Consider the following 461,373-nt stretch of genomic DNA (forward strand, 5'->3'; position numbering starts at 1 on the left):
TTGTACCTCATCAAAAATCAGCAGCGCCCGATGGCGATCGCACAGCGTTCGCAGCCCCTGCAGAAACGCGGCGCTGGCCGGCAATACCCCGCCCTCGCCCTGAACGGGCTCGACGATCACCGCACAGGTCTGTTCACCGATAATCGCCTCCACCGCCGCCAGATCGTTGAACGGCAAGTGTACAATATCCGCCAGCTTCGGTCCGAAGCCATCCGAGTACTTGGGCTGGCCTCCCACCGACACGGTAAACAGGGTACGGCCGTGAAACCCCTGCTTGAAGGCGATAATCTGGCTTTTATGAGGACTGATACGCGTCGCGGCGTGGTAGCGGGCCAGCTTTAACGCCGCCTCATTGGCCTCTGCGCCGGAGTTGGCAAAAAATACCCGCTCGGCAAAGGTGGCATCGATCAGCTTCTGCGCCAGGCGCAGCGCGGGCTCATTAGTAAAGACATTGCTGGTATGCCACAGGCGGCTCCCCTGCTCCTGTAACGCGGCCACCAGTGCCGGGTGGCAATGCCCCAGCGCCGTCACCGCAATACCGCCGGCAAAGTCGATATAGTCGCGCCCCTGCTGATCCCACACCCGGCTGCCTTGGCCACGCACTGGCACAAACTCTGCGGGTGCATAAACCGGCAACATCACCTTTTCAAAGTTGCCCCTTTCCACTGTATTTTTCTGCGTCATCCCGCGTCATCTCCGTTTGCATCGGCCAAGTTAAAGTGATTTTATAATCATAAAATATGAATAATAAATCAATTGGCGGCAACCCTATTTTTAGCGTCAACGCCGTGCAAGCCCCTTCGCGTCCGGCCCGGCGGGGCTGAATTTGTCCGGCGTATGCTTTATCATCACCGCTTTCCCGTAACGCCAGTGCCATGCCATGCTGCTGCTTATCGATAACTACGACTCCTTTACCTACAATCTGTACCAGTACTTTTGCCAGCTCGACGCCGAGGTCATGGTCAAACGCAACGATGCGCTGACGCTGGCGCAGATCGATGCCCTGCGTCCATCGCACGTGGTGATCTCTCCCGGACCGGGTACGCCCGATCAGGCCGGTATTTCCCTTGCGGCCATCCGTCATCTGGCGGGGCGCGTTCCGCTATTGGGGGTCTGCCTGGGGCACCAGGCGCTGGGACAGGTTTTCGGCGCGCGGGTGATCCGGGCGCGACAGGTGATGCACGGCAAGACCAGCGCTATCCGCCACCGCAATCGCGGCGTATTCCAGGGGCTGAATAACCCGCTAACGGTCACCCGCTACCACTCGCTGATTCTGGATAAGGAGAGCCTGCCCGACTGCCTGGAGGTGACCGCCTGGAGCGAGCGCGATGGCGCGGTCGATGAGATTATGGGGATCCGTCATACCGGCATGGCCCTGGAGGGGGTTCAGTTCCATCCGGAAAGCATTCTTAGCGAGCAGGGACACGCCCTGCTGCGCAACTTTCTGCGTCAGTAACACAGCGGGCGCCATCCGGCGCCCGCTGTGTGAAACCGTGCAGAGACGCGCGGCCTTACTTCATAACGCTGGCCGAGGTGATCACAATCGGCTTGGCCGGCACATTCTGATAAGGGCCGACGTTTTCGGTACGCGCCTGGGAGATCTTGTCGACGACATCCATCCCCTTAATCACTTTGCCGAAGACAGCATAGCCAAAGTCACGCTGCCCATGGTCGAGAAAGGCGTTGTCCGCCACGTTGATAAAAAACTGGCTGGTCGCGCTATCTTTCTCCGCGGTGCGCGCCATCGCGATAGTACCGCGCAGGTTGCGCAGCCCGTTGTCCGCCTCGTTCTTGATCGGCGGCTGTGTCGCTTTCTGCTGCATATCACCTGTAAAACCGCCGCCCTGGATCATAAAGCCCGGGATCACACGGTGAAAAATAGTGTCGTTGTAATAACCGCTGTTAACGTAGCCAAGAAAGTTATCAACGGTTACCGGCGCCTTCTGGTTATACAGCTCCAGCTCAATATTGCCTACGCTGGTCGTCAGCATGACCCGCGTGTTGGCCGCCAGCGCGGCGGGGGCCATGACGGCCAGCGAGAAGAGGGTGACCAGGGTAATGACGATTCTTTTGAACATGAAAACTTCCTTTCTCTGACGGGCTTTGTCAAAAGCGTAAAAACAACAAAATGGCGTAACGATTCTAAATAGCCCTTAGCATAATCGCCACCCATTTACTCAGATTTACCGAGCCGCCACGCCACGTTTTGCGCCCGGCCTATCCCTACATTAGCGGAATTGACGCACAGGACAAGCGCTCCCAATCCGAATCACCGAGCGCCACCCGCAACAAACGGGCGCGTTGAGGAGACGACGCCCCCCATACGCTGCCGAAGCGGCGACCATCCGGAGACAAATTCGCAAAAGATCTCATTTTTTAAGCAAAAAATTATTGCATTGCAATAAAAAGAAGATTCATATCACAAAACGTCGGCGTGGCTATGTTAGGATGCGCACGCTTGGTGAAATCGACCCTTCTTGTCGGATCTTCCCACAAACACGCTTCTTTTTACCTTATATACTGATACAGGCCTTGCTATGACCGACAGCAATCGCATCCGCCTAACATGGATCAGTTTCTTCTCCTATGCGCTTACCGGCGCATTGGTGATTGTCACCGGGATGGTGATGGGAAATATCGCAGAGTACTTTAATCTGCCGATCTCCAGCATGAGTAATACCTTTACGTTCCTCAACACCGGGATTTTGGTTTCCATTTTCCTTAACGCCTGGCTGATGGAGATCATTCCGCTCAAACGTCAGCTCATTTTTGGCTTTATCCTGATGATCCTTGCCATCGCCGGTCTGATGGTCGGGCACAATCTGGCCATCTTCTCCGCCTGCATGTTCGTGCTGGGCGTGGTCAGCGGGATCACCATGTCGATCGGAACCTTCCTGATCACCCATATCTATACCGGGCGTCAGCGCGGCTCTCGCCTGCTGTTTACCGACTCCTTCTTCAGCATGGCCGGGATGGTGTTCCCCATCATCGCCGCCACCCTGCTGGCACAGCACGTGGCATGGTATTGGGTCTACGCCTGCATCGGCGTTCTGTATCTGGCCATCTTTATCCTGACGCTGTGCTCTGACTTCCCGCAGCTGGGTAAGCAGGCCGTCGGCGACAGCCAGCCGGTCAGCAAGGAAAAGTGGGGGATCGGCGTTCTGTTCCTGTCGATCGCGGCGCTCTGCTACATCCTCGGTCAGCTGGGCTTTATTCAGTGGGTACCGGAGTATGCCGCCAAGCGCTTCGGCATGAGCATTGAAGAGAGCGGCGGGCTGGTCAGTAACTTCTGGACCGCCTATATGGTCGGCATGTGGTTCTTCAGCGTCGCGCTGCGCTTCTTCGATCTGCAGCGCATCGTCACGGTATTGGCCGCCCTTTCCACCTTTATGATGTACATGTTCGTCAGCAGCCAGCAGGGCGCCATGCTGAGCATGTATATTCTGGGCCTGGGCTTTGTCAGCAGCGCTATCTATACCACGCTGATTACGCTGGGATCGCAGCAGACCAAGGTCTCCTCGCCGAAGCTGGTGAACTTTATCCTGACCTGCGGCACCATCGGCACCATGCTGACCTTCGTCGTCACCGGCCCCATCGTCGCTCACAGCGGAGCCCATGCCGCGCTGGCGACGGCCAACGGTCTCTATCTGGTCGTTTTTGTCATGTGCGTCCTGCTGGGGTTTGTCACCAAGCACCGCCTGCATGGTCACGCGGCCAAGTAGACTGCGCCATACCCATAACAACGGGGCCTGCATGCAGGCCCCGTTTTTTTGCGCGCGCCGAACTCAGCGGCGGAAGTCGACGCGCTCCGCCTGCCGCAGATAAATCTGGCTCTGCGCCGGACGGGTCTCCGCGATCAGGCAGCCATCACGCAGGGAGTAACGCACCGGCACCTGTCGGCGCACCGCGTCAAACCCGCTCTCCGCCGGCAGCACCAGCAGACTGGCGCGGCAGCCCGGCGCCACCCCATATCCCTGCAGACCGAGCGTTTTGGCGCTGTGCGAACCGATCAGTGCCAGCCCCTCGTCAATCTGGGCGTAGCCCATCAGTTGGCAGACATGCAGCCCCATGTGCAGCACCTGCAGCATATTGGCGGTGCCCAGCGGGTACCAGGGGTCAAACACATCATCATGGCCGAAGCAGACGTTGATCCCGGCCTGCAGCATCTCCTTCACCCGGGTGATGCCGCGCCGCTTGGGATAGTCGTCGAAACGCCCCTGCAGATGGATGTTGACCAACGGATTGGCGACAAAGTTAATCTGCGACATCTTCAGCAGCCGGAATAGCCGCGAGGTATAGGCGCCGTTGTAAGAGTGCATCGCCGTGGTATGGCTGGCGGTCACCCGTGCCCCCATGCCTTCGCGGTGCGCCAGCGCCGCCACGGTTTCCACGAAGCGCGACTGCTCATCGTCTATTTCATCACAGTGAACATCGATCAGGCGGTCATAGCGCGCGGCCAGCGCGAAGGCCTTATGCAGCGACTCCACGCCATATTCGCGGGTAAACTCAAAATGCGGAATAGCCCCCACCACATCGGCGCCCAGTCGCAGCGCCTCCTCCAGCAGGGCTTCGCCGTTTGGATAGGAGAGGATCCCCTCTTGTGGAAAAGCGACCAGCTGCAGATCGACCCAGGGCGCCGCCTCCTGGCGTACCTCCAGCATCGCCTTTAGCGCCGTCAGCGACGGATCGGAGACGTCCACGTGGCTGCGCACGTGCTGGATACCGTTCGCTATCTGCCACTTTAGGGTCTGCCAGGCACGCTGTTTCACGTCATCGTGGGTCAGCTGCGCCTTGCGCTCGGCCCAGCGCTCGATCCCTTCAAACAGAGTTCCCGACTGGTTCCACGCTGGCTGCCCCGCCGTCTGCGTCGTATCCAGATGAATATGCGGTTCGACAAAGGGCGGCACCACCAGCCCCTGCTGTGCATCCAGCTCATCCGGCTGCGCAGCCCGTAGCGCGGGCTGCGGCGTAATGGCCGCGATCAGGCCATGCTCCAAGGTAATTTGCCACCACCCGTCGCGCGCGGGCAGGCGGGCATTGATCACGGCGCGCAGTACGTTATTCTGCATGGCTGATCTCCAGTCTATTTTCTCTCTGACGACTCGCCCTGCGGCTGAGAACCACGTAGCTCAGGGCGCCGCCCAATACGGCGTTCAGCGGAACGATCCCCGGCAACCCGTGACCCGCGGCGACGCCCAGGGCGACGGCGGCAATGGCGTTCCAGTTTACCGCGACCCTATCCGCCTCCGCAAAGTTGCTGTAACGGCGCCGGTTCATCAGGTAATCCGCAATGATCACCCCGCCGACCGGCGGAATGGCGGCGGAGAGGAAGGTCAGCCAGCCGACAAAGTTGTTATACAGCCACAGCGCGCACAGGGTCCCGATGATCCCGTTGGCAACCGACAGCGTCTTGCTCGACAACCCGGTGATATTGGCGAATCCCAGACCGGAGGCATACAGTGCATTATCATTGGTGGTCCAGATATTTAGCCCCAGCACCGCAATCGCGGGCAGCAACAGCCCTTGAGCTATCATGACGTCGGAGATGTCAGACATCCCCAGCGCCGCGGCTCCGGTCGCGCCAAAGATAAACATCAGCGAGTTACCGAGAAAGAACGCCACCATCGTCACCAGCACCGCCACCTTGGCGCTGCGGCCAAAGCGGACAAAGTCCGCCGTCAGCGTGCCTGCGCTGATAAAGGAGCCGACCACCAGTGCCAGCGCCAAATTGAAATCCAGCGGCTGCGCGGGAACCACCTCACGCAGGGCATCCATCCCGCCCATACCATCGATCGCCAACCACACCGAGTAGCCGCCGAGCAGCGCGATTGCCGGTACCGCGATCGCCGACAGCAGCGTCAACGCCGAGATGCCAAAGAACACCGTCACGGTCATCAGCAGTCCGGAAAGCGCGATCAGCAGATCGGTATTCAGACCGGTCGCCTTACTGACCGGAATCGCGAACATGGCGACCCCGACGCCAAACCATCCCACCTGCGTGCCGCCCAGCAGCAGCGAAGGCAGCCAAGAGCCTTTAACACCAAAGGAGAAGCGCGCTAGCAGGTGCGTCGTCAGACCGGTTTTTGCACCGATATAGCCAAGCGTGGAGGTATAGATACCGAGGAGGAGATTACCGACGAATACGGCCAGAAGAAAATCGTGATAGCCAAGGCCGGTGCCGAGCGTGCCGCCGGTCCACATACTGGCGGAAAAGAAGGTTAGCCCCAGCATGACACAGCTTAATGCCAGTACCCCCTTGCGCGCCGATGGCGGGACGGGCCCCTGACTGAAATTGTTATCCTGCGACACGCAATCCTCCTTAATCTCTGTGCAGTAGACAAAAAAATCTGGCGCATTCTAAAGAGTTCGCGCCAAAAAGCAAACGTTTTCTTTGCTGATTATTTATTCTGTCGGACGGATTCCCTGCGATCCCGCCCCGGCGCTGACGCCAACCCGCAGTGGCCGTTTCTTTAAACAAGTCCGCTGCAGGCTGGCAACGAGTCTGGCAAGCTGGAGAGTCTCTGCCCCTTGGCGTACTATCCCCGCTCGCGGTATATGACCGCCCCACAACAGGAACCCCCTTGAGGATCTCTGATGGATTACTTTCCGATATTTTGTCAGCTGCGTACTAAGCCCTGCCTGCTGGTCGGCGGCGGCGAGGTAGCCGAGCGTAAGGCCCGTCTGTTGATGGAGGCGGGCGCGATTTTGACGGTGAACGCCGGGCGCTTCACGCCCCAGTTTGAACAGTGGCAGCGGGATGGTCAGCTGACGCTGATCGCCGGCGACTTCGACCCCGCGCTGCTCACGGGCAAGTGGCTGGCTATCGCCGCCACCGACGACAGCCGGGTAAATCAGCAGGTGCTGGCCCAGTCCGAGGCGCGCTGTATCTTTTGTAACGTGGTCGATGCCGCGCAACAGACGGGCTTCATCATGCCGTCGATCGTCGATCGCTCGCCGTTGATGGTCGCCGTCTCCTCCGGCGGCAGCGCACCGGTGCTGGCCAGGATTCTGCGTGAAAAGCTGGAGGCGCAGCTACCGCAGCATCTCGGCCAGCTGGCACACCTGGCTGGCCACCTGCGCCAGCGCGTCAAGGCGCACTTTCCCACCCTGTCGCTGCGCCGCCGCTTTTGGGAGCGACTGTTCGCCCAAGATCGTCTGGCACAGTCGCTGGCCAACGGCGACACCGCACAGACACAGCAACAGGTGGATGCGCTGTTCAGCGCGGCGCCGGCGGATCGCGGCGAGGTGACGCTAGTCGGCGCCGGGCCGGGGGATGCAGGGCTGTTGACCCTCAAAGGGCTACAGCAGATCCAGCGGGCGGACGTGATCATCTATGATCGCCTGGTATCCGATGAGGTCATGTCGCTGGTGCGACGCGACGCAACGCGTATCTTCGTCGGCAAACGCGCCGGTCATCACTGCGTTCCCCAGGAGGAGATCAATCAGACCCTGCTGGATCACGCGCGTGATGGAAAACGGGTGGTGCGCCTCAAGGGCGGCGATCCCTTCATCTTTGGCCGGGGAGGCGAAGAGCTTGAGGCGCTGGCCGCCGCGGGGATCGCCTTCTCGGTGGTGCCCGGTATTACCGCCGCCTCCGGCTGCTCCGCCTATAGCGGTATTCCGCTGACTCACCGCGACCATGCCCAAAGCGTCCGCCTGGTCACCGGCCATACCCGCCAGGATGGCCAACTGGATTGGTCCTGCCTGGCGGCCGCAGGACAAACGCTCGTGTTTTATATGGGACTGAGCCAGGCTGCGACCATTCAGCATCGCCTCCTACAGCACGGCATGCTGCCAGATACCCCCGTCGCCCTGGTTGAAAACGGCACCACGGTTCGCCAGCGGGTCGTCAGCGGAACGCTGACTCAGTTGGAGACGCTGGCAACGCGCGTTGCCAGCCCCAGCCTGATCATCGTCGGCGACGTCGTCACCCTGCGGCCACACCTCAACTGGTTCCGCAGCGAAGCGGCGAGCGCATAACACGGCGCAAAAAAAAGGAGGGCCATCGCCCTCCTCTTCACGTTCAGATCGCCGCGCCGCTTACGGCCGCGCGACAAACCCGATCGCATCGTAGACCTTGTCCAGGGTCTGCGCGGCGCGCGCGCGCGCTTTGGCGGCGCCATCGCGCATCACTTCCTGCAGGTAGGCCTCATCATTGCGGAAACGGTGATACCGCTCCTGCAGCTCAGACAGCATCCCGGAGACCGCATCGGCAACGGCACCCTTCAGGTGGCCGTACATCTTGCCCGCAAACTCGGCCTCCAGATCCTCGATACGCTTACCGGTCACTCCGGAAAGAATATCCAGCAGATTGGAGACGCCGGCCTTATTGACCACGTCGTAACGCACGACCGGCGGCTCATCGGAGTCGGTCACCGCGCGCTTGATCTTCTTGGTCACCGCCTTGGGATCTTCCAGCAGGCCGATCACGTTGTTGCGGTTCTCATCCGACTTAGACATCTTTTTGGTCGGCTCCAGCAGCGACATGACGCGCGCGCCCGACTTGGGAATAAACGGCTCCGGCACCTTAAAGATGTCACCATACAGCGCGTTGAAGCGCGCCGCGACATCACGGCTCAGCTCCAGGTGCTGTTTCTGATCTTCCCCTACCGGGACCTGATGAGTCTGGTACAACAGGATGTCCGCCGCCATCAGCACCGGGTAATCAAACAGGCCGGCGTTAATGTTCTCTGCGTAGCGCGCCGATTTATCCTTGAACTGAGTCATGCGGCTCAGTTCGCCGAAATAGGTGTAACAGTTCAGAACCCAGCCCAGCTGGGCATGCTCTGGAACATGAGACTGCACAAAAATCGTGCTCTTCTGCGGATCGATACCGCAGGCCAGGTACAGGGCCAGCGTATCCAGCGTCGCGCTGCGCAGTTTCTCTGCGTCTTGACGCACGGTGATGGCGTGCTGATCGACGATACAGTAAATGCAGTCATACTCATCCTGCATCTGTACCCATTGGCGCAGCGCGCCCATATAGTTACCGATGGTGAGTTCACCAGACGGCTGCGCGCCGCTGAAAACAATGGGCTTACTCATGGTCACATTCCTGTCCTTATCAATTCAGTTCAGCGGCGCCAGCCCTACCAAGGGCAGCAGTCCGGCAAAATCATCCAGCACGCGGCAGGGCTCGCTGGCAGCGATAGGTTCGCCATAGTTATAACCGTAGGTCAAGCCGACGGTAGGACAGCCGGCCGACTGGCCAGCTTGGATATCATTGCGCGAGTCACCGACAAACAGCATCTCATCGGCCCGCAGCCCCAGACGGGACAGCACCAGATAGAGCGGGGCCGGATGGGGCTTACGCTTAGCGACATCGTCGCCGCCGATCACCTGACCGAAGAGCGTATCGATCCCCAGGCTCTCCAGCATCGGGCGGACAAAGGGCGAGGGCTTATTGGTGATAACCGCCAGCGGAAATCCCTGGGCCGCCAGTACCCCCAGCGTCTCCCGGACGCCGGGAAACAGCTGACATCCCTGATTGGCGCTCTCGGCGTAGTGCGCGTCAAATGCACGCCGCGCACGCTGACACAGCGCGGCATCCTGTGAGGCTCCGGCCCAGCTCAAGGCGCGCTGCATCAGAACATCTGCGCCATTTCCCAGCCACAGCTTCACCCGTTCCACGCCCGGCGCCGGGTAGCCCAGCGCCAGCAGCGCCGCGTCCGTAGCCGCCGCCAGACCCGGCGCGCTATCCACCAGCGTGCCGTCCAAATCAAAGGCCAGTGCCTGTACCGGAATACCTTTATTCATGGCAGGCCTGCGCAATTTCACGACGCATATCCGTGATCACCGCCGCATAGTCGGCGTGGCCGAAAATAGCCGAGCCTGCGACAAACATATCGGCGCCGGCCGCGGCGATAGCGCCGATGTTGTCCACCTTCACGCCACCGTCAACCTCCAGGCGAATATCCAGACCGCTGGCATCAATGCGCTGACGCACCTGACGCAGCTTATCGAGGGTCGACGGAATAAAGGACTGGCCACCAAAGCCCGGGTTTACGGACATCAGCAGGATGGTATCGAGGCGATCCATCACGTAATCCAGACAGCTCAGCGGCGTTGCCGGGTTCAGAACCAGCCCCGCCTTACAGCCACAGGCGCGGATCAGCTGCAGAGTGCGATCGACGTGCTCCGATGCCTCCGGATGGAAGGTAATAATGCTGGCACCGGCATCGGCGAAATCCGGGATGATCCGATCGACCGGCTTCACCATCAGGTGAACATCGATCGGGGCGGTGATGCCATAGTCCCGCAGCGCTTTACAGACCATCGGGCCAATAGTCAAATTCGGCACATAGTGGTTATCCATGACATCAAAGTGCACCACATCGGCACCGGCGGCCAATACCTTGGCAGTATCTTCGCCCAGCCGGGCAAAGTCTGCGGACAAAATCGACGGGGCAATTAAATACGGGTTCATCCGTTTCTCCTGAGCTCGGGGGGCCGACGGCCGCGCTTAGCGCTTGCCGTACAGCGCCAATAATTCGTTCACTTTGCTGCGCCCGTCAGTTTTTCTGCTGATGGTGCGCCGAACTTTCACGACGTGCAGCGCATCGGCCTGCGCGTACCACTCCCGCGTCAGCGGGGTTTCATGGTTAGAGATCAGCACCGGCACCTGACGCTGGGCCAGTTCACCGGCCAGCTCCGCCAGGCGCTCCTGCTCGGCAAAGCCAAAGCCGTTGACGTGGTAGGCGGTAAAATTGGCGGTAGCGGACAGCGGGGCGTAGGGTGGATCGCAATACACCACGGCACCCGGCTGCGCGCGCAGCATCGTCTGCTGATAATGTTCGCAGACAAACACCGCACGCTCGGCCTTGCGGGCAAAAAACTCCAGCTCCTCCTGAGGGAAGTAGGGCTTTTTATAGCGCCCGAAGGGGACGTTGAACTCCCCCTTGGCATTATAGCGGCACAGACCGTTATAGCAGTGCCGGTTCAGATAGAGGAAGTACAGCGCCCGCTGGTAACGATCGTCGCACAGGTTAAAGGCCTCACGGATGCGGTAATACTCCTCCGAGACGTTCAGTTCAGGGCAAAACATCTGACGGGCATCGCCGATAAAGCGATCCGTCTCATCTTTCACAATATTGTACAACCCGACCAGATCGGCGTTAATGTCCGCCAACAGGTACTCATCGTAATCCGTGTTTAAAAACACAGAGCCAGCGCCGACGAAAGGCTCTACCAGTCTTTCGCCCGCCGGCAGGTGCCGACGGATCTCTTCAATCAAAGGATATTTCCCGCCGGCCCATTTCAAAAATGCGCGCTTCTTCTTCATGCCGTCGCCAGTCAGTTATTTCTACTCTTTCAATTCGCCAGGGCGTACCTTTTCAGACAGCACATCGCGCGCGTTTTATGGGTGACCGCTTACTTTGCATCCTTTTGCACCTGGCTCAGCGGGCGAGCCCAGGGCTTCATCGCCTGCACCTCTGCCGGCAGCGTCGCAATCGCCCGCCGGGCATCCGCCGGCGTCGCATAGCTGCCGCTTACCAGCACATACCAAGGCTTACCGTTGCGGGACGTTTCATATACCCAATAGTGGCTCAGGCTCTGGCGACGGGCAAACGCGTTCAGCGTAGTGGGCTGCGAGGCGCCGCTCAGCTGTAGGGTATAGTGGCTGCCCGGGGCGCTCTTCAGCGCACCAGCGCTGCTGCCGGCACTTTGCGGCAGATGCGCCGCCGGTTTACCATTGCTGCCCACCACCGGCAGGTGCGCCGTTTGCTTCGGCGCGCTGGGTGTCTGCGCTACGCTCTTCTCGCTGTGGCGGACCGGCGCCCGCTCCTCCCGACGCGTCGGCGTCTTAGGCCGCGGCGTCGATTCGACCGCCGCTTTCGGCGCGATACGCGCTGCGCCGCCGGCCAGCGTTGCCGGGGCCGTCGGTAGCGTGCCAGCCTGCGACATCGCATCTAGCGCGCCTTGCTGCTGGGTCAGCGCATCGGAAACAGAGTTCCCCGCCAGATCGATCCGCTGCTGCCCGCTCTCCTGAAGCGCCGGAGCAGACTGCGTTGGCGTAGGCGATACGGAGGGCATCGTGATCGGCTGCGGCTGACCTGGCTGCGCGGAGTTATTGACCCCACTACCGTCCTGAACGTCGGTCACGTTGCTTCCGGCGCTGCCGTTAGTCATGGAAGATGCACCGGACAGATTGATCTCTCTGGCACTGCCCGCCGTAGCCGTAGACTGGGCAGAGCTCCCCTTGGAGGGCGATTTCAGCGCCGATCCGATCGCCACGATCACCACCAGCAATACCAGGACGCCGGCGCCGATCATCAGATGCTGACGCGATACCGTCAGACGCGGCGTCGCGGGACGTCGGCCGCGCGCACGCGGCGGACGACGATCGCTGGCGTCCGGTTTTAACTCATCGTCTGCTTTAAACTCTTCTTGATCCATCTCACCCTCCACTTAGAGGCAAAGCCGGCCGTACCGCGCCGGAGACTCGCAAATTAACCGCTCAGGCCAGGCAGTCCGCAATCGCATCCCGCACGACATCATGGCTTACCCCGGCGAACACCTCCGCGCTGCCGATAGCGGTCGGCAACACCAGCCGCAGGGTTCCGCCCAGCACCTTCTTATCACGCAGCATATGCGGTAGATAGGCGTCAGGGGCCATACCGGCCGGCCCTAGCACCGGCAGCCCGGCGCGCGTCAGCAGCGCCGACATACGCTCGGCCTGCGGCGGCTGCAGATAGCCCAGACGGCAGGCTACGCGGGCCGCCATCATCGTCCCCACGGCCACAGCCTCGCCGTGCAGCCAGTTGCCATAGCCCATCTCAGCCTCGATGGCATGACCAAACGTATGGCCGAGATTCAACAGCGCCCGGCGGCCCTGTTCACGCTCATCCTCCGCCACCACCTGCGCCTTCAGCTCGCAGCAGCGGCGGATACAGTAGGCCAGCGCGGACGGCTCCAGACGCAGCAGCGCATCCATCTGCGTCTCAAGCCAACGGAAAAAATCGGCATCCATGATGATGCCGTATTTAATGACCTCCGCCAGCCCGGAGGCGAGCTCGCGCGGCGGTAGGGTCTGCAGACAGTCGATGTCGATCGTCACGCTGGCCGGCTGATAAAATGCGCCGATCATATTCTTACCCAGCGGATGATTGACCGCGGTCTTTCCGCCCACCGAGGAGTCCACCTGCGCCAACAGCGTTGTCGGCACCTGAATGAAGCGGACGCCGCGCTGATAGCACGCGGCGGCAAAACCGGTCAGATCGCCGATCACGCCGCCCCCCAGCGCCACTAACGTGGTATCCCGCCCGTGGTTGTTCTCCAGCAGCGCGCTGAATACCCGATCCAGTACGCTCAGTGACTTAAACTGCTCACCGTCGGGCAGGATCACCAGCCCGACGCGTACGCCTGCCCGCTCCAGCGTACGCTGCACCGGCGCCAGGTACAGTTTAGCCAGGGTTTCGTTGGTGACCAGCATGGCCTGCTCGCCGGAGTGCAGCGGCCAGAAAGCCGCCTCCTGTGAAAAAAGCCCACTGGCGATGCTGATCGGGTAGCTACGCTCCCCGAGCGTTACGGTGATCCTTTCCACGGCCTGCCTGCCCCCTGTTACAACGCTAGTTCCTCAGCCAACCGTTCAGTTGTTTTCCAGCAAATGGATAATCTGGTTGGCCACCACTTTGGCGCTCTGCTCATCCGTGCGGATAGTCACGTCGGCAATCTCTTCATACAGCGGATTGCGTTCCTGCGCCAGCTGCTCCAGCACCTCGCGCGGCGTATCTACCTGTAGCAACGGGCGTTTTTTGTCACGCTGCGTACGCGCCAGCTGTTTTTCAATGGTAGTTTCCAGATAGACGACCACGCCCCTCGCGGACAGGCGATTACGGGTCTCGCGAGATTTGACGGAGCCGCCCCCGGTCGCCAGCACGATGCCTTGCTTCTCCGTCAGTTCATTGATGACTTTCTCTTCGCGATCGCGAAAGCCCTCTTCGCCCTCAACGTCAAAGACCCAGCTCACATCGGCGCCGGTACGACGTTCGATCTCCTGGTCGGAGTCGAAGAATTCCATGTTCAGCTGCTGCGCTAACTGACGGCCAATAGTACTTTTGCCGGCACCCATAGGCCCAACCAGAAAGATATTGCGTTTCTCTGCCATGTTTTCGGTACTACTAAGACAATACGTTAATGATAACCCGCCCCGCCAATCAAATTAGCGACGGGACCGAAACTGAAACCTCATGAAGATAGTGCGAGATCAGACGAAAAATTATCTCAACACTCAAGGCTGTTTGGCAACCGAATAAATTTCCGCGCGGCACGATACACAAAGAAGACCCGGTGTACGGCGGGAAATACGGGACGGAACAAGGCGCAAACCGCTAACCTTGTATGCCAAATCCATCCCAGCGTCAAACGCGGAAACCATTCATGTGATAAAAATTTTTAGCCGCGCGCCGACTGGCGCAGCGATTGGGAGGTGGGAGAGGCGGGAGAAAGCAGGGTCGGCGTAATAAAAATCACCAGCTCGCGCCGCCCGCTGCGCTGGCTGTCGCTGCGCAGCAGATGGCCCAGCAGCGGCACCTCGGCAAGCCAGGGAAAGCCGATGCTATCCACTTGACGCTGATACTGAAAGATACCGCCCAGCATCGCCGTGTCGCCGTCGCTCAACGTGACCTGGGTCGTAATCTCCTGTTTATCGATCGCCAGCGCTTCGCTGTCACCCTGGCGCACTACTCGCCCGGGCATGTTCTGACTTATCTGCAGCGCCAGCTCAATATGCGCATCGGCCAATACCCGCGGCGTGACCGACATACCCAGCACCGCCTCCTTAAACTCCATGGTGCTCACGCCGCGCTCGCCGCCGGAGACGGCATAGGGGAGCTCACTGCCCTGTTTTATGCTGGCCGTCTGCCCATGGGCTGCCATCAGATGCGGACTGGCGATGATCGTCACCTTATCCTGTCGCTCCAGCGCCGCAAGCGCCACCGCCAGCGCCTGCCCCCCGATGCGGGCCACCTGAAACCCCGCGCTGAAATAGGCATCCGCCGCGCCGCGTAGCGTATCCTGTCCGCGTGAGCGCTCGTCTCCGCTGTACCAGCGGATCCCCAACTCACGCAGCCCCTCTTGGCTGATAGAGACGATATGGGCTGCCAGCTGTACCTGCGACAGCGGCACATCCAGCTGCGCAATCCAGTCGCGCAGCGCCGCCAGACGGGCTGCCTCCGCCCGCAGCAGCAGGGCATTGGTGCGGCTGTCCGCCACCGCGCTGCCCGTCTCGCCCAGCAAATCGCGGCGCTGACGCAGACTTTTCTCTACCGTCGCCGCGTCGGCATGGCGCAGCACCACACGCTGACTCCGCATCTGCGGCGGTTTGAGCGGCGCAGGCGCCGCGGCGGACCCCGCCTGCCGCGCCGCGCGCGCGCGGCTTTGGATCAGCAGGATCCCATCGCGCCGTATCACGCTGAGATCGTGGATCTCCGCCAGGGCGTCGAGCACCCGTGGCCACGGAGTATGGGCAATATGCACCGTCGCCTCGCCGCGCACCTCCTCACTGAGGATCAGGTTTAGCCCAGCGAACTCCGCCACCGCCTGCAGCACGCTGGGCAGGGGCGCGCGATCGAACCAGAGCGTCAGAGGCATCGCCAGTCCTGCCGGGCTCATGGCCAGCAGCGCCGCGATAGCCGCGGCATACGCGGAGTGGCATCTCATCTCTCCGTCCCCTCCCGACGCGCCGCCAAAGGGATAAGGCGCGGACAGCGAAAGGGATACAGCGCCAGCGGCGTAAAGCGCAGCGCCGGTGGGCCCAACGCGGCGGGGCGCGGAGAGGCGGGCAGGGCCGCAGGACGCCAGCGGCCCTGTTCATCGCGCCGCCACAGCGAAAAGCAAGGCGCCCGACCGACGATCCCGACGGCGCTGGCCGCCGCCGGGGCCAGTTCGGGAGGCTGAAATGGATCCCGTGCGGCATCGCCGCCACACGCCAGCAGCAGCGTTCCCCATCCGACGCCTTTCGCCCTCATTCGTCCTCCTGCTCCACCCAGGTTATATGCACCCCCTGCGCGCGCGGCGTGATCGTCAGCGAACTCACGCGCTGACCGCAGTCGGACAGGGTATCCAGCGTCTGCAGCAGGGCGCTGAACGTCATGTCGGCAGAGACATGACGCTGCCCATCACGCTGGATCTGCCAAGAAAACGCGGCGTTATGCTCTGGGGCACAGCGCGCCTGGCGCACGGCCTGTGCTGTCGCGTCGATATCCGCCTGCCAGAGGCGCAGTTCGGTCGCCCAGCGCTGAACTCGCAGCATCGCCATCTGCGCGGCGCCCTCCGTCAATCGAACGCGCAGCCTCTGCCGCTCCAGCGTATGCCATAGCCACAGCCCGGCCAGCAGCGAGGTCAGAAGCAACAACGTGCTCCCCCACAGCCATTGACGCAGCGCCCGGGGCGAGAGGGTATACAGCCTACCCTGCAGCGACAGCAGCAGCTCAGCCACGGCACGCCTCCGTCGCACAGAGGCGCAGCGTAAACTGCCAGCGACCGTCGGCGGCGCGATGCAGCCCCTGCCAGCGCCACGCCGCCATACGTAGGGCAAAATCAGCCACCACCTGCCGGGAGACGCCCTGCCCCTCCAAGAGCCAGTACGGCGGTAGATGGCTCAGGCGCGTCAGCCATACCGCATCAGGGATCGTGGCCTGCATCAGACGCAGCTGCTGTGCCAACCGCGTTACCGGCGCGTCCGACGACGGCGCCCCCGAGGCCCCGGGCCCCGACTCATGCCGCAGCGGCGCGGGCAGCGCGGCCATTCTCTGCTGAAGCTGGCGATACGCGGCCTCCCGCAGACGGGCCTGCTCAGCAATCTGCCCGATCAACGGCGCCCTACGCTGGTACAGCAGGCGCCCGGCGCTCATCCCCAACGCAGCAAACGCAGGGATTCCCAGCGCCAACGTCAGCCACAGCATACGAAGACGCGCCCGACGCCGGGCCTCGCGCCAGGGCAGCAGATCTATATCATCCACGGCGGTGACTCCGGCATCACGGCCAGCCCCAGCGCGAGGCTAAACGCCGCGGGATCGGTGGGCAGCGGAGAGACGAGATGACGTACAGCGCGTAGGCCAGACCACCCCCGGCGGCCGCTATCGCTACCGCAGCGCAGCGGTGCAACGCCGTCGGACACACCGGGCGGCAGCGCGGCCACGGCCTGGGCACAGGCCGCCTCCGGGCCGTCGGCTAAGGAAACAAACCCATACTGCAGCGGCGATCCCCAGGGCGCTATCCAGCAGAAACGGCGCCCATCGCCGTAGATCAGCGGCGCCGCGGGGCTCTCTCCCGCCAGACGCGCCAAGCGGCGCAGCGCGCAAGGCGCCAGCGTTAAGCGCTGCAGCGGTAAACCCGCGCTGTCGAACAGCGCGCACCACCGATCGCGCTGCGCGCGGTGCACGGCACACACCTGCCAGCGCCCGCCCCCCTCAGGCGCGGGGGCGAAGTCACAGACCATCTGGTGCGCGGGAAGCATCAGCTGGCGCTCTCCCTGCGCCAGCAGCAGGCGATGCCGCTGCCAAGGTGTCAGGGGAAGCGCGCTACCCGCTAGCGTATCGCGGATCGCCCGCTCAGCGGGAAAGGCCGCCCGCACCGACAGCCGACGCGGCAAACGGGCGCGCAGCGCAGCCAGCGCCGCGGGCAGCGAGGGGGAAAGCCCGTCCCGATCCGGGTCAGCCGTCAGCGGCAATCGCCACCAACCGCGCAGCTGGATGCCGTCGCGGCGCGCCGAGAGCGCCACGGCGATCAGCTGAGCGGGCTGAATATCGATCCCCAAGCGCCAATGACCGCTCCCCATGCCGCGTCTCCTTATCATCAACTTACTAAAAGAACGTATCCTCTGTGTCTGCTAGCCTTTATACTACTGCCCGTTTGTTTATAAACTGCCCAACTGACATGTAATGGGAAATTCCAGGTGAAGTTCGTAAAGTATTTAATCATCCTCGCGGTCTGTTGCATTCTGCTGGGAGTCGCTGCGGTATTTGGACTGTACAAATACGTTGAGCCGCAGCTCCCGGACGTTGCAACGCTGAAAGACGTGCGGCTACAGACACCGATGCAGGTGTACAGCGCCGACGGCTATCTCATCGCCCAATATGGTGAAAAGCGCCGTATTCCGCTGCCGCTCACGCAGATCCCCCCGCTGATGGTCAAGGCGTTTATCGCCACCGAAGACAGCCGTTTCTTCGAACACCACGGCGTTGATCCTATCGGCATCTTCCGTGCGGCCTCCGTCGCCCTGTTTACCGGACATGCCTCGCAGGGCGCCAGCACCATCACCCAGCAGCTGGCCAGGAACTTCTTCCTCAGCCCAGAGCGAACGCTGATGCGTAAAGTAAAGGAGGCCTTTCTCGCCATTCGCATCGAGCAGCTGTTGAATAAAGACGAAATTCTCGATCTCTATCTCAATAAAATTTATCTGGGCTACCGCGCCTACGGCGTCGGCGCAGCCGCGCAGGTCTACTTCGGCAAATCCGTCGATCAGCTCACGCTGAGTGAAATGGCCATGATCGCGGGCCTGCCCAAAGCGCCATCCACCTTTAATCCGCTCTACTCCCACGATCGCGCCGTCGCCCGCCGCAACGTCGTGCTTAGCCGGATGCTGGATGAACACTACATCACCCAGGCACAGTACGATCAGGCGCGCAGCGAACCGCTGGTCTCCCGCTATCATGGGCCGGAGATCGACTTCTCCGCCCCCTATCTGGCCGAAATGGTGCGCCAGCAGATGGTGGATAAATATGGTGAAAACGCCTATACCGACGGCTTTAAGGTCTACACCACCATCACCAAACACCTGCAGGTTGCCGCCCAAACGGCCCTGCGCGATAACGTGATCAACTACGATATGCGCCACGGCTACCGCGGCCCCGCCAACGTACTGTGGAAGGTCGGGCAGCCGGCCTGGAGCCAGCAGCGGATCGCCGATACGCTCAACGCCCTGCCCTCCTATGGCCCGCTGCTGCCGGCCGTCGTGATGTCGGCCAATGCCGACGGCGCCACGGCTATGCTGGCCAACGGCAACGGCGTCTCGCTGCCGCTGGCCACCGTGCGCTGGGCCCGCCCTTACCGCAGCGATCGCGTCCAGGGTGCCACGCCGCGGAAAGTCAGCGACGTCCTGCAGCCGGGACAGCAAATTTGGGTGCGTCAGGACAGCGATAAGCGTTGGTGGCTGGCGCAGGTGCCGGACGTCAACTCCGCCCTGGTCTCCATCAGCCCGCAGGATGGCGCCATCAAGGCGCTGGTCGGCGGTTTTGACTTTAATCAGAGCAAATTCAACCGCGTCACCCAGTCGGTACGCCAGGTCGGCTCCAATATCAAGCCGTTCCTGTACACCGCCGCCATGGATAAGGGGTTGACGTTGGCGACCATCCTCAACGATCTACCCATCTCCCGTTGGGATGCCGGCGCCGGTACCGATTGGCGACCGAAAAACTCACCGCCGACCTATGCCGGTCCCATCCGCCTGCGTCAGGGGCTCGGTGAGTCGAAAAACGTGGTGATAGTGCGTGCCATGCGTGCCATGGGCGTCGATTACGCCGCAGACTATCTGCTGCGCTTCGGCTTCCCGGCGCAGAACATTGTGAAGACCGAATCCCTGGCGCTGGGCTCAGCCAACTTTACCCCGCTGCAGCTGGTGCGCGGCTACGCCGTCTTTGCCAACGGCGGCTATCTGGTCGACCCCTACTTCATCACCAAGGTCGTCGACGGCAGCGATCAGACGATCTATGAAGCTCATCCGAAGGTCGTATGCGACAGCTGTAACCTGCCGGTTATCTATGGCCCGACGCCGAAGTCGGCGGTATTAAGCGACGACAGCGTAGAAAACGTCGCCGTCTCGACAACCCCGAGCGTGAACGGCAGCGTACCGATGCCGGAGCTGGAGCAGGTCACGCCGGGTCAGGTCAGCCAAGATAGCGATCAGCGCTATGCGCCGCACGTTATCAGCACGCCGCTGGCCTTCCTGATGCACGATGCGCTGAGCAGCAACATCTGGGGCGAGCCGGGCTGGATGGGAACCGGGTGGCGCGCGATGCGCGATCTGAAGCGCCATGATATCGGCGGGAAAACCGGTACCACCAACAGCTCCAAAGACGCCTGGTTCTCCGGCTACGGTCCGGGCATTGTCACCAGCGTCTGGATAGGCTTTGACGATCATCGGCGCGATCTGGGACGCACCACCGTGTCTGGTGCTCTGAAGGATCAGATCTCCGGCGGCGAGGGCGGGGCCAAAAGTGCCCAGCCGGCGTGGGACGACTTCATGAAGTCGGCGCTGACCGGAATCCCCGAGCAGCCGCTGCCGCCGCCGCCGGGCATTGTCAGCGTCGTTATCGACAGGGTGACCGGCAAGCTGGCCACCGGCAGCGGTAACAGCCGCAGCGAGTACTTCATTGAGGGAACCCAGCCGACGGACTACGCCACGCCGGATGCCGGCACCGTGATCATCAACAATGAGGGACAGAGTCAGGAGCTATTCTGATACCCGCCTTCCCCCTCGTCTTCATCAAATAAAAAGGAGCCATCAGGCTCCTTTTTTACTTTACCAACGCTGACCCGCATCGTCCTAGGCGCACTGGCGCTGTAGATACTCCCGCAGCAGAAACAACGCGCTCACGTTGCGCGCCTCGTGAAAATCGGGCTCCTGCAGCAGTGCCATCATCTGGGTCAGCGGCCAGCGGATCACCGGCATCACCTCAGGTTCATCGCCCTGCAGGCGCTGAGCGAAAAGATCTTCCGCTACCACCACGTTCATCTGACTGGAAAAATAGGAGGGGGCCATCGTGAGCTTATGCAGCAGGGTAAAACGCTGCGCCCCAAAACCGGCCTCTTCCATCAGCTCACGGTTGGCCGCCTGGAACACCCGCTCGCCGGGATCGATCAGTCCCTTGGGGAAACCCAGCTCATACTCCTCAATACCGACGGCATATTCACGGATCAGCAGCAGATCGTCCCCTAGAATAGGCACGATCATCACCGCCTCGCGGCCCGACGGGCGCATACGCTCATACACCCGACGCACCCCGTTGCTAAACTCCAGATCGACGGACTCGACGTTAAATAAGCGTGAGTGCGCCACGGTTTCAACGCCCAAGATCCTGGGCTTCTTAGTGGAACTATCCATACTCAACCCGACATCCTAAAGATATGCGTTCGCCCCGGCCGACGGCGGGCCCGGCATGATAAACCGTTTGGGATCGCAAAGGCACCTTGCGGCATTGTGCGCAGATGCTCATATTTTCGCAACATATGTTGCCATTATTTTACCTCACCGGCGATGTCGGGCCATAACGCCGCCAGACAGGAGATTTGTTGCGATAATCCCTTCCCGGCGGTAGGAAAAATCGGACAATACCGATATGATCGCCAGGCGGGTATGTTAGGCTGAGTCATGGGAAAGCGAGCGACCCAGAAAAAGTAAACTCATTCCATAACATATAGTTATATTCGCAATAATCACTGCCGTTACACTTTCTCTATCGTCTTCCGATGGTACGCGGCGTTCTTCGCGGCCATATCCGCGTTGCCGGGCAGAGAAAGGGCAAGACAGCAGCGCGATGATCACCGTGGGAGAGTCGGCGTGAATGTATCCATCGCAGCACTCCTGTATCTTATCCCCACAGCGGTTATTATCGGGTATATCTATTGGTACACAACGAAGAGAGCGTCGCGGTTGTCTGCATCCTTTCCCTTTGTCAAAACCAAACAGCGTAAACTGAATCCGGAAGAGCGCCAGGCGATTGCGGCCTACCTGCGTGGACTGGATACCGCGACAGAGAGCGCCGACCCGGCGCTGACGCTGCTGCACCAACGTCTGATGCCGCAAGGGGATCGGGTGTACTCCGTGACCCACGCGATCACCCGCTATGCCCTGGCTGGCGATACGCCCAGCCAGCACCGCTACTTCTTGGATAACCAAGAAATCCACCTGCCCGCGTTCTGGGAAAAGTACATCGCCGATGAAAACAGCCTGGAGCTGATCAAAACCGCAACGCTGCCGCTGGTCATAGCCATTAATGGCCATACGCTAGCCGAGAGCCTGCACAGCCAGCAGCTCCCGACGCCGACGCAGAGCGGCACCGCCTCGATCCGCCGCAGCGAAGGCGATCAGGTCGATCTGTGCGGCGTACGCAGAGAAACCCTGGCCGAATATCAGCTGCACCAGCGCAGCGGTGCCCGCCGCGCCATCCCGACGGCGCTGGCCCTGATTCTGCTCAGCGTGGCCCTGATCGTTCCCCCGACCCTGATGCCATGGCTGCTGGCGTTGGCCGTGCCGCTTCTGGGCTGGGGGCTCTGGTGCCTATACCGCAAACCCGGCGCCGAGCAGCGTAAAGAGATCCACCTGCTGCGCGGGACCCCCAAGCGCTGGGGGCTGTTTGGCGAATCCTGCGGCGAACAGCTGAGCAACGTCTCCGTCGGCACCCTGGATCTCCTGTATCCGCCCCACTGGCAGCCCTATATCCACCCGGATATCGGTCATCCGACCGATATCGAGATTTACCAAAACCGTCAGGTGGTACGCCAGGGGCGCTTCCTCTCCCTCAGCGATGAGGCCACCCAGTTTCCGCTACAGCCGTGGGGGCGCAGTGCGCTGCTGGGGGCCGCTGCGCTGATCGCGCTGCTGCTCCTGCTGACCACGCAGTCGCTGAGTATCCCCCTGAAGATCAGCTCCGCCTGGCTACACGGCGCCCAAACCCTCTCCGCCACCAGCGTGAAGCAGCTGACGGAGATGCCGCTGCAGGTCGGGGATATCCTGGATCTGCGCGGCAACGGAATGTGCCACGTACCCGCCTTCTATCAAGAGGGCGAACGCTACCCCTTCATGCCCTTCGACTGCAGCACCATTTATTGGGGCACCGCCTCGCCGATGGCGGATCCGAGCTCCGATACCATCAATAATGCCGCCGCGCTGCAGTCTACCGTCACCCGCCAGCTAACCGCCAGCGACAGCGATAGCAAGGTGAGTCCGGCCCTGGCCAGCGCCATTCAGAAATCGGGGATGATCCTGCTGGATGACTTTGCCGGGATCGTCCTCAAGACCGAGGCCCTGTGCGCGCAGAAAAATGAATGTACCCGGCTCAAGAACTCACTGGTGAACCTGGGCAACAGCAAATCATGGCCCGCGCTGCTGAAAAAAGCGCACGGCGGAGGACTGGAGGGGGTCAATGTTCTCATGCGACCGGCCAGCGCCCGCCAGCTGACCAATATCGTCAACAGCGCGGTATCTTCATTTTATTATCGTGAAACCCATAAGGCGGCGCAGCTGCTAGCCGTTACGCCGCCGGGGGGATTTTTAATCAGCAGCGATGAGGGCCATCAGTGGGTATCTCACCCACAGCCCAGCGTTTCACTGTATGACTACAGTCCGGTCGATCAGTGGCGCGAGCTGGAAAATCTGTCGCGCCTGCTGCTGAATACCCCTTTCCGGGCCCACGGCGTGATCACGGAGATCAGCACGGATGCCAACGGCACGCGTCGTATCATGCTGCACAGCCAGCCGGACGGATTAACCCTGTGGCGCTATCTGTTAATGACGCCGCTACTGCTGGCGCTCTGCGTGACCCTGGCGGTCAACGCCACGCTGTTCGTGCGACGCCTACGCGGCGCGCTGGCGCGTATTCCGGCGATCCAACGTTACTACGAGCAGTGCATCAATCATAAGATCATGCCGTTCGATCTGCCGCCGCGCCCTTAACGTGCGGCATGACAAGGTGGCGCCAGGAAAATATACTGGGCGACGCGATCCCGCCCTACATGCGTTTTCCGGAGTACGCCCATGGTTCCCACCCTCGACTGGAATGACATCGACACCGTCCTGCTGGATATGGACGGCACGCTGATCGATCTGGCCTTTGACAACTACTTTTGGCTAACGCTGGTACCGCAGACCTTAAGCGAGACGCGCGGCATTTCCCGCGCCGATGCTCAGGCGCTGATCCTGCGGGAGTACCAGGCGGTACTAAACTGGTACTGTTTCGACTACTGGCGTGAGCGCCTGGGGCTGGATATTCACCGCATGACCCTTGAGCAGGGCGCGCGGGTACGGGTGCGTCAGGATACGCTGCCGTTCCTGGATGCCCTGCGCGCCAGCGGGCGCCGTACCATTCTGCTGACCAACGCCCACCCGCACGGGTTGGCGATGAAGATGGCGCAGACCGGGCTGGATAGCCACCTTGATATACTCTATTCCACCCACCGCTTTGGCTATCCCAAAGAGGATCAGCGCCTGTGGCGAGCGGTACAGCATCAGTGCGGGCTGGATCCAGCCAGAACGCTGTTTATTGACGATGCCGAACCGATCCTCGACGCCGCGCACCAGTTCGGTATCCGCTACTGCCTGGGCGTCAGTAATCCCGACTCCGGTAGGCCGGAAAAACGCTTTGCCCGCCATCCGGCGATGAGCGACTACCGCGCCCTACTGCCGGCCATCACCGCCGGTGGGCCCGAGAACGACAGGAGGGCACAATGAAAGCCAGCGCCCAACAGGAGCAGGAGGGCGTCCGCCTGGATAAATGGCTGTGGGCGGCCCGCTTTTATAAAACCCGCGCCGTTGCCCGCGACATGATCGATGGCGGCAAGGTGCACTACAACGGGGTGCGCGGCAAGCCGAGCCGCAGCGTAGAGATCGGCGCCGAGATCCGCCTGCGTCAGGGCAATGACGATCGTACGATCATCGTGACCGCCCTCAGCGCCCAGCGCGGCGGCGCGGAGCAGGCTCGTCTGCTGTATCAAGAGACCGCGCAGAGCATTGCCAAGCGCGAGGCGATTGCCCAGGCCCGCAAGATGAACGCGCTGAGCATGCCGCACCCGGATCGGCGTCCCGATAAAAAAGAGCGTCGCAATCTGCTTAAATTTAAACACGGCCAGTCGGAATGACCGGCGCCTGAAGAGAGATAACTATGTCCCATCACGACCAATTACATCGCTACCTGTTTGACCATCTGGCCGTACGCGGCGAGCTGGTCAACGCCAGCGCCACCTATACTCGCATACTGGAAAATCACGACTACCCGGCCGCGGTACGCGTGCTGCTGGGCGAACTGTTGGTCGCCACCAGTCTGCTGACCGCCACCCTGAAGTTCGACGGCGATATCACGGTACAGCTGCAGGGTGACGGCCCGCTGAAGCTGGCGGTGATCAATGGCAACCATCGTCAGGAGATGCGCGGCGTCGCCCGTCTGCAGGGCGATATCGCCGACGGCAGCAGCCTGAAGCACATGCTGGGCAATGGCGTAATGGTGATCACCATTACGCCGAAAGAGGGGGAGCGCTATCAGGGCGTCGTGGCGCTGGAGGGCGAGACGCTGGCCAGCTGCCTGGAGGCCTACTTCATGCAGTCCGAGCAGCTGCCGACCCGCCTGTTTATGTTCACCGGGGAGCAGGACGGTCAACCGGCGGCGGCCGGTATGCTGCTGCAGATCCTGCCGACGCAGCCCAATAACCTCGACGACCTGACTCACCTGTCGCACCTGACCGCGACCGTAACCCCGCAGGAGCTGTTTACGCTGCCCGCCGACGAGGTGCTGTACCGCCTGTACAATCAGGAGCAGGTAACCCTGTTTGAACCACAGCCGATCACCTTCCGCTGCGGCTGCTCCCGCGAGCGCAGCGCCAGCGCGCTGATGAGCCTGCCGCCCCAGCAGCTGGAAGAGCTGTTGGCGGAGCGCGGCAGCATCGATATCCACTGCGACTACTGCGGTAGCCACTACCTGTTCGATCGGGTCGATATCGACGCGTTACGCGCCGGTGCACAGCCGGGCGAAGCGGGCCCGCTGCACTAATCATCTCATCACCTTTCCACGGGGGAATTATCCCCCGTTTTTATTCATTATTTTATTTTGATTAAGCCAAATAATATTAAACGCAGATTATCCCCTACCTCTTTTTAATGATCCGCCATTTTTTGATCCCTCTCTCTGTTCTCTACGCCCACGCCACCTAGAATTTAATCCGCCTGCCAGAAAATAAAAATAAAAACAGAATATATTTATATTTAATGGGATAATCTATGAAATATTATTCACGCCGCAGCATTATTGCTGGCGCCGGATTTATTTTGCTAGCGCCTGGCATACTGCTATCCAGCCCCACGCGCAAACGGCAGCAGTTTGCCCTGATCCACGATCAGTCAAAGTGCGTCGGCTGCAATGAGTGTATCCACGCTTGCAACCGCCTCAACCGGGTCGCCCCCGGCTATGCCCGGCTGGCCATCATCCCGCTGCCCGCCGATGATCCGTATGCGACCACGCCGCCCCACTTTCGCCACGGCTGCCAGCACTGCGATCCGGCACCCTGCCAGGAGGTCTGCCCCAGTCAGGCGACCTACCGCGATGCGCATGGTCTGATACAAATCGATGCCCGACGCTGCTCAGGCTGCGGCTACTGTATCCGCGCCTGCCCCTACCAGGCGCGCTATCTGCACCCGCAGCGCCGCGTCGCCGATAAGTGCGACTTCTGCAGCGCGACGCGCCTGCGCCATGGCTATATCCCCATCTGCGTACGCATCTGCCCCTATCATGCGCTCAGCTTCGGTGAGATGGGCTCCGCGGCATTCGATCTGAAGCTGGCGTTGGCGCCCCACTATCAGCACCACCTGGCTGGCACGCGTCACAGCCGCGTCTACCGCCTCACCGCCGATGACTAGGAGCCGCCGATGACCGCCGAACAACTGCAATCCTACCTCATGCAACGCACCGTCGCCGATTCGCCCGATGCGTGGCCCGGATGGCTGATAGCGCTGACTCTGGCCTGGCTTGGGCTGTGCGCGCTGCTGACGCTGCACGCCCTGCTACACCGCCGTCTTTGCCCCCCGCCAGCGCAGCGGCGCGACGCTGAGCGCCTCTATCTTTACCCGCGTGTCCTGCGGCTGTGGCACCTACTCAATGCGCTGCTGTTCCTGTTTTTGCTGTTCAGCGGGCTGTTGCTCCACGCGGCCCCGCTCCCCCTGGCAGCCACCCGCTGGCTGGTGCGCTGGCATCCCTACGCGGGCTATCTACTGCTGGGGCTATGGTGCGGCTTTATCCTGCTCAACGCGCTGGGAGCCAACGGCGTTCACTACCGCATCCGCTGGCGGGGGATCGCGGCGCGCTGCCGGTGCCAGGCCTACTTTTACCTGTTCGGTATTTTTCGCGCCGCACCGCACCCCTTCCACGCCAGCCCAACGCAAAAGTTTAACCCGCTACAGCAGCTAGGCTACTGCGCGGTGATGTATCTCATGGTGCCTGCGCTATTGCTCAGCGGTCTCGGTCTCGCCCATCCCCTATTCCTGCCCGAAGGAACCGCCTACTGGGTATTACAGGGACACCTTTTACTCTCATTCTTTATTTTAATGTTTATTAGCGTACATATTTATCTCTGCACGCTGGGTGACACGCCCGGAGAAATTTTTATGGCCATGGTGGATGGCTATCACCGCCACCATGCAACAGAAAATGAATAAATGGCGGAAAATAAAAAACACCACACCGCTGAATATAACTCTCCATCGCACCGCGCTTTATTAAGTCAAGGAGCTGACGATGAAAATACCCACCCGCTTAATCTGTCTCATTATAGGAATGTGCTGTACGTCATTAATGGCGGCGTCAGAGCTGGTCGCCCAACCGTCACCGCAGACCGAGACGGCATCGACGGCGCGTATCGACCTCAACCGCAACGACGGTATTCCAGAAAAGCCTCGTACTCTGCTGGAGTACGTAGGACAAGAAAAGGATTTTTTCGCCTATCTGCGTGAACATCACCCGATGTTCAAGTACGAGTCCGCCGGGCGCCTGGTTGGACAATACAGCATCAGCGATCGCCAGGAGGAGTTTGTCGACTTCGGCGGCGGCGATAAATATGCCGCCAAGCAGGGTCGCCCAACCGCGATCACCTACCGGCTCGGCTTTGAGTCTATCCTCGACTTCCCCAATAAATATGTCGGCCCGGAGAAGTGTGGCGAGTGCCACCCAGCCCAGTACCAAGCCTGGGAACGTTCACGCCACGCCAAAACCGTCCGATTCCCCAGCGAAATGGTTGAAATTCCCGACGGCGATCTGAACCGTGGACTGTACGGTAGCAAGGCTTCCGTCTTACCCCAGGGCATTACGGCAGACGCCATTTACGCAGTGATCGGAACGCCACGGACCAAATATGGGTTTATCGACGGCTGGATGGTCCGCGGAACCTACCATATCGAGGACGGACTGCTCAGGGACGGCACCGGCACCATGGTTGCCGGCGGTAATCAGTTCTCCCGCGGGTGGGCCCAGTTCATCACGCCGGACATGGCGAAAAAGATCGCCAGCTTCGTCCCGGGATTCCCCACCAAGCTGGAGGACTTCGGCTCCCAGGGGTCCAGCGTCTGGGGGATGACCTCTTACGGAGCATCCAACCGCACCCGAATGCTGTTTCAGCCTGCCAGCGCCTACTGTGAGGTGTGCCACTCCATGAAGTTTGACTTCAACAGCAGCGAGGAGTTTATCGCCGCGCTGGGCAAACCGGAGGAGCTGCGCAAGCATACCATCGCCAAGGGGATTAGCTGCGAAGAGTGCCATGGCGCGGGCGCCCATCTGTACGGCGCCCGCGGGGCCGGTATCCCCTCGAACTGCGAGCGCTGCCATCAGCGCTTCGCATACAATGAGGCCGATGCCGAGGCCAACCCGCTAAAACCATTTAACAGCTATTTCAAATCATCCTGCCCCTCCTGCGGCACCGAGGGTTCGCAGATGTACAGCACCGTCCACTATGAGAAAGGCATGCGCTGCAGTACCTGCCACGATCCCCATGCCGTCACAGCCAATGACTGGAAGGAGGGGTTTACCAAGACCACGCTGAAAAAGCAGTGCCAGGATTGCCACACCGAGCAGGCCGAATTCTTCGCTCAGGGCGATACCCACGGGCAAAGCAGCTGTACCGCCTGTCATATGCCCAACATGGGAAGCTGTGAAAACTTTGCCACGATCCAGTTCCCCGATATGGCCGGATTCGACAACGTACGGCGCGCCCATATCTGGAAAATCCGGGTAGACGAGACGGCAAAGACCCTCAATCCCCCGGAGGGAAAACCCCGTACCGCCGATATCAAAGGCTGGAGCATCGCCAAACAGGATGGCAAACCTTACCTGGATCTGATGTGGTCCTGCGGACGGACAGCGTTCAGCGATAGCGACGTGGTCGAAGGCGGCGGATGCCACAGCCCGGTGCAGACGGTACTTTCTGAGCGGCTGCAGTTTAAGGATCAGGAGAGCATCTATGCCAAGGTGGTGGAGTGGCAAACGCCGGTCAGGGACGGCTACGTGCGTATTCGCAGCGGGCTGGCACGCATCGAAAAACGTCTGGCGAAGGCACCCACGCTGGCTCTGAGCGATAGGGTACAAATCCGGCTGCTCAGCGGTCAGGCGCGTTCGCAGGCAGATCTGATCGAAAAAGACGGCTCCTGGGGACTGCACGCGCCCAACTACGCCAAGACCCGTATGGAAGAGGCCCTGCTGTATATCGAACAGGCTGAAACGATCCTCAATGAAGGCAAGGCGCCCAAATAAGGTCGGTCGCCGGAGGCCCCGCGCCGCCCGGCGACACCCATCACCAAGGAGATCATCATGATACGTTCCCCGTCACCGACCGCGATGCTGCTGGTGCTGACCATCGTCTCCGGCACGGTCTGCGCCACCGATGCGCCAACGCCGGAGGCCCATGAGCCATCCGTTATCAGTATGCGGGCAGCCGAGGCACTGCTGGGCAAACCCAACGTCTATTTCCTTGACGCCAACACGCCGGAGATCTGGCAACAGGGGCATATTCCCGGTGCGATCTACATCAACCAGGCCAACTGGCCGGTGCTGCTGCCGGCCGATCGCCGGGCCACGCTGATCTTTTACTGTGCCAACCGGCTGTGTATGGCCAGCTACGATGCCGCCGGCACGGCGATGAGCCTCGGCTATCGGCAGGTCTTTCATATGGCGGACGGTATCTTCGGCTGGATCACCTCCGGCCGCGCCATCGAAAAGGCGGATACCGCATAGCGTCAGGGTCGCCAGCGGGGCATCTCCGCCCCCGGACGCTGGGCCGCGGAGGCTCTCCAGAGCGGGGCCGATGATCTGCGGCCGATGCCGCGTCAGGGCGGCGTGTCACCACGGGAGATCAACTAATAATTGATCCCGGCAGGGATTATCAAAATGGAAGGATCTACCACAAAATGGATTCCGCTGAATTTTTGTTTTTTTGATGACTATCTCGGTTAACAAAAAAGCGACCACATACAGTAAACGCAGATAAAAATAACCTACAAGGAGTAGTTCAATGCATGCCAAAGGCTTAACCGCAGCTGATCTCGCCTCCTACGGCATTTCTGACGTTACTGAAATCGTCCATAATCCCGATTACGACCTCTTATTCAAGGAAGAAACCGCCCCTGGCCTACAGGGCTATGAACGCGGTACCGTTACCTCTCTGGGCGCCGTTGCCGTGGATACCGGTATTTTTACCGGCCGTTCCCCCAAGGATAAGTACCTGGTGCGCGACGACACCACCCGCGATACCGTCTGGTGGTCCGATCAGGGCAAAGGCAAGAATGACAACCGCCCGCTGTCGCCGGAAGTCTGGCAGCATCTGAAGGGGCTGGTGACCCGCCAGCTCTCCAACAAGCGCCTGTTCGTCGTCGATGCCTACTGCGGCGCCAACCCGGACAGCCGCCTGAAGGTCCGCTTTATTACCGAGGTGGCCTGGCAGGCCCACTTCGTCAAAAATATGTTCATCCGTCCAGAGGCGGATGAACTGGCCGGTTTTGAACCCGATTTCATCGTGATGAACGGTGCCAAATGCACCAATCCGCAGTGGCAGGCGCAGGGGCTGAACTCCGAAAACTTTGTCGCCTTTAACCTGACCGAACGCATTCAGCTGATCGGGGGAACCTGGTACGGCGGCGAGATGAAGAAGGGGATGTTCTCCATCATGAACTACCTGCTGCCGTTAAAGGGCATCGCCTCCATGCACTGCTCCGCCAACGTGGGCGAACAGGGCGACGTGGCGATCTTCTTTGGCCTCTCCGGCACCGGGAAAACCACGCTCTCAACCGATCCCAAGCGCCGCCTGATCGGCGATGATGAGCACGGCTGGGACGATGACGGCGTGTTTAACTTTGAGGGCGGCTGCTACGCGAAGACCATTAAACTCTCCGCCGACGCCGAACCCGACATCTACGGCGCCATCACCCGCGATGCGCTGTTGGAAAACGTCACGGTGCGGGCGGATGGCAGCGTCGACTTTGACGACGGCAGCAAGACCGAAAACACCCGCGTCTCCTACCCCATCTACCACATCAAAAACATCGTGAAGCCGGTATCCAAAGCCGGGGCGGCCAAGAAGGTCATTTTCCTTACCGCCGACGCCTTCGGCGTCCTGCCGCCGGTCTCCCGCCTGACCGCGGATCAGACGCAGTATCACTTCCTGTCCGGCTTCACGGCCAAGCTGGCCGGTACCGAACGCGGCGTAACCGAACCGACGCAGACCTTCTCCGCCTGCTTCGGCGCCGCATTCCTGACGCTGCACCCCACCCAGTACGCCGAGGTGCTGGTCAAACGGATGCAGGCGGCCGGGGCTCAGGCCTACCTGGTCAACACCGGCTGGAACGGCAGCGGCAAACGGATCTCCATCCAGGATACCCGCGCCATTATCGATGCCATCCTCAACGGCGATATCGATCGGGTGGAAACCTTTACTCTGCCGATCTTTAACCTGGCGGTGCCGACCGAGCTGCCCGGCGTCAATCCGGCGATCCTCGATCCGCGCGATACCTACGCCAATCGCGAGCAATGGCAAGAGAAGGCTCAGGATCTGGCGCAGCGTTTCATCGCCAACTTTGACAAGTACACCGATACGCCGGCGGGCGCCGCGCTGGTTCACGCTGGCCCCCAGCGCTAGCTCACGCCCACGCGGAGATACGCCGCCGACGTAAAAAAGGATGCCCCAGGGCATCCTTTTTACTGTCCAGAGGCTCTCTGGCGGTGCATCAGACGCGCTCTTTACGCCGCCCGCCGCTGCGCGGCGCGGTCTCGGGCGCCGCGGTCGCGATCATATTGACCCGTCGTAAATAGGCACGGATCTTCAGTCCACCGCGCTCGCTGCGACCAATATCCAGCGAACCGTGATGGGCATCGATAATACGCTGAATGATCGCCAGCCCCAGGCCGGTTCCGCTGGTGGTTCTCGCGCTTTCACCGCGGACAAAGGGCTGGAACAGATGGGCCAGGTGCGCATCGTCGATCCCTGGGCCGTCATCCTCCACCTGGAACCAGGCACGCACCCCCTCCATGCCGCTGCTGACCTTGATCCAACCATTACCGTAGCGGGTTGCGTTCACCACCATATTGACGACGGCCCGCTTAATCGACAGCGGATGCGCATCGATCAACAGCTCACCGTCGGCCAGATCGGTATCGATCTCGCGCTCATAGCCGCTCTCCGCCGCCACGACCTCGGTCAGGATACCGTTCAGATCGCACGCCTCGGTCTGCATCTCCTGACCAGTGCGCAGATAGTCGATAAACTGCTCAATAATGGCGTTACACTCTTCCGTATCCTTGTTGATCGACTCCGCCAGATAGGCATCCTGCGGACTCATCATCTCTGTCGCCAGACGAATACGCGTCAGCGGGGTACGCAGATCGTGGCTGACCCCGGCCATCAGCAGGGTCCTATCGTCGGCCAGCTGCTTAACCCCCGCCGCCATCTGATTAAACGCCCGGGTCACCGAGCGCACCTCCGAGGCGCCATACTCACGCAGCGGCGGCGGGATCTGCCCCTTGCCAACCTGCAGGGCGGCATGCTCCAGCTCGACCAACGGCCGATTTTGTATCCGAATAAACAGCCAGGCTCCGCCGATCGCCAGCAGCATAATCGCCAGCGTGTAGCGGAACAGCGGTGAAAAATCACCCTGATGGATCTCCGTCAGCGGCACCCGCACCCAGATATCAGGCGATAGCCAGGTCTTGAGCCAGACCACCGGCGTATTCTTGCTGATTTCAACCCGCACGTCCGTCGGACCGCCCAGCTGCTGAGCCATCTGCTGGCTAAGGAACTGGTAATGTTGCGCCCAGCGCAGCCCGTTCTCCTCCGCCGCTGAATTGGTGTACAGCGAAATACCAAGCTCGCGGTAAATCTCGCGGCGAAACGCCGGCGGAACCTCCAGCTGGGTACCATCCTCCAGCTGCAGCTTATCCGTCATCAGCATCCGCACCTCATAGGCCAGCACCTTATTGAACTGTTGCAAACTGGGCAGAATGGCAAAGTTCAACACGACCAGGTAGGTCGTCACCAGGCTGACGAACAGCAGGGTAACGATCAGCAACAGGGTGCGGGCAAAAGAGCTGCGCGGCGAGAAACGCAGTCGTCTCATGCTTTACTGCCGTCCGGGACAAAGACATACCCCAGACCCCATACGGTCTGAATGTAGCGCGGATGCGCCGGGTCCTCTTCGACCATCCGACGCAGGCGGGAAATCTGCACGTCGATGGAGCGCTCCATAGCGCTGTACTCGCGCCCGCGCGCCAGATTCATCAGCTTATCGCGCGACAGCGGCTCACGCGGATGGCTCACCAGCGCCTTGAGCACAGCGAACTCGCCGCTGGTCAATGGCATCGGCTCATCGTCACGGAACATTTCACGCGTACCCAGGTTGAGCTTGAACTTGCCAAAGTTAATCACGGCGTCCTCTTGGGAGGGCGCGCCGGGCAGTTCGTTGGCCTGACGGCGCAGCACCGCGCGGATGCGGGCCAGCAGCTCACGCGGGTTAAACGGCTTGGGAATATAGTCATCTGCGCCAATTTCCAGGCCCACGATGCGATCCACCTCCTCTCCTTTGGCGGTCACCATAATGATCGGCATCGGGTTGCTCTGGCTGCGCAGGCGGCGGCAGATAGACAGACCATCTTCGCCCGGCAGCATCAGGTCCAGCACCATCAGGTGGAAAGATTCACGCGTCAGCAGACGATCCATCTGCTCCGCGTTAGCGACGCTGCGCACCTGGAATCCCTGTTCAGTCAGATAGCGCTCCAGCAGAGCCCGCAGGCGCATATCATCATCAACAACGAGAATTTTGTAATTTTCTTGCATGGTTTACTCCCAAAGGCAGAAAGCCCGGTGCTTATCTGTATAGCGGTATATGGCAATCAGGTTATGGGCCGCCGATATCGCGCGCACCCCAAGCGATCTATTGTCAGAAAAGTCTCTTTATTCAGACAGCAGATAATGGTTTATATTCTAGCCTAAATTGTTACAAAGGTTATTTATCTTATGCTTACGCGAGCTTGAATGCACCATCACGCCATTTATTCGCCCACGCGGGCAAAATGGGATAGGCTGTGCTGCGCCGCCGCGCGCGCAGCGCCTGCGTAATGACAGGGCCGCACGGCGCGGCACTGGACGATGTGGCATCCACTTCAGGTTATAACAGATGAAAACCCCGCTGATTACCCGAGAAGGTTACGAAAAACTCAAACAGGAGCTGGATTACCTGTGGCGCGAAGAACGCCCGGAGGTCACCAAAAAGGTGACCTGGGCAGCGAGCCTGGGCGATCGCAGCGAAAACGCAGATTATCAGTACAACAAGAAGCGCCTGCGCGAAATTGACAGACGCGTACGTTATCTGAGTAAGTGCATGAGTATACTTAAAATTGTCGATTACTCCCCACAGCAAGACGGTAAGGTCTTCTTCGGCGCCTGGGTCGAGGTGGAAAACGAACGGGGCGATATCAAGCGCTTTCGCATCGTCGGCTATGATGAAATCTTTGGCCGTAACGACTATATCTCCATTGACTCGCCGATGGCCCGCGCGCTGCTGAAAAAAGAGGTGGGCGATGCCGCGACCGTGGCAACGCCGCAGGGTGACGCAGAGTGGTATGTCAATGCCATCGACTACGTCACGCCATAGTCCGCCCGCGCGGGCTGGTATTTTCTTGGCTGACTCCGTATAACGGGGACTTGGCTTTTATCCATCAAGACTATCTAACGCTATGAATGACGCATTAAGCCGTATTATCGCAACAGAACTGCAGGCGCGTACTGAGCAGGTTGACGCCGCCATCCGCCTGCTGGACGAAGGCAATACCGTGCCGTTTATCGCACGCTACCGCAAAGAAGTTACCGGCGGGCTGGACGATACACAGCTGCGTCAGCTGGAGAGCCGCCTGATTTACCTGCGGGAGCTGGAGGAGCGCCGCGCCACCATCCTTAAGTCGATCGCAGAACAGGGTAAGCTGGATGCGCCGCTGGAAAGCGCCATCCGCACCACCCAAAGTAAAACCGAACTGGAAGATCTCTATCTCCCCTATAAGCCGAAGCGGCGTACCCGGGGACAAATCGCCATCGAGGCCGGGCTGGCGCCGCTGGCCGATACGCTGTGGCAGCAGCCGCAGCACGATCCGCAGACCCTAGCGCTACGGTATGTCGATGCCGAAAAAGGGGTGGCCGACGCCAAGGCGGCGCTGGACGGCGCCCGCTATATCCTGATGGAGCGCTTTGCCGAAGACGCCGCGCTGCTGGGCAAAGTGCGCGACTACCTGTGGAAAAATGCCCATCTGGTCTCACGGGTCAATGAAGACAAAGAGGACGAAGGCGCCAAGTTTCGCGACTACTTCGACCACCATGAGCCTCTCGCCGCCGTGCCCTCCCACCGGGCGCTGGCGATGTTCCGCGGACGTAACGAGGGCATTTTACAGCTCTCCCTCAACCCCGACCCGCAGTGCGACGAGCCGCCGAAAGAGAGCTATGGCGAACAGATTGTCTGCGATCATCTCGGGCTACGATTGACGCAGGCGCCGGCGGATGCCTGGCGCAAGGCCGTGGTCAGCTGGACCTGGCGCATCAAGGTGCTGCTGCACCTGGAAACCGAGCTGATGGGCACCCTGCGCGAGCGGGCAGAAGATGAGGCCATCAACGTGTTCGCCCGTAACCTGCACGATCTGCTGATGGCGGCGCCGGCCGGGCTGCGCGCGACCATGGGCCTGGATCCTGGCCTGCGTACCGGGGTCAAGGTGGCCGTCGTCGACGCCACCGGTAAGCTGGTTGCCACCGACACAATTTATCCGCATACCGGTCAGGCGGCCAAGGCAGCCGTCAGCGTGGCTAACCTGTGCCAAAAGCACGGCGTCGAACTGGTGGCCATCGGTAACGGCACGGCGTCGCGCGAGACGGATCGCTTCTATGCCGACGTACAGCGTCAGTTCCCGCAGGTGACGGCCCAGAAGGTGATCGTCAGCGAAGCGGGCGCCTCGGTCTACTCCGCCTCCGAACTGGCGGCGCAGGAGTTTCCCGAGCTGGATGTTTCCCTGCGCGGCGCCGTCTCTATCGCCCGTCGCCTGCAGGATCCGCTGGCGGAGCTGGTGAAGATCGATCCCAAATCCATCGGCGTGGGTCAGTACCAGCACGACGTCAGCCAAAGCCTGCTTGCTCGCAAGCTGGATGCCGTAGTAGAGGACTGCGTCAATGCCGTGGGCGTCGACCTGAATACCGCCTCGGTCGCGCTGCTGACCCGGGTGGCGGGCTTGAGCCGCCTGATGGCCCAGAACATCGTCAGCTGGCGCGACGCCAACGGCCGCTTTTCCAATCGCGAACAGCTGCTTAAGGTCAGCCGGCTTGGGCCCAAAGCCTTCGAACAGTGCGCGGGCTTCCTGCGGATCACCCACGGAGATAACCCGCTGGATGCCTCTACGGTGCACCCAGAGGCCTACCCGGTGGTTGAGCGGATCCTGGCGAAAACCGAGCAGAGCCTGGCGATGCTGATGGGGAACCCCGATGCGCTGCGCGGCCTGAGCCCGAAAGCCTTCACCGATGAGCGTTTCGGGGTACCGACCGTCAGCGATATTCTGCGTGAGCTGGAAAAGCCGGGGCGCGACCCGCGTCCGGAATTTAAAACCGCCACGTTTGCCGAAGGGGTAGAGACCCTGGCCGATCTCAGCATCGGCATGATCCTAGAGGGAACGGTCACCAACGTCACCAACTTTGGCGCCTTTGTCGATATCGGCGTACATCAGGACGGCCTGGTGCATATCTCCTCTCTCGCCCATAAGTTTGTTGACGATCCGCACAAGGTGGTTAAAGCCGGCGACATCGTTAAGGTGAAAGTCCTCGAGGTCGATCAGGCCCGCCGACGCATCGCCCTGACGATGCGTCTGGATGAGCAGCCCGGCGAAGGCGGCGGCCGTCGCTCATCGGCCGATCGCAGCGGTGAACGCGCCCGGCCGGGGCAGCGTCCGGTGCGCACGGGCCACGGCCGCGCCGAGCGCCCGGGAAGCAGCGGCAACAGCGCCATGGGGGATGCCCTGGCGGCAGCGCTGGGCAAAAACAAGCGCTGACAGCGACGTCACGCCCCCGCCGTGGGGCGTGACGCTCATCACATAATGCAAATCTAAATGAGACTTCATCGCAATTTCATAATCTTGCCCTCCGCTCGCCGCGCGGAAATGTAATGAAAGTGTTACGTAAAGTTACCCCGCGCCGCGCGCCCCCCGCCTCGGCGCTGACCGTCATCCCGCGCAGCGCGCCTTTTCATCCACTGGATGAATATCCTATATCAACATAATATTATTGAATAAATTGTCGAAATGACGCTCTTTCTCCGCCGCTCACGACGACGGGTAGCATACGATGGCACTGGCGCCCCCCAATCCCACACAAAAAATAGGCACATTCCATTAACCATTTTAACGAATGATTCTCATTTGCGGACTGTTTAAAATAGTGCTAAAACACAGCCATAGTAAGGACGGTAGCCGCCTTAGCGTACGGCGCCGTTGACGTAAGCCGTGTGACGCTCGGCTTGAAACACAGATGAAAACAATTATCAGTTTTATTATACTGCGTGTTCACCCAGGCGCCCTCTCCAGCCAACACTATGCCGCCGGCGTCCCCGAGTGAAGGCTCAGCGCAATGACTGTCGTAATCAGTAAGAAGGTTTATATGCATCGGCTTCTTCCGGGTCATCAATACAAAATATTGGGCTTTTCACCGAATATCAGTCCGGCCTACCGTCAAAAGCTGCTCTCGCTGGGATTCCTGCCCGGCTCGCCGTTTACGGTGGTGCGTATCGCGCCGCTGGGCGACCCCATTGAGGTCAAGGCGCGCCGGGTCAGCCTGGTGCTGCGTAAGAAAGATCTCGCACTGCTGAATATTGAACCGATGGGTGAACCGCAGCCTGCGCCGCAGAGCGCGGCCGTCGCCACCATCGGCGCGCAGCAGCGCGCCTGAACGCACCGCATAGCCACCTTCATCGGCATATGCTCAAGGGATAGCGCGGGCGAGCCACGCCCGTGCCAGTGTCTGTCTTCGCCAAAAAAACAGTAAATTATGAAACAATTGACCATCGGGTTAATCGGTAACCCCAACTCAGGGAAAACCACGCTGTTCAACCAGCTGACCGGCGCGCGCCAGCGCGTAGGCAACTGGGCCGGCGTCACCGTCGAACGTAAAGAGGGGCAGTTCGCGACGCCCCAGCATCAGGTCAAGCTGGTCGATCTGCCCGGTACCTATTCGCTGACCACCATCTCCGAACAGACCTCGCTGGATGAGCAGATCGCCTGTCATTACATCCTCAGCGGCGACGCAGACCTGATCGTCAACGTGGTGGATGCAGCAAACCTGGAACGTAACCTTTACCTGACGCTCCAGCTGCTGGAGCTGGGTATCCCCTGCATCGTCGCGCTCAACATGCTGGACATCGCCCGCAGCCAGCAGATTGAGATCGACATCGACGCCCTATCCAAGCGCCTGGGCTGCCCGGTGATCCCGATGGTCTCTACCCGCAGCGAGGGGATCTGCGCCCTGAAGCGAGCCATCGACATGCCGCCGGTCTGTGCGGTGGAGGCGCTGGTTGACTATCCCCCGCTACTGCTGAGCCAGGTCGATCGCCTGTCGCAGGTGATGCCCGACTCCCTGACCATGCAGCAGCGCCGCTGGATTTCCCTGCAGCTGCTGGAGGGCGATATCTACAGCTCCTCGCGGGCCAGCAACGCGCTGGCGCTGCTGCCGGAGGTGCGCGACACCCTGCAGCGTACCCTGAACGAAGATCCGGCGCTGATCATCGCCAACGCCCGCTACCAAAGCATCACCGATATCTGCGATGCCGTCAGTAACAGCCAGCAGGCGCAGCCCAACCACCTGACGGAAAAGCTCGACCGGGTGATCCTAAACCGCTGGCTGGGGATCCCCATCTTCTTGCTGGTGATGTACCTGATGTTCCTGCTGGCCATCAACATCGGCGGGGCACTGCAGCCCCTGTTTGACATTGGCTCCGCCACCCTGTTTATTCAGGGGATCCAGTGGCTGGGGGCAACCCTGAACTTCCCCGACTGGCTGACCATTTTCCTAGCCCAAGGGGTCGGCGGCGGGATCAATACCGTACTACCGCTGGTGCCGCAGATCGGCATGATGTACCTGTTCCTCTCCTTTCTGGAGGACTCCGGCTACATGGCCCGCGCGGCGTTTGTCGTCGACAAGATGATGCAGGCGCTGGGGCTGCCCGGGAAATCCTTTGTCCCGCTGATCGTCGGATTCGGCTGTAACGTTCCCTCCGTGATGGGGGCGCGAACCCTGGATGCACCGCGTGAACGGCTGATCACCGTACTGATGGCACCCTTTATGTCCTGCGGCGCACGGCTGGCCATCTTTGCCGTCTTCTCCGCCGCCTTCTTTGGCCAGAACGGCGCATTCGTCGTGTTCTCGCTGTACCTGCTGGGTATCGTGATGGCCATCCTGACCGGGCTGATGCTGAAGCATACCCTGATGCGCGGGGAGTCCTCGCCGTTCGTCATGGAGATGCCGGTCTACCACGTACCCCATCTCAAAAGTCTGCTGCTGCAGACCTGGCAGCGCCTGAAGGGCTTTGTGATCCGCGCCGGCCGCGTGATCATCATCGTCAGTATCTTTATCGGCGCGCTGAACAGCTTCTCCTTCAGCGGTAAGCCGGTCAGCGACCTCAACGATTCCGCGCTGGCCACGACCAGTAAAGTGTTGACGCCGCTGCTGCAGCCGATTGGCGTCAAAGAGGACAACTGGCAGGCCACCGTCGGTCTGGTGACCGGCGCCATGGCCAAAGAGGTAGTCGTCGGCACCCTGAACACCCTGTATACCGCCGAACATATCAATGAAGAAACGTTCGATCCGCAGAGCTATAGCCTGGCCGGCGGCCTGAAAGAGGCGCTGGATGAGACGTGGCAGGGGCTGAAGGATACCTTCAGTATCAGCGTCCTCTCCAACCCCATCGAAGCCAGCAAGGGCGACGGTGAAATGGGCAGCGGTTCCATGGGGGTAATGAGCAGCAAATTTGGCAGCGCCAGCGCCGCCTATGCCTACCTGATCTTCGTGCTGCTGTACGTCCCCTGCGTATCGGTCATGGGCGCCATCGCCCGTGAAAGCAGCCGCGGCTGGATGCTGTTCTCCATCGGCTGGGGGCTGAACGTAGCCTATTCACTGGCGACCCTGTACTACCAGGTGGTCAACTTCAGCGCCCATCCGGACTACAGCCTGATCGCCATCAGCATCGTCATACTATTTAACCTGGCGCTGCTGATCGTACTGCGCCGCTCTCGCGAACGGGTTACCGTGCGCCTGAGCAACGCCGCCAGCGCCAGCTGCTGCTGCAATAATAGCGGCAGCTGCCACTGATCCCCCTAACGGAGCGCCATGATGACTACCTTACTGCAAGTCCGGGATACCGTCGCACTGCATGGGCGCATTGAGCTACAGCGCCTGTGCCGTGAGGTCGGCGGTACGCCGGCCCTGGTACGCGCCATGCTGGAGCGCCTGGAGCACATGGGATGTGTGGAAAAGGTCGATGATATGGATAGCGGATGCCTGAGCGGCAGCTGTAAAGGCTGCCCCGAAGCGCAGAAAAAATGTGAAACCGTCGTCTATCGGATACGCACGCTGCACTAAACGCGCGCCGTAGCCATTGACGCCCCTCGACAGGCAGCCGCAGATGCGGCTGCTTTTTTTGTCTCATCCCATCATGCCGACGCCCCGCCGGCAAAATCACACAGCGCGGCGCAAAACGGCGCGGGATGAGAGATAAAGGGGGCATGGGCGGCACCGGGAATAATCAGCGAGCGACCGCGCGGGCTGAGCGCATCCACCAGCGGCACCACCCGGCGCGGAACCAGGCCGTCCAGCGCGCCATAGAGGCGCAGCCACGGCGGCGCCAGCGTCGCCAGCTGTGGGCGCAGATCGGTTTCGCGCAGCAGGGACAGCCCCCCGTTCAAGACTGCCGCCGACGGCATCGGCTGCGCCAGCACCACCGACTTCAGCGCGCGGGCATCCTGCCGGGCGCTGTCTGTCCCCAGCGTCTGCAGCGCCAGAAAACGCTCCACCGTACGCTGAAAATCATCACGCAGCTGTGATTGAAAATGATGCAGCACATCGCCACGGATCCCCGGCCACGCCGTCTGCGCCGTAAAACAGGGCGAAGAGGCGACGGTGATTAAACCGCTGACCCGCTGCGGGTGATGCAGGGCCGCCTGAGTCGCGACGAGCCCCCCCAGCGACCAGCCCAGCCATAGCGCCCGCTCCGGCGCCTGCGCCAGCACCCGCTGCGTCATCTCCGCCAGCGAATACGGCGTATCGCCGCCGCTGCGCCCATAGCCGGGCAGATCGACCAGGTGCAGGCGAAACTGCGCAGAGAGCTGGGGGACAATGCAACGCCACACTTCGGCATTCAGTCCCCAGCCGTGCAGCAGCACAAGATCGCGCTTACCCGCGCCGCAGGTATGCCAAAACAGCGCACTCATCGGTTATGGTCTCCTTTCACCTTGGACCTTTCAGGACGGTGCCTATGGTATCACTTCACGGACGCTGCGCGATCTGCCGCCTTCCCCTACGGGCGCCGGTCGGTATCTGTAGCGCCTGCCGTCGGGCGCTGCCCGCGCCGCCGCCCTGCTGTCCCCGCTGTGGGCTGCCCAGTGCAGATATCCATCACCCCTGGCGCCGTTGGTACAGCGCTTGAAATACCGCGCGGAATGGCCGCTGGCCGTGCCGTTGGCCCGGCTGATGCTGCTGCGCTACCTGCAGGATCGCCGCAGCGCGCCGCGGGCGCGCCCCGAGATCATCCTGCCGGTGCCGCTGCACCGCCTACGCCACTGGCAGCGCGGCTACAACCAGGCCGCCGAACTGGCCCGCTGGCTAGCGCGCTGGCTGCAGGCCGAGTTCCGCCCGCAGTGGCTCTGGCGCATTCGGCGAACCCCGCCCCAGCAGGGGCTCAGCGCGGCGCAGCGGCGGCGCAACCTGCGCGGTGCCTTCGCCGCGCACCGGGCGCTGGCCGGGCGGCGGGTGCTGCTGGTCGACGATGTGATCACCACCGGCAGTACCCTGAGCGAAATCTCCCGCCTGCTGATAGCACAGGGTGTGATGTCGGTAGAGACGATCTGCCTATGCCGCACCTTGTGAGCATTTTACGATCGGCGTATTATAACCGACCGGAGAAGTCAACTATTGAGCAGATGCCATGATCCGTATTACCGAAGCAGCGCAAGAGCACTTTGCCAAATTGCTGGCAAACCAGGAGCCGGGTACCCAGATCCGCGTTTTTGTCATTAACCCCGGTACGCCCAATGCGGAGTGCGGCGTATCCTACTGCCCGCCGGACGCCGTAGAAGCCAATGACCGTAAGCTGGACTTTGAGCAGCTGAGCGCCTATGTCGACGAAATCAGCGCCCCGTTCCTTGAAGATGCCGAGATCGACTTTGTTACCGATCAGCTCGGCTCGCAGCTGACCCTAAAAGCCCCCAACGCCAAGATGCGTAAAGTCGCCGACGATGCGCCGCTGATCGAGCGCGTGGAGTATATTCTGCAATCGCAGATTAACCCCCAGCTGGCGGGCCACGGCGGTCGCGTCTCGCTGATGGAGATCACCGATGAAGGCTACGCCATTCTGCAGTTCGGCGGCGGCTGCAACGGTTGCTCCATGGTGGACTACACTCTGAAAGAGGGGATCGAGAAAGAGCTGCTGCAGCGCTTCCCAGAGCTGAAGGGCGTACGCGATCTGACCGAGCATCAGCGCGGCGACCACTCTTACTACTGATACCGTCAGGCGGGCCGGCACGACGGCCCCCATCGCGTGATCTGCCGCGCGGCGCGCGGCTTTCTGGCCTTTCCCGTTTACACTAACTCAACCCGCACGCCGCACTCGCGCAGGCGCGCGACCACCTCCGCCGGGGCATCATGACCGGTGATCAGGATGTCGATCTGCCCGGCGCGCGCAAACAGCATGCCGGCCCGCTGTCCCACCTTGCTGCTGTCCACCAGCGCCACTAGCTTACCGGCGTACCTCAGCATCTTCTGCTCTGCCATCGCCGTCAGCATATCGGTCTTGTACAGCCCCTCCGGGGTCAACCCCTTACCGCTGGTAAACATCCAGTGTCCAGCATACAGCGAGGCATCGCCGTCCGCCGGTGCCAGCGTGATCGCCTGGGTGCGATTATACTGTCCCCCCATGATCACCACGCTATCATGCTCTTGATCTATCAAGTAGTTAGCCAACGGCAAATAGTTGGTAATCACCTGCACATCGCGTCCGCAAAGCTCCCGCCCCAGCAAAAACGCCGTCGAGCCGCAGTTGATCACCACGCTTTCACCCGGCTGTACCAGCCGCGAGGCCGCGCGGGCAATGCGCACCTTTTCATCGTGATTCTGCGCCCGGTGGATATTCATCGGCGTCCAGGCCATACGATTGGGGCTCACGGCCTCCGCGCCGTTGCGCACCTTTTTCAGCTTACCGGCGTCATTCAGCTTATTGATATCGCGCCGCGCCGTCGCCGGCGATATCTGCAGGCTCGCGATCAGCTGCTCAACGCTGACAAAGCCATCCTGCTGCAGCATCTCCAGCAGGGTCTGATGTCGTTGTGATTCCGTCATGAAAATCCAGGCTCAGTTATGATTACAACATGAGTATATTTGAAAGCCGCGGGGAAACAAATCGGGCGGTATCCCTGCCGCAGATACCGCCGCCGCCCGGCTACAAAAAGGCCTTAAAGGGCAGGTCTGGCTCCTGGGTGAAGCAGTCGTCAAAGCCGCGCGGGTAGTGATACTCCAGCCGCCCCTGATCCTGTGGCCAGGTAAACTTACCACCCACCTGCCAGATAAAGGGGGTGAAGCCGTAGCCCAAACGATCTTTCTTCATCTGCCACAGCACCCGGATCTCCTGCGGATCGGCCTGGAAGTTAGACCAGATATCGTGATGAAACGGGATCACCACTTTGGCCTTCAGCGCCTCGGCCATCCGCAGGACATCGGCGCTGGTCATCTTATCGGTGATCCCGCGCGGGTTCTCGCCATAGGAGCCGAGCGCCACGTCGATGCGATGATCGTTGCCGTGCTTGGCATAATAGTTAGAGTAGTGGGAGTCGCCGCTGTGATACAGCGAACCGGCAGGCGTCTTAAACAGGTAGTTAACCGCTCGCAGATCCATACCGTCGGGCAGCGTACCCTGCGCCCGCTCCGACGGCGGCAGCGTGATCAGAGCGGTGCGGTCGAAGGCGTCCAGCGCCACGATCTCTGTATCTTTGATTCGCACCGTATCGCCGGGGACCACCACCCGGCAGCGCTCGCGCGGCACCCCCCAAGAGACCCACAGATCGACGCAGCGCTGCGGACCGATGAAGGGGACGTCCGGCGCCGCATTGCGCAGCACAGCGGCCGCCACATTGATATCGATATGATCATTATGGTCGTGGGTCGCCAGCAGCGCATCGATCTCGCGGATGGCAAAGGGATCGAGCACAAAGGGCGAGGTGCGCAGATTGGGCTGCAGCTTCTGCACCCCAGCCATCCGCTGCATCTGGTGCCCCGCCGCCATCCACGGATTGGCGTGGCTGCGCTTACCGGTTCCACACCAAAAATCGACGCACAGATTCGCCCCCCCCTCCGACTTCAGCCAGATCCCGGTACAGCCCAGCCACCACATCGCAAAGCTGCCGGGATCCACCGTCGTCTGCTCTATCTCCTCGTTCAGCCAAGTTCCCCACTCCGGAAACGTATTCAGGATCCAGGACTCGCGGGTAATGCCATCAAGTTTACTCATCGTCGGCCTCCTATCGGCTCACCAGTGCAGCACATAAAATCAATATTAATCATATTTAGATCAATTTTGATTGCAATAGCATAGTGACGTGAGATCAAGGGATACCCGATACAAGAGGCTATCCCTCCGCACTACGGCGCAACGGCCACTAAAAAATAAATTATTATTTATAATCATGCAGATAAAAATACAGCGACGTGCGATGAAGCCCAAGGAACGCCCACCCGCGAGGCGATCGACAAGTTGAGATCACAATCACAAATGATCATATTTAATCTTTAAGTGATTTTTAACGATTGCTAGAGTGGTCGAATTATACACAGCCCTGAGCGCGATCCCCCGGATCCGCGCTCAGGATCCACGCCGAACGGAGAACGCTATGGATATTCTGTACCGTGCCTTTCTGATTTTTTTCAATCAGGTGATGACCAATGCCCCCCTGCTGCTGGGGATTGTCACCTGCCTCGGCTACCTGCTGCTGCGTAAACCGGCGACGGTGATCATCAAAGGCACGATCAAAACCATCATCGGCTTTATGCTGCTGCAGGCGGGCTCCGGCATCCTGACGTCAACCTTCAAACCGGTGGTGGCCAAGATGTCCGAGGTCTATCACATCAACGGAGCCATTTCAGACACCTACGCCTCGATGATGGCCACCATCGAGCGCATGGGCGACGCCTACAGCTGGGTAGGCTATACCGTGCTGCTGGCGCTGGCGCTGAACATTCTCTACGTCCTGCTGCGCCGCCTCACCGGCATCCGCACCATCATGCTGACCGGCCACATCATGTTTCAGCAGGCCGGGCTTATCGCCGTGGTGTTCTATATCTTCGGCTATCCCATGTGGACCACGATCCTGTGCAGCGCGCTGCTGGTCTCGCTCTACTGGGGCATCACCGCCAACATGATGTATCGCCCCACTCAGGAGGTCACCGACGGCTGCGGCTTCTCCATTGGCCATCAGCAGCAGTTTGCCTCCTGGCTGGCCTATCGGTTGGCCCCCTATCTGGGGCGCAGGGAGGAGAGCGTGGAAGATCTCAGGCTGCCCGGCTGGCTGAATATCTTCCACGACAATATCGTCTCGACCGCGATCGTGATGACCCTGTTCTTCGGGCTGATCCTCGGCTCTTTCGGGCTGGACACCGTCCAGCTGATGGCGGGGAAAATCCACTGGAGTATCTACATCCTGCAGACCGGTTTCCAGTTCGCCGTCGCGATCTTCATCATCGTTCAGGGCGTGCGCATGTTTGTCGCGGAGCTGTCCGAGGCCTTCACCGGCATCTCCCAGCGCCTGATCCCCGGCGCCGTGCTGGCCATCGACTGCGCGGCCATCTACAGCTTTGCCCCCAACGCCGTCGTTTGGGGATTTATCTGGGGTACCATCGGGCAGCTAATCGCCATCGGCATCCTGATCCTGCTGGGGTCGCCTATCCTGATCATCCCCGGCTTTATCCCCATGTTCTTCTCCAACGCGACGATCGGCGTCTTTGCCAACCACTTCGGCGGCTGGCGGGCAGCCATCAAGATTTGTCTGGTCATGGGCATGATTGAAATCTTCGGCTGCGTCTGGGCCGTCAAACTTACCGGGCTCAGCGCCTGGATGGGGATGGCCGACTGGTCCATCCTGGCTCCGCCGATGATCCAGGGGCTGACGCTGGGGCTGTGGTTTATGGGCGTTCTGCTGCTGATCGCCCTGGCTTACATGCTGGTTGCCGGGCGCAGCCTGCGGGCAGAAGAGGCGGCGCAGACCGATCCGGCGCGCGGCACAACACACTAACTCCATGGAGAAACATCATGACAGTACGCATTCTCGCCGTCTGCGGTAACGGCCAAGGCAGCTCAATGATCATGAAGATGAAGGTGGATCAGTTTCTAACCCAGCAGGGCGTTGACCACAGCGTCAACAGCTGCGCGGTCGGCGAGTATAAATCGGAGCTGAGCGGCGCAGATATCATCATTGCCTCCACCCACGTCGCCGGCGAGATCAGCGTCAGCGGCAATAAATACGTGGTCGGGGTGCGCAATATGCTGTCGGCAGAAGAGTTCGGCCCCAGGCTGCTGGAGGTCATCCGCGCCCATTTCCCCCAGGACCTCAGCTAAGGAGCCATGATGAAACTGCGAGACTCTCTGGAGGAAAACCACAGCATCCGCCTACAGGCCGAGGCGGCGGACTGGCCTGCGGCCGTCAGGATCGGCGTGGATCTCCTGGTCAGCGCCGGTGTCGTAGAGCCACGCTACTACCGGGCCATCCTGGATAGCGTCGCGCGCTTTGGCCCCTACTTTGTGCTGGCTCCGGGGCTGGCCATGCCGCACGGGCGCCCGGAAGAGGGTGTGATCAAGACCGGCTTTGCACTGGTCACCCTGCGTACGCCGATCGCGTTCGGCCATGAGGATAACGACCCGGTGGACATTCTGATCACCCTGGCCGCCGTCGACGCCCACACCCATCAGGAGGTCGGTATCCGTCAGATCGTCGACCTGTTCGAGGATGAGGCCAACTTTACGCGCCTGCGCGCCTGCCGCACGCCAGCGCAGGTGCTGGCGCTCATCGATTCGGCAACCACCCCATCGCATCCCCAAGGAGTCGCCTCATGATACCGTCCCTGCCTATGCTGCAAATCGCGCTGGATAACCCGACGCTGGAGGCGGCCTACCTCACTACCCGGCAGATCGCCGAAGCCGTCGATATCATCGAGGTCGGCACGATACTGTGCGTCGGCGAGGGCGTGCGCGCCATACGCGATCTCAAGGCGCTCTATCCCCACAAGATCATCCTGGCCGACGCCAAAATTGCCGATGCCGGCGCCATCCTGGCGCGCATGTGTTTTGAGGCCAACGCCGACTGGATCACCGTGATCTGCTGCGCCGATATCGCTACGACCAAGAACGCGCTGGCGGTCGCGCAGGCGTTCGGCGGCGATCTGCAGATAGAGCTGACCGGCTACTGGACCTGGGAGCAGGCACAGGCCTGGCGCCAGGCGGGTATCGGTCAGGTGGTCTACCACCGCAGCCGCGACGCACAGGCGACGGGGGTGGCCTGGGGGCAGGCGGATATCGACGCCATACGCCGCCTGAGCGACATGGGCTTTCGCGTCACGGTGACCGGTGGCCTCACCCTGGACGATCTGCCGCTGTTTCAGGGGATCCCGGTGCATGTTTTCATCGCTGGGCGCAGCATCCGCGAGGCCGACGATCCGCTGGCCGCCGCCCACCATTTCCAACAGCGTATCGCCCAGCTGTGGGGCTAAGGAGCGCGACATGCTGCATTCCACGGTGCCGCTGGGCATCTATGAAAAGGCGCTGCCCGCCGGCGAAGACTGGCCACGACGCCTGGCGCAGGCCGCGCAGCTCGGGTTCGACTTCGTCGAAATGTCTATCGATGAAAGCGATCGCCGCCTGGCCCGACTGACCTGGTCACGCCAGCAGCGTCTGGAGCTGCTGGCGGCGATGGCGCACAGCGGCGTGCGTATTCCCTCCCTGTGCCTCAGCGCCCACCGCCGGTTTCCGCTGGGCAGCGAGGATCAGGAGGTCAGACGCCAGGCGCTGCGGCTGCTGGCCCACGCGATTACCCTCGCACAGGATCTGGGGATCCGGGTGATTCAGCTGGCGGGATACGACGTCTACTATCAGCAGGGCAATTCCCTGACGCGCCAGCTGCTCCGCGAGGGGCTGAGCCAGGCCGTCATCCTGGCCAGCCGGGCGCAGGTCACGCTGGCCATGGAAACCATGGACACGCCGCTGCTCAACTCCGTCAGCAAAGCGCTCGGCTACTGCCGCTATCTGCGCAGCCCCTGGTTCCAGATCTACCCGGATATCGGCAACCTTTCGGCCTGGGATAATGACGTCGAACTGGAGCTGGCGGCGGGCATCGACCGCATCGTCGCCGTACATGTCAAAGACACCCGGCCGGGCCAGTTTCGGGATGTCCCCTTCGGCAGCGGCGTGGTCGACTTTGAGGCCTGTTTCCGCACGCTGGATCGCCATGGCTACCGCGGCCCCTACCTGATCGAGATATGGAGCGAAAGCGCCCAAGACCCGCTGCAGGCGGTGCGCGAGGCGCGCGACTGGGTTCTGGAACGGATGCGACGTGCCGGACTGGCGGTGACGCGGGAGGCCTCATGGAACGGCTGAAACAGCAGGTCTACCAGGCCAACATGGCCCTGCCGCGCCACGGGCTGGTCACCTTTACCTGGGGCAACGTCAGCGCCATCGATCGCCAACGCGGCTACGTCGTCATCAAACCCAGCGGCGTCGCCTATGAGGCGCTGACCCCCGATGAGATGGTCGTCGTCGATCTTGACGGGCAGATCGTCGCTGGCGCGCTGCGCCCCTCATCCGACACCCCGACCCACCTGGCGCTGTACCGCCGCTACCCGCAGCTGGGCGGTATCGTGCATACCCACTCGACCCATGCGACCTCCTGGGCACAGGCGGGGCGGGCAATCCCAGCGCTCGGCACCACCCACGCCGACTACTTCGATGGCGATATTCCCTGCACCCGCGCGCTGAGCGCCGCCGAGATCGACCACGACTATGAGCATCACACCGGGCTGGTCATCATCGAAACGCTGGCGCAGCGCGATCCGGGCCACATGCCGGGGATCGTCGTTCACCAGCACGGCCCCTTCGCGTGGGGAGAGAGCGCGGCGCAGGCGGTGCATAACGCGGTGGTGCTGGAGGAAGTGGCCAAAATGGCCTGGATTACCCATAGTCTGAACCCACGGCTCGCCCCGCTGGATCGGGCGCTGCGCGATAAGCATTTCCGGCGCAAGCACGGGCCGGAGGCCTACTACGGCCAGCGCGGCTAAATCGCCGGCGCTCCCGGATCAGTCACGCAGTCGACGGCTGAGCCACAGCCCATGATGCGGGCGCTGGCGCCAGGCGATAGATGAAATGGTATGCATGGTGCGCAGGTGCGACAGAATGCGGCGCAGATGCACCTCCATCGGCGTCATCGGCATCCCCTGCGACGGCTCCGGTATCGGCACTGCCTGGCTGTCGTTGCTGCTCGGGCCATCGTGCTCCAGACGCTGCTGACACAGCTGCAGCGCGATCTCGCCGCACTGCAGATAGTCCTGCGCCAGGCGCGACGTCAGCATATAGTGCTCGCGCGCCAGAATGGTCATGGCATTCAAATGCTCGACAATAAACTGGCTGTGGCTGATCCACAGCCGCATGTCCGCCAGGTAGCGCGAATCAAAGCCCGGCTCCTGCATCGCCTGGCTCAGCGAGGAGTAGAGCGTGTTCTGTGCCTGATTGCTGCGCATCCGGGCATAGGCTAGCTCACTGACACCCGGCTCGGCGGAGAGCAACAGGCGCAGCTCATCCTGATAGGCCTCCAGCGCCTGATGGGCATTTTTACGCAGCAGCCCGCTCTGCCACTGCGGCCACAGCCAGATAGTGCTGGCGAAGGCCAGAATACAGCCCAGCAGCGTGTCCACCAGGCGCGGCACCAGAAAGTGCGAGCCGTTCAGCGCCAGCAGCTGCAGGGTGAATACGGCGCTGACCGTAAAGCCAATCACCGCCAGACCGTAATTCTTACGCAGCACCAGGTAGGCGCCCAGCGTCACCAGCAGCATCACCAGCAGCATCACATATTCGCTCAGCGTCAGCTGCAGCAGGCCGGCGGCGATGATCAGACCGGCAAAGGTGCCCATCGCCCGGTGCTGAATACGCACCCGCGTCGCGTTATAGCCATTCTGGATCACCAGCATGGTGGTCAGCATGATCCAATAGGGCTTAGGCAGCGCCAGCAGGATCCCCAGCCCGCTGCCGGCCGCCAACGTCAGCCCCAGACGCAGCGCGTTGCGTAGCGCGCCCGACCTCAGGGAGCAGTAGGCGCGCAGCGCCGGCCAGAACGGCAGCCGCTGCTGGGTCGCCATCAGCTGACGCTGATAGAGCGGACGCTGTCGCTCCAGCAAACGCGCCATCCGGCTAAAGTGGTGCAGACAGAACTGCCCAACTGGATTCTCCGGGTAGCGGCTGGCCAGCTTTTCCAGCGCCGACACCTCGCTGCGCATAGAGAAATGCTGCGGGTAGCGGTGGTACAGAATGTCATCCGCCAGCACCCGCAGACGCCCGGCCACCACCTGCGCATTGCGGCGGATGATCGCCTCCGCCTGGCTCCGCGCCACCAGCGTTTGTACCTCCTCCGGCTGGGAGAGGCTGACGGTAATATGCTCCTGTAAATCCAGCGCCACCTGAAAGTAGCGCACCAACCGCTTATACTCCGGGTTATGGACCAGGGACAGCATGTGCATCTGCTGGTAGATAACGCTGATAAGGTCCATCACCTTTTGCTGGCGGTTCAGCAGCGGCGGCAGCGCCGTCTGCGGGTCACTGTGCTGCGTGAGCAGGCTATACTTGGCCTCGATGTAGTCCGCCAGCTCCAGGTACAGCTGATTCAGAGTTTCGCGGATCGGCTGCCCTTTCCACAGGACAAACCAAAACCAGGTGAAGGCGCCATACCAAATCGTGCCGACCAAATACAGCAGCGGCCCCTGCCAGACGGGCACCATCCCCACCATGCTGAGGGTGAAGATGGCCGCAACCAGCGTTGCCGGCAGTAAACGGGCGTGCAGCGGACTGATCTCGCCGTTGACGCCAAACAGCAGCGCCAAAAGCAGCATGGCTAGCGGCAGCGGCACCGACCACAGCAGGGCCATCTGCAGTAACAGGCTGCCGAGCGCAAACAGGGTGCCGCCCACCGCGAGGCGTTTAAAGAAGCGTTTATGGGGGGTGTCAAGACCGGCGATATTGCAGCAGACTGGGACTAGAGAAAACAGCAGCCCCTGCTGCAGCTGGCCTACCATCAGCCCGAACAGCACCGGCAGACACAAAACCAGCGTCTGGCGCAGTGCATAGTTCACTTCAGGGTGGTAGATAAACCGCCGCCACATGAGCACCATCCTGGGGATGGGTTGAAGATTCCGCGCCGCCCATGCGGCGCGGGCGCAAAATCAACGCGTCCCGTAGACGACGATGGTTTTACCGTGTGCCGAGATCAGGTTCTGATCCTCCAGCATCTTCAGAATACGTCCTACCGTTTCACGGGAGCAGCCCACAATCTGGCCGATCTCCTGACGGGTGATCTTAATCTGCATGCCGTCCGGGTGCGTCATCGCATCCGGCTGCTTGGCCAGATTCAGCAACGTCTGGGCAATACGGCCGGTCACATCCAGGAAGGCCAGGTTACCGACTTTCTCTGACGTGACCTGCAGACGACGCGCCATCTGGGCAGACAGACGCATCAGAATATCCGGGTTAACCTGGATCAGCTGACGGAATTTCTTGTAGGAAATTTCAGCCACCTCACAGGCGGTCTTCGCCCGCACCCAGGCACTGCGCTCCTGCCCTTCCTCAAACAGCCCCAGCTCGCCAATGAAGTCGCCCTGGTTCAGGTAGGAGAGGATCATCTCCTTACCCTCTTCATCCTTAATCAGTACCGCTACAGATCCCTTTACGATGTAATAAAGCGTCTCCGCTTTTTCACCCTGGTGAATCAAGGTACTTTTGGACGGATATTTATGAATATGGCAATGGGACAGGAACCATTCGAGAGTTGGATCTGTTTGCGGTTTGCCGAGAACCATTCGCTATTATCCTCTGTTGTTATCGCATCCCCGGTGCGCCAAACGCACCCCCGCCGGACGGGGCCGGGAAACTGCCTAGTAACCTGCTATAGCACTGCACTTGTCGAATATAGTTTCCATAGCCTAAGGGAGATGATCCCCGGCGATCTTGATCTATACCCGCTTCATTCCATTAAAGGTGCATGTCGGCTTAGTTTGTAACATAGCTTGGCCTTACTGTCTCGCACTGTCTCGCTTCAGCATGGAATAGCTCACTGTTCGCCGCCGTTTTTTCTCCGTTCGCGGCGCTTTTGCCTTTTATTTGCACAGCGCGGCGCCGGGCGCAGCGGGGAAAATACGCCAACGTGCGCTAATCCGCGCCCTTAAACTGGCTGCGCGGCATAATATTGACGCTTTCATGCAGCTCGGACCATACCACGACCGCCTCACCGCACTTCAGCTGGCGCCGCACATCTTCCACCTTCTGCGCCAGGCTCCTCTCCTGTTCGCCATAGTCGGTCCCCTCACGCAGGACGAAAGCCTCGATCAGGCTATCCAGCGTCTCTGGGGCTATCTGTTGCCAGGGAATGATCACGCGTTTTACTCCAAATAGGGGGCTAACCAGGCGGGAATGCGCTGCTCCAGCCACGGAAGAGGATGTCGCAGCGTACCGCCGATAAAGCCGACGTGGCCGCCAAACGCCGTCAGCTGGTATTCGATATTGGACGGCAGCGATCCCGGCGGCGGGATCACCGCCGACGTCATAAAGGGATCGTCGCGCGCCTGAATGATCAACAGCGGCTGACGGATCGTCGGCAGCCGCGGCAGGGCACTGCAGCGCCGATAGTAGTCATCCGCATCGCGAAACCCGTGCAGGCGTGCGGTGATCTGATCGTCAAATTCGCGCAGCCTGCGCATACGCCGCAGCTGTAGCGGATCGAGATCCAGCATCTCCGGATAGCGGCGCAGCTTACGCCGGGCGCTCTGCTTGAGCTCATGTAACAGGTAACGCTGGTAAATCCGCGCCACGCCGTGCTCCAGATGCGTCGCGCAGGCCGACAGCACCAGCGGCGCCGAGACCATGACCGCGGCCTCCAGCGGGGCCTGCGCCTGCTCTTCGGCCAGATAACAACCTAGCATATTACCCCCCAGGGAAAACCCGACCGCCGCGGTGGGCACCTGACCGAAGGTGCGGCGCAGCCACGCCAGAAAAAAGCGCGCGTCCCCGGTTTCCCCGGAGTGGTAAAAACGCGGCGTCAGGTTGGGCTCACCGCTGCAGCCACGAAAGTGCATCACAACCGCCAGCCAGCCGGCCTCCCGACAGGCGTGCAGCAGGCCGTGGGCATAAGGGCTATGCACGCTGCCTTCCAGACCATGGAACAGAACCACCCGCGGTTTATAACGGGCGGGCTGCGGAGCTTCGCTCCAGGCCAGATCGATAAAATCGCCGTCCGGTAGGGTTAAACGCTGCCACACCGGCGTCAATAGGGCGCGCCGGCGCAGCAGCCGCGGCAAGATCGTCTGCAGGTGCGGATTGCGTAGGGCGCGGGGCGGTGAAAAGGTGGAAACACTCATGCTGCGTGAAGAAAATTCATCCGGGGAATACTTGTACCATCAATAACACACTGTTAGGGTCAAAACACCCCCTAGGCACAAAATTGGAGCCGGTTTAGCATGGACAGCCCTCTGTTTCTCTCCCTGCTGGGTTTCCTGTGGGTTGCAGCCGTGACCCCAGGCCCCAACAATATGCTGTTGACCAGCTCCAGCGCCAATCTGGGGTTTTACCGCTCGCTGCCGCTCATGCTCGGCATCATGCTAGGCATGCAAACGCTGCTGCTGCTGATCGCCTTTGGCGTTGGCAGCCTACTGCTGCTCTACCCGACGCTGCACACCCTGCTCAAAGGCGCGGGCAGCCTCTACCTGCTGTATATCGCCTGGAAGGTGGCGACGTCGCGCTATACCCGCCTGAGCGACGGTAGCGTCGCCTTAGACGACGCCGTCAGCTGGCGACAGGGCTGGCTGCTGCAGTTTCTGAACCCTAAGGCCTGGCTGATGGCCCTGGGCGCGGTAACCAGCTTTAGCCTGCCCGGCGAGCGCTATCTGATGACCATCGCCGCCATCAGCCTGGGAATGCTCTTGGTCAATCTGCTGGCCGGCGCGCTGTGGTTAGGCTTCGGCACCCTGATCGGGCGCCTGCTGCAAAGCCGACGCGCCTGGTTCACCTTTAACCTGGCCATGGGGACGCTGACCGCCGCCTGCGTACTGCTGATCTGGCGCTGATCAGACCCCATAGCCCATCAGACGCATGATATCCTGCGCCTGACGCACGGCCTCCTGACGGTGTGCCACCCCCAGTTTCTGATACAGATTGCGGATATGGGTTTTAATGGTGGTCGCCGCCACCGCCAGCTCATCGGCGATTTGCTCGTTGCTGTAGCCCGAATAGATGAGCCCCAGCACCTGCCATTCGCGCTGGGTCAGCGGACTGGTACGGATCAGCTCCGGCACCTGGGGATGGTTCAGCAAACGCTCGACGAACTGTTCGTCAAAATGGGCAAACTTATGCCGGTGATGCTGGTTAATATCACGCAGAATCCGCTGAGCACGATGCACCTCCATCTCCGGCAGGGTATTGAGCTGCAGCAGCTGACGCAGCTGCTGGGCCATCACCTCACCCTCAATGACAAAGTGGCTGACAAAGCCGGTGCGATTGGCCAGGCTCAGCGCCTCCATCAGCACGCGCAGGGCTTCGCTTTTGCGATCCGTGTGCCAATACAGCAGGTTGCTCAGCAGCAGGTTACGGTTCAGATCGCTGACCAGGCGCAGCCGACGCGCCGCCGCATTCAGCTGCTCTAGCACCGCCTGAGCCTCATCATACTGTCCCAGCATAATCTGAACCCGCGCGATATTACGCCACTGCCCTTGTAAAAAGTGGTTATCCGACGCCGCCGGGCGCACCGCCTGCAGCAGCCAGCGACTGGCCGCCTGACGATCGCCGGTAATCTGCCAGTAGATCACCCGTGCCTTATCCGCATTCACCAGCCAGTCGCTGTGATAGTTTCCGGCCTGCAGCAGGGTTTCGCAGCGGCGCAGATGCTGTCCGGCGTTATCCAGATCGCCGCGCGCCAGCGAGCACTTGGCCAATAGCGCCAGACACTGCAGCTGCTGCTGCGGTTCAAAGTTGGCCAGCACCGCCAGCCCATCGCGCGCCGCGCGCTCCGCCTCGTCTAGCCGCATCCACGACCACAGCACCTGGGCGCGGATGCGCAGTAAAAACTCATGCATCGGCAGCTGCTGCAGATGCTGCTCGTCGACCAGTTCAAAGGCCTTATCCTGGGTCTCGTAGGCGGCCTGCAAGAACCCCTGGGCTATCAGGATCTCACTCTGCTGTAGCAGCGCCCACAGAGCATAGTGGTAGGTCTGGTGGCGACGAGCCACCTGCTCGGTCTGCTGCATCATCGGCAGCGCCCGCGCCAGAACCCCTTTACAGTGCAGCACCTCGCCTAACACGGAGCTGCTCACGATCCGGCTGTAATAGCTGCCGATCGGCAGATGGCGCAGCGCCTCAGTCGCTAAGCGCTCGGCATCGTGCGGTCGCCCGCCATTGATCGCGACCTGGGCTCGCAGCGCGTCGAACTCGGCCTGCAGCGCCGCCTCTAGCGAGATCTGACGCAGCCCCATCTCCTGCTCGGCGCGCGCCAGCAGCGTGTTGACCTCACCGTAGCGGTGCTGACTCTGCGCCAGCCAGGCCTGCAGCAGCGCCAGGCTGGGATTCTGGATCAACACGTCGTACGGCAGGGTATTCAGGCAGGACTCCAGCAGCGCCAGCTCACTCTGGTGGAAGAGCGCCCAGGCGTGCTGCAGCAGAATATCGCGCAGCAACGCCGTGTCTCCGGCCGCCTGCGCGTGGTGGATCGCCTCCGCCGGAAACCCCTGATCCAGCCAACCCTGCGCCGCGCGGCGGTGCAGCTGCGGCAGTATGCTCGCCATCTCCCGCTGGCAACGGCTGCGCAGGAAGTGAGCGAACAGCGGGTGAAAACAGAACCACTCCCCGTCGCCGTCCATACGGTGGATAAATAGCCCCTGCCGCTCCAGCTCCTCCAGACGCAGCTGGCCCTCCTCCTCGCCGGTCAGAGCGCAGATCAGCGCGTCGTTCATCGAACGCAGCGCCGAACACTGCAGCAGAAAGCCGCGCGTATCGTCATCCACCCGATCCAGCACCTCATCCGCCAGGTAGTCCGCCAGATGCGTAGCATTGATGCGTGCCAGGCGGCGAGCCGATGCCTGAGCCTGGGCCGATGACTGACGCGCCGACAGCGCGATCAGCTGCAGCGCCGTCGGCCAGCCTTCGACCTCATCGCACAGCGCATGCATTTCGTCATCGGCCAGCGGCGCACTCAGACGCTGATGAAAAAACTGGCTGGCTTCGCGGTGGTTAAAGGCCAACTGACGGGTATTGATCTCCAGCAGCTGCTCACGCACCCGCAAATTGGCAATCCCCAGCGGGGGCAGCGTGCGTGACATCAGACACAGGGTCAGATTATCGGGCTGATGACGCAGGAAGAAGCGCATCGCCTCATGCAGCGGAGGATGGGTGAGCAAATGATAATCGTCGATCACCAGATACAGCGGCGTCTGCCAATCGGCCAGTTCAATGAACAGCTGGGAGAACAGCGCAGACAGCGTGGCATACTGGTGCTTCTGGCTCATCGCCTCGCTTTTAGCGCAGTGGCCGCCGGTGGCCTGCTGCAGGGCGGCAATCAGGTAGCTGGCAAAGCGCTCCGGCTGGTTGTCGCTTTCATCCAGCGAATACCAGCCCAGGTGTGCCTTCTCCTGCGCCCACTGCGCCATCAGGGTCGTCTTACCGTACCCTGCGGGGCCATTGACCAACACCAGACGGTAATTGCGCGCCGCATCCAGTCTGGTCAGTAAATGTTCCCGCACCACCGTAGTCTGCAGCCGCGCCGGACGGCTTAATTTCGACGGAATCAGCATAGTTACCCGTACCCCTTCCGGTGTCCCTCCTCGGCGCTCGGCCCGTGCCGGTTCGCGCGCAGGAGCGACACCCTGCCCCAGAAATCGCCGCTACGGGCGCCTATTTATTTTGCGCCTCGTAATTAATAGCTGTCCTTTAAGGTCTGACAATGCGCGCGCTATTGCAACCGGGGTTCAGCCCCCAATAACAGGAAATTGCGGCTGATCACATTTTTTACCGAGTTAATCTCATTTGCCGCTCAATCGCCGCTAATAGTCCATATTTTGCTGTTATAACCCGACGATCAGTACAGCGCGAAACGGTAACGTAACGTGATTATAGCCCTGCTATAGCGCGGCACCGATCACACTTCTGACTACGCCCTGTGGCTCCTCCCCAGCTCAGCCGACGACGGGAGGATGTTTTCACTCGGCGAGATCGTCAGGATGGCCATCATACTTAATACTTTCATTTTGACGCTTTGAGAGAGATGCCTATGTCGTATACCCCGTTCGATCAGCAGGCTTTCCACGCGGCGCTGACCCGCCACTGGCAAGGATTGGGAATGGAGAGCGCAGCGCAAATGACGCCGCATCAGTGGTGGCAGGCGGTCAGCCTGGCCTGCTCGGCGCAGCTGGCGGCCGCAACCCGCCCGGCCAGCGCGTCCGACGATGGCCAACGCCGCGTAAACTATCTGTCGATGGAGTTTCTCATCGGCCGCCTGACCGGCAATAATCTGCTCAATCTAGACTGGTATCCCGCCGTCGCCCAGGCCCTTGAACGCTATGACATCGCGTTAAGCGATCTGCTGGAGCAAGAGGTCGATCCGGCGCTGGGCAACGGCGGCCTCGGCCGCCTGGCGGCCTGCTTCCTCGACGCCATGGCCTGCGTTAAACAGCCGGCCATCGGCTATGGCCTGTGCTACCAGTATGGACTGTTCCGCCAGTCCTTTCAGGCATGCCAGCAGCAGGAGGCCCCGGATGCCTGGGAGCGGGACGACTACCCGTGGATGCGTCACAATCGGGCGCGGGATGTCCACGTCAGCCTGGGCGGCAAACTGCTGCGTGAAAACGGCGCGCTGCGCTGGCAGCCGGCGCTAACCCTGCGCGGCGTCGCGCGCGATCTGCCGGTAGTCGGCTACCGCAACGGCATCAGCCAGCCGCTGCGTCTGTGGGTCGCCTGTCACGATCATCCCTTCGATCTCGACAGCTTTGATCGCGGGCAGTTTTTGCGCGCCGAGCGCCAGGGAATAGAGGCCGCCAAGCTGACCAAGATACTCTATCCCAACGATAACCACCCGGCCGGCAAACGGCTGCGCCTGATGCAGCAATACTTCCACTGCGCCTGCTCGCTGGCCGATATCCTGCGCCGACACCATCTGGCCGGGCGCCGTATCGACGATCTGGCGCAGTATGAGGTCATCCAGCTCAACGATACGCACCCGACCATCGCCATCCCCGAGCTGATGCGCATTCTGCTCGATGAGCACGGCATGGACTGGGATCAGGCCTGGGCCATCACCGGCCAGACCTTTGCCTACACCAACCATACGCTGATGCCAGAGGCGCTGGAGTGCTGGAGCGAAAGCCTGATCCGCAGCCTGCTCCCGCGCCACCATGACATCATCCGCCAGATCAACGCCCGCTTCCGCGAGCTGGTCGAGCAGCGCTGGCCGGGCGATAAGGCGCTGTGGCAACGCGTCGCTATCGTACACGATCGACGGGTGCGCATGGCCAACCTGTGCGTCGTCGCCGGCTTTGCCGTCAACGGCGTCGCGCAGCTGCACTCGGCGCTGGTCAAAAGCGATCTGTTCCCCGAGTACCACCAGCTGTGGCCGCAAAAATTCCATAACGTGACCAACGGGATCACCCCGCGCCGCTGGCTCAAGCAGTGTAACCCGGCCCTGTCTACGCTGATCGACAATACACTACGGCGCGAATGGGCCAACGATCTGGATGCCCTCCGCGCGCTGGAGCCCTATGCCGGCCAGACCGGGTTCCGCGCGGCGTACCGTCAGATCAAGCAGCAGAATAAAGCGGCGCTGGCCCACTACGTTCGGCAGACCCAGGGGCTGACGCTGAATACCGACGCCATCTTCGACGTACAGATCAAGCGGCTGCATGAGTACAAGCGTCAGCACCTCAACCTGCTGCATATCCTCTCCCTGTACCATGAGCTGCGCGCCAATCCCAACGCCGATCGAGCTCCGCGCGTCTTCCTGTTCGGGGCCAAGGCAGCGCCGGGCTACTACCTGGCCAAAAACATCATCTATGCCATCAACCGGGTGGCAGAGGTCATCAACAGCGACCCGCGGGTCAAGGATCGCCTGCAGGTCGCCTTTCTACCCGACTACCGCGTCTCCCTGGCCGAGCTGATGATCCCGGCGGCCGACGTATCAGAGCAGATCTCCACCGCGGGGAAAGAGGCCTCCGGCACTGGTAACATGAAGCTGGCCCTGAACGGCGCGCTGACCGTGGGTACGTTGGACGGCGCCAACGTCGAGATCGCCGAGCAGGTGGGAGAAGAGAATATCTTCATCTTCGGCCTGACCGTCGAAGAGGTGAAGGCGACCCTGGCCGCCGGCTACGACCCGCTCCGCCTCTATCGGCAGGACAAACGTCTGAAGGCCATCATCGATGAGCTGGGCTCCGGCCACTACAGCCAGGGCGACCGCCACGCCTTTGACATGATGCTGCACAGCCTGCTGCAGGGCGGCGACCCCTATCTGGTGCTGGCTGACTTCGCCGATTACTGCCAGACACAGGCCCGGGTGGACACCCTCTACCGCGATAGCGAAGCGTGGACCGAGAAGACCATCCTCAACACGGCACGGGTGGGCATGTTCAGCGCCGATCGGGCCATCCGCGACTATCAACAGCGCATCTGGCAGCGCCAGCGTTAAGGAGTCGCCATGCAACGCACTACGCCGCACACCCTCCTGGAGCAGCAGGCGGCCCAGGCGGGGATCGCCGACAGCTATATCAACGCGCACGGCCGCGTTCAGGCCATCAGCGCGCAGACCAAACGGCGCCTGCTCGACGCCATGCCGCCGCGTACGCCCGCCGATGCGCCGCTACCGGCCGTCCTGGTGGCCGGACAGCGGAGTACGCCGGTCATCGCCCTGCGTCAGGGGGGCCACTACCACTGGTCCCTCACGCTGGAAAACGACGCCCAGCCGGCCTATCAGGGTCGACTGAGCCGGCGTAAGCATCTGGCGCTGCCGCACGACCTGCCGCTGGGCTACCACCGCCTGCTGCTCAGCGACGGGCAGCAGCAGTGGCCGTGCCGGATCATTATTGCACCGGCGCGCTGCCATGAGCCGGACGCCCTGCTGACCGGCCGAAAGCTCTGGGGCGCCTGCGTACAGCTGTATACCTTGCGCTCCGCGCAGAACTGGGGGATCGGTGACTTCGGCGATCTGGCCCAGCTGATCGGACAGCTCGCCCAGCGCGGCGGCGCCTTTGTCGGCCTGAATCCCATCCATGCCCTGTATCCCGCCAACCCGCACAGCATAAGCCCCTACAGCCCGTCATCACGTCGCTGGCTGAACATCATCTATATTGATGTCAACCGGGTCGACGAGTTCCAGCGCAGCGACGCCGCCCAGCGATGGTGGCAGGATCCCGCGACCCGTCAGCGTCTGGACGCCGCCCGCGCCAGCGACTGGGTCGATTATCCCGCCGTATACGCCCTGAAGCTGGAGGGGCTGCGCCTGGCCTTTCACGCGTTCGACGCACAGGGCGCCGATGCCCGGGCCAGCGCTTTCCGCCACTTTGTCCGCCAGGGGGGAGATAGCCTGCGCCACCAGGCCGCGTTTGACGCCCTGCACCGCCACCTGCACAGTGAGGATGAGCAGATGTGGGGGTGGCCTGTCTGGCCGCCGTCCCTGCGCCGCGCCGATAGCCCGGAGGTTGCCCGCTTCTGTCAGCGCTATCCGCAGGAGGTGACGTTTTTTCTGTGGCTACAGTGGCTGGCAGACAGCCAGCTGGCCGACTGCTATCAGCAGGCCTGCCGCCAATCGATGCCGATCGGACTGTACCGCGATCTGGCGGTGGGCGTCGCCGAGGGCGGTGCGGAGACCTGGAGTGAACCAGAGCTTTACTGCCTGCGCGCCTCGGTCGGCGCCCCACCCGACATCCTCGGCCCGCTGGGGCAAAACTGGGGACTGCCGCCGATGGATCCCCATACGCTGCGCGACCTCGCCTATCAACCGTTCATCGACATGCTGCGCGCCAACATGCGCCACTGCGGCGCGCTGCGCATCGATCATGTGATGTCGCTGCTGCGGCTATGGTGGATACCGCAGGGTGAGGCGGCATCAGAGGGCGCCTATGTCGGCTATCCCCTCGACGATCTGCTGGCCATTCTGGCGCTGGAAAGCCAGCGTAGCCGCTGCATGGTCATCGGCGAAGATCTCGGCACCGTACCGGTCGAAATCATCGCCAAGCTGCGCGAATACGGCGTGTACTCCTACAAGGTGCTCTACTTTGAGCACGATAGCGAAAACGTCTTTCGAGCGCCGCAGACCTATAACGTACAGGCCATGGCGACGGTGACCACCCACGACCTGCCGACGCTGAACGGCTATTGGCAGGCCGACGATCTGCGGCTCGGTGAGCGGCTGGGGCTCTACCCCGACGCCGAGGTTCTGGCCGGGCTGTACCGCGGCCGCGCCGCCGCCAAGCAGGGGCTGCTTGACGGACTGCACCACTACGGCTGCCTGCCGCAGCGCAGCGGACGGCACGCGGACCGTATGGCGATGACGCCCGTCCTGAGCCGCGGGATCCAACGCTACGTGGCCGACAGCGCCAGCGCCCTGCTCGGACTGCAGCCGGAGGATTGGCTGAACATGGCGGCGCCGGTCAACGTTCCCGGCACCTGTGATGAATACCCGAACTGGCGCCGCAAGCTGAGCGTGACGCTGGAGGATATGTTTAATAATATGCAAATTAATCGATTGATAAAAGATTTGGATCAGCGCCGTAAAAAAGTTTCCGCGGGCTAGAGGCTAAAACAATAAATCATGGCTGCTAAAAAACAGCCGTGATTTATTTGCAACTTCCGTTTTTTATGCTAAGAAAAAATATTCCTCCTTATAAATCAACCCATCCCAACTTAATACCAATATATATCCACCTTCAAATTTAACGCTAATTTAGCAGATGTTATCCATATAAGTAATATCTCTCGCTATCCATTTATTCCGGCATCCTGCGCAATAGCACAATCTCTCATTGAATTTAAAAAAGAGTGAGTTTACATTATCGATCACAGTGTGATTGTCATGAGCAGTTAACGTATTATTTTGGTATTAAATAAGCATTCAGTTTATTTCATTTATATCAATGATGTCCGTTATTATTACACCGCAGTACGCTAATACTGGATCGCCAAACTGTTGTTGCGGATGACAGGCGCCATCCGCGCTTTCCCTTGCCTGGCGGCGGGCGGGGCGGCATATGGAATTGTCAAAAAGGAAGTGACCATGACTCATAGCGTTACAGATATTGCTCTGATCGGCCAATTAACCCAACGGACGGTGGCGCTGGTATTAGCCGGCGGACGGGGAACCCGTCTTAATGGCCTGACCGACGGCCGGGCCAAACCCGCAGTCTATTTTGGCAGCCGTTTTCGCATCATCGACTTCACCCTTTCAAACTGTATTAACTCCGGCCTGCGCCGCGTAGGGGTGATCACCCAGTACAAGGCACACTCGCTGCTGCGTCATATTCAGCACGGCTGGTCATTTCTGCACGCCGAGCGCAACGAGTTTATCGATCTGCTGCCGGCCCGCCAGCAGCTGGAAGAGGGATGCTGGTATCGCGGCACCGCCGATGCGGTATACCAGAATAAAGAGATCATGCAGCGTCATTACCGGCCAGAATATGTGGTGATCCTGGCTGGCGACCATATTTATAAAATGAACTATGCCCAAATGCTGCTGGATCACGTGAAGTCCGGCGCACGCTGCACCGTCGGCTGCATCGAGGTTCCCCGCGAACAGGCCCACGCCTTTGGCGTGATGGCGGTCGATGAGCAGTTCCGCATCACCCGTTTTGAAGAAAAACCGTCGCACCCTCCGGCCATGCCGGGCAACCCGCAGCGCTCGCTGGCATCGATGGGGATCTATATCTTCAACGCCGACTATCTCTATCAGGCGCTGGAAGAGGCGCAGACCGATCCGGAAACCAGCTTCGACTTTGGCCAGGATATTATTCCGGCCGCAGTACGCGAAAGCGTCGCCTATGCACATCCCTTTGGCCGCTCCTGCATGGGGTTTACCGCCGACGGCGAAGCCTATTGGCGCGATGTCGGCACTCTGGACGCCTACTGGGAAGCCAACATCGATCTGATCAGCGCCCCGCCGCGCCTGGATCCGTTCGATCCGAACTGGCCCATCATCAGCAAACATGCCCAGCTGGCGCCGGCCCGCTTCAAGCAGTCGGCCCGCCACGCCGGTAACGTCATTGAAAACGCCCTGATCGGCGGCGGCTGCGTCATCGACAGCGCCCAGATCCATAACGCGATCCTCTCCGCGCGTGTCGAGGTCGCCCCAGAGGCGCGAATTGAGGCCAGCGTTCTGATGCCGGAGGTCTATGTCGGGCGCGGCTGCCGCCTGCAGCGCTGCGTCATCGATCGCGGCTGCCGCCTGCCGGATGGCCTGACCATCGGCGAAGACCCCCAGCAGGACGCGCGTTATTTTCACCGCAGCCCTAATGGGATCGTCTTAGTGACGCAAGAGGCGTTGGCCAACCTGCCGGCGGTGCGCCAGGCGGCGCCCATCATGGCCGTACCGGCCTGACGGCAAAAAGTGCGCCGGGCCTTATCCGCCGCCCAAAGCTGACTATGCTTAATCAGGGTCGCGGCGGCCAAAGCCCGCCATCGCGCATTAAGGAAACATTTTTGCGCTGCGGGGTGCCGATGTCCCCTGTCAGCGCCCAGACTGAATGGCCGGCATGAGGATGCACCCCGTTCCCCTGCTCCGTCGCTTTTAGGGTAGAACGCACCCCCTGCCGTCAATTAAAGGAAGAATGCCATGTCCGAACTTCCCAGCACTCACAAGATCCAACAACTGCTCGCCGGCCAGTGCGCCGATCCCTTCGCTCTGCTGGGGATGCACACGACGGCCAAAGGGCTGGCCGTGCGGGCGCTGATGCCCGAGGCAGAATCGGTTCAGGTGGTCGACCGTAAAAACGGGCGCACGCTGGCTACGCTGGAGCGGCTCCATGAGGGCGGTTTCTTCTGCGGCCTAGTGCCGCGGCGTAAGAATCCCTTCCCTTATCTACTGCGCGTCACCTGGGCCAATCATCAGCAGCTACTGGAAGATCCCTACCGTTTCGGGCCATTGTTAGGCGAGATCGATAACTGGCTGCTTAAAGAGGGCACCCATCTGCGTCCCTATGAGCGGCTGGGCGCCCACCTGACCCAACTGGCCGATATCCGCGGCGTCAGCTTCGCCGTCTGGGCACCCAACGCCCAGCGCGTCTCGGTGGTCGGCAACTTTAACGTCTGGGACGGGCGCCGCCATCCGATGCGCCTGCGCCGGGAAAGCGGCATCTGGGAGCTGTTCATCCCCGGCGTAGAAGCGGGTGAGCTGTATAAGTTTGAGCTGATCGACGCCCGCGGCGAGCGGGTGCTGAAAGCCGATCCCTACGCCTTTGAAGCCCAGATGCGGCCGGATACCGCCTCGCTGGTCGCCCCGCTGCCGGAAAGAAGCGCCATCAGCGCCCAACGAAGCGCCGCCAATGGCTTCAGCGCCCCGATCTCCATCTATGAGGTGCACCTCGGCTCCTGGCGACGCCACAGCGACAACGGCTACTGGCTGAGCTACCGGGAGATGGCCGAGCAGCTCATCCCCTATGTCAAAGAGATGGGCTTTACCCATATCGAGCTGCTGCCGATCAATGAACACCCCTTCGACGGCTCCTGGGGCTATCAGCCGCTGGGGCTATACGCACCGACCCGGCGCTATGGCACGCCGCAGGAGTTCCGCGAATTTATCGATGCCGCCCACGCCGCCGGGATCAACGTCCTGCTCGACTGGGTTCCCGGCCACTTTCCCAGCGACGAGTGGGGGCTGGCCAACTTCGACGGCACCGCGCTGTATGAATATGCCGATCCGCGCGAAGGCTTCCACCAAGACTGGAATACCCTGATCTACAACTATGGTCGCTATGAGGTGCGTAACTTCCTGGCGGGCAACGCCCTGTTCTGGCAGGAGCGCTATGGCATCGACGGCCTGCGCGTCGACGCCGTGGCCTCGATGGTCTACCGCGACTACAGCCGCGCCGCGGGCGAATGGGTTCCCAACTGCCACGGCGGAAACCAGAATCTGGAGGCCATCGAGTTCCTGCGCTATACCAACCGGACCCTGGGAGAACAGCAGCCCGGCAGCGTCTGCATGGCCGAAGAGTCCACCGACTTTTCCGGCGTCACCCTGCCGCCGGACACCGGCGGCCTGGGCTTCCACTTCAAGTGGAACATGGGCTGGATGCACGATACCCTCAACTACATGAAGCACGATCCGGTCTATCGCAAATACCATCACAATCTGATGACCTTCGGCCTGCTGTACGCCTGGAGCGAAAACTTTGTGCTGGCCCTCTCCCACGACGAGGTCGTGCACGGCAAGGGCTCGCTGCTGGATAAAATGCCCGGTGACGCCTGGCAGAAATTCGCCAACCTGCGCGCCTACTACGGCTTTATGTGGGCGCATCCCGGCAAAAAGCTGCTGTTTATGGGCGGGGAATTTGCCCAGGGGCGCGAATGGAACCACGAGTCCAGCCTGGACTGGCACCTGCTGGAGGGCGAAGATAACGAGCACCACGGCGTCCAGCGACTGGTGCGGGATCTGAACCTCTGCTATCGCAACTGCGGCGCCCTACACCGCTGGGACTGCGACGCGCGCGGCTTCCGCTGGCGAGTGGTCGATGACGATCAGAACTCGGTCTTCGCCTTTGTCCGCCGCGACGATATGGGCAATGAGGTGCTGGTGGTCAGTAACTTTACGCCGGTTCCGCGTCATCACTACCGTATCGGCGTCGATCTGCCGGGGCGCTATCGCGAAATTCTCAATACCGACTCCAGCCACTACCACGGCAGCAACAGTGGCAATCAGGGCGGCGTACTCAGCGAGGCGGTGGGCAGCCACGGCTGTGAGTACTCCATCCAGCTAACCCTGCCGCCGCTGTCGACGCTCTATCTGTGTCTGGATAATGGGGACGGAGACGATGCTCAGGCCGGGTAAACCCTACCCACTGGGCGCGCATCTGACGCCGCAGGGGGTCAACTTCGCCATCTACTCGGCGCACGCGCAGCGCATAGAGCTGTGCCTGTTCGATAGGGACGGCCATCAACAGTCCTATGAACTGCCGGCGCGCAGCGGCGATATTTGGCACGGCCTACTGCCCGGCGGATACGCCGGGCTGGAGTACACCTACCGCGTATACGGCCCCTGGCAGCCGGAGAAAGGGCTGCGTTTTAACCCGGCCAAGATGGTGCTGGATCCCTATGCGCGGGCGCTGAGCCACACGCTGCCGGCGGACGACCGCCTGTGCGGTGGCCTGAGCGATCCGGACTGGCGTGACAACCGTGACCTGCTACCGCGCTGCATCGTCAGCGACGAGCAGTATGCCTGGCGGGAGGATGCGCCGCCCAATACGCCCTGGGGCAGCACGGTTATCTACGAGGCCCACGTCCGCGGCCTGACCCGGCTGCATCCCGGCATCCCGCCGGATCTGCGCGGCAGCTACGCGGCGCTGGCCCACCCCATCATGCTGGAGCATTACGCCCGTCTGGGGATCACCGCCCTGGAACTGCTCCCCATCCAGCTGCATGCGGATGAGCCCCGCCTGCAGCGGCTGGGGCTAAGCAACTACTGGGGGTACAACGTGCTGGCCCCCTTCGCCATTGAACCGCGCTACCACTCCGGGCGTCCCGGCACCACGCCGCTGAGCGAATTCTGCGCCGCCGTCAACGCCCTGCACCGTGCGGGGATCGAGGTGATACTCGACGTGGTGTTTAACCATACCGCAGAGTTGGACGAGCGCGGACCGATGGTCTCGCTGCGCGGCATCGATAACCGCAGCTACTACTGGCGCAACGGGCAGGGTGCCTTGGAAAACTGGAGCGGCTGCGGCAATACCCTGCGGCTGACCAAGACCCACAGCGTGCAGTGGGTCATGGATTGCCTACGCTACTGGGTAGAAACCTGTCACGTTGATGGATTCCGCTTCGATCTGGGAACAGTACTGGGGCGGACGCCGGACTTTGTCCGCCACTCCCCCCTGTTTGTCGCCATCGCCCAGGATCCGCTGCTGGCGCGGGTTAAATTTATTGCTGAGCCCTGGGATATCGGTCCAAACGGCTACCAACTGGGCCATTTTCCCCAATACTTCGCCGAGTGGAACGATCGCTTCCGCGATGATATGCGCCGTTTCTGGCTGCATAGCGATCTGCCCAACGGCCTCTTCGCTACCCGTTTCGCCGCCTCCAGCGATCTGTTTCGTCACCACGGGCGCACGCCCTCGTCCAGCATCAACCACATCACCTGCCATGATGGATTCACCCTGCGCGACCTGCTCAGCTACAGCCAGCGCCATAACCAGGCTAACGGGGAGAACAACCGCGACGGTAATACCCACAATTACAGCCACAACCATGGCGTAGAGGGCATTGATGCCGAGGATGAGATCCAGGCGCGGCGCCAAGCCAGCGCCCGAGCGCTGCTCACCGCGCTGCTGCTGGCGCAGGGGACGCCAATGCTGCTGGCCGGAGATGAGATTGGCCATAGCCAGCAGGGCAACAATAACGCCTACTGTCAGGATAACCCCATCACCTGGCTCGACTGGCGCCAGGCCGACGAGGGACTGCTGCAGTTTACCGCCCAGCTGATCCACCTGCGCCGCCGTATCGCGACGCTGACCGACAATCGCTGGTGGAACGAGAATGACGGCAGCGTACGCTGGCTGAATGCCGATGCCCAGCCCATGACGGAGGCGCAGTGGCAGGCGGTGCCCCCCGTGGCGCTGCAGATCCTGCTGGCGGAGCAGTGGTTATTAGTGATCAACGGCGGGCCACAGGCGCAGGCGATCGTCCTGCCGCCGGGCGACTGGCATATTCCGCCGCCGTTTGCCGTATTACGGGAAGACATGCAGGGCGGATGCCAGCATCTTGCGGCGCGCAGCTGCTGTCTTTTTATGCGCATTTAGCGCGCTGGCGCTGCGTCCTTGACGGCGCGAGCGGCCTTTTATAAGGAGTCGGAAATGGTGAAATCGGACAATCAAAATAAACTGATGTTGGCCCGCCAACTGCCGCAGCAGTCCGTTGCGCTGATCCTGGCCGGCGGCCGCGGCTCGCGCCTGAAAGATCTCACCAAGACCCGCGCCAAGCCGGCGGTCCACTTTGGCGGGAAGTTCCGCATTATCGACTTTGCGCTCTCCAACTGTATCAACTCCGGCATTCGGCGCATCGGGGTGATCACCCAGTACCACTCCCATACGCTGGTGCAGCACATCCAGCGCGGCTGGTCGATCCTCAACGAATCCATGAACGAGTTTGTCGATCTGCTGCCAGCCCAGCAGCGCGATGCCTCGGAAACCTGGTATCGCGGCACCGCCGACGCCGTTTACCAAAACCTGGACATCATCCGCCGCTATCAGGCGGACTACGTGGTGATCCTGGCCGGCGACCATATTTACAAGATGGACTACTCGCGCATGCTGCTCGACCACGTGGAAAACGGCGCCGGCTGCACCGTCGCCTGTATCCCGGTGCCGCGCGCCGAAGCCAACGCCTTTGGGGTGATGGAAGTCAGCGACGACCACCGTATCCTCAAGTTTTTAGAAAAACCGGCCCAGCCGCCGGGCATGCCGGGCGATCCCGAAATGTCCCTGGCCAGCATGGGGATCTATGTATTCAACGCCGATTACCTGTTTCAACTGCTGGAGGAGGATATTCATACCCCCGGCTCCTGCCACGACTTCGGCCAAGATTTGATCCCTAAGGCCACCGCGCAGGGCCGTGCCTGGGCGCACCCGTTCACGCTCTCCTGCGTCACCAGCGGGAACGCCGATACCCCGCCCTACTGGCGCGATGTCGGCACCTTGGACGCCTACTGGCGGGCCAACCTCGATCTGGCATCGGTCACCCCGGAGCTGGATATGTACGATAACCACTGGCCGATCCGCACCTACATGGAGTCGCTGCCGCCGGCCAAGTTTGTGCAGGACCGCTCGGGGAGCCACGGTATGACCATGAACTCGCTGGTCTCCGGCGGCTGCATCATCTCCGGCTCGGTCGTCGTGCACTCCGTGCTGTTCCCGCGCGTTCGCATTAACTCCTTCTGCACCATCGACTCCTCCGTGCTGCTGCCGGATGTCTACATCGGACGCTCCTGTCGGCTGCGCCGCTGCATCGTCGATCGCGCCTGCCATCTGCCGGAGGGCATGGTCATCGGTGAAAACGCCGAAGAGGACAGCCGCCGTTTTTACCGTTCGGAAAGCGGCATCGTATTGGTCACGCGTGAAATGCTCGCGCGTCTGTCATCATCCCCTGCGGCCTGATCGGCCGCAGGCACAGGAGCAATAATGTACGTCTTACACGTGTGTTCTGAACTTTTTCCGCTGCTGAAAACCGGCGGCCTGGCCGATGTGGTCGGCGCTATGCCCGCCGCCCAGATAGCCCAGGGCGCCAACGTGCGCGTACTGGTGCCGGGGTTCCCGGCCATCTGCGCCGGGATCCCGGACAGCGATGAAGTGGCTACCCTGGACACCTTTGCTGGGCGAGTAACCCTGCGCTATGGGGTCTACCGCGGCGTCGGGGTCTATCTGATCGACGCGCCCCATCTGTATCAGCGCCCCGGCAGCCCCTACCACGATCAGTGGCAGAACGCCTATGGCGACAACCACCTGCGCTTTGCGCTGCTCGGCTGGATCGCCGCCGAACTGGCCTGTAACTGCGATCCCTTCTGGCGCCCACAGGTAGTTCACGCCCACGACTGGCACGCCGGTCTAGCCTGTGCCTACCTGGCGGCGCGCGGCAACCCTGCCCGCTCGGTCTTTACCGTACACAACCTGGCCTACCAGGGGCTGTTCAACGCCCGCCATCTGGACGAGCTAGCCCTGCCCCATCACTTCTTCCAAATTTACGGGCTGGAGTTTCACGGCCAAATCTCCTTCATGAAGGCCGGTCTGTACTATGCCGACCACGTGACCACCGTCAGTCCGACCTATGCGCAGGAGATAACGCATCCCGAGTTTGCCTATGGCATGGAGGGGCTGCTGCAGTGGCGCGCCCGGGAGGGCACCCTGAGCGGGATCCTCAACGGCGTAGACGATACCATTTGGAACCCGGCCAGTGACGCGCTGATCGCCCGCACCTACCGGCGGGAGACGCTGCGCGATAAGGCGGATAACAAGCTGCATCTGCAGACGGCCATGGGGCTGGAGGTTGACGCCGACAAACCGCTGTTCGCTGTGGTCAGCCGCCTCACCGGTCAGAAAGGGCTTGATCTGCTGCTGGCGGCGCTGCCTACGCTGCTGGAGGGCGGTGCTCAGCTGGCGCTGCTCGGCGCCGGCGACGCCCAGCTGCAGGAGGCGTTTCTCGCCGTCGCCGCAGAATACCCCGGACAGGTCGGCGTCCAGATCGGCTACCACGAAGCCTTCTCGCACCGCATCATGGCCGGCGCCGACGTGATCGTGGTACCCAGTCGATTTGAGCCCTGTGGGCTGACCCAGCTGTACGGCCTTAAATACGGCTCGCTGCCGCTGGTGCGTCACACCGGCGGCCTGGCCGACACGGTCAGCGACTGTGCGCTGGAAAACCTGGCCGACGGCAGCGCCACCGGCTTCGTCTTCCATGACGCCAACGCCGCCGACCTCGCCAGCGCCATCCGTCGGGCGCTGGTATTGTGGAACCGTCCGACCCTGTGGCGCTACGTGCAGCGCCAGGCCATGGCGCAGTCATTCGGCTGGGATTTGGCCGCCGAACGCTATCTGGCGCTGTACCGCCAACTGCTGTAGGCGACGCCTACGCGGCCATACGATGCAGGCCGGCGCAGGCCGGCCCTCTGGCGGAGCGCCCCCTGGCGGCAAACGGATATGCGCGGGGGCCAACGCCGTACTACTATAACCGGGCATGGCCCGGCACCGAGGATCGGGAGCTGTCATGATTAACTCACCCTTTAACTATACGTCCCCCGTGGTCAGCGTTGAGGCGCTCAAACACTCTATTGCCTATAAGCTGATGTTTACCGTCGGCAAGGATCCCTCCGTCGCCAACCAGCACGACTGGCTGAATGCGACCCTGTTCGCCGTTCGCGACCGTATCGTTGAGTGCTGGCTGCGCTCGGTTCGCGCCCAGTACTCGCAGGATCTACGCCAGGTCTACTACCTTTCGATGGAGTTCCTGCTGGGACGTACCCTCTCCAACGCCCTGATGGCGATCGGCGTGTACGACGAGACCAAGAAAGCGCTCGATGAAATGGGCATCGATCTGGATGAGCTGCTGAACGAGGAGCTGGACCCGGGGCTTGGCAACGGCGGTCTGGGGCGGCTGGCGGCCTGTTTCCTGGACTCGATGGCGACCCAGGGTCTACCGGCCAACGGCTATGGCATCCGCTATGAATATGGCATGTTCAAACAGAATATCGTCAACGGGCAGCAGGCCGAATCACCGGACAACTGGCTGGAGTATGGCAACGCCTGGGAGTTCGTCCGCCACAATACCCGCTACCGGGTTCGCTTTGGCGGCCGTATCCAGCAGGAGGGCAACCGCAGCCGCTGGCTGGAGACCGAAGAGGTCCTGGCGCTGGCCTACGATCAGATAATCCCCGGCTTTGATATCTGCGCGACCAATACCCTGCGCCTGTGGTCGGCGCGCGCCAGCAGCGAGATTAACCTGGGTAAATTCAACCAGGGAGACTACTTTGCCGCCGTTGAGGATAAAAATCACTCGGAAAACGTATCGCGCGTACTCTACCCGGACGACTCGACCTACTGCGGGCGCGAACTGCGTCTGCGCCAGGAGTACTTTCTGGTCTCGGCGACGGTACAGGACATCATCAGCCGTCATCTGCTCACCCACCATCGGCTGGACAACCTGGCAGACAAGGTGGCCATCCACCTGAATGACACCCATCCGGTGCTCTCCATTCCGGAGCTGATGCGCCTGCTGATCGACGAGCATCACTACGACTGGGAGCAGGCCTGGCAGGCCGTCATGCAGATATTCTCCTATACCAACCACACCCTGATGAGCGAGGCGCTGGAAACCTGGCCGGTGGATATGCTGGGGCGTATTCTGCCACGCCATCTACAGATCATCTTTGAGATCAACGACCACTTTCTCAAGGAGGTGCAGAACGCCTACCCCGACGACGATGCCCTGCTGCGCCGGGTGTCGATCATCGATGAGAGCAACGGCCGTCAGGTGCGCATGGCCTGGCTGGCGGTGGTTGCCAGCCACAAGGTCAACGGCGTCTCCAAGCTGCACTCAGAGCTGATGGTCACCTCGCTGTTCGCCGACTTCGCCCGCCTGTTCCCTGGGCGCTTCTGTAATAAAACCAACGGAATCACTCCCCGCCGCTGGCTGGCGCAGGCCAATCAGTCCCTGTCAAAGGTGCTGGACGGCGCTATCGGTCAGCGCTGGCGCACCGACCTGAGCATGCTCAGCGAGCTGCTGCCGCACGCCGACTATCCCACCTTTATCCGCGAAATTCAGCTGGCCAAGCAGCACAATAAGCGCCAGCTGGCGATGTACGTCGCGCTACACCTGAATACGGTGATTAATCCCAAGGCGCTGTTTGACGTCCAGGTCAAACGCATTCACGAATATAAGCGCCAGCTGCTCAACGTGCTGCACATCATTACGCTGTATAACCGTATCCTGCAGGAGCCGGACGCGGAGCGGGTACCGCGGGTGAAAATCTTCGCCGGCAAGGCGGCCTCCGCCTACTACAATGCCAAGCTGATCATCCGCCTGATCAACGACGTCGCCAGGGTGATCAACGCCGACGAGCGGCTGGGCGGTCAGCTGAAGGTCGTATTCATCCCCAACTACAGCGTCAGCCTGGCGCAGCTGATCATTCCGGCGGCCGATCTGTCGGAGCAGATCTCAACCGCCGGCACCGAGGCCTCCGGCACCAGCAACATGAAGTTCGCCCTCAACGGCGCGCTGACTATCGGCACCCTGGACGGCGCCAACGTCGAGATCCGCGAGCGAGTCGGCGCCGAAAACATGTTTATCTTCGGCAATACCACCGAGGAGGTGGAGGCGCTGCGGCGTAACGGCTATAACCCACGCGACTACTACGAACGCGATCCGGAGCTGAACCAGGCGCTGAACCAGATAGCCTCCGGGCTGTTCTGCCCAGAGGAGCCGCGGCGCTACGCCAGTCTGTTTGATTCGCTGATTAACTTCGGCGATCACTATCAGCTGCTGGCGGACTACCGCAGCTATGTCGATATGCAGGATCAGGTGGATGAGGTGTATGCGCACCCCGACGAGTGGGCGCGTAAGGCGCTGCTGAATATCGCCAACATGGGGTATTTCTCGTCTGACCGCACCATTCGTGAGTATGCCGACGAGATCTGGCAGATCAAACCGGTCAAGCTCTGAGTAGCCCAGCGTGCCAAGGCCTCCCGCAGGAGGCCTTGGCTATTTTCAGGAGGACGACGGTGTCTCCGCCGCCGGACGCCGGGCCGCCAGCCACTCAACCACCCGCTGACGCTGCGCGTCATCGAGCCACATCCCCAGCTTGGTGCGGCGCCACAGAGCATCCTCCGCCGTCGCGACCCACTCGTGCGCCGCCAGATAGTCGAGCTCCGCCGCATACAGCCCATGACCGAAGTGTTCGCCTAAGTCGGCCAGCGACGCCGCGGCGCCGATTAACGCCTCACTGCGCGCGCCGTAGGTATGAGCGTAGCGGCGCGCCAGCGCCTGCGGCAGCCAGTCGTGGCGCTGACGCAGCGCGACGGCATAGCTGTCCCGATCGCAGCCCATCTCCCCGCCGGGCAGCACAGCCCCCCTGGTCCAGGCATCGCCGCAGTGCGGATAGTAGGGACGCAGCTTTTCCAGCGCATGCTCCGCCAGCTTACGGTAGGTGGTCAGCTTACCGCCGAAGACCGACAGCAGCGGCGCCACGCCGTCCCGATCGTGAATATCCAGCGTATAGTCACGGGTGATCGCCTGCGGCGAATCCGACTCATCGTCGCACAGCGGGCGCACCCCGGAGTAGGTCCAGACGATATCTTGCCGGTTCAGCTGGCGCACAAAGTGGCTATTGTAGACCTGAAGCAGATAGTCTATTTCGCCCTCGTCAATCTGCACCGCGCGCGGATCGCCGTGATACTCCACGTCGGTGGTGCCGATGATGGAGAACGCATCCAGCCACGGGATCACGAAGACAATGCGCTGATCCTCATTTTGCAAAATATACGCCTGCGGTTGGTCATGCACCCGCGGAACCACGATATGGCTCCCCTTGATCAACCGAATGCCGTAGGGGGACTTGAGCTGCAGTCCGTCATCAAACAACTGCTTGACCCACGGGCCGGTGGCATTGACCAGACCACGGGCGCGCCAGGTCAGCGTCTCCCCGCTGTCGATGTCGCGCGCCTCTACCACCCATATGCCCGCCTCCCGCCAGGCGCGGGTCACCTCGGTGCGCGTGCGTACCTCGCCGCCGCGCTCCACCACCGCCATGGCGTTCAGCACCACCAGGCGGGCATCGTCCACCCAGCAGTCGGAGTACTCAAAGCCGCGCGTCAGGCTAGGCTTCAGCACGGAGCCAACGCCAAAGCGCAGAGCGCAGCTGCCCGGCAGACTGGTGCGTTTACCGAGATGATCATACAGAAACAGGCCGGCGCGGATCATCCAGGCCGGGCGTAAATGCGGCTGATGCGGCAGGCGAAAGCGCAGCGGAAAGGCGATGTGCGGCGCCATCTTCAGCAGCACCTCACGCTCCGCCAAGGCCTCGCTCACCAATCGAAACTCATAGTGCTCAAGATAGCGCAGGCCGCCATGGATCAGCTTCGAGCTGGCCGACGAGGTGGCGCAGGCCAGGTCGCGCGCCTCCAGCATCAGGACCGATAGCCCACGACCGGCGGCGTCGGCCGCAATCCCCGCACCGTTAATACCACCACCGATGACGATTACGTCTTTGATGTCCACGACTCCTCCCGCTCTCTGCCATACGCCATAATGTTCGTTTTCGAGCACTATAATATGCGATAAGCAACAAACACACCATCCGTTAACCAAATAAAAACACAGCTACGCGATACAGATAACACAAAGTTGATATTATCATTACACTGGGTAGGGGTAATGGCATGTCGGCGGAGGAGACAAGAGGGGGCGGTGCGGTGGCCGGCCAATGGGGACGCTATCGGCGTCCCCATTGCGGACGGAGGTGTGATGGGATCGACCTCGAGGCCATGCGGCGTGACGGGATATCTCCTAGCAGATCTCCAGCTGAACGCTGTGCTGTTCGATCACTTTTTGCAGTCCCTGCGGCGGCTGCTGATCGGTAAACAGATAGTCCACCAGCTCCATGGTCCCCAGATTCACCATCGCGTTGCGGCCAAATTTTGAGTGATCCGTTACCAGCATCACGCAGCGGGAGTTCTCAATGATCGCCCGCTTGGTACGCACCTCGTGATAATCAAACTCCAGCAGAGAGCCATCCATGTCGATGCCGCTGATGCCCAGGATCCCGTAGTCCAGGCGAAACTGGGAGATAAAGTCGAGCGTCGCCTCACCGACGATGCCGCCGTCGCGGGTGCGAACTTCACCGCCGGCCAAGATCAGGCGAAAATCCTCTTTCACCATCAGCAGGCTGGCCACGTTGAGATTGTTGGTCACCACCCGCAGGTTATGATGGTTAAGCAGGGCATAAGCAACGGCCTCCGGCGTAGTGCCGATGTCGATGAACAGGGTGGCGCCGTCGGGGATCATGCTGGCGACCCGCCGGGCAATACGCGCCTTCTCTTCCGACCACATTCCCTTGCGATCGTGATAAGCCGCATTGACCGAGCTCGACGGCATCGCGGCGCCGCCGTGATGGCGGTGGATCTTACTCTGTTCAGCCAGGTCATTCAGATCGCGGCGGATGGTCTGCGGACTCACGTCGAAGTGTTCGACCAGCTCCTCGGTGCTGACATAGCCCCGCTGACGGACCAGATCGATAATCGCTTCATGGCGCTGTGTTTGTTTCACGAAAATTCCCCTGCGTTTACCGGCTCCCCCGGCAGCATTAAAACGGAACAGCGGGCAATAGCCTCACTGTCGGCGGAAATGGCGCATATCCCAAAACGCCATCAGCAGACCGATCACCAGGCCACCGGCGTGAGCGGCATTGGCGATCGCCAGGCCAAACCAGTTGAAATAGCCGGCCACCAGCCACAGCAGCGAAAACAGCATCAGGCCGCGCGGCATGGCGACGCCAAACTGCGGCGCTCGTTCGCCGCACCACCAGACATAGCCCATCAGGGCATACACGACGCCGGACAGGCCGCCGAAGAAAATCCCACTGAACAGCGACTGTGCCCAGGCGCTCATCAGCGCGGAAACCAGCGCTATCTGCGCCAGCTTGGCGGCACCCAGACGCTTCTCAACCTGGCCGCCCAGATACCACCACCACATCAGATTGAAGATGATGTGCAGCGGTGAAAAGTGCAGCAGCGCCGGCGTGAAGTAGCGCCACAGCTGATAGCGCTGCGCCGCATCCGCGGGCCAAGCCAGATAGGCCATCACCGCACCGTCGCCCAGCGCCAGCTGCAGCAGATACACCAAGATGCACAGCAGCGTCACCCCGATCGTCAGCGGGCCGCTCTGGCGGGCAAAGCTGCGCAGGTAGCCAAAACGGGCATAGCGCAGCCCGCTGTGAGTCGAGCCACTTTGCCAGCTGGCGGCCTGATAGCGCGGGTGCTGCGGCGCCTGCAAAAAACGCTGCAGTTCCTGCTCGACCTGCGCCAAACGGCTATCATCGGCCAGCCACAGTGCCACGCCCTGCTGCCCGCTCTCCGCCTCCAGACGCACGCCCTGTGTCGCCATATAGTCAATAAACGCCTGCGCCAAACGCGGGTTAGCCAATGTGATCACACGAACCATGAATACCTGCTTATATCGATAACCACTGACGGTACGCGCCTCAGTCGCCGCCGCGAGCCACCTCGTCAGGGTAAGCCCGCTGCCAGGCGTCAAAGCCGCCGTCAATACTGTAAACCTCATCAAATCCCTGGTGCAGCAGATACTGCGCCGCGCCGCGGCTGCTATTGCCGTGGTAGCACATCACCATCACCGGCTGACCGCCGTCATACTGCCGCATCAGCGCGGGCAGCGTCGCATCCGTCAGATGAAACGCCCCGGGCACGTGTCCGGCGGCATAGCTCTGCGCATCCCGGATATCCAGCAACAGCGCCTGCCTCTGCGCCAGCATGTGCTGCGCCTGCGCGACGGCGATCGTCTCAAACTGCTCCATACTCTACCTCTGCCTCTCCCCAAAAAGAGACGCATTGTAACTGTTTTGTTAAATGCAGAATACGACAACGGTGCACGAACGCCCGCTACAGAGGTGTCTGGGCAGGCTCGCTGAAGCCTCCCAGAGATTGCGGCTTTTACATTAAAAAGCAAGCACAAAAAGCGCGATCGGCCGGACGACGGGCAAAATCCCCCACCGCCATCCCACTTTGCGCCACGCGCCCCGCCGCGCCGTTGATTATACTGACGCAGAGGCGCGGCCATACCGGCGGTGCCGCCGTGACGGAGACGTTTCCATGAGATACATCGTCCTCACCCTGAGCCTGCTGGGCGGGCCTCTCTTGTCCGCCCATGCCGATAGCGCCCTGATGCAGCAGCAGCAGCAGATGATCCAGCAACAGCAGCAGCAGTTTCAGCAGCAGCGCAACGACGCCGCTCAGCAGAGCCTGCGCAACACCCAAACGCAGATCCAGCGCGACGCGCAGGCACAGCAGATTCAGCAGCTGAATCAGCGTATGCAGCGCAACGATCCGCTGTGGCAAAGCTCGCAGGGCGTAACGCCGGCGCCGACCCCACCGCGCGCGCCGTAGCCGGCGCGTGGCGCCGTCCGCCTCAGCGTTTGACGAAGTCAGGACCGATAAGATCGATGCGATCGGTACAGATGCTATCGACGCCCCAGTCGAGTAGTTCGCGGGCCCGCTGCGGCTGATTCACCGTGTATACCAGGATATGCAGCCCGGCGCGGCGGATCGCCGCTACGCGTTCGGCGTTCAGGGCATGGTGATCGATATGTAGCGCGACGCAGCCCAGCGCCCGTGTCAGCGCCCGCCACTCATCGTCCCACGCCTCCAGTAGCAGCCCGCGCGGCAGCTGCGGCGCGACGCGCTGAGCCTCGGCCAGCGCCGATTGCGAGAAGGAAGACAGCAGCGGCGGCACCGCGGCGTCCTGCCACAGGGCAGCGGCGGCCAGCGCCACCGCCCGCCCGGTGTCGACATCGCAGCCGTGGGTAGGCTTGATCTCGATATTGGCCATCATGCCATGCTGCCGGCAGCGCGCGGCGACCTGGCTCAACAGCGGCAGAGGCTCGCCGGCAAAGCGACGGCTGAATCCCCCCCCGGCATCCAGGCCCACCAGCCGCTCCCAGGGCTGCTCCCCCGCCACGCCCCAGCCGTTGGTGGTTCGCTCCAGCGTATCGTCATGCAGTAAAAAGATCTGCCCGTCAGCGCTCAGCTTCGCGTCGAACTCAATCATGGTATGGCCATGGCTGGCCCCCACATCGATTGCCGCCAGGGTATTCTCCGGCGCCAGTTTGCCGCCGCCGCGGTGGGCGACGATGGCCGGATAAGGCCAGTGACTCATGATGATGGTTCCTCTGCGGACAGCGCGATACGCCGCCCATCGCTAGGTTCAAAGAAATGCAGGTTATCCTGCGGTAGCACCAGCTGCAATACGCTGCCGATAGCCGGCACCGCCTGATAGGGTAAACGCACGGTGACGCCCTGGTCGCCCCAGCGCCCGTGCGCCAGGTTGTCCGCACCCAGCAGCTCCAGCGTGTCGATGGTCAGCGTATTCCCCGTCTCGCCCTCCGTCGCGTCGGCGCGCCGCAGGTGTTCAGGCCGGATCCCGAGCGTCAGCGATCGGCCGGCCAGTCCCGGCAGCGGCCGCTGCAGCCGGATGCGCTGATCCTGCGCCAGGCAAAAGGTCTGTCCGTCGTCCGCCAGCGCGCCGTCAAACAGGTTCATCGCCGGCGCCCCCATGAATCCGGCGACAAAGCGGCTGGCCGGGCGGTGATAGATCTCGGTCGGGGTACCAATCTGCTCGGCAACCCCTTTATTGAGCACGATAACCCGCTGGGCCAGCGTCATCGCCTCCACCTGATCGTGGGTGACATAAAGACTGGTGGTCTTCAACCGCCGGTGCAGCTGCTGCAGCTCCAATCGCATCTGCACCCGCAGCTTGGCGTCCAGGTTGGAGAGCGGCTCATCAAACAGGAAAACCGCCGGCTCACGGACGATCGCCCGCCCCATCGCGACGCGCTGGCGCTGACCACCGGAGAGCTCGCCGGGGCGCCGATCCAGCAGCGTGCCCAGCTCAAGGATCTGTGCGACCTCCTCGACCCGCCGCCGGATCTGCTGCTTACCCAACCCGCGGATCTTCAGACCGTAGCCCATGTTGTCCGCCACCGTCATATGGGGATACAGCGCGTAGTTCTGGAACACCATCGCCACGCCGCGATCTTTGGGCTCCCGCTGGGTCACCCGCTCATCGCCGATATAGATATCGCCGCCGCTGACCTGCTCCAGACCGGCCACCATGCGCAGCAGGGTGGACTTACCGCAGCCGGAGGGGCCGACCATCACGATAAACTCACCGTCCTCTACCTCCAGATCGATCCCTTTGATGATCGCCTGCCGTCCATCATAGCTTTTACTGACATTCTGTAATGTTAAACGCGCCATTGAGTCATCCGTTCTCTCATCCAATCATTTATCGCTATCGACCAGGCCGCGCACAAACCAGCGCTGCATGGTAAACACCACCAGCAGCGGAGGGAGCAGCGTCAGCAGCAGCGCCGCCATTACGCGCTGCCACTCGGTCGCCCCCTCACCGCTGGCGATGGCGCTTTTAATGCCCACCATCGCCGTCCCCATGCCCGAATCGCTGGCGATCAGCAGCGGCCATAAGTATTGATTCCATCCATAGATAAAGGTGATCACAAACAGCGCCGCCAGGTTGGTCCGCGACAGGGGGAACAGCACATCGCGGAAAAAACGCATTGGCCCAGCACCGTCGATGCGCGCCGCCTCAACCAGCTGCGGCGGCAGCGTCATAAAAAACTGACGGAACAAAAACGTGGCGGTCGCCGACGCCATCAGAGGCAGCGTCAGTCCGGTATAGCTGTCCATCAGCTGCAGCCCGGCCATCACCTCCACCGTCGGGAAAATACGCACCTCAACCGGCAGCATCAAGGTAATAAATATCAGCCAAAAAAACAGGTTACGCAGCGGAAAACGAAAATAAACGATGGCGAAAGCCGAGAGCATCGATACGCTGATCTTACCCACGGTGATCACCAGCGCCATTACTAGGCTATTCAGCAGCTGGCGGCCAAAGGGGGCGCCGTTGCCGATCCCCTGCTGCCAGACGTGACGAATGTTATTCCACAGCTCGCCGCCGGGCAGCAGCGGCATCGGCGACTGAAAGACCTGGGCCCGATCCAGGGTCGCCGTCACCAGCGCCACATACAGCGGAAACAGGATCGTCAGCGCCCCGGCGATGAGCATCAGGTGGCTGAACCACGTCAGCCCTCTACGGTTTTCTATCATCAGTAGCGTACCTTACGCTCAACATAGCGAAACTGGATCAGGGTCAGCGCGATCACCATCGTCATCAGCACCACCGACTGCGCCGCGGAGCTGGACAAATCCAGCCCGGCGAACCCTTCACGGTAGATCTTATAAATCAGGGTGGTGGTGGATTGCCCCGGCCCACCGCCGGTGGCGGCATCAATAACGGGAAAGGTATCGAAAAAGGCGTAGACCAGATTGACGACCAGCAGGAAAAAGCTCACCGGGGCGATCAGCGGCAGGACGATATGCCAGAAGCGCCGCAGTGGACCGGCGCCGTCGATGGCCGCCGCCTCGATCAGCGAGCGCGGAACCGACTGTAACGCAGCCAGAAAAAACAGGAAGTTATAACTCACCTGCTTCCATACTGAGGCCAACACCACCAGAAACATCGCCTGCCCGCTGTGGCGCGCATGGTTCCAGTCATAGCCGACGCTGGCCAACGCATGGCTGATCAGCCCCATGCCGGGGCTGAACAAAAACATCCACAGCACTGCCGCAATGGTCGGGGCGACGGCGTAGGGCAGGATAAACAGGGTCTGGTAAATGCGACGTCCGCGCAGCACCTGGTTCACCAGCGCGGCAAAAAACAGCGAAATAGCCAGGCCGCTGACAGTCACCAGCGCACTGAACCACAGGGTGGTACGCAGCGATGCCAGGTAGTAGGGGTCATCCAGCAGCTGTACAAAGTTCGCCAGCCCGACAAAGCGGCTGGACAGACCAAAGGGATCCACCTGCTGCAGGGAGTACCACAGCGCCTCGCCGGCGGGCCACAGAAAAAAGATCGCGGTGATCGCCAGCTGGGGCGCCATTAACGCATAGGGCAGCCAGCTACGGCCATAAACGGGGATCGGGGAGTTCATCTTACCTCAGCCTATCTCATGCCATGACGCCGCGCCCGGCGCCGTCATGGCCAACGCACCATGAAACTAACGGGTACTCTGCTCAAAGCGCGCCAGCAGCCGATCGCCGCGCATCACGGCGTTATCCAGCGCCTGCTGGGCGCTCTGTCTACCGGTCCAGACCCCCTCTAGCTCTTCGTCTACCACGGTGCGGATCTGCGGCATGTTGCCCAGGCGTACGCCTTTGGTAAACGGCAGCGGCGCTTTGTTCAGCATCTGGCGCGTCGCCGTATCGGCGCCGGGATTACGGTCGTAGAATCCCTGCTGCCGCGTCAGCGCATAGGCGGCGGTCGTCACCGGCAGATAGCCGGTCTTTTGATGCCACTCCGCCGCGTTTTCCGGGCGGGTGAGAAAGTGAAGAAACTCGGCGACGCCGCGGTAAATCTGCGGGCTCTTACCGTTCATGACCCACAGGCTGGCGCCACCGATAATGGCATTCTGCGGCGCGCTGCCGATGCGTTCGTCGTAGGGCATAAAGGCGACGCCATAGTCAAACTTGGCGTACTCGCGAATATTGGCCAACGAACCGGAGGAGGCGGTGACCATCGCGCAGTCACCGTTATAGAATTTGGCAGTCGGCTCATCCTTGCGCCCGAAGTAGCTAAAATCGCCCTGCTTCAGCATGTCTGCTAGGCGCTGAATATGGGCCACCTGCTGCGGCTGGTTAAAGGTCAGGCGCGCGGACGGACCGCCGAAGCCGTTATTCTCCGAGGCAAAGGGCAGGCCGTTCCAGGCGCTGAAGTTTTCCAACTGTACCCAGCCCTGCCAACCGGTGGCATAGCCGCAGCGCATCCCGCTCTGGCGCAGCATGGCGGCGTACTGCGCCAGCTGTTGCCAGGTCTGCGGCGGCTTCTGCGGATCCAGTCCCGCCTTTCTGAAGGCATCTTTATTATAGTAGAGCACCGGCGTCGAGCTGTTGAACGGCTGGGACAGCAGATGCCCATTGCCGCCATCGGCGTAGTACCCGGCGACCGTCGGCACGAACTGCTCCTCATCAAAGGCGATCCCGGCCTCCTGAAAGACCTGGTAAACCGGCTTCACCGCCTGGCGCGCCTGCATCATCGTCGCCGTTCCGACCTCATACACCTGCAGGATCGCCGGCGCCTTACCGCTGCGAAAGGCCGCGATGCCAGCCGCCATGCTCTGCTCGTAGTCGCCCTTGTAGAGCGGTACCACCCTGTAGTCGCTCTGTGACTGGTTAAAGCGCGCCGCCAGGCTATCCACCTCTTTGCCCAGCTCGGCATCCATTGAGTGCCAGAACGGGATCTCGGTGACCGCCCATCCCGGACCGCTCAGCGTCAGGGTCATCGCCAGCGATGCCAGCGTCAGTGTTACCTTGTTAACCATTCCATCTCTCCGTGGTGAAACGCTCATCGGCGCGCAACTAATTGAGTGAAAAACAACATATTGCTTGCGCTGCGTACCATGCCACGTGCGTATGACAGAAAAATAACCGCAGGATGAAATAAAAATGACGTGACCGTGACACCCGGCGCAGCGCCGAGAGGCGCTATCAGGGCGAGAGACCGCGCACAGGGGGATAGGGAACCGGCGGCATCACGCGCGCCCTCCTGCGCCCGCGTCGGGAATGCCGTACAATGAACGGCACGCCGCCTGCGTACCCCCATCACCTAATGGAAGGCCCATGAAACTCACCATTGAACGTCTGCATACCCTCAACGCCGCCGATCTGGGCGATCTGCAAAAAATCTGGCCGCAGCAAACGCCGCAGGCGTGGCAGCGCGGGCTGGACAACGGCGGCGCGCTGTTTGTCGCCCGCTTTAACGATCGTCTGCTGGCGGCCGTGAAGGTGACGCAGGATAACGGCATCGCGACCCTGCGCGACCTGATGGTTCGCGAGGTCACCCGGCGGCGCGGCGTCGGCCTGTACCTGGTGGAGGATACGCTGCGCCAGCTGCCAGACATTCACGCCTGGCAACTGCCGCTTGGCGATATTCCGCCAGCACAGCTCGCCATCATGGACGGCTTTATGCGCGCCTGCGGCTTCAGCCGCCGGCCGGAGGGCTGGCGCCGTTAACCGCGTGCGGCACGCCAGACCGCCGCAACGTTGCGCGCCGTAACGCGCAGATTATCGTGCGCCTGTGCCAGCGCCTCCTCCAGGGGGGAAACGCGGCACAGTACCGAAAATACCGCATCCAACCCATGGGCATGCACCACGCCATAGTCGGGCGTCATCCCTCCGGCTAATGCGATGACCGGTACGCCGGCGGCCTTCGCTACCCGCGCCACACCGATCGGCGTCTTGCCGTGTACGGTCTGGCTGTCGATACGTCCCTCGCCGGTGATCACCAGGCTGGCCCCCTGTACCGCCTGCGCCAGATCCAGCGCATCGGTGACGATCTCAATACCGGGACGCAGACGGGCATTCAGCAGGCCACACAGCGCCGCGCCCATACCACCGGCCGCGCCGCTTCCCGCCACCGTCAGCACCGATCGGCCGTTGACCTGCTCCAGCAGCGTGCCATAGCGATGTAAAGCCGTATCCAGACGGCGCACCTGCTCCGGCGTAGCCCCTTTCTGCGGGCCGAATACCGCCGATGCCCCCTGCGGGCCGCACAGTGGATTATCGACATCGCAGGCCACCAGGATATCGGTTTGCGCCAGCCGGACATCGAGCCCCGTCAGATCGATGTGCGCCAGCTCACCCAGGGCGCCGCCGCCATAGGTCAGCGCCTGTCCCTGCGCATCGCTGAGTCTGGCGCCCAGCGCCTGCATCATTCCGGCACCGCCGTCGTTGGTCGCACTACCGCCGATCCCCAGGATCAATCGGCGTGCGCCGTGATCGAGCGCCGCCAGGATCAGCTCGCCGGTGCCGTAGGAGGTGGTGATGCTCGGGTCGCGCTGACCGTGCGGCACCAGATGCAAACCGGAAGCGGCCGCCATCTCGATCACCGCGGTTTCGCCGTCGCCCAGCCAGCCAAAAAAGGCCGCCACAGGCTGCCCAAGCGGGCCGGTTACCGTCTGCGCGATGCGCCGTCCAGCGGTCGCCGCCACCATGGCATCGACGGTGCCCTCGCCACCATCCGCCATCGGCAACAGCAGGTAATCGGCATCGGGATAGATCTCACGAAACCCCTGCTCAATCGCCTGTGCCACCTGCATAGCGCTCAGGCTCTCTTTAAACGAATCGGGGGCGATCACAACTTTCATACTCTCTCTTCTCCGTTAACCCGCCAGGTGGAATACGCCGAACATCAGCGTGGAAATCAGCGCGATCATCAGGCCGATCGCGGTTTCATAAGGGATCAGCTTCAGGCGCTCATGCACCTGCATGTTGACGCTGCCGCCGGTGGCATGAAAGAAGCTGCCGTGCGGCATGTGATCAAATACGGTCGCACCGGCATGGATCATCGCCGCCCCGGCCAGCGCCGTGATCCCCATCTCCAGCAGGGTAGCGCTAAAGACGGCGGAGGCCACGGCGGTGCCCGCCGTCGTAGACGCGGTGGCCATCGACATCAGCGCGCCGGAGACCGGCGCCAGCAGATAAGAGGGCAAACCGGATGCGCCCAGGCCGTCGATCAGCACCGTTTTCAATCCGGAGTTGGCGATGATGCCGGCCAGCGTACCGGTCCCCAGCAGCATAATCGCGACCGGCGCCATGCGCGACAGCCCGGAGACCATGTAGCGGTTGGCGTGACGCCACTGCCCCATGGCCAGCAGTCCGATCAGCCCTCCCAGCGGCAGGGCCAGCAGAGGATCGATGGCGATGCCTGCGACGGGGCGCAGGGCCAGCAGCACAATGGCCACCAGCGGCGCGGTCAGCGCGGCCATGAAGCCCGGCTGACTGACGTGATCGGCGGCCACCAGCTCATGGGCCTGAACCTTACTCCCGTACCCGCGCAGGCGCCGCGCCAGCAGGTAAGCCAGAGCCAGGCCGAACAGCCCGGGCACGACACCGGCCATCATCAGAGAGGTCAGCGGCACGTTGAAGGCCTCCGCCGCGGCGATGGTGTTGGGATTGGGCGACATGACGTTTCCCGCCTTGCCGCCGCCGACCATCGCCAGCAAAATGGCCATTTTAGAGATGTCGGCCCGGTGAGCGATAGCCAGGGCAATCGGCGACACGGTGATCACCGCCACATCGACAAAGACGCCGACGGCGGTCAGCAGCAGCGTAGCCACCGCCAGCGCCAGCAGCGCCCGCCCCTCGCCGACGCGGCGTACGATCGTCTCGGCGATGGCGCTGGCGGCGCCGGACTCAATCAGCACCCCGGCCAGGATCCCCGCGCCGAGAATACGCAGCACTGCACTGGTGATCCCCTGCGCCCCGCCTATCATCAGGGCGATGGTCTGCACCAGATCGGCACCGCCGACCAATCCCCCGACCAACGCGCCGGCAATCATACCGTAGGCTGGCGGAACCTTGCGTAAAATCAAAACGATGGCAACGATCAGCGCCACCAGCGCCCCCGTTGCGGATACGGTCACCATAGAATGACTCCTCTTGTTATTTTTATCGGTATGGCCGCCGAGGGCGGCAAAGGGTACTCAGTGCTCTCCCGCCAGGCGGGAGAGCCTCGATACCGAGCCATTATGAAAAATAGGCGGGGAAAAGCTTGGGGGAAACGGACAGAAAACGCGCCGTGGATCGGCGCCGTTTTTGTAGGAAAGGCCAAATTATCCGTGCAGCTGCATACCGAGATAAAGCTGAATGACGCTCTGTAACTGGTTGATATTTAAATTAGTAATATCAGAGATCCGCTGCAGACGATAGCGCAGGGTATTGACGTGAATGTGCAGCAGTTTTGAGGTTTGAGACAGCTCACAGTTCTGAGCAAAAAATGTCCGTAGGGTACGGCACAGCACCCCGCGGCTATCCTGACGCTGTAGCCGCCGCCACGCCTGCCCCAGCTCATCCGCCTGCCAGCTGCCGGCCAGATGCTCCAGCAGCGTCGGCAGCACATGATCCTGGTAATAAATCACCGTCCCGGACAGGGCATGGCGACGCGCCAGCGCCCGCAGCGCCTGCGCGCTGCGGTAGGAGCGGCAGACGGCGCCGGCGCCGGAGAACGCCCCCCCGACATAGATATGCAGCGCGAAACGCGCCGCGATACCGCGGGTCAGCTGACGCACCGTCCGGCGCAGCGCCGGGCTCTCCGTCGCGCCGTCGCCGCAGGGCAGCAGCATCACCAGCTGGCCAAAGCCCTGCACCCCGATCAGCGCCTCGCGGTGCAGCGTCGTCAGGGCCTCCAGCAGAGCGCGCAGCGTCTCATGATGGGCATCCTGCAGCGTAAACAGCAGCGCAATGCGCGGCTGCGCGACGTCAACGCCCAGATAGGCCGCCGTCGCCGCCAGCTGGGCCTCATCGCGCTCGTCGGCGATCAGCTGCTGTACCAGGGTCTCGCGATAGCGTTTCTCCCACTGGCTCTGCTCCAGCAGCGCCGCCTGCTCCAGAATCAGCTCCGCCGCCATACGCACCAGCTCGCCATAGGCACGCACCTCGCCCGGAGCACCGGAGATCCCCACCACGCCGACCAGACGGCGGTGGAACGTGATCGGTAGATTGATCCCGGGGCGCACGCCGCGCAGCTGACGGGCCGCCGCCTCATCGATTTCGATGAGGCGATTTTCTGCCAGCGCCAGCACCGCCCCCTCATGACGCTGATGTAGGCGGGCCGTATCGCCAGAGGCGATGATCACGCCGCGGGCATCCATCACGTTGACCGAGTGGCCGATAATATCCATCGCCCGGTGAACTATCTGTCGGGCCACGGCTTCGCTGAGATCGCTGCCGTCCATACATCCTCCATCGTACGCCCGGCGCGGCGACGCCGACGTACGGACACAAAAAAGGCGATGCCGTCGCATCGCCCTTTATCCTGCCGTTACCGCGCTCAGGCTTCTATCGCCGCACGCAGCTTCTTCATAGCATTTTTTTCCAGCTGACGCACGCGCTCTGCGGAAACGCCATAGCGATCGGCCAACTCTTGCAGAGTGGCCTTATTGTCGCTGTCCAGCCAACGGGCGCGAATGATGTGCTGACTACGTTCGTCCAGCCCCTCCAGGGCGACGCTCAGCTTATCCGCTGCGTGGCTTTCCCAGTTGTCATCCTCGATCTCATTGGCAAAGTCAGAGGACTTATCCTGCAGGAACAGCACCGGCGCCGCCGGTGCGCCCTCCTGCTCGTCGTCACCGGGCAGGTCGAACGCCATGTCCTGAGCGGCCATGCGCGACTCCATCTCCAGCACGTCCTTCTCGCTCACGCCCAGCTCTCGGGCCACCAGCTCGACCTCGTCCTGGTTAAACCAGCCCAGGCGCTGCTTAGTTTTACGCAGGTTAAAGAACAGCTTACGCTGAGCCTTCGTGGTCGCGACCTTAACGATACGCCAGTTGCGCAGCACATATTCATGGATCTCGGCCTTGATCCAGTGTACGGCGAACGATACCAGGCGCACCCCCATCTCGGGGTTAAAACGGCGCACGGCCTTCATCAGGCCGATATTGCCCTCCTGGATCAGGTCTGCCTGCGGCAGTCCGTAGCCGGCGTAGTTGCGGGCGACATGAACCACAAAGCGCAGGTGCGACAGGATCAGCTGTTTGGCGGCATCCAGGTCTCCCTTGTAATGCAGCCGTTCCCCCAGCGCCCGCTCTTCCTCTGCCGTCAGCATCGGATAGGCGTTGGCAGCCCGCACGTAGGCCTCCAGACTGCCCTGGGGAACCAAGGTTAAAGTTTGCATTTCTTTGGTCATCAAACCCTCTCAATACGATAACAGTCCGTGCGTTACAGCTTTCGGCCGGGCAAAAGGGCCAAACAACGAAAACTAGCACGATTCTGCATAATTTGACCGTGAGTTATCCCACAAGTTCACTATTATAGCGGATATTATTACACAAATCTGCAACAGTGGCTTCACAGAAGCATACGCCGCTTCGGCGCACCGGGGGAGGAATAAAACCATATCAGGCGGGAAACCAAGTTTGGGTCAGGCCGCTGGCTCTCCCCCCGTCTCGGACTCAACGGGGGGAGAGTATAGCATAAGGCGATATGACGTCGTGTTACTGCGGTGTAAAACGGCGTAAATGCTGGACAGTCGCCAGCCAGGCAGCGATCCAGCCGATCATGGTCGCGACCAGCAGCAGCAGCAGACACTCATCCCAGCTGAGGCCGTGCAGGGTAAAGGTGGTACCAAATACCGAGGCCACCCGCGCGACCGCGCTGCCCAGCTGCCAGACCATGGTCTGGGACAAGATCAGCGACAGCAGCGCGCCGCTGAACCCCAGCAGCGCCCCGCCGTTGAGAAACGGCCGCAGAATAAAGCCATCGGTCGCGCCGATAAGCTTCATCACATTGATGGTATCGCGGCGGCTAAAAATATTCAGACGGACGCTGTTGCCGATCACCAGGAATACGGCGACCACCATCAGCACCCCGATCATTCCGGCCACCTGGCCGACCAGTCCGGTCAGCGCCGCCAGGCGGGCAAACCAGCTGTCATCCATGCGCACCTCATCCACCCCCTTCACCGCCGCCACGCGATCGCGCAGGGTGTTCAGGGTGGCGCTGCTCTCAAAGTTCAGCTTCGGCGTAATGATCGCCACCGCCGGCAAAGGGTTCTCCTCCAGCATATCCAACGCGCCGCCGAAGCCAGACCAGTTGCGGAACTCGCCCAGCGCCTCTTCACGCGATAGGTAATTGACCTTGGCCACGCCGTCCTGCTGCTTGAGGGTCGCGATCACCTGGCTGGCGGCGTCGTCATCCAGCGCCTTGTCCAGATACACCGTCAGCTGCGGCGTGGGATACCACTGGGTCGCAGCCTCACTGACGTTCTTATAGACCAGGTAGCACACGCTCGGCAGGGTCAGCGAGATCGCAATAACCATCACCGTCAGCAGCGTCGCCAGCGGCTGACGCAGCATATCGGCCAGAGTGTTGACCCAGGCATAGCGCCACTGTTCACGCCAGCCGCCGCGCAGGGCCTTGCTCTTGTCCGGGCGTCGAGTCCGGGCATTGGGTTTATTGCTCATGCTGCACCCCTCCAGCCATGCGCCCCTGACTGAGCGTCAGAATACGGTAGCGACGCCGGGCGATCAGCGTCATATCATGGGTCGCCATCAGCACCGTGACCCCTACGCGGTTAAACTCTTCAAACAGGCGCAGAATGCCTTCGGACAGCGCCTCATCCAGATTACCGGTCGGCTCGTCAGCCAGCAGCACCGCCGGCTTATTCACCACCGCGCGGGCAATCCCGACGCGCTGCTGCTCACCGCCGGACAGCTGGATGGGGAAGTTCTTCGCTTTATCCAGCAGGCCGACCTTATCCAGCGCCGCCGACACCCGGCGGCGAATGTCTTCGCTGCTGGCGCCGGCGATGATCAGCGGCATCGCCACGTTGTCATATACGGTGCGATCGAGCAGCAGGTGATGATCCTGAAAGATCATCCCGATCTGGCGGCGTAAAAACGGCACCTCACGGTTCTTCAACCGACTGATATCGTGACCGCCAAACCAGATATGCCCGGCGCTCGGGCGCTCAATACCACAAATCAGCTTTAGCAGGGTACTCTTCCCCGCCCCGGAGTGGCCGGTCAAAAACGCCATTTCGCCCTGCCGCAGGTGAAAATCCACCCCCTGCAGGGCCTGACGCCCGCCCAGATACGCTTTACTGACCTGTTCGAAGCGAATCATCCGTTTTAATCCTCTCGGGCAAAAAGTGCCTCAATAAAATCATCAGCCTTAAAGGGACGCAAATCCTCAATGCCTTCTCCGACGCCGATATAGCGAATCGGGATGCCAAACTGATCGGCGACGGAGAAGATCACCCCACCCTTGGCGGTACCGTCCAGCTTGGTCAGGGTAATACCGGTCAATCCAACGGCCTCGTTGAACAGGCGCGCTTGACTGACGGCGTTCTGCCCGGTGCTGGCGTCGATGGTCAGCATCACCTCGTGGGGTGCCTGCTCATCCAGCTTCTTCATCACCCGCACGATTTTCTTCAGCTCTTCCATCAGGTGCGATTTATTCTGCAGACGCCCCGCCGTATCGGCGATCAGAACGTCCACTTTACGCGCCTTCGCCGCCTGGATCGCGTCGAAAATCACCGAGGCCGAATCGGCGCCAGTATGCTGGGCAATCACCGGAATATGGTTACGCTCGCCCCAGACCTGCAGCTGCTCCACCGCCGCCGCGCGGAAGGTGTCACCCGCCGCCAACATCACCGATTTTCCCTGCGCCTGGAACTGACGGGCCAGCTTGCCGATGGTGGTGGTTTTACCCACGCCATTAACGCCAACCATTAAAATAACGAACGGCTGATGCCCGCTGATATCCAGCGGCACATCCACCTTCTGCAGGATCTCGCCCATCTCCTCCTTCAGCTTACCGTATAGCGCCTCGGCATCTTTCAGCTCTTTGCGACTGGCGTGAGCGGTCAGCGAGTCGATGATCTTGCGCGTAGTCTCCACGCCGACGTCGGCCACGATGAGCTGCTCCTCCAGCTCATCGAACAGATCGTCATCGATTTTTTTGCCGCGGAACAGGCCAAAGAAGCCGGATCCCAGATTTTGACGCGTCTTGACCAGGCTACGCTTCAGGCGGGCAAAGAAGCCCTCCTTCATCGGCTTCTCCTGTTCACGCACGCTGATCGGCGCGGGCGACGCCTTCTCTTCCGCGTCGATATCCTGCAGATCGGCGGTCTCCTGCGAGCGCGCGACCTCGGCCAGATCCACGATAGGCGCCACCGCCGGCGTCTCTACTGCCGCATCCACGGGTACCGGGGAGGCATCTAGCGCTGCGGTCGCCATGGCGGCCGCGCGGGCGACGATGATCTCCTGCTCCATCTGCTCTGCCTGCTCTGCCTGCTCTGCCTGCTCTGCCTGCTCTGCCTGCTCTGCCTGCTCTGCCTGCTCTGCCTGCTCTGCCTGCTCTGCCTGCTCTGCCTGCTCTGCCTGCTCTGCCTGCTCTGCCTGCTCTGCCTGCTCTGCAGCAAGCGTCGTCACGGCGGGCGCGATGTCAAGCGCCGGCGTCTCGGAGGGGGCTATCTCTGCGCAAGGTTCGGGAACAGACGCGGGATCGGCGGCCGGAACGGCCGGCTCGGGCGCGTGCTCGGGCGACTGCGCCGAGGCGTGCTCGGGCGACTGCGCCGGGGCGTGCTCCTGGGGCTGATCTTCCTGCTGTCGGCCAAATCCCAGCCAGGAGAAAAATCCACGTTTCTTATCTTTTGCCATCTTACGACTCTACTCCCGCCTCAAATCAAGGCTATAAGCGAACTCCCGCCGTTAGCTGGCGCGGGCAAGGCCGCGCGGCGAGAGACACCAATTCGATTTAAAAAATATCAAAGATTGAGTTTATCACTTAACCATCGCTCGCAACATGGATGTAACCGGGTTTCGGGTGGCATTTCAATCAATAAAGGATTAGGCTGTGTTTCGCCTGCGCCCGAGAGCACCGCAGGCGGCATCTTTGGCCGGCGCGCCTATCGAAAGCGGCGAGGCGGACCGTTAAACAGTATGGCACGGCCTGCGCCGCGCACGCATCCGCTCTGCCGCCGATGGCGGGCGAGCCGTAGGACGGACATCCGTCTGACTCCGCTCACAGTTTCCCCAACGACACTAACAGATTACATGGCAAAAAAACCTCACGCACAACCCTGCGGCCAGATCCGCATCATCGCCGGACAGTGGCGCGGCCGCAAGCTGCCGGTGCCGGACAGCCCGGGACTCCGTCCCACCACCGATCGGGTACGTGAAACCCTGTTCAACTGGCTGGCGCCGATCCTGCACGATACCCAGTGTCTGGACGCCTTCGCCGGCAGCGGTGCCTTGGGGTTCGAAGCCGTCTCGCGGTACGCGGCGCGCGCGACCCTGCTGGAGGCCGATCGTCAGGTGGCGGCGGGACTGCGCAAAAACGCGGCCCTGCTCAACGCGTCCCAGATTGAGGTGATCCACACCGATACGCTACGCTTTCTGGCACAACGAGGAACGCCGTATCAGGTGGTGTTTCTCGATCCCCCCTTCCGCAAGGGGCTGCTGAACGACACCCTGACGCTGCTGGAGCAGAACGGCTGGCTGGCGGCGGACGCCTGGATTTATATCGAGTGTGAGGCCGACGGCCCTGCCCTGCCCATTCCGACCAGCTGGGCGCTACAGCGTGAAAAGGTCGCCGGACAGGTCGCCTATCGGCTGTACCGACGCCAGGCGACGGAGCAACACGAGGAAGACAACCATGTGGATTAATATTGGCCGCCTGCTGATGCTGGGCGTATGGGGATTCATGCTGGCTAACCTGCTGCACGCGTTTCCGCGACCGCTGAACATCTTCGTCAACGTGGCGATGGTCTTTATGGTGCTGATGCACGGCCTGCAGGTCACCATGCTGAAGAGCACCCTACCGCTGGAGCAGCGCAAGCTCGGCTTTTGGCTGGAGCTGCGTATCTTTCTGTTCGGCGTATTTGAGCTGCTCGCCTGGCAAAAGAAACAGCCGCCGCGCCCGAAGCAATAAGGCCGGCGCTCTAGGGCGCCGCGAAATACATCCCGGCGCGTGACTTAAGCCGCATCGGGGGAAAAACCGACGAAGCGGGTGCCCTGCACGCGCAGCGTCCCCCGCATCCCGGGCGTCAGCGTCGCACAGTCACGCTCCGGCAGAGTAAAGCGCAGCGTCTCTCCTCCCCCCAGTGGCGTAAACTGAAGCGAATAACGTACCATTTCAGCGACGATCTCCTCCCGCTGGCGCGAGCGCAGCGGCGACGGCAGCGCACGCTTCTCCGTCAGGGTCGCCCGCAGCCTCTGCGGTGGCGCGGCATCGTTGGCGGCATCCTGGCGCCGCTGCTGAACAAAGCGCTGAGTCGCCAGCAACGCGATCGCGACCACCACGATGATAAAAAACAGCGGCGGGCGTCCCATCAGGGCTTCTTCCCGTTAAACAGCGGAAATACCGCCACGTTATCCGCCAGATCGGAGATACGGGCGCTGCCGCGCTCGGTCACGGCGTCGATACGGATCACCGCCTGAATCGGGATATAGCTGCGCGTCACACCGGCGAACTCACTCTTCAGCTTCTCTTCGCTCGGATCGACCAGCAGCGAGCCGTGGCTGTCAAAGACGAACTCCGCGATCTCAATAAAGCCAAACAGCGGACTCTGTATGATTTCCCGAACGTACAGCTGATAATTTTTTCCGTTATTCATGAACTGGATACGGTATAGCGGCTGACTGGACATGGTACGGCGTCGACTCCTCCGTTAAGACATTTAACACGATCCGCCCGACGGGCGCGCCCACAGCCTAACATAGGGAGCATCGCCTTTGCATCGGCAGCGGGAAACCATTGTCGCTCCCGACGCCATCCCCTACACTCAGACCATGGACTCTTTGGCGCACGGCGCCGATCCCCACACCCTAGGTTAGGAGGCTGCATGAGTTGGGCATTTCTGGCGGTTCTATTTTCCGGCTGGCTGTACGTCGACGCCAGCTACCGTGGTCCAAGCTGGCAGCGCTGGCTATTTAAACCCCTGACCCTGCTGCTGCTGCTGCTGCTGGGCTGGAATGCGCCGCATCTGGGACCCGGCGGCTATTTCATTCTGCTGGGCCTGCTGGCCACCCTGGCGGCGGATGCCTTGCTGCTGCTGCCGCGTGAGCGGATGCTGTATGCCATCGGCGCGCTGTTTCTCTCCCAGCTGCTGTATACCATCAGCTTTGCCAGCGCCATGACCCTGGCGCTGTACTGGCCGCCGCTGCTGATCCTGCTGGCCATCGGCGCAGTGCTGCTGGCCATCATCTGGGGCCCCCTGGAGACCCTGCGCTGGCCCGTGGTCACCTATGTGGCGATGATGCTGGTAATGGTGTGGATCGCCGGGGCCCAGTACTTCGTCCGCGGCGACGATCAGGGATTCTCTCTGCTGCTCGGCGCCTGGCTGCTGCTGCTGGCCAACGCCGTCTGGCTTATCGACCGCTTCCGCACCCACTTCCGCGCCGCCGGCGCGCTCATCGCCTTCGGCTACTTCGTCGGGCACTTTCTGATCGTCCGCTCCCTGTATCTCTGATTCGCCGCCGGCCTGCCTCGCGCGGGGCCGGCGCTACCCCCGCCCGTACAAACGCCGGTTCATATCTTCAATGCGCCCGTGCAGTAGGCGATTCTGCAATGTCTTGCACCAGCTGGCGGAGAGCCCGGCGCAGGCCAGCAAGCGGCGGTACTCCGCTTCATCGAACGGCATGTGGAAAACAATGGCGATACACTGCGCCACGCTGATATCGCCGTTGCGTGACACCAGCTCCAGCGGGCAGCGATCGCCGACGCGCCCCTCCGCCACTACGCGATACAGCCAGCCACAGCGGCCGCTGTGCTGCATGTGCAGGGAGAGATCGCCTATCTCCATCATCTGATTCAGCTTGTAGCAAGGGGAGCGCGGCTGAGTCACCTGAATCAGCGCCTCGCCCCAGCGATAAATATCGCCGATAAAGACCGAGGCCTCATCCATCCCGGTGGTCGATAGGTTTTCACCGAAGACCGCGGCCTCAAAGCGCTCCGCCTGCTGCGGATACGCCTGACGCCAGTAGTCATAGTGCTCGCGCGGATAGTGACACAGCGCCCGATCGGCGCCGCCGTGTACCCGCAATTCCGCCTGCTCATCCCCGGCCAGCCCCAGACGCAGCAGCGCCAGGGCATCGGTCATCTGACGCTTAACGATGGCGCTGCTTTTACCGCCGATAAAAGATGCACAGCGACCAACGTAGACTTCGGGATAGCGCATGACGATAGCTCCAGATGAGGGAAAAAGGATGTGTCACCCGCCACTATAGCGGGCAACGGCGACGGAGAAAACCGCCGCGTGCCACGGCGCATGCGGCATGACTCATACCGCGCGCAGGCGCTGAGGATGGGTGAAAATAGTCCCCTTGCCGGGGCGGCAGAACCCCACCAGCGTCAGGTTGCAGCGCTCAGCCACCTCAATAGCCAGGGTGGTGGCCGCGGAGACGGCGAACAGGATCTCCACCCCGCACATCGCCGCCTTCTGTACCATTTCATAGCTGGCGCGGCTGGACACCAGCGCCGCGCCGGCCTGCCACTCGGGCTGGCGGGCACGCAGGCCCAGCAGCTTGTCCAGCGCCACATGACGCCCTACGTCCTCGCAGCCGCCCTGCAGCGCGCCCCTCCCGTCAAGCCACGCGGCGGCGTGGGTACAGCCGGTCAGGTTACCGATCGTCTGCACCTCGCGCAGACGCGCCAGCGCACCGTCCAGCGCAGCTAGATCGAAACGCTGGCTAAACGGCAGCGGCGCCAGCGGACGCAGCGCGTCGCCGATCTGCTCCACGCCGCACACGCCGCAGCCGGTGCGGCCGGCCAGTGAGCGACGGCGCGCCTTCAGCGCCATAAAACAGCGACTGGAAAGCTCTATCTGAACTTCCAGCCCATGGCAGGCCGCCTGAACCTCCATGCCGTAGATATCCTGCGGCGAACGGATGATCCCCTCTGACAGGGAGAAGCCCAGGGCAAACGCCTCCAGCTCTTTTGGCGACGCCATCATCACCACGTGGGAAATACCGTTATAGACCAGTGCGACCGGGACCTCGTTGGCGACCCAGTCAGGACGCTGCTCGCTCGGTTCGGTGCGCGACCAGACCGGAACGGTCGTCGCGCCGCACACGCTCTGCGGCAGTAGAGACGCTCTCTTATTCACGTACTATTCCCATCAAATTGACCGATAAGGGAAAAAACCAGCCCCCCTCGCCAGCCTCTATATCCATGACGATCAATTTTCACCGACATGACCGCCGCGTAGCGCAGTTCGACCGAAAGGGCAACCCAGTAATTTGAATCACATTACAAAAATGGAAAAAAGAAGCTAAAAACAGCGCATTTCCCTAGCAAAACGCACCCTGTTTTAAAACCTCTCATTAACATTTTAATATACTTTCATGGTACACTGCGAGTAGGGAAATAATACCCAAAAAAGCGACACGCAATAATAAACAATGAAAAGGAAACACACCGGCAGCTTCGGACCCGCCGGCGTATTTCAACAAACAATGTGGCTATTCGAGGAGCAATCCATGCAAGTCAGCAGAAGACAATTCTTCAGGATCTGCGCTGGCGGTATGGCAGGAACAACGGCAGCGGTGCTGGGCTTCGCCCCGTCGCTGGCTTTGGCGCAAACCCGGCAGTACAAGCTACTGCGCGCCAAAGAAACCCGTAATACCTGTACATACTGTTCCGTTGGCTGTGGGCTGTTGATGTACAGCCTGGGGGATGGAGCCAAAAACGCAAAGGAGAATATTTTTCATATTGAAGGGGATCCGGATCATCCGGTAAACCGCGGCGCGCTGTGTCCGAAGGGCGCCGGTCTCCTCGATTTTATCCACAGCGAATCCCGACTGCAGTATCCGGAATACCGTGCGCCCGGCTCCAACGTCTGGCAGCGCCTCAGCTGGGATGAGGCCTTTACCCGCATCGCGCGCCTGATCAAGCAGGACCGCGACGCCAACTTCATCGCCACCAACGATCAGGGCGTCACCGTCAACCGCTGGTTGAGTACCGGGATGCTGTGCGCCTCGGCCTCCAGCAACGAAACTGGCTACCTGACGCAAAAATTCAGCCGTTCACTGGGGATGCTGGCAGTCGATAACCAAGCACGTGTCTGACACGGACCAACGGTAGCAAGTCTTGCTCCAACATTTGGTCGCGGTGCCATGACTAACCACTGGGTCGACATCAAGAACGCCAACCTGATCGTGGTGATGGGCGGTAACGCCGCCGAAGCCCACCCGGTCGGCTTTCGCTGGGCGATGGAAGCCAAGATCCATAACAACGCCAAGCTGATCGTTATCGATCCGCGCTTTACCCGCACCGCCTCTGTGGCCGATTTCTATACCCCGATCCGCTCGGGCACCGATATCGCCTTCCTCTCCGGTGTGCTGCTCTATCTGATCGATAACCACAAGATCAACGCCGAGTATGTGAAGAACTACACCAACGCCAGCCTGCTGGTGCGGGAGGACTTTGCCTTTGAGGATGGCCTGTTCAGCGGCTACGACGCCGAGAAGCGCCGTTACGATAAGAGTAGCTGGAACTACCAGCTGGACGAACAGGGCTTCGCCAAACGCGACGATACCCTGCAGGATCCCCGTTGCGTATGGAATCTGCTGCGGAGCCACGTGTCACGCTACACCCCAGAGGTAGTCGAAAATCTGTGCGGCACCCCGCGCGCCGACTTCCTCCAGGTGTGTGAATACATCGCCGAGACTAGCGCGCCGGACAAGACCACCTCCTTCCTGTACGCTCTGGGCTGGACCCAGCATACGGTCGGCGCGCAAAACATCCGTACCATGGCGATGATCCAGCTGCTGCTAGGCAACATGGGAATGGCCGGCGGCGGCGTCAACGCCCTGCGCGGTCACTCTAACATTCAAGGGTTGACCGACCTGGGGCTTCTCTCCACCAGCCTGCCGGGCTACCTGAGCCTGCCGTCGGAGAAACAACCGGATCTCGCCAGCTACCTGGCCGCCACCACCCCGAAGCCGACCCTGCCCGGTCAGGTCAACTACTGGGGCAATACGCCCAAGTTCTTCGTCAGCCTGATGAAGTCCTTCTATGGCGATAAGGCGCAGGCGCAAAACAGCTGGGGGTTTGACTGGCTGCCCAAGTGGGACAAGGGCTATGACGTCCTACAGTATTTCGAGATGATGTCGCAGGGTAAGGTCAACGGCTATATCTGTCAGGGCTTTAACCCGGTCGCCTCGTTCCCGAACAAAAACAAAGTAATCGACTGTCTCTCCAAGCTGAAGTTCCTGGTGACCATCGATCCGTTGAACACCGAGACCGCCAGCTTCTGGCAGAATCACGGTGAGCTGAACGCGGTCGATCCATCCACCATTCAGACCGAGGTGTTCCGCCTGCCATCGACCTGCTTCGCCGAGGAGGAGGGTTCTATCGTCAACTCGGGCCGCTGGCTGCAGTGGCACTGGAAAGGCGCCGATGCGCCGGGGATCGCCCGTAACGACGGCGAGATCCTCTCCGGGATCTTCCTACGTCTGCGCGAGATGTACGCCAAAGAGGGCGGCGCGCTGCCGGAGGCGGTGCTCAACATGTCCTGGGACTATCTAACGCCGGAAAACCCACATCCGGAAGAGGTGGCTCGGGAGAACAATGGCCGGGCGCTGGCCGATCTGACCGATCCGGTCAGCGGCGCAGTGATCGTCAAGAAGGGACAGCAGCTCAGCTCCTTCGCCCAGCTGCGCGACGACGGCAGCACCGCCAGCGGCTGCTGGATCTTCGCCGGGAGCTGGACCGAAGCAGGCAACCAGATGGCGCGCCGCGACAACAGCGACCCCTCCGGCCTGGGTAACACCCTTGGCTGGGCCTGGGCCTGGCCGCTTAACCGTCGCATCCTGTACAACCGCGCCTCGGCCGATCCGGCAGGGAAACCCTGGGATCCCAAGCGCGAGCTGCTGCACTGGGACGGCGCCAAGTGGGTCGGCATCGATATCCCGGACTACAGCAATGCCCCGCCCAACAGCGGCGTCGGGCCGTTCATCATGCAGCCAGAGGGGATGGGGCGCCTGTTCGCCATCGACAAGATGGCCGAAGGCCCATTCCCGGAGCACTATGAGCCGTTCGAAACGCCGCTGGGCACCAACCCGCTGCACCCCAACGTGGTCTCCAACCCGGCGGCGCGCGTCTTCAAGGACGACCTGGCGCAGATGGGCAAGGCGGAGCAGTTCCCCTACGTCGGCACCACGTACCGTCTGACCGAGCACTTCCACTACTGGACCAAGCATGCGCTGTTGAATGCGATCATCCAACCGGAGCAGTTCGTCGAAATCGGTGAGCGGCTGGCCAGCAGTAAGGGCATTGCCAACGGGGATACGGTAAAGGTCAGCTCCAACCGCGGCTATATCAAGGCCAAGGCGGTAGTCACCAAGCGCATCCGTACCCTGCAGGTCAACGGTAAGGCGGTCGATACCATCGGGATCCCGATCCACTGGGGCTACCTGGGCGTGGCGCGTCCCGGCTTCCTGGCCAACACGCTGACGCCGTTTGTCGGCGATGCCAATACGCAGACGCCGGAGTACAAGGCGTTCCTGGTTAACGTGGAAAAGGTGTAACGGAGGCTAACCATGTCACTGCAATCCCAAGACATTATTAAGCGTTCGGCCACCAATTCCCTGACGCCGCCCCCCAACGGGCGCAATCACCAGGAGGAAGTGGCCAAGCTGATCGACGTGACCACCTGCGTCGGCTGTAAAGCCTGCCAGGTAGGCTGTTCAGAGTGGAACGATATCCGGGATGAGGTCGGACACTGCGTCGGGGTGTATGACAACCCCGCCGATCTGAGCGCCAAGTCCTGGACGGTGATGCGCTTCTCGGAGGTCGAGGAAAACGGCAAGCTGGAGTGGCTGATCCGTAAGGATGGCTGCATGCACTGCGCCGATCCGGGCTGCCTGAAGGCCTGTCCGTCGGCGGGCGCCATCATCCAGTACGCCAACGGTATCGTCGACTTCCAGTCCGAGCACTGCATAGGCTGCGGCTACTGCATCGCCGGCTGCCCGTTCAACGTGCCGCGCATGAATCCGGAAGACAAACGGGTGTACAAGTGCACTCTGTGCGTCGACCGCGTCGCCGTCGGTCAGGAGCCGGCCTGCGTCAAAACCTGTCCGACCGGCGCCATCCACTTTGGCACCAAGGCGGCGATGAAGACGCTGGCGGCCGAGCGCATCAGCGAGCTGCAGGGGCGCGGCTTCACCGATGCCGGTCTGTACGATCCGCCGGGCGTCGGCGGCACCCACGTGATGTATGTGCTGCACCATGCCGACCGACCCGAGCTGTACCACGGGCTGCCGAAGGATCCGCATATCGATACCCCCATCACGCTGTGGAAGGATGTGCTCAAGCCGGTCGCCTTCGCCGGTTTTATCGCTACCTTTATCGGGCTGCTGTACCACTACATCGCCGTCGGCCCTAACACGGAGGACGAAGACGATCACGACGATACGCCGCGGGGGAACGTTGACGGGCAGGAGCATAGCCAGAAGCAAGGACATGCAGAGGAGAATCACCATGAGCAAAAATAATCTGATCCTGCGCACCCGGTTTATTGACCGGGCGTGTCACTGGACGGTGGTGATCTGCTTCTTCCTGGTCGCGCTATCCGGGATAGCGCTGTTCTTCCCCACGCTACAGTGGCTGACTGAAACCTTCGGAACACCGCAGATGGGGCGGATTCTGCACCCCTTCTTCGGCGTGCTGATCTTTGTTACCCTGCTGGTTATGTTCTTCCGCTTCGTAAGGCATAACCTGTTCGAACGCCAGGATATTCCCTGGTTTAAGGGGATCATTGAGGTGCTGAAGGGCAACGAGCACCTGGTGGCGCGCGTGGGTAAATATAACCCAGGGCAGAAAGCGATGTTCTGGAGCATCATGAGCCTGATCCTGGTGCTGCTGATCACCGGCATCATCATCTGGCGCCCCTACTTCGCCGATCGCTTCCCGATCCCGCTGGTGCGCTACTCGCTGCTGCTGCACGCCGTCGCCGCCATCGTGCTGATCCATGCCATCCTGATCCATATCTACATGGCATTTTGGGTCAAAGGCTCGATCAAAGGGATGGTGGAAGGCAAGGTCAGCCGTCGCTGGGCCAGAAAACACCACCCGCGCTGGCTAGAGGAAGTGGAAGAAAAGGAGGCCCAGTCCGGTAAGAAGCCGGGCTGATCCCCCATTCTGTCGCGGACTCCCGTCGTCTCTCGGGCGGCGGGAGTCCGCGATGTATTCACAACACATCAGACGAAACCCTATGAGCATTCGAATTCATCCCCAGGAGCAGATCGACGCCGAACGTCGCGCAGGCGCGCTGGGACCGATCGCACCGCTGCTGCTGCCTAACCTGCAGCGACTGTACAGCCAGCGCGCAGAGCGCCTGCGCACGCTGGCAGGCGGGCACCCGCTAGCCGACTACCTGTGCTTTGCCGCCACACTGGCCGACGCGCAGCAGCAGGCGCTGTTCGATAACCCGCTAACGCTGGATCTGGCGCCGATCGTCGCCAACGCCGCCGCCAACGGCTCCCCGCCGCTGGCAACGCAAACCTTCGCCCGGACACCCCACTGGCAGCGGCTGCTGCTGGCCATCATCGCCGAGCTGCGTCCCCAGGCGCCGGCGCACGTCCTGCCGGTGCTGGAGGGACTAGAGAAGTGCGCCGCCGGTGAGCGCGAGGCGCTGGCCGGCGCCCTATTGGCGGGCGACTACGCCGCCGTCGGCAGCGACAGGGCGCTGTTCCTATGGGCCGCCCTCTCGCTTTACTGGGCCCAAATGGCCAGCCAGCTGCCCGGACGAGCGCAGGCGGAGTACGGCGAACAGCGCCATGTTTGCCCGGTGTGCGGCAGTATGCCGGTCAGCAGCGTCGTGCACATCGGCGGTAGCAACGGACTGCGCTATCTGCACTGCGGTCTGTGCGAAAGCGAATGGCATATGGTGCGCGTGAAGTGCAGTAACTGCGAGGAGAGCCGTGATCTGAGCTATTGGTCGCTGGAGAGCGAGCAGGCGGCGGTAAAGGCCGAGAGCTGCGGCGACTGCGGCAGCTATCTGAAAATCCTATACCAGGAAAAAGACAGCGGCATCGATGCCGTGGCCGACGATCTCGCCACGCTGCTGTTGGATGCCAAAATGGAAGAGGCGGGCTTCGCCCGCAGCAGTCTTAACCCCTTCCTGTTCCCCGGAGAATAAGACTCGGTGCCGGGCGCAGCGCGCCCGGCCATTCCGCTTCCGCTTACAGGTACATCTTACGCAGATAGTGCGGTACCGCATCGTCCGCGTTACTGCCGATCACTGCCATCTGCGGCAGCAGATCCTTCAGGCGCTGATGCGCATCAGCCATGATGCACCCCTTGCCCGCCATGCTCAGCATCTCCATGTCATTCATGCCGTCGCCAAAGGCGATGCAGTCTTTCAGACCATAGCCCAAACGGTGCGCCACAAACTCCAGCGCATGCCCCTTCGACACCCCACCGGCCATCACTTCCAGACAGGTGGGCAGAGAGAAGCTGACGTTCACCCGATCGCCCCAGCGGGCATTGATCGCCTCCTCCAGCGGCAGCAGCCGATCGTGATCGGCGCAGGTGTAATAGACCTTACAGATGCCGTCCGTCGGCAGCATCGCCGGCTCAAAGACATGGTAATGGAACACCGACTCCTGGAAGAACGCCCGCTGAGCGGGATCCTCCCGGTTCATAAACCAGTCATCGTTACGGTAAACGTTGGTCAGGATCTGCGGATCGTCGTGCACGATCGAGAAGAGATCGCGGGCGATATCGGGATCCACGTTGTGGCTGAAGATCGACTCACCTAGCGGGTCGTGCACCCGGGCTCCGTTGGAGGTGATCATAAACGCCTTGATCCCCAGGCTGTCGCGCACCTGCGCGATATCGATATGGTGACGCCCGGTGGCGAAGACGAAGTGCACCCCTTTCTGGGTCAACAGGCGCAGAGTTTCCCGGGCAAAGGGTGTCAGGGTATGAGCGGGCGACAGCAGGGTGCCGTCCATATCCGAAGCTACGATATGATACATAGAGTATGTTCTAACCTCAGCAGGGGTTGGCGGCAATAGGTGCCGGCGATTCAGAAAATTGTTTAAAAAACCGCATGATAGCGGTTAACGCTTCGGCACGCTGGCTGTCCCGTTCAAACAGGATCTCATGGCGTGCACCCTTGATGACCAGCGGCGCACCGCCCCAGGGGGCGTTGCCGGCGGCGGCGAGTGTCTGACAGAAACGCAGCTGTGACGCATTATCCACCACGCGATCCTCTGCGGCCTGCAGCAGCAGCAGCGGCGTGACGATCTCCGGCGCCACGCGCTGGATCCGTTCGGCAGCGGTCAGGCTTTCGGCGACCCACTGATAGGTCGGCCCGCCCACCTGCAGCCGTGGATAGTCAGAATAATAGCGCAAAAAACGACGATACCGCACCCGGCTGTGCGTGAGTTCGTTAACCATAAATGGCAGGGGACGCCAGTAGCCGGTGCCCAGGGCATAGCGGGTACGGCGCGCACGGCGCCGCGTGGCCCAGCTCAGGATGCCATTCGCCAGCCAGCGCGGCAGCGGCAGGCGGATCCCGGTCATCGGCGCACACAGCGCCGCGGCGGTCAGCCCCGCGGGGCGGCGGGCCAGAAACAGGGCGCTGATAGCGCCGCCCATCGAGTGCGCCAGCAAGAAACGTTGCCGATAGGGGCGCGCCAGCAGCTCGCGCTGCCACAGCTGCTGCAGATCATCCACGTAGTCGTCAAAGCGCTCCACGTGGCCGCGGTGCGAGTCGGCCAGCATCCGATCGGAGGTTCCCTGGCCGCGGTGGTCGATGATCACCACGTCATAGCCGCTCACAAACAGATCGTAGGCCAGCTCCGGATATTTCATATAGCTTTCAATGCGACCCGGGGCGATCAGTATCGCGCGGGTGTGCCGCGCATCGCAAAAGGCCACGTAGCGGATCGCAATGCCGTCAACGCCGCAGAATTCGGCCTCCCGACGCCGCTGCCAAAAATCCAGCAGCGGACCGGTCGTAAACGCAGCAAAGCTGCGCTCACGCGTCAGCCAGCCGTGGATCATGGAAGACATCGGTGTCATTGTCATGGTATCGCGCAGGAAAATAAGGGTAGCGCGGTGCGCCGTCACTGCGGGCTATTGTGGCATAAAAAGTGGCCTGCGGGGAGCTCTCCCCCTGCGGCGCGCGGCGCCGCTATTATGAGTCCCGCGCGCCGATCCCGCCGCCGCCATCGAATAAATTCACTTGCGCATCGCGGCACATCTTGTAAGTTTGATGATTATCACACCGTTGCGCGTCGCGCCGGCGCGCGGCGGCCGATCCACAACTCGTCACCATCCAAGGCAGGAGTGCATATGAAAAACGTTGGTTTTATCGGCTGGCGCGGCATGGTTGGCTCGGTGCTTATGCAACGCATGAGCGAAGAGCGCGACTTCGACGCTATCCGCCCGGTCTTTTTTTCAACCTCGCAGCATGGCCAGCCGGCACCGACGTTCGGCGGCCACCGCGGCACGCTGCAGGATGCCTCCGATATCGACGCGCTCAAGGCGCTGGATATTATCATCACCTGTCAGGGCGGCGATTATACCCAGGCCATCTATCCGCGGCTGCGGGCGGCGGGCTGGCAAGGATACTGGATCGATGCCGCCTCGGCGCTGCGGATGCAGGATGACGCCATCATTATCCTTGACCCGGTCAACCACGCGGTGATCGATCGAGGCCTGGCGAGCGGCGTAAAAACCTTTGTCGGCGGCAACTGTACCGTCAGCCTAATGCTGATGTCCCTGGGCGGGCTTTTCGCCGCCGATCTGGTGGAGTGGGTCTCCGTCGCCACCTATCAGGCCGCCTCCGGCGGCGGCGCACGCCATATGCGCGAGCTGCTGACCCAGATGGGGATGCTGCACGGCCAGGTCGCGCCAGCGCTGGAAAACCCGGCCAGCGCGATCCTGGATATCGAGCGCCGGGTCACCGATCTGATGCGCAGTGGTACCCTGCCGACGGATAACTTTGGCGTACCGCTGGCCGGCAGTCTGATCCCGTGGATCGATAAGGCGCTGGATAACGGTCAGAGCCGCGAGGAGTGGAAGGGACAGGCCGAAACCAATAAGATCCTGGCGAGCCCCCAGACGATTCCGATCGATGGTCTGTGCGTCCGGGTCGGCGCTCTGCGCTGCCATAGCCAGGCCTTTACCATCAAGCTGAAGCGCGATATCGCTATTCCAGAGGTGGAGCAGCTGCTGGCCCGCCATAATGAATGGGTGCGGGTGATCCCCAACGATCGCGAGCTGAGCATGCGTGAGCTGACGCCGGCCGCCGTCACCGGCACGCTGGCCACCCCGGTTGGCCGTCTGCGCAAGCTGAACATGGGACCGCAGTATCTGTCCGCCTTTACCGTGGGCGATCAACTGCTGTGGGGCGCCGCCGAGCCGCTGCGCCGTATGCTGAGGCTGCTGCTCTAGTCCGTGCCCTGATGCGGCGCAGGCGCCGTCGACGGGGATAAGGCCTCCGTCGGCGGTGACCACGGCACGCACACCACCACCCGGGTCGAACGCTCCGGCACACAGTCGACCTGCACCCCATAGCGTTCGCCATAGCGCGCCTTGATCCGCCGATCGACCAGGTTCATTCCCAATCCATCGCCGCCCGGCGTCGGCCGATACAGCCCGGCGTTGTCCTCCACGCAGATAGAGACCCGCTCCCCCTCACGCCAGCTGCGGATCTCGACCCGTCCCACGCCGAACAGCTGCGCCGTACCGTGCTTAATCGCATTCTCAACGATCGGCTGTAGGGAGAACGCCGGCAGGCGAACCTCCCGCAGCGCGGCGTCAGAGTACACCGCGACCACCAGATTCTCCGCGAAACGCGCCTTCTCTATCTCCAGGTAGGCGTTCACGTGCTCCAGCTCGTCCGCCAGCGTCACCTCATCACCGTTGCGCTTGAGATTCTTGCGAAAGAACGTCGATAGCGACAGCACCAGGCGCCGCGCATGGTCCGGGTCGCGGCGGATCACCGCCGACAGGGTATTCAGGGCATTAAATAAGAAATGGGGATTCACCTGCGCGTGCAGCAGCTTAATCTGCGACTGGGCCAACAGCTGGGTTTGCTGCTCATACTTGCCCGCCAAGATCTGCGCCGACAGCAGGTGCGCAATCCCCTCCCCCAGGGTTCGGTTGATGCTGGAAAACAGCCGGTTCTTAGGCTCGTAGAGCTTAATCGTGCCCATGACCCGGTTATCCTCACCGCGCAGCGGGATCACCAGCGACGATCCCAGCTTACAGTGCGGGGTGATGGAGCACTGGTAAGGCACCTCATTACCGTCGGCGTACACCACCTGGTTCTGCTCGATGGCCCGGTGGGTATGGTGCGAGGTGATCGGCGAGCCGACCCGATGGTGATCATCACCGATGCCGATAAAGGCCAACAGGCGCTGGCGATCGGTCAGCGCCACCGCACCGACGCCCAGCTCCTCATACAGGATCCGCGCCACCTTCATGCTGTTCTGGCGATCGAAGCCCTGACGCAGTATCCCCTCGGCCCGGGCGGCGATCTGCAGCGCCTTGGCGGAAAAGGCCGAGGTGTATTTATCAAAGATGGCCCGCCGATCCAGCAGAATGCGCATGAACATCGCCGCGCCGACGGTATTGGTGATCATCATCGGTAGCGCAATGTGCTCGACCAGCGCTTCGGCCTCCCAGAACGGGCGGGCGATCGCCAGGATAATCCCCATCTGCAGACACTCGGCCAGCAGGGTGATCGCACCGACTACCCAAGGCGTAAACAGCAGATCAAGACGGTGATGGCGCAGCATGTAGCGGTGCAGTATCCCCCCGACCAGCCCCTCGACCACGGTGGAGATCATGCAGGCCAGCGCCGTCATTCCTCCCATCGAATAGCGGTGCAGGCCGCCGGTCAGCCCCACCAGAAAGCCGACGCCCGGCCCGCCCAGTACCCCGCCCAGTACCGCGCCGATAGCCCGGGTGTTGGCGATGGAGTCATCAATATGCAGGCCAAAGTAGGTCCCCATGATGCAGAACATGGAGAAGGTGAGGTAGCACACCAGCTTATGCGGCAGACGGATAGTCACCTGCATCAGCGGAATAAACAGCGGTGTTTTACTCAGCAGATAGGCAATCACCAGATAGACACACATTTGCTGCAGCAGAGACAAGATCAAATCCATCTGGCTGACGCCCATACCCCCTCCTTCGCCACGGTGCGTCACCATTGTAGGCCGGCGCACTGCCCGCCGCTGCGCGATCGTAGACAAAAAAAAGCCAGCACCCGACGCTGGCTAAAAAATTGGAAGCAATGTGAGCAATGTCGTGCCTTCCCGGTGGAGGTGAAGCCACCACCCGAAAAACAAGTTAATGATAATCATTATCATGTGATGATGTAAAGCGCTTTTGTAAGAAAGTGCGAGCCATGCAATACATCACTACCTATTGATACTTAATAATTTTATCTGTTTTTGCTCCCGCGAAGGGATGGAAAGGATAACTTTGTTAACCATTGGTTTAACTCTGTACGGTTTACAGCTCTCGCGGGCAGAACTATAGTTAGCCCACTTTTTAGTTGGTGGAGATACCCTCTTTGGACAGTCAGAGTCATCAGGACAACACGCACTTATCCTTGGCAAGCTGACCATCTTCACGATGTGCTGCTTGCCGAACCCAGGCGGGCAGCAACACTTCATATCGAACTGCTGCATACCCTTAGTAATGACACGCGCGCTGCGCACCGCGCTCGCGTAAATGCGGACAGTTATCATGCTGTTTTATACCCAGGCACTGTTTCCTCCGGGCGAATAAGCTTCGCCGCGGCGTGCATTATGCCGTCGCACCCCTGAAGCGCTGCGCATAACGACACAAGATAGGTCACGCCCAGCGTTTCCCTACGCCTCACACGTACAGACACCTTTTGCCGGGCGGCAGGGGTGTGCTTAAAAACAGCACATGAGTAGCGCATTATGACTCAGATGATCGATCAAAACACCGCGGTTCTTAACGGCCGCCGGGAAAAACAGACAAAGCGCCACGCTATCGCCGATGAAGCCCGCGTCAGCCTGGACGCCACCCTGGCCAACCTCTCCGCCAATACGCTGGGGCTGGAGGAGGACGACGCCCACGAGCGCCTGCAGCTGCACGGCCCCAACCAGGTCGCCCATGAAAAGGCGCCGCCGGCGCTGATTCAGTTCTTCATGGCGTTCAACAACCCCTTTATCTACGTGCTGATCGCGCTGGCGCTGATCAGCTTCTTCACCGATTACTGGCTCCCGCTGCGTCATGGCGAGCCGACCGATCTGACCGGGGTGATCATCATTCTGGTGATGGTCTCCCTCAGCGGGCTGCTGCGCTTCTGGCAGGAGTTTCGCACCAATAAGGCCGCCGAGGCGCTGAAGTCCATGGTTCGCACCACGGCGACCGTGCTGCGGCGCGCCCACCCGTTTGCCCAGAGCGAATGCCACGAGATACCGATGCAGCAGCTGGTGCCGGGCGACATCATTCTGCTCTCCGCCGGCGATATGGTACCGGCTGACGTAAAGCTGATTGAGTCGCGCGACCTGTTTATCAGCCAGGCCGTGCTGACCGGAGAATCCCTACCGATCGAAAAATATGATGTGACTGCCAGCGTGCGTGAAAAGTCCAGCGCACCCTGCGGCGCCGAAGGCAGCCTGCTGGAGCAGGCCAACGTCTGCCTGATGGGCACCAACGTCTCCAGCGGTACGGCCCGGGCGGTCGTGGTCGCCACCGGCAACCGCACCTACTTCGGCTCGCTGGCCAAATCCATCGTCGGCACACGCTCGCAGACCGCGTTCGACCGCGGCGTTAACAGCGTCAGCTGGCTGCTGATCCGCTTTATGCTGGTCATGGTGCCGATCGTGCTGCTGATCAACGGCTTTACCAAGGGTGACTGGACCGATGCCGCGCTGTTCGCCCTGGCCGTCGCCGTCGGACTCACGCCGGAGATGCTGCCGATGATCGTCAGCTCCAACCTGGCCAAAGGCGCCATCACCATGTCGCGGCGTAAGGTGGTTGTGAAGCGCCTCAACGCCATCCAGAACTTTGGCGCCATGGACGTGCTGTGCACCGATAAGACCGGTACCCTGACTCAGGATCGTATTATTCTTGAGCACTATCTGGATACCCAAGGCGTCGAAAATCCTCGCGTTCTGCAGCTGGCCTGGCTGAACAGCTATCACCAAAGCGGCATGAAGAACCTGATGGACAAAGCGGTGATCCGCTGCGGCCAGGATAAACCGGCCATTGAGGCGATGGCCGGCTACAGCAAAATCGACGAACTACCGTTTGACTTCAGCCGGCGCCGTCTCTCTATCGTGGTCAGTGATGAGCAGCAGAACCATACGCTGATCTGTAAGGGCGCCGTCGAAGAGATGCTGGCCATCGCCAGCCACATTGAAGAGCAGGGCCAGGTGCAGCCGCTGGATAAGGCGCGCCGCGCCGCGCTGCAGTCGCTGGCGGAGGGGTATAACCGTCAGGGATTCCGCGTGCTGATGCTCGGCACCCGCGAGCTCGGCCGCGATGGCTGCGCGTTTCCTCTGAGCATTGCCGACGAGCGCGACCTGACCCTGTGTGGCCTGCTGACGTTTCTGGATCCGCCGAAAGAGTCCGCCGCCACCGCCCTGGACGCGTTGCGCGAAAACGGCGTCGTGGTCAAAGTGCTGACCGGCGATAATCCGACCGTCACCGGCAAGATCTGCCAAGAGGTGGGGCTGACGCCGGGCGAGATCCTGCTGGGCAGCGATATCGAAAGCATGGACGACCAACAGCTGGCGCAGGAGGCGGAGCAGCGTACCGTCTTCGCCAAGCTGAGCCCGCTGCAAAAATCCAGGGTACTCAAAGCGCTGCAGAATAATGGCCACACCGTCGGATTTCTCGGCGATGGCATCAATGACGCCCCGGCGCTGCGCGACGCCGACGTCGGCATCTCCGTCGATACCGGAACGGATATCGCCAAAGAGTCGGCGGATATCATCCTGCTGGAGAAGGATCTGATGGTGCTGGAGCAGGGGGTGATCACCGGCCGTGAGACCTTCGGCAATATCATCAAATACCTGAACATGACCGCCAGCTCTAACTTCGGCAACGTGTTCTCCGTGCTGGTCGCCAGCGCCTTCATCCCGTTCCTACCGATGCTGGCCATTCAGCTGCTGCTGCAGAACCTGCTGTACGATCTGTCGCAGATGAGCCTGCCGTGGGACCGGATGGACAGGGAGTTTCTGCGTAAACCGCGGAAGTGGGACGCCAAAAACATCGGCCGTTTCATGCTGTGGATCGGGCCGACCTCATCCCTATTTGATATCGCCACCTACGCCCTGATGTGGTATGTGTTCTCCGCCAACAGCGTTACTCATGAGTCGCTGTTCCAGTCCGGCTGGTTCATCGAGGGACTGCTGTCGCAGACGCTGGTCGTGCATATGCTGCGCACCCAGAAGATCCCGTTCATTCAGAGCTGCGCCGCCCTGCCAGTAATGCTGACTACCGGAATCATCATCGCGCTCGGGATCTATATTCCCTTCTCGCCGCTGGGACACTTTATCGGCCTGCAGCCGCTGCCGCTGACCTACTTCCCGTGGCTGGTCGCCATCCTGCTGAGCTACTGCATCCTGACGCAGCTGATGAAGCGTTTCTATATTCACCGCTTCGGTCAGTGGTTCTAACCCCCGCGGCGCGCTGCCATATCACGCAGCGCGCCGCGATTGCTCGGGTAAAAATACGCCGGGATGGTGCTGATAAACAAGGAAATGCCATAGAAAACCCCATCAGCTTATAAAATATTTTTAGCAGCATAATTCTTATAACTTTATGAAATACTAAGAGTAGTCTTAACTTCCCGCCCGCTTTTGCCGCCGACAAATCAAAAAAACGTCATATTTTACTTTTCCCCACCCAGTCTTCTCGCCGATAATGCGCCGCGTTCATGTCCACAAACTGGCGTAACGCATATGCTACATCTCTTTGCAGGGCTAGATTTCCATACTGGCCTAATGTTAGTCCTCGCGCTGCTCTTTGTGCTGTTCTACGAAGCCATCAACGGCTTCCACGATACGGCCAACGCGGTCGCAACCGTGATTTACACCCGTGCCCTGCGCTCGCAGATCGCCGTGGTAATGTCCGGTATTTTTAACTTCCTCGGCGTCATGCTGGGCGGCCTGAGCGTGGCCTATGCCATCGTTCACCTGCTGCCGACCGACCTGCTGCTGAACGTGGGCTCCGCCCATGGACTGGCCATGATGTTCTCCCTGCTGCTGGCGGCGATCATCTGGAACCTGGGAACCTGGTATTTCGGCCTGCCGGCCTCCAGCTCCCACACCCTGATCGGGGCCATCATCGGCATCGCGCTGACCAACGCGCTCATGACCCATACCTCCGTGGTGGATGCGCTGAACATCCCGAAGATGATTGAGATCTTCCTCTCGCTGATCATCTCGCCGATCGTCGGCCTGCTGCTGGCCGGTCTGATCGTCTGGATGCTGCGCCGCTACTGGAGCGGAACCAAAAAACGTCGCCGTATTCATATGACGCCGGCCGAGCGTGAAAAGATCGATGGCAAACGCAAGCCGCCGTTCTGGACCCGTATCGCCCTGATCGTATCGGCTATCGGCGTCAGCTTTTCCCATGGTGCGAACGATGGACAGAAAGGGATCGGTCTGCTGATGCTGGTGCTAATCGGCGTCGCCCCGGCCGGTTTCGTGATGAACATGGACGCGACGGGGTACGATATTGCCCGCACGCGCGATGCCATTACCCACCTGGACCAGTACTATCGTCAGCATCAAGCTGAGCTGAGCCACGTCATCAGCGCGGAGCCGGAAGTCCCGGCCAGCGAAGAGGCCAACGGCAGCAAGATCTTCCACTGCGACCCCGCCCGGGCCCAGGTCGCCATCGCCAGCGCGCAGGGTATGCTGACCGATCTGCAAAGCTACGATCAGCTGAGCGTCGATCAGCGCAGCCATATGCGCCGCCTGCTGATGTGCGTCGCCGACACGGCCGGTAAGGTAGCCAAGCTGCCGGAAACCAACGAAACCAATAAGCGCTTCCTGACCGATCTGCGCAAAGATCTGCTGGCAACGGTGGAATATGCTCCGATGTGGATCATCGTCGCCGTTGCCCTCGCCCTGTCGCTGGGCACCATGGTCGGCTGGCGTCGCGTCGCCACCACCATCGGCGAAAAGATCGGGAAGAAAGGGATGACCTACGCGCAGGGGGTCTCCGCGCAAATGACCGCCGCGGTCTCCATCGGCGTGGCCAGCTACACCGGGATGCCGGTCTCCACCACCCATGTACTCTCCTCTGCGGTCACCGGCACCATGCTGGTCGACGGCGGCGGCGTACAGGGCAAAACGGTGAAGAACATCCTGCTGGCCTGGGTGCTGACGCTGCCCATGGCGATCATCATCTCCAGCCTGCTGTACTGGCTGGCGCTCACCTTCGTGGTCTAACGGCCCGCTAAGCGATAAAAAAGCCCGCGAATGCGGGCTTTTTTTGGCCGATAGGCGCTGGGCCGCATGCGTCCGCGCCTTACACCACGCCATGCAGCAGAATAACCCCAATGCACAGCGGCGCGGCGTAGCGCCAGGTAAAGCGCAGGGCGTGACGCCAGTGCGCCGGCAACGTCTCCGGCAGCAGCGCCTCCAGGCGCGACGACCAGCCAAACAGCAGACAGATCGCGATGGCGAACAGCGGCATCATCAGGTTAGAAGTCAGAAAGTCCAGCCAATCGAACAGAGTACGCCCACCCAGAGTGTAGCGCGCCAGCGGCCCAAACGAGAGGGTCACCGGGATCCCCGCCGTCATGATGCCAGCGCTGACCAGCAGGGTGGCGTTACGCCGCGACCACCCCCAGCGTCCACAGGCAAATGCCACGATATGCTCCAGCAGGGAGATCGACGAGGAGAGCGCCGCCAGCAGCAGCAGCACAAAGAACGCCAGTGCCCACAGGCTGCCAAACGGCAGATGGGAAAAGAACACCGGCATCGTCATAAAGGTCAACCCCGGCCCGGCGCTGGGGTCCAGCCCGGCCGCGCTCAGCGCGGGAAAAATCATCAGCCCGGCCAACACGCACACCAGGCAAGAGAGCGCCACCACCCACAGACTGGAGCGGGCCACGCCGCGGCTGTCCGGCAGATAGGCGCCATAGGTGGTGTGGATCCCCAGCCCCACCGACAGGGAGAAAAAGGCCAGGCCCAGCGCATCCAGCACGCTTTTCCCGCTCAGATGGCTAAAGTCGGGCTGCAGGAACATCCGCAGGCCGGCACCGGCGCCCGGCAGCGTCACGCCGATCGCGATCAGCGCCACCATGATCAGCAGCAGCAGTGGCATCATGACCTTCACCGCCTTCTCGACGCCGCGCTGTACGCCGCCCAGCACCACATAGCCGGTCAGGGCGGCAAACAGCAGGTGGGTCAATACCGGCCAGTAGGGATCGCTGATGTAGCGGCTAAACAGCGCCTGGAGCGCAGACGCATCGCCGCTCTGCAAGCGGCCGGCGCCGGCCAGCAGCGTATAGCCGACGGTCCAGCCACCGACCACGCTGTAAAAGCTATAGATACATCCGCTGGTCACGATACCCAGGATACCCACCCATCCCCAGCGGCGGCCGCACATCTGACTGAACGCCTTCACCACACTCTGGCGGCTATGGCTGCCCAGCAGCGTTTCTGCCATGAACACCGCCAGCCCCAGAGTAAAGCTAAACAGCAGAAACAGCAGCAGAAACGCTCCGCCGCCGTTGGTGGCCGTCACATAGGGAAATTTCCAGATGGCGCCGATACCGATCGCCGATCCTGCGGCGGCCAGGATGTGCCCCACCCGCGATGACCACTGGGGACCGCGGGCGGCCGTCTGGCCACTGGCTAACATTTGACTCATAACATCGCTCCGGTTGAATTACGGATCGCCGGAGTTCGTCTTGAGGGTATCTGCAACAAGGCCGCCATCCGGCGGCCCTGAAAGAATGAATGGTGTGCGCAGGCCGCCCTAGGTGCTAAGGAGAAGAAGTAGGTTTAGCAGGCGACGCTGGGTTGACATGGTCATCGAATCCATCATGAAAAGTTCCTCTCCACCCTATAACAATCCCAGGCATTAGGCAACGCCCGTTTCCCCTCAGTGCCAGAGCGTCAGCGCAATCAACGCGACCACCACCAGCCCGCACAGGGCGCTGGTCAGCATAAACTGACGGCGCAGACGCTCGCAGCGGCGGATAAACTCCCCGTCATGGTGATCGCAGTAACGGCGCTCATAGATATAGCGCACCAGGCGCAGCTGTTTGCTGGGTTGGCCGTGGCTGGTAAAGAAGCCGCCGCCGTCCACGTACTGGTACAGCAGCGGATCGCAGCCGCGCAGCACCACCAGCAGGGCGCGCAGGGAAGAGTAATAACGCAGCATGTTGACCACGCACACAATAAACAACGCCCAAAATAACGCGACGGTATTAATCATGGTTTCCCCTCCCGGCATCCTCACGGCGTAACCTCCCTGCCGTGGACGCCCTATCCAGACAGACAACGCCGGCACAGCTGACTCGCCCCGGCCCACGGTGTTGTTATGAAGAGACGGCGAGCCCCGGCGTGCGGGGTCTCCAATTCTTAGTGTAGGAAATCTGGCGGCAACCCGTACAGAGATCACAAAAATTATTTATATATCGCGTGGCACGCCGGAGTTCTCTACGCTATAGGTTATAGATTTCATTATATATTCGCGAAATCAGCCACAAAAATAGCACCATAGGCATGGGGATTCCGGGGATAAATCAACTTTTCCACGTAATAGGGAAACAGTGCTTGATTTACCCTGCGGCTATCCTTATAAAAAATGGGTTAATTATATTACCTGGCACGCTCCTGCAGTCACGGGGCGCCGTTTACAACTGACTCCGGTCACGGTCTTCTCCGGGATGGTCATACAAAAAACTACCCTGTGAGCCGCACGACACATCTCGCTGTCCGGACAGTGCTAATATACAGGCATCGCCAGCGCACCCACCGGGGCGGACGAAACCTGTCATCACCGTTAATCGGCTTTAGGAAGGAGCTATCTTATGGCTTATAAACACATCCTGGTTGCTGTAGACCTTTCCCCGGAAAGTAACATACTGGTCGAAAAAGCCGTATCCATGGCACGCCCCTACGATGCCAAGGTTTCGCTGATCCACGTAGACGTCAACTATTCCGATCTGTATACCGGCCTGATCGACGTTAACCTGGGCGATATGCAAAAACGCATCTCCGATGAAACGCACCATGCGCTGACCGAACTGTCGCAAAACGCAGGCTATCCGATTACCGAAACCCTGAGCGGCAGCGGCGATCTTGGTCAGGTGCTGGTGGATGCCATCAAGAAATACGATATGGACTTAGTCCTGTGCGGCCACCATCAGGACTTCTGGAGCAAGCTGATGTCCTCCGCCCGCCAGCTGATTAATACCGTTCATATCGACATGCTGATCGTTCCGCTGAAGGATGAAGAGGACGACTAACGTCACGTCGCTCGTTCCACGCTTTCTTTACCACGCCGGCGCGTCTCTACGCGCCGGCGTTTTTTATTTTGGCCGCAGCGTATCCCCCGCCCATCAGGATAGTGTGATCCGCCAACAAATTCGCGCCATTTCAAAACAATAAACTATAAAATAGCCGTACATACCGCATTTAATGCAGCCCATCTGCTTATAAAATGGCATTCTATTTCACGGTATCGTGGCGTGACAGGCCACGCCGACCCTTTTCACGACATAACAATAATCCGAGATCAACCACAATGAACAACACCGCGCCCGGTTTACTTCACCAACCCAAGCCCTTCTTCATGATCTTCTTCGTTGAGCTGTGGGAGCGCTTCGGTTATTACGGCGTACAGGGCATTCTGGCCGTCTTTTTCGTCAAACAGCTGGGCTTCTCTCAGGAGCAGGCCTTCATCACCTTCGGCGCCTTTGCCGCGCTGGTCTACTGCCTGATCTCTATCGGCGGCTACGTCGGCGACCATCTGCTGGGCACCAAGCGCACCATGGTGCTCGGCGCTATCGTGCTGGCGCTGGGCTACTTTATGACCGGCATGTCGCTGCTGAAGCCAGAGATGATCTTCATCGCCCTGGGTACCATCGCCGTCGGCAATGGCCTGTTCAAGGCGAACCCGGCCAGTCTGCTCTCCAAATGCTACCCGCCGAAGGATCCGCGCCTGGATGGCGCCTTCACTCTGTTTTACATGTCCATCAACATCGGGTCGCTGCTCTCCCTCTCCCTGGCGCCGATCATCGCCGAACGCTTCGGCTATGCGGTGACCTATAACCTGTGCGGCCTGGGATTGATCATCGCCCTGCTGGTCTACTTCGCCTGCCGCGGCATGGTACGCAACATCGGCTCAGCGCCGGATCATCAGCCGCTGAACTATGGCAAGCTGCTGCTGGTGCTGGCCGGGGCCGTCGTAATGATCTTTCTCTGCGCCTGGCTGATGCACAACGTCGGCGTCGCCAACATCGTGCTAATCGCGGTCTCCGCGGTGGTGCTGTACTTCTTCTTCCGCGAAGCCTTTAAGCAGGATAAAACCGAGCGCAATCGGATGTTCGTCGCGTTCATCCTGATGGTCGAAGCCGTCCTGTTCTACATTCTCTATGCGCAGATGCCGACCTCGCTTAACTTCTTCGCCATCAATAATGTCCGTCACGAGCTGCTCGGCTTCGCCATTAACCCGGTCAGCTTCCAAGCGCTCAACCCGTTCTGGGTCGTGGTGGCCAGCCCGATCCTGGCCTCGATCTACACCCGCCTGGGCAGCCGCGGCCGCGACATGACCATGCCGACTAAATTTACTCTGGGAATGCTGCTGTGCTCTCTGGGCTTCCTCACCGCCGCCGCCGCGGGCATGTGGTTTGCTGACGCCCAGGGGTTAACCTCTCCCTGGTTTGTGGTGCTGGTCTACCTGTTCCAGAGCCTCGGGGAGCTGATGATCAGCGCGCTGGGGCTGGCGATGGTCGCCGCGCTGGTGCCACAGTACCTGATGGGCTTTATTCTGGGGATGTGGTTCCTGACCCAGGCCGCCGCCTTCCTGCTCGGCGGCTACGTCGCGACCTTCACCGCGGTGCCGGCGGGGATCCACGATCCGCTGCAGACCCTGCCCATCTATACCGGCGTCTTCGGTAAGATCGGTATCGCCACGCTGATCGTCACGCTGGTGATGGCGGCGATGGTGCCCTGGCTTAACCGGATGATGAACACACCGGCCGATGGCCAAAACGCCTAATTATTCACTTCTCGACAACGCCCTGACAGCACAGGGCGTTGTTCTTTTTTTCTCCCGATAAAACTCCTTGCGCTGCCCGCGTGCTGCGATGCTATAGTCCCAAACAGCCTATTTTTTAGGCTGCCGGCAGGCATCTGCGACACAACGAATGCAATTCTATAATAACAAGGAGTTTTTATGGCTCACCTCGCATCAGTCGATCAATTCATGCAGCGTGTCCAGCTGCGCGACCCCCATCAGCCGGAGTTTGCACAGGCCGTCCGTGAGGTCATGACAACCCTGTGGCCCTTTCTGCAGCAGCATCCCCACTACCGCGACAGCGCTCTGCTGGAGCGGCTGATCGAGCCGGAGAGAGTGATCCAATTTCGCGTCAGCTGGGTGGACGACCGTAACCAGGTGCAGGTAAATCGGGCCTGGCGCGTGCAGTTCAGCTCGGCCATTGGGCCATTCAAGGGCGGAATGCGCTTTCATCCCTCGGTCAATCTGTCGATCCTCAAATTTCTCGGCTTTGAGCAGACCTTTAAAAACGCGCTTACCACGCTGCCGATGGGCGGGGGAAAAGGCGGCAGCGATTTTAACCCCAAAGGGAAAAGCGCCGGTGAGATCATGCGCTTCTGCCAGGCGCTGATGACCGAGCTGTATCGCCATCTCGGCGCCGATACCGACGTGCCGGCGGGAGATATCGGCGTCGGCGGGCGCGAGGTCGGCTATATGGCGGGGATGATGAAAAAGCTCGCCAACAGCACCGCCTGCGTATTTACCGGCAAGGGACTCTCCTTCGGCGGCAGCCTGATGCGCCCAGAGGCCACCGGCTATGGGCTGGTCTATTTTACCGATGCCATGCTCCAGCGCCATGCCATGGGGCTGGAGGGCATGCGCATCGCCGTTTCCGGCTCCGGTAACGTGGCGCAGTACGCCATCGAGAAGGCGATGGCGCTGGGCGCCAGGGTCATTACCGCATCGGACTCCAACGGCTGCGTGGTCGATGAGGCGGGATTTACCCCGGAGAAGCTGGCCCGCCTGTGTGCGATCAAGGCGACCCCGGATGGGCGGATCGCCGATTACGCCCGCGAGTTTGGCCTGCTCTATCAGGAGGGGTGCCAGCCTTGGCACGTGCCGGTCGATATCGCGCTGCCCTGCGCCACCCAGAATGAGCTGGATGCCGACGCCGCGCGCACCCTGATCGCCAACGGCGTGCGCGCCGTGGCCGAGGGAGCCAACATGCCCACCACCATTGAGGCTACCGACCGGTTTTTAGAGGCCGGCGTCCTGTTTGCTCCCGGCAAGGCGGCCAACGCCGGCGGGGTCGCGACCTCAGGGCTGGAAATGGCGCAAAACGCCGCCCGCCTCGGCTGGCGCGCGGAGGAGGTCGATCGCCGTCTGCAGCAGATCATGCTGGATATCCACCAGGCCTGCGTCGACTACAGCGGCGGTCAGAGCGGGCCGGTGCACTACGTGCGCGGCGCTAACATCGCGGGCTTCGTGAAGGTCGCCGACGCCATGCTGGCGCAGGGCGTGCTGTAGCCCACAGCCCTACAGCGGCAGCGACAGGCGGAAGCAGGCGCCCTGTCGCTGCCGCGCGATCAGGGCGATATCTCCGCCGTGCAGCTCCAGCATCCGTTTCACAATCAGCAGCCCCAGCCCGCCGGTGCCGTAACGCGCCCCGCTGGATGACAGCGGCCGCTGGAACAGCGCGCTGCGCAGCCCATCGGGTACGCCGGGGCCGCTGTCGCACAGCTCAACCCACAGCCGCCGCTCCTCCTGCCATAAGCGTACGACGATGCGCCCCTCCTGCGGCGTATGGCGCACGGCGTTATCCAGCAGGTTGGTCAGTACCCGCTCCATCATATGGATATCAGCCGAAATCAGCGGTAGGCCGGTCGCTACGTCGGCGCTCAGCGTCAGGCCGCGGGCCTCGGCCGCCAGCTCAAACTTTTGAAACACATCCTGCAGCAGCTCGCTAAAAGAGAAAGGCTCGCGCTGCGGCTTCACCGCACCGTACTCCAGGCGCGCCAGCTCAAACAGCTGCTGCGCCAGACGCCCGACCTTCTGGCTTTGGGCCAGCGCCGTATCCAGGTAACGCCGTCGATCGGCGGCGCTCAGGGTATCCCGCTTCAGGCTCAGCGTCTCCAGATAGCCATGCAGCGACGTCAGGGGCGTGCGCAGATCGTGAGAGACGGTGGTGATAAACTCGCGCCGCTGGCGATCCTGATCGGTCAGGCGCTGCCACTGCTCGGTGATCCGCCGCGCCATGCGGCCAAACGCCCGCTGCAGCTGGGCGACCTCATCCTCGCCGCGGATCTGCTGCAGCGCGGCCAGCGTCGCAGGCTGTACGGTCTCCAGTCCCTCGTGCTCCAGACGCCCCACCTGACGCATCAGGGCGTGAACCGGGCGGGTGACCCAGCGGTAGACCAGCAGCCAGGCCAGCAGCCCACAGATCAGGATCAGGGCTATCGACCAGCCCGCCATGCGCCAGGCGGAACCGAACCGGACGTCGTCGCTCAGCCGGCTATAGTTCTCTCCCAGCAGCACCACATACAGATAGCCGCGCGTATGGCCGTTCAGCGATAGCGGCGCGGCGCTAAACACTTTACGGGCGTCCGGGCTGCGCGGATCGTCGCCGTACAGCGGCAGCGGTTTTCCCGCCAGAAACGCCGCGATCGGCGCCAGACTGACCTGATGGCGCACGATACGCCCCGGCGGCGCCGCGTCGCCGATGATCCGCCCCTGCTCATCCAGCAGATAGACCTCCACGCTGGGGTTCACCGCCATCAGCTGATCGAACAGGTTTTTTACCGACGCCGGGTTCAGGCCGTCGGCCTGCAGCAGCGGGTTATGCTCGGCGATATGACGCGCCAGGTTCGCGGACAGACGCTGGATCACCTGCTGGCTATACTGCGTATTACTGCGCAGCTGCAGCCAGCCGGTCAGGGCGCTGCACACCAGCAGCAGCAGGGCAAACACCAGCGCCAGACGCTGCGACAGGCTCAGGCGGCTCATGCCGCCCCCCCTGCGTCGGCGAACCTGTATCCGGCGCCCCAGACGGTCAGGATCAGCGCCGGCTCGGCGGGATCGGCCTCGATCTTGGTGCGCAGGCGGTTAATATGGGTATTGACCGTATGCTCGTAGCCGTCGTGCTGGTATCCCCATACCTTGTCCAATAGCTGCAGGCGTGAAAATACCTGCCCGGGGTGACGGGCAAAGAAGTACAGCAGATCGAATTCGCGCGGCGTGAGCTCGATCGGCCGCTCGCCCACCCACACCGCCCGCGCCATGGGGTCGATGGTCAGCGGGCCATAGCTCAGGCGTCCCCCCTCCAGCATCAGGTTGCGGCCCATCGCCTCCTGGCGACGAAACAGCGCCTTTACGCGGGCGACCAGCTCAATCATGGAAAACGGCTTGGCCAGGTAGTCGTCGGCCCCCAGCTCCAGCCCCAGCACCCGGTGAACCTCGCTGGATCGGGCGCTGGTGATGATGATCGGGGTATAGCGGGTCATGGCGCGCACCCGACGGCAGATATCCAGCCCATCCACGCCCGGCAGCATCAGATCGAGGATCAGCGCGTCCCATCCGCCCTGTTCAACCAGCGCCATTCCCCGATCGCCGTCGGCGGCGTGGGTCACCTGGTATCCCTCATCGCACAGATGCAGCGTCAGCAGTTCGGCAATCAGCGTATCATCCTCTACCACCAGAATTCGTTTTCCCGTCATCACCGCTCCCCCATCAACGTTTTTTCCAGTCTACATGGCCTGCCGGGGACGAGTTATCACATTTTGTTTATAACCCCATCCCCCGACGATATGGTGTTTACTTTCAGTCAAAGCAACGGAAAACGCTCCCGCTTGACGGAGGCGCACACCGCGAGTGGGGTGATAGATAGCATTCGCTACCGCAATAATTTTCATGAATCTGAATTGCATTATCGTTTCATCTCACAAATATAAACATTCACCGATCATCGCTCATCCGATGCATACTTTTTGCGTACCACTGAGGTCTGAAATGTTAATTGATTGATAATAAAATGATCCGAATAGCATGATATTTAACATTTTTCGGGTAATAAAATTACGGAGACCGTTAACTCATACCGTTTTTTAACCGTTATTTTTCCATTATTTTACAATAATGGGTATGGATCACGTTTTATCACCCATGAGCAGCAAATCGTTTCCATTCTTCATTACCCTTTCCGTCATGAATTTTCCCGGGCTCTTACAACAACAAAGGTTCAGCCATGAAATTCAAACTCGCCTTGCTCACTACCGCCCTTGCCTCTGCGTGCATGTTTTCAGCCCCGACGTTTGCCGCAGAAAAGGCAGAAAAGCATGACATTGCCGTGGTCGCTAAAGTCACCGGTATTCCGTGGTTCAACCGCATGGAAACAGGGGTAAACCAAGCGGCGCAGCAGCTGGATGTCAACGCCTATCAGACCGGCCCCGCCACGCCTGACCCGGCCCAGCAGGTCAAGGTTATCGAGGATCTGATCGCCAAAAACGTGGATGCCATCATCGTGGTGCCAAACGATGCCAAGGTGTTGGAGCCGGTGCTGAAGAAAGCGCGGGACAAGGGGATCGTGGTACTGACCCATGAGTCACCGGATCAGCAGATCGGCCAGTGGGATATCGAAACCATCGATAGCCAGAAATACGCGCAGGCCAACGTCGACGCGCTGGCCAAGGTGATGGGCGGCAAAGGGGGCTATGCCATCTACGTCGGCTCCCTGACCGTACCGCTGCACAATGCCTGGGCCGACTACGCCGTGAAGTACCAGAAAGAGAAGTATCCAGAGATGTTCGAAGTCACCTCGCGCCTACCGGTGGCCGAAAGCATCGATAAATCCTATGCCACCACCCTGGATCTGATGAAGACCTATCCCCAGCTGAAGGGGATTATCGGCTTTGGCTCCCTAGGCCCCATCGGCGCAGGTCAGGCGGTAGCCAAGAAACGCGCCAAGGATAAAGTGGCCGTCGTCGGGATCGCCATGCCATCCCAGGCGGCGCCTTATCTGATTCGCGGCGATATCAAGCAGGTATTGCTGTGGGATCCGAAAGACGCGGGCTATGCGCTGGTGACCGTGGCCGATCGCCTGCTGCAGGGCCAGGAGGTCAAACCGGACCTGAGCATTGAAGGACTGGGCAAGGCGGATGTAGATACGAAAGATCACGTCATCCGCTTCAATAAAATATTAGAAGTGACCAAAGATAACGCCCAGTCACTCGGTTTCTGATTCCGGCTCACGGCCGCCATCACCAGGGAAACCAACGCCGCCGGCCGCGCGGGCCGGCGCTCAGGAATCTTTTCTCCATCGTTATACGACGACGCCCCTCCGGGGGCGTCCGGCGGAGTATTGCCCATGAACAGCAGCGCATTCATCACGCTTGAAAACATCAGTAAACAGTTTCCCGGCGTGCTGGCTCTGGATCGGGTCAGCCTGACGCTGAATAAAGGCGAGGTACACTGCCTGGCCGGCCAGAACGGCTGTGGCAAAAGTACCATCATCAAAATCATCTCCGGCGTCTATCAGCCGGAAAAGGGAGCCCGCCTCCTGATCGACGGCAAACTGTTCCACCAGCTCACCCCCCCACTCTCCGCCCACTACGGCGTGCAGGTTATCTATCAAGACCTGTCGCTGTTTCCCAACTTCAGCGTGGCGGAAAACATCGCCATTCATCGCTACCAGCCGGGCGGCGATCTGTGGGTCCGCCGCCGCGCCATGCGGCAGCAGGCGCTGGCGGCGATGCAGCGCATCGGCGTGACGCTCGATCCGGACAAGAAGGTGGAAAAGCTGTCGATCGCCGATCGCCAGCTGGTCGCCATCTGCCGCGCCATCGCCGCCGATGCCCGACTGGTGATCATGGATGAGCCCACCGCCTCCCTGACCCGCCAGGAGGTCAACGGTCTGCTGCGCGTAGTCAATGAGCTGAAGAGCACGGGAATTTGCGTGGTCTTCGTCAGCCACCGTCTGGATGAGGTGATGGAGGTGGCCGATCGCATCAGCGTGATGCGCGACGGCAAGCTGGTCGGCACCTGGCCCGCCAGCGAGCTGGACAGCCACGAGCTGGCCTTCCTGATGACCGGCCAGCGCTTCCACTATACGCCGCTGCCGGCCTACGATGCCCCAGCGGCTGCGCCGCGCCTGGCGCTGCGTAACCTCACCCGGCATGGCAAGTACCACGATATCAGCCTGACGCTGCATCAGGGCGAGATCGTCTCCATCGTCGGCCTGCTGGGCGCCGGACGCACGGAGCTGTGCCTGAGCCTGTTCGGCATGACCCGTCCTGACAGCGGCGAGATCCGCATCGACGGCCAGACGGTCACCCTGAACGGCAACCGCGACGCCATCCGCCACGGTATCGGCTACGTGTCGGAGGATCGCCTGACTCAGGGGCTGATTATGGATCAGTCGATCTATGACAACACCATCGTCACCGTCTTCGACCAGCTGCACACCAAGGCCGGGCTGCTCGATCATCACCGTGCCAATGCGCTGGTTCAGCGGCTGATCCGTGAGTTGAATATCAAGGTGGCCGACAGCGCGCTGCCGGTCAAGACGCTCTCCGGCGGCAATGCGCAGCGCATCGCCATCGCCAAGTGGGTCGCGACCCGCCCCCGCATTCTGATCCTCGACTCGCCGACCGTTGGTGTCGATATCGCCAATAAAGAGGGGATCTACCAGATCGCCCGCGATCTGGCGCAGCAGGGCATGGCGGTGCTGATGATCTGCGACGAGATCCCGGAGGCCTATTACAACAGCCACCGTATCCTGGTGATGCGCCGGGGCGCCCTGGTGGCCGAATTTTTACCGCAGCGCTGCTGCGAACAGGATATTGCCGAGGTGGTCAATGCATAACGCCTTCCTTTCCCGCCTGACGGGGCGACACGAAGCCTATCTCGGGCTGCTGGTCATCGCCCTGGCGCTGGGCCTCACGCTGGCGACCGATGAATTCTTCTCGCTGGGCAACCTGACCGACGTTGCCACCAGCTACGCCATTCTCGGGATCCTCGCCTGCGGTCTGTTCGTGGTGCTGATCGCCGGCGGGATCGATATCTCCTTCCCGGCGATGACCGCCATCGCCCAGTACGTGATGGCCAGCTGGATCATCACCCACGGCGGCAGCTTTCCGCTGGCCTTCGTCATGGCCATCGCCGTGGGGCTGCTGCTGGGGCTGTGTAACGGCTTCCTGGTCTACTGGCTGCGGGTGCCGGCGATCATCATTACCATCGCCACCCTGAATCTCTACTATGGGCTGCTGGTCTACCTGACCAAGGGCACCTGGCTATACGGTTTTCCCGACTGGTTTATGGAGGGGGTCAACTACCTCTCCTTTACCGGCACAGACGGCTATGACTATGGCCTAACGTTGCCGCTGCTGTGCCTGGGCGGTACCGTCGCGCTGACCGCCGTGCTGATGAACCACACCCGCCTCGGGCGTCAGATCTATGCCATGGGCGGCAACCGCGACGCCGCCTCCCGCCTGGGCATGAACCTGCTGCGTCTGCACTTCTATGTCTACGGCTATATGGGGATCCTGGCCGGCATTGCGGCGGTGGTACAGGCGCAGATCACCCAGTCGGTGGCGCCTAACTCGCTGCTCGGCTTTGAGCTGACGGTGCTGGCGGCGGTGGTGCTCGGCGGCACCAGCATGGCTGGCGGGCGCGGTACCCTCACCGGTACCCTGCTGGGAGTCATTCTGCTGGCCTTTTTGCAGAACGGTCTGACGCTGCTCGGCGTCTCCTCCTACTGGCATACGGTACTCAGCGGGCTGATCATCCTGATCAGCATCAGCAGCACCGCCTGGAACGAAAAACGCAAACTGGCCAAGGAGCTATAGCATGAACGCCTTTGCGCGCCTGCTGCCTGGCGATCGCATCATTCGCCTGCAGTGCCTGATCATCGTTGTCGTCGCGCTGCTGTTTTCCGCGCTGCTCGGCACCCGCTTCTTCAGCGTAGCCAACTTTCAATCCATCGCCTCCCAGCTGCCGATCCTGGGCATGTTGGCGCTCGGTATGGGCGTGACTATGCTGACCGGCGGCATTAACCTGTCGATCATCGCCGGCGCCAACGCCTGCTCGCTGGTCATGGCCGCCATTATCGTCAGCCATCCCGAGCAGCCGGCCTTCCTGGTGCTGGCGCTGCTGGCGGGTCTACTGGTGGCCGTCGCGATCGGCGCACTCAACGGCGCCCTGATCGCCTGGGTCGGCGTGTCGCCGATCCTGGCGACGCTGGGCACCATGACGCTGCTCACCGGACTCAATATCCTGCTCTCCAACGGCGCGGTGATCGCCGGCTTCCCGCCGCTGATCCAGCAGCTCGGCAGCGCCACCCTGCTGGGGATCCCCCTGGCCATGCTGCTGTTTCTGGCCGTCGCCGCCGCGCTGTGGCTCCTGCTGGAGCACACCACTTTGGGACGCAGCCTGTATCTGATCGGCTCCAACCAGCAGGCGACCCGTTTCAGCGGGGTAGACACCGCCCGCGTACAGATCGCCGTCTATATCATTTCGGCCCTGCTCGGCTGGGCCGCGGCGCTGTTGATGATGGCCAAGTTCAACTCGGCCAAGGCCGGCTACGGGGAGTCCTATCTGCTGGTCACCATTCTGGCCTCGGTGCTCGGCGGGATTAACCCGGACGGCGGATTTGGCCGTATTCTGGGGCTGGTGCTGGCGCTGATCGTGCTGCAGATGCTGGAGAGCGGGCTCAATTTGCTGGGCGTCAGCAGCTATCTGACCATGGCCCTGTGGGGCGGTGTGCTGATCCTGTTTATTGCATTACAGAATCGAACAGCCTGATTTCAGGAGAAAATTCATGGCAAGCTACTTTATTGGCGTAGATGTGGGAACCGGAAGCGCTCGCGCCGGTGTCTTTGACCTCAGCGGGCGCATGGTCGGCCAGGCAACGCGCGAAATCGACCTCTACCGTCCCCAGGCCGACTTTGTCGAACAGTCGTCCGACAACATCTGGCAGGCGGTGTGTAACGCGGTGCGCGACGCCGTGAGCCAGGCCGACATTAACCCAATTCAAATCAAAGGGATGGGATTCGATGCCACCTGTTCGCTGGTGGTGCTGGACAGCGAAGGCAAACCGCTGACCATCAGCCCCTCCGGGCGCAGCGAGCAGAACATCATCGTCTGGATGGATCACCGCGCCATCGCCCAGGCGCAGCGCATCAACACCACCCACCACCGGGTGCTGGACTTCGTCGGCGGTATCATCTCGCCGGAAATGCAGACACCCAAGCTGCTGTGGTTAAAACAGCATATGCCGACCACCTGGGCCAATGCAGGCTACTTCTTTGACCTTCCAGACTTTTTAACCTGGCGCGCCACCCAGGATGACACCCGCTCCCTCTGCTCCACCGTATGCAAGTGGACCTATCTGGGACACGAAAACCGCTGGGATGAGAGCTATTTCCGCGAAATCGGGCTGGAGGATCTGCTGGCGCACGATGCCGCCAAGATCGGCCGTGAAGTCAAAACCATGGGAGAGCCGTTGGGCTATGGCCTAACCGAGCGCGCGGCGCGAGAGATGGGCCTGATCCCCGGCACGGCGGTCAGCGTCTCGATCATCGACGCCCATGCCGGTACGCTGGGAACCCTGGGCGCCAGCGGCGTCAGCGGTGACCTGGCCGACTTCGATCGCCGCATCGCCCTGATCGGCGGCACCTCCACCGGCCATATGGCCATGTCGCCCACCGCGCGCTTTATTGGCGGCGTATGGGGGCCTTACTATTCGGCAATCCTGCCGGGCTACTGGCTGAACGAGGGGGGACAGTCAGCGACCGGCGCCCTGATCGATCACGTCATCCAGTCCCATCCCTGCTACGCCCCGCTGCTGGCGCAGGCCAAGTCCAACGGCCAGACCATCTATGAAGTGCTCAACGCCCTGCTACGCAAAATGGCGGGAGAGCCGGAAAACATCGCGTTCCTGACCCGTGATATCCACGTTCTGCCCTATTTTCACGGTAACCGCTCGCCGCGCGCCGACCCGACCCTGAGCGGCGTCATGAGCGGTCTGAAGCTGTCACGAACCCCGGAGGATCTGGCGCTACAGTATCTGGCGACCATCCAGGCGATCGCGCTGGGTACCCGCCACATCATCGAAACGATGAACCAGAGCGGCTACCGCATCGACACCATCATGGCCAGCGGCGGCGGCACCAAGAACCCGATCTTCGTTCAGGAGCACGCCAACGCCACCGGCTGCGCCATGCTGCTGCCCGTCGAGGGCGAAGCGATGCTGCTGGGCGGCGCCATGATGGGCACCGTCGCGGCCGGCGTCTTTGACACTCTGCCGGAGGCGATGGGTGCCATGAGCCGCATCGGCAAGACCGTAACGCCGCAGACCAACAGCATCAAGCGCTACTATGATCGCAAATACCGGGTGTTCCATGAAATGTATCAGGACCATATGAAGTATCGCCAGCTGATGCAGGAGGCAGAATGACGGCACAATGGCATCAGGCGCAGGCTGCCTGGCAAATCTATAGCGCCGAGCTGACACAGCTGGCGCAGCGGCTGGACGCCGAGCAGTGGCAGCAGCTGCTGGATCGGCTCGACGGCTGTCGTGGCAAGATCGTGGTCAGCGGCGTCGGTACCTCGGGGATCGCCGCACGTAAAGTCGCGCACATGCTGGCCTGCGTGGAGCGCCCGGCCATCTACCTCAGCGCCACCGACGCGGCCCATGGCGACCTTGGCTTTCTGCGCGGCGACGATCTGGTGATCCTCATCTCGCGCGGCGGCAATTCCGACGAACTGACGCGCCTGCTGCCGGCGCTACAGGCAAAGGGGGTTCCCCTGATCGCCGTCACGGAGAATCCGCACTCGGCCATCGCCCGCGCGGCGCAGCTGACGCTGGCGACCGGGGTACAGCGCGAGATAGACCCGCTCAACATGCTGGCCACCACCTCCATCATCTTGGTGTTGGCCCTGTTCGATGCCGCCTGCGCCTGTCTGATGCAGCGCAGCGGCTACGATCGCCAGACGCTGCTGAGCGTGCATCCCGGCGGAGACGTGGGGCTAAGCCTGCGCCGTAGCGCGGACGATCAGGCTATCGGCGCGTAGATATCGAAGCGGTGGCTTTTGGTCAGGGTCGCGTTAGGGGTCGCGACACCGGCCAACGGCGGCGCATAGTCTGGCCGCTTGACCACCACCCGCTTGGTCGCCAAACGGCGCGCCGGCGCCAGCAGGGCGTCGGCGTCGTCATCGGCGCCGACCAGCGCCTGAAACACCCGCATCTCTTTCTTCACCAGCGCACTTTTCTGCCGGTGAGGAAACATCGGATCGAGATAGACCACCTCGGGGCGGGGCGTCAATGTCGCCAACACCTCGATACTGGAGGCGTGCAGCAGGGTCAGGCGCTCGCGCAGCCAGGGGCCGATCTCCGCATCGGCATAGCCGCGCTGGAGACCATCGTCCAACAACGCCGCCACCACGGGATGACGCTCTAACATGCGCACCCGACAGCCCAGCGCAGCCAACACGAAAGCGTCACGCCCCAGACCGGCGGTGGCATCGACCACATCGGGTAGGTAGCCGCCTTTGATGCCAACCGCCTTGGCCACCGCCTCACCGCGCCCGCCGCCAAAGCGGCGACGGTGCGCCAGCGTCCCGCCGACGAAGTCGACGAAAATGGCCCCCAGCTTCGGCTCGTCCAGCTTGCGCAGCTCCAGGCGCTGCGGCGTCAGCACCAGCGCCAGTACAGCGTCGGCGTCATGACACAGCTCCCAGCGCTGCGCCAGCGCGCTCAGCGCCGCCGCATCGGCACCCTCCTCCGCCAGCAGCTGAACCGTCGCCATCAGCCCTTGATCCCGTAATGACGCAGCATGGCATCGATCTGCGGCTCACGCCCACGGAACGCTTTAAACAGGGTCATCGGCTCATCGGAGCCCCCCTGCGATAGCACGTTATCCAAGAAGGCACGCCCGGTATCAACGTTAAAGATCCCCTCCTCCTCAAAGCGGGAGAAAGCGTCCGCCGACAGCAGCTCAGCCCATAGATAGCTGTAGTAGCCGGCCGCATAGCCGCCGGCGAAGATGTGGCTAAACGCGTGCGGGAAACGCCCCCACTCCGGCGACGGCACGACCGCCACCAGCGCCTTGACCTGACGCAGGGTCTCCAGAATCTGCGCGCCCTGCGACGGGTCGAATTCGGTGTGCAGACGGAAATCAAACAGCCCGAACTCCAGCTGGCGCAGAATAAACAGCGCGGACTGATAGTTCTTGGCCGCCAGCATCCGATCCAGCATCGCCTGCGGCAGCGGCTCGCCGCTCTGATAATGCCCGGAGATAAAGGCCAGCGCCTCCGGCTCCCAGCACCAGTTCTCCATAAACTGGCTCGGCAGCTCGACCGCATCCCACGGCACCCCGTTTATCCCGGAAACCCCCGGGGTTTCGATACGGGTCAGCATGTGGTGCAGGCCGTGGCCAAACTCGTGGAACAGCGTGGTCACTTCGCCGTGGGTAAACAGCGCCGGGCTATCGCCCAGTGGACGGTTAAAGTTACAGGTCAGGTAGGCCACCGGCTTCTGCAGGCTGCCGTCGGCGCGGCGCAGACGCCCGGCGCAGTCGTCCATCCAGGCGCCGCCGCGCTTGTGTTCGCGCGCGTACAGATCCAGATAGAAGCTGCCGCACAGCTCACCGTCGCTGCCGTACAGCTCAAAGAAACGCACCTCCGGGTGCCAGACATCCACGTCGTGACGCTCTTTGGCCGTAATACCATAGATGCGATGCACCACCTCAAACAGCCCGCTCAGCACCGTCGGCTCGGGGAAGTAGGGGCGCAGCTCCTCGTCGCTGATGGCGTAGAGATGCTGCTTCTGTTTCTCGCTGTAGTAGGTGATGTCCCAGGGTGCCAGCTCGCTGACGCCATAGTGGCGCAGGGCGAAGGCGCTGAGCTGCTCCAGCTCCGCCGCCCCCTGTTTATGGGCGCGCTGCGCCAGATCGTTGAGGAACCCCAGCACCTGCTGCGGATTTTCAGCCATCTTGGTCGCCAGCGACTTGTCGGCGTAGCTGGCAAAGCCCAGCAGCTGAGCCAGCTCATGGCGCAGCGCCAGCGTCTCGTTCATGATGGCGCCGTTGTCCCATTCACCTGCGTTCGGCCCCTGATCGGAGGCTCGGGTGGTAAAGGCGCGGTACATCTCATAGCGCAGTTCGCGGTTGTCGGCATAGGTCATCACCGGCAGGTAGCTCGGCATATCCAGCGTCAACAGCCACCCCTGCTGGCCACGTGACGATGCCAGCTCATGGGCCGCCGCCAGCGCGCTCTCCGGCAGGCCGGCCAGCGCCGCCTTCTCCGTCATCAGCTTGCTCCAGCCCATGGTCGCATCCAGCACATTGTTGCTGAAGGCGGAGCCCAGCTCGGACAGGCGCATGACGATTTCGCCGTAGCGCTTCTGCGCCTCCGGCGGCAGGCCGATACCGGACAGCTCAAAGTCGCGCAGCGCATTATCCACCGCCCGCTTCTGGGCCTTGTCCAGCGCCATATAGCCCTCTCCCGCCTTCAGCTGGCGGTAGGCCTGATACAGCCCCTGATGCTGGCCGACCCAGGTACCGTACTCTGACAGCAGCGGCAGGCACTGCTCATAGGCCGCCCGCAGCTCCGGGCTGTTTTTTACCGCGTTGAGATGGCTGACCGGCGAAAAAATACGTCCCAAACGATCGTCGGCCTCGGCCAGCGGCTGTATCAGGTTCTCCCAGGTAAAGGGGCCGGGCTGCGCCACCACACGTTCCACCGCGGCACGGCAGTCGGCCAGCGCCGCGCTCACCGCCGGCACCACGTCCTGCGGCGTAATGCGAGAAAAGGGCGGAAGCACAAAGGGAGTCAGCAAAGGGTTGGTCATCAGCAAGTGTCCTATGGTCGGCAGGGCTGACGCAGCAGCCCTGAAATCGGGATATCCGCCGCGTGACGCCGCGGATAAAATAAGGCGTAATGAAGCTAGGATGGGGACTGCGGCGCAGAAAATCAATCTCTGCGCGCACGGTCTAGGGCGTCTCGGCGACCGCAACGCACCGAATATGCCGCGCCAGCTCGGCCAGTCGAGCGTCATCGGCGCGCTGGGCATCGTGGGAGGAGAGGTATCCTTCATAGCGGGTAAAGAAGCGCTGGCTACGCGCCTCTATCGGCCGCCATTCGTCCATATTGGCGGTGCCGTGCATCGGGAACAGCTTGCTGTGAACGTGATCCACGCCAAACCCCTCAAAGAACATGCCGCAGCGGCCCACGTCCTCAAAGGCGGCATCGAGCAGCCGCGCCACCCTCTTGGTCGCAAGCATCAGGCGGGTCAGCGCCTCATCAGGCATATCGAACGCATAGCTGGGATAATGGCGCTTGGGGATCACCACGCTGAACCCGTCCGTATTAGGATAGATAGACAGGAAGGCCAGATGCCCGTCATCTTCCCAGATCTTATGGCACGGCGCCTCGCCGCGCACGATTTGACAAAAAATACAGCTCATCGTCTTCGCATCTCCTCAACGGCGGCGCGCGGGTTTATCACGCCTCGGCTCATGAAATGGGGTATACTTTATCCAATATCGCGCCACGCCGGTCTCTGCCTGCCACGGCCGCATCAGTCAGGCTTCATTTTTAACCCGAACGACTCACCAGAAGCAAATCACCCTATGTTAAGTTACCGTCACAGTTTTCATGCCGGCAACCACGCCGACGTTCTTAAGCACACCGTCCAAAGCCTGATCATCGCGGCGCTGAAGGAGAAGGACAAACCGTTCCTGTACCTCGATACCCACGCCGGCGCCGGGCGCTATCTGCTCAGCGGCGAGCATGCCGAGAAGACCGGCGAGTACCTGGAGGGGATCGCCCGTCTATGGCAGCGCGACGATCTGCCGGAGGCGCTGACGCCGTATATGGACGCCGTGCGTCACTTCAACCGCTCCGGTCAACTGCGCTATTACCCCGGTTCTCCGCTGATCGCCCGTCAGCTGCTGCGCGAGCAGGATCGCCTGCACCTGAGCGAGCTGCATCCCAGCGACTTTCCGCTGCTGCGCGCCGAATTCCAGAAAGACGAGCGCGCCCGGGTCGTCCGTGAAAATGGCTATCAGCAGCTCAAGTCCCAGCTGCCGCCGGCGACACGGCGCGGCCTGATCCTGATCGACCCGCCCTATGAGCTGAAGAGCGACTATCAGGACGTGGTGAAAGGAATCCAGGAGGGGCACAAACGCTTTGCCACCGGCACCTATGCGCTGTGGTACCCGGTGGTGCTGCGTCAGAACATCAAGCGAATGATCCATGCCCTGGAGGAGACCGGCATCCGCCGTATCCTGCAGATTGAGCTGGCGGTACGCCCGGACAGCGATCAGCGCGGGATGACCGCCTCCGGGATGATCGTCATCAATCCACCGTGGAAACTGGAGGAGCAGATGCGTAGCCTGCTGCCCTGGCTGCACCAAGCGCTAGTTCCGCAGGGAACCGGCCACGCCAGCGTCAGCTGGATCGTCCCAGAGTAATTCCACGCGCTTCATACGGAATTTGTGCCCTGCCGACGGCAAGATTTTGCCGTCGGCCCACCGCAGCGTTACACTCCAGGGCAATCCTGCAAATAGCGGCGGTATCTCGCCATTCTGTCTCCGGCAGAGGGACATTGCGGGGCAAATCCGACTTGTTGATAACGCTGAGACATCCCTATGACTAAACATTATGACTATCTCGCCATCGGCGGCGGCAGCGGCGGTATCGCCTCCATCAACCGCGCGGCGACGTACGGCCGCAGGTGCGCGCTGATCGAAGCCAAAGCGCTGGGCGGCACCTGTGTCAACGTGGGCTGCGTACCGAAAAAAGTGATGTGGCACGCCGCGCAGATCGCCGAGGCCATCAAGCTGTATGGCCCGGACTACGGCTTTGATACCACGCTCAACCGCTTCGACTGGCAGCGCCTGATCGACAGCCGCAGCGCCTATATCGAGCGGATTCATCAGTCCTATCAGCGCGGTCTGGGAAATAATAACGTCGACGTTATCCAAGGATTTGCCACCTTTATTGACGCCCACACGGTCGAGGTCAACGGCGAGCGCATCAGCGCCGACCATATCCTCATCGCCACCGGAGGACGGCCGGCGCGCCCGGATATCCCAGGCGCAGAATATGGCATCGACTCCGACGGCTTCTTTGCCCTTGACGCGCTGCCGCAGCGCGTCGCCATCGTCGGCGCGGGCTACATCGCGGTCGAGATCGCCGGGGTGCTCAACGCGCTGGGCGCCGAAACTCACCTGTTTGTCCGCAGGCATGCGCCGCTGCGCAGCTTCGACAGCCTGATCGTCGATACTCTGCTGGAGGTGATGCACAGCGAAGGGCCTCAGCTGCACACCCACAGCGTGCCGCAGTCGGTGGTTAAGCACGCGGACGGCAGCCTGACGCTAACGCTGGAAAATGGCCATAGCCAGACCGTCGATTGCCTGATCTGGGCCATTGGCCGCGATCCGAATACCGACCGCCTCAACCTGGAGGCCGCCGGGGTCGCCACCGACGCCAACGGCTATATTCCGGTGGATGCGTTCCAGAATACCAACGTTCCCGGCATCTACGCCGTCGGGGACAATACCGGCGCCGTCGAGCTGACGCCGGTCGCCGTCGCCGCCGGGCGCCGCCTCTCTGAGCGTCTGTTCAACAACAAGCCGCAGGAGCACCTGGACTACAGCAATATTCCCACCGTGGTCTTCAGCCACCCGCCGATCGGCACCGTGGGACTGACCGAAGCGCAGGCGCGCGCGCAGTACGGCGATGAGCAGATTAAGGCCTACACCTCCTCATTTACCGCCATGTATACCGCCGTCACCCAGCATCGCCAGCCGTGCCGGATGAAACTGGTCTGCCAGGGTGCGGAAGAGAAGATCGTCGGCATCCACGGCATCGGCTTCGGCATGGATGAGATGTTGCAGGGCTTCGCCGTCGCGCTGAAGATGGGTGCCACCAAGCGGGACTTCGACAACACCGTGGCCATCCATCCGACGGCCTCGGAAGAGTTTGTTACCATGCGTTAAGCTCGGGGAACGTCATCAACGGGCCGGCCTATGCCGGCCCGTTTTATTTCATGTGAAGAGCAGCCATCAGGCCCTGGCTCCGCGGCCGGTGTTGTCCCCCGGCAGGGTAAAGAGAGCCACCGCCTGGGACAGGCCGCAGGCCCGCTCCTCCAGCGATGTGGCGGACGCGGCGGACTGCTGTACCAGCGCGGCGTTCTGCTGGGTGACCTGCTCCATCTCGCTCACCGCCTGACTCACCTGCGCGATCCCCAGGCTCTGTTCGTCAGAAGCCGCCGCGATCTCGGCAATAATCCCGGTGACCCGCTGAGCGGCCCCGACCACCGACTGCATCGTCTCTCCCGCCTGCGTCGCCTGCTGGGAGCCGGTATCGATGCGCCGAACCGAATCCTCGATCAGCGTGCGGATCTCACGCGCCGCCTGGGCGCTACGCTGAGCCAGGCTGCGCACCTCGCCGGCCACCACGGCAAAGCCACGCCCCTGCTCTCCGGCGCGCGCCGCCTCTACCGCCGCATTGAGCGCCAGAATATTGGTCTGGAAGGCAATGGAGTCAATCACCCCGGTAATGCTGGCGATTTTACGTGAGCTGTCGGCGATCTCGCCCATCGTCGTAACGACCTGGCCGACCTCTGTCCCGCCCTGATCCGCCGTAGCGGAGGCGCTGCTGGCCAGCTGGCTAGCCTGGCGAGCGTTATCGGCATTCTGACGCACCGTGGCCGTTAACTGCTCCATGCTGGCGGCCGTCTCCTCTAAAGCCGCCGCCTGCTGCTCGGTGCGCGACGACAGATCCGCATTGCCGACGGTAATGTCACCGCTGCCGTGCAGCAGGGCATCGGCGCCGCCGCGCACCTGGCCGACGATCGAAATCAATGCCTGCTGCATTTCGCTGATGCTGCGCGCCAGGCTCCCCAGCTCGTTGCGCCCACCCGCCAGCGTCGCCGACAGATCGCCGGCGGTCAGGCGGCGCAAATGCGCGTGCAGCTCGGCCAGCGGCCGCAGCAGGATCTCGCGCGCCGCCGCCCCGGCCAGGATGATTAACAGCACAACCGCCAGCGCGATCCCGGCCAATGTCCACACCATGCGCTCAAAGCTGCGCTGGTTGGCGTCGATCCCCTGCTGCAGCAGGCCGTGATTCTGGGCGCGCCACTGCGCATAAATCTCCGCCATGGCATCCTGCGCCGCCTGGGTTTCCAGGTTGCCGTAGGCCGGATAGTCGCCGGCGCGCAGATAGCGCGAGGAATCGCGCAGCAGGCTATACAGCGCCGTGAAACGACGCTCAACCTCCGCCGCGAGGGCGGCGTCCTGCCCGGGCAGCCGCGGCGCGGCGCGGTAGTTTTTGAAGTAGCCTTCGGCGCTGTCCAGCGACGCGTTCGCCGCATCCAGCAACGGGCCGATTTCAGCCTGCGCCACCCCGGCATTTTGCTGCTTCAGGTAGCGGATCGCGACCCGGTTAATGGTCACTCGCGTCATCACCAGCGTCTGCCAGCCATCGGCCAGCTGCTCCTGCTGATAGCTCAGCGCCCGCGACTGCGAGAAGTTGTCCCGATCCTGCGCAATCGCCGTATAGAACAGACGCCCGGAAAGTCCCTGTAGCAGGGTAAATATAGCCAATAAGACGATAATCCCCGTAATAACCCTGACGTTTTTAAACATGCCGTTTCCTAAGTCCTTTAATGGTATGTATCTGACAAGGATATATCGGCAGGAGCGGGAGAAAATTCGCGATATTAATCACATAAACACATGTTCGGTGTTTTTTTTTAGTTTTAAAAACAGGGTAATATATTGTTTTTACCGAAAAATCATTCGGTTGCATAACGCCCTTGGCATAATCTCACCGCAGGCGGATAAGTCATTAAAATTATCAATTTAAATACAATAAGTTATGCTAAAACATATGGTTTTAATCCGGTTAATCAATTAAGTATAATTAAATTTATTAAAACCATCACTCATCGTTCAGTTTACTCGAGGGAATAGACGCACCCCGCCGGTGCATCGGGAGAGACGGTGCGCAGACGCGTCACCCGGATCACCCGATCGTAGTCAGCCGGAAAGCCTTCGCTGCCTTTCCCCTCATCCACCCCGTCGAACTCAACATACACGTGGGGATAGGGCTGGTTGAACCGGTTTCGCTGACCTGCTATTAGACTCTTCGCCGCGTGCAGCTGGTCATCGTTGTCATACAGCCAGGCATCGCGCCCGCCGCCGCAGGGCGTGAATCCACTCACCTCGAAGCCCTCGCTGTACATCCCGCGAAAAGCGGGCTCCGGCGTCGTATCGCTGCACCCCGCCAACAGCATCGCCAATCCCAGCATACATCCCGATCGTCTCATATCTCGCTCCTGCTCCGCACCATTTCGACAGCACCAGCATATGCCACTGCAGATTAACCGCGTATCAATCTCAGCGCACTCCGTACCGTTTCCGGCGCGCCCGCCCATAAAATGCGTCAATTTACGCGGGGAGCGGCGACAAAGGGTTGGCGTTTACCCGGTTCAGCGATATGGTGAAACCTATTTTATTTTTGGTGAGTTATACGGGTTGGGTAATGGCAAAAATTCACGTTGGCATCGTGTTCGGCGGGCAATCCTGCGAGCACGAGGTTTCTCTTCAATCAGCAAAAAATATTGTTGAAGCGATCGATAAATCACGTTTTGACGTGACGCTTATCGGCATTGACAAGCAGGGATACTGGCATCTGTGCGGCGGGCAGGACTACCTGAACCATGCCCAGGATCCACAGCACATCGCCCTGAATCATTCAGAACGCCGTCTGGCGGTAATCCCCGGCGCGATCCAGGGACAGCTGATCGATAGCATCAGCGGTGAACAGCTGCCCTCGCTGGACGTTATTTTTCCCATCGTACACGGTACCCAGGGCGAGGACGGCTGCCTGCAGGGCATGCTGAAAATGCTGAACCTGCCCTTCGTCGGCTCCGATGTCATCGGCTCCGCCGCCTGCATGGATAAAGAAGTGTGCAAACGCCTGCTGCGCGACGCGGGCCTGCCGATCACCCCCTTCGTCACGCTGACCCGTACCACGCAGGCCAACTACGACTATGAAACGCTGCGCAGCCAGCTGGGCGAGACGCTGTTTGTCAAGCCGGCCAACCAGGGCTCCTCCGTCGGTGTCAGCAAGGTTCGTAACGCAGATGAGTATCAGCGCGCGATTGCCGACGCGCTGCGCTTCGATCATAAGGTGATCGTCGAACGCGGCGTGGTTGGGCGTGAGATTGAATGCGCCATCCTCGGTAACCAGGCGGCACAGGCCAGCGTCTGTGGCGAGATCATCCTGCACAGCGACTTTTACTCCTATGACAGCAAGTACATCAGCGCGCAGGGCGCTCAGGTCGTTGTGCCGGCGGCGATGACGCCCGAGGCCAGCGAGCGTGTCCGCCATACTGCCCTACGCGCGTTTCAGGCGCTGGAGTGCCGCGGTCTGGCGCGCGTCGATGTCTTCCTGACCGCAGAGAATGAAGTCATTATCAATGAGATCAACACGCTGCCTGGGTTTACCAATATCAGCATGTATCCCAAGCTGTGGCAGGCCAGCGGTATCGGCTACCAGGCGCTGATCACCCGGCTGATCGAGCTGGCGCTAGAGCGCCACCGCGCGGACAGCCAGCTGTGCCGGGCGACGGGCAGCCTCTAATCCTGCGCTTCAGGGCCTGCGTTGCAGGCTCTTTTTTTACGAGATATCGTGAATAAAGCTTAAGAAATCGCTCTTACGCAGCAGCGACAGCTTCTCCCGGAACTGACGAAGCTTGCTGTAGACTGATTTATCGGCCGTATGCATCTTGGCCGCGATGCACTTCACTCGGACTCCACTCATCATATTATCCAGAATGGTGAATGTCTCCTCCGTCACCCGTCCCGGTCCATTAGACGACATAAACGTCTGTCTCACCTGCGGGGTGATGAACCGCTGTCCGCTCAGGATCTGGCGCAGGGCCCCTTCGATGGCGCTCATGGGCGCCTTTTTATGGATAAAGCTGGCGTTATCGATCAGCCGCAGAAAATTAAGGATATGCGCGGGCTGCCGCGCGGTCCAAAACACCACCCGATAGGCCTGATAGCCGGACTGCGCCGCCAAATTGCGCACCAGCTGAAACAGTGAGTGGCTCTGGCTGTTCAGATCGATAAACAGCATTCTTTCACGTCGATCGTCCAGTACGGCGCCCTGTCCTCTCGGCGCAATGTGCGACAGCAGCGCGCGAACGCCGGAAATAAACATCTCATCGCCGGAGAGGATGTGAATCGCTGCGCGATCGGTGTTAATCATTGCCGCTTCAGATAAACACGTTGATAATGAATGCATAATCTTATCCCTGTCGATACCAGAATGGTGAGTTACCCTTATCGGACGCTGAGAGAACCGCCAAAGCGCGTCAGCGGCATAAACTGACCAAAATGGTGAAGCTTGACTAACGGGTATATAGGGATCGCACCAATTGTTATCCTCTATCGATGCATCTCTATTACTTTACCCGCGATATCAAATACCGTTTAACTGCATATTATTATGCTATTTAAAATCAGCCGTACGTGATACAACAACACTCCCTTTCGAAAATACACTTTGCACAAATCGAAAAGTGATTGAGTTAATCGGATAAAACCCTACACAGAACAGTCAACCATGAGCCGCACGGGGCTTCATATTGACAGCGATGATTAACATTAAGTGTATAATAATGTTTCCCATTTCTATGGCGCCGATAATAAATTAGACAAACCAGAACCACCATCGTAATGACGGTGCACGCCAGGAGGTGGATAAATAAAAGGATGGGGGTCATTAAGAAATGAAAAAACAGGCGGTAGCCTATTTTTTCATTGCGTAGGGGAACTACTCTCCGCCGCGGGTATGTAGAATATCTATCAATTCGATAATGCAGGGATCGGTCGTCCGACTTTTATGATAGTGCGCATATAGGGTTCCCGTGGAGCGTCCCAGGGGGTGATCCAATACCTGAATCTCAACCAGACGCGCAAACTCCTGGGCAAACCCCTTGCCACACAGCAGGACATAATCGCTGGAGGCCACCATCATCATCAGATTCAGCAGCGATGAGCTGGAGTAGATCGGCGCCTTGCGATGGGGATTAAGCACCTCATCATCCTCAAACAGCGATGGCCACATCGTCAAGCTCAGATAGTCCTCCTGCGCCAGCTGCTCCAGCGTAAACCCCGGGCCGATGCGGGGATGCCCCACCCGACACAGCACCGCGGGCTGTACATCGAATACGGGCACATTGGTAATCATCCAGTCTGCGTATTTCTGCGGCGTAAAGCTGATATCGATTTTCCGCGAGCGCAGCCGACTGATATCCCGGGTTAAATCACCATCATGGGCTTCCGTCATCAGCGCCACACTGTCAAATGGATAATGGTAACGCTGCAGCAAACGGGTCAGATAAAACTCCAGCAGCGGGGACATACTGAGCTTTAATCGGGTCTGACGACGATCGCCCTGATGAATACCATTGGTTAGATTCGCGGCGTTCTGAATATTATTTAATGCCTGCGCCAGATTAGGCGTAATATTGTACGCCAACGCCGTCGGCTCTAACCCTTGCTTGGTCCGGATAAACAGCGGATCGTTAAATGCGTCACGCATTTTTTTCAGAGCGCGGCTAATCGAAGCCGTAGAGCTGTCCAACAACTCTGCAGCCAATGTCACACTACGCGTATCCATCACGGTCAGAAAAGTCCGGATAACACTCACATCAACATCGAGCATATTTTTACCTTTGGTCGGCTACCGAGCAGGATCCGCATATTGAAACGGCCATTGTAAATTCATGCTATTTTTTATGCAATTACCCTATGCGGGCGACAGAGTTCATCGTTAAAATGCGCCGTCATCAATCTGATACAGCGGATAAATAGAATATTTATCCGTATCATAAATTAAGACGCCGACGTCCGGCGCCAAGCGGCCCTCGTAGGACGAGCGTCCATAATTTTACACCGCTGTAAACAGGTAACATCATGCAGATCCGTCACCGCTACACCTATGGCCTTGCGGCAACGCTGCTGCTGCTGGGCGCCGCCGTCGCGCTGCTGCTGTATCATCCGCAGAGCGATGCGCTGTGGCGCATTGTCAGCCAGCAGTGCCTCCCCCACCAGCAGACGACCGGCGATCCCGCCCCCTGTGCCTATCTGGACCGCCGCCAGGGCTACGCCCTGTTCAAGGATCGCCGGGGGGCGCTGCAGTACCTGCTGCTGCCCACCGTCCGCAGCAGCGGCATCGACGACCCGCAGCTGCTCAACCCGGCGACGCCCAACTATATGGCGCTGGCGTGGTACAGCCGCCCGCTGTTAAGCCAGCGCTACGGCCAACCGATAGCCGATAGCCGCCTCTCTCTGACCATCAACTCGCGGGCGGGACGTACCCAGGATCAGCTGCATATCCATATCTCCTGCACCCGTCAGGCGGTCGTCTCCCAGCTGTGGAAAATCTATCCCACGCTCGGAACGCAGTGGCAGGCGGTCAGCAATGGGATCAATGGTCACCCCTATTGGGCAAGGCGATTGAGCAATGAAACGCTGGCGCGGGAGAGCCCTTTTATTCTGCTCTCCCGCTTAAGCGGGGCGCGCGATAATATGGCGGCCTATGGGCTGGCGCTGCTGCCGGCGCCGGACGGTCAGCTGATCCTGCTGGCGACCCGCCGGTCGCTGTGGCGCGGCAGTCTGGCCTCGATCGAGGAGATTCAGGACCACCGCTGCCCGCAGCTGTACCCCTCGGCACCGCACACCGATTACCCGGCGAAGCGCTGAGGCAACAGGGGAAGACGTTCAAACTGGAGCGGTCGTGATAGGTAGTAGCCCTGGGCCGCACAGGCATCTGAGCGTTGCACCAGCTGCCAGGCCTGAGCCGTCTCCACCCCTTCCACAATCACCCCGCGTGAATACTGGCGCATCATCGCCACCAGCGCCATAAATAGCTCGGTTCCCTCCTGGGTCTGACACAGCAGGGCAAACACGGCGCGATCCAGCTTGACGAACTCATAGCGAACATCTATGAGCGAAGAGAAGTTTGCCAGGCCGCTGCCAAAGTCATCCAGCCACAGGCGATGCAGATCCGGCAGCCCCTGGATCGGCGCGCTGCCATGTACGTGCTCCAGCACCTCAAAACGCAAAAACGGCAGTTCGCCGATCAGCGTCGCCGCCTCGGCCTTCTTCTGTAGCGCATGCAGCGCCTGACCATCTACATTGATAGAGACAAACAGATCGCGCTGCCCGAAAAAGGCGCGCCAGCGGTGTATCAGGCGCAGCTGCTCCAGCAGCACCTGTAAACGCAGCGACAGCGGAATATTGGCGAAGTAGTGCTCCGGCGAAAGCCGCCGCGTCGGCTGATCCGGGTGAACCACCTGGGTGAGCAGCTCAATGGCCAGCGGGCGGCCGCAGGTAGAGTAGATCGGCTGAAAAGTGTATTCCCGTTCACAGGCCTGCCAGTAGGCACTGCCCAAGGCATCGCTGTGCAGCAACGGCACGGCTCCCGGGCCACCGGATACGATATTGCCAATGTTCATGCATTTCCCATCCGTTGATCTCTGAATAACGGCAGCCTCTGTGCCCCTGCGACGGGGAGCCCCGCGGTGGGGCATATCCTCCCGTACTGCTGTGTTTATCGGCATGTATGACAAAAGCTTTAACCCCGGGCGCAGCAGGCCCCTGGCCCCCGTTCTGCGGGAGGTTTTTAGATCCAAATCATATAAAAACAGAACGTTGTTTTATTTTTATTGACGAGGGTATTTCCCATCGACACACTAGAGGCCATTTTCTCTGGTTACCACGGGCTGATTTCCCATGACGAGCGCGAAAATTGCCATTATTGGCGAATGCATGATTGAACTGTCACAGAAAGGCGCGGATCTGACGCGCGGATTCGGCGGCGATACCCTGAATACCGCCGTCTATCTGGCCCGTCAGGTGCCGGCCGATCGCCTGTCCGTGCACTATGTCACCGCGCTGGGCTGCGACAGCTTCAGCGGTGAAATGATCGATGCCTGGCAGCAGGAGGGTCTACAGACGGGCCTGGTTCAGCGCATGAGCGATAAGCTGCCGGGGCTGTATGTGATCGAAACCGACGCGCACGGCGAGAGGACGTTCTACTACTGGCGTAATGATGCCGCCGCCCGCTACTGGCTGCAGAGCGTCGAGGCTGATGCCATCTGCGATCGCCTGGCGCAGTTTGACTACCTGTATCTCAGCGGCATCAGCCTGGCCATTCTGGATGACGTCAGCCGCGAGCGCCTGATGCTGCTGCTGCAGCGCTGCCGGAACAGCGGCGGCAAGGTTATCTTTGATAATAACTATCGCCCGCGCCTGTGGCAGGGGATCGAGCAGGCCCGCAGTGCCTATCGCGCGATGCTCGCCTGCACCGACATCGCGTTTCTGACGCTGGACGATGAGGATTTACTGTGGGGCCAGCAGCCGCTGGATGCCGTACTGGAGCGCACTCACGCCCTGGGGGTCAGCGAGGTCGTCATCAAGCGCGGCGCCGACGCCTGCCTGGTCTCCATCGGCGACCGGCGCGATGAGATCCCGGCGGTCAGACTGGCCAAAGAGCAGGTCATTGACACCACTGCGGCCGGAGACTCTTTCAGCGCGGGCTATCTGTCCGTCCGCCTGCTGGGCGGCGATGTACAGACGGCTGCGGCCCGGGGGCACCTGACGGCCAGTACGGTGATCCAGCACCGCGGTGCCATCATTCCCCGCGACGTCATGCCCGCCTAACCCCCCTCGGTAGGCCACACAGAACAACGCCGGCGTAAGCCGGCGTTGTTCTGTCGCACCTAGCGCAGCGTACCTACTGCGCCAGCGGCTGGGGCGGCGTGGTCTCGTGGGCCGGGTTTTCTGCGGCGGCCGGCTGGGACGGCGGCTCTACCGCCTCCGCGGCGACGGCGTCTTCACCACCGAGCCCCATCACCCGGTTATACTCCTCCAGCAGCCGGCCGACGTTCTCCTCTGCCTCGCCGCGCGGCTGACGCAGCACCACCGCGGGCTCCCGCGACAGCATGATATGCAGCTCTTGATTAATATCGTCCAACGACAGGCCGCTCAGGAACGTCTGACGCAGCTTCTGATAGGCCTCCGGGGCGATGTCCACCACGCCGCTTTGCTGTGAGCGCAGGCGCTGACTCATCAGGATATCGGTATTGGTCCGCGCATAGGTGGCGAACAGGTGGCTCAGCTGCTCGCTCTTCTGCCCCAGCAGGGTGTCAAACTCCGGCTGGGTAATCCCATCGTCACGCAGCGCGGACATCTCATCGGCGATAAACGCCAGCGTTTTGCTCAACGATGCCTGGGCCGTCTCTAAATGGATTGCGCACTGCGAGCGCTGATACTGCACCTGGCAGTTAAAGCTCAGGCTCACGCTGCCCTTCAGCGCGCTGTTGGCCAGCACCTGCTGTAGATGCCAGAACAGCGCCTCGCGCGCCAAGTCGCTACGCCAATAGCGCAGCAGCATCTGAGAGTCACGGATCGGCTGCCACGGCGTATCCCAGACCAGCGACAGAATATCCTGTTTGGCGCCATCGGCGATCAGGCTCACCGGTGCCGCGGCCAGCGCCGGCAGCGCCGGCACGGTGGCAGGCGTCTCCCGCTTGCCGCTCAGAGGGCCGAAGGTCTGATTAATCTGTTCGCTCAGCGCCCGGGCATCCACGTTGCCGACCACATACAGCGTCATCGCATCGGGGGTATACCACTGATGATAAAAAGAGTTCAGCTGCGCCGGCGCCAGCGGAACCGCTGCCGTCCGCCCCGGCTCATGACCTAGCAGGTTGGACCCCTTCAGGCGGTAGCGCCACCAGGGATCGCCGGCCTCGCCAGGCAGCGCCATCACGCGGCTGTCGGTGCCTTTCAGCGCCTCACCGACCGTCTCGACATTCACCTGCAGATCACCGGCGGTATTGGCCAGCCAGCGCAGGGCATCCTTCATCAGATCGGGGCGGTTATTGGGCAGGCTCAGGTTATAGCTGGTGTAATCGTACGAGGTGATCGCCGCCGGCATCGGGCGGACGGGATCGATTGCCTGCTGCCAAAACGACTGCAGGGCGGTCGCGTCAAGCCCCTTGCCCTGCGCCAGAGCCAGGCGCGGCAGCAGGTGGGCATACCCCATCTGCTGAGGAGACTCCGACAGCGAGCCGGTGTTGACGATCATACGTAGCTCAATACGATCGGATGGACGCTGCGGCGTCGCCAGTATCTGCCAGGAAAAACCGTTTGGCAGCTTGCCCTCCTGCCAGGCAGGATCGGGCTGTAGCGTTTCAGAATGCACGCTGGTACCGACCATGGCCAGCGCCAGCCCACCAACCATCAGACGCAATTTGGTGTATTGCATGTGAACCCCTACTCAAATCGGACAAAAGCATAGCCCACGCATATAGGCGTTGTTCCGTTAGACCACGGAAAACGGCCAAAGTCGCCCACGCTTAAAAAAAATTCCGCGTAACGCTGCGCGGCGGGAAATAGATGGGCTCATTATAAAGGCGCCCCCGGCAGCATCAAGCCGCAGGGGGCGAACATTCACCCCCGGTAACAAAAAGCCGGGGGCAGGGGCGGAATGGGGAGAAACGCGGCGGCGCACACCCGTCGCCGCGCGGGAGAGGCGCTACGCGACGGGATCCCTCAGCGCACTGTCACGGCCGCCGAGTACGGCCCGCATCTGTTTTTCATCCAGTTGACGGCAGCGCTTGGCGACAACGATCGTCGCCACGCCGTTACCAATCAGGTTAGTCAGGGCCCGGGCCTCCGACATGAAGCGATCGATGCCCAGGATCAGCGCCAGCCCGGCCACCGGCAGATGCCCTACCGCCGACAGGGTTGCGGCCAAGACGATGAAGCCGCTGCCGGTCACGCCGGCGGCGCCCTTCGAAGAGAGCAGCAGAACCACCAGCAGCGTCACCTGGTGCCAGATATCCATGTGGGCGTTGGTTGCCTGGGCGATAAATACCGCCGCCATGGTCAGATAGATAGAGGTTCCGTCCAGGTTAAAGGAGTAGCCGGTGGGGATCACCAGCCCCACCACCGACTTCTGGCAGCCAACCTTCTCCATCTTGTCCAGCATCCGCGGCAGCGCCGACTCCGAGGAGGAGGTGCCCAGTACGATCAGCAGCTCTTCCTTAATGTAAGCGATAAAGCGGAAGATGCTGAACCCCGTCGCCTTGGCGATGCTGCCCAGCACCAGCACCACAAACAGGATGCAGGTGATATAGAAGCACAGGATCAGCTGCCCCAGCTGTACCAGCGTCCCCACTCCATACTTACCGATGGTGAACGCCATGGCGCCGAAGGCACCGATGGGCGCCAGTTTCATAATCATGTTAATCACGCCAAAAATCACTTTGGCAAAGCTATCGATCACATTGAAGATCAGCTGCCCCTTTTCACCCAGATGGTGCAGCGCAAAGCCAAACATCACCGCAAACAGCAGCACCTGCAGGATGTTGCCGCTGGCAAAGGCGCCGATAACGCTGCTGGGGATCACGTCAAGCAGGAAAGCCACAATGCCCTGCTGCGCCGCCTGATCGGCATAGACCGCGACCGCCTTGGCGTCCAGCGCGTTCGGGTCGACGTTCATGCCCGCGCCCGGCTGCAATACGTTCACCACCACCAGGCCGATGATCAGCGCGATGGTACTGACTACCTCAAAATAGAGCAGTGCAATGGCGCCGGTGCGCCCCACCGCTTTCATGCTCTCCATACCGGCGATGCCGGTCACTACAGTACAAAAGATCACCGGCGCGATGATCATCTTAATCAGTTTGACAAAGCCATCGCCCAGCGGCTTCATCTGGGCACCCAGCTCGGGATAGAAATGGCCGAGCAAAATACCAATAGTGATGGCCACCAACACCTGTAGATAGAGGCTCGTGAAGATGCTTTTTTTCATGATTTGTATTCCTGGTCGGGTACGAACGCGCTGCTTCTGCATCCCGAATGGCGGGTATTGCATACGGCTAAAAATAACATTGAGTTAACAATATGGAAACGCAGTATTTCAATTATAAAAGTTATTTAATCAATTCTATGAGCTGAAACGCATAAGACCCTGCAAGAGTTATCCTTATTTCTAGCAGGGATATCACCGACGCTAAACGGAGGGGGCCGCCGCCGCGGCCACGGGGTACTTCGCCAGGAAATCACGCAGGGACAGCGCCGGCGAGAAGAAATATCCCTGGGCATAGTGAATGCCGTTGGCCAGCAGCCAATCGCACTGCCCCTGAGTCTCCACCCCTTCCGCGACCACGTCCAGGGAGAGCACCTCGGCAATCGAACCGACAATGCGCACCAGCGCACCATCCAACGGGATCTGATCGATAAAGCTTTTATCAATTTTCAGAATATCGACGGGCAAATGACGCAGGTAGTTCAGCCCGGCATACCCCATGCCGAAATCATCCAGCGCCACGCGCACACCTTGGTTACGCAGGCGATCCAGCGTATTGGCCGCCCTGTGGATATCGCTGATATAGGCGGTTTCGGTAATCTCCAGATGCAGACGCTGCGCTGAAATCGCGTACTGCTGCAGCAGGGTCTCCAGGCGTTGACCAAAGCGGACGTCGGCCAGCTGCCGCGCAGAGACATTCAGCGACAGCGGTATCGTCAGCCCCCGTCGCTGCCAGTCAACTAAGATCCGCGCCGCCTCTTCCAGCACCCACTCGCCCAGCGCCACGATACCGCCCTGCTCCTCGGCCAGCGGAATAAACTGAGATGGCTCGCTGCAGCCGCCGTCCTGACGATGCCAGCGGATCAGCGCCTCCGCCCCCGCTAGCCGCTGGCTGCGCAGATCGATCTGCGGCTGCAGGTACAACTCAAAATCGCCCTGACGCAGTGCGTTCAGAATTTCATTCTCCTGGGTGAGGCGCGCCTTAACACGCTCCGCCAGCTGTGGCTCAAAAAACAGCACCCGATTCTTCCCGTCCGTCAGCGCCATATTCAGCGCCGAGCGAGCCTGCGTCAGCAGCCGCTCCGTCTGGCTAAGCCCACCCACCTCCTCTGTCGCCTCCAGCGACGGCCGGTGCATCGCGATCCCGATCGCCGCCGTTGGCCGCAGCGCCAGATTGTCCAGAGTCACCGGCTGCGTTAGCAGGCTCATCAGACGCTGCGCCTGTTGCATCGCGTCACTCGGGCGCGCCGCATCGCACGCCAGGATCCAAAAGCCGTCCTGACTCGCCTGCGCCAGCAGACTGACCGGTGAGATCCCCTCATGTAGGCGCTCCACCAGCGTCATCAGCAACATGTCGCGCTGCCCGCAGTCCAACACCCCCATCGCCTCCTGCAGGGTCGGGATGCTGACCATCATCACGCACTGTCCCTCACGCCCGGTCTGGCACTGCTGCTCCAGCAGCGACACAAACAGCGCCTGACCGGGAAGGTTAGTCTGGGGATAGCGCGTCGACAGCTGGCCCATGGTCTGGCGCGTCCTCTCCAGCGCCTGCTGATTACGGTTATAGGTACGCACCAAGAGCCCCAGCTCATCATCGCCGTGGTGAGGCGGCAGGGGGAGCTGATGGTAGTGCGGCGCCTCCAGCGGCATGCTGCGCAGCTCACGCGCCAGCGCCCGCAGCGGATGCACCAGCAGGCGGTTCATGCACCAGCTGACGGCCACCGTCAGGATCAGCGCCAGCAGCAGGTAGGTCGACACCATGGTCGCGAAGGTCGTGAGAATAAAACGGTACAGACGGAACGAGTCCACCTGCAGGATCAGATAGCCCAGCGGATGATCCGGCGTCGCACGGCCGCGATCCACGCCATACAGCGGAGTAGAGAGCTGCAGCGGCAGGTGGAAAAGCCGGCCCGCCCAGCGCGGCACGGGACGTGCCGCGGGAAAGTGACCGCGCAGCACCTGAACCTCATGATGGGGCAATACGATATCAGCTCGCGCCAGGATCCCGCTCGCCCGCAGGCCGTCCAGGATCTGCTGGGTCTTGGCGACATCCATGTTCAGCATCGCGTCGGCCAGCGGCAGGCGCACCGACTGGGCAATACTCTGCATCTGCTGGCCATAGTCATCCTTACGCTGTTGCACAAAGTGAAACAGCTGAATCACCGTGAAGATACAGACGGTCACCAGCGCCACCGAGGAGACCAGCGCCATCTGTTTTATGGTTAAGGAACGACTGACTCGCAAACTCTCTCTCCGCACACAAAATTTGCTGACGGCCCGCCGCCGCGTCGGCGGCGCCCACAGGCCTCAAACCGGCCGAGTATACTGGATTAGCCAATGTTATTAACTATACCAAAAGATCGTTTCGCGCCTTTCCCATTCCATCCCTGGGATAAGTGAGAACCATCATGCTCCATATCCACATAATATTACGTAAAAAAAACGCCGCGCAGCGGCCTATTCGTCCGCGCGCGGCGTATCTGCCTCCGCTCTAGAAATCGGCATAGGGCCGCAGAGGCTGCGGCGGCAGATCCATGTCGCCCTGCCACCCCTGCATTGAGTAGCGCACATAGATAAGCGCATGGCTGGGGGTATAGTCCTTCGCCTGCTGAATATCGACCCCGGCGCCGACGAACCAGTGGCTGCTCAGCCGCCGCTCCACGATCGCCCGCAGGGTATAGCCGAAGCCGTTGCTGCTGCCGCCGTCGTCCGATGCGGCATAGTCAGGCACCGTCGTACTGTCGACCAGATTCTGCAGCGGGTAGCGCGCCTGCCGTGCCGTGTTGGCGTAGGACCAGGAGACCGATCCGCCCAGCTCCCACGACCAGTTCTCCGTGCGCTGGCGATAGTTGACGGGTATCCCGAACGACACATACTGCTGCGGACTGTAGTAGCCGCCCTGTCCCAGGGTATAACCGCTGAGATCCTTGTCGTAATGCCAGAGCATATTGCTGAGCCCAACGCTAACTCGACGGTTATCTTCATTGATCAGCTTGTAGTAGTAGCCCCCCATCCAGCGCATGCTGCTGTTGCTCTCGACGTTCTTGCCCTCCAGATAGTCGGCGCTCAGCGTGCCCCACAGGCCGTGCGGCCCGCCGCGATCGTAGCTGCCGCTCAGCGCGACGCCGTTGCGTCGGACACCGCCCCATACCGTGCCGGTATGGGGATCGCGCTGCCCCCCCATCGACAGCAGGGAGCTGGAGACCGGGCGGCGGTGGGCTTCCAGCGTCCAGCCAATATGATCCCAGCTACCGCTGTAGGCGATACCGCCCGCCCAGTCCACCACCTTCATGCCGATGGGCGTTGTCCCGATATCCATCTGCCAGGCCCCATTATGCCAGCCAACGGCCAGGCTGGTTCCGGCGCCGCGCTGCCCCTCGCCGGCCGGACATCCCGTAACATAGCAGCTGCCAAACTTATCCTGGTAGGCGCCGCCCGATAGGCGGCCTGCATCCATATTGACCAGATCGCCGCGGAGGAAAAGGCGGCCATCGTACAGCGGCATATCGGCCTGCAGCATCGTCGTATGGGCCTTGAGATTGGAATAGCCTCCGGTGCCGCTAGAGCCCCAGTAGTCGTGCTCAAGGGTAAAGCGGACCTCCTGCTGACGATAGAGATCGGCGCCGTCGGCGCGAACGCTGCGTTTTAACCAGTCATCCTGCGGCACAGTGCGCGTCAGGCGGGTAAACGCATCATTATCCTGCGGCGGCGTCTCACTGATACCCGTGGCGACCATGGCCGAACGCAGATCGTTCTGCGCCCGCGCGGTTTGGCGCGACTGTACCGCCAGACGCGCATCGTCACGCAGCACCAGCGCCCCCGCCATGCCCGGCGTTCGGCGCGCCGCCGGCAGGAGCGAGTCAAAGATGCGCCGGGCCTGCTGCGGATCCCCGCTGGCGGCCCAGGCATTGGCGAGCCGGCGCTGTACGTTAAGATCGTCCGCCGCCGCCTGCGGCGGCCGGCGCCGCAGCGCCTCCTCGGCCGCGCGGCGATCGCCCTGCGCCACCCGCGTTTCAATCACCCCTAAACGGGCATCGCTGTTCTGCGGATCGCGCGCCAGGACGCCCTGATATCCCGTCAGGGCATCCGTATAGTCATCCCGGGCCAGCGCCCAGTCGGCCAGCGTCAGATCAATCGCCGTGGTGGCGGGCTGGCGCTGTAAGTAAGCGATCGCTTGCTGCTCATGGCCGCCGTCGCGCAGACCGTTGGCGTAGTCGACTATATGCTGGGCCTGCAGGCGCAGATCCAGCGCGCGCATGCCGTCGCTCCACTGCGCCGCGGGGATCCGGCGCAGCACCGCCTGAGCCTGATCGGGCTGACCTCGGGAGGAGAGATACAGCGCGCGGGCGTACACTTGGTCGCCGCTGTGGGAGAAACGCTGGTCCATGCGCTGCATCAGCGCATCGGCCCGCTCAGGCTGTCCGGCGCTGACCAGCGTACCGGCAAGCCGGTAGTTCAGCCAGACATCGTCCGGCGTCAGACGCTGCGCCTCATTCAGCTTTTCCAGCGCGCTGCCCCAGGCCTGACGCCCCGCCAGGGCCGCCGCCTGCTGCTGCAGCGCATCGCTTTGCAGCTCGCTATACGCCGACTGCATGGCCCGGCGCTGCGCCGCCGGCAGCTGCTGCAGGTAGGCCAGCGCCTTCTCCGGCGACTGCCGCTGGTAAAGACTCACTAACTTTCTCAGCGCACTGCCATTCAGCGGATCGTGCCGTAGCGCCAGGCGATATGAGTGCTCCGCCAGCGCTAAATCCCCCTGCGCCGCGGCCACATCCCCCAGACCGATCGGCCCGTAGGCATTCTCGCCATCCAGCGCCTGAGCCTGACGATATCGCTGCTGCGCCAGGGCGTATTGATGCGCCGCCAACGCCTCATCCCCCTGTTTAATCAGCAGCCAGTAGCGATTCGTCTTCAGCAGGCTTTGCCATTTGCTCAGCTGATCGCTGTGTGGATCGGCCGCGATAGCGCGTTCAAACAGGGCGATCGCCCGCTGACGATCGCCCTGCTGTGAATAGGTCTGCGCCAGCGCGCCCAGCGTCTCCGCATCGTTGGGATGCTGACGCAGCGTTTGCTGCAGCAGCGGCTGGGCCTTGCTGTCATTTCCGGCGGCAGCCTGCGCCAGCCCCGTACTGCGCGCCCGATACAGCGGATCCGCCAGCTGGGCTTGCTGCGTCTGCAGTAGAGCCTGTGCGTCGGCTACGGCCTGCGGCGCATCGTGAAACACCTGAATATAACGCTGCAGGGCCGCCACGCTCTGCTCGCCCAGCGGCATACGCTGGATCTGCGCCATCCACAGAGAGGCGGCGCTATCGCGGGTGGCACCGTCTGCCGCCATCTGCGTCAGCAAGGCGTAGGCCTGCGCCTCTTTTCCGTCAGCAAACAGCAGACCAATCAATGTCGTTTGCAGCGCAGCGCTGTTGGGATAGCGCTGATTAACGGCCTGCAGCGCCGCTATCGCCCGCGCAGTCTGCCCCGGCAGACGGGCGACCGTACGCCAGTACTCCGGCGCAAACTCCAGCGGAGGCGACATGCCGTGCCACAGTTTGTCATAGGCTGCAACGGCCGCCGCATACTGGCCGCCGGACGCCAGCAGGCGCGCCTGCTGCAGCCCCTGATGTCCCTCCGGCATACTCAGCGCCACCTGCATCCGCGCCGTTTGGCACACGGCGGCATCCGGTGCCGGACGGCACGACGTCTCGACAAGCTGGCTGGCTGCAGCCATATCCCCCTGGCGCAGCAGCATGCGAATACGCGCCAGGATCACCTCGGGATCATCGGGCGCGATCATCATCAGACGGTTGAGCGACTGCGTTACCAGATCGTAACGCTGCGAAGACTCGCCTATACGCACCTGCTGCAGCAGCCAGTCAGTCGCATTTACCTCGCTGGCGCACAGTGGCGCGCTCAGCGCCAACGTCACCGGCAGGGCGGTCAGACTCAGTCGGAAACATCGCATACGGCACCCCAGTTTGGCACCAGTTCGCCCTGTAGATTAAAACGGTAACGCCGCTGATCCCATCCCAGGCCAAACAGCGTCAGGACTGAACTGTAGTAGTTATTGTTCCCCGGCAGGTTGTCTTTTACCCGCTGGCGCTGCGCCGCCAACAACGGGCTGTTGCTGGCGTCCAGAAACGGTAGCATGGCGGCAGAGAACCCGACGTTGCCTTCGCCCTGGGGCTGAGCGCCCAGCACGCTGACCTTTTCAGGGATATATCCCAGACGCTCACTCAGCGCCACCATCGGCTGCCAGTGCTTCACCAGCGCGCGTTTGGCCGGAGCGCCGTCGGCCAGCATTCCCGCCCACAGATAGGCCCGGATAGCATCATAGCCGCTGATATAGGCCCGTCCCGGCGTCGGCAGCCAGCCCTTATTCCGCTGCCAGTTGGTCCAGTCCGGCACGATACCCTGCGGCGACGACGCCTCTAACATCCGCAATGCGCTGTACTGCAGGCGATTCCACGGCCCATGCAACGGCGCAAGCCGGGCCAGGATCTGCGGCGGCAGATAGCTTGGATTTACCGTCCACAGGGCGCCGGAGCGGAACCCCTGGCGCCCCGGCAGCAGCATCACGCCAACCCCTGGCAGGGAGACCACCTCCTCCCGGGCAATCCGCTCCAGCAGCTGAACGCCCAAATGCTGGTAGTCGGTATCCTGCCACAGACGTCCGGCCTCCAGCAGCACATAGGCCATCCACAGGTCGGCATCCGCGGCGGAGTTGTCATCCAATACGCGCCAGCGTCCGTCATCATGGAGCCCCCACTTCCAGGCCGGCAAACGCTGGCTCAGGCTGCCCCGCGCCAGGTTATTCTGCGTCCAGGCCAATAGCTTAGCGAACAAGGCGCGATCGTTATTGACCAGGGCAAAGAACAGCGCATAGCTTTGCCCCTCCGAGGTGGTTATCTGGCGGGGAGAGCTGGGATCGATAACCCGCCCGTCAGGGCTGATATAGCCCTGACGAAACTGTTCCCACTCATGCCATTTACAGGGCGCGCCAACGGCGGCGACGCTGACACACAGCAATGTGGCAGCCATCAGTGCACGGCAGACCGACTCCTTCATGCGCTTATCTCCTATCGTCGGGATCCAGACGGCGGCGGCGCAGCATACGCGGCACTCGCCACAGCACCAGGCTCACCAGAACAATCGCCAGCAGCGCCAAGGCCGCCAGAATGAACGGATGAGAGGAGAAGATATACCATAGGCGCTCCCACCAAGGCAGGTGGCCAACGTAGTAAATGTCGCCCACCCGCAAACTATTGACGCCGGAGGTGCGAATAATAGAGACCGAACCGTACATCGCCTCGGTTTTACCGCTGTCAATCAAGGCATTATTAAGCAACTCATAGCCCGGCTGATCGTCTGCCAGCAGCGCCACCACGCTACGCTGCGCATTGAATGGAGACTGAAAACCGACGATGGCGGCCAGCGGCGCCGTCGCGCTGAGGGTCGTTTTCGCGGCGGCGCGCGTCGCGCCGGGATCCGGAATCGTGTTGTCCGTCGTCGTATTCATCGGGCTCTCCAGCCAGCTCTGCGTCGCGCTCACCAGCGCCGCAACCCGATCCGCGTCGCGCAGCGTCGGTGGAATACGCCCGATCAGTAGAATATCGCGATCCTTATCCTGCGCCTGCGCAACGTCGTCACTCAGGGTCACCGCCAGCGCCGGATAGCCGGTCTGCGCGCCGATGTTCCCCAGCGCCGACAGCAGGGTACTCACCTGTACCGGCGAGGGTTTAGGCGCCACCACCACCAGGGTTTGCGACAGATCGGCCAGGCGGCTAAAGGGGAAACCAGCGTTGGCGAAGCTGCGCAGATCCGGCATCGCGATAAAGTGACGGAAACCGGAGAAATCAAGGGTCGAGGCGTCACCGATGGCCACGGTATTCGGCAACGGTTGATAAGAGACGCACTCGCCGTTGGAGGGCGTCAGATAGGGCACCACATAGTCAAAATCGAAGCGCAGATGGTTCTGAACCCCCAGCTTTATCGCGGGGATAGTGACGGCATCCATCTTATCAAACAAGCCCTGAATCAAAGGGATATGTAATAATGCACGCTCTTGATCTTCCGAGGGCAGTAGCGGGAAAGCCTGTAAAAATTGATTATTGATATTCACGGTCATACGCGAACCGTCATTAAACGGCGGCTGGGTATAGCGGTACTTCAGATTCATATCCACATAGGCGTTGTGGAGCAAAAACAGATCCGGCGGCAGATTCAAAGTTAAGGATATCGGCGCCGGACGCACCCCGCTCGACTGTAGCTGATCGCGATAGCTTTGCAGCTCGCCAAAGGTGACCGGCCGGTCGGTCGGCACCCAGTTGGGCGCGTCATACGGCTGCCGCTGAGCGAGCGTCTCGACCCGATCGACGCGGGCGCTATCGCCGCGCAGCAGGATATCGCCCTGGGCAATCCCCCGCACCGCCGTCATCAGGTCGCGATCGTCACGCCCCATAATCAACAGCATCTTGATATAAGGATTATCCGGCCGGGAAATCATCGCCACCGTCGGCCCATCAACCGCCGGGTAGTCAGCTAAAAAGTCTGGACGCTGCGCATTAGTCGCAAACACCACCCCATGCCGATCCGGCAGCTGATTATACAGCACCGGAAAACGCTGACCGCGCCACTGCGCCTGCGCACCGAACCAGGATGCCAGCACCGCCGCGGCCTGCTGCTGCGCCAGATCCGGCTCGGCGGCGAACACCACCGGTAGCGTCAGCGGCACCTTGCTGGCGCTGTCAAAGAAGGGCCGGGGGAATAGGGATAAGTCGTTTTGCAGTAACAGGGACTGGGTCGTCAGCGTCAGGCTACTGCCCTGCCCGATGGCCAGCCACAGGGTCGGATGCCACTCGTTGTCGCACTGGCGGTAAGACTGATAGCGACCGACGAACTCCAGGCGAATGCGGTTAAAATCGGTAATATAGTGGGCATCTAGCGGCACCTGGACCTGATTGGCATGCCCTAACTGACTTTTATCGACCGCCACGGCGCCGACCAGGTCATCGTTGAGGAATACCTTAACCTGAGATACCAGCGGCACCAGCGACGGCGACGGAGTAAACACCAGGTTAAGCATCGCATTGGTCACCAGCTGGTCGCGCGGCACCCCGAACTCCATATAGGCATTGGGATTATCGCCGCGCAGTACTGTCGGCCCGGAGGCTAACCGGGTCAAATCCAGCGTCTGCGTCGAGACCGGTGCAGCCGAAGAATGCGCCGTTACCAGTGCCGCTGCGCCATCCGCCGCCGGCGCGCTATCTGACGCCGCTGGAAACGGAGACTGTGCCTGCGCCATCGTGCTGGAGCCCAGCGCGATGGCAGCCCACAACAGGTGTATCATCTTCATCATGGGTATCTCCGTTGCTCCATAATAAGTTAGTGCCCACATACTGCATACACACTACGTGGTCTGGCGTCCCGCTATCGGACGCGGTACAAAGGAAACCAGCCAAGCGCCCAAACACACCGCCACCATGATCGGCATGCGCCACGGTGCCGGGGCATACTCAGCCAGGCTACGGTAACCGCGCCCCACCAGGCGTAAAATGCCGACAAAACCACCGCCCAGATGATCCTCTGGGATGGCCTGCTGCCACAGCGCCCAGGTATCGGCGCGGGCAAAGGTGCACTGGATAAACGCAATATGCTGTGCGACGCTCAGTCCATCCAAACGCAGCCCAGCCCGTCGCCCCACGACCCGCGTTACCGCAACCGGAAACACAAAACTCTCTTCCCCTTTCTGCAGCAGCAGAGAAATAGACTCACCTTCCCGTAGGCACAGACGCTCATCCGCCAGCTCAATACCCACGCCGCCGTCGGAATAATCGTGCAGTGTGCAGGGGTAAAGATGTCCATCGTGGCGCATCAGGATTGCCGGCATCGCGATGTCTACTCGGTGCGCCTGACGGATCTGGCGCACCTCAACGGCGACCGCCGCTGCGCCGCCCAGAATAACGAGGTTGTAGATCACCCATCCGACAGTCAGCAGCACGGTAATTTGCTCATTCTGCGGGCCAAAAAACAGACGCCAGGCACCAAACACCAGCCCCAGCACGCTCAATAACACCAGCGACAGATAGGGCGACGAAATAACCCAATCCATATGATTATGCGAGACCAATCCCCCTTTCTGGGTCACATTGAAACGCCCTTTCTTCGGGTTGATCAGCGCCACCAGCGTCGGACGGGCGATATACCAGGCCAATACCGTTTCATAGATCTCATTCCAGTAAGAGTGACGATGGCGCCCCTGGAGGCGAATGCGCGCCAAGCTGGAATGAAACATATGCGGAATCACATACAGCACGATCGCCATCGCCGGCGCAAAAATAACGTAGGTGTGAAACAGCAGAAACGCCAACGGCGCGACCAGGAAGATCAGCCGGGGAATACCGGAGAGAAAATGCATCATGGCGTTGGCGTAGCACAAACGCTGCCCCAGGGTTAACCCTTTGCCCAAAAAGGGATTATCCAGGCGGAAAATCTGAGTCATGCCGCGGGCCCAGCGCATACGCTGGCCGATATGTGCCGACAGGCTCTCCGTCGCCAGCCCGGCCGCCAGCGGAATGCGGATATAGGCAGATGTCCAGCCCTTACGGTGCAGGCGCAGCGAGGTATGCGCATCCTCGGTCACCGTCTCAACGGCGATACCGCCGACCTCATCCAGCGCCGTCCGGCGCAGCACCGCGCAGGAGCCACAGAAGAAGGTGGCATTCCACATATCGTTGCCATCCTGCAGCAGGCCATAAAATAGCTGGCCCTCATTCGGAGTGCGTCGGAAGTTCCCTAGGTTGCGCTCAAACGGATCCGGCGAGAAAAAATGGTGCGGCGTTTGTAGTATCGCCAGCCGCGCATCGTGTAAAAACCAGCCCATGGTCAGCTGCAGAAACGTACGGGTGGGCACATGATCGCAGTCAAACACCGCAACAAACTCACCTTTGATGCGCTTCAGCGCATAGTTTAAGTTACCGGCCTTGGCATGCTCATGGGTTGGACGCGCAAGATAGTGAACGCCAACCTCCTCGGCAAACTGGCGAAAGCTGTCACGGCCGCCGTCATCCAGCAGATAGATGTTGATCCGATCCCGAGGCCAATCGATCCCCAGCGCAGCGTAGATGGTGGGTTTAACCACCCTGAGATCTTCGTTATAGGTGGGGATCAGAACATCGACTATAGGCCATTGATCCATCGCCTTGGGCAAAGCCACCGGCGGGCGATTCAGCGGCCATACCGATTGAAAATACCCCAGTAGCAGCACGACCCAGGCATAGGTTTCAGCGGCTAACAGCAGCAGGCCACAGATCAGGCTGAAAGGGTCGTCCCAATTCAACGTTGAGGTATAGCGCCACCAGATGTAACGGCAAGAAATCGTAATGGACAGCAGTACTAGCAGCAGCGTGGTGAAGCGCCCGGGAATATGGCGGATCACCATCGCGCATCCCCACAGCAGCAGCACAAAGATACACTGTGACAGCAGGTCAAACGGCTGAGAAATACACAGTAACGCGAGTGCGGCCCCCAGCAGCGCCGACAGCGTCAATACAACCCGGCGCAAAGCATTAGGTAGCTCATCCAACCAGACCGATTCGCCCTTCCGCCGTCCCCATCGCGCCGGTAACCCCGCCAGCCACTGCAGGAAATGCCTGCTTACGCGGCGGAGAGCGCCCAGTAACGTTTCGGAATGCGGCCAGCGGGTCAACAATAGCCATATCGCCTGCAGCCCATATCGCACCGGATCGAGTGGACGGGGCCGCAGCGGATCGAGATGAGGAAACAACGCGGCCTGCTGCTGACGGATAGCCTGCCAAGCCGGCGACTCCCAATGCAGAAACAGCCACGCTAACGTAAGCCAGAAACAACCGCTTATCGCACCCGGCGACGTCGCGCCATGCGTGCGGCACGCCCGATAGCGCTGCGTCCATGCCCGCCTGGCCGGCGCCGCCAGCAGCACATCCAACGCATGTATCATGTCGCCTCCGCGCGCGCTGGGCGCTGGCCTGGCAGACGCTGTAATAGGCACCATGCGGCCAGGTTGGTGGCCTCCTGCGCCGCCTGGGAATAGGGCGCATACTCACCGAGAGGCTGTTTACCTGCGGCAGCCTCGGCGACGGCCTCATCTCGGTGCATAACCAACGGCACCAATCTGGGCAGCGTCTGCTTCCACAGCAGGTAGAGATCCTCTTGCAATACGCTGCCGGGTAACAGCTGCGTGATAAGCAGGTGCGCATCATCGGGCAGCGCCTGACGATGCAAGCGCAAATGGCAGTTGGCATCCGGCATCATCAACAGCAGCAACAGCTCGCTGAACGCCGCCATTTGCCGAGATACGGGCGCATGCCCGCTGCCAATATCCAGGATGATCCAGTCGTAGGCCGCGCTTTGCGACGCAAAGGACGCCCGCCACTCAGCCTGGCTTACGCAGGCCGCTAGCGCAGGCAACTGCGCCGGATCCACCGTGCCGAAAGGCAGAACATCCAGCCCTTCGGTATAGCGCCAGGCCGTCGCCTGCCACGCACTGCCATCCAACAGCGCCGCCGCCCAGCCCGCGCGATCGGCGAGCGGCAGGTTGAAATGCATACCCAGCTGAGCGCCGGGGCTGGCATCGACCACCAGCACCCGCTGTCCCAGACCATTGAGCGCCCAACCCAGCGCCGCGGCGGTACCGGTAGTTCCGACACCGCCGCGAATCCCCTGTAGCGCTACCGTTACCATATGGATTAGTCCCGTCGTTCTGCCAGCTGGCGACACTCTGCCAACAGCGGCCAGCGTTCCAACGCCTTGTTTACATGCTCTATCCGCACGATATTGACGTAATCAATATCCATCATCCCGTAGATACGCTGTAACACGGCAAGATCTTCCGACGATGGCGGCGTCGGCGCCGTTCGATGCTTTGTTTGCTCGCTCATTCTGCTAACCATAAAAATTCAGCTATGGTTTAAGTGAGTATAGCAAGGTAGAAAAATGGCGCTGCCATAATGCAAAAGAGGGATGATAACCCACATTACTATCTAATAATTAATTGATAGATAATGTTATTTTGCCTATGTCGGCATGGTGGAACACTCTATTCTCACAAAGTCGATATACCATGGCGCAATCATTTACGCTCGGTATCCCACACCTGTGGGATGAGCTCCAGACAGTGCAAACGCACGGCCTTTATTGGCTGAATATCGATCGCACACAGGATGTGTCTGGCCTGTGCCGTCAAACGATTCTTGCCCAGCCGGAAAGTACCCACGTCACGCTTATTGAGGCGGGTCACGATATACAGGTGACGTCAGCGTTGGCGGAGGACTATTCGCAAGGCCCTGCGTCTCTGCCTGTTTATCGCCTGACGCCGACGCTAACGGCGCTGATGGCGCTGCCGGATGAGTTAACCCGTCTAATGGGCCCAGCATCTTCGCTGTTTATCCTACTGCTCCCTGCGACCGACCTGACCACGCTCTCCGCCGATGGGATAAACCGCTGGATAAACCACATCCATCGTTGGCTACAGCGCTGCAACGCGACGCTGCTCGTCATCAGCCACGGTGCAGGAACCGATATCCTACGAAATCAATTAGCTCCATTGAATCGCCTCGTCTCAGGGCTCGCCAGCCTACGCTGGCAGCTGGATCGCTGGCTCTATGATGTCGCCTTTTGGTGTAATGAGCGGGGCGTTTCGGCTCAGCAGAATATTCCGCTAACCCACACGTCACAGGGCTGGCAGGCCAATGTAGAAACCACCCTGCCACCGCCACAGCCCCATAGTGATGAAGATAGCTATCTGGCGCACGCCGCGATCCTGGAGGGCGCCCCCCCGCTCTCTGAGCACTGGCACTTGTTTACGTCTAACCATGAACTGTTTACCGCCGCGCTGGCGGCGCAGGCGGCAACCCTGGTCTTTTCACTGATGCAAAGCGATCAGGTGGACGATCTGGCGCGGCAAATCCACACGCTGCGCCGCCAGCGCGGCAATGCACTGAAAATAGCAGTGCGAGAGCAGGCGGTTGTACAGCGCAGCAGCGATGAACGCCTGCTGCTGGCCTGCGGCGCCAATGTGGTCATCCCGCTACACGCCACGCTGTCCAACGCGCTGGTGAGTCTGGAAGGACTGCAGGGACACACGTTTTTACGCCACGTGCCGGCCAATATCACCACGTTGCTCGACGCCCTGCGGCCGCTCAAGCTGCGCGGCTACCAGACCAAAGCGCAGTTCTGCACGCTATTGCTCGACCTCCTGGACAACCCGCTGATACCGCACGACGGACGCGGCACGCTAGCCTCCTTACGGCCGGTTTCCGGAATAGATGCCGAACAGGTGCTAAAACTCTGCAACCTGCGCCGTGACGGCGATTTAGTCACTCTGGACGGGCAATCTCTGGTCCTGTTCCTGGCCTACTGCCGCCCGCATGAACTGGACACCGCACTGCGCTTTATCTTCCCGCTGCCCGTCGAGGAGCTCTTCATCCACCGCCGCCTATGGCACCAGGATGCAGAGCTGATGCTGGAGCTGACGCGTATGCGCAGTGAGACGCCCACGCAAGGGCCGCCGCCCGAGTCGCTTCCTCCACAGCCGGTCAGCGCGCCGGCGGATACAGCGATGCCGCCGCCACGACGCGTCCCCCGGCGGCTGACCCTCGGGATGACGTCACGGGAGCCCTCATCATGATGACGATTACGGATATTCTGCAGATCCTCGTTCTGTGCGCGCTGGTCATGCTGCCCGGCGGTTTTTACCTGCACAAGTATTACCCTCATCCTCTACGAACGCTGCGGAGGACGATTTTCCCGACCCGTTATCTTCAACGGGTGACGGTACTGCACCGCCGCCCACTCTCCGCTAGGGTAGATAAGCATGGCAAAACACACTGAGCAGCAGGGCGTTTTCTCTGAACGGGGCTACCGCTGGCACGGGCTAGGCGGCTGGAATCTCTATTTTTTACTGAAGCTGGCGCTACTGTGGTACGGCTATCTTAATTTTCACCCTTTCGCCAACATTATCTTTTTAGCCTTTCTGCTGTTTCCCCTGCCCTCGGCGCATCTGCACCGCTGGCGCAGCTGGCTGGCTATCCCCATCGGAGTGGCGCTGTTTTACCACGACACCTGGCTACCGGGGCTAAGCAGTATTGCGCACCAGCGCGATCAGTGGAGCCACTTCAGCGCGGCCTATGCCTGGGATTTAACGCTGCGTTTTATTAACTGGACCATGATCGGCGCGGCGCTGGTGATCACCGTCGCCTACCTGTTTCTCACCCAGTGGATTCGGATTACCACGTTTACCATTCTTGCCCTGGTATGGGTCAATCTGGGCAGCATTGGCATTCCACAGCTCAGCCTGCAGCAGGGTGCGGCCACGGCCGCCCCCCCGGCGAGCAGTCTGTCCACGCCAGGCAATACACCGATCTCAGCCGTCAGCGCTGCGGAGATCCCGGCGCAGAGCGCCGCGCCCAACAATAGCAGCCTGAACGACTGGCTGGATCGCTTTTACGCCAGCGAACAACAGCGGCAAACCCATTTTCCCGCGGCCCTGCCGGCCGATGCCCAGCCCTTCGATCTCTTGATCCTCAATATCTGCTCCCTCTCCTGGAGCGATCTCAGCGCCGCCGGCCTGCAGGATCATCCGCTGTGGAAACGGATGGATATTCTGTTCAACGACTTTAACTCCGCCACCGCCTACAGCGGTCCGGCCGCCATCCGCATCATGCGCGCCAGCTGCGGTCAGTCCTCGCATAAGATGCTCTACAGCCCCGTTCCGACTCAGTGCGATCTGATGGCCAACCTGGCCCGGCTGGGCTTCCGGCAAGAGCTCGCGCTGGATCATTCCGGGGTTTTCGGCGACTATCTGGCACACCTACGCCAATTTGGCAACATGCAGGCTCCCCTCAGCGCCAACGCCGGCCTACCGGTCGAGCTGACCGCATTCAATGGCGAACCCATCACCAACGATCTGGCGCTGCTCCAACGCTGGTTGAGCAGTACCGAAAAGCTGGGCGACGCACGCACGGCCAGCTTCGTCAACCTGATCGCCCTGCACGACGGTAACCGCTTTATCGGTGCCAATCGGGGAGCCGACTTTAAGCCGCGGGCCCAGACCCTGCTCGACCAGCTCAACGGCTTTCTGGACGATCTGGAGAGATCCGGACGCCGGGTGATGGTGGTGATCGTACCAGAGCACGGCGCGGCGGTAGTCGGTGACAAGATGCAGATGGCCGGACTCCGCGATATCCCCAGCATGTCAATCACCCACGTGCCGGTCGGCGTCATCTTCAGCGGTATGAAGGCGCCGGCGCCGGCCTCGCCGGTATTGGTCGATCGGCCGAGCAGCTATCTGGCCCTCTCCGAGCTGGTCGTTCGCAGCCTGGATGGCAAGATCTTCACCCAGCCCAGCGTCGACTGGCAGGCGCTGGTCAGCAACCTTCCCCAAAGCGCCGCCGTGTCGGAAAACGATAACGCCATCGTCATGATGTATCAGGGAAAACCCTATGTACGTCTCAACGGCGGGGACTGGGTGCCCTACCCACAGTAGCCACGGCGACGCCACCATAAAAAAAGAGCCGGCTCACGGCTCTTTTTTTTATTATCGCGCCGGGGCCGCTAGGCCCCCACCTCCTTCTCCACGGCAAAACAGGCGATCATCTGATCGCCATAGCGACGCAGCGGCGGCTGCAGCTGGCGACAGGTCTCAAAGGCGCAGCGGCAGCGGGCGTTAAAGGCACAGCCGGGCGGCGGATTAAACGGGCTGGGCAGCTCCCCGCTCAGCTTGATCCGCTCGCGGCGCATCTGCGGATTCAGCCGCGGCGTCGCCGACAACAGCGCCTGGGTATAGGGGTGACGCGGATTGCCGAACACCGCCGCCTTGCTGCCCTTCTCGACGCAGCGCCCCAGGTACATCACCATCACCTCATCGGCGATATGCTCCACCACCGACAGATCATGTGAGATAAAGACATAGGAGAGCCCCAGCTCCCGCTGCAGATCCATCATCAAATTGAGCACCTGGGCACGCACCGACACATCGAGCGCCGACACCGGCTCATCGGCGATCACCACGTCCGGATTTAACATCAGGCCGCGGGCAATAGCGATGCGCTGGCGCTGGCCGCCGGAAAACATATGCGGATAGCGATCGTAGTGCTCGGTCTTTAGACCGACCCGCGCCATCATCGCCAGCGCCCGTTCGCGCCGCTGATCGCGCGACAGCGGCGTATTGATCCGCAGCGGCTCCTCAAGGATCGCGCCGACCTTCTTGCGCGGGTTCAGCGAGGCGTAGGGGTTCTGGAACACGATCTGGATCTTCTGGCGACGCAGCTTTTGCGCCTGCGCATCGGGCTGCAGCAGATCCTGGCCCCGATAATAGAGCTCGCCGGCGCTCGGCGCTTCGATCATCGTCAGCAGGCGTCCCAGCGTCGACTTACCGCAGCCGGACTCCCCGACCACCGCCAGGGTTTTTCCCCGTTCCAGGCTGAACGAGACCCCATCCAGCGCCTTGACCAGCCTTTCTTGGGAAAATAGCCCGCTCTTGACCGGATAATGCTTTTTCAGATCCACCGCCTGCAGTAACGGCGCCTGTAATATGGCTTCACTCATGCTGTCGGCCTCCCGGCGTCGTCCAATGGGGTGTGGCACTTCACCGCCCGCCCGTGCAGGCGGCGCAGCGACGGCTCCTCGCGCCGACACTGCTCGGTCGCATAGGGGCAGCGCGGATTGAGCAGGCAGCCCGTCGGGCGATCGTACTTACCCGGCACCACCCCCGGCAGCGACACCAGACGCTCGCCGTCCACCGCAAACTCGGGCAGCGCCCGCAGCAGCGCCTGGGTATAGGGGTGGCGCGGCGTGTGGAAAATCTCGCCGGCCAGCCCGGACTCCACTACCTGCCCGGCGTACATCACGATGATCTTATGCGCCGCCTCCGCCACCAGCGCCAGGTCGTGGGTGATCAGCACCAGCGCCATATTTTCCCGCTGCTGCAGCGCCAGCAGCAGTTCGATGATCTGCGCCTGAATGGTCACATCCAGCGCGGTGGTCGGCTCATCGGCAATCAGCAGCTTGGGACGGCAGGCGATCGCCATGGCGATCATCACCCGCTGACTCATACCGCCGGAAAGCTGGTGCGGATAGACCGACAGACGCGACGCCGGATCGGGAATGCCGACCTGAGTAAGCAGATCGATGGCGCGCTGGCGCCGGGTGCGCCGGTTACCTCCCTGATGCACCTTCAGCGCCTCCATAATCTGAAATCCCACGGTGTAGCAGGGATTCAGGCTGGTCATCGGGTCTTGGAATATCATCGCCACCTCGGCCCCCACCAGCTGGCGTCGCTCCCGCTCGGAGATACGCTGCAGATCGGCGCCGTTAAAGCTCAGTCGCTGTGCCGTCACCCGCCCAGGAAAATCGATCAGCCCCATAATGGCCAGCGAGCTGACCGATTTGCCGGAGCCGGACTCACCGACAATCCCCACCACCTCTCCCTGTTCAACCTGGTAGCTGATGCGGTCAACCGCACGGAAAGGGGCGCTATCGTCGCCGAAATGCACCGATAGCTGATCTACATCCAGTAATGCCATGTCCCTCTCCTTACTGCTTCAGCTTCGGATCCAGCGCATCGCGCAGGCCGTCGCCCATTAGGTTAAACGCCAATACCGTCAACAGAATGGCCAGTCCGGGGAAGGTCACCACCCACCAGGCGCTCTGGGCGAACTGCAGCACATCGGACAGCATGGTGCCCCACTCCGGCGTCGGCGGCTGGGCGCCCATTCCCAGGAAACCCAGCGCGGCCATATCGAGGATCGCATTAGAAAAACCCAGCGACGCCTGCACAATCAGCGGCGCCAGGCAGTTGGGCAGGATATTGACGAACATCTGGCGCAGCGCACCGGCGCCGGCCACCCCGGAGGCGGTCACGTAGTCGCGATGCACCTCCGCCAATACCGCGGCGCGCGTAAGGCGGACATAGTGCGGCAGCGCCACAAAGGTCAGCGCCAGCGACACATTCACGATAGAGGGGCCGAATATGGCCACCAGCACCAGCGCCAGCAGCAGGCTCGGCAGCGCCAGCATGATATCGACCACCCGCATGATCAGCGCATCCACCGCGCTGCCAAAGTAGCCCGCCAGCAGCCCCAGCACCACCCCGAGGATCAGCGACAGCGCGACCACCAGACAGCCCACCAGCAGCGACAGACGGGCGCCGTAAATCAACCGCGACAGCACGTCGCGCCCCACGTCATCGGTGCCCAGAATAAAGCGCCAGCTGCCGCCGCTCTCCCAGACCGGCGGACGCAGCAGCGCATCGCGGAACTGCTCCTGCGGCAGGTGCGGCGCAATGACATTGGCCCCCAGCGCCACCACCACCACGATCGCCACGTAGATAAGCCCTGCGACGGCGCCTTTATTGCGGCGAAAATAGTGCCAGAACTCCTGCAGCGGCGTCATCGGCCGCGGTGCCGGGACACCGGATGAGGTAGCCGTCGTCGCGGCCGTTGTTGGTTCAGACATCAGCGGCCTCCTAGTGTTTATGACGGATACGCGGGTTAACGATGCCGTACAGCACGTCGACCAGCAGGTTAACCAGAATGATCATGCTGGCGACCAGCAGAACGCCGCCCTGCACCACCGGATAGTCGCGGCGCTGCAGGCCATCGATCAGCCAGCGCCCCAGCCCCGGCCAGGAGAAGATGGTCTCCGTCAGGATGGCTCCGGCCAGCAGCGTACCGACCTGCAGGCCGATCACCGTCACCACCGGCAGCAGCGCATTGCGCAGGGCATGCACCACGATCACCCGCAGGCGGCTCAGCCCCTTGGCGCGGGCGGTGCGGATATAGTCCTCGCTCAGCACCTCCAGCATCGCCGAGCGGGTCATGCGCACGATCACCGCCAGTGGAATGGTGCCCAGTACGATAGAGGGCAGAATCAGGTGCATCACCGCATCCTTAAAGTCCCCCGGTTCCCCCCACAGCAGGGTGTCGATCAGCATAAAGCCGGTCAACGGGTGACTATCGTCCAGAAAGACCGTATCGCTGATGCGCCCGGAGACCGGCGTCAAATCCAGATTGACCGAGACCAGCATGATCAGCATCATGCCCCACCAGAAAATCGGCATGGAGTAGCCGGTCAGCGCCACGCCGACCGCCGTATGGTCAAAGATCGACCCCCGCTTGACGGCCGCCAGCACCCCGATAGGGATCCCCAGCAGCACCGCGAACAGCATGGCGCAGATCCCCAACTCTAGCGTCGCCTGAAAGCGCGGCACAAACTCCTGCCACACCGGGGTTCGGCTCTTCAAGGACTGACCGAGGTTGCCGTGCAGCACGTCGTCGATATAGATGAAGTATTGCTGATATAGCGGCTTATCCAGCCCCATCTCAGCCATGATCTGAGCATGACGCTCCGCGGAGATCCCGCGCTCGCCCGCCATGATCATCACCGGATCGCCGGGGATCATGTGAACAAACGCGAATGTCAGCAACGTAATGCCGATAAACGTTGGGATGACCAGCCCCAAACGCCGGAGAATAAACTGCAGCATAGCCCGAACTCTCTGTAGTTGGCCGGCACCCATCCGCCGGCCCGCTGCGCTGCGCAAGAGTGCGCAGCGCCTGGCCCCGGATACCGCCAGGCCTCACGGCCATGCGGCGGTACGGTTCACGAAGTCCCTCCCCCTTGAGGGGCGGCTGGATTACTCCAGGGAGACCTGATTGAAGTGATGTTTGCCCAGCGGATCCACGACATAGCCCTTCACCTCTTTGCGCACCGGCTCATAGACGGTGGAGTGGGCGATGATCAGCGCCGGTGCCTGGTCATGCATTATCACCTGGGCCTGGCGATACAGCTCGGCGCGCTTGGCCTGGTCCGCCTCGGCGCGCGCCGGCTGAATCACCGCCTCAAACGGCTGATAGCACCAGCGGGAATAGTTGGAGCCCTGCTTGGCCGCATCGCAGCTGAACAGCGTGGCGAAGAAGTTGTCCGGATCGCCGTTATCGCCGGTCCAACCCATCATCACCGCCTGGTGTTCGCCGTCTTTAGCGCGCTTGAGGTACTCCCCCCACTCGTAGGTCACAATCTTGGCCTTCACGCCGATCTTGTCCCAGTCCGCCTGGATCATCTCGGCCATACGGCGCGCGTTAGGGTTATAAGGACGCTGTACCGGCATCGCCCACAGATCGATGCTGAATCCATCGGCCAAACCGGCCTCCTTCAGCAGCGCCTTGGCCTTCTCCGGATCGTACGGATAATCCTTAATCGCGTCGTTATAGCCCCACATGGTCGGCGGTATCAGGTTTTTCGCCGGCTGACCGGCCTTCTGATAGACGGCCTCAATGATGGCCGGTTTGTTGACTGCCATGGTCAGCGCCTGGCGCACCTTGACGTTATCCAGCGGCTTTTTATCGACGTTAAACGACAGGTAGCCCACGTTAAGCCCCGGCTGCTCCAACAGAGTAATATTCTTATCCTGCTTCATGCGCGCCAGATCCGCCGGGTTCGGGTACGGCATCACCTGACACTCATTCTTCTGCAGCTTGGCATAGCGCACCGAGGCATCCGGCGTAATGGAGAACACCAGGCGGTCGATCTTCGGCTGTGGGCCCCAGTAGTCTTTGTTGGCTTTATAGAGGATCTTCGAATCCTTCTGGTACTGCATCAGTTGGAAGGGACCGGTGCCCAGCGGCTCCAGATCGATCTTCTCCGGCGTGCCCGCCTTCATCATCGCATCGGCATATTCGGCGGACAGGATCGATGCGAAGTCCATCGCCAAATCCGCCAGGAACGGTGACTCCGGGTGATTCAGCTCAATGCGCACCGTGCTATCGTTCACTTTTTCGACCTTGGCGATCAGCTCCGGCAGCCCCATCCCCTGAAAGTACTCATAGCTGCCGCCGGAGACCTTGTGGTACGGGTGGTTCGGATCGCGCTGACGTTCGAAGGAGAACACCACGTCGTCGGCGTTGAAGTCGCGGGTCGGCTTAAACAGCTTGCTGCCCTGCCACTTCACCCCCTTGCGCAGATGGAAGGTATAGGTCTTGCCATCGGGGCTGACCTCCCAGCTCTCCGCCAGCCCGGGCTCGATCTCCGTGCTCCCGTTCTTAAACTCAATCAGACGGTTATAGATAGGGACCGCGCTAGCATCATAGGTGGTACCCGAGGTAAACAGCTGCGGGTTAAACCCCTCCGGAGATCCCTCAGAACAGTACACCAGGGTCTTTGCCTGCAGGCTGCCGGCGATCGCCAGCGCGAGCAGGCCGACGCCCCATTTCAGCGCGACGACGCCTGCGCCACGCCCCGTAGATACGTGATTCTTGGAAGACATAACATTGAACTCCATACTGTGATGTTGTGTGACCGGCGGATCTCTGTTTTTTTCTGTACGATCCGTCCGGCGGCGGCCTGAGCGGCCAAGGTGGGTAGACGATATCCCGGCGAGGAACGACTCATCGGGCAGTCCATCAGCGAATAGATGCACAATCCTGAAGCGCTGTTTTCACCTTATACGCCCCAATCTCTCAAGTGTTCCGGTTGACGTCAATATGACAAAATACAATTTATCGCCTAATAAATAGGCAATATTTTTGTATAAAAAAGGATAAATAAACCTCACAGATAGGTCGAAATCTGCCCACGGTGAAATTGTGACGTGCATTCCACCATGTAACAAAATTTTACCAGTCGATCTCCCTACCGCCGCCGGCGAAAAAATTTATCTCAGATGTCGAATATATGCACAGTTAACCCGGGAAAGTGCCATTAAGACAGGGGAAAATTCTGCTGAAAACGGGAGTCCGCGCGTCGCAGCGGCCATTTTTGCGGAAACGGCCTCAGGCGTAGCCACGCCTTCGCGCTATGATCGCAGGCATCATCATCAATGGGAGAAATACGGTGTCACAGGCAACGTTTGAACAGCTGCAGCGGCTGCTGGACAGCCAAGGCGCACGCTATCGCGTCGTTGAACACCCCAGCGCGGGGAAATCAGAAGAGGTGGCCAAAATTCGCGGTACCCAGCTCGGCCAGGGCGCCAAGGCGCTGGTCTGCCACGTCAAGGGGAATGGGGTAAAGCAGCATGTGCTAGCGGTGCTGCCCGCCGATCAGCAGGCCGATCTCAGCGCGCTGGCGCAGGGCATCGGCGGGACCCGTGCCTCGTTGGCCAGTCCGGCAGAGGTCAGCACGCTGACCGATTGCCTCTTTGGCGCGATCCCTCCCTTCAGCCTGCATCCCGACCTGCTGCTGGTCGCCGATCCGCTGCTGTTTACCCGCTTTGAGGAGCTGGCCTTTAACGCCGGCACGCTGGAGCGCTCGCTGATCCTAAACTGCGCCGACTACCGGCGCATCGCCGCGCCGCGCTGCGTCGACTTTATTCGCCGCCAGGAGCGCTAAGGACGACCCGCGCCACCCCGGCCACAATGCAAAAAGCCCAGCCGTAAAGGCTGGGCTTTTCAGGAATTTGGTCGGCGAGAGAGGATTCGAACCTCCGACCCACACGTCCCGAACGTGTTGCGCTACCAGGCTGCGCTACTCGCCGAATGCGGAGCGCATGTTACTGCTAGCGCTACCCGTCGTCAACACCTTAACGCCCACAGAGGCCCGGCTTTTTACGTTTGACTGTAAAGCCGCCATAACGCAAAAAACCCAGCCGTAAAGGCTGGGTTTCTCAGGAATTTGGTCGGCGAGAGAGGATTCGAACCTCCGACCCACACGTCCCGAACGTGTTGCGCTACCAGGCTGCGCTACTCGCCGAATGCGGAGCGCATGTTACTGCTAGCCTCACCCGCCGTCAACCCCCTTTTTGCATTACGGCCGCCGTTTGTTGAGAAAACCGGCCATCCGACGCTAAATCCATCCCGTTGCCTGCATTTTAGCCACAGTTTCCCGCCTTCAGATAGCAAAAAGCATGGCCGAAGCCATGCCTTTTTTATCGCACCATAGCGAACTCAGGCGTTAACCTGCACCGCCGGCGGCGCTTTGCTCTCGGCCTTCTGCGCGCGCAGGAACGGCAGCAGAAACAGCGCAGACAGACAGGCCGCCACGGAAATCACGACGAAAAAGCCGTTCCAGTGCCACACCTCCATCACCCGGGCGATTGGATAACCGGAAAGCGCCGCCCCCAGATAGGCGAACAGGCCGACAAAACCGGTCGCCGCGCCGGCCGCATCCTTATGAGAACACTCGGCGGCGGCCATCCCGATTAGCATCTGCGGACCAAAGATGAAGAAGCCGATGGAGAAGAAACAGGCGGCCTGCAGCGCATAGCTGCCGCCCGGCATCAGCCACAGCGCGGCCACGGAGAGGAAGATCCCGATAGCGAAGATCAGGTTCATCGGGCCGCGGTTGCCGCGGAACAGTCTATCGGAGCCCCAGCCGGCGACCAGAGAACCGATAAAGCCCCCCACCTCAAACAGCGACAGCGCCGAGTTGGCGGTCATCAGCGAGTAGCCCTTGGTCTGGGTCAGGTACAGGTTACCCCAGTCATTGATCGCGGTACGCACGATATATACCAGCACATAAGAGACGGCCAGCAGCCAGATGTACTTATTCGTCAGCACATAGCGCTTGATGATCTCTTTATTGGAGAGCCCCTTGCCTTCGGACTCCTGCACCAGCTCCAGTGCGTCATTACGCCATTTTCCGACGCTCGGCAGCCCCATCGTGACCGGCTTGTCGCGCAGGCGCCAGCACATCAGCAGCCCCAGTACGATACCGATAATCCCGGGGATGATCATGCCATAGCGCCAGCTGAAGTGCAGAGAAATAAAGCCGACCAGCAGCGGGATCAGCGCGCCGCCGACGTTATGAGAGGTATTCCAGATGGCCCACCAGCTGCCGCGTTCGGCGCGTGAATACCAGCTGGTCAGGATCTTCGAGCACGGCGGCCAGCCCCAGCCCTGGAAGAAGGCGTTAACCATCCACAGCGCCCCCAGCACCAGCAGCGACGAACTCATCCCGAAGACGATATTGATAATACCGGTCATGATCAGCCCCAGGCCCATAAAATAGCGCGGGTTGGAGCGATCGCTGATCATCCCGGAGATGAACTTGGAACAGCCATAGGTGATATAGAATAGCGTACCCATGATGCCGATATCGGACATGCTCAGTCCCAGATCGCTGATCATTTCCGGCATGATGAAGTTGAAGCTTTTGCGGGTAAAGTAAAAGGCGGCGTAGCCAACATACATGACCCACATCAGCTGGATGCGCCAGTATTTATAGGCTGCATCAACCTTGGCGCTATCCTGGATCTCGGGCGCGTCGGTGCGGCTTTTCAGAAAAGACCACATGGGGAAATACCTCGTGCGTGAAAACTCATCGTTGTAGCCGCTATGGTGCGGCGCGCGCGCGCGGGATAACTAATACAAATCCCCCGCCGCCGCTAAGAAAATCTCCTAGTTTTCCACCTCGCCGGATAAAACTGCGGGCAGGATCACAGCCAGCCGGGTCCCCTGATGGCTCTCCAAGCGCAGCTCCCCGCCCATGGCGCAGATCCGCTCTCGCAGGCCGCGCAGTCCATATCCCGGCGTCAGGCTGAGCGTATCCACCCCGCAGCCGTCATCGCAGATACTCACGTGCAGCAGGCCATCGGCGTCCTGCCAGCCCTCTACCTCGATATGACTGGCCCGCGCGTGGCGACAGGCGTTCGTCACCCCCTCCTGACACAGGCGGTACAGCGTAATTTTCAGGGTATCGTCCAATGCAGCGTCGTCGATATGCCAGCGTAGCCGCGCCGTGGTGCCCTGCTCCGGCGGTGCCAGATCGCGCAGCAGCGCCGAGAGCGCCGCCGACAGCGGCAGGTTGCTCAGCGATGCCGGCCACAGCTGCGCCAGCAGATCGTGTACGCCGTCATATACCCGTAGGGCGTGGTTTTCGATGGCCTCGGCGCTGGCCAGCAGGCGCGGCTCATCGCTCAGCCGCCGAATGATGCCCGCCTGGGTGCGGATCACCGTAATGGTCTGCCCAACCTCATCATGCAGCTCACGGGCGATCTCCCGCCGGGTCATCTCCTGCGCCATGACCAGCGAACGGGCCAGCGAACGGTTCTCCGCCAGACGCTGCGCCAGCTGACGGTTCAGATCGCGCTGCCGCTCGATCCCGGCGCCCAACAGCATCCCGGTCAGACTCTGCGCCAGCAGCGATAGTAGCAGATCGCGGTGCGGGGCATCGCCCTGCGGCTCCGTCGCGATCAGCACCACGCCGTTCAGCAGCGTGGCCAGCAGCGCCCCCTGCCAGCCATAGCGATACGACATGAAGACGATGGGGATCGCCAGACAGAAAGGGACAAAGCGGCGCAGATCGGCGTGCTGTGCCAGGTGCTGCAGCCATAGGCTCAGCGCGAACAGCAGTAGATAGCCGCCGATATGACGCAGGCGCAGGTTGACCGGGCGATGCAGGATCCCCGGCGTCAGCGGCAGCCAAATCTGCTGCGCCAAATAGTGCCAAATCAGCAGGCAGGTCGGTGCCACCGTCAACCCGCCGCACAGCCCCAGCAGTAGCGCCGGCCCCGGCATGGCGCCGGTCGCCAGCGACCAGGACAGCGCCTGGAGCAGCGCCGCCAGCGCCACCAGCGCCCCCTGCTGCAGCGGCCAGCGCCATTCAACCTCTTGCCGCTGCTGACGCCGCAGCCAGTCTCCCGATGCCCAGGCGAGGGCCATGCACAGCAGCAGTCCCCCCAGGGTTCCCCACAGCCAGCCGCCGCCGCCCAACTGATAGCTCAAAAACAGCTGCACGGCCACGTCGCCGGCCAGAATGCCGGGCCAGTAGCGGCGCGGCGTCTGCAGCAGAATGCCCATCCGCAGACCGAAGGGAAACAGCAGCAGCGCGTCGACGGGCGCAGTCACCAGGGCCGCGCCGATAGCCCACAGGCAAAATCCGGCGATGGTATAGCAAAAGAAGATGGCGATGCTGGAGATCAGACGCTGCATCACTGTCCCAACAGGCGGTGCGCCAGCTCAACGTTGTTGTTTACCCCCAGCTTGACAAACAGATTGGCGCGGTGGACGTGTACGGTTTTCGGCGACAGGCCGAGACGTTCGGCCACCTCCCGCACCTCTAGCCCCTGGGCCAGCATCATCGCCACCTCGCGCTCGCGGCGGGTTAGGGGATCGATACGGGTACGCGCCAGCTGCTGGGCAATCTCCGGCATCAGATAGACGCCGCCCTGCGCGACGGTGCGTACCGCGCTGACCAGATCCTCGGGACGGCAGCGCTTGGACAGAAAGCCGCGCGCGCCGCGATCCAGCGCCAACTCTACCAGCGCCGCACTGTCGTGCATCGACAGCATGATCACCGCCAGCCCGGAGGGCAGATCGGCCAGCAGATCCAGACCGCTTTCATCAGGCATCGAGATATCACAGATACAGACCTGCACATCCAGCCCCGGCAGGCCGGCCCGCGCCTCTGCCGCCGAGCTAAACTCACCGACCACCGCCATATCCTCCTCCAGCGCCAGCAGCTGTACGAAGCCGGATCGCACGATATAGTGGTCATCGATAAAGGCAATGCGGTAGGTCATGAGGGGCTCCGGCGGATAACGATAGCGCTCGGATTATACACATACTCGGTGGGCTCCCGTAACGGCGTCGCGCCAGAAACCCCTCATCAAGGCGGGAAATGCGGGCCGGGGTTCGCGGGCCGCCCGCGTAACTCCGGCGCACGCCCCACAGGGCTGGCAACCAACCCTGCGGCGCGATCCGAAACGGCGATCGTCGACGGTGACGGCGCGCTCCTGGCGCCTCACCGCCCTGCAGATCAGGCGAGCTTAAAGCTCTCCATACTCTGCATCAGCTGTTCGCTTTGTGCCTCCAGCGACGCCGTGGCCGCGGTGGACTCCTCTACCAGCGCCGCGTTTTGCTGCGCCACCTGATCCATCTGGGCGATAGCCTGGTTTACCTGCTCGATACCGCGGGTCTGCTCCTGAGAGGCGCCGGAGATCTCCGCCATCAGCGCCGTCACGCGTACCACCTCGGCGGAAATCTTCGCCATGGTTTCCGCCGCCGCGCTGACGCGCCGCTCGCCGTCGCTCACCTGACGCACCGAATCTTCGATCAGCAGCTTAATCTCTTTCGCCGACTGGGCGCTACGCTGCGCCAGGTTGCGCACCTCACCGGCCACCACGGCAAAGCCGCGACCCTGCTCACCGGCGCGCGCCGCCTCTACCGCCGCATTGAGCGCCAGAATATTGGTTTGGAAAGCAATACCGTCGATTACAGTGATAATATCGGCGATCTTCTGTGAACTATGAGAGATGCTGCGCATGCCGACGATCGCCTCATTGACGATGTCCGCGCCCTGATTCGCGCTGTCGGAGACGCCGCTCGCCAGCTGATTGGCCTGCTCCGCATTGGCCGCATTCTGACGCACCGTCGCCGTCAGCTGCTCCATGCTGGCCGCCGTCTCCTCCAGCGACGCCGCTAGCTCTTCGGTGCGCTGCGACAGATCGCGGTTGCCGGCGCGCAGCTCACGGGCGCCGACGTCAACCTGCTCGCTGGCGTCGCGTACCCGGCGTACCGTCCCGGCCAACGCCTGCTGCATCTGCGTCAGCTGTCGACCCAGCTGGGCTATCTCCGAACGACCGCTCAGCACCAGCCGGCGGGCCAGATCTCCGGCGGCGATATGCTCCACCTGCTCATCCAGCTGCGCCAACGGCCGCAGAATGATGCCGCGCAGGGCATACCAGCAGAAGCCTCCGACCGCCAGCAGCAGGACGCAGGCGGAAATGATCAGGGTCATCGCGCGCTGATAATCCCGCTGCGCCTTCTCTAGCGCCTGACGTCCCAGCGTATCAGCAAACTGCCGAAACTCGCGTAAATCGCGGTCGTACTCCGTGGAGTGACTGCTGACCTGATTCTCCAGCAGGGCGTAGTAGGCATCCAGATTGCGCGCCGCCAGAGCCTGAACCATCGGCTGCAGGCCATCCTGGATATAGGCGTTATAGCTCTGCTCGAGGCGAGTGCTCAGACGCTGCCCCTCCACGGTAACTTTTTTCAACGCGGAGAACTGAGCCATAATCTCGTTGGACTCGGTCAGTAGGGCCTCTACCGTCCGGCGGCTGCTGTCGGCGTCGGCAATATGTTCCAACGTCAGCTGGCGCGCCGCCACGGCGGCGGCGGAGCGGGCGCGCAGCGTTGCGCTAAAGCCGGTAGACAGCGGGCCCAGCTCAGCGGCCTGCAGCTGATTGACCACGGCCAGAGAGTGATTGCTCTGGCGTAAGAAATAAATTCCCATGCTGCTGATAAAAAACAACAATAAGGTATAGGTAACGATGATGACAAGCAGTCCGCCACGGACTGTAATTCGTTGATTCATTAATTATTCCCTGTAAATAATACTGCGCCATGATGGGATCATCCCTTGGCCAGGTTTACTGTTAAGTCAGCGTTCGATTTATCGGCCACAGGGACAAAAACTTGAGCCAGATCACACAATAAAACAAATCAGCGGCGTATAGACAGGGAAAAAGAGGATAGGCAGCGCGGCCGCGGAAGGAATCGGCGCCGCCGCGGCCGCGCCGGGGAGACCGCCCTGCTCAGCGGCGGCTCATCGCCTCCGACTTCGCGATACAGCGGGAGATGGCCTCGATCACCGACGCGCGCATGCCGTTCTCCTCCAGCGCGGCCACGGCCTCAATGGTCGTACCGCCCGGCGAACACACCATATCCTTCAGCTCCGCCGGATGCGTACCGGTTTCCAGCACCATCTTTGCAGCGCCCATCACCGCCTGGGCCGCAAACTGATAGGCCTGAGCCCGCGGCATCCCGGCGCGAACCGCCGCATCGGCCATGGCCTCGATAAACATGAACACATAGGCTGGTGACGATCCGCTCACCCCGACCACGGCGTGGATCAGCGACTCCGGCACGACCTCCGCCCGCCCGAAGCTGCGGAACAAGGCGACGATCCGGGCGCACTCTTCGGCGCTGACTCGCCCGTTCGGGGTGATGGATGACATGCCAGCATTGACCAGCGAGGGCGTGTTGGGCATAACCCGAATCACCTTCTGCTGCGCAGGCAGACCCTCCTGGAGAGTCTCAAGCGTCACGCCGGCCGCAATAGAGACGACGATCGTCTCGGCCCGCAAACTCCCGTTAATCTCCTCCAGCAACGTACGCATCCCACTGGGCTTGACGCCCAGCACCACGATATCCACCGCGGCGGCCAGCGCCGGCGCACCGGCGGCCGCGCCGACGCCATATTCATCGACAATCGCCCTGACGCTGTCAGCGGTTCGGTTATACACCAGAATATCCTGCGGCCGCGCAAACTGACTGGCCAGCAGCCCCCCCAGAATGGCCCGGCCCATGTTGCCGCAGCCAATAAACCCGATTTTCTGCTCCACACAACCTCCAGCCCAGTATTCATCATTAAGACAGGCGCGCCCGATGCAGCCGGCACCCTGGTGTCAGCCTACCACCAAGCGCCGTGGAAAAATATGCCACCCGATGCCCCTTACACGCGTAAATATTGGAAAACAGGTCGCCCGACGTAGTCTAAAAATAATATTGTCAAATAATACGGTGATAAATACGCACATCCCGGGCTACGCAAAGATAACTCCACATTTTCTTTAATCGGCGGGGAATAACCGGACGCTAGCGGATGCTCCTGTAACAACGCGGAATACCCATCAGGACGAGAATAGAATCCATAATAAATTGAATCGACCGAAATATCTGTTTAGCCATCAAGAGGGTGGGGTAGCACGCTCGGAATGGCGCGGGGCGGTCGCGTATGCGTATGTCTGAATCGCTTCGCCGTTCTGCCGGAGAAGGATGGCGCCATGGCCGATCAGTGCGTCGGGATACCTGCGCCAGCCGAGGATTCCGGATCTCGGTTTTGCCACGAAAGTGTCTGTACTGTCAGGATGATGCGAACCTGATCCCGTTATTCTGCCAACGTCCGATTGCGTCAGCCCCATGGTTCATGGAAAACGTCTTTAGCCGAATCGATGCCAATAATGTTAACGCTCACGATGGCCGCTCCGCTCAATTAGTGACGGTTTATCGCCCCACGGTGACACCAGAGAAGGGAAAGGAGGGCGACCACGCTATCAATAGCGTCGCTCCCTCCCCCACAAAGACTCAGCGCAGATGCACCGCGGCATGCTGCAAAACCGGCGTCAGGCACGCCCGGAACCACGGCGTATAGTAGTCTGGCTGCTGCGCCATATGCCGTAGGATCGCCGTCGGCTCACGAAACACAAAGGCGTCCGCCTCGGCCAGGTTCAGCTGAGGCATCCGATCGCTCTGGCCGATAAAAACGTGGGTTAACTCATGCTCCGTCAGTCCCTGCCCGACATCAACCCGATAGCGCAACGTCAGCCCAGGAGTCAGATCGCACTGCATCCCCATCTCTTCCTGCAGCCGGCGCGCCGCCGCGCGCTCGACAGATTCGCCCGGCAACGGATGACTGCAGCAGGTATTACTCCACTGCCCGCCGGCATGGTACTTATCGGCGGCGCGGCGCTGCAGCAGCAGCTCGCCGCGCGCATTGAAGATATAGACAGACAGCGCGCGATGCAGACACCCCTGACGGTGCGCCGCCAGCTTTTCCATATGCCCCTGCACGACGTCATACTCATCGACCAGAACAACCTCAATCACCCCTTTTTCTCCCCAACACACCCTAGAAACCGGGCGACACGCCAAGCCCGCGTGAGCGCGCGCCGTCCGAGCATGGCTACCATACCCGATCGCATCCAGGCTTTTTAGCCCCCGAAAACACTTTAGCCATAAAAATCTGATCCACTGAGGTCATCATGCTGCGATCGCCGCACCTCACGGAGACGAGATAGGCTGGGGAGGATGACAGAAAAGGAGACGGCGGATGAGCGGGAGAAAGGGACGACATCCTTGTCGGCGACATCGGACTAAAAGGGACAGCTATGACAGCATGGCGCCATCCCGGTAACGGTGTACATAGTTCAGCGGCGTCACTCCATAATACTCTTTGAATACGGAAATAAAGTAAGAGGTACTGCTATAGCCGCACAGCGTCGATACCTGAGATATATTCTTATTAAAAACCAACAGCTGCTCCACAGCATAGCGCATACGGCAATCGGTCACGATTTTACTGTAGCTGGTCTGTTCATTTTTTAATTTCTTCTTCAACGAACTCGGGCTCAGACACAGGCAGCTAGCGACCGTCGTCAAGCTCCATGTCTTATGAATATCGCTCTGAATGATGTTGTATACATTCGCGCTAATATTATTACGAACCATTCTCATTAAGAATGGAATAAAGCTTCTATTATTAAGAAAAATGGATAGAGCGGCAAACGTCAGCGAGCGCTTACGCTCAAACTCGATTTCATCGGCATCCCGCATCACCGAGTGGTAGGCGGCCTCACGGAATACATGGGGCGTACGGCAAGGCTCTATCATATAGGGCGGAAATCCACGCGATACCGGCGTATAGTGAGTGAGATCTTTCTTTAAAAAATGCAAATAGTCTTTTATTAGATCGCGGGAAATATAGAGAATAAGAGAGGAGTCAAGCGTAGAAAAATCAATTGAATCATTTTCAATGGAAACTAACATCAGATTATTTGCAGCAAACTTGACGACATCCCCCTCGCAAAATCTAACGTCTGTATCTTTCTCTGTTAAAACTATCGCACAACACTCATCACAGCAAAGTTTCATAGCAGAACATCCTACATAAATGTAAAAATGCCTTATCAAAGCCAAACCCTAACGATTGAATAAGGCATAAACAGAGGTATAAATCTGACATCCAATGCCAAAACAAAATACCGAATTATGCCGTGATTTCAATACGGCGCACGCAATATCAATGTATCATTATCTTTACGCTATTATATAAATAGAGACATTTCTATCGAAAAATGAACTTTTTTCGCTAAAAAACATATTTTTTAAGAACGATTATTTATATAAAAATGAAAAAAGCGCGGAGATAACCCCGCGCAATCATTACTTTGCTATTATTGTGCTACGATGTCTTTGCTACATTATCGTCAGAGAAATACCGACAATAATCCGTTATTACGCAGGAACAACGGTAAACGTCCGTCATCTGCCAATGGTCATCGCGATGCCGCACTTCGGACGATGATCACGGCTCCCGCGCGAAAATGGCATGGCATAATATTATTCATCGATAAGTCATATCAGAAAAAAAAATGACGTGACGAAATCATATTATGCGTTACTTCTTTTATTATCATTCAGGCACAGGGCTAATGCAATGCCATGTCTCAACGCATGTTCAGTGAAAAATCAGATATATCAATGTATTGTATGGAGAAGATGGCTAATCAACGATGAGATTTACTCTCAATGGCTATTTTTTTAGCTGATCATGCTATTTCACCGGTGCCGTTAGCGCCATCCGGCGCATCGCTTTACCTTCGCGATCGACAGGCCAGACACCGTATCACGTACGGTGACACGGTGTCTTAGGCGCTACGTAACGCCTCACTCAGCGGATCACCAGCACATTGGTCTTAGCATGGCGCACAATCGCCGCCGCATTGGAGCCCAGTAGATAGGTCTTCACGCTGGGGCGATGAGAGCCAACCACGATCAGATCGGCCCCCATCTCTTCTGCCTGCTGCAGCGCCTCATCGCGCGGCGTCCCGAAGCGGATAGTATATGACATACGCTCACGCGGCAGATCGATACTATCGATCAGCGTCAGCAGTTTCTCCTCTGCATTAGCGACGGCCTTGTTCTCAAACTCTTTAATACCAAATGAGTAGGCGGTGACAAACGCCTGGGCATCCGGCAGCACATACAGGAAATGCACTTCGGCATCCGTCAGCTTTGCCATATAAATCACATGCTCCAATGCGTTCTGCGTCAGTACATCCTCTTCGATATCGACAGGTACCAAAATATTCTTGTACATCGTAACCCCCTCCTGGCTCACTCTCAAAGCACGTCATGTCCCGCACGAGCCACGCTCACCGGCGCCAGCCGGTCACGCACCCGGTGCTATGGCCCCTCAGTGCAGCATACTGCCAGATAAGAATAGACAGAATTAATTCACCGCGCTTTTGTGAGATACCACAGAGTCTGGCGATCGTTTTCGGCCGGGCAGTGGCGTCCTGGGGGTATGCCTATGCCGCCGGCCGGGGATGTTGCCCAGACGAGAGAGAACGCCGCGAAATAACCGCCCCGCGATGTCATAAGCACCGCCCCTGCTCCGAGCATTGGCAAAAGGTCTCCCCAATCGAGTGAACCCCATTTACTTTCACTTTACGAATAAGCAAGTAGGACGCCCGGCCAACGACAAATAATAAAAACAAAATGAAAGCAAAATTATTTTACTCTTTCTCCTTTATTTCTCCATTTTTCATTATAAGCGGTGCCTTTATGAATAAAGTATGGAGTGCTAAAACACAGAACACCTTTTTATTTTTATTGCACCATCTTTGCATATCGCCTTAACATTTTGTGCCGCACGTTACGTTAAAATAGAGGGGAGACAGCACAAAAAACACACGCTATAATCGACAGTAAATAATATAGGGAATTTAAATGCTCATGATGAGCAGGGCATTTTACGCTAGAAATACCTAATGGGTTAATCGGAGTCCATCATGAAATATATCATCTTATTGATTGCCACACTGATATTAAGCGGCTGCGCACATACCCCGGCGGTGCATAATCATAACGCCGGCAACCTGGCCGACTGCGGCCTGTGTACCTACAACGACACCTTCTACACCGATTTTGATGAGTAATATCCGCGGGTCAGCGATGACCGGCGCCTCCCACGGTCCTGTGCGAGAGCTGCCGCGCAGCACGGTAAACACACCGAGCCACATCCGCACAATGGGCTTTCTACGGCGTCAGTTTCGCTGCGACGACGCTAGCTCACCGTCAGTTCAGCCGGTGCGGCGGCGATGCGCCATTCCAGCCAGCATCACCCACAGAGCGGCACTTACTGGGATCAGCGATCCCCACAGTACGGCATGCCAGCCGGCGCGATTCAACAGCACGCCGGATAAGAAAGAGCCAACGATCATCAGGCTAAAAATAGTAAAGTCATTCAGCGACTGCACCCGTATCCGCTCCTCCGGGCGATGATAGTTGAGCAGATTGGCCGAGGCGCCGGTAAATCCTAGGCTCCAGCCTAGCCCCAACAGGATTAGCGACAGCCAATAGTGCATGACCTCCTGACCTGAAAATCCCATCAGGATAGCCAACAGCGTGATCGCCAGCCCTGCCGTACTAATAGACTCCGCGCCAAAGCGGTTGATCAGCCTGCCGGTAATAAATCCAGGGGTATACATAGCGATCACATGCCACTGAATACCGAGCGTCGATGCGTGCAGGGAAAGCCCGTGCATATGCATAGAGAGTGGCGCGGCCGTCATCAGAAAATTCATTACCGTATAGGAGACCGCAGCGCAAAATACCGTACGTATGAGCCCGGGCTGACGGGCAATACTGCGCAGCGATCGACGCATCGCCGGCGCCGGCGCGCTGACGGGAGGGACCGTCACGCGGTATAATACCAGCGCTGCCGTCGCGGCGGCCAACGCCTGAGCGATAAAGGCGGCGACCAGCGGATACGTAGGCCACAGCGCGAGGGATCCACCGATCAGACTAGGCCCGAGAACCCCCGCCGCCACCCCTCCCGCCATCACCAGTGACATCGCCAGCGCGCGCCGCTCCGGCCCAACGCCATCGGCCGCGGCAAAACGAAACGAAAGGGTCACCGCAGCATAGGCTCCCCCCATCGGCGCCGCCAGGCAAAACAATTCAAAAGAGGCGATGAATACGGCCAGCGCAGCCGTCAGACCCGCCAGCGTTCCCAGCGCCGTGCCCACCATAAACGCCGCTTTGCGCCCACGTTGCTTAGCCAAATAGCCAAAGGGCAAGATACAGGCCGCCATGCCGGTCACAAACAGCGTGATCGGCAGCGTCGACAGCGTGTCATGAGGCGCCAGCCGCTGGCCGACAATCGCCCCGATCGCATAAAACACTACCGAATTCGCCCCGGCCAGCGCCTGCGCCGCCGCGAGGCAGAGGATATTTTTATTCTGCTGCCGCAGGGAGAGCGTCACGCCAATAGGATTATCCATCACCCCACCTATAAAATTTAATGCAGTAAATGTTTATGACATAACATATAAATATGCCGCCCTCTCTTCCCGCAAATAAAGATAATAGCCGAGGTGATATAACAATAGGTGACAGACGGTGCGCTGAAGCAGACAGCTAATTCCGGCCCGGCGTGTGCAGCGTCATATTAGAGAGCGGTGTTAAATATTGCGTTGGCAATATAACTACTATTTATATCTTCACCGCCGCCGCGCGATATACTTAGCCCGGCACCGGATACACGATGCCAATCCGACGCACGATCAATTGACCAGCGACGTCGCGGCCAGCGCCTTAACAAAATCACGCTTAATCAGAATATCCGAGATAAAGATCACCCGAACCGCCTCTCCCTGCTGAACGTACGCCGCACGGAAACTCTGCGGTTTCAGCGCCACCTTATACTCCAGGATGGTAATCCCTTGATGCTTCAATCCCCAGGCGGCCTTAATCTTATGAGGACGTCGCTGGATAATCTGCGGCAGCTCACGGTAAATATTGTCCCTAATCTCCACAGCCACCCTAGAAAACTTCTTAAAAAACGAGTAAATAGCGCTATTATCATCCAGCGTTATCTCCATCTCTGGCTCAAAGAGATCATGACTCATCTACTTGCCTCCACTCTACGGACTGCCGCCGCGCCGGTTTATCATGCCACTGCCAGAGAGGGTAGCGTGCTAGCGCCTGGGAATATATCGCTTTTCTCGCCGCGGAGCCAAAGGGAGACACGCGCTAAAACCGGCGAGTCTGTCCAATAGAGCCGTCAAGAGACACAGACGCCTCCGCTCCATAGCGAAAAACGTTAGCGCCGACTTTCCAACGCTGACGGAAATAAAGGCATCAACTCCGCATTTGCACACACCGCGTCAAAGTGGCGTATCGCCGTTTCCGCCTCTTTTTTCGGCGTCCTCCGGGTTTTCTTCAGGAACGCATGCAACACCACCAGATCGTTATGGGCATCCAGCATAAACAGGAGTCGCGCCGACTCGGCGCCACAGTCAATTCGCAGTTTATAAATCGTGCCCTTATAGCCCCAGATCTTGGGATTTAAAATCTTGAGGCTGCGCACGCTGGGAATGGTATCCAATACGCTAAACGCCGTAAGCTTCTTCTGGATTGTACCCGCCAGCCGCTCTGATACATGACCAAGAAAATGCAAAATATACGCGCCATCCACGCTACCTTTTGCCGCAAGACAGAGAATATTCACTCTACTTAGTATCCTATGCTGATGGTAGCCGAGTGCAGCCTTACTTTATTCTGCCATAAACGCGATACGGGACGCGGTTGAATAAATCGGAGATTGCCGACAGGATGGCTCCCGCGAGCACACCGCTTATGCGATACGCACGCTGTGCGGCCCAGCAATGTCATCCGGTTTAGCACTTTGACTCACCCACCTGCGCGCCATAGCCCCGCAGGCTCAGATAACTGCCCAACAAGATTTTGATACGGAACATCGCTGTTTCTGCTATTGGCTGTTTCTGCTATTGATCGACGGTGATAACTCACTTTCTTGTTCCAAACATCATTGCTACCGCTCAAGTGCTGGTTCGCCACGACATGGTTACGCTCCAGGCCAGTGTTGTGCACCGCTTCGCGGGGCGGGATGAGCGGCCGATTTTTTCCTCAGCAAGACATTCAGTAGCGCGTATCGTAAGCGCCAGCAGCCGACGCCTTCCTGATTTTATGGTAAGTCTGGTTTATCTGCCCCGGAAGTGCCTGCGCACCTGTTGTAGCACTGAGCGATAAATCGGCACAGATAATCTCATGCATCGCACTGTCTGCAGCCAGATGAAGTTTCCCCCCCTTCGCCTGTCCTCCCCATGCTGTCAGACTTTCCATTCGCCGTCGCCGAAGACTTTCAGGCCGGAACAGTCGACGACCAGATGCGATATTTCACCGCGGGTTGGCGTTTTTATGCTGATGTTGATGTGCTTTGCCCGTTTGCTGACCAAAGAGTCGCCAGGACAGTGTAGCGGCAGGTCCATTAATCTAAAAATTGAATCAACGAAGTCTTGTAAAGCCCGGAGCGATAGGTTGAATACGCGCTTTATCATCAGGTCAGTAGTGATAGCCAATACCTTGCCATTCAGGGGTATGGCGGCCTGCTCGGCGATGACGGTAGGGGCGGTGCTTAACGCCAGTTGTTTATTCCCCACGAACCCACCGGAGATCGACGTAGAACCGAGATAGGCCTTAACCGCGTTAATCGTAGTACCGCGGGTCACCGCACTACCAAGTGTTACCGTGCCGCTAACTGGAACGATAAAAAAATCATAAGGCTTCAACCCCGAAATGCTAATATCTTTTGTTAAGCTATCCAGCATAACGTTTAATTGCTCGGGAGCCACACTGTAGGGCATATCCAGTTTATCAACGAAGCCCACCCGTTTCCAACTATGCTACCTGTAGGAACAACACCCTGCTAGTTAAAGGCCAATTGTCCAGGAGTAATCTCAGCCATCGCAGCAGTAGACAGAATGTTCAAAGTCAATACCGATACTACCAATACATATTTTTTCATATCCATAACCTTAATTATATAGATCCTTCATCATCATGAGATATTGAATTAACGCAATTACTTATACTGGAAGAGTACCACATCAGAGATTTATCTGATTTGCAAATCTCTATAGCCAATTAATATTATCCGTAATACACCACCACAAACCCATGAACATTATAAATATCACAAGTTTGAGCTGGCCGCTGAATAAACCATTACAAAATAATCTATCACCATCGTACGTAGAGATTCAATCTGGATGTTTATTGTCATGCAAGGAATAGCAATAAATAAAATAGAAAATACTCATATAATCGCTCATATGATTTAAATTAACATTAATTCTAGAGTTAGAGTATATTATCGGGACCTCTTGCTGCTTATAACTAAATTGAGCAGGAGAATGCCGTTGACATCCGATTACTGCGGATTAACAAACTTCTGCGAAAGTTTCTTGGTACATTGTGGATACCTAGCGAACGGATAATTATCTGCCTATAATGATAAATCGTTTTTTCACTTAAGCCTATTCGCTTGGCACATTTTCGTATCGGAACACCATGAACTAACCACTTCATTACAACGTCTATAACTTTTGCTGGCATCCCCATCGTATACATTTCATTAATCAGATAGTGATTCAATGAAGATATAATCGCATCTTCTGTAAGAGTTAAAAACTCATTAATATTAGGCACTCCCAAAAAAAATTGGAGTGATGATGATGAATTCAAAAAAAATACATTATGACGCAGCATTAAAAACACATCATGAAAACTATCTGACATAACTCCTATATAGTCAAGTAAACCCACTTGCCCCATAAACTTTGCGATAACTTTATCTGAAAATAAAAAATATGGCTGAATGACTAATATTGGCATATTTGGGTAACTACGGCGAACTTCAATCAACAATGAAATGTTAGCATGTAACTCACCATCCCAAATGAATAGACTAGGGTTGTTAGCCCTTAACATATTAATGACGTCACTCTCACACTGCGTTGATATTATATCTAACGACTCACCACTACATTTATAGTATAGATCTCTACAAAAAATATCTAACGTCTGTAAAATAGGCCATTGAGGTGAACAAACAAGCATCTTTTTTTTTTCATATGTCCTCCCTAATACTCTTCCGCAAAGTAAAAACATCCTGCCAAGTCAATTTATTAACTAAGCTATAGTTGATACGATGCAAAGGTAATTTCTTTTTCTTTTTCTTCGCTTCATTCATCCTCTCCGCAGCTGGCCGAGGGAAAAAACTTTGTAGATCAACTGAATCTATAAAGTAATCTATCCGACGAACATATCCATTGCGGTATACATGTTCCTTTGTCCTTGTGGATATCAACCTATTATTCCTTAAATAAAACAATACACTAGAGGCCCTTCTGGCTGATATTTTAAAGGCGTTACTAATATCATTCCTATCAATCCAGCGTTGCTGCTGCTGCCCCCACAAAGCAACAATTAAATATAGAGGAAATCTACAATATTGTATTAGAGATACTGGTATCCAACACTCCAACTCTGAGTGATACTTTCCATTGTCAGACGGCGATAACACATTTGCAATAGTATTACCACTGTGCATAGCGACCTTATTATTGATCATATTATGTTCAATTTGATTCATATCTACCTGACCTATAAATACTCTATAAGCAATAGTTTAATTTGAAACTATTCAACTGGCATCTTAATTTATTCGCGTTTTAAAAAGCATTGATACAACTATATCGCATGCCTCCACCACCTATAATCAATGACCTCACATCATGCCTACTCCGTAATTTTTAAAGAATATTCTTTACCGTAAATTTAATAAAACAACAACTGCTTATCGAGTCGATAAATAAATTTGATCGATTGATTTATTCACCTTTCTTATATTTCATAAAACGAAGTAAAAAAATAATTATAAGTATGATAATTAAGAGTTACGGGTAACGCCATGAAATAGAACAAATAAACAATAAAAGTGTTACATAAGTACATATCAAATATACAAAAATAGAACATTATAACACAATGAAAAATATCATCTTTTTTGTTTTATGATGCATTTTTGCAGGAAAACCTATGGTGTGTGATAAAAGTTAATAGATAATCACTTTTCATACACATCGAAAACGATAAGAAAGCATTGTGAAACTTTTTTTTATAATGTTCAGTACAAATCGCCAAATCATAAACAAGACTAATCTAAGAATCATAGAATAGTCTTATAATAGATGATGGTATAGACACCACGACTTAATTGCCATTCTCACGCATTTAAATAGATATAAAAACTTACACCTAGTAGATATATGTAATATCAGGAAATTAAATATTACACATCTCGACAATATTCATTGATAATAACTATCAATACCATTTAAGCGGTTTGTATCTCCATTAATGCTTCTGTACGATGACCTTCAACATATAAGCTCTGACGGACATTCGATAATGCAAAACGTCATAGCAGTGACCTCTTCCCAGATCTCTCCCCTTTGTTCAGCACCAATGTAAAGTAGATTGCTCGTTTTTCTCCTGAAAAAAAATTATCTGACATAAAAAAGGCACATTATAATACCGAGAAACAAGTTGCTTTTGCTCTGAAACAAGCCGAAATCCGATACTCGAGTGGAGGAATTCTGCAGAAAAATGGAAGTATTGGGGACTATTTTTTACAATTGAAAAAAAGGTTGCATCGTTTGCGCCAGCGCGAGGAAGAAAATCAACGCTTAAAACGTCGGATGGCAGATGTAAGTCTGGTCAAAGAGATGCTGCAGAAAGCTATCAAAAAAGTTCTAAGGCCGGTGCAAAAGCGCGAGGCCGTCGCCTGGCTGCTGGCGGCCTATCGTATCGGGTTACGTCAGGGTTGTCGTCTGATGATGCAATGCACCGTACCGGTTGTATGGGAGAGAGTTAAGTCCGGGAACTCAGGCTGCCCCCGATAGAAGCGTAATACGCTTTTTCTGCTTCTACAGAGGGGGGAGGATAACCGATTCGCTCCAGCAACCGACGATTATTGTATCCGTCCCCCCACGTCAGTGTGGCCAGCCCCACTTCCTGCCAGTTTTTCCAGCTCTGTCGGTGTGTCACCTCCGCTTTGTACAGACCGTTGATACTTTCGGCCATAGTATTATCGTAAGAGTCACCTGTGCTTCCCGTGGAAGCCAGAAGCTCAGCTTCCTACAGACGCTGCGTGATTACGATAGTCGGGGCGCGGAGGCTATGGACATGGTGCTAAAATAACGAAGGTAGGAATGCCAGAAAGCGTGCGTCTTGCCTGACAATAGCCACCATCTGCAAGGCTGCTTATCCAAAATCTGATTTATTCAACAACGCCATAAAGGATTAAAAGGAATTTTGTTGCGCTCGGGAGAGTTCAGAAGAGGCTGATTGGCGGAAGATCACAGGAGTCGAACCTGCCCGGGACCGCTGGCGGCCCCAACCGGATTTGAAGTCCGGCCGCCCCACCGGGGACGATGATCTTCCAATCGATGCGGCGGGAGTATACCCCACAACCGGGGGCCGGGCGCAAGGAGAAATCCCCGCCCGGCACGCCGGGCGGACATTACGCTAAAGCAGACGCGCCAGACGGTTAAGATCCGACTGGATGGCGCCGGCGGTAACATCGCGCCCCGCGCCGGGGCCGCGGATCACCAGCGGGTTATCACGATACCAGCGGCTTTCGATCGCGAACACGTTGTCGCACGGCAACAGCGACGCCAGCGGGTGCTCCGGGCGCACGGCCTCAACGCCGACGCGCGCCTTACCGTTGGCGTCAAAGCGTGCCACGTAGCGCAGCACCAGCCCCATCTCATTGGCCGCCTCCAGACGCTGCAGCATCTGCTCGTCCAGCGCTTCGCCGTTCTCAAAAAAGTGATCGATAGAGCCCTGCTCGCCGCCGGCCGGCACCAGGGACTCGACCCGGACCTGGGCAGGCTCAATGTCATATCCCGCCTCGCGTGCCAGGATCACCAGCTTGCGCATCACGTCCTGACCGGAAAGATCCACCCGCGGATCGGGCTCTGTCAGACCCTGCTGCCAAGCCTGGTCCACCAGCGCACTAAAGGGAACCGAGCCGTCAAACTGTAGAAACAGCCAGGAGAGGGTGCCGGAGAAAATGCCGCTGATGGACAGAATCGTATCGCCGCTGTCGCGCAGATCGCGCACGGTGTAGTTAACCGGCAGCCCGGCGCCCACGGTCGCGTTATACAGCCAGTGGCGCCCGGTTTTCTCAAATGCGTCGCGGATCTGGCGGTATTCATGGCCGTCGGCGGCGCCGGCCAGCTTGTTGGCGCTAACCACGTGGAAACCGTAGCTGGCAAAATCCCGGTACTGCTGGGCCAGCGAGGGACTGGCCGTCACATCGAGCACCACCAAATCATCATAGGGGTGAGCCCGCATCCACAGGAACAGCGACTCTTCATCCAGCGCCTGCGCCTCATCGTCGAAGAAGGCCAGCGCACGGCTGGCGTCCAGCCCCTCATAGCTCAGCAGGCTGCGATTGCTGTCGACCACCCCGGCCAGAATAAACTCGAAACCGCTGCGCGCCGACAGGTTGCCCTGCTCGCGCGCGAATAGCTCCAGCCAGCGAGAACCGATGTTGCCCTTACCAAACAGGATCAGGCCGACGCGCTTTTCTGCCCGGAACAGCGAGCTGTGCAGCCCCTGCACCAGCGCCTCCGTCGGGCCGCAGCGCAGCACTGCCACCAGGCTGATGCTCTCCTCCGACTGCCAGATAAATTCGACCGGCTGCTCCTTAAGCTGCTGATAAAAACGGTGGGCATGCAGTGGATTGCGGCAGACACCGGCACCGACCATCGCCACCAACGCCAAGCCGTCGCGCAGCTGTAGCAGGCCCGGAATCGCCGACTCCTCCAGCAGCTTAAATACGCTGCCGACCACCTCCGCGGTGTAGCACAGCTGGATCAATCCGCGATCGCGATGGATCCCGCTGGCCAGCGGGCGCAGCTGGCTGCGCGTCAGAATACGCGCCACCTCTTGGTGTACGTGGCTGAACTCATGACCGGCGGGAACGTGCAGCTCAATCAGGCAGACATCATCATGGCTGGTGACAATCTTGGCGCCGTTGCCGCTGGCCAGCACCCGCTCGATGCGGGTCGACCCCTGCTGCGGCTGATAGCTGCAGCGCAGCTGCAGATCGATATCGCTAGCGGACACTGGCTGCAGCGTGCGGGCGTGCAGCACCGGCGCAGCCAGACGCGCCAGCTCGCTGGCCTCATCCAGACGCAGCAGCGGCAGCAGACAGGCATCCTTCACCTTACGCGGATCGGCGCTGTAGACCCCGGCGACATCGCTCCAGATAGTCACGCGCCGCACGCCGGCCAAGGCGCCGATCTGCGTCGCCGAATAGTCAGAACCGTTACGGCCAAGCAAGACCGTTTCACCCACGCCGCTGCGGCTGATAAAGCCGGTGACCACCAGGCGCTTATTAGAATGCTGGGCCAGCAGCTGCAGCAGCAGCGGATAGGAGCGCCCTTCATCCACCTGCGGCTGAGCGGCGCGCTCGGCGCGCAGGAAATCCCGCGCATCCAGCCACGCTGACTCCATGCCCTGCGTCTGCAGCACCGCCGCCATCAGCCGGGCGGACCAAATCTCACCGTGGCCCACCACCTCGGCATAGGCCGCCTCATCGATCTCGCCATCCAGCAGCGCCGCCAGGCGCTCAAGATCCCGAACAAAGTGCGTCTGTAGCGGCTCCGCCATATCCGGCGGCAGCAAGCCAGCAATCAGCTCGCTCTGGTAACGGCGCAGGGCTTGCTGTACCTGATGGGCAGAGATGCGATCGCTCTGGCTGAGCTTGAGCCAGCTGATCAGCTGATTAGTGGTGCTGCCCGCCGCCGACACGACCATCATGTCGCCGGGGCGGCTGTATTCCGCCATGATCCCCGCGACGCGCAAATAACACTTTACATCTGCCAGGCTACTGCCGCCGAACTTATGCAGCTGGCGCTCTGCCTGCTGCTGCCCCGTTACCGCTTGTGCACTCATCGCTTACCTCGTTGCTGCTGCCTGAAATGCCTGTTCCAGATCAGCGATTAAATCATCACCGTCCTCAATACCCACGGAAATACGCAGCAGACTGTCGCTAATGCCTGCCGCTCTGCGCGCTTCCGGCGCCATGCCGGCGTGGGTCATGGTGGCGGCATGGGAGATCAGGCTCTCCACCCCCCCCAGAGACTCTGCCAGTGTAAACAGTTGCAGGGATTTTAGGAAACGCCGTAGATGGGACTCATCTCCCTCTAACTCAAAACTGAGCATGGCGCCAAAGCCCCGCTGCTGGCGGGCGGCAATGGCGTGACCGGGGTGCGTCGACAGCGACGGATGATACAGCCGCGCGACCTGCGGCTGCGCCCGTAGCCAGTCGAGGATACGCAGTGCATTGGCCTGCTGCAGCGCGATACGCGGCGCCAGCGTGCGTAGCCCCCTCAGCAGCAGATAGCAGTCAAAAGGCGCGCCGGTCACCCCGATATTATTTCCCCACCAGGCCAGCTCCTGCGCCATCGCCGCCGTTTTGGCGATCACCGCCCCGGCCACCACGTCGGAGTGGCCGTTCAGGTACTTGGTACAGGAGTGCAGCACCAGATCGGCGCCCAGCGCCAGCGGCTGCTGCAGCGCCGGACTGAGGAACGTATTATCCACCGCCGTCAGGGCGCCCACTCGCTGCGCGGCGGCGCAGATCGCGGCGATATCCACCACCCGCAGCAGCGGATTGCTCGGCGTCTCAACCAGTACCAGCTTCGGACGCAGCGCCATCGCCCGGACCAGCGCCTGCGCATCGCCCTGATCGACGAATACCACTCGGAAAGCCCCCCGGCGCGCCAGGCTGTCGAGCAGGCGATAGCTGCCGCCATAGCAGTCGTGCGGCGCCAGCAGCAGATCGCCGGGGGAGAGCAGCGCCGTACACATCAGATGGATCGCGCCCATTCCGCTGGCGGTCACCACCGCACCGGCCCCCCCTTCCAGCTCCGCCAGCGCCCGCTCGGCCACGTCACGCGTGGGATTTCCGCGCCGGGCATAGTCGTGCGTGCGCGGCTGATTAAAATCAGTAAAGTTGTAGGTGGTGGAAAGATGGATGGGTGGAACCACGCTGCCATACTGCTCATCGTCGTTCAGCCCACAGCGCACTGCCTGAGTTGCCGGTTGATAGCGCACCTGATTGCCCTCCCTGAAATAGCGCCAACAATGGATAGAGCGTAACCGCTGCAAAAATAGACGTCAATACATCTAGCCATCTAAAAGTCTTTGCGTATGGATTGAGGTAGATAGGATTAACCGCTAAAATTGGCACAGTCTGTTTGTGGTTATCGCCTCCCTGGATACCAGCGCGGCAAACGTGATCATCCACGCTGATCCCGCCATTGTGTTAGGGATACGGGATACAATCAGGCATAATAGCCCGTTGTCTCGGAATAATTATTTGTGAAGGTATCTCCTCATGGCTGCAGAATGGAACGGTGAATATATTAGCCCTTACGCTGAGCACGGCAAAAAGAGTGAGCAGGTTAAAAAGATTACGGTATCCATTCCGCTGAAAGTATTAAAAATACTCACGGACGAGCGCACCCGCCGCCAGGTAAATAACCTGCGTCACGCGACGAATAGCGAACTGCTGTGTGAGGCCTTTCTGCACGCGTTTACCGGTCAACCGCTGCCGGATGACGACGATCTGCGCAAAGATCGCAGCAATGAAATCCCGGAGGCGGCCAAAGAAATGATGCGCCAGCTGGGGATCGATCCGGAAACCTGGGAATACTGATACGCGCAGCGTCCGGATGCATTCACCCTGGGCGTTGCCTTGGCATGAGCGAACCGCGGCGTTGTTCAGGCAATAAAAAAGGCACCCGAGGGTGCCTTTTTCGTCGGTTCCAAATTACTTGGAACCCACCATGTTGAAGCGCTTGTTGAAGCGATCAACGCGGCCGCCGGTAGCGACGTCACGCTGCTTACCGGTGTAGAACGGGTGGCATTTGTCGCACACGTCCAGGCTCAGATCGTGACCAACGGTAGAGTGGGTCTTGATAACGTTGCCGCAAGAGCAGGTTGCAGTGATGGCAACGTAGTTCGGATGGATACCTTCTTTCATGGGGAAAACCTCTGTTAAGGCCGCGTCGCTATCCGGCCCTTTTCCGCCAGACACCACGCGTGGTTGATAAAATCGGGTTTGATACAAAATTATATCAAAGGCGGCGAATCATACAGAAAATAGCCGCCTAACGCAATCACCTACATCGATCCAGACGCTATCCGGTGTACACTGTAACGCCGTTAAGCCGCAGGAAAAAGCGATGTCCGTAGCCCACGTAGCGCTGCCCGTACCCCTGGCCCGCACCTTTGACTACCTGTTGCCCTCCGACATGCCGGCCCTGCCGGGCTGCCGGGTCAGCGTGCCCTTTGGCCGCCGTGAGATGATTGGCATCGTGGTGGCGATCGGCGAGCAGAGTGAGCTTCCGCTGGAAAACCTAAAGCACATCAATCACCTGCTGGATACACAGCCGCTGTTCAGCGACAGCCAGTGGCGCCTGCTGCGCTGGGCCGCCGACTATTACCATCACCCCATCGGCGAGGTGCTGTTTCATGCCCTGCCGATGCTGCTGCGCCAGGGAAAGACGGCCAGCCATACGCCCCTGTGGCGCTGGAGCCTAACGTCTCTCGGGCAGCAAACCGATCCCCTCTCCCTGAAACGGGCACCCAAGCAGCAGCAGGCGCTAGCGCTGCTGCAGCGCCACGCGATCTACCGCCATCAGGCGGAGGAGTTCGATCTCAGCGCGGCCGCGCTACAGGCGCTGAAGAGTAAGGGCCTGATCGCGCTGGAGAGTGAGGCGATCGCCCCCGGCGACTGGCGCAGCGACCTTTCCCTCTGCGCCGAGCGCCTGACGCTGAACGCAGAACAGGCCACCGCCGTGGGCGCCATACGCGCCGACGATGACCATTTTAGCCCCTGGCTGCTGGCCGGCGTGACCGGCTCAGGCAAGACCGAAGTCTACCTGAGCGTCATCGAAAACCTGCTCGCCCGCGGGCGTCAGGCGCTGGTTCTGGTCCCGGAAATCGGCCTGACACCGCAGACCATCGCCCGCTTCCGCCAGCGTTTCTCCGTGCCGGTCGATGTGCTGCACTCCGGACTGAACGACGGCGAGCGGCTGGCGGCCTGGCTACGCGCCCGCGACGGCGAAAGCGCGATCGTTATCGGCACCCGTTCAGCCCTGTTTACGCCGTTCGCCCGCCTGGGTGGCATCATTATCGATGAAGAGCACGATGGCTCTTACAAACAGCAGGAGGGGTGGCGCTATCACGCCCGCGATCTGGCGGTGCTGCGCGCCCGCCTCGAGGATATCCCTATCGTGCTCGGCTCTGCGACCCCGGCGCTGGAGACCCTGCATAACGTCGACGTCGGCAAGTACCGGCGGCTGTGTCTGACCCAGCGCGCCGGTAATGCCAAACCCGCCGCACAACATCTGGTGGATCTCAAGGGGCTGCCCCTCAAGGCCGGGCTGGCGCCGCCGCTGATCGAGCGTATCCGCCGTCACACCGACGCCGGAAACCAGGTGATCCTGTTCCTTAACCGCCGCGGCTACGCCCCGGCGCTGCTGTGCCATGAGTGCGGCTGGATAGCCGAATGTCCGCGCTGCGATCACTTCTATACCCTGCATCAGGGCCAGCGAAGCCTGCGCTGTCACCACTGCGACAGCCAGCGACCGGTTCCGCACCAGTGCCCGCAGTGCGGCTCCACCCATCTGGTGCCGGTCGGGCTGGGGACCGAACAGCTGGAGCATGAGCTGGCCGATCTGTTCCCCACGATCCCACTGACCCGTATCGATCGCGATACCACCAGCCGCAAAGGAGCGCTGGAGCAACAGCTGGCGGAGGTCCATCAGGGAGGGCCGCGCATCCTGATCGGCACCCAGATGCTGGCCAAGGGGCATCATTTTCCCAATGTCACGCTGGTGGCCTTGCTGGACGTCGACGGCGCGTTGTTCTCCGCCGATTTTCACGCCGCCGAACGCTTCGCCCAGCTATATACCCAGGTGGCCGGGCGCGCCGGACGCGCCGGCAAACGCGGCGAGGTGCTATTGCAGACGCACCACCCCGACCATCCCCTGCTGCAGACGCTACTACATCAGGGCTATGACGCCTTTGCCCGTCAGGCGCTGCAGGAGCGTCAGAGCGTATTTCTACCCCCGTTCACCCACCATGTCATGCTGCGCGCCGACGATCACGACAACCGGCACGCCGGCGACTTTCTGCGACAGCTGCGCGCACGGCTAGAAGCCAGCCCGCTGTGCGACGCGTCGCTGTGGCTGCTTGGCCCGGTTCCGGCGCTGCAGCCCAAGCGCGGCGGCCGCTACCGCTGGCAGCTACTGGCTCAGCATCCGTCGCGCGCCAAACTGCAGCGCTTGTTGCAGGAGGTTCTACCGCAGGTCAGCGCGCTGCCGGCCTATAAGAAGGTGAAATGGTCGTTAGACGTCGATCCCACCGACAGCTAAGGGCGTCGGCGTGGAAATGAAGTGCGATCGGGATCGAAAAAATCTATTCACATCACACTTTCCCTGCAAATTAAGTAACTATCACCCCCGCTGTTCCGTTTAATATGTGATCATATACTCACCGGCCATCCATTGACGGCGGCCGGTGTCGGCGGCGGACGAGGCTGCCTTCGGAGAGAACAGAACTATCGCTGGCGCAATCGTTACCTTCGCCGCGGGATAATGATCGGGAAGTCATATCATCGCGCCAGCATGGACTGACGCAAGGAGAAACGCGTTGGAAGAGAAGCAAATAAACGCCACCATGAAAGATGTGGCGGAGTATGCCGGCGTATCAACCGCAACGGTATCGCGAGCGCTGATGAATCCAGAGAAGGTGTCGGCCGCCACCCGCCAAAAGGTCGAACAGGCGGTGTTGGCCGTCGGATATGCTCCCCATACGCTGGCCCGCAGCAACAAGCGCGGCGAGTCACGCACTATCCTGGTGATCGTCCCGGATATCTGCGATCCGTTTTTCGCCGAAGTGATCCAGGGGATCGAACGCACCGCCGCCGAGCACGGCTATCTGGTTCTACTCGGCGACTGCGCCCAGCAGATGCAGCAGGAAAAAACCTTCGTTAATCTGATCGTCACCAAGCAGATCGACGGCATGCTGCTGCTGGGGTCCAACATTCCCTTCGACGCCAGTAAGGAAGAGCAGCGTAATCTACCGCCCATGGTGATGGCCAATGAGTTTGCGCCGGAGCTGGAGCTGCCAACGGTGCATATCGACAACTTGACCGCCGCCTTCAAGGCCGTGCTCTATCTGCACGATCTGGGCCACCAGCGGATAGGCTGCCTCGCCGGCCCAGAGCACATGCCGCTGAGCCAATACCGCCTGCAGGGGTATATCCAGGCGCTACGCCGCTGCGGCCTCAGCGAAACGGGCTACGTGGCGCATGGCGACTTTACCTTCGAGGCCGGCGCTAAGGCGCTGGCGCAGCTGATGGCGCTGCCGCAGCCGCCCACCGCGCTGTTTTGTCACAGCGATGTGATGGCGATAGGTGCACTGTCGCAGGCAAAGCGACTGGGGATCAAGGTGCCGGAAGAGCTATCTATCATCGGCTTCGATGATATCCGACTGGCGCAGTACGCCGATCCACCGCTGACGACCGTGGCGCAGCCCCGCTATCAGATTGGCCGAGAAGCCATGCTGCTACTGCTGGAGCAGCTGCATCACCATCGCACGGTCAGCGGTTCGCGCCTGCTGGACAGCGAGCTCATCATCCGCGGCAGTACGGCTGTTCCGAAACGCTAGTGAATTGAATCTGAGTTCAGTAACATGGCGTCCTGATATTGACTATTCAGTTGTAGCGAAACGACAGTGGCACAAAGAGACTATGTGAGCCGTGGGCGCGCTTCGGGCGCCAAACGCAAAAGCAACAGCCGGGGTAAAAAGCGGCGTTCGGGTTCCGGCGTATCCAGAACCATGATGGTGCTTGCCCTGGCCGTGCTGGCAACCTTTGCCGGTGGCCTCTATTTTCTGACCCAGCATAAACCGGACGGCGATACGCTGTTGCCGGTAGCATCGCAGCACCCTAAAAATGGTCTTCCGCCCAAACCGGAAGAGCGCTGGCGCTATATTAAAGAGCTGGAAAATCGCCAGGTTGGCGTCACGACACCGACTGAACCCAGCGGCGGGGCCACGCTGCAGGGACAGCCGCAGCTGACGGATGAGCAGCGCCAGCTGCTGGAGCAGATGCAGGCCGACATGCGCCAGGCACCGACCCAGCTATCGGAGGTGCCCTATAACGACCAGACGCCGCCGACCGTAACGCCGCACAACAGCCGCCTGCCGGAGCAGCGTTATGCCCAGCAAACGCCCGCGTCGCAGCCGGCCTATCAGGAGCCAGCGCGTCAGCCGGCGCCGGCGCCACGCAACCCATTCTCCCAGTCCCAGACCAGCGCGCGCCCCAGCCAGGCGCCAACCCCGCCGCCCGTCAGTCGGGAGCGAGAAAAAGAGCGCAGCGCGCCGGTGACCAGCGCCGCGCCGGCACCGGTACAGACCGCCCGGGAAAAACCGGTGGAGAAACCCGCGGAGAAAGCATCCGGCCAGAAATGGCTGATCCAGTGCGGCTCCTTCCGCAACACGGATCAGGCCGAATCTGTACGGGCCCAGCTGGCCTTTGGCGGGATTGAAAGCCGCATCACCAGCGGAGGTGGCTGGCACCGCGTCCTGCTTGGTCCCTATGCCAGCCGCCCCGCGGCGGACAAAATGATCGGCCGCCTGAAAGGAAACGGCATGTCCGGCTGCATCACCCTCGCCGCCGGGGGTTGAAATCCGCGAAATCTCCCCCATGTAATCGGGTAATGCCTCCCGTCCCGCGCGACGGGAGGATTACTTTATAGCCACGGGGGTCTGTTCATGACAACAATAGTTAGCGTTCGCCGTAACGGCAAAGTAGTGATCGGTGGGGATGGTCAGGCCACGCTGGGCAACACCGTAATGAAGGGCAACGTCCGTAAGGTCCGCCGCCTGTATAACGACCGCGTCATCGCTGGATTCGCCGGCGGCACCGCCGACGCCTTTACCCTGTTTGAGCTGTTTGAGCGCAAGTTAGAGCTGCATCAGGGCCACCTGGTTAAAGCGGCGGTTGAGCTGGCCAAAGACTGGCGTACCGACCGTATGCTGCGCAAGCTAGAGGCGCTGCTGGCCGTCGCCGATGAAAACGCGTCGCTGATCATCACCGGCAACGGCGACGTAGTACAACCGGAAAACGATCTGATCGCCATTGGCTCCGGCGGCCCCTATGCCCAGGCAGCGGCGCGCGCGCTGTTGGAAAACACCGAGCTGGGTGCCCGCGATATCGTAGAAAAGGCGCTGGGAATTGCAGGTGATATCTGCATTTACACCAACCAGTTCCACACCATTGAAGAATTAGACTCCAAAGCGTAAGGACTGTATATCATGTCTGAAATGACCCCACGCGAAATTGTCAGCGAACTCGACAGTTACATCATTGGCCAACACTCGGCTAAACGCGCCGTCGCGATCGCGCTGCGCAACCGCTGGCGCCGTATGCAGCTGGGCGAGGCGCTGCGCCACGAAGTCACCCCCAAAAATATTCTAATGATCGGTCCAACCGGCGTCGGTAAGACCGAAATCGCCCGCCGTCTGGCAAAGCTGGCCAACGCGCCGTTCATCAAGGTCGAAGCGACCAAGTTCACCGAAGTCGGCTATGTCGGTAAAGAAGTGGACTCCATCATCCGCGATCTGACCGACTCCGCGATGAAAATGATCCGGGCGCAGTCCATCGAGAAAAACCGCTACCGCGCAGAGGAGATGGCGGAAGAGCGGATCCTCGACGCCCTGATCCCCCCGGCCAAGAACAACTGGGGACAGACCGAACAAACCAATGAAAGCTCCCCGGCGCGTCAGACCTTCCGCAAAAAGCTGCGCGAAGGCGAGCTGGATGATAAAGAGATTGAAATCGAGCTGGCGGCCTCCCCGATGGGCGTCGAGATCATGGCCCCTCCGGGAATGGAGGAGATGACCAACCAGCTACAGTCCATGTTCCAAAACCTGGGCGGTCAGAAAACCAAGCCGCGCAAGGTGAAAATCAAGGATGCCTTCAAACAGCTGATCGAAGAAGAGGCCGCCAAGCTGGTCAACCCGGAAGAGCTGAAACAGCAGGCTATCGACGCCGTAGAGCAAAACGGAATCGTCTTCATCGACGAAATCGACAAGATCTGTAAGCGCGGCGAAAGCTCCGGCCCGGACGTCTCCCGTGAAGGGGTACAGCGCGATCTGCTGCCGCTGATCGAAGGCTGTACCGTCAATACCAAGCACGGCATGGTCAAGACCGACCATATTCTGTTCATCGCCTCCGGCGCGTTCCAGGTCTCCAGCCCCGCCGATCTGATCCCGGAGCTGCAGGGCCGTCTGCCTATCCGCGTTGAGCTGCAGGCGCTGACCACCGAAGACTTCGAACGCATTCTGACGGAGCCAAGCGCTTCGCTGACCGAGCAGTATCAGGCGCTGATGGCGACCGAGGGCGTTAACATCAGCTTCAGCGCCGACGGTATCCGCCGCATCGCCGAAGCCGCCTGGCAGGTGAATGAGAGCGCGGAAAACATCGGCGCCCGTCGTCTGCACACGGTGATGGAGCGTCTGATGGAGGAGATCTCCTTTGACGCCAGCGAAATGCACGGCACGGCGATCGCCATCGATGCCGATTACGTACGTAATCACCTCGATGAGCTGGTAGCAGATGAAGATCTGAGCCGGTTTATTCTATAATCACCCGTAGAAACCGTCCTTTTCGGTCTTTGCCAGGGGGAAGGCGTCTGCCTTCCCCCTTTTTATTGCCACTGGTTGAGGCAACAGACAGCTAACGGTTTGTTAAGATAAACACATGAGATAACCCGGCAACGGGCCGCTCAGCGCCTCGCTGAGGGTCACATGCCCCTAGTGACTGAAACCATATAATGACTTCATTAACCCCGATCAGCCGGCCTCGAGCCTGGCTGGAAAGCCTGCGTCTGCGTACGCTGCCGCTGGCGCTGGCGTCGATAGTGACCGGCTCGGCCATCGCCGCCTGGCAGCAAACCTTTAATCTCGGCATCGCTCTGCTCGCGCTGCTGACGGCGGCGCTGCTGCAGATCCTCTCCAATCTGGCCAACGACTACGGCGATGCCGTCAAGGGCAGCGATACCCCGGAGCGCATTGGGCCGCTGCGCGGTATGCAAAAAGGCGTGATCACCCAGGCGCAGATGAAGCGGGCCCTGATCATCACCGTGCTGCTGACCATCGTCTCCGGCGGCGCGCTGATCGCCGTCGCCTGCCAAAAACCTCAGGATATCATCGGGTTCTTGCTGCTCGGTCTGATGGCCATCATCGCCGCCATCACCTACACCGTCGGCACCCGCCCCTATGGATATATCGGTCTGGGCGATATTTCGGTGCTGATCTTCTTTGGCTGGCTGAGCGTTGCCGGCACCTATTATCTACAGGCGGGCTCCTTTAACAGCGTGGTGATGCTACCGGCAACGGCCTGCGGCCTGTTGGCGGCGGCGGTGCTGAATATCAATAACCTGCGAGATATCGAAAACGATGCCCGCAACGGCAAAAACACCCTGGCAGTACGCCTGGGGCCGCGCAACGCCCGCTACTATCACGTAGCCCTGCTGGGCGGCGCAGTGCTGTGTCTGGCGCTGTTTGCCCTGCTGGATCTGCATAGTCTGGCGGGCTGGCTGTTCGTACTGGCCGTTCCCATGCTGTACCGCCACGCCAGCTACGTCCTGCACCAGCGCTCGCCGGAGGCCATGCGCCCCATGCTGGAAAACATGGTGAAAAGCGCCCTGTTGACCAATCTGCTCTTCGCCATCGGCACCGTTCTGAGCTAATCCCCTCCGCAGCAGTATCACCCGCGTCGCGCGCGGGTGATACTGCTGCTTTTGCAAACAGCCGCATTAAAGGGATATACTGATAATCCCTGCGGCAACCGGACGTGGACCCATGAAATACGATACTTCCGAACTGTGCGACATTTACCATGAAGAGGTGAATGTTGTGGAACCGCTGTTCTCCAATTTTGGCGGGCGTTCCTCCTTTGGCGGCCAGATTACCACGGTCAAATGCTTTGAAGACAACGGCCTGCTCTACGATCTGCTGGAGGAGAATGGCCGGGGACGCGTTTTGGTCATCGACGGCGGCGGCTCGGTGCGTCGGGCGCTGGTTAACGCCGAACTGGGGCGTCTGGCGGTGCAAAATGAATGGGAGGGCATCGTGATCTATGGCGCGGTGCGTCAGGTTGATGACCTGGAGGAACTGGACATCGGCATTCAGGCCATGGCCGCCATTCCCGCCGGCGCCGACAGCGAAGGCATCGGAGAGAGCGATATCCGCGTCAACTTTGGCGGCGTCACCTTCTTCTCCGGCGATCATCTGTATGCCGATAACACCGGCATTATTCTGGCGGAAGAGCCGCTGGATATCGAATAAGAAGCGACACGCTTCCCGAGGGTCAAAAGGCGCTCATCGAGCGCCTTTTATTATAGTGAACCGTGCAACGACGGCAATCAGTTCACCTCATCCATTTTTCCCAGCAGCGCGCGCAGGCGCTCCTGCCATGCCCCCTGCTCATGCTTCAGCTGCTCATTTTCACGCAGCAGCCCTTCACGGTTGCTGGCGGCCTGCTGAACCTCTTGATTAAGCTGATTGTTTTTCTCTTTCAGCTCTTCGATTTCCATCTGCAACAGGGTAATGGTGTCAATCGCCTGCTGAACTTTCGCTTCCAGTTTCTCAAATACTTCAAATGACATGGTCTGTCCCCTTAATAGTAGCCAGGCGTACGTCTTGCCGTTATGCAGGCCGCCCTGCGGCGGCACACACATTCAAATTGGCGCCCTAACCGCGCAGGCCGTCAGGCCTACGCACGCAATCCATTTAGCCGTGCTCCCGTCACCGTATCCAGCGTCGATGCGGCGTCAAAGGCGCATTGTCAAAACGAAGGTCGCAGGGCGTAGCAGACCTCGGTTTACGACGACGCGCCGTCCGGCACGCGTCCCAGAGGGGCGGCGCCCTTTGACCCCTTGCCACGCTATTCACCCGGCGTCACGGGTCACAGCCTAGATTACCTCGATTGTATGTAGCCCACCTCTCACTGTCTAGGCCGCGTCCCAGTCTGTAACACATTCAGGCACAATCTCGTGCGCTTTACGCTGAAAAAGTCAGTTTAAAAAAAAGTTACAATCAAACATAAAAAGAACAATGCTCTACCAGAGTGATCCAAGTCAGTAGACAGATCACAAAACTTTTCAGGCATAAATCGCACAAAATAAGCGATATCAACCATTTTTTTGACGACACACACACATTTAAATTTCGCTATTTCTCGTTTTCGCTCGTTAACGATAAATTCACATCGCACCCGTAACCTGTTCCCTTCAGCGCCGGGCATTTATCTTCCACCTCTTCGTCGCAGGATTTCTTTTATGAGCCAGACCGCGAGTACGACATTAAAAGGACAGTGTATCGCCGAATTCCTGGGCACCGCCCTGCTGATCTTCTTCGGCTGTGGCTGCGTGGCCGCCCTGAAGCTGGCCGGAGCCACGCTGAGCCTATGGGAAATCAGCGTCATTTGGGGCTTGGGGGTCGCGTTGGCCATCTACCTGACGGCCGCCATCTCCGGCGCCCACCTCAACCCAGCGGTCACCATCGCCCTGTGGCTGTTCGCCTGCTTTGAGCGCCGCAAAGTGCTCCCCTACATCATCGCCCAGATCGCCGGCGCATTCTGTGCCGCCGCGCTGGTCTATGCTATGTACCACAATCTGTTCATCGACTATGAGCAAACCCATCATATGGTACGCGGCAGCGAAGAGAGCCTGACCCTGGCGGGGATCTTCTCCACCTACCCGAATCCGCACATCACCGTATGGCAGGCGCTGCTGGTTGAAACCGTCATCACCGCCATTCTGATGTGCCTGATTCTGGCGCTGACCGACGACGGTAACGGCATCCCGCGCGGGCCGCTGGCACCGCTGCTGATCGGTGTCCTGATCGCCGTCATCGGCGCGGCCATGGGGCCCCTGACCGGCTTTGCCCTTAACCCGGCCCGTGACTTCGGCCCGAAAGCCTTCGCCTGGATGGCCGGCTGGGGCGAGATCGCCTTCACCGGCGGGCGCAGCATTCCTTACTTCCTGGTTCCCATCGCCGGCCCGATTATCGGGGCCTGCCTGGGGGCCTTTGGCTACCGCGCGCTGATTGGCCGTCACCTACCCTGCGATGTCTGTATTGCAGAAGACGAGAAAAAGAGCAGCGAGAAATCCAAAGCTTGATAAGGTTTCCGGGGAGGATACTCCCCGGCATTTGAGCGAACTCCGTACACCGAATACCCAACCAGGACAACGATCATGACAACCGAACAAAAATATATTGTCGCTCTTGACCAGGGCACCACCAGCTCCCGCGCCGTGATCCTCGACCACGATGCCAATATCATCAGCGCCTCCCAGCGCGAGTTCGAACAGATTTACCCCAAGGCCGGCTGGGTGGAGCACGACCCGATGGAGATCTGGGCGACCCAGAGCTCTACCCTTACGGAGGCGATGGCCAAAGCCGATATCGAATCCGATCAGATTGCCGCCATCGGCATCACCAACCAGCGTGAAACCACCATCGTCTGGGAAAAAGAGACCGGTAAACCGATCTACAACGCCATCGTCTGGCAGTGCCGCCGTACCGCCGATATCTGTGAAAAGCTCAAGCGCGACGGACTGGAGGAGTACATCCGCCACAACACCGGCCTGGTGGTCGACCCCTACTTCTCCGGCACTAAGGTGAAGTGGATCCTCGACCATGTCGAAGGCGCCCGTGAACGCGCCCAGCGCGGTGAGCTGCTGTTCGGCACCGTCGATACCTGGCTGGTATGGAAGATGACCCAAGGGCGGGTACACGTCACCGACTACACCAACGCCTCCCGCACCATGCTGTTCAACATCCACACGCTAGACTGGGATGAGCGCATGCTGGAGGTCCTGGATATCCCGCGCGCGATGCTGCCGCAGGTGCGCGCCTCCTCCGAAATCTATGGAAAAACCAACATCGGCGGCAAGGGCGGAACCCGTATCCCTATCGCCGGTATCGCCGGTGACCAGCAGGCGGCGCTGTTTGGCCAGCTGTGTGTGCAGCCGGGGATGGCAAAGAACACCTACGGCACCGGCTGCTTCCTGCTGATGAACACCGGCAAAGAGGCGGTACCGTCACAGCACGGCCTGCTGACCACCATCGCCTGCGGCCCGCGCGGCGAGGTGAACTACGCGCTGGAGGGGGCGGTATTCATCGGCGGCGCCTCGATTCAGTGGCTGCGCGACGAGCTGAAGCTCATCAACGACGCGGCAGACTCCGAGTACTTTGCCACCAAGGTAAAAGACAGCAACGGCGTCTACGTGGTGCCGGCCTTTACCGGCCTGGGTGCCCCTTACTGGGACCCTTATGCCCGCGGTGCCATCTTTGGCCTGACCCGCGGTGTCAACAATAACCACATCATCCGCGCCACCCTGGAGTCCATCGCCTACCAAACCCGCGATGTGCTGGATGCCATGCAGGCCGACGCCAATACCCGCCTGCAGTCCCTGCGCGTCGACGGCGGCGCGGTGGCCAACAACTTCCTGATGCAGTTCCAGTCAGATATCCTCGGGACTCGGGTTGAACGCCCGGCGGTGCTGGAGGTCACGGCGCTCGGCGCGGCCTACCTGGCCGGCCTGGCCGTCGGCTACTGGAGCGATCTGGAGGAGCTGAGCAGCAAGGCCAGCATTGAGCGTGAGTTCCGCCCCGGCATTGAAACCGTCGAGCGCAACTATCGCTACAGCGGCTGGAAGAAAGCGGTGGCGCGCGCGCAGGCCTGGGAAGATCACGACTGATCACCGGTGATAGGCCGACGGCGGGGGCGAATGAATCGCCCCCTTTTTTATTTTTGGTCAAGGTTACGGCGTTTTTCCAACGCAAACGTTTCACTGCGCCTGTGCTAGAATCGCCCCCCGTCATCTTATTGCTTATTTATCTCATCACTGCAGGACCATCATGAAACGTGAATTAGCCATCGAGTTCTCCCGCGTCACCGAAGCCGCGGCACTGGCCGGATATAAGTGGTTAGGGCGCGGCGACAAAAATGCGGCGGACGGCGCCGCGGTCAACGCCATGCGCATCATGCTCAATCAGGTCGATATCGACGGGGAGATCGTCATCGGCGAAGGGGAGATCGACGAGGCGCCGATGCTGTACATCGGTGAGCGCGTCGGCAGCGGCCAGGGCGATCAGGTCGACATCGCCGTCGACCCGATTGAGGGAACCCGCATGACCGCCATGGGGCAGGCCAACGCGCTGGCGGTGATGGCCGTCGGCGATAAAGGCACCTTCCTGCATGCGCCGGATATGTATATGGAGAAGCTGGTCGTCGGCCCTCAGGCCAAAGGCTGCGTCGATCTCAATCTGCCGCTGGAGACCAACCTGCGCAACATTGCCGACCGCCTGGGCAAGCCGCTGTCCCATCTGACGGTGATCACCCTGGCCAAGCCGCGTCATGACGCTAACATCGCCGCGATGCAGGCGTTGGGCGTACGCGTTTTTGCCATTCCCGACGGCGACGTCGCGGCCTCGATCCTGACCTGCATGCCGGAAAGCGAAGTGGATGTCATGTATGGCATCGGCGGCGCGCCTGAGGGGGTTGTCTCCGCCGCGGTGATCCGCGCGCTGGACGGCGACATGCAGGGCCGCCTGCTGGCCCGCCACCAGGTGAAAGGCGATACGCCGGAAAACCGCCGCCTGGGCGAACAGGAGCTACAGCGCTGTGAGCAGATGGGGATCTGCGCCGGTGAGGTGCTGACCCTCGGCGATATGGCGCGCAACGATAACGTGATCTTCTCCGCTACCGGGATCACCAAGGGTGACCTGCTGGAGGGCATCTATCGTAAGGGTAACGTCGCCACCACCGAAACCCTGCTGATCCGCGGTAAGTCCCGCACCATTCGCCGCATCCGGTCGACCCACTATCTGGAGCGTAAAGACGCCCAGATCCGCGATATCATTCTGTAACGGCGCGGGCGGCCAACGTAAAACGGCGTGCCCTTCGGTACGCCGCTGTGTATCAGTCCGACATCCTGCGTATTACATGATCTGTCCCTGCTGACGCACCTTGTGCGCAATCGGCAGCCAGCACAGCAAAATCATTACTGCCATCGCACTCATCAGCATCCCCAGGCTAAACTGCCCGTTCTGCGGTAGCAGGGCGGAAAACCAGGCCATCGCGCCAGATCCGACGTTCTGCAGTCCCCCCACCAGCGCGCCGGCGGCCCCGGCCAACAGCGGAAACGGCTCCATGGCACCGGTCGTCGCCAGCGGAAACAACATGCCGGCGCCAAAAAAGAACAGCGCCGCCGGTACGATCAGCGTCCAGATATTGATGATGCCAAACCAGCTCGGCATCCACATCAGCACCCCAGCCAACAGGCAGCTCAGCACCGCATGCCACATCAGGGTAGCGAAGGGTTTACCCGGACGCCCAGCGTACCACGCGCCAAAGAACGCCGCCGGGATCGGCAGAATAAACAGAATACTGACCACAGTACCGCTTAAGTGCAGCACGCCGCCCAGCAGAACGCCGGAGCAGGCCTCAAACACCGCGACCCCCGCCAGTCCTCCGATCAGCATCACCAGATAGCAGACGAAGCTGCCGCACCCCAGCAGCTGACGGTAGCTGCTGAACAGGTTGCTGTGACCCGCCGCGGCCGGTCGGGTCTCCGGCAGCCAGCGGAACATGCTATAGGCCACCCCGGCGCACAGCAGCAGCAGGAACGCATAGCAGGCGCGCCAGCTGATAAAGGCGTCCAGCAGGCCACCGATCACCGGCGCCAGCAGCGGGCTGACCAGAATCCCCATGTTCAGCAGGCTATTGGCGTAACGCAACGCGGTACCGTTGTACAGATCGCGCGGCATGGTGCGGGCCATCACCCCGGCGACGCCGGTACCCATCCCCTGTAGCGCCGCCGCTATCACCAGCAGGTGCAGACTGGGCGCCAGCAGCGCCAGCAGCGCGCCCAGCATAAAAATGCCCATCCCGGCCAGGATCACCGGCCGACGGCCGATGCGATCGGAGAGCGGACCATAGATCAGCTGCGAGGCACCATAGGTCAGCAAATATGCCGCCATCACGCTTTGTATCGCGCCGCTGCGCACGCCCAGATCGCGTCCCATATCCGGGATTGAGGGAACATAAATCGTCTGTGCCATCTGACCGACGGCAACCAACAGGATCAACATGACCAACAGGTGAAAATTTTCTAGCTTTCTCATTATGTTACGTTTACCAACGCATTATTAACCAGAATTATAAACCATTACTTGGCCATACATGTAGAATCAATGACCATATTCGGGCGCATAATCTAACAGATAAAGCTAAAAAATATTCAACCACTCGCTCTTTACCCTGATTTTTGTTGTCAGATGTTATCGCCGCAGGCGTAAAGTAAATGTGACAACTCGGCAGCTATTCTGCGACCAATTTAAAATAAAGAGCATTTATCATTTAACGATGTTTTATAAGTTATTAAACTGAATCGTTCATTAATGTCTCGCTTACCACAAGGATCTGTGCCATGAAGACACCTGAATTGATTCTGCTTCAGCTAAAAAGCCTAGGACCACAGTCGGCAAAAATGCTGGCCGAACGCATTGCCATTACCACTATGGGCGTGCGTCAACATTTACAGCAGCTTGAGCAGCGCGAGCTGGTGTGCTACGAAGAGTCCCGCACCAAGGTGGGGCGCCCCACTCGCTTCTGGTCGCTGACCAATAAAGGCCATGCCCAATTCCCCGATCGCCACCGCGATCTGTCGCGCACGCTGCTGGAAGGGACGCAAAAGCTGTTCGGCAGCCAGGGCGTTGAGCAGCTGATCGAGATCCGCGAGGATGCCCTGTATGCCCGCTACGTCAGCGAGCTGGCGCAACATCCTGAAGGTGAGGCTCGCTTTCTGGCACTGGCGCGCCTGCGCCAGGACGATGGCTATATGGCAGAGGTCGAATTCGAAAATAATGCGGTGGTACTGATTGAAAACCACTGTCCGATTGGCGTCGCCGCCAATACCTGCGGTAAGCTGTGTCACTCCGAGCTGCGGCTGCTCAACCGCCTGCTGGGCTCGAAGTATCACGTTGAGCGCGTGGAGCACATCATCAGTGACTCACGCCGCTGCGCCTACCGCATAACATCCCGGGAGTGATTCACGTATGGCCGAATGGGTAACGGGCACCATCACACAGGTTCAGCACTGGACCGATAAACTGTTCAGTATTCAGTTGCAGGCGCCCATCAAGCCGTTTCAGGCCGGGCAATTTGGCAAGCTGGGGATGGATATCGGCGGCGAACGCGTTCAGCGCGCCTACTCCTTCGTCAATCCGCCAAGCAGCGACACGCTAGAGTTTTATCTGGTCACGGTACCGGACGGACTGCTCAGCCCGCGCCTGGCGGCGCTACAGCCGGGCGATACCCTGCTGGTCAGCGATGAAGCCAACGGCTTTTTTGTGCTGGATGAGGTTCCGGACTGCGGGACGCTGTGGATGCTGGCCACCGGCACCGCGCTCGGGCCCTATCTGTCCATGCTGGAAGAGGGCTACGACCTGACCCGCTTTGACCATCTGGTGCTGGTACACGCCGTCCGCCACGCCGCCGATCTCAGCTACCTGCCGCAGATGCAGCATCTGGCGCAGCGCTACGGCGGTAAGCTGTGCATCCAGGCCGTCGTCAGCCGCGAGGCGGCGCCCGGCGCCCTGCAGGGGCGTATCCCCGATCTGATCGCCAGCGGCGCGCTGGAGGCTGCCGTTGGCCTGCCGATCAGCGCAGAGGAGAGCCACGTCATGCTGTGTGGGAACCCTCAGATGGTACGAGATACGCAGCAGCTGCTGAAAGAGACCCGCGCGATGCGCAAGCATCTGCGCCGCAAACCGGGCCAGATCACCAGCGAACACTACTGGTGATACGTCTGACGCCGGGACTTTCCGGCGTCGTCCCTCCGGCTTACGCTCCGATGCGGCGCCAGTTCAGCGCCGGCGGCGGAGGTCCATAGCGGTTATCGCCCGCCGAACCAACGAAGACACCGCAGTCCAGCAGCAGCATGACGTAGATCAGCAGCGGCAAAAATCGCCCCAGCGCCCATGTCCACAGCCCGCCCAGGATCTCCCAGTTCCCGGCGGCCAGTATCCACGCCACCACCGCCAGCAGCGCCCACCACCCCGACTTATTGCGATCGTGCAGACGCTTGACCCATACCGCAGCCGTGGGCCACAGCGAGAGAACCAATAGAAACGCCGCGGCCTGTAACGGGATCAGCGCCGCACCGGCCAGAGAGAACAGCGCCAGCAGCAGCAGCGCCCAGACGCCCATCCAAATCCAGAATGCCTGACGGCCCAGGCGGCCGCGCAGAGAAAAACACCACTGTTGTAGGCCCATCACTCATCCTTTTGTCGTTCGGTTCAGTCAACAGAGCGGCGCAGTGTACCCGATCCCGGCGCCGCATCGCGGAATTTTTACGCACCTTTTTGACAACCGGCGTCAGAAAACGCTTTAATCATCTTTCGGATCGCCATCCCGCTGTATACCGGATCAGAATCATGTCACGGATCACGCTATTATCCCTGTTCTTGCTGGCCTATCAGCCGGCCGTCTATGCCGCACCGCCGCAGACCACCGGAGAGGCGCCTCAGCCCGCACCCTATCTGCGCCCCGGCGCACCGACGTTCGATCTCACCTTGGTCAACTTCCGCGCTCACTATAATCAGGCTTTTCCATCGCTGCCGCTGGAAGAGTACCGCGCCATCAGCGTCAGAGATGAAAATCTGCCGCTGACCCGGGCCGCGACGCGCATCAATGCCGCCGTTTACTCCTCAGTTGTTCTGGAGAAAGGTACCGGCAAAATCAAGAGTCTGCAGATAACTTATCTCCCCCGCGAGGACGGGGAGCGGGGCAAAGGGAAACGGGGCGCCCGCAACGGCGCTGAAACGCCCGATCGCCAGCTGGCTATCCGCTACATGGCCGCCCTGATGCAAAGCTTCTCCCCGACCCTCTCCCCGCAGCAGAGCCTAGAGAAAGCCGCAGAGCTCCTGAGCCGCGGCCGCAGCCAGCCCTATTACAGCCAGCAGGATGGTTCTTTACGCTATGTGGTATCTGATAGCGGTGAAAAAGGCATTACTTTCGCTGTTGAACCGATTAAGCTTTCACTATCAGAGGATGCTGGATCCTGAGGTCCCTAGCCATTTGATGATGGAAAACAAAGTGTCTGACGCCCAAGATTTTTATACTGTCAGACCGAATATGCCGACAAGGCGAGTTGATTTCGATTATGTGTTTCCCAATTGGAGGAAAGAAAATGCGTCAACCATTAGTTATGGGTAACTGGAAACTGAACGGTAGCCGCCACATGGTTCATGAACTGGTTGCCGCCCTGCGCGGTGAACTGAGCGACGTTGCAAACTGCGATGTCGCCATCGCCCCGCCGGCAGTCTATCTGGATATGGCCGCCCACGAACTGGCCGGTAGCCGTATCGCCCTCGGTGCCCAGGACGTCGGTATCAATGCCTCCGGCGCATTCACCGGAGAAATCTCCGCAGCGATGCTGAAAGACATCGGTGCCAAATACATCATCATTGGTCACTCAGAGCGCCGTACCTACCACAAAGAAGGCGACGCGTTCATCGCAGAAAAATTTGCCGCGCTGAAAGAAGCCGGTCTGATCCCGGTACTGTGCATCGGTGAGACGGAAGCCGAAAACGAAGCCGGAAAAACGGAAGAGGTCTGCGCCCGCCAGCTGGATGCCGTACTGAAAACCATGGGTGCCCAGGTGTTTAAAGGCACCGTTATCGCCTATGAACCGGTATGGGCCATCGGCACCGGCAAATCTGCCACGCCGGAACAGGCTCAGGCGGTACACAAATTTATCCGCGATCACGTTGCCAAGCACGACGCTGAAGCCGCACAGGACGTCATCATCCAGTACGGCGGCTCTGTCAACGCAGCCAATGCGGCCGATCTGTTCAAGCAGCCGGATATCGACGGTGCGCTGGTCGGCGGGGCCTCACTGAAGGCCGACGCGTTCGCCACCATCGTGCGCGCTGCCGCCGCCGCTAAAGCCTAAAGCGCCGCTCTGTCAGCGCCGAATGCAACGGCTCCCGATGGGAGCCGTTTTTTTTGGCAGCGTCCGCGCACCGTTCATAAAAAAGCCCCGCACGCGGGGCCCTGTGAGGCAGAGGCGCTACAAGCGCCGTTAGAACAGTATCTTGGCAGTATCCAGCCAATCGCCCTTAAACGGACGCTTCATATTTTCAACCGCATCGATGATGTCGTGATGCACCAGCTTTTCGTTCTGGATCCCCACGCAGCGGCCGCCGTATCCCTGCAGCAGCAGCTCAATGGAGTAGGCTCCCATGCGGGACGCAAGGATACGGTCATAGGCCACCGGCGCACCGCCGCGCTGGATATGTCCCAGTACGGTCGAGCGAGTTTCGCGGCCGGTCTCCTGTTCGATAAACTTGGCCAGCTCATCCACATCACAGATATGCTCGGTGATGGCAACGATAGCGTGCTTCTTGCCTTTAGTGATGCCGGCCTGAATCTCTTCGACCAGCTCTTCGCGCTTGAATTCCACCTCCGGCAGCACGATATATTCGCAGCCGCCGGCGATCGCCGCCGCCAGCGTCAGGTCGCCACAGTAGCGCCCCATCACCTCGACGATGGAGATACGCTGGTGTGAAGAGGAGGTATCGCGCAGACGGTCAATGGCCTCCACAACAGTTTCCAGCGCCGTAAAATACCCGATGGTGTAATCGGTGCCGGCCACATCGTTATCGATAGTTCCCGGCAGGCCAATACAGGGGAATCCCATCTCGGTCAGGCGCTTAGCCCCCAGATAAGAACCGTCGCCGCCGATCACCACCAGCGCATCCAAGCCAAACTCACGCATATTCTCTACGGCCTTTTCACGCACTTTCTCGTCGCGAAACTCCGGGAAGCGGGCTGAGCCAAGGAAAGTGCCGCCGCGGTTGATCACGTCGGAAACGCTATAGCGATCCAGTTGTTCAATGCGTCCTTCATACAGACCGAGGTAGCCATCATGGATGCCGTAAACGTCTAACCCTTTGGATAAGGCCGCACGCACGACGCCGCGGATGGCCGCGTTCATGCCCGGCGCATCACCGCCACTGGTCAAAACACCGATTTTTTTGATCATGACTACCTCTGAGCTTGTGGATACTATTTCTTAGGAATGGCTTGGCGCGTACAACCCTGGCCCCGGCCGTCGGGAATGGCGACGGCCTACGCGACACCCCACGCTTGCCCATCGCCAGCACCGCTGGCCGTGGACTCCGCCTGCTGGTACAGAAAATGAACACTCAATTTAATTACTGTGTAATATTATAGCAAAGTAATCAAGCTGAATTGATTCAGGTCAGCCCACTACATGGTAAATATTTTACTGCGCGAAAAAAATAGCCGCGCTGTAACCCGGCTCACAAACTGGTATTTTTTTAGCTCTCCCACAGCCCTTTTTGTTCAGCGGGAACCACCGAGGTAGGATCCTGATGAATAATCACATCCGCGGCGGGGAAGTGCTGCAGGAGATCGTGCTCAACGCCGTCGGCGATAGCATGAGCATCTACCAACGGCAGCGTATCGTCCATCTCTAGATGTAACTGAATAAAACGGGTTGGGCCGGACTGGCGGGTACGCAGATCGTGTACGCCCAGGACGCCGCGGTGCTCGCGGACAATACGGACGATCAGATGCCGCTCCTCGGGGCTCAGAGCCCGATCGAGCAGGGACTGCACCGCATCGTACCCCATACGCAGGGCGCTGTAGAGGATATAGACCCCGATCCCCAGCGCGAACAGCGCGTCAGCCCTGGCCACACCGTACCAGCTCAATCCCAGAGAGACCAGAATGGCCCCGTTCATCAACACGTCGGACTGGTAATGCAGCATGTCGGCGCGCACCGCTTGACTCTGGGTCCTACGTACCACCCAGCGTTGAAAGGTCACCAGCGCCAGGGGACACACCAGCGCAAACGCCGTAACCCAAATCCCGGCGCCGGGATCGTTCATCGGCTCCGGCTTGAGCAGGTGCTGGAAACCGGTCAGGAACAGGAACAGCGCGGAACCACAGATGAACATACTCTGTGCCAGCGCGGCCAGCGACTCGGCCTTGCCGTGGCCAAAGGTATGATCCTTATCCGCCGGCTGCAGGGCGTAGCGGATCACCAGCAGATTGGTCAACGAGGCCGCGATATCGACCAGCGAGTCCACCAGCGACGCCAGCAGGCTGACCGACCCGGTATGCCACCAGGCTAAAATTTTCAAAATCAGCAAGATAGTGGCTGTCGCCGTCGCGCTAAGCGCGGCCACCTTCACCAATCGAGCATATTGCTGATGCATAGTTCACCCAAAGGTTGTTTAATCAGCCGCCCAGTATAGCGAATTACAGACAAAAAAAAGCCCCGCCATCATGGCGGGGAAGACAGGGATGGTGTCTATGGCAAGGAAAAACAGGGTGCTACTCGGTCGTACACTACTTCTGGGCAGAAGTATTCTGCATGTACGCTATCTGCTGCTGCCAACCGGCAATTTTCTGCTGATAGCGTGCGTTTAACTGGGACTTCTGATCCGGCGTGAGGAGGTTAAACATCATATTGCGTATCCGGGCCATTTCGACCTGGCGGATCACGCTCTCCTGCGCCATCTTCTCAGCCAGGGCTTTCACCGCGGCCTCATCAAAATTTTCTGTCGTCACCAGGCGATGCATGGCTTCGATATCATGCAGCTTTATGCTCGAAAAACCGTGACGCGTCGTCTGCATTAAATCCCGCATCTGCTGACGCTGTCGTTCAGTAAGGTTCACACCATCAAACATGTAGTTATGATCCATACTCTGTTGCATCATATCGTTACCCTGATGCCAGCGACATACCGGTTCACCTTCATCGGCGTATACAGCGACGGAGGTCATCATAAACAGGACGGCCATGGTCAGGGTTGCAGTTTTATGCATCTCTCACTCCTAAGTACCGGCCCGCTCATTGAATCGATGTATGTAGTCTACCCATACAGCTGAAAACATGCGTCAGGGGATGTAAAACTAAGTAAAGTCATGGATTAGCGGCATTTGATATCGTATTTTGCGTCAGGAGGTAACACCCAATGAATAAGATATTACTGGTTGATGACGATCGCGAACTGACGTCGCTTCTGCAAGAGCTTCTTGATCTTGAAGGATTTGAAGTCATCGTCGCTCACGATGGTGAGCAGGCATTGGCGATGCTGGACGCCAGCATCGATCTGCTGCTGCTGGATGTCATGATGCCGAAGAAAAACGGTATCGATACCCTCAAAGAGCTGCGTCAACACCACCAGACGCCGGTTATTATGCTCACCGCCCGCGGCAGCGAGCTCGACAGGGTGCTGGGGCTGGAGTTGGGCGCAGACGACTACCTGCCGAAACCCTTTAATGACCGCGAACTGGTTGCCCGTATTCGGGCTATCCTGCGCCGCTCTAACTGGAATGAACAACAGCAAAACAGCGATAGCGGTGCGCCGATCCTACAGGTCGATCGCCTGCAGCTGAATCCCGGCCGCCAAGAGGCCAGCTTTGACGGCCAGCCCCTGGAACTCACCGGCACCGAATTTACTCTGCTGTACCTGCTGGCACAGCATCTGGGGCAGGTTGTATCGCGCGAACATCTTAGCCAGGAGGTCTTGGGTAAACGTCTGACCCCCTTCGATCGCGCCATCGACATGCATATCTCTAACCTCCGCCGCAAACTGCCGGAGCGCCAGGATGGCCAGCCGTGGTTTAAAACGCTGCGCGGGCGCGGCTATCTGATGGTATCCGTTTCATGATCAATAGCCTGACGGCGCGTATTTTTGCCATTTTTTGGCTGACGCTGGCGCTGGTACTGATGGTGGTACTGATGCTGCCCAAGCTCGACTCACGCCAGATAACCAGTCTTCTGGACAGTGAGCGACGCCAGGGCGTCATGCTGGAGCAGCACGTAGAAGCCGAGCTGGCCGTCGACCCCCCAAACGATCTGCTGTGGTGGCGGCGCCTGTTCCGCGCCATCGATAAATGGTCTCCGCCGGGGCAGCGCCTGCTGCTGGTGACCAGTGAAGGACGGGTGATCGGGGCCCAGCGCAACGAGATGCAGATCGTGCGTAACTTTATCGGCCAGTCCGACAATGCCGATCACCCCAAGAAGAAAAAATATGGGCGCCTGGAGATCCTGGGCCCCTTTCCGATCCGCGACGGCGAGGACAACTACCAGCTGTATCTGATCCGTCCCGCTAACAGCCCGCAGTCCGACTTTGTAAACCTGCTGTTCGATCGTCCGCTGCTGCTGTTGCTCGTCACCATGCTGATCAGCTCACCGCTGCTGCTGTGGCTGGCGTGGAGTCTGGCCAGCCCGGCGCGTAAGCTGAAAATGGCGGCGGATGAGGTCGCCAGCGGGAGCCTGCGTCAGCACCCTGAGCTGGAGTCCGGGCCACAGGAGTTTTTGGCCACCGGGGTCAGCTTCAACCAGATGGTCAGCGCCCTTGAGGGGATGGTGAAGGCGCAGCAGCGTCTGATCTCCGATATCTCTCACGAGCTGCGTACACCGTTGACCCGGCTACAGCTGGCCACGGCCCTGATGCGCCGGCGCCACGGCGAGTACAGCGAGCTGGCGCGTATTGAAACCGAGGCTCTGCGCCTGGACAGCATGATCAACGATCTGCTGGCGCTGTCGCGCAACCAGCACAAAACCGAGCTGGAGCGGGAGCCCCTGCGAGCGGATGAGCTGTGGTCTGACGTATTGGATAACGCCAGCTTCGAAGCCGAACAGCGCGGCAAAAAGCTGGAGGTCACCGCCCCTCCCGGCCCATGGCCGCTATTCGGCAGCCACTCGGCGCTGGACAGCGCGTTCGAAAATATCGTACGCAACGCCCTGCGCTACTCCAACCACCATATCGCGATCCACTTCAGCTGTGATGGACTCGGGATCACCATCCACGTAGACGATGACGGTCCGGGCGTCGCTCCCCAGGATCGTGAGCAGATCTTCCGCCCGTTCTATCGTACCGATGAGGCGCGCGATCGCGAGTCCGGCGGCACCGGGCTGGGGCTAGCGATCGTCTCTACGGTGGTTGAACAGCACCATGGCTGGGTGCGGGCCGAGGACAGCCCGCTGGGCGGTCTGCGCCTGACGCTGTGGCTACCGCTCTCCACGCGCAGCAGCGCGGGCAAAGCCTGACGCGCTGCGCTATACTGCGCCCCCTGACATCTGGGGGCGCAAATGCTGAATATCGTACTCTTCGAACCTGAAATTCCACCCAACACCGGTAACATCATCCGACTGTGTGCCAATACCGGCTTTCACCTGCACCTGATAGAGCCCCTGGGCTTTACCTGGGACGATAAGCGCCTGCGCCGCGCCGGGCTGGACTACCATGAGTTCGCCAGCATTCGCCGTCACCATAACTATTCGGCCTTCCTCGGCGGTGAAAAACCGACGCGGCTGTTCGCTCTAACGACCAAGGGAACCCCGGCCCACAGCGAGGTGACCTATCGCGACGGCGACTACCTGCTCTTTGGCCCGGAGACCCGCGGCCTGCCGGCCACGATCCTAGACAGCCTGCCGGCAGCGCAGAAAATCCGCATCCCCATGCTGGCCAGTAGCCGCAGCATGAACCTGTCTAACGCGGTTTCCGTCGTCGTGTATGAGGCGTGGCGCCAGCTGGGCTATCCCGGCGCCCTGCGGCGTCAATAACGCGCGAGGGACGTCATAGACGTCCCTCTCACGGTACAATCGACCTCGGTTAAATACCGCTGCCGTCCGCAAAGTCATGGCTGCTGCCGTTAAAGCGCTGATCCATGTCCATGGATGGCTTATCGCTCTCCGGACGGCCGACGATCCGCGCCGGAACGCCCGCCACCGTCGTATGGTCGGGTACCGGGTGCAGCACCACGGACCCTGCGCCGATCTTGGCACCGCGTCCCACCTCGATATTACCCAGAATTTTAGCACCCGCACCGATCATCACCCCTTCACGGATCTTAGGATGACGATCGCCGCACTCTTTCCCGGTACCGCCCAGCGTCACTGACTGCAGGATCGAGACATCATTCTCCACGACCGCCGTTTCACCGATAACAATCCCGGTGGCATGATCGAGCATGATCCCGCAGCCAATGCGCGCTGCCGGATGAATATCGACGCCAAAGGCCACCGAGATCTGATTCTGCAGATAAATAGCCAGAGCTCGCCGCTCCTGGCGCCATAGCCAGTGTCCAATACGATAGGCCTGCAGCGCATGAAACCCTTTGAGGTACAGCAGCGGCGTCGAATACTTATCTACCGCCGGATCGCGCTGGCGAACCGCCAGGATATCGCGCGCGGCATACTCCACCATGCTGGGATCGGCGCGATAGGCCTCTTCGGCCACTTCACGGATCGCGATAGCCGGCATAATCGGATCAGCTAATTTATTAGCCAAAATATAGCTCAAGGCACCGGACAGGTTTTCATGCTTCAGCAAGGTGGCATGGAAAAAACTGGCCAGCATCGGCTCGCACTCCGCCAGTCCCCGAGCCTCTGTTTTAATATTTTGCCAGATGATTTCCAATTCTTCTGTCGACATGATATTGCTCCCATCCTCGTAGTAGGCGGCGGCCGATGCGAATAACAGATCCTCTGCGCTCCCTCCGTCACGTCAGACGCACAGGCCTGTCGCCGCCGAAATAGCGACGCTGCCGGGAGAGTCACCCAGCCGGGGTAAAGAGAGAATGGAGAAAATCTGACGATAAATGATGTAATTAATCAGACGCGGTGGCGCCCGGTCAAGGGGAGAGTGATGATTATCCCGAGAGACTCACACCCTGAGAGGAAAGAGCGGGTATCCGCCGGCCCGGCAGATACCCGCCAACGTATCACCGGGCATTTTCATCCCGGCTGGCGCGCCCCAGCAACGAGAGCGCCGCCTCACGAACATCCTTATGGCGATACAACACCTGATAGATCTGCTCGGTGATCGGCATCTCCACGCCATAGCGCTGCGCCAGCGACATCACTTCTTTGGTGTTGCGGTAACCCTCGACTACCTGACCTATCTGCGTCTGGGCCTCATCGACGCCCATCCCCTGCCCCAGCATGATGCCAAAGCGGCGGTTGCGCGACTGATTGTCGGTACAGGTCAACACCAGATCACCCAGGCCGGCCATCCCCATAAAGGTCGCCGGATCGGCGCCAAGAGCAACCCCTAACCGACTCATTTCAGCAAGACCGCGGGTGATCAGGGCCGTACGGGCATTGGCGCCAAAGCCGATGCCATCCGACATACCGGCACCGATAGCGATAACGTTTTTGACCGCACCGCCCAGCTGTACGCCGATGAAGTCCGGGTTACGATAGACGCGGAAGCTCTTGCCGCAGTGCAGCAGCTGCTGTAGCGCCTCGGCAAACGCCGCGTCCTGAGAGGCCACGGCGATCGCCGTCGGCAACCCCGCCGCCAGCTCTTTGGCAAAGGTCGGCCCGGAGATCACCGCCAGCGGAATATCCGGCCCCAGCGCCTCACGCGCCACGTCCTGCAATAAACGCCCGGTTTCCGCCTCCAGCCCCTTGGTTGCCCACACCAGTCGCGCATCCGGCCTCAGGTGGGGACGCAACTGACGCAATACGTCACCAAACACGTGGCTCGGCACGACCACGAGGACATCGCGGCTGGCTGACAGCGCACGGGACAAATCCGTCTCCAGCGACAGCGTGTCAGGGAAACGGACGTCCGGCAAAAAGGCTTGATTGCAGCGTGCAGCCTCCAGCGCCGCGATGTGCGCTGGATCGTGCCCCCACAGCACCACCGGGTGCCCGTTACGGGCCAGCGTAATGGCCAATGCGGTGCCGTAAGAACCGGCACCGATAACGGCCATGGAAGCGACAGGCGTTGTCATTACGCTTCCTGAGTCGGCTCTTCGCCGGCCTGCTGCTGCAGATAGCTCATGAACAGCGCGTCAAAGTTAACCGGTGCCAGGTTCAGCTGCGGGAAGGTGCCGCGGGCCACCAGGTTAGTGATGCATTCGCGGGCGTATGGGAACAGGATATTCGGGCAGTAGGCGCCCAGGCAGTGAGCCATCTGGGTACCTTCGATGCCGGCGATGGTAAAGATACCCGCCTGCTGGACTTCACACAGAAACGCCGTTTCGTCACCCATGGTCGCGGTAACCGTCACGCGCAGAACCACTTCAAACACCCCATCAGCCAGCTGGTTGGAGGCCGTATCCAAATCCAGTTTCACCTCCGGCTGCCACTCTTTCTGGAAAACGGCCGGTGCGTTCGGCGCTTCAAAGGAGATATCCTTCGTGTAGATACGCTGGATCTGGAAGGACATTTCAGTGTTATTTTGTTCAGACATGGTTGGTTCCTAATCTTTAGGTAATGGGGTAATCCCTATCAAACATCAATGCCGGTTTACAGCAGCGGGTCAAGTTCACCGCGGGCATCCAGCGCGTGCAGGTCATCACAGCCACCAATATGACGCCCGTCGATAAAAATCTGCGGTACGGTAGTACGGCCGCTACGCGCGATCATCTCCTCGCGCTTTTCCGAGTTTGCATCGATAGCGATCTCGTCAAACCCGGCGCCCTTGGCCGTCAGCAGCGCCTTGGCGCGCAGGCAAAATGGGCAGGTCGCTTTGGTATAAATTTCAACGTTGGCCATGATGACTCCTCAGTCAATATCTGCTTATTTACCGCGGGCTAAGGGCAGATTATCACCCTGCCAGCCGGCGATACCGTCTTTCAGAGAATATACCTGCGCAAACCCGGCGTTAACCAAATGCTCGCCGGACTGACGGGAGGTCATACCGTTAGCACACACGACGATCACCGGCTGTGACTTATGCTTATCTAGCTCACCAAGGCTACCGCTCTTCAGCTCGCTCGGCGTCAGGTTTACGGCGTTGGCGATATGCCCTTTGCGGTACTCTTCACGCGTCCGGGTATCGACGACAACGGCGTCTTCTTTATTGATCAGATGGGTCGCCTGGCCGCGACTCACCTCTTTCACTTTAGAGAAACGGCTTTTAAGGGTCATGACGACAACCGCCACAAACAGCACAATCCACGCCACGCTCAGCACGGGGTGGGCAGTGACGAATTGCATAATCTCTTGCATTTGCATGGGGGGTTACTACTCCCGATCGGTTAAGGGCTAAATCAAAGGATCAGAGTATACCTTTGCCTCGCTCCAAATACAGCCGATTACCGAGCGCCGGGCGCTGAAACTGCGGCCTGGCACGAAAATTTACCCCGGGCCATCGCCTCACCCGCGTCGGGACGGGACACAAAAGGGCTTCCCTTGATCTTTCTGCAGCCAATCCGCCATGGATTGTAGTAAAATTACGCTAATTCACGACAGAATAGCCGTGTATATTGGGTTGTGTCCCGCCTCTTTCCGCACTGCGCCTGCCGCTCGCGCCGACTGGACAGCGCTGGCGTAGTCCACACCGCGTGTGCACGGCTATTCATTCTTGAACTTATCAACATATGAGGTTGTTGCAATGTCGAACGCCAAAAAACCGATGGTTCTGGTGATCCTTGACGGCTATGGTTACCGTGAAGATCAGCAGGACAACGCAATTCTCAACGCTAAGCGTCCGGTGATGAACCGCCTGTGGGCTGAATATCCGCATACGCTGATCTCCGCATCCGGTCTGGATGTCGGCCTGCCGGATGGTCAGATGGGCAACTCCGAAGTCGGTCATGTCAACCTGGGCGCCGGGCGCATCGTATACCAGGATCTGACCCGTCTGGACAAAGAGATCAAAGAGGGCGACTTCTACAGCAATGCCGCGCTGACCCACGCCGTGGATGATGCCGTTGCCGCCGGTAAGGCAGTACACATCATGGGCCTGATGTCCCCTGGCGGAGTACACAGCCACGAAGACCATATCCTGGCGATGGTAGATCTGGCAGCCCAGCGCGGCGCAGAGGCCATCTATCTGCACGCTTTCCTCGATGGTCGCGACACCCCGCCGCGTAGTGCGGAATCAACACTGAAACGATTCACTGACCATTTCGCCGAGCTCGGCAAAGGGCGCATCGCCTCGCTGATCGGCCGTTACTACGCCATGGATCGCGACAACCGTTGGGATCGTGTCGAGCTGGCCTACGATCTGTTGACCGACGCCAAGGGTGAATTCCACGCCGATAATGCCATCGATGGGCTGCAGGCTGCTTATGCCCGCGGTGAAAATGACGAGTTTGTTAAGCCGACCGTCATCCGCGCCGCAGGCCAGGCCGACGCCGCAATGCAGGATGGCGACGCGCTGATTTTCATGAACTTCCGCGCCGACCGCGCACGTCAGATCACCCGCGCCTTCGTGAACGCTGACTTCGACGGCTTCACCCGCCGCAAAACCGTTAAGCTGGGCAGCTTTGTCATGCTGACCGAGTATGCCGCCGACATCAAGACCGAATGCGCCTACCCGCCGGCCTCGCTGAGCAATACCCTGGGTGAGTGGCTGATGAAGCACAATAAAACCCAGCTGCGCATCTCCGAAACCGAAAAATACGCGCACGTCACCTTCTTCTATAACGGCGGCGTAGAAGATCCATTCAACGGTGAAGATCGCATCCTGATCAACTCACCGAAAGTGGCGACCTACGATCTGCAGCCGGAGATGAGTTCAACCGAGCTGACCGAAAAGCTGCTCTCCGCCATCAGCAGCGGCAAGTATGACACTATCATCTGTAACTATCCGAACGGCGACATGGTTGGCCACACCGGCGTTTACGATGCGGCGATCAAAGCCGTCGAGGCGCTGGACGCCTGTATTGGCCAGGTAGTTGACGCCGTGCAGAAAGCCGACGGTCAGCTGCTGATCACCGCCGACCACGGCAACGCGGAGCTGATGCGCGATCAGGAAAGCGGCCAGCCGTATACGGCGCACACCAACCTGCCGGTACCGCTGATCTACATCGGCAAGCAGGCTAGCGCTGTCGAGGGCGGGAAACTATCCGACATCGCCCCGACCATGCTGACCCTGATGGGGATGGATGTCCCGCAAGAGATGACTGGCAAGCCGCTGTTCATCGTGAAATAATCGATCCCCATGAGGGGAAAAGATCTGTTTCACATGCCCAGCGCAGGCTCAGCGTCATCCGTCGGAAGTACCCCGTGCGCCGCTCCAGCGGCGCACGCGTTCCGCGGCGCCTCGCCCCTGCTGCCCATCTTCTGTGCCGGCGCACTGTTCGCCGGCATCAGCCTTTTCCCCTGCGCCGCATTCAGCGCAGACAGCAACAAACAGCAGCTACAGTCCATCCAGCAGGACATTGCTGAAAAAGAGAAGAGCGTCAAACAGCAGCAGCAGCAGCGCGCATCCCTGCAAGATCAGCTCAAAGCCCAAGAAAAACAAATAGCCCAGGCTGGCAGAGCCCTGCACGATACCCAGGCCGAACTCACCCAGCTTGAGCAGCAGGTCACCGCGCTCAGCACCTCTATCCGCAAACTGCAAAGCAAAGAGAATGGACAGAGTAAGCTATTAGCACAGCAGCTGGATATGGCGTTTCGTCTCGGCCGCCACACTGGGATGCAGGTCCTGCTCAACGGTGAAGAGAGCCAGCGCAGTGAGCGGTTGCTGTCCTATTTCGGCTATCTGAACATCGCCCGGCAGCAGAATATCGCCGCGCTGCAGGAGACCCGCACCGACCTCAGCCAGCAAAAGCGTGAGCTGGAAAGCGCTAAGACCAAGCAAAAAGAGGTTCTGGCTACTCAGCAACAGGCTCAGCAGCTGCTGCAACAGGCGCGCGCCAACCGCCAAAAAACGCTGACGGCGCTGGAGAGCTCTTTGGCCAAAGATCAGCAGCAGCTCGGTGAGCTGCGCCAGAATGAAACTCGCCTGCGCGACAAGATAGCCCGCGCCGAACGAGAGGCCCGTGCCCGAGCCGAACGCGAAGCACGTGAAGCCGCCCGCGTTCGGGCCGAAATGAAAGCAAAAGAAGCCCAGGCCAAGAAAAAAGGCACCACCTATAAACCCAGCGAAAACGAGCGGGCGCTGCTGGCCAGAACAGGCGGCCTGGGACGCCCGGCTGGTCAGGCGATCTGGCCGGTACGGGGACGCACTATCCATGGCTTTGGTGAGCCGTTGCAGGGTGAACTGCGCTGGAAAGGCATGGTCATTGCCGCGCCGGAAGGCAGCGAAGTCCGCGCCATCGCCGACGGCCGCGTATTGCTGGCCGACTGGCTCCAGGGGTATGGGCTGGTGGTTGTCGTTGAACACGGCAAGGGCGACATGAGCCTGTATGGCTATAACCAGAGCGCCTTGGTTAACGTCGGCGCGCAGGTCAAAGCCGGGCAGCCGATTGCGCTGGTCGGTGACAGCGGCGGTCAGGGGCAGTCGGCCCTGTACTTCGAAATTCGTCGTCAGGGGCAGGCGGTGAACCCGCGGCCGTGGCTGGGGCGCTAACGCTGGCATTCATCGCTTCGCCATTACGCTGGTACAGAGAGAAGGAATAAGCCTTGCGCTCACTGATCCGTCTTAGTTCACTGGCGCTGCTTTGCAGCGCACTGGCTGCGCCGGCGCTGGCCGGAAAGCTCGCCATCGTCATCGATGACTTCGGGTATCGCCCCCGCGAAGAAAACCAGGTGCTGGAGATGCCGTTACCCGTTACCATCGCCGTCTTGCCCAATGCGCCCCACGCACGCGAGATGGCGCTACGCGCCCACGCACAGGGGCGCGAGATCTTGATCCACCTACCGATGGCCCCCCTCAGCAAACAGCCGCTTGAGCGCGATACCCTACAGCCCGCCATGAGCGAGGCGGAGATCCAGAGGATTATCCGCCAGGCGGTGGGTAACGTGCCTTATGCCGTCGGCATGAACAACCATATGGGCAGCGCCATGACCTCCAGCCTAACCGGTATGCAAAAAGTCATGCGGGCGCTGGAGCAATACAATTTGCTCTACTTTCTCGACAGCATGACCATTGGCCATAGCCAAGTCAGCAATGCCGCCCAGGGGACAGGTATCAAGGTTATCAAGCGCAAAGTCTTTCTGGATGACGCTCAGAGCGAGAGCGCCATCCGGACGCAGTTCAATCGCGCGATAACCCTCGCGCGGCGCAATGGCTCCGCCATCGCCATCGGTCACCCGCATCCGGCCACGGTACGCGTCCTGCAGCAGATGCTGCGCACCCTGCCGTCGGATATCACCCTGGTCAGGCCCAGCGCCTTACTCAACGAAGCCGCGCGCCCCGATCCGGTACCGTTGGTCAAGCCAGCGCATCCCCCGCTTAAACGTCCCACGTTCGGCGGCATCAGACAGTGCCGGGTACAGCACGCCTCCACGCCGGTTCATGTCTCTCAGGCATGGCAGATCGTGGCTGAAGGGGTTAGGGACACCGAGCCGGTTAAATGGCTGCAGGCGCGCTGGCGCTTCTGGCTGGGATGACAGACATAAAAAGCGGGGCAAACATTGCCCGCTTTTTTATTAATCATCTGACTCGGTATAGTCTTCAGCCCCTTCCATCTGCGGCTTACCGCCGGAGAGCGTATGAAAACGCTTGGGACGACGGATACGGGTGACATACTTCGCCCATACCTTCTCCGCCTCCGTCGCAGGCTGACGCTCACCGCGGCATACGGCAACAAACAGAGCTTCTTCGTCTGTCTGCGCCTCGCGAGTACCGAGATCCAATTCATTAAATGCATACCCAAAACGCTCAAGTAGCTGAGCCTCTTTGATCGTAAAGTCCCCATGACGCGAAAAGCCGCGCGGGTAGTGCTTGTTATCAAAGAAACGATGAGTAGTGTGGAAGCTTTCCGCCATCTGACACGCTCCTAATTCTCTATGGCCGTGCTATTTATGGCGCGGAGTATTAGTTAGCCTTGACAACCTGTAAAACAAAACATTTAAATCATCATGATTAAAATTTTTATGGATACGCCGTGGATACCGAATTACTCAAAACCTTTCTGGAAGTCAGCCGTACCCGCCACTTTGGTAAGGCGGCCGAATCACTGTACCTGACACAGTCCGCCGTCAGCTTCCGCATCCGTCAGTTGGAAAATCAAGTAGGTACCGAGCTATTCACTCGCCACCGCAATAACATTCAGCTCACGCCGGCCGGGCAGACTCTCGTGCCCTATGCAGAGAATCTGATGAATACCTGGCTATTGGCTAAGCAGGAGATGATCAACGCCCGCCAGCATAAGGCGCTGTCACTGGGAGCTCCGGCATTGCTATGGGAGTCTGTGCTGACCGACTGGCTTGCCCGGCTCTACGGCAATCATCCCACGCAGATGCTAGAGGCCCGCACAGGCCAACGCCATATTCATATCCGCCAGTTGCATGAGCGCCATCTGGATCTGCTCATCGCAACCGAAATCCCCAAAGCCGATGAGTTTACAAGCGAACGGGTCGGTGAGTTTACGCTGGGGCTCTATGCCGCCGGCAAAAGTGCGTCGGTACGGCCATTCATCCGCCTCGACTGGGGAGCCGACTTCAGCCCACAGCCCTCGCCGCTGATCGAGAGTGGCGCTCCCCTGCTGGAGAGTAGCTCACTGCTGATAGCCGAGCGTATTCTGCGTCAGCTGCACGCCAGCGCGTTTTTACCCATCTCTTGGGCTGCCAGTGACTTACAGCAGCTAACCCACCCAGAAACGCTAATAAGGCCGATCTATGCCATCTGGCTGCGCAACAGCGACCGTGTAGATGAGATCCACCCCATGGTGCATGATCTGCGCCGTTTTTTGATGCTGAGCGCCTGAGGGCGCCGGTATTATCGCGGTGAAATAACGTCGTGCGAAAACGTTGTTAGGGGAAAAACAAAAAAGCCTTCTGTTTTCACAGAAGGCTTTTTATCTGGCAGGGGCGGAGGGACTCGAACCCCCAACACCCGGTTTTGGAGACCGGTGCTCTACCAATTGAACTACGCCCCTAAATAGGGTGGCGGAACGGACGGGACTCGAACCCGCGACCCCCTGCGTGACAGGCAGGTATTCTAACCAACTGAACTACCGCTCCACCGAATTTTGTATCACACCCGTTTCCGGGGTACTGCTAAATTTGATGCCTGGCAGTTCCCTACTCTCGCATGGGGAGACCCCACACTACCATCGGCGCTACGGCGTTTCACTTCTGAGTTCGGCATGGGGTCAGGTGGAACCACCGCGCTATCGCCGCCAGGCAAATTCTGTTTTACCAACCGCCATCACTGGCCATCGGTTCCAATCTTGAACAAGCTAAATTCGTCTCTCTAAAACACCTTCGGTGTTGTAAGGTTAAGTCTCACGGATCATTAGTACTGGTTAGCTCAACGTATCGCTACGCTTACACACCCAGCCTATCAACGTCTTAGTCTTAAACGTTCCTTCAGTGGACTCAAGGTCCAAGGGAAGACTCATCTCGAGGCAAGTTTCGCGCTTAGATGCTTTCAGCGCTTATCTTTTCCGCACGTAGCTACCGGGCAATGCAATTGGCATCACAACCCGAACACCAGCGGTGCGTCCACTCCGGTCCTCTCGTACTAGGAGCAGCCCCTCTCAATCTTCCAACGCCCACGGCAGATAGGGACCGAACTGTCTCACGACGTTCTAAACCCAGCTCGCGTACCACTTTAAATGGCGAACAGCCATACCCTTGGGACCTACTTCAGCCCCAGGATGTGATGAGCCGACATCGAGGTGCCAAACACCGCCGTCGATATGAACTCTTGGGCGGTATCAGCCTGTTATCCCCGGAGTACCTTTTATCCGTTGAGCGATGGCCCTTCCATTCAGAACCACCGGATCACTAAGACCTGCTTTCGCACCTGCTCGAGCCGTCACTCTCGCAGTCAAGCTAGCTTATGCCTTTGCACTAACCTCCTGATGTCCGACCAGGATTAGCTAACCTTCGTGCTCCTCCGTTACTCTTTGGGAGGAGACCGCCCCAGTCAAACTACCCACCAGACACTGTCCCTACCCCGGATCACGGGGCCAGGTTAGAACATCAAACATTAAAGGGTGGTATTTCAAGGTCGGCTCCATGCAGACTGGCGTCCACACTTCAAAGCCTCCCACCTATCCTACACATCAAGGTTCAATGTTCAGTGTCAAGCTATAGTAAAGGTTCACGGGGTCTTTCCGTCTTGCCGCGGTTACACTGCATCTTCACAGCGAGTTCAATTTCACTGAGTCTCGGGTGGAGACAGCCTGGCCATCATTACGCCATTCGTGCAGGTCGGAACTTACCCGACAAGGAATTTCGCTACCTTAGGACCGTTATAGTTACGGCCGCCGTTTACTGGGGCTTCGATCAAGAGCTTCGCCTTGCGGCTGACCCCATCAATTAACCTTCCAGCACCGGGCAGGCGTCACACCCTATACGTCCACTTTCGTGTTTGCAGAGTGCTGTGTTTTTATTAAACAGTTGCAGCCAGCTGGTATCTTCGACTGGCTTCGGCTCCATCCGCGAGGGACTTCACCTACGTGCCAGCGTGCCTTCTCCCGAAGTTACGGCACCATTTTGCCTAGTTCCTTCACCCGAGTTCTCTCAAGCGCCTTGGTATTCTCTACCTGACCACCTGTGTCGGTTTGGGGTACGATTCAGTGTTATCTGAAGCTTAGAGGCTTTTCCTGGAAGCAGGGCATTAACCACTTCAGCACCGTAGTGCCTCGTCATCACGCCTCAGTGTTAAAGATGACCGGATTTGCCAGGTCATCACACCTACACGCTTAAACCGGGACAACCGTCGCCCGGCCGGTCTAGCCTTCTCCGTCCCCCCTTCGCAATAACACCAAGTACAGGAATATTAACCTGTTTCCCATCGACTACGCCTTTCGGCCTCGCCTTAGGGGTCGACTTACCCTGCCCCGATTAACGTTGGACAGGAACCCTTGGTCTTCCGGCGAGCGGGCTTTTCACCCGCTTTATCGTTACTTATGTCAGCATTCGCACTTCTGATACCTCCAGCAGCCCTCACAGGCCACCTTCAACGGCTTACAGAACGCTCCCCTACCCAACAACGCCTAAGCGTCGCTGCCGCAGCTTCGGTGCATGGTTTAGCCCCGTTACATCTTCCGCGCAGGCCGACTCGACCAGTGAGCTATTACGCTTTCTTTAAATGATGGCTGCTTCTAAGCCAACATCCTGGCTGTCTATGCCTTCCCACATCGTTTCCCACTTAACCATGACTTTGGGACCTTAGCTGGCGGTCTGGGTTGTTTCCCTCTTCACGACGGACGTTAGCACCCGCCGTGTGTCTCCCGTGATAACATTCTTCGGTATTCGTAGTTTGCATCGGGTTGGTAAGTCGGGATGACCCCCTAGCCGAAACAGTGCTCTACCCCCGAAGATGAGTTCACGAGGCGCTACCTAAATAGCTTTCGGGGAGAACCAGCTATCTCCCGGTTTGATTGGCCTTTCACCCCCAGCCACAAGTCATCCGCTAATTTTTCAACATTAGTCGGTTCGGTCCTCCAGTTAGTGTTACCCAACCTTCAACCTGCCCATGGCTAGATCACCGGGTTTCGGGTCTATACCTTGCAACTAGACGCCCAGTTAAGACTCGGTTTCCCTACGGCTCCCCTATTCGGTTAACCTTGCTACAAAATATAAGTCGCTGACCCATTATACAAAAGGTACGCAGTCACACCCCGAAGGATGCTCCCACTGCTTGTACGTACACGGTTTCAGGTTCTATTTCACTCCCCTCGCCGGGGTTCTTTTCGCCTTTCCCTCACGGTACTGGTTCACTATCGGTCAGTCAGGAGTATTTAGCCTTGGAGGATGGTCCCCCCATATTCAGACAGGATAACACGTGTCCCGCCCTACTCATCGAACTCACAGCTGTGCACCTTCGTGTACGGGGCTATCACCCTGTATCGCGCGACTTTCCAGACGCTTCCACTAATGCACAAACTGATTCAGGTTCTGGGCTCTTCCCCGTTCGCTCGCCGCTACTAGGGGAATCTCGGTTGATTTCTTTTCCTCAGGGTACTTAGATGTTTCAGTTCCCCTGGTTCGCCTCGTTAAGCTATGTATTCACTTAACGATAGTGCAACGGATTGCACTGGGTTTCCCCATTCGGACATCGCCGGCTAATAATGCTTCATATCAGCTCACCGACGCTTATCGCAGATTAGCACGTCCTTCATCGCCTCTGACTGCCTAGGCATCCACCGTGTACGCTTAGTCACTTAACCTCACAACCCGAAGATGTTTCACTTCGTGCTGTAAGCATTTGAGAGACTCTCGAATCACTTATTAAAAGCAATTCGATTGTTTTCGAATTTTCAGCTTGTTCCAGATTGTTAAAGAGCAAAATATTTCACAACATGCTGATTTCTCAGTATGTTCTGAAATATGGTGGAGCTATGCGGGATCGAACCGCAGACCTCCTGCGTGCAAAGCAGGCGCTCTCCCAGCTGAGCTATAGCCCCATGACTTTACTGCCGATACCTTATTACCACCGTCCGCTTCACCCAGGAAGGGAGTTGGTAGGCCTGAGTGGACTCGAACCACCGACCTCACCCTTATCAGGGGTGCGCTCTAACCACCTGAGCTACAAGCCTGCATAAGGTATTTGCTCGAACATCTATCAGACAATCTGTGTGAGCACTACACAATTTCGTATCTTCAGGTAAGGAGGTGATCCAACCGCAGGTTCCCCTACGGTTACCTTGTTACGACTTCACCCCAGTCATGAATCACAAAGTGGTAAGCGCCCTCCCGAAGGTTAAGCTACCTACTTCTTTTGCAACCCACTCCCATGGTGTGACGGGCGGTGTGTACAAGGCCCGGGAACGTATTCACCGTGGCATTCTGATCCACGATTACTAGCGATTCCGACTTCATGGAGTCGAGTTGCAGACTCCAATCCGGACTACGACGTACTTTATGAGGTCCGCTTGCTCTCGCGAGGTCGCTTCTCTTTGTATACGCCATTGTAGCACGTGTGTAGCCCTACTCGTAAGGGCCATGATGACTTGACGTCATCCCCACCTTCCTCCAGTTTATCACTGGCAGTCTCCTTTGAGTTCCCGGCCGAACCGCTGGCAACAAAGGATAAGGGTTGCGCTCGTTGCGGGACTTAACCCAACATTTCACAACACGAGCTGACGACAGCCATGCAGCACCTGTCTCAGCGTTCCCGAAGGCACTCCCGTATCTCTACAGGATTCGCTGGATGTCAAGAGTAGGTAAGGTTCTTCGCGTTGCATCGAATTAAACCACATGCTCCACCGCTTGTGCGGGCCCCCGTCAATTCATTTGAGTTTTAACCTTGCGGCCGTACTCCCCAGGCGGTCGATTTAACGCGTTAGCTTCGGAAGCCACGCCTCAAGGGCACAACCTCCAAATCGACATCGTTTACAGCGTGGACTACCAGGGTATCTAATCCTGTTTGCTCCCCACGCTTTCGCACCTGAGCGTCAGTCTTCGTCCAGGAGGCCGCCTTCGCCACCGGTATTCCTCCAGATCTCTACGCATTTCACCGCTACACCTGGAATTCTACCTCCCTCTACGAGACTCTAGCTTGCCAGTCTTGGATGCAGTTCCCAGGTTAAGCCCGGGGATTTCACATCCAACTTAACAAACCGCCTGCGTGCGCTTTACGCCCAGTAATTCCGATTAACGCTTGCACCCTCCGTATTACCGCGGCTGCTGGCACGGAGTTAGCCGGTGCTTCTTCTGTAGGTAACGTCAATTGTGAACGCTATTAACGCTCACACCTTCCTCCCTACTGAAAGTACTTTACAACCCGAAGGCCTTCTTCATACACGCGGCATGGCTGCATCAGGCTTGCGCCCATTGTGCAATATTCCCCACTGCTGCCTCCCGTAGGAGTCTGGACCGTGTCTCAGTTCCAGTGTGGCTGGTCATCCTCTCAGACCAGCTAGGGATCGTCGCCTAGGTGAGCCATTACCTCACCTACTAGCTAATCCCATCTGGGTTCATCTGATGGCATGAGGCCCGAAGGTCCCCCACTTTGGTCTTGCGACGTTATGCGGTATTAGCTACCGTTTCCAGTAGTTATCCCCCTCCATCAGGCAGATCCCCAGACATTACTCACCCGTCCGCCGCTCGTCAGCGGAGAAAGCAAGCTTTCTCCCTGCTACCGCTCGACTTGCATGTGTTAAGCCTGCCGCCAGCGTTCAATCTGAGCCATGATCAAACTCTTCAATTAAAAGCTTGATGCTCAAAGAAATTAAACTGTTTATTCGTAATGAATTAACTGCTGTCACTCTTCAAGACTTTAAATATTTTGGCATTCCGAGGAATGCTTAATACGAATCTTGCGAGTGCCCACACAGATTGTCTGATAATTTGTTAAAGAGCGTCGCCGTGAAAACCCATTGAGTTATCACCGGCGTGGGCTGCGTATATTACGCTTTTCGCCCGCAGAGTCAAGCATTTATTTTTGCTTTCTCTACCTGACTGGGCTACGAGTTGGTCGTTGTTCCCGGTCAGTGGAGGCGCATTATAGGGACTTCTCGCGACGTGACAAGCCCTATTTTCAAAAAAATGAGCCAACCGAATAACTTTTCAGCAACGGCGCCTATTTTGCCGCTTATATACTCAGTTCCCGCAGAGTCTCAAAACCCACCTGACGCAATACCGGCAGCAGGGCGGCCGTCTGAGCATCACACTGCGTCGCATAGGCAACATTACACATATCTTTCCCCGGCAGCGTCGCCTGATTGGCAATCAACCAGGCAACCCGGCGGGCGATCGCGGCACCGGAGTCCACCAAACGGGTGCCGGCGGGCAATACCTGCGCCAGTTCATCGCGCAGCAGCGGGAAATGGGTACATCCCAAGACCACGGTGTCCGGTGGCTCGGCCATCGTCAGCCAGGGCCGCAAAATCGTTCTCAGCCGCTGCAGATCCAGCGCCTCACCGTGCAGCTTTGCCTCCGCCAGCTCGACCAGCTCCGCCGATCCCAACATCTTTATCTGGCAGTCTGTCGCAAAACGGGCGATCAGCTCATGGGTATAGGCCCGCTGCACCGTCGCGCGAGTCGCCAGCAGCCCCACAATGCCGTTGCGGGTTAGCTTGGCCGCCGGCTTAATCGCGGGAACCACGCCCACGACGGGAAAGGGAAAGCGCGCACGCAGCGCAGGCAGCACAATGGTACTGGCGGTATTACATGCGACAACCATCGCCGATAGGGTATGGCGTTGATGCAGCGACGCCACGATGCGCAGCACGCGCTCCGTGATAAACACAGCCTCTTTCTCGCCGTAGGGGAATCCCTGATTGTCAAAGGCATAGATATAGTGGAGATCCGGTAGTAACGCGCGGATCTCCTGATAGACAGAAAGCCCACCGACACCGGAGTCAAACACCAGCACGGTAGGCTTGGCAGTGGCTACATCATCAGAAGGTGTAGCTACCGGAGAGATAATATTCCCGTCCTGCGGTTTGGTAGCCATAAGCGGTTTGATAATTTTTATCCAACAGATTACCAATTCTACCACGAACCGTGAGCTGGGATGTAACCGGATAAGAGGCCGAAATGTCTACCGTGCTGTAGCTGGGCAGCTTACCGCCCGGCGCGCTTTTATCGCTACGGCGGCCGAAATACTGGTAGGCCAGATCCATCCCGAGATCCCAAAGGTTCCAATCCAACTGGTACTTACCCTGATGACGGGAGCGACGCGGCAGCAGGTCTCCGGTTTTATCATCTCGGGGATCAATATATTGCAGGGTCACGCGGTGGCTCAGCGCCCAAGTATCCATACTGCCGACCCACTCGACGCCTTTGATGGTCGCCGAGTCAATATTACTGTACTGTCCGTGTCGGGTGATCGGATCGCTAAAGTAGGTGATCAGGTTGCGAACCTGATTACGGTAGGCCGACAGCTGCCAGTCCAGCGGACCGCTCAGGCCACTCAGCCCCAGCTCCCACTGGCGCGACTCCTCCGGGCGCAGGTTGGGATTGCTTTGTATATCCATACGATCGGAGCCAAATTGCTGCCCCAGCGACGGCGCCAGGAAACCGGTGCCGTAAGAGAGCGTCGCACGGTAGCCGGGGATAAACTCCCAGCCGGCGGCGCTCTGCCAAGTACCGTGCCAGCCAAACTGCTGATCGTTATCGCCCCGACCGGATGCCTCTAGCGTCACTGCGCCCATGCGCTTCTGGCCGCTCAGGTAAAGCCCGCCGTCATAGCGCTGATAGCGCTGCATCCGGGTGCTATCGGACGAGGTGAGACGCTGCTGCTGCCAGTCGGCCCCGGCGCTGAGCATGCCGCTGTCAAAACGGTAGGTATTGCCCCACTGCAGGTTGTACTGCCGCAAATCATCTAGGGAGCTGCCGTTGCCAAAGCGGCCATAGACTGTGCCGTAGTTATAATCCTTAATCTTTTGATAAGCAGCGATCAGCTGCGACGCATAAGCGCCGGCATGATAGCGCAGTCCCATATCGTAGCTGTGGTTGTACAGCTGGCGCAGGGTACCGCTGCTATCGCTGCCGTATTTCCCCGCATCATAGTCAGAGGCTTCGCTGTAGCCATGGCCGCGGACAAAACCAGACCAGGCCTCAGAGAAACGGTGCTCTACCCCGCCCCACAGCACTTTATTACGAAACCCGTCCCGATCGCCGTCAGGCCCATAGGGCGAGTCAGGCTGAACATTAAAGCCGCGGGTCGTCTGAAAAGAGCCCGCCAACGATAGGGTTGTATTTCCCAGCTGCTGACGCCCCCCGGCATCATACTGCTGGTAGTGATTGGTACCGGTGCCCACGCTCAGCTGCGCACCTGGCTCGGCGTCCAGCGTAATGATATTGATAACGCCACCGATGGCTCCGGAGCCATAGACCGCCGAACGCGGCCCGCGGATATATTCGATACGCTGCACCATGGCGAGCGGGATCTGATTCAGCGCAGCCACATTGGTGATGCCGGGGCGAGCCAGAGGGATCCCGTCGACCAAAATCAGCGCCTGTCGCGCCTCTGTACCGCGCAGGTACAGCGAGGAGCTCTGCCCCAAGCCACCGTTCTGGACGATATCGACTCCCGGCAAGCGACGCATGACCTCGTCTAGACTCTTGGACTGCCAGCGGTCGATATCGTCCCGAGTCACAACGTCCATCGGCGCCAGCACCGTCGACACCGGCTGGGTAAAACGACTGGCCGTCACTACCATCTCGCTCTGCGCCGCCTGCGCCTTGACCGACACGGATGCAGCCACCGGAAGCAGCGCGATAACCATATGTTTCTTATTCATTATAATTACCTTCTTTCTCCACCCAAGATAACGGGCCGGCTCCCTGCTGCCTCGCCCAAAAAACAGAGCATTCTACCCAGCGCATCGGCATAGGGATACCCTGACGCGCGTGCTGAGCGGCTCTCGTCACGGGAGAATCAGAGAAAAAAGAAAGGTAATTAGAGGATTATTCTCAGTTCAGTAAAACTAGTCTCTGTTTTAACTAAAATAGCGACTCAGCCAACCTGTTTATATGTGCAAAAAATGCGCCGACGGCAGGGGAAGCGGAGGCCGACGGCGCAACAGAGAGTAAAACGAAACACCTAGCGCCTCATATTACGAAGCGCCATCTAAAACAACGTTACTGGGCTGCCGGCGTCCAGGCTGACAGATTGGCGTCACGGATCTTCAGCTTTTCTGCCGCAGGCTGCTTCCAATACGCCTTCGCCATTCCGCCTTCCCAATCACCGTAAGAGGGGTTGGGCAGAATGATAAACTGCGTGCCAAACTTCTGATGATTTTCGGCCACGAAGTCTTTACGCACCGCATTGTCCTGGTGGTAAGTCGCCCCGGTAAAGTCATTCAGGTTATCCCCGACATACAGCACCGGGAAATAGCCCATCTCGGTCACACGTTTAAAACGCGCGACTTTATTGCTGCCGCTGCTGTCTTTCAGCAGCAGGTTCTCAGCGCTAACATCAGGGAATCCCTGCGCCTTCAGATCGGCTAGCGTGCTGCTCAGCCCCTGCTGCGAGCGATTGGAGATGTAAAAGACCCGGCCGCCGTGGTCCTGGACAAAGCGGGCAAAGGAGACCGCACCCGGTAATGCCTTAGCCTGACGCGCCTCAACCCACTTATCCCAGTCCGCCTCGCTGAAGCTGCGTGACTGTTTGATCTGCCAGGCGGCATAGGGCGTGTTATCGACCATGGTTTCATCGATATCGACAATCACGGCCTTCTTACTGCCTTTAGGCGCGGGATTGTTGAGAAATGCAGTTTTAGCGACGTTAAATGCCTGCCAGGTCAGCGCCTGATACTCGCCTGACTGTTGCATCCAATTCACGGCCAGCGTCGCCTGCGATGACAGCTGTTGCTGTGCGCTCTGCGGGTGGGCGGCGCAGCCGGCCAATACCATCACCGCCGCGGCCAGGCTCAGTTTTAGCGTATGTTTCATCAATGCCTTCTTGTCTATTAACGCGATCAGTACTGGGAATTCACGATGACTTTTTCGCCAAAAGCCCCGTTCTTCGGCATCGGCTTATTAGTGGAGTTCAGTGGACGCAGCACCCGGATCCCTTCAGCGCCAGCCTTGCGGGCGTCCTGAATATCATTGTCAGAATCACCGTAGAAGATGGTAATATGGTGCTTCTGCATATATTCAACTTTGGCATCTTGTTTGGTTCCGGCAAAAATCACCTTATTCAGCTGATTATCCGGAATTTTGAAATCGTCTTTCAGCGTTTGCGTCAAATCCTCTTTGCCATTAGACGGCATCGGACGACCAGTGATGAAATAGACATGGTCACCGCGTTTTAAATGCAGCTCCATCAGCGCACGACCAGAATCTTTGGGAATCGAGAAGCGATCCCAACCGCTGCTGCTGACTTCATCCCAAAACTTCTGATTTTTCAAAAACGCATTGCTGTCAGGTGAAAATTTTTGTTTCCCATAGAAAAACGCAGGGCTGGAAAATAGCAGTGTATCGTCGATATCAAAACCGACGCTAATCGGTGCCTTCCCTTTCAGACTTTCAGCGACCTGCTCAATAGAGATCCAGTGAATCGGATATTGCTGCGTTAACTGCGTCAGCGTAGCACCCAGATTCGGCTGTGCGGCTGTCTCAGTAGCAAAGGAAGCTGGAGAGGAAATCAGACCCGCTGTAGCAAGGACTAATGCAATCAGTGATTTTTTTGTGGTTATAAACATGGCGATAATCTCTTAATTTCGCATGGAGGGAGTCCAATTTGTATATATAAAACTATATCGACTCAAACAGCGTGATTAATGTGATCATGATCTATGTTTAAAGACATTCATGTTACAAATAGACGCAAATACGTGACATTCATCACAAAAAACCAGCTGTCATTTGTATAATCATAAAAAAAGCAACGCCGTTGCTCTTATTTTTAATAACGTCTAATAATTATCAGCAGGAATCAATGATGAATAAAATCCGCTCGCTTGTGGCCCTGTCCACCATAGGCTGCATTGGTATTTTTCCGCTCATTTCACATGCAGCAGAGATTTACAACCAGAACGGCAATCGCGTTTATTTAGATGGCTCTTTTAAGGTAAGACATTATTTTTCTCAAGATAAATATATTGCCGGAGATCAATCAAAGGTAAAGTTCACTCTACGTGGTGAAACCAAAATCAATGATCTTATGATTGGCTATGCACGTTGGGAATACAATGTAAAATTAAACCAACCGGAAAGTGCCGGTAGTACCAAAAACACAACGCGTATAGGATATGCAGGCGTAGGCTTCGGACAATACGGAAGCTTCGATTATGGCAGGAACTACGGGATCCTGAACGATATTAATGGTTGGACCGGGGCGCCTATTCCGGTATTCGGCGGCGTCTCTTATGACGGCGTCGATAACTTTATGACCTACCGTACCAATAACGTCGCCACATACCGTAACCGTAATATTTTTAACCTAGTTGACGGCCTGGATTTTGGACTACAGGTACAGGGTAAAAATGACGGCTGGAACGACCCGGAAAATCAGACGGGTCCGCTCAGCAGCAACCCCCGCGGCGTCGCACACCAGAACGGCAATGGGGTTGGGACCTCGCTGGTCTACCGCTTCGAAAATGGTCTCAGCATCGGCGGAGCATACGCTAATTCAGCGCGTACGCTGGAGCAGCGTCAGGATGATCTGGGGAAACGAGCGGATGGCTGGAACGTTGGCGCCCGCTATGACAACCATAATGTCTATCTGGCCGCCATCTATGGTGAAGTCAAGAATATGCACTATATTGGCAAACAGGATGGATTTGCACCGAAGGCACGTGGCTATGAACTGTTGGCCCAGTATCAGTTTGACTGCGGCCTGAAACCCTCCCTCGCCTATCTCAACGGAACGGCAAAAGATCTCAAGGGTAACGCAGGCAGTAACCAAACCTATGTAAAATTCATCGATCTGGCGACCACCTACTCTTTTAACAAGAACCTGGCACTCATCTTTGAATATAAGATCAACCTACTGGATGACAACACCTTCACGCGAAATAACGGCATCAGCACCGACGATGTTTTTGTCACCATGCTGAACTATAAGTTCTAATATTTTCTCCTACCGGGATCGCCTAATGCTAATGGCGGTCCCCTCTTCAATTGATACTCTCTGCTTTATGGAAAAAAAAGAAAACAGAGCGAATTAATAGCTACAAGATACTTTCTCTGCTAAAGAAAAATACGGATTATTACTTTACCATCACCGATATTATCCACTTTACTGGAATCAGCCGCTATAGAACTGAACATATCCTCTCCGAATTTGAAACCATGGCGCTGGTCAGCAAACGCGTTGAGCATTTCGGCGCCAGCTGCCGCTATTATTACAAGGGCACGCTAAGCGAAGAGTAACGCACACGGGACTGGACATCATACGTCCATCGCCTACAATCGCATCCTTTGGGATACCTATCGCGGACCAAAACGCAGTCAGGCCGATGGCCATCTGCTCGACCGTTGACTGCCCGTCCCGCCGACGCCCCGTGCGGTGGGATGAACATACCTGCCGTAACTTCCCCGTGCCGATGAGAACCGATATGACGCCAAGCATGCTGCCAACCGAACACTATGACGACCAGCTCAGTGAAAAAATCCACCGTCTGGAGCAAATGATGCAGCCGTTCGGCGCTCCTGCGGTACAGCCATTCCGCTCGCCGGCGAACCATTACCGCATGCGTGCTGAGTTCCGGATCTGGCACGATGGCGATGACCTCTACCATATTATGTTTGATCCCCAGAGCAAACAGCGCATCCGGGTGGATCAGTTCCCGGCCGCCAGCGAGCTGATCAACCGCCTGATGCCGCTGCTGCTCGACGCTCTGCGTCCCAACCCAACACTACGCCATAAACTGTTTCAGATAGACTACCTGTCCACTCGCAGCGGGCAGATTATCGTATCCCTGCTGTATCACCGCGCGCTAGATGATGCCTGGAAGCAGGCCGCAGAGGCTCTGCGCGATGCACTACGCGGTCAGGGATTCGCTATCCAGCTGATCGGACGGGCCAGTAAGACCAAGATCTGCCTGGACCAAGACTGGGTCGATGAGGTATTGCCGGTCGCAGGACGCCAGATGATCTATCGCCAGGTCGAAAACAGCTTCACCCAGCCCAACGCGGCCATCAATATTCAAATGCTGGAGTGGGCGCTGGACGCCACGCACGGCGCGGCGGGAGATTTACTGGAGCTGTACTGCGGCAACGGCAACTTCTCACTGGCGCTGGCGCGCAACTTTCGTCGGGTGCTGGCCACCGAGATAGCCAAGCCGTCCGTCGCGGCGGCGCAGTACAATATTGCCGCCAATCAGATAGACAACGTGCAGATCATCCGCATGTCGGCTGAGGAGTTTACCCAGGCCATGCAGGGCGTCCGGGCGTTCAACCGCCTGCAGGGCATCGACCTGCACAGCTATGAGTGCAATACCATCTTCGTCGATCCCCCACGCAGCGGTCTGGATACAGAAACCCTGGGTATGGTGCAGGGATATCAGAACATCCTGTACATCTCCTGCAATCCACTGACGCTATGCGATAACCTTCACACGCTCAATCAGAGCCATCGGATTACACGTCTGGCGCTGTTCGATCAATTCCCTTATACCCACCATATGGAGTGCGGGGTACTGCTGGAACGTCGCTGATCCCAAAAAAAAACGGGCAGCTCTCTGGCTGCCCGCGGCGATGCGACTCAACTGTGTCTCTCATCGTCATCATCGTCCCTATCCTGCGCGGCGCGGCCGCGCTGCCTTTTAATCCGTACGCCGATCCACAGCACCAGCGCCACACACAGTAAAGAGGGCAGAAAGTTGGAGCCAATGGCGGGATATTCAACGCGGATCAGCGTGCTGTAAAACAGAAGGCCGAGCAGAAAACAGGAGGATGAGAGCATCGGCATGCCTTCCGGCATGGCGACGTGAAGATAACGCTGGTGTAAACAATAGGCCGACAGCACCAGGGCGATCAGCGGAAAAACAGAAAACGGCACGACGCTGCTGAACAACGCAGAAAACGATCCGCTGATGGATAACCCTGCCACGGCTGACAAGACCAATGTTCCGATATCAAGACGATGTTTACGCATCTCCTCCCCTATGACTTGTGATGATGTCCGCCGTCGATGGCCGTCGCGGCAACCTGCGCAAGGTGCGCAAGGTGCGCTTTCTCCTGTTCACGGCGATACCAGTAATACACACCTTTGGAAATCATCCGCAGCTGCAACACCAGGCGCTCCTCTAGCTGACGGCGCTGCTCGCTGTCGATATCCAACGCCTCGGCACCCGCGCTGAAGACAATGGTGACCATCGCCTCGGCCTGCGCTTCCGTAAAGCTGCGCGGCATATGATTTTCGATTTCCAGATAGTCGGCAAGTTCCGCAATAAAATGCTGAATTTCACGCTGTACCGCGGCGCGAAAGGCAGCCGAGGTTCCAGATCGCTCACGCAGCAGCAGACGAAACGCATTGGGATTATTACCAATAAACTCCATGAAGGTCGCGACCGAGGTTCGGATCACGCTACCGCCCTTCGCGATACGCTGACGCGCCTGACGCATTAGCTGACGCAGCATCAGACCGCTTTCATCCACCATGGTGAGCCCCAGCTCATCCACATCGCGAAAATGGCGATAAAACGACGTGGGCGCGATCCCTGCCTCACGCGAAACCTCTCGCAGGCTCAGACTGGCGAAGCTGCGCTCGGCGCTGAGCTGATTAAATGCCGCCTCAATCAGTGAACGGCGTGTCCGTTCCTTTTGCTGTGCCCTGACGCCCATATTCTATCCGTTATTCTCTTCATGTCCGGTTTTACGGCCGGCGCTTTTATTGGCTACCACCGCCTCACTATACCAAACTTAGCCCTATCACGCTGAATTAACCATCACGGCAGCAAATGGCGTTATATTACGTAATTATCTGCTAATAATAACTATTTTCCATATAAATAATAAGGATGATTGGGCTGTACAGCATTTCATGTTAATATGGCGTTGTGGTTTTGTATAAAAAAGGCCTACTCTAACATGCAACAGCATTTCCATTTTGACGCCATCGTTATTGGTTCAGGACCCGGGGGTGAAGGTGCCGCCATGGGACTGGTTAAACAGGGGGCGCGAGTTGCCGTAGTCGAACGGCAATTCAGCGTCGGCGGCGGATGTACCCACTGGGGAACCATCCCCTCGAAAGCCCTCCGTCACGCCGTCAGCCGCATTATCGAATTTAACCAAAACCCGCTCTACAGTGATAATACCCGCCTCATCAGCGCAACCTTTCCCGATATCCTGCGTCACGCCGACAGCGTAATAAACCAACAAACCCGAATGCGTCAGGGCTTCTATGAACGCAATCACTGCCAGCTGTTTTACGGCGAGGCCCGTTTTGTCGATCCCCATACGCTGAGCGTGACCTACCCGGACGGCAGCAGCGATACCTTAACGGCCGACAACATTGTTATCGCCTGCGGCTCCCGCCCCTACCACCCGCAGGATGTCGACTTTAGCCATCCCCGGATTTACGACAGCGACTCTATCCTTAACCTGCACCATGAACCCAGCCACATCATCATCTATGGCGCCGGCGTTATCGGCTGTGAGTATGCCTCTATCTTCCGCGGCCTCAACGTTAAGGTCGATCTGATTAATACGCGCGATAGGCTGCTCTCTTTCCTGGATCAAGAGATGTCGGACTCACTCTCTTACCACTTCTGGAACAACGGCGTCGTGATCCGCCACAACGAAGAGTTTGAGCAGATTGAGGGGCTGGAGGACGGCGTTATCGTTCACCTGCGCTCCGGGAAAAAGGTCAAGGCAGACTGCCTGCTGTTTGCCAACGGCCGCACGGGTAATACCGAGGGTCTGTGTCTTGAGGCGGTGGGTCTGGAGGCAGACAAGCGTGGTCAGCTGAAGGTCAACGCCCGCTATCAGAGCGCGGTGCCGCATATTTACGCCGTCGGAGACGTCATCGGCTACCCCAGCCTGGCCTCTGCCGCATATGACCAGGGGCGCATCGCCGCGCAGGTCATCACCCGCGGGGAAGCCCATACACACCTCATCGAAGATATTCCAACCGGGATCTACACCATTCCGGAGATCAGCTCCGTCGGAAAAACCGAGCAGGAGCTGACCGCGATGAAAATTCCGTATGAAGTGGGTCGCTCGCAGTTCAAACACCTGGCCCGGGCGCAGATTGCCGGAATGAACGTCGGAGGGCTGAAGATCCTGTTCCACCGCGAAACCAAGCAGATCCTAGGGATCCACTGCTTTGGCGAGCGCGCCGCAGAGATTATTCATATCGGACAGGCGATCATGGAGCAGAAGGGGGAAGGCAATACTATCGAATACTTCGTCAATACCACCTTCAACTATCCCACGATGGCAGAAGCCTACCGCGTGGCGGCGCTTAACGGCCTAAACCGCCTGTTTTAACGCCTCTCGCTGGATCATGACCTGCTGCATATGCTCGCGGATGGCCTCCGCGAGCTGCTCGTAGCGTGCGCGCAGCGGCGACCCGGGACGATAGACCAGAGCGATGGTTCGCTTAGGCTCCGGCTTATAGCAAGGCAGATAGCAGACGCCATCGCGCCGACGCTGAGAAGGGACGGCCAGATCGGGCAACAGCGTAATCCCGCTGCCTGCCGCGACCATGTTGCGCAGGGTCTCCAGGCTGGTCGCCCTGAAGTGGGTATCTTCATCGGCGCCGGCTTCAAAGCAAAAGCCCATCGCCTGATCGCGCAGACAGTGCCCATCCTCCAGCATTAAAAGATGCTCCCCCGCCAGCTCCGGCATCGCGATACGCTCTTTTTCCGCCCAGGGATGATCGCTATACACCGCCAGCGTCATCGGCTCATCAAACAGTGGGATCTCAATGAACGCCTCCGTCTCCTTCACCAACGCCAGAATGGCGCAGTCCAACTTTCCGCTGTCCAACTGAGCCAGCAGCTGCGAGGTCTGCGCTTCATGCAGGTACATTTCCAGCTTGGGAAACGCCTGGTGCAGCATCGGTACGATCTGCGGCAGCAGATAGGGGCCAACGGTGGGAATCAGACCGATATGCAGCGGGCCGGACATCGCCTCACCCTGCTGACTGGCCATCTCCTTGAGCACTTTTACCTCTCGTAGCACCGTACGCGCCTGCTCCACGAGCAGTAGGCCCGCCTGGGTAAACAGAACCTTACGGCTGGTGCGCTCCAGCAGCATCACCCCCAGCTCATCCTCTAGCTTGCGGATCTGCCCGCTCAGGGTGGGCTGGCTGACATGGCACGAATCCGCCGCCCGACGGAAGTGGCGGTGCTCCGCCAACGCCACCAGATATTCTAAATCCCGGATATTCATGTTGTTCTCCCGCAAGCGATAGTAAATATCGATGAATAAGATAGCAATGAACGATTAGAACTATCAAGTGGGAGTCACAATAATAAATCCTAAACCAAGGTCCCATCGCAAATTTCGTATCAGATCAGAAAGGAAGGTTGTATTACATGTTTAGCAGTCAAGAAGGCAGAAGCGTTCCACCGGTTACCTTTCATACCCGCCAAGGGGATAAGTGGCTCGATGTCACCAGCGACACGCTGTTTCGCGACAAAACCGTCATCGTCTTTTCACTGCCGGGCGCCTTCACGCCGACTTGCTCTTCCAGCCACTTGCCACGCTACAACGAACTGGCGCCGATATTCCACCAGCACGGTGTGGACAGCATTCTGTGTGTATCGGTAAACGACACCTTTGTTATGAATGCCTGGAAAAACGATCAGAAAGCCGAACATATCACCTTTATTCCCGACGGCAACGGTGAGTTCACCCGCGGGATGAACATGCTAGTCGAAAAAGCGGATCTGGGCTTTGGGCCACGCTCCTGGCGTTACTCTATGCTGGTACGCAACGGCGTGGTCGAGAAGATGTTTGTCGAACCGAACCTGCCGGGCGACCCGTTCCAGGTTTCCGATGCCGATACTATGCTGAAATACCTCGCGCCGGAGCACACGCTGCAGGCCTCGGTTTCCCTGTTTACCAAACCCGGCTGCCCCTACTGCAGCAAGGCCAAACAGATGCTACAGGATCGCGGCATCCAGTATGAGGAGATCATCCTGGGTAAAGACGCGACCACCGTCAGCCTACGCGCCATCAGCGGCAGAGCAACGGTGCCTCAGGTTTACATCGGTGGCCAGCATATCGGCGGCAGCGATGATTTGGAGCACTACCTGCAACAGGCTTAACAACAATAGGGCCACCCATGGCCCATCAAAGCCAACGTATTGGCGGGCTCGTCCCGCCTTTTTTTCGGTATTCCAGGAATCATGTAATGAAAGAATTACACGTCGACGTTGCCGTGATCGGCGGCGGTACCGCCGGGCTAGGCGCCTATCGTGCAGCCAAACGCTATACCCCCAGCGTGGTGATGATAGAAGGCGGTCCCTTTGGCACCACCTGCGCCCGCGTGGGCTGCATGCCCTCTAAGCTGCTGATCGCCGCGGCAGAATCCGTGCATCAGATCGCCCGCGCACCCGGCTTCGGTATCCATCCCCAGGGCGATGTCCGCATTGACGGTCGAGCGGTGATGGATCGCGTGAAGCGCGAACGCGATCGCTTCGTCGGCTTCGTCATGGAGGGTGTCGACAGCATTCCCGCGGATGACAAAATCCTTGGCTATGCCCGCTTTCTGGACGATCACACCCTGCAGGTTGATGAACATACCCGTATTCATGCCAAACGCATCGTCATCGCCAGCGGCTCACGCCCGGTATGGCCTGCCGCCTGGGATGCCCTGGGCGATCGCCTGATCGTCAACGACGATCTGTTCGCCTGGGATACGCTGCCGCGCGCCGTTGCCGTCTTCGGTCCCGGCGTCATCGGTCTTGAGCTGGGGCAAGCCCTGCACCGGCTCGGCGTCGAGGTCAGGGTATTCGGCGTCGGCGGCGCCGTCGGGCCGTTGACGGATGCCGAGGTCCGCCGCTATGCCGTAGATAAGCTGGGCGCAGAGTTTTATCTCGACCCCGACGCACAGGTAGAGATCCTGCAGCGTGAGGGGGAGCAGGTCTTCATTCGCTATCGCGATCTGAACGGTCAGACGCAGGATATCCTGGTGGACTACGTTCTGGCCGCCACCGGCCGGCGTCCCAACGTCGACCGCCTGGGGCTGGAGAACACCACCCTGCAGCTGGATGCGCGCGGCGTACCGCTGGCAGATCGCATGACGATGCAGACCAGCGTCGGGCATATCTTTATTGCCGGCGACGCCAGCAACCAGCTGCCGCTGCTGCACGAGGCCAGCGATCAGGCGCGCATTGCCGGTGAGAACGCCGGTAGCTATCCCGAGATCACCCCGGGACTGCGCCGCAGTCCCCTCTCGGTGGTCTTTTCCGACCCGCAGATCGCGATGGTGGGCTCCACCTTCCGCGAGTTGAATGAGCGATATGGCGCCTGCGGCTGCTTCGCCGTCGGGGAGGTCTCATTTGAAAACCAGGGACGATCGCGCGTCATGCTGCGCAATCTTGGCCTGCTGCATGTCTATGCAGAGCAGGGAAGCGGCCGTTTCCTCGGCGCGGAGATGATCGGACCGGACGCCGAGCACCTTGCCCATCTGCTCTCTTGGGCCCATCAACAGCAGATGACCGTAAATCAGATGCTGGATATGCCGTTTTACCATCCGGTCATTGAGGAGGGAGTGCGTACCGCCCTGCGCGATCTGCAAAGTAAACTGCGTCTGGGCAGCGACGAAATTGAGCGCTGCCTGCGCTGTCCGGGGGATTAACCCCGCCCGCGCCGGCGCGCGGAGCATCAGAGAATGTTACCCAGTCGCCGCTGGGCATCATCGATCGCCTGTGCGACCTGCTGCGGCGCCACGCCGCCGCGGGCGCTGCGTTTTGCCAGACAGGAGTCCAGCGCCAGCAGTGGATAGACATCGGCGCCGATCGCCGGACTGAATGACTGCAGCGTCTCCAGCGGCAACGCCTCCAGCGGTTTACCCTGCGCCAGCGCCGCCACGACCGCCTCTCCGACAATGTGGTGCGCCTCCCTAAACGGGATCCCTCTGGCTACCAGATAATCCGCCAGCTCCGTGGCATTCGCATATCCCTGCTGCGCCGCTTCGGCGCAGCGCGGGCGCTTAACCGCCAGTCCATCCAACGCCAGCGTCGCCATCTGTAAACAGTCCATCCAGGTGTCCAGGGCATCAAACAGCCCCTCTTTGTCTTCCTGCATATCCTTATTGTAGGCCAGCGGAAGCCCTTTTAACGTCATCAGCATGCCGCTGAGCGCCCCCTGCACTCGCCCACACTTACCGCGGATCAGCTCCAGCGCATCCGGATTCTTTTTCTGCGGCATCAGCGACGATCCGGAGGTTACCCGCTCCGACAGCTCAATAAAGCCGGCCTCGCCGCTGTTAAAGAAGATCAGATCTTCGGCGAAGCGCGATAGATGCACCATGCCGATAGCGGCCGCCGACAGCAGCTCCAGGACATGATCGCGATCGGATACGCTGTCCAGACTGTTACGCGTTGCGGCAGAGAACCCCAGCCAGTCGGCCAGCCGATCGCGATCGATAGGGTAGGCGGTACCAGCCAGCGCGCCGCTGCCCAACGGGCTGCTATTCAGACGCCGTAGGGCATCATCCAGGCGGCTCTCATCGCGGGCCAGCATCTCGACATAAGCCAGACACCAATGGGCAAAGGTGATCGGCTGCGCCCGCTGCAAATGGGTATAACCGGGCATCACCGCATCCTGATTCTGGCGGGCACAGTCCGTTAGCGCCTGCTGCAGCGCTATCAGAGCCTGACGCAGCATCTCGCCCTGATCCTTACACCATAGCTTCAGATCGGTCGCCACCTGATCGTTGCGGCTGCGTCCGGTATGCAGCTTTTTGCCCAGGTCACCGACCCGCTCAATCAGCTGCTGCTCCACCCAACTGTGAATATCCTCCGCATCGCCGTCCAAGATAGCGTGGGGATCGGCGCGAACCTCCTCCAGCAGCGCTGCGAGCGCCTGCGCCAGCTGCTGCTGCTCCTGTACCGTCAGTACGCCGACGGTCACCAGCGCCCGGGACCAGGCGACGGATCCGATGATATCCTGCTCCGCCAGCCGATAATCAAAGCGCAGGGAATCATTAAACTGTTTAAAACGGCGATCTGCCGCCTGGGAAAAACGCCCGCCCCAAAGTGCCATAGTGACTGCTCCGTACTCAGAATAAAATGATCGACGGGCCGCAGCGCGGCCCGCGTTCTGTCCTGCGCCTACTACTGCTTTGCGCTGTTCAGCGCGCGAATGCGCGAAGAGAGGGAGAACAGACGAATAAAGCCGCCGGCGTGGCTGTGATCGTACACATCATCCTCACCAAAGGTAGCGAAAGCCTCGTTATACAGGCTGTTGGCCGACTTCTTCTGTATGGCGGTAGCCTGCCCTTTATACAGCTTGATCACCACTTCGCCACTCACCGCGTCGGCCAACGCATCGGCCGACGCCTGCAGCGACTGACGCAGCGGAGCGAACCAGCGGCCGTCATACACAACGTAGGACATCTCCTGACCCAGCTTCTCACGCCACTGGAAGCTGTCGCGATCCAGTACCAGCTGCTCCACGCCGCGCAGCGCCGCCATCATGATGGTGCCCCCCGGCGTCTCATAACAGCCGCGGGATTTAATGCCCACCAGGCGGTTTTCGACGATATCAATACGTCCTACGCCGTGGCGGGCGCCCAGCGCATTCAGCGCCTGCAGGCAGCCAAAGGGCGTCATCGCCACCCCATTGACCGAAACGACCTCGCCCTTTTCAACGCCCACGGTCACCAGCTCGGGCTGATCCGGCGCCTCCTCTGGGGCACAGGTCCACACCCAGCAGTCTTGGTTGGCCGGGCTCCACGGGCTCTCCAGCACGCCCCCTTCGGTAGAGATATGCCAGGCGTTGGCGTCACGGCTGTAGATCTTCTCCAGCGTGGCGGTGGTGGGAATATCGCGCCCCTTCAGATAGTCGAGCAGCGCCTCACGCGAACGCAGATCCCACTCGCGCCACGGCGCCACGACCTGTAGCTGCGGTGCCAGCGCGGTATAGGTGGTTTCAAAACGCACCTGATCGTTGCCTTTCCCGGTCGCGCCGTGACACAGAGCGTCGGCCCCCAGCTCCAGCGCCAGCTCAACCTGCGCTTTCGCGATCAGCGGGCGGGCCATCGACGTCCCCAGCAGATAGCTGCCCTCATAGAGCGCGCCGCTCTTCAGCACCGGATAGACGTAATCCTTGATAAAGGTTTCGCGCAGATCCACGACATAGCAGGAGGAGGCGCCGGAGCGGAGCGCTTTCTGCTCGATGCCCACCAGGTCTTCTCGCTCCTGGCCGATATCCGCCACAAAGGCGATAACCTCACAGCCGCCGTAGTTTTCCTTAAGCCACGGAATGATGGCGGAGGTATCCAGGCCGCCGGAGTAGGCCAGAACGATTTTGTTGATGCTTTGGGTTGCCATACAGGTTTCCTTATTCTTAACCGAATCGTGTTGTTGTGTTATGCATGAATACGCGTGCCGACGGCTTCGCCGTTAAACAGCGCCGGCAGCTTTTCGGCGTGACGCCAGCCGGCGATATCAACCGGACGCCCCAGCGTCCGAGCGGCTTCCAAGGCCGCGTTCACCTTTACCACCATCCCATCGGTGATGATGCCCTGCTCGATCAGACACTGTGCCTTCTGCGCCGTCATCTCCGCGATACGCTGTCCCTTACCATCGAGGATGCCGCTGACGTCAGACAGCATCAGCAGATCCGCCCCCAGGGTCGCCGCCAGCGCCGTCGCCGCCTGATCGGCATTGACATTCAGTAGCATCCCCTCGGCGCTGATGCCGATGGAGCTGACGATCGGCAGGAAATCCGCCGCCAGCAGCTGACGCAGCAGCAGCGGCGATCCCGGCAGCGCCTGGCCAACGTGTCCCAGGGACGCATCCAGCGGACTCACCTGTACCGCCCCGCCGTCGGCCAGCGACAGGCCGATCGCCGCCAGTCCGTGCGCAATGGCGCAGGCCTGTAGCGTCTTGTTCGCCGTCCCCGCCAGCGCGCCGCTGATAATGCCTATCTGATCGGCCGGCGTGACCCGCAGACCCTGCCGCTTCACCACCGGCAACCGCAGGCGCGCCATCAGCTCATCCACCAGGCACCCGCCGCCGTGTACGATGACGATCGGACGGCGATCATGATGTCGGTAGGCCAACAGCGCCTGAAAGAGACGCTCCATCGCCTGTGGGTTATCGAGTAATACGCCGCCGAGTTTGATGATTAACGGATCCATAGCTGCCTCTGTCTGTCCGGGATAGATGGTTAAAGGAGAGCGCACGTCTCAGGAAAGCCAAAGCGCAGGTTCATACACTGCACCGCCTGGGCCGCCGCCCCTTTCAGCAGATTGTCCTCTGCGGCAACCACGATCAGATGCTGTCCCTGCAGGGAGAAACCGATGTCGCAAAACGGCGTACCCGCCACCGCGCCGATGGACGGCAGCGTTCCCTGATACAGGCGGATCAATGGTTTATCCTGATAGGCTCGATAAAAAGCCATCGCCACCTCGGCCGCATCCACGCCGCTTTTTACCCGTAGGTGGATCGTCTCCAGTATGCCGCGAGGAAAATTGCCCAGATGGGGGGTAAAAATCACCGGAATGCCTAGGTGTGCGGCGATCTCCGGCTGATGACGATGCGTAAACAGCCCATAGGGCTGCAGGCTTACCTCGCAAAAGCTGCTGCCGAGGCTGGCCTTACGTCCGGCGCCGCTGACGCCGCTGACGGCGTTGATAACCGGCCACTGCGCCGTATCGATCAGCCCAGCAGCCAGCAGCGGTTTTAACGCCAGCTGTGCCGCCGTCGGGTAGCACCCCGGCAGCGCGACCAGCTGCGCCGTGCGCAGCGCAGCGCCCTGCCACTCCGCCAGGCCATATACCGCCTGCTCAAGCCACTCGGGATGTTGATGCGTAAAGCCGTAATACTGCGAGTAGGCCTTGCTGCTGCGGAGCCGATAGGCGCCGGAGAGATCGAAGACGGTGCAACCGGCCGCCAGAAACTCAGGCGCCAAAAGATGGCTAACTGCATGATCGGTCGCCAAAAAGACCACATCGGCCAGCGGGGCCAGCGCCGCGCTGTCGTCGCAGGCCAGCAACGGGAGATCGACCACCCCTTTCAGCCGCGGGTGAATATCTGACAACAATTTTCCGCCATCAACGCTTTGCGCAGACACGGTCAAACCCGCTATGGTGATGTAGGGATGGCGCTGCAGATAGGCGGCAAGCTCAGCACCGGTATAGCCGCTGGCGCCAACGATTAACCCATTTAACGACTTCTGAATACTGGACATCGCGGCGATCGCTCCTCTTGGTTAACCGTGGATACCGGCCGTGCGCTGAGATGCCTCAGCCCCTGACCTCACATCCAGTTAGCCCCATCGCTGCTGCCAATACTCGGGCGTCCCTGTCTGTTCCATTCGATGATGCTTTATTGTATTTTTATTCATAATTACTGCATGAATATTGATACTATCCAAACTTGAGGCTGTCAACCATGAATACGCAATTACCCTCATTTATCGCGTTGTACCGTGCGCTGATCGCAACCCCCTCCATCAGCGCCAACGACGGCGCACTGGACCAGAGTAATGAACGGTTAATCACCCTGCTGGCAGGATGGCTTAGCGATCTCGGGCTGCGTGTCGAGGTGCAGCCTGTCCCTAACACACGGAATAAATTCAATTTACTAGCGAGCTATGGTGAGGGAGGCGGAGGACTGATGCTGGCGGGACATACCGATACGGTTCCCTTTGACGAGGGGCGCTGGACCCGAGATCCCTTCACGCTCAGCGAACAAGATAATCGCCTGTACGGTCTTGGAACCGCAGACATGAAAGGATTCTTCGCTTTTATCATCGATACCCTGCGCGATATCGAACTGCATAAACTAAATAAACCGCTCTACATTTTGGCGACGGCGGACGAGGAGACCTCGATGGCGGGCGCGCGCTATTTTGCCGCCAGCACCGCGCTGCGCCCCGACTGCTGCATCATCGGTGAACCCACCTCCCTTAAACCGATCCGAGCCCATAAAGGCCATCTCTCCGAGGCCATCCGCATCACCGGTCAGTCAGGGCACTCCAGCGATCCGGCGCGCGGCGTCAACGCGATTGAGATCATGCACGATGCCATCGGCCACCTGCTCACCCTGCGCAATACGCTGCAGCAGCGTTACCACAATCCGGCCTTTAATATCCCTTACCCCACCATGAACCTGGGGCATATCCACGGAGGCGATGCAGCTAACCGCATCTGCGCCTGCTGCGAACTGCACCTGGATATGCGCCCGCTGCCGGGAATGACGCTGAACGATCTCAGCGAGCTGCTGAATCAGGCGCTGGCGCCCATCGCGACGCAGTGGCCGGGACGTCTGCGTATTGAGCATCTGCATCCGCCGATCCCCGGCTATGAATGCCCGCGCCACGCGCCGCTGGTACTGGCAATAGAACAGCTATTGGGGGAGCGAGCAGAGGCCGTCAACTACTGTACCGAGGCACCGTTCCTGCAAGAGATCTGCCCAACGCTGGTGCTCGGCCCGGGCTCCATTGAGCAGGCGCATCAGCCGGATGAGTATCTGTCCACCGACTTTATTGTGCCGACGCGCACCCTGCTGACGCAGATAATCCACCATTTTTGTCAGCGCTGATCACGGCAGGTGCCGCCCCGGGCAAACGATGACGCGGCGGCGTTTGCAATGTAACTGTTATCAGTTAGACCTCTTCAGGTCATTGCGTAATTAAATTTCAGTTAACAGCGCTAAATTGTGTGTTTTGGCAAGAAATTGTGTCAATTGACGCAGAGGACGGAACGTGGCTTTATAAAGAGGCACTCTACAATTTCCGAGTGAAAGAAATTTACGTATTGGGAGGGGCAGTGGTTCTATGAATGAGCAATATTCAGCGATGCGTGGCAATGTCAGCATGTTGGGCAAGCTGCTGGGCGATACCATCAAGGACGCGCTGGGAGAAGATATCCTGGATCGCGTTGAAACTATCCGCAGGCTGTCCAAGTCGTCACGCGCAGGCAATGAAGCCAGCCGACAGGCGTTGCTGAACACACTGCAAAATCTTTCCAATGACGAGCTGTTGCCGGTGGCGCGCGCCTTCAGCCAGTTCCTCAATCTGGCCAACGTCGCGGAGCAATATCACCGAATATCCCCACACGGCGAGGCTGCCAGCAATCCCGATGCCCTGTCTCACCTGTTCACCCGGCTGAAGAATAAAAATCTGGACGAGGCGCAAATCCGTCAGGCCGTCGATAACCTCTCCATCGAGCTGGTGCTGACCGCACACCCCACCGAGATCGCTCGCCGTACGCTGATCCATAAACTGGTGGAGGTAAACACCTGCCTCAGCCAGCTCGATCATGACGATCTGGCCGACTATGAGCGTCACCAGATCATGCGCCGCCTACGCCAGCTGGTGGCCCAATCCTGGCACACCGACGAGATCCGCAAAAACCGCCCAACCCCCATCGACGAAGCCAAATGGGGCTATGCCGTGGTCGAAAACAGCCTATGGGAAGGCGTTCCCGCCTTCCTACGCGAGTTTAATGAGCAGCTGGAAAAATCCCTTGGCTACCAGCTACCGGTCGAAGCGGTACCGGTGCGCTTCACCGCCTGGATGGGCGGCGATCGCGACGGTAACCCCAACGTCACCGCCGAGGTGACCCGCCGCGCCCTGCTGCTCAGCCGCTGGAAGGCTGCGGAGCTATTCCTACGCGATGTCCAGGTGCTGGTATCAGAGCTCTCTATGACCGTCTGTACACCGGAGCTGCGGGCGCTGGCGGGCGAACATGCCCAGGAGCCCTACCGCGAGGTGTTAAAGCGCCTGCGCCAACAGTTGAACAATACGCTGACCTATCTGGACGCGCGTCTGCGAGGGGAGCGCCTGGCGCGCCCCGCCGATCTGCTGGTCAGCAACGATCAACTGTGGCAGCCGCTGCATACCTGCTACCGCTCGCTGAAGGCCTGCGGTATGGGAATCATCGCCAACGGCCAGCTGCTAGACACCCTGCGCCGGGTCCACTGCTTCGGCGTGCCGCTGGTACGCATCGATATTCGCCAGGAAAGTACCCGCCATACCGAAGCGCTGGCCGAGCTGACCCGCTATCTGGGGCTGGGTGACTATGAGACCTGGTCTGAAGAGGATAAGCAGACGTTCCTGCTGCGCGAGTTGAACTCCAAGCGCCCGCTGGTGCCACGTCACTGGACGCCATCGCCGGAAACCAAAGAAGTTTTTGACACCTGTCAGGTGATCGCTGAGGCGCCAGCCGGCGCCATCGCCGCCTATGTCATCTCGATGGCGCGTACCCCATCCGATGTTCTGGCAGTCCACCTGCTGCTGAAAGAGGCGGGCTGCCCGTACAATCTGCCGGTTGCTCCGCTGTTCGAAACCCTCGACGATCTAAACAATGCCGAGGCGGTGATGACACAGCTGCTGAGCATCGACTGGTACCGTGGTTTTATCCAGGGTAAACAGATGGTGATGATCGGCTACTCTGACTCTGCCAAAGACGCCGGTGTGATGGCGGCCTCCTGGGCGCAATACCGTGCACAGGAGGCGCTGGTGCGCGTCTGTGACGGCGCAGGGATCGCCCTGACTCTGTTCCATGGCCGTGGTGGCTCCATCGGCCGCGGCGGCGCGCCGGCGCACGATGCCCTGCTCTCCCAGCCGCCGGGAAGCCTGAAGGGCGGCCTGCGCGTAACGGAACAGGGGGAGATGATCCGCTTCAAGCTCGGCCTACCGGAGATCGCCGTCAGCAGCCTGACGCTGTATACCAGCGCCATTCTGGAGGCCAATCTGCTGCCGCCGCCGGCGCCGAAGCAAGAGTGGCGCGATGTCATGGACGAGCTCTCACAGACCTCCTGCGCGCTTTATCGACGCTATGTCCGCGAGAATCCAGATTTTGTTCCTTACTTCCGCTCGGCGACGCCCGAACTGGAGCTGGGTAAGCTGCCGCTGGGCTCTCGTCCGGCCAAACGCCGTCCCAGCGGCGGCGTAGAGAGTCTGCGCGCGATCCCGTGGATCTTTGCCTGGACCCAAAACCGCCTGATGCTACCGGCCTGGCTGGGCGCCGGGGCCGCGCTGGAGGAGGCCATGGCGGAGGGGCGCCGCGACGCGCTGGAAAGCATGTACCGCAGCTGGCCATTCTTCACCACCCGCATCGATATGCTGGAAATGGTGTTCGCGAAGTCCGATCTGTGGCTGGCCGAATACTACGATCAGCGCTTGGTTGACCCTGCCCTATGGCCACTGGGCACAGAGCTACGCCAGCAGGTACAGCGGGATATTCAGGCGGTGCTGGCCATCGCCAACACCGATCACCTGATGGCCGATCTGCCCTGGGCCGCAGAGTCGATCGCTCTGCGTAACGTCTATACCGATCCGCTCAACGTCCTGCAGGCTGAGCTGCTCTACCGCTCACGCCATCAGGAGCAGCCGGATGCCAACGTCGAACAGGCGCTGATGGTCACCATCGCCGGCGTCGCCGCCGGGATGCGCAATACCGGCTAGCGACGGTACAGAGGAAAAAGCCCGCGGCAGCGGGCTTTTTTACGCCTCTCACGCCACGTCCCTCTGCGGCCGCACGCCCAGCGTATGACAAATGGCGTAGCTCAGCTCGGCTCGATTCAGGGTATAAAAGTGGAAATCTTTCACTCCCTCGCGGCTGAGCAGCTTCACCATGTCCATGGCAATGTTGGCGCCGACCAGCTTGCGCGTCTCCGCATCCGCATCCAGCCCGTCAAACATAGCCAGCATCCACTGCGGTACGCGGACATTGGTCAGCGCCGCAAAGCGCTGCAGCTGGCGAAAGTTGGACACCGGCAGGATCCCCGGCACGATCTCAGCGTCAATGCCCGCCGCCGCACAGCGATCGCGAAAGCGGAGATAACTCTCCACGTCAAAGAAAAACTGGGTGATTGCCCGACTGGCGCCGGCGTCAATCTTGCGCTTTAGGTTTAACAGGTCGGCCTGGGCGCTCTTGGCCTCCGGGTGGACCTCGGGATAGGCGGCGACCGAAATATCAAAGTCAGCCTCCTCGCGCAGCAGCGCCACCAGATCGCTGGCGTACATTTCCGGACGCCCGCCCTCCGCCGGTAGATCGCCGCGCAGCGCTACAATATGGCGGATGCCGCTATTCCAGTAATCTCGGGCGATGCCCCGCAGCGCCTCCCGGCTGACATCAACGCAGGTCAGGTGAGGGGCCGCCTCCAGCCCGGTGCGCTCTTTTATTCCCTTAATCACGCCGTGGGTGCGATCGCGCTCGCCGGAGTTGGCGCCGTAGGTCACCGAGATAAACGACGGCCTCAGGGTGCTGAGCCGATCGATGGATCGCCACAGCGTTTGCTCCATCTCCTGGCTGCGCGGCGGAAAAAACTCAAAAGAGACCTGGATCCGCCCCTGCAGCTCGGCCAGGCTCTGGTTCAGCGCATCATGCTGGCTTGCGTGAAAAAAACTCATACCCCATCATCCTTATGCTCTGCGCGGCTCTCTGCGCACCCCATTTTAAACATCCATACGTTTAGACGTCCAAATAGAAGTTGCCGTAAGTTGATGGATTCGTCAACAGCAAATTGCCGTCGGGCGATGAAGAAACCTCAGGAGAGAATGAGAAAGCCTCAGGCAGGCCCCTGCGCAGCCCAGACACCGCTCCCGCGATCCGTATCTGCGGCCCCGTCGGCGCCGGGAATTAGGATAGTGCGCTGGCGCGCCAGCGACGCAGCGTTACGCAACTGTCATCCACCAGCGCCGCCAGCGCGGGGGAATTGCCTATCTGCAGCGCCATAATGCGAATACCGATCACCTCTTTTTGCAGCCAACGCGCTATGTGCCGGGCCTCGGCCTCGGCTAACCGCGGCGCACCCTCCCGGAAAGCCCGGTAAAAGGCCGCCTCCATCGCCGCCAGGCTCTCTCGCACCACCGATAGCGGCGCCTCCTCCGCTCTCCCTTCGAGTTCGAGCAGGCTTTTAACCAAGAAACAGACGCTGGAGGGAAGCTCCGCCGAACAGGTGGCGCCAAAGTGGCACAAAAAGGCCTCGGCGCCGGAAAACGGATCGGGATAGTCCGCCATCAGCGCGAAAAACGCATCGACCTGGCACTGGGTATAGCGCGTCAACGCGCTGGAAAACAGCGCGGCTTTATTACCAAATGCGGCGTAGATACTGCCAGGGCGCATATTTAACGCCTGCTCAATCTCTTTCATCGACGTCGCAAAGTAGCCGCGCCGCCAAAACAGAGCGACAGCCTGCTGCAGCGCCGCATCGCGATTGTGTTGGAGGGGTCTTGCCATGCCACAAGCCTGCTGGAAAGTTTAATAGATTTCATTGTAACGCACTTTTTTGAACGGTTGTTCAAAAAAGTTATTGAACAATCATTCAAAAATATCTAGAGTGAAATTTCACCGATTAACGCCGGGAAGAAGCGCGCCGGATGAGCGCGTTTTACAGAGATGCCAGCGCAAAACGACGGCACCAACGCCGCCTTACCCGATGCGTTAAACGCCAACCCTAGGGAGATAACATGCTGACTTTTGAAAAATACGATGAGCACACCGCCCCCCAGGAAAGCCGCGATTTACTGCTGCAAAGCAAGCGCAGCAACGGCGGTATCCCAGGGCTACACGCTATCATGGCGGAGTCACCACAGCTGCTGGCGGGATACCAGGCCCTGCATAGCCTGTTTCTGCACAGTAGCTTCGATAATGACGAAAAAACCGTCGTCTGGCAGACCATCAACGTTGAGCACCGCTGCCACTACTGTGTACCGGCCCATACGCTGATCGCCCGTGCCATGAAGGTCAGCGATGAGATCAACGATGCCCTACGCGACGAAACCCCGCTGCCCAGCGCCCGTTTAGAGGCGCTGCGCACCTTTACGCTGGCGATGGTGCGCCAGCGCGGCGAGGTGGATGATGCAACCCTGCAGGCGTTTATCGCCGCCGGTTTTGAGCGCCGCCATATCCTCGACGTCATTTTATGCCTGGCGCAAAAGGTCATGAGCAACTATACCAATCATGTGGCACATACGGAGCTGGATGCCCGTCTACAGCCCATTGCTTGGCAAAAGCGAGCGGTGTAACCGTCGGCTGTGTATCTTCGCTCCCCTCGGCGCCGAGGGGAGCAGGTTCGTCTCACCGCACGAACGGCAGTTGCCAAGACCGGCCGCTGACGGCAGAATAGCCAACCCCACCAGCCGCTATTTCACAGGCGATCCCGCTGGGTCTGACTGTTTTTCCTTTTAGCGACCATACATTATGCAAAACCGTTTATCTTCTACTCGCCGACTTGGCCGGCGTGCACTGTTATTTCCCCTCTGTCTGGTGCTGTATGAGTTTGCCACTTATATTGGCAACGATATGATTCAACCGGGCATGCTGTCGGTAGTGCAAACCTTTGGCGTCGACGAAAGCTGGGTTCCGACCTCCATGACCGCCTATCTGGCCGGCGGCATGTTCCTACAGTGGCTGCTCGGCCCGATCTCCGACCGTATCGGGCGGCGGCCGGTGATGTTGACCGGCGCGCTCTACTTTGCCGTAACCTGCCTGGCTATTTTGCTGACCAACAGCATCGAACAGTTCATCCTGATGCGTTTTTTACAGGGGATCAGCCTGTGCTTTATCGGCGCCGTCGGCTATGCCGCGATCCAGGAATCATTCGAGGAGTCCGTGTGTATCAAGATCACCGCGCTGATGGCCAACGTTGCGCTGATCGCGCCGCTGCTCGGGCCATTAGCCGGCGCCGCCTGGGTGCATCTGTTTCCCTGGGAGGGCATGTTTATCCTGTTTGCCGCGCTGGCGCTGCTCGCCTTCCTTGGTCTGTATAAGGCCATGCCGGAAACCGCGACCCGACGAGGAGAGAAGCTGTCGCTGTCGGCGCTGGGCCACGACTATGCGCTGGTGCTGAAAAATAAACGCTTTCTGGGCGGTGCGCTGGCCTGCGGCTTCGCCAGCCTGCCTCTGCTGGCCTGGATTGCCCAGTCGCCGGTGATCATCATCAGCGGCGAAGGCCTCAGCAGCTACGACTACGGCATGCTGCAGGTGCCGATTTTCGGCATGCTGATCCTGGGTAACTTTACCCTGGCTCGCCTGAGCGGCCGCCGTCCGGTTCGCCGTCTGATTCAGCTGGGTGCCTGGCCAATGGTCGGCGGACTGGCGATCGCCGCCGCCTCTACGCTATACAGCGCCCATGCCTACCTGTGGATGACGGCGGGGCTGAGTCTGTATGCCTTTGGCATCGGTCTGGCCAACGCCGGCCTCTATCGCCTGACGCTGTTTTCCAGCACGATGAGCAAGGGCACCGTCTCCGCGGCGATGGGCATGATCAGTATGTTTATCTATACCATTGGCATTGAGGTGGGCAAACACACCTGGCTGCAGGGCGGAAACGGCGCCTTCAACCTGTTCAACCTGATAAGCGGTCTGCTGTGGCTGGCGCTGGTCGCACTGATGCTGCGCGATAAGCGAGTGGGCGGCGCGGCGGAGAGCTGAGACAGCGGCGCAGGCGTACGACAGGCCGTACGCCGCTATCTATCGGCTAAACCTGCAGCCAGAAGGTGACCGGGCCGTCATTGAGCAGGGAAACCTGCATATCGGCGGCAAAGCATCCGGTCGCGGTAGTGATACCGCTGGCGCGGCAGGTATCAGAAAAATAGGTATACAGGCGCTCAGCCTCATCCGGTGCCGCGCCGCGGGAAAACCCAGGGCGCATCCCCTTTTGAGTATCCGCCGCCAGGGTAAACTGAGAGACCACCAGCACGCTGCCGCCGGACTGACGTACGTTGAGGTTCATTTTACCCTCGCCATCGCTAAAGACGCGGTAGCCCAGTACCTTATCACACAGGCGCTTTGCCTTCTGCTCATCGTCATCTTTCTCCACGCCCAACAGCACCAGCAGTCCCGCGCCGATCTCTCCGATAACCTGATTCTCTACCGTCACGCTGGCATGGGTAACCCGCTGAATTAATGCGATCATCTAACCTTTTACTCCTTACTCATGATGTGATGTCAACGCCTGCTGCAGACCCTGCTCCTGCCGGCGGTGCGCCCGAAAATCACCGATGGCCACGGTAACCTCTGCGCCAAGCAGTACGATACACCAGCTCCAGTACACCCAGACAAACAGCATCGGGATCACCGCCAGCACGCCGTAAATCAGCTGATACGACGGAAACGCGGTGATGTACAGCGCAAAGGCCTTCTTCCCCAGCTCAAACAGCCCGCCAGCAACCACGGCGCCGATCAGCGCATCGCGCATCGGCACGCGTTGGGTCGGTACAATGCAATATAGCAGCCAGAAGCTGACGCACGACAGCAGCAGCGGGAACAGACGCAGCAGCTGATCCACCATGGAGTAAACCGCACTGTCCGCCAGCCAACGCAGCGACAGCAGATAGGTGCTGATCGCCATGCTGGCCCCCACCAGCAACGGCCCCAGCGTCAGGATCATCCAGTAGACGGCGAACGAATACACCACGGCGCGCTTACGCTCGCTGCGCCAAATATGGTTCAGCGCCCCATCGACCGAGGAGATCAGCAGCAGGGCGGTCACGATAAGACCAATGGCTCCCAGCGCCGTCATCTTGCTGGAGTTGGCGACAAACTGCTCCAGATAGGACTGCACCACGTCACCGGCGGCCGGCACGAAGTTGGTGAAGATAAAGTGTTTCAGCTGAAAAGAGACGCTGGAAAACATAGGGAAAGCGGTAAACAGAGAGAATACCACCGTGATCAGCGGCACCAGAGAGAGCAGGGAGACGTAGGCCAACGAACCGGCCACCATGGTCATACGATCGTCATCCACCCGCTGCCACAGAACCTTGGCAAAGTAGGCCCAGCCTTTAATACGTTTTAGGGAAAATGGCGTCATGCTTACTCCTGTCAGTTACGCCCGCATCGCGGGTCATATCGGCCCCAGCGATGGGGGCTTTCGATCCTACTGTGATGTTCAGGGTAGCGCAGACGCAAGATAAAAGAAAAAACCGATCTCGTTATGCAAAATAGGTGGGGATCACCTGACGGTCACATACCTGTACCGCCTGGATCCCCAACGCCTTCGCCGCCGCCACATTGTCGGCGTTATCGTCAAAAAAGACCGACTCCCCGGCCGCCGCCCGCTCCTGCTCCAGGACATAGCGATAGATTTCGGCATCGGGTTTACGCATGCCCAGCTCCTGCGACAGGTACATTTTATCGCAGGCGGCCGCGATCTCCGGGTAGTGCTGAGGCCAAAAGTGAGTGTGCAGCCGATTGGTATTGGAGAGCACCACGACCCGCTCCCCCTGACGGCGCAGGCGCTGCATGATATCGATCACCTCCGGGCGCAGCGCGACGAAAATCGCCTGCCAGCCCAGCTCGAACTGGGCAAAGCTGAGGGAGATCCCCATTTCATCGCACAGACGCTGGGCAAAAGTTTCATCGTCTATCGCCCCGCGCTCATGCTGACGAAAGGTATCGCCCATCGTAAAACGCTTGCTTAAGGTGGCCAGCGGGGCGCCGCTGTACCGGCTCCAGACCCCCAGCACACGGTGAAAATCGATGTCTACAATCACGTTACCTAAATCAAAGATGTACAGCATGCGCAGCTCCCGATTTCAGCTTATTGGCGTGAGAGACTCCACTGTAGACGGAAAAAACAGCAGCGAACAGAAGGGACGCAAGAAAAGCGGGAGGTCGCGCGCAGATAGCGCCCGCAAAAAAAACGGGGCGCCTTAGGCACCCCGTGGTATCACATCGACGCGATTAGTCGCGCGGACCGCGGTTAGCGCGGCGGCGATCGTTCTCGGTCAGATGACGCTTACGCAGACGCACGGAGTGCGGCGTAACTTCAACCAGCTCGTCATCATCGATAAACTCCAGCGCCTGCTCCAGGGTCATTTTCACCGGCGGAGACAGGGTGGTCGCTTCATCGGTACCGGAAGCACGCATGTTGGTCAGCTTCTTACCGGTCAGGCAGTTAACCGTCAGGTCATTGGAGCGGCTATGAATACCGATGATCTGGCCTTCATAGACTTCTGCACCGTGACCCAGGAACAGCTTGCCGCGATCCTGCAGGCTATACAGCGCGTAGGCAACCGCTTTACCCTGACCGTTAGAGATCAGCACGCCGTTCTGACGCTGGCCGATTTCACCCGGACGCACGTCATCATAGTGACTGAAGGTAGAGTACAGCAGACCGGTACCGGAGGTCATGGTCATGAAATCGGTACGGAAGCCGATCAGGCCACGGCTCGGGATGATGTAATCCAGGCGTACACGGCCCTTGCCATCCGGAGACATATCGCGGATCTCACCCTTACGGATACCCAGCGCTTCCATCACAGAGCCCTGGTGCTGCTCTTCGATATCCAGCGTGACCTGCTCAAACGGCTCCTGCATGCGGCCATCGATCTCACGATAGATAACCTTCGGACGGGATACCGCCAGCTCATAGCCTTCACGACGCATGTTTTCGATCAGCACGGACAGGTGCAGTTCGCCACGGCCAGAGACGCGGAAAGCGTCCGGGTCCGGCGTTTCTTCAACGCGCAGGGCGACGTTGTGCACCAGCTCTTTCTGCAGACGCTCCAGGATCTGGCGAGAAGTCACAAACTTGCCTTCTTTACCGCAGAACGGAGAGGTGTTAACGCAGAAGTACATGCTTACGGTCGGCTCATCGACGGTCAACGGCGGCAGGGCCTCAACGGCGCTCGGATCGCACAGGGTATCGGAGATGTTCAGATCGCCCAGGCCGGTTACCGCGACGATATCGCCCGCTTCCGCCAGATCGGTCTCGATACGCTGCAGACCCAGATGGCCCAGAACCTGGCCCATTTTACCGTTACGACGCTTACCTTCGCTGTCGATAATGGTGATCTGCTGGTTCGGCTTCACCTTGCCGCGCTTGATACGGCCGATGCCGATAACCCCAACGTAGCTGTTATAGTCCAGCTGGGAGATCTGCATCTGGAACGGGCTGTCCAGATCGACGTCCGGCGCAGCTACATGCTCGACGATAGCTTCAAACAGCGGAGTCATATCCTCGGCCATGTCGGCGTGATCCAGGCCGGCGATCCCCTGCAGCGCAGAGGCGTAGACGATCGGGAAGTCCAGCTGCTCATCGGTCGCACCCAGATTGACGAACAGATCGAAGACCTGATCGACAACCCAATCCGGACGCGCGCCAGGACGGTCAACCTTGTTGATAACCACGATCGGCTTCAGCCCGTTGGCGAACGCCTTCTGGGTTACGAAGCGGGTCTGCGGCATCGGGCCATCCATTGCGTCGACCAGCAGCAGAACCGAGTCAACCATAGACATCACACGCTCTACCTCGCCGCCGAAGTCGGCGTGCCCCGGGGTATCCACGATGTTGATGCGATAGCCATTCCAATTAATGGCGGTGTTTTTCGCGAGGATGGTAATCCCACGCTCTTTCTCCAAATCGTTGGAGTCCATTACGCGCTCAGTCGCGTCGTTACGTTCACCCAGGGTTCCGGATTGTTGCAACAGTTTGTCGACCAGGGTGGTTTTCCCATGGTCAACGTGCGCAATAATGGCGATGTTACGCAGATTTTCGATCACAGCTTTGCCTCAGGCATTAGAAATAGCGCGCTATTGTACACGTATTAAGCGAGGGACTAAACAGGATCACAAGCTTCTCGCAGAAACAATGCTACGAATGGCGGTTTGTGATCCTATTCACGATGCTAAACGGCGCGGGAATAAACAGCTTGCACCAAGATTGTGCGTTTGCTGAAGTGATTTGCACTATTATGGAGCACCCAGCTCCATCAGTGCCGCCTGACACAGCGTCAGAGTAAGGTAATTATGCGCCATCCGGGCAATTTGTAAAGTTGGCACGTTTCTCGCTAATGCTACAGCACGATGGCTAAAACCACTTTCTATCATCCGTGATCCGTTGCACGGCGACCAAAGAAACCGGGAGTAGAGTATGTCCGCTGAACATATCTTAGCGATGCTGAATGAGCACGAAGTTAAATTTGTCGATCTGCGCTTTACCGATACCAAGGGTAAAGAGCAGCACGTCACCATTCCGGCTCATCAGGTTGACGCCGACTTCTTCGAAGAAGGCAAGATGTTTGACGGCTCCTCCATCGGCGGCTGGAAAGGCATCAATGAGTCAGACATGGTGCTGATGCCGGATCCCACCACCGCGGTACTCGACCCGTTCTATGAAGAGCCAACGCTGATTATCCGCTGCGACATTCTGGAGCCAGGCACCCTGCAGGGCTACGACCGCGACCCGCGCTCCATCTCCAAGCGCGCCGAAGACTTTCTGCGCGCCTCCGGTATCGCCGACACCGTGCTGTTTGGGCCGGAGCCAGAGTTCTTCCTGTTCGACGATATCCGCTTCGGCAGCAGCATCAACGGCAGCCACGTCGCCATTGACGACATCGAAGGCGCGTGGAACTCCTCAACCAAATACGAGGGCGGTAACAAAGGGCACCGTCCGGCGGTTAAAGGCGGCTACTTCCCGGTTCCGCCGGTTGATTCGGCTCAGGATATCCGCTCGACCATGTGCCTGACCATGGAGGAAATGGGGCTGGTGGTAGAGGCTCACCACCATGAGGTGGCCACCGCTGGGCAGAACGAAGTCGCCACCCGTTTCAACACCATGACCAAGAAAGCGGACGAAATCCAGATCTACAAGTATGTGGTGCACAACGTCGCCCACGCCTTTGGTAAAACCGCCACCTTTATGCCCAAGCCGATGTTCGGTGACAATGGCTCAGGCATGCACTGCCATATGTCCCTGTCTAAAAACGGCAGCAACCTGTTTGCCGGCGACAAGTACGGCGGCCTGTCTGAAACCGCGCTGTACTATATCGGCGGGGTGATCAAGCACGCTAAGGCCATCAACGCCCTAGCCAACCCGACCACCAACTCTTACAAGCGTCTGGTGCCGGGCTATGAGGCGCCGGTGATGCTGGCCTACTCTGCCCGAAACCGCTCCGCCTCCATTCGTATCCCGGTGGTGGCATCGCCGAAGGCTCGCCGCATCGAGGTGCGTTTCCCGGATCCGGCGGCCAACCCGTACCTGTGCTTCGCTGCCCTGCTGATGGCCGGCCTGGATGGCGTCATCAATAAAATCCACCCCGGCGACGCCATGGATAAAAACCTGTATGACCTGCCGCCGGAAGAGGCCAAAGAGATCCCGACCGTCGCAGGCTCTCTGGATGAAGCCCTGGCCGCGCTGGACAGCGATCGTGAGTTCCTGACCCGCGGCGGCGTCTTTACCGACGATGCCATCGATGCCTACATCGAGCTGCGCCAGTCAGAAATGGAGCGCGTACGCATGACGCCGCACCCGGTCGAGTTTGAACTCTACTACAGCGTATAACGCGACGCACGGTAGGAGACCCGGCGCGTACCGGGTCCTTGCCGCGCGCGCCACGCTGGAGACATCCGTTTTTGTTGCCGTGGAAACTTTCAGCCCATCTTCGGATGGGTTTTTTTCGCCGTACGCCGCAGGACGGAGAAAAAACGCTCCGCTCCCCCCGCACGGACAGCAAAAGCATGCTACAGTGCAAGGCATCCTATTGCACCAAAACAGTGCAGGAGTGCGCAAATGGCTGAATACCCTACACCGCCCCACCGTAACCTACCCGATGCCGGACCGCTGCTGAATGCCATGATGACCTGCATCCTGGTCCTGGACGACGATCTGGTCATTCGCTATGCCAATCCGGCTGCTCAGCAGCTGCTGGCGCAGAGCCCGCGCAAGCTGTTTGGCACACCGCTGCCGGATCTGCTGAGTTATCTCTCCCTGGATATCGCGCTGATGCGCATCAGCCTACGCGCAGGACAGGGTTTTACCGACAACGAGGTGATGCTGGTCGTCGACAGCCAGCCGCACATCATGGCGCTGACGGCCCAGCCCCTGAGCGAAGGACAGATCCTGCTAGAGCTTTCAACCCTGGACAGCCAGCGGCGCCTGAGCCAGGAGCAGCTCCAACACTCCCAGCAGGTCGCCGCCCGCGATCTGGTGCGCGGGCTGGCCCATGAGATCAAGAACCCGCTCGGCGGGCTGCGCGGGGCGGCGCAGCTGTTGGCCAGGGCATTACCGGATCCGGCCCTGACCGAGTACACCCAGGTGATCATCGAGCAGGCCGACCGCCTGCGCAACCTGGTCGATCGTCTGCTGGGCCCTCAGAGGCCGGGGCAGCGCGTCACCCAGAGTATTCATCAGGTCGCCGAGCGGGTCTGCCAGCTGGTCTCCCTGGAGTGCCCGGGGAACATCACCCTGCTGCGCGACTATGATCCCAGCCTGCCGGAGCTGAATCACGATCCGGAGCAGATAGAGCAGGTGCTGCTGAATATCACGCGGAACGCCCTGCAGGCGCTGGGCGAACGGGGCGGCACCATCACCCTGCGTACCCGTACGGCGCTGCAGGTCACCCTGCACGGCGAGCGCTATCGCTTGGCGGCGCGCATAGATATAGAAGACGATGGGCCAGGAATCCCCGCTCAGCTGCAGGATACGCTGTTCTACCCGATGGTGAGCGGACGCAGCGGAGGCACCGGGCTTGGCCTGTCGATTGCAAGGAGCCTGATCGATCAGCATCAGGGAAAAATCGAGTTTAACAGCTGGCCGGGCCACACCGAGTTTTCGGTGTATTTGCCAATCCGCAAATAGCCCCCGCCCCTTACGCAACAGGTGGTCACCATGACAATGCAACCGGGTCTCGTCTGGATCGTCGACGATGACAGTGCCATCCGCTGGGTCTTAGAGCGTGCGCTGACCGGCGCAGGTTTGCGCTGCGCCACGTTTGAAAATGGTCAGTCGGCTCTGACGGCGATGAGCGCCCAGACGCCGGACGTTCTACTATCAGACATCCGCATGCCCGGTATGGACGGACTGGCCCTGCTGCAGCAGATAAAAGCGCGCCATCCGCTGCTGCCGGTCATCATTATGACGGCCCACTCCGATCTGGATGCCGCGGTCAGCGCCTACCAGCGGGGTGCCTTTGATTATCTGCCCAAACCGTTCGACATTGACGAAGCCGTCGCGCTCGTCGAACGCGCCATCAGTCACTATCAGGAACAGCAGCAGCCCGCGCGCCAGGCGCCGGGGAGCGATCCCAGCGCCGATATCATCGGTGAGGCGGCGGCGATGCAGGATGTCTTTCGCATTATCGGACGCCTGTCTCGCTCCTCCATCAGCGTGCTGATCAATGGGGAGTCGGGCACCGGGAAAGAGCTGGTCGCCCATGCGCTGCACCGCCACAGCCCGCGCGCCAAGGCGCCGTTTATCGCCCTGAATATGGCGGCCATTCCACGCGATCTGATCGAGTCCGAGCTGTTCGGCCATGAGAAAGGCGCCTTTACCGGCGCCAACCAGATCCGCCAAGGGCGCTTTGAACAGGCGGACGGCGGGACGCTGTTTCTCGATGAAATCGGCGACATGCCGCTGGACGTTCAGACCCGTCTGCTGCGCGTGCTGGCCGACGGACAGTTTTATCGCATCGGCGGCTATGCGCCGGTCAGGGTCGATGTACGCATCATCGCCGCCACCCACCAGAATCTGGAACAGCGGGTGCAAGAGGGGAAGTTCCGCGAAGATCTCTTCCACCGCCTTAACGTAATCCGCGTCCATCTTCCGCCGCTGCGTGAGCGGCGCGAGGATATACCGCGCCTGGCCCGCCACTTTCTCAAAGTGGCGGGCCACGAGCTGGGCGTCGAGGCCAAAGTGCTCAGCCCGGAGGCCGAGGCGGCGCTTACCCGTCTGCCGTGGCCAGGCAACGTGCGCCAGCTGGAGAATACCTGCCGCTGGCTGACGGTCATGGCCGCAGGCCAAGAGGTGTTGGCTCAGGATCTGCCGACGGAGCTGTTTGACGGCGTGCGCGATGAGCGTCAGCCGGTGGCGCTCTCGCCGGACAGCTGGCCACGGCTGCTGAGTCAGTGGGCGGAGCATGCCCTGCAGAGCGGCCAGCAGGATCTGCTGGCCGAAGCCCTGCCGGAGATGGAGCGTACGCTGCTGAACTGCGCCCTGCGCCACACACAGGGTCATAAGCAAGAGGCGGCCAGACTGCTCGGATGGGGCCGTAATACCCTGACCCGCAAGCTGAAAGAGCTGGGAATGGAATAATGACGGAGAGCGGATACCCTCGGTTAAAAACGCTGCACGGCGCACAAAAAAACGCCAGGCGCGATCTTTACACCCCCGCGCGAGCGAGTATGATCGGCTGCGTTTTAACGGGAGAATAATGATGATCGATTCGCTGTACGCCATGGTTTCCCACGGCGCCGAACTCAGCGCCAGCGGCGGGCCATCATCGCATGCCGCCGTTGCCGCTGTGCTGTGCGCCGCGCTGCTCCACCTGTTGGGATAACCCCTCTACGCTCAGGGCGTGACCATTATGGCACGCCTTGAGCCCCCAGCGTCCCCGGAAGAATATCTGCTAGGATATCCACTAAATACCCGGGCTGTGCCGTGTGACACAGTCCATTTACCGACGCTCTGTAACAATGTTCAGGTGGGTTTTCCGTTACCCCAGCGGATCATCCGGTCGCGCGCGTTTCACCGGAGTCGTTTAATCATCAAGGATGTATCATGAGCGATATCGCCCTTACGGTCAGTATGCTGTCACTGGTCGCAGTACTTGGGTTATGGATTGGTAACTGGCGGATCTATGGCGTCGGCCTGGGGATCGGCGGCGTCCTGTTCGGCGGGATCATCGTCGGCCATTTTGCCCAGCGCTACCAGCTGGATCTCAACAGCGATATGCTGCATTTTATTCAGGAATTTGGCCTGATCCTGTTCGTCTACAGCATCGGTATTCAGGTGGGGCCCGGCTTTTTCTCCTCGCTGCGCGTTTCCGGCCTGCGCCTCAACGCCTTTGCCGTCCTAATGGTACTGATAAGCGGGCTGATTACCGCCGCCATTCACAAGCTGTTTGCCGTTCCTCTGCCGATCATTCTGGGCATTTTCTCCGGCGCTGTCACCAACACGCCGGCGCTCGGCGCCGGGCAGCAGATATTGACCGATCTGGGGTCCAATCCATCCCAGATAGATCTGATGGGGATGGGCTACGCCATGGCCTATCCCTTCGGCATCTGCGGCATTCTGCTGGTGATGTGGCTGGTGCGCCTGCTGTTCCGCATCAATATCGACGCCGAGGCGCGTGACTTCGACGCGCGTAGCGGCCACAGCCACGAGCTGCTGCAAACCATGAATATCATGGTGCGCAACCCCAACCTGAGCGGACTGTCCATGCAGGAGGTGCCGATCCTGAATAGCGATACCATCGTCTGCTCACGCCTCAAGCGCGGTGATTTTCTCATGGTGCCGCTGCCCACCACCCAGATCGAAATCGGCGATCTGCTCCATCTGGTGGGGCAAAAGCAGGAGCTGGAGAACGCCAGGCTGGTGATCGGTGAACAGGTGGACACCTCGCTGTCCACCCGCGGTACCGAGCTGCAGGTCAGCCGCGTCGTGGTCACCAACGAGAAGGTTCTGGGAAAAAAGATCCGCGATCTCAACCTGAAGCAAAAGTACGATGTCGTGATCTCGCGGCTTAACCGCGCCGGCGTCGAGCTGGTGGCCGGTAATAATGCGACACTGCAGTTCGGCGATATTCTCAATCTGGTCGGCCGGCCTCAGGCGATCGATGCCGTCGCCGCCATCGTCGGTAACGCCCAGCAAAAGCTACAGCAGGTGCAGATGCTGCCGGTCTTTATCGGTATCGGGCTGGGCGTTCTGCTGGGGTCGGTACCCCTGTTCATTCCGGGCTTCCCGGCGGCGCTCAAGCTAGGACTGGCCGGCGGGCCACTGGTGGTCGCTCTGATCCTGGGCCGTATCGGCAGCATCGGTAAGCTGTACTGGTTTATGCCGCCCAGCGCCAACCTGGCGCTACGCGAACTGGGGATCGTGCTGTTCCTGGCGGTCGTCGGGCTGAAGTCCGGCGGTAACTTCATCGACACGCTGCTCAACGGCGAAGGGGTCACCTGGATTGGCTACGGGATCCTGATCACCGCCATTCCGCTGCTCACGGCGGCGCTTCTAGCGCGTCTGATGATCAAGATGAACTATCTCACCCTCTGCGGCATGCTGGCGGGAGCGATGACCGATCCCCCGGCGCTGGCCTTCGCCAACGGCCTCCACGCCACCAGCGGGGCTGCAGCGCTCTCCTACGCCACGGTCTATCCTCTGGCGATGTTCCTACGCATTATGTCGCCCCAGCTGCTGGCACTGCTGTTCTGGAGCGTCTGAACCGCTAAGCCTAAAACAATCCCCGGCGTGCCGGGGATTGTTTTATCGACGGGCGTCAGATGACGCGCGAAAACTGCTGCATTCGGGCCTGATGACGCAGATACACATCAAAGCACATGCAGATATTCCGGATCAGCAAACGACCGCGCGGCGTGACATTAATCGCCGTCTCCCCCAGCTCGACCAGCCCATCCTGCGCCAGCGGACGCAGCAACAGCAGATCCTCGATGAAATAATCCACGAAGCGAATGCCGTACTGCTGCTCTATCGGCGCGAAATCCAAGCGGAAATTACAGATAAGCCCCTTAATCACATCGCGGCGAATGCAGTCATCCCGGCTCATGGCCAGCCCGCGCCACAGCGCGTTACCCTGCGCCTCAACCGCGGCATAGTACTCCTTCAGCACCTTGCGATTTTGAGCATAACTATCCCCGATCATGCTAATCGCCGACACGCCCAGCCCCAGTAAATCGCTGTCGCCCTGCGTGGTATACCCTTGAAAGTTGCGATGCAGCTTACCGGCGCGCTGGGCCACTGCCAGCTCATCGTCGCGGTGGGCGAAGTGGTCCATCCCGATAAACTGGTATCCCACGCCGGTCAGCGTCGCGATGCTCTGCTGTAGAATGGCCAGCTTATGGTCTGCGCTCGGCAGATCGGCATCCTTGATCTTACGCTGAGCGGCAAACAGCTTGGGCATGTGCGCATAGTTAAAAATGCTGAGTCGATCGGGATTCAGCTCGATCACCTTTTGCAGCGTAAAATCGAAGCTCTCCGGCGTCTGGCGGGGCAGACCATAAATCAGATCGATGTTGGTAGAGGTAAAGCCTATTTCCCGCGCGTGACGCAGCAGGGAAAAGATAAACGCCTCATCCTGCTCGCGGTTGACCAACGCCTGCACGGTCTTATTAAAGTCCTGAACCCCCATGCTCAGGCGGTTAAATCCTTCTTGGCGCAGGTGGTCCAGCACATCCAGCGCAATCTCCCGCGGATCGATCTCTATCGAAATCTCCGCCTGAGGCGCAAAGGTAAAATGGCGACGCAGCAGCGTCATGAGGCGGCTAATCTGCACCTTATTGAGAAAGGTCGGCGTACCGCCGCCCCAGTGCAGCTGGCTCACCGTCCGCCCGGCAAACAGCGGCGCGCGAGCGGCGATCTCCAGCGCCAGCTTATCCAAATACTCGTCGGCCTTGTGGGACTGACGGGTCACAATCTTATTGCAGCCGCAGAAGTAACACAGCTTATGGCAGAACGGGATATGCACGTAAAGGGAAAGCGCCCGATCGGGATAGCGGGCTACGGCACGCAGAAAGTCCGCCTCATCAAAGCGTTGGTTAAACTCTAGCGCGGTGGGGTACGAGGTATAGCGCGGCCCGGAATAGTTATATTTCTGGATCAGGGCCAAATCCCAGACGATAGTCTGTTCTGACATGGATGCTCACTCCTTATTCTGTTTTCTCCTGACTGCGCGCAGTGGAGAAGCCGACGGCCTGCCGTAACGCATGGCGGCCCGTTGCCAGCGCGCTTTGCGCTGCGACAGCCGCCATAGTTTAGCCAATAACCACAGCAGATAACATGTGAGCATCAGACCGATGACCAGAATCAGGCTCATCCGGCATCAGATAGCATCTTTTGGGCTGCCGCGGCGCAGCAGCTGCATGATGTCTTCCTGTTCCTCAGCCTCGTCCTCATCATCTTCCAGCTCGATACCCAGCTCTTCCATCAGCGCATCGATGCGATCCAGCATCTCGTCCACATAGCGTTGCTCTTCGCCATTCAGCGTCGCGCCATTTTCCAGACGCTCCAGCAGGGCATCCAAACGCGGATCATTTTCCAGACGCGCCAGCTCCTCTTCCGGGGAGAGCGCCTTCTTCACCTCTGGCTGTACCGGCGGCTGCGGACGGCGCTGCGCTGTCACTTGACTATCGACCACCAGCGTAACCGGCGTCTTGCTGCCGAGACGCGGATCGCGCCCTGCGCGGCTACTTCCCTTTCCCCCCTGAGCCGCGCTGTCATTATTGCGGGCGCCCGGCTTATGGCCGCGGCGCTTTTTCTGGCGTTTGCGCTCGCGTCCTTCCAGATCCAGCTCCTGACGGGTTTTACGTGTTTTTTTGGCTTTAACGGCCTTTGATTTATTCACCGGACTCATAACTTATACTCTTGATCAGAGATGTCGAAAACTGCGGCGAAATCTATCAGAAAGGCCGCAAAGAAAAAAGGCGACAGCCTAAACTGTCGCCTTAATTTTATACCTTCTGCAGAAGGATATTCACACTAATCATCCCTAACGGCAAACAACGTCCCGGTTTATCCCTTTGCGGTGATGCTCCCTGCCCTCATCCCTAAGGCAAACTCCCTCTCCCGCCCGAAGGCGGTAGCCCACTCCCGAGCCAGATACCTCCCTGTGACAAACCTCCTGTCTGTCGCGCCACATCCTGTGGCCGGTCTCCTTACCCCGACGCGTTATCCTTAACGCCCCCTGGGCATCGTCATCCTGACGAAGAGTCCGTTTTACGCTGCATCCCTGCGCTGGAGTTAATCTATCCTACTGATGGTAAAGAACAATACGCGAAATCGCGCCTCGATAGTCGATCGATATCACACAAGTAATGTAATTAGCTGAATATCAATGAGTAAAAAATCAAGGCCTTACAGAATGATACGCCATTATCTGATAACGCTATAGCCGATCGCTTACGCGGAGGCGGGCCAATGGCTTACGCCATCCATGCCGACAGCACACGGATTTACGCGCCCTTTCCCGTCATTATGGTTATAATTCCTGCCATTATTCCTCCAGCAACAGGGAGACGATCCTCTTGGCCCGTCAAACTTACAACTACCATCTGACACACTTCGTCACCAGCGCCCCCGATATTCGCCACCTGCCGGCAGATACCGGCATTGAGGTGGCGTTTGCCGGGCGATCCAACGCCGGGAAATCCAGCGCCCTCAATACGCTAACCAATCAGAAAAGTCTGGCGCGTACCAGTAAAACGCCGGGACGTACCCAGCTTATCAATCTGTTCGAGGTTGAGGATGGCATTCGCCTAGTCGATCTGCCGGGCTATGGCTACGCCGAAGTCCCGGAAGAGATGAAGCGTAAATGGCAGCAGGCGCTGGGGGAGTATCTGCAGAAACGGCAGTGTCTGAAGGGATTAGTCGTACTGATGGATATCCGCCATCCGCTAAAGGATCTCGATCAGCAGATGATCGCCTGGGCGGTAGAGGCCGGCCTGCCGGTATTGCTGCTGTTAACCAAGGCCGATAAATTGGCCTCTGGCGCCCGCAAGGCGCAGCTGAATATGGTGCGAGAGGCGGTTCTGCCGTTTATGGGCGACATTCAGGTCGACGCATTCTCCTCCCTCAAAAAGTTCGGCGTCGATAAGCTGAGAGATAAGCTGGATACCTGGTTCAGCGAGATTGCACCTCAGCAGGCGGACGAGGACGACGATCCCAGCATCGGCGAGTAATGAGCCTCAGGCCTACAGATGCCATCAGCCGCGCAAGCGGCTTTTTTATGTCATTTTTCAACAAAATAGAAAATAATCACATCAGCGACAAGCGTCTTACGACGTCAACACGCGTCCGGCACCACCGGCGAGGTATACGCGGTGATATTTCAGCTAACGTGTTCTTTATACAAAAAAAACGCCCCAGTCATAAAGACTGGGGCGGCTAATAATCAGCCAAATCCGATTACGTGAAGTAAAAGGTCTGAAAGATAGAACATCTTACCTCTGTACCCTACGCTGACAACTGTACAACATTTTATGTATCGATCAACCTTTTTTGTTGCTTACTTACAAAAATATGCCATTTAAATCCGCAAACCTCATCCATTAACGCGTTTTTATGTAGTTAAATTACATAAATGGATTAAAAGGCCGCAATTTAGTGAGCTTGATCCCAGTTTTCACCGCAACCAATATCAACTTTTAATGGAACTGCCAGCGACAGACTATTCTCCATCAGCGCGCGAACCTGACATACCACCGCCTCAACCTGAGACTCCGGTACCTCAAACACCAGTTCATCGTGCACCTGCATAATCATGCGCACCTCCGGTTGGGCCTTCTGTAGCCAGCCATCAACGGCAATCATGGCCCGTTTAATGATATCGGCCGCCGTTCCCTGCATCGGCGCGTTAATCGCGGCACGCTCCGCCGCTTTACGGCGCATGCCATTGCGCGCGTTGATCTCGGGCAGATAGAGTCGGCGTCCATCCAGCGTTTCAACATAGCCCTGATCCGATGCCAGCTGGCGGGTGCGCTCCATATAGGCCAGCACGCCCGGGTAGCGCTCAAAGTAGAGATCCATATAGCGTTGGGCTTCGCCGCGGCCAATGTTCAGCTGGCGAGCCAGACCAAAGGCGCTCATACCATAAATCAGGCCAAAGTTAATCGCTTTCGCGCTGCGGCGCTGATCAGCGCTCACCGCCTCTAACGGCAGGCCAAAGACCTCTGCCGCCGTGGCACGATGGATATCTTTCCCTGCAGCAAACGCCTCCAGCAGCCCTTTGTCTCCCGATAAATGCGCCATGATGCGCAGCTCGATCTGTGAGTAGTCCGCCGCCACAATCCGACTGCCGACCGGCGCGATGAAAGCCTGACGAATACGCCGCCCTTCGTCGCTACGCACGGGGATATTCTGCAGGTTAGGATCGCTGGATGACAGTCGGCCCGTTGCGGTGATGGCCTGATGATAAGAGGTATGTACCCGACCCGTCAGCGGATTTACCATCAGCGGCAGCTTATCGGTGTAGGTACTCTTCAGCTTGGCCAGTGTGCGGTACTCCAGGATTACCTGCGGCAGCGCATATCCCTGCTCGGCCAGCTCAGCCAGCACCTCTTCATTGGTGGATGGCGCTCCGCCCGGCGTTTTCTTCAATACCGGCAGCTGCTGCTTTTCAAACAGAATACTCTGCAGCTGTTTGGTCGATGACAGATTAAACGGCTCTCCAGCCTCGCTGTGCGCCTGCTGCTCCAGCGCCTCCAGCCGTATCGCCAGCTCCTGCGAATGTTGACCCAGAATCGCGCTGTCGATCAGTACCCCGGTACGCTCCATCCGCGACAGCACCGGCACCAACGGCATATCGATATCGCGGAAAATATGGCTCGGCCCAGGCTCTCCCTCCAGCGTCGGCCATAAACGCTGATGCAGCTGCAGGGTAACATCGGCATCCTCTGCGGCATACTCCGCCGCCTGCTCCAGCGGGATTTGATTAAACGTCAGCTGACCTTTACCTTTACCGGCAATCTCTTCAAACGTAATCGTTTTATGGTCGAGATGGCGGGCCGACAGGCTGTCCATATCATGGCGTCCGGCTACGCTATTGAGCACATAGGACTCCAGCATGGTATCAAACGCCACGCCGCGCAGCGTGATGCCATAGCGCGCCATAACGCCGATATCATACTTCAGGTTCTGGCCAATCTTGGCTACCTCTTCATCCTCCAGCAGCGGCTGCAGGCGCGCCAGAACATACTGACGATCAAGTTGATGCGGCGCATCCAGGTAGTCATGAGCCAACGGGATGTAACATGCCTGCCCCGGCGCATCGGCGCAGGAGATCCCCACCAGATTGGCCGAGAGCACATCCAGCGAATCGGTCTCGGTATCAAAGGCAAAGCTCCCGGCCTGGCGCAAGCGTGTAATCAATGCCTCCAGCGCGGCCTCATCGAGGATCGTTTGGTAGCCCTCGCGCGTCAGCGTCACGGAAACCTCCGGTGCAGGCACCGCAGGTGCGTCAGCAATTTTCTCCCCCCGCGTTTTACGACCGCCTGTTGCCCCTGTGAGCCAGGAGCCCTCCTGCGCATCGCTCAGCCAACGCTTAAACTCATAGCGGCTGAACAGCCGGTGCAGCGTCTCGCTATCCAGCGGTTTAATGGCTAAATCGTCGCACCCCTGCGCCAGATCGACGTCGGTCTTAATGGTCGCCAGTAGGTAGGAAAGATCGGCCTTTTCTTTATTCAACAGCAGCTTGGCTCCCATGGTCTTCGCACCACGAAAGCTCAGGGTGGCCACCCGATCGAGATCATCGTAAATCGTCTTCAGGCTGCCAATGCCCTGCAACAGCGCTTGCGCCGTCTTCTCACCTACGCCGGGGACGCCGGGAATATTGTCAGAGGCATCGCCCATCAGCGCTAAAAAGTCGATGATCAGCGATGGCGGCACCCCGTATTTGTCACACACCTCCTGAGGCCCCAGAACGGTGTTGGTCATCGTATTAATCAGCGTGATATTCGGCGTTACCAGCTGCGCCATATCCTTGTCGCCAGTGCTGATCAGAACATGCCGCCCCGCCAGCTCAGCGCGGCGCGCCAGCGTACCGATCACATCGTCTGCCTCCACCCCCGGTACGACCAGCAGCGGTAGCCCCATCGCCTCAACCATCTGGTGCAGCGGCGCTATCTGATCACGCAGATCGTCCGGCATAGGAGGACGATGTGACTTATATTCGGCAAACAGCTCATCGCGAAACGTTTTACCCTTGGCATCAAACACCACGGCAACATGGCTCGGCTGATACTGCATGATCAGGCTACGCAGCATGTTCAGCACACCATACATAGCCCCGGTAGGCTCCCCGGCGCTATTGGTCAGCGGTGGAAACGCATGATAGGCACGGTAAAGGTATGAGGATCCATCAACCAGGATCAGGGGATTTTCAGCTATCTGGGCCATAATCTGTCTTTGTCGTGGTGGTTATCAGAGTGTAAGGATGCCACACCTCGAGTGCGCTGACGAATATTCGGAGCGTTTTATCGCGCCAGGTAACGCACGATCGCGCCGGATCCATCTGTGGATAACTTTGTTAGCAAAATATTGAGCATTTAATACGCAGAAGGGTTTTTATGGAAATTGAATAAATATAATCAATAAAAATCAACATTATAAATATATAATAAGGGAAAGCTTAATACAGAAACCATAACGTATGATCTGTGTATAACTTAACTGGTATTACCGGCGATGTCTAAGCCTTCGCTCGGCGTCGTTATAGTATGACCAACTTTTAAAACGCTGCAGAATTTTTTACAGAAATATCTTTGGGCGGGACAAAATGTGCCGACTTACGTCCCTATCTGCTAACATTGCAGCTCCTAATTCTTCCGAGTGCGGTGTGAGTTCCCAATGCCTACCCTGATTGCCACGGTGTTGTCTCCTTTTATCTTCGTATTAACAACGCTGTTGACCATCGTAGTCACCGTGGCCTGCTCGCTGCCAATCACATGCTTGGGCATAGTAAAACTGCTGCTGCCGCTGCCTGGGATACGGCGCGCTATTTCCCGCTATTCCGATAGGCTGATGTGGTGCTGGTGCCAAGGTTTGGCCGGATTAATGTACCTGAATCCACGGCTAAAATGGCACGTTAGCGGCCTAGAGGGGTTAAGTAAGCAAAACTGGTATCTGCTGATCAGCAATCATAACAGCTGGACGGATATTGTGGTGCTGTGTGTATTGCTACGGAATCATATTCCAATGAATAAGTATTTCCTTAAGCAGCAGCTGGCCTGGGTACCTTTTATCGGCCTAGCCTGTTGGGCATTGGATATGCCTTTCATGCGGCGCTATTCCCGCAGCTATCTCCTTAAACACCCGGAACGGCGCGATCGGGATATTGAAACTACTCGCCGTTCATGCGAGAAATTTCGCCTGCGTCCAACCACCATCGTTAATTTCGTCGAAGGCTCACGCTGTACGGAGGAAAAACGCCGCGGCCAAAACTCACCCTATCAGAATCTATTACAGCCCAAGGCCGCGGGCATCGCGTTTACCCTCAGTACCCTTGGCAGCCAGTTTGATCGAGTGCTTAACGTCACGCTGCTTTACCCACAGAATGAGCGACGCCCTTTCCTCGATCTTCTCTGCGGACGCATGCAAGACATCGTCGTACACATTGAAACACTGCCGATCAGCGATGAAATTCGCGGCGATTATTTCAATAATAAGCGCTTCAAACGCCAGTTTCAGCTATGGCTGAATACGCTTTGGCAGCGTAAGGATCTACTGATAACCCGGCTGCGCGAGCGTTACCGTCCCACCGTCTAAAGTCTAAAAAAAACGCCGGAGAAACGAGATCCGGCGTATTACTCAGCGTCAGCGCGCCGATTACGGCTGGCTCACCAAGAAGTGCACCACATTGGCAAACTGCGCCACATAGTTCGCCATGGAGCTGGTATCCAACCCATCGCTTTTCACCATGTACTTGCCATTTACAAACACCGCCGGAACGCCGCGCAGCTGGAAATCCTCTGCGGCCTTCTCCTGCTGCACCACCAAAGATTTAACCACGAAGCTATTCAGCGCAGCGTCATACTCTTGCGGTTTCACCCCGGCCTGAATAAATACATTGCGAATATCCGCCTCGGTCTTAATACTCTGCGTTTTTTGTACCGCATCAAACATAGGCTGGGTAATCTTATCCTCAACCCCCAGCGCCATCGCGACAGCCCATGCCTGAGTCAGCTGTTTTCCTAACGGGCCAAGAAACTCTACGTGGTATTTGGTCAGCTTTATCCCCTGTGGCAGTTTACCTTCAATGGCCTGGGGAATATGGTAAACCTCAGCAAACTCATAGCAATGCGGACAATAAAACGAGAAGAACTCCAATACCTGTGGCGCACCGCTTACCGGTTTATCCAGCGTGGTATATTGTTCCCCATTAGTAAACTGCGCGGCCGATACGCCAAACGCCATAACCATGCCCAGCAGGGCCAGCCATATCTTTTTCATTATCACTTCTCCATTATTCGGGATCTATCGTCAATACATCGGCGTTAACTGTAGCGGAGCGGCCTGTAACAGACGGACCTGCTCTTGAAATACCTGGGTCTGGCGCAGCCAGAACTGGGACTCGCCCATCCAGGGAAAACTGCGCGGAAACGCGGGATCCTGCCAGCGGCGGCAGATCCAGGCCACATAGTGGATCATCCGCATGGCACGTAGCGGCTCAATCAGCGCCAGCTCACGCAGATCGAAATCGCTGAATTCGCCGTAGGCCTCCAGCAGTACATCCAGCTGTACGCGCTTCTCAGCGTCATCTCCATTCAGTAGCATCCACAAATCCTGGATCGCCGGGCCGTTGCGCGCATCGTCCAGATCCACGAACAGTGGACCATCGCGCCACAGTATATTTCCCGGGTGGCAGTCACCGTGCAGACGCAGCTGTGGCAAATCATCCCGCCAGCACGGAAGCAACGCCGCAATCAACGTATCTAACGCCGATAGCAGCGCAGATCGCTGCGCTTCGGGCACCAGAGGGCTTTCCGCCAGCAGCGCCCGCGGCTGGTAGACATATTCGTCCAGCCCAATGGTCGGCCGGCAGCCAAACAGCTGACGTCGGCCTACCTGATGGATACGCCCCAGATAGCGCCCAACCCACTCCAGCTGGTCGAGGCTATCGACCTCATACTCACGCCCCCCTAGACTGGGAAAGACCGCAAAGGCATATCCATGGTAGTGATGCAGCGTGGCACCATTCAGGAACAGCGGTGCCGCCAGCGGGATCTCCTGCGCGGCCAGCTCGGCAGAGAAAGCATGCTCCTCTGCGATCTGGGCATCGCTCCAACGCTCGGGCCGATAGAACTTCACCACATAGCGTCGTCTCTCCTCATCCATCAGCTGATAGACGCGGTTTTCATAGCTGTTCAGCTCACTAAGACCGGAATCAACGCGGATCCCCGTACTCTCCAGCGCATCCAGGATGAGATCCGGTGTCAGAGTTTGAAAATTAAAGGCCGACGTCGTCATAGCATCAATCTTTAATCACGCCGCGCGCGCGCAGTAGGGCCGTTTTGAAATCCTCTTCATAGTCTTTTTGCAGGCCCGGGATCACCGCGCTCTTCTCACTGTCGCGCATTTTCAGGTGATAGATCAGAATATCATCAGTAAGATCGGCCAGTGCGCCCTCATAGCCCGCCTCGTCGGCCAGTTTCTGTAAAAACTGCATCAGGTTCAGATCCGGTTCCTGCTGCCAGGCCGGATGGATTAACTCAATAAGCTCATTAACGCGATGGCATTTCATAGAGTACGCTCTCTTATCTATTCACAGGGCTGCTAAAACTAGCAATCCTAATTTAGCAAAGATAGTCGTTTACCGTGTAACACTCACTATTTACAAACTATTACATCGTCATTAAAGGGGCGCTATGATAGAGCATCGTTCGACATCTACAGCTTACAGGAGCGCTTTCACAATGCAGGACATTGAGGGGGTTATTTTAGCGGGCGGGCGGGCCACCAGGATGCAGGGTAGAGATAAAGGATTGGTTACACTCAACGCCATACCCCTGTACCAGCAGGTTTTACAACGTCTAGCGCCCCAGGTATCCCGGGTCGTCATCAGCGCCAATCGAAATCAACAGACCTACCGACAAAGCGGCTGCGAAGTGCTCAGCGACAGCATGGCGGGCTTTCCTGGCCCCTTGGCCGGCGTGCTAACGGCGCTGGAGCAGTGCCAAACGCCGTGGCTTATCTCTGTTCCCTGCGATGTCCCCTTTATTCCCGCCGATCTGGTCAACGTACTCTGGCAAGGCAAAGGCGACGCCCTCGCAGCCTATATTGACGACGGCGAGCGCCGCCACCCGACGCTCGCCCTATGGCACCGCAGCCTGCTGCCGCAGCTACGCACCTTTCTGCTGCGGGGAGAGCGTAAGCTCATGCTATTCATGCAATGGGTTGATGCGCAGCCCATACGCTATGCCGATCCCACGCTCTTTATCAATATTAATAGTCTGCAAGAGTGCCAGCAGACACAACAACAGGGACACACATCACCGTGACGACCCCACCACTCTTGGGCATTGCCGCCTATAGCGGTACCGGAAAAACCACGCTGCTGAAACAGCTGATTCCCAGCCTAAAAGCCCGGGGGATCCGCATCGCCCTAATCAAGCACACCCATCACGATATGGATGTCGATACCCCGGGTAAAGACAGCTATGAGCTGCGTAAAGCCGGTGCGGATCAAACGCTGGTCGCCAGCGATCTACGCTGGGCGTTGATGAGTGAAACGCCGGAGAGGCAGCCGCTGGACTTACGCTTTCTGGCCTCACGCATCGATGCCAGGCGCTGCGATTTAATTCTGGTCGAGGGATTTAAACATGAGCACATTGCCAAAATAGCGCTCTACCGGCACGCGGTTGGCAAGCCCTTTAGCGGCCTTATCGACGAGTACGTCATTGCGCTGGCCAGCGACAGCCGCCATGACTGCGCCGTCCCATTCCTGGATATTAATAACCCCGATGAAATTGCAGCCTTCGTCCAGCGTTGGTTAGAGCAACAAGCTAAAGGGTAAGGTGAGATCTTCTATGTATAAAAAGACCGCCAACGGCGGTTTTTCACAGGATCTGGCCTGGCTTCAGACGCAAAAAAGCCGCTCTGTGAGCGGCTTTTTTGCTTTATTTAATGCTTGGCAGTTCCCTACTCTCGCATGGGGAGACCCCACACTACCATCGGCGCTACGGCGTTTCACTTCTGAGTTCGGCATGGGGTCAGGTGGGACCACCGCGCTATCGCCGCCAAGCAAATTCTTTTTGCCGAACAAAACCCCGAAAAAGTGGTGCTGATACCCAGAATCGAACTGGGGACCTCACCCTTACCAAGGGTGCGCTCTACCGACTGAGCCATATCAGCACGCTAAATTTGATGCCTGGCAGTTCCCTACTCTCGCATGGGGAGACCCCACACTACCATCGGCGCTACGGCGTTTCACTTCTGAGTTCGGCATGGGGTCAGGTGGAACCACCGCGCTATCGCCGCCAGGCAAATTCTGTTTTACCAACCGCCATCACTGGCCATCGGTTCCAATCTTGAACAAGCTAAATTCGTCTCTCTAAAACACCTTCGGTGTTGTAAGGTTAAGTCTCACGGATCATTAGTACTGGTTAGCTCAACGTATCGCTACGCTTACACACCCAGCCTATCAACGTCTTAGTCTTAAACGTTCCTTCAGTGGACTCAAGGTCCAAGGGAAGACTCATCTCGAGGCAAGTTTCGCGCTTAGATGCTTTCAGCGCTTATCTTTTCCGCACGTAGCTACCGGGCAATGCAATTGGCATCACAACCCGAACACCAGCGGTGCGTCCACTCCGGTCCTCTCGTACTAGGAGCAGCCCCTCTCAATCTTCCAACGCCCACGGCAGATAGGGACCGAACTGTCTCACGACGTTCTAAACCCAGCTCGCGTACCACTTTAAATGGCGAACAGCCATACCCTTGGGACCTACTTCAGCCCCAGGATGTGATGAGCCGACATCGAGGTGCCAAACACCGCCGTCGATATGAACTCTTGGGCGGTATCAGCCTGTTATCCCCGGAGTACCTTTTATCCGTTGAGCGATGGCCCTTCCATTCAGAACCACCGGATCACTAAGACCTGCTTTCGCACCTGCTCGAGCCGTCACTCTCGCAGTCAAGCTAGCTTATGCCTTTGCACTAACCTCCTGATGTCCGACCAGGATTAGCTAACCTTCGTGCTCCTCCGTTACTCTTTGGGAGGAGACCGCCCCAGTCAAACTACCCACCAGACACTGTCCCTACCCCGGATCACGGGGCCAGGTTAGAACATCAAACATTAAAGGGTGGTATTTCAAGGTCGGCTCCATGCAGACTGGCGTCCACACTTCAAAGCCTCCCACCTATCCTACACATCAAGGTTCAATGTTCAGTGTCAAGCTATAGTAAAGGTTCACGGGGTCTTTCCGTCTTGCCGCGGGTACACTGCATCTTCACAGCGAGTTCAATTTCACTGAGTCTCGGGTGGAGACAGCCTGGCCATCATTACGCCATTCGTGCAGGTCGGAACTTACCCGACAAGGAATTTCGCTACCTTAGGACCGTTATAGTTACGGCCGCCGTTTACTGGGGCTTCGATCAAGAGCTTCGCCTTACGGCTGACCCCATCAATTAACCTTCCAGCACCGGGCAGGCGTCACACCCTATACGTCCACTTTCGTGTTTGCAGAGTGCTGTGTTTTTATTAAACAGTTGCAGCCAGCTGGTATCTTCGACTGGCTTCGGCTCCATCCGCAAGGGACTTCACCTACATGCCAGCGTGCCTTCTCCCGAAGTTACGGCACCATTTTGCCTAGTTCCTTCACCCGAGTTCTCTCAAGCGCCTTGGTATTCTCTACCTGACCACCTGTGTCGGTTTGGGGTACGATTCAGTGTTATCTGGAGCTTAGAGGCTTTTCCTGGAAGCAGGGCATTAACCACTTCAGCACCGTAGTGCCTCGTCATCACGCCTCAGTGTTAAAGATGACCGGATTTGCCAGGTCATCACACCTACACGCTTAAACCGGGACAACCGTCGCCCGGCCGGTCTAGCCTTCTCCGTCCCCCCTTCGCAATAACACCAAGTACAGGAATATTAACCTGTTTCCCATCGACTACGCCTTTCGGCCTCGCCTTAGGGGTCGACTTACCCTGCCCCGATTAACGTTGGACAGGAACCCTTGGTCTTCCGGCGAGCGGGCTTTTCACCCGCTTTATCGTTACTTATGTCAGCATTCGCACTTCTGATACCTCCAGCAGCCCTCACAGGCCACCTTCAACGGCTTACAGAACGCTCCCCTACCCAACAACGCCTAAGCGTCGCTGCCGCAGCTTCGGTGCATGGTTTAGCCCCGTTACATCTTCCGCGCAGGCCGACTCGACCAGTGAGCTATTACGCTTTCTTTAAATGATGGCTGCTTCTAAGCCAACATCCTGGCTGTCTATGCCTTCCCACATCGTTTCCCACTTAACCATGACTTTGGGACCTTAGCTGGCGGTCTGGGTTGTTTCCCTCTTCACGACGGACGTTAGCACCCGCCGTGTGTCTCCCGTGATAACATTCTTCGGTATTCGTAGTTTGCATCGGGTTGGTAAGTCGGGATGACCCCCTAGCCGAAACAGTGCTCTACCCCCGAAGATGAGTTCACGAGGCGCTACCTAAATAGCTTTCGGGGAGAACCAGCTATCTCCCGGTTTGATTGGCCTTTCACCCCCAGCCACAAGTCATCCGCTAATTTTTCAACATTAGTCGGTTCGGTCCTCCAGTTAGTGTTACCCAACCTTCAACCTGCCCATGGCTAGATCACCGGGTTTCGGGTCTATACCTTGCAACTAGACGCCCAGTTAAGACTCGGTTTCCCTACGGCTCCCCTATTCGGTTAACCTTGCTACAAAATATAAGTCGCTGACCCATTATACAAAAGGTACGCAGTCACACCCCGAAGGATGCTCCCACTGCTTGTACGTACACGGTTTCAGGTTCTATTTCACTCCCCTCGCCGGGGTTCTTTTCGCCTTTCCCTCACGGTACTGGTTCACTATCGGTCAGTCAGGAGTATTTAGCCTTGGAGGATGGTCCCCCCATATTCAGACAGGATAACACGTGTCCCGCCCTACTCATCGAACTCACAGCTGTGCACCTTCGTGTACGGGGCTATCACCCTGTATCGCGCGACTTTCCAGACGCTTCCACTAATGCACAAACTGATTCAGGTTCTGGGCTCTTCCCCGTTCGCTCGCCGCTACTAGGGGAATCTCGGTTGATTTCTTTTCCTCAGGGTACTTAGATGTTTCAGTTCCCCTGGTTCGCCTCGTTAAGCTATGTATTCACTTAACGATAGTGCAACGGATTGCACTGGGTTTCCCCATTCGGACATCGCCGGCTAATAATGCTTCATATCAGCTCACCGACGCTTATCGCAGATTAGCACGTCCTTCATCGCCTCTGACTGCCTAGGCATCCACCGTGTACGCTTAGTCACTTAACCTCACAACCCGAAGATGTTTCACTTCGTGCTGTAAGCATTTGAGAGACTCTCGAATCACTTATTAAAAGCAATTCGATTGTTTTCGAATTTTCAGCTTGTTCCAGATTGTTAAAGAGCAAAATATTTCACAACATGCTGATTTCTCAGTATGTTCTGAAATATGGTGGAGCTATGCGGGATCGAACCGCAGACCTCCTGCGTGCAAAGCAGGCGCTCTCCCAGCTGAGCTATAGCCCCATGACTTTACTGCCGATACCTTATTACCACCGTCCGCTTCACCCAGGAAGGGAGTTGGTAGGCCTGAGTGGACTCGAACCACCGACCTCACCCTTATCAGGGGTGCGCTCTAACCACCTGAGCTACAAGCCTGCATAAGGTATTTGCTCGAACATCTATCAGACAATCTGTGTGAGCACTACACAATTTCGTATCTTCAGGTAAGGAGGTGATCCAACCGCAGGTTCCCCTACGGTTACCTTGTTACGACTTCACCCCAGTCATGAATCACAAAGTGGTAAGCGCCCTCCCGAAGGTTAAGCTACCTACTTCTTTTGCAACCCACTCCCATGGTGTGACGGGCGGTGTGTACAAGGCCCGGGAACGTATTCACCGTGGCATTCTGATCCACGATTACTAGCGATTCCGACTTCATGGAGTCGAGTTGCAGACTCCAATCCGGACTACGACGTACTTTATGAGGTCCGCTTGCTCTCGCGAGGTCGCTTCTCTTTGTATACGCCATTGTAGCACGTGTGTAGCCCTACTCGTAAGGGCCATGATGACTTGACGTCATCCCCACCTTCCTCCAGTTTATCACTGGCAGTCTCCTTTGAGTTCCCGGCCGAACCGCTGGCAACAAAGGATAAGGGTTGCGCTCGTTGCGGGACTTAACCCAACATTTCACAACACGAGCTGACGACAGCCATGCAGCACCTGTCTCAGCGTTCCCGAAGGCACTCCCGTATCTCTACAGGATTCGCTGGATGTCAAGAGTAGGTAAGGTTCTTCGCGTTGCATCGAATTAAACCACATGCTCCACCGCTTGTGCGGGCCCCCGTCAATTCATTTGAGTTTTAACCTTGCGGCCGTACTCCCCAGGCGGTCGATTTAACGCGTTAGCTTCGGAAGCCACGCCTCAAGGGCACAACCTCCAAATCGACATCGTTTACAGCGTGGACTACCAGGGTATCTAATCCTGTTTGCTCCCCACGCTTTCGCACCTGAGCGTCAGTCTTCGTCCAGGAGGCCGCCTTCGCCACCGGTATTCCTCCAGATCTCTACGCATTTCACCGCTACACCTGGAATTCTACCTCCCTCTACGAGACTCTAGCTTGCCAGTCTTGGATGCAGTTCCCAGGTTAAGCCCGGGGATTTCACATCCAACTTAACAAACCGCCTGCGTGCGCTTTACGCCCAGTAATTCCGATTAACGCTTGCACCCTCCGTATTACCGCGGCTGCTGGCACGGAGTTAGCCGGTGCTTCTTCTGTAGGTAACGTCAATTGTGAACGCTATTAACGTTCACACCTTCCTCCCTACTGAAAGTACTTTACAACCCGAAGGCCTTCTTCATACACGCGGCATGGCTGCATCAGGCTTGCGCCCATTGTGCAATATTCCCCACTGCTGCCTCCCGTAGGAGTCTGGACCGTGTCTCAGTTCCAGTGTGGCTGGTCATCCTCTCAGACCAGCTAGGGATCGTCGCCTAGGTGAGCCATTACCTCACCTACTAGCTAATCCCATCTGGGTTCATCTGATGGCATGAGGCCCGAAGGTCCCCCACTTTGGTCTTGCGACGTTATGCGGTATTAGCTACCGTTTCCAGTAGTTATCCCCCTCCATCAGGCAGATCCCCAGACATTACTCACCCGTCCGCCGCTCGTCAGCGGAGAAAGCAAGCTTTCTCCCTGCTACCGCTCGACTTGCATGTGTTAAGCCTGCCGCCAGCGTTCAATCTGAGCCATGATCAAACTCTTCAATTAAAAGCTTGATGCTCAAAGAAATTAAACTGTTTATTCGTAATGAATTAACTGCTGTCACTCTTCAAGACTTTAAATATTTTGGCATTCCGAGGAATGCTTAATACGAATCTTGCGAGTGCCCACACAGATTGTCTGATAATTTGTTAAAGAGCGTCGCCGTGAAAACCCGTTGAGTTATCACCGGCGTGGGCTGCGTATATTACGCTTTTCGCCCGCAGAGTCAAGCATTTATTTTTGCTTTCTCTACCTGACTGGGCTACGAGTTGGTCGTTGTTCCCGGTCAGTGGAGGCGCATTATAGGGACTTCTCGCGACGTGACAAGTCTTAATTTAAAAAAAATTCTCAACTGCGCTCATTTTCACCATCTCGCACAAAAAAACGTAATATCGGACTCTTTTCATCCAACAGTACAACGTGATTTGTTTTTTGTAGGATAAAATAGAGGAATATAGATATGCATACCTGATTAGGATCGACTAACCATGCAACTAAATGCTCAACAACAAGCCGCCCAGCGCAATCTTTCCTATCTTCTTGCTGAGAAGATAGGGCAGCGGATCCTGTCCGGCGAATATCAGTCCGGCAGCATTCTGCCGGGAGAACTCGAACTGGGTGAGATCTATGGTGTCAGCCGCACCGCCGTACGTGAGGCGGTAAAAATGCTGGCGGCCAAAGGTATGCTGCTACCGCGCCCGCGCATTGGTACGCGCGTCATGCCGAGCAGCAGCTGGAATTTTCTCGACCAGGAGCTGCTGACCTGGTGGCTGACCCGAGAGAATTTTGAACACGTCAAAGATCACTTCCTGGTACTGCGCAATGCGCTGGAGCCACAAGCCTGTCTGCTGACGGCGCTGCACGCCAGCGGCACCGATAAAGCCGCTATCAATAACCTGATGCATGAAATGCGCGAGCTCAATAGCCATTTTGATCGCGAACGCTGGATTCGGGTCGATGTACAATTCCACCAGCAAATCTACAAGGCCAGCGCTAACCCGTTCCTGACCTCGTTCTCCAACTTGTTCAACTCGGTTTACCAAAGCTACTTCCGTTCGGTAACCGGTAATGAAGTCGTCAAGCTGGAGCAGCACCAGGCGATCGTCGATGCCATCCTCGCCGGCGACGCCCAGGGGGCCTATGTGGCCTGTCAGGGTCTACTGGGTATAGACGGAGCCTAACACTCGACGGAAAACTTATGACCCAGACCGCCCGGAGTATGGCTGGCCTGCCCTGGATTGCGGCAATGGCTTTTTTTATGCAGGCGCTGGATGCCACTATCCTGAACACCGCACTGCCCGCCATCGCCCGTAGTCTGGCCCGCTCCCCGCTGGTGATGCAGTCTGCCATCATCAGCTATACCCTGACGGTCGCGATGCTGATCCCCATCAGCGGCTGGATAGCCGATAGGCTGGGGACTCGGCGCGTCTTTATTGCCGCTGTCTCGCTATTCTCGTTTGGCTCCCTGCTGTGCGCGCTGTCCGGCTCACTGGAGATGCTGGTCGCCTCTCGCGTTTTACAGGGCATTGGCGGGGCGATGATGATGCCGGTTGCCCGTCTCGCGCTCCTGCGCGCCTATCCGCGCGATGAGCTGTTGCCAGTACTCAACTTCATCAGCTTACCGGGCTTGGTGGGCCCCGTGCTCGGCCCTTTGCTCGGCGGTTGGCTCGTCACCTATGCCACCTGGCACTGGATTTTCCTGATCAATATTCCGATTGGTATTATCGGCATCCTCTATGCCCTACGCTATATGCCTGACTTTACCGCCCCTACCCGCGGCTTTGACATGCTTGGCTTTATGCTATTTGGCCTAGGGCTGGTGCTGCTCTCATGTGGCATGGAGCTATTCGGCGAGCAGGCGCTACCGCAGCCCTATGCCTGGGGCGGCATATTGGCGGGCCTCGGCTCGTTGCTACTGTATATCCTGCACGCCCGACGCCACCCCCACCCGCTTATCGCCCTGCCTCTATTTCGTACCCATACCTTCTCCGTCGGTATCGTGGGCAACATAGCCTCACGCCTGGGCACCGGCTGCATTCCATTCCTGATGCCGCTCATGCTGCAGGTAGGATTCGGCTATAGTGCCATTATTGCGGGCTGCATGATGGCGCCGACGGCACTGGGGTCGATGCTGGGAAAATCGCTGGTTACCGGCGTACTGCGCCGTCAGGGATATCGTAATACGCTGGTGGGGGTGACGCTGATTATCGGCCTAACGATCGCGCAATTCTCCCTACAGAAGCCTGAAATGCCCCTGTGGCTGCTGATCCTGCCGCTGTTTCTGCTGGGGATGTTCATGTCCACCCAGTTTACCGCAATGAACACGATTACCCTGGGCGATCTGAGCGACCAAAATGCCAGCGCGGGCAACAGCGTACTGGCGGTGACCCAGCAGCTGTCCATCAGCTTTGGCGTTGCCGTCAGCGCCGCAGTGCTGCGCTTTTATGATACTCAGGTTGCTGGGTCACTGGTGGATCACTTCCACTATACCTTTATTACAATGGGCGCTATCACCCTGCTGTCGGCTAGCGTATTTCTGTTGCTCCATCCCAAGGATGGCGACCACTTGCTGAAGGGCCGCCGCGTCCCACGTCGGCGCGATGCACCTCATCCGTGATGGACGGAGACCGAGCCTCGCTCGATAAGCTGGGGGGTTAATACCAGCGTCTGCGGCTCCCGCGTCGGGTGCTTCAGGCGGTGTACTAACGTATCGACTGCCAGCTCTCCCAGCTCATCCTTGGGCTGATGGATCGTCGTTAACGGCGGCGACATATAGCGCGCCAGCTCAATATCGTCATAGCCGACGACCGCAACATCGTCGCCCACCCGCAGTCCGGCTTCAAACAGCACCTGATATACGCCGACGGCCATCGCATCATTGCCGGTAAACAGCGCATGGGGCGGCGTCGGCAGCGTCAGCAGCTGTTTCATCGCCTGTACTCCGCCGGCAAACTCGAAATCGCCGAACAGGATGTACTCCGGCGGCACCGGCAGCGCGGCCTGTTTCATTTCATACAGAAAGCCTTCCAGACGCTGGCAAGAGGGAGACTTATCCTTAGGCCCCGCCAGACAGGCTATGCGGGTGTAGCCGCGTTCGATCAGATAGCGCGTCGCTATTTGCCCCCCCAGGAAAGAGTTATCCTGAATGATATCGTTCTGGCCATCGAACAGCGCCCAGTCCATCATCACCGTCGGCAGCGCGGGATAACGGGCAATCATCTCCTGCGCCGGCCGAAAATTCTCGGTGCACATCATCAACAGACCGTCTACCCGCTTTTGCAGCAGCGTCTCCATGCTCTGGCTCATACGCGCCGGATCGCCCTCGGTGTTACACAGGATCAGGCTATAGCCCCGCTCATAGCAGCTGCGCTCGACCCCACGCACCACCTCAGCAAAGAAGGGGTTATTGCTGGTGGTAACCAGCATCCCAAGCGTGTGCGTCTGGTTCATCTTTAAGCTGCGGGCCAGCGCAGAGGGGGCATAATTCAGCTGCTGAACGGCCTCCAGAACGCGCTGACGCACGCTGTCGCTGACGAAGCGATTGTTATTGATGACATGGGATACGGTCGAGGTGGAGACGCCCGCGAGGCGGGCGACGTCCTTCATTGTTGCCACGTCCGATTACTCCTGATGCGTCTGCAGGAAGGCATCGATCTCACGGCGCCAAGGGACGGAGGGCTGCGCACCCTCGCGCGTTACGGCGATCGCCGCGGCGGCATGGGCAAAGCGTACAGCGGCAGACAGCGTATTCCCCTCCAGCAGAGCGGTTAGCAGCGCGCCGTTGAAGGTATCCCCGGCGGCAATGGTATCGATGGCGTTAACCCTAAATCCCGGGATCACCCCGCCATGCCCCTCCTGGCTGACCCAAACGCCGCGGCGACCGAGCGTGATCATCACGGTCGCGATGCCTTTGCCATGCAATACGGCGGCGGCTTGGCGAGCGCTCTCATCGTCGTGGACCCGAATACCGGTCAGGCGCTCAGCCTCGGTCTCATTGGGGGTAATGACATCCACCAGCCGCAACAGAGAGTCCGGCAGCGTCCGCGCCGGTGCCGGGTTCAAAATCACCTTGGTCTGATGCTCTCTGGCCAGCGTCGCGGCGGCCTCAACGGTCTCCAGCGGTGACTCCAGCTGCATCAGTAGCGCATCTGCCTGCGCCACCAGCGCCCGATGGCGGAATAGATACTGCGGCGTCAGCGCATGGTTAGCACCGGCGTTGATGCCAATGACATTCTCCCCATCCTGATTGACAAAAATCAGTGCCACGCCGGTGCTTTCGCCATCGACGCGCTCCACGGCGTGTATATCGATCCCATCACCGGCCAGTTGGGTTCGTATCCGTTCGCCGATATCATCGGCGCCAACACAGGCAATAAAGGCAATATCCGCACCGCTGCGCCCGGCGGCAACGGCCTGATTGGCCCCTTTACCGCCGAATGCCACCTGATATCCCTGTCCGGTTAAGGTTTCGCCGGGGCGGGGAAAATGTTCAACCTTGAGAATGTGATCGGCATTGATACTACCTAATACGACCAGTTTGCCTGTTTGCATATTCTGTATTCCTACTTATCTACCGCCGCCGGTATCCCAGCGGCGGCGTTGCCCGGAGGGTCTCCCGGTTCGTTACTTGGTGACCAGCTTCAGCTCAACCGGAATGTTGGCCGGTACTTTTTCCCCTTTGATCACCTTATCCGCGGTCTCGATGCCGATCACGCCGATCTGCTCAGGCTGCTGTGCTACGGTGGCCCCCAACTTACCGCTCTGTACGGCTTTTTCACCGTCTTGGGTTCCATCAAAGCCCACGACCAGCACATCGCCGCGGCCCGCCGTCTGCAGCGCGCGCAACGCGCCGAGCGCCATTTCATCATTCTGTGCGAATACGGCCTGAACCTGCGGGTGCGCCGTGAGCAGGTTTTGCATGACGTTCAAGCCCTTAGTACGGTCAAAGTCGGCTGGCTGGCTGGCCAGTACGTCAAACTTATGGGCGACGACCGCCTGTTTAAAGCCTTCGCCGCGCTCACGGGCTGCCGAGGTTCCAGCGATCCCCTCCAGCTGAATGATCTTGGCACCGGTCCCCAGCTTCTGGGCGATAAAGTCACCGGCCAGCTTGCCGCCGGCGACGTTATCGGAGGCGATATGGCTAACCACGCTACCTTGGCTAGCCGCACGGTCAAGGGTGATCACCGGAATATTGGCCTGATTGGCCATTTTTACCGCGTTGCCCACCGCATCGGAGTCCGTCGGGTTAATCAGCATCAGCTTAGCGCCGCGCACGGTCAGATCCTGTACGTTGGCCAGCTCTTTGGCCGGGTTGTTCTGTGAGTCCAATACCACCAGCTTGTATCCCAGCTTATTGGCCTCTTTCTGCGCGCCATCCTTCATCGACACAAAGAACGGGTTATTCAGGGTAGAAACCACCAGGGCAATGGTGTCCTGCGCCATGGCGTTGGCACTCAGGGTGGCGCTCAGGGCCGCGGCGGAGATCAAGGTTGCCAGTTTTTTCATGTTCATCTCATCGATTCCTGTAGGTAAGGTTATTTATTGCTTTTGTTGTCTACCAAAACCGCCAACAGAATCACCGCTGCCTTGACGATCATTTGGTAGTAGGAGGAAACACCGAGTAAGTTTAGGCCGTTATTCAGGAAGCCAAGGATCAGGGCGCCGATCAGAGTTCCCATAATCCGCCCCTTACCGCCGGCCAGACTGGTCCCGCCCAGCACCACCGCCGCAATCGCATCCAGCTCATAGCCAGTGCCGGCCGTCGGCTGCGCCGAGGAGAGTCGGGCGACCTCGATCACACCGGCCAACGCCGACAGCAAGCCGCACAGGGCATACACCGCAATCTTGACGCGATCGACGCTGATCCCGGACAGGCGCGTTGCCGCCTCATTCCCGCCCAGCGCGTAGATATAACGCCCTAGGCGGGTGTGGTGCAGCATGTACCACGCCAGCGCAAAGACCACAATCATCAGCCAGATAGGCGTCGGCATCCCCAGAGGACGACCGATGCCAAACCAGCCAAACAGATCCGCCTGCGCAGAGAAACCAGTATTGACCGGACTGCCATCGGTATACACCATCGTGACCCCGCGCAGCAGCAGCATCATCACCAGGGTCGCAATAAAGGCCTGAACCTTGCCCTTAGCCACGATAACGCCGGTGCAGCCGCCAATCGCCGCCCCCAGCGCCAGCGCCGCGCCAACCGCCACCAGCGCATTAACATCCATCCCGACAATGGACGCCGCGACCGCGCCGGTCAGCGCCAGCAGCGATCCCACGGACAGATCGATGCCAGAGGTCAGGATCACCAGCGTCATCCCTACGGCCATGATGGCGTTCACGGAGGTCTGCTGCAGAATGTTGAACAGATTATTGACGGTGAAGAAATTGGGGCTCATGGAGGAGACCACCGCGATCAGCACCAGCAGGGCGATCAGCGATTTCTGCTCGACCAGCCAGACTTTGAGTCGGGCCTTGCTGAATCCGCCCTGGTTTGCAGTTACTTGGGTATTCATCGGGGATTACTCCTGCTTAACGCCGTATTGCTTGCCAACGGCCGCGGCCATCAGCACTTCTTGGGTTGCCTGTTCAATCGGGAACTCGCCGCTCAGCTGTCCCTCATGCATGACCAGGATACGATCGCTCATTCCCAGCACCTCGGGCATTTCGGAGGAGACCAGAATGATGCTCAATCCCTCCGCCTTAAACTGGTTAATCAGCTGATAGATCTCTTTTTTGGCGCCGACATCGACGCCGCGCGTCGGTTCATCAAGGATGAGAACCTTGGGGCGGGTCATCAGACCGCGGGCGATCGCCACCTTCTGCTGGTTTCCGCCGGAAAGCAGGCCGATAGCCTGATCCATCGATGGGGTCTTGATGTTGAACAGCGAGATAAAATCACCGACGGCCTCCCGCTCTTCGCCATGTTTGAGCGAGCCGTTAAGGCGGCTGAAGTAGCGCAGCGCCGTCAGTGACATGTTCTCCTTCACCGACATCCCCAGCACCAGGCCATCGCGCTTTCGATCCTCTGAGATATAGACGATACCGTTGGCCATCCCCTCCTGCGGAGAGCGGGTCTGAATGGGGTTGCCCTCCAGGGTTATACTCCCCTGGGTACGAGGCAGCGCGCCGTACAGGATCTTCATCAGCTCACTGCGCCCCGCGCCCATCAGCCCGGACACGCCCAGTATTTCACCGCTGCGCAGCGTAAAAGAGACATCCCTGACGCCAGGGCCTGATAGGTGACTGACCTGCAGGCGCAGATCGCCGGGCGCACTGTCGAGGCGCGGATACTGCTCCTCCAGCTTGCGCCCAACCATCATCTCGATCAGCGAATCTTCGCAGAGCGCGCTGACGGGCCGCTCTGCGATAAACTGTCCGTCGCGGAAGATGGTCACGTCATCGCAGATTTCAAATATTTCCTTCAGACGGTGCGAGATATAAACAATGCCGCGTCCCTGAGCCTTCAGCTCTCGGATGACGTTAAACAGGGACTCCGTCTCGGTATCCGTCAGCGCATCGGTCGGCTCATCCATGATGATGACCCGCGATTCGAAGCTCAGCACCTTGGCTATCTCGACCATCTGCTGTTCGCCGATGGATAGATCGCCGACCAGACGGCGGCTACCATAGTCCAGATTCAATCGCGCCAGCAGCCTGTCTGCCTCGGCATACATTTTTTTCCAGTCGATGCGCCCCAGGCGATTGGTAAACTCGCGGCCCAAAAAGATATTTTCAGCGATAGTCAGCTGCGGGATCAGGTTCAACTCCTGATGAATAATACCAATGCCGGCCTCCTGCGAGGACTTGGGACCGTTAAACGCCGTCTCTTTGCCCAGATAATGCAGCGAACCGGCATCTTTCTGATAGATCCCGGTCAGCACTTTCATCATGGTGGATTTGCCTGCGCCGTTTTCTCCGACCAGCGCCATCACCCGTCCGGAATAGACATTCAGCGAAGCACCGGACAGCGCCTTCACGCCGGGAAACGATTTATCGATTGCGGTTAAAGCCAGTAACGGTTGCATAATGGCCTCAAAAGGTCACGCCGGCATACAGCAGTACATTGGCATAAGGTGAACACTCTCCGCTGCGGACGATGGCCTTACTTTCACCGCTCAGCGCCTTAAACTGACCGTGGGAAACATAGTCGATATGAATCGCGTTGCCCTGCGTCTGCGCCAGCCGCTGCAGCCATGTCACCAGCTGCCGGTGAATGTCAGGATTAGCCTCAACCATCTCCTGCGCCAAAACGGCACGCTCAACCTGCATTTCTGCCGTCATCGTCTCAATAACCTGCATAAAACGCGGGATGCCATGGGTCAGCGCCAGATCGATACGCTGGATACCGTCAGGAACCGGCAGCCCGGCATCGCCAACCGTCACGCTGTCCGTATGACCCAGACGGGAGATCAGGGCTGAAAGTTCAGAATTTAATACCGTGCCTTTTTTCATTACTCGCTCCACCAGCGAAACGTTTCGCTCTCCGCTAAGTGTAGAGGTATAGCCGGGCTGAACAAAGCAAAAAATAAAAAAATGTGATCGTAATCGAAACGTTTCGCGGTAAAAACGATTCAGCTAAACAGTAATTTCAATGAAAAAGGGCGCCGTCAGGCGCCCTTTTATACGTTATCCAGTTTGATGGGTCAGATTTCGACCTGGGTTCCCAGCTCGATAACCCGGTTAGGCGGGATCTCAAACTGATCGGCCGCCTGCAGCGCATTACGGCTCAGCGCCATGAACAGCCGGCCCCGCGCCTTGAGATACCAAGGCCGGTGTCCCAGCAGCAGCGACTCATGGGACATGAAGAACGAGGTCTCCATAATCCGGCAGGAGAGCCCCTCTAGACCGCAGCGGTGGAAAATTTCCTCGACGTTCGGCGTTTCCTTAAAGCCATAGCTGGCCACCACCCGCCAAAACGTCGGTGACAGCTGCTCAAGGGTGACACGACGCACATTATGCACATAGGGCACATCTTCGGTACGCAGGGTCAGCAAGATCACCCTCTCATGGAGCACCTTGTTATGTTTCAGGTTATGCAGCAGCGCCAGGGGAATGACGTTCACCGCCCGCGACATATATACCGCGGTTCCCGGCACCCTGACCGGCGGCGACTTCTCCAGCGAGGCGATCATGGCCTCCAGAGAATTTCCGTGCTCATGCAGGCGACGCAGCAGGCGAAAGCGCTCACTTTTCCAGGTCGTCATGACGATAAACATCATCAGCCCCAGCGTCAGCGGCAGCCAGCCGCCGGAGAGTATCTTCATGGCGTTAGCGCTAAACAGTGGTATATCGATACACAGTAGGCATACCAACAGGATCCCGACCAAGAAACGGTTCCAATGCCAGTTTTTAAACGCGACGGTGCAGGATAGAATGCTAGTCAGCACCATCGTACCGGTAACGGCGATGCCGTAGGCCGCCGCCAGATTGCTGGAACGCTCAAAGCCGACGATCACCAACACCACGCTAATATACAGCGCCCAGTTAATGGCCGGAATATAGATCTGACCGGCCTCCATATCCGACGTATGAATAATACGCATCGGCGGCAGATAGCCAAGGCGCACCGCCTGGCGCGTCAGAGAAAAGACGCCGGAAATCACCGCCTGCGATGCGATGACCGTGGCGAGGGTAGCCAATACCAGCAGCGGGATCAGCGCCCAGTCAGGCGCCAACAAAAAGAAGGGATTCTTTATCGCCAACGGATCTTTAAGCAGCAGCGCGCCCTGGCCAAAATAGTTCAGCATCAGCGAGGGGATCACAAACAGAAACCAGGCGAGGCGAATAGGACGTTTACCAAAGTGCCCCATGTCGGCATACAGCGCCTCGACCCCGGTGATTGACAGCACCACGGCCCCGAGAGCAAAAAATGCCAGCGCCTTATAATGTATAAAGAAGTTAATAGCCCAGCGCGGATCCAAGGCGTACAGCACCTGAGGATTGGCGAGAATGCTGCGCCCCCCCAAGATCGCCAGCGCTAAAAACCACAGCACCATCACCGGCGCAAACAGGCGGCCAATGCTGCCGGTGCCGTGTTTTTGAATACAAAACAGGACCGTCAGCACCAGAACAGAGAGCGGAACGATGTAGGGATCCAGCGACGGAGCGGCAATCTCAAGCCCTTCAATGGCCGACATCACAGAGATCGCCGGAGTGATAACCACCTCACCGTAGAAGAAGCTACCGCCAATCAGCCCCAGGATCACCAGCGTAGCCGTTATTCGCGCCGGCGTATTACGACCAGCCAGCGACATCAGGGTCAGGATCCCCCCTTCGCCTTCGTTGTCGGCCCGCATCACAAAGGTCAGATACTTCAGCGAGACAATCAGGATCTGCATCCAAAAGATCAGCGAGAGGAAGCCAAAGACAATCTCTGGCTTCACCTCAAATCCATAGTGCCCGGCAAAACACTCGCGCAGGGTATACAGTGGACTGGTGCCGATATCGCCATACACGACGCCGATAGCGGCCAGCGTCACCGTAGTCAGTGAACGTTTCTGTTCTGTACTCATAACATTTTTCGTTTGAAATTTCCGTCAGCCATCAATGCACCAACATCCCGGGCGCAGATAAAGGTTGCACAGTATGCATAAATACCCATGTATTCCCACTGTAAAACCCGCAAGAATATCGTTGATTATGTAACAAACAGCATGTGACGCCGCCGCGTTGCCTGTGAATATCTCCCCGATGGCCGTGAATGAAAATAAAAGCTGGTCATACAGGTTATAAATGGATACAACAAAATCATCCATGTCATGAATAGAGAATATTATGACGCAACCTCGCCAATTGGCCGAACGTATTTCACGACTGAGCCAGGCGCTGGAGTCCGGACTGTATGAACGGCAGCAGGCGGTACGCCTGTGTCTGCTGGCGGCGCTGTGCGGCGAAAGCGTCTTCCTACTCGGGCCCCCGGGCATTGCCAAGAGTCTGATCGCCCGTCGGCTTAAGTTCGCCTTTCGCAATGCGCGCGCCTTTGAGTACCTGATGACCCGTTTCTCCACTCCGGAGGAGGTATTCGGCCCCCTCTCTATTCAAGCCCTAAAAGACGAAGGGCGCTACCAGCGCCTGACCCAGGGCTACCTGCCAGAAGCCGAAATCGTCTTTTTGGATGAGATATGGAAAGCGGGCCCGGCCATTCTGAATACCCTGTTGACCGCCATCAACGAACGCCGTTTCCGTAACGGTGATCGGGAAGAGGATATCCCGCTGCGCCTGCTGGTTACCGCCTCTAACGAGCTGCCGGACGCCGACGGAGGGCTGGAAGCGCTATACGACCGTATGCTTATCCGCCTATGGCTGGATAAAGTGCAGGAAAAGAGTAATTTTCGAGCATTGATCAATAGCCATCAGGATGAAAACGCCAATCCGGTTCCCGACAGTCTCAGCATCGACGGCGATGAGTTTCAACGCTGGCAGCAGCAGCTGAGCGGAGTCGCACTGCCGGATAACGTCTTTGACCTCATATTTCAGCTGCGCCAGCATATCGACACGCTGGAAAATGCGCCCTATATCTCCGATCGGCGCTGGAAAAAAGCCGTACGCCTGCTGCAGGCCTGTGCCTTTTTCAGCGGCCGCGACACCGTCGCCCCCCTCGATTTGATCCTGTTGAAAGAGTGCCTGTGGCACGATCTTTCCTCACGCCAGCTGCTGAACCAGCACATCCAGCAGATCCTGACACAGCAGGCCTACCGGCAGCAGGCGCTGCTGCTGCAGATCCAGCGGCTAGAGGGGCAATGGCTGCAAAGCCAACGAACATATCAGCAGAGCCGCGCGCTGACGCTACGGCATAAATCCGCACTGTTTAACCACCGGGCCCACTATACCCTGCCGGCGGAGCTCACTGCGCCACAGCTCACGCTGCTACTGCTGCAGCCGCTGCGTCTGCACGATATGCAGGTCACCCACCTCAGCGTTGAAACCGCGGCGCTGACCCGCTGGCTGCAAAAAGGCGGCGAACTGCGGGCCCGCCTCAACGGTATCGGCTTTGCCCTGGCCGTTGACGTCGCAATTAATTCACAGCATCAGCTGGAGATCCGCGATATCAGCCATCAACCCAGTCTGCTGAGTCTGCCTGACGGTACGCATCAGCAGGCGGATCCCGCCATTCTGGCCGGTCTTGAGGAGATAAGGCAAACGCTGCGCCAGCAGCGCCAACAGTTCGCCGGGCAGCAGCCCTGCCTGTTTGTCTGCCGCGAGTGGTTGGCTCAGATAGAGGCCAGCCTACTGGAAGTGGATGAGCAGATTAATGCTCTAGCCGCTCGGCTGCAGGGAGAAACCCTCTGACATGCCGTCACTTGAGGCCGTCGAAGCTTTTCTCGTCATGAATGAAAGCGAGCTGCTGCAGGACTTTCTGGTCGGGCTGATGGCGGCCCCCCAGCTAGCGATCTTTTTTGAAAAATACCCCCGCCTGCGCAAGCTCATCGATCGCGAATGGCCCGCCTGGCAGCGCCGACTGCGTAAACGGCTCCACGACACCAGCGTGCCCGACGATCTGGCTCAAGAATTTACGCTGTATCAGCATCAGCTCCTGCTGGGCAGCGGCGAATTCTTCCGCCGCTTACCCTCCACCCTAGCGGCGCTGGATAGCCAAGGCTCTCCGTTTAGCCACAAAGCCCACCAGCTCTGTCCCGATGGGCAGATCACCCACAGCGACAGCTTTCACACGCTGTTTCTACAGCAGTGGCGCCTGAGCCTGGTCGCCCGAACGCTGACGCTCCACCATCAGGTGATGGAACAGGAACGAGAGATGCTGCAGCAAGAGCTGCAGCAGCGCATGCAGCTCAGCGGCGCGCTAGAGCCGGTGCTCGTGGAAAATGAAAATGCCGCGGGCCGCCTCTGGGACATGAGCCGTGCGCCGCCGCATCACGGTGACTATCAGCTGCTGGTTCAGTACGGTGACTTCCTTGCCGGCCAGCCAGAGCTGCAGCAGCTGGCTGAACGACTGGGGCGCAGCCGCGCCGCCGATCCCCAGGATCACGCTGACACTCAGCAGGAGATTCGCCGCGTACTGGTACGCGAGCCGGCCGTTATGCCTGAAGAGGTCAGCGGGATCCATCAAAGCGATGAGATCCTACGCCTGATGCCCAGCGAGCTATCGCTGCTAGGGCTCAGCGAGCTGGAGCTGGAGTTTTACCGCCGTCTTCTGGAAAAGCGCCTGATGACCTACCGTCTGCAGGGGGATGCCTGGCGTGAGCAGCAAATTCAGCACAGGGTAACGTACCTCCACCAGCAACAGCAGCCCAGGGGGCCGTTTATCGTCTGCGTCGATACGTCAGGTTCGATGGGAGGATTCCATGAGCAGTGTGCCAAGGCGTTCTGTCTGGCGCTGATGCGCATCGCCCTTGCCGATAATCGCCGCTGCTACATCATGCTGTTTTCTACCGCAATTGTGCAGTATGAACTGACCGCCGACAGCGGCATTGATCAGGCGATTCGTTTCCTAAGCCAGCGCTTTCGTGGCGGAACCGATCTAGCGCGCTGCCTGGCACAAACCTGTACACTGCTGCAGCAGCCGACCTGGCAGCAGGCGGATGCGGTCGTCATTTCCGATTTTATTGCCCAGCGGCTGCCGGAAGAGACACAGGGTCTGATAACCCAGCTGCAAAAACAGAATGGCCACTGCTTTCACGCAGTGGCCATGTCGCCACATGGCAAGCCCAGCATAATGAAAGTCTTTGATTATATTTGGCGCTTCGACAGCGGGATTAAGGGGCGCCTGCTGCGTCGCTGGCGCCATTGAGCCTTAGAGAATCGCCTGCACGCGCTGGCGCATCTCCTGTGGCCATACGCCGCACTGCACCTGACCGATATGTTGCTGCTGCAGCAGCAGCATCACCAGACGGGATTGACCGATGCCGCCGCCGATGGTCTGTGGCATCTCCCCGCGCAGCAGCGACTGATGCCACTCCAGCGCCAGGCGATCCTCATCGTCCGTCAGCGCCAGCTGACGCTCCAGCGCCTTGGCATCAACGCGGATCCCCATGGAGGAGAGTTCAAAGGCATCGCCCAGCACCGGGTTCCACACCAGAATATCGCCGTTGAGCCCACCGAACCCCTCGGCGCCCAGCGAAGTCCAGTCGTCATAGTCCGGTGCGCGGACGTCATGGGCCTGACCGTTTGACAACCGGCCGCCGATCCCCATCAGGAACACCGCGCCCAGCTCACGGGTAATCGCGCGCTCGCGGCCTTTGGCATCCAGATCCGGGTAGCGTCGCAGCAGGGTCTCACTGTGTACAAAATGGATTTCCGCGGGTAAAAACGGCGTTAATCCATACTGCGCGCACACTTCAGCCTCTGTTGTTTTCATCGCGGCATAAATGTGGCGCACCGTATCCTGCAGATAGGCCGGAGTACGCTCCCCATCGCCCATCACGCGCTCCCAGTCCCACTGATCCACGTACACCGAGTGGATCGCAGAGAGACGATCCTCATCGGGGCGCAGTGCCTTCATGTGGGTATACAACCCTTCCCCCGGCGCAAAGTCATACATTCCCAGCGTCTTACGTTTCCATTTGGCCAGGGAATGCACCACTTCAAAGACGTCCTGCGGCAGGTTCTTCACCTTTACCTGTACCGCCTTCTCATGACCGGAAAGGTTATCCTGCGTACCATCGCCCAATCGGCTCAGGATCGGCGCCTGCACTTCAATGAGACCGAGGCGCTGCTCCAACTGACGGGAGAAATGCGCCTTAACAAAGCTGATCTGCTGCTGTTTTTCAATATAGGATTTTTTCATTGTTGTACTCACTGCCTGTCTGTCCTGTTGGTATTGATTAAGCAACAGATGCGACGATGAATTCAATAATCAACAACAAATATTGCCTTATTGGTTTAAATCAATCATTTTATGGCGTCTATAATTGAATTTTGTCTAAATTTGAAGGTAAAAAATGGCAGAAATTTATCCGATCGATAATCTCGATCGCGGCATCCTCAATGCGCTGATGCAAAATGCCCGTACGCCTTATGCCGAGCTGGCGAAAAACTTTAACGTCAGCCCTGGAACCATCCACGTACGGGTAGAAAAGATGAAACAGGCCGGCGTAATTACCGGCGCCTGCATACAGGTCAGCCCTAAGATGTTGGGCTATGACGTCTGCTGCTTCATCGGCATTATCCTCAAAAGCGCCAAAGACTACCCGGCCGCCCTGGCGCGTCTGGAAAGCCTGGATGAAGTGGTCGAGGCCTATTACACCACCGGTCACTACAGTATTTTCATTAAAGTGATGACCAAGTCTATCGAAGCGCTGCAGCACGTACTTATCAACAAGATCCAGACCATTGATGAAATTCAGTCTACTGAAACGCTGATCTCCCTGCAAAACCCGATCATGCGCGACATCAGGCCCTGATCCGGATCGAGTTATCCGCATTCACACCCAGATTATCCACAGCTAGATCCCAGCAAATTCGCAGCGTACAATAGCCCGTCCAAATCATTCGCTGGGATCATCATGGCAAATATCACCGTTATCAGCGGCAGTACCTTAGGCAACGCCGAGTATGTCGCCGAACATCTAGCCGAAAAGTTAACTGAACGGGGTCATGGCGTGCAGGTACTGCACGGTCCGGGTCTGGATGAGCTGCCCCTGCGGGGCATTTGGCTGGTGGTGACATCGACGCACGGGGCCGGCGAGCTGCCGGATAACTTGCAGCCGTTGTTTGAACAAATAGAGACCCAGCAGCCGGATCTCACTGGGATCCATTTTGGCGCCGTCGGCATCGGCAGCAGTGAATATGACACCTTTTGTGGTGGGATCGCGATCGTCGATCGCATTTTGATCGCATTTGGTGCTCAGCGTCTCGGCGAAATGCTCAAGATCGATATTCAGCGCTGCGATATTCCAGAGGATCTTGCAGAGGAATGGCTGATCGCGTGGGAAAAACTTATCCAATAAGTATGTTTTTTGCCCACTTAGACTGTGCATAAGTCTTGTTATAAGCAGTAAAAAACCGGTAGTTATCCAAATAACAAGCCAGAGCCTTTTTTGCGCCTGTGTATAACAACCAATAAAGATCCCAGCTTTTACGGTCTGGGATCACCGATCTTCCACAGTAAATGATCCTGCGTAGTAACTTGATCCTTATTGAGAAATTTGTGTTATCCACAAAGGATCGCGATCCTAATAGAAGATCTAATAAAGAGATCTTTAAATAAAAAAGATCTTTTAAATACTGGGCGGAGGATCCGACGATCCACGTGGGTTGGACCTGCGCCTAAACTTGAGTAGAATCCCCACCCCTAGGCAAATAACGATCGTTGAGAGCCTTTCGGTTAGCGCGAGGTGTAGTACCATGTTTTACCCCGATCCCTTTGACGTCATCATCATCGGTGGCGGCCATGCCGGTACCGAAGCGGCTATGGCCTCTGCCCGTATGGGCCGCCAGACCCTGTTATTAACACATAATATCGATACGCTCGGACATATGTCCTGCAACCCAGCCATCGGCGGTATCGGTAAGGGGCACTTAGTAAAAGAGGTCGATGCTCTGGGGGGGCTGATGGCTCAGGCGATCGATCAAGGCGGGATCCAGTTTAGGATCCTCAACGGCAGCAAGGGACCGGCGGTGCGGGCAACCCGAGCTCAGGCCGATCGCGTGCTGTATCGCCAAGCGGTACGTATGGCGCTAGAGAACCAGCCCAACTTGATGATCTTTCAACAGGCCGTAGAGGATCTGATCGTTGAAAACGATCGCGTCGTCGGTGCGGTTACTCAAATGGGGCTAAAGTTCCGCGCAAAAGCCGTGGTTCTCACCGTCGGCACCTTCTTGAACGGTAAGATCCATATCGGTCTGGAGAACTACAGCGGTGGTCGCGCAGGCGATCCGCCCGCCATCGGACTGGCCCGTCGCCTGCGTGAGTTACCGCTACGGGTAAACCGCCTAAAAACAGGTACACCGCCGCGTCTTGATGCGCGAACCATCGACTTCAGCGTGCTAGCGCAGCAACATGGTGATAATCCGGCACCGGTATTCTCTTTCCTCGGTGAGGCTAGTCAGCATCCGCGCCAGGTACCCTGCTATATCACGCATACCAATGAACATACCCATGAGGTGATCCGCAGTAACCTGGATCGTAGCCCGATGTATGCCGGGATCATCGAGGGGATCGGCCCTCGCTATTGTCCATCGATCGAAGATAAGGTGATGCGCTTTGCCGATCGTAATGCGCACCAGATCTTCTTGGAGCCAGAGGGTCTGAGCAGCAATGAGATCTATCCAAACGGGATCTCAACTAGTCTGCCGTTTGACGTTCAGATGGCCATCGTACGGTCGATGGAGGGGATGCAAAACACCCGCATTGTGCGTCCGGGCTATGCGATTGAGTATGATTTTTTCGATCCGCGGGATTTGAAACCCACCCTGGAGAGCAAATACATTCAGGGGCTGTTCTTCGCCGGTCAGATCAACGGTACGACTGGCTATGAAGAGGCGGCGGCGCAGGGCCTACTAGCAGGCCTGAACGCTGGACGCTGTGCCGCCGATTTAGACGGCTGGGCACCGCGTCGCGATGAGGCATACCTTGGCGTGCTGGTGGATGACCTGTGTACCCTGGGCACCAAGGAGCCCTACCGCATGTTCACCTCACGCGCGGAGTACCGCCTGATGCTGCGCGAAGACAACGCCGACCTGCGTTTGACCCCTATCGGCCGTGAGCTGGGGCTGGTTAACGATGTGCGCTGGGCGCAGTTTAACCAGAAGCTGGAGAATATGGAGCGTGAACGTCAGCGTCTGCGCGATACTTGGGTACACCCGCAGGCTGAGCAGGCGGCTGAGGTGAATGCGCTGTTAAAAACCCCGCTGTCGCGCGAGGCCAGCGGCGAGGATCTCCTGCGTAGGCCGGAGATGGATTACGCTACGCTGACCTCGCTGTCTCCGTTTTCCCCACCGCTAGCGGATCGTCAGGCGGCTGAGCAGGTTGAGATCCAGGTTAAATACCAAGGATATATTGCCCGTCAGCAGGACGAAATTGAAAAGCAGCAGCGGAATGAAAATACGCTGCTGCCAGCCGACTTGGACTATCGTCAGGTCAACGGCCTGTCCAACGAGGTGATCGCGAAACTTAATGACCATAAACCCAACTCTATCGGTCAGGCATCGCGGATTTCAGGCATTACGCCCGCGGCGATCTCTATTCTGCTGGTGTGGCTGAAAAAGCAGGGAATGCTGCGCCGCAGCCTGTAGCTACGCGCCCATTGGCCGCTGCCCGGCGGCCATTCTTCGCGACCGGCCGTCTTTACGACGGCCGGCTTTGATTGAGGTATATACCGTGAATAAGCAACTGGACACGCTGCTGGCGCAGGCCGGCATTTCGTTAACCGATCAGCAAAAACAACGGCTGCTGGGCTACGTATCCCTGTTGGATAAGTGGAATAAGGCCTATAACCTGACCTCTGTACGCGATCCTCGCGATATGCTGGTACGCCATATCATGGACAGCATCGTTGTTAACCCTTATCTGCAAGGGCAGCGGTTCATCGACGTGGGAACCGGGCCGGGTCTGCCGGGGATCCCTCTGGCCATCGTGCGCCCTGATGCTCACTTCACGCTGCTGGATAGCCTGGGTAAGCGGGTACGTTTCCTGCGTCAGGTTCAACATGAGCTGCACCTGGACAATATTGAGCCGGTGCAGAGCCGGGTCGAGGCGTTTGTCGCTGAGCCGCCTTTTGACGGTGTGATTAGTCGTGCCTTTGCCTCTCTACTGGATATGGTGTCTTGGTGTCGCCACCTTCCCGCCGCGCACCGCGGACGTTTTTATGCCCTGAAGGGCGCGGTTCCTCAGGATGAGCTGCAAAATCTGCCGGCCGGCGTTAGCGTGGAACAACTGATCCGCCTGCAGGTGCCAACGCTGGACGGGGAACGCCATCTGGTGGTACTAAAATCCGATTAATTTTGTTTTTTGTCAAAAAAAGCTAAAAAAACCATTGCATAGCAAGTGAGCGGATCAATCTTTAATAGCTTGAATCATTTGTAGACGTATATTTTATTTGTTTACTATCTGTTTACAATATTTGCGTGATGATCCGCGTGCCAGCGGGGAGGGAACTCGGCGGCGATCGCCCTCTGCCCTTGCTTTTTTGCCGTATTGTTTTCTGGTTATGGAGGGGGCTAGAAGGGGGGAGCGATATGTCAACAGGCTGTTTCCATTTGGTTTTGAGCTATAGATTGATGAGTTAATCGACTAACTTTATGATTTTAAATGTCTATATTCGCAATATTGGTTAAAAAACAGTCTTAACGCTATGGTATATTGGCTTTTTTGCTGCTTTATTCTGTGATCATCCATCAGAGTAAAAATGTAAGATTGGAATTGTGTTATGTATTGGCTAAAAAGGATATTTCGTCGATTCTGTGTGTTCGGTGATAAATCGTGAAAATATTTAAATTACTATTCACTTTTTGGCTACTTATACATTGAATTTGTAGGGATGCACCGTATAATTTTCACGTTTTTCTGGCTTGACTCAGCCTCGTAAAGGCAGTTTTATTACGTCACTCAAATCAGCATACCTCCTGGGGGGTACGGAGAGAGCAAACGTCATGTCTGGAGCGCTTTATGGCGGGAAGATCGCACGTAACTTGCTGATTCTACAGCTAGTGACCTTTGTTCTATTCAGTATCTGCCTATCGATAAAATCGGTAGGCTGGGGATGGTCCGCACTGTTGGGCGGGCTTTCCGCCTGGTTACCCAACGCCGTGTTTATGCTGTTTGCCTCGCGTTCGCGGGCCGAAGCGCGGGCTGAGGGGCGTATTGCTTGGGCATTCGCTCTGGGCGAGGCGCTTAAAATGGTCTGCACGATAGCCCTGCTTATCGTGTCGCTGGGGTGGTTTAAGGCGGTTTTTCTTCCGCTTGGCCTGACTTACATTGCGGTGCTGGTGGTGCAGGTAGCAGCGCCGGCATTTATAAGTCGTAATTAAAACAGTTACCGTATTAACTACTTAAAGGGTAAGAGGCATCATGTCTGCAGGAGAAATCTCTACGCCACAAGAGTACATCGGTCACCATCTGAACAACCTTCAGTTGGATCTGCGTACTTTTGAGCTGGTGAATCCGCACGATGGCCCAGCATCTTTCTGGACGCTGAACATCGACTCCATGTTTTTCTCTGTGGTTCTGGGCCTGATCTTTTTGGCTCTGTTCCGTAAGGTCGCCAAGAATGCAACCAGCGGTGTGCCGGGTAAGTTTCAGACCGCCGTTGAGCTGATTATCGGCTTCGTCGATGGCAGCGTGCGCGACATGTATCACGGTAAGAGCAAGCTGATCGCACCGCTGGCCCTGACCATCTTCGTCTGGGTCTTCCTGATGAACCTGATGGATCTGGTTCCCATCGATTTCCTGCCGTATATCGCTGAGCACTGGATGGGCCTGCCTGCGCTGCGCGTGGTACCGTCGGCGGATGTCAATATCACCCTGTCGATGGCGCTTGGGGTGTTTATCCTGATTCTGTTCTACAGCATTAAGATGAAAGGGGTAGGGGGCTTCGTTAAGGAGTTGACCCTGCAGCCGTTCAATCATCCTGTCTTTATTCCCGTCAACCTGATTCTGGAAGGCGTCAGCCTGTTGTCCAAGCCGGTCTCCCTCGGTTTGCGACTGTTCGGTAACATGTATGCCGGCGAGCTGATTTTCATCCTGATTGCCGGTCTGTTGCCGTGGTGGTCACAGTGGTTGCTCAACGTTCCATGGGCTATTTTCCACATCCTGATTATTACGCTTCAAGCCTTTATCTTCATGGTTCTGACGATCGTCTATCTGTCGATGGCGTCTGAAGAGCACTGATTATTTTTAACAACACTACTGCGTTTAACTGAAACAAACTGGAGACTGTCATGGAAAACCTGAGTATGGATCTGCTGTACATGGCTGCCGCTGTGATGATGGGCCTGGCGGCAATCGGTGCTGCGATCGGTATCGGCATCCTGGGTGGTAAATTTCTGGAAGGCGCCGCGCGTCAGCCTGACCTGATCCCGCTGCTGCGTACACAGTTCTTTATCGTAATGGGTCTGGTGGATGCTATCCCGATGATTGCGGTTGGTCTGGGTCTGTACGTCATGTTTGCCGTCGCGTAAATGGGGTTTTCCCCGTTAACGCCAACCAAACCGATTAACTAATTTAAGAGGCATTGTGCTGTGAATCTTAACGCAACAATCCTCGGCCAGGCCATCGCGTTTGTCCTGTTCGTCTGGTTCTGCATGAAGTATGTATGGCCGCCGCTTATGGCCGCCATAGAGAAGCGTCAGAAAGAGATTGCTGACGGTCTCTCTTCCGCAGAGCGTGCGAAGAAAGATCTGGACTTGGCGCAGGCCAATGCGACCGACCAGCTGAAGAAAGCCAAGGCTGACGCACAGGTGATCATCGAGCAGGCGAACAAGCGTAAGTCTCAGATCATCGATGAGGCGAAGGCTGAAGCAGAACAGGAACGTGCCAAGATCGTCGCGCAGGCGCAGGCTGAAATCGATGCCGAGCGCAAGCGTGCCCGTGAAGAGCTGCGTAAACAGGTCGCCATGTTGGCAATCGCCGGTGCCGAGAAAATTATTGAACGTTCCGTGGATGAAGCTGCGAACAGCGACATCGTCGATAAACTGGTCGCTGAACTGTAAGGAGGGAGGGGCCGATGTCTGAATTTATCACGGTAGCTCGCCCCTACGCCAAAGCAGCTTTTGACTTTGCTGTTGAGCATAACAGCCTGGATCGTTGGCAGAATATGCTGGCGTTCAGCGCTGAGGTGACCCGCAATGAAAGCGTGGCCGAAATGTTGTCCGGTGCCTTGGCTCCGGAGACCCTTGCGGCATTTTTCATTGATATTTGCGGTGACCAGCTCAATGAATCCGGTCAGAACTTCATTAAAGTGATGGCGGAAAACGGACGTTTACAGGTTATTCCTGACGTGCTGCAGCAGTTTATTGCACTGCGTGATGCGATGGAAGCGACGGCAGATGTGGAAGTCACCTCTGCAGCGCCCCTGACTCAGGCGCAGCTGGATAAAATCAGCGCCGCAATGGAACAACGTCTGTCACGTAAAGTGAAGCTGAATTGCAAAATTGATAAGTCTGTATTGGCCGGCGTGGTTATCCGCGCGGGTGACCTGGTGATCGATGGCAGCATTCGCGGCCGTTTGGATCGCCTGACAGACGTCTTGCAGTCTTAAGGGGACTGGAGCATGCAACTGAATTCCACCGAAATCAGCGAACTGATCAAGCAGCGCATTGCTCAGTTCGACGTGGTGAGCGAAGCTCACAACGAAGGTACAATCGTCTCCGTGAGCGACGGGATTATCCGCGTTCACGGTCTGGCGGACGTCATGCAGGGCGAAATGATCGCGCTGCCGGGCAACCGCTACGCTATCGCACTGAACCTGGAGCGCGACTCTGTGGGTGCGGTAGTGATGGGGCCCTACGCTGACCTGGCCGAAGGCATGAAGGTCAAGTGTACCGGCCGTATTCTGGAGGTTCCGGTAGGCCGTGGTCTGCTGGGCCGCGTGGTTAACACCCTGGGTGAGCCGATCGACGGTAAAGGTCCGGTCGAGCATGACGGGTTTTCCGCCGTTGAAGCCATCGCCCCGGGCGTTATCGAGCGTCAGTCGGTCGATCAGCCGGTACAGACGGGCTATAAGTCCGTGGATGCCATGATCCCGATCGGTCGCGGTCAACGTGAGCTGGTCATCGGCGACCGTCAGACCGGTAAAACCGCGCTGGCCGTCGATGCCATCATCAACCAGCGTGACTCCGGCATCAAGTGTATCTACGTTGCCGTAGGTCAGAAGGCTTCTACCATCGCTAACGTGGTGCGTAAGCTGGAAGAGCACGGTGCGCTGGCTAACACCATTGTCGTCGTGGCCTCGGCCTCTGAATCCGCCGCCCTGCAGTATCTGGCGCCGTACGCCGGCTGTGCGATGGGTGAATACTTCCGCGATCGCGGTGAAGACGCGCTGATCATCTATGATGACTTGTCCAAGCAAGCAGTCGCCTATCGCCAAATCTCCCTGCTGCTCCGTCGTCCGCCAGGCCGTGAAGCATTCCCGGGCGACGTATTTTACCTCCACTCCCGTCTGCTGGAGCGTGCAGCGCGCGTTAACGCTGAGTACGTCGAGACTTTCACCAAGGGTGAGGTCAAGGGTAAGACGGGGTCACTGACGGCGCTGCCGATCATTGAAACCCAGGCAGGTGACGTTTCCGCGTTCGTTCCGACCAACGTAATCTCGATTACCGATGGCCAGATCTTCCTGGAGTCTAACCTGTTTAACGCCGGTATCCGCCCAGCGGTAAACCCGGGGATCTCCGTATCCCGCGTGGGTGGCGCGGCGCAGACCAAGATCATGAAGAAACTGTCCGGCGGTATCCGTACCGCACTGGCGCAGTACCGCGAACTGGCGGCGTTTTCTCAGTTTGCCTCTGATCTGGACGACGCGACCCGCAAACAGCTGAGCCACGGCCAGAAGGTGACTGAGCTGCTCAAGCAGAAACAGTATGCGCCGATGTCCGTTGCTGCGCAGTCGCTGGTGCTGTTTGCCGCTGAGCGTGGCTACCTGGAAGACGTCGAGCTGGCGAAGGTTGGCGGCTTCGAAGCGGCGCTGATGGCTTACGTTGATCGCGAGCACGCCGACCTGATGCAACAAATCAACCAGACCGGTGCTTATAACGACGAGATCGAAGGTAAGCTGAAAGGCATCCTCGATACCTTCAAAGCAACCCAGTCCTGGTAATAGCCTTACGGCCTGCCGGCAGTAATACGGTGGGCCGTAAAAGGTTTTGAGGAGAAGCAGAGATGGCCGGCGCGAAAGAGATACGTAGCAAGATCGCCAGCGTGCAAAACACGCAAAAGATCACGAAAGCGATGGAGATGGTCGCCGCCTCCAAAATGCGTAAAACGCAGGATCGCATGGCGGCCAGCCGTCCCTATGCAGAAACCATGCGCAAAGTGATTGGTCACCTTGCGCTGGGGAATCTGGAATACAAACACCCGTACCTGGAAGAGCGCGATATTAAACGCGTGGGGTATCTGGTGGTTTCTACCGACCGTGGTCTGTGCGGTGGCCTGAACATTAACCTGTTCAAGAAGCTGCTGACAGAGATGAAAGAGTGGAACCAGAAGGGCGTGGATATCGATCTCGCGCTGATCGGCTCCAAGGCAGTCTCTTTCTTTGGGTCCGTGGGCGGCAACGTTGTCGCTCAGGTCACCGGCATGGGAGATAACCCCTCCCTGTCCGAGCTGATCGGTCCGGTGAAGGTGATGCTGCAGGCCTATGATGAGGGCCGTCTGGATCGCCTGTATGTGGTGAGCAACAAGTTCATCAACACCATGTCCCAAGAACCACAGGTCCTTCAGCTGTTGCCGCTGCCTAAGGCAGACGATGCAGAGCTGAAAAGGAAATCATGGGATTACCTGTATGAACCGGATCCGAAGGCGCTGCTGGATACCCTGCTGCGTCGCTATGTGGAGTCACAGGTTTATCAGGGCGTCGTGGAAAACCTGGCCAGTGAGCAGGCCGCGCGAATGGTTGCTATGAAGGCGGCAACCGATAACGGCGGCAACCTGATCAAAGAGCTGCAGTTGGTCTACAACAAGGCTCGTCAGGCCAGCATCACCCAGGAGCTCACCGAGATCGTCTCGGGCGCTGCTGCGGTTTAAGAGCTAGGTTTACGAATTACGTAGAGGATTCAAGATGGCTACTGGAAAGATTATCCAGGTTATCGGCGCCGTGGTGGACGTGGAGTTCCCGCAGGATGCCGTGCCGAAGGTGTATAACGCACTGGAGGTAAAAGGCGGTGCCACTAAACTGGTACTGGAAGTTCAGCAGCAGCTGGGCGGCGGCGTCGTTCGCTGTATTGCAATGGGTTCTTCTGACGGCCTGCGTCGCGGGCTGGACGTAGAAGACCAGAATCACCCGATCGAAGTCCCGGTGGGTAAGGCAACGCTGGGTCGTATCATGAACGTACTGGGCGATCCGGTCGACATGAAAGGCGAGATCGGTGAGGAAGAGCGCTGGGCTATTCACCGCGCGGCGCCGAGCTACGAAGATCTGTCCAACTCCCAGGAGCTGCTGGAGACGGGCATCAAGGTTATCGACCTGATCTGCCCGTTCGCTAAAGGCGGTAAAGTGGGGCTGTTCGGGGGCGCCGGCGTAGGTAAGACCGTCAACATGATGGAGCTTATCCGTAACATCGCTATTGAACACTCCGGCTACTCGGTTTTTGCCGGCGTAGGTGAGCGTACCCGTGAGGGTAACGACTTCTACCACGAGATGACGGACTCCAACGTACTGGACAAAGTGTCTCTGGTCTACGGCCAGATGAACGAGCCGCCGGGAAACCGTCTGCGCGTGGCGCTGACCGGTCTGACCATGGCTGAGAAGTTCCGCGATGAAGGCCGCGACGTTCTGCTGTTTATCGATAACATCTACCGCTATACCCTGGCCGGTACCGAGGTGTCCGCACTGTTGGGCCGTATGCCGTCAGCGGTAGGTTATCAGCCGACGCTGGCAGAAGAGATGGGCGTGCTGCAGGAGCGTATTACCTCCACGAAAACCGGCTCTATCACGTCTGTTCAGGCGGTATACGTCCCTGCGGATGACCTGACTGACCCGTCGCCGGCAACCACCTTTGCGCACTTGGATGCGACCGTAGTTCTGAGTCGTCAGATCGCCTCTCTGGGTATCTATCCGGCCGTTGACCCGCTGGATTCCACCAGCCGTCAGCTGGATCCGCTGGTGGTGGGTCAGGAGCACTATGACACCGCACGCGGCGTGCAGTCCATTCTGCAGCGCTATCAGGAACTGAAGGATATCATCGCTATTCTGGGTATGGATGAGCTGTCTGAAGAGGACAAGCTGGTTGTGGCCCGTGCGCGTAAGATCCAGCGCTTCCTGTCACAGCCGTTCTTCGTTGCGGAAGTGTTCACCGGTTCTCCTGGCAAGTACGTTTCGCTGAAAGACACCATCATGGGCTTTAAAGGCATCATGAACGGTGACTATGACCATCTGCCGGAGCAGGCGTTCTATATGGTGGGTTCTATCGACGAAGCCGTGGAAAAAGCCAAGAAACTGTAACGCCTGATAGGAGGGTGATATGGCTATGACTTTCCATCTGGATGTGGTCAGCGCGGAGCGTCAGATGTTCTCTGGGCTGGTGCAGAAAATCCAGGTGACGGGTAGTGAAGGTGAGCTGGGTATCTACCCGGGGCACGCTCCGCTGCTTACTGCCATTAAGCCTGGCATGGTGCGTATCGTTAAACAGCATGGAGAGGAGGAGTTTATCTACCTTTCCGGCGGCATCCTTGAGGTGCAGTCCAGCGCGGTTACCGTACTGGCCGATACCGCTATCCGTGGTCAGGACCTCGACGAGGCGCGTGCGATGGAGTCGAAGCGTAAAGCAGAAGAACACATCCGCAGCTCGCACGGCGACGTTGACTATGCTCAGGCATCTGCAGAGCTGGCCAAGGCGATTGCCAAACTGCGCGTAATCGAATTGACCAAAAAAATGATGTAAGCAGACGACGGTAAAAAACCTCTCCCCGGCGGAGAGGTTTTTTTTATCGTTAAAAAAAGCGCTCTCCCTGGATATTCGCTGCGCAATTGTTGGGCTAATCGCGCGAAAAAGCGCATTGGCGAAGAGAGTGTTTGCCCCCCTCCTGCCAAGTTATCTATCATCATCTTATCCCCGCAGTACATCTGGCCTGCGCGCGTTTTGAGTAGAGAAATATGTAGTAATCCCGCCGCTTAACGGGTTTACTTTACCCCATCAATTTGAATGGATCAGATTGCTTATGTCGACATCTCCATTAAGCGTGGTCATCCTTGCCGCCGGTAAAGGAACCCGCATGTATTCCGATCTTCCTAAGGTGTTGCATCCGTTGGCAGGCAAGCCGATGGTGCAGCACGTTATTGACAGCGCGCTGACGCTGGGCGCCCGTCAGGTACATCTGGTATACGGTCACGGCGGCGACCTGCTGAAGGCCCATCTGTCTGGCCAGCCGCTGAACTGGGTGCTACAGGTTCAGCAGCTGGGCACCGGCCATGCCATGCAGCAGGCGGCGCCTGATTTTTCCGACGATGAAGATATCCTGATGCTATACGGCGATGTGCCGCTGATTTCGGCCGCGACGCTGCAGCGCCTGATCGCGGCGAAGCCCCAGGGGGGAATCGGTCTGCTGACGGTAAAACTGGACGACCCGAGCGGCTATGGCCGCATTGTGCGTCATCACGACAGCGTGGTGGGGATCGTCGAACATAAGGACGCCAGCGAATTGCAGCGTCGTATCAATGAGATCAACACCGGCATTCTGGTGGCCAACGGCGCGGATCTGAAGCGCTGGCTGGCCCGTCTGGATAACAACAATGCTCAGGGTGAGTTCTATATTACCGATATTATCGCCATGGCCCATCAGGAAGGGCGGCAGATTGCGGCAGTGCATCCCGAACGCCTGAGCGAGGTGGAGGGGGTTAACAACCGCCTGCAGCTTTCCACCCTGGAACGAGCCTATCAGCAGCAGCAGGCGCAGCGTTTGCTGCTGGCTGGCGTAATGCTAACCGATCCGGCACGCTTCGATCTGCGCGGTGAGCTGGTGCACGGGCGCGATGTGGTGATCGATACCAACGTGATTATCGAAGGCAAAGTGACGCTGGGAGACCGAGTTCATATCGGTAGCGGCTGTGTGCTGAAGGATTGCCAGATCGCCGATGATAGTGTGATTAGTCCCTATACGGTGATTGAGGGTGCCCGGCTGGCACAGGCCTGTACCGTGGGGCCCTTTGCCCGTCTGCGCCCCGGCGCCTGCCTCGATGCGGAGGCTCACGTGGGTAACTTCGTTGAAATGAAGAAGGCATACCTGGGGCGCGGCTCTAAGGCGGGCCATCTGAGTTACCTGGGCGATGCGGAGATCGGCGCTGGGGTGAATATCGGCGCAGGGACTATTACTTGTAACTATGATGGTGCCAATAAACACCAGACGGTGATCGGTGATGACGTCTTCGTTGGTTCAGACAGTCAGCTGGTGGCGCCGGTTACCGTTGGCCGTGGTGCGACGATCGCGGCCGGTACGACGGTAACCAAAAATGTGGGTGACGGAGAGCTGGTGCTCAGCCGGGTGAAACAGGTGCAGCTCAGCGGCTGGAAACGGCCGATGAAGAAAAAATGATCGCGATCGCTGCGACCTAACGGCCGCAGCGGTTTTTCCCTGTGCCCCGATGAGGGACACAGGGAAAAACATAATAACGATCCTGCTAAAGGGATCAGCCCCACTCTCTACAAGGCTCGGGGCAGCGGTGCACAGCGCCGTTTATCAATCAGATCGATACGGGCATCGACAGACCGCTGCGGCGGTTTGGCTATAGGAATCAAACCTTATGTGTGGAATTGTTGGCGCGGTAGCGCAGCGAGATGTGGCAGAGATCCTGCTGGAAGGGTTACGTCGTCTGGAATACCGCGGCTATGACTCTGCGGGTCTGGCGGTCGTAGACGCTCAGGGACATATGCAACGTCTGCGTCGTGTAGGCAAGGTCAACGCGTTAAGCGACGCGGTTGCCCTGTCTCCGATGGTCGGCGGCACCGGTATTGCCCACACCCGCTGGGCAACCCATGGTGAGCCGAACGAGCAGAATGCGCATCCCCATGTCTCCGGCCATATCAGCGTAGTGCACAACGGCATTATCGAAAACCACGAGACGCTGCGCGCGCAGCTGATCGAGCGTGGTTACCGCTTTACCTCCGAGACGGATACGGAGGTGATTGCGCACCTGGTGAACTGGGAACAGCGCCAGGGAGGCTCCCTGCTGGAGGTTGTTAAGCGGGTCATCCCACAGCTGCGCGGTGCGTATGGCACGGTGGTGATGGACAGTCAGCACCCGGAGGCGCTGGTCTGCGCCCGCTCGGGCAGCCCGCTGGTGATTGGCCGAGGGATGGGGGAAAACTTTCTGGCCTCCGATCAGCTGGCGCTGCTGCCGGTCACCCGCCGCTTTATATTCCTGGAAGAGGGCGATATTGCCGAGATAACCCGCCACAGCGTGACGATCTTTGACGCCGACGGTGCACCGGCGGCGCGTGCCGAAGTTGAATCCAACGTGCAGTATGACGCCGGGGATAAGGGGGCCTATCGCCACTACATGCAGAAAGAGATTTACGAACAGCCGCAGGCGATCAAAAACACCCTTGAAGGGCGCTTTAGCCACGGTCAAATCGATCTGCAGGAGCTGGGCGAGGCCGGAGAGCGCCTGCTGTCACAGGTTGAGCATATCCAAATTATCGCCTGCGGAACGTCATACCACTCCGGTATGGTTGCCCGCTATTGGTTTGAGGCGCTGGCCGGCATTCCCTGCGATGTGGAGATCGCCTCTGAATTCCGCTACCGTAAGTCAGCCGTGCGTAAAAATAGCTTGATAATAACGCTGTCTCAGTCAGGTGAAACGGCCGATACGCTGGCGGCGCTGCGCCTGTCCAAGGAGATTGGCTACCTGGGTTCGCTGGCGATTTGTAACGTAGCCAGCTCCTCGCTGGTGCGTGAGTCAGACCTGGCATTGATGACACGCGCCGGTACCGAGATCGGTGTAGCCTCAACCAAGGCCTTCACTACGCAGCTGACGGTATTGCTGATGCTGGTGGCGCGTATTGGCCGTCTGCACGGTATGTCTGCGGAGGCGGAGCTGGAGATTGTCCATGCCCTGCAGGCGTTGCCTAATCGCATTGAGCAGATGCTTTCGCTGGATCGCAGCATTGAGGCGCTGGCCGAAGACTTCCTGGATAAGCACCATGCGCTGTTCTTAGGGCGCGGCGATCAGTATCCGATCGCGATGGAAGGGGCGCTGAAGCTGAAGGAGATCTCCTATATCCATGCCGAGGCCTACGCCGCCGGTGAGCTGAAGCATGGTCCACTGGCGCTGATCGACTCCGATATGCCGGTGGTGGTGGTGGCGCCGAATAATGAGCTGCTGGAGAAGCTAAAGTCCAATATTGAAGAGGTACGCGCCCGCGGCGGTCTGCTGTACGTTTTCGCCGCCCAGAGCGCCGGGTTTAGCGAAAGTGAAGGGATGCGTATTATCGCGCTGCCGCACGTAGAAGAGGTGATTGCACCGATTTTCTATACGGTGCCGCTACAGCTGCTCTCCTATCATGTCGCCCTGATCAAGGGGACCGACGTCGATCAGCCGCGTAACCTGGCTAAGTCGGTTACCGTAGAATAAAGCGCGATCGTGAGATATCAGGGGATGCCTCGGCATCCCCTTTTTATTGAGGGGATTAGCGAGAAAGGGTGGACGATAAATAGCGTAGCCACCATAGCGGCTTCCACCAGCGTTTTTCTGCTGGCAGCGTCGTTGGAAATACACTGTGGCGGTAGATAATCTTCCATTCAAAATTAAGGAAAATGCGGCTATGGCCATATTCATCGCCATATGTTTCGCACTCTTTTCGCTTTTGCAAGTCGACAGGCGTATTGGCTGATAAATCGCGACTCAGGCTATGGTAGCTTTTTTCACGATCGAGCACTCTCTCGTGGCAAATAATTTTCTTTGGCAGATATTTTTGTCGAGAACCATGATATTTATGATATTTAACAAAACGGTAATCCTCTGCGCCGTAGTTACCGGCAAACTCTTCGTCATAGCCAAAGTGGCGAAAGAAACGCGCTCGCGACATAAAAAATAGATTAGAATGGCCTTTGTACCGTCCCTGCTCAGGGCTTGTTCTGTATATCTTATAGAAGTTACGCCCGGGATTTCTCGCGTTGATCAGGTACTCAAATGTTTCGGCCGGCAGTTCGTGATCCAAATCGGTCAGCAAAATTTTATCAGACTTTGCATAGGTAACCCCCAGGTTGCGTGCGCCAGCCTGATTCCATTTAATATCCTCGGTTATCTTTAACCAAGTAATATTCAAGTCAAAACTGCCAATATCGTAGGTTATCGGGGAGCCATCATCGACAATAATAAACTCCACCGCGCTGCGGATGGATAACGGTAAATTTTCATACTTTCGCAGCAGTGAAAAGACAGATTCAATACTTTTCTGATTGCAGTAAAAGTGTGTCACATAAGACAGTTTAATATGTTGTTTGTCATTGTCTTGGTGAATCATTTAGCGGTTATCCTGTGAGCATAGCCATGAGGTGAGCGATTTTGCCCATTATCACACGGATAGTGGTTAATATCACCAACGATAGTAATATGTATTTGTTGTAGCTCGCAATTTTTAATATATCGTCATACGCGATTTATCTGAGGGCGCTGCGTTTTCTGCTGGCCGTCGCGCAGATGACCGCCGCGCTGACGACGGAACCCGCGGCCTATCGTGCGGCGTACGCCCTGGCCACTGAGTTGTCATAAAACTGTCATAATCCATACATTTTACTGTCATCAAACTGCCTTATTTTGCTACCTGCACCATACTTGATCCGATCGTTCATACGTTAGATGAATAACACTTCCCTGGAGGGAATATGAAACTGATGCGTACCGCTGTCGCCGGGATTGTCGCGGCGACCGTCTCCCTGAGCGCCATGCCTGCCTTTGCGGCGGAGAGCTTGACCGGTGCCGGTGCCACCTTCCCTGCGCCGGTTTACGCCAAGTGGGCTGACTCCTATCAGAAAGAGACCGGTAATAAAGTAAACTATCAAGGCATTGGCTCCTCTGGCGGCGTGAAGCAGATCATTGCCAACACCGTTGACTTCGGTGCCTCCGATGCGCCCCTGAGCGAAGAAAAGCTGGCGGCAGACGGCCTATTTCAGTTTCCGACGGTTATCGGCGGCGTGGTGATGGCCGTTAACCTGCCGGGCATTAAGTCCGGCGAGCTGACGCTGGACGGTGAAACGCTGGGCGATATCTACCTGGGTAAAATTAAAAAGTGGAACGACGCGGCGATTGCCAAGCTGAACCCGGGCGTTAAGCTGCCGGATCAGGCGATTGCCGTGGTGCGTCGCGCCGATGGCTCGGGCACCTCGTTTGTCTTTACCAGCTACCTGAACAAAGTCAACGCACAGTGGAAGAGTGACGTCGGCGCCGGATCTACCGTTAACTGGCCGACGGGGCTGGGTGGAAAAGGTAACGATGGTGTTGCCGCCTTTGTACAGCGCTTGCCTGGCGCCATCGGCTACGTCGAGTATGCCTATGCCAAGCAGAATAAGCTGGCCTACACCAAGCTGATCTCCTCCGAAGGGCAGGCGGTCAGCCCGACGGAGGTCAGCTTCAGCAATGCGGCGAAAGGCGCTGACTGGAGTGCGTCTTTCGCCCAGGATCTAACGAATCAGCCCGGCGATAACGTATGGCCGATCACCTCGACCACCTTCATTCTGGTTCACAAGGAATCCAGCAAGCCCAAGCAAACGGTGGAAGTGCTGAAGTTCTTCGATTGGGCCTACAGTAAAGGCGCCAAGCAGGCCAACGATCTGGACTATGCGACCCTGCCGGCGTCGGTGGTGGAGCACATTCGTACCGCCTGGAAAAGCAGCGTTAAGGACAGCGGCGGCAACGCGCTGTACTGATCGCTTTTTGGCACGCACCGTACGGTGCGTGCCGTACCGTGACCGTTGAAGAAGAGATACGCATGGCTGATTCGCCTTTGTCTAATAAACAGCCGATGATAAAAGCGCCGAGTAAGCTTGGTGACGTCATTTTTGGGGCGCTGGTCAAACTGGCGGCCCTGATTACGCTATTGCTGCTGGGGGGGATCATCGTTTCGCTGATCGTCGCCGCGCTGCCCAGCATGGAGAAGTTTGGCTTTGCGTTCCTGTGGAGCAAAGAGTGGGATGCGCCCGCGGAGCAGTTTGGCGCGCTGGTGCCTATCTACGGCACGCTGGTTACTTCCCTTATCGCGCTGATCATCGCCGTTCCGGTCAGCTTCGGTATTGCCCTATTTTTGACGGAGCTGGCGCCGGGATGGCTACGTCGTCCGCTAGGGGTGGCGATTGAGCTACTGGCGGCGATCCCCAGCATCGTTTACGGCATGTGGGGGCTATTTATCTTTGCCCCGCTGTTTGCCGAGTATTTTCAGATCCCGGTGGGCAACGTGCTTTCCGGTATTCCCATCGTCGGTACCCTGTTTTCCGGTCCGGCGTTCGGTATCGGCATCTTGGCGGCGGGGGTGATCCTGGCGATCATGATCATCCCCTATATTGCGGCGGTGATGCGCGATGTGTTTGAGCAGACGCCGGTCATGATGAAAGAGTCCGCCTACGGCATTGGCTGTACCACCTGGGAGGTGATCTGGCGTATCGTCCTGCCGTTCACTAAAAATGGGGTGATCGGGGGCGTTATGCTGGGGCTGGGGCGCGCGCTGGGGGAGACCATGGCGGTTACCTTTGTCATCGGCAATACCTACCAGCTCGACAGCTTTTCACTGTATATGCCGGGCAACAGTATTACCTCGGCGCTGGCCAATGAGTTTGCTGAGGCGGAGTCCGGGCTGCATACCGCGGCGCTGATGGAGCTTGGGCTGATTCTATTTGTGATCACCTTCATCGTGCTGGCGTTGTCCAAGCTGATGATTCTGCGTCTGGCGAAGAACGAGGGGCGTTAATATGGCAATGATGGACGTACAAAATCCGCAGAAGCTGGCGGAATCCCGTCGCCGCATGCAGGCCTGGCGCCGCCAGAAAAACCGTATTGCGCTGTGCCTGTCGATGGGCACGATGGCCTTTGGCCTGTTTTGGCTGGTGTGGATCCTGCTATCCACCTTTACCCGTGGCCTGGACGGCATGTCGCTGGCGCTGTTTACCGAAATGACGCCGCCGCCGAATACCGAAGGCGGCGGTTTAGCGAACGCCATCGTTGGCTCCGGGCTGCTGATCCTGTGGGCGACGGTGATCGGTACGCCGCTGGGGATAATGGCGGGCATTTATCTGGCGGAATACGGCCGCAACGGCTGGTTTGCTAACGTGACCCGTTTTATTAACGATATCCTGTTATCTGCGCCCTCTATCGTGGTCGGGCTGTTCGTCTACACCATTGTGGTGACTAAGATGCAGCACTTTTCCGGCTGGGCCGGGGTGATCGCGCTGGCACTGCTGCAGGTGCCGATCGTTATCCGTACCACGGAGAATATGCTAAAGCTGGTGCCGGATAGCCTGCGCGAGGCGGCCTATGCGCTGGGTACACCCAAGTGGAAGATGATTTCAGCGATTACCCTGAAGGCGTCCGTGTCGGGGATTATTACCGGGGTACTGCTGGCCATCGCCCGTATCGCCGGTGAGACGGCCCCCCTGCTGTTTACGTCGCTCTCCAACCAGTTTTGGAGCACCGACATGATGCAGCCGCTGGCTAACCTGCCAGTCACTATCTTCAAGTTTGCTATGAGTCCGTTTGCGGAGTGGCAACAGCTGGCCTGGGCCGGAGTACTACTGATCACGCTGTGCGTTCTGCTGCTGAATATCGTGGCCCGCGTGATTTTTGCCAAGAAAAAACACTAATTTTGGGGCGCTGCCGCAGCGGCGTCGCTAACAGAGAGAAAAACGATGAGTAATGTAGTGACAGACCCGACCAACAGTAAAATTCAGGTGCGCGATCTGAACTTCTATTACGGAAAATTCCACGCGCTGAAGAATATCTCGCTGGATATTGAGAAAAATAAAGTGACGGCCTTCATCGGTCCGTCCGGCTGCGGCAAGTCGACGCTGCTGCGTACCTTTAACAAGATGTTCCAGCTTTACCCGGAGCAGCGCGCAGAGGGGGAGATTTTACTGGATGGCCAGAATATCCTGACCGACAGCCAGGATGTCGCGCTGCTGCGCGCCAAGGTGGGCATGGTGTTTCAGAAGCCGACGCCTTTTCCTATGTCCATCTACGACAATATCGCCTTCGGCGTACGCCTGTTTGAAAAACTGTCGCGTGCCGATATGGATGAGCGAGTGCAGTGGGCGCTGACCAAGGCGGCGCTGTGGAGTGAGACGAAAGATAAGCTGCACCAAAGCGGCTATAGCCTGTCAGGCGGTCAGCAGCAGCGTCTGTGTATCGCCCGCGGTATTGCTATCCGTCCAGAGGTCTTACTGTTGGATGAACCCTGCTCTGCGCTGGATCCTATTTCGACCAGCCGCATCGAGGAGCTTATCACCGAGCTGAAGCAGGACTACACCGTGGTGATCGTGACCCACAATATGCAGCAGGCGGCGCGCTGTTCTGATTACACTGCATTTATGTATCTTGGTGAGCTGATTGAGTTTAGTGATACAGATAAGCTGTTTACCGCCCCTGCGCAGCGGCAGACGGAAGACTATATTACCGGTCGCTATGGCTGATGGTTTTTAGGAAGGGAACATGGATAATCTGAATTTAAACAAGCACACCTCCGGTCAGTTTAATGCCGAGCTTGAATATATCCGCACCCAGGTAATGAGCATGGGTGGGCTGGTGGAGCAGCAGCTGACGGATGCGATCACTGCCATGCATAACCAGGATGCCGATCTGGCGCGCCGGGTGGTGGAAGGGGATGCCAAGGTCAACATGATGGAGATCGCCATCGATGAGGCCTGCGTTAAAATTATTGCCAAGCGTCAGCCGACTGCCAGCGATCTACGCCTGGTGATGGCGATTATTAAAACGATCTCCGAGCTGGAGCGCATTGGCGACGTCGCGGATAAAATCTGCCGCACCGCGCTGGAGAAGTTTTCCCAGCAGCATCAGCCGCTGTTGGTTAGCCTGGAGTCCCTGGGACAACATACCGTACAGATGCTGCACGATGTGCTGGATGCCTTTGCGCGCATGGATCTGAATGAGGCCATTCGGATTTATCGGGAAGATAAGAAGGTCGATCAGGAGTATGAAGGCATTGTGCGCCAGCTGATGACCTACATGATGGAGGACTCGCGCACCATTCCCAGCGTATTGACGGCGCTGTTCTGCGCCCGCTCTATCGAGCGTATCGGCGATCGCTGCCAGAATATCTGTGAGTTTATTTTCTACTACGTCAAAGGGCAGGATTTCCGCCATATCGGCGGGGACGATCTGGAGCAGCTGCTGACGGATCATCGCCGGACGGACGAGGCATAGCCTCTCACGCCGCCTCACGCTAAACCGTATCGGGCCGCCCATAAGGGCGGCTTTCTTTTATGCGTCGCGGGTCAGCTGCCAGCCGCGCTGGCGCCACAGCTGCGGGAGCTGGCGCAGATCGTCGAAGGCGGTGACCAGCGGATGGTCGATCGTCGGGTTGTGGGGATCGGCGCAAAAGTAAAATACCGGGATGCCGGCTGCAATGCCGGACTGTGCCCCGGCCGGCGAGTCGTCCACGAGGATGCACTCACCGATATCGACCCCCATGTTCCGGGCCGCGTGGAACAATAAATCCGGCTGGGGTTTCCAGCGCTGGATATCGTAGCCGCTGTACAGGCGATCGCCGAAGAAGGGCAGCATTCCGGTGGCGCCAAGGGAGCTCTGCATTTTGCTGACCGGCCCATTGGAGGCGGTGCACATGGGGACGCAGACTTGGCTTAGCAGCTCGTGGGCGTGGGGGATTGGCTGGAGCTCGCTGTCGAACAGGCGTGCCACCTCGGCGCGGTAGTGGGACTCCATCTCGGCGCGATCGGCCGTAAATGGATGACGCTGCTGTATCACGTCGATAATTTCATACAGCCGCACCCCTTTGAATTCACGATAGATATCTTCCAGCGATAGCGTGATCCCATAGCGGGAGAACATACTGACATAGGCTTTACTGCAGATAATTTCGCTGTCTACCAGCGTTCCATCACAGTCGAAGAGAATACAGCGGATACTGCTCATGGGCGTCCTTTTTGGCCGGTCGGCGCGGAGAGGCCCGCGCCGTATCAACGTTATTTTCGTCCTAGTTTAAACGCTCTCTTCCTGTATGCGAACCTCGGTAAAGCGGAAGTGGTCTACATCATACAGCCCAAGACTGGTCAGCTTGAGCGACGGAATCACCGGCAGCGAGAGAAACGCCATCTGAATAAACGGTTCATTCAGGGTCATACCGCAGTCGCGGCAGGCCTGTTTCAGCGCATCGATGACATCGGCAATCTCCGCTGCCGATCGTGAGCTCATCAGGCCGGCGATGGGCAGCGGCAGATGGGCTACGACCTGTCCGTCGGCAACGACACACAGCCCACCGCCGTCGTCAATCAGCTGATTGACCGCCAGCGCCATCTCTTCTGGACAGTGGCCGATGGTCACAATATTGTGGCTGTCGTGGCTGACGGTCGCCGCCAGCGCCCCTTTGCTCAGGCCGCTGTTGTGCAGAAGGCCTAGCGCCGGCGCCCTTTGCTGACCATAGCGCTCCATCACCGCAATGCGGCATACGTCTGGCGTATCGAAGCGATCGCCCAGCCAGCGTACCGTTCTGGCCGGGGTGATGAGCTCGTTGGGGATCAGCTGAATGGCGCGATAGTCGGCGCCCTGCGCCAGCGGCAGCGTCAGATCTTTGGCGCGGAGCGGGGCTCGCCGTAGGGTATTGTGCTGCGGTGGAGAGCTGGCCAGCTGGCGTGTCGCTGCGCTGCGCAGCAGCAGCTGTGCATCGATGGCCTTACCGCCGGCAAATACCTGGCGAATGGCCACCTGCTCAACGTCATCCAGCAGAACGATATCCGCCTTTTTCCCCGGCGCGATCAGCCCCAGGCGCTTGAGGCCAAAGTGGCGCGCCGCTGACCAGCTGGCGACGCGGTATGCTACGTGTGGCGCGATGTGATGCCGTTGGATCAGGCGCCGGATCAGCGCATCGATGTGCCCTTCGTGCGCGATCTCCCATGGATTACGGTCATCGGTGCACAGCATGCACTGCGGGCTGTTGAACTCGCTGATCAGGGGCGCCAGCGTATCCAGGTTGCGCGCCGCGGAGCCTTCGCGGATCATCAGCGCCATGCCCAGCGCCAGCTTTTCCCGTCCCTCTTCCAGCGCCAGCGTTTCATGGCAGTTTTCCACTCCGGCGGCCAGATAGGCATTCAGCGCTTTGCCGCTCAGCATGGGGCTATGGCCGTCCAGCGTCAGGTGGCGGAACGCATCCAGCTTATCGAGAATCTGCTCATCGCCGGCAATGACGCCGGGAAAGTTCATCATCTCTGCCAGCCCCAGCACGTGGGGATGCTCGCGGTAGGGCAGCATCGCTGTCAGGGGAAACTCTGCGCCGTTGATATCGGTTCCGGCCAGCGCCGGCACACAGGAGCTGATCTGTATGAACTGGTTTTGCTGCGCGCCCTCGGCGCAGCGCAGGAACCATGCCAGCCCCTCCTCTCCCATAACGTTCACGATCTCATGAGGGTCACACACAATGGTGGTGACGCCGAGAGGTAACGTGACGCTTTCGAAGGTGATGGGGGTCATCATGCTGGATTCGATGTGCAGATGGGCGTCGATAAAGCCGGGAACGGCTACGGCACCGCCGGCGTCAATGCGCTCCAGGGCTGCGGCACCGGCGTAGGCCGGCCCGACGCCGGCAATGCTGTCACCGCTGATGAGGATGGGGCCCGGCAGGGTTCCGCCGTTGATGAGATCCAGCAGGAAAACATTGTCGATGATGAGATCGGCAGGCTGATCGCCGCGTGAAACGGCCAGAAGACGCAGCATCGCAGCGCGGGAAAGCGATTGCGTATGTTTGTGATGACTATTTTCCATGTGGGTCACCTTACGGCTATTGGATTTATCATTTTGATATTAAAGCGATTTTATCTGTCTATTGTAGCGATTTTATGTATATAAGCGTTTGCGTTACATCACATTGGCTGATCGGTGGCAAAAAAACAGCAAAAAAAGGATGTGACAGACATCAACATTTGGCATTTTTAGTATAGGATAGCCATCCAAGACACTATACGGATTTCATGTATGAGCCAATCCACGTCCAATACCGCCCAATCCCGGGGCGTATTCGAGCGCGTCTTTAAACTGCAGGCGCATGGTACCACCGTCAGGACCGAAGTGATTGCCGGTTTCACCACGTTCCTCACCATGGTGTACATCGTCTTCGTTAACCCGCAGATCCTCAGCGCCGCAGGCATGGATACCCAGGCCGTGTTTGTGACGACCTGTCTGATTGCCGCCTTCGGCAGTATTCTTATGGGGTTGTTAGCCAACCTTCCGGTCGCGTTGGCGCCAGCGATGGGGCTGAACGCCTTCTTTGCTTTTGTGGTCGTCGGGGCGATGGGACTCTCCTGGCAGATCGGGATGGGCGCCATTTTCTGGGGCGCCGTCGGTCTGCTGCTGCTGACGATATTCCGTATTCGCTATTGAATGATCGCCAATATTCCGCTGAGCCTGCGGGTGGGGATCACCAGCGGTATCGGTCTGTTTATTGCGATGATGGGGCTCAAAAACGCCGGTATCATCGTGCCGAACCAGGATACGCTGGTGACGGTGGGGGAGTTGACGTCGCACCATGTTCTGCTGGGGGCGCTGGGCTTTTTCATCATCGCTGTTCTGGCGTCGCGTAACATTCACGCCGCGGTGCTGGTATCGATTGTGGTGACAACGGCTATCGGTCTGCTGCTGGGTGACGTGCAGTACAGCGGCATTTTCTCTATGCCGCCCAGCGTGACCAGCGTAGTCGGTCAGGTCGATTTGAGCGGTGCGCTGAATATCGGTCTGTCCGGCGTTATCTTCTCCTTTATGCTGGTGAACCTGTTCGACTCCTCGGGCACGCTGATTGGCGTTACGGATAAAGCGGGTCTGACGGACGTCAACGGCAAGTTTCCGCGCATGCAGCAGGCACTGTATGTGGACAGTATCAGCTCCGTCGCCGGTTCTTTCATCGGCACTTCCTCTGTGACCGCCTACATTGAAAGCTCCTCTGGGGTCTCCGTCGGCGGGCGCACCGGGCTGACCGCCGTGGTGGTGGGGCTGCTGTTCATGCTGGTGATCTTCCTCTCTCCGCTGGCGGCGATGGTGCCGGGGTATGCCGCCGCTGGGGCGCTGATCTACGTCGGCGTGCTGATGACCTCGAGTCTGGCGCGGGTTAAGTGGGATGATCTGACCGAGGCGGTACCGGCGTTTATTACTGCGGTGATGATGCCGTTCAGCTTCTCGATCACCGAGGGGATCGCGCTCGGCTTTATCGCCTACTGCGTGATGAAGGCGGGCACGGGACGCTGGCGTGAGATTAGCCCCTGCGTGGTGGTGGTGGCGCTGCTGTTTGTGCTGAAGATAGCATTGGTTGACGCGCACTGATCCACGCGATGAAGCGCAGCAGCGACAGGGAGGGCATTAGCCCTCCCTGTTTGTTTATGGCGTACGGCAGCCGTTCATCAGCTAGCGTCGCGGTCAACGCGGGTGCGCTGGATCTGATCGGTCTATGGAACAGACGATAGAGTCCTGCCTTCTGCCGCTGCGCCGTGTGCGAAGTCGATCGGGTAGAGTCCGCAGCGGCAGCGATTTCTCCCAGGGGTGCGCAAGGCCATGGACACCCAGATGAATAATAAATCCTTTTTATCCAGGTCGCTGGCTTGCCCACATCCTGTGCGCGGTATATCAGTCGGATACCGTCTGTAGCGGAACATGGCTGGTAAAGCGTAGAAACGTTGGTAACAGCTCCAGCGTCTGGCGTTTTTCTCTATCGACGTTGGCCAAGCGCCCGTTGGGCTGCATATACCAGTAGTGCAGCCGCTGTAGCGAGGGCGAGCGGCTGCAGGCCCAGGCGATATCGTTGTGTATCGCACTCAGGGTTTCGACCTGCGGCGTGGCGCTTGAGCGCAGTTTTCCCGCGCCGGGCTGGAGCCGCAGGGTATCGAGTCCGCTATTGCCGAGGCCGGAGATTTTCAGCACGGATTGACGGATGGCCCACAGCTGAGTGGTTGCTTCCAGTCTGTCCTCTTGGCGTGCGATCCAGACTTTTTCCGTATTGCTCAGGTACTGCTGCTGCAGGGGAACGAATCCACCCTGGCGGGCGCGGATTACCTCAATATCCAGGCCTACCTTACCGGTACATCCCAGCATCACCCCGACGATGTTGCCGCCATAGGCCAGGCTGAAGTCGGGCAGGCTGGGATCGATAAAAAAAGGACGCCCGCGGCAGTCGATCGCCGTACGCGGCAGTTTACTGTGGCCATACAGAATGGCCATCAGCTCCGCCAGCGCAACCCGGGCGTGCAGAAAACGCTCACGCCGTTTAGGGGAGTAGTGGAGTGAGGTTGCGATGACGTCTTCGGTGAGTCGATGGACGTCCAGTGGGCGATGCTCTGTGTTCCACCAGACAAAGTGGCTTTCCATAGTCACTCCCTATACTGCCGATCATAATGATGCGTCAGGCGGTAAAGATCGGCGCATTTACCGGTGTCAGTCCAGCTTGCCTGTCACATGGCGGTTGTATAACCCTTAGAAGTATTTATCCTCTAACGATATTTGATAATCATCATGTATGTAATGTGTGGCATAGCGCACTGATTTGGTTACCGCGCTAGCGAGGAATGCGAGATAAGAGGAGACATGCGATGGAAAAGAAGGCGTAAACCTTGGCGGCGATGGGGGATGTTGGCGCTAGTGGCCGTCGCGATCGCCTGTACGCCGCTGCGCACGCTGAGCGGCGATCTGGCGGCGTTGCAGCGTCTGCTGGGGGAGATGGGGTTTGTCTATGGCGCGCTGGGCTATATGATCCTGTTTATTGCCGCCTCGCTGATGCTGTTTCCGGGCAGTATTCTGGTGATCGCGGCGGCGATGCTGTTTGGGGTATGGTGGGGAACGCTATTTTCACTGTTGGCGGCGACGCTGGCATCCGCCTGCGCCTTTCTGCTGGCGCGGTATTTGGGGCGTGACTGGCTACAGGCCCGTTTTGGGTCGCGTCCCCTGTTTCAGCGGATCGCTTTGGGGATGACGCGCTATGGCGTCGACTTTCTGATCTTTACCCGCCTGGTGCCGCTGTTTCCCTACAATATTCAAAACTATGCCTATGGGCTGACGGACATCGGTTTTTGGCGATATACCTGGATTTCAGCGTTAACGCTGTTGCCGGGGACATTTCTCTACAGCTATATGGCGGCGACGCTGGCGCAGCGCGGGGTGACCTGGCAGGTTAGCGTAGAGCTGCTGCTGTGCGGTCTACTGCTGTTTTCCATTACTCAGGCGGCGCGCCAGGTATACCGTCACTGTCTCGGCGCGGTACGCGATAGCCCGGATATGCTGTCAGGCGACTGAGGTTGTGCGAGGAGATAAGGAAGATAAGAATGGATAGCCATCAGCTGTTTTGCCAAGAGATGGCCGGCGTGAAACCGCTGGTATCGGATCGCCGCGTGTCGACGGCGCGCGCCGCGCCACCCAGTGAGGCGCAGCTGGCCCGGCGGGCGGCTGCGCAGCAGACCTTGGATGTGTCTCTGGATTCGCTCTCGATGGTATCGGTCGTGATGCTACGCCCGTGCGATCTGCTGGGATTTAAGCGTGAGGGGATCCAAGACGGGGTTTACCGTAAGCTGCGGCTGGGGAAATATGCGCTGCAGGCGGTTCTGGATCTGCACCGTCATACACTGGTTGAGGCGCGCGCCGCGCTGCTGCAGTTCGTGGCGGACTGCATCGCGCGCGACGTTCGTACCGCGTTGGTATTGCATGGCAAAGGGGAGCGCAGCCAGCCTCAGGCGCTGCTGAAAAGCTATGTCAGCGCCTGGCTGCCGCAGATCCCTGACGTGATGGCGATACACAGCGCCGATAGGCGCCACGGCGGCAGCGGCGCGCTCTATATCCTGCTGCGTAAGAGCGAGCGGCGTAAGGTGGATAACCGCGAGCGTCACCAGAAACGACGGGGATAACGCCGGGCGGGTCGGCGTTCGTTTCGGCGTAGCCTCACTTGCCGATGCAGAAGTTGGTGAAGATGCGTCCCAGCAGATCGTCAGAGGTAAATTCGCCGGTGATCTCGCTGAGCGACTGCTGCGCCAGACGCAGCTCTTCGGCCAGCAGCTCTCCGGCCATGGCGCCGAGCAGCTGATCTTTTCCCTGCTGCAGGTGCAGGGCGGCCTGATCCAGCGCCTGCAGATGACGGCGGCGCGCCAGAAATCCCCCCTCCAGACGAGTGTCAAAGCCCATAATGCGCTTGAGGTGATCGCGCAGTACGTCGACGCCGGCGCCGGTGCGAGCCGACAGGCGTACCAGCGTATGGCCATCGCAGTCGCTGATCCCCAGCGGCTCACCGGTTACGTCCGCCTTATTACGCACCACGGTAATGGGTAGGCTGGACGGCAGACGCGCGATAAAATCGGGCCAGATGGTGACGGGATCGGTGGCGTCGGTGGTGGTGCCGTCGACCATAAACAGTACACGATCGGCGCGCTCGATCTCCTGCCAGGCGCGCTCAATGCCGATACGCTCCACTTCGTCGCTGGCCTCGCGCAGCCCGGCGGTATCGATGATGTGCAGCGGCATGCCATCGATATGAATATGCTCACGCAGGACGTCGCGAGTGGTGCCGGCGATATCGGTGACGATAGCCGCTTCTCGTCCGGCCAGCGCGTTGAGCAGACTGGATTTCCCGGCGTTGGGGCGTCCGGCGATCACCACTTTCATCCCTTCACGCAGTAGGCTGCCCTGGCGTGCCTCTGTGCGTACGCCGGCCAGTTCATCCATCACCGCATTCAGCTGAGCCTCCACCTTACCGTCGGAGAGAAAGTCTATCTCTTCATCGGGAAAGTCGATGGCGGCCTCGACGTAGATGCGCAGGTGGATCAGGGACTCGACCAGCTGATGGATGCGCGCCGAGAAGATGCCCTGCAGCGAGTTGACCGCCGAGCGCGCCGCCTGCTCTGAGCTGGCGTCGATAAGGTCGGCAATCGCCTCGGCCTGCGCCAGATCCATTTTATCGTTGAGAAACGCGCGTTCGGAGAACTCTCCTGGACGGGCGATGCGCAGTCCCGGCAGCTGCAGAATACGCTTTAACAGTAAATCGAGGATCACCGGCCCACCGTGGCCCTGTAGCTCCAGCACATCCTCTCCGGTAAAGGAGTTGGGGCCGGGGAAATAGAGGGCAATGCCCTGATCCAGCGGGGTTCCATCATGGTCTCGGAACGGCAGGTAGTCGGCATAGCGCGGCTTGGGCAGCTTGCCCAATAGCGCCAGGGCTACGGCCTGCGCCTGCGGGCCGGATACGCGCAGGATCCCCACGCCGCCGCGTCCCGGCGCGGTAGCCTGGGCGACGATGGTGTCGGATGAGCTGATCATATTCTCTCTCTTTTGGCTTTGAGTGCTGGCCCGCGCGGCGGGCGACAAGAAAAAAGGGGCGGTCTGATGACCGCCCCCCTGGTACCTCGCTGCATCAGCGTGGGTTATTTTTTATCCCGGCTGTGCAGGCCGCGTTTTTCCAGGCCGCGGTAAATCAGCTGCTGCTGGATGATGGTGACCAGGTTGCTGACGATATAGTACAGCACCAGACCTGACGGGAACCACAGGAAGAAGACGGTAAAGATAACCGGCATAAACGTCATGATCTTCTGCTGCATCGGATCGGTGACGGTTGTTGGCGACATCTTCTGGATGAAGAACATGGTTACGCCCATCAGGATAGGCAGGATGTAGTACGGGTCTGGCGCGGCCAGGTCATGGATCCACAGGGCGAACGGCGCCTGACGCAGCTCGACGGAGCCCATCAGCATGTAGTACAGGGCCAGGAAGATAGGCATCTGGATCAGCAGCGGGAAGCAGCCGCCCAGCGGGTTAACCTTCTCGGTCTTGTACAGCGCCATCATCTCCTGACTCATGCGCTGTTTGTCATCGCCGATACGTTCGCGCATGGCCTGCAGCTTGGGCTGCAGCATACGCATCTTGGCCATCGAGGTGTACTGCGCCTTGGTCAGCGGGTACATGATGCCACGAACGATAAAGGTGATGATAATGATAGCGAAGCCCCAGTTCCCGACGAAGCTGTGGATCAGCTGCAGCAGCTTAAACAGCGGCTGAGAGATAAACCACAGCCAGCCATAGTCCACGGTCAAATCGAGGTGTGGCGCAACGGCAGCCATGTCGCTTTGCAGCTCCGGGCCGACCCACAGCGTGGTGCTGAGCACCTTCTCTGTGTTTGGCGCGACGCTGACGGACGGTGCTTTATAGCCGATAGCGGCCTGGCCGTTGCCCAGATTGGCGGTGTAGAAGGTGTTTACGCCGCTGTCGTGCGGGATCCAGGCGGTGGCGAAGTACTGTTGCAGCATGGCGACCCAGCCGCCCTTCGTCTGCACGTTCAGATTCTTGTCTTCGATATCGCTGAAGCTGTACTTCTGATACTTGTCATCGCTGGAGGAGTAAGCCGCGCCGCGGAAGGTGTGCAGCGCAAAGTTATTGCTGCCGGTATCGCGGTGCTTCGGCAGATCGACAGACTGCTTGAGCTGACCGAACAGGGTCAGATCCAGTGCGTCGTGGCTGTCGTTTTTCACCTTATAGTCAACGGCGATAGCGTAGTCATTGCGCTTAAGAACGAAGGTTTTGGTGTAGATAACGCCGTTCGCAGCGGTATAGGTCAGCGGGATTCGCAGCTCATCTTGGCCCGGCAGCATTTCGTAGCTGGTTTGGTTAGCGCTGTACAGCGGGCGGGCGCCGTTAGCCGGGTTATCCGGACCGCTCTTGCCGGTCAGGCCGCTCTGAGCCTGGTAGACAAACTGCGGCGTGGTTTCCAGCAGCTGGAACGGGGTATTTGAGCCCAGAGTAGCCGGGTAGGCCAGCAGATCGGCCTGCTCGATGTCACCACCGCGGGTGTTGATGGTCAAAGCCAGTACGTCGGTCTTAACCGTAATAAGCTTACCCTGGCCGCTTTCCGGTACTGCCTGGCTAGCGGTGTCACTTACGCTCTGTCCTGCTGTCTGAGCGACCGGCTGCGGATTGTGGTCCGTCTGCCAGGCCTGCCAGATCAAGAAGGACACGAACAGCAGAGCGACGAGGAATAGATTACGTTGCGAATCCATCTTAATGTTCTCTGTTATTGGTCTTTGGCGGCACGGGATCATCGCCACCCGGGTTCAAAGGGTGGCATTTTAATACGCGTTTCAGTGTCAACCAACTGCCTTTTACCACCCCAAACCTGCGCAATGCCTCAATTCCGTACTGTGAGCAGGTGGGATGGAAGCGACAGTGCGGCCCAAGCAGCGGACTGATAAAGCGCTGATAACCGCGTATCAGCGCAATCAGGAGACGCGAGCCTGGCGACAATGGCGACGCCATAATTTTTCCAACATCTCTGTCAGCGCCCGATTATCGAGTTCCTGAACACCCTTTTTGACGATTACCACAAAGTCCATGGCTGGCAGCGAATGCTGACGCAGACGGAAACTTTCGCGTGTCAGGCGCTTGATGCGGTTACGCTCGTGAGCGCGTTTGACATGCTTTTTGGCGACAGTAAGACCGATGCGGGGATACCCCAGCGAGTTCATACGGCCGAGAATGGTAAGTTGGGGCGTACCGGCTCGTTGCGGTTGCTGGAAGACGAAATTGAAGTGATTGGGAGTTAACAAACGTAACTCCCTAGGGAAACTTAGCTTAACCACTAATCTGGTCAGCTAAATTAACCGGCTACGGTCAGACGAGCGCGGCCTTTAGCGCGGCGACGGGCAAGAACCTGACGGCCATTTTTGTTTGCCATACGAGCACGGAAACCGTGGGTACGGTTGCGTTTCAATACGGACGGTTGGAAAGTGCGTTTCATAGCGATTTCTACCTAAACTTTAAATAATTACTGATCAGTAAACGCGTTTGGCTACTCGACGTGAGAACGACCGACGCCTCAATCGCATATATTAAAGAGGCAGGATTGTAATAATTGTACAGTCCTGAGTCAATTGACTTATGCCAAGCAGCTCACCTGGGCTCACACGGGTAAACCCGCTGTCACCGTCACACCTAACCTTCCGGAGGGTTGGGGTACTGCGTTTCCGGCAACAGAACGCAGGCGTAACGCGTGGGTGGCAAATTATACGGACTCCCTACCAAAGCGCAAGGATCTTAGTGTGATCCTTCTGTCGATCTTGGGATCGGTGCGGTATTGATCAACGGTTTTTCTGAAAGTCTCCGCTTTGTGCTGCCGTTAACGCTATATTGCATAGGAAAAGGGATAATCCATACAGGGGGCCGGTTGGTCTGTGGATAAAAAGGATCGATTCTGTGCAGAAGGAGAGGATCTTCTGTGCGGTTTAGGCTATGATCCGCCATCCCGATCGCGATCCCTTTCTTGTGAGGGGCGGTTGTGCGAGTATGCCGCGCAAGCGGTGACCAGGAAGTGGTCAAGTTGTGGGTAACCTGTTTATGATCCCGCCGCCCCGTTGGGATCCGGCCGCATTGCGCGCCGCGGGCTACCGGCTGCATTTCCGGTAATGAAAAACCCTAAGCACCCTAATCATTTCTTATTTATCTTTGTTCGAGTGGAGTCCGCCGTGTCACTTTCGCTTTGGCAGCAGTGTCTTGCCCGATTGCAGGATGAGTTACCTGCCACAGAATTCAGCATGTGGATCCGTCCTCTTCAGGCGGAGCTCAGTGACAACACGCTGGCGCTGTATGCGCCCAACCGCTTTGTTCTTGATTGGGTTCGTGATAAATATTTAAATAATATTAATGGGTTACTTAATGACTTTTGCGGTTCCGATGCGCCGGTGCTGCGTTTTGAGGTGGGCAGCAAGCCGGCAGCCCCGGCTGCGGTTAGCAGCGCCGCCAGTAGCGGCGTGAGCGTGGCGCCGGCCGCCGTTCGGACCAGCAGTCCGGCGCGACCGAGCTGGGAGCGGGTTACCGCCCAGCCGGAGCTCTCCTATCGCTCCAACGTTAACCCTAAGCACACCTTCGATAACTTTGTTGAGGGTAAGTCTAACCAGCTGGCGCGCGCGGCGGCGCGTCAGGTGGCGGATAACCCGGGTGGCGCTTATAACCCGCTGTTTCTATACGGTGGTACCGGCCTGGGTAAAACGCACCTGCTGCATGCGGTAGGCAATGGCATCATGGCGCGCAAGCCTAACGCCAAGGTGGTGTACATGCATTCCGAGCGCTTTGTTCAGGATATGGTCAAAGCGCTGCAGAATAACGCTATCGAAGAGTTCAAGCGCTACTACCGCTCTGTCGATGCGCTGCTGATCGACGATATTCAGTTTTTTGCCAATAAGGAGCGCTCACAGGAGGAGTTTTTTCACACCTTCAATGCGCTGCTGGAGGGCAATCAGCAAATCATCTTGACTTCCGATCGTTATCCGAAAGAGATCAACGGGGTAGAAGATCGCCTTAAGTCGCGTTTCGGCTGGGGACTAACGGTGGCTATCGAGCCGCCGGAGCTGGAGACGCGCGTCGCTATTCTGATGAAGAAGGCCGACGAAAACGACATTCGCCTGCCGGGCGAGGTAGCTTTCTTCATTGCCAAGCGCCTGCGCTCGAACGTCCGTGAGCTGGAGGGGGCGCTGAATCGGGTGATCGCCAACGCCAACTTTACCGGGCGGGCGATCACCATCGACTTTGTCCGCGAAGCGCTGCGTGACTTGTTGGCGCTGCAGGAGAAGCTGGTCACCATCGACAACATTCAGAAGACGGTGGCGGAGTACTACAAGATTAAAGTGGCCGACCTGTTGTCCAAGCGCCGCTCCCGCTCCGTTGCCCGCCCGCGCCAGATGGCGATGGCGTTGGCCAAGGAGCTGACCAACCACAGCCTGCCGGAGATCGGCGATGCCTTTGGTGGCCGGGACCATACCACGGTGCTGCACGCCTGCCGTAAGATTGAGCAGCTGCGCGAAGAAAGTCACGACATCAAAGAAGATTTTTCTAATCTAATCAGAACGTTGTCATCCTAATTACCTAACAGTCATCGTAGCGATATGAAATTTATTGTTGAGCGTGAGCATCTTATCAAGCCGTTGCAACAGGTGAGCAGCCCGCTGGGCGGGCGCCCTACGTTGCCGATTCTGGGTAACCTGTTGCTGCAGGTGGAAGATGGCCATCTGTCGCTGACCGGCACCGATCTCGAGATGGAGATGGTAGCCAGGGTGCCCCTGGTACAGCCCCATGAAGCGGGAGCGACGACGGTCCCGGCGCGTAAGTTTCTGGATATTTGCCGTGGTTTGCCGGACGGCGCCGAAATTTCGGTGGCCTTGGACGGCGATCGCATGCTGATCCGCTCCGGGCGCAGCCGTTTTTCTCTCTCCACCCTACCGGCCGTGGATTTTCCTAACCTGGATGACTGGCAGAGCGAGGTGGAGTTTACCCTGCCGCAGGCGACGCTGAAGCGCCTGATCGAAGCGACGCAGTTTTCCATGGCCCATCAGGACGTCCGCTATTATCTGAACGGCATGCTGTTTGAAACCGAGGGCGAAGAGCTACGCACCGTGGCGACGGATGGTCATCGCCTGGCGGTCTGTTCAATGCCGATCGGTCAGAGCCTGCCGAGCCATTCGGTGATCGTACCGCGTAAAGGCGTGATTGAACTGATGCGCCTGCTGGACGGCGGCGAGACGCCGCTGCGCCTGCAGATTGGTAGCAATAATCTGCGCGCTCACGTCGGGGGATTCATCTTTACCTCCAAGTTGGTCGATGGCCGTTTCCCTGATTATCGGCGCGTATTGCCGAAGAACCCAGATAAAGCCCTGGAGGCCGGCTGTGACGAGCTAAAGCAGGCCTTTGCCCGCGCGGCGATCCTCTCCAATGAGAAATTCCGCGGCGTACGTCTGCACGTCAGCCATAACCAGCTGAAGATCACGGCTAACAACCCGGAGCAGGAGGAGGCCGAGGAGCTGCTGGACGTGGACTATCCGGGCAGCGATCTAGAGATCGGCTTTAACGTGAGCTACGTTCTAGATGTGCTAAACGCCCTGAAGTGTGAGCGGGTGGTGATGATGCTGACGGATGCGGTTTCCAGCGTACAGATAGAAGATGCCGCCAGCCAGGCGGCGGTGTATGTCGTGATGCCGATGCGTTTGTAACGATGGCGCTCCTTTACTCACGTAGTGAGTCTTTGCGCCGCGGCGGATCTGCCGCGGCCATGGCAGGGCGGTGTGCATGGCATTGACCCGTCTCGTGATCCGTGATTTTCGTAACATCGAAGAGGCCGATCTCGCGTTGGCCCCTGGGTTTAATTTTCTGGTCGGCGCGAACGGCAGTGGAAAGACCAGCGTGCTGGAGGCCATCTATACGCTGGGGCACGGGCGGGCGTTTCGCAGCCTGCAGGCCGGGCGGGTGATCCGTCACGACTGCGCCGCGTTTGTGCTGCATGGCCGTATTGATGACGGCGGCGGGCGGGAGCTGGCTGTCGGGCTGAGCAAGGATCGCCAGGGGGACAGCAAGGTTCGCATCGACGGCAGCGACGGTCATAAAGTGGCTGAGCTGGCGCAGATGCTGCCAATGCAGCTGATCACCCCGGAGGGGTTTACCCTGCTCAACGGCGGACCTAAATACCGCAGGTCCTTCCTGGACTGGGGCTGTTTTCATGGCGATCGGGGCTTTTTTACCGCGTGGAACAATCTGCGGCGGGTGTTGAAGCAGCGCAATGCCGCGCTGCGTCAGGTGACGCGCTATGCCCAAATCCGGCCCTGGGATCAGGAGCTGGTGCCGCTGGCCGAGCAGGTCAGCGCGCTGCGGGCGGCCTACAGCGAGGCTATCGCACAGGATATTGCGGCAACCTGCAGCCAGTTTTTACCAGAGTATGCGCTATCCTTTTCGTTTATGCGCGGCTGGGATCGCGAGGGCGATTATGCTGAGCTGCTGGAGCGTCATTTTGAGCGCGATCGGGCGCTGACCTATACCGCGCAGGGGCCGCATAAGGCGGACTTCCGCATCCGCGCCGACGGTACGCCGGTTGAGGATTTGCTGTCGCGCGGACAGCTAAAATTGTTGATGTGCGCGCTGCGCCTCGCACAGGGAGAATACCTGACGCGTCACAGCGGCCGTCAGTGTCTGTATCTGATCGATGACTTCGCCTCTGAGCTGGATGCCGGGCGGCGCCGTTTGCTTGCCGAACGGCTGAAAGCTACCGGCGCACAGGTGTTTGTCAGCGCGGTCAACGCCGATCAGGTCGGCGACATGGTTGATGAAAAGGGCAAGATGTTCCGCGTGGAACAGGGTAAAATAGCCGTTTAGATTCGATTTATTACGATAGTTATCCAATGAGCGAGAAAGGCTGATGTCAAATACGTATGACTCCTCAAGTATCAAGGTATTAAAAGGGCTGGATGCCGTTCGTAAGCGCCCGGGCATGTACATCGGGGATACCGATGATGGTACGGGTCTGCACCACATGGTGTTTGAGGTGGTGGATAACGCGATTGACGAAGCGCTCGCTGGTTATTGCAAAGATATCATCGTCACCATTCACAGTGACAACTCTGTCTCCGTACAGGATGACGGCCGCGGCATCCCAACCGGCATTCACCCGGAGGAGGGTGTCTCTGCCGCCGAGGTCATCATGACCGTGCTGCACGCCGGCGGTAAATTTGACGACAACTCCTATAAAGTCTCCGGCGGCCTGCATGGCGTGGGGGTTTCCGTAGTGAATGCCCTGTCCGAGAAGCTGGAGCTGGTGATCCGCCGCGATGGCCATGTCCATGAGCAAATCTACCGGCACGGTGTGCCGGCGGCGCCGCTGAAGGTGGTTGGCGACACCGAGCAGACCGGTACCCGCGTGCGTTTCTGGCCGAGCATGGAGACCTTCAGCAATGTGGTCGAATTCCAGTATGACATTCTGGCTAAGCGCCTGCGTGAACTCTCTTTCCTGAACTCCGGCGTCTCCATTCGCCTGCGCGACAAACGCAACGATCGCGAAGATCATTTCCACTATGAGGGTGGGATCAAGGCGTTTGTTGAGTATCTGAACAAAAACAAAACGCCGATCCATCCGAACGTGTTTTACTTTTCGACCATGAAGGATGATATCGGCGTAGAGGTGGCTCTGCAGTGGAACGATGGCTTCCAGGAGAATATCTACTGCTTTACCAATAACATCCCGCAGCGCGACGGCGGGACTCATCTGGCCGGTTTCCGTGCGGCGATGACCCGTACGCTGAACAGCTACATGGAAAACGAAGGCTATACCAAGAAGAGCAAAATCTCCGCCACCGGCGACGATGCGCGTGAGGGGCTGATTGCCGTGGTGTCCGTGAAGGTGCCGGATCCCAAGTTCTCCTCTCAGACCAAGGATAAGCTGGTCTCTTCTGAGGTGAAATCCGCCGTTGAGTCGCTGATGAACGAGCGTCTGGCTGAATACCTGCTGGAAAATCCCAGCGATGCCAAAATCGTCGTAGGTAAAATCATCGACGCGGCCCGCGCCCGTGAGGCGGCTCGCAAGGCGCGTGAAATGACCCGTCGCAAGGGCGCGCTGGATCTGGCCGGCCTGCCGGGCAAGCTGGCGGACTGCCAGGAGCGCGATCCCGCCCATTCAGAGCTTTACTTAGTGGAAGGGGACTCTGCGGGCGGCTCTGCCAAGCAGGGGCGTAACCGTAAGAATCAGGCCATCCTGCCGCTGAAGGGTAAGATCCTCAACGTCGAGAAGGCACGCTTCGATAAGATGCTCTCCTCGCAGGAGGTCGCGACCCTGATCACCGCACTGGGCTGCGGCATTGGTCGGGATGAGTACAACCCGGATAAGCTGCGCTACCACAGCATTATTATCATGACCGATGCCGACGTCGACGGTTCGCACATTCGTACGCTGCTGCTGACCTTCTTCTACCGCCAGATGCCGGAAATTATCGAGCGCGGCCATGTGTATATTGCTCAGCCGCCGCTGTACAAGGTGAAGAAAGGCAAGCAGGAGCAGTACATTAAAGACGATGAGGCGATGGACCAGTATCAGATGTCCATCGCGCTGGACGGCGCCGCCCTGCATATCAACGCCGCCGCCCCTGCGTTGGCCGGTGAGCCGCTGGAAAAACTGGTGGCGGAACATTACCAGGTGCAGAAGCTGATCGGTCGCATGGAGCGTCGCTATCCCAAGGCGGTGCTGAATCAGCTTATTTATCAGCCGACCCTCAGCGAAGCCGACCTGGGGAACCAGGCGCAGGTTGAGCAGTGGATTAACTCGCTGGTGGCAACGCTGAACGAGAAGGAGCTGCACGGTAGTGTCTATAGCGCCCGCGTTCTGGAGAATCGCGAACGCCAGATGTTTGAGCCGCTGGTGCGCGTGCGTACCCACGGCGTGGATACCGACTACGCGTTTGACTTTGACTTTGCTCACGGCGCCGAATATCGCCGCATTTGCGCGCTGGGCGAAAAGCTGCGTGACCTGTTGGAAGAGAGCGCCTTCGTGGAGCGCGGCGAGCGTCGCCAGCCGGTGATCAGCTTTGAGCAGGCGCTGGACTGGTTGGTGAAGGAGTCGCGTCGCGGCCTGGCCATTCAGCGCTACAAAGGGCTGGGTGAAATGAACCCGGAACAGCTGTGGGAAACCACCATGGATCCGGAAGGGCGCCGCATGCTGCGCGTGACCATCAAGGATGCGGTGGCGGCCGATCAGTTGTTCACCACCCTGATGGGGGATGCGGTTGAGCCGCGCCGGGCCTTTATTGAAGAGAACGCGCTGAAAGCGTCCAATCTGGACTTTTAATTGCGCCGGATATAATGAGTTGAAAAGGGACGGAAACGTCCCTTTTTGCTGTGGGTTAACCAGCGCTGACCCGCGTGCATTGAATAAGGGAGCCAATCATGCCAATTAAACTGATCGCTATCGATTTGGATGGAACGCTGCTGAACGAGGCGCGGGAAATTACACCGGCGGTAAAGGCCGCCATCGCTGACGCGCGCCGGCGGGGGGTTAAAGTGGTGTTGGCCACCGGCCGCCCGCTGATCGGGGTGCGTCCTTACCTACGCGAGCTGGCGCTGGATGTCGCCGGGGAGTATTGCCTGTGCAATAACGGGGGGCTGATTGTCCATGCCGATAGCGGAGAGACCCTGTTTGAGACCGCGTTGGACTATAGCGACTACCGTTATCTGGAGGCGCTGGCGCGTGAGGTGGGCTGCCATTTTCACGCGCTGGACGCTGAGCGTCTGTTTACCGCCAATAGGGATATCAGTAAGTACACGGTGCACGAATCCTTTATTACCGGCATTCCGCTGTATTTTTGCCCGGCAGAACAGATGGATCCTTCCCTGCGTTTTCCCAAGGTGATGATGATCGATCACCCCGAGGTGCTGGAGGCGGCGATCGCGCGCATTCCCGCGCAGGCGTATCAACGCTATACCCTGCTGCGTAGCAGCCCGTTCTTCCTCGAGATCCTACATCGCGACGTGGACAAAGGGAAAGGGATCGCACGTTTGGCCGAGCATCTGGGTATCGACCGCCAGCATGTGATGTGTATTGGCGACCACGGTAACGATCTGGCGATGATTGACTACGCCGGCCTGGGGGTGGCGATGGGCAACGCCGAGCCGGCCATTCTAGCCGCGGCGCAGTATGTGACGGCCAGCAACCGCGAAGATGGCGTGGCGCAGGCTATCCAGCGCTGGATTCTCAATGCGGCGTAAGCCGCTGTGTAAAATGCCGCTTATGGATAGTCTCTCCGGCGGGCCTGGTTTATGCTGGTAAAAACAGGCCGCCAGGGGGCTAATTATGCGCCATCCATCAGAGTTACAGCTTACCTACGATGCCCGCGGGCATCAGTTGACCAATACCCATGTCTGGACACCCGACAGCCGCTGGATAGCCTATGACGTGCGTCCGCACGGTGCGACATTCAGCGGCGAGACCATTGAGCGGGTCAGCGTGCCCGATGGCCAGACGCAGTGTCTCTACTGCGCCGTCGACGGCGCCTGCGTTGGCGTGGTCACGGTGGCGCCAACGCTGCCGGAGCGCTATGTCTTTATTCACGGGCCGGAGCACCCAGATGCGCTCTGGCAGTACGATTTTCACCATCGGCGTGGGGTGATCGTCAGCGCCGAGCATCCCGACGTTGCAGAGACGCTGGACGCGCTGGATATCACGCCCCCCTATACTCCCGGTGCCCTGCGCGGTGGCTCCCACGTACACGTCTTTAGCCCCGATGCGTCGCGCCTGAGCTTTACCTATAACGATCATGTGATGCACGAGGACTCTCCTGAGCGCGATCAGCGCAACGTGGGGGTCGCGCTGTCGGGATCGCCGGTACGCTCTGCCAAAACGCACCCGCGTGAGTATGATGGCAGCCATTTCTGCGTGCTGGTAACCCACACGACGCCAACGCCGCGTCCCGGCAGCGATGATATCACCCGGGCCTATGAGGAGGGCTGGGTCGGTCAGCGGGGATACCTGAAGCCCGACGGCCAGCGTCAGCGCTGGGCGCTGGCATTTATCGGCGATACGTTGTCAGAAGACGGCCAGCGCGTACCGGAGCTGTTTATTGTTGACCTGCCTGAAGAGGATAGCGCCTATCGTCTGGCTGGCGTCTCACCGCTGCAGGGGAGCGGGGGCACCCTGCCGGCGCCGCCGGCCGGCGTATCGCAGCGGCGATTGACGTTTACCCATTCTCGGCGCTACCCCGGCCTGGCGACGATCCCGCGGCACTGGGTTCGCAGCGCGCCGGACGGCGGGAGCATCGCGTTTCTGATGCGGGACGAAAATGGCGTGGTACAGCTGTGGCGCGTATCGCCTAACGGCGGTGAGCTACGCCAGGTGACCCACGGAGAATATGACGTGCAGTCCGCCTTTAACTGGCACCCGGACGGGCGCTCGGTGCTGATGGTGATGGATAACAGCGTGGTGCGCTGCGATGTGGCCAGCGGAGCGGTCACCCGGATCACCGAGCGTACGGCGCAGCCTCCCTGCGCGGACGCCGTCATTCCGTCGCCGGATGGCCGCTGGGTAGCCTATATGCGAGAGGTCAACGGTTGGGCACAAATTTTTGTCGCGCGCCTGAGCTCGGATGACGAGTAGCCGCGGTCAGTTTCCTAGCGCTGCCGGTGGCGCCATGCCGCTGGCAACGCTGGCCTGCTCGGCGCGCTGAACCCGGGCGCGCGGCGACTCCGCGGCCGGATCGTCGTCGGCGCGGTAGTAGTCATAGGGCAACAGCAGCGTATCGGCAACCGCCGACAGCGGTAGGTCCAGCGCCAACAGCGGGCGCATGGCCCAGCCGCTCTCCTCGCTGCCGATCATTTGCAGATCGTTTTTGGTCCCTGCGTAGTAGCCCTGATGGGGGCCGACGCGCGTCATGACGCTGGAGCATCCGCTGCTGAGTAACAGCATACTCCCGGCAAGCAGGAGCGTGGTATGGCGCACGAAGGGTGTAGTCATAGTGTCATCCTGGGCTGATTCCAATCTGCCGCTGTCTCTTTCCGGCAACGCTGCTTAGCATATACCGGAATATTGACGGTGTGTTTGTTTTTCAGCCAAATTTTGTCAATATGTGCTGTATCATAAAATTTAGACGATAGCGCTTGAAAACGTCAGGATCGTCGCCATCTTATTAAAAGAGCAATGATGGATATGCCGATAGGGTATCTATTTAATCAATCTGTCCATTAGGAAGATTATTTCATCCTCGCTGCATTGTTTAGGAGGTTGTCGCTATGCGTAATTTTGATTTGGCACCGCTGTACCGTTCTGCTATCGGATTCGATCGTTTATTCAATCTTATTGAGTCGGGGCAGAATAATACCAATGGGGGATATCCTCCGTATAATGTTGAACTGGTAGATGATAATCACTACCGTATTTCTATTGCCGTCGCTGGCTTTGATGAGGAGGAGCTTGAGATAATATCTCATTCCAACTCACTGATTATTAAAGGATCTCATCAAGTGAGCGACAAGCAGCGCACCTATTTGTATCAGGGGATCGCCGAGCGTAATTTTGAGCGTAAATTTCAGCTGGCTGAACATATTCATATAGAAGGCGCGCGGCTGGAGAATGGACTATTATTTATCGACTTGGCACGCGTCATTCCCGAGTCGCAGCAGGCGCGTAAGATTGCCATAAAATAACGGCAGTTAGCTGGTTGGCTGATTCTATTTTTTGCCTGCCTTTGGGGGCAATGCAGGTGGAAATAATTCCACCTGAGCATTATTAACATCTCGCTTCTTAGAAGGAGTATATGAACATGCGTAATTATGACCTTTCACCGTTAATGCGTCAGTGGATTGGTTTTGACAAGCTGGCTAATGCCATGCAAACCTCGCTGGAACCGCAGGGATTTCCACCCTATAACATTGAAAAGAGTGATGATAACCACTACCGCATCTCTCTCGCGCTGGCGGGATTTCGCCAGAGTGAGCTGGATATTGAGGTTGAAGGCCCACGCCTGACGGTGCGCGGCAACCCGGTCAAACCGGAAAAGCCGGTGGAGTACCTGCATCAGGGGCTGGTGTGCAAAGCCTTTGAGTTGAGCTTTACCCTGGCAGAACACCTGACGGTAGAGGGCGCCGCCTTTGAAAACGGCCTATTGAATATCGACCTGGTGCGTCACGTACCGGAGGCGCTCCAGCCGCAGCGTATTATCATCAGCGCCGCGCAGCGCGATCCGGCGGCGCTCGAGTGCCGGGATGAACCGAACACCCAACAGTAATAATCAGATCGTCCATACCCCCCGTGGGTATAAACCCTCTCGATTTGGCGCAGCCGCGGCTGCGCCTTTTTTTATTCTGCTATTCCTGACTTTTACAGAATAATCAAAATAAAGGGGCTGGGCGGTCGACTTGTCGCCTCGCCGAACTGCAGGTAAGGTGGCTTTTTTTATCCCTAACCGTCCGCGTGGTCCGCTATGACGTTTTCTGCTTTTGGCGAGAGATTTACCCGTTACTCCGCAATCACCCGTCTGATGGACGATCTCAATAATGGCCTGCGCACACCCGGTGCCGTTATGCTGGGCGGCGGTAACCCGGCGCGGATTGCGCAGATGGAGGATTATTTTACCTCCCTATGTCGTGAGCTGCTGGAGGAGGGGACGCTGGGTGAAGCGCTGTGTAACTATGATGGACCACAGGGTAAGGATACGCTGCTGGAGGCGTTGGCCAGGCTGCTATCAGAACAGTATGGCTGGCCGATTGGGGCACAAAATATTGCGCTGACTAACGGCAGTCAGAGCGCGTTTTTCTACCTCTTTAACCTGTTTGCGGGTCGGCGCAGCGATGGCGCTCGGCGGCGGGTCCTGTTTCCGCTGGCGCCGGAGTATATCGGCTATGCCGACGCTGGCCTGGAGGATGATCTGTTTGTGGCGCTCAAACCCAGCATTGCGCTGCTGCCTCAGGGACAGTTCAAGTACCATATCGACTTCGATCGCTTGAAGATTGAGGATGACATTGGACTGATCTGCGTATCGCGGCCAACCAACCCAACCGGGAACGTGCTGACGGATGAAGAGCTTACCCGCCTAGATGCTCTGGCACGGCAGCATAGGGTTCCGCTGCTGATCGATAACGCCTACGGGGTGCCCTTTCCCGGGATCATCTTTACCGAGGCGACGCCGCTGTGGAACCCAAATACGATCCTGTGCATGAGCTTGTCGAAGCTAGGGTTGCCGGGCGTACGCTGCGGGATCGTGGTGGCTGACGAACGAACCATTCAGGCGCTGAGCAATATGAACGGCGTCATCAGTCTCTCTCCGGGCAGCATGGGTCCCGCGCTGGCACTGCGCATGATCGAGCGCGGCGACCTGCTGCGGCTGAGTCGCGAGGTGATCCGCCCTTTCTATCAGCAGCGTGTTGACCAGACGCTGGCGATTATTCGCCGCTATCTGCCGGAGGAGCGCTGCCTGATCCACCGCCCAGAGGGGGCAATTTTTCTTTGGCTATGGTTTAAGGATCTGCCGATTGGTAGCGAAGTACTGTATCAACGACTGAAACTGCGCGGCGTACTGATGGTTCCCGGCGACCACTTTTTTCCGGGGCTGGCGCAGGATTGGCCGCATACACGGCAGTGTATGCGCATGAACTATGTGCCGGATCCGGCGTTGATTGAACGCGGGGTGCAGATCCTGGCAGAAGAGGTCGAGCGTGCCTACTGCGAAGCGGCACTACGCGAGTGATAGGACGCTTTACCGTTAAAAGGCCTTCTTATGCGCAAGGCTGGCCAGCATTTCGGTGAGGCTTAACACCAGTGTTGAACGCACCATTTGCTGATAACGCTGCTGCTGCATATCAACTAAGCGGGAGTCGACCACATCCTCAGGGAGATGCAATGTGGGCGCGAGTGGTAAGTGACGCATGCCGTGCAGCATGCGGAGTGGGCCGAGCACTTCATCGTCGGTAAAGTGGTAAGTCTGGCTATCCAACGTCAGTTGGTTATGCAGCGCCAGCAGCAGCTCGATATCCTCATACTCGATGCGGCTGATGGCACCTAAGGCATAGATCAGCTTTAAACGCATCGGTAGCGCCGCTAATGGACCATCGCTCTCTAGCAGGGGTTCGACGGCATATTTCACCGCATAGTCATCCTTACGGAACGCCTGTAACACCAAACGGTCGATAGCCTCGGCCAGCATCGGTATCGCCGCTTGTAGCAGGCCCTTTACTGTCTGTCTGGCATTGAGCCGTTCCAGAATGCGGTTCTCAAAAGCCTGGGTTTCTTCCATTGTTGCCATAGTGTGGTTTCATGCGCCGGGAGTTGCCCGACGCATGCCTATCATCAGAAGTCTGTATTGAGTAAATTATGCCTTATGTCGCAGGGTTCGATATACCTTTGCTACCGCCGAGGTGACCTGAGGATAATCCTCCAACTGAGCGAATTGGTTTAACGCTGTCTCAACGCCGAGGTGCGCGATCTGTTGCGCCATCTCTTGTGCCTGGGGATCGTGTGCATTGCGGTAACATAAGGCGGCGGCAATCCCGATCAGCAGGTGACGATGTGGTAAGGCGTATTCTAGAGTTCCACGCAACGGCTTGGTTAAACGATCCATCGCCCCCAGCTTACGCAAAGGCTGGCGCCCGACGCGCTCGACGTCGTCCCGCAGATAAGGGTTTTCGAAGCGGGAGAGGATTTTTTCAATATAGGCGTGGTGTTGCTGAGGGTCGAAGCCATAGCGACGGATCAGTACCGCGCCACTCTCCTCCATAGCCGCCTTGACGTTGCTGCGGATCGCGGGGTCAAGGATCGCCTCGCGGATGGTGCGATAACCCGCCAAGCAGCCCAGATAGGCGGTGATGGCGTGGCCGGTATTGAGAGTGAATAGCTTTCGCTCGACATAGGCCATCAGATTGGCTGTTGGCTCCATGCCAGCGATAACCGGTAGCTCGCCCTTGAACTGCGTGCTATCGACGATCCATTCGCTGAAGGTTTCCACTGTGACGTCCAAGGGATCGTCGTTGGCGGCGTCGCTGGGCGGCACGATGCGATCCACGGCGGAGTCGACGAAGCCGATCTGCTGGTTTACCCAGGGGTGTAGCGCCGTTGGTAGAATGGCCATGACGTGCTGTTTCAGTTGGCTGGTGCCGCGTACCATATTCTCACAGGCGATGATATTGAGCGGCTGCGCATTGCCGATGCGATGACGCTCAAGCAACCCTTGCGCTAGGGTGGCGGAGAGCCGGTTCAATACCTGTGGGCCGACGGCGGTGGTGATGATATCGGCGTGGGCGATTTGCGCGATCGCATCGGGGCTGGCGCTGTGGATGGCGCTGACATGCTGTACCCGCTCGACACGTTGTTGCTCGCCGACGACATGGACCTCGTAGCTTTGCTGATGAGCCAACTGATCGATCAATGGCTGATTGACGTCGGCGAAGGTCAGCTCGGCATTGGCATCTGCCAGCAGTTTACCGATAAAGCCACGCCCAATATTACCTGCACCAAAATGAATTGCTTTCATGTTAAACCTCACCTGAATAGGAAGTGATCCGGTGCGTCCTAGGACGAGGTGGCCCTAAAACGAGGTGGTACTAGGACGCACCGTCTATCTCTGTCACCGACGTCCGCATCGCGGCGAATTACGCCGCTCGCTCACTGCGTAGTAGCTGAAGAATTTCACGTACGCTGGTGCTATGGATGAGACGAGTAATGATGCTCTCGTCGTCCAAGGCGTTGGTCAGGCGAGTAATAACCTGGATATGTTCATTATTACGGGCGGCGATACCTATCACCAGATGGGCGATATCAGCAGGATCGTCGCCGAAGCGGACACCCTGTGGGTACTGGCAAATGACGACACCGGTACGCAGGACGCGATCTTTGGCGGCTACGGTACCGTGCGGTACAGCGATGGATTCGCCGAGGTAAGTGGAGGTTAACGCCTCGCGCGCCAACATCGCCTCGATATAGTCGGCCTCGACATAGCCTCTAGCCACCAGTTGGGCGCCGGCGAAGCGGATGGCCTGTTCTTTATCATCGGCATGCTGGCTGAGGAAGATGTCGTGCTCCTGTAGTTCAAATAGCTGTTCGTCACCGAGCTCATAATGATCATCATTAGCGGCGGCAACCGGTTGATTAATCAGCCGACTATCGTTTGCCGCCTGCGGAAGATGAGCGGCGAGCAGACGCGTAGTCAGGTCGTTGTACAGTCCACTGTCGAGGAAGTTGCTCAGAGACAGATGGATAGCGTGTGGAGCGTGACGTAGGGCGCGTTCGGTTAAGTCTCGGTGTGTGATCACCAGATCCACATCGTCGGGCAGGGCGTTAATCGCGAGGTTACGGACCTGGACCTGGCTTAATCCAGCCTCGACGATCTTTTTGCGCAGTACGCCAGCGCCCATCGCGCTCGATCCCATGCCGGCGTCACACGCTACGATGATGTTACGCACCTGACTCAGGTCGTGTGCCAGATCAAGATGTGCACGGGTGGGCTGCGGCGCAGCCTGTTGACCTGACTCGCCTTTTGCCTGTTGTTTCATCCCCTGAATGCGCCGAGTGGCGTTGGCCAGACCGTCGTTATCTTGTTGACCGGCAGGCGCCCGCTTCAGCATCAGGCTGGCGACGACAAAGGTGACGAGGCAGGAGCTGAGTACGGCAAGGCTCACGCCGATCAGCGACGACTTCGGCGTCATTAGCAGGATGGCGAAGATAGAGCCGGGTGAGGCGGGAGAGACCAACCCGGCATGGAACAGCGTCAGGGTGAAGATACCGGTCATGCCGCCGAGGATCACCGCCAGGATTAGACGGGGATTCATCAATACATACGGGAAGTAGATCTCGTGGATTCCCCCGAAGAAATGGATGACGGCGGCGCCGGGAGCTGACTGCTTGGCGCTGCCCTTGCCGAAGAACATATAGGCCAGCAACACGCCCAGGCCTGGCCCTGGGTTCGCCTCGATCAGGAAGAATATGGATTTACCCGTTTCGGTGGCTTGTTGAATGCCGAGTGGGGAGAATATACCGTGGTTAATCGCGTTATTAAGAAATAAAATTTTCGCTGGTTCGACGAAGATCGCCGTTAATGGCAACAAGTTATTCTGAACCAGCAAGTTGACGCCGCTGGCTAACAAAGTAGAGAGCACGGCGACCAATGGCCCGATAGCCAGGAAGGCCAGCATGGCTAGCAGCATGCCCAGAATACCGGCGGAGAAGTTGCTGGCCAGCATTTCGAAGCCGCTTTTGACCCGGCCATTGAGCCAATGATCGACGCGCTTGATAGCCCAACCGCCCAGCGGACCAGCCATCATTGCTCCCATAAACATCGGAATATCGGCGCCGATGATCACCCCTATTGTGGTGATGGCACCGACCACGCCACCGCGTTCGCCGCCGATTAAACGCCCGCCGGTATAGCCGATCAGCAGTGGCAACAGGTAGGTGATCATGGGGCCGACCAACTTGGCCAGCGTTTCATTGGGCAGCCAGCCCGTTGGAATAAAGAGAGCGGTAATCAGACCCCAGGCAATAAAAGCGCCAATGTTGGGCATAACCATATTGCTGAGGAAGCGGCCAAAATTTTGTACCTTGACCTTAATGTCTGGTGATAACATAAAACGTCCCTCGGTGGTGCGCGTAACAGGGCAACGCGTCGTGGTTTGTTGGATGGTTTCGCCAAAAACCATCAGTCGTTTTGTATGCAAAATCGACTCTATCACGACCCGTTGTTCACGCGTACCCCGAGGTTTTTTTGTGATAAAAATCACTATTTGTCCCCGGTGGAGGTGGTGTTTATGGTGATCTTAATCACAAAAAATTCGCTAAAGGCGTAGCATATTCGAGGTGTTTGGTTGTTTTTTGTGAACGAAATCACTAATTTTGTTGTTCGCTTTGTTTTTGAAATGTGATGTTGATCGCAAGATATTTGTGGGTGAGCGTGACATCGGTCGGTGTGTGGCAGGGGAAAGCCGATGAGCGGGGGATGGTCATAAAAAACCCGGCCATAGCCGGGTGATCTACGGAGATGTGGAACTCAGTTCTGCAGCAGCCCGGCATTTTGCTGTTGGGCCGCCATCAGCGCTTGGTATTTTACCGAGAGATCGCGCATCAGCTGGTTGTACTGATCGACCTGAGCCTGGGTCTGCAGCTGTACGCCCTGATTATCGAAGCGCGCCTGCGGTCCCAGATTTTGCAGGAAATCACCGACCTGTACCAGCGTTTGGGCGACGCCCGCCGCCTGCGGGATCATCGGCATAACGGCGTTGCTGGGGCCGGTGACAATCTTGGTGAAGGCTTTGTCGAAGACGGCTTTGACCTCTTCAGGCTGCTTCAGCGTGGCGTAGGCGCCGTCGGCCTGAGCCTTGGCACTCTGGATCTGCTGGCCCAGCATGTTCAGCGCGCCAAGCTCCTGCTGCAGACGATCGCGCTGGGTCAGATACTCCTGCGGAGTACGGATCTGTTGCAGGGTACTGAACAGCGGCGTCATGCTGGCTTCCATGGCGCGGTTAAAGTTCTGAGAAAAGGTGACCAGAATAGCATAGTCGCCGGCATAGTGCCCCAGCTGCTGTTTTTGGGCCTCGCTCAGGGTGGGGATCGTAACGCTGCCGCGCATTACCGTATTCTGCAGATAGTCGATAAAGGCTTTTTGCTGCTCTTTATCGCTATCGCCGCAGCCACTCAGCTGCATGACGAAAAAGAGTGCCATAACGGGCATCAGCAGGCGCTGTGCCCATGTTTTTACTGCGAATGTCATGTGAGTGACTCCTGTAAACCGCGCAAGGGTGATGCGAAATCTGTCAATCTAGTGTACCCCGTAAAATGCGGGATAACAGCCATAAAGTAAAAAACCCGCCTAACGGCGGGTTAGATAGCCTGCTTCGCGAACCTACTGCAGAACGGAGATGTCGGCGACCTGCAGGAAGAGATCGCGCAGCTTGTTCAGCAGCGTCAGGCGGTTGATGCGGACCTGCTCATCGTCGGCCATGACCATGACCTGCTCGAAGAAGTCATCAACCGGCTGACGCAGGGTAGCCAGCTCAACCAACGCTTCCTGATAACGGCCGTCGGCGAACAGCGGCGCCAGCTTCTCCTGCAGCGTGATCAGGTTGGCCGCCAGACGGATTTCCGCCGGCTCTTTCAGCAGGGCGGCCTGCACCTGTTCAGCCAGGACATCGCCTGATTTGGCTAGGATATTGGAGACGCGCTTGTTCGCGGCGGCCAGCGTAGCGGCCTCCGGCAGGGTACGGAAGTGGCTGACGGCGCGTACGCGGGCGTCGAAGTCGGCCGGACGGGTCGGACGGCGCGCCAGCACCGCCTGAATGGTGTCAACGGCATGCCCCTCTTCCTGATACCACGCGCGGAAGCGGCCCAGCATAAACTCCACAACGTCATCGACGACGCTGGCGTTGCTCAGCTTGTCACCGTACAGGCGCACGGCCTCCTGCGTCAGGGTCAGCAGATCCAGCGGCAGCTTTTTCTCTACGACGATACGCAGCACGCCCAGCGCGGCGCGGCGCAGAGCAAACGGATCTTTATCGCCCTTCGGATGCTGACCGATGCCGAAGATCCCCGCCAGGGTATCCATTTTATCGGCAATGGCGACAGCGCAGGCGACCAGGGAGCTGGGCAGCGCATCGCCGGCAAAGCGCGGCATATACTGTTCGTTCAGGGCGACGGCGACCTCTTCGGCCTCGCCGTCGTGGCGGGCATAGTGCATCCCCATGACCCCCTGGGTGTCGGTGAACTCAAACACCATGTTGGTCATCAGGTCACACTTGGACAGCTGGCCTGCGCGGGTTGCCATATTGACATCGGCGCCGATCTGCTGGGCAATCCAGCCGGCCAGCGCGGTGATGCGATCGGTCTTGTCACGCAGGCTGCCCAGCTGCTGCTGGAACAGCACGCTTTCCAGACGTGGCAGGTTGTCCTCAAGGCGCTGCTTACGGTCGGTTTTGAAGAAGAACTCGGCGTCGGCCAGACGCGGGCGTACCACCTTCTCGTTGCCGGCGATGATCTGCTGGGCATCCTTGGAGTCAATATTGGCGACAAAGATGAAGTTTGGCAGCAGCTTGCCCGCCGCATCGTAAACCGGGAAGTATTTCTGGTCACCTTTCATGGTGTATACCAGCGCCTCTGCCGGAACGGCGAGGAATTTCTCTTCGAACTTGGCGGTCAGCACGACCGGCCATTCGACCAGAGAGGTGACCTCTTCCAGCAGGCTGTCGCTCAGATCGGCTACGCCGCCGATGCGGGCCGCCGCGGCTTCGGCATCGCGCTTGATCAGCGCCTTGCGGGCGTTATAGTCAGCGATAACCTTACCGCGCTCCAGCAGGATCTGCGGATACTGATCGGCGTTGTCGAGGGTGAACTCGGCTTCGCCCATAAAGCGGTGGCCGCGGATTACGCGATCGGACGGCACTCCAAGGATCGTCGCCGGAATGCTTTCACTGCCCAGCAGCAGGGTGACGGTATGCACCGGGCGGACAAACTGCGTATCGCTGTCGCCCCAGCGCATCAGCTTGGGGATAGGCAGGCGAGACAGGGCGCTGGCGACCAGCGCAGGCAGCAGATCCTGGGCGCGCTGCCCTTTCTGCAGCGCGCGGTACAGCAGCCACTCGCCTTTGTCGGTGCTCAGGCGTTCAGCCTGATCGACGCTGATGCCACAGCCGCGGGCCCAGCCCTCGGCCGCCTTGGTCGGCTTACCCTCGGCGTCGAACGCCTGGGCGATGGCCGGACCCCGTTTTTCGATCTCGCGATCGGGCTGCGCCGCGTTCAGGGCGGCGACTTTCAGCGCCAGGCGGCGCGGTGCGGCGAACCATTCGATATCGCCGTGCGCCAGACCGGCATTATCCAGCTCTGTGCGGAAGTTGTCGGCAAAGGCCTGCGCCAGGGAGCGAAGAGCTTTCGGCGGCAGCTCTTCCGTGCCGATTTCAACCAGGAAAGTCTGTTGCGTCATGGCTGCCTCTTAATCTTTTTTACACATCGGGAAGCCCAGCGCCTCGCGGGAGGCGTAGTAGGCTTCGGCGACCATTTTGGTCAGGGTGCGGATGCGCAGGATGTAGCGCTGGCGCTCGGTCACAGAGATCGCTTTGCGGGCATCCAGCAGGTTGAAGCTATGGGCAGCCTTCAGAATGCGCTCATAGGCCGGCAGCGGCAGCGGGTGCTCCAGCTCCAGCAGCATGCGGGCTTCTTTCTCGTACTGTTCAAAGCAGGCGAACAGGAAATCGACGTCAGCGTATTCGAAGTTATAGGTGGACTGCTCCACTTCGTTCTGGTGGAACACGTCGCCGTAGGTGGTTTTACCCAGCGGGCCATCGCTCCACACCAGGTCGTAGACGCTATCGACGCCCTGGATATACATGGCCAGACGCTCTAAGCCGTAGGTGATTTCACCGGTAACAGGCTTACACTCCAGGCCGCCCACCTGCTGGAAGTAGGTGAACTGAGTGACTTCCATACCGTTGAGCCAGACTTCCCAGCCCAGGCCCCAGGCACCCAGGGTCGGGTTTTCCCAGTTATCCTCAACAAAGCGGATATCATGCACGGTGGGATCCAGCCCCAGCGCTTTGAGTGAGCCCAGGTACAGTTCCTGAATGTTGTCCGGTGACGGCTTGATCACGACCTGAAACTGGTAGTAATGCTGCAGTCGGTTCGGGTTTTCGCCGTAGCGGCCATCGGTCGGACGGCGGGACGGTTGTACATAGGCGGTAGCCATCGGCTCTGGGCCCAGCGCTCGCAGGCAGGTCATCGGATGGGAGGTGCCGGCGCCGACTTCCATGTCCAGCGGTTGGACGATGGTGCAGCCCTGGCGCGCCCAATAGTCCTGCAGAGTCAGGATCAGCCCCTGAAAGGTCTTGATATCAAACTTTTGCATGTTGGATGTGTTCGCACGCGTTCAAGTGGATTGAAACAGAAAGGATCAGTATACCGCCTGAGCGTAAGATATACAGCAATAGTGCGACAAGGCACGCTTTTTTAGCCCGCAGGCGCCGCTATTGCGGATTTTACGTGCAAAATATCGCATCAGCGCCGGGCGCGGATGCACTGACAGGGTATGATGCGCTGAAGACTGTTATCGGGAGAACGTATGGACGACCACATGCTGCAGCGCTGTGCCTGGGTTTCGGCCGATCCGCTGTATCTCGCCTATCACGATCATGAGTGGGGTAGGCCGCTCTATGACGGGCGGGCGCTGTTCGAACTGCTGTGTCTGGAGGGGCAGCAGGCCGGGCTCTCCTGGCTGACGGTGCTGAAAAAGCGTCAGCGTTACCGGCAGGCTTTCCATGATTTTGATCCCGCCAAGGTGGCGGCGATGACGGCAGAGGATATCGCTGACCTGCTGTTGGACCAGGGGCTGATCCGCAACCGGCGCAAGCTGGAGGCGATCGTCACCAATGCCCGGGCCCTGCTGGCGATGGCGCAGCGCGGCGAGGCGTTTTCGGCCTTTATCTGGTCGTTCGTCGGCGGGGCACCGCTGGCGCCGCCGGAGGGCGGATGGCAGGCGCTGACCCACACGTCGGTTTCTGATGCCCTGGCCCGCGCGCTGAAGCAGCGCGGTTTTACCTTTGTCGGCACCACGATCTGCTACGCCTTCATGCAGGCCTGTGGGATGGTGAATGACCATATGCCAGGCTGCTGTCTGTACCATGATGCATCCCCTGTATCTGCATCCGGCCAGGCCCGCTGATACGTCGGCGCTGCTGGCGTTGTGGCTGAAGCTGACGATCCAGGCTCACCCGTCGATACCGCCCGGCTACTGGCGCGCCAGCCTGCCGTGGGTGCGCGATGCCTATCTGCCGGAGGGGCAGACGTGGCTGGCGACCGACCGTGGACGGATCGGCGGTTTTATCTGCATATTGCCTGGCCATCTGCTCGGTGCGCTGTTCGTGGCGCGGCGCTACCGCGGACGCGGCGTGGCACAGCGTCTGATGCATCACGCTAAACGCCACCATCCCTGGCTGCTGCTGGAGGCGTACTGTGCCAACCGGCGGGCGCAGGCTTTTTACCGCCGACAGGGGTTCCACTGCATCGACAGGCAGATTCAGGCGCAGACAGGCCAGGCGGTGGCCACGCTGCTGTGGCAGCGTGGGGCGGTGCTTGAGAAAAGCGAGCGTCTTGATTACACTGCGCGCTCTTCCGTCATGGGGGAGTAGTCTGTCGGTGCGCCAGCGCCGACGCTGACGTCAACAAACTTGGTGTTATCATCATGGCGTCAGCGCCCGTCACGAGATGGGTTGACGAGACCTGTGGCCGGCCAAGGCGCACTCCGGGGTGAGGGCTTGGTCGCGCCATGTGTCTATGAGACTCACCCCGGTATATGTTCCGCTGTGTCCATTATTCTTACTTCGATGAGCTCCGTCGCCCTGGCTGAAATCGGCGATAAAACTCAGCTTTTGACGCTGCTGCTGGTAGCGCGCTTTGGTAAGCCTTTCCTGATCCTGTTGGCAATTATTCTGGCAACGCTGGTTAACCACTACTTTGCTGCCCTGATAGGGGAGCTGGTCACTCAGTTTCTCAGTCCGCAGATTATGCGCTGGATGGTGGCGGCGGGCTTCTTGGCCATGGCCGTGTGGGTACTGTTTCCCGATAAAGATGACGGTGAGATCCGCGGGGGGCATCCCTTCTGGACGTCGCTGGTGGTGTTCTTTCTGGCCGAGATTGGCGATAAGACCCAGATTGCGACCGTCCTGCTGGGCGCGCACTATCAGCATATTACCTGGGTCGTCCTGGGGTCGACGCTAGGGATGGTGCTGGCCAATGCGCCGATGCTGTGGTTCGGTGCTCGGCTGCAGCCCTACCTGAAGAGCGGCTGGGGAAGGCAACTTTCTTCCCTGCTGTTTGCGATTTTAGGAGTTGTTACCCTTATCCTGTGACGTGATTTTTGCTCCACTCATACTGAACCAATGCCCACCGAGCCGGTCAGACGGGGGCAGCGCGACCGCGGCAGGTGCCGCGCATCACGCATCACGCTATCTTGACGTCCCCGGGAGCGGGGACATTTATCGACATTGAGGTTTATTCATGAAAAAAAGCCGTTTTTGCATCGCAGGCCTGATCAGTGCGGCGCTGATCCTATCCGGATGTACCACCAATCCCTATACCGGTGAGTCTCAGGCTGGGAAGTCCGGCGTCGGCGCCGGCTTGGGTGCCCTGCTGGGCGCCGGCGTGGGCGCACTCTCCTCTTCTAAGAGCGATCGTGGTAAGGGGGCGCTGATCGGCGCGGCGGCGGGTGCGGCGCTGGGCGGCGGCATCGGTTATTACATGGATGTACAAGAGGCGAAGCTGCGCGACAAGATGCGCGGTACCGGGGTGAGCGTCACCCGTCAGGGCGATAACATTGTCCTGAATATGCCGAATAACGTGACCTTTGATTCGAATAGCAGCAATCTGAAGCCGGCCGGTGCCAATACGCTGACCGGGGTGGCGATGGTGCTGAAGGAGTACCAGAAAACAGCGGTTAACGTCGTGGGCTATACCGATAGCACCGGTAGCCGCGATCTGAACATGCGCCTGTCACAGCAGCGCGCCGACAGCGTTGCCAGCGCGCTGATCGTGCAGGGCGTGTCCGCGGGACGCATTCGCACCATTGGTATGGGGCCGGCGAACCCGATTGCAACGAACAGCACTGCCGCGGGGAAAGCACAAAACCGCCGCGTGGAAATCACGCTTAGCCCGCTGTAAGGGGCTCAGCCATGGGGTGCCCGGCCTGGTCGGGCAGCTCAGGCGCCGCCTTTGCGCAGCAGATAGCGGTAGGGCGTCTGCTCGATCTCCTGCGCCAGCAGGGCGTGATCCATAAAACGGCAGAAGCCGGGAATATCGCGGGTGGTGGCCGGATCGTCGGCGATGATCAGCAGGGTTTCACCCGCCGCCATATGGCGTACGGCCTTGCGTACCATCATTACCGGCTCCGGGCAGCGCAGGCCCAGAGCGTCTAGGGTTTTGTCCGGATTGGCGAACAGATCGGTCATGGCAGGTCTCTGAATAGCGCCGTTCAGGGCGGTCGCACGAATAAATAATCTAACGTCGCTAGGGCGTATCCCGTCATTGGCTGTGCGCGTCGCTGACGCGCACCGTTACGGGACGCGCCCTAGTGTACCCGGCGCTGCGCAGGCTGCAAAGGGCGTTAACGATTGCGTGAAAAATAACCGTTGCATCGTGGCGAGAGCCGGGTATGATCGCCGCCGCATCCGTTAAGGATGATCGTTTTCTTGGGTTCCCTCACCCCAATAACCAAAAAGGTGACATCGATGTTTAGTTTTACACCGCAGCAGCGGTTTACGGCCCTGTGTTGGCTGTCTCTCTTCCACGTCTTGATTATCACATCAAGCAACTATCTGGTGCAGCTGCCGATCACCGTGTTCGGTTTCCATACCACCTGGGGCGCCTTTACCTTCCCGTTTATCTTTTTGGCGACGGATCTGACCGTGCGTATCTTTGGCGCACCGCTGGCTCGGCGTATTATTTTGGCGGTGATGGTGCCAGCGCTGCTGATCTCCTACTGTGTCTCCGCCCTATTTTTTCAGGGGCAGTGGCAGGGCTTTGCCGCGCTGGGCAGTGTTAACCTGATGGTCGCGCGCATTGCCTGTGCCAGCTTTATGGCCTATGTGCTGGGGCAGATACTGGATGTGCATGTGTTTAACCGCCTGCGGCAGACGCGGGCCTGGTGGGTCGCACCGACCGCCTCAACGCTGTTTGGCAACATCAGCGATACGCTATCGTTTTTCTTTATTGCCTTTTACCGCAGCAGCGACGCGTTTATGGCAACCCACTGGGTAGAGATTGCGCTGGTGGATTATGCATTCAAATTGTTGATTAGCATGGTTTTCTTCTTGCCGATGTACGGCGTTATGCTGAATATGCTGCTGAAGCGGATAGCGTTTCGCCAGCGGCAGGTCTCGCCGGCGTGATTCACGCGGGATGAGGGAGACGAAACGGGGTGCGCGCAGGCGTGCCCCGTTGTCGTTTCGGGATACCGCCGCCGCTAACGGATAACTCAAATCTATAAAAAATTCATATATATCATTATGATATATAATTTTATTTCGCTTTTTTCTGCGCTATGTTCCTCCACAGGAGAGATCTTTCTGAGGAGAATATTATGTATAGATCTGCACGGATGTATAAATACCTGCTATTGATATGCGCCCTGCTGTCGCCGTTCGCGGCGACGGCGTATTCCGCCGGAGCAGGGCAGCCGCCGGTGGTTTCCCGAGTACATCCGCTGCTGCATGTTCAGGGATACACCTTTCGCGATGCTAACGGCAATGGCCGCCTGGATCCCTATGAGGATTGGCGGCTTTCTGCGGAGCAGCGCAGCGCCGATCTGGTCGCGCGTATGACGCTGCGGGAAAAGGCCGGCATGATGATGATCGATACGTTCCGGGTGGCGCCGCAGGGTGCGATCCCCCAGGAGGAGGCTGCGTTAATCCGTGAGCAGCATATGACGCGCTTCATTTTCCGTAATCCGGTGGTGTCGCAGCCGCAGTCCGGCACCAATCAGCTGACGCCCCGGGAGGTGGCAGAGGCGCTAAATCGGGCCCAGGAGATGGCGGAGCGAACCCCCCACGGCATTCCGGCGCTATTTAAGTCTAACGCCCGCAATCACATTGATCCCCAGGCTCGGGAGGGGATCAATGTGATTAGTGGCGCATTCTCCTCCTGGCCGAAAGAGGCGGGGCTGGCGGCAACCCGAGACATGTCCCTTATCCGTGAGTTTGCCGGGATTATGGCCCAGGAGTGGCGCGCCGTCGGTATTCGCGGCATGTATGGTTACATGATGGATCTGGCGACGGAGCCCCGTTGGTATCGCGTTCATGAAACCTTTACCGAGGATGCCGATCTGATGTCGGACATTGCCCGCCAATTGATCCTGGGGCTGCAGGGCGAACGGCTAGGCCGAGACAGTATCGCGCTGACAGTAAAACATTTTCCCGGCGGGGGGCCGCAGGAGAACGGCGGCGATCCCCACTATGCCTACGGGAAAAATCAGAACTATGCCGGGCAGAATTTTCACTATCATCTGAAGCCCTTTATTACCGCCATTGAGCTCGGCGTATCGGCTATCATGCCCTACTACGGTATTCCCGTCGGCCAGGCGCTGACGCCAAACGACGTCGGTATGGCATTCTCGGCCGGCGTCATCACCGGGCTGCTGCGTGAGCAGCTTGGATTCAAGGGATATGTCAATAGCGATACTGGGATTATCGGCGATCGCGCATGGGGCATTGAACACCTGCCGGAGCAGGAGCAGATTGCCATCGCGGTCAATGCGGGGACGGATGTCCTTTCGGGCTATCACAGCAATGCCATCGTATATGACACGATTCGCGCGGGAAAAATCAGCCAGGAGCGGGTCGATCTGGCGGTCACCCGGCTGCTGAAAGAGCAGTTTACGCTGGGGCTGTTTGAAAACGCCTATGTCGATCCCGAACGGGCCGCGCAGACGCTGGGAAATAAGGCGTTTCAGGCGCGGGCCTCGCTGGCGCAGCGTAAGTCTATCGTCTTGTTGAAAAATGGCGACGATAGGGCGCCGCTATTACCGCTGAAGCCCGCGCAGACGCTATATGTGGTAGGGATGGATAAGGCGATTGTTGAGGGGTATGGGTTTCGGGTGATCAGCGGCGATCGGCGCGGCGGCGCGCTGCCCGCGATCCCGCCTCAGACGACGCGGGCGATCGTTCGTGTGGTGGTCAGCAATCCCTACGTCGAGGCGCGTCGCTTTGGCGGCGCCGCCGAAGATGAGCTGAATGATCTGGGCTTTAGCGCGATGGCACGGGCTAAAACGTGGCAAATTACGCCGTCGCTGGCCGATATCCAGACGATTATGGCGCGGGTTGGGGCGGCCAACACGATTTTATCCATAAACTATCGCCAGCCGTTTGTGCTAGACCGCGCCAGTGGAATGGATCGTGCCGGCGCTATCCTGGCGACATTTGGCGTTTCCGACCATGCGTTGATGGATGTGCTCAGCGGCCGTTTTAATCCACAGGGGCGCCTCCCCTTTGCGCTGCCTAATCGGGCGCAGGCGGTCGTTAACCAACTCTCCGATATGCCGGGCTACCGTGCCCTGGATACCTGGCGTCCCTACGGCTTTGGCCTGCGCTATCAGTAGGCTGCCGTCTACCCTGTGCCCGGCGCGCAGGGTATTTTTTCCCTGATTCCGCCTTTTCGGGGTTTTACGCTATGCTCTCCTTTTATCTCCCGACAGGAGGCGCACGATGACACCGATCACGCTGTACTCGGCCACTCCGGCCGCGATCTTGGCGCTGTATCGAGCCATTCCGGAGTTTGTTCCGCGCCATTCGCTGGCGGATATACAGCGGCGTCTTGCCGGCCGTCAGGCCTGTCTCCTGATCGCCCGCAGCGGAGGCTGCGACGTGGGATTTAAGGTGGGTTATGCGCTGGATGACCAGACGTTTTACAGCTGGCTTGGCGGCGTTTTACCCGGATGGCGGCGGAAAGGAATCGCTCAAATCCTATTGCGTGCGCAGCAGACGTGGGCGTTAAATCAAGGGTATCGGCGTATTGAGGTAAAAACCCGTAACGGCTTTTCCGCGATGCTGGTGATGTTGATAAATAATGGCTATCACATTATTCAGGTGCAGCCTCAGGACGAGGTTGTCGACTATCGTCTGCGTCTGGTCAGGGATCTGCGTGTAGATGCGGCGTAACATACGGTTACTTGCTTTTTGTTCCGCGATCGGGTGCGATGTGGAATTAGACCTTCGGACAACATAAGGAATTTCCATGGGTAATTTAGTGAAGTTGATCGGCGTCGGGCTGTTGGTTACCGGACTGGCCGCCTGCGATGGCAGCTCCACCGCGGAGACCAACGCACCGGCGCAGGGGGCGAGCGCGACTCAGCCCAGCGTGCCGGCGGGGGCCAAAGTCAGCCTGTTGGACGGTAAGATTGGCTTTACGCTGCCTGCGGGACTGAGCGATCAGACCAGCAAGCTGGGCTCACAGACCAACAATATGTCCGTGTATGCCAATAAAACCGGGCAGCAGGCGGTGATCGTCATTCTGGCGCCGATGCCGCAGGATAACCTGAATACCCTGTCGACCCGCCTGATTGACCAGCAGAAATCACGCGACGCCAGCCTGCAGCTGGTCTCGTCTGAGAGCGTTAAGCTGGGTGGAAAGGCGGTTGAGAAGGTCGTGAGTATGCAGCAGGCGAACGGTCACGCCATCTACTCCAGCATTATCCTCGCCCAGGTCGGCGATCAGCTGATGACCATGCAGATCTCCCTGCCGGGCGATAATCGTCAAGAGGCGGCGAATATCGCCAACGGTGTGCTCGATACCCTCTCCTTTGCCCAATAAGCGTAATCGGAGGGCCGATATGCTATCGGCTCTCCGCCGCGATCGGTGGCGCCTCTGCGACCAGCTGTCCGCTGACCATGCGTTGATGCAGCGTGTGTCCATGCCCGTCCTGCGCCTGCAGCGTCGCATCGACGCCTTGGCGGAACGGCGTGCCGGCCTGCAGCGGTGCGCGTAGCGTCAGCTGCAGATTAATGCCGCCCTGCAGCGCCGTCAGCGCAGGCCAGCCCCAGGCATCCAGCTGACTGACCGGTACGCCGCGCCCGTGGAGCGCCAGCGTTAATAGGCTGTCGCCCTGGCTCAGGGTCGCGCTGGCCTCCAGTAATCCCTTCTGTGAAATCGCGCTGAGATCGCTGACGCGGACGGTACCGCTGTCCGCCTGCAGCGTTGCCGACGGGCGGCGCAGATCCACCTTATTAAAAGTGGCCTCGCTGGCGTTGAACTGCATCTGTCCATGCCAGAGCCCCCAGCGGCGCTGGCGGGCGAGGGTGACATGGCTACCAAAGCCATCCAGTGCCGTTATCTGAAATGGAAAGTCGGGGTTAATATCGACCAACAGGGTACGGCTGAGAGAGAAACGCTGCAGCGTGATCTCCTGCAGCCAGGCGGGCAGCGGGCGCAGCCACAGCGTGCGCCAGGCGGTGGGCAGCGTGTACTCCAGGCCGACGATGGCTAAATCGTTGAGGGTCAGATGGCCGCTGTCACGCTGCCAGTCGCCGCTGGCGCGGAGCAGCGCATTGCTCCAGCGGGTGTTGAACTGGCGCAGCGTGATCCCCTGCGGCGTGAGGTCGGCGCTGAGCAGGGGATCGCTCAGATGCACCGCCCCGAGCACGATATCCGTCGCGTTGAAGGCCAGCGATCCCCGCTGGCTGTGCCAATGGCCATCGGTCAGAGAGACATTGCGCAGGGTGGCATCCAGCCCGCCCAGTGCCCAGTCCTTGCCCTCAAGGCTGGCGCCCAGCAGATCGAGTCGGACGAGCGTCAACGGCGGCAGGAGCTGTAGCGCGTGTAGAAACGGCCGCAGCGCCTGTGGGCTTTGCCAGTGGATCTGGCTCAGACGCAGGCTGTCGATACGCCATGTGCCATCGGCCTGGCGCAACGCCTGCGCCGTCATTTGCCCGTTGGCCACATCGGCGCCCAGGTTATTCAGCCACAGCTGACGATCCCGATACTCCCCCTGAACCAGTACGTTTTTGGCCGGAATATCGCCGATGCTCAGCGCCGCGGCGCTGAACTGAAAGTCGGCCTTGGCGCTGCCGGGACGCAGGGGAACGATGCCGCCGTCTACGTCGGAGGCCTGCAGGGGCCAGTCCGCGTGGGGCCAGCGGATCTGCATATCGTGCAGGCGCAGGGCGGCGGCGCTGATGGGGAGCGATGGTACAGCGTCCTGCGTCAGCGTCAGTTTGCCGCCGCTGAGGCCAATCGCGCTAAAGTGGCGCGGCTCGCTCAGTTGCTGCCAGCCGAAGGTCAGGCGCAGCGTCGCGGACTGGACCAGCGGGGGCTGACCGGCGCAGGCCAGGCTGAATCCGTTAACCTGTATCACCGTTGGCTGACGCAGGGTATGCTGCAGCGCGCTAAGCGTGATGCGGTAGTGGGTATGCTGGTTGACCCAGTCGCTTATCTGGCGGGCCCCCCAGCGGCTCTGTACGATAAAATAGGCTGCCGCCAGCGCCAGCAGGATCAGTACGCAGAGCGCCAGCAGCAGTTTCCCGATAACTTTCATGGTGACTCGTCCTTTCAGTGTTCCGGGGCGGCATACGCGGCCGTGTCCAGGAGGGCATCGATGCCGCTCAAAGGGCGGGATCTATCTGGCCCCGTTCACCGGGCACAGCCTAGTTTATGCCGTAATTATGTCCGAGGCTCAAGGGAAAGCGTCGTGAAAGGCGAAAGCGGGCCTGTTATCAAGCCCGCATAGCGGGGATCAGCGGTGAGTCTCGTGCGGGAAAATCAGATTCAGTACGATAGCGGTGATCCCGCCCGCCGCAATGCCGGAGGAGAGCAGGGTTTTCAGCCATTGAGGGGCGAACTGCAGGATTTCCGGCTGCTGCGATACGCCCAGTCCCACGGCCAGCGACAGCGCCATGATCATGATGGCGCGGCGGTTAAGCGGCTCACGCGAGACGATACGCACCCCTGAGGCGGCGATGGTGCCAAACATCACGATGGTAGCGCCGCCGAGCACCGGCTCGGGTATGTGCTGGACAAACCCGGCGACGGCGGGGAATAGGCCGAGCAGGACCAGCATCAGCGCGACCACGAAGCCGACCTTGCGGCTGGCGACGCCGGTCAGCTGGATCACGCCGTTATTTTGTCCGAAGCAGGAGTTGGGGAAGGTGTTGAAGACGGCGGAGAGCATCGAGTTGAGGCCATTCGCCAGTACCCCCCCTTTCAGCCGCTTCATATACAGCGGCCCAGAGACCGGCTGTTCTGAGACATCCGACGTCGCGGTGATATCTCCTATGGTCTCCAGCGAGGTCACCATAAACACCAGCATCAGCGGTATCAGCAGATTCCAGTCGATCCCCAGGCCGTAGTACAGCGGAGTCGGTATTGTGACCAGCGGCGCCGTATTCGGCTGTGCGGCGGACGCCGGCAGCATGTCCATCAGCCAGGCCAGTCCATAGCCGACGGCCATCGCGATCACCAGCGAGGCGACGCGCAGGTAGGGATTGCGCTGGCGGTTGAGCAGGATGATCACCAGCAGCACCGCCCCGGCCAGCAGCAGATTCCGCGGCGCGCCGAAGCTGTGATCGCCCATTGCGCTATAGCCACCGCCGATGGAGATCAGACCGACCTGGATCAGCGACAGCCCGATGATCATCACGACGATGCCGGAGACCAGCGGGGTGATGATGCGGCGCGCCAGATGCAGGAAGCGTGACAGGATAATCTCTGTGCAGGAGGCCAGCATCAGGGTGCCAAACAGCGTCGCCATCATGGTAGGAATATCGGCGCCGCCGTTTTTTAGCGCCATACCGCCCATGATCAGCGGCGTGACAAAGTTAAAGCTGGTGCCCTGAATCGACAGCAGGCCAGAGCCGACGGGGCCCCAGGTTTTGATCTGGAGCAGGGAGGCGAGCCCAGAGGCGAACAGCGACATGCTGATGATGTGCTGGGTATCCTGCGCCGGCAGACCGAGCGCCTGACAGATCAACAGGGCCGGGGTGATGACGGCGACGAACATCGCTAACAGATGTTGGCAGGCGGCAAACAGGGTCTGCGCCAGCGGCGGGCAGTCATCCAGGCGATAGATCAGTTCGCTGCTGGTCGCCGGGGGCGTAGCCGGTTGGGCCATCGGATCGAGGTCGGTCGTTTGAGTGGTCATGTGTGCGGGCATCCAGGATCAACAATGGGCGCATTTTAATGATCTTTGCCACAAAAGCAATCGTTTGCGTTGAGTGTGTTGCCACTTTTTTGTGGCTTTTATTCCGCGTAGTTTTTTCGATAAAAGCTTGCCGCACTACAACCTTTGTCATTAAATTGTCAGGTTACTGAGCTGCGAAAAAACGGTGAAATTATATAACTTTCTGAAATATAAAAATTATATGGAGTACCTGAATGTATCATTTGGATATTTATGGCACGTTGGTTGCCGCGACGCTGGTGCTGCTGTTGGGGCGCCAGATGGTGCAAAAAATACCTCTGTTGACCAAATACACCATTCCTGAACCCGTAGCCGGCGGGCTATTGGTTGCCCTGGCCCTGCTAATCCTGAAAAAAAGCATCGGTTTTGAAGTCGACTTCGACATGTCGTTGAAGGATCCGTTGATGCTGGCTTTCTTTGCCACCATTGGTCTGAATGCCAACCTGGCCAGCCTACGCGCCGGGGGCAAGGCGCTGAGTATTTTCCTGTTTGTGGTGGTTGGGCTGCTGATCGTACAGAACGCCATCGGGATCAGCATGGCGAAACTGATGGGGCTGGATCCGCTGATGGGACTGTTGGCAGGCTCTATAACGCTGTCCGGCGGCCACGGTACCGGCGCGGCCTGGAGCAAGCTGTTTATTGAGCGCTACGGTTTTCAGAATGCGACCGAAGTGGCGATGGCCTGCGCGACCTTCGGGCTGGTGCTGGGCGGCCTGATCGGCGGTCCGGTCGCGCGCTACCTGGTTAAGCACTCTTCGACGCCGGACGGCACGCCGGATGACAACGCGGTGCCCAGCGCCTTTGAGAAGCCGCAGAGTGGGCGCATGATCACCTCGCTGGTGCTGATTGAAACCCTGGCGCTGATCGTCATCTGCCTGACGGTCGGCCAGCTGATCGCCGGGTGGCTGCGCGGCTCGGCGCTGGAGCTGCCGACCTTCGTCTGCGTGCTGTTTGTCGGGGTTATCTTAAGCAATACTCTGTCAAAAATCGGCTTTTATCAGGTGTTCGAGCGCGCCGTCTCGGTATTGGGCAACGTCAGCCTGTCGCTGTTCCTGGCGATGGCGCTGATGAGCCTGAAGTTGTGGGAGCTGGCCTCGCTGGCGTTGCCGATGCTGGCGATCCTGGCTGTGCAGACGCTGGTGATGGCGCTGTACGCCATTTTCGTCACCTATCGGGTGATGGGAAAGAACTACGACGCGGCGGTTCTGGCGGCGGGGCACTGTGGTTTTGGGCTAGGCGCTACGCCGACGGCCATCGCCAACATGCAGGCCATCACCGAGCGCTTTGGCCCTTCCCATTTGGCGTTCTTGGTGGTGCCGATGGTCGGCGCCTTCTTTATCGATATTGCCAACGCCATCATTATTAAGCTGTATTTAATGCTGCCGCTGTTTGCACAGGCGATCGGCTAAGGCGGATCGGCGCAGCTCAGGCGTTGGAGTAGCGGCTGCCGGCGGGCAGCCAGCGTTCGATCAGGGCGCGGGCGTGCTGTGGATAGGCGCTGTGCAGATGGCGAGCGATACGCTGGACTTCGGGTATCAGTGCCTGATCGCGCAGCAGGTCAGCGACGCGGAATTCGGCGTTGCCGGTCTGGCGGGTGCCCAACATCTCGCCGGGGCCGCGGATCTCCAGATCGCGCTGGGCAATAACAAAACCATCATTGCTGTCGCGCAGCACCTGCAGGCGCCGCTGCGCCGTCTGGCTCAGCGGCGCCTTGTATAGCAAAACACAGTGGGAGGCGATCGCACCACGCCCGACGCGTCCACGCAGCTGGTGCAGCTGCGCCAGTCCCAGCCGCTCGGGGTTTTCAATGATCATCAGGCTGGCGTTAGGGACATCGACCCCGACCTCGATCACCGTGGTGGCCACCAGCAGATCGACCTCGCCCGCCTTGAATTGCGCCATGACCCGCTGTTTATCCGCCGCCTTCATCCGGCCATGCACCAGCGCAATACGTAGCTCTGGAAGCTGCTGAATAAGGGCCTCAGCCGTAGCTTCGGCCGCCTGGGCCTCCAGGAGATCGGACTCTTCAATCAGGGTGCAGACCCAGTAGGCCTGGCGCTTCTCCTCCAGACAGGCGTGCCGTACCCGATCCAGGATCTGCTGGCGTCGAGTATCGGCGATGGCCACGGTGGTGACCGGAGTTCGTCCCGGCGGTAGCTCATCGATGACCGAGGTATCCAGATCGGCATAGGCGGTCATCGCCAGGGTGCGCGGGATCGGGGTGGCGGTCATGATCAGCTGGTGCGGGTGGAACCCCTGCGCCTCGCCCTTTTCCCACAGGGCCAGCCGCTGATGCACCCCAAAGCGGTGCTGCTCGTCGATAATAACCAGGGCCAGACCGGCAAACTGCACCTGCTCCTGAAACAGGGCGTGGGTCCCGACCACCATGTTTACCTCGCCGGCGGCAATGGCCGCCATCTGTGTCTGGCGCGCCTTGCCCTTCTGTTTCCCGGCCAGCCAGCCAACGCTTAAGCCCAGCGGGGCGAACCACTGGCGGAAGGTGGCGGCATGCTGTTCAGCCAGCAGCTCGGTGGGCGCCATCAGCGCCACCTGGTGGCCATGGGCGATGGCGCGCAGCGCCGCCAGGGCGGCGACCAGGGTTTTACCGCAGCCGACGTCGCCCTGTACCAGGCGCATCATCGGCACGCTTTTGGCCATGTCCGCCTCAATATCGCTCAGTACCCGCCGCTGGGCGGCGGTGGGGGTAAAGGGTAGCGCCGCGAGAAAACGGTGTTTGAGATGGTCATCGGTTGCCAAGGCTAGCGCGCGATGGCGCTGATTGCCGGCGCGCACCGCCAGCATGCTGAGGTGATGCGCCAGGAGCTCTTCCAGAATCAGGCGCCGCTGGGCGGGATGGCACCCCTGTGCCAGATCCTCTTGATGGATGTCCGGCGGTGGGCGGTGCAGGGTGCGCAGCGCATCGGGCAGGCTAAGGAGTCCTTGCTTTAGGGTATCGGGCAGCAGCTCCGGGATAGGGGTGATATCGAGCAGCGCCAGCGCCTGATCGCTCAGCTTGCGCAGCGTGGCCTGGCGGACGCCTTCGGTGGTCGGATAGACCGGCGTCAGCGCCTCCTGCAGCGCCGGTGTGGCGTCGTCACCCTGTATACGGTATTCGGGATGGATTATCTCTGCGCCGTGGTGTCCGCGCTTGATCTCGCCGTAGGCCAGCACCCGTTTACCCGGCGCGAGGCTATTCTTCATGGCGGCGCTGAAGTTGAAAAAGCGCAGGGTCAGCAGGCCTGAGCCATCGCTGATTTGGCTGGTCAGCATGCGACGGCGCCCAAAGGCGACGTCGGTACGCAGGACCTCGCCCTCCACCGTCACCGTGATCCCGGGCTGCAGCTCACCGATGCGATACAGGCGGGTGCGATCTTCGTAGCGCAGCGGTAGATGCAACAACAGATCCTGTATGGTGACCAGCCCGAGCTTGGCCAGCTTTCCCGCCTGGCTGGCGCCGACGCCGGAGAGCGAGGTCAGCGGAACGGCATCGAGCAGCTGGCCTTGCATATCAGCTCCGGGCGGCCTGCATGGCGTCCCACCAGGCCTGGGGGGCGTCGATCTGCCCATCGTCGCCGATGCGCGGACGCGCCAGGCCCTTGCGCCGGGCGACGCTGGCTAAGACCGGATAGCCGCCTTCCCACAGCAGGCGCTGCTGCTCCTCTTCGCTCAGAGAGGGCTGGCTGCGGCCATACATGCCGGCCTGCTGGCGCTGACGCTGTGCCTCATACAGGATCAGCGCGCTGGCGACGGAGACATTGAGCGACTGCACCATGCCGACCATCGGAATGATGATATCGCGATCGGCCAGCTGCAATGCTTCGGCGCTGATGCCGCGTTTTTCCTGTCCCATCAGGATGCAGGTCGGTCGGGTGTAGTCTATCTCGCGAAAATCAACGGCGGTGGCTGAGAGGTTGGTGGCCAGGATCTGCATGCCCTGACCTTTCAGCTCGCCGACGGCGGTGGCAATATCTCGGTGGGTTTTAACGCTGACCCAGCTGTTGCTGCCGGCGGCGGTGGAGACCAGGGTGCGCATGCTTTTGCCCGGCCAGACGGCGTGGACCTGATGGACGCCGACGGCGTCTGCGGTGCGGATCACGGCGGAGACGTTGTGCGGTTTGTGAACCTGCTCCATGCAGACCGTCAGATCCGGCTGGCGTGCCGCCATCATCTGACAGATCCGCGCATAGCGTTGTGGGGTCATGGCGGTTAGTTTCTGTTTCGGGTGACTTTAATGACATCCGGCATGATGCGGATTTTGCGCATGATATTGGCCAGATGCACGCGATCGCGGGTGGTCAGGCGAATATAAACGGAGTAGACGCGCCCGTCTTTCTCTTCGGTGTTCATGCTCTGAATATTGGAGGCCGTCGCGTTGATCGCCGCCGTCAGGTTGGCCAGCGCCCCCTGGTGGTTGAACATATCAACCTTAATTTCGGCGATAAACTCTTGATCGATTTCCTTATCCCACTCCACCGGCATGAACTTTTCCGGCTCTTTCTGATAGCCGCGGATGTTACGGCAGGACTCATGGTGAATAACCAGGCCTTTGCCGGGGCTGACGTGGGCGATGATCGGATCGCCAGGAATGGGGCGGCAGCACTTGGCAAAGGTCAGCAGCACGCCATCGGCGCCCTTGATCGGCAGCTTACGGCCGCCCGGCGGCGTATCCTGTTCACCCAGCAGATTGCGCGCCACCACGACGCTCATCGCGTTGCCCAGCCCGATCTCCGCCAAGAGGTCGTCCAGCGACTGCAGCTTCATGCGCTCCAGCTCGCGCTGGATGTTGGGCGCAGGAATACTGGCCAGCTTGCGGCCGTTGCCCAGCGCGTGGGTCAACAGGCGGCGCCCCAGGCTAACGGAGTCATCGCGCTTGAGGTTTTTCAGCATTTGGCGGATCTTGGCCCGCGCCTTAGAGCTGACCACAAAGTTCAGCCAGGCGGCGTTGGGTCTGGCGCCTGGCGCGGTGATCACTTCTATGGTTTGGCCGCTGCTCAGGGCCTGAGACAGCGGGTAGGGTTGGCGATCGACGCGGGCGCCGACGCAGGCGTGGCCGATGTCGGTATGCACCGCATAGGCGAAGTCGACCGGCGTGGCGCCGGCCGGCAGTTCGACGATGCGCCCTTCGGGGGTAAAAACGTAGATTTCGTCGGGGAACAGATCCGACTTTACGCTTTCGATGAATTCAAAGGAGTTTCCGGCGCTCTGCTGCAGCTCCAGCAGGCTCTGCATCCAGCGCTGGGCACGGATCTGGGCGGTGGTGCTCGACTCGCCCTCTTTATACGCCCAGTGGGCGGCGACCCCCATCTCGGCCATCTGATCCATATCTTCGGTGCGGATCTGTACCTCGACCGGCACGCCGTGCGGCCCGATCAGCGAGGTGTGCAGCGACTGGTAGCCGTTAGCCTTGGGAATGGCGATGTAATCCTTCACCCGCCCCGGGCGCGGTTTGTACAGACTGTGCACCTGGCCGAGCACCCGATAGCAGGTATCCACGTCCTTGACGATGACGCGAAAGGCGTAGATATCCATGATGGAGTGGAAGCGCTGCTCTTTGAGGTGCATCTTGCGGTAGATGGAGTAGAGGTGTTTCTCACGGCCGTTGACCTGGCAGGCCATGCCGGCCTCGGTCAGGCGCCCGTCGATCTCCGCCAGGATTTTTTGGATCATCTCCTTGCGGTTGCCGCGCGCGGCCTTCACCACCTCTTTGATCACCCGGTAACGATTGGGATACAGGGCCTCAAAGCCCAGCTCTTCCAGCTCGGTTTTCAGGTGATGAATACCCAGGCGGTGAGCCAGCGGGCTGTAGATCTCCAGGGTTTCACGCGCGATGCGGCGACGTTTGTCGGGACGCAGCGAACCCAGGGTACGCATATTGTGGGTGCGATCGGCCAGCTTGATCAGAATGACGCGGATGTCCTGCACCATCGCCATGATCATCTTGCGGAAGTTTTCCGCCTGGGCCTCTTTTTTATCGCGAAACTTCAGCTTGTCGAGCTTGGATACCCCCTCCACCAGTTCGGCGACGCTCTTGCCGAACAGCTGTTCCATATCCTGGTAGGTAGCGGGGGTATCTTCGATGACGTCGTGTAACAGGGCGGCCATCAGCGTCTCATAGTCGAGACGCATTTCGGCCAGAATGCAGGCCACCGCGACCGGGTGGGTGATATAGGGCTCACCGCTGGAGCGCGTTTGTCCCTCGTGCGCATCGCGCGCGACCAGATAGGCCTGCTTCAGGCGTTTGATCTGCTCTTCCGGCAGGTATTTTTGAATCAGGAGATTCAGACTTTCAAACAGATACAAAGGCTGCCCTTGAGGTTAATTAACGACGACCTTCCGCAATGGCGGTTACCGCCTGCAGCTCGGCAGCTTCCTGCTCCTGCTGCTCCTGACGCTCACGCACGTCGAGGATCTGGTTATTGATCAGACCTTCTTCGATTTCGCGCAGGGCGATAACCGTGGTCTTATCGTTCTCTTCCGGAACCAGCGGCTCTTTGCCGCCCGTCTGCATCTGGCGCGCGCGACGGGCTGCGACCAACACCAGGTCAAAACGGTTACCAATTTTCTCTACAGCGTCTTGAACAGTTACGCGTGCCATAAAAGTGCTACTCCACAGGTGAAGAAATGACTGGGCATGATACTGAAACTGGGCTCAGTCTGCCAATAATTTGCTGATTAAAGCATCATGACGCAGCTGCTGACGCTCGCGGCGCAGGCGTTCGGCGCGGATGATTGTGCGCAGATCCTGCAGCGCGACGTCGAAGTCGTCGTTGATGATGAGGTAGTCGTACTCACTATAGTGCGACATTTCGCTGACCGCCTTGGCCATACGCCCGGCGATGACGTCATCGCTGTCCTGGCCGCGGCCGTGCAGACGGCGCGCCAGCTCCTCGCGCGACGGCGGCAGAATGAAGATGCTGCGGGCCTGCGGCATCTTGCTGCGCACCTGGCGGGCGCCCTGCCAGTCGATATCGAGGAAAACATCGATCCCCTGCGCCAGAACCTTTTCAATCGCCTGACGCGAGGTGCCATAGTAGTTGCCAAAAACTTCGGCGTGCTCCAGGAAATCATCGCGGGCGATCATTGCCTTGAACTCGTCCACAGAGACAAAGTAGTAATGCTCACCGTGCTGTTCGCCCGGACGGCTGGCGCGCGTGGTGTGCGAGACGGAAACCCGGGAGTCGTAGGTCGGCTGCGTTTTCAGCAGGGCCTGGATCAGGCTGGATTTGCCAGCGCCGCTCGGCGCGGAAACGATATAGAGCGTACCTTGTACCATGTGTATGTCTTATCAGCGTGTAAAAGAGCGAAATATAGCAATATATCCGCTCATTATACACGGCTCCGCCGCCGGTTGCAGCGCTCTCGTTGCGCCGACGCAGATTTCACGCCGCTCGGACTATTCGCGCTCCGGCTGTTTATAGTCGAAAACCGGCAGGCTCAGATGGAAGCGCAGCGCCAGCAGACGGGCGCTAAAGCCGGCCACCAGGGTGATGATCACCGTGAGATCCTGCGGTACCTGCAGGTATAGCAGTCCCAGATAGAGCCAGGCGGCGGCAAACGAGATCCCTGCGTACAGCTCTTTCTGAAAGACGAGGGGGATCTGATTGCAGAACAGATCGCGCAGAACGCCGCCGAACACCCCGGTGACGACGGCGGCGATGACCGCGACGATAGGGCCATGCCCCATCTCCAGCGCGACCTGGGCTCCGATGATGGAAAAGACGATCAGGCCGACGGCGTCGAGCAGCAGAAATAGGCGACGCAGATGCGACATCAGCGGCGCCACCCAGGTGGTCAGCACGGCGGCACAGGCGACGATCACAATGTTTTCCGGGTGTTTGACCCAGCTCAGCGGGTAGTGCCCCAGCAGCATATCGCGTACCGAGCCGCCGCCGATGGCGGTGGCCGAAGCGATGATGATCACCCCGAAGGTGTCCATTTGGCGACGTCCCGCCGCCAGCGCGCCGGTCATCGCCTCTGCGGTAATGCCGACAATATAGAGAATGCTCAGTAACATAATGGGTATGCTCGTCCGTAAAGCCAGGGAAGAGGTCGAAAGTGGGCAGGATAGTCAGCCTGGGCGGGCTGCGCGACTGAGTTTTTCTAAGGTATGCCGTTTCGAATTAATTTTTCTAATGTATATATGCCTTATTTGTGGCTTTGATTGCGTATTTTATATTTGATATAGATTAGTTTTTTTAGTGGTTAACTGGCGAGGGTGAGCCACGCCGCCGGAGGTGGGCCGCGGCAGCGCGTTGGTCACAATAGAAAAAAAGCCATTTCAACAATGGCTTTTTAGCATGCTTCAGCGGGGCGGACGCATCGTCCGCCGGCCGCTTACTCGATGTTCTGGATCTGCTCGCGCATCTGCTCAATCAGCACCTTCAGCTCAATGGCAGAGGCGGTGATATCGGCGTTGATCGACTTGGACGCCAGGGTGTTCGACTCGCGGTTGAACTCCTGCATCATAAAGTCCAGGCGGCGGCCGACGGCCTCTTTCTTCTTCAGGATGACGTAGGTTTCTTTCACGTGGGCATCCAGGCGATCCAGCTCTTCGGCCACGTCGATACGCTGAGCCATCAGCACCAGCTCCTGCTCCAGACGGTTGTTTTCCAACTGTACCTGGGCTTCCTCCAGCTTGCTGACCAGACGCTCGCGCTGCCACTGCAGGATTTCCGGCATCCGGCTGCGCACCTTGGCCACCTCCGCGGATACGGCCTCCAGACGCTGTTCGATCAGCTGCTTCAGGGCGCTGCCCTCACGCTCGCGCGCGTCGATAAAGTCGTCGATGGTGCCGTCCAGCGCGGCGAGCAGCTCGCTGCCGATGGCGTCCAGATCCTGCTCGGCGGCCGCCATCACACCGGGCCAGCGCAGGACGTCCAGCGGGTTGATTTCACCCTCGTCGCTCTGCAGTTTGACCCAGTTAGCGGCATCGACCAGCTGTTTAGCCAGGCTTTCGTTGAGGATCAAGGCGCTCTGGGCGCTCGGATCCAGTTCGAAGCGCAGGTTGCACTCGACCTTGCCACGGGTCAGGCGGGTGCGCAGGCGCTCACGGATCACCGGCTCCAGACTGCGGAACTGCTCCGGAAGACGGATATAGGTTTCCAGATAGCGCTGGTTTACTGAGCGCAGCTCCCAGGCTGCGCTGCCCCAGTTACCCTTGACTTCGCGTCGGGCGTAAGCGGTCATGCTACGGATCATAGTGCCTGCCTATTACTAAAACGGTGTGTGTTGTCGGGATTATAGCCCCGCGGCGTCCTGCGTGATAGGCATAAGCAGATGAAGGCCGTATAATGCGCAGCCGATGACTGAATTACCTGCGGAGATGAGCTTATGCGTCCTGAAGGCCGAGCTGCCGGACAGATCCGTCCACTGCGTTTGACCCGTCACTATACCAAGCATGCGGAAGGGTCCGTGCTGGTGGAGTTTGGCGATACCAAAGTGCTGTGTACCGCCAGCGTTGATGAAGGGGTGCCGCGCTTTTTAAAAGGCCAGGGACAGGGGTGGGTCACCGCAGAATACGGCATGTTGCCGCGTTCTACCCATAGCCGCATGGCGCGCGAGGCGGCCAAGGGCAAGCAGGGTGGCCGTACCATGGAGATCCAGCGGCTGATCGCTCGCTCGCTGCGGGCGGCGGTAGATCTGAAGAAGCTGGGCGAGTTTACCATCACCCTGGACTGCGATGTGATTCAGGCGGACGGCGGAACCCGTACGGCGTCGATCACCGGAGCCTGTGTGGCGTTGGCCGATGCGCTGGGCGCGCTGGTGGCCGCCGGTAAGCTGAAGGAGAGCCCGCTGAAGGGCATGGTGGCCGCCGTTTCGGTGGGGATCGTGGCCGGCGAGGCGGTGTGCGATCTGGAGTATGTGGAAGACTCCGCCGCGGAAACCGATATGAACGTGGTGATGATGGAGGACGGTCGGATGATCGAGGTGCAGGGCACCGCCGAAGGCGAACCGTTCAGCCATGAAGAGCTCTTGACGTTGCTGGCGCTGGCCAGAGACGGCATAGGACAGATTATCCAGGCGCAGAAGACGGCGCTGGAGCAGTGATTTTTAGGCGACTGAATAAGTCGCCTTTTTTTTGCCCGCGGGGTGGGCATCCGTCGCGTTAACAGACTTTGAAGGAGAAAAGTATGAAGGCCTATCAGCGCCGTTTTATTGAATTCGCACTCAGCAAGCAGGTGCTAAAGTTTGGCGAGTTTACGCTGAAGTCCGGGCGCACCAGCCCCTATTTCTTTAACGCCGGCCTGTTTAACACCGGGCGAGATCTGGCGCTGCTGGGGCGTTTCTATGCGGAGGCCCTGGTGGACAGCGGGATTGCGTTTGACGTGCTGTTCGGGCCAGCCTACAAAGGGATCCCGATTGCGACCACAACGGCGGTGGCCCTGGCTGAGCACCACGATCGGGATATGCCTTACTGCTTTAACCGTAAAGAGGCCAAGGATCACGGTGAAGGCGGCACGCTGGTAGGCAGTGCGCTGGCCGGGCGGGTGATGCTGGTGGACGATGTGATCACTGCCGGTACCGCGATTCGCGAGTCGATGTCGATTATCCAGGCCAACGGGGCGGCGCTGGCCGGCGTGCTGATCTCTCTTGATCGTCAGGAGCGTGGCCGCGGCGAACTGTCGGCGATCCAGGAGGTGGAGCGCGACTACGGCTGCCGGGTGATTTCAATCATCACCTTAGGCGATCTGATCCACTATCTGGAAGAGCAGCCGGAGATGGCGCAGCATCTGGCGGCAGTCAAGGCGTATCGCGCCCGGTACGGGGTGTGAGTTGCCGATGGCCGCCGTCCGGCGGCCATCGTTGGGAGTCACTGCAGCTGGCAGGCCAGGAGTGGCCAGCGTGTCTCGAACTCCTGCGTGGGGCGGTAGCGGAACTCTGACCGCACGAAGCGCGATAGCATACCTTCGCAAAACGCCAGAAGCTGGCTGGCCAGCAGCGTTTCGTCGTGTTCAAAGCCGCTGCCTTCGCGCAGCCGGCGCTCTTTTAAGACCTGTCTAAGCTGGGCCTCAATGCGCTCGAACAGCTGGTTGATCCGCCCCTGTAGGCGATCCTGCTCAAACATCAGGGCATGGCCGGTCATAATCCGGGTTAACCCAGGATTGCGTTCGGCAAAGCCCAGGATCAGCAGCAGAATAAGACGAAGCCGATTGAAGGTGTCTTTTTCATCCTGCAGTATAAGATTGATGCGCGATGTCAGCGTGTCCTCGATAAACTCGATAAGACTGTCGAACATCCGCGTTTTACTGGGAAAATGGCGATAGAGTGCGGCTTCTGAAACGCCGACGTTCGCCGCCAGTTTTGCTGTCGTGATGCGTTGACTACCGTCGCTGGACTCCAGCATCTGCGCCAGCGCCTGTAAAATCTCTTCGCGACGGTTCCTTTTCGTATTTTCTTTTTCTGCCATGCCTGACAAGACCCTTGCTAAACGGCGAAAACGGATTTCCCACAACAGACACCGCCGCAACTGGGTGCGACGGTGATTAGGCTTGATAGCGTTGCGTGCGGCGGATTAGTGGCGACCGGAGTGGCCAAAGCCGCCGTCGCCGCGCGCGCTGTCCTCAAAGGATTCCACCAGATTAAAGTCGGCCTGCACCACCGGTACCAGCACCAGCTGCGCAATGCGCTCACCCGGCTCAATGGTAAAGGGGGTCTGCCCACGGTTCCACACGGAAATCATCAGCTGTCCCTGGTAGTCGGAGTCGATCAGCCCGACCAGGTTACCCAGCACGATACCGTGCTTGTGGCCCAGGCCGGAGCGCGGCAGGATCACCGCCGCCAGAGACGGATCGGCAATGTGAATAGCCAGCCCGGTGGGCAGCAGGGTGGTTTCACCCGGCGCGAGCACGACGGCGCTGTCCAGGCAGGCACGCAGATCCAGACCGGCGGAGCCGGGGGTGGCATAGGTCGGCAGCGGAAACTGTTGACCTATGCGTGCGTCGAGGATCTTAACGTCGATTTTTTTCTTCATAATGTCTGACGATCTCATTGATTAAGGTGCAGCCCAGGCGGGATTTACTGCTGAGCGGCAACCGTTTGTCACCCTGGGGCCAAAAAAGATGTAAGGCATTGGTATCGCTATTAAAACCCTGCCCATCTTGTGAAACGTCGTTGGCGCAGATCAGGTCGAGCCCTTTACGCGCCAGCTTTTGTCTGGCGTATTCTTCCACATTCTGTGTTTCAGCGGCAAATCCTACCACAAACGGCCGTGCTTCGGTCATGGCGGCGACGCCGGCGACGATATCCGGATTTTTCACCAGCGTCAGCGTCAGCATATCGCCCCGCTGCTTTTTCATCTTTTCTGGCGCGATCTGCTGCGCGCGGTAGTCGGCGACGGCGGCGCAGGCGATGAAGATATCGCAATCACGCGCGCGCTGGGCGACGGCCGCCTGCATGTCCAGTGCGCTCTGCACATCGACACGCGCTACCCCTGGCGGGGTTGGCAGGGTGACCGGCCCGCTGATCAGCGTCACCTGTGCGCCGCGGCGGGCGGCGGCTTCAGCGATGGCAAAGCCCATTTTACCGGAGCTGTGGTTACTGATAAAACGCACCGGATCCAGCGCTTCGCGCGTTGGGCCGGCGGTGATGATCACTCGGTAGGCCGCTAGGTCCTGGCTCTGGCTGAAATGTTTCTCCGTAAGGCTGACCAGCGTCAGCGGATCCAGCATGCGCCCTGGGCCGACGTCACCGCAGGCCTGCTCTCCGCTGTCTGGGCCCCAGATCAGCGCCCCGCGCTGCGTCAGAGTGGCCAGATTGTCCTGCGTGGCGGCGGCGCGGAACATCTGCTGGTTCATCGCCGGCGCGATGGCGAGAGGCGCTGCGCTGGCCAGACACAGGGTTGCCAGCAGATCGTCCGCCATTCCGGCGGCCAAGCGCGCCATCAGGTCCGCCGTTGCGGGGGCCAAGAGCACCAGGTCGGCCCATTTTCCCAGCGCGATGTGCCCCATAGAGGCTTCGGCCGCCGGATCGAACAGATCGTCGGCAACCGGATGTCCTGAGACGGCCTGCAGCGTCAGGGGGGTGATAAAGGCCTGTGCCCCTTTGGTCATGACGACGCGCACCTCTGCGCCGCGCTCGCGCAGCCGACGTACGATTTCCGGGCACTTATAGGCGGCTATCCCGCCGCTGATGCCCAACAGGATGCGTTTGCCGCGAAGTACAGTCATGGTGTTGGTTCCGTTGAAAGCCCAAGGTTGGCAAGATTTTATCATAACCCGTTTTCTCTCGCCGACCCTGCAACGACCGAGAAAAGCCTGCGTAAGACTGCACAGTTTTTATCCGCGTCGTTTGATTCTGTTTATTTATACAGTTAATTTGTGCCCATCGGTAGTCTGGCTGACGGGGGAGGCGGGGCGATGGCGCAGAGGAGGATTGAGGGCGGCTGGTCGCAGGGGGCGCTGCCGAGGGAAAAGCTGCTCGCGCAGGGCGCGGCGGCGCTCAGCGATCGTGAGCTGCTGGCGTTGTTTCTGCGCACGGGCCTGCCGGGGGTGCATGTGATACAGCTGGCGGATCGGCTGCTGCAGCGCTTTGGGTCGCTACAGGGGGTGCTGCGGGCAGACGTTGATACCTTCTGCGCCAGCCAAGGGCTGGGCATCGCCAAGTTTGCCCAGCTTCAGGCGGTTACTGAGCTATCGCGACGGGTGCTACGGCACCGTATCGGTGAGGAAAGCGCGATTACTAGCCCCGATCTGACGGCGCTGTATCTGCAGAATCTCTTCGTCTCACTGGAGCGAGAGATCTTTGTCGTGCTGTTTTTAGACAATCAACACCGTGTTATTCGATCTGAGCAGATGTTTTCAGGTACTATAAACTGCGTGGATGTATATCCACGGGAAATCGTCAGGGAAGCGCTTAAGCTGAATGCTGTGGCGTTAATCCTGGCGCACAATCACCCGTCGGGCAATCCCGAACCCAGTGTGGCGGACCGTTTGTTGACGGAGCGCGTGGCTAAGGCCTGTGCACTGGTGGATATTCAGGTTCTCGATCATATGGTCATCGGCCATGGTCAGCGGGTTTCCTTTGCTGAACGTGGGTGGATTTAATCATATTTTTCGCGATCCTGAGGGATCTTTAGCTGTTCGGGTCTTGAGCACATGCGCTCTAGAGCGTATACTACGCCACCTTTGAGAATCTAGGTTGTGGCGTTAAGAGCCTATCTCAGCAGGTTTCGACCTGACTCAGAGTCTACTCGGCGGAGTTTGCCGGGATGGGCTCTAAAGCCTGACGAGGCGGCCACATCCTATACGAAGCTCGAGCTGATTTGATTTTTGGAGAATAGACATGTCCCGAGTCTGCCAAGTTACTGGCAAGCGTCCGGTGACCGGTAACAACCGTTCCCATGCGCTGAATGCGACCAAACGCCGTTTTCTGCCTAACCTGCACTCACACCGTTTTTGGGTTGAAGGTGAGAAGCGCTTTGTAACTCTGCGTGTATCTGCTAAAGGTATGCGTGTTATTGATAAGAAGGGTATCGAAGCGGTTCTGGCCGATCTGCGTGCCCGTGGTGAGAAGTATTAAGGAGCTGAATCATGGCTAAAGGTATTCGCGAGAAGATCAAGCTGGTTTCCTCTGCTGGTACTGGTCACTACTACACCACTACCAAGAACAAACGTACCAAACCGGAAAAATTGGAACTGAAAAAGTTCGATCCGGTGGTACGCCAGCATGTGATCTACAAAGAAGCTAAAATTAAATAATTTTAGTGGAATTGGAAAAACCCGGCTCTGCCGGGTTTTTTTTTGTCCATTTGCCCCTATCTATAGCCTAGGCTGTTTTTTCAGAGAGGGGTTATGCCTGAATTACCGGAAGTAGAAACCAGCCGGCGCGGTATCGCACCGTTTTTGGAGGGGAAAACGCTCTCCCATCTGACGGTGCGCCAGCCGCGCCTGCGTTGGCCGGTTTCCGAAACGCTGCTGACGCTGCGCGATCGGCCGATACTCAGCGTACAGCGGCGTGCCAAGTATCTGCTGCTGGAGTTGCCTGAGGGGTGGATCGTCATCCATCTTGGCATGTCGGGGAGCGTCAGGATCCTGCCGGCACAGACGCCGCCGCAGAAGCACGATCACATCGATCTGCTGCTGACGGATGGCATGATGCTGCGCTATACCGATCCGCGCCGCTTTGGCGCCTGGCTGTGGTATGACAGCCTGACGACGGCCAGCGTACTGGCACACCTGGGGCCGGAGCCGCTCAGCGAGGCGTTCAGCGCAGAGTACCTGCTGGAGAGGGCGCGTGGTCGGCGTACGGCGGTGAAGCCGTGGCTGATGGATAACACGCTGGTGGTCGGCGTCGGTAACATCTATGCCAGCGAGTCGCTGTTCAGTGCGCAGATCCATCCGGATCGTCTGGCGGGATCGCTGAGTGCAGATGAGGCGCGCCTGCTAGTACAGACGATCAAGGCGGTGCTGCAGCGATCCATCGATCAAGGCGGGACGACGCTGCGCGACTTTTTACAGGCGGACGGTAAGCCGGGCTACTTTGCGCAGCAGCTACAGGTTTATGGACGGGCAGGGGAGGCATGCCTGACCTGCGGCACGGCCATCAAGCGTAGCAAGCACGGGCAGCGCACCACGTTTTACTGCCCGCACTGCCAGCGTTAAGCGTCGCGCAGGCGAGCCATCAGCGCCCGGGCTACCGGCTCGGGCAGAAATGCGTCGACGTCGCCGCCGTGGCGCGCAACCTCCTTCACCAGCGAGGAGGAGATAAAGGACCAGGCCTCCGCTGGCATCAGAAATACGCTTTCCAGCGTCGGCATGAGGTGGCGATTCATATTGGCCAGCTGCAGCTCATATTCAAAGTCGGAGACGGCGCGCAGTCCCCGCACCAAAATATTGGCCCCCTGGCGCTGTGCAAAGTGTGCCATCAGCTCGCTGAAGCCCTGAACCTCAACGTTGGTCAGGTGGGCGGTCACCTCACGCGCCATGGCGACACGCTCCTCCAGGGTAAACAGTGGCCGTTTGCCTGGGCTGGCGGCGATGGCCAGGATCACGCTGTCGAACATATGCGCGGCGCGCGTCACAATGTCCAGGTGTCCATTGGTCAGCGGGTCGAATGTTCCCGGATAAATCGCTGTGCGGCTCATAAAGGCGTTTTTTCCGTGTAGCCATGCTGCAGTGCCCACAGCTCGGCGTATTTGTTAAATGTGTACTGTGCGTTGACGACGGCCAGCAGCCATCCCTGTTTGCCGTCCAACACGCCGCCGCGCAGCAGCAGGGTTTTTAGCAGGGCGCCGACGGTATGGCCGAATATGCCCAGCATGGATGTCTTTTTACCGCGGGCGTGGCGCTCGTGCGCCCAGGCTGTGGCATAGCACAGCTGTTTTTGCTGGAATCCAGCAAAGTCACGACAGGTCAGGTGTAGCAGATCGCCCTGCAGCGGCGTGACCGACGCGCCGTGACACGCCAGGGACTCGTGAACCGGGCTGGTGTCATAGCCGTAGCGCTGACGCGGGTAGAGTCGGATCACCCGGTCTGGATACCAGCCGCTGTGACGCATAAAGCGCCCCAAAAACAGATTGCGGCGGGCGATGCTGTATACCCGATCGGCGACAGGCTGTGTGAGAACCTGAGTGATAGCCTCTTTCAGCGCCGGTGTGACGCGCTCATCGCTGTCGATCATCAGAATATAGTCACCGCGGGCATACTGCTGTGCCCGCTGGCGCTGGATGCCGAATCCTTGCCAGTCGCGGTTTTCATAGACTTTGGCGCCGGCGGCCTGGGCGATACGCTGCGTCTCATCGCTGCTGCCGGAGTCAAGAACGATGATTTCATCAGCCCATGCCACGGAGGCTAGACACTCCGGCAAGAGTTCGGCCGCATTCTTGCAAATCAGGACGACGGAGAGGCGCGGTGGCATGGTCAGTGACTCCGTAGTGGCAGATAGGGCAATAGCAGCTGCAGCAGGCGCTGGAGAGCTCCCTGATTCTGATGCAGCACCTCGACGGCGTGGCGTCCATACCACAGGCGGTAGTCCTCATCGGTCAGGAGGGTCGAGACCTCGTGGACCAGCGCATCGCCGTCCGCCACGCTAATCAAGCCGTCGGCCTGATGCAGCTTGGCACAAATGTCCTTGAAGTTAAAGGTATGGGGGCCCATCAGCACCGGGATGGCGTGTGCGGCAGGCTCTAAGGGGTTATGTCCGCCGCGCTCGATCAGGCTGCCGCCGACAAAGGCCAGATCGGCGATTCCATACAGCAGCATCAGCTCGCCCATGCTATCGCCGATCACCACCTGGGTCTGCGGCGTCGGGATTTCACCGCCGCTGCGCATCAGGTAGGTAAATCCCTCTTTTTGAGTCAGCTGCTCGGTTTCTTTAAAGCGCTCGGGGTGACGGGGAACCAGGATCAGCAGCAGGTCGGGAAACTGGGCCAGCAGACGGCGGTGAGCCTGCAGAATGATGGCCTCCTCGCCCTGGTGGGTGCTGGCGGCGATCCACACCTTCCGGTGGGGGGCCCACTGGCGGCGCAGCGTGACGGCGCGGGCGGCCAGCTCAGGTGTGACAGAGATATCAAACTTAATGCTACCGGTGACGGCCAGCTGGCTGCGCTTGAGCCCCAGAGCGACGAAGCGCTCGCCATCCTCTTGGTTTTGCGCGGCGATCAGGGTGACTTTACGCAGCAGACGGCGCATAAACCCGCCCAGTTTGCCATAGCCTTTGGCTGAGCGGGCAGAGAGGCGCGCATTGGCAATCACCAGCGGGATCTGGCGCTGGTGCAGGGCCGAAATCATGTTGGGCCACAGTTCGGTCTCCATCACGATCACCAGTTTGGGGCGCACCGTGTTCAGAAAGCGCCGCATGGCGCCGGGGAGATCATACGGTAGATAAACGTGATGCACATCGTTACCAAAGGCCGACATGACCCGCTCTGAGCCGGTCGGTGTCATGGTGGTCACCGTGATGGGCAGCGTTGGGTAGCGGTGGCGCAGCGCCCGCACCAGCGGAACGGCGGCCAGCGTTTCGCCGACGGATACCGAGTGCAGCAGAATTCCGCCCGGCGCAACCTTATTACGGCAGAAGCCATAGCGTTCTCCCCAGCGTTTGCGGTAGGCGGGGGCTTTGCGGCTACGCAGCAGCAGTCTGAGCCAGATCAGGGGCTGAATAATATAAAGCAGTACGGTATATAACGATTCCAAGCTTGTATCCGTTATTTTTAGTATCGGCGGGCAAATTCTAAGCATTTCACAGCGCTAATGCCATTATTTTACCGATTTTCCCAGAAATTACATATCAATGCGGCCAGTGAAAATACATGCCGCATTACGATCGCGGGGTGATACGGGTAACGCTGGCTACCCGCGTCGGGCTATCAGGATTTTCCGAGCTGACGGTAGCGCGTGCAAACGGCGGCGACGTCATATTGCTGCAGCAGCGTATCGTCGATAGCGGGGGGATTGCGATAAATATCCTGTAGGGTCTGCGCCAGAGAGGCAGCATCCGGGTGACACAGGCCGCGCGCCAGATCGCCCGTCATGATTTCGGCTGGCCCACCGGGGCAGCGCGTGCTAACCACGGCGGTACCCAGCGTGAGAGCCTCGACCAGCACATTGCCAAATCCCTCGCTGTCGGAGCTGACGACCAGGAGGCGGGCATGACGGATCCAGGGGTAAGGATTGGCTTGAAACCCGGCAAAATGTACCCGTTCCGCCACGTTAAGGGTTTTGGCCAATGCGCGCAGCATGTGCTCCTGTTCTGGGCTCCCCTGTCCCAGTAGCACCAACGGTGCGCTAAGTCCGCTTTGCGCATAGGCCTCAAGCAGGCGATCGTGCCGCTTGGCCGGATGGAAGCGTCCGACGTGGATCAGGTAGTCTTGCCCCTCCAGCGGACAGGGGGCACCGGCGGCGCGGCGGATAGCTTCGAGATCAAAGGGATTGGGAATGGCCTGTAGCTGCGCCGGCGTCACCTTAAACTGCTGGCACAGATCCTCCCCCACGGCGTGAGAGACGGCGACGATTTGGCGGCCCTGATAGATACGGCGGATCTTTTCACGCTTCAGCCAGCGGCTGAAGCCATGGCGATGTCCCAGATAGGAGGCGGAGAAGACGCCGTGCAGACAGAACCAGAGGTTATGGTCCCGCAGCATATTGCTACGGGCGACGATGCGATCGGTTTTGTGCAGGTTGGATAAGACCAGATTATAGCGCTCCTTCTGCTCTGCGCGGGCGATCTCCTCATCCAGCTGGCGGGCTCGGCGCGACAGCTCACTCAGCTTGCGCCAGGGGGCGCGGCAGGTATCGCGGATGACGCGGTAGTCAAGGCCGTCAGGCAGCGGATAATGGCAGACATCGCGTAGAGAGAACAGGGAGACGCTGTCGCCCCGGGCCAAGAAATACTGCGCCAGCGTCAATACGACCTTTTCGGCCCCCCCGCCCGGGAGACCGTCGATAATCATTAAAATTCGCATAGTTACTTCACCAGTTGTCGGTACAGCCCAATAAGCTGCGCTGAAAGGCGCTCGGCGGTGCATTCCATAATTCGCTCCCGGGCCAGCTTGCCCGCGTGAGAGCCCAGCGCCTGAGCGGGCAGCGCTATGACCGCATCGCGTAGCGCGGCAATATCCAGCGCATCGCAAACGTAGCCGTTATCGCCGCTGCGGATAAACTCGGCGCCGCCGCAGCCTGTGCTGGTGACTACCGGCAGACCGCAGGCCATTGCCTCCAGAATTACATTAGGGAAGGGATCGTACAGCGTTGGCAGCAGCAGTCCGTCGGCCATTTGGTAAAACGGCAGCGTTTCCGGCTGCATACCCAGAAAGCGCACGCGCTGAGCGCAGCCCAGAGTATTTGCCAGCGCGCGGTAGCGGGCTTCTTCTTTATCTTTGCCGACAACTAACAGGTAACGCTCCGTGGGTGCGATCGCCTCTATCGCGGCTTGTAGCCCTTTGCGCTCAAAGCCCGATCCGACATAGATCAGACAGGAGGCGCCCTGCGGTATTTGCCAGCGGCGGCGCAGTTCGGCGCGTTGCGCCTCATCCGGGGGCAGGAAACGGTGATGATCGATGGCATTGTAGATGACATGGATTTTATTTTCCGGCACGCCAAAGTCTGCGATGATCTCCTGTTTAATCATATCCGCATTACAGATAACGGCGCGCAGCTCAGGCGCTTGATACATGGCCTGCTCTGCGTTCATGACATAGCGATGATAGCGATCGTGCCACAGCATGCGGGCTTTCCAGCCGGGAAGGACCCGCGCGCGCTGCGTCAGCCAGCGCTGATGTACGCCGTCGCCGGCGCGATAGAGATCGCAGCCAGGGATACGCTCATGGCTCTGTACCAGATCGAAGCGCTGCTGCTGCCAAAGCGTGCGGGCCGCATGGGCAAAACCACGCTCGCGGCTGATGCGCCCCCATTTCCAGGGATTGCACTGGTGGATATGCCACGCAGGTTTGACGGGGCCTTGCCACTGACGCGTGATGACGTTCAGCTCGATGTCATGGTTGTCCAGCGCTTCTAGTGCCCGCGAGACAAAACGCTCTGCGCCGCCGTCAGGGCGGTATTTTTGCCGGACTAACGCCAATCTGAATGGGGTCATTCAAGTAACCTCTTTGCTGCCGCGATCACTGCGTTGCTGGGGATTAAATCCAGATAGCGCTCCGCTGTTTGGGTATCGATGGCATCCGGATCGGGGAGGGCGCCAAAATCGCCGGCCCAGATAACATCGCCACGGGCTTGCCAGGGGCGCCAGAAGACGAGCTTTGAGGGGCCAAATAGCGCGACAAGCGGTGTCTGTAGCGCAGCGGCCATATGCATGGGCACGGAGTCCACGCCGATAAATAGGCGGGCGTGATCGATAATGGCCGCCAGCTGGCGCAGCGTTAGCTGCCCTGCCAGGCTGGCCACCTGCGCCGTTGGACATCCCTGCATAATGGCGTCGATCATCGCCCGCTCTCGGGCATCTGGCCCTGAGGTAAGCAGAATAGGGTAGCCCGCCTGAGAGAGAGCATTAATGACCTCGCTCATACGCGCCTCTCGCCAGCACTTAAAGAACCAGCGTGAGGTCGGCTGAATGACAATATATCCCGCCTGCCATGGCGTAGGAATGAGCGCGCTTGCGCTTTGCCAATCCTGTTCGCAGTATCCCATGGTGACGCGGCTATCGTCGTCGGCGAGTCCGAGTGGTGCCAGGATCGAGAGGTTTTGCTCTACGGTATGCTGTTTTCCGTGCTCTGCCGTACTGGCGAGATGTGTATGGCTGGCTCGCCAGAGCGGGTGACGGCGCTTGGTAAAGTCAAAACCGATACGCACCGGCGCGGAGCTCAGCGCCGTGACGATGGCGCTGCGCCACTGATCGGCCAGGTTGACGACCAGATCGTACCGCTGCGCTCGCAGCGTACGCAGCAGGCGCCACTCTTGGCTTAGCTGATGACGAACGCCCTGTTTTTTCCACTGACGATCAATGCAATAGAGCTGATGGATATCCTGATTAGCCGACAGCATATCCCGGGTTTCTGCATATAGCAGAACGTCTATCTGCGCCGAGGGATAGTGCCGTTTCAGCGTGCTGATAACCGGCGTGACCAAGAGCATATCGCCGTGGTGGCGTAGCTTGATCACCAAAATCCGCTGCGGAGAAAACGCGGCGGGAAGCGTCGGATTGGATACCATTCTTTTGCCTTTGACTGCGGTTTGACACTCGATTTTAGAGGATTAGCGGGGCGGGGAGAAGCGTGGTGGCGGTTTTATATTAATTGTTCTACCATGGGCAAAAGAATGGGCTTTAAGAAGAAGACGTATCAGTATGAGCCATCCTGCGTTTATCATTACCATCGATACCGAAGGCGATAATCTGTGGCAAAACCACGATCGGATTACCACCGAGAATGCCCGCTATTTGCCTCGATTCCAGCAGTTGTGTGAAATATATGGTTTTAAGCCGGTCTATTTGACCAATTATGAAATGGCCAGCGATCCGGTTTATGTTGAGTTTGCCCAGGATGTGATCGCCCGGGGATGCGGTGAGGTCGGGATGCACCTGCACGCCTGGAACAGCCCGCCGGAGATTCCGCTGACGGATAATGACTGGGCCAATAAACCTTATCTAATTGAATATCCTGCTGAGGTAATCCGGCAAAAAGTGGATTACATGACGCACCTGCTGGAGGATACCTTCCAGACGAAAATGGTGAGCCATCGCGCGGGGCGCTGGGCGATGAATGCCTTTTATTTGCAGCTGCTGTTGGAGCAGGGCTATCAGGTAGATTGCTCGGTCACGCCGCGCGTCGATTGGCGTGGTGCCCGCGGTGCGCCGCAGGGGAACGGCGGCAGTGACTACAGCGGCTATCCGGACCACGCTTATTTTGTGGACGCCGTTGATTTACGCCGTGAAGGCTCCACCGCCCTGCTGGAAGTGCCGATGAGCACCCGCTTGAAGCATGCTCCGCTGTTTAATCACCTGCGCGGCGCCTACGATCGCCTGCGGGGCAAGCGTCGTCCGCCGTCGGTTCAGTGGCTGCGTCCGCGCGGTGGGAACCTGCAGGAGATGCAGCGGGTGGCGGAGTATCACCTGTCCCAGGGGCGTGATTATGTAGAATTTATGCTGCACTCCTCTGAGTTTATGCCCGGAGGAAGCCCGACCTTCCGGAATGAGCAGGATATCGAACGGCTGTATCACGATCTGGAGGCGCTGTTTGACTGGCTGGCGCCTCAGGTGAAGGGGCAGACGCTGGCGGAGTTTTATCAGATAAAACGTGGTTAGCGCCCGGCGATGTAATTCCGTCTGGGCGTGAGAGCGAAGACGCGGTATTGCACGGGGGGAGACGCATGTCTTCCCCCGTTGTCTTTATACCGTCCGATAGGCTTTAGCCGCGCGGGCGGGGGGCAGCCAGCGTGAGCAGACGCTGACACAGCGCCTGTGCGAGGTCGTTAAAACATCGGCTGGCGGCGGCGTATTCGCGGGCGCCGTCGCTCAGTCGCCGGTAGGTTTCCGGGGTGCGATAGAGAGACTCAATGCTATCCGCAAGCTGCTTGGGTGACAGGATTAACGGCGGGGTTAGCCGATCCTGCACCGGATCGTAGACCAGCGGTGAGAAATCGGTGGAGGCGGCGCTGATATGGGAATACTGCTCGACCGAGAGCGTCGGGGTGAGGCAGAGGCCGGTCTGCTGGTGGCGAACGGTTTCTGGCAGACCATCGATATTACTGGTGATCGTCGGGATCCCATAGGTTCCAGCCTCCAGCGCGGTGAGCGATGCGGTTTCATGCATGGAGGGGCAGATATAGAGATCCAGCTTGGCATAAAATTCCGCCATATCAGAGACAAAGCCTAATAATGTCGTCTCTTTTTCCACGCCAAGCTCCGTGCGTAGATGCTGTAGATAATCAGCCTCTTTACCTTCTCCTGCGATGTAGCAGTGATGCGGTATACCGCGCTGCTGTAGTATCTGGGAGGTCAGCAGCAGCAGCCCGAGGCATTTGAGCGGCACCCATCGCCCTGCACTGCCAAAGATAATCGGTTGCCCGCTATGGCGCGCGGGCTTCAGCGCGGCGTGCGCTGGCAGGCTGCGTGGGGCATTAAGCTCCACGGCGATCGGCTGCGTGACGTGGTGTTTAAGCTCCAGCATACGTTTGCAGGCGTGGGATACGGCCAGGCAATGCGTCACCTGGGCGAAGAAGCGCTGCGGTAGCGTCGGCGTGTGCTGATACCATGACATGCCGTGCTCATAGTAGACGATCGGGCAGCGTAGGTAGCGCGCTGTCCGTGCTCCAGAGAGGTGCCATTCCGTAAACTGGTTCCAGATCAATACAATATCTGGATCTGCGTTCCGGATCAGCCGCAGACGGTTCCAGGCGCGAAAGAGCTTGGGGCGGTTGGGCAGGCTGAGTGATCCATAGCGTTTAATCGTTAGGATGCTGACATGCTGCAGGCCCTGTAGGCGAGGGCGCAGGGCGCTGGCAATACCGCTGTGCTCCATTATCAGCGTGTGTTGAATATGCGGATAGGCCTGCGTAGCATAGCGCAGAAAATCGCAAAACATGGTTTCAACGCCGCCCACTTTACGTAGATCAATCAAGTGGATGAGGCGGAATGTTTTAGCCTGGCGGTCAGTCATTTATTAAGTGAAATTAATTAATAATGGCGTCATGCTATCATTAAAAAAATGAAGAGTCTCGCATGCTTTTAGGGATGCAAAATTATGCCTATGACAGGCTGAGCAATAATAATAGTCTGTGGAGATAGCGCGTCTCCCCTCTGGATATATCCAAGAGGGGAGTGAGATTATTTGTGCAGCGTTGTCTGGTAAAACTTAACCATCTCTTTGATCATATAATCAAAAGTCATATATTGCAGCGCGTGTTGATAGGCGTTGTCGCGGAGCTGTGCACGTAGCGAGGGCTGTTCAATCAGCCGACAGACGGCGTCCGCCAGCGCCTGTGCATCATGGGGAGGGCAAAGCAGACCGGTTTGCTCATGGGTGATCATCTCCGGCAGTCCCCCTGTCGTCGTTGCGATGACATTTTTCTTCATCAAAAAGGCTTGGGAGACTAAGCGAGTCTGCGCCTCCGTAGCGACCGAGGCGACAACAACAATATCTGCAATAGCCAGATAGTTTTCAATATCATTATGGTAGCCGAGAAAACGGATCTGTTTATCTAAATAGGGCTGTGCGAGCTCGAGAACCTGCCGTTTAAAGTCTGCGGTCTGGCTTGTGGCCTCGCCAACCTGGATACAGGTGATTGGCACTCCTTTATCCAGCAGTTGCTTGCAGGCTTCCACATAATAGTTTTGCCCTTTATCGGGGCGGATCATCCCGATATTGGCGATAACCAGGCTATCGGCGGCGATGCCAAGACGGGTCCGTAGCTGCTGTGCATCGTGCTCGGGAGAGAAGCGCTGCGGGTCGACGCCGGCGGGAGCGACCAGCGTTTTATCCTTATTCGGGATCCCCTGCGCCTCCAGCATCTCCTGGATTTTTTTTGCTGTAGTAATGATACCGTGGTTGCCGTGGCGCCATACCAACCCATGGAGCCCGCTCATTTTTATTGGGTCGGTGACGTGACGAGAGCGGATAACTTTGACGCCGGTAAGCAGTTTGACCAATGCGCCATAGACGGCATCCCGGCTACCATGACAATCAAGAATATCGATGCGCCGCTCGCGGATAAATTTTAATAATGGCGTTAATGTCTTGGGATGCACGGAACCCCGTACGCGAATAGCAAACGTTGGCAGATTTTTCTCCTGGGCTTTAGCCAGGATGGCCGAGCCTGGGCGAGCAATGATCCAGGTCGGATAGCCGTGTTGGTTTAGCCATTCAGCCTGCTCTACGATCCGTAGCTCTTGACCACCCCAGTCCATGGAGGTTTCAAAGTGGGCGATGTTCATTATCTAAAAATTCCTAACTGTTTCAATGAGGTTTTCCTCAAAGGTTTTATCATCAAAGAGTTCTTTGGCTCGATGTCTTGATTTTTTTTTGTAATCATCCACTCCATGAAGATAAATTTCAATTATTTTATCTGCTGCATCTTTGGGGTTTAATAAGCGTGGGGGGCCAATGGTATCGTTTTCTGGATAGTAGATATCTTTTTGGAATGGCAGCGACATTCCTGTTTTTTTGCAATAATCCTCCATGCTCATCGTCGGTGCAATACAGAAGCCAGTATGTCCGTTACTAATTATTTCCGGCTGCCCATCAATATTTGCTGAAATGATAGGTATACCAAACGACATTGCTTCAATGCAGGACAGACTGCATGTTTCATGTGCAGAGGTGCTTATGTAAATATCAATATGTTTATAAAAGTCGTTAAGGTTGTTGAGAAAACCAATTGTTTTTATTGATTTTTTTAGGTTTTTTTTGTCGATTAAACTGGCTAATGCCGACTCCTCTTCACCGGTTCCGGCAATAATAAAATTGAAGTTGAATCCTTGCAGGGCTGTCTCTTCTGCGATCAGGGGAAGTAATCCAAGCGCTTTTAATGGTGATAATCGTGCTGCACAGCCGATAGTAAAGGTTTTTTTCTTATCGTCAGCGATGCTGTCGCGTGATACAACATTAGTTTTATTTAACATTACGGATATGTCACAGTGATGCTCGAATTTATTTTCCAATACTTTCTTGGAAGCCTGTGAGACACAAATGCAGCCATTGATTTTTTTGAAAAAATCAATGGTTTTTTTGTTTTTTTCAAGCTCCCATACTGCGCCATGGTCATAATATATCGCTTTGATGGATTCAGGTTTGTCTTCCAGGGAGACAATTTGATTCCAGATAACAACATGGCTTGGGTTTATTTTTTTTATTTTGTTCCAGAGTGCTTTTTTTCTGATAAATGATGGGATCTGGATAGCCGCTGACTGAATGGCTCGATTACAGAAAATAATGGAATTAGCATGTTCGTGAAACCGCTTGTTGAGGGAGTTGGCCGTGTTTATAATAACCCAGTTATGTTTTTTGCCATTAATAACATAGTCTAAAATAAGACGCTCAACGCCACCGAAATCGCGAAGATTAACCAAGTGAACAATGCTTTTTTCTGCCATGTTATAATTGCTCCGATGATATCTTGCTCATTGGGATAGCTAAGAATAGCGGTAGCCATAAAACTAGCCATATTTCGCGCGGATGATAAATATATAGATATCCTTGGGTTGATGAGAATATTAGCGAAATTAGAATAAATGCTATAGGATATCTGTTGTGATTAAAGACTTTTATTGCCGCGGAGAGGATATTTAAAATATAAGAAAAAAACAGAACGACGCCAATGATGCCAGAATAGTAGAGCATACTCATGAAGACGCTGTGGGCATTGTTGTAAGTGAAATTCCGAGGCTTGAAATAATGAGCAAATGTATCATTATAGCCAAAACCAAGCCATGGGTGATGTTCGCTTACTTGTTGGATAGTATATAGCCAAGTAAAAATTCTTGGCGTAGGTGCGCCATCGACAGCGTCACGGGTAAAAATACTTGGGTAGGCCGTATGAACCAGCAATACGATTACCAGGATGGTCACCAGTGATATTAGCGCTGATCTCTTGCTTGTTATAAAAATGGCCATGAGCGATATGGCTAAAGCAATTATTGGTGTTCTGCTTTGGCTTAATATTACGCCAGCTAATAGAACTATGCCGGCAATAACATATGGAGTTTTATTCTTCTCATGCTGATAGAGGTAGCAGCAAAATATTATCGCCAAGCATAGGATCCCCGCATAGTCTATGGTGTTAGAGGGACCGAGGATCGGATAGAATCTATCATATAAGTTATACTTGGAATAAAAAAGAAAGCCATTTATTATAACAAAAATAGAACATGTCGCGACATAGGATTTAAATAGAATATTTTTAAAAAAAAGTGTCTCTCTCAGCTCATAAATTATAGATGAGAAGATGAAAATATATACCGCATGCTGTATATAGCGCGATGTATCTTTACTGTGATCAGACCAATATGTTGATATAGCGCTTAATAGAAGGAATGCGCCAAGTAATAAACTTGTTTTGTTGAATATGTTTTTTCTTTCGCACACGCACCATACGATAAATAATGCAAACGAAACATAATAAATATTGCTAACTATATTATTGTCATCACTAATCGATAGCAGCGAAATAAACAAGCAAAATAATGTTGAAATATATATAGGTAGCTTATCTATGAAATTAATTTTCATTTTTTAAGTACTCAACGACGGCTAACGATGGCAGTGCATCAAGAGAGTGTGTCGGTTCAATAATTTCCAGCTGGTTTTTCCCATACCCGCCGATGAGTCCTGGATCGGTGGGGCCATACAGGGTGATATTGGGGCGATCCAGCGCCGCCGCCAGATGGCTGAGGCCGGTGTCGACAGAGATCACCTGGCTGGCGCCGGCTAATACGGTGGCGACGTCGGACAGCGCCATTTTAGGCAAAACGTCAACGTGGGGGAAGCCCTCTGCCAGACGCAGGGCGCGCTGATGCTCATGTTCGGCGCCCCAGGGCAGCTTGATTCGCTGCGTCGTATGGCGGCCAACCCAGGTGATCAGCTCACGCCAGTGCGCCTCTGGCCAGTGTTTCTCATCACGGGTGGTGGCATGCAGAAACACCATGTACTGGCCGGCATCCATGGGGAGTTGTTGGGTGAAATGACGGGCGATGGCGTAGTCACCGCGCTGCGCAGGCAGGGAATAGCCCAGGCTCTGCGCAACCAGCTGGCGGGTTCTTTCCACCGCATGCTGATCGCGGGCAACGCGATGGCGCCGGTCGTAAAACAGACTGGCCAGCGGCTCTCGGGCGCTGCGGCGATCGAACCCATGGCGGGTGCCGAGGGCATTGCGGGTGACCAGCAGCGCACTTTTAAGCAGCCCTTGGGCGTCGATAACCGCATCATAGCGCTCCTGACGCAGCTGTTGCGTAAACGTGCGCCACTCCTGACGGGTCTGGGCGCTGAGCAGGTTTTTTCGCCAGCGCCGGATTGCGACCGGAATCACGCGATCGACCGCCGAGTGCCAGGATGGGATCTGGGCAAAGCCCTCTTCGACCACCCAGTCTACGCAAAGCCCCGGAATTGCCTGCTGCGCGTCGGTCAGCGCCGGCAGCGTGTGGATGACATCCCCCATGGAGGAGGTTTTGACCATCAGGATACGCACCCGCTCTCCTTCTCATCATGCAGCAGCGCCTGCAGCGTCTGTTCAACCCGATCCGGCGTAATATCGATCAGGCTCTGGTGGTATCCGGTCTCTCCCTCGCCGCGGCGGACCTTATGGTAGCCGGTAATCAGTCGGATCACCCGGGCATGTTGGCTCAGCGGCGGGGTAAAGTCCGGGCTGCTTGGCCCATACAGGGCAACCAGCGGCTTGTCGAGCGCGGCGGCGATGTGCATCAGCCCTGAGTCATTGCTGACGATGGCCTGGCAGGCGGCGATCAGCGCAACGGCTTGATCCAGCGAGGTGTGTCCGGCCAGGTTCAGGCAGTACTCGCGGCTCTCTTCGTCCAGCGCCCGGCGGATCTCCTCTCCGGCATCAACGTCTTTGGCCGAGCCAAAGAGCGCGATCTGATACCCTTGGCCGATCAGGCGCTGGGCCAGCGTGGCATAGTGGTAATGGGGCCAGCGTTTGGCCGGGCCAAATTCCGCACCGGGGCAAAAGCCGATCACCGGGCGGTGATCTGTCAGGTTAAAGGCCGCGGCGGTTTCGGCGATCTCTTCGTCGCGCACCTGCAGCGCAGGCCACAGCAGCGGCTGCGGCAGATCCGCGGCACGACGTATCTGCGTCGCGGGATAAGCTAGCGCAGCGTAGCGTTCGACCATCAGTGGAAATGCCGACTTATCCAGTTGACGCAGATCGTTCAGCAGGCCATAGCGCATCTCCCCTTTCCAACCGGTGCGTACGGGGATGCGGGCAAAGAAGGGGATCAGCGCTGATTTAAAGGAGTTGGGCAGCACATAGGCCCGATCGTACTCCCGCTCACGCAGCTGTCGACCCAGACGATAGCGTTCGCCCAGCCCCAGCGTACCGTGCCCCAGCGGCATAGGAATCGCCTGATGTACCTCCGGCATACGCTCTAGAAGCGGACGGCACCAGTTGGGTGCCATCACGTCGATTTCTGCCTCGGGATTCGTCGCCTTCAGGGTGCGGTACAGGCTTTGTGACATCATCATATCGCCTACCCACGACGGGCCGATAACCAGTATTTTCATACCGAGAGAAATTCCTTACTGTATTAGGGCTTACGGTTCAGCCATTCCATATATTCACGCACTCCCTGCGCCACGGTCTTAAACGGACGGCTGTAGCCGGCTGCGCGTAGCTGGGTGGTATCCGCCTGGGTGAAGGCCTGGTAGCGCCCTTTGAGTTTGTCCGGGAACGGAATATAGGTCACGCTGCCTTTCTGATGATACGCCACGACGGCGTCAGCGACGGCCTGGAAAGACTCGGCGTTGCCGGTACCGCAGTTAAAGATCCCGGAGACGCCGTTTTCCCAAAACCACAGGTTAACGTCCGCAACATCGCCCACATAGATGAAGTCGCGCCTAAAGTTCTCGCTGCCTTCAAACAGTTTAGGCTGTTCTCCGTTGTTGATCTGGGTATTCAAGTGATAGGCAACGCTGGCCATACCGCCTTTGTGGCCTTCACGCGGGCCATAGACATTGAAATAGCGGAAACCACAGATCTGAGACTCGGCATGGGGCAGGATGCGACGCACATACTGGTCAAACAGGAATTTGGAGTAGCCATACACGTTCAGCGGACCTTCGTAGCGGCGATCCTCCACGAATTTGTCCGTCATGCCATAGGTTGCGGCGGAAGAGGCATACAGGAAGGGGATCTGGCGCTCCAGGCAGAAGTGCAGCAGCTCTTTGGAGTACTGATAGTTGTTATCCATGACGTACTTGCCATCCCACTCGGTAGTGGAAGAGCAGGCGCCTTCGTGGAATACCGCGTCGATATCGCCAAAGTCATCGCCGGCAACGATGCCGGCAATGAAATCCTCTTTGTCCATATAGTCGGTGATATCCAGGTCGACCAGGTTGACAAACTTGGTGCCGTCCTTGAGGTTATCAACCACCAGAATGTCGGTATAGCCTTTATCGTTCAGTGCCTTAACGATGTTGCTGCCGATCATACCGGCGCCGCCAGTGACAATAATCATGAGGTTTACCTTTCGATGAGCTAACGGGAGCGCTCGAATGCGCTACAGATGGCGTCATCATAGCATTTCATGACGCCGCAAGCAGCGTTGGGAGTGCAGTTGTTAACCGAAAAGCGAATGCGAGACGGCGCGTGCCCGCGAGATAGACGTACTTTGTGACGTATTCTCACTTGCCGCACGCCATGACGTGATAGATGCTGCATTTCTAGCATTATAAAGGTTGCAAACTCGTTTCAATACTGTTTCATCAGTAAGATATCCTCGCGAACCCGGAACCTAGGAGAGAACCCATGTCTGCGGATTTTTACCAGCAGCTGGCGCAGCAGCTCGTTGCGACGCGTGCTGAAGGACTGTACAAGACCGAACGGATCATCACCTCTGCCCAGCAGGCGGAGATTGCCGTGGCTGACGGTAGCCGCGTACTGAACTTTTGTGCCAATAACTACCTTGGGCTGGCCGATCATCCGGCGCTGATCGCGGCCGCCAAGGAGGGGATGGACTCACACGGTTTCGGTATGGCCTCGGTGCGCTTCATCTGCGGCACCCAGGATAGCCATAAGGCGTTAGAGCAGCAGCTGGCGGCCTTTCTCGGCATGGAGGATGCCATTCTTTACTCCTCCTGCTTTGATGCTAACGGCGGGCTGTTTGAAACGCTGCTGGGGCCGGAGGATGCCATTATTTCTGATGCGCTGAACCATGCGTCGATCATCGACGGGGTTCGCCTGTGCAAGGCGCGGCGCTACCGCTATGCCAATAATGATATGGCCGAGCTGAAGGCGCGCCTGGAGCAGGCCCGGGCCGAGGGTGCTCGCCATATCATGATCGCTACCGACGGGGTGTTCTCCATGGATGGCGTGATCGCCGATCTGAGGTCGATTTGCGATCTGGCGGATGAATATGACGCCCTGGTGATGGTGGACGACTCACACGCCGTCGGGTTTGTCGGCGCTCAGGGGCGGGGGACACCGGAGTACTGCGGCGTGATGGGGCGCGTCGATATTATTACCGGCACACTGGGCAAAGCCCTGGGCGGGGCCTCCGGCGGCTATACCGCGGCCCGTAAAGAGGTCGTCGAGTGGCTGCGTCAGCGCTCGCGGCCGTATCTGTTCTCCAACTCGCTGGCGCCGGCCATCGTCGCCGCCTCGTCCCGAGTGCTGACCCTGCTGGCTCAGGGGGACGATTTGCGCGCTCGCCTATGGGATAACGCCCGCCTGTTCCGTGAAAAGATGACCGCCGCCGGTTTTACCCTGGCCGGCGCCGATCACGCCATTATCCCGGTGATGCTGGGGGAGGCGCCGCTGGCGCAGCGCTTTGCCGATCTGCTGCTGCAGGAAGGGATCTATGTGACCGGGTTCTTCTATCCGGTGGTGCCGCAGGGGCAGGCCCGTATTCGTACCCAGATGTCGGCAGCCCATACGCCTGCGCAGATTGAACAGGCCGTGGCCGCCTTTATCCGCGTTGGTAAACAGCTTGGCGTCATTGCCTAGAGGTCTGATATGAAAGCCTTATCCAAACTGAAAGCCGAAGAGGGTATCTGGATGACCGATGTGCCGCTGCCGGCGCTGGGCCACAACGATATCATGATCAAAATCCGTAAGACGGCGATCTGCGGGACGGATGTCCATATCTATAACTGGGATGCGTGGTCGCAGAAGACCATTCCGGTACCGATGGTGGTCGGGCATGAGTACGTGGGTGAGGTGGTGGCCGTCGGCCAGGAGGTCAGCGGCTTCCGCATTGGCGACCGCGTCTCCGGTGAGGGTCACATCACCTGTGGACACTGTCGTAACTGTCGCGCCGGGCGCACCCACCTGTGCCGTAATACCATCGGCGTTGGCGTTAACCGCCAAGGGGCCTTTGCCGAGTATCTGGTAATCCCGGCCTTCAATGCGTTCAAGATCCCCGACAATATTCCCGATACGCTGGCGGCGATTTTCGATCCGTTCGGCAACGCGGTGCATACGGCGCTCTCGTTCGATCTGGTCGGGGAGGATGTGCTGGTCTCCGGGGCCGGGCCGATCGGCATCATGGCCGCGGCGGTCTGTCGCCACGTGGGGGCGCGCCACGTGGTGATCACCGATGTGAATGACTATCGTCTGGATCTGGCGCGTAAGATGGGCGTGACGCGGGCGGTTAACGTCAGCCGGGAGTCGCTACCGGAGGTGATGCAGGCGCTGGGGATGAGCGAAGGGTTTGACGTCGGGCTGGAGATGTCCGGCGCACCGCCGGCCTTTCGTACGATGTTGGATACCATGAATCACGGCGGTAAGATCGCCATGCTGGGTATCCCGCCGGGCGATATGGCCATCGACTGGAACCAGGTGATTTTTAAGGGGCTGTTGATTAAGGGGATCTATGGGCGTGAGATGTTTGAAACCTGGTACAAGATGGCGGCGCTGATCCAATCAGGCCTCGATCTGACGCCGATCATCACCCATCAATACGCTATCGATGATTTTCAGAAGGGATTTGACGCGATGCGCTCGGGGCATTCAGGCAAGGTGATCCTGAACTGGTCGTGAGCCCATGACGTAGCATCCGAGCCATCACGCCCGCGCCGTGCGGGCGTGATGCGTTTTAGCCCCGCTGCAGGGTGAGCAGCAGCCGATCCATGGCGCGGTAGCTCAGCGCCTCGGCCAGATGGCGGCGTGCAATGTCATCGCATCCTTCCAGATCCGCCAGCGTACGAGCGACTTTCAGCAGCCGGTGCCAGGCGCGTACCGATAGCGCCAGGCGCGTGAGCGCCTGCTCCAGATAGAGGGCATCGTCCGGTATCAGGCGGCAGTCGCGGTCGCGGGCGGCGCCCTCCAAATGCGCATTGAGTCGGCCGCCGCGGGCGTACTGCCGCGCCCGGGCGGTGCAGACCCGCCGGCGCAGGGTCGCACTGTCTTCGCCATCCGCCCGTTGGCGGGCTAGCTGGCCCGGTGGCAGCGGCGGAACATCGATCGACAGATCGAAGCGGTCAAGCAGGGGGCCGGACAGCCGTGAAAGGTATCTTAGCACCTGCGGCGCTGCCGCCCGGCGATCGCGTCCGTCTGCGTGGCCACCGCTGCTGGGGTTCATGGCCGCCACCAGCTGTACCCGGGCGGGAAAGCTGACCTTTATCCTGGCGCGAGACAGGTGGACAACGCCGGACTCCAGCGGTTCGCGCAGGGCGTCCAGGGTTCGCCGGTCGAATTCGGCCAGCTCGTCAAGAAACAGGACGCCGTGATGAGCCAACGAGATCTCGCCGGGCTTCGGCAGCGGCCCTCCGCCGATCAGCGCGGCCATGGAGGCGCTGTGGTGTGGCGCGCGAAAGGGGCGCACGCCATAGCGTGGTGGCATCGCACCTGGGGAGGCCAGGCTGCTGATGGCCGCCTGCTCTAGCGCCTCATCCGGAGTCATCGGCGGTAGCAGGCCCGGCAGGCGGCAGGCCAGCATGGTTTTACCGGTGCCCGGCGGTCCGATCAGTAGCAGGTTATGCCCACCGGCGGCGGCGATCTCCAGCGCCCGCCGCGCCTGCGCCTGACCGATAATGTCGGCCATATCGCCGGTGCCGGCGCAGTCGCTCGTCATTTCGCCGGCCGGCGCGGCCTCCAGGGATGCCTGGCCGCTCAGAAAGGCGCAGACGGCCAGCAACGACGGCGCGACGGGGGGCCGTGGGGCGGTCAGCAGCCCGAGTTCCGCCGCGTTATCGCTGGGCGCTATCAGGGTACGCCTCGCGCGGGCGGCGCTCAGCGCGGCGGGTAGAGCCCCCTGTACCGGGCGTAGATCGCCGGACAGGGCCAGTTCACCGAGAAATTCATAGTCGCCAACGGATATGCGCGGGGCCAGCTGCCCAGACGCCAGCAGCAGCGCCAGCGCCATCGGCAGATCGTAGCGGCCCCCCTCCTTGGGCAGATCGGCGGGCGCCAGGTTCAGCGTAATGCGCTTCGGCGGGAACTGAAACCCGCTGCTCAGCATGGCGCAGCGCACCCGATCTTTGGCTTCGCGTACGGCCGTTTCCGGCAGGCCCACCAGGGTAAAGCCCGGCAGGCCGTTGCCGATATGCGCCTCAATGCGGACCTCGGGGGCTTGAATACCCAGAGCGGCGCGCGTGTATACAGTGGCCAGAGTCATGATGGTCTCTCCTTTCGGCATGTCATCATGGCGCAAGCGTTGGGCGGGGAAAGGGGGCAGCGTTAGGGATGCGGGGACGTACGCGGAAAGGCCGTGGTTATGCAATAATTATTAACATATTAACAACAAATGTAACCCGTCGGCGATTTACCCAGCAGAAAGGTTAGGGGTATTTTAACAAAAATTATACAAAATGCTGACGTCCTGCCAACAATAGAGATAACCATCCAGGCTGAGGGCGTAAAGGCAGTCTTCTTACCCTATACCCTATGCAAAGGTAACATATCATGCTTGGTTGGTCTGCGCGGCAGCGTAACGTTGCTATCGCCAGCTTTTTAAGCTGGACGCTGGATTCATTCGATTTTTTCATTCTGGTCTTCCTACTTAGCGATATCGCCCGTACGTTTCACGTCGGGGTGGAGCAGGTCACGCTGGCCATTCTGCTCACGCTGGCGGTACGCCCGATCGGCGCGTTAATTTTTGGTCGGGCGGCGGAGAAGTATGGGCGCCGCCCCATTTTGATGCTGAATATTATCTTCTTTTCCCTGTTTGAGCTGCTCTCCGCCGCGGCGCCCTCGCTGCTGATTTTCCTGCTGCTACGGGCGCTATACGGCGTTGCGATGGGGGGAATTTGGGGTGTCGCATCATCATTGACCATGGAAACCATTCCCGATCGCTCACGCGGGCTGATGTCCGGTATTTTTCAGGCGGGCTACCCGTTTGGCTATTTGCTGGCGGCGGTGATCTACGGATTATGTGCCCAGGCGCTGGGCTGGCGCGGTATGTTTATCATTGGTGCCGTGCCGATCGTTTTACTGCCCTTCATCTATTTTTATGTCCCTGAGTCACCGGTCTGGCTGGCGGCGCGCGCGCGGCATCAGAGCGTCGCGCTGCTGCCGGTGCTGAGGCGTCACTGGAAGCTGTGCGTTTATCTGATCGCGCTGATGGCGGCGTTTAATTTCTTTAGCCACGGCACTCAGGATCTCTATCCTACGTTTCTTAGGGTACAGCATGGTTTCTCGACAAATATCATCAGTATCATTGCCGTTACCTACAATATTGCGTCAATTATTGGGGGTGTGTTCTTCGGCGCCCTGTCGGAGCGGATCGGTCGTAAACGCGCCATCATGCTGGCGGCGCTGCTGGCGCTTCCGGTGATCCCGCTGTGGGCCTTTTCCAGCGGCTCGCTGATGCTGGGCGTCGGCGCCTTTGTGATGCAGTTTATGGTGCAGGGAGCCTGGGGCGTGATCCCGACCTATCTGAACGAGCTAGTGCCGGCCAATGCCCGTGCGGTATTGCCGGGCTTTGTCTACCAGCTGGGTAATCTGATTGCGTCGGTGAACGCAACGATGCAAGCGTCAATCGCCGCCGATCATGGGCAAAATTATGCGCTGGCGATGGCCATCACTGCGGCCTGCGTCGCGCTCACGATCGCGGCGCTGATCGCCTTTGGCCGCGATACGCGCGGTGTATCGATGACAGAGAAAATGCCACGTCAGCATCAGTCTATAAAAATTAGCTAACTCAATGTGTTGCTCGATATTACGCCAGGGATGGTGCACTTCATGCGCAAAAAAAGGGTTGTCAGCGAGCAAAAAACTGTGATACCTCTGTAAGTATCGTATGTCAAAACAACAGATTTCACTGTTTATGAGCCTATTCGTCCAAGTGATTAGCCTAGTCGTGATTAGCGTGGTGGTGATTATTATCCCACCGTGCGGGGCTGCACTTGGACGAAGAAGGGCTTAGAAATCAAGCCAAAATCAGAAAAGAGCCTCCGCACCATCCGGTCCGGGGGCTTTTTTTTACGCTGCGGCCGGCGGAGGCAGGGATAGCTTGAATTAGCATAAAATTCTAAAAACTAGGACAGGGTCGGGGAATTAATTATGAATGGAGCGCAGTGGGTAGTACAAGCGTTACGTGCGCAGGGGGTGAACCAGGTTTTCGGTTATCCGGGCGGCGCGATTATGCCGCTGTACGATGCGCTGTATGACGGCGGTGTAGCCCATTTGCTGTGCCGGCACGAGCAGGGCGCGGTGATGGCGGCGATTGGCTATGCCCGCGCCAGTGGCCGCGTTGGCGTCTGTATCGCCACCTCTGGCCCCGGTGCCACCAACCTGATCACCGGCCTGGCCGATGCCATGATGGATTCGGTGCCGCTGGTGGCGATTACCGGACAGGTCGCTTCAGCGCTGATTGGCACCGACGCTTTTCAGGAGATGGATGTTCTAGGTCTGTCGCTGGCCTGTACCAAACACAGCTTCATGGTGACCTCGCTGGCCGAGCTGCCGGAGGTGATGGATCGCGCGTTTGCCATTGCGATGCAGGGGCGTCCAGGGCCGGTGCTGATCGATATTCCCAAAGATATTCAGCTGGCGCAGGGGACGCTGGCTACGCCGATGTGCAGTGTGGCGTCGGCGCAGACACCCTGCCAGCCAGCGGCGTTGGCGCAGGCGCGTGCCATGCTGGCGCAGGCGCAGCGTCCGGTGCTGTACGTGGGGGGCGGTGTAGGGATGGCCGGTGCGGTGCCGGCGCTGCGCGCGCTGGTGTCGCGCAGCGGGATACCGGTCGCCGCGACACTAAAGGGGCTGGGCGCCGCCGATGATCGTCACCCCACTTACCTGGGGATGCTGGGGATGCACGGCTGTAAGGCGGCCAATCTGGCGGTTCAGCAGTGCGATTTGCTGATCGCCGTCGGCGCTCGCTTTGACGATCGCGTTACCGGTCGCCTCGATGCCTTTGCGCCGCAGGCGCAGGTGATCCATCTGGATATCGATCCGGCGGAGCTGGGCAAGCTGCGTCAGGCGCACGTGTTGCTGTGCGGCGATCTGAAACCGCTGCTGTCGGCGCTGACCATGCCGCTGGATATCGCCCCATGGCGGCAGCAGGTGGCGGCGCTTAAGGCGCAGCATGCCTGGCGCTATGACCATCCCGGCGAAGCTATTTATGCGCCGCTGTTTTTGCGTCAGCTCTCCGAGCGTAAGCCGCCGCAGGCGGTGGTCACCACCGATGTCGGACAGCATCAGATGTGGAGCGCTCAGCATATGCGATTTTCCCTGCCGCAGGATTTTATTACCTCCAGCGGGCTGGGGACCATGGGGTTCGGGATCCCGGCCGCGGTTGGCGCACAGGTCGCTCGCCCTGACGACTGCGTGATCTGCGTATCCGGCGACGGCTCTTTCATGATGAACGTTCAGGAGCTGGGCACCATCAAGCGAGCCAGGCTGCCGCTGAAAATCGTGCTGCTGGATAACCAGCGTCTGGGGATGGTACGCCAGTGGCAGCAGCTGTTCTTTGACGCCCGCTACAGCGAAACCGATCTCTCCGATAACCCGGATTTTTTAACCCTGGCGCAGGCGTTTGATATCCCGGGGCAGCGCATCAGCCGCAAGGCGCAGGTGGCAGAGGCGCTGGAGGCCCTGTTTAGCACCCCGGGCCCTTATCTGCTGCAGGTCGCTATCGACGAATTTGAAAATGTCTGGCCGCTGGTGCCGCCGGGCGCAGGCAACGAATCTATGCTGGAGAACGTATCATGATGCAGAGTCCTTCATTCCAACACCATCTGGCCATTCAGGCACGCCGTCGTCCGGAGATCCTGGAGCGGGTTCTGCGCGTGGTGCGTCATCGAGGCTTTGAGATCCACGCGATGAACATGGCTCAGGACAGCGACTGCGATAGCGTCAGTATTGAGCTGACGGTGGCCAGTACGCGGCCGGTCACGCTGCTGTCGTCCCAGCTGAGTAAGCTGCTAGACGTCGCGCGGGTGGACGTCAGCGCCCCGCGATCGCTGCGCATGCTGCCCCGCCGCCAGGCGCTGGGCTGAGTGATTTTTCCCGTTATTGAATCAGGCGCAGGTCGCCAAAAGGAATAAGTCAATGACCACTAAGAAAGCGGATTATATCTGGTTTAACGGCGACATGGTGCCCTGGGGTGAGGCCCGAGTACACGTGATGTCTCACGCCCTGCACTACGGCACCTCGGTTTTTGAGGGAGTGCGTTGCTACGAAACCCATCGCGGCCCGGCGGTATTCCGCCACCGTGAACATATGCAGCGCCTGCATGATTCGGCGCGTATCTACCGCATGCCGCTGGCCTACAGCGTTGACGAGCTGATGGCCGCCTGCCGTGAAACCCTGCGTCGGAATCAGCTGTCGAGCGCCTATATCCGCCCGCTGGTCTTTATCGGTGACGTCGGCATGGGCGTGAATCCCCCCGCGGGCTATAGCACGGATGTGATCCTCGCCGCCTTCCCCTGGGGGACCTATCTGGGGGAGGAGGCACTGGAACAGGGCATCGATGCCATGGTTTCGTCCTGGCACCGGGCCGCGCCCAACACCATCCCGACCGCGGCCAAGGCCGGGGGAAACTATCTCTCTTCGCTGCTGGTGGGATCAGAGGCGCGGCGCCACGGTTATCAGGAGGGCATTGCGCTGGATGTCCACGGCTATGTTTCTGAGGGCGCTGGTGAAAACCTGTTTATGGTGAAAAACGGGGTGATCTTCACGCCGCCGTTTACCTCCGCCGCCCTGCCGGGGATCACCCGCGACGCGATCATCACCTTGGCACAGGCGCAGGGGCTGGAGGTTCGGGAGCAGGTGCTGTCACGCGAGGCGCTGTACCTGGCCGATGAAATTTTCATGTCGGGCACGGCGGCCGAAATCACGCCGGTGCGCAGCGTGGACGGTATCCAGGTCGGGATTGGCCGCTGTGGCCCTATCACCAAGCGGGTGCAGCAGGCCTTTTTTGGCCTGTTCAACGGCCAGACCGAGGACCGCTTTGGCTGGCTTGACCCGGTGAATCCGTAAGCCTGCCGTGCCGGTAGGCTGAGCCGATGGGGCGCCGGGAGCGCGGCGCCTGTTCATTGATTTTCCCGCGCAGCGCGGGTAACGCAGGGAGTGAATTGTGCATGCCTAAGTATCGTTCTGCCACGACTACCCATGGCCGTAATATGGCCGGTGCCCGCGCGCTGTGGCGCGCGACCGGAATGACCGACGCGGATTTCGGCAAGCCGATCATTGCCGTGGTGAACTCGTTTACCCAGTTTGTGCCGGGCCATGTGCATCTGCGCGATTTGGGCCAGCTGGTCGCCGCGCAGATCGAGGCCGCCGGCGGCGTAGCGAAAGAGTTTAATACCATCGCCGTGGATGACGGTATCGCCATGGGGCACGGCGGCATGCTCTATTCGCTCCCCTCGCGGGAGCTTATCGCCGACTCCGTTGAATATATGGTCAATGCCCACTGCGCCGATGCCATGGTCTGCATCTCCAACTGCGACAAGATCACGCCTGGGATGATGATGGCGGCGCTGCGCCTGAATATCCCGGCGATCTTCGTCTCCGGTGGGCCGATGGAAGCTGGGAAGACCAAGCTGTCTGACCAACTGATTAAGCTGGATCTGGTCGATGCGATGATCCAGGGAGCCAACCCGCAGGTCAGCGATGCGCAGAGTGAACAGATCGAGCGTGCCGCCTGCCCAACCTGCGGCTCCTGCTCCGGGATGTTTACCGCCAACTCCATGAACTGCCTGACCGAGGCGCTGGGGCTGGCGCTGCCGGGTAACGGCTCCCTGCTGGCGACCCACGCCGATCGCCGGGCGCTGTTCGAAGAGGCGGGGCGGCGTATCGTCGCTCTGACCCGCCGCTACTATGAACAGGATGATGCGTCAGCGCTGCCGCGCAGTATCGCCGGCAAGGCGGCCTTTGAGAATGCCATGACGCTGGATATCGCCATGGGGGGATCGACCAATACGGTACTGCATCTGCTGGCCGCGGCGCAGGAGGGGGAGATCGACTTTACCCTGACGGACATCGATCGCCTGTCACGCCAGGTGCCGCACCTGTGCAAGGTTGCGCCCAGCACGCCGGATTACCACATGGAGGACGTACACCGCGCGGGCGGCGTGATGGGGATCCTGGGCGAGCTGGATCGCGCCGGGCTGCTCAATCGGGGCGTCGTTAACGTTCTGGGACTGGACCTGAGTGAAACCCTGGCGAGCTACGACATCATGCGCAGCGACGATGAGGCGCTGTCATCTCTGTACAGTGCCGGCCCGGCGGGGCTGCGTACCGTCGTGCCTTTTTCGCAGTCCTGCCGCTGGGATGCGTTGGACAGGGATCGGCAGCATGGCTGTATCCGCGCGCGTGAACATGCCTACAGTCAGGATGGGGGGCTGGCGGTGCTCTCGGGCAACCTGGCGCAGGACGGCTGCATCGTCAAGACCGCCGGCGTTGAGTCCGATAGCCTGATCTTCCGCGGCCTGGCCCGGGTGTTTGAAAGTCAGGAGGAGGCCGTCGAGGCGATACTCGGTGGGCGGATCCACCCCGGCGACGCGCTGGTGATCCGCTATGAAGGGCCCAGGGGAGGGCCGGGAATGCAGGAGATGCTCTATCCTACCGCCTACCTCAAGTCGATGGGGCTGGGAAAGCAGTGCGCTCTGATCACCGACGGGCGCTTTTCCGGCGGAACCTCCGGCCTGTCCATCGGGCATGTCTCGCCAGAGGCCGCCAGCGGCGGCGCCATTGCGCTGGTGCGCGACGGCGATCCGATCGAGATCGATATCCCGGCGCGCCATATCCGCTTAGCCATTGCCGAAAGCGAGCTGGCGCTGCGTCTCCAGCAGGAGCTAGCGCGGGGCGCGCAGGCGTGGACTCCGCGCGACCGGCGCCGTACGGTCTCGCTGGCCCTGCGTGCCTATGCCAGTCTGGCGACCAGCGCCGATCGTGGCGCGGTGCGCGATAGAGCGAAGCTGGGAGGCTAACGATGGCATCGAACCCCCTTATCTCTTCGGCGCCGGACGGCGCGGAATACCTGCGGGCGGTGCTGCGCTCGCCGGTGTATGAGGCGGCGCAGGTCACGCCGCTGCAGGCGATGGAAAAGCTTTCAGGCCGCCTGGGTAACCATATTCTGGTCAAGCGCGAGGATCGCCAGCCGGTACACAGCTTTAAGCTGCGCGGGGCCTACGCGATGATCGCCGGGCTGAGTGAGGCCCAGCGGGCCTGCGGCGTGATCACCGCCTCGGCGGGAAATCACGCCCAGGGCGTGGCGCTGTCGGCGTCGCGACTGGGGATCGCGGCCACCATTGTCATGCCGCGGGCGACGGCAGAGATCAAGGTTGAGGCGGTACGCGGCTTCGGTGGCCGGGTACTGCTGCACGGCGCCAACTTTGATGAGGCCAAGGCCCATGCCATCCAGATGGCACAGGAAACCGGCATGACCTTTATTCCGCCCTTCGATCATCCGGCGGTGATCGCGGGTCAGGGAACCCTGGCGCTGGAGCTGTTGCAGCAGGATGCCCACCTCGACCGTATTTTTGTACCGGTGGGCGGCGGTGGGCTGGCCGCCGGCGTGGCCGTACTGATTAAACAGCTGATGCCGCAGGTCAAGGTGATCGGCGTGGAGGCCGAGGACTCCGCCTGTCTGCGCGCGGCGCTGGATGCCGGTCAGCCGGTAGATCTGCCGCGGGTTGGTCTGTTTGCCGAGGGCGTGGCGGTCAAACGCATCGGTGACGAGACGTTCCGCCTGTGCCAGCGCTATCTGGACGATGTGATTACGGTGAATAGCGACGCTATCTGCGCCGCCGTCAAGGATCTGTTTGAGGATGTACGGGCCGTCGCGGAGCCCTCGGGTGCGCTGGCGCTGGCCGGGTTGAAACAGTATGTCCAGCGACATGCGCTGCGCGGCGAACGGCTGGCACACGTGTTGTCCGGCGCCAATCTGAACTTCCACGGTCTACGCTATGTCTCCGAGCGCTGTGAGCTGGGTGAGCAGCGCGAGGCGCTGCTGGCGGTGACCATCCCGGAGCGTAAGGGCAGCTTCCTGGCGTTTTGTCAGCTGCTGGGGGGGCGCTCGGTGACCGAGTTTAACTACCGCTATGCCGATGCCGACAGCGCCTGCATTTTTGTCGGCGTGCGGCTGACCGGCGGGCGTGGCGAGCGTGAGGAGATCATCGCCTCGCTGCGCGGCGGCGGCTATCAGGTGGTGGATCTCTCCGATGATGAGATGGCCAAGCTGCACGTGCGCTATATGGTGGGCGGCCGGCCCAGTAAGCCGCTGCAGGAGCGGCTGTATAGCTTTGAGTTTCCCGAGGCGCCCGGGGCGCTGCTGAAGTTCCTGCATACCCTGGGCACCCATTGGAACATCTCCCTGTTTCACTATCGCAGCCACGGTACCGACTTTGGCCGGGTGCTGGCGGCGTTTGAGCGGCCGGACAGCGATGCCAGCTTCGAGGCGCGTCTCAAGGAGCTGGGCTATGAGTGTCACGATGAGACGGGGAATCCGGCGTTTCGCTTCTTTTTGCAGGGATAGCGCTTAAGGCGCCGCGTGGGCCAGCAGCGACCAGAAGGCGGTGATCGGCGGCTCGCGCAGGCGTTTATGCTGCACGCAGACGCCGAGCTCAAAGGGGGCGATGGTAACGTCGTTGTCCAGCGTGACGATGCGGGTGCGTACGCTGTCCGGGCTGTTGTCGATCACTACCTCGGGCAGCAGGGCGATGCCGCAGCCCAGCGCCACCATGGAGACGATGGCTTCATGACCGGCGACGGTGGCATAAATACGCGGTGCCGGGATACGGCGGCGGCGAAACCACTGATCGATACGCTGCCGCGCCGGCCCGTGCTGCGGCAGAATAAATGGGATCTGCGCCCAGTCTGGGCGGGGGCGCTGCGCCTGACGGTGTACCGGGCAGGGCTGAGCCGGGGCGATCAGCCGCAGCGGGATTTCGCCAATTGGGCAGAATTCAACGCTGGCGGGTAGCGACTGCGGTCGTCCTGCGATAGCCAGATCCGCCGTGCCGCCCTGAACTTTGCCGACGGCGTCGGCGGCGTCGCCGGTGGTCAGGCGAATATCCACCTGCGGATGATGGGCGCGAAAACGGTCCAGGATCGGCGGTAGATGGCTGTAGGCGGCGGTTACGGAGCAGAACAGGTGCAGCTCGCCGCACAGCGCCGCGCCGTAGCTGTCCAACCCGCCGCGCAGTTGTCGGTAGTGCAGCAGCGTCTGGCGGGCGAAATCCTGCAGCTGTTCGCCTGCCGCCGTCAGGCGGACATCGCGGTTGTCGCGTAGCAACAGCGGTTGGCCGAGCTCCTCCTCTAAACGCTGGATCTGGCGCGATAGCGTGGAGGGACTGACGTGCACCGCCGCTGCGGTACGGCCAAAATGGCGGCTTTCAGACAGGTGTAAAAACAGCTTCAGATCGCGGATATCCATCGTATGGCGTCGCCTCAGTTGTTGCAAAATACGCAATTACATCTTCTCAATATATCAATTTAAGCAACATCCGTCCTAGCCTATGATGGATTTATCGCCGCCGGACAGGCGCCGGACGGGCAGGGTAACAGACAACGGGGTGTCGCCGGCAATATTGCCGGGAGCACGGCCACATCACTGAACAGGATGGAGTGCAGCATGAGCAACTATTTTAATACGCTGAATCTGCGCCAGCAGCTGGCGCAGTTGGGCAAGTGCCGTTTTATGGCGCGAACGGAGTTTACCGATGGGGCCAATGCCCTGCGCGGTAAGCAGGTGGTGATCGTCGGCTGCGGCGCCCAGGGGCTGAACCAGGGGCTGAACATGCGCGACTCGGGGCTGGACGTCGCCTATGCCCTGCGGACAGAGGCGATCGCCGAACGGCGCGACTCCTATCGCCGCGCCACCGAGCACGGTTTCCGCGTCGGGGATTATCAGGCCCTGATCCCACAGGCCGATCTGGTTATCAACCTGACGCCGGACAAACAGCATGCCGCCGTGGTCAGCGCGGTGCAGCCGCTGATGAAGCAAGGGGCAGCGCTGGGGTATTCGCACGGCTTTAATATTGTTGAGGTAGGACAGCAGATCCGTCCGGACATCACCGTAGTGATGGTTGCTCCCAAGTGCCCCGGCACCGAAGTGCGCGAGGAGTATAAGCGCGGCTTTGGCGTGCCGACCCTGATCGCGGTACACCCGGAAAACGATCCGCGCGGCGAGGGGATGGCGATTGCCAAGGCGTGGGCGTCGGCGACCGGCGGCGATCGCGCCGGGGTGCTGGAGTCATCGTTTGTGGCTGAGGTAAAGTCTGACCTGATGGGCGAGCAGACCATTCTGTGTGGGATGCTGCAGACCGGCTCACTGCTGTGCTATGAGCGTCTGGTCGCCGAGGGGGCCGATCCGGCCTGGGCCGGCAAGCTGATCCAGTTTGGCTGGGAGACCATCACCGAGGCCCTGAAGCAGGGCGGGATCACCCTGATGATGGATCGCCTCTCCAATCCCGCCAAGCTGCGCGCCTACGCGCTGGCCGAGCAGCTTAAGACGCTGATGGCGCCGCTGTTTGCCAAGCATATGGATGACATTCTCTCCGGCACCTTCTCTCAGGGGATGATGGCGGACTGGGCCGAGGACGATGCCCACCTGCTGACCTGGCGCGCGGAGACCGGTGAAAGCGCCTTTGAAAAGGCGCCGCCGTTTGAGGGCAAGATCGATGAGCAGACCTATTTTGATCGCGGTGTGCTGCTGGTGGCGATGGTGAAGGCCGGGGTCGAGCTGGCCTTCGAAACCATGGTCGCCTCCGGCATCGTCGCCGAGTCCGCCTACTATGAGTCGCTGCATGAGCTTCCGCTGATCGCCAATACCATCGCACGTCGGCGGCTGTATGAGATGAACGTGGTTATCTCTGATACCGCCGAATATGGCAACTACCTGTTTGCCAACGCGGCCGTTCCGCTGCTGCGTCAAGGGTTTATGGCGACTCTGCAGCCGGGAGATCTGGGGCAGCCGCTGCCGGCGGAGGCGGTGGATAACGCCGCGCTGCGCGAGGTCAATCAGGCCATCCGTCAGCATCCCATTGAGACGGTCGGCGAGCGCCTGCGCGGCTATATGACCGATATGAAGCGCGTGGCCGTCGCCGGTTAGCTGCGGTACAGCACCTTAATGATGTGGTAGCCGAAACGGGTTTTGATCGGGCCGATAGGGGTCAGCAGCGGGCCGCTGAAGACGGCGCGATCAAACTCGGGCACCATGCTTCCCTTCGTAAACTCCCCCAGGTCGCCACCCTGGCGCTTGGAGGGACAGCGGGAATGGCGACGCGCCAGCGTTTGAAATGAGGCACCTCGCTTCAGCTTTTGCAGCAGCGATTCGGCTTCGGCCTGACTCTCGACCAGAATGTGCAGTGCGGCGGCGCGGCGGGCCATGGGGGTATCCTTAGGGTTATTAAGAGCGGTGACGCAGAGATCGCGCAGGCGTCGGACGGTATGCGACCGCTCACCGGCGTGATGAAAACCTGCGTAGTGTACGGCGGCGGCGCAGCGCAGGCAATGCGCCGACGGCGCGGTTTTTTTTCCGTCGTCGCTTTCTGCTACAATCGCCTCCCGCCCACGGGGGTCATCATTAGCAGGAATATCGTCATGCGCTTAAATCCCGGTCAACAGCAGGCCGTCGAATTTGTTACCGGCCCCTGTCTGGTTCTGGCGGGCGCCGGCTCCGGTAAGACCCGGGTGATCACCAACAAGATAGCCCACCTGATCCGCGTGTGCGGCTATCAGGCGCGCCACATCGCCGCCGTCACCTTCACCAATAAGGCCGCGCGCGAGATGAAAGAGCGTGTGGCGCAGACGCTGGGGCGCAAAGAGGCCCGTGGGCTGATGATTTCAACTTTCCACACCCTGGGGCTGGAGATCATCAAGCGTGAGTATAAGGCGCTGGGGATGAAGTCCAATTTCTCCCTGTTCGACGATCAGGATCAGCTGGCTTTGCTGACCGATCTGACCGAGCGCTGGCTGGAAAAGGACAAAACCCAGCTGCAACAGCTGATCGCGACTATCTCCAACTGGAAGAACGATCTGATCGATCCCGCCCAGGCGGCGGCGCAGGCGCGTTCAGCGCGGGATCGGCTGTTCGCCGACTGCTATGGCCTGTATGACACCCAGCTCAAGTCCTGCAATGTACTGGATTTTGACGATCTGATCCTGCTGCCGACGCTGCTGCTGCGCCGTGACCCGGAGGTGCGCGAGCGCTGGCAACAGCGCATCCGTTACCTGCTGGTCGATGAGTATCAGGATACCAACACCAGCCAGTATGAGCTGGTGAAGCTGCTGGTCGGCAGCCGCGCTCGCTTTACCGTGGTGGGCGACGACGATCAGTCCATCTACTCCTGGCGCGGCGCGCGCCCGCAGAATCTGGTACTGCTGAAAGAGGACTTTCCGGCGCTGCAGGTGATCAAGCTGGAGCAGAACTACCGCTCTTCGCAGCGCATTCTTAAGGCGGCCAATATCCTGATCGCCAATAACCCACACGTCTTTGAAAAACGCCTGTTTTCTGAGCTGGGCTACGGTGAGCCGCTCAAGGTGATCACGGCTAACAATGAGGATCATGAGGCGGAGCGCGTGGTCGGTGAACTGATCGCCCATCACTTTATTCACAAAACTGCCTACAGCGACTATGCGATCCTCTACCGTGGCAATCACCAGTCGCGGGTGTTCGAAAAAATGCTGATGCAAAACCGCATTCCGTACAAGATTTCGGGCGGAACCTCTTTCTTTTCCCGCGCGGAGATCAAAGATCTGCTCTCCTATCTGCGGGTGTTGACCAACCCAGATGATGACAGCGCCTTTTTACGTATCGTCAATACGCCGCGGCGAGAGATAGGCCCCTCGACCCTACAAAAGCTTGGGGCGTGGGCGAATCAGCGCGGTATCAGCCTGTTTCGCGCCAGCTTTGACGTGGGGCTGGAGCAGACCCTGAGCGGCCGCGGTCTGGCGTCGCTGCAGCATTTTACCCGCTGGATGGATGAGCTGTCCCAGCTGTGTGAGCGCGACGCGACGGCGGCGGTACGCGATCTGATCCACGGCATCGACTATGAGAGCTGGCTGTTTGAAACGTCGGCCAGTCCGCGCGCGGCGGAGATGCGCATGAAGAACGTCAATCAGCTGTTCGGCTGGATGACCGACATGCTGCAGGGTAGCGATCTGGATGAGCCGATGACCCTGACGCAGGTGGTGAATCGCTTTACGCTGCGCGACATGATGGAGCGGGGAGAGTCTGAGGAGGAGGCCGATCAGGTACAGCTGATGACCCTACATGCCTCTAAGGGGCTGGAGTTCCCCTACGTGTATCTGGTCGGCATGGAGGAGGGGCTGCTGCCGCATCAGAGCAGCATCGATGAGGACAACGTCGATGAGGAGCGGCGCCTGGCCTACGTCGGCATTACCCGGGCCCAGAAAGAGTTGGTGTTTACCCTGTGCCGCGAGCGCCGCCAGTACGGTGAGCAGGTGCGTCCGGAGCCCAGCCGTTTTCTGCTGGAGCTGCCGCAGGACGATCTGAGCTGGGAGAGCGCCCGTAAGGTGGTCAGCCCACAGGAGCGCATGCAGCGAGGACAGTCCCACCTGGCCAATCTGAAGGCGCAGCTGGCGCGGGCGAAATCGCCGCAGGACTAAGGGAAATACGCGCGAAAGAAAACGCGCGCGGGGCGCCCGACGAGCGTCCCGCGCGGCGTGGGATCCGACATTACGCCGACGTCGCTTCGACGATCTGCAGCGGCCAGTGGGCGTAGCCCTGCCAGAGGCTCTCTTGCTGCAGGCTTTCGGCGCGCAGCGGGTGAGCGGCGAGCCAGCCCGTCGGCAGGATCAGGCGCAGGGCGTCCTCCTCGCCGACCTGCGTCAGCAGCGACGGCAGCGCGCCGTCGTGGCGTTGACTGGCGAAAATGATCGCCAGGCGCAGCAGACGACACAGTCGCTGGGCGGTGCGTAGCGGAACGGCGTTCTGCTGGCCAAACAGCGCCAGATTGAGCGGACCGCTCTGGTTAGCCAGTAGGGTCGCCAACAGCTTTTTCTGCGCCGGCGTGAAGCCGGGCAGATCCAGATGGCGAACCAGATAGGCGGCGTGCTGCGGCGCCTGACGCACATCGACGCTCAGCCCCAGCTCATGGAGCAGGCAGGCCGCGTGCAGCAGCGTATGGGCGCAGCTGTCCAGCGGCCACGGGGGGGTTAGCTGCCGGGCCAGACTGTCGGCCAGATGCCAGACCCGCTCGGCCTGCCCTTCATCGATTAAAAAGCGCCGCTGAATGTTGTGCAGTGTCCGGGTTCGGACATCGCAGCCCACCGGCAGCGCCAGCATGCCATAGACCAGCCCCTCGCGCAGCGCGCCGCCGGAGAGGGTCATACTGTCGATATGCAGCGCCTCAAACAGGGCGATCAGAATGGCCAGGCCGCTGGGGAACACCAGAGCGCGCTCCAGGGTCAGTCCATCGATCTCCAGCTCTTCAAGCTTACCGCACTCAATGGCGCGATCGCGCAGCTGACACAGCTTATCCAGGGTGATACGTTCGTCCATCCCCTGGGCGACCATGATCTCCTGCAGAGCCTGCACGGTACCGGATGCGCCGACGCAGGCCTGCCAGCCATGGCGTAGCAGCGTGTCGCGCACCGGGGCTATCATCGCATGCGCGGCATCGCCGGCACGGGCAAAGTTGGCCTGTGTCAGGTGACGGTCGCTGAAGTAGCGCTCCAGCCACGTGACGCAGCCCATCTGTAGGCTGAATAGAACGTCGGCCTTGGCGCCTTCGCCGCAGGCTAGCTCGGTACTGCCGCCGCCGATGTCGACCACCAGCCGCTGGCGGGCGCCGCCGGTTGTGTGGGCAACCCCCTGATAAATCAGGCGGGCTTCCTCTTCACCGCTGATGATGCGTACCGGACGCCCGAGGATCTCCTGCGCTCGCTCGATAAACGCGTCGGCGTTCCGGGCGATGCGTAGCGTCGCCGTCGCAACGACCCGGATGTGGTCGATGGGAATATCCTGCAGGCGCTCAGCGAAGAGGCGCAGGCATTGCCAGCCACGCTGCATCGCATCCGGAGACAGAATATTGTCAGCGTCCAGACCGGCGGCCAGACGCACCTTGCGCTTGATCCGCGCCAGCGTCTGGATACCGCCGGCCATCTCGCGCACCACCAGCATGTGGAAGCTGTTAGAGCCTAAATCGATGGCGGCATACAACGCGGCGCTCTTGCCCATGCTGATTAACCTGAGCGTTTACGGTTAGGGCGCGGTGCGCCGCTGCCGCGGCGCGGCGATCCCGGACGGCGTGCGCCGGCGCCGTTACGGCTACGGCTCAGGCGTTTGGGGGCCGGCAGATCCTTGAGCAGGGCATCGCCGTTGTATTTGCTGACCGGAATCGAATGGCCGATATAGCTTTCGATAGCCGGCAGGTTCAGCACATACTCTTCACAGGCGAGGCTGATGGAGTTGCCGCTGGCGCCGGCACGACCGGTACGGCCGATGCGGTGTACGTAGTCTTCACAGTCGTCGGGCAGGTCATAGTTAAACACATGGGTGACCGCCGGGATATGCAGGCCGCGCGCGGCGACGTCGGTGGCGACCAGAATATCGATGTGCCCCTTGGTGAAATCTTCCAGGATGCGCAGGCGTTTTTTCTGCGGTACGTCCCCGGTCAGCAGACCGACGCGGTGGCCATCGGCGGCCAGGTGCCCCCAGATGTCCTCGCAGCGGTGCTTGGTGTTGGCGAAAATGATGCAGCGATCCGGCCACTCCTCTTCCAGCAGCGTCTGCAGCAGGCGCATTTTCTCTTCGTTGGAGGGGTAGAACAGCTCTTCCTGGATCCGGTGTCCGGTTTTTTGCTCCGGCTCAACCTCGACATACTCGGCGTTGTTCATATGCTCGAACGCCAGTTCACGCACGCGATAAGAGAGGGTGGCGGAAAACAGCATGTTGAGACGCTGGGCGGTCGGCGGCATACGGCGGAACAGCCAGCGAATGTCTTTGATAAAGCCCAGATCGAACATGCGATCGGCTTCGTCGAGTACCACGACCTGAATGGCGCCGAGGTCAACGTGACCCTGCTTGGCATAGTCGATCAGGCGTCCGGTGGTACCGATCAGAATATCAACACCCTGCTCTAAGACCCGGAGCTGCTTGTCATAGCCATCGCCGCCGTAGGCCAGGCCCAGGCGCAGGCCGGTTTCTTGGGCCAGAGGCTCGGCATCGGAGTGGATCTGGACGGCCAGCTCACGTGTCGGCGCCATAATCAGCGCGCGCGGCTGATTGGTTTTGCGCTCGGCAATGGCCGGATGAGTCAGTAGATAATGAAAAGTAGACGCTAAAAATGCTAGCGTCTTGCCGGTGCCGGTTTGCGCCTGTCCCGCAACGTCACGCCCGGCGATCGCCAGGGGCAATGCCAGTGCCTGAATGGGAGTGCAGCTGTGAAACCCTTTTGATTCAAGGGCTTTTATCACCATTGGGTGCAGGGCGAAGTCGGCAAACTTCTGTTCAGTCAAGTGTGTTTTGCTCATAATGGCGTAGAATAACAGTTAACCGTATCTTCACGAAAGTATTGCTTTACGAAAGCGTATCCGATGAAATAAAGTCAACCCTTTGTTGGGGGAAGTAGGCTATTACTATAACCAACAAGGCAGACTTAATCCTGTGGAGTAGAACATGAGCGATAAAATTGTTCACCTGAGCGACAGTGGCTTCGAGGCTGACGTGCTGAAGGCTGAAGGCCCGATCCTGGTTGATTTCTGGGCTGAATGGTGCGGTCCGTGCAAGATGATTGCTCCGATCCTGGACGAAATCGCAGCCGAGTATGCAGGGAAGCTGACCATTGCTAAGCTGAATATCGACGAAAACCCGGCTACTGCGCCGAAGTACGGTATCCGTGGTATTCCGACGCTGCTGCTGTTCAAGAACGGCGCGGTTGCGGCCACCAAAGTGGGCGCGCTGTCCAAGACTCAGTTGAAAGAGTTTCTGGATGCCAACCTGTAAGGTTGCCCGCCATTTGTGACGGCGTCCGGCGGTTAACGGATTCTTGCTGTTGACCGCTAGACGTCCGCTCATAAGCGTGTTAAGTTTAACCACGCTGCCTAAGTCAGTGCTTACCTGTAGTTTGAATCATCTGGTTTGAGTCAAAAGTTAGAATCTAAGTTTTACTCTGTTTGAAACCTCTGTATCGCCAGCGTTCTTCCTGTTGTATGTGGCTTTGTCACCGGGATGAAGCATGGATCAGCAAGTTAAAACATAGGTTTTAAATCGTTAACGCCTCTTTCGTCCCATCAGCGAGAATCGTCCGCTGGATCTGTCGCACCGCTAGCAGCATGGGCGCACAGGGGAAGGAAAGTTCGCAAACAGGCATGGATGACCCCGTCATACCATTCACTATACAGTTCGAGATATACCCCGAGTTTAAAGAACCCACCACTATGAATCTTACCGAATTAAAGAATACGCCGGTTTCTGAGTTGATTACGCTTGGCGAGAGCATGGGGCTGGAAAATCTGGCGCGCATGCGTAAGCAGGATATTATTTTTGCCATCCTTAAGCAGCATGCGAAAAGCGGCGAAGATATTTTTGGCGATGGCGTGCTAGAGATCCTGCAGGACGGTTTTGGATTCCTGCGCTCCGCAGACAGCTCCTACCTTGCCGGTCCCGATGATATCTACGTTTCTCCCAGCCAAATCCGCCGTTTTAACCTGCGTACCGGTGATACCATTTCCGGCAAAATTCGTCCGCCGAAAGAGGGTGAGCGCTACTTTGCCCTGCTGAAGGTTAACGAAGTTAACTATGACAAGCCGGAAAATGCCCGCAGCAAGATCCTGTTTGAAAACCTGACGCCGCTGCATGCCAATTCGCGTCTGCGCATGGAGCGTGGCAACGGTTCTACGGAAGACTTGACCGCGCGCGTGCTGGATCTGGCCTCGCCGATTGGCCGCGGTCAACGCGGTCTGATCGTCGCTCCGCCGAAGGCCGGTAAGACGATGCTGCTGCAGAACATCGCCCAGAGCATCGCCTATAACCATCCTGACTGCGTGCTGATGGTGCTGCTGATCGATGAGCGTCCGGAAGAGGTGACGGAGATGCAGCGTCTGGTGAAGGGTGAGGTGGTTGCCTCGACCTTTGATGAGCCGGCGTCGCGCCATGTTCAGGTCGCTGAAATGGTGATCGAAAAGGCCAAGCGTCTGGTTGAACACAAGAAAGACGTGATCATCCTGCTGGACTCCATCACCCGTCTGGCTCGCGCCTATAACACCGTGGTGCCGGCCTCCGGTAAAGTGTTGACCGGCGGCGTGGACGCCAACGCCCTGCACCGTCCGAAGCGCTTCTTCGGCGCGGCGCGTAACGTGGAGGAGGGCGGCAGCCTGACCATCATCGCGACGGCGCTGATCGATACCGGCTCTAAGATGGATGAGGTTATCTACGAAGAGTTTAAGGGCACCGGTAACATGGAGCTGCATCTGTCGCGTAAGATTGCTGAGAAGCGCGTCTTCCCCGCCATCGATTACAACCGCTCCGGTACCCGTAAAGAAGAGCTGCTCACCACGCCGGAGGAGCTGCAGAAGATGTGGATCCTGCGCAAGATTATTCACCCGATGGGTGAGATCGATGCGATGGAGTTCCTGATCAATAAGTTGGCAATGACCAAAACTAACGATGAGTTCTTTGACATGATGAAACGCTCTTAATCATCGGCTCTGCCAACTCGGGAAAAACGACGCCACGTTAGCAATAACGTGGCGTTTTGCACTTTTAGCGGATACGATTAGACAAATATATTTTGCACTATATGTATAAAATTGGCGAATCGTCCAGATTATGCATATGTCGCTGACCGCGGGAGTCCAGGCGATGTCTTTTTATTGTTCTGGACTGCCGGGCCTATTTCGCCGATGTGTTGGTCTTGTTAAAGGGATATCGTCGCGTAACGTCATGGCGGCGATCAGACAGAGAGCAGTTAACCGTGAATTTACTCACTCTGAGTAGCAAATTTTTCCTTATCTTCCTTTTCTCTATGGCATTTTTACTGGTCGCCCGCCGGGTAGCCAAGAAGATAGGTCTGGTGGATAAGCCCAATTACCGTAAGCGGCATCAGGGGCTGATCCCGCTGGTCGGCGGTATCTCGGTGTACGCGGGGATCTGCTTTACTTTCCTGTTTTTTAAACCCTACATTCCCCACGCCACCCTGTATCTGATCTGTGCCGGGATCCTGGTGCTGGTCGGTGCGCTGGATGATCGCTTCGATATCAGCGTAAAGTTCCGCGCCACGGTGCAGGCGCTGATCGCCATCGCCATGATGGTCGCAGGCGGCCTATACCTGCGCAGCCTGGGGTTTGTCTTAGGGCCCTGGGAGCTGATTTTAGGCCCCTTCGGTTATCTGGTGACGCTGTTTGCAGTATGGGCGGCGATCAACGCCTTTAATATGGTGGACGGTATCGACGGCCTGCTCGGCGGTCTGTCCTGCGTCACCTTTGCCGCCATGGGGATCCTGCTGCAGTGGGACGGCCAGCCGGATTTGGCGCTGTGGTGCTTTGCGATTATCGCGGCGACGCTTCCCTACATTCTGCTGAATCTGGGCGTGGTTGGGCCGCGTTTCAAGGTCTTTATGGGCGACGCCGGAAGTACCCTGATCGGCTTTACCGTTATCTGGATTTTGCTGGAGAGCACCCAGGGGCGCGGGCATCCGATGAACCCGGTGACGGCGCTGTGGGTTATCGCGATACCGCTGATGGATATGATCGCTATTATGTATCGGCGTCTGCGCAAAGGGATGAGCCCCTTTTCACCAGACCGCCAGCATATTCATCACCTGATTATGCGCGCTGGCTTTACCTCCCGCCAGGCGTTTGTCCTGATTACGCTGGCGGCGGCGCTGCTGGCGGCGATCGGGGTTCTGGGTGAGATCTGGCTGCCCGAATATGTCATGATGGCACTGTTCTTGCTTGCTTTTGCCCTCTATGGTTACTGTATCAAGCGCGCGTGGCGCGTGGCGCGTATGGTGAAGCGCTTTAAGCGCCGTCTGCGCCGTAAATCGGCAGGCATGCATGTCTAACGGCCCTAGTCGGCCATAAAGGGAAAACCGATGGTGAGTCAAAATCCGATGCCCGTGGAGAATGAGCTGGATGTCCGAGGGCTGTGTCGAACGCTGTGGCGCGGTAAGTCCTGGATCGTTGGCACGGCGGTGTTGTTTGCGGCGCTGGCGCTGGGTGTCTCTCTGCTGATGCCGCAGAAGTGGAGCGCGGCGGCGATCACCGCGAGCCCGGGCGTTAACAGCCTGGGCGGCTACTACTCTCAGCAGCAGTTTTTACGCAATCTTGCGCAGCTAAGCGCGCCCAGCGGCGCGGCGGCGCAGGGCAGCATCGCCGATGAGGCCTACGCTGAGTTCACGACACAGTTGGCCTCCTATGACACGCGGCGCGAGTTTTGGCTGCATAGCCCCTATTATCAGCGTCATAAAGAGGGGAGCGCGCAGGCGGATGCGGCGCTGCTGGATGAGCTGATTAATCAGATCGTCTTTACGCCGGGGGACGCGGCGAAGCACAGCGATGACAGCATTCGTCTTACCGCCGACGGCGCCGCGCAGGCTAACCAGCTGCTGCGCCAGTACGTTGCCTTTGCCGCCCATCGCGCCAGCGCCAATCTGAATGCCTCTCTGCAGGGGGCCTGGGCGGCCCGTAGTATCTTTCTGAAGGCGCAGGTAAAGCGTCAGGAGGCGGTGGCGCAGGCGATCTATCAGCGTGAGCTAAACGGCCTGGAGCAGGGGCTGAAGATCGCCGCGCAGCAGGGGATCACCCGCAGCATGGCGACGACGGCGCAGGCCGAGGTGCCCGATGCCGAGCTGTTTATGCTAGGACAGCCGATGCTGCGCGCGCGTCTGGAGGCCCTGCGCGCCGTTGGGCCATCCTATGACATTGACTATGACCGGAATCGGGCGATGCTCACGACCCTGAGCGTCGGGCCGGTTTTGGACGCGGCGTTTCAGCCTTATCGCTATCTGCGCACGCCGGAGGAGCCGGTGAAGCGTGATAGCCCGCGCCGGCTCTTTATGATGGTGATGTGGGGCGCCATTGGCGCGCTGGTCGGCGCCGGTATTGCGCTTTCCCGCCGCGCACGGATCTGAGCGCCTGCGTTAGCGCTTAACAGGGAATTGGCCGGTCCGGCCAGCGGGCGGGGATCGGCGGTAACAAAAGAAGAATGATACAGTGAAAGTGTTAACCGTCTTTGGCACGCGTCCTGAAGCGATCAAAATGGCCCCCTTAGTGCATGCGCTGGCCGCAGACGCCGCATTTGATGCTCGCGTCTGCGTCACCGCCCAGCACCGGGAGATGTTGGATCAGGTGCTGGGGCTGTTTCAAATCGTGCCCGATTACGATCTGAACATTATGCGTCCAGGACAGGATCTGAGCGATATTACCTGCCGGATCCTGGAGGGGCTCAAGCCCGTCTTGGCCGAGTTCCGACCCGATGTGGTACTGGTTCACGGCGATACCACCACCACGCTGGCGGCCAGTCTGGCGGCATTTTATCAGCGAATTCCGGTCGGGCACGTGGAGGCGGGGTTGCGCACCGGCGATCTCTATTCGCCTTGGCCCGAGGAGGCCAACCGTACGCTGACCGGACACCTGGCCAGCCTCCATTTTGCGCCGACCCTCACGGCGCGCGCCAATCTTCTACGCGAAGGCATTGGTGAACAGACGATCCACCTGACCGGCAATAGCGTGGTTGATGCCCTGCTGTGGGTGCGAGACAGGATCTGCGCCGATGCGGCATTGCAGACCCGTCTGGCCGCGTCCTATCCGTTTTTGGCTGCAGATAAGCCGCTGCTGCTGGTGACCGGTCATCGGCGCGAGAGCTTCGGCGGCGGCTTTGAGCGTATCTGCGGTGCGCTGGCGCAGATTGCGCGCAGCCACCCGCAGGTACAGATCGTTTATCCGGTACACTTGAACCCTAACGTCAGCGAGCCGGTTAACCGCATCCTGCACGACATCGAGAATGTCTTTTTGATCCCGCCGCAGGACTACCTGCCGTTTGTCTATTTGATGGGGCGAGCCCAGCTGATTTTGACTGATTCGGGGGGGATCCAGGAGGAGGCGCCCTCTCTAGGCAAGCCGGTGCTGGTGATGCGGGAGACCACTGAGCGGCCGGAGGCGGTACAGGCCGGAACCGTGCGTCTGGTGGGGACGGATACGGCGACGATTGTCGCGCAGGTGAGTCTGCTGCTGGAGGATGAGCAGCAGTACCGGGCGATGAGCCATGCTACTAACCCCTATGGTGACGGGCATGCCTGTCAGCGTATTTTAAGCGCATTAAAAAATTATCGGGCAACACTATGAGTTTTGACACTATTTCCGTTATTGGGCTGGGTTATATCGGTTTGCCGACGGCCGTGGCGTTTGCCGGGTGCCGTAAGCAGGTGATCGGGGTTGACGTCAGTCAACATGCGGTCGAGACCATCAACCGCGGTGAAATTCACATCGTTGAGCCAGATCTGGATCGGGCGGTGAAGCGCGCCGTTGAGGGGGGCTTTCTGCGTGCGGTGATGCGACCCGAGCCGGCCGACGCCTTTTTGATCGCGGTTCCCACGCCCTTCAAGGGCGAGCATGAGCCCGATTTAACCTATGTCGAAGCGGCGGCGCGCTCCATTGCGCCGGTGCTGAAGAAAGGGGATCTGGTGATCCTCGAGTCGACCTCTCCGGTCGGTGCCACGGAGCAGATGTGCGCCTGGCTGGCCGAGTGCCGGGCGGATCTGCGTTTCCCCCATCAGGGCGGCGAGCAGGCGGATATCCGCGTCGCCTATTGCCCAGAGCGGGTACTGCCGGGGAAAATCATGGTGGAGCTGCTGCGCAACGATCGGGTGATCGGCGGCATGACGCCAGCCTGTTCGGCTCAGGCCAGCGCGCTGTACCGGCTGTTTCTGGAGGGGGAGTGCGTGGAGACCAACGCCCGCACCGCCGAAATGTGTAAATTGACCGAAAACAGCTTCCGCGACGTGAACATTGCCTTTGCCAATGAGCTGTCCCTGATTTGCGATGCTCAGGGTATCGATGTTTGGCAGCTGATTGCGCTGGCTAACCGCCATCCACGCGTGAATATTCTGCAGCCGGGGCCGGGCGTCGGTGGGCACTGTATCGCGGTAGACCCTTGGTTTATCGTGGCGCAGAATCCGCAGCTGGCACGTTTGATCCATACGGCGCGCCTGGTGAATGACGGCAAGCCGCTGTGGGTCGTCGATCGGGTGAAAGCGGCGCTGGCCGACTGCTTGGCCGCGGAGGATAAACGGGCCTCCGAAGCGACCATTGCCTGCTTCGGCCTGGCTTTTAAGCCGGATATCGACGATCTGCGCGAGAGTCCGGCGATGGAGATCGCCGAGATGGTCGCTCAGTGGCACAGTGGCACCACGCTGGTGGTTGAGCCCAACATTCACCAACTGCCTACCCGCCTGGCCGGTATGGCGCAGCTGACGGACTGCGCTACGGCGCTGGCGCAGGCCGATGTCGTGGTGCTGCTGGTCGATCATCAGCCGTTCCGGGTGCTGGCGCCTCAGACGGTGACCCAGCGCTTTGTGGTGGACACCAAGGGGGTATGGCGGTGAGACGCATTTTGGTCACCGGCGGCGCCGGCTTTATCGGCTCGGCCGTTGTGCGGCATATCATCATGGATACGACCGACAGCGTGGTGGTGGTCGACAAGCTGACCTACGCCGGTAATCTGGCCTCGCTAGCGCCGGTGGTGGACAGCGATCGCTATGCGTTTGAGCGGGCGGATATCGGCGACCGCGCGGCGATGGATCGGATCCTTGCCCAGTACCGGCCGGATGCCATTATGCATCTAGCGGCCGAGAGCCACGTCGATCGCTCTATCGACGGCCCGGCGGATTTTATTCAGACCAACATCGTGGGCACTTATACCCTGCTGGAGGCGACGCGTGGATACTGGAGCGCGTTGCCGGCGGCGCAGCGGGCGGCATTCCGTTTCCATCATATTTCTACCGACGAGGTGTATGGGGATCTGCACGGTCCGCAGGCGTTGTTCCGCGAAGATACGCCCTATGCGCCGAGCAGCCCCTACTCTGCCTCCAAGGCCGCCAGCGATCATCTGGTACGCGCCTGGCTGCGCACCTACGGACTGCCGACGCTGATCACCAACTGCTCGAATAACTACGGTCCCTACCACTTTCCGGAAAAACTGATCCCGCTGACCATCATCAATGCGCTGGCTGCTAAGCCGCTGCCGGTTTATGGCAATGGCCTGCAGGTGCGCGACTGGCTGTACGTCGAGGATCATGCCCGCGCGCTGTATCGGGTGCTGACGACCGGGCGAGTGGGGGAGACCTATAACATCGGCGGTCACAACGAACAGCGCAACATTGATGTGGTGACGACGCTGTGCGCATTGCTGCAGGAGATGGTGCCGGAAAAACCCGTCGGCGTGCGCCATTTTGCCGATCTGATCACCTATGTGGCGGATCGCCCAGGTCATGATGTGCGCTATGCGATCGACGCCGCCAAGATCGAGCGAGAGCTGGGCTGGCGGCCACAGGAGACCTTTGAGAGCGGTATCCGCAAGACGGTCGCCTGGTACCTGGCCAATGAGCGCTGGTGGCGCGCCGTGATGGATGGCTCCTATGCCGGTGAACGGTTGGGGCTGGCCTGACGCGTTCACGTACGCGAAGATAAGGATGACCGATGAAAGGTATTATTTTGGCGGGGGGATCGGGCACCCGCCTGTATCCCATAACCCGCGGCGTCTCCAAACAGCTGCTGCCGATCTACGACAAGCCGATGATCTATTATCCGCTGTCGGTATTGATGCTGGCCGGGATCCGCGACATTCTGCTGATCAGCACCCCGCAGGATCTGCCGGCGTTTCAGCGGCTGTTGGGTGATGGCGGCGATATCGGCGTCCGCTTGCAGTACGCCGAGCAGCCGCGTCCAGAGGGGCTGGCCCAGGCGTTTTTAATCGGAGAGTCGTTCCTTGACGGCGATAGCTGTTGCCTGGTCCTTGGGGACAATATCTTTTTTGGCCAAGGGTTTAGCCCCAAGCTGCGTCAGGTGGCGCAGCGCGAGGGCGGGGCGACGGTATTCGGCTATCAGGTGATGGACCCCGAGCGTTTTGGGGTGGTTGAGTTCGATGACGACTTCCGTGCCCTCTCCATCGAGGAGAAGCCCCTGCGGCCGCGCTCGAACTGGGCGGTGACCGGGCTCTATTTCTATGATGCTCAGGTGGTGGACTTTGCCCGCAGGGTTACTCCCTCCGTTCGCGGCGAGCTGGAGATCACCAGTATTAACCAGATGTATCTGCAGCGTGGTGAGCTCAACGTAGAGCTGCTGGGGCGGGGGTTCGCCTGGCTCGATACCGGTACCCATGACAGCCTGCTGGAGGCCAGCGCCTTTGTGCAGACGGTGGAGAAGCGACAGGGCTTTAAGATTGCCTGCCTGGAGGAGATTGCCTGGCGCAACGGTTGGCTGGATGACCGCGGCGTAGCGCGCGCCGCGGCATCGCTGGACAAGACCGCCTATGGCGCCTATCTGCGGGAGTTACTGCATGTCCGTCCACGCCAGTATTGAGCCGCTGGCGTGGGAGAGCGCCTTTTTTGCCCTGCGCAGCGGGCGGTTGATGTTTGACGATCGGGCTCCTCCGCTGCTGGCGTCGGCGTGCGATGCCTATCAGCTGCTGCAGGCGAAGGTGGACGCTCGCGATCTGGCGCACTGTGATGCCCTGCAGGCGCTGGGGTTCCGTCTGGCGGAGGGGGAGGCCGACTTTATCCTACCCGTATCGTCCGCGCCGGCATCCGGTAGCCAGCGTCAGGCGCAGGCGCAGGATTGCCCGTGGCTGCGCACCCTGGCGCGCGATGCCTTTGCGCTGAGCCGTTTTCGAGCCCCTTGGTATCGCGACGGGGACAGCGCGCGTTTCTATGCCGAATGGGTCGAGAAGGCCGTCTATGGCACGTTCGATCACGCTTGCCTGCTGGCGCTGGATAATGAGGGCAATCCTCAGGGATTTGTCACACTGCGGCGACAGGTGGACGGCAGCGCCCGGATTGGGCTACTGGCGGTGGACGGCGCATCGTTCCGCTGCGGCGTGGGGCGGCGCCTGGTCACGCAGGCGCAGGCGTGGTGTCACGCACAGCATCTGTCTCGGCTGCACGTGGCAACCCAGATAGGTAATCTGGCGGCGCAACGTTTGTATCTTGGTTGCGGTGCGCAGCTGGCTGCTACCGCTTATTGGCTATACCGATAACGTTATCTCGATCGAGGTGAACACAATGATCCCATTTAATGCGCCCCCGGTCACCGGCAACGAGTCCGACTATATGCAGGCGGCGATGGCCAGTGGCAAGCTGTGCGGCGACGGCGGCTTCACCCGCCGCTGCCAGCAGTGGATGGAACAGCGCTTCGGCAGCGCCAAAGTCCTGTTGACCCCCTCCTGTACGGCGTCGCTGGAGATGGCGGCCCTGCTGCTGGATATTCAGCCCGGCGACGAAGTGATCATGCCGAGCTTTACCTTTGTCTCGACGGCTAACGCCTTCGCGCTGCGCGGCGCCCGGATTGTCTTTGTCGATGTACGTCCCGATACGATGAATATTGATGAGACGCTGATCGAGGCGGCGATCACGGAGAAAACCCGCGCCATCGTACCGGTGCACTATGCCGGCGTCGCCTGCGAGATGGATACCATCATGGCGCTGGCGCAGCAGTACGACCTCTATGTGGTCGAAGATGCCGCGCAGGGGGTGATGTCGACCTACAAAGGGCGGGCGCTGGGCACTATCGGCCACATCGGCTGCTACAGCTTTCACGAAACCAAGAATTACACCGCCGGCGGCGAGGGCGGCGCGACGCTGATAAACGATGCGGCACTGATCGAGCGGGCGGAGATCATCCGTGAAAAGGGCACCAACCGCAGCCAGTTTTTCCGCGGGCAGGTGGATAAATATACCTGGCGTGATATCGGCTCCAGCTACCTGATGTCCGATCTGCAGGCCGCCTATCTGTGGGCGCAGCTGGAGGTGGCCGATCGCATCAATCAGCGGCGCCTGCAGCTGTGGCGGCAGTACCACGAGGCGTTGGCGCCGCTGGTCGAGGCCGGGCGCCTCGCGCTGCCGACCACGCCGGTACACTGCGGGCACAACGCGCATATGTTTTATCTCAAGCTACGCGATATGCGCGAACGCAGCGCCTTTATCGACTTTCTCAAAGAGGCGGAGATTATGGCGGTATTCCACTATATCCCGCTGCACTGCAGCCCGGCAGGGGCGCGCTTTGGCCGCTTCGTCGGAGAGGATCGCTACACCACGCGTGAGAGCGAGCGTCTGGTACGCCTTCCGCTGTTTTATAATTTGCCGGACGTAAACCAACGGACGGTGATTAACAGCATTCAGAGTTTCTTCCACTGATGTCCCTGGCGCGGGCATCGTTGTGGACCGCCGGTTCGACCCTGATCAAGATCGGTGCCGGACTGGTGGTGGTCAAGCTGCTGGCCGTGGCGTTCGGCCCCGTCGGCGTGGGGCAGGCGGCCAACTTTCGTCAGGTGATCACCGTCCTGGGGGTGCTGTCGGGCGCCGGGATTTTCAACGGTATAACCAAGTATGTCGCAGAGTATCGCCAGCAGCCGCAGCGGCTACGGGCGCTGCTGGGCACCGCATCGACGATGATCCTGGGGTTCTCCCTGCTGCTGGCGCTGATCTTTACCCTAGGGGCCGCGCCGATCAGCGTGGTGCTGTTTGGCCACGATCGCTATCAGGCGGTGATCCGCCTGGTGGCGTTGCTGCAAATGGGCATTGCCTGCGCTAACTACTGCCTGGCGGTGATCAAGGGGTATCGCGACGCCCGCGGCAACGCGCTGGCGGTTTCGCTCGGTAGCCTGCTGGGCGTGGCGGCCTATACTCTGAGCTATTTTTTGGGCGGCTACCGCGGTGCGCTGGCCGGGCTGGCGCTGGTGCCGGCGGCCGCCACACTGCCGGCCCTGTGGGTGCTTTGGCGTCAGCGTCATATCCCGTGGCACTATTTTCATCCGTCCTGGGATCGGCCGCTGGCCGCTAGCCTGGGGAAGTTTACCCTGATGGCGGTGATGACCGCGGTGACGATGCCGGTTGCCTATGTCATGATGCGTAATCAGCTGGCGGCGCTGGATGGCTGGGAGGCCGTCGGGATCTGGCAAGGGGTGAGCGGCATCTCCGACGCCTACCTGCAGTTTATTACCGCCTCGTTCAGCGTTTATCTGCTGCCGACCTTGGCCGGGCTGCACAGCCGTCAGGCGGTTGGGCAGGAGATCCTGCGCGCGCTGCGCTTTGTTTTGCCCGCGGTGGCGGCCGTCAGCTTTACGGTCTGGCTGCTGCGCGATCTGGTGATTTGGCTACTGCTGTCGGGGAAATTCAGCGCCATGCGCGACCTGTTTGCCTGGCAGCTGACGGGGGATGTGTTTAAGGTGGGCGCCTATGTCTTCGGCTACCTGGTGATCGCCAAAGCTTCGCTGCGCTTTTACCTGCTGTGCGAAATAAGCCAGTTTATCCTGCTGACCCTACTGTCGCGTATTCTGATCCCGCTGCACGGTGCCTTGGGCGCCGCTCAGGCCTATATGGCAACCTATATTATTTATTTCCTGCTGTGTGGCAGCGTATTTTGGATTTATCGTAACCGCGCATGACGACACTGATTCACGTACTGGGAGCGGATATCCCGCACCATAATCTGACGCTGCTGCGTTTCTTTGACGGCGTGCTGTCGCAGCGCGCCGCGACAGCGCCGCGCCGGCGTTTTATGGTGGTGGCGCGCGACGCCGCCCCGTTCGCCGACCTGACCAGGCTGGATATCGAGGTTTGGCCAGACAAGCGCGCGCTGGCGCGGGCGCTGCTGGCTCGCGCCAGCGCGGATCGTGCTCTGCGCTTCTTCCTGCACGGTCAGTTTAATCCTTGGCTATGGCTGGCGTTGCTGTGCGGGCGTCTGCGGCCGCAGCAGGTGCTGTGGCACGTGTGGGGGGCCGATCTGTATGAGGAGGCCCGCGGCTGGAAATACCGGCTGTACTACGGCCTGCGCCGCCGGGCTCAGGGGCGGGTGGGGCACGTCTTCGCCACGCTGGGCGATCTGGACTATTATCGGCGGCGCCATCCGCGGGTGACGACGTCGACGCTCTATTTCCCGACGCGGATGGATCCGGCGCTGACGTGCAATCAGCGGGCTAGAGCGACGTCGGAAGCGCTGACGGTGCTGGTGGGGAACTCCGGCGATCGCAGCAATCGCCATCTGGTGGCGCTGCAGCGACTGCACGATACCTTCGGTGCGCAGACGCGGGTCATCGTGCCGCTGGGCTATCCTGCCAACAACCAGGCCTATATCACGCAGGTACGCGAGCGAGCCGAGGGCCTGTTTGGCCATAATGCGACGCTGCTGACGCAGCAGGTTGCCTTTACCGACTATCTGGCGCTTCTGGCCCGCTGCGATCTGGGCTACTTTATCTTTGAACGTCAGCAGGGGATCGGCACGCTGTGTCTGCTGCTACAGCAGGGGATCCCCCTGGTATTGAGTCGGCAGAACCCCTTTTGGCGCGATATGGTCGATCAACAGCTGCCGGTGCTGTTTGACGATGACGCGCCGGATGACGCCGCGGTGCGGGCGGCGCAGCGTCAGCTGGCGCAGCGCGATCTGAGCCGGCTCGCCTTTTTCGACCCCAACTATACCGACGGCTGGCTGCAGGCGCTGGCGCTGGGAGAACGGCCATGACCCTGATGCAGTTTGCCGGTTTGGCGCTGGTGTACTTTTTCTCGCTGCTGTTTGTGGCGTTTCTGACCTACAAAGAGTTTCGCCGGGTTCGCTTTAATTTTAACGTATTCTTTTCACTGCTATTTTTACTGACATTCTATTTCGGCTTTCCGCTGACCTGTACGCTGGTGTTCCGCTTTGACGTGGCGACGGTGCCGGCGGAGGAGATGCTGTACGCCCTGCTGTCGGCCACGGCGTTTTACGCTATCTATTACGTCACCTACAAGACGCGGCTGCGTTCGGCAACGTCGGCGTCGAGCGGCGGCTCCGCCTGGCTGCAGCTCAACCGGGTGGAGGCGCAGCTGACCTGGATATTGCTGGCGCTGGTGGCGCTGGTGACCGTAACCATTTTCTTCCTCAACAACGGCTTTTTGCTGTTTAAGCTGCACTCCTATAGCCAGATCTTCTCCAGCGGCGTCTCCGGCGTGGCGCTAAAGCGCTTCTTTTACTTTTTTATTCCGGCGATGCTGGTGGTGTACTTTCTTCGTCAGACGCAGGCCGCCTGGCTTTTTTTTCTGGTCAGCACTGTGGTTTTTGGCCTGTTGACCTACGTCATCGTCGGCGGGACGCGCGCCAACATTATCATCGCCTTCGCGCTGTTCCTGTTTATCGGTATCCAGCGCGGCTGGATAACCCTGTGGATGCTGGCGCTGGCCGGCGTCGTCGGGGTCGTCGGCATGTTCTGGCTGGCCCTCAAGCGCTACGGCCTGGCGGTAAGCGGCGACGAGGCCTTCTACACCTTTCTCTATCTGACGCGCGACACCTTCTCGCCCTGGGAGAATCTGGCGCTGCTGCTGCAGCACTATACCCAGATAGATTTTCAGGGACTGGCGCCGATCGCCCGCGATTTCTACGTCTTTATCCCCGGCTGGATGTGGCCGGATCGGCCGCATCTGGTGCTGAATAGCGCCAACTATTTTACCTGGCAGGTGCTCGATAACCATTCGGGGCTGGCCATCTCCCCCACCCTGATTGGCTCATTGGTGGTGATGGGCGGCGCGGCGTTTATTCCGCTGGGGGCGATCGCCGTGGGGCTGATTATCAAGTGGTTCGACTGGCTGTATACCCGAGGATGCTTGGCGTCAAACCGCTACCGGGGCGCGGTGATCCAGGCGTTTTGCTTCGGGGCGGTGTTTAATATGATCGTACTGGCGCGCGAGGGGCTTGACGCCTTTGTCTCGCGCGTGGTGTTTTTCTGTATTATTTTCGGCTGCTGTCTGCTGCTGGCAAAGCTGCTGTACTGGCTGTTTGATGCGGCGGGGCTGATCCGCGCGCGCGCGGCCATCGCGGCGTCTTCTGTCGGGGAGGGATCGCCGGCCCGCAAGGATAGAAACGATGGAGAGTAACGGGTCAATTCCACATTATGCGATTCGCGGTATCGATATCTGGGGCTTTCGCGACAGCGATCAGTTTCTGCGCCATCTGCTGACGGAGACGGCGGTACGTCCAGGCACGCTGGTCGCGATTAACGCCGAAAAGGTGATGACGGCGGAGGATGACGCTGCGCTGCGGGCGCTGATCGCGGCGGCGGAGTATAAATATGCCGATGGCATCAGCATCGTGCGCGCCATTCGGCGTAAATACCCCGGAGCACAGGTCAGCCGCATCGCCGGTGCCGATCTGTGGGAGGCGCTGATGCAGCGCGCCGGTGAGCTGGGCATTCCGGTGTTTTTGGTCGGAGGCCAGCCCGACGTCCTGGCGCAGACCGAGGCGGCGTTGCGCCGCCGATGGGGGGTCAATGTCGTCGGCGCCCAGGATGGCTATTTCTCCCCAGAACAACGCGATGCGCTGTTTGAGCGGATTCGCGCCAGCGGGGCGCAGATCGTGACGGTTGCGATGGGCTCACCGCGCCAGGAGATCCTGATGCGCGACTGTCGGGCTTACTATCCCCAGGCGCTGTATATGGGGGTTGGCGGCACCTATGACGTCTTTACCGGGCGGGTTCGTCGCGCGCCGCTTCTGTGGCGGCGCTTTGGTCTGGAGTGGCTGTATCGCCTGCTGTCCCAGCCGACGCGCTGGCGCCGCCAGGTTAAGCTGCTGCGTTTCGTGACCTACTACTACGCGAGGAAGCTATAGCGCGCTGTCGCCTCGCGCAGGCCGTGTCGCCGGGCGCGCACGGTGGTTTTGCGTCCGGGAGCGTGTGCTTTTACAGCAGAGTGCGCAAAGTGTAGCCAAACGCGATATTTCTGCAAAAAAGCGCTGGACAGCATGGCCTTAAGCCCGTAGTATCCACCCCCGCAACGGCGCTGAGCGCCCGTAGCTCAGCTGGATAGAGCGCTGCCCTCCGGAGGCAGAGGTCTCAGGTTCGAATCCTGTCGGGCGCGCCATATTGCTTAAGGCGCAAGAGCTGCGGTGGTATCATTACCGCGTTAAGAAGTACATTGGTGGCTATAGCTCAGTTGGTAGAGCCCTGGATTGTGATTCCAGTTGTCGTGGGTTCGAGTCCCATTAGCCACCCCAGATTCAAGTGGCATGCGAAGGTGGCGGAATTGGTAGACGCGCTAGCTTCAGGTGTTAGTGTCTTAACGGACGTGAGGGTTCAAGTCCCTCTCTTCGCACCACACCCCTACTGGGACTAAATGAATCGGCGAGTAGCGCAGCTTGGTAGCGCAACTGGTTTGGGACCAGTGGGTCGGAGGTTCGAATCCTCTCTCGCCGACCACCCCATCTCCTCGCATCGCGAGGTTTTTTTGTCTCTGCGTTTCCGCTAACTCCACCAGGTTCCCTGGCGCGTTACTTTTCTCTCATTCCCGTTTTTCCCGTTCGCAGTTTATTGCGACAGATAGGCAACCTCATCCCTCACCCGTCTCTTTTTTACGACGGCGCCCGGGCGATGTGTCGCCATAAAGAGACGTTTAGTAGCATGTTTTAAAACAATAAAAAATAAAATGCCGCATTAGCGTCTCCGAAAGACGACATCTCGGCGCCGTGTGCCCGCGACATGGGCGGTGGGCCGCGGGTTTTAATATTGGCATGGTTTATGCAATACTTGCGCCGTAGATGCTCATTCGCCCCCTTATGTTTGCGTAAGCTTCATAAATCTGAGAATGATGCAGAGCCGACTTGTGGTGCCTATCGTCCGAATCGTGCTGTCCCTAGCGCCAGCATGTCACGGACACGTCGTTGAGTGAGGCACCGATCAGTTGTCTTAAGATCTGATTGTCCTTTTTCAACACTTGCCTGATGGCAGGTGTTTTTTTTTGCCAAAAAAAGGCCCGCGGTGAGCGGGCCGGATGATAACGCTGGCGCTATCCTGAGCGTGGACTCGCCGAGGGGTCAGGCGGTCGGCTGATCCTGGTGCAGGGTTAGCAGCAGGCCGTCGCGCCGCATCTGTGCGGCCTCCTCCGGGCGGTGTAGCTTGTCCAGCGTATCGGCGAGCCAGGCGTAGTCATAGGCATCCGGGCGCTGCTTGAGCGCGGCGCGCAGCGCCTCTGCCGCCAGCTGCCACTCGCCGTGGCGCATGAGCAGCTGCCCCAGGGTGCTGTTGAGCAGCGCGCTGGCGCCATGCTGACGGATCTGCTGTTGCAGCAGCTTCTCCAGCTGTTCGGGATTACCGGACTTCAGTCGTGGCATCAGCTGCACCAGCCGCTCATCGAAGCGGCGCTTCAGCCCGTCGACGACGATTTGCTGAGCGGCACCGTGATCGTCACACTCTATCAAGTGTTCGGCCAAGGCGACCTGTAGCGCAGTTTCATGACGCGTTTTACGCCCCTGCGCTTTCCACCACTGTTTCAGCCCCTCGCTGCCGCCGTTGGCCATCGCCTGAACCATCAGGCCGATATAGGCCCGGATCTGCAGCTTCTCGATATCATCATCGCTGTGTAGTCCCTGCTTGGCCAACGCGGGCAGGATTTCCAGCAGCGGGCCGAAGGCATCGGTACGCAGGTAGGCCTGCTCTGCCAGACGCAGGACTTCGGGATGACGCGGCGCATAGTTGAGCAGGGCATCCACCCCATGGCGGGCAGCGTGGTTCTCCCCACGCGCCAGCTGCAGGCGTACGCGGGTGATATCGACCGGCAGCGGATCGCTGCCGGCGACCTCGGCGGCGCGCTCCAGATACTGGTTGGCGCGCAGCTCATCGCCGCGCTGCTGTGCGGCTTCGGCCGCCAGCAGATAGTTCACCAGCGGCTGATCGGCGTGATCGGCATTGCGCGCCAGCAGCTTTTCAACCTGGCCATAGTCGCCCTCCGTCAGCTTGAGCAATCCGGCGCGGGTCTGGCGGCGCGCGCGGGTGCGCTTACGTCCCATAAACCAGCCATGGGTACGGGCACCGGTGCGCAGCAGCCGCCGCAGCAGCCACTCCAGGGCAAACAGCACGAGCATTAGCAGGATCAGCATGATCACCAGCGAGGTTACGCTGGTCTCGATGTTGTAGCCGTCGGTCTGGATTAGCACATACCCCTGATGGCCGGCCAGCATCGGGCCGAGCACGATGCCGGCGATCAGAATGATAAACAGCAGCAGGACCTTGAGCATGGTCATTCCCCCTGCGTCGCGGGTGCAGCCGGCGCGGCGGTCAGCACGTTGCTCCGGGCGTGCAGCAGTTTATCCAGCAGCGGCTGACTCTTTAGCGCATCGGGCAATATCATGCTGACGGACTGCTGGCTAAGGGCGTCAATCTGGTTTAAAAACGCCTTGGTGCTCGGATCGTTGACGTCAAAATAGGCGCGGACCCAGGCTGAGACGCTTTCCAGCGACTGCTGGTAGATTTGATTCTGGTGGCGCGGCACCGCCTGAGCGGCGATCAGCAGGCGAGAGCGGATATTCTCACGCAGGTATACGTCCTGGCTGGGCGCCAGCAGGGGCTCGGCGCTGCTATCGCGGCGCCGGATGGTGATAAATTCAGAGATGAAGCTGTGCCAGCTTTTGGCCAGGTTTTGTCGCCACTGACTCAGCGAGGCGCTCAGCTCACCGTCGTCCTGATCCATCGGCGCTTCGTCGCCGTCATTATCCGCCAGCCGTAGATCGTCAACCTGATTGGCCAGCTGATTCAGCTGGAGGATGATGCCGTCAAAGTCGATCTGGTTGAGCGCGGAGAGGGTGGCGATGTCCTCAGTCAGCGCGCGGCGTACGCCCAGCAGGCTGGGGTCATCCAGGCCGGCCAGGGTGGCATCGGCGCTCTTCAGCAGGGCGAGGGCGGTGGTGACGTCCTGATTGCTCCACAGCTTGCGTTCAGCCAGCTTCACCATAAAATCGGCCTGCGCCAGCTTCCAGGTGTTGGCGTCATTGCCGGAGATCGCCGCGACCTTTTGCTCCAGCTCCTTGAGCTGCTGTGACTGGCTGGCCTGCAGCTGGGCGGCGACATCCAGCGCCTTCGCCTGTTTATTCAGCAACGCCTCCATCCGCAGCTTTTCCTGCGCCTGCGCGGTATGCAGCGCGCTGAGCTGTTCCTGCAGGTTTTGTTCGGTGGCCTGCTGCATCTGTGCCTGTTGATGCCCGTGGTAATAAAGACCGGCACCGAGGGCGATAACCAGTACGATGGCAATGGCGCCCAGCGCCGGGCCACCGGCGGCGGATTTTTTCACGATCTGCTTATCCTGTTTGTGAGCGCGCTCCAGCGGCTGCGTCTGCTCGGTAGCCGCTTCGGCGGCGGCCGCCTTGTCTGGCGGGGTAGTGGGTTCCGTCATCGTGGCATTATCCCATGGTCAGTTGATCTGTAGCGTACGCAATAGCGCATCATTGTTGGCGCTGTCCGCTACCCGGATCTCCTGCCATCCCAGATCCCGGGCGCGCTGTGCCAGACGTTCGCTGACGACGATCAGCCGGCAGCCGAGGAGCCAACGTCGCCGATCGTATTCAGGAACTAAATCATAGAGCTGTTGCAGCATTTCACCACTGGTCACTACCAGTGTCGAGACTTTCTGTTGCCGCCAGCGTGCGTAGAGCTCGTCAGCGGGGTGGGCGATGGCGACCCGGCGATAGCATTCGCATAGGGTGACCGATACGCCGCGCGCGCGCAGGGCATCGGCGATCAGGTCGCGTCCGCCGTTGCCGCGCAGGATCAGCGCCCGCTGGGCCCGCAGCTGCTGTATGGCGGGCAGCGCCAGAAGCGCCTCCGAGGTTTCCGGCGCCGGCGGAAAGATCACCGGCTGGTGACAGGCGGCCCGTAGCGACTGTGCAGTGCTGTGGCCGATAGCGGCGTAGCGCGGAGCCGTGGGCCACTCCCGACCGGCCTGCCGCAGCGCCTCTGTGGCGTGGAGAACGGCGTGGCGGGAGACGGCCAGCAGCAGATCGCCCCGCTGCAGCGCTGCCGTGGCCTCCGGCAGCTGCGCCAGCTGGCGGCCGGGGGCAATGCCGATCAGCGGCGTATGACACGCCGCCATCCCCAGCGCCCGCAGGCGATCGACCAGCTGTTCACCGGCGGGAGAAGGGCGAGTCACCAGAATACCCATGGCCGCTTACGCTTTCTGGCTGTAGACGGCATCGAGGATGGCACGCGCGCCGCGCGCCAGCAGCTCATCGGCTAGCGCGGTGCCCATCGCCTCCGCCTGCGCCAGCGGGCCGCGCCGTTCGCCGCGAATCATCAGCGAGCCGTCAGGCGCACCGACCAGCGCGCGTAGCCACAGCTGGTCGCCGTCGATTTCGGCATAGCTGCCAATAGGCACCTGGCAGCCGCCTTCTAGACGCGTGTTCATCGCCCGCTCGGCGCAGACGCGCAGCGCGGTATCGGCATGGTTGAGCGGTGCCAGCAGGCGGCGGGTGGCGCTGTCCGCCAACCGGCACTCGATACCGACGGCGCCCTGACCGACGGCGGGCAGCGACTGCTCCGGCGTCAGCGGCGTACGGATGCGATTTTCCAGCTGCAGACGCTTCAGACCGGCGGCGGCCAGGATAATGGCGTCATAGTCACCGGCATCCAGTTTAGCCAGGCGGGTGCCGACGTTGCCGCGCAGATCGCGGATCTGCAAATCCGGACGCGCCGCGCGCAGCTGACACTGGCGGCGCAGGCTGGAGGTGCCGACGACGCTGCCGGGCGGCAGCTGATCTAGCGAGGCAAAGCGCGGTGAGACAAAGGCATCGCGCGGATCTTCGCGCTGGCAGATGGTCGCCAGCCCCAGGCCGTCGGGGAAGGCGACCGGCACATCTTTCATGGAGTGCACGGCGATATCGGCCCGTCCCTCCAGCAGCGCCAGCTCCAGCTCTTTCACGAACAGCCCCTTGCCGCCGACTTTGGCCAGCGGGGTATCCAGCAAAACGTCGCCCCGGGTGACCATAGGCACCAGCGCTATCGTCAGCTGCGGCCAGTGGGCCAGCAGCTGATCCCGGACGTAGTGTGCCTGCCACAGTGCCAGCGGGCTCTGGCGCGTTGCGATACGCAGCGTGGGCTGCGTTGCCGTTGTCATTGATTGCATGTGAATATCCCTTATTTGCCTAGGCGTCATCCTACCATGTTGTTGCATGGGCATGCAGCGTACGCGCACGGAAGGTGAGTATAGAAGGGGGCGGGAAAATGCGTTGGAAAAGCCGGAAAGATCAATGATAAGAGGAGCGCAATAGTAAGTGTGTGGTTTTTGTATCTTTACGGTCAATCGGCAAGGTGTTAAATTGATCACGTTTCCAGCAATTTCCCATCTATCATTACTATTAATAAAACCACCGTTGGGGCGTGGAAACAAGTCTCCCTTCGTACACCAGAAAATCAGGCGAAACGTCTTGTACCTCTATATCGAGACACTGAAGCAACGACTGGACGCGATTAACCAACTGCGGGTTGATCGGGCGCTGTCGGCGATGGGCCCCGCGTTTCAGCAGGTATATACGCTGCTGCCTACCTTATTGCATTTTCACCATCCGCTGATGCCGGGCTACCTGGAGGGTAACGTTCCTCACGGGATCTGCTTCTTTACGCCGGATGAGCCACAGCAGAACTATTTGCTGCATCTGGAGCAGCGTGCGCCGGGTAGTATTCCACCGGTGACGGGGTCGGATCAGATGCCGATTACCGGACTGTACACCATGGGCAGCACCTCCTCCATCGGCCAGAGCTGTAGCTCTGACTTGGATATCTGGGTCTGTCACCACTCCTGGCTTGACGCCTGCGAGCGTAGTCAGCTGCAGCAGAAGTGTACGCTGCTGGAGGAGTGGGCGGCGTCGCTTGGGGTTGAGGTCAGCTTTTTCCTGATCGATGAGAACCGGTTTCGCCACAACGAAAGCGGTAGCCTGGGGGGGGAGGACTGCGGCTCAACCCAGCATATTCTGCTGCTGGATGAGTTTTACCGCACCGCCGTTCGTCTGGCCGGCAAGCGTATTCTGTGGAGCATGGTGCCCTGTGAAGAGGAGGAGCACTACGATGAGTATGTGCTGTCACTCTACGCGCAGGGGGCGCTGACGCCCAACGAGTGGCTCGATCTCGGCGGGCTGAGCTCGCTGTCGGCGGAGGAGTACTTTGGCGCCAGCCTGTGGCAGCTGTATAAAAGTATCGACTCCCCCTACAAGGCGGTGCTGAAAACCCTGCTGCTGGAGGCCTACTCCTGGGAGTATCCCAATACCGAGCTGCTGGCGATGGACATTAAGCAGCGTCTGCATAAAGGGGAGATCGTCTCTTTCGGCCTCGATTCCTATTGCATGATGCTGGATCGGGTTACCCATTATCTGGAGCAGATCGGCGATCATGCCCGCCTCGACCTGGCGCGTCGCTGTTTTTATCTCAAGGTGTGCGAAAAGATGTCGCGCGCTCGCGCCTGCGTCGGCTGGCGTCGGGAGATCCTCAGTCAGCTGGTGGCTCACTGGGGCTGGGATGAGGCGCTGATCCGTTCGCTCGACAACCGCGCCAACTGGAAGATCGGCCAGGTGCGCGAGGCGCATAATGAACTGCTGGATGCGATGATGCAAAGCTATCGCAACCTGATCCGCTTCGCGCGTCGCAATAACCTGAGCGTCAGCGCCAGCCCGCAGGATATAGGGGTGCTGACCCGTAAGCTGTACGCCGCCTTTGAGGCGTTGCCGGGCAAGGTGACGCTGGTGAATCCGCAGATCTCGCCGGATCTGTCCGAGCGCGATCTGACCTTTATCTATGTGCCGATTGGGCGCGCCAATCGCAGCGGCTGGTACCTGTACAACCAGGCGCCGACCATCGACAGCATCGTCAGCCATCAGCCGCTGGAGTATAACCGCTACCTGAATAAGCTGGTGGCCTGGGCCTATTTTAACGGTTTGCTGACGGAAGAGACCCGTCTGCATATCAAGGCGAACAGCAGCCAGTGCGATCTGAACAAGCTGCGGGAGCTGGTGCGCGATGTCTCCAACCACTTCCCGCTGCGCCTCTCTGCGCCGACGCCCAAGGCGCTGTATAGCCCGTGCGAGATCCGCCATTTGGCGATCATTGTCAATCTGGAGCACGATCCTACCGCCACCTTCAGCAATCAGGTGGTGCACTTTGATTTCCGTCAGCTGGATGTCTTTAGCTTCGGCGAACAGCAGCAGTGTCTGGTCGGCAGCGTCGATCTGCTGTACCGCAACTCGTGGAATGAGGTGCGAACCCTGCACTTTAGCGGCGAGCAGGCGGTGCTGGAGGCGTTGAAGACCATCCTGGGCAAGATGCACCAGGATGCCGCGCCGCCGGAGGCCGTAGAGGTGTTCTGCTATAGCCGCCATCTGCGCGGGCTGATCCGCACCCGGCTACAGCAGCTGGTTTCGGAGTGTATCGATCTGCGCCTTTCCAGCAGCCGCCAGGAGCCGGGGCGCTTCAAGGCGGTGCGAGTGGCCGGCCAGACCTGGGGGCTCTTCTTCGAACGGCTGAGCGTATCGGTGCAAAAGCTGGAAAATGCGGTCGAATTTTATGGCGCCATCTCCAACAATAAGCTGCACGGTCTGTCGATGCAGGTGGAGACCGATCAGGCACACCTGCCGGCGGTGGTCGATGGCTATGCCAGTGAAGGGATCATTCAGTTCTTTTTTGAGGACGGCGAGCGCGACGGCTTTAATATATACATTCTGGATGAGTCCAACCGCGTCGAGGTGTATCACCACTGCGAGGGCAGTAAAGAGGAGCTGGTACGCGATGTCAGCCGCTTCTATTCGTCATCACACGATCGCTTTACCTATGGCTCCAGCTTTATCAACTTCAACCTGCCGCAGTTTTATCAGATCGTCACGGTGGCGGGGCGGGCGCAGGTGATCCCATTCCGCAGCAAGGCGATGACGCCGCCTGGCGCAGAGACGGAAGGCGACGGCGCCGCCGCGCCGCGCCAGCAGTTCAAGGTGTATTGAATCCCGTCTAGAGATCCAGCGCCACCGGCACACCGGCCTGGGCGCTGCATGCCTCATTCAGTACCTGATGAAGGGGCGCGCCGCTGCGTGAGCAGCGCCATTGTCCGTCACGGTAGTCAAAGTGGTAGCCCCCGGCGCGCGTCGCCAGCCAGATCTGGTGCAGAGGCTCTTGGCGATTAATCACGATTTTACTGCCGTTCTCAAAGCTCAGCGTCATGACGCCGCCGTTGGTCTCACAGTCAATATCCGCATCGCTCTGGCAGGCGTCCAGCGCCTCTTCCAGTGCCTGCATCAGCCCGTCGGCCAACAGATGAAACTCGCTGTCATTCATAATCATTTCCTATTGCTTTTCAGTATCCAACTGCGATTATAGAAAGCTTGAACCGAGGAATCACAGGCATTAATACAATGAACAGACAATTCCGTAGTGCGCTGTTGGTGCTGTGTGCCGCGACGCTGGGCGGATGCGGGCTGAAAGGGCCGCTGTACTTCCCCCCTGCGCAGCAGGCACCGGCGGCGCAAAAGGCGCCGGACGCCTATAGCGTGCAGGCGCCGTCCCATGAGCCGGCCGCCCAGACGCCGAATACGCAGACGCCGAATACGGCACCCGCCGCCGAGGTCGGGAAAGCCCACTGAGTTGCGCACCGTGTGCCAAGGGTAGACGTTTGCAGGTATTCATCAAGGGGTAGGGACATGCAGTTTGCCAAGATGCACGGGTTGGGTAATGATTTTATGGTGGTGGATGCCGTCACCCAAAACGTTTACTTTTCACCGGAGTTGATCCGCCGCCTGGCCGACAGGCATACCGGAGTCGGATTCGATCAGCTGTTGGTGGTTGAACCGCCCTACGATCCCGATCTGGACTTTCACTATCGCATCTTTAACGCCGACGGCAGCGAGGTCGCGCAGTGCGGCAATGGGGCGCGCTGCTTTGCCCGTTTTGTTCGGATCAAGGGGCTGACCAACCGGCGCGATATCCGCGTCAGCACCCAGAATGGCCGCATGACGCTGCACGTCGGCGAGGACGATCGGGTGACGGTCAATATGGGAGAGCCGCAGTTTGAGCCGGGGCGTATCCCGTTCAAAGCCGCCAAGGCGGAGAAAACCTATATTTTACGCGTGGCGCAGCAGACCGTGCTGTGCGGCGCGGTCTCGATGGGAAACCCTCACTGTGTCCTGCAGGTTGAGGACGTCAGCCAGGCTCAGGTTGAGCTGCTGGGGCCGGTGCTGGAAAGCCATGAGCGCTTTCCTGAGCGGGTAAACGTTGGCTTTATGCAGGTGGTCGAGCGCGGCCATATCCGGCTACGGGTATATGAGCGCGGCGCCGGCGAGACGCAGGCCTGCGGCAGCGGCGCCTGTGCGGCGGTAGCCGTGGGGATCCAGCAGGGACTGCTGGATGAGCAGGTGCAGGTTGATCTGCCCGGCGGTACCCTGCACATCCGTTGGCCGGGGCCGGGGATGCCGCTGTTGATGACCGGACCTGCCGCCCACGTCTATGATGGATTCATCCATTTGTAAACGGTAGGTAGCTATGAGCGAGAGGGATAGCCGCGACCTCCTTCAGCCGTCGCTGGCGGATGAGCAGGTTGTGGCCTATTTGCAGCAGCACCCTGATTTTTTTATTCGTAATGCCCGCCAGGTGGAGCAGATGATGATCCCGCACCCGGTGCGGGGAGCCGTCTCTCTGCTGGAGTGGCAGCTGGGCCGCCAGCGCCGGCAGATAGCCGTGCTGGATCAGGAGATTGAACAGCTCATCACGCTGGCGCGAGATAACGAGCGGCTGTTCGGCAGCCTGCTGGCGCTGCAGGGCCATCTGGCATCGGCGCAAGATATGGACGACTTTTTGCAGCGCCTACAGCGCTGGGCCCGTTCGCTGGGGCTGTCCGGTGCCTATATCCGTCTGTTCGCCGATCGCTGGCGCCTTGGCGCGCCGTCGCGCTTTTCCCACCTGGCGATCGCCCGGTCAGACGTAGAGCTGCTGCGCATTCAGCGCCTGGGCGATGCCAGCCACTATTTGGGGAGCCTGAACGGCCAGGAGCTGCTGCTGCTGCTGCCGCAGGCGCGCCACGTGGGGTCGGTTGCCCTCTCGCTGATGGGGGATTTCGCCGATCTGGGGCTGCTGGTGTTCACCAGCGCCGATGCACAGCACTATCAGCAGGGCATGGGAACGGCGCTGCTGGAGCAGCTGGCGCGGCTGATCCCGCCGATGCTGACCCGCTGGATCGAGCGGCAATGACGCCCCTGCCCGAGGCGCTGAGTACGCCCGTCGCCGCGTTTCTGCAGATGATGCGCGTTGAGCGTCAGCTCAGCCCGCGTACGGTTGAAACCTATCGCCGCCAGCTGGCGGCGAGCGCGGCGCTGTTGCTCGAAGGCGGTCTCTGCGACTGGGCGGCGCTGGATACGACGCGGGTGCGTTCGCTGGTGGCGCGCAGCCGTCGTCAGGGACTTGAGCCGGCCAGTCTGGCGCTGCGCCTGTCGGCGCTGCGCAGTTTTTTGGACTGGCAGGTCAGCCGCGGCGCGCTGACGGCCAATCCGGCCAAAGGCGTCTCTGCGCCGCGCCAGGGGCGCCATCTGCCCAAGAACCTGGATGTGGACGACGTTAATCGACTGCTGGATATCGATGAGGGCGATATGCTGGCTGTACGCGATCGCGCGATGCTGGAGGTGATGTACGGCGGCGGTCTGCGTCTGTCGGAGCTGGTCGGCCTGGACTGTCGCCACGTCGATCTGACGACGGGCGAGGTCTGGGTGCTGGGAAAGGGCAGCAAAGAGCGCCGGCTGCCGGTGGGGCGAGAGGCGGTGCGCTGGCTGCAGAAGTGGCTGTCGCTGCGTTTGTCGCTGCAGCCGCAGGATGATGCGCTGTTTGTCTCGCGCCTCGGGGGGCGTATTTCACCGCGCAGCGTGCAGAAGCGTTTTGCGGAGTGGGGGGTGAGGCAGGGTGTGACCAGCCATATTCATCCCCATAAGCTGCGTCACTCCTTTGCTACCCATATGCTGGAGTCCAGCGGCGATCTGCGCGCGGTACAGGAGCTGTTAGGGCACGCCAACCTCTCGACGACGCAAATCTATACCCATCTCGATTTTCAGCATTTGGCTACCGTGTACGATGCCGCGCATCCGCGCGCCAAAAGAGGGAAAACCTGATGCACTTTTACCGCCCGTTACAGCGTCCTGCCGCGCTGACCTTTGACTTGGATGATACGCTGTACGATAACCATCCGGTGATTGTGCGCAGCGAGCAGGCCGCGCTGGATTTTTTACGCCGCCGCTTTCCCGCCCTGCAGGATTTCCAGAGCGCTGACTGGCAGCGCCTGCGCGCCGAACTGCGTGCCAGCGATCCGGAAATCTACCACGACGTGACCCAGTGGCGCTGGCGTACGGTGTACGAGGCGCTGTGGCGCGCCGGGCTGAGTCCGGCGTACTGCCACGACGGCGCCGATGAGGCGATGGCCCACTTTGCGCAATGGCGCAGTCGTATCGCGATCTCTTCGGGGACGCACCAGACGCTGAAGGCGCTGGCGGCGCGCCTGCCGCTGGCGGCGATCACCAACGGCAACGCCGACCCGGCGCGCTGCGGTCTGGGCGCGTACTTTCGCTTTGTGCTGCGCGCCGGGCCGGACGGGCGCGCCAAGCCCTACAGTGACATGTATCTGGCCGCCGCCCAGCGTTTGGGCCTGACGCCCGGGCAGATCCTGCACGTGGGCGACGATCTGACGACCGACGTCGCCGGCGCCGTGCGCAGCGGTATGCAGGCCTGCTGGGTGAACGATCGCGGTCGCTCGCTGCTGTGCGCCGCCGATGGGCGCCTGCTACCCCACGTCGAGATTTCGCGGTTGGATTCGCTGCTCGCACTGATATAATTCCCGACAGCTTCTGTATAAATCTCCAGTGAAATGGTGTCGATGGCGCCATTTTCCCAGCCAAAAGACGGTGCCTATGGATGTATCTGATCTGCTTGACAGCCTGAACGATAAACAGCGCGAGGCGGTAGCCGCGCCGCGCAGCAACCTGCTGGTGCTGGCCGGTGCAGGCAGCGGTAAGACCCGCGTTCTGGTGCACCGTATCGCCTGGCTATTGGCGGTAGAAAACTGTTCGCCGTTCTCCATCATGGCGGTCACCTTTACCAATAAGGCGGCGGCGGAAATGCGGCACCGTATTGAGGCGCTGATCGGTACCAGCCAAGGGGGGATGTGGATCGGCACCTTCCACGGCCTGGCGCACCGCCTGCTGCGCGCCCACCATCTGGATGCCGGCCTGCCGCAGGACTTTCAAATCCTCGATAGCGAAGATCAGCTGCGCCTGCTGAAGCGCCTGATCAAGGCCATGAATCTGGATGAGAAGCAGTGGCCAGCGCGCCAGGGCATGTGGTACATCAACGGCAAGAAAGATGATGGGCTGCGTCCGCAGCACATTGAAAGCTATGGTAATCCAGTGGAACAAACCTGGCTGCGCATCTATCAGGCCTATCAGGAAGCCTGCGATCGCGCGGGGCTGGTGGACTTTGCCGAACTGCTGCTGCGCGCGCATGAGCTGTGGCTGCATAAGCCCCAGATTCTGGAGCACTATCGCGCCCGCTTTAACAATATCCTGGTGGATGAGTTCCAGGATACCAACCGTATTCAGTATGCCTGGATTCGCATGCTGGCCGGTGACAGCGGCAGGGTGATGATCGTCGGCGATGACGATCAGTCGATCTATGGCTGGCGCGGCGCCCAGGTAGAGAACATTCAGAAATTTCTCGACGATTTCCCCGGTGCACAGACGATTCGCCTGGAGCAGAACTACCGCTCCAGCGGCAATATCCTGCGCGCGGCCAACGCGCTGATCGAAAATAACGATGGGCGTCTGGGTAAAAAGCTGTGGACGGAGGACGGTGAAGGGGAGCCGATTTCCCTGTATTGCGCGTTCAATGAGTTGGATGAGGCGCGCTTCGTAGTTAACCGAATCAAGGCCTGGCAGGATAACGGCGGCGCCCTGAAAGAGTGCGCCATCCTGTACCGCAGTAACGCCCAGTCCCGCGTGCTGGAGGAGGCGCTGCTGCAGGCGGCGACGCCCTATCGGATTTATGGGGGAATGCGTTTCTTCGAGCGTCAGGAGATCAAAGATGCGCTGGCCTACCTGCGCCTGCTGTCCAACCGTAACGATGACGCCGCCTTTGAGCGGGTGGTGAATACGCCGGTGCGCGGCATCGGCGATCGGACGCTGGACGTGGTGCGTCAGACGGCCCGCGATCGTCAGCTTACCCTGTGGCAGGCGACCCGCGCGTTGCTTCAGGAGCAGGTGTTTCCGGGGCGCGCCGCCAATGCGCTGCGCCGTTTTCTGGAGCTGATTGAGGCGCTGGCGCAGGACAGCGACGACCTTCCGCTGCACGTGCAGACCGATCGGGTGATCCGTGACTCCGGGCTGCGTCAGATGTATGAGCAGGAGAAAGGCGAGAAAGGACAGACGCGCATCGAAAACCTGGAGGAGCTGGTGACGGCAACGCGCCAGTTCAGCTATGAGGACGATGACGATCTGTCGCCGCTGCAGGCGTTTCTGTCTCATGCCGCCCTGGAGTCCGGCGAGGGGCAGGCCGATGCCTATCAGGACGCGGTACAGCTGATGACCCTGCACTCCGCCAAGGGGCTGGAGTTTCCCCTGGTTTTCATCGTTGGGATGGAGGAGGGGATGTTCCCCAGCCAGATGTCGCTGGATGAGGGGGGGCGGCTGGAGGAGGAGCGGCGCCTGGCCTACGTCGGCGTGACCCGGGCGATGCGTAAGCTGACCCTGACCTATGCGGAGAGTCGACGCCTGTACGGCAAAGAGGTGTATCATCGTCCGTCACGCTTTGTCGGCGAGCTGCCGGAGACGTGCGTAGAAGAGGTGCGCCTGCGTGCCAGCGTGACGCGCCCCGTCAGCCATGCGCGCATGGGGACGCCGTTAAGCCAGAGTGACAGCGGCTATCGTCTGGGGCAGCGCGTCACCCATGCCAAATTCGGCGAGGGGACGATTATTAACTTGGAGGGCAGCGGGGAGCATACCCGTTTACAGATCGCCTTTAAGGGCGAGGGGATTAAGTGGCTGGTCGCCGCGTATGCCCGCCTCGAGGTGCTGTAGGGATGACGCCGAGTTGTGCAAGCCTGTTGACAGGCTTTTTCCTGTCGGCGTAACATGCGCGCACGATTAATCTGTGAGGACATACGCCTTGGACACACCCAGTAGATGCTGGCTCATTGGACCCGTACGCGGGTACAACTTCTAAGGCTATCCACCGATGCTGATGGCCTTAGTGGTTGTCAGCGACCTTTAATGCGTCGCAGAGTCAGATCTTATATGGTCTGAAACAGGCAGGTGACGTATTCCCGGTTTGTTTCCCGTGCTCCATGCGTGATCCTGAAGTCACCGCAACGGAGTTAAAGCATGCTAAGTGCATTTCGTTTAGACCACGGTCGCTTATCCCGTATGGAGCTGGATGACACGGACCATCTCACGGCGTCGCTGTGGGTGGATCTGGTCGAGCCCGAAGAGGATGAGCGCCGGCGCGTACAGAGTGAACTGGGGCAGAGTCTGGCCACCCGCCCGGAGCTGGATGATATCGAGGCCTCCGCGCGCTTCTTCGAAGATGAGGATGGCCTGCATATTCACTCCTTCTTCTATTACGAAGATGCGGAAGATCACGCCGGTAACTCCACCGTCGCCTTTACCATTCGTGAAGGGCGTCTGTTTACCCTGCGTGAGCGCGAACTGCCGGCGTTTCGCCTATACCGGATGCGGGCGCGTAATCAGATGCTGGTGGACGGCAACGCCTATGAGCTGTTGCTGGATCTGTTTGAAACCAAAATCGAGCAGCTGGCCGACGAGATCGAAAACATCTACAGCGATCTGGAGAAGCTGAGCCGGGTGATCATGGAAGGGCAGCAGGGCGATGAGTATGACGATGCGCTCTCGACGCTGGCCGAGCTGGAGGATATCGGCTGGAAGGTCCGCCTGTGTCTAATGGATACCCAGCGCGCGCTGAACTTCCTGGTGCGTAAGGCGCGTCTGCCCGCCGGCCAGCTGGAGCAGGCCCGTGAGGTGCTGCGCGATATCGAATCCCTGCTGCCGCACAATGAATCCCTGTTTCAGAAGGTTAACTTTTTGATGCAGGCGGCGATGGGCTTTATCAATATCGAGCAGAACCGCATCATCAAGATCTTCTCGGTGGTCTCTGTGGTCTTCCTGCCGCCGACGCTGGTCGCCTCCAGCTATGGGATGAACTTTGAGTTTATGCCGGAGCTGAAGTGGTCGTTTGGCTACCCCGGCGCCATTCTGCTGATGATCCTGGCGGGCCTTGCGCCCTATCTCTACTTTAAGCGTAAAAAATGGCTTTGAGCCAGCGCGCCCTTTGGTGAATAACGGCCCCGCAGGGGCCGTTATTTTTTGTACATCTTCACGGGGAAAAATGCTTATCATAGCGTGACGTGATCGGTGCAGGAGGCGCGGTGGATCGTTTGGCGCACGCTGAACAGTGGAGCATATTGGCGGTCCTGTCGCTGGGGCTGGGGGGGCTATTTCTGTGGCTGCACCTGCCTGCGGCGCTGCTGCTGGGGCCCATGCTGGCCGCCGTCGCGATGGGGCTACGGGGGGCGACCATTCGGGTGCACCGACTGGCGATGCCGATAGCCCAGGCGATCCTCGGCTGTATGATCGCCCGCACGCTGTCGCTAGCGCTTCTGGCGCCGTTGCTGGATGACTGGCCCGTGGTCCTGCTGGTGCTGCTGTGCACTCAGCTGTGCAGTGCGATCACCGGTTGGCTGCTGGTGCGCCTGAGCGATTTGCCCGGCCCCACCGGTGCCTGGGGATCGTCGCCCGGCGGGGCGTCGGCGATGGTGGCGATGGCGGGTGAGTTCGGTGCCGACGTGCGGCTGGTGGCCTTTATGCAATATCTGCGGGTGCTGTTTGTCGCGGCGGCGGCGGCGCTGGTGGTGCGGGTGGGCCTGGGCGATGCGCCGCAGGGGGCAGCGCCGGCTCTCCCCTGGTTTCCCGCGCTGGGGAGCGAGTTTGTTGCCACGCTGCTCCTCGCCGGCGGCGGCGCCTGGCTGGGACGCCGGCTGCGTATTCCCGCGGGGGCTCTGCTGCTGCCGATGCTGATCGGCGCCCTGTGTAACGCCACCGGTGTCATGACGCCGCAAACCCCGGAGTGGCTGCTGGTCATCGCCTATACCCTGATCGGTTGGCAGGTCGGCTTGCTGTTTACCCGTACGATCTTTGTCTTGGCGCTGCGCGCACTGCCGCAGATCATCCTGTCGATTGCGGCTCTGATGCTGTTTTGCGCGTTGATGGCCTGGGGGCTTACGCAGGTGCTGCCGATCGATCCGCTCAGCGCCTATCTGGCAACCAGCCCCGGCGGACTGGATACCATCGCCATTATCGCCGCCGGTAGCCAGGTGAATCTGGCCTTTGTCATGGCCCTGCAGATGCTACGTCTGTTTACCATTCTGCTGATGGGGCCGGCCGTTGCGCGCTGGATCTCACGTCATGCGGCCACAGCGCCGTAGGCGGCGCTGGGTATAGAGTGCATCGAGAATGAACAGCAGCAGCGCGCTCCAGATAAAGCCAAAGGCGATGAGCTTGTCGCGCGTCATCTGCTCGCCATAGCAGAGGGTCGCCAGCAGAAACATCAGCGTAGGGCCGAGGTACTGGAAAAAGCCCAGGGTAGAGAGACGCAGGCGGGTCGCCGCCGCGGTGAAACAGAGCAGAGGCACGGTGGTGACGACGCCGGCGGCGATCAGCAGCAGATTTAGCGACAGCGGATTTGCACCGAGGTGGCTGGTGGGAGAGTCGGCCGCGACAAACAGGTAGTACAGCGCCAGTGGCAGCAGCCATAGGGTTTCCATCAGCATGCCGCTCTGCGCATCGATGGCGATCTTTTTGCGCAGCAGACCGTAGAAGGCAAAGCTGAAGGCCAGCCCCAGCGAGATTACCGGTACGGAGCCGAACTGCCATAGCTGAACCATGACGCCGACGATGGCCAGCGCGACCGCCAGCCACTGCATCCGGCGAAAGCGTTCGCCGAGAAACAGCATCCCCAGCAACACATTGACCAAGGGATTGATAAAATATCCCAGGCTGGCCTCCAGCATGTGGTTATGATTGACGGCCCAGATATACAGCAGCCAGTTGCCCCCGATCAGGCAGGCGCTCAGCGCCAGCAGGGCAATTTTGTAGGGCGTATGGCGCAGGGCGTAAAGCTGGCGCCAGCTGCGGCCAATGGCCAGCAGGATCAGCATAAAGAAAAATGACCAGATGATGCGATGGGTCAGGATTTCCGTGGCGGGAACCTGTTGCAGCAGTTTGAAGTAGATCGGGGCGATGCCCCAGATTAAATAGGCTGCCAGTGCCAGAATGACCCCCTGGCGGGTGTGCTGTGTGTCCATGTTCTTTTTCCGCGCTTCCCGCTGAATGTAGCGAGGGAGTGTACTGTATTTTTCATTTTATGCTCAGGGCTAAAATGGCGGTGCAGCGATGTCGCTGGGCGGTGGCGAACGGCGCCATGGTCAGGCGTGTTAATGGCTCCACCTGGGATGAGCGCGGCAGATTGGCTGCCCGCGGTGGGCAGAGTACTTCAGAGAGCGATGTAGTGATGAAAGCGTTAAAAAAATATTTAATGGCCGGAGTGGCGGCGTTGCCACTGGTCGCGCAGGCGGCGCCGAGCGTGAGTGAAAGCGGTGTGGCTCCCGCGCTGAGTGATAATGAAGGGGTGATCGCCAACATGCTGCGGCATTACGATAACCCGTTTACTCTCTATCCTTACTCCACCAACTATGTGCTGTATACCCAGACCAGCGACATTAATAAAGAGGCCATCAGCTCTTACGACTGGGGCGATCAGGCTAAAAAGAATGAGATTAAGTTTCAGATTAGCCTGGCATTCCCTATCTGGCGCGGTATCGCCGGCGACAACTCAGTGCTCGGCGCGGCTTACACCCAGCAGTCCTGGTGGCAGGCGTTTAACCGCAGCGAATCCTCACCGTTTCGCGAAACCAACTATGAGCCGCGCCTGTTTTTAGGCTGGGCGACCGACTATCCCCTGTTCGGCGGCTGGGTGCTGCGCGATATCGAGGCGGGCGGGGTGCACCAGTCCAATGGCCGGTCGGATCCGACCTCGCGCAGCTGGAACCGCGTCTATACCCGTTTCCTGGCGCAGAACGGAAATTTTCAGGTTCAGCTGATGCCGTGGTATCGCATCCCGGAGAGTCCGAACAAGGACGATAACCCCGATATTACCAAGTACATGGGCTACTACGAGGCGGAGATGGGTTACCGTCTGGGCGAGAGCGTCTTCAGCCTGCGTGGGCGCTACAATTGGAACAGCGGCTATGGCGCGGCTGAGTTCGGCTGGAGCTATCCGCTGACCCGCCACGTCCGTTTCTATACCCAGCTGTTCAGCGGCTACGGCGAGTCGTTAATCGACTATAACTTCCGCCAGACCCGCTTCGGCGTCGGCGTCATGCTGAACGATATCCTGTAACGCGGGACAAAACCGGCGCGTACGCCTAAAATAGCGCCGGTGTTTTTTATGGTTTGCGGGGAGTAGTGTGGCAACGGCAGCGGTCATGAATACAGAGAGGCTGGCAGAGGGGGTGCTTAAAGACACCTTCGGCTATCAGCAGTTCCGCCCGGGACAACAGGCTATCGTCGAGGCGGCGATCGCCGGGCGCGACTGCCTGGTGGTAATGCCGACCGGGGGCGGAAAATCCCTGTGTTACCAAATACCGGCGTTAGTACGGGATGGGTTGACCATCGTCGTTTCTCCGCTGATATCCCTGATGAAGGATCAGGTCGATCAGCTGCAGGCTAACGGGGTAAACGCCGCCTGCCTGAACTCGACCCTGAGCCGTGAACAGCAGCAGGCGGTCTATGCCGGCTGCCGCAGCGGGGAGATCCGTCTGCTGTACATCGCCCCAGAGCGGCTGATGATGGATAACCTGCTGGATACGCTGCCGCAGTGGAATCCCACGCTGCTGGCGGTTGATGAGGCGCACTGTATCTCCCAGTGGGGACACGATTTTCGGCCGGAATACAGCGCGCTGGGGCAGATTAAGCACCGTTTCCCGCAGATGCCGGTGATCGCGCTGACGGCAACCGCCGATGACGCGACCCGCCAGGATATCCTGCGCCTGCTCGATCTGCGCGATCCGCTGGTGCAGGTCAGCAGCTTTGACCGCCCCAATATCCGCTATACCCTGATCGAAAAGTTTAAGCCGCTGGATCAGCTGTGGCACTTTGTGCAGTCGCAGCGCGGGAAGTCAGGCATCATCTACTGCAACAGCCGCGCCAAGGTGGAGGACACCGCCGCGCGCCTGCAAAGCCGCGGTCTGAGCGTCGGTGCGTATCACGCTGGGCTGGACAATGGCCGCCGCGCCGAGGTGCAGGAGGCGTTTCAGCGCGATGATTTGCAGATTGTGGTGGCGACGGTGGCCTTTGGCATGGGGATCAACAAGCCCAACGTTCGCTTCGTGGTGCACTTTGATATTCCGCGCAATATCGAATCCTACTATCAGGAGACCGGGCGTGCCGGGCGCGACGGGCTGCCGGCGGAGGCGCTGCTGTTTTACGATCCGGCCGATATGGCCTGGCTGCGCCGCTGTCTGGAGGAGAAGCCAGAGGGCGCACAGAAGGAGATCGAGCGTCACAAGCTGAATGCGATGAATGCCTTTGCCGAGGCGCAAACCTGTCGTCGTCTGGTGCTGCTGAACTACTTTGGCGAGGGGCGACAGGAGAGCTGCGATAACTGCGATATCTGCCTGGATCCGCCCAAGCGCTACGATGGCCTGCTCGATGCGCAGAAGGCGCTGTCGACCGTGGCCCGCGTCGGGCAGCGTTTTGGCATCGGCTATGTGGTCGAGGTGCTGCGCGGCGCCAACAGCGCCCGTATCCGCGAATGGGGGCACGATAAGCTGTCGGTCTACGGCATTGGCCGCGAGCACAGCACCGAGCACTGGGTGAGCATTCTACGCCAGCTGATCCATCTGGGGCTGGTGACGCAGAATATTGCCCTGCACTCGGCGTTGCAGCTGACGGAGGCGGCGCGCCCGGTCCTGCGGGGAGAGGTCGCCCTCCAGCTGGCGGTTCCCCGGGTCATCAACCTCAAGGCGCGCAGCAGCGCACAGAAGAGCTATGGCGGCAACTATGACCGCAAGCTATTTGCCAAGCTGCGCAAGCTGCGTAAGGCGATCGCCGACGAAGAGAATATCCCGCCCTACGTCGTGTTTAACGACGCGACGCTGCTGGAGATGGCGGAGCAGATGCCGCTACGGGCGGGCGATCTGCTCAGCATCAACGGCGTTGGCCAGCGTAAGCTGGAGCGCTTTGGCGCGCCGTTTATGACCCTGATCCGCGAACATCTGGATGAGGGGCAGGGCTAGAGACGATCAGCGGCACTTTTGCAGCGTTATCCGCCACTCCGCGCCGGCGGCGATGCGCTGCTTTTCGGCAAAGCTGTCCATATTTAGCGCGACGGCGATGTTGAGCAGGCTGTTGAGATAGACCCGCGGTTGTTCCGGTGGCACATCGGCGAAGCTGTGCACATCGGGCGCGTGCCCCTGATAGCGCGCCAACCCTGTTGGGCTATCGTGATGCACAGCCGATCGTTGAGCGCGATCCCCGCCTTTTCCAGCATCTCATCCCCGATATTGCTCCATAGATTGCCATACTGAACGTCCAGAATGGCAATGGCGCCGCTGACTTTCCCCGGCTGCCACTGCGCCTGCTGATAGGGAATTTCGGTTATCTGGTTCGGCAAGCGTGGGCTAACCTGCTCGAAACGGATAGCGCCCGAGGCCAGCCGAGCACCGGTATAGGCGTACACATCGCGGCCGTGGAAGGTATATGACTTTTCCGATCCCTGCAGCCGGTTGGTCTGCTCATCGATCTCGCGCACGCTGTCGATCCTCAGCGTCTGGGCGACCAACGTCAGCGTGCCATTATCCGGCGAGACGAAAAACTGGCCGTTTTTGGTCTTCAGCACCACGGAGCGACGCGCACTGCCGACGCCCGGATCGACCACGCTGACAAAAACGGTGCCTGTCGGCCAGTAACGGGCGGTCTGAGGTAGCCGGTTGGCCGCCTGCCAGATGTCGTAGGGGGGATCTCATGGGTCAGGTCGAAGAGGTGAATCTGGCTATCGACGCCGAAGGCGACTCCTTTCATCGCGGAGACGGCGCCATCCTGCAGGCTGAAGTCGGTCTGCAGTACCAGCGCCAGCGCGCCATGGAGATAGAGCGTGCCGCGCAGCAGCAGGGTGAGCCGGATGATGCGCATGATTTTTTCCTCATTCCTTGAGTAACGTGGTAGCCCGCGCGGTGAGGGGCGGACTCGCGCTGTCCAAATAATGGACAGATCGGTTATTCATCAGTGCGCACATTATTTGTCAACGATGTTAGCATGGAGAAATCCTACTCCATGAGTTACCTCACATGATGCTGTTTCTGACCGTCGCGGTAGTCCACCTGCTGGCGTTAATGACGCCGGGACCTGACTTTTTCTTTGTTTCACAGACGGCGCTGAGCCGTTCCCGGACCGAGGCGCTGCGCGGCGTTGCCGGTATTTCGCTGGGGATCGTCATCTGGGCCGGCGTGGCGCTGATGGGGCTGCATCTTCTGTTAATGAAGATGGCCTGGCTGCACAGCATCATCACCGTCGGTGGCGGACTGTATCTGTGCTGGATGGGGCTGCAGATGCTCCGCGCCGCCCGCCGTCCTCAGGGCGATGCCTTACAGGGGATGGCATCGCTGCACGGCGGCGCCTTCTGGCGCGGTTTCCTGACCAACCTGTCCAACCCCAAGGCGGTGATCTATTTTGGCTCGGTCTTCTCCCTGTTCGTCGGCGATGAGGTCACCGGCGGTCAACGCGTCGGGCTGTTCATCCTGATCGTCAGCGAAACCTTTATCTGGTTCAGCCTGGTGGCGTCGGTATTTGCGCTGCCGGTCATGCGGCGTGGCTATCAGCGCATGGCGCGTTGGATCGACGGCGCGGCGGGGACGCTGTTCACCGCGTTTGGCCTGCACCTGATCCTGAGTCGTTAATGCGTCAGGGGCTGTCGCGTCAATAGAAAAACGGGGCGCGAATATCGCGCCCCGTCGTGTTTCAAGCGTTGGGCTTACAGCGCCATGAAGAACAGCATCCCGACCACGGCGCCGGTGGTGCCGAGGATGGTTTCCATGACAGACCAGGTTTTCAGGGTCTGGGCTTCGGTGGCGCCGGTGAACTTACCGTACAGCCAGAAGCCGGAGTCGTTGACGTGGCTCAGGACGATGGAGCCGCCGGCGATGCAGACGGACAGGGCCGCCAGCTGTGCGCCGCTGTAGCCCAGCTCGCCGATGACCGGCAGTACCAGGCCGACGGTAGTCAGACAGGCGACGGTCGCAGAGCCCTGGATGACACGTACCGCGGCGGCCAGGACGAAGCAGGCAACGGCGATGGGCAGACCGGCTCCGATCAGGGAGTTACCCAGCGCAGGGCCAACGCCGGAATCCACCAGAACCTGCTTGAACACGCCGCCGGCACCGGTGACCAGCAGAATGATACCGGCGGGTTGGATGGCCGCGGAGCAGATGTCCATCACCTTCTCTTTGCTCATGCCGCGGCGGATGGCCAGGCCATAGGTGGCGACCAGGCAGGCCAGCAGGATGGCGGTGAACGGATGGCCGATGAACTCCAGCCACTTGTACAGCTCGGATCCCTGCTCCACGAAGCGGGCGCCGATGGTTTTTAGGCCGACCAGCACCAGCGGGAACAGTACCAGTGCCAGGCTGAAGCTAAAGGAGGGCAGCTGACCTTTGCCCAGGCTTGGCTCCTGAATATCTTTCGGCAGCGCCAGGGTGACGTGCTTGCTGATGAAGTTACCGTACAGCGGGCCGGCCAGAATCATACCTGGGATGGCGGCGCACAGGCCGATCAGGATCATCCAGCCATAGTCGGCACCCATCTGGGAGGCCAGCAGCATCGGGGTTGGCCCCGGCAGCAGGAAGGCGGCGGCCCCGGCTACGCCGGCAAACAGCGGGATGGCCAGCTTGACCACGTTGCCACCGGTGCGGCGCGCTACGGCGAACACGACGCCGATCAGCAGTACGATAGCGACGTCAAAGAACAGCGGCAGGGCGCACACCAGACCGGCGATGCCCAGCGCGTAGTGGGCGCGCTTTTCACCAAAGCTCTTCAGCAGGCGGGCGGCGATCTGATCCAGTGCACCGGTTTCGTGCAGGATTTTACCGAACATGGCGCCCAGCGCGACCACGATAGAGAGGAAGCCCAGCGTGCCGCCCATTCCGTTTTGCATGGTCTGGGCAATTTTATCGATGGGCATACCGGAGAAGATGCCGGCGCCGATAGAGACCAGCATCAGGGCCACAAAGGCGTGCATGCGCGCCTTCATGACCAGGAACAGCAGCAGCAGCACGGAGCCGACTGCGGTCATTACGAGGGTTAGCGTACTCATCGTCGGTGCTCCTAGGCAATGATGGATTTAATGGTATTCAGGGTGTCGGCCACCACGCTGTCCAGCGTCTGGCTGATATCGATGGCGTACACGTCGCGCTCTTCGGCCGTCGGCTCTTCCAGGGCCGCAAACTGGGAAACCAGCATCTGCGGTTTGAAGAAGTGTCCCTTGCGCGCCAGCAGACGGCTTTCGATCAAGGCGAAATCACCCTGCAGGTAGATGAATGAGAGGTTAGTGTTACCGTCGCGCAGCATGTCGCGGTAGCGCTTTTTCAGCGCCGAGCAGACGATCAGCGAGACGTCGTTGGTGCGCTGCATGGCGAAGACCGCATCGTTGAGGGCCTGGAGCCACGGTGTGCGATCGTCATCGTTCAGCGCGTGGCCGTCGGCCATCTTGCTGATGTTGGCGCGCGGGTGAAGGAAGTCGCCGTCCAGAAAGGCGGCGCCCAGCCGTTGGGCGACGGCGCTGGCGACGGCGGACTTGCCGCTGCCGGAAACGCCCATCAAAACAAAGACGTGTTTTTGCTGTTGGCTTTCGCTCATGCTGTATTCCCCGGTGGGCGGCAAGTCGCCGCGCAATCTAATGTTACTGGTAACTGTTATGGGTAACATTCTCTGGTGCGCTGGAGAAATTAGCAACGAATGTTAAATGGTATGATTAATAACTGTGATGCTACTCGCAGTTGTTAGGGAGATGTAGGCCGAGCGCTCCGCGAACCGGCAACCGTGATCACGTCGGAGCGCCGTGGTACGCGAGAGGAGCTAAATGCTGCCGCCGTGCAGCAGGGTAAAGCCGACGTCGACGGCGGCGGCCTCGGCGCTGTGCTCACCGCGCAGGCGCGCCAGCAGACGTTCGGCGGCCAGCTGGCCCATGCGCTGACGCGGGGTGAGCACGCTGGCGAGCTGCGGCTCCATCACCTGGCCAATATCGTGTCCATGGAAGCCGGCGATGGCCATATCCTGCGGGATACGCAGTCCCAGGCGTTGACACTCAAAGGCTGCGCCAACGGCCAGGTCATCGTTGGTACAGAAGATGCTATCCATATCGGGGTAGCGCTTCAGCGCTTCACGCAGCAGTTCGCCGCCGACGGAGTAGGAGGAGCTGCGTGGGATCATGACGCTGCGCGGCGTCAGGTCGGCGGCGCGCATCGCCGCCTCATAGCCCCGCTGCTTCATCACCGTACGTTCATCGAGCCGGGCGCCAAAGTAGACGGTGCGGCGGTGGCCGCGCGCGATGATGGCCTGGGTCATTGCTCGTGCGGCCTCAACGTTGTCGAAGCCCACGGCCATATCGAGGCAGGGGGAGACACTGTCCATCAGCTCGACTACCGGGATGCCGGCGACCTCGATCATCTTCAGGGTACGCGGGGTATGGTCGCGCTCGGCCAGAATCAGCCCGTCGATGTTGTAGGAGAGCAGGGAGGTAAGGCGTTCCTCCTCCTTTTCCTTGCGGTAACCGTAGTGGGCCAGCATGGTTTGGTAGTGGTGCTGGTCGGTGACGCTTTCGATGCCGCGCAAAACCTCAGCGAAAACCTGGTTGGTTAGCGAGGGCAGCAGCACGCCGATAGCGCGGCTGGTCGCGTTAGAGAGAATATCGGGCGCCCGGTTGGGAATATAGCCCAGCTCATCCAGCGCCGCGGCGATCTTGCCGCGCAGAGGCAGCGAAACCAGCTCGGGGTTGCGCAAGTAGCGGCTGACGGTCATTTTGGTGACGCCGACGCGATCGGCTATATCCTGCAGTACTGGGCGCTTTTTCTTCATTTTCAATGAAATATACACTCTTTATCGGAGGGCATCAGTGTAGCAAAAAATCAGTCGTCGAGCATGGGGCGCGCATGGTTTTCTAGCCGCTCGTCCTGGACGTGCGACGCGTAGGCGGCGAGTAAAAAGGAATGGATCTCATTTGTTGCTTGACTCTGGAGTCGACTCCAACGTGTAGAATTATCCGTAATAGTAAGACTGGTAATGATGCGAGGAGGAACCGATGACCCATAAACACATTCACCCCGGCGGGTCCGATGCAGGCTGTGGCTGCGGCCATCAGCATGCGGCGATGCAGCACGGCTGCAGCCGTCCGGCGCACGGCACGCTGAAGATCAGTATGGCGTCGCCGTTGACGCCGGCCGCCGACGGCGCCTGCTGTATGGCGGCCCACGACCATGATGGCGTCGAGGAGGACGCCGATCCCCACCCCTTGCCTCCCCTGGCGTCTGGGCGCCAGCGCTTCAGCTGGCGGGTGGAGGGGATGGACTGTCCCAGCTGCGCCCGCAAAATAGAAACGGCGGTCGCCCAGATTAACGGGGTGGAGCGCGCCTCGGTCCTGTTCGCAACCCAGAAACTGGTGGTGGATGCCTCGCGGGATCTCTCCCCGGCGATTGAACGGGCGGTGCGCCAGGCGGGCTTTAGCCTGCAGTCCGTGGGCGCCAAGCGGGCGGAGAGCGCCGCGCTGCGCTGGCATGAGGTGATGCCGCCGATCGCGCTGGCGCTGCTGATGCTACTGAGCTATGGGCTGACGCTGGTTGACCCGTCGCTGGGCCGGGTGGCCTTTATCGCGACAACGCTGGTCGGGGTGGCGCCGATCATGCTAAAAGCCGTGCGCCTGATGCGCAGCGGCAGCTATTTCGCCATTGAAACCCTGATGAGCATTGCCGCGCTGGGGGCGCTGTTTATCGGGGCGACGCAGGAAGCGGCGATGGTCTTGCTACTGTTCATGCTGGGCGAGCGCTTGGAATCCTATGCGGCCAACCGGGCCCGCAAAGGGGTCAGCGCCCTGATGGCGCTGGTGCCCGATGAGGCGGTGGTGATAGAACAGGAGCGGCGGCGCACGCTGGCCGTCTCCGCGCTGCGTCCCGGCATGGAGATCGAGGTTGCACCGGGCGGTCGTCTGCCCGCCGATGCCGAGCTGTTGCTGGAGAGCGTGAGCTTTGATGAAAGCGCGTTGACCGGCGAATCGCTGCCGGTCGATCGTCCGCCGGGGGCGCGGGTGCCGGCCGGCGCGCTGGTCGTCGATCGGGTGTGCCGGCTGCGGGTGATCTCACAGCCCGGACAAAATGCCATCGATCGCATTCTGCAGCTGATCGAAGAGGCCGAGGAGCGCCGTGCGCCGATCGAGCGGTTCCTGGATCGCTTTAGCCGTTACTATACGCCGGCGATCATGGCGCTGGCGCTGCTGGTGATTCTGATTCCGCCGCTGGCCTTTGCCCAGCCCTGGGATACCTGGATTTACCGGGGGCTAACGCTGCTGCTGATCGGCTGTCCCTGCGCGCTGGTGATCTCAACGCCGGCGGCGATCACCTCCGGTCTGGCGGCGGCGTCACGTCACGGTGCGCTGATTAAGGGCGGGGCGGCGTTGGAGCAGCTGGGGCGCGTGCGCACTATCGCGTTCGATAAAACCGGGACCCTGACGCAGGGGATGCCGCAGGTGAGCGGCGTATTCAGCGTTGAGGGCGTGTCGGCTGAACGGCTACTGACGCTGGCGGCGGCGGTGGAGGTGGGCTCCCACCATCCATTGGCCAAGGCGGTGATCCTGGCCTGCGAGCAGCGTGGCCTGCCGGTGGTGCAGGCTCAGGCCCGTCAGGCACAGGCCGGTATCGGCGTCGCGGGAGAGGTCGACGGCGTAGCGGTACAGGTTGCGGCGCCGAGTCGCCTGGCGCCAGAGAGGTTGTCAGAGGCCCTGCTGACGCAGATCGTGGCGTGGGAGGAGCTGGGGCAGACGGTCGTGACGGTCCTGCGAGATGGCGTAGCCATCGGGGCGATCGCCATGAGCGATACGCTGCGCCCGGACGCCGTTGAGGCGCTGGATGCGCTGCGGGCGCTGGGCATTGAGGCCGTGATGCTGACGGGAGATAACCCGCGCGCGGCGGCGGCGATTGCCGGTTCTCTGGGGATCGATTTCCGGGCCGGGCTGCTGCCGCAGGATAAGGTGCATCAGGTGGAGGCGCTCAGCCGCCGGGCGGATACCGCGATGGTCGGTGACGGGATCAATGACGCGCCGGCGATGAAGGCGGCCAGTATCGGTATCGCCATGGGCGGGGGGACGGACGTCGCGCTGGAGACGGCGGATGCGGCGCTGACTCATAATCGCCTGACCGGGCTCGCGCAGATGATCGCCTTATCGCGGGCGACCCACGCCAACATCCGCCAGAACATTACGCTGGCGTTGGGACTCAAAGGGGTCTTCCTGATCACCAGCCTGCTGGGGATCACTGGGCTGTGGCTGGCGGTGCTGGCTGACTCTGGCGCCACGGCGCTGGTGACGGCGAATGCGCTGCGCCTGTTGCGCCGCCGTTAAGTCTGTCTGGGTAATAATTAACGTGCGTATCGTTACCGGGGAATGATACGCACGTTATGTTGCACGAAGTTACACTCATTTACTGCTATACTCCGCACCCTGCTTTTGTTTCCACTCACTTTATAACGCTTAACAATATGAATAATCGTGCATTGCTGTCCTGTCTTTCCGGCGTGCTGATGAGCGGTGTTGCCCATGCGGCCACTCAGGATAATACCACCGAGCTCAGCAGCACCCTTCCCACCTACTACGGCTTGCCCCAGTCGCAGGCCCATGCGGCGGACAGCGTGCCAACGGCCCAGACGTCGGCGCCAGAGGCGCAAAAGAGCTCGATTCTGCCGATTTGGGGCGACGAGGCGCGCGCGCGCGGCTACGATCTGCCGGAGCCTTTCGGTATTAATATTAACTATATGAATATGCGCCAGAATATCGTGGTGGATAGCATTAGTTTTAGCGGGTTGGGCTGGGATAGCTATTCGCTGCCTACGGATCTGTTCAATATTAAGGTGGGGAGTACCCGCCAGCGTAGCGTGACTCAAACGATTAAGTTGGATGCGTGGGTGCTGCCTTTCATGAACGTCTACGGCATCGTCGGCAAGACGCGCGGTAGCTCATTGTCCAAGGTCTCTGTCGATGCCGATCCCAGCCAATATAAGCCATTTAGTATGGATGGGATCATCGCACAAATAGTACATGGTATGAATAAGAGCGGACAGCTGCGCGATCTGGATTTCCAGCTGAACTTTAAGGGCACCACCTACGGCGCCGGTACGGTGCTGGCCGGCGGCTACGGCAACTGGTTCGGCCTGGTGGATATGAACTATACCCAGACCCGCTTCGATATTCTCGACGGCAGCATCGACGCCTTTACCCTGTCGCCGCGCGTCGGCTACCGCTTCACTACCCCCGGCATCGGCGCCGTCGGCCTGCCGGACGGCAAGCTCAGCCTGTGGGTCGGCTCTATGTATCAGGATGTGCAGCAGGAGTTTAAGGGCAGCCTCAGCGATCTGTCGATGCCGGGCGGATTATCTGCGCTGATGGCGATTGCCAATCAGCAGGGTCAGGGCCGTTTCGATGTGCGCCAGCATTTATCGTCGCCATGGAACGTACTGATTGGCGCACAGTATGAAATCACTCGTAACTTTAACCTGACCACGGAGGTGGGCTTTGCCGAGCGCAATAGCTTCTTTGTCTCCGGAGAGTACCGCTTCTGATGTGCCGCCCCCTGATGACGCTGGCGCTGGTCTACGCGCTCTCGCCGCTGGCGGGACAGGCGGCACTGTTGCCGACGCGTGCGCAGATCGATGAGTGGCTGGGGCATCTGGGCGGCGACGATCGCTTCGATCCGGACAAAGGGATCGACTGGGGGGTACTGCCGGGGCCGTTTTTCAATCCCGAACTGGGGCTGGGGATCGGCGCCGCGGTGGCCGGGCTGTATCGCCCGGATCCCTCGGACACCACCAGCCAGAACTCCAGCATCACGCTGAGCGGCTACCTCAGCTCTACCGGCGCCTTTGGGCTGGGAGTCCGCAGCTATAGCTTTTTTGACCACGATCGCTGGCGTATCTTTGTCACCGGTGGGATTAGCGATACGCCAACCTACTACTGGGGGCAGGGCTTCCGCGCCGGGGCCGACGACGACGGTCGGCAGAAATACACGGCACAGTCGCTGCGGCTACAGCCGGAGGCGCTGTACCGGATAGCGTCTCAGACATACCTCGGCGTTGGCTGGTCGCTGTCGGCGATGCATGCCGCCGATGTGAAGCAGACGGATCGCCTGGCGCAGATTCGCGATGGGCGTACGGTATTCAGCTCCGGCCCCAGCCTATCGCTGCAGTATGACAGCCGGGACTTTGTGCCCAATCCGCGCCGGGGGATGCTGGCGAGCCTGCGCTACACCCACTATACGCCGGAGACGGGCAGCGATACCCGCTTTGATAACCTGACGACCCGCTTCAGCACCTACCACGCGCTGGATGAGACCCGCGTGCTGGCCTGGGAGATCGACGGTGAGTTCACCCAGGGGATGGTGCCGTGGAATATGCTGCCGTCGCTCGGTGGCGATCAGCGGATGCGGGGTTACTACCAGGGGCGCTACCGCGATCGTAATCTGATTAGCTCACAGCTGGAGTATCGGCAGAAGCTGAGCTGGCGCCACGGCGTGGTGGCCTGGGCCGGCGCCGGTACGATGGGGCCAAACGTCAGGGAGCTGGGCAGCAGTCGCTGGCTGCCCACCGTGGGGGTCGGCTACCGCTTCGCCTTTAAGCCAGGTATTAATATTCGTTTGGACTATGGCATTGGTCGCGGCAGCAGCGGCTTTTATTTTCAGGTAGGAGAGGCATTTTGATGGCGGTGGTCCGGAGATGGTGTGCAGCGCTGCTGGCCTGGTGCGGCGCGGCAGGGGCGTTTGGCCTGCCGATGAGCCTTGATCTGGCGCAGCTGCAGCCCCTGCAGGCGGCTCATGCCTGGCCGGTGAGCGCGCCTTTGCCGCCGCCGGATGGGCTGCGCCCCTGCTGTGCCTTCGGCTATGATCTGAACGCCGAGGCGCTGGGCGTCCCCATTCCCTTTTACCGTTTGAACAATGTGGTTGAGGCGGATGCGCTGGGTGGCCATCGCTACAACGATAGCCTGTTTGGCGCGCTGGCCAGTTTGGCCGGCCTGGGCAGTGAACGTAATGGCCTGATATATACGCGCCGCGGTGGCTTCTTGGATCTGGCGCATGTTCGCGATAGCGCGGATATGACGGTATACATCTTCAGCCATCTGTACCCGCGGCTAGGGCAGGCTTTCCGCCTCGACCTGGGCGACGAGCTCGCGCGGCGTCAGCTGGTGTTTTCTGCCTTTACGCCGCCGCATGAGGCGCGGGAGCGCTATACCCTCGCGGCCTATTTAGCCGCCCGCCTGGCGTTTGAGGTGGCTGCCTGGCACGAGGTTGCCCAGTGGTATGGCTATGAGTCTATCCCCGGCTTTTCGGAGGGGGTCTCGGCGTTTTCCCCGGAGGATCTCTATTCCAATCTACTGGGGACGCGACTGGCCTTGACGCTGATCCTGAATGGACATACGGCCTCGCTGGGGCAATACAGCGCGGCGCTGACGACGCTGCTGCCGCAGGCGCTGTGCCAGCTGCAGGCGCAGCCCGCCATATTGACGCGTTTTCAGTTTGATATGCTGGATGGCAAATGGTGGGACAGCCGTCAGGCCGTGCCGCAAAAGTTTCTGGTGCTTAAGCGCAACTATGATACCCGTGACGATCGCTTGCCGACTTCGATTTCCGGGGAGTTGACGCCGCCGCTGCGTCTGATGCTGCCGGGGCAGGTGCACCGTTACGATCTTGCCAAGCTGGCGGAGCTGCGCCTGCTGCCGGGCGCGTCAATGAAACGCCTGCCCGTTCCGCCGCACTATTACACCTGGCGTGACTTCGGTCATTTGGCGGCATTTGCCCAGGCGCAGGATACGCTGCAGCTTTCGCGTAAGCGTTAGAGGCGATACCGATACTTGTTCGCGCTGTATTTGACCAGATGTAAACCCACTCTGGGCGGCGGTCGGCGTCGCCCTTGGGTAGAATAGCGCCCATCAACTGCATCGAATGGATCTCTTCCGTGTTTCTACTGCTGGCGACCACGCTGCTGTGGGC

392 protein-coding genes, 14 tRNA genes, 7 rRNA genes, 7 pseudogenes and 1 riboswitch (2 of these 421 cut by a window edge) are annotated in these 461,373 nt (G+C 59.3%); of the genes and pseudogenes, 206 read left to right on the forward strand and 214 right to left on the reverse strand.

All coding sequences use genetic code 11. The features are described 5' to 3' along the window. On the reverse strand, positions 1-684 hold the 5' portion of the coding sequence (locus ETEE_RS06495) for an aspartate aminotransferase family protein (RefSeq protein ID WP_034163849.1). It extends 531 nt beyond the left edge of the window; the window shows 684 of its 1,215 coding nt (coding positions 1-684); its start codon is at positions 682-684; its stop codon lies off the left edge, out of view. Continuing rightward, positions 647-877, reverse strand: a complete 231-nt coding sequence (locus ETEE_RS21225) for a hypothetical protein (protein WP_144242804.1) — start codon at positions 875-877, stop codon at positions 647-649. The genes ETEE_RS06495 and ETEE_RS21225 overlap by 38 nt, the downstream gene beginning before the upstream one ends. 3 nt (positions 878-880) lie before the next feature. Between ETEE_RS21225 and ETEE_RS06500 the strand changes: the two genes are divergently transcribed. Beyond that, the gene (locus ETEE_RS06500; RefSeq protein ID WP_034163850.1) at positions 881-1,456 is read left to right on the forward strand and encodes an aminodeoxychorismate synthase component II; all 576 of its coding nucleotides are present in this window, start codon (positions 881-883) and stop codon (positions 1,454-1,456) included. A 55-nt stretch (positions 1,457-1,511) separates the two neighbouring features. On the opposite strand, the gene ppiA is transcribed toward ETEE_RS06500, so the two are convergent. Beyond that, positions 1,512-2,078, reverse strand: coding sequence for a peptidylprolyl isomerase A (ppiA, locus tag ETEE_RS06505; RefSeq protein WP_034163851.1), 567 nt, complete (start codon positions 2,076-2,078; stop codon positions 1,512-1,514). A gap of 459 nt (positions 2,079-2,537) precedes the next feature. Here ppiA and tsgA point away from each other — a divergent pair, with 459 nt between their 5' ends. Further along, positions 2,538-3,722, forward strand: a complete 1,185-nt coding sequence (gene tsgA, locus ETEE_RS06510; protein WP_034163852.1) for an MFS transporter TsgA — start codon at positions 2,538-2,540, stop codon at positions 3,720-3,722. Positions 3,723-3,785: 63 nt separating this feature from the next. Here the strand turns inward: tsgA and ETEE_RS06515 are convergent, their stop codons facing one another. Continuing rightward, complete coding sequence (locus tag ETEE_RS06515; protein WP_034163853.1) at positions 3,786-5,069, reverse strand: cytosine deaminase; 1,284 nt, start codon at positions 5,067-5,069, stop codon at positions 3,786-3,788. Continuing rightward, entirely contained in the window at positions 5,059-6,309 is a 1,251-nt protein-coding gene (codB, locus tag ETEE_RS06520) for a cytosine permease (protein WP_034163854.1), read from the reverse strand. Before codB ends, ETEE_RS06515 begins: the two co-directional genes overlap by 11 nt. Before the next feature lie 285 nt (positions 6,310-6,594). Between codB and cysG the strand changes: the two genes are divergently transcribed. Continuing rightward, a complete protein-coding gene (gene cysG, locus ETEE_RS06525) occupies positions 6,595-7,980 on the forward strand; it encodes a siroheme synthase CysG (protein ID WP_034163855.1) in 1,386 nt (461 codons plus the stop codon). 60 nt (positions 7,981-8,040) lie between these two features. Here the strand turns inward: cysG and trpS are convergent, their stop codons facing one another. The 12 genes from trpS to ETEE_RS06585 form a co-directional block, all read right to left on the reverse strand. Next, the gene (gene trpS / locus ETEE_RS06530) at positions 8,041-9,045 is read right to left on the reverse strand and encodes a tryptophan--tRNA ligase (protein WP_034163856.1); all 1,005 of its coding nucleotides are present in this window, start codon (positions 9,043-9,045) and stop codon (positions 8,041-8,043) included. Positions 9,046-9,069: 24 nt separating this feature from the next. After that, positions 9,070-9,756 (reverse strand): phosphoglycolate phosphatase, encoded by a 687-nt coding sequence (locus tag ETEE_RS06535; protein ID WP_034163858.1) that lies wholly within the window; start codon positions 9,754-9,756, stop codon positions 9,070-9,072. Next, complete coding sequence (rpe, locus tag ETEE_RS06540; RefSeq protein ID WP_012850057.1) at positions 9,749-10,426, reverse strand: ribulose-phosphate 3-epimerase; 678 nt, start codon at positions 10,424-10,426, stop codon at positions 9,749-9,751. Before rpe ends, ETEE_RS06535 begins: the two co-directional genes overlap by 8 nt. 36 nt (positions 10,427-10,462) lie before the next feature. Further along, complete coding sequence (gene dam, locus ETEE_RS06545) at positions 10,463-11,281, reverse strand: adenine-specific DNA-methyltransferase (RefSeq protein WP_034163859.1); 819 nt, start codon at positions 11,279-11,281, stop codon at positions 10,463-10,465. Positions 11,282-11,370: 89 nt separating this feature from the next. Further along, a complete protein-coding gene (locus ETEE_RS06550) occupies positions 11,371-12,396 on the reverse strand; it encodes an SPOR domain-containing protein (protein ID WP_034163860.1) in 1,026 nt (341 codons plus the stop codon). Positions 12,397-12,457: 61 nt separating this feature from the next. Further along, a complete protein-coding gene (gene aroB / locus ETEE_RS06555; RefSeq protein ID WP_034163862.1) occupies positions 12,458-13,543 on the reverse strand; it encodes a 3-dehydroquinate synthase in 1,086 nt (361 codons plus the stop codon). Between the two features lie 45 nt (positions 13,544-13,588). Next, positions 13,589-14,107: a shikimate kinase AroK gene (gene aroK, locus ETEE_RS06560; protein WP_005290467.1), complete on the reverse strand. Its 519-nt coding sequence runs from the start codon at positions 14,105-14,107 to the stop codon at positions 13,589-13,591. Positions 14,108-14,394: 287 nt separating this feature from the next. Then, positions 14,395-15,660: a secretin N-terminal domain-containing protein gene (locus ETEE_RS06565; protein ID WP_034163865.1), complete on the reverse strand. Its 1,266-nt coding sequence runs from the start codon at positions 15,658-15,660 to the stop codon at positions 14,395-14,397. Beyond that, positions 15,657-15,968: a hypothetical protein gene (locus ETEE_RS06570; RefSeq protein WP_034163866.1), complete on the reverse strand. Its 312-nt coding sequence runs from the start codon at positions 15,966-15,968 to the stop codon at positions 15,657-15,659. Before ETEE_RS06570 ends, ETEE_RS06565 begins: the two co-directional genes overlap by 4 nt. Further along, entirely contained in the window at positions 15,965-16,438 is a 474-nt protein-coding gene (locus tag ETEE_RS06575) for a hypothetical protein (protein ID WP_034163867.1), read from the reverse strand. Before ETEE_RS06575 ends, ETEE_RS06570 begins: the two co-directional genes overlap by 4 nt. After that, positions 16,431-16,961 carry a hypothetical protein gene (locus ETEE_RS06580; RefSeq protein WP_225865125.1) on the reverse strand — a complete coding sequence of 177 codons (531 nt, stop codon included), beginning with the start codon at positions 16,959-16,961 and terminating at the stop codon, positions 16,431-16,433. The genes ETEE_RS06575 and ETEE_RS06580 overlap by 8 nt, the downstream gene beginning before the upstream one ends. After that, positions 16,949-17,779, reverse strand: coding sequence for a hypothetical protein (locus ETEE_RS06585; RefSeq protein ID WP_034163868.1), 831 nt, complete (start codon positions 17,777-17,779; stop codon positions 16,949-16,951). The genes ETEE_RS06580 and ETEE_RS06585 overlap by 13 nt, the downstream gene beginning before the upstream one ends. 117 nt (positions 17,780-17,896) lie before the next feature. Between ETEE_RS06585 and mrcA the strand changes: the two genes are divergently transcribed. Further along, entirely contained in the window at positions 17,897-20,461 is a 2,565-nt protein-coding gene (gene mrcA, locus ETEE_RS06590) for a peptidoglycan glycosyltransferase/peptidoglycan DD-transpeptidase MrcA (protein ID WP_034163870.1), read from the forward strand. A gap of 84 nt (positions 20,462-20,545) precedes the next feature. Here mrcA and nudE read toward each other — a convergent pair whose 3' ends face one another. Continuing rightward, complete coding sequence (gene nudE, locus ETEE_RS06595) at positions 20,546-21,103, reverse strand: ADP compounds hydrolase NudE (RefSeq protein WP_034163871.1); 558 nt, start codon at positions 21,101-21,103, stop codon at positions 20,546-20,548. A 456-nt stretch (positions 21,104-21,559) separates the two neighbouring features. Here nudE and ETEE_RS06600 point away from each other — a divergent pair, with 456 nt between their 5' ends. The 9 genes from ETEE_RS06600 (at position 21,560) to pckA (ending at position 31,878) form a co-directional block, all read left to right on the forward strand. Next, positions 21,560-23,674 carry an IgaA/UmoB family intracellular growth attenuator gene (locus tag ETEE_RS06600; RefSeq protein WP_034163872.1) on the forward strand — a complete coding sequence of 705 codons (2,115 nt, stop codon included), beginning with the start codon at positions 21,560-21,562 and terminating at the stop codon, positions 23,672-23,674. Between the two features lie 81 nt (positions 23,675-23,755). Further along, positions 23,756-24,448, forward strand: a complete 693-nt coding sequence (gene yrfG / locus ETEE_RS06605) for a GMP/IMP nucleotidase (protein ID WP_034163873.1) — start codon at positions 23,756-23,758, stop codon at positions 24,446-24,448. After that, entirely contained in the window at positions 24,445-24,855 is a 411-nt protein-coding gene (gene hslR / locus ETEE_RS06610; protein ID WP_034163874.1) for a ribosome-associated heat shock protein Hsp15, read from the forward strand. The genes yrfG and hslR overlap by 4 nt, the downstream gene beginning before the upstream one ends. A gap of 23 nt (positions 24,856-24,878) precedes the next feature. Next, positions 24,879-25,760 (forward strand): Hsp33 family molecular chaperone HslO, encoded by an 882-nt coding sequence (hslO, locus tag ETEE_RS06615; RefSeq protein ID WP_034163875.1) that lies wholly within the window; start codon positions 24,879-24,881, stop codon positions 25,758-25,760. 227 nt (positions 25,761-25,987) lie between these two features. After that, on the forward strand, positions 25,988-26,623 hold the full coding sequence (locus ETEE_RS06620; RefSeq protein WP_034163876.1) for a 4Fe-4S dicluster domain-containing protein: 636 nt from the start codon (positions 25,988-25,990) through the stop codon (positions 26,621-26,623). Positions 26,624-26,632: 9 nt separating this feature from the next. Further along, on the forward strand, positions 26,633-27,418 hold the full coding sequence (phsC, locus tag ETEE_RS06625; RefSeq protein ID WP_034163877.1) for a thiosulfate reductase cytochrome B subunit: 786 nt from the start codon (positions 26,633-26,635) through the stop codon (positions 27,416-27,418). A 79-nt stretch (positions 27,419-27,497) separates the two neighbouring features. Continuing rightward, on the forward strand, positions 27,498-29,501 hold the full coding sequence (locus ETEE_RS06630) for a cytochrome c3 family protein (RefSeq protein WP_167549805.1): 2,004 nt from the start codon (positions 27,498-27,500) through the stop codon (positions 29,499-29,501). Between the two features lie 57 nt (positions 29,502-29,558). Then, positions 29,559-29,981 carry a rhodanese-like domain-containing protein gene (locus ETEE_RS06635; protein ID WP_034163879.1) on the forward strand — a complete coding sequence of 141 codons (423 nt, stop codon included), beginning with the start codon at positions 29,559-29,561 and terminating at the stop codon, positions 29,979-29,981. A 277-nt stretch (positions 29,982-30,258) separates the two neighbouring features. Then, positions 30,259-31,878 (forward strand): phosphoenolpyruvate carboxykinase (ATP), encoded by a 1,620-nt coding sequence (gene pckA / locus ETEE_RS06640; RefSeq protein WP_034163881.1) that lies wholly within the window; start codon positions 30,259-30,261, stop codon positions 31,876-31,878. 88 nt (positions 31,879-31,966) lie between these two features. On the opposite strand, the gene envZ is transcribed toward pckA, so the two are convergent. Both envZ and ompR read right to left on the reverse strand, forming a co-directional pair. After that, positions 31,967-33,352 (reverse strand): two-component system sensor histidine kinase EnvZ, encoded by a 1,386-nt coding sequence (gene envZ, locus ETEE_RS06645; RefSeq protein ID WP_034163882.1) that lies wholly within the window; start codon positions 33,350-33,352, stop codon positions 31,967-31,969. After that, positions 33,349-34,068, reverse strand: coding sequence for an osmolarity response regulator transcription factor OmpR (ompR, locus tag ETEE_RS06650; RefSeq protein WP_005290509.1), 720 nt, complete (start codon positions 34,066-34,068; stop codon positions 33,349-33,351). Before ompR ends, envZ begins: the two co-directional genes overlap by 4 nt. A 340-nt stretch (positions 34,069-34,408) precedes the next feature. Between ompR and greB the strand changes: the two genes are divergently transcribed. From greB to ETEE_RS06680, 5 genes are all read left to right on the forward strand, one after another. Continuing rightward, the gene (gene greB / locus ETEE_RS06655) at positions 34,409-34,885 is read left to right on the forward strand and encodes a transcription elongation factor GreB (RefSeq protein ID WP_034163884.1); all 477 of its coding nucleotides are present in this window, start codon (positions 34,409-34,411) and stop codon (positions 34,883-34,885) included. Between the two features lie 82 nt (positions 34,886-34,967). After that, positions 34,968-37,307, forward strand: coding sequence for a Tex family protein (locus ETEE_RS06660; RefSeq protein WP_034163885.1), 2,340 nt, complete (start codon positions 34,968-34,970; stop codon positions 37,305-37,307). Between the two features lie 604 nt (positions 37,308-37,911). Then, on the forward strand, positions 37,912-38,199 hold the full coding sequence (feoA, locus tag ETEE_RS06670; protein ID WP_034163888.1) for a ferrous iron transporter A: 288 nt from the start codon (positions 37,912-37,914) through the stop codon (positions 38,197-38,199). 99 nt (positions 38,200-38,298) lie between these two features. Next, positions 38,299-40,614 (forward strand): Fe(2+) transporter permease subunit FeoB, encoded by a 2,316-nt coding sequence (feoB, locus tag ETEE_RS06675; protein ID WP_034163890.1) that lies wholly within the window; start codon positions 38,299-38,301, stop codon positions 40,612-40,614. 21 nt (positions 40,615-40,635) lie between these two features. After that, positions 40,636-40,884, forward strand: a complete 249-nt coding sequence (locus ETEE_RS06680; protein ID WP_015462440.1) for a FeoC-like transcriptional regulator — start codon at positions 40,636-40,638, stop codon at positions 40,882-40,884. A 71-nt stretch (positions 40,885-40,955) separates the two neighbouring features. Here the strand turns inward: ETEE_RS06680 and bioH are convergent, their stop codons facing one another. Next, complete coding sequence (gene bioH, locus ETEE_RS06685) at positions 40,956-41,732, reverse strand: pimeloyl-ACP methyl ester esterase BioH (protein ID WP_034163891.1); 777 nt, start codon at positions 41,730-41,732, stop codon at positions 40,956-40,958. Positions 41,733-41,776: 44 nt separating this feature from the next. Here bioH and ETEE_RS06690 point away from each other — a divergent pair. Then, a pseudogene (locus tag ETEE_RS06690) lies at positions 41,777-42,387 on the forward strand (phosphoribosyltransferase family protein). A gap of 58 nt (positions 42,388-42,445) precedes the next feature. After that, on the forward strand, positions 42,446-43,021 hold the full coding sequence (gene nfuA, locus ETEE_RS06695) for a Fe-S biogenesis protein NfuA (RefSeq protein WP_005290532.1): 576 nt from the start codon (positions 42,446-42,448) through the stop codon (positions 43,019-43,021). Between the two features lie 77 nt (positions 43,022-43,098). Here nfuA and ulaR read toward each other — a convergent pair whose 3' ends face one another. Continuing rightward, positions 43,099-43,854, reverse strand: a complete 756-nt coding sequence (gene ulaR / locus ETEE_RS06700; protein WP_034163892.1) for an HTH-type transcriptional regulator UlaR — start codon at positions 43,852-43,854, stop codon at positions 43,099-43,101. A gap of 100 nt (positions 43,855-43,954) precedes the next feature. After that, positions 43,955-45,019 carry an L-ascorbate 6-phosphate lactonase gene (gene ulaG / locus ETEE_RS06705; protein ID WP_034163894.1) on the reverse strand — a complete coding sequence of 355 codons (1,065 nt, stop codon included), beginning with the start codon at positions 45,017-45,019 and terminating at the stop codon, positions 43,955-43,957. Between the two features lie 379 nt (positions 45,020-45,398). Between ulaG and ulaA the strand changes: the two genes are divergently transcribed. The 6 genes from ulaA to ETEE_RS06735 are packed head-to-tail and all read left to right on the forward strand — an operon-like array spanning position 45,399 to position 49,827. Next, on the forward strand, positions 45,399-46,796 hold the full coding sequence (gene ulaA, locus ETEE_RS06710; RefSeq protein ID WP_034163896.1) for a PTS ascorbate transporter subunit IIC: 1,398 nt from the start codon (positions 45,399-45,401) through the stop codon (positions 46,794-46,796). Between the two features lie 17 nt (positions 46,797-46,813). Continuing rightward, complete coding sequence (gene ulaB, locus ETEE_RS06715; RefSeq protein ID WP_034163898.1) at positions 46,814-47,119, forward strand: PTS ascorbate transporter subunit IIB; 306 nt, start codon at positions 46,814-46,816, stop codon at positions 47,117-47,119. Between the two features lie 9 nt (positions 47,120-47,128). Continuing rightward, a complete protein-coding gene (ulaC, locus tag ETEE_RS06720) occupies positions 47,129-47,614 on the forward strand; it encodes a PTS ascorbate transporter subunit IIA (protein ID WP_034163899.1) in 486 nt (161 codons plus the stop codon). Beyond that, a complete protein-coding gene (locus ETEE_RS06725) occupies positions 47,611-48,267 on the forward strand; it encodes a 3-keto-L-gulonate-6-phosphate decarboxylase UlaD (RefSeq protein ID WP_034163900.1) in 657 nt (218 codons plus the stop codon). Before ulaC ends, ETEE_RS06725 begins: the two co-directional genes overlap by 4 nt. Before the next feature lie 10 nt (positions 48,268-48,277). Next, positions 48,278-49,150, forward strand: coding sequence for an L-ribulose-5-phosphate 3-epimerase (locus ETEE_RS06730; RefSeq protein WP_034163901.1), 873 nt, complete (start codon positions 48,278-48,280; stop codon positions 49,148-49,150). Then, on the forward strand, positions 49,138-49,827 hold the full coding sequence (locus ETEE_RS06735; RefSeq protein ID WP_034163903.1) for an L-ribulose-5-phosphate 4-epimerase: 690 nt from the start codon (positions 49,138-49,140) through the stop codon (positions 49,825-49,827). Before ETEE_RS06730 ends, ETEE_RS06735 begins: the two co-directional genes overlap by 13 nt. An 18-nt stretch (positions 49,828-49,845) precedes the next feature. Here ETEE_RS06735 and ETEE_RS06740 read toward each other — a convergent pair whose 3' ends face one another. The 4 genes from ETEE_RS06740 to ETEE_RS06755 form a co-directional block, all read right to left on the reverse strand. Beyond that, entirely contained in the window at positions 49,846-51,918 is a 2,073-nt protein-coding gene (locus tag ETEE_RS06740; protein WP_034163904.1) for a YccS/YhfK family putative transporter, read from the reverse strand. Positions 51,919-51,978: 60 nt separating this feature from the next. Next, a complete protein-coding gene (gene crp, locus ETEE_RS06745; RefSeq protein WP_000242755.1) occupies positions 51,979-52,611 on the reverse strand; it encodes a cAMP-activated global transcriptional regulator CRP in 633 nt (210 codons plus the stop codon). Between the two features lie 349 nt (positions 52,612-52,960). Continuing rightward, positions 52,961-53,185 (reverse strand): YheU family protein, encoded by a 225-nt coding sequence (locus ETEE_RS06750; protein WP_034163920.1) that lies wholly within the window; start codon positions 53,183-53,185, stop codon positions 52,961-52,963. 5 nt (positions 53,186-53,190) lie between these two features. After that, positions 53,191-54,165: a hydrolase gene (locus ETEE_RS06755; RefSeq protein ID WP_034163921.1), complete on the reverse strand. Its 975-nt coding sequence runs from the start codon at positions 54,163-54,165 to the stop codon at positions 53,191-53,193. Positions 54,166-54,264: 99 nt separating this feature from the next. On the opposite strand from ETEE_RS06755, the gene ETEE_RS06760 reads away from it, so the two are divergent. Beyond that, positions 54,265-54,870, forward strand: coding sequence for a LysE family translocator (locus tag ETEE_RS06760; RefSeq protein WP_034163922.1), 606 nt, complete (start codon positions 54,265-54,267; stop codon positions 54,868-54,870). On the opposite strand, the gene malT is transcribed toward ETEE_RS06760, so the two are convergent. Further along, positions 54,871-57,585, reverse strand: a complete 2,715-nt coding sequence (gene malT / locus ETEE_RS06765; RefSeq protein WP_034163923.1) for an HTH-type transcriptional regulator MalT — start codon at positions 57,583-57,585, stop codon at positions 54,871-54,873. A gap of 476 nt (positions 57,586-58,061) precedes the next feature. Here malT and malP point away from each other — a divergent pair, with 476 nt between their 5' ends. The 8 genes from malP (at position 58,062) to glgP (ending at position 74,182) form a co-directional block, all read left to right on the forward strand. Continuing rightward, on the forward strand, positions 58,062-60,467 hold the full coding sequence (gene malP / locus ETEE_RS06770) for a maltodextrin phosphorylase (protein ID WP_034163924.1): 2,406 nt from the start codon (positions 58,062-58,064) through the stop codon (positions 60,465-60,467). 9 nt (positions 60,468-60,476) lie between these two features. Further along, positions 60,477-62,570: a 4-alpha-glucanotransferase gene (gene malQ, locus ETEE_RS06775; RefSeq protein ID WP_034163926.1), complete on the forward strand. Its 2,094-nt coding sequence runs from the start codon at positions 60,477-60,479 to the stop codon at positions 62,568-62,570. Between the two features lie 480 nt (positions 62,571-63,050). After that, entirely contained in the window at positions 63,051-64,367 is a 1,317-nt protein-coding gene (gene glgC, locus ETEE_RS06780; protein WP_034163928.1) for a glucose-1-phosphate adenylyltransferase, read from the forward strand. 234 nt (positions 64,368-64,601) lie between these two features. Beyond that, positions 64,602-66,812, forward strand: a complete 2,211-nt coding sequence (gene glgB / locus ETEE_RS06785) for a 1,4-alpha-glucan branching protein GlgB (RefSeq protein WP_034163929.1) — start codon at positions 64,602-64,604, stop codon at positions 66,810-66,812. Next, positions 66,796-68,775 (forward strand): glycogen debranching protein GlgX, encoded by a 1,980-nt coding sequence (glgX, locus tag ETEE_RS06790; protein WP_034163930.1) that lies wholly within the window; start codon positions 66,796-66,798, stop codon positions 68,773-68,775. The genes glgB and glgX overlap by 17 nt, the downstream gene beginning before the upstream one ends. Before the next feature lie 54 nt (positions 68,776-68,829). Further along, on the forward strand, positions 68,830-70,128 hold the full coding sequence (glgC, locus tag ETEE_RS06795) for a glucose-1-phosphate adenylyltransferase (RefSeq protein ID WP_034163931.1): 1,299 nt from the start codon (positions 68,830-68,832) through the stop codon (positions 70,126-70,128). A gap of 24 nt (positions 70,129-70,152) precedes the next feature. Continuing rightward, positions 70,153-71,586, forward strand: coding sequence for a glycogen synthase GlgA (glgA, locus tag ETEE_RS06800; RefSeq protein ID WP_034163932.1), 1,434 nt, complete (start codon positions 70,153-70,155; stop codon positions 71,584-71,586). 148 nt (positions 71,587-71,734) lie between these two features. Then, positions 71,735-74,182, forward strand: a complete 2,448-nt coding sequence (gene glgP, locus ETEE_RS06805; protein WP_034164078.1) for a glycogen phosphorylase — start codon at positions 71,735-71,737, stop codon at positions 74,180-74,182. Between the two features lie 45 nt (positions 74,183-74,227). On the opposite strand, the gene glpD is transcribed toward glgP, so the two are convergent. From glpD to glpE, 4 genes are all read right to left on the reverse strand, one after another. Beyond that, positions 74,228-75,736 (reverse strand): glycerol-3-phosphate dehydrogenase, encoded by a 1,509-nt coding sequence (gene glpD, locus ETEE_RS06810; protein WP_034163933.1) that lies wholly within the window; start codon positions 75,734-75,736, stop codon positions 74,228-74,230. Between the two features lie 288 nt (positions 75,737-76,024). Next, entirely contained in the window at positions 76,025-76,783 is a 759-nt protein-coding gene (locus tag ETEE_RS06815; protein WP_034163934.1) for a DeoR/GlpR family transcriptional regulator, read from the reverse strand. 63 nt (positions 76,784-76,846) lie between these two features. Then, the gene (glpG, locus tag ETEE_RS06820; protein WP_034163936.1) at positions 76,847-77,677 is read right to left on the reverse strand and encodes a rhomboid family intramembrane serine protease GlpG; all 831 of its coding nucleotides are present in this window, start codon (positions 77,675-77,677) and stop codon (positions 76,847-76,849) included. A 40-nt stretch (positions 77,678-77,717) separates the two neighbouring features. After that, positions 77,718-78,047, reverse strand: a complete 330-nt coding sequence (gene glpE, locus ETEE_RS06825; RefSeq protein WP_034163938.1) for a thiosulfate sulfurtransferase GlpE — start codon at positions 78,045-78,047, stop codon at positions 77,718-77,720. A gap of 295 nt (positions 78,048-78,342) precedes the next feature. Between glpE and ETEE_RS06830 the strand changes: the two genes are divergently transcribed. Further along, a complete protein-coding gene (locus ETEE_RS06830) occupies positions 78,343-78,636 on the forward strand; it encodes a hypothetical protein (RefSeq protein ID WP_034163940.1) in 294 nt (97 codons plus the stop codon). A gap of 22 nt (positions 78,637-78,658) precedes the next feature. On the opposite strand, the gene ugpQ is transcribed toward ETEE_RS06830, so the two are convergent. The 5 genes from ugpQ to ugpB form a co-directional block, all read right to left on the reverse strand. After that, positions 78,659-79,408, reverse strand: a complete 750-nt coding sequence (gene ugpQ / locus ETEE_RS06835) for a glycerophosphodiester phosphodiesterase (RefSeq protein WP_167549814.1) — start codon at positions 79,406-79,408, stop codon at positions 78,659-78,661. Further along, positions 79,402-80,505: a sn-glycerol-3-phosphate import ATP-binding protein UgpC gene (locus ETEE_RS06840; protein WP_034163942.1), complete on the reverse strand. Its 1,104-nt coding sequence runs from the start codon at positions 80,503-80,505 to the stop codon at positions 79,402-79,404. The genes ugpQ and ETEE_RS06840 overlap by 7 nt, the downstream gene beginning before the upstream one ends. Positions 80,506-80,529: 24 nt before the next feature. Further along, complete coding sequence (ugpE, locus tag ETEE_RS06845; protein WP_034163943.1) at positions 80,530-81,372, reverse strand: sn-glycerol-3-phosphate ABC transporter permease UgpE; 843 nt, start codon at positions 81,370-81,372, stop codon at positions 80,530-80,532. Beyond that, positions 81,372-82,256: a sn-glycerol-3-phosphate ABC transporter permease UgpA gene (ugpA, locus tag ETEE_RS06850; protein WP_034163944.1), complete on the reverse strand. Its 885-nt coding sequence runs from the start codon at positions 82,254-82,256 to the stop codon at positions 81,372-81,374. The genes ugpE and ugpA overlap by 1 nt, the downstream gene beginning before the upstream one ends. A 66-nt stretch (positions 82,257-82,322) precedes the next feature. Continuing rightward, entirely contained in the window at positions 82,323-83,642 is a 1,320-nt protein-coding gene (gene ugpB / locus ETEE_RS06855; RefSeq protein WP_034163945.1) for a sn-glycerol-3-phosphate ABC transporter substrate-binding protein UgpB, read from the reverse strand. Positions 83,643-83,940: 298 nt separating this feature from the next. On the opposite strand from ugpB, the gene panM reads away from it, so the two are divergent. Next, entirely contained in the window at positions 83,941-84,333 is a 393-nt protein-coding gene (panM, locus tag ETEE_RS06860) for an aspartate 1-decarboxylase autocleavage activator PanM (protein ID WP_034163947.1), read from the forward strand. On the opposite strand, the gene ETEE_RS06865 is transcribed toward panM, so the two are convergent. From ETEE_RS06865 to ftsY, 7 genes are all read right to left on the reverse strand, one after another. Beyond that, positions 84,330-85,466, reverse strand: coding sequence for a glycerate kinase (locus ETEE_RS06865; protein WP_034163949.1), 1,137 nt, complete (start codon positions 85,464-85,466; stop codon positions 84,330-84,332). The two genes, panM and ETEE_RS06865, sit on opposite strands and share 4 nt — an antisense overlap. A 15-nt stretch (positions 85,467-85,481) precedes the next feature. Next, positions 85,482-86,747: a GntP family permease gene (locus tag ETEE_RS06870; protein WP_034163950.1), complete on the reverse strand. Its 1,266-nt coding sequence runs from the start codon at positions 86,745-86,747 to the stop codon at positions 85,482-85,484. 186 nt (positions 86,748-86,933) lie between these two features. Then, positions 86,934-88,055, reverse strand: a complete 1,122-nt coding sequence (locus ETEE_RS06875) for a sugar diacid recognition domain-containing protein (protein ID WP_034163951.1) — start codon at positions 88,053-88,055, stop codon at positions 86,934-86,936. A gap of 95 nt (positions 88,056-88,150) precedes the next feature. Beyond that, positions 88,151-89,005, reverse strand: coding sequence for an RNA polymerase sigma factor RpoH (rpoH, locus tag ETEE_RS06880; RefSeq protein ID WP_034163952.1), 855 nt, complete (start codon positions 89,003-89,005; stop codon positions 88,151-88,153). 307 nt (positions 89,006-89,312) lie between these two features. Continuing rightward, a complete protein-coding gene (gene ftsX, locus ETEE_RS06885; RefSeq protein ID WP_034163953.1) occupies positions 89,313-90,281 on the reverse strand; it encodes a permease-like cell division protein FtsX in 969 nt (322 codons plus the stop codon). Further along, positions 90,271-90,942, reverse strand: a complete 672-nt coding sequence (ftsE, locus tag ETEE_RS06890; protein ID WP_015462466.1) for a cell division ATP-binding protein FtsE — start codon at positions 90,940-90,942, stop codon at positions 90,271-90,273. The genes ftsX and ftsE overlap by 11 nt, the downstream gene beginning before the upstream one ends. A 5-nt stretch (positions 90,943-90,947) precedes the next feature. Beyond that, the gene (ftsY, locus tag ETEE_RS06895; RefSeq protein ID WP_038631331.1) at positions 90,948-92,480 is read right to left on the reverse strand and encodes a signal recognition particle-docking protein FtsY; all 1,533 of its coding nucleotides are present in this window, start codon (positions 92,478-92,480) and stop codon (positions 90,948-90,950) included. A 396-nt stretch (positions 92,481-92,876) separates the two neighbouring features. Here ftsY and rsmD point away from each other — a divergent pair, with 396 nt between their 5' ends. Both rsmD and ETEE_RS06905 read left to right on the forward strand, forming a co-directional pair. Continuing rightward, complete coding sequence (gene rsmD / locus ETEE_RS06900; RefSeq protein WP_034163954.1) at positions 92,877-93,488, forward strand: 16S rRNA (guanine(966)-N(2))-methyltransferase; 612 nt, start codon at positions 92,877-92,879, stop codon at positions 93,486-93,488. Further along, on the forward strand, positions 93,478-93,753 hold the full coding sequence (locus ETEE_RS06905; protein WP_034163956.1) for a DUF1145 family protein: 276 nt from the start codon (positions 93,478-93,480) through the stop codon (positions 93,751-93,753). The genes rsmD and ETEE_RS06905 overlap by 11 nt, the downstream gene beginning before the upstream one ends. 44 nt (positions 93,754-93,797) lie before the next feature. Here the strand turns inward: ETEE_RS06905 and ETEE_RS06910 are convergent, their stop codons facing one another. Both ETEE_RS06910 and ETEE_RS06915 read right to left on the reverse strand, forming a co-directional pair. Next, the gene (locus ETEE_RS06910; RefSeq protein ID WP_034163958.1) at positions 93,798-94,154 is read right to left on the reverse strand and encodes a DUF2500 domain-containing protein; all 357 of its coding nucleotides are present in this window, start codon (positions 94,152-94,154) and stop codon (positions 93,798-93,800) included. Then, positions 94,154-94,471 (reverse strand): DUF1820 family protein, encoded by a 318-nt coding sequence (locus ETEE_RS06915; protein WP_034163959.1) that lies wholly within the window; start codon positions 94,469-94,471, stop codon positions 94,154-94,156. The genes ETEE_RS06910 and ETEE_RS06915 overlap by 1 nt, the downstream gene beginning before the upstream one ends. A gap of 195 nt (positions 94,472-94,666) precedes the next feature. Between ETEE_RS06915 and ETEE_RS06920 the strand changes: the two genes are divergently transcribed. Further along, entirely contained in the window at positions 94,667-95,293 is a 627-nt protein-coding gene (locus tag ETEE_RS06920) for a lysoplasmalogenase (protein WP_034163960.1), read from the forward strand. Positions 95,294-95,326: 33 nt separating this feature from the next. Here the strand turns inward: ETEE_RS06920 and yiiM are convergent, their stop codons facing one another. Both yiiM and fdhD read right to left on the reverse strand, forming a co-directional pair. Beyond that, positions 95,327-96,001, reverse strand: coding sequence for a 6-hydroxyaminopurine reductase (gene yiiM, locus ETEE_RS06925; RefSeq protein WP_034163962.1), 675 nt, complete (start codon positions 95,999-96,001; stop codon positions 95,327-95,329). 102 nt (positions 96,002-96,103) lie between these two features. Continuing rightward, positions 96,104-96,928 (reverse strand): formate dehydrogenase accessory sulfurtransferase FdhD, encoded by an 825-nt coding sequence (fdhD, locus tag ETEE_RS06930; protein WP_034163963.1) that lies wholly within the window; start codon positions 96,926-96,928, stop codon positions 96,104-96,106. Positions 96,929-97,301: 373 nt separating this feature from the next. Here fdhD and fdnG point away from each other — a divergent pair, with 373 nt between their 5' ends. From fdnG to fdhE, 4 genes are all read left to right on the forward strand, one after another. Then, a complete protein-coding gene (gene fdnG, locus ETEE_RS06940; RefSeq protein ID WP_117026439.1) occupies positions 97,302-100,352 on the forward strand; it encodes a formate dehydrogenase-N subunit alpha in 3,051 nt (1,016 codons plus the stop codon). 12 nt (positions 100,353-100,364) lie between these two features. Next, positions 100,365-101,318, forward strand: coding sequence for a formate dehydrogenase subunit beta (fdxH, locus tag ETEE_RS06945; RefSeq protein WP_034163968.1), 954 nt, complete (start codon positions 100,365-100,367; stop codon positions 101,316-101,318). Next, a complete protein-coding gene (gene fdnI / locus ETEE_RS06950; protein ID WP_034163969.1) occupies positions 101,305-101,955 on the forward strand; it encodes a formate dehydrogenase-N subunit gamma in 651 nt (216 codons plus the stop codon). The genes fdxH and fdnI overlap by 14 nt, the downstream gene beginning before the upstream one ends. Before the next feature lie 82 nt (positions 101,956-102,037). After that, positions 102,038-102,964, forward strand: coding sequence for a formate dehydrogenase accessory protein FdhE (gene fdhE / locus ETEE_RS06955; RefSeq protein WP_034163970.1), 927 nt, complete (start codon positions 102,038-102,040; stop codon positions 102,962-102,964). 43 nt (positions 102,965-103,007) lie between these two features. Here fdhE and yigL read toward each other — a convergent pair whose 3' ends face one another. Together yigL and pldB are read right to left on the reverse strand one after the other, a co-directional pair. Continuing rightward, on the reverse strand, positions 103,008-103,805 hold the full coding sequence (gene yigL / locus ETEE_RS06960; RefSeq protein WP_034163971.1) for a sugar/pyridoxal phosphate phosphatase YigL: 798 nt from the start codon (positions 103,803-103,805) through the stop codon (positions 103,008-103,010). Between the two features lie 16 nt (positions 103,806-103,821). Beyond that, the gene (gene pldB / locus ETEE_RS06965) at positions 103,822-104,856 is read right to left on the reverse strand and encodes a lysophospholipase L2 (protein WP_071844105.1); all 1,035 of its coding nucleotides are present in this window, start codon (positions 104,854-104,856) and stop codon (positions 103,822-103,824) included. Between the two features lie 273 nt (positions 104,857-105,129). Here pldB and asd point away from each other — a divergent pair, with 273 nt between their 5' ends. Beyond that, the gene (gene asd, locus ETEE_RS06970; protein ID WP_034163973.1) at positions 105,130-106,233 is read left to right on the forward strand and encodes an aspartate-semialdehyde dehydrogenase; all 1,104 of its coding nucleotides are present in this window, start codon (positions 105,130-105,132) and stop codon (positions 106,231-106,233) included. On the opposite strand, the gene ETEE_RS06975 is transcribed toward asd, so the two are convergent. Further along, complete coding sequence (locus ETEE_RS06975) at positions 106,230-107,969, reverse strand: sensor histidine kinase (protein ID WP_034163975.1); 1,740 nt, start codon at positions 107,967-107,969, stop codon at positions 106,230-106,232. The two genes, asd and ETEE_RS06975, sit on opposite strands and share 4 nt — an antisense overlap. Positions 107,970-108,740: 771 nt before the next feature. Between ETEE_RS06975 and mgtA the strand changes: the two genes are divergently transcribed. Continuing rightward, positions 108,741-111,452 carry a magnesium-translocating P-type ATPase gene (mgtA, locus tag ETEE_RS06980; RefSeq protein WP_034163976.1) on the forward strand — a complete coding sequence of 904 codons (2,712 nt, stop codon included), beginning with the start codon at positions 108,741-108,743 and terminating at the stop codon, positions 111,450-111,452. A gap of 285 nt (positions 111,453-111,737) precedes the next feature. Then, on the forward strand, positions 111,738-113,234 hold the full coding sequence (gene pitA / locus ETEE_RS06985) for an inorganic phosphate transporter PitA (RefSeq protein ID WP_034163977.1): 1,497 nt from the start codon (positions 111,738-111,740) through the stop codon (positions 113,232-113,234). A gap of 79 nt (positions 113,235-113,313) precedes the next feature. On the opposite strand, the gene ETEE_RS06990 is transcribed toward pitA, so the two are convergent. Together ETEE_RS06990 and uspB are read right to left on the reverse strand one after the other, a co-directional pair. Then, entirely contained in the window at positions 113,314-114,663 is a 1,350-nt protein-coding gene (locus ETEE_RS06990; RefSeq protein ID WP_174434931.1) for a sodium-dependent transporter, read from the reverse strand. Between the two features lie 234 nt (positions 114,664-114,897). After that, positions 114,898-115,233 carry a universal stress protein UspB gene (gene uspB / locus ETEE_RS06995; RefSeq protein WP_034163979.1) on the reverse strand — a complete coding sequence of 112 codons (336 nt, stop codon included), beginning with the start codon at positions 115,231-115,233 and terminating at the stop codon, positions 114,898-114,900. A gap of 598 nt (positions 115,234-115,831) precedes the next feature. Between uspB and uspA the strand changes: the two genes are divergently transcribed. The 3 genes from uspA (at position 115,832) to gdhA (ending at position 119,547) form a co-directional block, all read left to right on the forward strand. Further along, entirely contained in the window at positions 115,832-116,269 is a 438-nt protein-coding gene (uspA, locus tag ETEE_RS07000; protein WP_012850148.1) for a universal stress protein UspA, read from the forward strand. 278 nt (positions 116,270-116,547) lie between these two features. Next, complete coding sequence (dtpB, locus tag ETEE_RS07005; protein ID WP_034163980.1) at positions 116,548-118,023, forward strand: dipeptide/tripeptide permease DtpB; 1,476 nt, start codon at positions 116,548-116,550, stop codon at positions 118,021-118,023. 177 nt (positions 118,024-118,200) lie between these two features. Further along, a complete protein-coding gene (gene gdhA, locus ETEE_RS07010; protein WP_034163982.1) occupies positions 118,201-119,547 on the forward strand; it encodes an NADP-specific glutamate dehydrogenase in 1,347 nt (448 codons plus the stop codon). Positions 119,548-119,556: 9 nt separating this feature from the next. Here gdhA and ETEE_RS07015 read toward each other — a convergent pair whose 3' ends face one another. Both ETEE_RS07015 and ETEE_RS07020 read right to left on the reverse strand, forming a co-directional pair. Continuing rightward, a complete protein-coding gene (locus tag ETEE_RS07015; protein ID WP_034163983.1) occupies positions 119,557-121,023 on the reverse strand; it encodes a sensor histidine kinase in 1,467 nt (488 codons plus the stop codon). Then, positions 121,020-121,733, reverse strand: a complete 714-nt coding sequence (locus ETEE_RS07020) for a response regulator transcription factor (protein WP_034163984.1) — start codon at positions 121,731-121,733, stop codon at positions 121,020-121,022. Before ETEE_RS07020 ends, ETEE_RS07015 begins: the two co-directional genes overlap by 4 nt. A 527-nt stretch (positions 121,734-122,260) precedes the next feature. On the opposite strand from ETEE_RS07020, the gene ETEE_RS07025 reads away from it, so the two are divergent. The 6 genes from ETEE_RS07025 to ETEE_RS07050 all read left to right on the forward strand — a co-directional run bounded on the left by ETEE_RS07025 (position 122,261) and on the right by ETEE_RS07050 (position 129,084). Next, complete coding sequence (locus tag ETEE_RS07025; RefSeq protein ID WP_034163985.1) at positions 122,261-123,253, forward strand: autoinducer 2 ABC transporter substrate-binding protein; 993 nt, start codon at positions 122,261-122,263, stop codon at positions 123,251-123,253. A 126-nt stretch (positions 123,254-123,379) separates the two neighbouring features. Further along, entirely contained in the window at positions 123,380-124,876 is a 1,497-nt protein-coding gene (locus ETEE_RS07030; protein WP_034163986.1) for a sugar ABC transporter ATP-binding protein, read from the forward strand. Next, positions 124,869-125,858 carry an ABC transporter permease gene (locus tag ETEE_RS07035; RefSeq protein WP_034163987.1) on the forward strand — a complete coding sequence of 330 codons (990 nt, stop codon included), beginning with the start codon at positions 124,869-124,871 and terminating at the stop codon, positions 125,856-125,858. Before ETEE_RS07030 ends, ETEE_RS07035 begins: the two co-directional genes overlap by 8 nt. Position 125,859: 1 nt before the next feature. Then, positions 125,860-126,813, forward strand: coding sequence for an ABC transporter permease (locus ETEE_RS07040; protein ID WP_034163988.1), 954 nt, complete (start codon positions 125,860-125,862; stop codon positions 126,811-126,813). A 16-nt stretch (positions 126,814-126,829) separates the two neighbouring features. Further along, positions 126,830-128,467, forward strand: a complete 1,638-nt coding sequence (locus ETEE_RS07045; RefSeq protein ID WP_034163989.1) for an FGGY-family carbohydrate kinase — start codon at positions 126,830-126,832, stop codon at positions 128,465-128,467. Next, entirely contained in the window at positions 128,464-129,084 is a 621-nt protein-coding gene (locus tag ETEE_RS07050; RefSeq protein ID WP_034163990.1) for a KpsF/GutQ family sugar-phosphate isomerase, read from the forward strand. The genes ETEE_RS07045 and ETEE_RS07050 overlap by 4 nt, the downstream gene beginning before the upstream one ends. Here ETEE_RS07050 and rsmJ read toward each other — a convergent pair. The 3 genes from rsmJ to ETEE_RS07065 all read right to left on the reverse strand — a co-directional run bounded on the left by rsmJ (position 129,066) and on the right by ETEE_RS07065 (position 132,476). Continuing rightward, on the reverse strand, positions 129,066-129,818 hold the full coding sequence (rsmJ, locus tag ETEE_RS07055) for a 16S rRNA (guanine(1516)-N(2))-methyltransferase RsmJ (protein WP_034163991.1): 753 nt from the start codon (positions 129,816-129,818) through the stop codon (positions 129,066-129,068). The genes ETEE_RS07050 and rsmJ overlap by 19 nt on opposite strands. Next, the gene (gene prlC, locus ETEE_RS07060; RefSeq protein ID WP_034163993.1) at positions 129,818-131,860 is read right to left on the reverse strand and encodes an oligopeptidase A; all 2,043 of its coding nucleotides are present in this window, start codon (positions 131,858-131,860) and stop codon (positions 129,818-129,820) included. The genes rsmJ and prlC overlap by 1 nt, the downstream gene beginning before the upstream one ends. Before the next feature lie 142 nt (positions 131,861-132,002). Then, on the reverse strand, positions 132,003-132,476 hold the full coding sequence (locus tag ETEE_RS07065; protein WP_034163994.1) for an HIT family protein: 474 nt from the start codon (positions 132,474-132,476) through the stop codon (positions 132,003-132,005). Between the two features lie 165 nt (positions 132,477-132,641). Here ETEE_RS07065 and ETEE_RS07070 point away from each other — a divergent pair, with 165 nt between their 5' ends. Continuing rightward, complete coding sequence (locus ETEE_RS07070; RefSeq protein ID WP_034163995.1) at positions 132,642-133,484, forward strand: 23S rRNA (adenine(2030)-N(6))-methyltransferase RlmJ; 843 nt, start codon at positions 132,642-132,644, stop codon at positions 133,482-133,484. A 177-nt stretch (positions 133,485-133,661) separates the two neighbouring features. Further along, positions 133,662-135,014 (forward strand): glutathione-disulfide reductase, encoded by a 1,353-nt coding sequence (gene gorA, locus ETEE_RS07075; RefSeq protein WP_034163997.1) that lies wholly within the window; start codon positions 133,662-133,664, stop codon positions 135,012-135,014. A 66-nt stretch (positions 135,015-135,080) separates the two neighbouring features. On the opposite strand, the gene ETEE_RS07080 is transcribed toward gorA, so the two are convergent. Both ETEE_RS07080 and ETEE_RS07085 read right to left on the reverse strand, forming a co-directional pair. Next, positions 135,081-136,664, reverse strand: a complete 1,584-nt coding sequence (locus ETEE_RS07080) for a methyl-accepting chemotaxis protein (RefSeq protein ID WP_034163998.1) — start codon at positions 136,662-136,664, stop codon at positions 135,081-135,083. Positions 136,665-136,975: 311 nt separating this feature from the next. Then, the gene (locus tag ETEE_RS07085; RefSeq protein WP_117026438.1) at positions 136,976-137,347 is read right to left on the reverse strand and encodes a short-chain dehydrogenase; all 372 of its coding nucleotides are present in this window, start codon (positions 137,345-137,347) and stop codon (positions 136,976-136,978) included. A gap of 215 nt (positions 137,348-137,562) precedes the next feature. Between ETEE_RS07085 and ddlA the strand changes: the two genes are divergently transcribed. Next, positions 137,563-138,666 (forward strand): D-alanine--D-alanine ligase, encoded by a 1,104-nt coding sequence (gene ddlA / locus ETEE_RS07090; RefSeq protein ID WP_034163999.1) that lies wholly within the window; start codon positions 137,563-137,565, stop codon positions 138,664-138,666. A gap of 36 nt (positions 138,667-138,702) precedes the next feature. Here the strand turns inward: ddlA and ETEE_RS07095 are convergent, their stop codons facing one another. Beyond that, positions 138,703-139,296, reverse strand: a complete 594-nt coding sequence (locus ETEE_RS07095; RefSeq protein ID WP_081926404.1) for a response regulator transcription factor — start codon at positions 139,294-139,296, stop codon at positions 138,703-138,705. Positions 139,297-139,863: 567 nt separating this feature from the next. Then, positions 139,864-140,757: a LysR family transcriptional regulator gene (locus ETEE_RS07100; RefSeq protein WP_034164002.1), complete on the reverse strand. Its 894-nt coding sequence runs from the start codon at positions 140,755-140,757 to the stop codon at positions 139,864-139,866. A gap of 251 nt (positions 140,758-141,008) precedes the next feature. Between ETEE_RS07100 and ETEE_RS07105 the strand changes: the two genes are divergently transcribed. Further along, the gene (locus ETEE_RS07105; protein WP_034164003.1) at positions 141,009-141,797 is read left to right on the forward strand and encodes a CDP-diacylglycerol diphosphatase; all 789 of its coding nucleotides are present in this window, start codon (positions 141,009-141,011) and stop codon (positions 141,795-141,797) included. Here ETEE_RS07105 and pdeH read toward each other — a convergent pair. Continuing rightward, positions 141,779-142,552, reverse strand: a complete 774-nt coding sequence (gene pdeH / locus ETEE_RS07110) for a cyclic-guanylate-specific phosphodiesterase (RefSeq protein WP_034164004.1) — start codon at positions 142,550-142,552, stop codon at positions 141,779-141,781. The genes ETEE_RS07105 and pdeH overlap by 19 nt on opposite strands. A 277-nt stretch (positions 142,553-142,829) precedes the next feature. Here pdeH and kdgK point away from each other — a divergent pair, with 277 nt between their 5' ends. Continuing rightward, positions 142,830-143,759 (forward strand): 2-dehydro-3-deoxygluconokinase, encoded by a 930-nt coding sequence (gene kdgK, locus ETEE_RS07115; protein ID WP_034164005.1) that lies wholly within the window; start codon positions 142,830-142,832, stop codon positions 143,757-143,759. A 73-nt stretch (positions 143,760-143,832) separates the two neighbouring features. On the opposite strand, the gene ETEE_RS07120 is transcribed toward kdgK, so the two are convergent. From ETEE_RS07120 to bcsR, 9 genes are all read right to left on the reverse strand, one after another. Then, positions 143,833-145,365: a M16 family metallopeptidase gene (locus ETEE_RS07120; protein ID WP_034164007.1), complete on the reverse strand. Its 1,533-nt coding sequence runs from the start codon at positions 145,363-145,365 to the stop codon at positions 143,833-143,835. 270 nt (positions 145,366-145,635) lie between these two features. Then, positions 145,636-146,916 (reverse strand): dicarboxylate/amino acid:cation symporter, encoded by a 1,281-nt coding sequence (locus tag ETEE_RS07125; RefSeq protein WP_034164009.1) that lies wholly within the window; start codon positions 146,914-146,916, stop codon positions 145,636-145,638. Positions 146,917-147,117: 201 nt separating this feature from the next. Next, on the reverse strand, positions 147,118-149,157 hold the full coding sequence (gene hmsP / locus ETEE_RS07130; protein ID WP_081926405.1) for a biofilm formation regulator HmsP: 2,040 nt from the start codon (positions 149,155-149,157) through the stop codon (positions 147,118-147,120). Positions 149,158-149,404: 247 nt separating this feature from the next. After that, positions 149,405-152,866, reverse strand: coding sequence for a cellulose synthase complex outer membrane protein BcsC (bcsC, locus tag ETEE_RS07135; RefSeq protein ID WP_034164011.1), 3,462 nt, complete (start codon positions 152,864-152,866; stop codon positions 149,405-149,407). Next, positions 152,848-153,969 carry a cellulose synthase complex periplasmic endoglucanase BcsZ gene (gene bcsZ / locus ETEE_RS07140; RefSeq protein ID WP_034164012.1) on the reverse strand — a complete coding sequence of 374 codons (1,122 nt, stop codon included), beginning with the start codon at positions 153,967-153,969 and terminating at the stop codon, positions 152,848-152,850. The genes bcsC and bcsZ overlap by 19 nt, the downstream gene beginning before the upstream one ends. 4 nt (positions 153,970-153,973) lie before the next feature. Next, on the reverse strand, positions 153,974-156,259 hold the full coding sequence (gene bcsB / locus ETEE_RS07145; RefSeq protein WP_034164013.1) for a cellulose biosynthesis cyclic di-GMP-binding regulatory protein BcsB: 2,286 nt from the start codon (positions 156,257-156,259) through the stop codon (positions 153,974-153,976). Positions 156,260-156,310: 51 nt separating this feature from the next. Further along, positions 156,311-158,878 carry a UDP-forming cellulose synthase catalytic subunit gene (gene bcsA, locus ETEE_RS07150; RefSeq protein WP_034164015.1) on the reverse strand — a complete coding sequence of 856 codons (2,568 nt, stop codon included), beginning with the start codon at positions 158,876-158,878 and terminating at the stop codon, positions 156,311-156,313. Next, a complete protein-coding gene (bcsQ, locus tag ETEE_RS07155; RefSeq protein WP_034164016.1) occupies positions 158,875-159,621 on the reverse strand; it encodes a cellulose biosynthesis protein BcsQ in 747 nt (248 codons plus the stop codon). The genes bcsA and bcsQ overlap by 4 nt, the downstream gene beginning before the upstream one ends. A gap of 5 nt (positions 159,622-159,626) precedes the next feature. Further along, positions 159,627-159,818 carry a cellulose biosynthesis protein BcsR gene (gene bcsR / locus ETEE_RS07160; RefSeq protein ID WP_034164084.1) on the reverse strand — a complete coding sequence of 64 codons (192 nt, stop codon included), beginning with the start codon at positions 159,816-159,818 and terminating at the stop codon, positions 159,627-159,629. A gap of 182 nt (positions 159,819-160,000) precedes the next feature. Between bcsR and bcsE the strand changes: the two genes are divergently transcribed. Genes bcsE through bcsG form a run of 3 tightly spaced genes read left to right on the forward strand, consistent with a single transcriptional unit; the run spans position 160,001 to position 163,423 of the window. After that, positions 160,001-161,566: a cellulose biosynthesis protein BcsE gene (gene bcsE / locus ETEE_RS07165; RefSeq protein ID WP_034164017.1), complete on the forward strand. Its 1,566-nt coding sequence runs from the start codon at positions 160,001-160,003 to the stop codon at positions 161,564-161,566. Further along, positions 161,563-161,769 (forward strand): cellulose biosynthesis protein BcsF, encoded by a 207-nt coding sequence (gene bcsF / locus ETEE_RS07170; RefSeq protein WP_012850185.1) that lies wholly within the window; start codon positions 161,563-161,565, stop codon positions 161,767-161,769. Before bcsE ends, bcsF begins: the two co-directional genes overlap by 4 nt. Continuing rightward, positions 161,753-163,423 carry a cellulose biosynthesis protein BcsG gene (bcsG, locus tag ETEE_RS07175; RefSeq protein WP_034164018.1) on the forward strand — a complete coding sequence of 557 codons (1,671 nt, stop codon included), beginning with the start codon at positions 161,753-161,755 and terminating at the stop codon, positions 163,421-163,423. The genes bcsF and bcsG overlap by 17 nt, the downstream gene beginning before the upstream one ends. Positions 163,424-163,491: 68 nt before the next feature. Here bcsG and dppF read toward each other — a convergent pair whose 3' ends face one another. The 5 genes from dppF to dppA form a co-directional block, all read right to left on the reverse strand. Further along, positions 163,492-164,484 carry a dipeptide ABC transporter ATP-binding subunit DppF gene (gene dppF, locus ETEE_RS07180; RefSeq protein ID WP_034164019.1) on the reverse strand — a complete coding sequence of 331 codons (993 nt, stop codon included), beginning with the start codon at positions 164,482-164,484 and terminating at the stop codon, positions 163,492-163,494. Continuing rightward, complete coding sequence (dppD, locus tag ETEE_RS07185; RefSeq protein ID WP_034164021.1) at positions 164,481-165,461, reverse strand: dipeptide ABC transporter ATP-binding protein; 981 nt, start codon at positions 165,459-165,461, stop codon at positions 164,481-164,483. The genes dppF and dppD overlap by 4 nt, the downstream gene beginning before the upstream one ends. Positions 165,462-165,471: 10 nt before the next feature. After that, positions 165,472-166,392: a dipeptide ABC transporter permease DppC gene (dppC, locus tag ETEE_RS07190; RefSeq protein ID WP_034164022.1), complete on the reverse strand. Its 921-nt coding sequence runs from the start codon at positions 166,390-166,392 to the stop codon at positions 165,472-165,474. Positions 166,393-166,402: 10 nt separating this feature from the next. Then, positions 166,403-167,422, reverse strand: a complete 1,020-nt coding sequence (dppB, locus tag ETEE_RS07195; protein ID WP_012850190.1) for a dipeptide ABC transporter permease DppB — start codon at positions 167,420-167,422, stop codon at positions 166,403-166,405. Between the two features lie 150 nt (positions 167,423-167,572). Beyond that, positions 167,573-169,201, reverse strand: a complete 1,629-nt coding sequence (dppA, locus tag ETEE_RS07200; RefSeq protein ID WP_034164023.1) for a dipeptide ABC transporter periplasmic-binding protein DppA — start codon at positions 169,199-169,201, stop codon at positions 167,573-167,575. Between the two features lie 566 nt (positions 169,202-169,767). Between dppA and ETEE_RS07205 the strand changes: the two genes are divergently transcribed. Then, positions 169,768-170,262 (forward strand): YbaK/prolyl-tRNA synthetase associated domain-containing protein, encoded by a 495-nt coding sequence (locus ETEE_RS07205; protein ID WP_034164085.1) that lies wholly within the window; start codon positions 169,768-169,770, stop codon positions 170,260-170,262. Positions 170,263-170,330: 68 nt separating this feature from the next. Here ETEE_RS07205 and ETEE_RS07210 read toward each other — a convergent pair. The 10 genes from ETEE_RS07210 to ETEE_RS07255 all read right to left on the reverse strand — a co-directional run bounded on the left by ETEE_RS07210 (position 170,331) and on the right by ETEE_RS07255 (position 180,750). Then, a tRNA-Pro gene (locus ETEE_RS07210) sits at positions 170,331-170,407 on the reverse strand. Between the two features lie 138 nt (positions 170,408-170,545). After that, a tRNA-Pro gene (locus tag ETEE_RS07215) sits at positions 170,546-170,622 on the reverse strand. Between the two features lie 194 nt (positions 170,623-170,816). Further along, complete coding sequence (gene uhpC / locus ETEE_RS07220; RefSeq protein WP_034164024.1) at positions 170,817-172,163, reverse strand: MFS transporter; 1,347 nt, start codon at positions 172,161-172,163, stop codon at positions 170,817-170,819. Between the two features lie 105 nt (positions 172,164-172,268). Next, positions 172,269-173,801 carry a signal transduction histidine-protein kinase/phosphatase UhpB gene (gene uhpB, locus ETEE_RS07225; protein WP_034164025.1) on the reverse strand — a complete coding sequence of 511 codons (1,533 nt, stop codon included), beginning with the start codon at positions 173,799-173,801 and terminating at the stop codon, positions 172,269-172,271. Then, positions 173,801-174,391 carry a response regulator transcription factor UhpA gene (gene uhpA, locus ETEE_RS07230; protein WP_012850195.1) on the reverse strand — a complete coding sequence of 197 codons (591 nt, stop codon included), beginning with the start codon at positions 174,389-174,391 and terminating at the stop codon, positions 173,801-173,803. The genes uhpB and uhpA overlap by 1 nt, the downstream gene beginning before the upstream one ends. Before the next feature lie 236 nt (positions 174,392-174,627). Continuing rightward, entirely contained in the window at positions 174,628-176,184 is a 1,557-nt protein-coding gene (locus tag ETEE_RS07235; RefSeq protein ID WP_034164026.1) for a methyl-accepting chemotaxis protein, read from the reverse strand. Positions 176,185-176,404: 220 nt separating this feature from the next. Continuing rightward, on the reverse strand, positions 176,405-177,214 hold the full coding sequence (gene proC, locus ETEE_RS07240; RefSeq protein ID WP_034164027.1) for a pyrroline-5-carboxylate reductase: 810 nt from the start codon (positions 177,212-177,214) through the stop codon (positions 176,405-176,407). Between the two features lie 742 nt (positions 177,215-177,956). Further along, a complete protein-coding gene (gene idi, locus ETEE_RS07245; RefSeq protein ID WP_034164028.1) occupies positions 177,957-178,478 on the reverse strand; it encodes an isopentenyl-diphosphate Delta-isomerase in 522 nt (173 codons plus the stop codon). A 279-nt stretch (positions 178,479-178,757) separates the two neighbouring features. After that, positions 178,758-179,522, reverse strand: coding sequence for an AraC family transcriptional regulator (locus tag ETEE_RS07250; RefSeq protein ID WP_034164029.1), 765 nt, complete (start codon positions 179,520-179,522; stop codon positions 178,758-178,760). A 799-nt stretch (positions 179,523-180,321) separates the two neighbouring features. Further along, positions 180,322-180,750, reverse strand: a complete 429-nt coding sequence (locus tag ETEE_RS07255; RefSeq protein ID WP_034164031.1) for a universal stress protein — start codon at positions 180,748-180,750, stop codon at positions 180,322-180,324. A gap of 694 nt (positions 180,751-181,444) precedes the next feature. On the opposite strand from ETEE_RS07255, the gene ETEE_RS21600 reads away from it, so the two are divergent. Then, positions 181,445-181,591, forward strand: coding sequence for a hypothetical protein (locus ETEE_RS21600; protein WP_167549807.1), 147 nt, complete (start codon positions 181,445-181,447; stop codon positions 181,589-181,591). 144 nt (positions 181,592-181,735) lie between these two features. Here the strand turns inward: ETEE_RS21600 and ETEE_RS07260 are convergent, their stop codons facing one another. The 6 genes and pseudogenes from ETEE_RS07260 to ETEE_RS20010 all read right to left on the reverse strand — a co-directional run bounded on the left by ETEE_RS07260 (position 181,736) and on the right by ETEE_RS20010 (position 187,113). Continuing rightward, positions 181,736-182,938: an MFS transporter gene (locus tag ETEE_RS07260; RefSeq protein WP_034164033.1), complete on the reverse strand. Its 1,203-nt coding sequence runs from the start codon at positions 182,936-182,938 to the stop codon at positions 181,736-181,738. 282 nt (positions 182,939-183,220) lie between these two features. Next, positions 183,221-183,565: a hypothetical protein gene (locus tag ETEE_RS07265; RefSeq protein WP_034164034.1), complete on the reverse strand. Its 345-nt coding sequence runs from the start codon at positions 183,563-183,565 to the stop codon at positions 183,221-183,223. Between the two features lie 194 nt (positions 183,566-183,759). Then, complete coding sequence (locus ETEE_RS07270; protein ID WP_034164035.1) at positions 183,760-184,167, reverse strand: type II toxin-antitoxin system RelE/ParE family toxin; 408 nt, start codon at positions 184,165-184,167, stop codon at positions 183,760-183,762. 149 nt (positions 184,168-184,316) lie between these two features. Then, positions 184,317-185,038: pseudogene (locus ETEE_RS20825) on the reverse strand (IS5 family transposase); the annotation flags it as partial. A gap of 817 nt (positions 185,039-185,855) precedes the next feature. Beyond that, a complete protein-coding gene (locus tag ETEE_RS21230) occupies positions 185,856-186,449 on the reverse strand; it encodes a hypothetical protein (protein WP_144242805.1) in 594 nt (197 codons plus the stop codon). Positions 186,450-186,588: 139 nt separating this feature from the next. After that, positions 186,589-187,113: a CaiF/GrlA family transcriptional regulator gene (locus ETEE_RS20010; protein ID WP_081854093.1), complete on the reverse strand. Its 525-nt coding sequence runs from the start codon at positions 187,111-187,113 to the stop codon at positions 186,589-186,591. Between the two features lie 922 nt (positions 187,114-188,035). On the opposite strand from ETEE_RS20010, the pseudogene ETEE_RS20830 reads away from it, so the two are divergent. Continuing rightward, a pseudogene (locus tag ETEE_RS20830) lies at positions 188,036-188,365 on the forward strand (IS3 family transposase); the annotation flags it as partial. Positions 188,366-188,393: 28 nt separating this feature from the next. On the opposite strand, the pseudogene ETEE_RS20015 reads toward ETEE_RS20830, so the two are convergent. The 4 genes and pseudogenes from ETEE_RS20015 to metB form a co-directional block, all read right to left on the reverse strand. Beyond that, positions 188,394-188,660 (reverse strand): annotated as a pseudogene (locus tag ETEE_RS20015) (integrase core domain-containing protein); the annotation flags it as partial. Positions 188,661-188,871: 211 nt separating this feature from the next. Next, positions 188,872-188,966: transfer RNA gene (locus ETEE_RS07285), tRNA-Sec, on the reverse strand. Positions 188,967-189,050: 84 nt separating this feature from the next. Then, entirely contained in the window at positions 189,051-191,489 is a 2,439-nt protein-coding gene (locus ETEE_RS07290; RefSeq protein ID WP_034164038.1) for a bifunctional aspartate kinase/homoserine dehydrogenase II, read from the reverse strand. A gap of 3 nt (positions 191,490-191,492) precedes the next feature. Further along, positions 191,493-192,653 (reverse strand): cystathionine gamma-synthase, encoded by a 1,161-nt coding sequence (gene metB / locus ETEE_RS07295; protein ID WP_034164039.1) that lies wholly within the window; start codon positions 192,651-192,653, stop codon positions 191,493-191,495. 283 nt (positions 192,654-192,936) lie between these two features. Between metB and metJ the strand changes: the two genes are divergently transcribed. After that, positions 192,937-193,257 (forward strand): met regulon transcriptional regulator MetJ, encoded by a 321-nt coding sequence (gene metJ, locus ETEE_RS07300; RefSeq protein WP_012850226.1) that lies wholly within the window; start codon positions 192,937-192,939, stop codon positions 193,255-193,257. Positions 193,258-193,371: 114 nt separating this feature from the next. Here the strand turns inward: metJ and rpmE are convergent, their stop codons facing one another. Further along, positions 193,372-193,584 carry a 50S ribosomal protein L31 gene (gene rpmE / locus ETEE_RS07305; protein WP_012850227.1) on the reverse strand — a complete coding sequence of 71 codons (213 nt, stop codon included), beginning with the start codon at positions 193,582-193,584 and terminating at the stop codon, positions 193,372-193,374. Between the two features lie 202 nt (positions 193,585-193,786). Between rpmE and priA the strand changes: the two genes are divergently transcribed. The 7 genes from priA (at position 193,787) to rraA (ending at position 201,965) form a co-directional block, all read left to right on the forward strand. Next, complete coding sequence (priA, locus tag ETEE_RS07310) at positions 193,787-195,982, forward strand: primosomal protein N' (protein ID WP_034164041.1); 2,196 nt, start codon at positions 193,787-193,789, stop codon at positions 195,980-195,982. A 277-nt stretch (positions 195,983-196,259) separates the two neighbouring features. Next, on the forward strand, positions 196,260-197,279 hold the full coding sequence (gene cytR, locus ETEE_RS07315; RefSeq protein WP_034164042.1) for a DNA-binding transcriptional regulator CytR: 1,020 nt from the start codon (positions 196,260-196,262) through the stop codon (positions 197,277-197,279). Between the two features lie 66 nt (positions 197,280-197,345). Further along, positions 197,346-198,299, forward strand: coding sequence for a cell division protein FtsN (ftsN, locus tag ETEE_RS07320; protein ID WP_071844103.1), 954 nt, complete (start codon positions 197,346-197,348; stop codon positions 198,297-198,299). 87 nt (positions 198,300-198,386) lie between these two features. Further along, positions 198,387-198,917, forward strand: a complete 531-nt coding sequence (hslV, locus tag ETEE_RS07325; RefSeq protein ID WP_005290933.1) for an ATP-dependent protease subunit HslV — start codon at positions 198,387-198,389, stop codon at positions 198,915-198,917. A 12-nt stretch (positions 198,918-198,929) separates the two neighbouring features. After that, positions 198,930-200,261 (forward strand): HslU--HslV peptidase ATPase subunit, encoded by a 1,332-nt coding sequence (gene hslU / locus ETEE_RS07330; RefSeq protein ID WP_034164045.1) that lies wholly within the window; start codon positions 198,930-198,932, stop codon positions 200,259-200,261. A 188-nt stretch (positions 200,262-200,449) separates the two neighbouring features. Beyond that, positions 200,450-201,367 carry a 1,4-dihydroxy-2-naphthoate polyprenyltransferase gene (locus ETEE_RS07335; RefSeq protein WP_034164047.1) on the forward strand — a complete coding sequence of 306 codons (918 nt, stop codon included), beginning with the start codon at positions 200,450-200,452 and terminating at the stop codon, positions 201,365-201,367. A 112-nt stretch (positions 201,368-201,479) separates the two neighbouring features. Next, positions 201,480-201,965: a ribonuclease E activity regulator RraA gene (gene rraA, locus ETEE_RS07340; protein ID WP_034164048.1), complete on the forward strand. Its 486-nt coding sequence runs from the start codon at positions 201,480-201,482 to the stop codon at positions 201,963-201,965. A gap of 77 nt (positions 201,966-202,042) precedes the next feature. On the opposite strand, the gene zapB is transcribed toward rraA, so the two are convergent. Continuing rightward, the gene (gene zapB, locus ETEE_RS07345; RefSeq protein WP_015462513.1) at positions 202,043-202,285 is read right to left on the reverse strand and encodes a cell division protein ZapB; all 243 of its coding nucleotides are present in this window, start codon (positions 202,283-202,285) and stop codon (positions 202,043-202,045) included. A 672-nt stretch (positions 202,286-202,957) separates the two neighbouring features. On the opposite strand from zapB, the gene ETEE_RS07350 reads away from it, so the two are divergent. From ETEE_RS07350 to glpX, 3 genes are all read left to right on the forward strand, one after another. After that, positions 202,958-203,800 (forward strand): MIP/aquaporin family protein, encoded by an 843-nt coding sequence (locus tag ETEE_RS07350; RefSeq protein ID WP_034164049.1) that lies wholly within the window; start codon positions 202,958-202,960, stop codon positions 203,798-203,800. A 75-nt stretch (positions 203,801-203,875) separates the two neighbouring features. Beyond that, entirely contained in the window at positions 203,876-205,384 is a 1,509-nt protein-coding gene (gene glpK / locus ETEE_RS07355) for a glycerol kinase GlpK (protein WP_034164051.1), read from the forward strand. A 160-nt stretch (positions 205,385-205,544) separates the two neighbouring features. Further along, the gene (glpX, locus tag ETEE_RS07360; RefSeq protein ID WP_034164052.1) at positions 205,545-206,555 is read left to right on the forward strand and encodes a class II fructose-bisphosphatase; all 1,011 of its coding nucleotides are present in this window, start codon (positions 205,545-205,547) and stop codon (positions 206,553-206,555) included. Positions 206,556-206,627: 72 nt separating this feature from the next. On the opposite strand, the gene emrD is transcribed toward glpX, so the two are convergent. Continuing rightward, positions 206,628-207,812 (reverse strand): multidrug efflux MFS transporter EmrD, encoded by a 1,185-nt coding sequence (emrD, locus tag ETEE_RS07365; RefSeq protein WP_034164053.1) that lies wholly within the window; start codon positions 207,810-207,812, stop codon positions 206,628-206,630. A gap of 305 nt (positions 207,813-208,117) precedes the next feature. On the opposite strand from emrD, the gene ETEE_RS07370 reads away from it, so the two are divergent. Then, positions 208,118-208,738: a helix-turn-helix transcriptional regulator gene (locus ETEE_RS07370; RefSeq protein WP_034164055.1), complete on the forward strand. Its 621-nt coding sequence runs from the start codon at positions 208,118-208,120 to the stop codon at positions 208,736-208,738. 7 nt (positions 208,739-208,745) lie between these two features. Further along, positions 208,746-209,492 (forward strand): ferredoxin--NADP(+) reductase, encoded by a 747-nt coding sequence (gene fpr / locus ETEE_RS07375; RefSeq protein ID WP_034164057.1) that lies wholly within the window; start codon positions 208,746-208,748, stop codon positions 209,490-209,492. 40 nt (positions 209,493-209,532) lie between these two features. Here fpr and ETEE_RS07380 read toward each other — a convergent pair whose 3' ends face one another. Beyond that, entirely contained in the window at positions 209,533-209,964 is a 432-nt protein-coding gene (locus ETEE_RS07380) for a DUF805 domain-containing protein (protein ID WP_034164059.1), read from the reverse strand. A 161-nt stretch (positions 209,965-210,125) separates the two neighbouring features. Here ETEE_RS07380 and ETEE_RS07385 point away from each other — a divergent pair, with 161 nt between their 5' ends. Both ETEE_RS07385 and tpiA read left to right on the forward strand, forming a co-directional pair. Then, on the forward strand, positions 210,126-210,755 hold the full coding sequence (locus ETEE_RS07385; protein ID WP_034164060.1) for a DUF1454 family protein: 630 nt from the start codon (positions 210,126-210,128) through the stop codon (positions 210,753-210,755). Between the two features lie 125 nt (positions 210,756-210,880). Then, the gene (gene tpiA, locus ETEE_RS07390) at positions 210,881-211,645 is read left to right on the forward strand and encodes a triose-phosphate isomerase (RefSeq protein WP_034164061.1); all 765 of its coding nucleotides are present in this window, start codon (positions 210,881-210,883) and stop codon (positions 211,643-211,645) included. A gap of 129 nt (positions 211,646-211,774) precedes the next feature. Here tpiA and pfkA read toward each other — a convergent pair whose 3' ends face one another. The 3 genes from pfkA to cpxP all read right to left on the reverse strand — a co-directional run bounded on the left by pfkA (position 211,775) and on the right by cpxP (position 214,551). Beyond that, positions 211,775-212,737: a 6-phosphofructokinase gene (gene pfkA / locus ETEE_RS07395; protein ID WP_034164062.1), complete on the reverse strand. Its 963-nt coding sequence runs from the start codon at positions 212,735-212,737 to the stop codon at positions 211,775-211,777. Between the two features lie 298 nt (positions 212,738-213,035). After that, positions 213,036-213,938 carry a CDF family cation-efflux transporter FieF gene (fieF, locus tag ETEE_RS07400; RefSeq protein ID WP_034164063.1) on the reverse strand — a complete coding sequence of 301 codons (903 nt, stop codon included), beginning with the start codon at positions 213,936-213,938 and terminating at the stop codon, positions 213,036-213,038. 133 nt (positions 213,939-214,071) lie between these two features. Beyond that, positions 214,072-214,551 carry a cell-envelope stress modulator CpxP gene (cpxP, locus tag ETEE_RS07405; RefSeq protein WP_034164064.1) on the reverse strand — a complete coding sequence of 160 codons (480 nt, stop codon included), beginning with the start codon at positions 214,549-214,551 and terminating at the stop codon, positions 214,072-214,074. A gap of 149 nt (positions 214,552-214,700) precedes the next feature. Here cpxP and cpxR point away from each other — a divergent pair, with 149 nt between their 5' ends. Genes cpxR through trmL form a run of 3 tightly spaced genes read left to right on the forward strand, consistent with a single transcriptional unit; the run spans position 214,701 to position 217,300 of the window. Next, the gene (cpxR, locus tag ETEE_RS07410; RefSeq protein ID WP_012850247.1) at positions 214,701-215,399 is read left to right on the forward strand and encodes an envelope stress response regulator transcription factor CpxR; all 699 of its coding nucleotides are present in this window, start codon (positions 214,701-214,703) and stop codon (positions 215,397-215,399) included. Further along, on the forward strand, positions 215,396-216,784 hold the full coding sequence (cpxA, locus tag ETEE_RS07415; RefSeq protein WP_034164065.1) for an envelope stress sensor histidine kinase CpxA: 1,389 nt from the start codon (positions 215,396-215,398) through the stop codon (positions 216,782-216,784). The genes cpxR and cpxA overlap by 4 nt, the downstream gene beginning before the upstream one ends. A gap of 42 nt (positions 216,785-216,826) precedes the next feature. Continuing rightward, positions 216,827-217,300: a tRNA (uridine(34)/cytosine(34)/5-carboxymethylaminomethyluridine(34)-2'-O)-methyltransferase TrmL gene (trmL, locus tag ETEE_RS07420; protein WP_034164066.1), complete on the forward strand. Its 474-nt coding sequence runs from the start codon at positions 216,827-216,829 to the stop codon at positions 217,298-217,300. A gap of 49 nt (positions 217,301-217,349) precedes the next feature. Here trmL and cysE read toward each other — a convergent pair whose 3' ends face one another. The 5 genes from cysE to ETEE_RS07445 form a co-directional block, all read right to left on the reverse strand. Next, entirely contained in the window at positions 217,350-218,171 is an 822-nt protein-coding gene (gene cysE, locus ETEE_RS07425) for a serine O-acetyltransferase (RefSeq protein ID WP_034164067.1), read from the reverse strand. 289 nt (positions 218,172-218,460) lie between these two features. Further along, complete coding sequence (gene gpsA / locus ETEE_RS07430) at positions 218,461-219,477, reverse strand: NAD(P)H-dependent glycerol-3-phosphate dehydrogenase (RefSeq protein WP_034164069.1); 1,017 nt, start codon at positions 219,475-219,477, stop codon at positions 218,461-218,463. Beyond that, positions 219,477-219,938 (reverse strand): protein-export chaperone SecB, encoded by a 462-nt coding sequence (gene secB, locus ETEE_RS07435; protein ID WP_034164070.1) that lies wholly within the window; start codon positions 219,936-219,938, stop codon positions 219,477-219,479. The genes gpsA and secB overlap by 1 nt, the downstream gene beginning before the upstream one ends. A 56-nt stretch (positions 219,939-219,994) precedes the next feature. Beyond that, complete coding sequence (grxC, locus tag ETEE_RS07440; RefSeq protein ID WP_034164071.1) at positions 219,995-220,243, reverse strand: glutaredoxin 3; 249 nt, start codon at positions 220,241-220,243, stop codon at positions 219,995-219,997. A 24-nt stretch (positions 220,244-220,267) separates the two neighbouring features. Then, positions 220,268-220,699 (reverse strand): rhodanese-like domain-containing protein, encoded by a 432-nt coding sequence (locus ETEE_RS07445; RefSeq protein ID WP_015462555.1) that lies wholly within the window; start codon positions 220,697-220,699, stop codon positions 220,268-220,270. Between the two features lie 385 nt (positions 220,700-221,084). On the opposite strand from ETEE_RS07445, the gene gpmM reads away from it, so the two are divergent. From gpmM to ETEE_RS07460, 3 genes are read left to right on the forward strand one after another with little or no spacing between them, the layout of a single operon-like run. Continuing rightward, positions 221,085-222,629 (forward strand): 2,3-bisphosphoglycerate-independent phosphoglycerate mutase, encoded by a 1,545-nt coding sequence (gene gpmM, locus ETEE_RS07450; RefSeq protein WP_034164073.1) that lies wholly within the window; start codon positions 221,085-221,087, stop codon positions 222,627-222,629. 9 nt (positions 222,630-222,638) lie between these two features. After that, positions 222,639-223,991, forward strand: coding sequence for a murein hydrolase activator EnvC (envC, locus tag ETEE_RS07455; RefSeq protein ID WP_034164074.1), 1,353 nt, complete (start codon positions 222,639-222,641; stop codon positions 223,989-223,991). Positions 223,992-224,044: 53 nt separating this feature from the next. Next, the gene (locus ETEE_RS07460; protein ID WP_034164075.1) at positions 224,045-224,974 is read left to right on the forward strand and encodes a divergent polysaccharide deacetylase family protein; all 930 of its coding nucleotides are present in this window, start codon (positions 224,045-224,047) and stop codon (positions 224,972-224,974) included. A gap of 39 nt (positions 224,975-225,013) precedes the next feature. On the opposite strand, the gene ETEE_RS07465 is transcribed toward ETEE_RS07460, so the two are convergent. Further along, entirely contained in the window at positions 225,014-225,352 is a 339-nt protein-coding gene (locus tag ETEE_RS07465; RefSeq protein WP_012850258.1) for a MaoP family protein, read from the reverse strand. 119 nt (positions 225,353-225,471) lie between these two features. Here ETEE_RS07465 and hdfR point away from each other — a divergent pair, with 119 nt between their 5' ends. After that, the gene (gene hdfR, locus ETEE_RS07470) at positions 225,472-226,293 is read left to right on the forward strand and encodes an HTH-type transcriptional regulator HdfR (RefSeq protein ID WP_034164076.1); all 822 of its coding nucleotides are present in this window, start codon (positions 225,472-225,474) and stop codon (positions 226,291-226,293) included. Positions 226,294-226,388: 95 nt separating this feature from the next. On the opposite strand, the gene ETEE_RS07475 is transcribed toward hdfR, so the two are convergent. The 11 genes from ETEE_RS07475 to aphA all read right to left on the reverse strand — a co-directional run bounded on the left by ETEE_RS07475 (position 226,389) and on the right by aphA (position 236,637). Further along, positions 226,389-226,464: transfer RNA gene (locus ETEE_RS07475), tRNA-Trp, on the reverse strand. A gap of 8 nt (positions 226,465-226,472) precedes the next feature. After that, positions 226,473-226,549, reverse strand: a tRNA-Asp gene (locus ETEE_RS07480). Between the two features lie 47 nt (positions 226,550-226,596). Beyond that, a 5S ribosomal RNA gene (gene rrf, locus ETEE_RS07485) occupies positions 226,597-226,712 on the reverse strand. A 90-nt stretch (positions 226,713-226,802) separates the two neighbouring features. Further along, positions 226,803-229,710, reverse strand: a 23S ribosomal RNA gene (locus ETEE_RS07490). 161 nt (positions 229,711-229,871) lie between these two features. Further along, a tRNA-Ala gene (locus tag ETEE_RS07495) sits at positions 229,872-229,947 on the reverse strand. A gap of 55 nt (positions 229,948-230,002) precedes the next feature. Further along, a tRNA-Ile gene (locus tag ETEE_RS07500) sits at positions 230,003-230,079 on the reverse strand. A 69-nt stretch (positions 230,080-230,148) separates the two neighbouring features. Beyond that, a 16S ribosomal RNA gene (locus ETEE_RS07505) occupies positions 230,149-231,692 on the reverse strand. The 16S, 23S and 5S rRNA genes sit together here with 4 tRNA genes alongside, the layout of an rRNA operon. A gap of 384 nt (positions 231,693-232,076) precedes the next feature. Continuing rightward, positions 232,077-232,940 (reverse strand): glutamate racemase, encoded by an 864-nt coding sequence (murI, locus tag ETEE_RS07510; RefSeq protein WP_034165413.1) that lies wholly within the window; start codon positions 232,938-232,940, stop codon positions 232,077-232,079. Then, positions 232,885-234,732 carry a TonB-dependent vitamin B12 receptor BtuB gene (gene btuB, locus ETEE_RS07515; protein WP_034165414.1) on the reverse strand — a complete coding sequence of 616 codons (1,848 nt, stop codon included), beginning with the start codon at positions 234,730-234,732 and terminating at the stop codon, positions 232,885-232,887. The genes murI and btuB overlap by 56 nt, the downstream gene beginning before the upstream one ends. A 340-nt stretch (positions 234,733-235,072) precedes the next feature. After that, complete coding sequence (locus ETEE_RS07520) at positions 235,073-235,885, reverse strand: 5'-nucleotidase, lipoprotein e(P4) family (RefSeq protein ID WP_034165415.1); 813 nt, start codon at positions 235,883-235,885, stop codon at positions 235,073-235,075. A 26-nt stretch (positions 235,886-235,911) separates the two neighbouring features. After that, positions 235,912-236,637: an acid phosphatase AphA gene (gene aphA / locus ETEE_RS07525; protein ID WP_012850263.1), complete on the reverse strand. Its 726-nt coding sequence runs from the start codon at positions 236,635-236,637 to the stop codon at positions 235,912-235,914. A gap of 236 nt (positions 236,638-236,873) precedes the next feature. On the opposite strand from aphA, the gene ETEE_RS07530 reads away from it, so the two are divergent. The 3 genes from ETEE_RS07530 (at position 236,874) to trmA (ending at position 239,595) form a co-directional block, all read left to right on the forward strand. Then, positions 236,874-238,007, forward strand: coding sequence for a porin (locus tag ETEE_RS07530; protein ID WP_034165417.1), 1,134 nt, complete (start codon positions 236,874-236,876; stop codon positions 238,005-238,007). A gap of 50 nt (positions 238,008-238,057) precedes the next feature. Beyond that, positions 238,058-238,309, forward strand: coding sequence for a hypothetical protein (locus tag ETEE_RS07535; RefSeq protein WP_225865129.1), 252 nt, complete (start codon positions 238,058-238,060; stop codon positions 238,307-238,309). Positions 238,310-238,494: 185 nt separating this feature from the next. Next, entirely contained in the window at positions 238,495-239,595 is a 1,101-nt protein-coding gene (gene trmA, locus ETEE_RS07540) for a tRNA (uridine(54)-C5)-methyltransferase TrmA (RefSeq protein ID WP_034165418.1), read from the forward strand. Between the two features lie 47 nt (positions 239,596-239,642). Here the strand turns inward: trmA and ETEE_RS07545 are convergent, their stop codons facing one another. Both ETEE_RS07545 and fabR read right to left on the reverse strand, forming a co-directional pair. Then, positions 239,643-240,035 carry a YijD family membrane protein gene (locus tag ETEE_RS07545; RefSeq protein WP_034165419.1) on the reverse strand — a complete coding sequence of 131 codons (393 nt, stop codon included), beginning with the start codon at positions 240,033-240,035 and terminating at the stop codon, positions 239,643-239,645. A gap of 8 nt (positions 240,036-240,043) precedes the next feature. After that, positions 240,044-240,724, reverse strand: a complete 681-nt coding sequence (gene fabR / locus ETEE_RS07550) for an HTH-type transcriptional repressor FabR (RefSeq protein ID WP_034165420.1) — start codon at positions 240,722-240,724, stop codon at positions 240,044-240,046. A gap of 207 nt (positions 240,725-240,931) precedes the next feature. On the opposite strand from fabR, the gene sthA reads away from it, so the two are divergent. Further along, positions 240,932-242,371 carry a Si-specific NAD(P)(+) transhydrogenase gene (gene sthA, locus ETEE_RS07555; protein ID WP_071844102.1) on the forward strand — a complete coding sequence of 480 codons (1,440 nt, stop codon included), beginning with the start codon at positions 240,932-240,934 and terminating at the stop codon, positions 242,369-242,371. Here the strand turns inward: sthA and oxyR are convergent. Next, positions 242,354-243,277, reverse strand: coding sequence for a DNA-binding transcriptional regulator OxyR (gene oxyR / locus ETEE_RS07560; protein WP_034165423.1), 924 nt, complete (start codon positions 243,275-243,277; stop codon positions 242,354-242,356). The genes sthA and oxyR overlap by 18 nt on opposite strands. Positions 243,278-243,423: 146 nt before the next feature. On the opposite strand from oxyR, the gene ETEE_RS07565 reads away from it, so the two are divergent. Then, positions 243,424-244,158, forward strand: coding sequence for a glutathione peroxidase (locus ETEE_RS07565; protein ID WP_034165424.1), 735 nt, complete (start codon positions 243,424-243,426; stop codon positions 244,156-244,158). An 86-nt stretch (positions 244,159-244,244) separates the two neighbouring features. Further along, entirely contained in the window at positions 244,245-245,693 is a 1,449-nt protein-coding gene (locus ETEE_RS07570; RefSeq protein ID WP_034165425.1) for a dihydrolipoyl dehydrogenase, read from the forward strand. A gap of 26 nt (positions 245,694-245,719) precedes the next feature. Here the strand turns inward: ETEE_RS07570 and argH are convergent, their stop codons facing one another. The 4 genes from argH to argC all read right to left on the reverse strand — a co-directional run bounded on the left by argH (position 245,720) and on the right by argC (position 250,255). Beyond that, positions 245,720-247,102: an argininosuccinate lyase gene (gene argH / locus ETEE_RS07575; RefSeq protein WP_034165426.1), complete on the reverse strand. Its 1,383-nt coding sequence runs from the start codon at positions 247,100-247,102 to the stop codon at positions 245,720-245,722. A 71-nt stretch (positions 247,103-247,173) separates the two neighbouring features. Further along, positions 247,174-248,391, reverse strand: coding sequence for an argininosuccinate synthase (locus tag ETEE_RS07580; RefSeq protein WP_034165427.1), 1,218 nt, complete (start codon positions 248,389-248,391; stop codon positions 247,174-247,176). A gap of 38 nt (positions 248,392-248,429) precedes the next feature. After that, entirely contained in the window at positions 248,430-249,203 is a 774-nt protein-coding gene (gene argB / locus ETEE_RS07585; protein WP_034165428.1) for an acetylglutamate kinase, read from the reverse strand. Between the two features lie 29 nt (positions 249,204-249,232). After that, complete coding sequence (gene argC / locus ETEE_RS07590) at positions 249,233-250,255, reverse strand: N-acetyl-gamma-glutamyl-phosphate reductase (protein ID WP_034165429.1); 1,023 nt, start codon at positions 250,253-250,255, stop codon at positions 249,233-249,235. 203 nt (positions 250,256-250,458) lie between these two features. Here argC and argE point away from each other — a divergent pair, with 203 nt between their 5' ends. Further along, positions 250,459-251,610, forward strand: a complete 1,152-nt coding sequence (gene argE / locus ETEE_RS07595; RefSeq protein WP_034165430.1) for an acetylornithine deacetylase — start codon at positions 250,459-250,461, stop codon at positions 251,608-251,610. Positions 251,611-251,845: 235 nt separating this feature from the next. Next, positions 251,846-254,479 carry a phosphoenolpyruvate carboxylase gene (gene ppc / locus ETEE_RS07600; protein WP_034165431.1) on the forward strand — a complete coding sequence of 878 codons (2,634 nt, stop codon included), beginning with the start codon at positions 251,846-251,848 and terminating at the stop codon, positions 254,477-254,479. 48 nt (positions 254,480-254,527) lie between these two features. Here ppc and metF read toward each other — a convergent pair whose 3' ends face one another. Both metF and ETEE_RS07610 read right to left on the reverse strand, forming a co-directional pair. Then, a complete protein-coding gene (gene metF, locus ETEE_RS07605) occupies positions 254,528-255,427 on the reverse strand; it encodes a methylenetetrahydrofolate reductase (RefSeq protein WP_034165432.1) in 900 nt (299 codons plus the stop codon). A 229-nt stretch (positions 255,428-255,656) separates the two neighbouring features. Beyond that, positions 255,657-256,256, reverse strand: a complete 600-nt coding sequence (locus ETEE_RS07610; protein ID WP_034165433.1) for a TetR/AcrR family transcriptional regulator — start codon at positions 256,254-256,256, stop codon at positions 255,657-255,659. 230 nt (positions 256,257-256,486) lie between these two features. Here ETEE_RS07610 and ETEE_RS07615 point away from each other — a divergent pair, with 230 nt between their 5' ends. Together ETEE_RS07615 and ETEE_RS07620 are read left to right on the forward strand one after the other, a co-directional pair. Then, the gene (locus ETEE_RS07615; protein WP_034165434.1) at positions 256,487-257,044 is read left to right on the forward strand and encodes a carboxymuconolactone decarboxylase family protein; all 558 of its coding nucleotides are present in this window, start codon (positions 256,487-256,489) and stop codon (positions 257,042-257,044) included. 175 nt (positions 257,045-257,219) lie between these two features. Then, positions 257,220-258,452 carry an MFS transporter gene (locus ETEE_RS07620; protein ID WP_034165435.1) on the forward strand — a complete coding sequence of 411 codons (1,233 nt, stop codon included), beginning with the start codon at positions 257,220-257,222 and terminating at the stop codon, positions 258,450-258,452. Between the two features lie 46 nt (positions 258,453-258,498). Here the strand turns inward: ETEE_RS07620 and dtd are convergent, their stop codons facing one another. From dtd to typA, 4 genes are all read right to left on the reverse strand, one after another. Further along, the gene (dtd, locus tag ETEE_RS07625; protein ID WP_034165437.1) at positions 258,499-258,936 is read right to left on the reverse strand and encodes a D-aminoacyl-tRNA deacylase; all 438 of its coding nucleotides are present in this window, start codon (positions 258,934-258,936) and stop codon (positions 258,499-258,501) included. 15 nt (positions 258,937-258,951) lie between these two features. Further along, on the reverse strand, positions 258,952-259,830 hold the full coding sequence (locus tag ETEE_RS07630; RefSeq protein WP_034165438.1) for a virulence factor BrkB family protein: 879 nt from the start codon (positions 259,828-259,830) through the stop codon (positions 258,952-258,954). Between the two features lie 121 nt (positions 259,831-259,951). Further along, positions 259,952-260,539, reverse strand: coding sequence for a glucose-1-phosphatase (yihX, locus tag ETEE_RS07635; RefSeq protein WP_034165440.1), 588 nt, complete (start codon positions 260,537-260,539; stop codon positions 259,952-259,954). Between the two features lie 163 nt (positions 260,540-260,702). Further along, entirely contained in the window at positions 260,703-262,523 is a 1,821-nt protein-coding gene (typA, locus tag ETEE_RS07640) for a ribosome-dependent GTPase TypA (RefSeq protein ID WP_012850286.1), read from the reverse strand. A 370-nt stretch (positions 262,524-262,893) separates the two neighbouring features. On the opposite strand from typA, the gene glnA reads away from it, so the two are divergent. From glnA to ETEE_RS07660, 5 genes are all read left to right on the forward strand, one after another. After that, positions 262,894-264,303, forward strand: a complete 1,410-nt coding sequence (gene glnA, locus ETEE_RS07645) for a glutamate--ammonia ligase (RefSeq protein WP_012850287.1) — start codon at positions 262,894-262,896, stop codon at positions 264,301-264,303. Between the two features lie 228 nt (positions 264,304-264,531). Beyond that, positions 264,532-265,599: a nitrogen regulation protein NR(II) gene (glnL, locus tag ETEE_RS07650; RefSeq protein WP_034165441.1), complete on the forward strand. Its 1,068-nt coding sequence runs from the start codon at positions 264,532-264,534 to the stop codon at positions 265,597-265,599. A gap of 36 nt (positions 265,600-265,635) precedes the next feature. Continuing rightward, complete coding sequence (gene glnG / locus ETEE_RS07655) at positions 265,636-267,051, forward strand: nitrogen regulation protein NR(I) (RefSeq protein ID WP_034165442.1); 1,416 nt, start codon at positions 265,636-265,638, stop codon at positions 267,049-267,051. 121 nt (positions 267,052-267,172) lie between these two features. Further along, the gene (locus tag ETEE_RS21235) at positions 267,173-267,295 is read left to right on the forward strand and encodes a YshB family small membrane protein (protein WP_015462572.1); all 123 of its coding nucleotides are present in this window, start codon (positions 267,173-267,175) and stop codon (positions 267,293-267,295) included. Positions 267,296-267,516: 221 nt separating this feature from the next. Further along, entirely contained in the window at positions 267,517-269,175 is a 1,659-nt protein-coding gene (locus ETEE_RS07660) for a putative transporter (RefSeq protein WP_034165443.1), read from the forward strand. 55 nt (positions 269,176-269,230) lie between these two features. On the opposite strand, the gene hemN is transcribed toward ETEE_RS07660, so the two are convergent. Genes hemN through yihI form a run of 3 tightly spaced genes read right to left on the reverse strand, consistent with a single transcriptional unit; the run spans position 269,231 to position 271,321 of the window. Beyond that, positions 269,231-270,604 (reverse strand): oxygen-independent coproporphyrinogen III oxidase, encoded by a 1,374-nt coding sequence (gene hemN / locus ETEE_RS07665; RefSeq protein ID WP_034165445.1) that lies wholly within the window; start codon positions 270,602-270,604, stop codon positions 269,231-269,233. 6 nt (positions 270,605-270,610) lie between these two features. Beyond that, the gene (locus ETEE_RS20020) at positions 270,611-270,784 is read right to left on the reverse strand and encodes a high mobility group protein Z (protein ID WP_071844101.1); all 174 of its coding nucleotides are present in this window, start codon (positions 270,782-270,784) and stop codon (positions 270,611-270,613) included. A gap of 6 nt (positions 270,785-270,790) precedes the next feature. Further along, entirely contained in the window at positions 270,791-271,321 is a 531-nt protein-coding gene (yihI, locus tag ETEE_RS07670) for a Der GTPase-activating protein YihI (RefSeq protein ID WP_034165446.1), read from the reverse strand. A 670-nt stretch (positions 271,322-271,991) separates the two neighbouring features. Between yihI and yihA the strand changes: the two genes are divergently transcribed. Then, positions 271,992-272,645 (forward strand): ribosome biogenesis GTP-binding protein YihA/YsxC, encoded by a 654-nt coding sequence (yihA, locus tag ETEE_RS07675; protein WP_034165448.1) that lies wholly within the window; start codon positions 271,992-271,994, stop codon positions 272,643-272,645. A 212-nt stretch (positions 272,646-272,857) separates the two neighbouring features. On the opposite strand, the gene spfP is transcribed toward yihA, so the two are convergent. Beyond that, positions 272,858-272,905 (reverse strand): small protein SpfP, encoded by a 48-nt coding sequence (gene spfP, locus ETEE_RS22410; RefSeq protein ID WP_071892919.1) that lies wholly within the window; start codon positions 272,903-272,905, stop codon positions 272,858-272,860. Between the two features lie 161 nt (positions 272,906-273,066). After that, positions 273,067-275,859 (reverse strand): DNA polymerase I, encoded by a 2,793-nt coding sequence (polA, locus tag ETEE_RS07680; protein WP_034165449.1) that lies wholly within the window; start codon positions 275,857-275,859, stop codon positions 273,067-273,069. A 450-nt stretch (positions 275,860-276,309) separates the two neighbouring features. On the opposite strand from polA, the gene ETEE_RS07685 reads away from it, so the two are divergent. Next, positions 276,310-277,227 (forward strand): acyltransferase, encoded by a 918-nt coding sequence (locus ETEE_RS07685; protein ID WP_034165450.1) that lies wholly within the window; start codon positions 276,310-276,312, stop codon positions 277,225-277,227. Positions 277,228-277,287: 60 nt separating this feature from the next. On the opposite strand, the gene dsbA is transcribed toward ETEE_RS07685, so the two are convergent. From dsbA to ETEE_RS07700, 3 genes are read right to left on the reverse strand one after another with little or no spacing between them, the layout of a single operon-like run. Continuing rightward, positions 277,288-277,911 carry a thiol:disulfide interchange protein DsbA gene (dsbA, locus tag ETEE_RS07690; RefSeq protein ID WP_034165451.1) on the reverse strand — a complete coding sequence of 208 codons (624 nt, stop codon included), beginning with the start codon at positions 277,909-277,911 and terminating at the stop codon, positions 277,288-277,290. Between the two features lie 30 nt (positions 277,912-277,941). Further along, entirely contained in the window at positions 277,942-278,928 is a 987-nt protein-coding gene (locus ETEE_RS07695) for a serine/threonine protein kinase (protein WP_034165452.1), read from the reverse strand. 4 nt (positions 278,929-278,932) lie between these two features. Further along, positions 278,933-279,202, reverse strand: coding sequence for a YihD family protein (locus ETEE_RS07700; protein ID WP_015873027.1), 270 nt, complete (start codon positions 279,200-279,202; stop codon positions 278,933-278,935). A 172-nt stretch (positions 279,203-279,374) separates the two neighbouring features. Between ETEE_RS07700 and mobA the strand changes: the two genes are divergently transcribed. After that, the gene (gene mobA / locus ETEE_RS07705) at positions 279,375-279,959 is read left to right on the forward strand and encodes a molybdenum cofactor guanylyltransferase MobA (protein WP_034165454.1); all 585 of its coding nucleotides are present in this window, start codon (positions 279,375-279,377) and stop codon (positions 279,957-279,959) included. After that, a complete protein-coding gene (gene mobB, locus ETEE_RS07710) occupies positions 279,950-280,474 on the forward strand; it encodes a molybdopterin-guanine dinucleotide biosynthesis protein MobB (RefSeq protein ID WP_034165455.1) in 525 nt (174 codons plus the stop codon). The genes mobA and mobB overlap by 10 nt, the downstream gene beginning before the upstream one ends. A gap of 112 nt (positions 280,475-280,586) precedes the next feature. On the opposite strand, the gene rrf (ETEE_RS07715) is transcribed toward mobB, so the two are convergent. From rrf (ETEE_RS07715) to ETEE_RS07745, 7 genes are all read right to left on the reverse strand, one after another. Continuing rightward, positions 280,587-280,702: ribosomal RNA gene (rrf, locus tag ETEE_RS07715) — 5S ribosomal RNA — on the reverse strand. 34 nt (positions 280,703-280,736) lie between these two features. Continuing rightward, positions 280,737-280,812 (reverse strand) — tRNA-Thr (locus ETEE_RS07720). A 14-nt stretch (positions 280,813-280,826) separates the two neighbouring features. Beyond that, positions 280,827-280,942 (reverse strand): 5S ribosomal RNA (rrf, locus tag ETEE_RS07725). A gap of 90 nt (positions 280,943-281,032) precedes the next feature. Then, positions 281,033-283,940 (reverse strand): 23S ribosomal RNA (locus tag ETEE_RS07730). Positions 283,941-284,101: 161 nt separating this feature from the next. Beyond that, positions 284,102-284,177, reverse strand: a tRNA-Ala gene (locus ETEE_RS07735). Positions 284,178-284,232: 55 nt separating this feature from the next. Then, positions 284,233-284,309, reverse strand: a tRNA-Ile gene (locus tag ETEE_RS07740). A 69-nt stretch (positions 284,310-284,378) separates the two neighbouring features. Next, positions 284,379-285,922 (reverse strand): 16S ribosomal RNA (locus ETEE_RS07745). A gap of 482 nt (positions 285,923-286,404) precedes the next feature. On the opposite strand from ETEE_RS07745, the gene ETEE_RS07750 reads away from it, so the two are divergent. Together ETEE_RS07750 and mdtD are read left to right on the forward strand one after the other, a co-directional pair. Further along, positions 286,405-287,097 (forward strand): FadR/GntR family transcriptional regulator, encoded by a 693-nt coding sequence (locus ETEE_RS07750; protein WP_015462580.1) that lies wholly within the window; start codon positions 286,405-286,407, stop codon positions 287,095-287,097. Between the two features lie 17 nt (positions 287,098-287,114). Beyond that, on the forward strand, positions 287,115-288,533 hold the full coding sequence (gene mdtD / locus ETEE_RS07755) for a multidrug transporter subunit MdtD (protein ID WP_034164442.1): 1,419 nt from the start codon (positions 287,115-287,117) through the stop codon (positions 288,531-288,533). Here mdtD and rbsR read toward each other — a convergent pair. The 7 genes from rbsR to kup form a co-directional block, all read right to left on the reverse strand. Beyond that, on the reverse strand, positions 288,524-289,531 hold the full coding sequence (rbsR, locus tag ETEE_RS07760; protein ID WP_034164443.1) for a ribose operon transcriptional repressor RbsR: 1,008 nt from the start codon (positions 289,529-289,531) through the stop codon (positions 288,524-288,526). The two genes, mdtD and rbsR, sit on opposite strands and share 10 nt — an antisense overlap. A gap of 6 nt (positions 289,532-289,537) precedes the next feature. Continuing rightward, a complete protein-coding gene (gene rbsK, locus ETEE_RS07765) occupies positions 289,538-290,467 on the reverse strand; it encodes a ribokinase (protein WP_034164444.1) in 930 nt (309 codons plus the stop codon). 72 nt (positions 290,468-290,539) lie between these two features. After that, on the reverse strand, positions 290,540-291,427 hold the full coding sequence (gene rbsB, locus ETEE_RS07770) for a ribose ABC transporter substrate-binding protein RbsB (RefSeq protein ID WP_034164445.1): 888 nt from the start codon (positions 291,425-291,427) through the stop codon (positions 290,540-290,542). 23 nt (positions 291,428-291,450) lie between these two features. Next, the gene (gene rbsC, locus ETEE_RS07775) at positions 291,451-292,431 is read right to left on the reverse strand and encodes a ribose ABC transporter permease (protein ID WP_012850308.1); all 981 of its coding nucleotides are present in this window, start codon (positions 292,429-292,431) and stop codon (positions 291,451-291,453) included. 6 nt (positions 292,432-292,437) lie between these two features. Further along, positions 292,438-293,943, reverse strand: a complete 1,506-nt coding sequence (gene rbsA, locus ETEE_RS07780; RefSeq protein ID WP_034164446.1) for a ribose ABC transporter ATP-binding protein RbsA — start codon at positions 293,941-293,943, stop codon at positions 292,438-292,440. Between the two features lie 7 nt (positions 293,944-293,950). Next, positions 293,951-294,370, reverse strand: a complete 420-nt coding sequence (rbsD, locus tag ETEE_RS07785; RefSeq protein WP_015873037.1) for a D-ribose pyranase — start codon at positions 294,368-294,370, stop codon at positions 293,951-293,953. Between the two features lie 191 nt (positions 294,371-294,561). Continuing rightward, the gene (kup, locus tag ETEE_RS07790) at positions 294,562-296,430 is read right to left on the reverse strand and encodes a low affinity potassium transporter Kup (protein ID WP_034164447.1); all 1,869 of its coding nucleotides are present in this window, start codon (positions 296,428-296,430) and stop codon (positions 294,562-294,564) included. A 262-nt stretch (positions 296,431-296,692) separates the two neighbouring features. Here kup and ravA point away from each other — a divergent pair, with 262 nt between their 5' ends. Together ravA and viaA are read left to right on the forward strand one after the other, a co-directional pair. Next, a complete protein-coding gene (ravA, locus tag ETEE_RS07795) occupies positions 296,693-298,207 on the forward strand; it encodes an ATPase RavA (RefSeq protein WP_034164448.1) in 1,515 nt (504 codons plus the stop codon). A 1-nt stretch (position 298,208) separates the two neighbouring features. Further along, positions 298,209-299,663, forward strand: a complete 1,455-nt coding sequence (viaA, locus tag ETEE_RS07800; RefSeq protein ID WP_034164449.1) for an ATPase RavA stimulator ViaA — start codon at positions 298,209-298,211, stop codon at positions 299,661-299,663. A gap of 3 nt (positions 299,664-299,666) precedes the next feature. Here the strand turns inward: viaA and asnA are convergent, their stop codons facing one another. Beyond that, positions 299,667-300,659, reverse strand: coding sequence for an aspartate--ammonia ligase (asnA, locus tag ETEE_RS07805; RefSeq protein WP_034164450.1), 993 nt, complete (start codon positions 300,657-300,659; stop codon positions 299,667-299,669). 154 nt (positions 300,660-300,813) lie between these two features. On the opposite strand from asnA, the gene asnC reads away from it, so the two are divergent. The 15 genes from asnC (at position 300,814) to glmS (ending at position 316,092) form a co-directional block, all read left to right on the forward strand. Next, positions 300,814-301,275 (forward strand): transcriptional regulator AsnC, encoded by a 462-nt coding sequence (gene asnC / locus ETEE_RS07810; RefSeq protein WP_012850316.1) that lies wholly within the window; start codon positions 300,814-300,816, stop codon positions 301,273-301,275. A 102-nt stretch (positions 301,276-301,377) separates the two neighbouring features. Beyond that, on the forward strand, positions 301,378-301,821 hold the full coding sequence (gene mioC, locus ETEE_RS07815; protein ID WP_034164451.1) for an FMN-binding protein MioC: 444 nt from the start codon (positions 301,378-301,380) through the stop codon (positions 301,819-301,821). A 397-nt stretch (positions 301,822-302,218) separates the two neighbouring features. Continuing rightward, the gene (gene mnmG, locus ETEE_RS07820; RefSeq protein ID WP_034164452.1) at positions 302,219-304,108 is read left to right on the forward strand and encodes a tRNA uridine-5-carboxymethylaminomethyl(34) synthesis enzyme MnmG; all 1,890 of its coding nucleotides are present in this window, start codon (positions 302,219-302,221) and stop codon (positions 304,106-304,108) included. An 85-nt stretch (positions 304,109-304,193) separates the two neighbouring features. Continuing rightward, a complete protein-coding gene (rsmG, locus tag ETEE_RS07825) occupies positions 304,194-304,814 on the forward strand; it encodes a 16S rRNA (guanine(527)-N(7))-methyltransferase RsmG (RefSeq protein WP_034164583.1) in 621 nt (206 codons plus the stop codon). Between the two features lie 650 nt (positions 304,815-305,464). After that, positions 305,465-305,842 (forward strand): F0F1 ATP synthase subunit I, encoded by a 378-nt coding sequence (gene atpI / locus ETEE_RS07830; protein ID WP_034164453.1) that lies wholly within the window; start codon positions 305,465-305,467, stop codon positions 305,840-305,842. Between the two features lie 40 nt (positions 305,843-305,882). Further along, on the forward strand, positions 305,883-306,701 hold the full coding sequence (atpB, locus tag ETEE_RS07835; protein WP_015873047.1) for a F0F1 ATP synthase subunit A: 819 nt from the start codon (positions 305,883-305,885) through the stop codon (positions 306,699-306,701). 50 nt (positions 306,702-306,751) lie between these two features. After that, positions 306,752-306,991 (forward strand): F0F1 ATP synthase subunit C, encoded by a 240-nt coding sequence (gene atpE, locus ETEE_RS07840; protein ID WP_004093904.1) that lies wholly within the window; start codon positions 306,752-306,754, stop codon positions 306,989-306,991. A gap of 60 nt (positions 306,992-307,051) precedes the next feature. Further along, positions 307,052-307,522, forward strand: coding sequence for a F0F1 ATP synthase subunit B (gene atpF, locus ETEE_RS07845; RefSeq protein ID WP_012850322.1), 471 nt, complete (start codon positions 307,052-307,054; stop codon positions 307,520-307,522). A 14-nt stretch (positions 307,523-307,536) separates the two neighbouring features. Continuing rightward, on the forward strand, positions 307,537-308,070 hold the full coding sequence (gene atpH, locus ETEE_RS07850) for a F0F1 ATP synthase subunit delta (RefSeq protein ID WP_034164454.1): 534 nt from the start codon (positions 307,537-307,539) through the stop codon (positions 308,068-308,070). Positions 308,071-308,082: 12 nt separating this feature from the next. Then, the gene (gene atpA, locus ETEE_RS07855; RefSeq protein ID WP_034164455.1) at positions 308,083-309,624 is read left to right on the forward strand and encodes a F0F1 ATP synthase subunit alpha; all 1,542 of its coding nucleotides are present in this window, start codon (positions 308,083-308,085) and stop codon (positions 309,622-309,624) included. 62 nt (positions 309,625-309,686) lie between these two features. Continuing rightward, a complete protein-coding gene (gene atpG / locus ETEE_RS07860; protein ID WP_012850325.1) occupies positions 309,687-310,550 on the forward strand; it encodes a F0F1 ATP synthase subunit gamma in 864 nt (287 codons plus the stop codon). 34 nt (positions 310,551-310,584) lie between these two features. Next, entirely contained in the window at positions 310,585-311,967 is a 1,383-nt protein-coding gene (gene atpD, locus ETEE_RS07865) for a F0F1 ATP synthase subunit beta (RefSeq protein WP_012850326.1), read from the forward strand. Between the two features lie 19 nt (positions 311,968-311,986). Continuing rightward, positions 311,987-312,406 (forward strand): F0F1 ATP synthase subunit epsilon, encoded by a 420-nt coding sequence (locus tag ETEE_RS07870; protein ID WP_012850327.1) that lies wholly within the window; start codon positions 311,987-311,989, stop codon positions 312,404-312,406. Positions 312,407-312,683: 277 nt separating this feature from the next. Beyond that, positions 312,684-314,054 carry a bifunctional UDP-N-acetylglucosamine diphosphorylase/glucosamine-1-phosphate N-acetyltransferase GlmU gene (glmU, locus tag ETEE_RS07875; RefSeq protein WP_034164456.1) on the forward strand — a complete coding sequence of 457 codons (1,371 nt, stop codon included), beginning with the start codon at positions 312,684-312,686 and terminating at the stop codon, positions 314,052-314,054. 208 nt (positions 314,055-314,262) lie between these two features. After that, positions 314,263-316,092 carry a glutamine--fructose-6-phosphate transaminase (isomerizing) gene (gene glmS, locus ETEE_RS07880; RefSeq protein ID WP_034164457.1) on the forward strand — a complete coding sequence of 610 codons (1,830 nt, stop codon included), beginning with the start codon at positions 314,263-314,265 and terminating at the stop codon, positions 316,090-316,092. A gap of 55 nt (positions 316,093-316,147) precedes the next feature. Here the strand turns inward: glmS and ETEE_RS07885 are convergent, their stop codons facing one another. Next, positions 316,148-316,984: a glycosyltransferase family A protein gene (locus ETEE_RS07885; RefSeq protein WP_034164458.1), complete on the reverse strand. Its 837-nt coding sequence runs from the start codon at positions 316,982-316,984 to the stop codon at positions 316,148-316,150. Positions 316,985-317,345: 361 nt separating this feature from the next. Here ETEE_RS07885 and pstS point away from each other — a divergent pair, with 361 nt between their 5' ends. From pstS to phoU, 5 genes are all read left to right on the forward strand, one after another. Then, complete coding sequence (gene pstS / locus ETEE_RS07890) at positions 317,346-318,386, forward strand: phosphate ABC transporter substrate-binding protein PstS (RefSeq protein WP_034164459.1); 1,041 nt, start codon at positions 317,346-317,348, stop codon at positions 318,384-318,386. Between the two features lie 62 nt (positions 318,387-318,448). Continuing rightward, the gene (gene pstC, locus ETEE_RS07895) at positions 318,449-319,420 is read left to right on the forward strand and encodes a phosphate ABC transporter permease PstC (RefSeq protein WP_095666549.1); all 972 of its coding nucleotides are present in this window, start codon (positions 318,449-318,451) and stop codon (positions 319,418-319,420) included. Position 319,421: 1 nt separating this feature from the next. After that, positions 319,422-320,309, forward strand: a complete 888-nt coding sequence (gene pstA / locus ETEE_RS07900) for a phosphate ABC transporter permease PstA (protein ID WP_034164460.1) — start codon at positions 319,422-319,424, stop codon at positions 320,307-320,309. A 45-nt stretch (positions 320,310-320,354) separates the two neighbouring features. After that, on the forward strand, positions 320,355-321,134 hold the full coding sequence (gene pstB / locus ETEE_RS07905) for a phosphate ABC transporter ATP-binding protein PstB (RefSeq protein WP_015462590.1): 780 nt from the start codon (positions 320,355-320,357) through the stop codon (positions 321,132-321,134). A gap of 19 nt (positions 321,135-321,153) precedes the next feature. Further along, positions 321,154-321,885 (forward strand): phosphate signaling complex protein PhoU, encoded by a 732-nt coding sequence (gene phoU / locus ETEE_RS07910; RefSeq protein ID WP_034164461.1) that lies wholly within the window; start codon positions 321,154-321,156, stop codon positions 321,883-321,885. Between the two features lie 57 nt (positions 321,886-321,942). Here phoU and yieH read toward each other — a convergent pair whose 3' ends face one another. Then, the gene (gene yieH / locus ETEE_RS07915) at positions 321,943-322,614 is read right to left on the reverse strand and encodes a 6-phosphogluconate phosphatase (RefSeq protein WP_034164462.1); all 672 of its coding nucleotides are present in this window, start codon (positions 322,612-322,614) and stop codon (positions 321,943-321,945) included. Between the two features lie 66 nt (positions 322,615-322,680). Next, positions 322,681-324,456, reverse strand: coding sequence for an adenine deaminase (gene adeD, locus ETEE_RS07920; RefSeq protein ID WP_034164463.1), 1,776 nt, complete (start codon positions 324,454-324,456; stop codon positions 322,681-322,683). A 210-nt stretch (positions 324,457-324,666) separates the two neighbouring features. Between adeD and ETEE_RS07925 the strand changes: the two are divergent. Then, a pseudogene (locus tag ETEE_RS07925) lies at positions 324,667-326,004 on the forward strand (NCS2 family permease). A 300-nt stretch (positions 326,005-326,304) separates the two neighbouring features. On the opposite strand, the gene ETEE_RS07930 reads toward ETEE_RS07925, so the two are convergent. Then, complete coding sequence (locus ETEE_RS07930; RefSeq protein WP_034164464.1) at positions 326,305-327,042, reverse strand: 4'-phosphopantetheinyl transferase family protein; 738 nt, start codon at positions 327,040-327,042, stop codon at positions 326,305-326,307. Between the two features lie 258 nt (positions 327,043-327,300). Between ETEE_RS07930 and ETEE_RS07935 the strand changes: the two genes are divergently transcribed. Both ETEE_RS07935 and smrA read left to right on the forward strand, forming a co-directional pair. Beyond that, the gene (locus ETEE_RS07935) at positions 327,301-327,963 is read left to right on the forward strand and encodes a TVP38/TMEM64 family protein (protein WP_051905082.1); all 663 of its coding nucleotides are present in this window, start codon (positions 327,301-327,303) and stop codon (positions 327,961-327,963) included. Positions 327,964-327,992: 29 nt separating this feature from the next. Further along, a complete protein-coding gene (gene smrA, locus ETEE_RS07940) occupies positions 327,993-328,568 on the forward strand; it encodes a DNA endonuclease SmrA (protein ID WP_034164465.1) in 576 nt (191 codons plus the stop codon). Positions 328,569-328,602: 34 nt separating this feature from the next. On the opposite strand, the gene mnmE is transcribed toward smrA, so the two are convergent. From mnmE to rpmH, 5 genes are all read right to left on the reverse strand, one after another. Further along, positions 328,603-329,967, reverse strand: a complete 1,365-nt coding sequence (mnmE, locus tag ETEE_RS07945) for a tRNA uridine-5-carboxymethylaminomethyl(34) synthesis GTPase MnmE (RefSeq protein ID WP_034164586.1) — start codon at positions 329,965-329,967, stop codon at positions 328,603-328,605. A 107-nt stretch (positions 329,968-330,074) separates the two neighbouring features. Then, complete coding sequence (gene yidC / locus ETEE_RS07950) at positions 330,075-331,700, reverse strand: membrane protein insertase YidC (RefSeq protein ID WP_034164466.1); 1,626 nt, start codon at positions 331,698-331,700, stop codon at positions 330,075-330,077. 1 nt (position 331,701) lies between these two features. Further along, entirely contained in the window at positions 331,702-331,956 is a 255-nt protein-coding gene (yidD, locus tag ETEE_RS20025; protein ID WP_015462597.1) for a membrane protein insertion efficiency factor YidD, read from the reverse strand. Next, complete coding sequence (gene rnpA, locus ETEE_RS20030) at positions 331,920-332,279, reverse strand: ribonuclease P protein component (protein ID WP_015462598.1); 360 nt, start codon at positions 332,277-332,279, stop codon at positions 331,920-331,922. The genes yidD and rnpA overlap by 37 nt, the downstream gene beginning before the upstream one ends. A 17-nt stretch (positions 332,280-332,296) precedes the next feature. Then, the gene (gene rpmH, locus ETEE_RS20035; protein ID WP_015462599.1) at positions 332,297-332,437 is read right to left on the reverse strand and encodes a 50S ribosomal protein L34; all 141 of its coding nucleotides are present in this window, start codon (positions 332,435-332,437) and stop codon (positions 332,297-332,299) included. Between the two features lie 724 nt (positions 332,438-333,161). On the opposite strand from rpmH, the gene dnaA reads away from it, so the two are divergent. The 6 genes from dnaA to ETEE_RS07985 all read left to right on the forward strand — a co-directional run bounded on the left by dnaA (position 333,162) and on the right by ETEE_RS07985 (position 341,590). After that, positions 333,162-334,553 (forward strand): chromosomal replication initiator protein DnaA, encoded by a 1,392-nt coding sequence (gene dnaA / locus ETEE_RS07960; protein WP_095666550.1) that lies wholly within the window; start codon positions 333,162-333,164, stop codon positions 334,551-334,553. Between the two features lie 24 nt (positions 334,554-334,577). After that, positions 334,578-335,678, forward strand: coding sequence for a DNA polymerase III subunit beta (dnaN, locus tag ETEE_RS07965; protein ID WP_034164469.1), 1,101 nt, complete (start codon positions 334,578-334,580; stop codon positions 335,676-335,678). A gap of 76 nt (positions 335,679-335,754) precedes the next feature. Next, positions 335,755-336,831: a DNA replication/repair protein RecF gene (gene recF / locus ETEE_RS07970; protein WP_034164470.1), complete on the forward strand. Its 1,077-nt coding sequence runs from the start codon at positions 335,755-335,757 to the stop codon at positions 336,829-336,831. A 43-nt stretch (positions 336,832-336,874) separates the two neighbouring features. Beyond that, positions 336,875-339,289 carry a DNA topoisomerase (ATP-hydrolyzing) subunit B gene (gene gyrB / locus ETEE_RS07975; RefSeq protein WP_034164471.1) on the forward strand — a complete coding sequence of 805 codons (2,415 nt, stop codon included), beginning with the start codon at positions 336,875-336,877 and terminating at the stop codon, positions 339,287-339,289. A 98-nt stretch (positions 339,290-339,387) separates the two neighbouring features. Further along, on the forward strand, positions 339,388-340,206 hold the full coding sequence (yidA, locus tag ETEE_RS07980) for a sugar-phosphatase (protein WP_034164472.1): 819 nt from the start codon (positions 339,388-339,390) through the stop codon (positions 340,204-340,206). 85 nt (positions 340,207-340,291) lie between these two features. Next, positions 340,292-341,590 carry a YidR family protein gene (locus ETEE_RS07985; protein WP_034164473.1) on the forward strand — a complete coding sequence of 433 codons (1,299 nt, stop codon included), beginning with the start codon at positions 340,292-340,294 and terminating at the stop codon, positions 341,588-341,590. A gap of 6 nt (positions 341,591-341,596) precedes the next feature. Here ETEE_RS07985 and ETEE_RS07990 read toward each other — a convergent pair whose 3' ends face one another. Continuing rightward, positions 341,597-341,947, reverse strand: a complete 351-nt coding sequence (locus tag ETEE_RS07990) for a YceK/YidQ family lipoprotein (RefSeq protein ID WP_081854103.1) — start codon at positions 341,945-341,947, stop codon at positions 341,597-341,599. 275 nt (positions 341,948-342,222) lie between these two features. Here ETEE_RS07990 and ibpA point away from each other — a divergent pair, with 275 nt between their 5' ends. From ibpA to ETEE_RS08005, 3 genes are all read left to right on the forward strand, one after another. Further along, the gene (gene ibpA, locus ETEE_RS07995) at positions 342,223-342,636 is read left to right on the forward strand and encodes a small heat shock chaperone IbpA (RefSeq protein WP_034164474.1); all 414 of its coding nucleotides are present in this window, start codon (positions 342,223-342,225) and stop codon (positions 342,634-342,636) included. 116 nt (positions 342,637-342,752) lie between these two features. Further along, entirely contained in the window at positions 342,753-343,217 is a 465-nt protein-coding gene (gene ibpB / locus ETEE_RS08000; RefSeq protein WP_034164588.1) for a small heat shock chaperone IbpB, read from the forward strand. A gap of 195 nt (positions 343,218-343,412) precedes the next feature. Next, positions 343,413-344,675: a valine--pyruvate transaminase gene (locus ETEE_RS08005; protein ID WP_034164475.1), complete on the forward strand. Its 1,263-nt coding sequence runs from the start codon at positions 343,413-343,415 to the stop codon at positions 344,673-344,675. 15 nt (positions 344,676-344,690) lie between these two features. Here ETEE_RS08005 and ETEE_RS08010 read toward each other — a convergent pair whose 3' ends face one another. The 6 genes from ETEE_RS08010 to glyQ all read right to left on the reverse strand — a co-directional run bounded on the left by ETEE_RS08010 (position 344,691) and on the right by glyQ (position 352,802). Then, positions 344,691-345,230 carry an MltR family transcriptional regulator gene (locus ETEE_RS08010; protein WP_071844099.1) on the reverse strand — a complete coding sequence of 180 codons (540 nt, stop codon included), beginning with the start codon at positions 345,228-345,230 and terminating at the stop codon, positions 344,691-344,693. 66 nt (positions 345,231-345,296) lie between these two features. Next, positions 345,297-346,454, reverse strand: a complete 1,158-nt coding sequence (locus ETEE_RS08015; RefSeq protein WP_034164477.1) for a mannitol-1-phosphate 5-dehydrogenase — start codon at positions 346,452-346,454, stop codon at positions 345,297-345,299. Between the two features lie 118 nt (positions 346,455-346,572). Then, the gene (locus tag ETEE_RS08020; RefSeq protein ID WP_034164589.1) at positions 346,573-348,543 is read right to left on the reverse strand and encodes a PTS mannitol transporter subunit IICBA; all 1,971 of its coding nucleotides are present in this window, start codon (positions 348,541-348,543) and stop codon (positions 346,573-346,575) included. A 419-nt stretch (positions 348,544-348,962) separates the two neighbouring features. Continuing rightward, complete coding sequence (locus ETEE_RS08025) at positions 348,963-349,682, reverse strand: DUF3053 domain-containing protein (RefSeq protein ID WP_034164478.1); 720 nt, start codon at positions 349,680-349,682, stop codon at positions 348,963-348,965. Positions 349,683-349,814: 132 nt separating this feature from the next. Next, positions 349,815-351,884, reverse strand: coding sequence for a glycine--tRNA ligase subunit beta (gene glyS / locus ETEE_RS08030; RefSeq protein ID WP_034164479.1), 2,070 nt, complete (start codon positions 351,882-351,884; stop codon positions 349,815-349,817). A 9-nt stretch (positions 351,885-351,893) separates the two neighbouring features. After that, on the reverse strand, positions 351,894-352,802 hold the full coding sequence (glyQ, locus tag ETEE_RS08035) for a glycine--tRNA ligase subunit alpha (protein ID WP_012846896.1): 909 nt from the start codon (positions 352,800-352,802) through the stop codon (positions 351,894-351,896). Positions 352,803-353,015: 213 nt separating this feature from the next. On the opposite strand from glyQ, the gene ETEE_RS08040 reads away from it, so the two are divergent. The 4 genes from ETEE_RS08040 to ETEE_RS08055 all read left to right on the forward strand — a co-directional run bounded on the left by ETEE_RS08040 (position 353,016) and on the right by ETEE_RS08055 (position 355,609). Continuing rightward, the gene (locus ETEE_RS08040) at positions 353,016-353,615 is read left to right on the forward strand and encodes a DNA-3-methyladenine glycosylase I (RefSeq protein WP_034164480.1); all 600 of its coding nucleotides are present in this window, start codon (positions 353,016-353,018) and stop codon (positions 353,613-353,615) included. Next, the gene (locus ETEE_RS08045; RefSeq protein ID WP_034164481.1) at positions 353,575-354,081 is read left to right on the forward strand and encodes an N-acetyltransferase; all 507 of its coding nucleotides are present in this window, start codon (positions 353,575-353,577) and stop codon (positions 354,079-354,081) included. The genes ETEE_RS08040 and ETEE_RS08045 overlap by 41 nt, the downstream gene beginning before the upstream one ends. Then, a riboswitch (yybP-ykoY riboswitch) is annotated at positions 354,061-354,164 on the forward strand. Its footprint overlaps the gene before it by 21 nt. 91 nt (positions 354,165-354,255) lie before the next feature. After that, the gene (locus ETEE_RS08050; RefSeq protein WP_225865130.1) at positions 354,256-354,801 is read left to right on the forward strand and encodes a TMEM165/GDT1 family protein; all 546 of its coding nucleotides are present in this window, start codon (positions 354,256-354,258) and stop codon (positions 354,799-354,801) included. A 148-nt stretch (positions 354,802-354,949) separates the two neighbouring features. Beyond that, positions 354,950-355,609 (forward strand): OmpA family lipoprotein, encoded by a 660-nt coding sequence (locus tag ETEE_RS08055; protein ID WP_012846900.1) that lies wholly within the window; start codon positions 354,950-354,952, stop codon positions 355,607-355,609. Positions 355,610-355,647: 38 nt separating this feature from the next. Here the strand turns inward: ETEE_RS08055 and tusA are convergent, their stop codons facing one another. Continuing rightward, a complete protein-coding gene (gene tusA, locus ETEE_RS08060; protein ID WP_014524145.1) occupies positions 355,648-355,896 on the reverse strand; it encodes a sulfurtransferase TusA in 249 nt (82 codons plus the stop codon). Positions 355,897-356,175: 279 nt separating this feature from the next. Between tusA and ETEE_RS08065 the strand changes: the two genes are divergently transcribed. From ETEE_RS08065 to ETEE_RS08080, 4 genes are all read left to right on the forward strand, one after another. Further along, on the forward strand, positions 356,176-356,835 hold the full coding sequence (locus ETEE_RS08065) for a 7-cyano-7-deazaguanine/7-aminomethyl-7-deazaguanine transporter (protein ID WP_034164483.1): 660 nt from the start codon (positions 356,176-356,178) through the stop codon (positions 356,833-356,835). Positions 356,836-357,026: 191 nt separating this feature from the next. Then, a complete protein-coding gene (locus ETEE_RS08070) occupies positions 357,027-359,039 on the forward strand; it encodes a glycoside hydrolase family 3 protein (protein ID WP_225865131.1) in 2,013 nt (670 codons plus the stop codon). A 106-nt stretch (positions 359,040-359,145) separates the two neighbouring features. Then, a complete protein-coding gene (locus tag ETEE_RS08075; RefSeq protein WP_034164485.1) occupies positions 359,146-359,598 on the forward strand; it encodes a GNAT family N-acetyltransferase in 453 nt (150 codons plus the stop codon). A 76-nt stretch (positions 359,599-359,674) separates the two neighbouring features. Then, positions 359,675-360,250 carry a DcrB family lipoprotein gene (locus ETEE_RS08080; protein ID WP_034164486.1) on the forward strand — a complete coding sequence of 192 codons (576 nt, stop codon included), beginning with the start codon at positions 359,675-359,677 and terminating at the stop codon, positions 360,248-360,250. A 22-nt stretch (positions 360,251-360,272) separates the two neighbouring features. Here the strand turns inward: ETEE_RS08080 and ETEE_RS08085 are convergent, their stop codons facing one another. Both ETEE_RS08085 and ETEE_RS08090 read right to left on the reverse strand, forming a co-directional pair. Beyond that, positions 360,273-361,970 carry an AsmA family protein gene (locus ETEE_RS08085; RefSeq protein WP_034164487.1) on the reverse strand — a complete coding sequence of 566 codons (1,698 nt, stop codon included), beginning with the start codon at positions 361,968-361,970 and terminating at the stop codon, positions 360,273-360,275. A 198-nt stretch (positions 361,971-362,168) separates the two neighbouring features. Continuing rightward, positions 362,169-363,572: a nucleobase:cation symporter-2 family protein gene (locus ETEE_RS08090; RefSeq protein WP_034164488.1), complete on the reverse strand. Its 1,404-nt coding sequence runs from the start codon at positions 363,570-363,572 to the stop codon at positions 362,169-362,171. Between the two features lie 233 nt (positions 363,573-363,805). Between ETEE_RS08090 and gltS the strand changes: the two genes are divergently transcribed. Further along, a complete protein-coding gene (gltS, locus tag ETEE_RS08095) occupies positions 363,806-365,020 on the forward strand; it encodes a sodium/glutamate symporter (RefSeq protein ID WP_012846909.1) in 1,215 nt (404 codons plus the stop codon). A 16-nt stretch (positions 365,021-365,036) separates the two neighbouring features. Here gltS and recG read toward each other — a convergent pair whose 3' ends face one another. The 7 genes from recG to ETEE_RS08130 all read right to left on the reverse strand — a co-directional run bounded on the left by recG (position 365,037) and on the right by ETEE_RS08130 (position 372,809). After that, a complete protein-coding gene (gene recG / locus ETEE_RS08100; RefSeq protein ID WP_034164489.1) occupies positions 365,037-367,118 on the reverse strand; it encodes an ATP-dependent DNA helicase RecG in 2,082 nt (693 codons plus the stop codon). A 1-nt stretch (position 367,119) separates the two neighbouring features. Next, positions 367,120-367,812 carry a tRNA (guanosine(18)-2'-O)-methyltransferase TrmH gene (gene trmH, locus ETEE_RS08105; RefSeq protein WP_034164490.1) on the reverse strand — a complete coding sequence of 231 codons (693 nt, stop codon included), beginning with the start codon at positions 367,810-367,812 and terminating at the stop codon, positions 367,120-367,122. Positions 367,813-367,817: 5 nt separating this feature from the next. Further along, positions 367,818-369,911 carry a bifunctional GTP diphosphokinase/guanosine-3',5'-bis pyrophosphate 3'-pyrophosphohydrolase gene (spoT, locus tag ETEE_RS08110; RefSeq protein WP_012846912.1) on the reverse strand — a complete coding sequence of 698 codons (2,094 nt, stop codon included), beginning with the start codon at positions 369,909-369,911 and terminating at the stop codon, positions 367,818-367,820. Between the two features lie 19 nt (positions 369,912-369,930). Continuing rightward, entirely contained in the window at positions 369,931-370,206 is a 276-nt protein-coding gene (gene rpoZ, locus ETEE_RS08115; RefSeq protein ID WP_005291030.1) for a DNA-directed RNA polymerase subunit omega, read from the reverse strand. A gap of 54 nt (positions 370,207-370,260) precedes the next feature. Next, positions 370,261-370,884 (reverse strand): guanylate kinase, encoded by a 624-nt coding sequence (gene gmk / locus ETEE_RS08120; protein ID WP_012846913.1) that lies wholly within the window; start codon positions 370,882-370,884, stop codon positions 370,261-370,263. Positions 370,885-371,004: 120 nt separating this feature from the next. Continuing rightward, on the reverse strand, positions 371,005-371,625 hold the full coding sequence (locus tag ETEE_RS08125; RefSeq protein ID WP_012846914.1) for a trimeric intracellular cation channel family protein: 621 nt from the start codon (positions 371,623-371,625) through the stop codon (positions 371,005-371,007). A 320-nt stretch (positions 371,626-371,945) separates the two neighbouring features. Next, on the reverse strand, positions 371,946-372,809 hold the full coding sequence (locus ETEE_RS08130) for a YicC/YloC family endoribonuclease (RefSeq protein WP_012846942.1): 864 nt from the start codon (positions 372,807-372,809) through the stop codon (positions 371,946-371,948). A gap of 132 nt (positions 372,810-372,941) precedes the next feature. Between ETEE_RS08130 and rph the strand changes: the two genes are divergently transcribed. Together rph and pyrE are read left to right on the forward strand one after the other, a co-directional pair. Further along, positions 372,942-373,658 (forward strand): ribonuclease PH, encoded by a 717-nt coding sequence (gene rph, locus ETEE_RS08135; protein WP_015460655.1) that lies wholly within the window; start codon positions 372,942-372,944, stop codon positions 373,656-373,658. Positions 373,659-373,741: 83 nt separating this feature from the next. Then, a complete protein-coding gene (pyrE, locus tag ETEE_RS08140) occupies positions 373,742-374,383 on the forward strand; it encodes an orotate phosphoribosyltransferase (RefSeq protein WP_034164491.1) in 642 nt (213 codons plus the stop codon). Between the two features lie 38 nt (positions 374,384-374,421). On the opposite strand, the gene slmA is transcribed toward pyrE, so the two are convergent. From slmA to coaBC, 3 genes are all read right to left on the reverse strand, one after another. Continuing rightward, positions 374,422-375,018: a nucleoid occlusion factor SlmA gene (slmA, locus tag ETEE_RS08145; protein ID WP_034164492.1), complete on the reverse strand. Its 597-nt coding sequence runs from the start codon at positions 375,016-375,018 to the stop codon at positions 374,422-374,424. 105 nt (positions 375,019-375,123) lie between these two features. Continuing rightward, positions 375,124-375,582, reverse strand: coding sequence for a dUTP diphosphatase (gene dut, locus ETEE_RS08150; RefSeq protein WP_034164493.1), 459 nt, complete (start codon positions 375,580-375,582; stop codon positions 375,124-375,126). Beyond that, positions 375,560-376,777: a bifunctional phosphopantothenoylcysteine decarboxylase/phosphopantothenate--cysteine ligase CoaBC gene (gene coaBC / locus ETEE_RS08155; protein ID WP_034164494.1), complete on the reverse strand. Its 1,218-nt coding sequence runs from the start codon at positions 376,775-376,777 to the stop codon at positions 375,560-375,562. Before coaBC ends, dut begins: the two co-directional genes overlap by 23 nt. A 189-nt stretch (positions 376,778-376,966) precedes the next feature. On the opposite strand from coaBC, the gene radC reads away from it, so the two are divergent. The 4 genes from radC to mutM all read left to right on the forward strand — a co-directional run bounded on the left by radC (position 376,967) and on the right by mutM (position 379,210). Continuing rightward, positions 376,967-377,653, forward strand: coding sequence for a RadC family protein (gene radC, locus ETEE_RS08160; RefSeq protein WP_034164495.1), 687 nt, complete (start codon positions 376,967-376,969; stop codon positions 377,651-377,653). Between the two features lie 238 nt (positions 377,654-377,891). After that, on the forward strand, positions 377,892-378,128 hold the full coding sequence (rpmB, locus tag ETEE_RS08165; protein WP_015460658.1) for a 50S ribosomal protein L28: 237 nt from the start codon (positions 377,892-377,894) through the stop codon (positions 378,126-378,128). A gap of 11 nt (positions 378,129-378,139) precedes the next feature. Then, positions 378,140-378,307, forward strand: a complete 168-nt coding sequence (rpmG, locus tag ETEE_RS08170) for a 50S ribosomal protein L33 (RefSeq protein WP_005290066.1) — start codon at positions 378,140-378,142, stop codon at positions 378,305-378,307. Between the two features lie 93 nt (positions 378,308-378,400). After that, positions 378,401-379,210, forward strand: a complete 810-nt coding sequence (mutM, locus tag ETEE_RS08175; RefSeq protein WP_034164496.1) for a bifunctional DNA-formamidopyrimidine glycosylase/DNA-(apurinic or apyrimidinic site) lyase — start codon at positions 378,401-378,403, stop codon at positions 379,208-379,210. On the opposite strand, the gene coaD is transcribed toward mutM, so the two are convergent. The 6 genes from coaD to rfaQ form a co-directional block, all read right to left on the reverse strand. Further along, the gene (coaD, locus tag ETEE_RS08180; RefSeq protein ID WP_034164497.1) at positions 379,207-379,692 is read right to left on the reverse strand and encodes a pantetheine-phosphate adenylyltransferase; all 486 of its coding nucleotides are present in this window, start codon (positions 379,690-379,692) and stop codon (positions 379,207-379,209) included. The genes mutM and coaD overlap by 4 nt on opposite strands. Beyond that, complete coding sequence (locus tag ETEE_RS08185) at positions 379,689-380,465, reverse strand: glycosyltransferase family 2 protein (RefSeq protein WP_034164498.1); 777 nt, start codon at positions 380,463-380,465, stop codon at positions 379,689-379,691. The genes coaD and ETEE_RS08185 overlap by 4 nt, the downstream gene beginning before the upstream one ends. A 2-nt stretch (positions 380,466-380,467) precedes the next feature. Then, on the reverse strand, positions 380,468-381,742 hold the full coding sequence (gene waaA / locus ETEE_RS08190) for a lipid IV(A) 3-deoxy-D-manno-octulosonic acid transferase (protein WP_034164499.1): 1,275 nt from the start codon (positions 381,740-381,742) through the stop codon (positions 380,468-380,470). A 173-nt stretch (positions 381,743-381,915) separates the two neighbouring features. Continuing rightward, on the reverse strand, positions 381,916-383,010 hold the full coding sequence (locus tag ETEE_RS08195) for a glycosyltransferase (protein ID WP_034164500.1): 1,095 nt from the start codon (positions 383,008-383,010) through the stop codon (positions 381,916-381,918). A 2-nt stretch (positions 383,011-383,012) separates the two neighbouring features. Further along, a complete protein-coding gene (locus ETEE_RS08200) occupies positions 383,013-384,140 on the reverse strand; it encodes a glycosyltransferase family 4 protein (RefSeq protein WP_034164501.1) in 1,128 nt (375 codons plus the stop codon). Then, positions 384,137-385,213 carry a putative lipopolysaccharide heptosyltransferase III gene (rfaQ, locus tag ETEE_RS08205; RefSeq protein WP_034164502.1) on the reverse strand — a complete coding sequence of 359 codons (1,077 nt, stop codon included), beginning with the start codon at positions 385,211-385,213 and terminating at the stop codon, positions 384,137-384,139. The genes ETEE_RS08200 and rfaQ overlap by 4 nt, the downstream gene beginning before the upstream one ends. Before the next feature lie 133 nt (positions 385,214-385,346). Between rfaQ and ETEE_RS08210 the strand changes: the two genes are divergently transcribed. Then, the gene (locus tag ETEE_RS08210; protein WP_034164503.1) at positions 385,347-386,303 is read left to right on the forward strand and encodes a polysaccharide deacetylase family protein; all 957 of its coding nucleotides are present in this window, start codon (positions 385,347-385,349) and stop codon (positions 386,301-386,303) included. Positions 386,304-386,406: 103 nt separating this feature from the next. Here the strand turns inward: ETEE_RS08210 and ETEE_RS08215 are convergent, their stop codons facing one another. The 7 genes from ETEE_RS08215 to rfaD form a co-directional block, all read right to left on the reverse strand. Then, positions 386,407-387,657: a glycosyltransferase gene (locus tag ETEE_RS08215; protein ID WP_049703637.1), complete on the reverse strand. Its 1,251-nt coding sequence runs from the start codon at positions 387,655-387,657 to the stop codon at positions 386,407-386,409. A 167-nt stretch (positions 387,658-387,824) separates the two neighbouring features. Next, on the reverse strand, positions 387,825-388,931 hold the full coding sequence (locus tag ETEE_RS08220; RefSeq protein WP_034164505.1) for a glycosyltransferase family 4 protein: 1,107 nt from the start codon (positions 388,929-388,931) through the stop codon (positions 387,825-387,827). Positions 388,932-388,934: 3 nt separating this feature from the next. Next, the gene (locus tag ETEE_RS08225) at positions 388,935-390,089 is read right to left on the reverse strand and encodes a glycosyltransferase (protein ID WP_034164506.1); all 1,155 of its coding nucleotides are present in this window, start codon (positions 390,087-390,089) and stop codon (positions 388,935-388,937) included. 1 nt (position 390,090) lies between these two features. Further along, complete coding sequence (locus ETEE_RS08230; RefSeq protein WP_034164507.1) at positions 390,091-391,224, reverse strand: O-antigen ligase family protein; 1,134 nt, start codon at positions 391,222-391,224, stop codon at positions 390,091-390,093. Further along, entirely contained in the window at positions 391,214-392,179 is a 966-nt protein-coding gene (rfaC, locus tag ETEE_RS08235) for a lipopolysaccharide heptosyltransferase RfaC (protein WP_034164508.1), read from the reverse strand. The genes ETEE_RS08230 and rfaC overlap by 11 nt, the downstream gene beginning before the upstream one ends. Further along, positions 392,167-393,228 carry an ADP-heptose--LPS heptosyltransferase RfaF gene (gene rfaF / locus ETEE_RS08240; RefSeq protein WP_034164509.1) on the reverse strand — a complete coding sequence of 354 codons (1,062 nt, stop codon included), beginning with the start codon at positions 393,226-393,228 and terminating at the stop codon, positions 392,167-392,169. The genes rfaC and rfaF overlap by 13 nt, the downstream gene beginning before the upstream one ends. A gap of 23 nt (positions 393,229-393,251) precedes the next feature. Further along, a complete protein-coding gene (rfaD, locus tag ETEE_RS08245) occupies positions 393,252-394,181 on the reverse strand; it encodes an ADP-glyceromanno-heptose 6-epimerase (RefSeq protein WP_034164510.1) in 930 nt (309 codons plus the stop codon). 290 nt (positions 394,182-394,471) lie between these two features. On the opposite strand from rfaD, the gene ETEE_RS08250 reads away from it, so the two are divergent. Both ETEE_RS08250 and tdh read left to right on the forward strand, forming a co-directional pair. Next, positions 394,472-395,668 (forward strand): glycine C-acetyltransferase, encoded by a 1,197-nt coding sequence (locus ETEE_RS08250; protein ID WP_034164511.1) that lies wholly within the window; start codon positions 394,472-394,474, stop codon positions 395,666-395,668. A 9-nt stretch (positions 395,669-395,677) separates the two neighbouring features. Beyond that, complete coding sequence (tdh, locus tag ETEE_RS08255) at positions 395,678-396,703, forward strand: L-threonine 3-dehydrogenase (RefSeq protein ID WP_012846966.1); 1,026 nt, start codon at positions 395,678-395,680, stop codon at positions 396,701-396,703. A gap of 55 nt (positions 396,704-396,758) precedes the next feature. On the opposite strand, the gene ETEE_RS08260 is transcribed toward tdh, so the two are convergent. Beyond that, a complete protein-coding gene (locus ETEE_RS08260; RefSeq protein WP_034164512.1) occupies positions 396,759-398,279 on the reverse strand; it encodes a YifB family Mg chelatase-like AAA ATPase in 1,521 nt (506 codons plus the stop codon). Positions 398,280-398,566: 287 nt separating this feature from the next. On the opposite strand from ETEE_RS08260, the gene ETEE_RS08265 reads away from it, so the two are divergent. The 7 genes from ETEE_RS08265 (at position 398,567) to ilvA (ending at position 406,583) form a co-directional block, all read left to right on the forward strand. Then, positions 398,567-399,802, forward strand: a complete 1,236-nt coding sequence (locus tag ETEE_RS08265) for an MFS transporter (RefSeq protein WP_034164513.1) — start codon at positions 398,567-398,569, stop codon at positions 399,800-399,802. Between the two features lie 127 nt (positions 399,803-399,929). Further along, entirely contained in the window at positions 399,930-400,028 is a 99-nt protein-coding gene (gene ilvL, locus ETEE_RS20040) for an ilv operon leader peptide (RefSeq protein WP_071818493.1), read from the forward strand. A gap of 137 nt (positions 400,029-400,165) precedes the next feature. Next, complete coding sequence (gene ilvG / locus ETEE_RS08270; RefSeq protein ID WP_034164514.1) at positions 400,166-401,815, forward strand: acetolactate synthase 2 catalytic subunit; 1,650 nt, start codon at positions 400,166-400,168, stop codon at positions 401,813-401,815. After that, the gene (gene ilvM / locus ETEE_RS08275) at positions 401,812-402,102 is read left to right on the forward strand and encodes an acetolactate synthase 2 small subunit (protein WP_034164515.1); all 291 of its coding nucleotides are present in this window, start codon (positions 401,812-401,814) and stop codon (positions 402,100-402,102) included. The genes ilvG and ilvM overlap by 4 nt, the downstream gene beginning before the upstream one ends. A 52-nt stretch (positions 402,103-402,154) precedes the next feature. After that, a complete protein-coding gene (locus tag ETEE_RS08280) occupies positions 402,155-403,084 on the forward strand; it encodes a branched-chain amino acid transaminase (RefSeq protein WP_034164516.1) in 930 nt (309 codons plus the stop codon). Between the two features lie 101 nt (positions 403,085-403,185). Beyond that, positions 403,186-405,036: a dihydroxy-acid dehydratase gene (ilvD, locus tag ETEE_RS08285; protein WP_034164517.1), complete on the forward strand. Its 1,851-nt coding sequence runs from the start codon at positions 403,186-403,188 to the stop codon at positions 405,034-405,036. A gap of 2 nt (positions 405,037-405,038) precedes the next feature. After that, positions 405,039-406,583: a threonine ammonia-lyase, biosynthetic gene (ilvA, locus tag ETEE_RS08290; protein ID WP_034164518.1), complete on the forward strand. Its 1,545-nt coding sequence runs from the start codon at positions 405,039-405,041 to the stop codon at positions 406,581-406,583. A gap of 3 nt (positions 406,584-406,586) precedes the next feature. Here ilvA and ilvY read toward each other — a convergent pair whose 3' ends face one another. Continuing rightward, positions 406,587-407,483, reverse strand: coding sequence for an HTH-type transcriptional activator IlvY (gene ilvY, locus ETEE_RS08295; RefSeq protein ID WP_034164519.1), 897 nt, complete (start codon positions 407,481-407,483; stop codon positions 406,587-406,589). Positions 407,484-407,681: 198 nt separating this feature from the next. Between ilvY and ilvC the strand changes: the two genes are divergently transcribed. Beyond that, the gene (ilvC, locus tag ETEE_RS08300) at positions 407,682-409,160 is read left to right on the forward strand and encodes a ketol-acid reductoisomerase (RefSeq protein ID WP_034164520.1); all 1,479 of its coding nucleotides are present in this window, start codon (positions 407,682-407,684) and stop codon (positions 409,158-409,160) included. On the opposite strand, the gene ppiC is transcribed toward ilvC, so the two are convergent. Continuing rightward, positions 409,157-409,438, reverse strand: a complete 282-nt coding sequence (gene ppiC, locus ETEE_RS08305; RefSeq protein WP_034164521.1) for a peptidylprolyl isomerase PpiC — start codon at positions 409,436-409,438, stop codon at positions 409,157-409,159. The two genes, ilvC and ppiC, sit on opposite strands and share 4 nt — an antisense overlap. 213 nt (positions 409,439-409,651) lie before the next feature. Between ppiC and rep the strand changes: the two genes are divergently transcribed. After that, positions 409,652-411,679: a DNA helicase Rep gene (rep, locus tag ETEE_RS08310; RefSeq protein ID WP_034164590.1), complete on the forward strand. Its 2,028-nt coding sequence runs from the start codon at positions 409,652-409,654 to the stop codon at positions 411,677-411,679. A 70-nt stretch (positions 411,680-411,749) separates the two neighbouring features. On the opposite strand, the gene gppA is transcribed toward rep, so the two are convergent. Both gppA and rhlB read right to left on the reverse strand, forming a co-directional pair. After that, entirely contained in the window at positions 411,750-413,252 is a 1,503-nt protein-coding gene (gene gppA / locus ETEE_RS08315; RefSeq protein ID WP_034164522.1) for a guanosine-5'-triphosphate,3'-diphosphate diphosphatase, read from the reverse strand. 5 nt (positions 413,253-413,257) lie between these two features. Further along, positions 413,258-414,547, reverse strand: a complete 1,290-nt coding sequence (rhlB, locus tag ETEE_RS08320; protein ID WP_034164523.1) for an ATP-dependent RNA helicase RhlB — start codon at positions 414,545-414,547, stop codon at positions 413,258-413,260. A gap of 145 nt (positions 414,548-414,692) precedes the next feature. Here rhlB and trxA point away from each other — a divergent pair, with 145 nt between their 5' ends. From trxA to ETEE_RS08410, 18 genes are all read left to right on the forward strand, one after another. Beyond that, positions 414,693-415,019, forward strand: a complete 327-nt coding sequence (trxA, locus tag ETEE_RS08325; RefSeq protein WP_012846980.1) for a thioredoxin TrxA — start codon at positions 414,693-414,695, stop codon at positions 415,017-415,019. Between the two features lie 434 nt (positions 415,020-415,453). Further along, positions 415,454-416,713 (forward strand): transcription termination factor Rho, encoded by a 1,260-nt coding sequence (gene rho / locus ETEE_RS08330; protein ID WP_005297111.1) that lies wholly within the window; start codon positions 415,454-415,456, stop codon positions 416,711-416,713. Positions 416,714-416,988: 275 nt separating this feature from the next. Then, positions 416,989-418,077, forward strand: a complete 1,089-nt coding sequence (wecA, locus tag ETEE_RS08335) for a UDP-N-acetylglucosamine--undecaprenyl-phosphate N-acetylglucosaminephosphotransferase (RefSeq protein WP_034164524.1) — start codon at positions 416,989-416,991, stop codon at positions 418,075-418,077. A gap of 30 nt (positions 418,078-418,107) precedes the next feature. Continuing rightward, positions 418,108-419,145 carry an ECA polysaccharide chain length modulation protein gene (wzzE, locus tag ETEE_RS08340; RefSeq protein ID WP_034164525.1) on the forward strand — a complete coding sequence of 346 codons (1,038 nt, stop codon included), beginning with the start codon at positions 418,108-418,110 and terminating at the stop codon, positions 419,143-419,145. An 82-nt stretch (positions 419,146-419,227) separates the two neighbouring features. Further along, positions 419,228-420,358: a non-hydrolyzing UDP-N-acetylglucosamine 2-epimerase gene (wecB, locus tag ETEE_RS08345; RefSeq protein WP_034164526.1), complete on the forward strand. Its 1,131-nt coding sequence runs from the start codon at positions 419,228-419,230 to the stop codon at positions 420,356-420,358. Beyond that, a complete protein-coding gene (wecC, locus tag ETEE_RS08350; RefSeq protein ID WP_034164527.1) occupies positions 420,355-421,617 on the forward strand; it encodes a UDP-N-acetyl-D-mannosamine dehydrogenase in 1,263 nt (420 codons plus the stop codon). The genes wecB and wecC overlap by 4 nt, the downstream gene beginning before the upstream one ends. Further along, on the forward strand, positions 421,614-422,678 hold the full coding sequence (gene rfbB, locus ETEE_RS08355) for a dTDP-glucose 4,6-dehydratase (protein WP_095666577.1): 1,065 nt from the start codon (positions 421,614-421,616) through the stop codon (positions 422,676-422,678). Before wecC ends, rfbB begins: the two co-directional genes overlap by 4 nt. 32 nt (positions 422,679-422,710) lie before the next feature. After that, positions 422,711-423,592 (forward strand): glucose-1-phosphate thymidylyltransferase RfbA, encoded by an 882-nt coding sequence (gene rfbA, locus ETEE_RS08360; RefSeq protein ID WP_034164529.1) that lies wholly within the window; start codon positions 422,711-422,713, stop codon positions 423,590-423,592. Continuing rightward, positions 423,570-424,265: a dTDP-4-amino-4,6-dideoxy-D-galactose acyltransferase gene (gene rffC, locus ETEE_RS08365; RefSeq protein WP_034164531.1), complete on the forward strand. Its 696-nt coding sequence runs from the start codon at positions 423,570-423,572 to the stop codon at positions 424,263-424,265. Before rfbA ends, rffC begins: the two co-directional genes overlap by 23 nt. Before the next feature lie 25 nt (positions 424,266-424,290). Further along, positions 424,291-425,421: a dTDP-4-amino-4,6-dideoxygalactose transaminase gene (gene rffA, locus ETEE_RS08370; protein WP_034164591.1), complete on the forward strand. Its 1,131-nt coding sequence runs from the start codon at positions 424,291-424,293 to the stop codon at positions 425,419-425,421. Then, positions 425,421-426,671: a lipid III flippase WzxE gene (gene wzxE / locus ETEE_RS08375; protein ID WP_034164533.1), complete on the forward strand. Its 1,251-nt coding sequence runs from the start codon at positions 425,421-425,423 to the stop codon at positions 426,669-426,671. The genes rffA and wzxE overlap by 1 nt, the downstream gene beginning before the upstream one ends. Continuing rightward, positions 426,668-427,744 (forward strand): TDP-N-acetylfucosamine:lipid II N-acetylfucosaminyltransferase, encoded by a 1,077-nt coding sequence (locus ETEE_RS08380; RefSeq protein WP_034164534.1) that lies wholly within the window; start codon positions 426,668-426,670, stop codon positions 427,742-427,744. The genes wzxE and ETEE_RS08380 overlap by 4 nt, the downstream gene beginning before the upstream one ends. Then, positions 427,741-429,129 (forward strand): ECA oligosaccharide polymerase, encoded by a 1,389-nt coding sequence (gene wzyE / locus ETEE_RS08385; RefSeq protein WP_034164535.1) that lies wholly within the window; start codon positions 427,741-427,743, stop codon positions 429,127-429,129. The genes ETEE_RS08380 and wzyE overlap by 4 nt, the downstream gene beginning before the upstream one ends. Next, complete coding sequence (gene wecG, locus ETEE_RS08390) at positions 429,119-429,859, forward strand: lipopolysaccharide N-acetylmannosaminouronosyltransferase (RefSeq protein ID WP_034164536.1); 741 nt, start codon at positions 429,119-429,121, stop codon at positions 429,857-429,859. Before wzyE ends, wecG begins: the two co-directional genes overlap by 11 nt. A gap of 174 nt (positions 429,860-430,033) precedes the next feature. Next, a tRNA-Arg gene (locus tag ETEE_RS08395) sits at positions 430,034-430,110 on the forward strand. Positions 430,111-430,167: 57 nt separating this feature from the next. Next, positions 430,168-430,243 (forward strand) — tRNA-His (locus ETEE_RS08400). 14 nt (positions 430,244-430,257) lie between these two features. After that, positions 430,258-430,344, forward strand: a tRNA-Leu gene (locus ETEE_RS08405). Between the two features lie 24 nt (positions 430,345-430,368). Then, a tRNA-Pro gene (locus tag ETEE_RS08410) sits at positions 430,369-430,445 on the forward strand. A 614-nt stretch (positions 430,446-431,059) separates the two neighbouring features. Here ETEE_RS08410 and hemY read toward each other — a convergent pair. From hemY to hemC, 4 genes are read right to left on the reverse strand one after another with little or no spacing between them, the layout of a single operon-like run. Next, the gene (gene hemY, locus ETEE_RS08415) at positions 431,060-432,259 is read right to left on the reverse strand and encodes a protoheme IX biogenesis protein HemY (protein ID WP_034164537.1); all 1,200 of its coding nucleotides are present in this window, start codon (positions 432,257-432,259) and stop codon (positions 431,060-431,062) included. A gap of 2 nt (positions 432,260-432,261) precedes the next feature. Beyond that, complete coding sequence (gene hemX, locus ETEE_RS08420; protein ID WP_034164538.1) at positions 432,262-433,410, reverse strand: uroporphyrinogen-III C-methyltransferase; 1,149 nt, start codon at positions 433,408-433,410, stop codon at positions 432,262-432,264. Positions 433,411-433,428: 18 nt separating this feature from the next. After that, on the reverse strand, positions 433,429-434,175 hold the full coding sequence (hemD, locus tag ETEE_RS08425; protein WP_034164540.1) for a uroporphyrinogen-III synthase: 747 nt from the start codon (positions 434,173-434,175) through the stop codon (positions 433,429-433,431). Positions 434,176-434,181: 6 nt separating this feature from the next. Beyond that, entirely contained in the window at positions 434,182-435,135 is a 954-nt protein-coding gene (gene hemC / locus ETEE_RS08430) for a hydroxymethylbilane synthase (protein WP_034164541.1), read from the reverse strand. A gap of 301 nt (positions 435,136-435,436) precedes the next feature. On the opposite strand from hemC, the gene ETEE_RS08435 reads away from it, so the two are divergent. Beyond that, positions 435,437-437,992 (forward strand): class I adenylate cyclase, encoded by a 2,556-nt coding sequence (locus tag ETEE_RS08435; protein ID WP_034164542.1) that lies wholly within the window; start codon positions 435,437-435,439, stop codon positions 437,990-437,992. Between the two features lie 7 nt (positions 437,993-437,999). On the opposite strand, the gene cyaY is transcribed toward ETEE_RS08435, so the two are convergent. Then, positions 438,000-438,323, reverse strand: coding sequence for an iron donor protein CyaY (gene cyaY, locus ETEE_RS08440; RefSeq protein WP_034164543.1), 324 nt, complete (start codon positions 438,321-438,323; stop codon positions 438,000-438,002). A 77-nt stretch (positions 438,324-438,400) separates the two neighbouring features. Here cyaY and lptM point away from each other — a divergent pair, with 77 nt between their 5' ends. The 8 genes from lptM (at position 438,401) to ETEE_RS08480 (ending at position 446,508) form a co-directional block, all read left to right on the forward strand. Further along, positions 438,401-438,628 carry an LPS translocon maturation chaperone LptM gene (gene lptM / locus ETEE_RS08445; RefSeq protein WP_034164544.1) on the forward strand — a complete coding sequence of 76 codons (228 nt, stop codon included), beginning with the start codon at positions 438,401-438,403 and terminating at the stop codon, positions 438,626-438,628. 57 nt (positions 438,629-438,685) lie between these two features. Beyond that, complete coding sequence (dapF, locus tag ETEE_RS08450; RefSeq protein ID WP_034164545.1) at positions 438,686-439,510, forward strand: diaminopimelate epimerase; 825 nt, start codon at positions 438,686-438,688, stop codon at positions 439,508-439,510. Between the two features lie 13 nt (positions 439,511-439,523). Next, positions 439,524-440,228, forward strand: a complete 705-nt coding sequence (locus ETEE_RS08455; RefSeq protein ID WP_034164546.1) for a DUF484 domain-containing protein — start codon at positions 439,524-439,526, stop codon at positions 440,226-440,228. After that, positions 440,225-441,136, forward strand: a complete 912-nt coding sequence (xerC, locus tag ETEE_RS08460) for a tyrosine recombinase XerC (protein WP_034164548.1) — start codon at positions 440,225-440,227, stop codon at positions 441,134-441,136. The genes ETEE_RS08455 and xerC overlap by 4 nt, the downstream gene beginning before the upstream one ends. Continuing rightward, positions 441,136-441,852: a 5-amino-6-(5-phospho-D-ribitylamino)uracil phosphatase YigB gene (gene yigB / locus ETEE_RS08465; RefSeq protein WP_034164550.1), complete on the forward strand. Its 717-nt coding sequence runs from the start codon at positions 441,136-441,138 to the stop codon at positions 441,850-441,852. Before xerC ends, yigB begins: the two co-directional genes overlap by 1 nt. A gap of 76 nt (positions 441,853-441,928) precedes the next feature. Then, positions 441,929-444,088 carry a DNA helicase II gene (gene uvrD, locus ETEE_RS08470; protein ID WP_034164551.1) on the forward strand — a complete coding sequence of 720 codons (2,160 nt, stop codon included), beginning with the start codon at positions 441,929-441,931 and terminating at the stop codon, positions 444,086-444,088. Positions 444,089-444,391: 303 nt separating this feature from the next. Continuing rightward, positions 444,392-445,342 carry a magnesium/cobalt transporter CorA gene (gene corA / locus ETEE_RS08475; RefSeq protein ID WP_034164553.1) on the forward strand — a complete coding sequence of 317 codons (951 nt, stop codon included), beginning with the start codon at positions 444,392-444,394 and terminating at the stop codon, positions 445,340-445,342. Positions 445,343-445,452: 110 nt separating this feature from the next. Next, entirely contained in the window at positions 445,453-446,508 is a 1,056-nt protein-coding gene (locus ETEE_RS08480) for an AbrB family transcriptional regulator (protein WP_034164554.1), read from the forward strand. Here the strand turns inward: ETEE_RS08480 and rarD are convergent. Next, positions 446,482-447,387, reverse strand: a complete 906-nt coding sequence (gene rarD, locus ETEE_RS08485; RefSeq protein ID WP_034164555.1) for an EamA family transporter RarD — start codon at positions 447,385-447,387, stop codon at positions 446,482-446,484. The genes ETEE_RS08480 and rarD overlap by 27 nt on opposite strands. A gap of 206 nt (positions 447,388-447,593) precedes the next feature. Between rarD and pldA the strand changes: the two genes are divergently transcribed. Continuing rightward, positions 447,594-448,481 (forward strand): phospholipase A, encoded by an 888-nt coding sequence (gene pldA / locus ETEE_RS08490; protein ID WP_034164556.1) that lies wholly within the window; start codon positions 447,594-447,596, stop codon positions 448,479-448,481. 67 nt (positions 448,482-448,548) lie between these two features. Continuing rightward, positions 448,549-450,378, forward strand: coding sequence for an ATP-dependent DNA helicase RecQ (recQ, locus tag ETEE_RS08495; RefSeq protein ID WP_034164557.1), 1,830 nt, complete (start codon positions 448,549-448,551; stop codon positions 450,376-450,378). A 6-nt stretch (positions 450,379-450,384) separates the two neighbouring features. Here recQ and ETEE_RS08500 read toward each other — a convergent pair. Further along, positions 450,385-451,273 (reverse strand): annotated as a pseudogene (locus ETEE_RS08500) (SAM hydrolase/SAM-dependent halogenase family protein). Positions 451,274-451,428: 155 nt separating this feature from the next. Here ETEE_RS08500 and rhtC point away from each other — a divergent pair. Next, on the forward strand, positions 451,429-452,037 hold the full coding sequence (gene rhtC / locus ETEE_RS08505) for a threonine export protein RhtC (protein WP_034164558.1): 609 nt from the start codon (positions 451,429-451,431) through the stop codon (positions 452,035-452,037). 74 nt (positions 452,038-452,111) lie between these two features. Here rhtC and gntU read toward each other — a convergent pair whose 3' ends face one another. The 3 genes from gntU to gntR all read right to left on the reverse strand — a co-directional run bounded on the left by gntU (position 452,112) and on the right by gntR (position 455,209). Beyond that, positions 452,112-453,449 carry a gluconate transporter gene (gntU, locus tag ETEE_RS08510; RefSeq protein WP_034164559.1) on the reverse strand — a complete coding sequence of 446 codons (1,338 nt, stop codon included), beginning with the start codon at positions 453,447-453,449 and terminating at the stop codon, positions 452,112-452,114. Positions 453,450-453,460: 11 nt separating this feature from the next. Next, complete coding sequence (gene gntK, locus ETEE_RS08515) at positions 453,461-453,991, reverse strand: gluconokinase (RefSeq protein ID WP_034164560.1); 531 nt, start codon at positions 453,989-453,991, stop codon at positions 453,461-453,463. A gap of 219 nt (positions 453,992-454,210) precedes the next feature. Next, complete coding sequence (gntR, locus tag ETEE_RS08520) at positions 454,211-455,209, reverse strand: gluconate operon transcriptional repressor GntR (protein WP_034164561.1); 999 nt, start codon at positions 455,207-455,209, stop codon at positions 454,211-454,213. A gap of 223 nt (positions 455,210-455,432) precedes the next feature. On the opposite strand from gntR, the gene ETEE_RS08525 reads away from it, so the two are divergent. The 5 genes and pseudogenes from ETEE_RS08525 to ETEE_RS20045 form a co-directional block, all read left to right on the forward strand. Further along, complete coding sequence (locus ETEE_RS08525) at positions 455,433-457,739, forward strand: zinc/cadmium/mercury/lead-transporting ATPase (protein WP_034164563.1); 2,307 nt, start codon at positions 455,433-455,435, stop codon at positions 457,737-457,739. A 137-nt stretch (positions 457,740-457,876) separates the two neighbouring features. Continuing rightward, positions 457,877-458,953: a hypothetical protein gene (locus ETEE_RS08530; RefSeq protein ID WP_034164564.1), complete on the forward strand. Its 1,077-nt coding sequence runs from the start codon at positions 457,877-457,879 to the stop codon at positions 458,951-458,953. Then, on the forward strand, positions 458,953-460,086 hold the full coding sequence (locus tag ETEE_RS08535) for a BamA/TamA family outer membrane protein (RefSeq protein ID WP_034164566.1): 1,134 nt from the start codon (positions 458,953-458,955) through the stop codon (positions 460,084-460,086). The genes ETEE_RS08530 and ETEE_RS08535 overlap by 1 nt, the downstream gene beginning before the upstream one ends. Then, complete coding sequence (locus ETEE_RS08540; RefSeq protein ID WP_034164567.1) at positions 460,086-461,219, forward strand: DUF4056 domain-containing protein; 1,134 nt, start codon at positions 460,086-460,088, stop codon at positions 461,217-461,219. The genes ETEE_RS08535 and ETEE_RS08540 overlap by 1 nt, the downstream gene beginning before the upstream one ends. Before the next feature lie 119 nt (positions 461,220-461,338). Further along, positions 461,339-461,373 (forward strand): annotated as a pseudogene (locus tag ETEE_RS20045) (carboxylate/amino acid/amine transporter) (its annotated part continues 724 nt past the right edge of the window); the annotation flags it as partial.

Source organism: Edwardsiella anguillarum ET080813 (assembly GCF_000264765.2).
Taxonomy (GTDB): domain Bacteria; phylum Pseudomonadota; class Gammaproteobacteria; order Enterobacterales; family Enterobacteriaceae; genus Edwardsiella; species Edwardsiella anguillarum.

Bases quoted from the DNA above. Each gene is read 5' to 3' on its own strand.
- ilvG (WP_034164514.1), top strand. From the start codon at position 400,166: ATGAATGGAGCGCAGTGGGTAGTACAAGCGTTACGTGCGCAGGGGGTG.
- ETEE_RS08080 (WP_034164486.1), top strand. From the start codon at position 359,675: ATGGGTAATTTAGTGAAGTTGATCGGCGTCGGGCTGTTGGTTACCGGA.
- glnG (WP_034165442.1), top strand. From the start codon at position 265,636: ATGCAACCGGGTCTCGTCTGGATCGTCGACGATGACAGTGCCATCCGC.
- tpiA (WP_034164061.1), top strand. From the start codon at position 210,881: ATGCGTCAACCATTAGTTATGGGTAACTGGAAACTGAACGGTAGCCGC.
- metJ (WP_012850226.1), top strand. From the start codon at position 192,937: ATGGCTGCAGAATGGAACGGTGAATATATTAGCCCTTACGCTGAGCAC.
- bcsE (WP_034164017.1), top strand. From the start codon at position 160,001: ATGGCGCAATCATTTACGCTCGGTATCCCACACCTGTGGGATGAGCTC.
- gpsA (WP_034164069.1), bottom strand. From the start codon at position 219,477: ATGACAACGCCTGTCGCTTCCATGGCCGTTATCGGTGCCGGTTCTTAC.
- ETEE_RS06735 (WP_034163903.1), top strand. From the start codon at position 49,138: ATGGAACGGCTGAAACAGCAGGTCTACCAGGCCAACATGGCCCTGCCG.
- ftsX (WP_034163953.1), bottom strand. From the start codon at position 90,281: ATGAGCAATAAACCCAATGCCCGGACTCGACGCCCGGACAAGAGCAAG.
- ETEE_RS07380 (WP_034164059.1), bottom strand. From the start codon at position 209,964: ATGGGCCTACAACAGTGGTGTTTTTCTCTGCGCGGCCGCCTGGGCCGT.
- argH (WP_034165426.1), bottom strand. From the start codon at position 247,102: ATGGCACTTTGGGGCGGGCGTTTTTCCCAGGCGGCAGATCGCCGTTTT.
- glgX (WP_034163930.1), top strand. From the start codon at position 66,796: ATGCTCAGGCCGGGTAAACCCTACCCACTGGGCGCGCATCTGACGCCG.
- ETEE_RS07930 (WP_034164464.1), bottom strand. From the start codon at position 327,042: ATGGAAAGCCACTTTGTCTGGTGGAACACAGAGCATCGCCCACTGGAC.
- pldA (WP_034164556.1), top strand. From the start codon at position 447,594: ATGAAAGCGTTAAAAAAATATTTAATGGCCGGAGTGGCGGCGTTGCCA.
- uhpC (WP_034164024.1), bottom strand. From the start codon at position 172,163: ATGTGGTCTTTTCTGAAAAGCCGCACCGACGCGCCCGAGATCCAGGAT.
- uvrD (WP_034164551.1), top strand. From the start codon at position 441,929: ATGGATGTATCTGATCTGCTTGACAGCCTGAACGATAAACAGCGCGAG.
- ETEE_RS08200 (WP_034164501.1), bottom strand. From the start codon at position 384,140: ATGACCCCATTCAGATTGGCGTTAGTCCGGCAAAAATACCGCCCTGAC.
- ETEE_RS08535 (WP_034164566.1), top strand. From the start codon at position 458,953: ATGTGCCGCCCCCTGATGACGCTGGCGCTGGTCTACGCGCTCTCGCCG.
- ETEE_RS06975 (WP_034163975.1), bottom strand. From the start codon at position 107,969: ATGGGCGTCAGCCAGATGGATTTGATCTTGTCTCTGCTGCAGCAAATG.
- wecG (WP_034164536.1), top strand. From the start codon at position 429,119: ATGGAGAGTAACGGGTCAATTCCACATTATGCGATTCGCGGTATCGAT.
- ETEE_RS07615 (WP_034165434.1), top strand. From the start codon at position 256,487: ATGCTGACTTTTGAAAAATACGATGAGCACACCGCCCCCCAGGAAAGC.
- ETEE_RS08090 (WP_034164488.1), bottom strand. From the start codon at position 363,572: ATGACCACTCAAACGACCGACCTCGATCCGATGGCCCAACCGGCTACG.
- adeD (WP_034164463.1), bottom strand. From the start codon at position 324,456: ATGGAAAATAGTCATCACAAACATACGCAATCGCTTTCCCGCGCTGCG.
- tusA (WP_014524145.1), bottom strand. From the start codon at position 355,896: ATGACCGATCTGTTCGCCAATCCGGACAAAACCCTAGACGCTCTGGGC.
- dsbA (WP_034165451.1), bottom strand. From the start codon at position 277,911: ATGAAAAAGATATGGCTGGCCCTGCTGGGCATGGTTATGGCGTTTGGC.
- cpxR (WP_012850247.1), top strand. From the start codon at position 214,701: ATGAATAAGATATTACTGGTTGATGACGATCGCGAACTGACGTCGCTT.
- ugpB (WP_034163945.1), bottom strand. From the start codon at position 83,642: ATGGTTAACAAGGTAACACTGACGCTGGCATCGCTGGCGATGACCCTG.
- argB (WP_034165428.1), bottom strand. From the start codon at position 249,203: ATGGATCCGTTAATCATCAAACTCGGCGGCGTATTACTCGATAACCCA.
- lptM (WP_034164544.1), top strand. From the start codon at position 438,401: ATGAACAGACAATTCCGTAGTGCGCTGTTGGTGCTGTGTGCCGCGACG.
- trmA (WP_034165418.1), top strand. From the start codon at position 238,495: ATGACGCCAAGCATGCTGCCAACCGAACACTATGACGACCAGCTCAGT.
- ETEE_RS08195 (WP_034164500.1), bottom strand. From the start codon at position 383,010: ATGCGAATTTTAATGATTATCGACGGTCTCCCGGGCGGGGGGGCCGAA.
- envC (WP_034164074.1), top strand. From the start codon at position 222,639: ATGAGGGGAAAAGATCTGTTTCACATGCCCAGCGCAGGCTCAGCGTCA.
- kup (WP_034164447.1), bottom strand. From the start codon at position 296,430: ATGAGTACAGAACAGAAACGTTCACTGACTACGGTGACGCTGGCCGCT.
- argC (WP_034165429.1), bottom strand. From the start codon at position 250,255: ATGTCCAGTATTCAGAAGTCGTTAAATGGGTTAATCGTTGGCGCCAGC.
- ETEE_RS08380 (WP_034164534.1), top strand. From the start codon at position 426,668: ATGACGACACTGATTCACGTACTGGGAGCGGATATCCCGCACCATAAT.
- rraA (WP_034164048.1), top strand. From the start codon at position 201,480: ATGAAATACGATACTTCCGAACTGTGCGACATTTACCATGAAGAGGTG.
- uhpA (WP_012850195.1), bottom strand. From the start codon at position 174,391: ATGACCTACCGCATTGCCTTTATCGATGACCACTATATCGTGCGATCC.
- rsmJ (WP_034163991.1), bottom strand. From the start codon at position 129,818: ATGGCGACGGTTCAGCTGCTGGCGGAGGAGGGTGCCGATGCGGCGGCG.
- ilvL (WP_071818493.1), top strand. From the start codon at position 399,930: ATGAGCCTATTCGTCCAAGTGATTAGCCTAGTCGTGATTAGCGTGGTG.
- hslR (WP_034163874.1), top strand. From the start codon at position 24,445: ATGAAAGCCAGCGCCCAACAGGAGCAGGAGGGCGTCCGCCTGGATAAA.
- ilvC (WP_034164520.1), top strand. From the start codon at position 407,682: ATGAGCAACTATTTTAATACGCTGAATCTGCGCCAGCAGCTGGCGCAG.
- yigB (WP_034164550.1), top strand. From the start codon at position 441,136: ATGCACTTTTACCGCCCGTTACAGCGTCCTGCCGCGCTGACCTTTGAC.
- uspB (WP_034163979.1), bottom strand. From the start codon at position 115,233: ATGATTAATACCGTCGCGTTATTTTGGGCGTTGTTTATTGTGTGCGTG.
- fabR (WP_034165420.1), bottom strand. From the start codon at position 240,724: ATGGGCGTCAGGGCACAGCAAAAGGAACGGACACGCCGTTCACTGATT.
- cyaY (WP_034164543.1), bottom strand. From the start codon at position 438,323: ATGAATGACAGCGAGTTTCATCTGTTGGCCGACGGGCTGATGCAGGCA.
- ETEE_RS06680 (WP_015462440.1), top strand. From the start codon at position 40,636: ATGACTACCTTACTGCAAGTCCGGGATACCGTCGCACTGCATGGGCGC.
- glpX (WP_034164052.1), top strand. From the start codon at position 205,545: ATGAAACGTGAATTAGCCATCGAGTTCTCCCGCGTCACCGAAGCCGCG.
- ilvD (WP_034164517.1), top strand. From the start codon at position 403,186: ATGCCTAAGTATCGTTCTGCCACGACTACCCATGGCCGTAATATGGCC.
- ETEE_RS06570 (WP_034163866.1), bottom strand. From the start codon at position 15,968: ATGAGGGCGAAAGGCGTCGGATGGGGAACGCTGCTGCTGGCGTGTGGC.
- rfbA (WP_034164529.1), top strand. From the start codon at position 422,711: ATGAAAGGTATTATTTTGGCGGGGGGATCGGGCACCCGCCTGTATCCC.
- ETEE_RS21600 (WP_167549807.1), top strand. From the start codon at position 181,445: ATGAAATATATCATCTTATTGATTGCCACACTGATATTAAGCGGCTGC.
- mutM (WP_034164496.1), top strand. From the start codon at position 378,401: ATGCCTGAATTACCGGAAGTAGAAACCAGCCGGCGCGGTATCGCACCG.
- ETEE_RS08280 (WP_034164516.1), top strand. From the start codon at position 402,155: ATGACCACTAAGAAAGCGGATTATATCTGGTTTAACGGCGACATGGTG.
- pldB (WP_071844105.1), bottom strand. From the start codon at position 104,856: ATGACACCGATGTCTTCCATGATCCACGGCTGGCTGACGCGTGAGCGC.
- fieF (WP_034164063.1), bottom strand. From the start codon at position 213,938: ATGCATCAGCAATATGCTCGATTGGTGAAGGTGGCCGCGCTTAGCGCG.
- ETEE_RS06585 (WP_034163868.1), bottom strand. From the start codon at position 17,779: ATGGGGAGCGGTCATTGGCGCTTGGGGATCGATATTCAGCCCGCTCAG.
- bcsZ (WP_034164012.1), bottom strand. From the start codon at position 153,969: ATGAAGGAGTCGGTCTGCCGTGCACTGATGGCTGCCACATTGCTGTGT.
- gntU (WP_034164559.1), bottom strand. From the start codon at position 453,449: ATGAGTACGCTAACCCTCGTAATGACCGCAGTCGGCTCCGTGCTGCTG.
- ppc (WP_034165431.1), top strand. From the start codon at position 251,846: ATGAATGAGCAATATTCAGCGATGCGTGGCAATGTCAGCATGTTGGGC.
- cpxP (WP_034164064.1), bottom strand. From the start codon at position 214,551: ATGCATAAAACTGCAACCCTGACCATGGCCGTCCTGTTTATGATGACC.
- ulaB (WP_034163898.1), top strand. From the start codon at position 46,814: ATGACAGTACGCATTCTCGCCGTCTGCGGTAACGGCCAAGGCAGCTCA.
- gpmM (WP_034164073.1), top strand. From the start codon at position 221,085: ATGTCGAACGCCAAAAAACCGATGGTTCTGGTGATCCTTGACGGCTAT.
- rfaF (WP_034164509.1), bottom strand. From the start codon at position 393,228: ATGAAAATACTGGTTATCGGCCCGTCGTGGGTAGGCGATATGATGATG.
- rpmB (WP_015460658.1), top strand. From the start codon at position 377,892: ATGTCCCGAGTCTGCCAAGTTACTGGCAAGCGTCCGGTGACCGGTAAC.
- ETEE_RS08250 (WP_034164511.1), top strand. From the start codon at position 394,472: ATGTCTGCGGATTTTTACCAGCAGCTGGCGCAGCAGCTCGTTGCGACG.
- ETEE_RS06915 (WP_034163959.1), bottom strand. From the start codon at position 94,471: ATGTCCAGTCAGCCGCTATACCGTATCCAGTTCATGAATAACGGAAAA.
- ETEE_RS07685 (WP_034165450.1), top strand. From the start codon at position 276,310: ATGCCTACCCTGATTGCCACGGTGTTGTCTCCTTTTATCTTCGTATTA.
- atpG (WP_012850325.1), top strand. From the start codon at position 309,687: ATGGCCGGCGCGAAAGAGATACGTAGCAAGATCGCCAGCGTGCAAAAC.
- ETEE_RS06755 (WP_034163921.1), bottom strand. From the start codon at position 54,165: ATGAGTGTTTCCACCTTTTCACCGCCCCGCGCCCTACGCAATCCGCAC.
- yidA (WP_034164472.1), top strand. From the start codon at position 339,388: ATGCCAATTAAACTGATCGCTATCGATTTGGATGGAACGCTGCTGAAC.
- ETEE_RS08010 (WP_071844099.1), bottom strand. From the start codon at position 345,230: ATGGCAACAATGGAAGAAACCCAGGCTTTTGAGAACCGCATTCTGGAA.
- cysE (WP_034164067.1), bottom strand. From the start codon at position 218,171: ATGTCGACAGAAGAATTGGAAATCATCTGGCAAAATATTAAAACAGAG.
- malQ (WP_034163926.1), top strand. From the start codon at position 60,477: ATGCAACGCACTACGCCGCACACCCTCCTGGAGCAGCAGGCGGCCCAG.
- polA (WP_034165449.1), bottom strand. From the start codon at position 275,859: ATGGCCCAGATAGCTGAAAATCCCCTGATCCTGGTTGATGGATCCTCA.
- dppC (WP_034164022.1), bottom strand. From the start codon at position 166,392: ATGTCTGAACCAACAACGGCCGCGACGACGGCTACCTCATCCGGTGTC.
- sthA (WP_071844102.1), top strand. From the start codon at position 240,932: ATGGCGTTGTGGTTTTGTATAAAAAAGGCCTACTCTAACATGCAACAG.
- ETEE_RS06830 (WP_034163940.1), top strand. From the start codon at position 78,343: ATGAGATACATCGTCCTCACCCTGAGCCTGCTGGGCGGGCCTCTCTTG.
- bcsG (WP_034164018.1), top strand. From the start codon at position 161,753: ATGGCAAAACACACTGAGCAGCAGGGCGTTTTCTCTGAACGGGGCTAC.
- glnL (WP_034165441.1), top strand. From the start codon at position 264,532: ATGGCTGAATACCCTACACCGCCCCACCGTAACCTACCCGATGCCGGA.
- ETEE_RS08075 (WP_034164485.1), top strand. From the start codon at position 359,146: ATGACACCGATCACGCTGTACTCGGCCACTCCGGCCGCGATCTTGGCG.
- ppiA (WP_034163851.1), bottom strand. From the start codon at position 2,078: ATGTTCAAAAGAATCGTCATTACCCTGGTCACCCTCTTCTCGCTGGCC.
- ETEE_RS07265 (WP_034164034.1), bottom strand. From the start codon at position 183,565: ATGAGTCATGATCTCTTTGAGCCAGAGATGGAGATAACGCTGGATGAT.
- prlC (WP_034163993.1), bottom strand. From the start codon at position 131,860: ATGACCAACCCTTTGCTGACTCCCTTTGTGCTTCCGCCCTTTTCTCGC.
- ETEE_RS07250 (WP_034164029.1), bottom strand. From the start codon at position 179,522: ATGAAACTTTGCTGTGATGAGTGTTGTGCGATAGTTTTAACAGAGAAA.
- yigL (WP_034163971.1), bottom strand. From the start codon at position 103,805: ATGTATCATATCGTAGCTTCGGATATGGACGGCACCCTGCTGTCGCCC.
- glgC (WP_034163928.1), top strand. From the start codon at position 63,051: ATGACTCATAGCGTTACAGATATTGCTCTGATCGGCCAATTAACCCAA.
- ETEE_RS06620 (WP_034163876.1), top strand. From the start codon at position 25,988: ATGAAATATTATTCACGCCGCAGCATTATTGCTGGCGCCGGATTTATT.
- ETEE_RS06535 (WP_034163858.1), bottom strand. From the start codon at position 9,756: ATGAATAAAGGTATTCCGGTACAGGCACTGGCCTTTGATTTGGACGGC.
- ETEE_RS08455 (WP_034164546.1), top strand. From the start codon at position 439,524: ATGAGCGAGAGGGATAGCCGCGACCTCCTTCAGCCGTCGCTGGCGGAT.
- glgC (WP_034163931.1), top strand. From the start codon at position 68,830: ATGGTGAAATCGGACAATCAAAATAAACTGATGTTGGCCCGCCAACTG.
- ETEE_RS07260 (WP_034164033.1), bottom strand. From the start codon at position 182,938: ATGGATAATCCTATTGGCGTGACGCTCTCCCTGCGGCAGCAGAATAAA.
- dppB (WP_012850190.1), bottom strand. From the start codon at position 167,422: ATGCTGCAGTTTATTCTCCGGCGTTTGGGGCTGGTCATCCCAACGTTT.
- crp (WP_000242755.1), bottom strand. From the start codon at position 52,611: ATGGTTCTCGGCAAACCGCAAACAGATCCAACTCTCGAATGGTTCCTG.
- viaA (WP_034164449.1), top strand. From the start codon at position 298,209: ATGCCGTCACTTGAGGCCGTCGAAGCTTTTCTCGTCATGAATGAAAGC.
- bcsA (WP_034164015.1), bottom strand. From the start codon at position 158,878: ATGATACATGCGTTGGATGTGCTGCTGGCGGCGCCGGCCAGGCGGGCA.
- yihI (WP_034165446.1), bottom strand. From the start codon at position 271,321: ATGAGTCCGGTGAATAAATCAAAGGCCGTTAAAGCCAAAAAAACACGT.
- ETEE_RS21235 (WP_015462572.1), top strand. From the start codon at position 267,173: ATGATCGATTCGCTGTACGCCATGGTTTCCCACGGCGCCGAACTCAGC.
- ETEE_RS06730 (WP_034163901.1), top strand. From the start codon at position 48,278: ATGCTGCATTCCACGGTGCCGCTGGGCATCTATGAAAAGGCGCTGCCC.
- ompR (WP_005290509.1), bottom strand. From the start codon at position 34,068: ATGCAAGAAAATTACAAAATTCTCGTTGTTGATGATGATATGCGCCTG.
- ETEE_RS08015 (WP_034164477.1), bottom strand. From the start codon at position 346,454: ATGAAAGCAATTCATTTTGGTGCAGGTAATATTGGGCGTGGCTTTATC.
- ftsY (WP_038631331.1), bottom strand. From the start codon at position 92,480: ATGGCAAAAGATAAGAAACGTGGATTTTTCTCCTGGCTGGGATTTGGC.
- ulaA (WP_034163896.1), top strand. From the start codon at position 45,399: ATGGATATTCTGTACCGTGCCTTTCTGATTTTTTTCAATCAGGTGATG.
- rhlB (WP_034164523.1), bottom strand. From the start codon at position 414,547: ATGAGCAAAACACACTTGACTGAACAGAAGTTTGCCGACTTCGCCCTG.
- rbsK (WP_034164444.1), bottom strand. From the start codon at position 290,467: ATGCAAACAGGCAAACTGGTCGTATTAGGTAGTATCAATGCCGATCAC.
- coaD (WP_034164497.1), bottom strand. From the start codon at position 379,692: ATGAGCCGCACAGCGATTTATCCGGGAACATTCGACCCGCTGACCAAT.
- yidD (WP_015462597.1), bottom strand. From the start codon at position 331,956: ATGGCGTCGCCATTGTCGCCAGGCTCGCGTCTCCTGATTGCGCTGATA.
- ETEE_RS07570 (WP_034165425.1), top strand. From the start codon at position 244,245: ATGAAAGAATTACACGTCGACGTTGCCGTGATCGGCGGCGGTACCGCC.
- ugpA (WP_034163944.1), bottom strand. From the start codon at position 82,256: ATGAACTCCCCGATCCCCGTTTATGGCCGTAGCTGGCTGCCCTATGCG.
- ETEE_RS06875 (WP_034163951.1), bottom strand. From the start codon at position 88,055: ATGGACGGCAGCGATCTCAGCGAAGCCGTGGCCCGACAGATAGTTCAC.
- coaBC (WP_034164494.1), bottom strand. From the start codon at position 376,777: ATGACTGTACTTCGCGGCAAACGCATCCTGTTGGGCATCAGCGGCGGG.
- feoB (WP_034163890.1), top strand. From the start codon at position 38,299: ATGAAACAATTGACCATCGGGTTAATCGGTAACCCCAACTCAGGGAAA.
- ETEE_RS08525 (WP_034164563.1), top strand. From the start codon at position 455,433: ATGACCCATAAACACATTCACCCCGGCGGGTCCGATGCAGGCTGTGGC.
- recF (WP_034164470.1), top strand. From the start codon at position 335,755: ATGGCATTGACCCGTCTCGTGATCCGTGATTTTCGTAACATCGAAGAG.
- ETEE_RS07370 (WP_034164055.1), top strand. From the start codon at position 208,118: ATGAAGACACCTGAATTGATTCTGCTTCAGCTAAAAAGCCTAGGACCA.
- secB (WP_034164070.1), bottom strand. From the start codon at position 219,938: ATGTCTGAACAAAATAACACTGAAATGTCCTTCCAGATCCAGCGTATC.
- ETEE_RS08025 (WP_034164478.1), bottom strand. From the start codon at position 349,682: ATGACATTCGCAGTAAAAACATGGGCACAGCGCCTGCTGATGCCCGTT.
- ETEE_RS08085 (WP_034164487.1), bottom strand. From the start codon at position 361,970: ATGAAAGTTATCGGGAAACTGCTGCTGGCGCTCTGCGTACTGATCCTG.
- ETEE_RS07040 (WP_034163988.1), top strand. From the start codon at position 125,860: ATGAACGCCTTTGCGCGCCTGCTGCCTGGCGATCGCATCATTCGCCTG.
- yiiM (WP_034163962.1), bottom strand. From the start codon at position 96,001: ATGCGCTATCCCGAAGTCTACGTTGGTCGCTGTGCATCTTTTATCGGC.
- ulaC (WP_034163899.1), top strand. From the start codon at position 47,129: ATGAAACTGCGAGACTCTCTGGAGGAAAACCACAGCATCCGCCTACAG.
- dam (WP_034163859.1), bottom strand. From the start codon at position 11,281: ATGAAGAAGAAGCGCGCATTTTTGAAATGGGCCGGCGGGAAATATCCT.
- fdnI (WP_034163969.1), top strand. From the start codon at position 101,305: ATGAGCAAAAATAATCTGATCCTGCGCACCCGGTTTATTGACCGGGCG.
- ETEE_RS07695 (WP_034165452.1), bottom strand. From the start codon at position 278,928: ATGACGACGTCGGCCTTTAATTTTCAAACTCTGACACCGGATCTCATC.
- ddlA (WP_034163999.1), top strand. From the start codon at position 137,563: ATGGCAAAAATTCACGTTGGCATCGTGTTCGGCGGGCAATCCTGCGAG.
- ETEE_RS21230 (WP_144242805.1), bottom strand. From the start codon at position 186,449: ATGTTAAGGGCTAACAACCCTAGTCTATTCATTTGGGATGGTGAGTTA.
- ftsE (WP_015462466.1), bottom strand. From the start codon at position 90,942: ATGATTCGCTTCGAACAGGTCAGTAAAGCGTATCTGGGCGGGCGTCAG.
- envZ (WP_034163882.1), bottom strand. From the start codon at position 33,352: ATGAGACGACTGCGTTTCTCGCCGCGCAGCTCTTTTGCCCGCACCCTG.
- aroK (WP_005290467.1), bottom strand. From the start codon at position 14,107: ATGGCAGAGAAACGCAATATCTTTCTGGTTGGGCCTATGGGTGCCGGC.
- glgB (WP_034163929.1), top strand. From the start codon at position 64,602: ATGTCCGAACTTCCCAGCACTCACAAGATCCAACAACTGCTCGCCGGC.
- oxyR (WP_034165423.1), bottom strand. From the start codon at position 243,277: ATGAATATCCGGGATTTAGAATATCTGGTGGCGTTGGCGGAGCACCGC.
- ETEE_RS08055 (WP_012846900.1), top strand. From the start codon at position 354,950: ATGAAAAAAAGCCGTTTTTGCATCGCAGGCCTGATCAGTGCGGCGCTG.
- nfuA (WP_005290532.1), top strand. From the start codon at position 42,446: ATGATCCGTATTACCGAAGCAGCGCAAGAGCACTTTGCCAAATTGCTG.
- zapB (WP_015462513.1), bottom strand. From the start codon at position 202,285: ATGTCATTTGAAGTATTTGAGAAACTGGAAGCGAAAGTTCAGCAGGCG.
- ETEE_RS07105 (WP_034164003.1), top strand. From the start codon at position 141,009: ATGCAGATCCGTCACCGCTACACCTATGGCCTTGCGGCAACGCTGCTG.
- gyrB (WP_034164471.1), top strand. From the start codon at position 336,875: ATGTCAAATACGTATGACTCCTCAAGTATCAAGGTATTAAAAGGGCTG.
- malP (WP_034163924.1), top strand. From the start codon at position 58,062: ATGTCGTATACCCCGTTCGATCAGCAGGCTTTCCACGCGGCGCTGACC.
- ETEE_RS07620 (WP_034165435.1), top strand. From the start codon at position 257,220: ATGCAAAACCGTTTATCTTCTACTCGCCGACTTGGCCGGCGTGCACTG.
- ETEE_RS08065 (WP_034164483.1), top strand. From the start codon at position 356,176: ATGTTTAGTTTTACACCGCAGCAGCGGTTTACGGCCCTGTGTTGGCTG.
- ETEE_RS06500 (WP_034163850.1), top strand. From the start codon at position 881: ATGCTGCTGCTTATCGATAACTACGACTCCTTTACCTACAATCTGTAC.
- hemD (WP_034164540.1), bottom strand. From the start codon at position 434,175: ATGGGTATTCTGGTGACTCGCCCTTCTCCCGCCGGTGAACAGCTGGTC.
- ETEE_RS07095 (WP_081926404.1), bottom strand. From the start codon at position 139,296: ATGATTAACACCGATCGCGCAGCGATTCACATCCTCTCCGGCGATGAG.
- dtd (WP_034165437.1), bottom strand. From the start codon at position 258,936: ATGATCGCATTAATTCAGCGGGTTACCCATGCCAGCGTGACGGTAGAG.
- ETEE_RS07385 (WP_034164060.1), top strand. From the start codon at position 210,126: ATGTCACGGATCACGCTATTATCCCTGTTCTTGCTGGCCTATCAGCCG.
- trmL (WP_034164066.1), top strand. From the start codon at position 216,827: ATGCTGAATATCGTACTCTTCGAACCTGAAATTCCACCCAACACCGGT.
- pfkA (WP_034164062.1), bottom strand. From the start codon at position 212,737: ATGATCAAAAAAATCGGTGTTTTGACCAGTGGCGGTGATGCGCCGGGC.
- cpxA (WP_034164065.1), top strand. From the start codon at position 215,396: ATGATCAATAGCCTGACGGCGCGTATTTTTGCCATTTTTTGGCTGACG.
- ETEE_RS07545 (WP_034165419.1), bottom strand. From the start codon at position 240,035: ATGCGTAAACATCGTCTTGATATCGGAACATTGGTCTTGTCAGCCGTG.
- gltS (WP_012846909.1), top strand. From the start codon at position 363,806: ATGTATCATTTGGATATTTATGGCACGTTGGTTGCCGCGACGCTGGTG.
- ETEE_RS07985 (WP_034164473.1), top strand. From the start codon at position 340,292: ATGCGCCATCCATCAGAGTTACAGCTTACCTACGATGCCCGCGGGCAT.
- gntK (WP_034164560.1), bottom strand. From the start codon at position 453,991: ATGAGCGAAAGCCAACAGCAAAAACACGTCTTTGTTTTGATGGGCGTT.
- ETEE_RS07255 (WP_034164031.1), bottom strand. From the start codon at position 180,750: ATGTACAAGAATATTTTGGTACCTGTCGATATCGAAGAGGATGTACTG.
- glpG (WP_034163936.1), bottom strand. From the start codon at position 77,677: ATGGTTCGTGTGATCACATTGGCTAACCCGCGTTTGGCGCAGGCGTTT.
- ETEE_RS07065 (WP_034163994.1), bottom strand. From the start codon at position 132,476: ATGAGCTGTATTTTTTGTCAAATCGTGCGCGGCGAGGCGCCGTGCCAT.
- ETEE_RS06660 (WP_034163885.1), top strand. From the start codon at position 34,968: ATGAATGACGCATTAAGCCGTATTATCGCAACAGAACTGCAGGCGCGT.
- rpmE (WP_012850227.1), bottom strand. From the start codon at position 193,584: ATGAAAGAAGGTATCCATCCGAACTACGTTGCCATCACTGCAACCTGC.
- ETEE_RS06565 (WP_034163865.1), bottom strand. From the start codon at position 15,660: ATGAGATGCCACTCCGCGTATGCCGCGGCTATCGCGGCGCTGCTGGCC.
- ilvM (WP_034164515.1), top strand. From the start codon at position 401,812: ATGATGCAGAGTCCTTCATTCCAACACCATCTGGCCATTCAGGCACGC.
- ETEE_RS07235 (WP_034164026.1), bottom strand. From the start codon at position 176,184: ATGAATCAACGAATTACAGTCCGTGGCGGACTGCTTGTCATCATCGTT.
- rho (WP_005297111.1), top strand. From the start codon at position 415,454: ATGAATCTTACCGAATTAAAGAATACGCCGGTTTCTGAGTTGATTACG.
- ETEE_RS07630 (WP_034165438.1), bottom strand. From the start codon at position 259,830: ATGACGCCATTTTCCCTAAAACGTATTAAAGGCTGGGCCTACTTTGCC.
- ETEE_RS07935 (WP_051905082.1), top strand. From the start codon at position 327,301: ATGTTGGCGCTAGTGGCCGTCGCGATCGCCTGTACGCCGCTGCGCACG.
- hemY (WP_034164537.1), bottom strand. From the start codon at position 432,259: ATGCTCAAGGTCCTGCTGCTGTTTATCATTCTGATCGCCGGCATCGTG.
- ETEE_RS07015 (WP_034163983.1), bottom strand. From the start codon at position 121,023: ATGAGCCGCCTGAGCCTGTCGCAGCGTCTGGCGCTGGTGTTTGCCCTG.
- ETEE_RS07050 (WP_034163990.1), top strand. From the start codon at position 128,464: ATGACGGCACAATGGCATCAGGCGCAGGCTGCCTGGCAAATCTATAGC.
- trxA (WP_012846980.1), top strand. From the start codon at position 414,693: ATGAGCGATAAAATTGTTCACCTGAGCGACAGTGGCTTCGAGGCTGAC.
- atpE (WP_004093904.1), top strand. From the start codon at position 306,752: ATGGAAAACCTGAGTATGGATCTGCTGTACATGGCTGCCGCTGTGATG.
- ETEE_RS06760 (WP_034163922.1), top strand. From the start codon at position 54,265: ATGGACAGCCCTCTGTTTCTCTCCCTGCTGGGTTTCCTGTGGGTTGCA.
- glnA (WP_012850287.1), top strand. From the start codon at position 262,894: ATGTCCGCTGAACATATCTTAGCGATGCTGAATGAGCACGAAGTTAAA.
- nudE (WP_034163871.1), bottom strand. From the start codon at position 21,103: ATGGATAGTTCCACTAAGAAGCCCAGGATCTTGGGCGTTGAAACCGTG.
- ETEE_RS08220 (WP_034164505.1), bottom strand. From the start codon at position 388,931: ATGAACATCGCCCACTTTGAAACCTCCATGGACTGGGGTGGTCAAGAG.
- ETEE_RS08045 (WP_034164481.1), top strand. From the start codon at position 353,575: ATGATGCATCCCCTGTATCTGCATCCGGCCAGGCCCGCTGATACGTCG.
- murI (WP_034165413.1), bottom strand. From the start codon at position 232,940: ATGGCTACCAAACCGCAGGACGGGAATATTATCTCTCCGGTAGCTACA.
- rbsC (WP_012850308.1), bottom strand. From the start codon at position 292,431: ATGAATACCCAAGTAACTGCAAACCAGGGCGGATTCAGCAAGGCCCGA.
- ETEE_RS08070 (WP_225865131.1), top strand. From the start codon at position 357,027: ATGTATAGATCTGCACGGATGTATAAATACCTGCTATTGATATGCGCC.
- ETEE_RS07870 (WP_012850327.1), top strand. From the start codon at position 311,987: ATGGCTATGACTTTCCATCTGGATGTGGTCAGCGCGGAGCGTCAGATG.
- rpoZ (WP_005291030.1), bottom strand. From the start codon at position 370,206: ATGGCACGCGTAACTGTTCAAGACGCTGTAGAGAAAATTGGTAACCGT.
- glmU (WP_034164456.1), top strand. From the start codon at position 312,684: ATGTCGACATCTCCATTAAGCGTGGTCATCCTTGCCGCCGGTAAAGGA.
- ETEE_RS06990 (WP_174434931.1), bottom strand. From the start codon at position 114,663: ATGAGTCAAATGTTAGCCAGTGGCCAGACGGCCGCCCGCGGTCCCCAG.
- ETEE_RS08540 (WP_034164567.1), top strand. From the start codon at position 460,086: ATGGCGGTGGTCCGGAGATGGTGTGCAGCGCTGCTGGCCTGGTGCGGC.
- yidC (WP_034164466.1), bottom strand. From the start codon at position 331,700: ATGGATTCGCAACGTAATCTATTCCTCGTCGCTCTGCTGTTCGTGTCC.
- hemX (WP_034164538.1), bottom strand. From the start codon at position 433,410: ATGACGGAACCCACTACCCCGCCAGACAAGGCGGCCGCCGCCGAAGCG.
- rph (WP_015460655.1), top strand. From the start codon at position 372,942: ATGCGTCCTGAAGGCCGAGCTGCCGGACAGATCCGTCCACTGCGTTTG.
- ugpE (WP_034163943.1), bottom strand. From the start codon at position 81,372: ATGATAGAAAACCGTAGAGGGCTGACGTGGTTCAGCCACCTGATGCTC.
- ETEE_RS20010 (WP_081854093.1), bottom strand. From the start codon at position 187,113: ATGAATCAAATTGAACATAATATGATCAATAATAAGGTCGCTATGCAC.
- ETEE_RS07120 (WP_034164007.1), bottom strand. From the start codon at position 145,365: ATGCAATACACCAAATTGCGTCTGATGGTTGGTGGGCTGGCGCTGGCC.
- dut (WP_034164493.1), bottom strand. From the start codon at position 375,582: ATGAAGAAAAAAATCGACGTTAAGATCCTCGACGCACGCATAGGTCAA.
- ETEE_RS06905 (WP_034163956.1), top strand. From the start codon at position 93,478: ATGTGGATTAATATTGGCCGCCTGCTGATGCTGGGCGTATGGGGATTC.
- rffC (WP_034164531.1), top strand. From the start codon at position 423,570: ATGTCCGTCCACGCCAGTATTGAGCCGCTGGCGTGGGAGAGCGCCTTT.
- slmA (WP_034164492.1), bottom strand. From the start codon at position 375,018: ATGGCAGAAAAAGAAAATACGAAAAGGAACCGTCGCGAAGAGATTTTA.
- bcsQ (WP_034164016.1), bottom strand. From the start codon at position 159,621: ATGGTAACGGTAGCGCTACAGGGGATTCGCGGCGGTGTCGGAACTACC.
- ETEE_RS06515 (WP_034163853.1), bottom strand. From the start codon at position 5,069: ATGCAGAATAACGTACTGCGCGCCGTGATCAATGCCCGCCTGCCCGCG.
- pstS (WP_034164459.1), top strand. From the start codon at position 317,346: ATGAAACTGATGCGTACCGCTGTCGCCGGGATTGTCGCGGCGACCGTC.
- yrfG (WP_034163873.1), top strand. From the start codon at position 23,756: ATGGTTCCCACCCTCGACTGGAATGACATCGACACCGTCCTGCTGGAT.
- atpI (WP_034164453.1), top strand. From the start codon at position 305,465: ATGTCTGGAGCGCTTTATGGCGGGAAGATCGCACGTAACTTGCTGATT.
- ETEE_RS06840 (WP_034163942.1), bottom strand. From the start codon at position 80,505: ATGGCGCGTTTAACATTACAGAATGTCAGTAAAAGCTATGATGGACGG.
- ETEE_RS07070 (WP_034163995.1), top strand. From the start codon at position 132,642: ATGTTAAGTTACCGTCACAGTTTTCATGCCGGCAACCACGCCGACGTT.
- dnaN (WP_034164469.1), top strand. From the start codon at position 334,578: ATGAAATTTATTGTTGAGCGTGAGCATCTTATCAAGCCGTTGCAACAG.
- mgtA (WP_034163976.1), top strand. From the start codon at position 108,741: ATGACTCAGATGATCGATCAAAACACCGCGGTTCTTAACGGCCGCCGG.
- uhpB (WP_034164025.1), bottom strand. From the start codon at position 173,801: ATGCAGCGTCTGATCTCCAGCATCGCCATCTTCTTTTGCTATACCATC.
- pstA (WP_034164460.1), top strand. From the start codon at position 319,422: ATGGCAATGATGGACGTACAAAATCCGCAGAAGCTGGCGGAATCCCGT.
- ETEE_RS07020 (WP_034163984.1), bottom strand. From the start codon at position 121,733: ATGACGGGAAAACGAATTCTGGTGGTAGAGGATGATACGCTGATTGCC.
- ETEE_RS07290 (WP_034164038.1), bottom strand. From the start codon at position 191,489: ATGAGTGCACAAGCGGTAACGGGGCAGCAGCAGGCAGAGCGCCAGCTG.
- rpoH (WP_034163952.1), bottom strand. From the start codon at position 89,005: ATGACCAAAGAAATGCAAACTTTAACCTTGGTTCCCCAGGGCAGTCTG.
- ETEE_RS07045 (WP_034163989.1), top strand. From the start codon at position 126,830: ATGGCAAGCTACTTTATTGGCGTAGATGTGGGAACCGGAAGCGCTCGC.
- gorA (WP_034163997.1), top strand. From the start codon at position 133,662: ATGACTAAACATTATGACTATCTCGCCATCGGCGGCGGCAGCGGCGGT.
- asd (WP_034163973.1), top strand. From the start codon at position 105,130: ATGAAAAACGTTGGTTTTATCGGCTGGCGCGGCATGGTTGGCTCGGTG.
- dtpB (WP_034163980.1), top strand. From the start codon at position 116,548: ATGAACAACACCGCGCCCGGTTTACTTCACCAACCCAAGCCCTTCTTC.
- ETEE_RS06740 (WP_034163904.1), bottom strand. From the start codon at position 51,918: ATGTGGCGGCGGTTTATCTACCACCCTGAAGTGAACTATGCACTGCGC.
- corA (WP_034164553.1), top strand. From the start codon at position 444,392: ATGCTAAGTGCATTTCGTTTAGACCACGGTCGCTTATCCCGTATGGAG.
- bcsF (WP_012850185.1), top strand. From the start codon at position 161,563: ATGATGACGATTACGGATATTCTGCAGATCCTCGTTCTGTGCGCGCTG.
- ETEE_RS07885 (WP_034164458.1), bottom strand. From the start codon at position 316,984: ATGATTCACCAAGACAATGACAAACAACATATTAAACTGTCTTATGTG.
- hemC (WP_034164541.1), bottom strand. From the start codon at position 435,135: ATGCAATCAATGACAACGGCAACGCAGCCCACGCTGCGTATCGCAACG.
- rpe (WP_012850057.1), bottom strand. From the start codon at position 10,426: ATGAACCCGTATTTAATTGCCCCGTCGATTTTGTCCGCAGACTTTGCC.
- ravA (WP_034164448.1), top strand. From the start codon at position 296,693: ATGACGCAACCTCGCCAATTGGCCGAACGTATTTCACGACTGAGCCAG.
- uspA (WP_012850148.1), top strand. From the start codon at position 115,832: ATGGCTTATAAACACATCCTGGTTGCTGTAGACCTTTCCCCGGAAAGT.
- smrA (WP_034164465.1), top strand. From the start codon at position 327,993: ATGGATAGCCATCAGCTGTTTTGCCAAGAGATGGCCGGCGTGAAACCG.
- ETEE_RS08040 (WP_034164480.1), top strand. From the start codon at position 353,016: ATGGACGACCACATGCTGCAGCGCTGTGCCTGGGTTTCGGCCGATCCG.
- ETEE_RS08130 (WP_012846942.1), bottom strand. From the start codon at position 372,809: ATGATCCGTAGCATGACCGCTTACGCCCGACGCGAAGTCAAGGGTAAC.
- ETEE_RS06725 (WP_034163900.1), top strand. From the start codon at position 47,611: ATGATACCGTCCCTGCCTATGCTGCAAATCGCGCTGGATAACCCGACG.
- ETEE_RS07080 (WP_034163998.1), bottom strand. From the start codon at position 136,664: ATGTTTAAAAACGTCAGGGTTATTACGGGGATTATCGTCTTATTGGCT.
- ETEE_RS08225 (WP_034164506.1), bottom strand. From the start codon at position 390,089: ATGGCAGAAAAAAGCATTGTTCACTTGGTTAATCTTCGCGATTTCGGT.
- ETEE_RS06910 (WP_034163958.1), bottom strand. From the start codon at position 94,154: ATGGGACGCCCGCCGCTGTTTTTTATCATCGTGGTGGTCGCGATCGCG.
- glgA (WP_034163932.1), top strand. From the start codon at position 70,153: ATGTACGTCTTACACGTGTGTTCTGAACTTTTTCCGCTGCTGAAAACC.
- ETEE_RS07035 (WP_034163987.1), top strand. From the start codon at position 124,869: ATGCATAACGCCTTCCTTTCCCGCCTGACGGGGCGACACGAAGCCTAT.
- ETEE_RS08185 (WP_034164498.1), bottom strand. From the start codon at position 380,465: ATGCCACCGCGCCTCTCCGTCGTCCTGATTTGCAAGAATGCGGCCGAA.
- ETEE_RS07520 (WP_034165415.1), bottom strand. From the start codon at position 235,885: ATGAAACATACGCTAAAACTGAGCCTGGCCGCGGCGGTGATGGTATTG.
- ETEE_RS08005 (WP_034164475.1), top strand. From the start codon at position 343,413: ATGACGTTTTCTGCTTTTGGCGAGAGATTTACCCGTTACTCCGCAATC.
- fdhE (WP_034163970.1), top strand. From the start codon at position 102,038: ATGAGCATTCGAATTCATCCCCAGGAGCAGATCGACGCCGAACGTCGC.
- ETEE_RS07610 (WP_034165433.1), bottom strand. From the start codon at position 256,256: ATGGCAAGACCCCTCCAACACAATCGCGATGCGGCGCTGCAGCAGGCT.
- hslU (WP_034164045.1), top strand. From the start codon at position 198,930: ATGTCTGAAATGACCCCACGCGAAATTGTCAGCGAACTCGACAGTTAC.
- ETEE_RS06865 (WP_034163949.1), bottom strand. From the start codon at position 85,466: ATGAAAGTTGTGATCGCCCCCGATTCGTTTAAAGAGAGCCTGAGCGCT.
- pckA (WP_034163881.1), top strand. From the start codon at position 30,259: ATGCATGCCAAAGGCTTAACCGCAGCTGATCTCGCCTCCTACGGCATT.
- ETEE_RS06870 (WP_034163950.1), bottom strand. From the start codon at position 86,747: ATGGTGACCGTATCCGCAACGGGGGCGCTGGTGGCGCTGATCGTTGCC.
- btuB (WP_034165414.1), bottom strand. From the start codon at position 234,732: ATGAATAAGAAACATATGGTTATCGCGCTGCTTCCGGTGGCTGCATCC.
- dapF (WP_034164545.1), top strand. From the start codon at position 438,686: ATGCAGTTTGCCAAGATGCACGGGTTGGGTAATGATTTTATGGTGGTG.
- atpH (WP_034164454.1), top strand. From the start codon at position 307,537: ATGTCTGAATTTATCACGGTAGCTCGCCCCTACGCCAAAGCAGCTTTT.
- hemN (WP_034165445.1), bottom strand. From the start codon at position 270,604: ATGTCAGAACAGACTATCGTCTGGGATTTGGCCCTGATCCAGAAATAT.
- pyrE (WP_034164491.1), top strand. From the start codon at position 373,742: ATGAAGGCCTATCAGCGCCGTTTTATTGAATTCGCACTCAGCAAGCAG.
- phsC (WP_034163877.1), top strand. From the start codon at position 26,633: ATGACCGCCGAACAACTGCAATCCTACCTCATGCAACGCACCGTCGCC.
- feoA (WP_034163888.1), top strand. From the start codon at position 37,912: ATGCATCGGCTTCTTCCGGGTCATCAATACAAAATATTGGGCTTTTCA.
- atpB (WP_015873047.1), top strand. From the start codon at position 305,883: ATGTCTGCAGGAGAAATCTCTACGCCACAAGAGTACATCGGTCACCAT.
- aphA (WP_012850263.1), bottom strand. From the start codon at position 236,637: ATGTTTATAACCACAAAAAAATCACTGATTGCATTAGTCCTTGCTACA.
- mnmG (WP_034164452.1), top strand. From the start codon at position 302,219: ATGTTTTACCCCGATCCCTTTGACGTCATCATCATCGGTGGCGGCCAT.
- metF (WP_034165432.1), bottom strand. From the start codon at position 255,427: ATGAGTTTTTTTCACGCAAGCCAGCATGATGCGCTGAACCAGAGCCTG.
- ETEE_RS07990 (WP_081854103.1), bottom strand. From the start codon at position 341,947: ATGACTACACCCTTCGTGCGCCATACCACGCTCCTGCTTGCCGGGAGT.
- priA (WP_034164041.1), top strand. From the start codon at position 193,787: ATGTCCGTAGCCCACGTAGCGCTGCCCGTACCCCTGGCCCGCACCTTT.
- mobA (WP_034165454.1), top strand. From the start codon at position 279,375: ATGCAGGACATTGAGGGGGTTATTTTAGCGGGCGGGCGGGCCACCAGG.
- recG (WP_034164489.1), bottom strand. From the start codon at position 367,118: ATGCAAGGCCAGCTGCTCGATGCCGTTCCGCTGACCTCGCTCTCCGGC.
- ulaR (WP_034163892.1), bottom strand. From the start codon at position 43,854: ATGACGGAATCACAACGACATCAGACCCTGCTGGAGATGCTGCAGCAG.
- rbsB (WP_034164445.1), bottom strand. From the start codon at position 291,427: ATGAACATGAAAAAACTGGCAACCTTGATCTCCGCCGCGGCCCTGAGC.
- rep (WP_034164590.1), top strand. From the start codon at position 409,652: ATGCGCTTAAATCCCGGTCAACAGCAGGCCGTCGAATTTGTTACCGGC.
- panM (WP_034163947.1), top strand. From the start codon at position 83,941: ATGAAACTCACCATTGAACGTCTGCATACCCTCAACGCCGCCGATCTG.
- emrD (WP_034164053.1), bottom strand. From the start codon at position 207,812: ATGAGAAAGCTAGAAAATTTTCACCTGTTGGTCATGTTGATCCTGTTG.
- pstB (WP_015462590.1), top strand. From the start codon at position 320,355: ATGAGTAATGTAGTGACAGACCCGACCAACAGTAAAATTCAGGTGCGC.
- glmS (WP_034164457.1), top strand. From the start codon at position 314,263: ATGTGTGGAATTGTTGGCGCGGTAGCGCAGCGAGATGTGGCAGAGATC.
- tsgA (WP_034163852.1), top strand. From the start codon at position 2,538: ATGACCGACAGCAATCGCATCCGCCTAACATGGATCAGTTTCTTCTCC.
- rbsA (WP_034164446.1), bottom strand. From the start codon at position 293,943: ATGCAACCGTTACTGGCTTTAACCGCAATCGATAAATCGTTTCCCGGC.
- tdh (WP_012846966.1), top strand. From the start codon at position 395,678: ATGAAAGCCTTATCCAAACTGAAAGCCGAAGAGGGTATCTGGATGACC.
- trmH (WP_034164490.1), bottom strand. From the start codon at position 367,812: ATGACCCCACAACGCTATGCGCGGATCTGTCAGATGATGGCGGCACGC.
- malT (WP_034163923.1), bottom strand. From the start codon at position 57,585: ATGCTGATTCCGTCGAAATTAAGCCGTCCGGCGCGGCTGCAGACTACG.
- wzxE (WP_034164533.1), top strand. From the start codon at position 425,421: ATGTCCCTGGCGCGGGCATCGTTGTGGACCGCCGGTTCGACCCTGATC.
- ETEE_RS07030 (WP_034163986.1), top strand. From the start codon at position 123,380: ATGAACAGCAGCGCATTCATCACGCTTGAAAACATCAGTAAACAGTTT.
- rsmD (WP_034163954.1), top strand. From the start codon at position 92,877: ATGGCAAAAAAACCTCACGCACAACCCTGCGGCCAGATCCGCATCATC.
- ETEE_RS07750 (WP_015462580.1), top strand. From the start codon at position 286,405: ATGCAACTAAATGCTCAACAACAAGCCGCCCAGCGCAATCTTTCCTAT.
- glyS (WP_034164479.1), bottom strand. From the start codon at position 351,884: ATGACGCAACAGACTTTCCTGGTTGAAATCGGCACGGAAGAGCTGCCG.
- ETEE_RS07700 (WP_015873027.1), bottom strand. From the start codon at position 279,202: ATGAAATGCCATCGCGTTAATGAGCTTATTGAGTTAATCCATCCGGCC.
- ilvY (WP_034164519.1), bottom strand. From the start codon at position 407,483: ATGGATATCCGCGATCTGAAGCTGTTTTTACACCTGTCTGAAAGCCGC.
- rfaD (WP_034164510.1), bottom strand. From the start codon at position 394,181: ATGATTATTGTCACTGGCGGCGCCGGTATGATCGGCAGCAACATCGTT.
- ETEE_RS07125 (WP_034164009.1), bottom strand. From the start codon at position 146,916: ATGAAAAAAAGCATCTTCACGAGCCTCTATCTACAGGTGTTGGTGGCC.
- ETEE_RS08020 (WP_034164589.1), bottom strand. From the start codon at position 348,543: ATGTTATCACCAGACATTAAGGTCAAGGTACAAAATTTTGGCCGCTTC.
- mdtD (WP_034164442.1), top strand. From the start codon at position 287,115: ATGACCCAGACCGCCCGGAGTATGGCTGGCCTGCCCTGGATTGCGGCA.
- asnA (WP_034164450.1), bottom strand. From the start codon at position 300,659: ATGAAAAAATCCTATATTGAAAAACAGCAGCAGATCAGCTTTGTTAAG.
- rhtC (WP_034164558.1), top strand. From the start codon at position 451,429: ATGATGCTGTTTCTGACCGTCGCGGTAGTCCACCTGCTGGCGTTAATG.
- kdgK (WP_034164005.1), top strand. From the start codon at position 142,830: ATGACGAGCGCGAAAATTGCCATTATTGGCGAATGCATGATTGAACTG.
- ulaG (WP_034163894.1), bottom strand. From the start codon at position 45,019: ATGAGTAAACTTGATGGCATTACCCGCGAGTCCTGGATCCTGAATACG.
- greB (WP_034163884.1), top strand. From the start codon at position 34,409: ATGAAAACCCCGCTGATTACCCGAGAAGGTTACGAAAAACTCAAACAG.
- bioH (WP_034163891.1), bottom strand. From the start codon at position 41,732: ATGAGTGCGCTGTTTTGGCATACCTGCGGCGCGGGTAAGCGCGATCTT.
- ETEE_RS06635 (WP_034163879.1), top strand. From the start codon at position 29,559: ATGATACGTTCCCCGTCACCGACCGCGATGCTGCTGGTGCTGACCATC.
- ETEE_RS07580 (WP_034165427.1), bottom strand. From the start codon at position 248,391: ATGGCAACCCAAAGCATCAACAAAATCGTTCTGGCCTACTCCGGCGGC.
- cysG (WP_034163855.1), top strand. From the start codon at position 6,595: ATGGATTACTTTCCGATATTTTGTCAGCTGCGTACTAAGCCCTGCCTG.
- ETEE_RS08125 (WP_012846914.1), bottom strand. From the start codon at position 371,625: ATGTTACTGAGCATTCTCTATATTGTCGGCATTACCGCAGAGGCGATG.
- trpS (WP_034163856.1), bottom strand. From the start codon at position 9,045: ATGAGTAAGCCCATTGTTTTCAGCGGCGCGCAGCCGTCTGGTGAACTC.
- ETEE_RS07100 (WP_034164002.1), bottom strand. From the start codon at position 140,757: ATGCTCGATGTTGATGTGAGTGTTATCCGGACTTTTCTGACCGTGATG.
- hslO (WP_034163875.1), top strand. From the start codon at position 24,879: ATGTCCCATCACGACCAATTACATCGCTACCTGTTTGACCATCTGGCC.
- ETEE_RS08210 (WP_034164503.1), top strand. From the start codon at position 385,347: ATGAGCCATCCTGCGTTTATCATTACCATCGATACCGAAGGCGATAAT.
- yieH (WP_034164462.1), bottom strand. From the start codon at position 322,614: ATGAGCAGTATCCGCTGTATTCTCTTCGACTGTGATGGAACGCTGGTA.
- gmk (WP_012846913.1), bottom strand. From the start codon at position 370,884: ATGGTACAAGGTACGCTCTATATCGTTTCCGCGCCGAGCGGCGCTGGC.
- wzzE (WP_034164525.1), top strand. From the start codon at position 418,108: ATGGTGAGTCAAAATCCGATGCCCGTGGAGAATGAGCTGGATGTCCGA.
- ETEE_RS08530 (WP_034164564.1), top strand. From the start codon at position 457,877: ATGAATAATCGTGCATTGCTGTCCTGTCTTTCCGGCGTGCTGATGAGC.
- gdhA (WP_034163982.1), top strand. From the start codon at position 118,201: ATGGCTCACCTCGCATCAGTCGATCAATTCATGCAGCGTGTCCAGCTG.
- ETEE_RS07465 (WP_012850258.1), bottom strand. From the start codon at position 225,352: ATGGCGGAAAGCTTCCACACTACTCATCGTTTCTTTGATAACAAGCAC.
- xerC (WP_034164548.1), top strand. From the start codon at position 440,225: ATGACGCCCCTGCCCGAGGCGCTGAGTACGCCCGTCGCCGCGTTTCTG.
- pstC (WP_095666549.1), top strand. From the start codon at position 318,449: ATGGCTGATTCGCCTTTGTCTAATAAACAGCCGATGATAAAAGCGCCG.
- ETEE_RS07025 (WP_034163985.1), top strand. From the start codon at position 122,261: ATGAAATTCAAACTCGCCTTGCTCACTACCGCCCTTGCCTCTGCGTGC.
- pitA (WP_034163977.1), top strand. From the start codon at position 111,738: ATGCTACATCTCTTTGCAGGGCTAGATTTCCATACTGGCCTAATGTTA.
- ETEE_RS07335 (WP_034164047.1), top strand. From the start codon at position 200,450: ATGACTTCATTAACCCCGATCAGCCGGCCTCGAGCCTGGCTGGAAAGC.
- radC (WP_034164495.1), top strand. From the start codon at position 376,967: ATGGCGCAGAGGAGGATTGAGGGCGGCTGGTCGCAGGGGGCGCTGCCG.
- ETEE_RS20020 (WP_071844101.1), bottom strand. From the start codon at position 270,784: ATGAGCCTGATTCTGGTCATCGGTCTGATGCTCACATGTTATCTGCTG.
- rffA (WP_034164591.1), top strand. From the start codon at position 424,291: ATGATCCCATTTAATGCGCCCCCGGTCACCGGCAACGAGTCCGACTAT.
- ETEE_RS07565 (WP_034165424.1), top strand. From the start codon at position 243,424: ATGTTTAGCAGTCAAGAAGGCAGAAGCGTTCCACCGGTTACCTTTCAT.
- fdxH (WP_034163968.1), top strand. From the start codon at position 100,365: ATGTCACTGCAATCCCAAGACATTATTAAGCGTTCGGCCACCAATTCC.
- ibpB (WP_034164588.1), top strand. From the start codon at position 342,753: ATGCGTAATTATGACCTTTCACCGTTAATGCGTCAGTGGATTGGTTTT.
- bcsB (WP_034164013.1), bottom strand. From the start codon at position 156,259: ATGATGAAGATGATACACCTGTTGTGGGCTGCCATCGCGCTGGGCTCC.
- rpmH (WP_015462599.1), bottom strand. From the start codon at position 332,437: ATGAAACGCACTTTCCAACCGTCCGTATTGAAACGCAACCGTACCCAC.
- rfaQ (WP_034164502.1), bottom strand. From the start codon at position 385,213: ATGGTATCCAATCCGACGCTTCCCGCCGCGTTTTCTCCGCAGCGGATT.
- argE (WP_034165430.1), top strand. From the start codon at position 250,459: ATGAATACGCAATTACCCTCATTTATCGCGTTGTACCGTGCGCTGATC.
- ETEE_RS06920 (WP_034163960.1), top strand. From the start codon at position 94,667: ATGAGTTGGGCATTTCTGGCGGTTCTATTTTCCGGCTGGCTGTACGTC.
- ETEE_RS06550 (WP_034163860.1), bottom strand. From the start codon at position 12,396: ATGGATCAAGAAGAGTTTAAAGCAGACGATGAGTTAAAACCGGACGCC.
- ETEE_RS08215 (WP_049703637.1), bottom strand. From the start codon at position 387,657: ATGACTGACCGCCAGGCTAAAACATTCCGCCTCATCCACTTGATTGAT.
- grxC (WP_034164071.1), bottom strand. From the start codon at position 220,243: ATGGCCAACGTTGAAATTTATACCAAAGCGACCTGCCCATTTTGCCTG.
- atpA (WP_034164455.1), top strand. From the start codon at position 308,083: ATGCAACTGAATTCCACCGAAATCAGCGAACTGATCAAGCAGCGCATT.
- glyQ (WP_012846896.1), bottom strand. From the start codon at position 352,802: ATGCAAAAGTTTGATATCAAGACCTTTCAGGGGCTGATCCTGACTCTG.
- dppF (WP_034164019.1), bottom strand. From the start codon at position 164,484: ATGAGTGAAGCCATATTACAGGCGCCGTTACTGCAGGCGGTGGATCTG.
- atpD (WP_012850326.1), top strand. From the start codon at position 310,585: ATGGCTACTGGAAAGATTATCCAGGTTATCGGCGCCGTGGTGGACGTG.
- dppD (WP_034164021.1), bottom strand. From the start codon at position 165,461: ATGGCATTACTGGATGTAGATCAGCTATCGGTGCATTTCGGCGACGAT.
- gppA (WP_034164522.1), bottom strand. From the start codon at position 413,252: ATGGGCAAGAGCGCCGCGTTGTATGCCGCCATCGATTTAGGCTCTAAC.
- ETEE_RS07085 (WP_117026438.1), bottom strand. From the start codon at position 137,347: ATGAGACGATCGGGATGTATGCTGGGATTGGCGATGCTGTTGGCGGGG.
- fpr (WP_034164057.1), top strand. From the start codon at position 208,746: ATGGCCGAATGGGTAACGGGCACCATCACACAGGTTCAGCACTGGACC.
- gntR (WP_034164561.1), bottom strand. From the start codon at position 455,209: ATGAAGAAAAAGCGCCCAGTACTGCAGGATATAGCCGATCGCGTCGGC.
- wzyE (WP_034164535.1), top strand. From the start codon at position 427,741: ATGACCCTGATGCAGTTTGCCGGTTTGGCGCTGGTGTACTTTTTCTCG.
- hslV (WP_005290933.1), top strand. From the start codon at position 198,387: ATGACAACAATAGTTAGCGTTCGCCGTAACGGCAAAGTAGTGATCGGT.
- ibpA (WP_034164474.1), top strand. From the start codon at position 342,223: ATGCGTAATTTTGATTTGGCACCGCTGTACCGTTCTGCTATCGGATTC.
- mioC (WP_034164451.1), top strand. From the start codon at position 301,378: ATGGCAAATATCACCGTTATCAGCGGCAGTACCTTAGGCAACGCCGAG.
- ETEE_RS08265 (WP_034164513.1), top strand. From the start codon at position 398,567: ATGCTTGGTTGGTCTGCGCGGCAGCGTAACGTTGCTATCGCCAGCTTT.
- rarD (WP_034164555.1), bottom strand. From the start codon at position 447,387: ATGGACACACAGCACACCCGCCAGGGGGTCATTCTGGCACTGGCAGCC.
- dppA (WP_034164023.1), bottom strand. From the start codon at position 169,201: ATGTCTTCCAAGAATCACGTATCTACGGGGCGTGGCGCAGGCGTCGTC.
- wecC (WP_034164527.1), top strand. From the start codon at position 420,355: ATGAGTTTTGACACTATTTCCGTTATTGGGCTGGGTTATATCGGTTTG.
- ETEE_RS07660 (WP_034165443.1), top strand. From the start codon at position 267,517: ATGAGCGATATCGCCCTTACGGTCAGTATGCTGTCACTGGTCGCAGTA.
- ETEE_RS08230 (WP_034164507.1), bottom strand. From the start codon at position 391,224: ATGAAAATTAATTTCATAGATAAGCTACCTATATATATTTCAACATTA.
- ETEE_RS08260 (WP_034164512.1), bottom strand. From the start codon at position 398,279: ATGACTCTGGCCACTGTATACACGCGCGCCGCTCTGGGTATTCAAGCC.
- ETEE_RS06630 (WP_167549805.1), top strand. From the start codon at position 27,498: ATGAAAATACCCACCCGCTTAATCTGTCTCATTATAGGAATGTGCTGT.
- phoU (WP_034164461.1), top strand. From the start codon at position 321,154: ATGGATAATCTGAATTTAAACAAGCACACCTCCGGTCAGTTTAATGCC.
- bcsC (WP_034164011.1), bottom strand. From the start codon at position 152,866: ATGCGATGTTTCCGACTGAGTCTGACCGCCCTGCCGGTGACGTTGGCG.
- ETEE_RS07530 (WP_034165417.1), top strand. From the start codon at position 236,874: ATGATGAATAAAATCCGCTCGCTTGTGGCCCTGTCCACCATAGGCTGC.
- ppiC (WP_034164521.1), bottom strand. From the start codon at position 409,438: ATGGCCCGCCGCGCCGCCGCACTGCACATTCTGGTCGAGAGTCAGGCC.
- bcsR (WP_034164084.1), bottom strand. From the start codon at position 159,818: ATGAGCGAGCAAACAAAGCATCGAACGGCGCCGACGCCGCCATCGTCG.
- ilvA (WP_034164518.1), top strand. From the start codon at position 405,039: ATGGCATCGAACCCCCTTATCTCTTCGGCGCCGGACGGCGCGGAATAC.
- rpmG (WP_005290066.1), top strand. From the start codon at position 378,140: ATGGCTAAAGGTATTCGCGAGAAGATCAAGCTGGTTTCCTCTGCTGGT.
- ETEE_RS07350 (WP_034164049.1), top strand. From the start codon at position 202,958: ATGAGCCAGACCGCGAGTACGACATTAAAAGGACAGTGTATCGCCGAA.
- glpE (WP_034163938.1), bottom strand. From the start codon at position 78,047: ATGGAGCAGTTTGAGACGATCGCCGTCGCGCAGGCGCAGCACATGCTG.
- glpK (WP_034164051.1), top strand. From the start codon at position 203,876: ATGACAACCGAACAAAAATATATTGTCGCTCTTGACCAGGGCACCACC.
- yihX (WP_034165440.1), bottom strand. From the start codon at position 260,539: ATGCTGTACATCTTTGATTTAGGTAACGTGATTGTAGACATCGATTTT.
- ETEE_RS07445 (WP_015462555.1), bottom strand. From the start codon at position 220,699: ATGCAAGAGATTATGCAATTCGTCACTGCCCACCCCGTGCTGAGCGTG.
- pdeH (WP_034164004.1), bottom strand. From the start codon at position 142,552: ATGAACATTGGCAATATCGTATCCGGTGGCCCGGGAGCCGTGCCGTTG.
- asnC (WP_012850316.1), top strand. From the start codon at position 300,814: ATGGCAGAAATTTATCCGATCGATAATCTCGATCGCGGCATCCTCAAT.
- rbsD (WP_015873037.1), bottom strand. From the start codon at position 294,370: ATGAAAAAAGGCACGGTATTAAATTCTGAACTTTCAGCCCTGATCTCC.
- ETEE_RS21225 (WP_144242804.1), bottom strand. From the start codon at position 877: ATGGCACTGGCGTTACGGGAAAGCGGTGATGATAAAGCATACGCCGGA.